Annotated in this window: 436 protein-coding genes and 7 tRNA genes (2 of these 443 only partly in view); 187 read left to right on the top strand and 256 right to left on the bottom strand. The window is 68.9% G+C overall.

Annotation, left to right across the window (positions count from 1 at the left end):
• The 8 genes from WA670_RS05605 to WA670_RS05570 all read right to left on the bottom strand — a co-directional run.
• Positions 1-582: the 5' portion of a hypothetical protein gene (locus WA670_RS05605; RefSeq protein ID WP_336157061.1), read on the bottom strand. It extends 48 nt beyond the left edge of the window; the window shows 582 of its 630 coding nt (coding positions 1-582); the start codon lies at positions 580-582; its stop codon lies beyond the left edge, outside the window.
• Between the two features lie 1,029 nt (positions 583-1,611).
• Positions 1,612-1,685 (bottom strand) — tRNA-Arg (locus WA670_RS05600).
• 42 nt (positions 1,686-1,727) lie between these two features.
• Positions 1,728-1,817 (bottom strand) — tRNA-Ser (locus WA670_RS05595).
• Between the two features lie 66 nt (positions 1,818-1,883).
• The gene (locus WA670_RS05590) at positions 1,884-3,593 is read right to left on the bottom strand and encodes a phosphatidylglycerol lysyltransferase domain-containing protein (protein ID WP_037807237.1); all 1,710 of its coding nucleotides are present in this window, start codon (positions 3,591-3,593) and stop codon (positions 1,884-1,886) included.
• A gap of 46 nt (positions 3,594-3,639) precedes the next feature.
• Entirely contained in the window at positions 3,640-5,619 is a 1,980-nt protein-coding gene (locus WA670_RS05585) for an acetoacetate--CoA ligase (protein ID WP_336157059.1), read from the bottom strand.
• A complete protein-coding gene (locus WA670_RS05580) occupies positions 5,616-6,224 on the bottom strand; it encodes a TetR/AcrR family transcriptional regulator (RefSeq protein WP_275291192.1) in 609 nt (202 codons plus the stop codon). Before WA670_RS05580 ends, WA670_RS05585 begins: the two co-directional genes overlap by 4 nt.
• 11 nt (positions 6,225-6,235) lie before the next feature.
• Positions 6,236-7,126 (bottom strand): quinone oxidoreductase family protein, encoded by an 891-nt coding sequence (locus WA670_RS05575; protein ID WP_238603579.1) that lies wholly within the window; start codon positions 7,124-7,126, stop codon positions 6,236-6,238.
• Between the two features lie 85 nt (positions 7,127-7,211).
• Complete coding sequence (locus WA670_RS05570) at positions 7,212-7,844, bottom strand: dienelactone hydrolase family protein (RefSeq protein ID WP_037807230.1); 633 nt, start codon at positions 7,842-7,844, stop codon at positions 7,212-7,214.
• 104 nt (positions 7,845-7,948) lie between these two features.
• Here WA670_RS05570 and hisC point away from each other — a divergent pair, with 104 nt between their 5' ends.
• Positions 7,949-9,007, top strand: a complete 1,059-nt coding sequence (gene hisC, locus WA670_RS05565) for a histidinol-phosphate transaminase (protein WP_037807227.1) — start codon at positions 7,949-7,951, stop codon at positions 9,005-9,007.
• On the opposite strand, the gene WA670_RS05560 is transcribed toward hisC, so the two are convergent.
• Positions 9,000-9,761, bottom strand: a complete 762-nt coding sequence (locus tag WA670_RS05560; protein WP_134663931.1) for a sulfite exporter TauE/SafE family protein — start codon at positions 9,759-9,761, stop codon at positions 9,000-9,002. The genes hisC and WA670_RS05560 overlap by 8 nt on opposite strands.
• Positions 9,762-10,457: 696 nt before the next feature.
• Positions 10,458-10,802: a VOC family protein gene (locus WA670_RS05555; RefSeq protein ID WP_238603580.1), complete on the bottom strand. Its 345-nt coding sequence runs from the start codon at positions 10,800-10,802 to the stop codon at positions 10,458-10,460.
• A 77-nt stretch (positions 10,803-10,879) separates the two neighbouring features.
• On the opposite strand from WA670_RS05555, the gene WA670_RS05550 reads away from it, so the two are divergent.
• Entirely contained in the window at positions 10,880-11,578 is a 699-nt protein-coding gene (locus tag WA670_RS05550) for a FadR/GntR family transcriptional regulator (RefSeq protein ID WP_037807218.1), read from the top strand.
• An 82-nt stretch (positions 11,579-11,660) separates the two neighbouring features.
• A complete protein-coding gene (locus WA670_RS05545; protein ID WP_238603581.1) occupies positions 11,661-12,473 on the top strand; it encodes a class I SAM-dependent methyltransferase in 813 nt (270 codons plus the stop codon).
• A gap of 29 nt (positions 12,474-12,502) precedes the next feature.
• On the opposite strand, the gene WA670_RS05540 is transcribed toward WA670_RS05545, so the two are convergent.
• Positions 12,503-12,991: an FBP domain-containing protein gene (locus WA670_RS05540; RefSeq protein WP_037807213.1), complete on the bottom strand. Its 489-nt coding sequence runs from the start codon at positions 12,989-12,991 to the stop codon at positions 12,503-12,505.
• An 89-nt stretch (positions 12,992-13,080) separates the two neighbouring features.
• Here WA670_RS05540 and WA670_RS05535 point away from each other — a divergent pair, with 89 nt between their 5' ends.
• Positions 13,081-14,553: an adenylate/guanylate cyclase domain-containing protein gene (locus WA670_RS05535; RefSeq protein WP_037807674.1), complete on the top strand. Its 1,473-nt coding sequence runs from the start codon at positions 13,081-13,083 to the stop codon at positions 14,551-14,553.
• Here the strand turns inward: WA670_RS05535 and WA670_RS05530 are convergent.
• Positions 14,550-15,005, bottom strand: coding sequence for a MarR family winged helix-turn-helix transcriptional regulator (locus WA670_RS05530; RefSeq protein WP_051728591.1), 456 nt, complete (start codon positions 15,003-15,005; stop codon positions 14,550-14,552). The two genes, WA670_RS05535 and WA670_RS05530, sit on opposite strands and share 4 nt — an antisense overlap.
• 74 nt (positions 15,006-15,079) lie before the next feature.
• Here WA670_RS05530 and WA670_RS05525 point away from each other — a divergent pair, with 74 nt between their 5' ends.
• Positions 15,080-16,270 carry an FAD-dependent monooxygenase gene (locus WA670_RS05525; RefSeq protein WP_336157055.1) on the top strand — a complete coding sequence of 397 codons (1,191 nt, stop codon included), beginning with the start codon at positions 15,080-15,082 and terminating at the stop codon, positions 16,268-16,270.
• Position 16,271: 1 nt separating this feature from the next.
• Here the strand turns inward: WA670_RS05525 and WA670_RS05520 are convergent, their stop codons facing one another.
• Complete coding sequence (locus tag WA670_RS05520) at positions 16,272-17,270, bottom strand: beta-ketoacyl-ACP synthase III (RefSeq protein WP_336157054.1); 999 nt, start codon at positions 17,268-17,270, stop codon at positions 16,272-16,274.
• A gap of 203 nt (positions 17,271-17,473) precedes the next feature.
• Here WA670_RS05520 and WA670_RS05515 point away from each other — a divergent pair, with 203 nt between their 5' ends.
• Together WA670_RS05515 and WA670_RS05510 are read left to right on the top strand one after the other, a co-directional pair.
• Complete coding sequence (locus tag WA670_RS05515; RefSeq protein ID WP_009085935.1) at positions 17,474-17,944, top strand: Lrp/AsnC family transcriptional regulator; 471 nt, start codon at positions 17,474-17,476, stop codon at positions 17,942-17,944.
• 165 nt (positions 17,945-18,109) lie between these two features.
• A complete protein-coding gene (locus tag WA670_RS05510) occupies positions 18,110-18,517 on the top strand; it encodes an SsgA family sporulation/cell division regulator (protein ID WP_043837742.1) in 408 nt (135 codons plus the stop codon).
• An 87-nt stretch (positions 18,518-18,604) separates the two neighbouring features.
• Here WA670_RS05510 and WA670_RS05505 read toward each other — a convergent pair whose 3' ends face one another.
• The gene (locus WA670_RS05505) at positions 18,605-19,702 is read right to left on the bottom strand and encodes a S1 family peptidase (protein WP_134727925.1); all 1,098 of its coding nucleotides are present in this window, start codon (positions 19,700-19,702) and stop codon (positions 18,605-18,607) included.
• A gap of 358 nt (positions 19,703-20,060) precedes the next feature.
• Here WA670_RS05505 and WA670_RS05500 point away from each other — a divergent pair, with 358 nt between their 5' ends.
• Genes WA670_RS05500 through WA670_RS05490 form a run of 3 tightly spaced genes read left to right on the top strand, consistent with a single transcriptional unit; the run spans position 20,061 to position 23,933 of the window.
• Positions 20,061-22,868, top strand: a complete 2,808-nt coding sequence (locus WA670_RS05500) for an ATP-binding protein (RefSeq protein WP_336157051.1) — start codon at positions 20,061-20,063, stop codon at positions 22,866-22,868.
• A 26-nt stretch (positions 22,869-22,894) separates the two neighbouring features.
• A complete protein-coding gene (locus WA670_RS05495; protein ID WP_106961501.1) occupies positions 22,895-23,569 on the top strand; it encodes a DUF1345 domain-containing protein in 675 nt (224 codons plus the stop codon).
• A gap of 43 nt (positions 23,570-23,612) precedes the next feature.
• Complete coding sequence (locus tag WA670_RS05490; RefSeq protein ID WP_336157049.1) at positions 23,613-23,933, top strand: antibiotic biosynthesis monooxygenase family protein; 321 nt, start codon at positions 23,613-23,615, stop codon at positions 23,931-23,933.
• 43 nt (positions 23,934-23,976) lie between these two features.
• Here WA670_RS05490 and WA670_RS05485 read toward each other — a convergent pair whose 3' ends face one another.
• From WA670_RS05485 to WA670_RS05470, 4 genes are all read right to left on the bottom strand, one after another.
• Positions 23,977-24,690, bottom strand: coding sequence for a G1 family glutamic endopeptidase (locus tag WA670_RS05485; protein ID WP_043837749.1), 714 nt, complete (start codon positions 24,688-24,690; stop codon positions 23,977-23,979).
• Between the two features lie 199 nt (positions 24,691-24,889).
• A complete protein-coding gene (locus tag WA670_RS05480) occupies positions 24,890-25,945 on the bottom strand; it encodes an ABC transporter substrate-binding protein (RefSeq protein WP_037807201.1) in 1,056 nt (351 codons plus the stop codon).
• 1 nt (position 25,946) lies between these two features.
• Positions 25,947-26,822 (bottom strand): ABC transporter permease, encoded by an 876-nt coding sequence (locus WA670_RS05475; RefSeq protein WP_336157046.1) that lies wholly within the window; start codon positions 26,820-26,822, stop codon positions 25,947-25,949.
• Entirely contained in the window at positions 26,812-27,615 is an 804-nt protein-coding gene (locus tag WA670_RS05470; RefSeq protein ID WP_037807196.1) for an ABC transporter ATP-binding protein, read from the bottom strand. The genes WA670_RS05475 and WA670_RS05470 overlap by 11 nt, the downstream gene beginning before the upstream one ends.
• 184 nt (positions 27,616-27,799) lie before the next feature.
• Here WA670_RS05470 and WA670_RS05465 point away from each other — a divergent pair, with 184 nt between their 5' ends.
• On the top strand, positions 27,800-29,392 hold the full coding sequence (locus WA670_RS05465) for a sensor histidine kinase (RefSeq protein WP_336157184.1): 1,593 nt from the start codon (positions 27,800-27,802) through the stop codon (positions 29,390-29,392).
• Positions 29,389-30,045, top strand: coding sequence for a response regulator (locus tag WA670_RS05460; RefSeq protein ID WP_037807194.1), 657 nt, complete (start codon positions 29,389-29,391; stop codon positions 30,043-30,045). Before WA670_RS05465 ends, WA670_RS05460 begins: the two co-directional genes overlap by 4 nt.
• A 499-nt stretch (positions 30,046-30,544) precedes the next feature.
• Here the strand turns inward: WA670_RS05460 and WA670_RS05455 are convergent, their stop codons facing one another.
• Together WA670_RS05455 and WA670_RS05450 are read right to left on the bottom strand one after the other, a co-directional pair.
• A complete protein-coding gene (locus WA670_RS05455; protein WP_336157045.1) occupies positions 30,545-31,201 on the bottom strand; it encodes a hypothetical protein in 657 nt (218 codons plus the stop codon).
• A gap of 121 nt (positions 31,202-31,322) precedes the next feature.
• Positions 31,323-32,159, bottom strand: coding sequence for an SDR family NAD(P)-dependent oxidoreductase (locus WA670_RS05450; protein WP_134727931.1), 837 nt, complete (start codon positions 32,157-32,159; stop codon positions 31,323-31,325).
• Positions 32,160-32,225: 66 nt separating this feature from the next.
• On the opposite strand from WA670_RS05450, the gene WA670_RS05445 reads away from it, so the two are divergent.
• Positions 32,226-32,975 carry a trypsin-like serine peptidase gene (locus WA670_RS05445; RefSeq protein ID WP_134664081.1) on the top strand — a complete coding sequence of 250 codons (750 nt, stop codon included), beginning with the start codon at positions 32,226-32,228 and terminating at the stop codon, positions 32,973-32,975.
• 13 nt (positions 32,976-32,988) lie between these two features.
• On the top strand, positions 32,989-33,210 hold the full coding sequence (locus WA670_RS05440) for an RNA-binding S4 domain-containing protein (protein ID WP_037807659.1): 222 nt from the start codon (positions 32,989-32,991) through the stop codon (positions 33,208-33,210).
• A gap of 197 nt (positions 33,211-33,407) precedes the next feature.
• On the opposite strand, the gene WA670_RS05435 is transcribed toward WA670_RS05440, so the two are convergent.
• On the bottom strand, positions 33,408-34,349 hold the full coding sequence (locus tag WA670_RS05435; RefSeq protein WP_037807185.1) for an Ldh family oxidoreductase: 942 nt from the start codon (positions 34,347-34,349) through the stop codon (positions 33,408-33,410).
• Positions 34,350-34,441: 92 nt separating this feature from the next.
• Here WA670_RS05435 and WA670_RS05430 point away from each other — a divergent pair, with 92 nt between their 5' ends.
• A complete protein-coding gene (locus tag WA670_RS05430) occupies positions 34,442-34,723 on the top strand; it encodes a DUF2277 domain-containing protein (protein ID WP_037807183.1) in 282 nt (93 codons plus the stop codon).
• Positions 34,724-34,731: 8 nt separating this feature from the next.
• Here WA670_RS05430 and WA670_RS05425 read toward each other — a convergent pair whose 3' ends face one another.
• From WA670_RS05425 to WA670_RS05415, 3 genes are all read right to left on the bottom strand, one after another.
• Positions 34,732-34,929 (bottom strand): KTSC domain-containing protein, encoded by a 198-nt coding sequence (locus WA670_RS05425; protein WP_200864486.1) that lies wholly within the window; start codon positions 34,927-34,929, stop codon positions 34,732-34,734.
• A gap of 122 nt (positions 34,930-35,051) precedes the next feature.
• Positions 35,052-35,136, bottom strand: a tRNA-Ser gene (locus tag WA670_RS05420).
• 2 nt (positions 35,137-35,138) lie between these two features.
• Positions 35,139-35,630 (bottom strand): MarR family winged helix-turn-helix transcriptional regulator, encoded by a 492-nt coding sequence (locus tag WA670_RS05415; RefSeq protein ID WP_107050862.1) that lies wholly within the window; start codon positions 35,628-35,630, stop codon positions 35,139-35,141.
• A gap of 514 nt (positions 35,631-36,144) precedes the next feature.
• Between WA670_RS05415 and ypfJ the strand changes: the two genes are divergently transcribed.
• On the top strand, positions 36,145-37,077 hold the full coding sequence (gene ypfJ / locus WA670_RS05410; protein ID WP_043837760.1) for a KPN_02809 family neutral zinc metallopeptidase: 933 nt from the start codon (positions 36,145-36,147) through the stop codon (positions 37,075-37,077).
• 20 nt (positions 37,078-37,097) lie between these two features.
• Positions 37,098-38,075: an NAD(P)H-quinone oxidoreductase gene (locus WA670_RS05405; RefSeq protein WP_037807175.1), complete on the top strand. Its 978-nt coding sequence runs from the start codon at positions 37,098-37,100 to the stop codon at positions 38,073-38,075.
• Between the two features lie 9 nt (positions 38,076-38,084).
• Here the strand turns inward: WA670_RS05405 and WA670_RS05400 are convergent, their stop codons facing one another.
• Positions 38,085-39,284, bottom strand: coding sequence for a cysteine desulfurase-like protein (locus tag WA670_RS05400; RefSeq protein ID WP_037807172.1), 1,200 nt, complete (start codon positions 39,282-39,284; stop codon positions 38,085-38,087).
• A gap of 100 nt (positions 39,285-39,384) precedes the next feature.
• On the opposite strand from WA670_RS05400, the gene WA670_RS05395 reads away from it, so the two are divergent.
• A complete protein-coding gene (locus WA670_RS05395) occupies positions 39,385-39,963 on the top strand; it encodes a bacterial proteasome activator family protein (protein ID WP_336157042.1) in 579 nt (192 codons plus the stop codon).
• On the opposite strand, the gene WA670_RS05390 is transcribed toward WA670_RS05395, so the two are convergent.
• Complete coding sequence (locus tag WA670_RS05390; protein WP_336157041.1) at positions 39,960-41,123, bottom strand: epoxide hydrolase family protein; 1,164 nt, start codon at positions 41,121-41,123, stop codon at positions 39,960-39,962. The two genes, WA670_RS05395 and WA670_RS05390, sit on opposite strands and share 4 nt — an antisense overlap.
• A gap of 65 nt (positions 41,124-41,188) precedes the next feature.
• Complete coding sequence (locus tag WA670_RS05385) at positions 41,189-42,448, bottom strand: polysaccharide pyruvyl transferase family protein (RefSeq protein ID WP_336157039.1); 1,260 nt, start codon at positions 42,446-42,448, stop codon at positions 41,189-41,191.
• A gap of 114 nt (positions 42,449-42,562) precedes the next feature.
• Here WA670_RS05385 and wzm point away from each other — a divergent pair, with 114 nt between their 5' ends.
• The 3 genes from wzm to glfT1 are packed head-to-tail and all read left to right on the top strand — an operon-like array spanning position 42,563 to position 45,243.
• A complete protein-coding gene (gene wzm / locus WA670_RS05380) occupies positions 42,563-43,516 on the top strand; it encodes a galactan export ABC transporter permease subunit Wzm/RfbD (protein WP_134664093.1) in 954 nt (317 codons plus the stop codon).
• A gap of 3 nt (positions 43,517-43,519) precedes the next feature.
• Positions 43,520-44,335 (top strand): galactan export ABC transporter ATP-binding subunit Wzt/RfbE, encoded by an 816-nt coding sequence (gene wzt / locus WA670_RS05375; RefSeq protein WP_037369048.1) that lies wholly within the window; start codon positions 43,520-43,522, stop codon positions 44,333-44,335.
• Positions 44,335-45,243: a galactofuranosyltransferase GlfT1 gene (gene glfT1 / locus WA670_RS05370; RefSeq protein WP_037807159.1), complete on the top strand. Its 909-nt coding sequence runs from the start codon at positions 44,335-44,337 to the stop codon at positions 45,241-45,243. The genes wzt and glfT1 overlap by 1 nt, the downstream gene beginning before the upstream one ends.
• A gap of 54 nt (positions 45,244-45,297) precedes the next feature.
• Here the strand turns inward: glfT1 and WA670_RS05365 are convergent, their stop codons facing one another.
• From WA670_RS05365 to WA670_RS05355, 3 genes are read right to left on the bottom strand one after another with little or no spacing between them, the layout of a single operon-like run.
• Complete coding sequence (locus WA670_RS05365) at positions 45,298-46,482, bottom strand: hypothetical protein (RefSeq protein ID WP_336157037.1); 1,185 nt, start codon at positions 46,480-46,482, stop codon at positions 45,298-45,300.
• The gene (locus tag WA670_RS05360; RefSeq protein WP_043837773.1) at positions 46,479-46,898 is read right to left on the bottom strand and encodes a hypothetical protein; all 420 of its coding nucleotides are present in this window, start codon (positions 46,896-46,898) and stop codon (positions 46,479-46,481) included. The genes WA670_RS05365 and WA670_RS05360 overlap by 4 nt, the downstream gene beginning before the upstream one ends.
• Before the next feature lie 32 nt (positions 46,899-46,930).
• Positions 46,931-47,698 carry an ESX secretion-associated protein EspG gene (locus tag WA670_RS05355; RefSeq protein WP_336157036.1) on the bottom strand — a complete coding sequence of 256 codons (768 nt, stop codon included), beginning with the start codon at positions 47,696-47,698 and terminating at the stop codon, positions 46,931-46,933.
• A gap of 165 nt (positions 47,699-47,863) precedes the next feature.
• On the opposite strand from WA670_RS05355, the gene WA670_RS05350 reads away from it, so the two are divergent.
• On the top strand, positions 47,864-48,106 hold the full coding sequence (locus WA670_RS05350) for a hypothetical protein (protein WP_037807649.1): 243 nt from the start codon (positions 47,864-47,866) through the stop codon (positions 48,104-48,106).
• Here the strand turns inward: WA670_RS05350 and WA670_RS05345 are convergent.
• The 3 genes from WA670_RS05345 to WA670_RS05335 form a co-directional block, all read right to left on the bottom strand.
• Complete coding sequence (locus WA670_RS05345) at positions 48,103-49,101, bottom strand: acyl-CoA dehydrogenase family protein (protein ID WP_336157035.1); 999 nt, start codon at positions 49,099-49,101, stop codon at positions 48,103-48,105. The genes WA670_RS05350 and WA670_RS05345 overlap by 4 nt on opposite strands.
• Before the next feature lie 76 nt (positions 49,102-49,177).
• Positions 49,178-51,088 carry a glycosyltransferase gene (locus tag WA670_RS05340; protein WP_336157034.1) on the bottom strand — a complete coding sequence of 637 codons (1,911 nt, stop codon included), beginning with the start codon at positions 51,086-51,088 and terminating at the stop codon, positions 49,178-49,180.
• Positions 51,089-51,093: 5 nt separating this feature from the next.
• A complete protein-coding gene (locus WA670_RS05335; protein ID WP_037807142.1) occupies positions 51,094-51,561 on the bottom strand; it encodes a GtrA family protein in 468 nt (155 codons plus the stop codon).
• A 145-nt stretch (positions 51,562-51,706) separates the two neighbouring features.
• On the opposite strand from WA670_RS05335, the gene WA670_RS05330 reads away from it, so the two are divergent.
• The 3 genes from WA670_RS05330 to WA670_RS05320 all read left to right on the top strand — a co-directional run bounded on the left by WA670_RS05330 (position 51,707) and on the right by WA670_RS05320 (position 54,569).
• Positions 51,707-53,080, top strand: a complete 1,374-nt coding sequence (locus WA670_RS05330; protein WP_336157032.1) for an FAD-binding oxidoreductase — start codon at positions 51,707-51,709, stop codon at positions 53,078-53,080.
• The gene (locus WA670_RS05325) at positions 53,077-53,832 is read left to right on the top strand and encodes a decaprenylphospho-beta-D-erythro-pentofuranosid-2-ulose 2-reductase (RefSeq protein WP_037807140.1); all 756 of its coding nucleotides are present in this window, start codon (positions 53,077-53,079) and stop codon (positions 53,830-53,832) included. Before WA670_RS05330 ends, WA670_RS05325 begins: the two co-directional genes overlap by 4 nt.
• Before the next feature lie 92 nt (positions 53,833-53,924).
• Positions 53,925-54,569 carry a VC0807 family protein gene (locus tag WA670_RS05320; protein WP_336157031.1) on the top strand — a complete coding sequence of 215 codons (645 nt, stop codon included), beginning with the start codon at positions 53,925-53,927 and terminating at the stop codon, positions 54,567-54,569.
• On the opposite strand, the gene WA670_RS05315 is transcribed toward WA670_RS05320, so the two are convergent.
• The gene (locus WA670_RS05315) at positions 54,566-54,814 is read right to left on the bottom strand and encodes a helix-turn-helix domain-containing protein (RefSeq protein ID WP_134727947.1); all 249 of its coding nucleotides are present in this window, start codon (positions 54,812-54,814) and stop codon (positions 54,566-54,568) included. The two genes, WA670_RS05320 and WA670_RS05315, sit on opposite strands and share 4 nt — an antisense overlap.
• A 182-nt stretch (positions 54,815-54,996) precedes the next feature.
• On the opposite strand from WA670_RS05315, the gene WA670_RS05310 reads away from it, so the two are divergent.
• From WA670_RS05310 to WA670_RS05295, 4 genes are read left to right on the top strand one after another with little or no spacing between them, the layout of a single operon-like run.
• The gene (locus tag WA670_RS05310) at positions 54,997-55,395 is read left to right on the top strand and encodes a hypothetical protein (protein ID WP_336157030.1); all 399 of its coding nucleotides are present in this window, start codon (positions 54,997-54,999) and stop codon (positions 55,393-55,395) included.
• Entirely contained in the window at positions 55,392-56,006 is a 615-nt protein-coding gene (locus WA670_RS05305; protein ID WP_336157029.1) for a DUF3558 domain-containing protein, read from the top strand. Before WA670_RS05310 ends, WA670_RS05305 begins: the two co-directional genes overlap by 4 nt.
• 1 nt (position 56,007) lies before the next feature.
• Positions 56,008-57,258, top strand: a complete 1,251-nt coding sequence (locus WA670_RS05300; protein WP_336157028.1) for a hypothetical protein — start codon at positions 56,008-56,010, stop codon at positions 57,256-57,258.
• Entirely contained in the window at positions 57,255-57,965 is a 711-nt protein-coding gene (locus WA670_RS05295; RefSeq protein ID WP_336157027.1) for an ESX secretion-associated protein EspG, read from the top strand. The genes WA670_RS05300 and WA670_RS05295 overlap by 4 nt, the downstream gene beginning before the upstream one ends.
• Here WA670_RS05295 and WA670_RS05290 read toward each other — a convergent pair.
• Positions 57,962-58,330, bottom strand: coding sequence for a MerR family transcriptional regulator (locus tag WA670_RS05290; protein WP_336157026.1), 369 nt, complete (start codon positions 58,328-58,330; stop codon positions 57,962-57,964). The two genes, WA670_RS05295 and WA670_RS05290, sit on opposite strands and share 4 nt — an antisense overlap.
• A gap of 104 nt (positions 58,331-58,434) precedes the next feature.
• Here WA670_RS05290 and WA670_RS05285 point away from each other — a divergent pair, with 104 nt between their 5' ends.
• On the top strand, positions 58,435-59,127 hold the full coding sequence (locus WA670_RS05285) for an SDR family oxidoreductase (protein ID WP_336157025.1): 693 nt from the start codon (positions 58,435-58,437) through the stop codon (positions 59,125-59,127).
• A gap of 40 nt (positions 59,128-59,167) precedes the next feature.
• Here WA670_RS05285 and WA670_RS05280 read toward each other — a convergent pair whose 3' ends face one another.
• The 4 genes from WA670_RS05280 to glf all read right to left on the bottom strand — a co-directional run bounded on the left by WA670_RS05280 (position 59,168) and on the right by glf (position 62,744).
• Positions 59,168-59,839 carry a hypothetical protein gene (locus WA670_RS05280; RefSeq protein WP_238603599.1) on the bottom strand — a complete coding sequence of 224 codons (672 nt, stop codon included), beginning with the start codon at positions 59,837-59,839 and terminating at the stop codon, positions 59,168-59,170.
• A gap of 115 nt (positions 59,840-59,954) precedes the next feature.
• Positions 59,955-61,013: a decaprenyl-phosphate phosphoribosyltransferase gene (locus tag WA670_RS05275; protein WP_043837798.1), complete on the bottom strand. Its 1,059-nt coding sequence runs from the start codon at positions 61,011-61,013 to the stop codon at positions 59,955-59,957.
• Positions 61,010-61,528 carry a phosphatase PAP2 family protein gene (locus WA670_RS05270; RefSeq protein WP_037807124.1) on the bottom strand — a complete coding sequence of 173 codons (519 nt, stop codon included), beginning with the start codon at positions 61,526-61,528 and terminating at the stop codon, positions 61,010-61,012. The genes WA670_RS05275 and WA670_RS05270 overlap by 4 nt, the downstream gene beginning before the upstream one ends.
• Entirely contained in the window at positions 61,521-62,744 is a 1,224-nt protein-coding gene (gene glf, locus WA670_RS05265) for a UDP-galactopyranose mutase (RefSeq protein ID WP_037807122.1), read from the bottom strand. Before glf ends, WA670_RS05270 begins: the two co-directional genes overlap by 8 nt.
• An 89-nt stretch (positions 62,745-62,833) precedes the next feature.
• Between glf and WA670_RS05260 the strand changes: the two genes are divergently transcribed.
• Positions 62,834-64,846 carry a DUF6541 family protein gene (locus WA670_RS05260; protein ID WP_238603600.1) on the top strand — a complete coding sequence of 671 codons (2,013 nt, stop codon included), beginning with the start codon at positions 62,834-62,836 and terminating at the stop codon, positions 64,844-64,846.
• Between the two features lie 40 nt (positions 64,847-64,886).
• Here WA670_RS05260 and WA670_RS05255 read toward each other — a convergent pair whose 3' ends face one another.
• Positions 64,887-65,774 carry an LLM class flavin-dependent oxidoreductase gene (locus tag WA670_RS05255; protein ID WP_134727954.1) on the bottom strand — a complete coding sequence of 296 codons (888 nt, stop codon included), beginning with the start codon at positions 65,772-65,774 and terminating at the stop codon, positions 64,887-64,889.
• A gap of 57 nt (positions 65,775-65,831) precedes the next feature.
• Here WA670_RS05255 and WA670_RS05250 point away from each other — a divergent pair, with 57 nt between their 5' ends.
• Positions 65,832-66,656, top strand: a complete 825-nt coding sequence (locus WA670_RS05250; protein ID WP_106961491.1) for an HAD family hydrolase — start codon at positions 65,832-65,834, stop codon at positions 66,654-66,656.
• A gap of 324 nt (positions 66,657-66,980) precedes the next feature.
• On the opposite strand, the gene WA670_RS05245 is transcribed toward WA670_RS05250, so the two are convergent.
• A complete protein-coding gene (locus WA670_RS05245; protein ID WP_037807118.1) occupies positions 66,981-67,712 on the bottom strand; it encodes a lysophospholipid acyltransferase family protein in 732 nt (243 codons plus the stop codon).
• A gap of 65 nt (positions 67,713-67,777) precedes the next feature.
• Positions 67,778-69,295: a hypothetical protein gene (locus tag WA670_RS05240; protein WP_238603601.1), complete on the bottom strand. Its 1,518-nt coding sequence runs from the start codon at positions 69,293-69,295 to the stop codon at positions 67,778-67,780.
• A gap of 194 nt (positions 69,296-69,489) precedes the next feature.
• Between WA670_RS05240 and WA670_RS05235 the strand changes: the two genes are divergently transcribed.
• A complete protein-coding gene (locus tag WA670_RS05235) occupies positions 69,490-71,412 on the top strand; it encodes a DUF6541 family protein (RefSeq protein ID WP_336157023.1) in 1,923 nt (640 codons plus the stop codon).
• A 7-nt stretch (positions 71,413-71,419) separates the two neighbouring features.
• Here WA670_RS05235 and WA670_RS05230 read toward each other — a convergent pair whose 3' ends face one another.
• Together WA670_RS05230 and WA670_RS05225 are read right to left on the bottom strand one after the other, a co-directional pair.
• Entirely contained in the window at positions 71,420-71,806 is a 387-nt protein-coding gene (locus tag WA670_RS05230) for a hypothetical protein (protein WP_238603603.1), read from the bottom strand.
• Positions 71,799-72,275 (bottom strand): hypothetical protein, encoded by a 477-nt coding sequence (locus WA670_RS05225; protein ID WP_336157022.1) that lies wholly within the window; start codon positions 72,273-72,275, stop codon positions 71,799-71,801. The genes WA670_RS05230 and WA670_RS05225 overlap by 8 nt, the downstream gene beginning before the upstream one ends.
• 307 nt (positions 72,276-72,582) lie before the next feature.
• Here WA670_RS05225 and WA670_RS05220 point away from each other — a divergent pair, with 307 nt between their 5' ends.
• Complete coding sequence (locus tag WA670_RS05220) at positions 72,583-74,100, top strand: tachylectin-related carbohydrate-binding protein (protein ID WP_238603605.1); 1,518 nt, start codon at positions 72,583-72,585, stop codon at positions 74,098-74,100.
• A gap of 66 nt (positions 74,101-74,166) precedes the next feature.
• Here the strand turns inward: WA670_RS05220 and WA670_RS05215 are convergent, their stop codons facing one another.
• The 7 genes from WA670_RS05215 to WA670_RS05185 are packed head-to-tail and all read right to left on the bottom strand — an operon-like array spanning position 74,167 to position 80,712.
• Entirely contained in the window at positions 74,167-75,198 is a 1,032-nt protein-coding gene (locus WA670_RS05215; protein WP_205673059.1) for a lysylphosphatidylglycerol synthase transmembrane domain-containing protein, read from the bottom strand.
• Positions 75,199-75,212: 14 nt separating this feature from the next.
• Complete coding sequence (locus WA670_RS05210; RefSeq protein ID WP_336157021.1) at positions 75,213-76,457, bottom strand: acyl-CoA reductase; 1,245 nt, start codon at positions 76,455-76,457, stop codon at positions 75,213-75,215.
• Positions 76,454-77,506: a LuxE/PaaK family acyltransferase gene (locus WA670_RS05205; RefSeq protein WP_336157020.1), complete on the bottom strand. Its 1,053-nt coding sequence runs from the start codon at positions 77,504-77,506 to the stop codon at positions 76,454-76,456. The genes WA670_RS05210 and WA670_RS05205 overlap by 4 nt, the downstream gene beginning before the upstream one ends.
• Positions 77,503-78,912, bottom strand: a complete 1,410-nt coding sequence (locus WA670_RS05200) for an AMP-binding protein (RefSeq protein WP_336157019.1) — start codon at positions 78,910-78,912, stop codon at positions 77,503-77,505. Before WA670_RS05200 ends, WA670_RS05205 begins: the two co-directional genes overlap by 4 nt.
• A 58-nt stretch (positions 78,913-78,970) precedes the next feature.
• Entirely contained in the window at positions 78,971-79,702 is a 732-nt protein-coding gene (locus WA670_RS05195; protein WP_037807093.1) for an SDR family NAD(P)-dependent oxidoreductase, read from the bottom strand.
• Positions 79,695-79,967: an acyl carrier protein gene (locus WA670_RS05190; protein WP_336157018.1), complete on the bottom strand. Its 273-nt coding sequence runs from the start codon at positions 79,965-79,967 to the stop codon at positions 79,695-79,697. The genes WA670_RS05195 and WA670_RS05190 overlap by 8 nt, the downstream gene beginning before the upstream one ends.
• Before the next feature lie 13 nt (positions 79,968-79,980).
• The gene (locus WA670_RS05185; RefSeq protein WP_037807091.1) at positions 79,981-80,712 is read right to left on the bottom strand and encodes a UDP-N-acetylglucosamine acyltransferase; all 732 of its coding nucleotides are present in this window, start codon (positions 80,710-80,712) and stop codon (positions 79,981-79,983) included.
• 191 nt (positions 80,713-80,903) lie between these two features.
• Here WA670_RS05185 and WA670_RS05180 point away from each other — a divergent pair, with 191 nt between their 5' ends.
• Both WA670_RS05180 and WA670_RS05175 read left to right on the top strand, forming a co-directional pair.
• Complete coding sequence (locus tag WA670_RS05180; RefSeq protein ID WP_037807088.1) at positions 80,904-82,010, top strand: DegT/DnrJ/EryC1/StrS family aminotransferase; 1,107 nt, start codon at positions 80,904-80,906, stop codon at positions 82,008-82,010.
• Positions 82,007-82,960: a Gfo/Idh/MocA family protein gene (locus tag WA670_RS05175; protein ID WP_037807086.1), complete on the top strand. Its 954-nt coding sequence runs from the start codon at positions 82,007-82,009 to the stop codon at positions 82,958-82,960. Before WA670_RS05180 ends, WA670_RS05175 begins: the two co-directional genes overlap by 4 nt.
• Here the strand turns inward: WA670_RS05175 and WA670_RS05170 are convergent, their stop codons facing one another.
• From WA670_RS05170 to WA670_RS05135, 8 genes are all read right to left on the bottom strand, one after another.
• On the bottom strand, positions 82,961-83,698 hold the full coding sequence (locus WA670_RS05170; protein WP_336157017.1) for a hypothetical protein: 738 nt from the start codon (positions 83,696-83,698) through the stop codon (positions 82,961-82,963).
• A complete protein-coding gene (locus tag WA670_RS05165) occupies positions 83,695-84,195 on the bottom strand; it encodes a SigE family RNA polymerase sigma factor (RefSeq protein WP_037807080.1) in 501 nt (166 codons plus the stop codon). The genes WA670_RS05170 and WA670_RS05165 overlap by 4 nt, the downstream gene beginning before the upstream one ends.
• Positions 84,196-84,304: 109 nt before the next feature.
• Positions 84,305-84,520 (bottom strand): hypothetical protein, encoded by a 216-nt coding sequence (locus WA670_RS05160; RefSeq protein WP_336157016.1) that lies wholly within the window; start codon positions 84,518-84,520, stop codon positions 84,305-84,307.
• 192 nt (positions 84,521-84,712) lie between these two features.
• On the bottom strand, positions 84,713-85,285 hold the full coding sequence (locus WA670_RS05155) for a Uma2 family endonuclease (protein ID WP_336157015.1): 573 nt from the start codon (positions 85,283-85,285) through the stop codon (positions 84,713-84,715).
• 84 nt (positions 85,286-85,369) lie between these two features.
• Positions 85,370-85,987: an acyltransferase gene (locus WA670_RS05150; RefSeq protein ID WP_043837830.1), complete on the bottom strand. Its 618-nt coding sequence runs from the start codon at positions 85,985-85,987 to the stop codon at positions 85,370-85,372.
• On the bottom strand, positions 85,987-87,204 hold the full coding sequence (locus WA670_RS05145) for a glycosyltransferase family 4 protein (RefSeq protein ID WP_374204169.1): 1,218 nt from the start codon (positions 87,202-87,204) through the stop codon (positions 85,987-85,989). Before WA670_RS05145 ends, WA670_RS05150 begins: the two co-directional genes overlap by 1 nt.
• A gap of 37 nt (positions 87,205-87,241) precedes the next feature.
• Positions 87,242-88,171: an NAD-dependent epimerase/dehydratase family protein gene (locus WA670_RS05140; protein WP_134664465.1), complete on the bottom strand. Its 930-nt coding sequence runs from the start codon at positions 88,169-88,171 to the stop codon at positions 87,242-87,244.
• A gap of 26 nt (positions 88,172-88,197) precedes the next feature.
• Positions 88,198-89,346, bottom strand: a complete 1,149-nt coding sequence (locus WA670_RS05135; RefSeq protein ID WP_134727962.1) for a DegT/DnrJ/EryC1/StrS family aminotransferase — start codon at positions 89,344-89,346, stop codon at positions 88,198-88,200.
• A 114-nt stretch (positions 89,347-89,460) separates the two neighbouring features.
• On the opposite strand from WA670_RS05135, the gene WA670_RS05130 reads away from it, so the two are divergent.
• Together WA670_RS05130 and lhgO are read left to right on the top strand one after the other, a co-directional pair.
• Positions 89,461-92,538: a BTAD domain-containing putative transcriptional regulator gene (locus WA670_RS05130; RefSeq protein WP_238603614.1), complete on the top strand. Its 3,078-nt coding sequence runs from the start codon at positions 89,461-89,463 to the stop codon at positions 92,536-92,538.
• A 61-nt stretch (positions 92,539-92,599) separates the two neighbouring features.
• The gene (gene lhgO, locus WA670_RS05125; protein WP_037807063.1) at positions 92,600-93,784 is read left to right on the top strand and encodes an L-2-hydroxyglutarate oxidase; all 1,185 of its coding nucleotides are present in this window, start codon (positions 92,600-92,602) and stop codon (positions 93,782-93,784) included.
• Between the two features lie 19 nt (positions 93,785-93,803).
• On the opposite strand, the gene WA670_RS05120 is transcribed toward lhgO, so the two are convergent.
• The 3 genes from WA670_RS05120 to serS form a co-directional block, all read right to left on the bottom strand.
• Entirely contained in the window at positions 93,804-94,805 is a 1,002-nt protein-coding gene (locus tag WA670_RS05120) for a DUF3558 family protein (RefSeq protein WP_134664470.1), read from the bottom strand.
• Positions 94,806-94,881: 76 nt separating this feature from the next.
• Entirely contained in the window at positions 94,882-95,289 is a 408-nt protein-coding gene (locus WA670_RS05115) for a hypothetical protein (protein WP_238603615.1), read from the bottom strand.
• Between the two features lie 90 nt (positions 95,290-95,379).
• Positions 95,380-96,648 carry a serine--tRNA ligase gene (serS, locus tag WA670_RS05110; RefSeq protein WP_078870231.1) on the bottom strand — a complete coding sequence of 423 codons (1,269 nt, stop codon included), beginning with the start codon at positions 96,646-96,648 and terminating at the stop codon, positions 95,380-95,382.
• A 152-nt stretch (positions 96,649-96,800) separates the two neighbouring features.
• On the opposite strand from serS, the gene WA670_RS05105 reads away from it, so the two are divergent.
• Positions 96,801-98,081, top strand: coding sequence for an aspartate aminotransferase family protein (locus tag WA670_RS05105; RefSeq protein ID WP_043837839.1), 1,281 nt, complete (start codon positions 96,801-96,803; stop codon positions 98,079-98,081).
• Positions 98,082-98,131: 50 nt separating this feature from the next.
• Positions 98,132-98,668 (top strand): DUF4240 domain-containing protein, encoded by a 537-nt coding sequence (locus tag WA670_RS05100; RefSeq protein WP_336157014.1) that lies wholly within the window; start codon positions 98,132-98,134, stop codon positions 98,666-98,668.
• Positions 98,669-98,693: 25 nt separating this feature from the next.
• Here WA670_RS05100 and WA670_RS05095 read toward each other — a convergent pair whose 3' ends face one another.
• Genes WA670_RS05095 through WA670_RS05080 form a run of 4 tightly spaced genes read right to left on the bottom strand, consistent with a single transcriptional unit; the run spans position 98,694 to position 101,934 of the window.
• A complete protein-coding gene (locus tag WA670_RS05095) occupies positions 98,694-99,608 on the bottom strand; it encodes a haloalkane dehalogenase (protein ID WP_037807049.1) in 915 nt (304 codons plus the stop codon).
• A 37-nt stretch (positions 99,609-99,645) separates the two neighbouring features.
• Positions 99,646-100,098 carry a DUF350 domain-containing protein gene (locus WA670_RS05090; protein ID WP_037807046.1) on the bottom strand — a complete coding sequence of 151 codons (453 nt, stop codon included), beginning with the start codon at positions 100,096-100,098 and terminating at the stop codon, positions 99,646-99,648.
• 54 nt (positions 100,099-100,152) lie between these two features.
• Positions 100,153-101,319: a glutathionylspermidine synthase family protein gene (locus tag WA670_RS05085; RefSeq protein ID WP_037807043.1), complete on the bottom strand. Its 1,167-nt coding sequence runs from the start codon at positions 101,317-101,319 to the stop codon at positions 100,153-100,155.
• Positions 101,320-101,934, bottom strand: coding sequence for a hypothetical protein (locus WA670_RS05080; protein WP_336157013.1), 615 nt, complete (start codon positions 101,932-101,934; stop codon positions 101,320-101,322). It abuts the gene before it with no gap.
• Between the two features lie 97 nt (positions 101,935-102,031).
• Between WA670_RS05080 and WA670_RS05075 the strand changes: the two genes are divergently transcribed.
• The 4 genes from WA670_RS05075 (at position 102,032) to WA670_RS05060 (ending at position 105,285) form a co-directional block, all read left to right on the top strand.
• The gene (locus WA670_RS05075; RefSeq protein WP_336157012.1) at positions 102,032-103,021 is read left to right on the top strand and encodes a septum formation family protein; all 990 of its coding nucleotides are present in this window, start codon (positions 102,032-102,034) and stop codon (positions 103,019-103,021) included.
• Positions 103,022-103,024: 3 nt separating this feature from the next.
• The gene (locus WA670_RS05070) at positions 103,025-103,375 is read left to right on the top strand and encodes a metallopeptidase family protein (RefSeq protein WP_037807040.1); all 351 of its coding nucleotides are present in this window, start codon (positions 103,025-103,027) and stop codon (positions 103,373-103,375) included.
• Between the two features lie 153 nt (positions 103,376-103,528).
• On the top strand, positions 103,529-104,770 hold the full coding sequence (locus WA670_RS05065; RefSeq protein ID WP_336157011.1) for an MFS transporter: 1,242 nt from the start codon (positions 103,529-103,531) through the stop codon (positions 104,768-104,770).
• A 56-nt stretch (positions 104,771-104,826) separates the two neighbouring features.
• Complete coding sequence (locus WA670_RS05060) at positions 104,827-105,285, top strand: hypothetical protein (protein ID WP_238603620.1); 459 nt, start codon at positions 104,827-104,829, stop codon at positions 105,283-105,285.
• 21 nt (positions 105,286-105,306) lie between these two features.
• Here WA670_RS05060 and WA670_RS05055 read toward each other — a convergent pair whose 3' ends face one another.
• The 3 genes from WA670_RS05055 to pheA form a co-directional block, all read right to left on the bottom strand.
• Positions 105,307-105,975: a DUF4232 domain-containing protein gene (locus WA670_RS05055; protein ID WP_037807032.1), complete on the bottom strand. Its 669-nt coding sequence runs from the start codon at positions 105,973-105,975 to the stop codon at positions 105,307-105,309.
• A gap of 151 nt (positions 105,976-106,126) precedes the next feature.
• Positions 106,127-106,744, bottom strand: coding sequence for a histidine phosphatase family protein (locus WA670_RS05050; RefSeq protein WP_037807031.1), 618 nt, complete (start codon positions 106,742-106,744; stop codon positions 106,127-106,129).
• Positions 106,741-107,646 carry a prephenate dehydratase gene (gene pheA / locus WA670_RS05045; protein ID WP_037807627.1) on the bottom strand — a complete coding sequence of 302 codons (906 nt, stop codon included), beginning with the start codon at positions 107,644-107,646 and terminating at the stop codon, positions 106,741-106,743. The genes WA670_RS05050 and pheA overlap by 4 nt, the downstream gene beginning before the upstream one ends.
• Before the next feature lie 98 nt (positions 107,647-107,744).
• Here pheA and WA670_RS05040 point away from each other — a divergent pair, with 98 nt between their 5' ends.
• From WA670_RS05040 to WA670_RS05025, 4 genes are all read left to right on the top strand, one after another.
• A complete protein-coding gene (locus WA670_RS05040) occupies positions 107,745-108,368 on the top strand; it encodes a macro domain-containing protein (RefSeq protein WP_043837850.1) in 624 nt (207 codons plus the stop codon).
• 134 nt (positions 108,369-108,502) lie between these two features.
• Positions 108,503-109,438 carry a type I pantothenate kinase gene (coaA, locus tag WA670_RS05035; protein WP_043837852.1) on the top strand — a complete coding sequence of 312 codons (936 nt, stop codon included), beginning with the start codon at positions 108,503-108,505 and terminating at the stop codon, positions 109,436-109,438.
• A gap of 164 nt (positions 109,439-109,602) precedes the next feature.
• Positions 109,603-109,752, top strand: coding sequence for a hypothetical protein (locus WA670_RS05030; protein ID WP_009085794.1), 150 nt, complete (start codon positions 109,603-109,605; stop codon positions 109,750-109,752).
• Between the two features lie 34 nt (positions 109,753-109,786).
• Positions 109,787-111,340 carry a hypothetical protein gene (locus WA670_RS05025; protein WP_336157010.1) on the top strand — a complete coding sequence of 518 codons (1,554 nt, stop codon included), beginning with the start codon at positions 109,787-109,789 and terminating at the stop codon, positions 111,338-111,340.
• Here the strand turns inward: WA670_RS05025 and WA670_RS05020 are convergent.
• A complete protein-coding gene (locus WA670_RS05020) occupies positions 111,337-112,200 on the bottom strand; it encodes a hypothetical protein (protein WP_336157009.1) in 864 nt (287 codons plus the stop codon). The two genes, WA670_RS05025 and WA670_RS05020, sit on opposite strands and share 4 nt — an antisense overlap.
• Before the next feature lie 108 nt (positions 112,201-112,308).
• On the opposite strand from WA670_RS05020, the gene WA670_RS05015 reads away from it, so the two are divergent.
• The 6 genes from WA670_RS05015 (at position 112,309) to WA670_RS04990 (ending at position 117,912) form a co-directional block, all read left to right on the top strand.
• Positions 112,309-112,629: a nucleotide pyrophosphohydrolase gene (locus WA670_RS05015; RefSeq protein ID WP_336157008.1), complete on the top strand. Its 321-nt coding sequence runs from the start codon at positions 112,309-112,311 to the stop codon at positions 112,627-112,629.
• 62 nt (positions 112,630-112,691) lie between these two features.
• The gene (locus WA670_RS05010; RefSeq protein WP_158714396.1) at positions 112,692-113,360 is read left to right on the top strand and encodes a Crp/Fnr family transcriptional regulator; all 669 of its coding nucleotides are present in this window, start codon (positions 112,692-112,694) and stop codon (positions 113,358-113,360) included.
• A 109-nt stretch (positions 113,361-113,469) separates the two neighbouring features.
• Positions 113,470-114,222, top strand: coding sequence for an adenylate/guanylate cyclase domain-containing protein (locus tag WA670_RS05005; RefSeq protein WP_037807018.1), 753 nt, complete (start codon positions 113,470-113,472; stop codon positions 114,220-114,222).
• Entirely contained in the window at positions 114,219-116,231 is a 2,013-nt protein-coding gene (locus WA670_RS05000; protein ID WP_336157007.1) for a hypothetical protein, read from the top strand. Before WA670_RS05005 ends, WA670_RS05000 begins: the two co-directional genes overlap by 4 nt.
• A 1-nt stretch (position 116,232) precedes the next feature.
• Positions 116,233-117,213: a hypothetical protein gene (locus WA670_RS04995; RefSeq protein WP_037807013.1), complete on the top strand. Its 981-nt coding sequence runs from the start codon at positions 116,233-116,235 to the stop codon at positions 117,211-117,213.
• Between the two features lie 72 nt (positions 117,214-117,285).
• The gene (locus WA670_RS04990) at positions 117,286-117,912 is read left to right on the top strand and encodes a response regulator (protein WP_009085782.1); all 627 of its coding nucleotides are present in this window, start codon (positions 117,286-117,288) and stop codon (positions 117,910-117,912) included.
• A 1-nt stretch (position 117,913) separates the two neighbouring features.
• On the opposite strand, the gene WA670_RS04985 is transcribed toward WA670_RS04990, so the two are convergent.
• Entirely contained in the window at positions 117,914-118,870 is a 957-nt protein-coding gene (locus tag WA670_RS04985; protein WP_336157006.1) for a helix-turn-helix transcriptional regulator, read from the bottom strand.
• A 59-nt stretch (positions 118,871-118,929) separates the two neighbouring features.
• Here WA670_RS04985 and WA670_RS04980 point away from each other — a divergent pair, with 59 nt between their 5' ends.
• The gene (locus WA670_RS04980) at positions 118,930-120,069 is read left to right on the top strand and encodes an epoxide hydrolase family protein (protein ID WP_336157005.1); all 1,140 of its coding nucleotides are present in this window, start codon (positions 118,930-118,932) and stop codon (positions 120,067-120,069) included.
• Positions 120,070-121,106: 1,037 nt separating this feature from the next.
• Here the strand turns inward: WA670_RS04980 and WA670_RS04975 are convergent.
• The 5 genes from WA670_RS04975 to cutA form a co-directional block, all read right to left on the bottom strand.
• Positions 121,107-122,288, bottom strand: a complete 1,182-nt coding sequence (locus WA670_RS04975; protein ID WP_134664496.1) for a GAF domain-containing sensor histidine kinase — start codon at positions 122,286-122,288, stop codon at positions 121,107-121,109.
• Positions 122,289-122,358: 70 nt separating this feature from the next.
• On the bottom strand, positions 122,359-125,784 hold the full coding sequence (cydD, locus tag WA670_RS04970; protein ID WP_336157004.1) for a thiol reductant ABC exporter subunit CydD: 3,426 nt from the start codon (positions 125,782-125,784) through the stop codon (positions 122,359-122,361).
• Between the two features lie 44 nt (positions 125,785-125,828).
• A complete protein-coding gene (gene cydB, locus WA670_RS04965) occupies positions 125,829-126,836 on the bottom strand; it encodes a cytochrome d ubiquinol oxidase subunit II (RefSeq protein ID WP_037807007.1) in 1,008 nt (335 codons plus the stop codon).
• A gap of 291 nt (positions 126,837-127,127) precedes the next feature.
• Positions 127,128-128,627 (bottom strand): cytochrome ubiquinol oxidase subunit I, encoded by a 1,500-nt coding sequence (locus WA670_RS04960; RefSeq protein ID WP_037807005.1) that lies wholly within the window; start codon positions 128,625-128,627, stop codon positions 127,128-127,130.
• A gap of 132 nt (positions 128,628-128,759) precedes the next feature.
• On the bottom strand, positions 128,760-129,080 hold the full coding sequence (cutA, locus tag WA670_RS04955) for a divalent-cation tolerance protein CutA (RefSeq protein WP_037718964.1): 321 nt from the start codon (positions 129,078-129,080) through the stop codon (positions 128,760-128,762).
• A gap of 173 nt (positions 129,081-129,253) precedes the next feature.
• On the opposite strand from cutA, the gene WA670_RS04950 reads away from it, so the two are divergent.
• Together WA670_RS04950 and WA670_RS04945 are read left to right on the top strand one after the other, a co-directional pair.
• On the top strand, positions 129,254-129,853 hold the full coding sequence (locus tag WA670_RS04950; RefSeq protein ID WP_037807003.1) for a TMEM165/GDT1 family protein: 600 nt from the start codon (positions 129,254-129,256) through the stop codon (positions 129,851-129,853).
• Positions 129,854-129,960: 107 nt separating this feature from the next.
• Complete coding sequence (locus WA670_RS04945) at positions 129,961-130,629, top strand: DUF998 domain-containing protein (RefSeq protein WP_134727981.1); 669 nt, start codon at positions 129,961-129,963, stop codon at positions 130,627-130,629.
• Here the strand turns inward: WA670_RS04945 and WA670_RS04940 are convergent.
• The gene (locus tag WA670_RS04940) at positions 130,626-131,261 is read right to left on the bottom strand and encodes an IclR family transcriptional regulator (RefSeq protein ID WP_043837868.1); all 636 of its coding nucleotides are present in this window, start codon (positions 131,259-131,261) and stop codon (positions 130,626-130,628) included. The genes WA670_RS04945 and WA670_RS04940 overlap by 4 nt on opposite strands.
• Positions 131,258-132,112, bottom strand: a complete 855-nt coding sequence (locus tag WA670_RS04935; RefSeq protein WP_336157183.1) for a hypothetical protein — start codon at positions 132,110-132,112, stop codon at positions 131,258-131,260. Before WA670_RS04935 ends, WA670_RS04940 begins: the two co-directional genes overlap by 4 nt.
• 241 nt (positions 132,113-132,353) lie before the next feature.
• Between WA670_RS04935 and WA670_RS04930 the strand changes: the two genes are divergently transcribed.
• The gene (locus WA670_RS04930) at positions 132,354-133,154 is read left to right on the top strand and encodes a DUF2470 domain-containing protein (RefSeq protein WP_134727982.1); all 801 of its coding nucleotides are present in this window, start codon (positions 132,354-132,356) and stop codon (positions 133,152-133,154) included.
• A 3-nt stretch (positions 133,155-133,157) separates the two neighbouring features.
• Here WA670_RS04930 and WA670_RS04925 read toward each other — a convergent pair whose 3' ends face one another.
• Positions 133,158-133,625: a PPOX class F420-dependent oxidoreductase gene (locus WA670_RS04925; RefSeq protein WP_037806990.1), complete on the bottom strand. Its 468-nt coding sequence runs from the start codon at positions 133,623-133,625 to the stop codon at positions 133,158-133,160.
• A 22-nt stretch (positions 133,626-133,647) separates the two neighbouring features.
• Between WA670_RS04925 and WA670_RS04920 the strand changes: the two genes are divergently transcribed.
• The 3 genes from WA670_RS04920 to WA670_RS04910 all read left to right on the top strand — a co-directional run bounded on the left by WA670_RS04920 (position 133,648) and on the right by WA670_RS04910 (position 136,432).
• A complete protein-coding gene (locus tag WA670_RS04920; RefSeq protein WP_051728584.1) occupies positions 133,648-134,481 on the top strand; it encodes a CPBP family intramembrane glutamic endopeptidase in 834 nt (277 codons plus the stop codon).
• Positions 134,482-134,542: 61 nt separating this feature from the next.
• Positions 134,543-135,739, top strand: a complete 1,197-nt coding sequence (locus WA670_RS04915) for an arginine deiminase (RefSeq protein ID WP_037806987.1) — start codon at positions 134,543-134,545, stop codon at positions 135,737-135,739.
• Positions 135,740-135,880: 141 nt separating this feature from the next.
• Positions 135,881-136,432: a ferritin gene (locus tag WA670_RS04910; RefSeq protein ID WP_037807613.1), complete on the top strand. Its 552-nt coding sequence runs from the start codon at positions 135,881-135,883 to the stop codon at positions 136,430-136,432.
• 69 nt (positions 136,433-136,501) lie between these two features.
• On the opposite strand, the gene WA670_RS04905 is transcribed toward WA670_RS04910, so the two are convergent.
• From WA670_RS04905 to WA670_RS04885, 5 genes are all read right to left on the bottom strand, one after another.
• Positions 136,502-137,086, bottom strand: coding sequence for a dihydrofolate reductase family protein (locus tag WA670_RS04905; protein ID WP_134727985.1), 585 nt, complete (start codon positions 137,084-137,086; stop codon positions 136,502-136,504).
• A gap of 95 nt (positions 137,087-137,181) precedes the next feature.
• Positions 137,182-138,009 (bottom strand): hypothetical protein, encoded by an 828-nt coding sequence (locus WA670_RS04900; protein WP_134727986.1) that lies wholly within the window; start codon positions 138,007-138,009, stop codon positions 137,182-137,184.
• Complete coding sequence (locus tag WA670_RS04895) at positions 138,006-138,569, bottom strand: SigE family RNA polymerase sigma factor (RefSeq protein WP_235147062.1); 564 nt, start codon at positions 138,567-138,569, stop codon at positions 138,006-138,008. The genes WA670_RS04900 and WA670_RS04895 overlap by 4 nt, the downstream gene beginning before the upstream one ends.
• Positions 138,570-138,693: 124 nt before the next feature.
• A complete protein-coding gene (locus tag WA670_RS04890) occupies positions 138,694-139,047 on the bottom strand; it encodes a DUF952 domain-containing protein (protein WP_134727987.1) in 354 nt (117 codons plus the stop codon).
• Between the two features lie 55 nt (positions 139,048-139,102).
• Positions 139,103-139,978 (bottom strand): DUF5926 family protein, encoded by an 876-nt coding sequence (locus WA670_RS04885; protein ID WP_275291126.1) that lies wholly within the window; start codon positions 139,976-139,978, stop codon positions 139,103-139,105.
• A gap of 76 nt (positions 139,979-140,054) precedes the next feature.
• Between WA670_RS04885 and WA670_RS04880 the strand changes: the two genes are divergently transcribed.
• Positions 140,055-141,209: a cytochrome P450 gene (locus WA670_RS04880; protein WP_336157003.1), complete on the top strand. Its 1,155-nt coding sequence runs from the start codon at positions 140,055-140,057 to the stop codon at positions 141,207-141,209.
• 51 nt (positions 141,210-141,260) lie between these two features.
• On the opposite strand, the gene mca is transcribed toward WA670_RS04880, so the two are convergent.
• Both mca and WA670_RS04870 read right to left on the bottom strand, forming a co-directional pair.
• A complete protein-coding gene (gene mca / locus WA670_RS04875; protein ID WP_336157002.1) occupies positions 141,261-142,076 on the bottom strand; it encodes a mycothiol conjugate amidase Mca in 816 nt (271 codons plus the stop codon).
• Entirely contained in the window at positions 142,073-143,422 is a 1,350-nt protein-coding gene (locus WA670_RS04870) for a DHA2 family efflux MFS transporter permease subunit (protein ID WP_051728583.1), read from the bottom strand. The genes mca and WA670_RS04870 overlap by 4 nt, the downstream gene beginning before the upstream one ends.
• Before the next feature lie 96 nt (positions 143,423-143,518).
• On the opposite strand from WA670_RS04870, the gene WA670_RS04865 reads away from it, so the two are divergent.
• Complete coding sequence (locus WA670_RS04865; RefSeq protein WP_051728582.1) at positions 143,519-144,121, top strand: TetR/AcrR family transcriptional regulator; 603 nt, start codon at positions 143,519-143,521, stop codon at positions 144,119-144,121.
• Here the strand turns inward: WA670_RS04865 and WA670_RS04860 are convergent.
• From WA670_RS04860 to WA670_RS04815, 10 genes are all read right to left on the bottom strand, one after another.
• Positions 144,118-145,056: a DUF4328 domain-containing protein gene (locus WA670_RS04860; RefSeq protein ID WP_336157182.1), complete on the bottom strand. Its 939-nt coding sequence runs from the start codon at positions 145,054-145,056 to the stop codon at positions 144,118-144,120. The genes WA670_RS04865 and WA670_RS04860 overlap by 4 nt on opposite strands.
• Positions 145,057-145,863: 807 nt before the next feature.
• Complete coding sequence (locus tag WA670_RS04855; protein ID WP_336157001.1) at positions 145,864-146,220, bottom strand: rhodanese-like domain-containing protein; 357 nt, start codon at positions 146,218-146,220, stop codon at positions 145,864-145,866.
• A gap of 44 nt (positions 146,221-146,264) precedes the next feature.
• Positions 146,265-148,055: a sodium/solute symporter gene (locus WA670_RS04850; protein ID WP_037806961.1), complete on the bottom strand. Its 1,791-nt coding sequence runs from the start codon at positions 148,053-148,055 to the stop codon at positions 146,265-146,267.
• A 70-nt stretch (positions 148,056-148,125) separates the two neighbouring features.
• A complete protein-coding gene (locus tag WA670_RS04845) occupies positions 148,126-148,635 on the bottom strand; it encodes a hypothetical protein (RefSeq protein ID WP_037806959.1) in 510 nt (169 codons plus the stop codon).
• Positions 148,636-148,641: 6 nt separating this feature from the next.
• Positions 148,642-149,475: a LytR/AlgR family response regulator transcription factor gene (locus WA670_RS04840; RefSeq protein WP_167754006.1), complete on the bottom strand. Its 834-nt coding sequence runs from the start codon at positions 149,473-149,475 to the stop codon at positions 148,642-148,644.
• Positions 149,476-149,560: 85 nt separating this feature from the next.
• The gene (locus tag WA670_RS04835) at positions 149,561-150,406 is read right to left on the bottom strand and encodes a S49 family peptidase (RefSeq protein WP_134664525.1); all 846 of its coding nucleotides are present in this window, start codon (positions 150,404-150,406) and stop codon (positions 149,561-149,563) included.
• Positions 150,407-150,424: 18 nt separating this feature from the next.
• Positions 150,425-151,729 carry a sensor histidine kinase gene (locus WA670_RS04830; RefSeq protein ID WP_037806955.1) on the bottom strand — a complete coding sequence of 435 codons (1,305 nt, stop codon included), beginning with the start codon at positions 151,727-151,729 and terminating at the stop codon, positions 150,425-150,427.
• Between the two features lie 1,078 nt (positions 151,730-152,807).
• A complete protein-coding gene (locus tag WA670_RS04825; RefSeq protein ID WP_037806953.1) occupies positions 152,808-153,668 on the bottom strand; it encodes a DNA-formamidopyrimidine glycosylase family protein in 861 nt (286 codons plus the stop codon).
• 38 nt (positions 153,669-153,706) lie between these two features.
• Positions 153,707-154,147, bottom strand: a complete 441-nt coding sequence (locus tag WA670_RS04820; protein WP_009085725.1) for a DUF983 domain-containing protein — start codon at positions 154,145-154,147, stop codon at positions 153,707-153,709.
• 69 nt (positions 154,148-154,216) lie between these two features.
• Positions 154,217-155,881: a zf-HC2 domain-containing protein gene (locus WA670_RS04815; protein WP_134664526.1), complete on the bottom strand. Its 1,665-nt coding sequence runs from the start codon at positions 155,879-155,881 to the stop codon at positions 154,217-154,219.
• 210 nt (positions 155,882-156,091) lie between these two features.
• On the opposite strand from WA670_RS04815, the gene WA670_RS04810 reads away from it, so the two are divergent.
• A tRNA-Gly gene (locus tag WA670_RS04810) sits at positions 156,092-156,164 on the top strand.
• 178 nt (positions 156,165-156,342) lie between these two features.
• Here WA670_RS04810 and WA670_RS04805 read toward each other — a convergent pair.
• The 4 genes from WA670_RS04805 to WA670_RS04790 form a co-directional block, all read right to left on the bottom strand.
• Positions 156,343-156,744 (bottom strand): Imm7 family immunity protein, encoded by a 402-nt coding sequence (locus tag WA670_RS04805; protein WP_336157000.1) that lies wholly within the window; start codon positions 156,742-156,744, stop codon positions 156,343-156,345.
• A 26-nt stretch (positions 156,745-156,770) separates the two neighbouring features.
• On the bottom strand, positions 156,771-157,280 hold the full coding sequence (locus tag WA670_RS04800) for a DUF2716 domain-containing protein (protein WP_336156999.1): 510 nt from the start codon (positions 157,278-157,280) through the stop codon (positions 156,771-156,773).
• Between the two features lie 223 nt (positions 157,281-157,503).
• Positions 157,504-158,124 (bottom strand): hypothetical protein, encoded by a 621-nt coding sequence (locus WA670_RS04795; protein ID WP_037806945.1) that lies wholly within the window; start codon positions 158,122-158,124, stop codon positions 157,504-157,506.
• Positions 158,125-158,200: 76 nt separating this feature from the next.
• Positions 158,201-158,692, bottom strand: a complete 492-nt coding sequence (locus WA670_RS04790; protein WP_037806942.1) for a hypothetical protein — start codon at positions 158,690-158,692, stop codon at positions 158,201-158,203.
• Positions 158,693-158,835: 143 nt separating this feature from the next.
• On the opposite strand from WA670_RS04790, the gene WA670_RS04785 reads away from it, so the two are divergent.
• From WA670_RS04785 to WA670_RS04775, 3 genes are all read left to right on the top strand, one after another.
• Positions 158,836-160,494, top strand: coding sequence for a hypothetical protein (locus WA670_RS04785; RefSeq protein WP_336156998.1), 1,659 nt, complete (start codon positions 158,836-158,838; stop codon positions 160,492-160,494).
• 134 nt (positions 160,495-160,628) lie between these two features.
• Complete coding sequence (locus WA670_RS04780) at positions 160,629-161,807, top strand: hypothetical protein (protein ID WP_134727998.1); 1,179 nt, start codon at positions 160,629-160,631, stop codon at positions 161,805-161,807.
• Complete coding sequence (locus WA670_RS04775; RefSeq protein WP_336156997.1) at positions 161,800-165,474, top strand: FkbM family methyltransferase; 3,675 nt, start codon at positions 161,800-161,802, stop codon at positions 165,472-165,474. Before WA670_RS04780 ends, WA670_RS04775 begins: the two co-directional genes overlap by 8 nt.
• 21 nt (positions 165,475-165,495) lie before the next feature.
• Here the strand turns inward: WA670_RS04775 and WA670_RS04770 are convergent, their stop codons facing one another.
• Positions 165,496-166,647 carry a glycosyltransferase family 39 protein gene (locus WA670_RS04770; protein ID WP_238603647.1) on the bottom strand — a complete coding sequence of 384 codons (1,152 nt, stop codon included), beginning with the start codon at positions 166,645-166,647 and terminating at the stop codon, positions 165,496-165,498.
• 194 nt (positions 166,648-166,841) lie between these two features.
• Here WA670_RS04770 and WA670_RS04765 point away from each other — a divergent pair, with 194 nt between their 5' ends.
• Entirely contained in the window at positions 166,842-168,404 is a 1,563-nt protein-coding gene (locus tag WA670_RS04765; protein WP_336156996.1) for an acyltransferase family protein, read from the top strand.
• A gap of 80 nt (positions 168,405-168,484) precedes the next feature.
• Here WA670_RS04765 and WA670_RS04760 read toward each other — a convergent pair whose 3' ends face one another.
• The gene (locus WA670_RS04760) at positions 168,485-169,162 is read right to left on the bottom strand and encodes a response regulator (RefSeq protein WP_037806926.1); all 678 of its coding nucleotides are present in this window, start codon (positions 169,160-169,162) and stop codon (positions 168,485-168,487) included.
• Positions 169,159-170,280: a sensor histidine kinase gene (locus WA670_RS04755; RefSeq protein ID WP_336156995.1), complete on the bottom strand. Its 1,122-nt coding sequence runs from the start codon at positions 170,278-170,280 to the stop codon at positions 169,159-169,161. Before WA670_RS04755 ends, WA670_RS04760 begins: the two co-directional genes overlap by 4 nt.
• Before the next feature lie 134 nt (positions 170,281-170,414).
• Here WA670_RS04755 and WA670_RS04750 point away from each other — a divergent pair, with 134 nt between their 5' ends.
• Entirely contained in the window at positions 170,415-171,023 is a 609-nt protein-coding gene (locus tag WA670_RS04750) for a dihydrofolate reductase family protein (RefSeq protein ID WP_336156994.1), read from the top strand.
• Here the strand turns inward: WA670_RS04750 and WA670_RS04745 are convergent.
• On the bottom strand, positions 170,984-171,829 hold the full coding sequence (locus tag WA670_RS04745; protein WP_037806921.1) for a helix-turn-helix transcriptional regulator: 846 nt from the start codon (positions 171,827-171,829) through the stop codon (positions 170,984-170,986). The genes WA670_RS04750 and WA670_RS04745 overlap by 40 nt on opposite strands.
• A gap of 103 nt (positions 171,830-171,932) precedes the next feature.
• Between WA670_RS04745 and WA670_RS04740 the strand changes: the two genes are divergently transcribed.
• Genes WA670_RS04740 through WA670_RS04725 form a run of 4 tightly spaced genes read left to right on the top strand, consistent with a single transcriptional unit; the run spans position 171,933 to position 175,267 of the window.
• Positions 171,933-173,375, top strand: a complete 1,443-nt coding sequence (locus tag WA670_RS04740; RefSeq protein ID WP_275291110.1) for an MFS transporter — start codon at positions 171,933-171,935, stop codon at positions 173,373-173,375.
• A gap of 45 nt (positions 173,376-173,420) precedes the next feature.
• Positions 173,421-173,945: an RNA polymerase sigma factor gene (locus WA670_RS04735; RefSeq protein ID WP_037806918.1), complete on the top strand. Its 525-nt coding sequence runs from the start codon at positions 173,421-173,423 to the stop codon at positions 173,943-173,945.
• Positions 173,938-174,831 (top strand): VOC family protein, encoded by an 894-nt coding sequence (locus WA670_RS04730; RefSeq protein WP_275291109.1) that lies wholly within the window; start codon positions 173,938-173,940, stop codon positions 174,829-174,831. The genes WA670_RS04735 and WA670_RS04730 overlap by 8 nt, the downstream gene beginning before the upstream one ends.
• A gap of 52 nt (positions 174,832-174,883) precedes the next feature.
• Positions 174,884-175,267, top strand: coding sequence for a hypothetical protein (locus tag WA670_RS04725; protein WP_037806914.1), 384 nt, complete (start codon positions 174,884-174,886; stop codon positions 175,265-175,267).
• 27 nt (positions 175,268-175,294) lie between these two features.
• Here WA670_RS04725 and WA670_RS04720 read toward each other — a convergent pair whose 3' ends face one another.
• On the bottom strand, positions 175,295-175,675 hold the full coding sequence (locus tag WA670_RS04720) for a VOC family protein (protein WP_037806911.1): 381 nt from the start codon (positions 175,673-175,675) through the stop codon (positions 175,295-175,297).
• Between the two features lie 136 nt (positions 175,676-175,811).
• Complete coding sequence (locus WA670_RS04715; protein WP_078870228.1) at positions 175,812-177,119, bottom strand: UDP-glucose dehydrogenase family protein; 1,308 nt, start codon at positions 177,117-177,119, stop codon at positions 175,812-175,814.
• 171 nt (positions 177,120-177,290) lie between these two features.
• Here WA670_RS04715 and WA670_RS04710 point away from each other — a divergent pair, with 171 nt between their 5' ends.
• Positions 177,291-178,049: an SDR family NAD(P)-dependent oxidoreductase gene (locus WA670_RS04710; RefSeq protein ID WP_134664552.1), complete on the top strand. Its 759-nt coding sequence runs from the start codon at positions 177,291-177,293 to the stop codon at positions 178,047-178,049.
• Positions 178,050-178,103: 54 nt separating this feature from the next.
• Here WA670_RS04710 and WA670_RS04705 read toward each other — a convergent pair whose 3' ends face one another.
• Both WA670_RS04705 and WA670_RS04700 read right to left on the bottom strand, forming a co-directional pair.
• Positions 178,104-178,784, bottom strand: coding sequence for a class I SAM-dependent methyltransferase (locus WA670_RS04705; protein WP_037806905.1), 681 nt, complete (start codon positions 178,782-178,784; stop codon positions 178,104-178,106).
• Positions 178,785-178,939: 155 nt separating this feature from the next.
• Positions 178,940-179,575: a PadR family transcriptional regulator gene (locus tag WA670_RS04700; protein WP_336156993.1), complete on the bottom strand. Its 636-nt coding sequence runs from the start codon at positions 179,573-179,575 to the stop codon at positions 178,940-178,942.
• Positions 179,576-180,276: 701 nt separating this feature from the next.
• Between WA670_RS04700 and WA670_RS04695 the strand changes: the two genes are divergently transcribed.
• Entirely contained in the window at positions 180,277-180,615 is a 339-nt protein-coding gene (locus WA670_RS04695; RefSeq protein ID WP_037806903.1) for a MerR family transcriptional regulator, read from the top strand.
• A gap of 185 nt (positions 180,616-180,800) precedes the next feature.
• On the opposite strand, the gene WA670_RS04690 is transcribed toward WA670_RS04695, so the two are convergent.
• Positions 180,801-182,447, bottom strand: a complete 1,647-nt coding sequence (locus WA670_RS04690) for a TM0106 family RecB-like putative nuclease (protein ID WP_037806901.1) — start codon at positions 182,445-182,447, stop codon at positions 180,801-180,803.
• A 106-nt stretch (positions 182,448-182,553) separates the two neighbouring features.
• Between WA670_RS04690 and WA670_RS04685 the strand changes: the two genes are divergently transcribed.
• Complete coding sequence (locus WA670_RS04685) at positions 182,554-183,033, top strand: DUF6474 family protein (RefSeq protein ID WP_037806899.1); 480 nt, start codon at positions 182,554-182,556, stop codon at positions 183,031-183,033.
• 58 nt (positions 183,034-183,091) lie between these two features.
• Here the strand turns inward: WA670_RS04685 and WA670_RS04680 are convergent, their stop codons facing one another.
• From WA670_RS04680 to WA670_RS04665, 4 genes are read right to left on the bottom strand one after another with little or no spacing between them, the layout of a single operon-like run.
• A complete protein-coding gene (locus tag WA670_RS04680; protein ID WP_051728581.1) occupies positions 183,092-184,063 on the bottom strand; it encodes a glycine betaine ABC transporter substrate-binding protein in 972 nt (323 codons plus the stop codon).
• Entirely contained in the window at positions 184,063-184,842 is a 780-nt protein-coding gene (locus WA670_RS04675; RefSeq protein WP_037806898.1) for an ABC transporter permease, read from the bottom strand. The genes WA670_RS04680 and WA670_RS04675 overlap by 1 nt, the downstream gene beginning before the upstream one ends.
• Positions 184,839-186,035, bottom strand: coding sequence for an ABC transporter ATP-binding protein (locus WA670_RS04670; RefSeq protein ID WP_051728580.1), 1,197 nt, complete (start codon positions 186,033-186,035; stop codon positions 184,839-184,841). The genes WA670_RS04675 and WA670_RS04670 overlap by 4 nt, the downstream gene beginning before the upstream one ends.
• Positions 186,022-186,669, bottom strand: a complete 648-nt coding sequence (locus WA670_RS04665) for an ABC transporter permease (RefSeq protein WP_037806896.1) — start codon at positions 186,667-186,669, stop codon at positions 186,022-186,024. The genes WA670_RS04670 and WA670_RS04665 overlap by 14 nt, the downstream gene beginning before the upstream one ends.
• Before the next feature lie 280 nt (positions 186,670-186,949).
• Here WA670_RS04665 and WA670_RS04660 point away from each other — a divergent pair, with 280 nt between their 5' ends.
• The 4 genes from WA670_RS04660 (at position 186,950) to WA670_RS04645 (ending at position 189,905) form a co-directional block, all read left to right on the top strand.
• Positions 186,950-187,495 carry a hypothetical protein gene (locus WA670_RS04660; protein WP_336156992.1) on the top strand — a complete coding sequence of 182 codons (546 nt, stop codon included), beginning with the start codon at positions 186,950-186,952 and terminating at the stop codon, positions 187,493-187,495.
• Positions 187,496-187,567: 72 nt separating this feature from the next.
• On the top strand, positions 187,568-188,317 hold the full coding sequence (locus WA670_RS04655) for a YcnI family copper-binding membrane protein (RefSeq protein ID WP_037806894.1): 750 nt from the start codon (positions 187,568-187,570) through the stop codon (positions 188,315-188,317).
• Complete coding sequence (locus WA670_RS04650; protein WP_037806893.1) at positions 188,317-188,880, top strand: copper resistance CopC family protein; 564 nt, start codon at positions 188,317-188,319, stop codon at positions 188,878-188,880. Before WA670_RS04655 ends, WA670_RS04650 begins: the two co-directional genes overlap by 1 nt.
• Positions 188,877-189,905 (top strand): copper resistance D family protein, encoded by a 1,029-nt coding sequence (locus WA670_RS04645; RefSeq protein ID WP_037806890.1) that lies wholly within the window; start codon positions 188,877-188,879, stop codon positions 189,903-189,905. The genes WA670_RS04650 and WA670_RS04645 overlap by 4 nt, the downstream gene beginning before the upstream one ends.
• 170 nt (positions 189,906-190,075) lie before the next feature.
• Here WA670_RS04645 and WA670_RS04640 read toward each other — a convergent pair whose 3' ends face one another.
• Together WA670_RS04640 and WA670_RS04635 are read right to left on the bottom strand one after the other, a co-directional pair.
• The gene (locus WA670_RS04640; RefSeq protein WP_336156991.1) at positions 190,076-190,966 is read right to left on the bottom strand and encodes a phosphotransferase enzyme family protein; all 891 of its coding nucleotides are present in this window, start codon (positions 190,964-190,966) and stop codon (positions 190,076-190,078) included.
• A 16-nt stretch (positions 190,967-190,982) separates the two neighbouring features.
• Positions 190,983-192,290, bottom strand: a complete 1,308-nt coding sequence (locus WA670_RS04635; protein WP_037807595.1) for a tetratricopeptide repeat protein — start codon at positions 192,288-192,290, stop codon at positions 190,983-190,985.
• 421 nt (positions 192,291-192,711) lie between these two features.
• On the opposite strand from WA670_RS04635, the gene WA670_RS04630 reads away from it, so the two are divergent.
• The 3 genes from WA670_RS04630 (at position 192,712) to WA670_RS04620 (ending at position 199,205) form a co-directional block, all read left to right on the top strand.
• Positions 192,712-193,068, top strand: coding sequence for a hypothetical protein (locus tag WA670_RS04630; RefSeq protein WP_037806886.1), 357 nt, complete (start codon positions 192,712-192,714; stop codon positions 193,066-193,068).
• A 14-nt stretch (positions 193,069-193,082) separates the two neighbouring features.
• Positions 193,083-193,505 carry a hypothetical protein gene (locus tag WA670_RS04625; protein WP_037806884.1) on the top strand — a complete coding sequence of 141 codons (423 nt, stop codon included), beginning with the start codon at positions 193,083-193,085 and terminating at the stop codon, positions 193,503-193,505.
• A 537-nt stretch (positions 193,506-194,042) separates the two neighbouring features.
• On the top strand, positions 194,043-199,205 hold the full coding sequence (locus WA670_RS04620) for an RHS repeat-associated core domain-containing protein (protein WP_336156990.1): 5,163 nt from the start codon (positions 194,043-194,045) through the stop codon (positions 199,203-199,205).
• 43 nt (positions 199,206-199,248) lie between these two features.
• Here WA670_RS04620 and WA670_RS04615 read toward each other — a convergent pair whose 3' ends face one another.
• Genes WA670_RS04615 through WA670_RS04600 form a run of 4 tightly spaced genes read right to left on the bottom strand, consistent with a single transcriptional unit; the run spans position 199,249 to position 202,742 of the window.
• Positions 199,249-199,665 carry a carboxymuconolactone decarboxylase family protein gene (locus tag WA670_RS04615; protein ID WP_037806880.1) on the bottom strand — a complete coding sequence of 139 codons (417 nt, stop codon included), beginning with the start codon at positions 199,663-199,665 and terminating at the stop codon, positions 199,249-199,251.
• Positions 199,662-200,126 carry a MerR family transcriptional regulator gene (locus tag WA670_RS04610; RefSeq protein ID WP_336156989.1) on the bottom strand — a complete coding sequence of 155 codons (465 nt, stop codon included), beginning with the start codon at positions 200,124-200,126 and terminating at the stop codon, positions 199,662-199,664. Before WA670_RS04610 ends, WA670_RS04615 begins: the two co-directional genes overlap by 4 nt.
• Before the next feature lie 41 nt (positions 200,127-200,167).
• On the bottom strand, positions 200,168-201,427 hold the full coding sequence (locus tag WA670_RS04605; RefSeq protein WP_037806877.1) for an MFS transporter: 1,260 nt from the start codon (positions 201,425-201,427) through the stop codon (positions 200,168-200,170).
• Complete coding sequence (locus WA670_RS04600; protein WP_238603660.1) at positions 201,420-202,742, bottom strand: GH1 family beta-glucosidase; 1,323 nt, start codon at positions 202,740-202,742, stop codon at positions 201,420-201,422. The genes WA670_RS04605 and WA670_RS04600 overlap by 8 nt, the downstream gene beginning before the upstream one ends.
• Positions 202,743-202,856: 114 nt before the next feature.
• Here WA670_RS04600 and WA670_RS04595 point away from each other — a divergent pair, with 114 nt between their 5' ends.
• Positions 202,857-203,516, top strand: coding sequence for a TetR/AcrR family transcriptional regulator (locus tag WA670_RS04595; RefSeq protein WP_037806876.1), 660 nt, complete (start codon positions 202,857-202,859; stop codon positions 203,514-203,516).
• 4 nt (positions 203,517-203,520) lie between these two features.
• On the opposite strand, the gene WA670_RS04590 is transcribed toward WA670_RS04595, so the two are convergent.
• Positions 203,521-204,708 carry an amino acid deaminase/aldolase gene (locus WA670_RS04590; RefSeq protein WP_336156988.1) on the bottom strand — a complete coding sequence of 396 codons (1,188 nt, stop codon included), beginning with the start codon at positions 204,706-204,708 and terminating at the stop codon, positions 203,521-203,523.
• Positions 204,709-204,808: 100 nt separating this feature from the next.
• Between WA670_RS04590 and WA670_RS04585 the strand changes: the two genes are divergently transcribed.
• Complete coding sequence (locus tag WA670_RS04585; protein WP_336156987.1) at positions 204,809-206,110, top strand: D-arabinono-1,4-lactone oxidase; 1,302 nt, start codon at positions 204,809-204,811, stop codon at positions 206,108-206,110.
• Between the two features lie 12 nt (positions 206,111-206,122).
• Here WA670_RS04585 and WA670_RS04580 read toward each other — a convergent pair whose 3' ends face one another.
• The 3 genes from WA670_RS04580 to WA670_RS04570 are packed head-to-tail and all read right to left on the bottom strand — an operon-like array spanning position 206,123 to position 208,421.
• Positions 206,123-207,067, bottom strand: coding sequence for a ribose-phosphate diphosphokinase (locus WA670_RS04580; protein WP_037809261.1), 945 nt, complete (start codon positions 207,065-207,067; stop codon positions 206,123-206,125).
• Entirely contained in the window at positions 207,067-207,717 is a 651-nt protein-coding gene (locus WA670_RS04575) for an SDR family oxidoreductase (RefSeq protein WP_037809259.1), read from the bottom strand. Before WA670_RS04575 ends, WA670_RS04580 begins: the two co-directional genes overlap by 1 nt.
• Positions 207,718-207,758: 41 nt before the next feature.
• Positions 207,759-208,421 (bottom strand): hypothetical protein, encoded by a 663-nt coding sequence (locus WA670_RS04570; protein ID WP_037809258.1) that lies wholly within the window; start codon positions 208,419-208,421, stop codon positions 207,759-207,761.
• Between the two features lie 419 nt (positions 208,422-208,840).
• On the opposite strand from WA670_RS04570, the gene WA670_RS04565 reads away from it, so the two are divergent.
• The 3 genes from WA670_RS04565 (at position 208,841) to WA670_RS04555 (ending at position 211,487) form a co-directional block, all read left to right on the top strand.
• Entirely contained in the window at positions 208,841-209,911 is a 1,071-nt protein-coding gene (locus WA670_RS04565; protein WP_037809257.1) for an HpcH/HpaI aldolase/citrate lyase family protein, read from the top strand.
• Positions 209,908-210,771, top strand: a complete 864-nt coding sequence (locus tag WA670_RS04560; protein WP_336156986.1) for an HpcH/HpaI aldolase/citrate lyase family protein — start codon at positions 209,908-209,910, stop codon at positions 210,769-210,771. The genes WA670_RS04565 and WA670_RS04560 overlap by 4 nt, the downstream gene beginning before the upstream one ends.
• Before the next feature lie 92 nt (positions 210,772-210,863).
• Complete coding sequence (locus WA670_RS04555; protein ID WP_336156985.1) at positions 210,864-211,487, top strand: hypothetical protein; 624 nt, start codon at positions 210,864-210,866, stop codon at positions 211,485-211,487.
• Between the two features lie 84 nt (positions 211,488-211,571).
• Here the strand turns inward: WA670_RS04555 and WA670_RS04550 are convergent, their stop codons facing one another.
• Together WA670_RS04550 and WA670_RS04545 are read right to left on the bottom strand one after the other, a co-directional pair.
• Complete coding sequence (locus WA670_RS04550; RefSeq protein WP_336156984.1) at positions 211,572-212,060, bottom strand: hypothetical protein; 489 nt, start codon at positions 212,058-212,060, stop codon at positions 211,572-211,574.
• A complete protein-coding gene (locus tag WA670_RS04545; RefSeq protein ID WP_336156983.1) occupies positions 212,060-212,506 on the bottom strand; it encodes a hypothetical protein in 447 nt (148 codons plus the stop codon). The genes WA670_RS04550 and WA670_RS04545 overlap by 1 nt, the downstream gene beginning before the upstream one ends.
• Positions 212,507-212,574: 68 nt before the next feature.
• Here WA670_RS04545 and WA670_RS04540 point away from each other — a divergent pair, with 68 nt between their 5' ends.
• Positions 212,575-214,296: a toll/interleukin-1 receptor domain-containing protein gene (locus tag WA670_RS04540; RefSeq protein ID WP_336156982.1), complete on the top strand. Its 1,722-nt coding sequence runs from the start codon at positions 212,575-212,577 to the stop codon at positions 214,294-214,296.
• Here the strand turns inward: WA670_RS04540 and WA670_RS04535 are convergent.
• From WA670_RS04535 to WA670_RS04500, 8 genes are read right to left on the bottom strand one after another with little or no spacing between them, the layout of a single operon-like run.
• On the bottom strand, positions 214,289-215,674 hold the full coding sequence (locus tag WA670_RS04535; protein WP_336156981.1) for an amidase: 1,386 nt from the start codon (positions 215,672-215,674) through the stop codon (positions 214,289-214,291). The genes WA670_RS04540 and WA670_RS04535 overlap by 8 nt on opposite strands.
• A gap of 15 nt (positions 215,675-215,689) precedes the next feature.
• Entirely contained in the window at positions 215,690-216,448 is a 759-nt protein-coding gene (locus tag WA670_RS04530) for an SDR family NAD(P)-dependent oxidoreductase (protein ID WP_037809250.1), read from the bottom strand.
• On the bottom strand, positions 216,445-217,869 hold the full coding sequence (locus WA670_RS04525; RefSeq protein WP_336156980.1) for an aldehyde dehydrogenase family protein: 1,425 nt from the start codon (positions 217,867-217,869) through the stop codon (positions 216,445-216,447). Before WA670_RS04525 ends, WA670_RS04530 begins: the two co-directional genes overlap by 4 nt.
• A complete protein-coding gene (locus WA670_RS04520; RefSeq protein WP_043831298.1) occupies positions 217,862-218,629 on the bottom strand; it encodes an ATP-binding cassette domain-containing protein in 768 nt (255 codons plus the stop codon). The genes WA670_RS04525 and WA670_RS04520 overlap by 8 nt, the downstream gene beginning before the upstream one ends.
• Positions 218,626-219,360, bottom strand: a complete 735-nt coding sequence (locus tag WA670_RS04515; RefSeq protein ID WP_336156979.1) for an ABC transporter ATP-binding protein — start codon at positions 219,358-219,360, stop codon at positions 218,626-218,628. Before WA670_RS04515 ends, WA670_RS04520 begins: the two co-directional genes overlap by 4 nt.
• Entirely contained in the window at positions 219,357-220,172 is an 816-nt protein-coding gene (locus tag WA670_RS04510) for an ABC transporter permease (RefSeq protein WP_336156978.1), read from the bottom strand. Before WA670_RS04510 ends, WA670_RS04515 begins: the two co-directional genes overlap by 4 nt.
• Entirely contained in the window at positions 220,172-221,116 is a 945-nt protein-coding gene (locus tag WA670_RS04505) for an ABC transporter permease (RefSeq protein WP_037809230.1), read from the bottom strand. The genes WA670_RS04510 and WA670_RS04505 overlap by 1 nt, the downstream gene beginning before the upstream one ends.
• On the bottom strand, positions 221,113-222,603 hold the full coding sequence (locus tag WA670_RS04500) for an ABC transporter substrate-binding protein (protein ID WP_336156977.1): 1,491 nt from the start codon (positions 222,601-222,603) through the stop codon (positions 221,113-221,115). Before WA670_RS04500 ends, WA670_RS04505 begins: the two co-directional genes overlap by 4 nt.
• Before the next feature lie 77 nt (positions 222,604-222,680).
• On the opposite strand from WA670_RS04500, the gene WA670_RS04495 reads away from it, so the two are divergent.
• Entirely contained in the window at positions 222,681-223,418 is a 738-nt protein-coding gene (locus WA670_RS04495; RefSeq protein WP_037809227.1) for a FadR/GntR family transcriptional regulator, read from the top strand.
• Position 223,419: 1 nt separating this feature from the next.
• Here WA670_RS04495 and WA670_RS04490 read toward each other — a convergent pair whose 3' ends face one another.
• From WA670_RS04490 to WA670_RS04475, 4 genes are all read right to left on the bottom strand, one after another.
• Complete coding sequence (locus WA670_RS04490) at positions 223,420-224,019, bottom strand: class F sortase (RefSeq protein WP_037809225.1); 600 nt, start codon at positions 224,017-224,019, stop codon at positions 223,420-223,422.
• Positions 224,019-224,738, bottom strand: coding sequence for a hypothetical protein (locus tag WA670_RS04485; RefSeq protein ID WP_336156976.1), 720 nt, complete (start codon positions 224,736-224,738; stop codon positions 224,019-224,021). The genes WA670_RS04490 and WA670_RS04485 overlap by 1 nt, the downstream gene beginning before the upstream one ends.
• Before the next feature lie 237 nt (positions 224,739-224,975).
• Positions 224,976-226,007 (bottom strand): trans-sulfuration enzyme family protein, encoded by a 1,032-nt coding sequence (locus WA670_RS04480; protein ID WP_134728020.1) that lies wholly within the window; start codon positions 226,005-226,007, stop codon positions 224,976-224,978.
• Positions 226,008-226,153: 146 nt separating this feature from the next.
• Complete coding sequence (locus WA670_RS04475; protein WP_336156975.1) at positions 226,154-229,369, bottom strand: penicillin acylase family protein; 3,216 nt, start codon at positions 229,367-229,369, stop codon at positions 226,154-226,156.
• Between the two features lie 163 nt (positions 229,370-229,532).
• On the opposite strand from WA670_RS04475, the gene WA670_RS04470 reads away from it, so the two are divergent.
• The 5 genes from WA670_RS04470 (at position 229,533) to WA670_RS04450 (ending at position 233,687) form a co-directional block, all read left to right on the top strand.
• On the top strand, positions 229,533-229,907 hold the full coding sequence (locus WA670_RS04470) for an FKBP-type peptidyl-prolyl cis-trans isomerase (RefSeq protein WP_037809223.1): 375 nt from the start codon (positions 229,533-229,535) through the stop codon (positions 229,905-229,907).
• A 122-nt stretch (positions 229,908-230,029) separates the two neighbouring features.
• Positions 230,030-230,788 (top strand): S1 family peptidase, encoded by a 759-nt coding sequence (locus WA670_RS04465; protein WP_037809222.1) that lies wholly within the window; start codon positions 230,030-230,032, stop codon positions 230,786-230,788.
• 124 nt (positions 230,789-230,912) lie between these two features.
• Positions 230,913-231,647 (top strand): S1 family peptidase, encoded by a 735-nt coding sequence (locus WA670_RS04460; RefSeq protein ID WP_336156974.1) that lies wholly within the window; start codon positions 230,913-230,915, stop codon positions 231,645-231,647.
• 36 nt (positions 231,648-231,683) lie between these two features.
• Positions 231,684-232,019: a hypothetical protein gene (locus tag WA670_RS04455; protein ID WP_238603675.1), complete on the top strand. Its 336-nt coding sequence runs from the start codon at positions 231,684-231,686 to the stop codon at positions 232,017-232,019.
• A gap of 48 nt (positions 232,020-232,067) precedes the next feature.
• Positions 232,068-233,687 carry a hypothetical protein gene (locus WA670_RS04450; RefSeq protein WP_336156973.1) on the top strand — a complete coding sequence of 540 codons (1,620 nt, stop codon included), beginning with the start codon at positions 232,068-232,070 and terminating at the stop codon, positions 233,685-233,687.
• Here the strand turns inward: WA670_RS04450 and WA670_RS04445 are convergent, their stop codons facing one another.
• A complete protein-coding gene (locus tag WA670_RS04445) occupies positions 233,688-235,697 on the bottom strand; it encodes an NB-ARC domain-containing protein (protein WP_134728024.1) in 2,010 nt (669 codons plus the stop codon).
• Positions 235,698-235,912: 215 nt separating this feature from the next.
• Here WA670_RS04445 and WA670_RS04440 point away from each other — a divergent pair, with 215 nt between their 5' ends.
• On the top strand, positions 235,913-237,445 hold the full coding sequence (locus WA670_RS04440) for a hypothetical protein (protein ID WP_336156972.1): 1,533 nt from the start codon (positions 235,913-235,915) through the stop codon (positions 237,443-237,445).
• Here WA670_RS04440 and WA670_RS04435 read toward each other — a convergent pair.
• Positions 237,407-239,461, bottom strand: coding sequence for a hypothetical protein (locus tag WA670_RS04435; RefSeq protein WP_336156971.1), 2,055 nt, complete (start codon positions 239,459-239,461; stop codon positions 237,407-237,409). The genes WA670_RS04440 and WA670_RS04435 overlap by 39 nt on opposite strands.
• A 314-nt stretch (positions 239,462-239,775) precedes the next feature.
• Here WA670_RS04435 and WA670_RS04430 point away from each other — a divergent pair, with 314 nt between their 5' ends.
• From WA670_RS04430 to WA670_RS04415, 4 genes are read left to right on the top strand one after another with little or no spacing between them, the layout of a single operon-like run.
• The gene (locus WA670_RS04430; RefSeq protein WP_442893064.1) at positions 239,776-240,156 is read left to right on the top strand and encodes a type VII secretion target; all 381 of its coding nucleotides are present in this window, start codon (positions 239,776-239,778) and stop codon (positions 240,154-240,156) included.
• Entirely contained in the window at positions 240,153-241,067 is a 915-nt protein-coding gene (locus WA670_RS04425) for a hypothetical protein (RefSeq protein ID WP_043831317.1), read from the top strand. Before WA670_RS04430 ends, WA670_RS04425 begins: the two co-directional genes overlap by 4 nt.
• 15 nt (positions 241,068-241,082) lie before the next feature.
• Positions 241,083-241,571: a hypothetical protein gene (locus tag WA670_RS04420; RefSeq protein WP_336156970.1), complete on the top strand. Its 489-nt coding sequence runs from the start codon at positions 241,083-241,085 to the stop codon at positions 241,569-241,571.
• The gene (locus tag WA670_RS04415) at positions 241,568-242,413 is read left to right on the top strand and encodes a hypothetical protein (RefSeq protein ID WP_336156969.1); all 846 of its coding nucleotides are present in this window, start codon (positions 241,568-241,570) and stop codon (positions 242,411-242,413) included. Before WA670_RS04420 ends, WA670_RS04415 begins: the two co-directional genes overlap by 4 nt.
• A 196-nt stretch (positions 242,414-242,609) precedes the next feature.
• Here the strand turns inward: WA670_RS04415 and WA670_RS04410 are convergent.
• Positions 242,610-242,695, bottom strand: a tRNA-Leu gene (locus WA670_RS04410).
• A gap of 130 nt (positions 242,696-242,825) precedes the next feature.
• Here WA670_RS04410 and WA670_RS04405 point away from each other — a divergent pair.
• The 7 genes from WA670_RS04405 to pknB all read left to right on the top strand — a co-directional run bounded on the left by WA670_RS04405 (position 242,826) and on the right by pknB (position 252,175).
• The gene (locus WA670_RS04405) at positions 242,826-244,055 is read left to right on the top strand and encodes a DUF3662 and FHA domain-containing protein (protein WP_037809472.1); all 1,230 of its coding nucleotides are present in this window, start codon (positions 242,826-242,828) and stop codon (positions 244,053-244,055) included.
• Positions 244,056-244,157: 102 nt separating this feature from the next.
• Positions 244,158-244,619, top strand: a complete 462-nt coding sequence (locus WA670_RS04400; protein ID WP_037718919.1) for an FHA domain-containing protein FhaB/FipA — start codon at positions 244,158-244,160, stop codon at positions 244,617-244,619.
• Positions 244,616-245,992, top strand: a complete 1,377-nt coding sequence (locus tag WA670_RS04395) for a PP2C family protein-serine/threonine phosphatase (protein WP_037809208.1) — start codon at positions 244,616-244,618, stop codon at positions 245,990-245,992. The genes WA670_RS04400 and WA670_RS04395 overlap by 4 nt, the downstream gene beginning before the upstream one ends.
• A complete protein-coding gene (locus tag WA670_RS04390) occupies positions 245,992-247,479 on the top strand; it encodes an FtsW/RodA/SpoVE family cell cycle protein (protein ID WP_037809207.1) in 1,488 nt (495 codons plus the stop codon). The genes WA670_RS04395 and WA670_RS04390 overlap by 1 nt, the downstream gene beginning before the upstream one ends.
• On the top strand, positions 247,476-248,939 hold the full coding sequence (locus WA670_RS04385) for a peptidoglycan D,D-transpeptidase FtsI family protein (protein WP_037809202.1): 1,464 nt from the start codon (positions 247,476-247,478) through the stop codon (positions 248,937-248,939). The genes WA670_RS04390 and WA670_RS04385 overlap by 4 nt, the downstream gene beginning before the upstream one ends.
• Positions 248,940-248,942: 3 nt before the next feature.
• Entirely contained in the window at positions 248,943-250,187 is a 1,245-nt protein-coding gene (locus tag WA670_RS04380; RefSeq protein ID WP_037809201.1) for a serine/threonine-protein kinase, read from the top strand.
• Positions 250,184-252,175, top strand: a complete 1,992-nt coding sequence (gene pknB / locus WA670_RS04375) for a Stk1 family PASTA domain-containing Ser/Thr kinase (RefSeq protein WP_037809471.1) — start codon at positions 250,184-250,186, stop codon at positions 252,173-252,175. Before WA670_RS04380 ends, pknB begins: the two co-directional genes overlap by 4 nt.
• A 69-nt stretch (positions 252,176-252,244) precedes the next feature.
• Here pknB and WA670_RS04370 read toward each other — a convergent pair whose 3' ends face one another.
• The 4 genes from WA670_RS04370 to WA670_RS04355 form a co-directional block, all read right to left on the bottom strand.
• Positions 252,245-252,574 carry an effector-associated constant component EACC1 gene (locus WA670_RS04370; RefSeq protein ID WP_037809200.1) on the bottom strand — a complete coding sequence of 110 codons (330 nt, stop codon included), beginning with the start codon at positions 252,572-252,574 and terminating at the stop codon, positions 252,245-252,247.
• Between the two features lie 104 nt (positions 252,575-252,678).
• Positions 252,679-253,323: a hypothetical protein gene (locus WA670_RS04365; protein ID WP_134728029.1), complete on the bottom strand. Its 645-nt coding sequence runs from the start codon at positions 253,321-253,323 to the stop codon at positions 252,679-252,681.
• Entirely contained in the window at positions 253,311-254,114 is an 804-nt protein-coding gene (locus tag WA670_RS04360) for an ATP-binding cassette domain-containing protein (protein WP_240014434.1), read from the bottom strand. Before WA670_RS04360 ends, WA670_RS04365 begins: the two co-directional genes overlap by 13 nt.
• 14 nt (positions 254,115-254,128) lie before the next feature.
• Positions 254,129-254,773: an aminodeoxychorismate/anthranilate synthase component II gene (locus WA670_RS04355; RefSeq protein ID WP_238603683.1), complete on the bottom strand. Its 645-nt coding sequence runs from the start codon at positions 254,771-254,773 to the stop codon at positions 254,129-254,131.
• A gap of 111 nt (positions 254,774-254,884) precedes the next feature.
• Here WA670_RS04355 and WA670_RS04350 point away from each other — a divergent pair, with 111 nt between their 5' ends.
• A complete protein-coding gene (locus WA670_RS04350) occupies positions 254,885-256,201 on the top strand; it encodes an FAD-dependent oxidoreductase (RefSeq protein WP_037809190.1) in 1,317 nt (438 codons plus the stop codon).
• A gap of 2 nt (positions 256,202-256,203) precedes the next feature.
• Here the strand turns inward: WA670_RS04350 and WA670_RS04345 are convergent, their stop codons facing one another.
• The gene (locus WA670_RS04345) at positions 256,204-257,106 is read right to left on the bottom strand and encodes an NADP-dependent oxidoreductase (RefSeq protein ID WP_336156968.1); all 903 of its coding nucleotides are present in this window, start codon (positions 257,104-257,106) and stop codon (positions 256,204-256,206) included.
• A 62-nt stretch (positions 257,107-257,168) separates the two neighbouring features.
• On the opposite strand from WA670_RS04345, the gene WA670_RS04340 reads away from it, so the two are divergent.
• Together WA670_RS04340 and WA670_RS04335 are read left to right on the top strand one after the other, a co-directional pair.
• Positions 257,169-257,768 carry a TetR/AcrR family transcriptional regulator gene (locus WA670_RS04340; RefSeq protein ID WP_336156967.1) on the top strand — a complete coding sequence of 200 codons (600 nt, stop codon included), beginning with the start codon at positions 257,169-257,171 and terminating at the stop codon, positions 257,766-257,768.
• 130 nt (positions 257,769-257,898) lie between these two features.
• Entirely contained in the window at positions 257,899-258,285 is a 387-nt protein-coding gene (locus tag WA670_RS04335; protein WP_037809185.1) for an SCO5389 family protein, read from the top strand.
• Positions 258,286-258,403: 118 nt separating this feature from the next.
• Here WA670_RS04335 and WA670_RS04330 read toward each other — a convergent pair whose 3' ends face one another.
• Genes WA670_RS04330 through WA670_RS04320 form a run of 3 tightly spaced genes read right to left on the bottom strand, consistent with a single transcriptional unit; the run spans position 258,404 to position 260,483 of the window.
• Positions 258,404-259,402 carry an LLM class flavin-dependent oxidoreductase gene (locus tag WA670_RS04330; protein ID WP_238603686.1) on the bottom strand — a complete coding sequence of 333 codons (999 nt, stop codon included), beginning with the start codon at positions 259,400-259,402 and terminating at the stop codon, positions 258,404-258,406.
• Positions 259,372-259,530 (bottom strand): hypothetical protein, encoded by a 159-nt coding sequence (locus tag WA670_RS04325; protein WP_162836037.1) that lies wholly within the window; start codon positions 259,528-259,530, stop codon positions 259,372-259,374. The genes WA670_RS04330 and WA670_RS04325 overlap by 31 nt, the downstream gene beginning before the upstream one ends.
• A complete protein-coding gene (locus tag WA670_RS04320; protein WP_205673063.1) occupies positions 259,530-260,483 on the bottom strand; it encodes a class E sortase in 954 nt (317 codons plus the stop codon). Before WA670_RS04320 ends, WA670_RS04325 begins: the two co-directional genes overlap by 1 nt.
• A gap of 601 nt (positions 260,484-261,084) precedes the next feature.
• Between WA670_RS04320 and crgA the strand changes: the two genes are divergently transcribed.
• Together crgA and WA670_RS04310 are read left to right on the top strand one after the other, a co-directional pair.
• A complete protein-coding gene (gene crgA, locus WA670_RS04315) occupies positions 261,085-261,351 on the top strand; it encodes a cell division protein CrgA (protein ID WP_037809181.1) in 267 nt (88 codons plus the stop codon).
• Between the two features lie 85 nt (positions 261,352-261,436).
• Entirely contained in the window at positions 261,437-261,865 is a 429-nt protein-coding gene (locus WA670_RS04310; RefSeq protein WP_336156966.1) for a PH domain-containing protein, read from the top strand.
• On the opposite strand, the gene WA670_RS04305 is transcribed toward WA670_RS04310, so the two are convergent.
• Together WA670_RS04305 and WA670_RS04300 are read right to left on the bottom strand one after the other, a co-directional pair.
• Positions 261,851-262,813 (bottom strand): rhomboid family intramembrane serine protease, encoded by a 963-nt coding sequence (locus WA670_RS04305; RefSeq protein WP_336156965.1) that lies wholly within the window; start codon positions 262,811-262,813, stop codon positions 261,851-261,853. The two genes, WA670_RS04310 and WA670_RS04305, sit on opposite strands and share 15 nt — an antisense overlap.
• Before the next feature lie 43 nt (positions 262,814-262,856).
• Positions 262,857-263,381, bottom strand: coding sequence for a peptidylprolyl isomerase (locus WA670_RS04300; RefSeq protein ID WP_009085526.1), 525 nt, complete (start codon positions 263,379-263,381; stop codon positions 262,857-262,859).
• A gap of 206 nt (positions 263,382-263,587) precedes the next feature.
• Here WA670_RS04300 and WA670_RS04295 point away from each other — a divergent pair, with 206 nt between their 5' ends.
• A complete protein-coding gene (locus WA670_RS04295; protein WP_205673064.1) occupies positions 263,588-264,229 on the top strand; it encodes a hypothetical protein in 642 nt (213 codons plus the stop codon).
• A 64-nt stretch (positions 264,230-264,293) separates the two neighbouring features.
• On the opposite strand, the gene WA670_RS04290 is transcribed toward WA670_RS04295, so the two are convergent.
• Positions 264,294-264,746, bottom strand: coding sequence for a DUF6918 family protein (locus WA670_RS04290; protein ID WP_134728034.1), 453 nt, complete (start codon positions 264,744-264,746; stop codon positions 264,294-264,296).
• Positions 264,747-264,887: 141 nt separating this feature from the next.
• Positions 264,888-265,415, bottom strand: coding sequence for a DUF2020 domain-containing protein (locus WA670_RS04285; protein WP_199817341.1), 528 nt, complete (start codon positions 265,413-265,415; stop codon positions 264,888-264,890).
• A 95-nt stretch (positions 265,416-265,510) separates the two neighbouring features.
• Between WA670_RS04285 and WA670_RS04280 the strand changes: the two genes are divergently transcribed.
• Positions 265,511-266,182: a hypothetical protein gene (locus WA670_RS04280; protein WP_037809458.1), complete on the top strand. Its 672-nt coding sequence runs from the start codon at positions 265,511-265,513 to the stop codon at positions 266,180-266,182.
• Between the two features lies 1 nt (position 266,183).
• Complete coding sequence (locus WA670_RS04275; protein WP_037809175.1) at positions 266,184-266,822, top strand: pyridoxine/pyridoxamine 5'-phosphate oxidase; 639 nt, start codon at positions 266,184-266,186, stop codon at positions 266,820-266,822.
• Here WA670_RS04275 and WA670_RS04270 read toward each other — a convergent pair.
• Positions 266,819-267,703 (bottom strand): hypothetical protein, encoded by an 885-nt coding sequence (locus WA670_RS04270; protein WP_167754017.1) that lies wholly within the window; start codon positions 267,701-267,703, stop codon positions 266,819-266,821. The genes WA670_RS04275 and WA670_RS04270 overlap by 4 nt on opposite strands.
• 107 nt (positions 267,704-267,810) lie before the next feature.
• Here WA670_RS04270 and WA670_RS04265 point away from each other — a divergent pair, with 107 nt between their 5' ends.
• The 3 genes from WA670_RS04265 to WA670_RS04255 are packed head-to-tail and all read left to right on the top strand — an operon-like array spanning position 267,811 to position 271,096.
• Complete coding sequence (locus WA670_RS04265; RefSeq protein ID WP_009085513.1) at positions 267,811-268,254, top strand: helix-turn-helix transcriptional regulator; 444 nt, start codon at positions 267,811-267,813, stop codon at positions 268,252-268,254.
• Between the two features lie 10 nt (positions 268,255-268,264).
• Positions 268,265-268,675, top strand: a complete 411-nt coding sequence (locus WA670_RS04260; protein ID WP_037809456.1) for a VOC family protein — start codon at positions 268,265-268,267, stop codon at positions 268,673-268,675.
• A 42-nt stretch (positions 268,676-268,717) separates the two neighbouring features.
• A complete protein-coding gene (locus tag WA670_RS04255; protein WP_238603691.1) occupies positions 268,718-271,096 on the top strand; it encodes an ATP-binding cassette domain-containing protein in 2,379 nt (792 codons plus the stop codon).
• On the opposite strand, the gene WA670_RS04250 is transcribed toward WA670_RS04255, so the two are convergent.
• The gene (locus WA670_RS04250) at positions 271,093-272,502 is read right to left on the bottom strand and encodes an amidase (protein ID WP_336156964.1); all 1,410 of its coding nucleotides are present in this window, start codon (positions 272,500-272,502) and stop codon (positions 271,093-271,095) included. The two genes, WA670_RS04255 and WA670_RS04250, sit on opposite strands and share 4 nt — an antisense overlap.
• 97 nt (positions 272,503-272,599) lie before the next feature.
• Here WA670_RS04250 and WA670_RS04245 point away from each other — a divergent pair, with 97 nt between their 5' ends.
• On the top strand, positions 272,600-273,418 hold the full coding sequence (locus WA670_RS04245; RefSeq protein ID WP_336156963.1) for an AraC family transcriptional regulator: 819 nt from the start codon (positions 272,600-272,602) through the stop codon (positions 273,416-273,418).
• 21 nt (positions 273,419-273,439) lie between these two features.
• Complete coding sequence (locus WA670_RS04240; protein ID WP_336156962.1) at positions 273,440-274,639, top strand: glycosyltransferase 87 family protein; 1,200 nt, start codon at positions 273,440-273,442, stop codon at positions 274,637-274,639.
• On the opposite strand, the gene WA670_RS04235 is transcribed toward WA670_RS04240, so the two are convergent.
• Positions 274,621-276,684, bottom strand: a complete 2,064-nt coding sequence (locus WA670_RS04235) for a HelD family protein (protein ID WP_336156961.1) — start codon at positions 276,682-276,684, stop codon at positions 274,621-274,623. The genes WA670_RS04240 and WA670_RS04235 overlap by 19 nt on opposite strands.
• Positions 276,685-276,748: 64 nt before the next feature.
• Between WA670_RS04235 and WA670_RS04230 the strand changes: the two genes are divergently transcribed.
• Positions 276,749-277,372, top strand: coding sequence for a TetR/AcrR family transcriptional regulator (locus tag WA670_RS04230; protein ID WP_037809166.1), 624 nt, complete (start codon positions 276,749-276,751; stop codon positions 277,370-277,372).
• 70 nt (positions 277,373-277,442) lie between these two features.
• On the opposite strand, the gene WA670_RS04225 is transcribed toward WA670_RS04230, so the two are convergent.
• The 3 genes from WA670_RS04225 to WA670_RS04215 form a co-directional block, all read right to left on the bottom strand.
• Positions 277,443-278,090 carry a hypothetical protein gene (locus tag WA670_RS04225; RefSeq protein ID WP_336156960.1) on the bottom strand — a complete coding sequence of 216 codons (648 nt, stop codon included), beginning with the start codon at positions 278,088-278,090 and terminating at the stop codon, positions 277,443-277,445.
• 105 nt (positions 278,091-278,195) lie between these two features.
• The gene (locus WA670_RS04220; protein WP_336156959.1) at positions 278,196-279,290 is read right to left on the bottom strand and encodes an alpha/beta hydrolase family protein; all 1,095 of its coding nucleotides are present in this window, start codon (positions 279,288-279,290) and stop codon (positions 278,196-278,198) included.
• A 78-nt stretch (positions 279,291-279,368) separates the two neighbouring features.
• Positions 279,369-280,199 carry an LLM class flavin-dependent oxidoreductase gene (locus WA670_RS04215; RefSeq protein WP_336156958.1) on the bottom strand — a complete coding sequence of 277 codons (831 nt, stop codon included), beginning with the start codon at positions 280,197-280,199 and terminating at the stop codon, positions 279,369-279,371.
• Positions 280,200-280,254: 55 nt separating this feature from the next.
• Here WA670_RS04215 and WA670_RS04210 point away from each other — a divergent pair, with 55 nt between their 5' ends.
• Both WA670_RS04210 and WA670_RS04205 read left to right on the top strand, forming a co-directional pair.
• Positions 280,255-280,728: a MarR family winged helix-turn-helix transcriptional regulator gene (locus WA670_RS04210; RefSeq protein ID WP_336156957.1), complete on the top strand. Its 474-nt coding sequence runs from the start codon at positions 280,255-280,257 to the stop codon at positions 280,726-280,728.
• 39 nt (positions 280,729-280,767) lie between these two features.
• The gene (locus tag WA670_RS04205) at positions 280,768-281,826 is read left to right on the top strand and encodes an ankyrin repeat domain-containing protein (RefSeq protein ID WP_336156956.1); all 1,059 of its coding nucleotides are present in this window, start codon (positions 280,768-280,770) and stop codon (positions 281,824-281,826) included.
• Here the strand turns inward: WA670_RS04205 and WA670_RS04200 are convergent.
• Entirely contained in the window at positions 281,823-282,455 is a 633-nt protein-coding gene (locus tag WA670_RS04200) for a TetR/AcrR family transcriptional regulator (protein WP_336156955.1), read from the bottom strand. The two genes, WA670_RS04205 and WA670_RS04200, sit on opposite strands and share 4 nt — an antisense overlap.
• Positions 282,456-282,527: 72 nt before the next feature.
• Here WA670_RS04200 and WA670_RS04195 point away from each other — a divergent pair, with 72 nt between their 5' ends.
• Positions 282,528-282,959, top strand: coding sequence for an ester cyclase (locus tag WA670_RS04195; protein WP_336156954.1), 432 nt, complete (start codon positions 282,528-282,530; stop codon positions 282,957-282,959).
• A 1-nt stretch (position 282,960) separates the two neighbouring features.
• On the opposite strand, the gene WA670_RS04190 is transcribed toward WA670_RS04195, so the two are convergent.
• Positions 282,961-283,608 (bottom strand): hypothetical protein, encoded by a 648-nt coding sequence (locus tag WA670_RS04190; RefSeq protein WP_336156953.1) that lies wholly within the window; start codon positions 283,606-283,608, stop codon positions 282,961-282,963.
• Between the two features lie 516 nt (positions 283,609-284,124).
• Here WA670_RS04190 and WA670_RS04185 point away from each other — a divergent pair.
• Positions 284,125-284,247 carry a hypothetical protein gene (locus WA670_RS04185; RefSeq protein WP_336156952.1) on the top strand — a complete coding sequence of 41 codons (123 nt, stop codon included), beginning with the start codon at positions 284,125-284,127 and terminating at the stop codon, positions 284,245-284,247.
• A 43-nt stretch (positions 284,248-284,290) separates the two neighbouring features.
• Here the strand turns inward: WA670_RS04185 and WA670_RS04180 are convergent.
• The 13 genes from WA670_RS04180 to dnaA all read right to left on the bottom strand — a co-directional run bounded on the left by WA670_RS04180 (position 284,291) and on the right by dnaA (position 299,180).
• Positions 284,291-284,363: transfer RNA gene (locus tag WA670_RS04180), tRNA-Ala, on the bottom strand.
• Between the two features lie 30 nt (positions 284,364-284,393).
• Positions 284,394-284,564, bottom strand: a complete 171-nt coding sequence (locus tag WA670_RS04175; RefSeq protein WP_020663676.1) for a DLW-39 family protein — start codon at positions 284,562-284,564, stop codon at positions 284,394-284,396.
• Between the two features lie 160 nt (positions 284,565-284,724).
• On the bottom strand, positions 284,725-285,495 hold the full coding sequence (locus WA670_RS04170) for a phosphotransferase (RefSeq protein WP_134728047.1): 771 nt from the start codon (positions 285,493-285,495) through the stop codon (positions 284,725-284,727).
• Complete coding sequence (locus WA670_RS04165; protein ID WP_134728048.1) at positions 285,492-286,871, bottom strand: hypothetical protein; 1,380 nt, start codon at positions 286,869-286,871, stop codon at positions 285,492-285,494. The genes WA670_RS04170 and WA670_RS04165 overlap by 4 nt, the downstream gene beginning before the upstream one ends.
• 89 nt (positions 286,872-286,960) lie before the next feature.
• Positions 286,961-287,034 (bottom strand) — tRNA-Ile (locus WA670_RS04160).
• A gap of 50 nt (positions 287,035-287,084) precedes the next feature.
• On the bottom strand, positions 287,085-287,735 hold the full coding sequence (locus WA670_RS04155) for a DUF3566 domain-containing protein (RefSeq protein WP_037809154.1): 651 nt from the start codon (positions 287,733-287,735) through the stop codon (positions 287,085-287,087).
• A 35-nt stretch (positions 287,736-287,770) separates the two neighbouring features.
• Entirely contained in the window at positions 287,771-290,383 is a 2,613-nt protein-coding gene (gyrA, locus tag WA670_RS04150; protein ID WP_037809152.1) for a DNA gyrase subunit A, read from the bottom strand.
• A gap of 48 nt (positions 290,384-290,431) precedes the next feature.
• Positions 290,432-292,399, bottom strand: coding sequence for a DNA topoisomerase (ATP-hydrolyzing) subunit B (gyrB, locus tag WA670_RS04145; protein WP_037809150.1), 1,968 nt, complete (start codon positions 292,397-292,399; stop codon positions 290,432-290,434).
• 197 nt (positions 292,400-292,596) lie between these two features.
• A complete protein-coding gene (locus WA670_RS04140) occupies positions 292,597-293,232 on the bottom strand; it encodes a DciA family protein (RefSeq protein WP_037809148.1) in 636 nt (211 codons plus the stop codon).
• A gap of 109 nt (positions 293,233-293,341) precedes the next feature.
• Positions 293,342-294,496 carry a DNA replication/repair protein RecF gene (gene recF / locus WA670_RS04135; RefSeq protein ID WP_037809147.1) on the bottom strand — a complete coding sequence of 385 codons (1,155 nt, stop codon included), beginning with the start codon at positions 294,494-294,496 and terminating at the stop codon, positions 293,342-293,344.
• A gap of 18 nt (positions 294,497-294,514) precedes the next feature.
• On the bottom strand, positions 294,515-295,405 hold the full coding sequence (gnd, locus tag WA670_RS04130; protein ID WP_134664677.1) for a phosphogluconate dehydrogenase (NAD(+)-dependent, decarboxylating): 891 nt from the start codon (positions 295,403-295,405) through the stop codon (positions 294,515-294,517).
• 49 nt (positions 295,406-295,454) lie between these two features.
• On the bottom strand, positions 295,455-296,588 hold the full coding sequence (dnaN, locus tag WA670_RS04125; protein ID WP_037809143.1) for a DNA polymerase III subunit beta: 1,134 nt from the start codon (positions 296,586-296,588) through the stop codon (positions 295,455-295,457).
• Positions 296,589-297,497: 909 nt separating this feature from the next.
• Positions 297,498-299,180, bottom strand: coding sequence for a chromosomal replication initiator protein DnaA (dnaA, locus tag WA670_RS04120; protein ID WP_336156951.1), 1,683 nt, complete (start codon positions 299,178-299,180; stop codon positions 297,498-297,500).
• A gap of 600 nt (positions 299,181-299,780) precedes the next feature.
• Between dnaA and rpmH the strand changes: the two genes are divergently transcribed.
• The 8 genes from rpmH (at position 299,781) to WA670_RS04080 (ending at position 305,678) form a co-directional block, all read left to right on the top strand.
• The gene (rpmH, locus tag WA670_RS04115) at positions 299,781-299,924 is read left to right on the top strand and encodes a 50S ribosomal protein L34 (protein ID WP_037363527.1); all 144 of its coding nucleotides are present in this window, start codon (positions 299,781-299,783) and stop codon (positions 299,922-299,924) included.
• Between the two features lie 22 nt (positions 299,925-299,946).
• Positions 299,947-300,378: a ribonuclease P protein component gene (rnpA, locus tag WA670_RS04110; RefSeq protein WP_037809139.1), complete on the top strand. Its 432-nt coding sequence runs from the start codon at positions 299,947-299,949 to the stop codon at positions 300,376-300,378.
• 6 nt (positions 300,379-300,384) lie between these two features.
• Entirely contained in the window at positions 300,385-300,711 is a 327-nt protein-coding gene (yidD, locus tag WA670_RS04105; RefSeq protein WP_037809137.1) for a membrane protein insertion efficiency factor YidD, read from the top strand.
• Positions 300,712-300,715: 4 nt separating this feature from the next.
• Positions 300,716-301,873 (top strand): membrane protein insertase YidC, encoded by a 1,158-nt coding sequence (yidC, locus tag WA670_RS04100; protein ID WP_134728049.1) that lies wholly within the window; start codon positions 300,716-300,718, stop codon positions 301,871-301,873.
• Between the two features lie 28 nt (positions 301,874-301,901).
• Positions 301,902-302,441, top strand: coding sequence for a Jag family protein (locus WA670_RS04095; RefSeq protein WP_037809133.1), 540 nt, complete (start codon positions 301,902-301,904; stop codon positions 302,439-302,441).
• Between the two features lie 539 nt (positions 302,442-302,980).
• Positions 302,981-303,661, top strand: a complete 681-nt coding sequence (gene rsmG / locus WA670_RS04090; protein WP_037809131.1) for a 16S rRNA (guanine(527)-N(7))-methyltransferase RsmG — start codon at positions 302,981-302,983, stop codon at positions 303,659-303,661.
• 86 nt (positions 303,662-303,747) lie between these two features.
• Entirely contained in the window at positions 303,748-304,671 is a 924-nt protein-coding gene (locus WA670_RS04085) for a ParA family protein (RefSeq protein ID WP_037809129.1), read from the top strand.
• The gene (locus WA670_RS04080) at positions 304,668-305,678 is read left to right on the top strand and encodes a ParB/RepB/Spo0J family partition protein (RefSeq protein ID WP_037809127.1); all 1,011 of its coding nucleotides are present in this window, start codon (positions 304,668-304,670) and stop codon (positions 305,676-305,678) included. The genes WA670_RS04085 and WA670_RS04080 overlap by 4 nt, the downstream gene beginning before the upstream one ends.
• Before the next feature lie 131 nt (positions 305,679-305,809).
• Here the strand turns inward: WA670_RS04080 and WA670_RS04075 are convergent, their stop codons facing one another.
• Positions 305,810-306,760 carry a D-alanine--D-alanine ligase family protein gene (locus WA670_RS04075; protein ID WP_009085339.1) on the bottom strand — a complete coding sequence of 317 codons (951 nt, stop codon included), beginning with the start codon at positions 306,758-306,760 and terminating at the stop codon, positions 305,810-305,812.
• Positions 306,761-306,790: 30 nt separating this feature from the next.
• Positions 306,791-308,110 carry an aminotransferase-like domain-containing protein gene (locus tag WA670_RS04070; RefSeq protein WP_043831398.1) on the bottom strand — a complete coding sequence of 440 codons (1,320 nt, stop codon included), beginning with the start codon at positions 308,108-308,110 and terminating at the stop codon, positions 306,791-306,793.
• Between the two features lie 182 nt (positions 308,111-308,292).
• On the opposite strand from WA670_RS04070, the gene WA670_RS04065 reads away from it, so the two are divergent.
• On the top strand, positions 308,293-308,937 hold the full coding sequence (locus WA670_RS04065) for a GNAT family N-acetyltransferase (protein WP_106961273.1): 645 nt from the start codon (positions 308,293-308,295) through the stop codon (positions 308,935-308,937).
• Between the two features lie 795 nt (positions 308,938-309,732).
• Here WA670_RS04065 and WA670_RS04060 read toward each other — a convergent pair.
• The 9 genes from WA670_RS04060 to WA670_RS04020 form a co-directional block, all read right to left on the bottom strand.
• Positions 309,733-310,881, bottom strand: coding sequence for an N-acetylmuramoyl-L-alanine amidase (locus WA670_RS04060; RefSeq protein ID WP_037809125.1), 1,149 nt, complete (start codon positions 310,879-310,881; stop codon positions 309,733-309,735).
• Positions 310,882-311,149: 268 nt separating this feature from the next.
• Complete coding sequence (gene trxA, locus WA670_RS04055) at positions 311,150-311,473, bottom strand: thioredoxin (protein ID WP_009085330.1); 324 nt, start codon at positions 311,471-311,473, stop codon at positions 311,150-311,152.
• Positions 311,474-311,501: 28 nt separating this feature from the next.
• Positions 311,502-312,494, bottom strand: a complete 993-nt coding sequence (gene trxB, locus WA670_RS04050) for a thioredoxin-disulfide reductase (RefSeq protein ID WP_336156950.1) — start codon at positions 312,492-312,494, stop codon at positions 311,502-311,504.
• 95 nt (positions 312,495-312,589) lie between these two features.
• Positions 312,590-313,387: a hypothetical protein gene (locus tag WA670_RS04045; protein ID WP_134728051.1), complete on the bottom strand. Its 798-nt coding sequence runs from the start codon at positions 313,385-313,387 to the stop codon at positions 312,590-312,592.
• Complete coding sequence (gene sigM / locus WA670_RS04040; RefSeq protein WP_043831404.1) at positions 313,384-314,049, bottom strand: RNA polymerase sigma factor SigM; 666 nt, start codon at positions 314,047-314,049, stop codon at positions 313,384-313,386. The genes WA670_RS04045 and sigM overlap by 4 nt, the downstream gene beginning before the upstream one ends.
• Positions 314,050-314,080: 31 nt before the next feature.
• Positions 314,081-315,679, bottom strand: coding sequence for a protein kinase family protein (locus WA670_RS04035; RefSeq protein ID WP_336156949.1), 1,599 nt, complete (start codon positions 315,677-315,679; stop codon positions 314,081-314,083).
• Positions 315,680-315,758: 79 nt separating this feature from the next.
• Positions 315,759-317,537, bottom strand: a complete 1,779-nt coding sequence (gene murJ, locus WA670_RS04030; protein ID WP_235146700.1) for a murein biosynthesis integral membrane protein MurJ — start codon at positions 317,535-317,537, stop codon at positions 315,759-315,761.
• A gap of 693 nt (positions 317,538-318,230) precedes the next feature.
• Positions 318,231-320,393, bottom strand: coding sequence for a DUF6049 family protein (locus WA670_RS04025; RefSeq protein WP_043831406.1), 2,163 nt, complete (start codon positions 320,391-320,393; stop codon positions 318,231-318,233).
• 14 nt (positions 320,394-320,407) lie between these two features.
• Positions 320,408-320,914, bottom strand: a complete 507-nt coding sequence (locus tag WA670_RS04020) for an NUDIX hydrolase (protein ID WP_037809118.1) — start codon at positions 320,912-320,914, stop codon at positions 320,408-320,410.
• 101 nt (positions 320,915-321,015) lie between these two features.
• Here WA670_RS04020 and WA670_RS04015 point away from each other — a divergent pair, with 101 nt between their 5' ends.
• From WA670_RS04015 to WA670_RS04005, 3 genes are all read left to right on the top strand, one after another.
• Positions 321,016-322,461: a CCA tRNA nucleotidyltransferase gene (locus WA670_RS04015; RefSeq protein ID WP_037809117.1), complete on the top strand. Its 1,446-nt coding sequence runs from the start codon at positions 321,016-321,018 to the stop codon at positions 322,459-322,461.
• 111 nt (positions 322,462-322,572) lie between these two features.
• Entirely contained in the window at positions 322,573-323,898 is a 1,326-nt protein-coding gene (locus WA670_RS04010; RefSeq protein ID WP_037809116.1) for an ATP-binding protein, read from the top strand.
• On the top strand, positions 323,883-324,716 hold the full coding sequence (locus WA670_RS04005) for a class I SAM-dependent methyltransferase (RefSeq protein ID WP_134734016.1): 834 nt from the start codon (positions 323,883-323,885) through the stop codon (positions 324,714-324,716). Before WA670_RS04010 ends, WA670_RS04005 begins: the two co-directional genes overlap by 16 nt.
• Here WA670_RS04005 and WA670_RS04000 read toward each other — a convergent pair.
• The 5 genes from WA670_RS04000 to WA670_RS03980 all read right to left on the bottom strand — a co-directional run bounded on the left by WA670_RS04000 (position 324,702) and on the right by WA670_RS03980 (position 332,020).
• Positions 324,702-326,594, bottom strand: a complete 1,893-nt coding sequence (locus tag WA670_RS04000; RefSeq protein WP_134734015.1) for a TNT domain-containing protein — start codon at positions 326,592-326,594, stop codon at positions 324,702-324,704. The genes WA670_RS04005 and WA670_RS04000 overlap by 15 nt on opposite strands.
• 124 nt (positions 326,595-326,718) lie before the next feature.
• A complete protein-coding gene (locus WA670_RS03995; RefSeq protein ID WP_134734014.1) occupies positions 326,719-328,947 on the bottom strand; it encodes an ADP-ribosylglycohydrolase family protein in 2,229 nt (742 codons plus the stop codon).
• The gene (locus WA670_RS03990; RefSeq protein ID WP_167754417.1) at positions 328,948-330,318 is read right to left on the bottom strand and encodes a TNT domain-containing protein; all 1,371 of its coding nucleotides are present in this window, start codon (positions 330,316-330,318) and stop codon (positions 328,948-328,950) included.
• Between the two features lie 20 nt (positions 330,319-330,338).
• Complete coding sequence (locus WA670_RS03985; RefSeq protein ID WP_037809111.1) at positions 330,339-330,641, bottom strand: hypothetical protein; 303 nt, start codon at positions 330,639-330,641, stop codon at positions 330,339-330,341.
• An 80-nt stretch (positions 330,642-330,721) separates the two neighbouring features.
• Positions 330,722-332,020 carry an MFS transporter gene (locus WA670_RS03980; RefSeq protein WP_336156948.1) on the bottom strand — a complete coding sequence of 433 codons (1,299 nt, stop codon included), beginning with the start codon at positions 332,018-332,020 and terminating at the stop codon, positions 330,722-330,724.
• 1,396 nt (positions 332,021-333,416) lie between these two features.
• Between WA670_RS03980 and WA670_RS03975 the strand changes: the two genes are divergently transcribed.
• Complete coding sequence (locus tag WA670_RS03975) at positions 333,417-333,998, top strand: YqgE/AlgH family protein (RefSeq protein WP_037809108.1); 582 nt, start codon at positions 333,417-333,419, stop codon at positions 333,996-333,998.
• On the opposite strand, the gene WA670_RS03970 is transcribed toward WA670_RS03975, so the two are convergent.
• On the bottom strand, positions 333,995-334,414 hold the full coding sequence (locus WA670_RS03970; RefSeq protein WP_134734012.1) for an SdpI family protein: 420 nt from the start codon (positions 334,412-334,414) through the stop codon (positions 333,995-333,997). The genes WA670_RS03975 and WA670_RS03970 overlap by 4 nt on opposite strands.
• A 65-nt stretch (positions 334,415-334,479) precedes the next feature.
• On the opposite strand from WA670_RS03970, the gene WA670_RS03965 reads away from it, so the two are divergent.
• Together WA670_RS03965 and leuS are read left to right on the top strand one after the other, a co-directional pair.
• Positions 334,480-335,649, top strand: coding sequence for an esterase-like activity of phytase family protein (locus tag WA670_RS03965; protein WP_336156947.1), 1,170 nt, complete (start codon positions 334,480-334,482; stop codon positions 335,647-335,649).
• A 159-nt stretch (positions 335,650-335,808) separates the two neighbouring features.
• On the top strand, positions 335,809-338,697 hold the full coding sequence (gene leuS / locus WA670_RS03960) for a leucine--tRNA ligase (RefSeq protein WP_336156946.1): 2,889 nt from the start codon (positions 335,809-335,811) through the stop codon (positions 338,695-338,697).
• Positions 338,698-338,738: 41 nt separating this feature from the next.
• Here the strand turns inward: leuS and WA670_RS03955 are convergent, their stop codons facing one another.
• The 5 genes from WA670_RS03955 to WA670_RS03935 all read right to left on the bottom strand — a co-directional run bounded on the left by WA670_RS03955 (position 338,739) and on the right by WA670_RS03935 (position 343,665).
• On the bottom strand, positions 338,739-339,968 hold the full coding sequence (locus WA670_RS03955) for an NAD(P)/FAD-dependent oxidoreductase (protein ID WP_336156945.1): 1,230 nt from the start codon (positions 339,966-339,968) through the stop codon (positions 338,739-338,741).
• Positions 339,962-340,285: a 2Fe-2S iron-sulfur cluster-binding protein gene (locus WA670_RS03950; RefSeq protein ID WP_336156944.1), complete on the bottom strand. Its 324-nt coding sequence runs from the start codon at positions 340,283-340,285 to the stop codon at positions 339,962-339,964. Before WA670_RS03950 ends, WA670_RS03955 begins: the two co-directional genes overlap by 7 nt.
• A 12-nt stretch (positions 340,286-340,297) precedes the next feature.
• Positions 340,298-341,491, bottom strand: a complete 1,194-nt coding sequence (locus tag WA670_RS03945; protein WP_336156943.1) for a cytochrome P450 — start codon at positions 341,489-341,491, stop codon at positions 340,298-340,300.
• Positions 341,492-341,606: 115 nt separating this feature from the next.
• Entirely contained in the window at positions 341,607-342,233 is a 627-nt protein-coding gene (locus tag WA670_RS03940; RefSeq protein ID WP_336156942.1) for a TetR/AcrR family transcriptional regulator, read from the bottom strand.
• A 73-nt stretch (positions 342,234-342,306) separates the two neighbouring features.
• On the bottom strand, positions 342,307-343,665 hold the full coding sequence (locus tag WA670_RS03935; RefSeq protein WP_336156941.1) for an MFS transporter: 1,359 nt from the start codon (positions 343,663-343,665) through the stop codon (positions 342,307-342,309).
• A 215-nt stretch (positions 343,666-343,880) separates the two neighbouring features.
• Here WA670_RS03935 and WA670_RS03930 point away from each other — a divergent pair, with 215 nt between their 5' ends.
• Positions 343,881-344,618 (top strand): SDR family oxidoreductase, encoded by a 738-nt coding sequence (locus tag WA670_RS03930; protein ID WP_336156940.1) that lies wholly within the window; start codon positions 343,881-343,883, stop codon positions 344,616-344,618.
• Here the strand turns inward: WA670_RS03930 and WA670_RS03925 are convergent.
• Positions 344,615-345,352 carry a TetR/AcrR family transcriptional regulator gene (locus WA670_RS03925; RefSeq protein ID WP_037809097.1) on the bottom strand — a complete coding sequence of 246 codons (738 nt, stop codon included), beginning with the start codon at positions 345,350-345,352 and terminating at the stop codon, positions 344,615-344,617. The genes WA670_RS03930 and WA670_RS03925 overlap by 4 nt on opposite strands.
• A 342-nt stretch (positions 345,353-345,694) precedes the next feature.
• Between WA670_RS03925 and WA670_RS03920 the strand changes: the two genes are divergently transcribed.
• From WA670_RS03920 to ptsP, 3 genes are read left to right on the top strand one after another with little or no spacing between them, the layout of a single operon-like run.
• Positions 345,695-346,567: a ribokinase gene (locus tag WA670_RS03920; protein ID WP_134664175.1), complete on the top strand. Its 873-nt coding sequence runs from the start codon at positions 345,695-345,697 to the stop codon at positions 346,565-346,567.
• Between the two features lie 28 nt (positions 346,568-346,595).
• A complete protein-coding gene (locus WA670_RS03915; RefSeq protein WP_037809094.1) occupies positions 346,596-347,327 on the top strand; it encodes a hypothetical protein in 732 nt (243 codons plus the stop codon).
• Positions 347,320-348,993 (top strand): phosphoenolpyruvate--protein phosphotransferase, encoded by a 1,674-nt coding sequence (gene ptsP, locus WA670_RS03910; protein ID WP_336156939.1) that lies wholly within the window; start codon positions 347,320-347,322, stop codon positions 348,991-348,993. The genes WA670_RS03915 and ptsP overlap by 8 nt, the downstream gene beginning before the upstream one ends.
• Before the next feature lie 59 nt (positions 348,994-349,052).
• On the opposite strand, the gene WA670_RS03905 is transcribed toward ptsP, so the two are convergent.
• Positions 349,053-349,715, bottom strand: coding sequence for a DUF1707 SHOCT-like domain-containing protein (locus WA670_RS03905; protein WP_037809093.1), 663 nt, complete (start codon positions 349,713-349,715; stop codon positions 349,053-349,055).
• A 72-nt stretch (positions 349,716-349,787) separates the two neighbouring features.
• On the opposite strand from WA670_RS03905, the gene WA670_RS03900 reads away from it, so the two are divergent.
• Entirely contained in the window at positions 349,788-350,837 is a 1,050-nt protein-coding gene (locus tag WA670_RS03900) for a hypothetical protein (protein WP_336156938.1), read from the top strand.
• A 2-nt stretch (positions 350,838-350,839) separates the two neighbouring features.
• Here the strand turns inward: WA670_RS03900 and WA670_RS03895 are convergent, their stop codons facing one another.
• From WA670_RS03895 to WA670_RS03885, 3 genes are read right to left on the bottom strand one after another with little or no spacing between them, the layout of a single operon-like run.
• Positions 350,840-351,496: a response regulator gene (locus WA670_RS03895; RefSeq protein ID WP_037809091.1), complete on the bottom strand. Its 657-nt coding sequence runs from the start codon at positions 351,494-351,496 to the stop codon at positions 350,840-350,842.
• Positions 351,493-352,629 carry a MacS family sensor histidine kinase gene (gene macS, locus WA670_RS03890; protein WP_043831430.1) on the bottom strand — a complete coding sequence of 379 codons (1,137 nt, stop codon included), beginning with the start codon at positions 352,627-352,629 and terminating at the stop codon, positions 351,493-351,495. The genes WA670_RS03895 and macS overlap by 4 nt, the downstream gene beginning before the upstream one ends.
• Positions 352,626-353,855, bottom strand: coding sequence for an AI-2E family transporter (locus WA670_RS03885; protein WP_336156937.1), 1,230 nt, complete (start codon positions 353,853-353,855; stop codon positions 352,626-352,628). Before WA670_RS03885 ends, macS begins: the two co-directional genes overlap by 4 nt.
• Positions 353,856-354,151: 296 nt before the next feature.
• Between WA670_RS03885 and WA670_RS03880 the strand changes: the two genes are divergently transcribed.
• Both WA670_RS03880 and WA670_RS03875 read left to right on the top strand, forming a co-directional pair.
• Positions 354,152-355,183, top strand: a complete 1,032-nt coding sequence (locus tag WA670_RS03880; RefSeq protein ID WP_336156936.1) for a hypothetical protein — start codon at positions 354,152-354,154, stop codon at positions 355,181-355,183.
• A gap of 194 nt (positions 355,184-355,377) precedes the next feature.
• Positions 355,378-358,503 (top strand): beta strand repeat-containing protein, encoded by a 3,126-nt coding sequence (locus tag WA670_RS03875; protein ID WP_336156935.1) that lies wholly within the window; start codon positions 355,378-355,380, stop codon positions 358,501-358,503.
• 81 nt (positions 358,504-358,584) lie between these two features.
• Here WA670_RS03875 and WA670_RS03870 read toward each other — a convergent pair whose 3' ends face one another.
• On the bottom strand, positions 358,585-359,364 hold the full coding sequence (locus WA670_RS03870; protein ID WP_336156934.1) for a dioxygenase family protein: 780 nt from the start codon (positions 359,362-359,364) through the stop codon (positions 358,585-358,587).
• Between the two features lie 103 nt (positions 359,365-359,467).
• On the opposite strand from WA670_RS03870, the gene WA670_RS03865 reads away from it, so the two are divergent.
• Entirely contained in the window at positions 359,468-360,007 is a 540-nt protein-coding gene (locus tag WA670_RS03865; RefSeq protein ID WP_336156933.1) for a YciI family protein, read from the top strand.
• A 23-nt stretch (positions 360,008-360,030) separates the two neighbouring features.
• Here WA670_RS03865 and dnaB read toward each other — a convergent pair whose 3' ends face one another.
• The 12 genes from dnaB to WA670_RS03805 all read right to left on the bottom strand — a co-directional run bounded on the left by dnaB (position 360,031) and on the right by WA670_RS03805 (position 370,301).
• Positions 360,031-361,434: a replicative DNA helicase gene (gene dnaB / locus WA670_RS03860; protein WP_037809085.1), complete on the bottom strand. Its 1,404-nt coding sequence runs from the start codon at positions 361,432-361,434 to the stop codon at positions 360,031-360,033.
• Positions 361,435-362,148: 714 nt separating this feature from the next.
• A complete protein-coding gene (locus WA670_RS03855; RefSeq protein ID WP_240691536.1) occupies positions 362,149-362,946 on the bottom strand; it encodes an ESX secretion-associated protein EspG in 798 nt (265 codons plus the stop codon).
• 11 nt (positions 362,947-362,957) lie between these two features.
• On the bottom strand, positions 362,958-364,319 hold the full coding sequence (locus WA670_RS03850) for a hypothetical protein (protein WP_336156932.1): 1,362 nt from the start codon (positions 364,317-364,319) through the stop codon (positions 362,958-362,960).
• 42 nt (positions 364,320-364,361) lie between these two features.
• The gene (locus tag WA670_RS03845) at positions 364,362-364,976 is read right to left on the bottom strand and encodes a DUF3558 domain-containing protein (RefSeq protein ID WP_336156931.1); all 615 of its coding nucleotides are present in this window, start codon (positions 364,974-364,976) and stop codon (positions 364,362-364,364) included.
• Between the two features lie 7 nt (positions 364,977-364,983).
• Positions 364,984-365,346 carry a hypothetical protein gene (locus tag WA670_RS03840; RefSeq protein WP_240691535.1) on the bottom strand — a complete coding sequence of 121 codons (363 nt, stop codon included), beginning with the start codon at positions 365,344-365,346 and terminating at the stop codon, positions 364,984-364,986.
• A 267-nt stretch (positions 365,347-365,613) separates the two neighbouring features.
• On the bottom strand, positions 365,614-366,078 hold the full coding sequence (gene rplI, locus WA670_RS03835; RefSeq protein WP_009085244.1) for a 50S ribosomal protein L9: 465 nt from the start codon (positions 366,076-366,078) through the stop codon (positions 365,614-365,616).
• Between the two features lie 14 nt (positions 366,079-366,092).
• Positions 366,093-366,341 carry a 30S ribosomal protein S18 gene (rpsR, locus tag WA670_RS03830; RefSeq protein WP_009085242.1) on the bottom strand — a complete coding sequence of 83 codons (249 nt, stop codon included), beginning with the start codon at positions 366,339-366,341 and terminating at the stop codon, positions 366,093-366,095.
• 34 nt (positions 366,342-366,375) lie between these two features.
• A complete protein-coding gene (locus WA670_RS03825) occupies positions 366,376-366,903 on the bottom strand; it encodes a single-stranded DNA-binding protein (RefSeq protein WP_336156930.1) in 528 nt (175 codons plus the stop codon).
• 29 nt (positions 366,904-366,932) lie between these two features.
• Positions 366,933-367,256, bottom strand: coding sequence for a 30S ribosomal protein S6 (gene rpsF / locus WA670_RS03820; protein ID WP_093572314.1), 324 nt, complete (start codon positions 367,254-367,256; stop codon positions 366,933-366,935).
• A 101-nt stretch (positions 367,257-367,357) separates the two neighbouring features.
• Positions 367,358-368,278 (bottom strand): hypothetical protein, encoded by a 921-nt coding sequence (locus WA670_RS03815; protein ID WP_336156929.1) that lies wholly within the window; start codon positions 368,276-368,278, stop codon positions 367,358-367,360.
• 129 nt (positions 368,279-368,407) lie between these two features.
• The gene (locus WA670_RS03810) at positions 368,408-369,319 is read right to left on the bottom strand and encodes a hypothetical protein (protein ID WP_336156928.1); all 912 of its coding nucleotides are present in this window, start codon (positions 369,317-369,319) and stop codon (positions 368,408-368,410) included.
• A gap of 166 nt (positions 369,320-369,485) precedes the next feature.
• Entirely contained in the window at positions 369,486-370,301 is an 816-nt protein-coding gene (locus WA670_RS03805; RefSeq protein WP_336156927.1) for a hypothetical protein, read from the bottom strand.
• 103 nt (positions 370,302-370,404) lie between these two features.
• On the opposite strand from WA670_RS03805, the gene WA670_RS03800 reads away from it, so the two are divergent.
• Positions 370,405-371,178: a deoxyribonuclease IV gene (locus tag WA670_RS03800; protein WP_037809070.1), complete on the top strand. Its 774-nt coding sequence runs from the start codon at positions 370,405-370,407 to the stop codon at positions 371,176-371,178.
• 58 nt (positions 371,179-371,236) lie between these two features.
• Here the strand turns inward: WA670_RS03800 and WA670_RS03795 are convergent, their stop codons facing one another.
• Entirely contained in the window at positions 371,237-372,802 is a 1,566-nt protein-coding gene (locus WA670_RS03795) for a glycosyltransferase family 87 protein (protein ID WP_037809069.1), read from the bottom strand.
• 35 nt (positions 372,803-372,837) lie between these two features.
• Positions 372,838-373,905, bottom strand: coding sequence for an ROK family transcriptional regulator (locus WA670_RS03790; protein WP_336156926.1), 1,068 nt, complete (start codon positions 373,903-373,905; stop codon positions 372,838-372,840).
• Positions 373,906-373,962: 57 nt separating this feature from the next.
• Here WA670_RS03790 and WA670_RS03785 point away from each other — a divergent pair, with 57 nt between their 5' ends.
• Complete coding sequence (locus tag WA670_RS03785; RefSeq protein ID WP_336156925.1) at positions 373,963-375,021, top strand: Gfo/Idh/MocA family oxidoreductase; 1,059 nt, start codon at positions 373,963-373,965, stop codon at positions 375,019-375,021.
• Positions 375,022-375,086: 65 nt separating this feature from the next.
• Here the strand turns inward: WA670_RS03785 and WA670_RS03780 are convergent, their stop codons facing one another.
• From WA670_RS03780 to WA670_RS03770, 3 genes are all read right to left on the bottom strand, one after another.
• Positions 375,087-377,417 (bottom strand): transglycosylase domain-containing protein, encoded by a 2,331-nt coding sequence (locus WA670_RS03780; protein WP_442893074.1) that lies wholly within the window; start codon positions 377,415-377,417, stop codon positions 375,087-375,089.
• A gap of 536 nt (positions 377,418-377,953) precedes the next feature.
• Complete coding sequence (locus tag WA670_RS03775; protein WP_336156923.1) at positions 377,954-380,872, bottom strand: transglycosylase domain-containing protein; 2,919 nt, start codon at positions 380,870-380,872, stop codon at positions 377,954-377,956.
• A gap of 70 nt (positions 380,873-380,942) precedes the next feature.
• Complete coding sequence (locus WA670_RS03770) at positions 380,943-381,344, bottom strand: DUF5318 domain-containing protein (protein WP_336156922.1); 402 nt, start codon at positions 381,342-381,344, stop codon at positions 380,943-380,945.
• Between the two features lie 244 nt (positions 381,345-381,588).
• On the opposite strand from WA670_RS03770, the gene WA670_RS03765 reads away from it, so the two are divergent.
• Together WA670_RS03765 and WA670_RS03760 are read left to right on the top strand one after the other, a co-directional pair.
• Complete coding sequence (locus WA670_RS03765) at positions 381,589-382,146, top strand: PadR family transcriptional regulator (protein WP_037716279.1); 558 nt, start codon at positions 381,589-381,591, stop codon at positions 382,144-382,146.
• A 66-nt stretch (positions 382,147-382,212) separates the two neighbouring features.
• Positions 382,213-383,301: an inositol-3-phosphate synthase gene (locus WA670_RS03760; RefSeq protein WP_037809059.1), complete on the top strand. Its 1,089-nt coding sequence runs from the start codon at positions 382,213-382,215 to the stop codon at positions 383,299-383,301.
• A 64-nt stretch (positions 383,302-383,365) separates the two neighbouring features.
• Here WA670_RS03760 and WA670_RS03755 read toward each other — a convergent pair whose 3' ends face one another.
• Together WA670_RS03755 and WA670_RS03750 are read right to left on the bottom strand one after the other, a co-directional pair.
• Positions 383,366-384,223, bottom strand: a complete 858-nt coding sequence (locus WA670_RS03755) for an SAM-dependent methyltransferase (protein ID WP_336156921.1) — start codon at positions 384,221-384,223, stop codon at positions 383,366-383,368.
• A gap of 107 nt (positions 384,224-384,330) precedes the next feature.
• Positions 384,331-384,969, bottom strand: a complete 639-nt coding sequence (locus tag WA670_RS03750) for an HAD family hydrolase (protein WP_275293348.1) — start codon at positions 384,967-384,969, stop codon at positions 384,331-384,333.
• Positions 384,970-385,054: 85 nt separating this feature from the next.
• On the opposite strand from WA670_RS03750, the gene WA670_RS03745 reads away from it, so the two are divergent.
• The 6 genes from WA670_RS03745 to WA670_RS03720 all read left to right on the top strand — a co-directional run bounded on the left by WA670_RS03745 (position 385,055) and on the right by WA670_RS03720 (position 392,943).
• Positions 385,055-385,540, top strand: a complete 486-nt coding sequence (locus WA670_RS03745; RefSeq protein ID WP_238603737.1) for a MarR family winged helix-turn-helix transcriptional regulator — start codon at positions 385,055-385,057, stop codon at positions 385,538-385,540.
• On the top strand, positions 385,537-386,757 hold the full coding sequence (locus WA670_RS03740; protein ID WP_037809052.1) for an MFS transporter: 1,221 nt from the start codon (positions 385,537-385,539) through the stop codon (positions 386,755-386,757). Before WA670_RS03745 ends, WA670_RS03740 begins: the two co-directional genes overlap by 4 nt.
• A gap of 160 nt (positions 386,758-386,917) precedes the next feature.
• Positions 386,918-388,999 (top strand): PhoX family protein, encoded by a 2,082-nt coding sequence (locus WA670_RS03735; RefSeq protein ID WP_037809050.1) that lies wholly within the window; start codon positions 386,918-386,920, stop codon positions 388,997-388,999.
• A 54-nt stretch (positions 389,000-389,053) separates the two neighbouring features.
• On the top strand, positions 389,054-390,451 hold the full coding sequence (locus tag WA670_RS03730) for a DUF7850 domain-containing protein (protein WP_051728650.1): 1,398 nt from the start codon (positions 389,054-389,056) through the stop codon (positions 390,449-390,451).
• Positions 390,452-390,530: 79 nt separating this feature from the next.
• Complete coding sequence (locus WA670_RS03725) at positions 390,531-392,213, top strand: hypothetical protein (protein ID WP_336156920.1); 1,683 nt, start codon at positions 390,531-390,533, stop codon at positions 392,211-392,213.
• Between the two features lie 52 nt (positions 392,214-392,265).
• Complete coding sequence (locus WA670_RS03720) at positions 392,266-392,943, top strand: SDR family oxidoreductase (RefSeq protein WP_336156919.1); 678 nt, start codon at positions 392,266-392,268, stop codon at positions 392,941-392,943.
• 2 nt (positions 392,944-392,945) lie between these two features.
• On the opposite strand, the gene WA670_RS03715 is transcribed toward WA670_RS03720, so the two are convergent.
• Genes WA670_RS03715 through WA670_RS03705 form a run of 3 tightly spaced genes read right to left on the bottom strand, consistent with a single transcriptional unit; the run spans position 392,946 to position 396,736 of the window.
• Positions 392,946-394,253 (bottom strand): amidohydrolase family protein, encoded by a 1,308-nt coding sequence (locus WA670_RS03715; protein ID WP_336156918.1) that lies wholly within the window; start codon positions 394,251-394,253, stop codon positions 392,946-392,948.
• Between the two features lie 30 nt (positions 394,254-394,283).
• Positions 394,284-394,937: a response regulator gene (locus tag WA670_RS03710; RefSeq protein ID WP_043831721.1), complete on the bottom strand. Its 654-nt coding sequence runs from the start codon at positions 394,935-394,937 to the stop codon at positions 394,284-394,286.
• Positions 394,934-396,736, bottom strand: a complete 1,803-nt coding sequence (locus tag WA670_RS03705; RefSeq protein WP_336156917.1) for a sensor histidine kinase — start codon at positions 396,734-396,736, stop codon at positions 394,934-394,936. The genes WA670_RS03710 and WA670_RS03705 overlap by 4 nt, the downstream gene beginning before the upstream one ends.
• Positions 396,737-396,923: 187 nt before the next feature.
• Between WA670_RS03705 and WA670_RS03700 the strand changes: the two genes are divergently transcribed.
• Together WA670_RS03700 and WA670_RS03695 are read left to right on the top strand one after the other, a co-directional pair.
• Positions 396,924-397,619, top strand: a complete 696-nt coding sequence (locus WA670_RS03700) for an ABC transporter ATP-binding protein (RefSeq protein WP_336156916.1) — start codon at positions 396,924-396,926, stop codon at positions 397,617-397,619.
• A complete protein-coding gene (locus tag WA670_RS03695) occupies positions 397,616-399,886 on the top strand; it encodes an FtsX-like permease family protein (protein WP_336156915.1) in 2,271 nt (756 codons plus the stop codon). The genes WA670_RS03700 and WA670_RS03695 overlap by 4 nt, the downstream gene beginning before the upstream one ends.
• A 797-nt stretch (positions 399,887-400,683) precedes the next feature.
• On the opposite strand, the gene trmB is transcribed toward WA670_RS03695, so the two are convergent.
• The 8 genes from trmB to WA670_RS03655 form a co-directional block, all read right to left on the bottom strand.
• Complete coding sequence (trmB, locus tag WA670_RS03690) at positions 400,684-401,391, bottom strand: tRNA (guanosine(46)-N7)-methyltransferase TrmB (protein ID WP_078870286.1); 708 nt, start codon at positions 401,389-401,391, stop codon at positions 400,684-400,686.
• Between the two features lie 20 nt (positions 401,392-401,411).
• Positions 401,412-401,906 (bottom strand): hypothetical protein, encoded by a 495-nt coding sequence (locus WA670_RS03685; RefSeq protein WP_220507610.1) that lies wholly within the window; start codon positions 401,904-401,906, stop codon positions 401,412-401,414.
• 218 nt (positions 401,907-402,124) lie between these two features.
• On the bottom strand, positions 402,125-402,868 hold the full coding sequence (locus WA670_RS03680; protein WP_043831715.1) for an ABC transporter permease: 744 nt from the start codon (positions 402,866-402,868) through the stop codon (positions 402,125-402,127).
• Positions 402,865-403,773: an ABC transporter ATP-binding protein gene (locus WA670_RS03675; protein WP_037809036.1), complete on the bottom strand. Its 909-nt coding sequence runs from the start codon at positions 403,771-403,773 to the stop codon at positions 402,865-402,867. Before WA670_RS03675 ends, WA670_RS03680 begins: the two co-directional genes overlap by 4 nt.
• A gap of 155 nt (positions 403,774-403,928) precedes the next feature.
• Positions 403,929-404,675 (bottom strand): ABC transporter permease, encoded by a 747-nt coding sequence (locus WA670_RS03670; RefSeq protein WP_037809034.1) that lies wholly within the window; start codon positions 404,673-404,675, stop codon positions 403,929-403,931.
• Between the two features lie 28 nt (positions 404,676-404,703).
• Positions 404,704-405,639: an ABC transporter ATP-binding protein gene (locus WA670_RS03665; protein WP_336156914.1), complete on the bottom strand. Its 936-nt coding sequence runs from the start codon at positions 405,637-405,639 to the stop codon at positions 404,704-404,706.
• Positions 405,640-405,874: 235 nt separating this feature from the next.
• Positions 405,875-406,531, bottom strand: coding sequence for a response regulator (locus WA670_RS03660; RefSeq protein ID WP_009085178.1), 657 nt, complete (start codon positions 406,529-406,531; stop codon positions 405,875-405,877).
• Complete coding sequence (locus tag WA670_RS03655) at positions 406,528-407,736, bottom strand: sensor histidine kinase (protein ID WP_134664411.1); 1,209 nt, start codon at positions 407,734-407,736, stop codon at positions 406,528-406,530. The genes WA670_RS03660 and WA670_RS03655 overlap by 4 nt, the downstream gene beginning before the upstream one ends.
• A gap of 166 nt (positions 407,737-407,902) precedes the next feature.
• Here WA670_RS03655 and WA670_RS03650 point away from each other — a divergent pair, with 166 nt between their 5' ends.
• From WA670_RS03650 to WA670_RS03590, 13 genes are all read left to right on the top strand, one after another.
• Entirely contained in the window at positions 407,903-409,447 is a 1,545-nt protein-coding gene (locus WA670_RS03650) for a dynamin family protein (protein ID WP_037809030.1), read from the top strand.
• Between the two features lie 32 nt (positions 409,448-409,479).
• Positions 409,480-410,073, top strand: coding sequence for a hypothetical protein (locus WA670_RS03645; protein ID WP_037809029.1), 594 nt, complete (start codon positions 409,480-409,482; stop codon positions 410,071-410,073).
• Positions 410,074-410,152: 79 nt separating this feature from the next.
• The gene (locus WA670_RS03640; protein WP_037809028.1) at positions 410,153-410,632 is read left to right on the top strand and encodes a YqeB family protein; all 480 of its coding nucleotides are present in this window, start codon (positions 410,153-410,155) and stop codon (positions 410,630-410,632) included.
• Between the two features lie 7 nt (positions 410,633-410,639).
• Positions 410,640-411,242, top strand: a complete 603-nt coding sequence (locus WA670_RS03635; RefSeq protein WP_078870285.1) for a TetR/AcrR family transcriptional regulator — start codon at positions 410,640-410,642, stop codon at positions 411,240-411,242.
• A gap of 69 nt (positions 411,243-411,311) precedes the next feature.
• Positions 411,312-411,776 (top strand): nucleotide exchange factor GrpE, encoded by a 465-nt coding sequence (gene grpE / locus WA670_RS03630; protein WP_199817334.1) that lies wholly within the window; start codon positions 411,312-411,314, stop codon positions 411,774-411,776.
• Complete coding sequence (locus WA670_RS03625) at positions 411,773-413,599, top strand: dynamin family protein (RefSeq protein WP_238603746.1); 1,827 nt, start codon at positions 411,773-411,775, stop codon at positions 413,597-413,599. The genes grpE and WA670_RS03625 overlap by 4 nt, the downstream gene beginning before the upstream one ends.
• Positions 413,600-413,606: 7 nt before the next feature.
• Positions 413,607-414,158: a hypothetical protein gene (locus WA670_RS03620; protein WP_107050912.1), complete on the top strand. Its 552-nt coding sequence runs from the start codon at positions 413,607-413,609 to the stop codon at positions 414,156-414,158.
• A gap of 96 nt (positions 414,159-414,254) precedes the next feature.
• The gene (locus WA670_RS03615) at positions 414,255-414,953 is read left to right on the top strand and encodes a hypothetical protein (RefSeq protein ID WP_037809024.1); all 699 of its coding nucleotides are present in this window, start codon (positions 414,255-414,257) and stop codon (positions 414,951-414,953) included.
• Positions 414,954-415,390: 437 nt separating this feature from the next.
• Positions 415,391-417,211 (top strand): phosphoenolpyruvate carboxykinase (GTP), encoded by a 1,821-nt coding sequence (locus tag WA670_RS03610; protein ID WP_037809023.1) that lies wholly within the window; start codon positions 415,391-415,393, stop codon positions 417,209-417,211.
• A gap of 87 nt (positions 417,212-417,298) precedes the next feature.
• Entirely contained in the window at positions 417,299-418,192 is an 894-nt protein-coding gene (locus WA670_RS03605) for a TIGR03621 family F420-dependent LLM class oxidoreductase (protein WP_051728649.1), read from the top strand.
• Positions 418,189-418,794 carry an ABC transporter ATP-binding protein gene (locus WA670_RS03600; protein ID WP_037809432.1) on the top strand — a complete coding sequence of 202 codons (606 nt, stop codon included), beginning with the start codon at positions 418,189-418,191 and terminating at the stop codon, positions 418,792-418,794. Before WA670_RS03605 ends, WA670_RS03600 begins: the two co-directional genes overlap by 4 nt.
• Positions 418,788-420,056 carry a DUF6297 family protein gene (locus tag WA670_RS03595; RefSeq protein ID WP_107050911.1) on the top strand — a complete coding sequence of 423 codons (1,269 nt, stop codon included), beginning with the start codon at positions 418,788-418,790 and terminating at the stop codon, positions 420,054-420,056. The genes WA670_RS03600 and WA670_RS03595 overlap by 7 nt, the downstream gene beginning before the upstream one ends.
• A 46-nt stretch (positions 420,057-420,102) precedes the next feature.
• On the top strand, positions 420,103-420,678 hold the full coding sequence (locus WA670_RS03590; protein ID WP_037809021.1) for an EndoU domain-containing protein: 576 nt from the start codon (positions 420,103-420,105) through the stop codon (positions 420,676-420,678).
• A gap of 4 nt (positions 420,679-420,682) precedes the next feature.
• Here the strand turns inward: WA670_RS03590 and WA670_RS03585 are convergent, their stop codons facing one another.
• The gene (locus tag WA670_RS03585; protein WP_336156913.1) at positions 420,683-421,396 is read right to left on the bottom strand and encodes an SDR family oxidoreductase; all 714 of its coding nucleotides are present in this window, start codon (positions 421,394-421,396) and stop codon (positions 420,683-420,685) included.
• A 76-nt stretch (positions 421,397-421,472) separates the two neighbouring features.
• Between WA670_RS03585 and WA670_RS03580 the strand changes: the two genes are divergently transcribed.
• Positions 421,473-422,318 (top strand): LysR family transcriptional regulator, encoded by an 846-nt coding sequence (locus WA670_RS03580; protein WP_336156912.1) that lies wholly within the window; start codon positions 421,473-421,475, stop codon positions 422,316-422,318.
• An 88-nt stretch (positions 422,319-422,406) separates the two neighbouring features.
• On the opposite strand, the gene WA670_RS03575 is transcribed toward WA670_RS03580, so the two are convergent.
• Positions 422,407-422,676, bottom strand: a complete 270-nt coding sequence (locus WA670_RS03575) for a helix-turn-helix domain-containing protein (protein WP_037809018.1) — start codon at positions 422,674-422,676, stop codon at positions 422,407-422,409.
• A 304-nt stretch (positions 422,677-422,980) separates the two neighbouring features.
• On the opposite strand from WA670_RS03575, the gene WA670_RS03570 reads away from it, so the two are divergent.
• Both WA670_RS03570 and mctP read left to right on the top strand, forming a co-directional pair.
• Entirely contained in the window at positions 422,981-423,259 is a 279-nt protein-coding gene (locus tag WA670_RS03570; RefSeq protein WP_043831686.1) for a DUF3311 domain-containing protein, read from the top strand.
• Positions 423,256-424,920: a monocarboxylate uptake permease MctP gene (gene mctP / locus WA670_RS03565; protein ID WP_037809015.1), complete on the top strand. Its 1,665-nt coding sequence runs from the start codon at positions 423,256-423,258 to the stop codon at positions 424,918-424,920. Before WA670_RS03570 ends, mctP begins: the two co-directional genes overlap by 4 nt.
• A 7-nt stretch (positions 424,921-424,927) precedes the next feature.
• Here the strand turns inward: mctP and WA670_RS03560 are convergent, their stop codons facing one another.
• On the bottom strand, positions 424,928-425,578 hold the full coding sequence (locus tag WA670_RS03560; RefSeq protein WP_336156911.1) for a hypothetical protein: 651 nt from the start codon (positions 425,576-425,578) through the stop codon (positions 424,928-424,930).
• Between the two features lie 82 nt (positions 425,579-425,660).
• Here WA670_RS03560 and WA670_RS03555 point away from each other — a divergent pair, with 82 nt between their 5' ends.
• Complete coding sequence (locus tag WA670_RS03555) at positions 425,661-426,236, top strand: peroxidase-related enzyme (protein ID WP_037809430.1); 576 nt, start codon at positions 425,661-425,663, stop codon at positions 426,234-426,236.
• Here the strand turns inward: WA670_RS03555 and WA670_RS03550 are convergent.
• The 5 genes from WA670_RS03550 to WA670_RS03530 all read right to left on the bottom strand — a co-directional run bounded on the left by WA670_RS03550 (position 426,224) and on the right by WA670_RS03530 (position 430,188).
• Positions 426,224-426,511, bottom strand: coding sequence for a hypothetical protein (locus tag WA670_RS03550; RefSeq protein ID WP_336156910.1), 288 nt, complete (start codon positions 426,509-426,511; stop codon positions 426,224-426,226). The genes WA670_RS03555 and WA670_RS03550 overlap by 13 nt on opposite strands.
• The gene (locus WA670_RS03545; RefSeq protein ID WP_051728648.1) at positions 426,512-427,480 is read right to left on the bottom strand and encodes a helix-turn-helix domain-containing GNAT family N-acetyltransferase; all 969 of its coding nucleotides are present in this window, start codon (positions 427,478-427,480) and stop codon (positions 426,512-426,514) included.
• Between the two features lie 222 nt (positions 427,481-427,702).
• The gene (locus WA670_RS03540; RefSeq protein WP_162836041.1) at positions 427,703-427,852 is read right to left on the bottom strand and encodes a hypothetical protein; all 150 of its coding nucleotides are present in this window, start codon (positions 427,850-427,852) and stop codon (positions 427,703-427,705) included.
• Between the two features lie 256 nt (positions 427,853-428,108).
• Positions 428,109-429,299: an ATP-binding protein gene (locus WA670_RS03535; protein ID WP_037809009.1), complete on the bottom strand. Its 1,191-nt coding sequence runs from the start codon at positions 429,297-429,299 to the stop codon at positions 428,109-428,111.
• Between the two features lie 130 nt (positions 429,300-429,429).
• Positions 429,430-430,188: a MerR family transcriptional regulator gene (locus WA670_RS03530; protein ID WP_238603747.1), complete on the bottom strand. Its 759-nt coding sequence runs from the start codon at positions 430,186-430,188 to the stop codon at positions 429,430-429,432.
• Positions 430,189-430,373: 185 nt separating this feature from the next.
• On the opposite strand from WA670_RS03530, the gene WA670_RS03525 reads away from it, so the two are divergent.
• On the top strand, positions 430,374-430,880 hold the full coding sequence (locus WA670_RS03525; RefSeq protein ID WP_009085133.1) for a DoxX family protein: 507 nt from the start codon (positions 430,374-430,376) through the stop codon (positions 430,878-430,880).
• A 54-nt stretch (positions 430,881-430,934) separates the two neighbouring features.
• Here the strand turns inward: WA670_RS03525 and WA670_RS03520 are convergent, their stop codons facing one another.
• A complete protein-coding gene (locus WA670_RS03520; protein ID WP_336156909.1) occupies positions 430,935-432,224 on the bottom strand; it encodes an acetyl-CoA C-acetyltransferase in 1,290 nt (429 codons plus the stop codon).
• A 95-nt stretch (positions 432,225-432,319) separates the two neighbouring features.
• On the opposite strand from WA670_RS03520, the gene WA670_RS03515 reads away from it, so the two are divergent.
• Positions 432,320-433,654, top strand: a complete 1,335-nt coding sequence (locus tag WA670_RS03515; protein ID WP_037809002.1) for a 3-oxoacyl-ACP reductase — start codon at positions 432,320-432,322, stop codon at positions 433,652-433,654.
• Between the two features lie 3 nt (positions 433,655-433,657).
• Entirely contained in the window at positions 433,658-434,497 is an 840-nt protein-coding gene (locus WA670_RS03510) for a MaoC/PaaZ C-terminal domain-containing protein (protein ID WP_336156908.1), read from the top strand.
• Here WA670_RS03510 and WA670_RS03505 read toward each other — a convergent pair.
• Positions 434,486-434,860: a hypothetical protein gene (locus WA670_RS03505; RefSeq protein ID WP_336156907.1), complete on the bottom strand. Its 375-nt coding sequence runs from the start codon at positions 434,858-434,860 to the stop codon at positions 434,486-434,488. The two genes, WA670_RS03510 and WA670_RS03505, sit on opposite strands and share 12 nt — an antisense overlap.
• A 136-nt stretch (positions 434,861-434,996) precedes the next feature.
• Positions 434,997-435,653 (bottom strand): TetR/AcrR family transcriptional regulator, encoded by a 657-nt coding sequence (locus WA670_RS03500; RefSeq protein ID WP_134664251.1) that lies wholly within the window; start codon positions 435,651-435,653, stop codon positions 434,997-434,999.
• Between the two features lie 121 nt (positions 435,654-435,774).
• On the opposite strand from WA670_RS03500, the gene WA670_RS03495 reads away from it, so the two are divergent.
• Positions 435,775-436,419: an SCP2 sterol-binding domain-containing protein gene (locus tag WA670_RS03495; protein WP_037808997.1), complete on the top strand. Its 645-nt coding sequence runs from the start codon at positions 435,775-435,777 to the stop codon at positions 436,417-436,419.
• Positions 436,420-436,448: 29 nt separating this feature from the next.
• A complete protein-coding gene (locus WA670_RS03490) occupies positions 436,449-437,027 on the top strand; it encodes an SCP2 sterol-binding domain-containing protein (RefSeq protein WP_205673037.1) in 579 nt (192 codons plus the stop codon).
• Between the two features lie 514 nt (positions 437,028-437,541).
• On the opposite strand, the gene WA670_RS03485 is transcribed toward WA670_RS03490, so the two are convergent.
• Entirely contained in the window at positions 437,542-438,135 is a 594-nt protein-coding gene (locus WA670_RS03485; RefSeq protein WP_336156906.1) for a hypothetical protein, read from the bottom strand.
• 723 nt (positions 438,136-438,858) lie between these two features.
• On the opposite strand from WA670_RS03485, the gene WA670_RS03480 reads away from it, so the two are divergent.
• The 4 genes from WA670_RS03480 (at position 438,859) to WA670_RS03465 (ending at position 443,814) form a co-directional block, all read left to right on the top strand.
• Positions 438,859-439,503 carry a hypothetical protein gene (locus WA670_RS03480; RefSeq protein WP_336156905.1) on the top strand — a complete coding sequence of 215 codons (645 nt, stop codon included), beginning with the start codon at positions 438,859-438,861 and terminating at the stop codon, positions 439,501-439,503.
• A gap of 67 nt (positions 439,504-439,570) precedes the next feature.
• A complete protein-coding gene (locus tag WA670_RS03475) occupies positions 439,571-440,968 on the top strand; it encodes a transcriptional regulator (RefSeq protein WP_336156904.1) in 1,398 nt (465 codons plus the stop codon).
• Positions 440,969-442,795: a DEAD/DEAH box helicase gene (locus WA670_RS03470; protein ID WP_336156903.1), complete on the top strand. Its 1,827-nt coding sequence runs from the start codon at positions 440,969-440,971 to the stop codon at positions 442,793-442,795.
• Between the two features lie 59 nt (positions 442,796-442,854).
• Positions 442,855-443,814 (top strand): NaeI family type II restriction endonuclease, encoded by a 960-nt coding sequence (locus tag WA670_RS03465; protein ID WP_336156902.1) that lies wholly within the window; start codon positions 442,855-442,857, stop codon positions 443,812-443,814.
• A 21-nt stretch (positions 443,815-443,835) separates the two neighbouring features.
• Here WA670_RS03465 and WA670_RS03460 read toward each other — a convergent pair whose 3' ends face one another.
• Positions 443,836-445,110: a DNA cytosine methyltransferase gene (locus WA670_RS03460; protein WP_336156901.1), complete on the bottom strand. Its 1,275-nt coding sequence runs from the start codon at positions 445,108-445,110 to the stop codon at positions 443,836-443,838.
• Positions 445,111-445,196: 86 nt separating this feature from the next.
• Here WA670_RS03460 and WA670_RS03455 point away from each other — a divergent pair, with 86 nt between their 5' ends.
• Positions 445,197-445,649, top strand: coding sequence for a very short patch repair endonuclease (locus tag WA670_RS03455; RefSeq protein WP_336156900.1), 453 nt, complete (start codon positions 445,197-445,199; stop codon positions 445,647-445,649).
• Between the two features lie 118 nt (positions 445,650-445,767).
• On the opposite strand, the gene WA670_RS03450 is transcribed toward WA670_RS03455, so the two are convergent.
• From WA670_RS03450 to pdhA, 12 genes are all read right to left on the bottom strand, one after another.
• Entirely contained in the window at positions 445,768-446,883 is a 1,116-nt protein-coding gene (locus WA670_RS03450) for a DNA cytosine methyltransferase (protein WP_336156899.1), read from the bottom strand.
• A gap of 10 nt (positions 446,884-446,893) precedes the next feature.
• Entirely contained in the window at positions 446,894-447,322 is a 429-nt protein-coding gene (locus WA670_RS03445) for a very short patch repair endonuclease (RefSeq protein WP_107050910.1), read from the bottom strand.
• Between the two features lie 13 nt (positions 447,323-447,335).
• On the bottom strand, positions 447,336-447,803 hold the full coding sequence (locus tag WA670_RS03440; protein WP_037808993.1) for an FxsA family protein: 468 nt from the start codon (positions 447,801-447,803) through the stop codon (positions 447,336-447,338).
• A 54-nt stretch (positions 447,804-447,857) separates the two neighbouring features.
• The gene (locus WA670_RS03435; protein ID WP_037808991.1) at positions 447,858-448,769 is read right to left on the bottom strand and encodes an SEC-C metal-binding domain-containing protein; all 912 of its coding nucleotides are present in this window, start codon (positions 448,767-448,769) and stop codon (positions 447,858-447,860) included.
• 33 nt (positions 448,770-448,802) lie between these two features.
• Positions 448,803-449,303 carry a DNA topology modulation protein FlaR gene (locus WA670_RS03430; protein WP_037808990.1) on the bottom strand — a complete coding sequence of 167 codons (501 nt, stop codon included), beginning with the start codon at positions 449,301-449,303 and terminating at the stop codon, positions 448,803-448,805.
• Positions 449,304-449,314: 11 nt separating this feature from the next.
• Positions 449,315-450,505, bottom strand: a complete 1,191-nt coding sequence (locus tag WA670_RS03425) for a hypothetical protein (RefSeq protein WP_336156898.1) — start codon at positions 450,503-450,505, stop codon at positions 449,315-449,317.
• Entirely contained in the window at positions 450,502-451,086 is a 585-nt protein-coding gene (locus tag WA670_RS03420) for an ABC transporter ATP-binding protein (protein ID WP_336156897.1), read from the bottom strand. Before WA670_RS03420 ends, WA670_RS03425 begins: the two co-directional genes overlap by 4 nt.
• A 31-nt stretch (positions 451,087-451,117) precedes the next feature.
• On the bottom strand, positions 451,118-453,052 hold the full coding sequence (locus WA670_RS03415) for an ABC transporter ATP-binding protein (protein WP_308196580.1): 1,935 nt from the start codon (positions 453,050-453,052) through the stop codon (positions 451,118-451,120).
• A 20-nt stretch (positions 453,053-453,072) separates the two neighbouring features.
• The gene (locus WA670_RS03410) at positions 453,073-453,645 is read right to left on the bottom strand and encodes a TetR/AcrR family transcriptional regulator (RefSeq protein ID WP_238608212.1); all 573 of its coding nucleotides are present in this window, start codon (positions 453,643-453,645) and stop codon (positions 453,073-453,075) included.
• Between the two features lie 106 nt (positions 453,646-453,751).
• Positions 453,752-455,074, bottom strand: a complete 1,323-nt coding sequence (locus WA670_RS03405; RefSeq protein ID WP_037808985.1) for a dihydrolipoamide acetyltransferase family protein — start codon at positions 455,072-455,074, stop codon at positions 453,752-453,754.
• A 16-nt stretch (positions 455,075-455,090) separates the two neighbouring features.
• Positions 455,091-456,083 (bottom strand): alpha-ketoacid dehydrogenase subunit beta, encoded by a 993-nt coding sequence (locus tag WA670_RS03400; RefSeq protein WP_037808984.1) that lies wholly within the window; start codon positions 456,081-456,083, stop codon positions 455,091-455,093.
• Positions 456,083-456,415, bottom strand: the final stretch of a protein-coding gene (gene pdhA, locus WA670_RS03395; protein WP_037808983.1) for a pyruvate dehydrogenase (acetyl-transferring) E1 component subunit alpha. Its footprint extends 873 nt past the window's final position; 333 of the gene's 1,206 nt are visible here — the last part of the coding sequence; the start codon falls outside the window, past its right edge — the gene reads right to left on this strand; its stop codon occupies positions 456,083-456,085. Before pdhA ends, WA670_RS03400 begins: the two co-directional genes overlap by 1 nt.

Genomic DNA, 456,415 nt, shown 5'->3' with positions numbered 1-456,415 from the left:
GTAGTGGTCGAGCGCTACGCGATTGGTGTTCTTGCGGAGCTTGAACGCCTTGCCTCGACGTACGTCCCACACGACGGGAGTGGCACCCGGCAGCGCCTGGTCGAGCACTGATTCCATTAAGTAGAGCAGGACGTCTGCGCCGTCCTGGTCCAGGGGTTCGCACTTGACGTAAGGTGCGACGTACAGAACGGTGCCGTTCTTCTGCCGCAGGCCGATCATCCGCCGCATGACGACGGTTAAGTCGCCGTCGGTCCACCGGGCAGTCTTCACGGGCACCCCGGTTGCCCCTTTCGACATGAGCTTCAGGAACCCATCGGATGCCTCCCGAAACGCGAGACCGCGCGCATCATTCGCCTCGGCGGCCTTGCGAACCACCTTGTCGAGCGTCCCGCTCGGGTCCACAGAGTTCACCGCCGCTTTCAGGCCGGTGTACAGGTCTCCGTAGTAGATCCATCCGGGCTGGTCCGCCGAGGTATACAGCTCCTTCTGGGCTGCGACGACCTGGCGCAGCTTCCGCGGGCCGGCGACCACGGAGTCGAGGAACTGAAACCCGCCGACCTCGGCGGAGTGTTCGTTATTCATACTTCTTGCTCCAACTACGTAGGAGCACGCACCGACGGGTTCGGTCCCGTGTGGCCAGTCACAATCGGGTGAGACCCGGTTGACCTACCTATTCAGGTAGGCGTAGCTTGTCATTGTCTAAGTGAAAAGCTACTGGCTGGTGCGTACTCAGAGGTATGAGTACCTCCGTTGACCAGTGTACCATCTATGCCCAACGGACGCAAGTCTCCGTCTGGGCATTTTTGGCACCCGGATTATGGATATCAGTCCGGTCGATGCCGACTGGCCCCTGCTGCGCATATCCCAGTGAACACTCAATGACACTACATGTAGCAGTGGAGCGCGTCCAGGACGCCACATGTAGTGGTTCTCGTCTACGTGGCCGCCGCGATGAAGGCTCCGAAATGTCAATCCGGCCCGCAGCGATCAGCGGACGGAAGAGGCAGGCGACAACCGGCTATGCCTCAGCACCCGGGAACGCTGCCGTGGATCTTGCTCGCCGGGTTGCGGCGAGGCCAACCCGTGCCTGACTCGGACTGCCGATGCGCGAAAACGATGTCGACTGCCGGTGACCGCAGCAGAAGCTTGCGCTTCGCGGACCACTTCACCGATCGAGCGTGCACGGACCGAGCCGAGGAGGCCGCATAGGATTTGTACCTGACCGGCTGACATTCAGTCATCACATACCCGGAGAGATCGCGGTCGTGCGACGTAGGTCATTCTGAGCACGGCTTTTCTTCCACGCCGCTTGCTCGGACCGTTGATGCCTGGCCGCTCGATGATCACCAAGACGGTCAGCGCGATCCGTTCGCCAGTCGCAGAGTCCCTCTCGGCGGAAATCCGAGCCTGGAACTTGTCACAAGTGCTGGCGAATGCTTCCGGTTTCCGCGCCCCGGCCCGAAGGTCATCATAAGAATCACGGAGGAACGTTGGTGGTCCAGACCGTGGGCCGAGAACAACTTAACGAGCCCCAGCTACGTACGCAGAAGCGGGACGAAATACAGGAAACCCCCTACTATGAGGGGGTTTCCTACTGTCTCGACCAGACAGTGCGCCCGAAGGGATTCGAACCCCTGACCTTCTGATCCGTAGTCAGATGCTCTATCCAGCTGAGCTACGGGCGCGTGTTCAGTTGTTAACCTAGCACCTGCCGAAACAGGCACCAGCGGAGGCTCCGGGATTTGAACCCGGGAGGGGGGGTTACCCCCAACCGCATTAGCAGTGCGGCGCCATAGACCAGACTAGGCGAAGCCTCCTGGGTCCTAACGACCACTGCTCAGATAGGTTACACACCCCTCCAGCCCCTCCGGAAGGCACCCCCCTCAACGCTGCAGCACCCGCCGCAACCAGGGAGAACGGCCGCCGAGGCCCTCGGCTTCGAAGGTGGCGATGCCGACGCGCGGGAGGGATCCGACGCCGGGGTAGACGAGATACCGCGGGACCCACCGGGGCTGGAACTTGGCGTTGAACCGGTAGAGGCTTTCGATCTGGATCCAGCGCGAGAAGAAGTGCAGGACTTTCGCCGAAAGGCGCGCGACCGGGCCGGCACCGATGCGTTGGCCCTGTTCCATCAGGGCGCGGAAGGCGGCGAAGTTCAGCGACACGTGGTCGATGTCGTGCTCGCGGGAGTACAGCAGCAGCTCCGAGATCATCAGCTCGTTCACGCCGTTGTCGACGGTGCGGTCGCGGCGCATCACGTCCAGCGACAGGCCTCGCTCTCCCCACGGCACGAACTGCAGCACGCCTCGGACGCGGCCGCCCTGCTCCGCGGTGACGATCACCGAACCTGGGTCGCCCATGCGGCCCAGCGCCATCGAGAACCCGCGTTCGGTTTCGGTGCCGCGCCAGGTGGCGGCGAGGTGCACCAGTTCGGGCAGTTCGCCCGGACGCAGGTCTTCGGCCCGGCGCACCAGGACCTTGTAACCGGCCCGCTTCGTCCGCGACGCCGCCTGCCGTACGCCGCGCATCACGCGGCCTTCCAGTGTGAACGTCTGGGTGTCGACGACCGCCTCGTCGCCGATTTCCAGTACCTCCAGGCCGAACCGGGCCCACACCGTCGCGCCCAGTTCGGACGCGCCCATCGCGGCGGGCACCCAGGCGTTGCGCTGGCAGATGTCCAGGTACTCCTCGATCGCGCCGGGCCAGGCCTCGTGGTCGCCGAGCGGATCGGCCGAGGTCAGCGCGACGCCGGCGATCACGCGGAAGGTGACGGCCGCCTTGCCGGTCTTGGAGAAGACCGCGAACTTGTCGCGGCGCAGCGCGAAGTAGCCGAGCGAATCCCGTTCCCCGTGCTGCTTCAGCAACTCGTGCAGCCGCGCGAGTTCGTCGTCGGACAGCTCCGGCGCGGGTTCGGCCGAGCGCAGCAGGAAGTACGCCGACACCAGCACGCCGGTGATGCTGAAGATCAGCCCGATCGACGCGGACAGGTCCTCGAACCACATCTCGTGGAACACCGCCGGCCCGCTGACGCCGGTGAGCGCGAGCGCGGACTGGGACAGCCGGTCGGCGAAGCTCAGCGGGTCGAGCATCCGGGCGGGCGCGACCGACAGCAGCGCGAAGTTGAGCACGAACCCGGCCAGCACCAGTTGCAGCAGCACCCGCAGCGCGCGCCAGCGGCCGACGGTCGGGTCCGGGCGGGCGATGAAGTACCGCCGCGTGCCGAGAAGCCCGGCGAGCAGCACCATCGACACCACGCCGGCGCCGAAAACGTGCCGCAGCCCGAGGTGGGACAGCGCCAGCAGCGCGGCGAAGCCGACCGCCAGCTGCCAAGCGCGGCGTTTGCGGCGCCGGAGCCCAGCCGCGAGCATGATCAGCAACACACCGGTGACCAGTGCCACAGCGGCCGCCGCGGTGGTCGCTTCGCTCGGCAGTTCCAGCCATTTGGCGACGTGCCCGCGCACGTCGCGGCCAACCGGGACGACCGTGGACACGATCGCCAGCAGCCCGGCCAGCCTGGTCACCCACGTGATCGCGACGACCGACGTGACGCCTGCCGCCTGCCAAGTGTGCTGCGCGCGTGTCCCCGTCACCACGCGTGCAACACGCACGGCCCTGCCATGCTTCCCCCCGTTGGCGCGTTCACTCCGCGGCGAGCTCCACAAAGGGGGCCAGCGCGGCCGGGTTGGCCAGCGCGTCCGTGCTCACCGCCCTCTCCGGCGCGACTCCGGAGAGAATCCGCTTCACTGGTACTTCGCACTTCTTACCGTTCAACGTACGGGGAATCTCGGAAACGACCAGGAACCGATCGGGTACGTGTCGTGGCGACAGCGCACCGCGAATCTCTTTCCGCAGGTCAGGCTCTACCTCTTCGAGCTTCGCGCCCGGCGCGAGTACGAGAAAACACAGCAGCTGCCCGTCGTCGTTGCCCGCCGCCGACGTGTCGATGACGAGCGAGTCGGCGACCGTGGCGAACCCTTCCGCGACCCGGTAGAACTCGGCGGTGCCCATCCGGACGCCGCCGCGGTTGAGCGTCGAATCGCTGCGGCCGTAGACCACCGCCGAACCGCGGCGCGTGATCTTGACCCAATCGCCATGCCTCCAGATACCCGGGTATGTGTCGAAGTACGCCTCGCGCAGCCGGGAACCGTCCGGGTCGTTCCAGAACGAGACCGGCATGGACGGCATCGGTTCGGTGATCACCAGCTCGCCGACCTCCTCGACCACCGGCTCGCCGTGGTCGTCGAACGCCGCCGCGGCCACGCCGAGCGCGCGGCAGGACAGTTCGCCGAGCCACACCGGAACGTCCGGCGCGGCCGCGACGATCGCCGCGCACAGGTCGGTGCCGCCGGAGACCGAGCAGATCTGCACGTCCCGGCCGATCGCGTCGGCGATCCAGCGGAAACCCTCGGAGGACAACGGCGAACCGGTCGAGCCGACCACGCGCAGCGCGCTGAGGTCGTAGCGTTCGGCCGGGGCGAGGCCCGCCTTGAGGCAGCTCTGGATGAACGGCGCGGACGTGCCGAAGTAGGTGACGCGGTGCTGTTCGGCCAGATGCCACAGCGCGTTCAGGTCCGGATGGCCGGGACTGCCGTCGTACAGCACGATCGTGGCGCCGACGAGAAGCCCGGAGGCGATGAAGTTCCACATCATCCAGCCGGTGGTGGTGAACCAGAAGAACCGGTCCCCCGGCTCGAGCCCGCTCTGCAGGCCCAGCGCCTTGAAGTGTTCGACGACGATGCCGCCGTGGCCCTGCACGATCCCCTTCGGGAGCCCGGTCGTGCCCGAGGAATACAGGATCCACAACGGATGCGCGAAGTCCACCGGCTCGTACGCCAGCTCGCCGCCCGCGTGTTCGGCGAGCATCGCGTTCCAGTCGATGACGCCGTCCAGCGTCCCGTCGCCCAGGTATTTCACCAAAACGGTGGCTTCGATCGACGGAATCTGGTCGCGCAGCTGCTGAACGGTGTCCCGGATGTCGAATTTCCGTCCGTTGTAAGCATATCCGTTCACCGCGATGAGCACCTTCGGCTCGATCTGGGTGAACCGGTCGGCGATCGCGCGGATCCCGAAGTCCGGGGAACACGACGACCAGATCGCGCCGAGGCTGGCGGTGGCGAGGAAAGCGATGAGCGTCTGCGGGCAGTTCGGCGCGAGCGCGACGACGCGATCTCCTTTGCCGACACCGAAAGCACGCAACGCGGCGCGCGCGGCGGCGACGTGCGCGCGGAGGTCGCCGTAGGTGAATTGCTCGGCGAGCCCGTCCTCGCGGTGGAAAATCACCGCGAGTTCGTCGTCGGCCTTCGTGGCCCCGCCGGTGCCCGGGCTCAGCGAATGTTCGGCGTAGTTGAGCGTGCCGCCGTCGAACCATTTCGCGTCCGGCATCGCGCCGGACAGGATTTCCCGCGGCCGCTCATGCCAGCGCACGCCGAAGAACTCCGCCACCGCGGTCCAGAACTCCGGAACTTGCTCGACCGAGTAGTGCCACAGGTCGGCGTAATCGGCAAGGTCGACGCCGCGCTGCTCGCGCAGCCATCGGCGGAAGGCCTCGATCTTCGAGTCAGCGACCCGGTTCGGGTCGGGTCGCCAAAGCACCTCGGGAACAGCGGCGTTCTCGGTCACTCGCCGATGCTAACCCCGGCATGCGCGCAAAGTCCTTTTTCGACCGTGCCGACCCCGGACAGCAGCGCGCGGACGACGTCGAGGACGAACTCGCGGGTCAGGTCCTGGTGCCCGAACAGCGCGCGGAACACGACGGGGGCGGCGAACAGGTCCAGCAGCAGGTCGACGTCCTGGCCGGGCCGGAGGTCCCCGCGCTCCTCGGCCTTGCGCAGGGAAACGACGCAGGCCTCCCGGCGCGGGGCCCAGAACGAGGTCAGGAAGTCCTCCCGCAGCTCCGGGTCGTCCGCCAGATCGACGGCCAGCGCCGGGAGGACGCGGCCGAAGACCGGGTCCTCCAGGCCGATCCGGAGTGCGTCGAGGTGGCCGACGAGATCGCAGCAGGTGCACCCGGTGTCGATCTCCGCGACTCCGGTGCGCGCCTCGGCCAGCGCGGCGACCACCACGTGCTTCTGGCTCTTCCACCGGCGCCGGATGGCAGGTTTGGTAGTGCCCGCGCGCTGGGCGATGGCCTCCATGGTCAGCGCCGAATAGCCGGATTCCCGGACCAGTTCGCACACCGCGACCAGCACGGCGTGGTCGATCCGCTCGTCGCGTTGGCGCGCCATGAATTCTCCCGCTATCCGTTGAGCAGCACGACCTTACCGAACGATTTCCCCTGCTCCACGTGCTGGAGGGCAGCCGCGGCGCCGGCGAGCGGGAACGTTTGGTCGCGCACGGCGGCGAGCTGACCGTCTTCCACGAGCTCGAGGACGCGGTCCCACGACTTCCGGCGTTCTTCCGGCGGCACCGAGGTCAGGCTGAACGCGAACAACGTCGGCGACTTGTGGAAATCGCGCATCAGCGGCTCGAACGCTTCCGGTTCCGGAACACCCGCCGTTCCTCCACAAAGGACATAGCGACCGTTGGGGCGCAACAGTTCCAGATGCTCCCGGACCTGCGGGCCAGCCGCGGTGTCGATGATGACATCGTAAGTCTCCTCGGGACGCTCGCGGGTGCGGTCGACGATTTTCGCGGCACCGAGAGTCCGGAGCCGTTCGCCGTACTCCGCCGAGGACGTCACTGCGGTGACCTCGGCACCGCGAGCGTGGGCGATCTGGGTCGCGAGCACGCCGATCCCGCCGCTCGCGCCGCGGACGAGCACCCGTTCGCCAGGTGCCACCCCAGCCCGATGCACCGCGCTCTCGGCGACCATCGCGTTCACTCCGAGGGCGACCGCGTCGGCCGGATCGAGGTTTTCGGGCACGGGATACAGCTGGTCCGCGTCGGCGACAACCTGCTCGGCGTAGCCGCCGGAAAGGACCAGCGCCAGCACTCTCCGCCCGTCCCGCATCCGGCCGACGACCTCGACGCCCGGCACTGAGGTGGCGCCATTCCGCAGATTCATGATGTCGAAGTAGCCGACGCCGATGGCCTCGACCTCGACGGCGGCTTGCCCTGGGCCAGGAGCCGGGTCAGGGGTATCGGCCAGGACGAGTCGCTGCTGGGGTTCGACAAGCACCGCTTTCACAGGTGGTTCCTCTCGCGTTAACGTTTCGATCCGGATCGGAACGTTATGCGAGTGCACAGCGACCCGTCAAGGGTGCTGCCGAAGATCAGCGGAGGTGCGCGTTGAACCAGTCGAGGGTGCGCTGCCAAGCCTCTTCCGCCGCGCTGGGATCGGCGTCGAAGCGGTGGTTGGCACCCGGATAGTGCACGACGTTCGTCGCGACTTTGGCCGACGCCGCGGCCTCGCGCAGTTGCTCCACCTCGGCTTCGCCCGCCTCGTCCCCGGCGTCGCCGTACATGCCGAGCCACGGGCTGGTCACGCGTCCGGCGATTTCCAGCAGCTTCGGCAGTTCCGCCACCGCCTGGCCGCCGACGCTCACCGCCGCGCCGAACTTGCGGTGCGAGGCGACTACCAGCGCCGCCGTGCCGCCGAGATCGAAGCCGACGACGCCGCGCAGGTCGGCCTCGACGCCGCGGTCGGTGAGCCATTCGAGCGTGCGGTCGGTGGCGTCGAGCAGGTCGCGCTGGGTGAGCTTTTCGCCGGATTCGATGTGCGGGGTGACGGTGAGCCAGCCTTCGCCGGCAAGGCTTTTGACCAGCAGCAGGACGCCGTCGGTGACCCCGTCGCCCTCGTGCAGGACCACCAGGCCGCCGCGAAGAGCGCCGTCGGGTTCGGCGAAGGTGAGGCGGAGGGTGCTGCCGTCGGTACGCTGGTGATCCACGGTGGTCGTCGACGTCATCGCCTCATGCAATCACCTCCGGGTGAACATTGGGAACCTTTCCGGATCCGCCGGGGCGAGATACGGTGACCCCGTCGTCCCGTGAAAACCGAGGAGTTCCGACGATGCCGTCCCTCGCCCCCCGCCCTGACCTCGATTCGTTGCCGAAGTACGTCCCTGGCCGGACGATCGAAGGGGCCGTCAAGCTCGCGAGCAATGAGGTGCCCGGCGGTCCGCTGCCGAGCGTCCAGGCGGCGATCACGGCTGCGGTCACCGGAGTGAACCGCTACCCGGACAACGGTTCCCAGGCTTTGCGCGAGCGGCTTTCGCGGCGGCTGGACGTGCCTGCCGAACGCCTCGCGATCGGCTGCGGTTCGGTGTCGCTGTGCCAGCAGATGATCCAGGCGCTGTGCGGTCCCGGCGACGAGGTGCTGTTCGGCTGGCGGTCGTTCGAGGCCTACCCGATCGTGGTGCAGGTGGCGCTCGCGACGGGCGTGAAGGTTCCGCTGACGCCGGAGCACGGGCTGGACCTCGACGCGATGCTGGCGCGGATCACCGACCGCACGAAGCTGGTGTTCGTCTGCAACCCCAACAACCCGACCGGCACCGTGCTGCACCGGGACGAGATCGAGCGGTTCCTCGAAGCGGTGCCGCCGCACGTGCTCGTGGTGCTGGACGAGGCGTACAAGGAATTCGTCACCGACCCCGAGGTGCCGGACGGCGTCGAGTTCACGCGGACGCACAGCAATGTGGCGGTGCTGCGCACGTTCTCGAAGGCGTACGGGCTCGCCGGGCTGCGGGTCGGTTACGCGGTGGCTCCGGAGCCGATCGCGCAGGCGCTGCAGCAGGTGTACGTGGCGTTTTCGGTGAACAGCATCGCGCAGGTGGCCGCGATCGCGTCGCTCGACGCGGAGGACGAACTGCTCGCCCGGTGCCAGGAAATCATCTCCGAACGCACCCGCGTGCGGGACGCGCTGCTGGAAATGGGCTACGAGATCCCGCCGACCCAGGCGAACTTCGTGTGGTTCCCGCTCGGCGACGCCACCGCGGCCTTCGCGGAGCACATGCTGGACCGGAAGCTGATCGTGCGCCCGTTCCCCGGCGAGGGCGCGCGCGTGACGATCGGAACGCCGGAGGAGAACGACCTGTTCCTGGCCGCGGCCAAGGAATTCCGCGCTATTTGAGCACCAGCTGCACGACCGCGGCGAGCCCGATCACGACGATCACGCCGCGCAACACGGTGGGCGGCAGTTTGCGGCCGATCCTGGCCCCGAGCTGCCCGCCGATCGTGGACCCGAGCGCGAGCAGCCCGATCACCGGCCAGCTCACCGGGGCGACGAACGCGTAAATCGTGCCGGCGACGATGTTCACGACCGCGGACAGCACGTTCTTGACGCCGTTGAGCCGCTGCAGCGGTTCGGACAGCAACATGCCCATGACGGCCATCATCATCACGCCCTGCGCGGCGGTGAAGTAGCCGCCGTAGATGCCGATGACGAACAGCAGCCCGAACAGCAACGGCCCGGCGTGATGCTCGCGCCCGTTGGCCTCGCGGCGCTTCTGCACCCACTTCGACACCTTCGGCTGAACGATCACGAGCACGACGGCGAGCCCGACGAGCACCGGAACGATCTTCTCGAAGGCGTCCTTGGGCAGCGTCAGCAGGAGAATGGTGCCGCCGATGGCCCCGAAGAACGAGGCGACCGCGAACCGCACCACCTGCGGCCAGTAGCCGACCAGCTCATGCCGGTAGCCATAGGCCCCGCTGATCGTCCCCGGCGCGAGCCCGACGGCGTTCGACGTCGTAGCCGTCACCGGCGGATACCCCAGCGCGACGAGCACCGGAAAGGTCACGAGCGTCCCGGAACCGACGACGGTGTTGATCGTCCCGGCCCACATCCCGGCAATGAAGATGACGACGGCATGCCACCAGGTCATAAAGCACTCACCCGCTGACCCTAAGCAGCACCCCCGACACCCGGCGACGCGATGTGTCCGGTCAGACACTTGACGGCACCTTCGCGGGGCACGGGGAGGCTCGGTGATGGGCCTGGGTTCAGCTCACCGGCTGCCTGCCGTGCACACACCCGACGGCATCGCCCGCGAGCCACCGCGCCCGCGCCATGCACGTGCGCCAGCTGCACGCCATGCACACGCAACGACTGCCCGCCGCGAACGCACGCCCAACGGCATCACCCACGAGCCAACACGGCCGCGTGTATGCGCACCCGCCCGCCCGTCATGCCCGCACAGTCGACCGCGTCGCCCGCGAGCCGACGCCTCGCCGCGCAGACGCGCCAGCTGCACGCCATGCACACGCATCGGCTGCCCGCCGCGCATGCTCACCCGCAACCCGCCGCGCACACGCACCCGTGGTCTGCCGCGCATGCTCACCGGTTGGCCGCCGCGCACGCAGACCCGACGGCACCGCCCGCAAGCCGACACCTCCGTCGCGCCCGCCCGCCCGACGGCATCACCCAGCGAGCCGACACCTCCGCCAGCGCACGTCCCACTTCGCCTACCGAGCCCGCGCTTCACCCGCGCCGCCCGTCCGCACCAGCTTCTCCCTCCGCACCCCTCCTTCCATCCACATTCCCGCCTCCACCGCCGACCAGCGCCTCACCGACCAGCACCTCACCGCTCAAAAACGCAAAACTCATTCCCCTCCGGATCCGCCATCACCCACCACTCCCGGTCCTCGCCCCGCTCCGCCACCATCCGTGCTCCGGCGGCACGCAGCTCCGCCGGATCTCCCCACACGTCCAGGTGCATCCGGTTCTTCACCGTCTTGCGCTCCGGCACCGGGTTCAGCCAGAGCAACGGCCCCTCCCCTGCCGGGTCGACGATGGCGACCGGCCAGTCCGGCGGCCTCTCTCCGGGCGGGCTTCGGCGGACGTAGCCGAGCGTCGAACACCACCAGTCGGCTTGTGCCTGGTGGTCGAGTGCGTCCAGTGCCAGATCCTTGAATTTCGCGGTCATGGTCCCTCCCTTTCCCACCAAAGATCGTGACACCCGCCACCGACAATTTCGCGCGGCTCGGGTCGCCAGCTGCCAGGATGGGCGGCGTGGCTCACGAATCCGAGCAGGTCTGGAGCGCCACGGTCGACCATCTGCGCACGATGATCGACTCGGGCGAGCTCCCGCCGGGCTCGCGCCTGCCCGCGGAACGCGCGTTGTGCGAGCAGCTCGGCATCAGCCGCGGGTCGTTGCGGCAGGCGTTGCGGGTCCTGGATTCGATCGGTTACGTCCAGATCCGCGCCGGGTCAGGCACCTACGTCCGCGAGCAGGGCACTGCGGAAAGCCCGCTGAGCAGCTGGTTTTCCGAGCACGAGCAGCTGGTGGAGAAGTTGTTCGACCTCCGCGCGACCGTCGAACCCACCCTCGCCGAGCGGCTCGCGACGCAGCACACGCCGCGCGTCGTGCAGCGGCTCGCGGACAACGTCGCGGAGATGGAGGAGGCCGCGGCGGCCGGGGACATGCTGCGCGTCATCGCGACGGACGCCGAGTTCCATCGGGTGATCGCGGGCAACGCGGGCAACGACGACGTCGCGGACCTGCTCCGTTCGGTGCTCGCGCTGGTCGGCGAGGAACGCCGGGCCGCTCTGCGGCTTCCTGGGCAGATCCGCAAGGCCGTGGCCGAGCATCGCGCGATCCTCGACGCCATCAGCCGGTCGGACGCGGCCGCGGCGCGCGAGATCACGCTCAAGCACCTGCTGGACGCGAAAACCTACGCCCACGACTACGCGTCTTCCTGAATCAGCACCCGCGCAGCACGACGCGATCAGCGCTACAGTATTCACAAGTTTATAAAAAGACTGATACCAAGGGGGCCCGGCCGTGGAGAAAGTGCACTTCACCGAGGAGAAGGCGACCAACCTGGGCACGCTGTACGGCCGCGCCCTCGACGCTCGCCGCAAAGACCCGATTCTCGGTGACACCGCGGCGGACGAAGCGGTCAAGAAGATCGACTACGACTTCAGCAAGCTCGGTGTCAACGAAAACTCCTCGGTCTCCGTCGCGATCCGGGCGCGCGCGATCGACGCGATGGCCGCCGAGTGGCTCGTCGAGCACCCGGACGCGATCGTCGTGCACCTCGGCTGCGGGATGGACACCCGCGTGTACCGGCTCGACCCGCCGCCCTCGGTCGCCTGGTTCGATGTGGACTATCCCGAGGTCGTGGACGTCCGCGGCCGGATCTACCCGGAACGGCCGGGGTACGCCATGATCGGTTCGTCGGTCACCGATTTCGGCTGGCTCGACCAGGTTCCCGGCGACCGCGAGGCGCTCATCGTGGCCGAGGGGCTCACCATGTACCTCACCGCGGAGTCCGGGACCGAACTGGTCCGCAGGCTCGTCGGCAGGTTCCCGTCCGGCCGGATCGTGGCCGATTTCTTCAGCTCGCTCGGCGTCAAGGCGCAGATGATCAACCCGGTGGTCCGCCGCTCGGGCGCGACTTTGCATTGGGGCATCGACGATCCGCACGAACTCGAGCGCTACGGCCTGCGCCTGGTGTCCTGTTTGGACGCGACCGAGTGGGCGAGCGACGAAGTCCTCGCGAAGATCCCGGCCGGGTCCCGGCTGGCCTTGCGCGCGTCGGCGCTGTTCCCGGTGATCCGGAAAATGGGCCGGATCGCCGAATGGGATTTCTGAATCCCTGACCGGAACCGCGGCAACGGCGGTTACCGGGTTTCCAGCACCCGCGCCACGAACCGGCTGATCTTCTCGTTCATCCGCTCGACGGCTTCTTCCTGCGTGAGCGTCTCCTTCGGCTGCGGCACCGCGGGCTTGAGTTCGCCGCGCAGGTACGCGCTGCACTCCAGGTCGGCGCACAAATACGTGCCGACCGTATTGCCGTCGCGGCCGGCTTTCCCGGCGAGCCGCGCGCTGAACAGCGTGATGTCGGCGAGCGGATGCGTCGTGGTGCAGAACGCGCAGATGTTGCTGCGCACCCGTGATTTCGCCGGCGGCGCGGCGCGCAGCGACAGGCCGATCAGCTCGTCGCCGTGCGGTACGACGAGGTACGCCCGGCCGGGAGCCTTCACGTCGCGCCAGCCGAGGAAGTCGCGCTTCTCCCACGGGACGTCCGCGGGCAGCGTGACGGACTTGGCTTCCCCGCGAGAACAGTTGACGAACGAGGCGCGGATCTCCGCGGGGTCGAGCGGTTGCATACGGCCACGCTAACCATCGCGCCACCGCGGCGGCGACAGCTTTTTTCGCTCCCGGCCCCGCCACCCCATACGATCTGCGGGTGCGCACGATGATCGCGGGGAGGTTCCGGCTGGTTCTGCGCACCAGTCTGGGCTTCGCCGCGCTCGGCGTCGGATCGAGTGTCGCCGGTGCCGGAGTCGTCGCGTTGCTGCTGCTCCTGCAGGGGTTGCCCGAGGACGTCGACGACCGCGGCTGGGTGCTCGGCGTCACCGCGGCCGGGGTGGTCGCGCTCGCCCTGATCGTCGGCACGCTCTGGACCGCCTACCTGCAGCGCCGCACCGTGGTGTGGTTCACGATCGGCCGCCCGCCGACCGCGGACGAGGCGAAACGCGCGCTGCGGCTGCCGTTCGACATGGCTGTGGTGAGCGGCACGCTCTGGCTGATCGGGGCACTCGCGCTGGGCATTCTGGCCGGCGTTCTCGGTTCGCTCGGCGACGCGGCGGGCATCGCACTCACCATCGGCCTCGGCGGGCTGACCACAGTCGGGCTCACCTACCTGGCCGCGGAATGGGTCGCGCGTCCGGTGATGACGATGGCACTCGACGTGCTGCCGCCGCGCGGTTCGCTGCCGGTCACGGTGCTGACCCGGCTGGTCGTCACCTGGGTGCTGGCGAGCGGCGTGCCGCTGATCGGCGTGCTGCTCGTGACCACGCCGCCCGATCTCGGCCGCAACGGGAACCCGACGGCGAGCCTGATCGTGCTGTCGGTGACCGGCCTGACGACCGGCGCGATCGGCACCGCGCTCCTGTCCCGCGCCGTCGCCGCGCCGCTGCACCGGCTGCGGATCGCGCTGGACGGCATCGCGCGCGGACGCAAGGACGTGCACGTCGACGTGGACGACTCCAGCGAGATCGGGATGCTGCAGACGTCGGTCAACGACCTCGCCGCCGGCCTGCGCGAACAGGACCGGATGCGCGATCTCTTCGGCCGCCACGTCGGCACCGACGTCGCCCGGCACGCGCTCGAATACGGCGCTTCGCTCTCCGGCGACGTCCGCGAGGTCACCGCGTTGTTCGTCGACGTCGTGGACTCGACTGCGCTCGCGTCGCGCACTCCGCCGCAGGAACTGGTCGAGAAGCTGAACCGGTTTTTCGCGAGCGTGGTGTCCGCGGTGGACGCTCGGGGCGGGCTGGTCAACAAGTTCCAGGGCGACGCCGCGCTGTGCGTTTTCGGCGCGCCGACCCGGCTGTCCGACGGCCCGACGATGGCGCTCGCCGCGGCCCGCGCGATCCGCGACGCGGTGCTGGCGGAAGGCGAGCTCGACCTGGGGATCGGCGTCGCGACCGGACAGGTGTTCGCCGGGCAGCTCGGTGCGTCGAGCCGCCTGGAGTACACCGTGATCGGCGACGCGGTGAACGAGGCCGCGCGGCTCACCGAACACGCGAAAGCGGTTCCGTCGCGGGTGCTCGCCAGCGAAACGACGGTGAAAGCCGCGCTGGGCGGCGAACGGGAACATTGGCGGCTGCACGGCGAACTCCACCTCCGCGGCCGCCACCGCGAGACCCGGACCTGGACGACCTAGAGTTCCCGGCCTTCGTTCATCGCCTCCGTGATCCGGGCCAGAAAGTCCCGCACCACAGCGCTTTCCGCCGCGTTGAGCGTGCGCGACACCGCGTCCAGCTTCTCGATCGGCGGCCGCCACACCGCCGCCGCGATCTCCCGCGCGGCATCGGTGACCGTGACCGCCACTCGCCGCCGGTCGGTGTCGCTGCGGACGCGCGCCAGGTAACCGGCCTCTTCCATCCGGTCCACGAGCGTGGTCGCCGACGGTCCGCTGATCCCGAGGCGGCGGCCCAGTTCCACCGGCCCCATCGGCCCGTGGTGGTTGAGGATCGCGATCGCGGTGAGGTCGTTCGCGTTCATCTCGACGCTCTTCGCCATCCGCGCCATCAGGTCACGGCTGGCCTCGATGACGTCGCGCACCGCGAAGGTCGTCTCGTTCATGTTCGCGAGCGCTGCCTGGTTCTCGTCCACGCGACCCTCCTTGTCAGTAGAGAAACTAATAGATAGGTTATCTATGTACCTCAGCAACGGCAAGGAGGAGCACCATGACCCGTCGCAGTCTTCTCGTCTCCGGAGCCAGCATCGCCGGTCCCGCGCTCGCTTCCCGGCTCGCACGCTCCGGCTGGGACGTCACCATCGTCGAACGGTTCGATCATCTGCGCGAGGAGGGCCAGAACGTCGACATCCGCGGCGTCGGCCGCCAAGTGCTGCGCAAAATGGGGCTCGAAGAGGCGGTCCGCGCCGCGCACACCGGCGAGGTCGGCACGCAGTTCGTGGACGGACACGGCCGCGTGGTCGCCGAATTCCGCGCCGGCGAGGGCGATTCCGGAGGCGGGACGGCCGAGATCGAAATCCTGCGCGGCCAGCTGTCGAGACTGCTGTACGAGCAGTCAGCCGGCGAGACGACCTATCGATTCGGCGACCAGATCCAGGCGTTGCACGACGACGGCACCGGCGTGGACGTCGACTTCCAAAGCGGCCAAACCCAGCGCTTCGACGCCGTCGTCATCGCCGAAGGCCTGCGCTCCCGCACCCGCGCGATGCTGATGCCAAAGGCGCGTCCGCACGAACTCGGCCTCTACACCGCACACCTCGCGATTCCGCGCATCGCCACCGACAACGCTTGGTGGCGCACGATGTTCTGCGGTCGCGGGCGGATGTTGTTCCTGCGTCCGGACAACGTCGGCACGATGCGCGCCGGACTGTTCTTCCTGTCCGACGTGCGCGGACTGGACCGGCTCACCCCCGAAGACACCGTGTCCGTGCTGCGCAAGACGTACGCCGACGTCGGCTGGGAAGGACCGCGCGTACTGGCTGAAATGGACAACGGCTCGCTGTACCTGGAGGGCGTCGGCCAGACGAAACTGCCGACGTGGCACCAAGGCCGGGTCGTCTTGCTCGGCGACGCCGCGTACTGCGCTTCACCGATCAGCGGCATGGGCACGACGCTCGCCCTGACCGGCGCGTACATCCTGGCCGGAGAACTCATGGCCCACGAAGACCCGCAGGCGGCGTTCAGTCAGTACGAACGCCGGATGCGGCCGCTGGTCGCCGAGGCGCAGCGGCTTTTCCCCGGTGCACCGCAGGTGACGATGCCGAGGTCGCGGGCGCATCGGACCGCGCTCCACGCCGCGCTGCGGATGGCGAGCACGCCGTTGGCGCAGCGGCTGGGCAAGGTCGCTGGACGGTTCGAGAAGCCGCGTTCGGAAGCGATCGCGCTGCCGGAGTACGCGTAGCTCAGGGCAGCTCGGGCCAGGTCAGCACCGTGGAGCCCCAGGTCAGCCCGGCTCCGAACGCGGTAAGCAGCACCCGGTGGCCCGGCGTCAGCGTCCCGTCGGCGACCGCGTCCGCGAGCGCCAGCGGGATCGACGCCGCGCTGGTGTTGCCGACCCGCTCGATGTTCGACACCACCGCGTCCGCGGGCATGCCGAGCTGTTTCGCGGTCGCCTGGAGGATGCGGATGTTCGCCTGGTGACCGACGAACCGGTCGACGTCGCCGACCATCCAGCCGGCCTCTTCCAGCACCGCGCGCGAGGATTCCGCCATCCGCGCGCACGCCTGCCGGAACACGGCCGTCCCCTGCATGACCATGAACCGGTCCTTCGGGTTCTCCGGCACCCGCTGCGCCGCTCCGCCCGCCTCGACCCACAGCAGCTTGGCCAGTTCGCCCTCGCTGTGCAGGTCGAACGGGCCGAGCGCGCCGCGTTCGCCGGGCTCGCCCGCGCGCAGCAGCACCGCGCCGCCGCCGTCGCCGAAGATCGGCACCGTGGTGCGGTCGTCCGGGTCGACCAGCGAGGTGAAGACGTCCGCGCCGATCACCAGCACCCGCTCGGCGATCCCGCCCGCGATGAAGCCGGCGGCCGTAGCGAGCGCGTAGATGAAGCCGCTACACACCGCGTTGACGTCGAGGGCCAGCACCGTGCCGAGGCCGAGCCGGGCCGCCACCTGCGGCGCGGTGGCCGGGCACAGCTGGTCGGCGGTGGAGGTGGCGAGCACGACGGCGTCCGCGTACCCGTCCGGGCCGAGCGCCGCCCGTCCCGCCTCCTCGGCGAGATCCACTGTGGACTGGCCGGGGGCGACGCGGCGGCGCTCGCGGATCCCGGTGCGGGTGCGGATCCACTCGTCGCTGGTGTCCAGGCGGGCCGCGATCTCGTCGTTCGTCACCACGTGCTCGGGCAGCGCGCCGCCGATCCCGGCGACGACTGCGGCACGGTGGCGCGACCGGACAGCGCTCATGGCGGAACCTCCCAGACCGGCTTGTTGGCGGACGTCGCCGGTTGCCTCCCTTGTATGGCCTACCCCTGGGTAGACCGGTCAGTTGTGTTCCACGTCACTAAGAGACCTCTTCCACATTCGCTCGATAGGAGGTATTGCGACCAGCGTCTCGGCGGCGTGATAAACCCGAGGCTTTTTGTCGGTCCGCCCGGTTAGCCTGAAGTGTGCGCACTCCCGACCTGGACCAGCTTGACCTCGCCATCCTCTCCTGCCTGCAGACCGACGCCCGCACGATCGCCGAGGTCATCGGGTCCAAAGTCGGCCTGTCCGCCGCGGCCGTGCAGCGGCGGATCAAGCGGCTGCGCGAAGCCGGAGTGATCGAGAAGGAGGTCGCGGTGCTGTCCCCGGCCGCGCTCGGACTGGACATGACGTTCGTCGTCATGGTCGAGATGGAGCGCGAGAGCCTGGCGGTGCTCGACGGCTTCCGCGCCCAGGTCCTGGCCGACGACTGCGTGCAGCAGTGCTACTACGTCACCGGCACCGCGGACTTCGTCCTCGTGGTCACCTGCCCGGACATGGCGGCGTTCGAGAATTTCGCGCGGCGGATGTTCTTCGACAACCCCAACGTCCGGCATTTCACCACGAGCGTGGCCATGGACCGGGTCAAAGTGGGCCTCACGCTGCCGCTTTCCTGATCTGCGCGGAAACGCAAGGGTTCTGTGTCCGGCGTTACGTGTTCGCGGCCTGATGCAACCGATCGCGTGAACGTCGGCGGAACGACGTCATGTGCTCCCGAGTCGATCATCTCCCTGCCGACCAGTTCGCGAGGCGCGAACGACCGGAGGACTCCAGGAGCAGCCGTGCACACCACCGACGCCGTACACCAGACCCAGTTCGTACTGCTGAACGAGAGCACTACGCCGGTGCTGTCCCGCCTCTCCTTCCACGTGGCGGAGCCCTACGCGGTCACCGTGGCGTTCCGGACCGAGCGGGGCCGGTGGATCGAGTGGACGTTCGCCCGCGACCTGCTCGTGACCGGGCTGGACGAGCCGACCGGGATCGGCGACGTGCGGATCCGGCCGGACCTGTCCGAGGACGAGGCCTTGCTGACGCTGGAAATCGAGTCGCCCGACGGCTACGCGTCGTTCGAGCTGGAGCGCGCCGACCTCGAGGCGTTCCTCGAATCCTCCTACGAACTGGTGCCGCTCGGAGCCGAGAGCGAGCACTTCGACATCGACGGGCTGATCGAGGAGATCAGCAACGTCTGACCGAAGACCTGCCGATCCCGCGGCAATGCGGACAAGGGCGGTTCGAGTGCGCTGGAGGCACTCGAGCCGCCTTTGTCGTGTTTGGACTCAGCCGCGGACGAGCGTCGTGCCGGTCGCCGACAGCGCTACGTTCACCGGGTAGTAGTAGCTGTTGACGGTGTCGCCGCCGGAAACCATGCCCTGTGCCTGGTTTCCGCTGATGAACGATCCGCCGGAGTCGCCGTGGTCGGACCGGGCGTTGGTGAGCACCATGCCGGTCACGGTGCCTTCCTGGTAGCGCACGGTCTGGTTCTTGGCGCGGATCGTGCCGCAGGTCCAGCCGGTGGTGGAACCGGACTTGCACACCGAAGCGCCGACGGCGGCCTCAGTGGAACCGGCGACGCGGGTGCCGTTGTTGATCTGGCCGACCGGGGTCCAGTTGCTGTTGACCCGCGCGGCCGCGTAGTCCGCGCCGGGGAAGCGGTAGGTGGTGAACTGGCCCATCGCGACCCGGTTGTAGCCGGACAGCGCGCCGCCGCCGGTGAGTGCGGCGCAGTGGCCCGCGGTCAGGAAGCCGCCGTTCACCGAGAATCCGACGGAGCAGCGGGACGAGCTGCCGATGTAATACGCATCCCCGCCGAGGACGTTGTAGTGCGCCTTGGGCACTGCCGAGGTCTCCGTCACGGTCACCGCTGAACTGTCCACACCGGACTGACGGACGAACTGCTCCGCCGCGCCGCGCTGTCCCTTGAGGACAGTCAGGCTGATCCGGTTGCTCGCGGTGTCGATGCCCCAGCCGGTCACCGACTTCGGTGCCGCCTTCTCGTGGGCGTTGAGCGTCTGCACGGTCGAGTCGAGCTGCCGGGCGCTGAACCGGACCACCTGTGCCTCGGCGCCGGCCGCGCGCACCTGGTCGACCAGCGCCGCGTCGGTCACCGAGACCACGGCTTTGCCGGTCGACGCGTTGAAGCTCGTGCCGCTGAAGCGTTCGCCGAGAGACTTCTCCAGTGCCGCCCCGACCTTGTTCGCGGCCTCCTCGTTCGCGAGCCGGGCGAGTGCCTGGCCGTGGGTGAGGCCGAGGTCGCGCTGCATCGCCGGGACCATGTCGGGGTTGAGCGGGGCGGCGCTGGCGGCCGGGACGCCGGCGAAGATCGCCGTCACCGCCGCGGCAGCGGTTGCGGCGCCGAGGAATCTGATGGCTTTCATGCTTCTCCCTCGCGTTCGGTTCCCCCCGGCCTCGAAGGGTGCGGCGGTGGTCCAATCCACTGCAATAAGGGGGCGCGAGAATAGGTAGCGGAGCAATCCTTAAGTAGGGACTTGCGCGACTACCGAGCGTTGGCCGCGGCAGCGGGCGTCCGTGGGTTGTTCCGCTGAACCGGCGAACTCCACGAGGTTTCGCACTCTTTGTGACCGCGCGCCGGGTTTTCTACTGCCATTTGGTTACCGTGCGGAGGCAGACGTGTGAGGAGCGTGCGCATACTCCCGTCGAGAGTCGGTTTACCCCGCCCCGCGCACTGCTTAAGCTCCGGGCGAAACGGACAAGATGCTCGCTGGGGAGGTCGTGATGTGGCCGGCCGTTCCGACGGTGGTGTCCGTGCGTCCGCGTCCGGCAGCCTTCGCCGGGCGGGACCGCGAACTCGCCGCCGTCGCCGAAGTTCTCGGACACCGGCCCGCCGCGGTGCTGGTGGAGGGCGCGCCGGGAATGGGCAAAACCCGACTGCTCGCCGAACTCGCCGCGCGCCCGGAGTTTTCCCGCGTCCGCGTGCTGCGCGGCGCGTGCCCGCGACTGGCCGAGCCGTTTCCCTACGGTCCGGTGCTGGAAGCGTTGCGCTGCGCCGGAGATCGGCTCGGACCGCTGAGCCCGGTTGCCGGTGCGCTGCAACCACTTCTGCCGGAACTCGCCGACGTCCTGCCACCCGCGCCTGAACCGCTGCCGGACGCCAGCGCCGGGCGGCATCGCGTGTTCCGCGCGTTCCGGGAACTGCTGATCGCCTGCGGTCCGACCATCCTGCTCATCGACGATCTGCATCGCGCCGACCCGGGGACCGGCGACCTGCTGCGCTTCCTCGCCGTCGACTGGCCGCCGGAACTGGGCGTGGTCGCCACTTGCCGCGCTGGGAACTCTCGCGTTCGCACCGCGCCAGAAGTACACAGCGCGCAGGTGACGCTCGGTCCGTTGGACGCCGCGGCGGTCACCGCGATGGCTTGCGACCTCCTGGGGTTGCCCCGGATCAACGCCGAGTTCGCCGCGAAGCTGCACGAGTACACGGCCGGGATTCCTTTTGTCGCTGAAGAAACTCTCCGCGCGTTGCGGGGCGTTGAACTGACTGAGTCGGCGTTGGATCGGCTGGAAGTTCCTGCCGCGCTTCAGGAATCGGTGTCCAGGAAGCTGTCCGCGCTGACTGAGGCCGCGGTCCAGCGCACCAAAGCCGCCGCCGTGCTCAACATGCCCGCGGAGTTGTCGGTGCTGAACGAACTGGCCGGGTTGGCCGAGGACGAGAGCGCGTTGTCGGACGGACTGTTGGACGAGGTCGACGACAATCGCTACGGCTTCAGACATCCGTTCGCGCGCAAAGCCGTGTACGATGGTCTCAGCGCGTCCGAGCGGAAATTGTTGCACACCAAGGCAATGCACCTTCCTGGTCAACCGTTGTCGCTGCTCGCCGCCCATGCGCAGGCCGCCGGACGCGTCGAGGAATGGCAGTACTACGCGGAAGAAGCGGCTGACGAAGCGATCGCGCACGGCGATACCGCACGCGCCATCGATCTGCTGCAGGCGATCGTCGCGAAGGCCGACGAGGACGCGGTCGGCCGGTTGGCGAAAAAACTCAGCGATGTGTCGCTGCGTGTCTTCCGCCCCGATGTCCATCTGACGCTGGAAAAGGTGCTCGAAGACCGGCCGCTGCCGCCAGCCGTGCATGGGACGATCCGGCTCGCGCTCGGCATGCTGCTGGTCCGCGTCGCCGGACGGCTGGAGCAGGGGCGCGCGGCGGTGGAACGCGCCGTCGCCGAACTGGCGGACCGGCCGGAACTGGCCGCGCGCGGAATCAACCTGCTCGCGCTGCCGTTCGACGGGCTCACCCCGCTGTCCTGGCACGAGCAGTGGATGCGCCGCGCCCGGGAAGTCCACTCCGGACTGACCGATCCCGAGCTGCGGCTCGCGCTCACCGGCGACCGGATCGCGACCGCCGCGCACATCGGCGACGGTTCGGCGTGGGCGGAATTCCAGGCGATGCCGGACACCGCGCCGAGCGTCGCCGAGCGCGTCCAACTGGCGCGATTGTGGTGCAATCTCGCCGACGCGCAGTCGTGGTCCGGCCACCTCGAACGGACCGAAAAGCTGGTCGCCGAGGGCCTGCGCCGGGCTTCCGAAGCCGGCGCGCTGTACCCGAAAGGCCTGATCGAAGGCACCGAAGTACGGCTCGCCTGGTTCCGCGGCAAATGGGACGGCCTAGCCGAGGCGACCGAAGACGTCCGTACCCGGCACCCGGCGCTGGGCGCGATCGTCATGGAGACGTCGCTGGTGCTGGGCGGGCTGGCCGCGGTGCGCGGCGAGTTCGCGGCAGCCCGAAGACACTTGGCCGACGCCTCGGCACACCGTCCGGGCGAAGGCCCTATCCCCGTTGTGTTGTGCGCGGCTTCGGTGTTGATCGGCGTGCACCTGTCGACTGACGACGTCGCCGCAGCCTGCGAAGCCGCCGATGTAGCTGTCGACGCCGCACGTCGCAAAGGCGTGTGGGTCTGGGCAGCGTCGCTCGTCCCAGCCGCCGCGGAGGCGTACACGCGCGCAGACCGTTGGCACGACGCCGACGCTTTCGTCGAAGAGTTCGCGCGCGGCATCGAAGACCGCGACGCACCCCTCGCCACTGCCGCCCTGCACGCTGGCCGCGCCGTCCTGACAAACGCCCGCGCGAAACACCTAGCGGCCGCGACGCTCTTCGACACCGCAGCCGACGCGTACGCAGAGCTGCCGATGCCGTACCTCGCCACCGGCATGCGTGAACGCGCGGCGCGCTGTCGTCTCGAAGCAGGACAGAGCGGTGCGACAGCTGCGCTCAGTCAGGCCGCAGCTGCGTACGTACAGCTAGGTGCCACGCGCGACGCTGGCCGCTGTCATCACGTGCTTCGCGAACACGGTGCTTGGGCACCGTCACAGCGCGGCCGTCGCGGTTACGGTCGTGAGCTGTCGCCGCGAGAGCGCGAAGTCGCCGAGATGCTCGCGGAAGGCCGGACAAACCGTCAGATCGCCGACGGTCTGTTCCTGTCTCCGCGCACGGTGGAGCAGCACGTAGCGAAGGTGCTTCGCAAGCTAGGCGCGCGAAGCCGCACGGACGTCGCGAGGAAACTGCCGTCACCGGAAACCGCGCGGTAACGAGCACACCGTCCTACCGTGTGCACGTGGCTGATAAACCAGTGCCTGCCTGGCGGCGGGCGACCAAAGGCGAAACTCGGTGGCCCGCGGCGGCCGTCGTCATCGGGACTCTGGCCCTGCAGCTCGCCTTGCCTGACGAGATGGTGCTGCACCCGTGGTGGCTGCTGCCCTCGCTGACCGCGGTGCTGATCATCGCGCTGCTGTTGCTGAACCCGGGCCGGCTCACCGAGTTCAACATCGTCGAGCGCATGGTCGCGTTGACCGCGCTCGCCGTCGTCAGCGTGCTCAACGGCGCGTCCGCGGTGCAGCTGGTGATCGGGATCGCACAGGGCGCGCAACGCGGGCACGCGGTGCAGGTGCTGATCAGCGGCGTAGTCATCTACTGGACCAACATCGTCGTCTTCTCGCTCTGGTACTGGGAGTTCGACCGCGGCGGCCCGGCCCGGCGCGCGGCGGGCCGGGCGGACTTCCCCGACCTGCAGTTTCCGCAGATGAGCGACCCGTCGATGGCCAAGGCCGAATGGGAACCGCGGTACCTGGACTACCTCTACACGTCGTTCACCAACGCCACCGCGTTCAGCCCGACCGACGTCATGCCGCTGCGGATCTGGGCGAAAATGACCATGATGGTCCAGGCCGGGATCTCGCTGCTGCTCGCGCTGATGGTATTCGCCTGGGCGGTCAACGGCCTCCAAGGCTGAAACCCGCTGGCCTCGCCCGCGTCCGACCGGTATATCTCCGGCCATGGAGCTTCCCGAACCGCCGTACTACGCGGTGATCTTCACGTCCCGGCGCACCGACGGCGACCGCGGTTACGCCGAGCGCGCCGCCTACATGGCCGAACTCGCCGCGAAACAGCCCGGCTACCTCGGTATCAACTCCGTCCGCGACGAGTCCGGGCTCGGCATCACCGTGTCGTACTGGCAGGACGAGGAATCCATCGCCGGATGGCGCAGCAACCTGGAGCACACCGAAACCCGCAACCAGGGCCGGGCTGAGTGGTATCGCGAGTTCGACGTCCAAGTCTCGCGGGTCGAACGCGCCTACCGCTTCGAACGTCCGTGAAAAGGCCCCTGAGGGAATCGGATTCCCTCAGGGGCCTTGCTTTTTACTGACGGGTCATGGTGAAGCTCTGGCCGTCCGAGCCGATCGCGCCGGGGGTCCAGGTCGCGCTGCCGCCGTCGTCCGCGTTGAGGCCCTGCGGGCTGGTGTCGGCGAGGTTCTTGCCGTCGAACTTGACTCCGTCGAACTTCACGCCGCCGTTGATCGCCGGGTACGAATCGGACGGCGATTCGATGATCGCCTCCGCCGACGAGTGCTTCGCGTTCAACGACTGCGTGGTCGTCTTCGTCCAGCCCTGGGTGTCGTTCTTCAGGTCGAGTTTGTAGCTGTTGTTGCTGCGCGTGACCGTCGCGGTGATGTGATCGCCCGCCTTCACCGGAGCCTCGCTAGCCGAGTAGTAAACCGGTGCGGCCGGGTACATTTCGTACCACGCCTGGTATTGCGGGCTGCCGCTGGAGCAGTCGGTCGCGACGCCGGTCTGCTCCACAGAGGACGATCCGTCGCCGTCGATGCCGACCCATGGCGCGAACAGGTCGTTGCTGGAATTGCAGGTCGCCGCCGGTTCGGTCCAGCCCGCGGTCGCGGTGGTGAAACTGCCGAAACTGACGTAGCCGCCCCAGTTTCCGCCGGAGTAGTGGTTTCCGTGGAAGTGCTTGCCGAACGTCACGGGCCCGGCTCCCGCGCCTGCCACGAGGGTCGCGGCCGCGAACGCGCCGACCGCCAGCAATCCGAGGGGACGACGGAAAGATCGTGAACTCATGGGCATCCAATCTGGTCACGGGAGTGCCTGCGCGTACCAGTGTTGAATTTCGCTCGCCCGGGTTGGTAGCTACTTTCGAAGGGTATTCACATCTCGGGAAATCTTCACCAAATGTCCCGATTCTCCTTTGTGTACACGGAAGTCCGTGCCCGCCCGCCTGGGGAGGCAGCGGGCCGGCACGGACTCCTTCCGAAGTGGACTACCGCGCCGTACGGGCGTGCGCGGCGTCCACGAACTGGGTGGTGTACGTCTTGGACAAATCGATCTTGTCCTTTTTGGGCTTCACGTTGCTGGAAGACGCACCCAGCACCTTCAGCACGTTCTGCGCGCCGGACGGGTCCATCCGGCCGTCCTTGGTGAACATCGGCAGACTGTCCTTGAGCGACTTGATGTACAACGCCTTGTCTCCGCCCGCGAACGACGGCGGCATCAGATCCGCCACCTGTTCCGCGGTGTGCGTGGAAAGCCACTTCAGCGAATTCACATAAGCGTTGGCGAGTTTCTGGACAACGTCCGGATAGCGTTTCACGATTTCGCAGCTCATGTACAGCGAACTCGCCGGGTAAAGCCCGCCCAGCGCCGCGCGCGTGCCTTCCGGCGTGCGCATGTCGTAGAGCACCTTGGCCTGTCCGGTGTTGGTCAGCTGCGCGATGGTCGGGTCGGTGGTCATGCCCGCGTCGATCGAACCTTGTTGCATGGCAGAAATAAACGTCTGCCCGGCCCCGACCTTCACCGGCGTGTAGTCCTTGCTGCCGACGCCGCCGCGGCTGGCGAGCGCCTTGGTGAGGAAGTCGGTCGACGACCCCAGCGACGTCACGCCGAGATTCTTTCCGCGGAAGTCCGCGCCGGACTTGATGTGCCCGGCTTTCGGGGTCGCGACCATTTCCGCTTCCCCCGGCACATTCGCGAACTGCACCACGCTGGTGATGCATTGGTCCTTGGCCTGCAGGTCGATCGTGTGGTCGTAGAACCCGACCACGCCCTGCACTTCCCCGGCCAGCAGCGAGGTTTCCGCGTTGGCCCCGGACGGCTGGTCGAACAGTTCGACGTCAAGGCCCTGCTTCTGGTACTCGCCAAGCTGCTTCGCGAGCTGCCCCGGCAGATAGATCACTTTGGACAGTCCGCCGACCATGATCTTGATGTGCGGGCGTCCGCCGTTGCCGAGGTCGATCTCCCGGGAATCCCGGCAGGCGCTCACCCCGGCCACGGTCACCAGCGCGGCCGCCGCGACCGCGAGTGTCCTTTTCAGCCGCATGTCAGATCCCCTGGCTCGCCTGGGCCGAAGCCTGCGGACGCCAGCGCAGCAGTTTGCGCTCGGCCGAACTGATCAGCCATTCCGCGAACAGCGCGACGACCATGATCACGATCATCCCGGCGTAAACCCCGGCGGTGTCGAACGTGCCCTGCGCGTTCGCGATCAGGAAGCCCATGCCCGCCTTGGCGCCGGTGTACTCACCGACGACCGCACCGATCAGCGCGAAACCGAACGCGACGTGCAGCGACGAAAGAATCCACGACGTCGCACTGGGCAGCACAATCGACTGCAGCACCTGCCACCGCGTCGCACCGAGAATGCGGGCGTTGTCGATCAGGTTCCGGTCCACCTCGCGGGCACCGGTGAAGGCGTTGAAGAACACCGCGAAGAACACGAGCACGAACACCGTCGCGACCTTCGAGGACAGCCCGAGGCCGAACCAGATCACGAACAGCGCGGCGAGCACGATGCGCGGCATCGCGTTGGCTGCCTTGATGAACGGGGCCAGCACCTCGGCGAGATACGCGCTGCGACCGAGAATGACGCCGCAGATCACGCCAGCGACCGCGCCGAGCACGAACCCGATCACGGCTTCCTCGACGGTCACCAGGATCTGGTACCAAATGGTCCCGAAGTCGGTCCCGGCCGTGAACCATTCGGTGAGCCGTTCCCAGATCTTCGACGGCATCGAATAGAAGAACGGGTCGATCCAGAACCGGCCCGCGATCTCCCACAGTCCCAGCCAGGCAACGAGAATCGCCAGCCGCAGCAGCCAGACGTTGCGCTTGTGCCGACCGGCGGAGCGCTTCGCCCGGGAGAGAATGTCTTGTTCGGTTTCGAAGACCGGCGCCGGCGCGGTCTGAGTCTCAAGCGACACCGGTCGCTCCCTTCTGGCGGGCCTTGTCGACCTCGCCGCGCAGCGATTCCCAGATGTCGGAGTAGAGCTTGCGGAATTCCTCGGTCAGCCGCAGGTCTTCCACCTTGCGCGGCCGCTCCAGCGGAATCTCGAAGACGTCCTTGACCGTCGCCGGGCTCGTGGTCAGCACGACCACCTTGTCCGCCAACGCGATCGCCTCGTCGAGGTCGTGCGTCACGAAGATCACCGCGGCTCCGGTACCGGACCACAGCCGGAGCAACTCGTCCTGCATCAACGCGCGAGTCTGGACGTCGAGCGCGGAGAACGGCTCGTCCATCAGCAGGATTTTCGGCTCGGTGACCAGCGTCTGCGCCAACGCGACACGCTTGCGCATCCCGCCGGAAAGCTGGTGCGGGTAGTACTTCTCGAACCCGGCCAGCCCGACGCGGCCGATCCAGTCGGCGGCCTTCTTCCGAGCGTCCTCTTTGGACGCACCGCGGAACCGCGGTCCGGACGCGACGTTGTCCAGCACCGAACGCCACGGCATCACCGCGTCGGTCTGGAACATGTAGCCGACGCCGTCCGGAATGGACTTCACGTCGGAACCGTGCACGACGACCCGGCCCGCCGACGGCGGCTGCAACCCGGAGACCAGGGACAACGTGGTGGATTTACCGCACCCGGTCGGCCCGACCACGGCGACGAACTCCCCCGGTTCGACGGTCATGGTCAGCTCGCGGACAGCGGTGTGGACAGAACCTGATCCGCTCGGGAACCTTTTGGTGGCGCCGATCAGTTCGATGAGTGGGGCCATCGAGGTGACTCCTTCGTCACGGTGGGGACTCGCTCGAGGCAGGTTAAGTTCGGGTTTCGCGGCGGAGAAGCTTGTCGACGTTCTGCGTGCGCTCTGCGCGTTCTCCACGTTTTGCTCGTTTAGCGCACAGCGCTGAGCTGGGGGTATGTTCCCTGGCATGCCGAAGTGGGCGCTCTTTCCGCGGATGCGGTTCACCCGTCAGGTGCTGCTGTTGCAGATCGGCGTGGTGGTCCTCGTCGTGGGCCTCGGCGTCGCCTTGATCAGCTGGCTCCTGCGCACGACGCTGACCGAACAGTACGGCCAACGCGCCTTGGCGATCGCGAAATCAGTGGCCACGGAACCCGTGGTGATCGCCGGTGCGGCCTCCCGGAAACCCAATCCGGACCTGCAGCAGCGAGTCGAGGCGGAGACCCAGACCGACGATGCGCTGCTGTTCGTGGTCATCACGGACGATCACGGCATCCGGCTTGCCCACCCCACGTTGTCCGAGGTCGGCAAGCAGGTGAGCACGCCGTGGGAGGAAGTGATCGCGGGCAATGACGTGGTGAGCGAGTTCAACGCGGGCACCTTGGGACCGTCCGTGCGCAGCAAGACCCCGATCAAACAAGGCTCGCGGGTCGTCGGCGAGGTGAGCGTCGGCTACCGCGTCGGCGAGCTGACCGGCGACTTCAACCGGCTCTTCATCCTGACCATGGTCTTCGGTGGCGGTGCGCTCTTGATCGGCGCGGGTGCATCGGCCCTGCTCAACCGCCGTCTGCGCCGCGTCACCCACGGCCTCGAACCCCACGAACTGACCGAACTGCTCTACGAACACGAAGCCGTCCTGCATGGCATCGGCGAAGGCGTGCTGGCCGTCGACGCGGAACACCGGGTGACCGTCCGCAACGATGAAGCCGAACGGCTCCTCGGCACCCCGCTCCCGGTCGGCGCACCGTTGGAGGACCTGGACCTGTCCCCGCGAGTGCACAAAGCCGTCGCCGAAGGACGGCCCGTGGACAACCTCCTGGCGGTAGCCGGAAATCGGGTCCTGGTGATCAATTCCCGTGCCGTGCAACGGGATGAACGCGCGCTGGGCACCGTCCTGACCTTCCGCGACCGCACCGACCTCGACACCCTCACCCGCGAACTCGACGGCATCCGCTCGCTGTCCGACGGCCTCCGCGCGCAACGGCACGAGTTCGCGAACCGCCTGCACACACTGTCCGGCCTGCTGCAACTAGGCCACCACGCCGAAGCCGAGGAATACCTGCAAACCCTCACCGAGACCACCGCCTCGCGCGCGGAACCGCTCGACGACCGGGTGACCGATCCGTACCTGCAAGCCCTGCTGGTCGCGAAAACCGAGCAGGCGCAGGAAAAAGGCATGGAACTGCGGCTGGCCGACGACGCCTGGGTCCCTGCCTCGGTGACCGACCCGATCGCCGCGGGCACCGTGATCGGCAACCTGGTCGACAACGCCCTGCACGCCGCCCGCATGGGCCCGCGCCGCCCCGCGTGGGTCGAGGTCGGCCTGCTCGCCGATGGCTCCACTTTGCACGTGTCCGTTGTGGACAGCGGACCAGGAATCGACAATGCGTTAATGGACAAGCTTTTCGACGAGGGAGTGTCCACAAAGCTCAGTCCCGGACACGGCCTCGGACTGGCCTTGGCCCGCCAAGCCGCCCGGGCCCGCGAAGGCGACGTATGGCTCGCCGACCCCGGCGGCGCGACGACCGGCGCGTTGTTCGTCGCCAAACTTCCCGGCCTGCTAGACCGACCCGAGGAGACCGACGCATGATCCGCACCCTGATCGTGGACGACGATTTCCGCGTCGCCGGCGTGCACGCGGGATTCGTGTCGGAGGTACCGGGCTTCACCGTCGCCGGGGTCGCGCACACCGCCGCCGAAGCCCGCGCCCGCGTGCGCGAACTGGCCCCGGACCTGGTGCTGCTGGACGTCTACCTGCCGGACGAGCCCGGCCTTTCCGTCTTGCCCGACCTGAAAACGGACACCATCGTGCTGTCCGCAGCCACCGACGCCGCGTCCATCTCCGCCGCCATCCGCGCAGGGGCCCTGAACTACCTGATCAAACCGTTCACGACGCGCCAGCTGTCGGAACGCCTCACCTCGTACGCCCGATACCGCGGCCTGGTCACGACCGAACGCCCGATGTCCCAAGACGACGTCGACCGCGCCTTCCGAGCCCTCCACGACCAGGACCGCGCGGCGACGCCAAAGGGCCAGTCAAGCGCGACGGCCCGCCTGGTGTCAGAGCGACTGCGCGGTTCGCCGACCCCGCTCTCGGCCGCCGAAGTAGCCCGCGAACTCGGCATGGCCCGTGCCACGGCGCAACGCTATTTGACGGCGCTGGCGGAGTCGGGAGCAGTGGAAATGCGCCTTCGCTACGGCGCGACCGGACGCCCAGAACACGAATACGACTGGATCGGCTGACCCCCGACGCCCCGCGGCTGCCCTCGCAACCACCGCACGCCTGCCGACCGTCGAAGGTGCCGCAGCTGACCCCGGCGCGGCCGCAAGCCAGCGGCGAATCAGCTGACCGGACAACCGCAGCCAGCCCGTTTGCTGATCTCAGCCCGGCCGACAACCACAGCCAGCCCGCTCGCCGACCTCAGCTCACCCGGCAACCTCAACCAGCCCGCCCGCTGACCTCGGCCCGCCCAGCAACCACAACCAGCGCGCCTGCCGACCTCAGCCACCCGACAACCGCAGCCAGCCCGCTTGCTGATCTCGGCCCGCCCGGCAACCGCAACCAGCCCGCTCGCCGACCTCGGCCCGCCCGGCAACCGCAACCAGCCCGCTCGCCGACCTCGGCCCGCCCGGCAACCGCAACCAGCCCGCTCGCCGACCTCGGCCCGCCCAGCAACCGCAGTCAACAGCCCCATGCTCTTGCAGCAGCCGTCAACCCCAGCCAGCGTCCACTAGCTGATTCTCAGCGACCGCCAGCCATCCGCTGCGCCGCGTCGAGCCACGGTTTCCAGTCGAGGAACTGGTCGATGCCTGTCCGCGCCGGGGTCTTGCTGGGCGCGGGCGTCGCGAGGTCCGCGCGCGGATCGGCCTGCTCCGAAGAATCCGGAGCCGACGTCGCGCGCGGCGTGGTCGAGCGGACCGGGTTGTGCCGCCGCACCGGGGTGTCGTGTGAGGGCACCGGGACGTACACCGTGACCGGCGGCGCGGTCTGCGTCACCGGCGGCGTGATCGTCGACGGCACGGGAATCTGCTGCTCCGCGATCGGAACGCGCTGTTCAGCCTGCACGACGGCGTCATCCGCGGGCTGCCCGGGCAGCGCGCCGGTGAAGAATCCTCCGGCCAGCCAGCCGAGTCCGACCAGGATCACGGCCAGCCCGGCGCCGACCCACACCCGGGCGCGGCGCCGCGACGCGACTGCGCGCGGGCGTTCCTCGGCGGGCGCGCACCCGGCGATCACCGGGATCTGCTGGGTCGATTCGCAGCTCGTCTCCGGCGCGGCCTCGTCCGGCAGCCGGGGCCCGCGCGGCAGGCTCGCGGCGATGATGCCGGTGCGGTCGACCAGTTCCCCGGCGGCGCGGTCGGCGGGCGCGGCCAATCGGCGCTCGGCAAGGCGCAGCATCGAGGGCTACCTCCGGGGTGCGGACACACGAGTGGACTGGCAGCATTCTGCGACATTCCCGAGGGTTTCGGTGAAAATGCAACTCCATCGGGTGATCAAGAATGCGGACAGTCGCGACGAGTTATCCGTTCCGCTCGATGCGTTTGAGTCCCTGGCGCGCCAAAACCGCGAGCGGACGCTGGTATGCCGAACCGAGGACGCGCGGGATCGCGTCGATCACGTAGGCGTCCGGTCCGATGAGGATCCGCGCGGACCGCCTGCGCACGCCGCGCAGGATGGTCTCAGCCGCTTTCTTCGGTGTGGTAAGGGCGATTTTGTCGAATCCGGCCGCCGCTTTGGCTTGGTCGCCGGCCGCTCCGCCACGCGCGTTGCGGGCGATGTTGGTCTTGATCCCGCCCGGGTGCACGCAGCTGACGCCGACCGGATGCCGCGCCGCGAGCATTTCTTCGCGCAGCGACTCGGTGAATCCGCGAACGGCGAACTTCGCCGCGTTGTAGGCACTCTGCGTAGGCACTCCGACGAATCCGAACACGCTGGAGATATTGACGACGTACCCGTCACCGGAGTCGATGAGGTGCGGCAGGAATGCCTTCGTGCCGTTGACGACGCCGCCGAGGTTGACGCCGAGCAGCCAGTCGAAATCCTCGAACGTCATGTCCTCGACCGTCGCGCCGAGCGCCACGCCCGCGTTGTTGACGACGAGGTTGACCCGACCGTGCTCCCGCGCGACGTCCTCGGCATGGGCGAGAACCGCGGCCCGGTCAGCCACGTCGAGGGAATGCCCGCGCACCTCGGCCCCGCGTTCACGGGCTTCGCGCACGGTGCCGTCGAGCCCTTCGGCGTCGACATCGGACAGTTCGAGAAGCGCGCCGTGCAACGCGAGTTCGAGCGCCAGCGCCCGCCCGATGCCCGAGCCCGCTCCGGTGATCACTGCGACTTTGTTCGAGAAGTCCTTCATCGTCTCCCCACCCTGGTCTCACCGCGTTCTCTGATACTAGTGACGAGGACCAGTACTGGAGGTGGCATGCGGCGCACGGTGATCGGGCTGTTCGCACTAATGAGTGCGAGCGGGACCATCGTGGCTTGTGCTGAGCACGCAGCGGAACCAGCGGTCGCCCCGTCGACCCCGGCGAAACCGATCCAGGCGTCCATCGGCGCACTGTTCGTCGACGGCTCGCATTACTGCACAGCGAGCGTCGTGCACAGCCCCCGAGGCGACGAACTGCTCACCGCCGCACACTGCCTCCACGACGGCGAAGGCGGCGGTTACCTGGCCAATGTCACCTTCGCCCCAGGTTTCCACGACGGCGTCGCGCCCTACGGATACTGGCAGGTCGGGAACGAACTGGTCGCACAGAGCTGGATCGACTCGTCCGATCCCAACCTCGATGTCGGTTTCGCAACGGCCCGCCAAGACGGTTCCCCCGAACCCTTGGAAGCGGTAACGGGAGCCAACCAACTAGGCACGAACGGCCCCTTCGCGCGCCCCGTGACGGTCGCCGGCTACCCGGACGGCGTCGACGAGGTCGCCACCTGCGAAACACACACCCAGCAGCAAGACGAACACCAGATCAGAGTCGACTGCCCAGGCTTCGCCACCGGCACGAGCGGCAGCCCCTTGGTAGCCGACCCGTCCCCCGACACGAAAACGGGCACCGTAGTAGGCGTCATCGGCGGCTACGAAGCAGGCGGCTACACCGACGACATCTCGTACTCGAGCTACTTCGACGACCAGATCGCCGATCTGTACAACCGAGCGACGACGATGCCGTGACATGATGCGTCCCATGAGCACGCGCGACGTCCCGATCACCGGAGAGCCGATCCGGCTGGGCCAATTCCTGAAACTGGCCGACCTCGCGGACAACGGCTCGCACGCAAAAGACCTGATCGACGCAGAAGAAGTAACGGTCAACGGCGAAGTAGAAACCCGCCGAGGCCGCCAACTAGCAGACGGCGACGTAGTAACAGTCGGAACCGAAAACGCAAGAGTCTCGCTGGAACACTAAGCAAACCGCAGCCAGCACACCAAACGAGCGAGGCACCCACACCTCCCCCGCACCCCGATACGAAGCTCTCCTGCGGTCTGGGGGTGCTTGTCAAGGCATCTTTCCCGCCTTGACAAGCACCCCCAGACCGTCAGCACAATCAAGCTTCGGGGTGCCCCACGCGACCACAAGCGAGGTCGCCGCCAGGCGACGAGCAGTCACCCGACCGTAGACAACGGCGCCCTCCCCAACTTCAACGCCAACGAATCCAGCTGCCTCCGCACCGCCCCAGGCAACGGCACCCCCAACGCCCGGCACTGCTCCAAATACTGAGCCTCCCGCCACCCCGGATACCGCACCGGCGCACCCCCTTCCCACCCGAGCATGCTTCCGAACACCGCACTGGCCGCCCGATAAAACCCGTCCGCACTACGCAACGTCGTAGGCGCGATCGCCAACACCAGCAACCCGGTGTCATGCTCATGATCAGCTACCCCGGACAACACCCCGGCCAGCACATCCACCATCAGAGCGAACCCAGCGAACTGCGGGTTCCGAGCAGCATCAGCAAGATCGATATCGAACACAAACTCCGGATAAGCCCCGGCAGGAGCAGCCATCCCCAACGGATGCACCGGCTGATCCGCATACCCCCCGGCAGCCATCACAATCCCGATCATCCCGTGCGGCAACGCTCGAGCAGCATGATGCCCGACCCGCCCGAACGGCCCCACCCCACGCACCGACAGCAGTCCGACCCCGAACCGCCCGGCCCGCTGCACGGCGCGATCCATCGCGTCGCCCACCGCCCAAAGCCCGGACGCCCGCCGGTAATCAATGAGCGCCGCGGCCCCACGATCGGCGATCAGCAACGGCTGAGCACCAGGACTGACCAATCCGTTTTCGATCGCGGGCAGATGCACCCGCGTCAACTCCCCGACGCCCGTTTCCGGCGCGCCGGTGAGATCGCCGTGGCACAGCGCTTCCGCGGCCGGACGCGCACGCTCTTCGGGAAAGCCTTGTGCCATCAGGACAACGGAAACGAGCGTGACCAGTTCGTCGGCGGGAACGCGGTGCCAGGCCTGCTCGGGAATCGGGGTGTCGGCGGGAACTTCCGGGACGGGGCGGCTGAGCCGGGGAGCACGCGGTCTGAGGGGCACTTCATCAAGGTTGCCGGGCGATCTCGGACCCCGTCAACGAGGTTGGCCCTAGAGTGTGATGCGGTCAGCCGCAGAGACGTACCCTGAAGCGCATGTGCCGAAACATCACGACGCTCCGCGGCCTGCAGCCCGCCGCCACCACGGACGAGATCGAAGCCGCGGCACGCCAGTACGTGCGCAAAGTGACCGGGGTGCAGTCCCTTTCGGACGCGACGCGCGAACCGTTCGAGGCGGCGGTCGCCGAAATCGCCCAGATCACCGCGCGGCTGCTGGAGGAACTCCCGCAGCGCCGCCAGCCGCCCGCGACCGTGCCGCCGCTGCGCCGCCCGGAGGTCCAGGCGCGGATCGCCCAGCGCGAGGCCAAGAAAGCCTGACGCCGCAATCACTCCGCCTCTTGCCCGGGAAACCTCGGCTTGATCTCCTGGTTGAGGTAGCGCCCCGGGCTCTCGGCGGCCATCAGCTCGCGATGCACCCGCGCGGGCACGAGGTGGTAGCGGTAGACGCTGCCGTTGCGGAACCCGATTTCCAGCACCGACTTCGCGGCGTCGTAGCCGACGTCGCGAATGACGGAAGACTCCACGGGAACCCGGCGCACAGCACGGTCAGGGTACCCGCGCGGACGCGGGACCGGCAGCCGGAGAAAAACGGCCCCGTCTCCCGCGGGATGCGCGGAATCCGGGGCCGGACACTCGAGGCGTCAAGCGGAAGCGGAGGGATTTGAACCCCCGGTAGGTTTCCCTACGGACGCTTTCAAGGCGTCTGCATTCGGCCGCTCTGCCACGCTTCCTTCTAGGTCAGGGTATCGCGCCGTCCTTCGACGTCGTCCAGGTGTTCGAGGACCCGGGTGAACGCCGTGGCCATCGCCGTCTGCTCGTCGGGCGTCAGCAGGTCGACGAGGTGCTCGCGGGCGCCGCGCACGTGCGTCGGCGCGGCTTTGTCCAGTACGCGCTGGCCGGCGTCGGTCAGCTCGGTCAGCACCCCGCGTTTGTCTTCCGGGTCCGGGCGGCGGGTGACCAGCCCGGCGACCTCCAGTTTGCCGATCTGGTGCGACAGCCTGCTCTTCGTCGAGCCCAGCTGCGCCGCCAGTTCGGTCATCCGGGTGCACCGGTCCGGGGCCAGGTTCAGGCACACCAGGACCTCGTAGTCGGCGAGCGAGATGCCGTGGCTTTCGGACAGTTCGCGGTGCAGCCGCTGGCGCAGCCGCAGCGACGCGACGATGTAGGCCCGCCAGGCGCGCTGTTCTGCCGGGTCGAGCCAGCGCACGTCCTGGTCATCGCTCATATCCGGAAGCCTAGAAGGCCGGTTTCGCCGCCGCTGTTTCGGCCCGCCGTGAAATTTCCGGCCGAACTTCCCCCAATGGAGGGTTACGAAAAGGTTGAGACTCGGCGCGAAGAAGCGCATCCTCGGGAGACAGCGGAGGGACGACGAGGATCCCGGAGCGCGCCGAAGGGCACGCCGGCCCCGGTCTCCCCCCGGGAAAGGCCAGGTGGTGGCATGGCAGGTAGTTCCCGCGGTTGACCGCCCGCTGTGTCCCCGCGATCGGCACGGCCCCGTTCCGGTTCGGTCGCGATTGCGAACAGCACGAGCACCCCGTGCGCTCCGGCATCGGCCACGCGCACCGGCGTCGTTATGCCGCTGCTTCTCTTCGCGGCCTCGGCACCGCGAAGGCAGCGCCGGACGCCAGCCCGGCCGGTGGCCAACCGCTGTCAACGAAACCTCGGTAGTACCTGGGTGCGGCCCCCAGCGCAGGGGCCGCACCCAGCCTTGTTTCCAGGTTTGCGGCTACCCTTTCCGCGTGCGATTCGACGACAACGCGGATCTGGACGCCTCTGAGATCCAGGACATGCGCGGCAGCGGCGGGGGCGGCGGCATCGGCGGCCGCGTGGCCATCGGCGGCGGCGGGCTCGGCCTCGTCGGCCTGGTCATCTACTTCCTGTTTTCCCAGTTCGGCGGCATTCCCAGCACCGGGACCTCGCCCGCGGCGGGCGGGATCGGGCTCAGCGACGTCCAGTCCGGGCAGCAATTGGACGCCGGCACGCTCGCGAAGAAGTGCAAGACCGGAGCCGACGCGAACCGCGACCACGACTGCGCGATCGTGGCGATCGTCAACTCCATCCAGGACTACTGGACGCAGGAGTTCTCCCGTTCCGGCCAGACCTACCGCAAGGCGACGACCCGCTTCTTCACCGGCGGCGTGCGCACCGGCTGCGGCGGCGCGACGTCGGACACCGGCCCGTTCTACTGCCCTGCCGACTCGTACGTGTACATCGACCTGTCGTTCTTCAACGAGCTGAAGACCCGCTTCGGCGCGAAGGGCGGGCTGTTCACCGAGGCGTACGTGCTGGCCCACGAATACGGCCACCACGTGCAGAACCTCACCGGCACGTCCAAGCGCGGCACCGGCACCGGGCCGACGTCCGGCTCGGTCCGGCTGGAACTGCAGGCCGACTGCTACGCGGGCGTCTGGGCCAACCACGCCAGCACGACCCCGACCAGCTCCGGGAAACCGCTGGTCCAGGACGTCACCCAGGACGACATCTCGCGCGCGCTCGACACCGCGTCCCGGATCGGCGACGACTACATCCAGAAGAACCTCGGCAACGGCCACGTCGACAAGTCGAGCTTCTCGCACGGAACCTCGGCGCAGCGCGAGAAGTGGTTCACCACCGGCTACCGCACCGGCCAGCCCGCGAGCTGCAACACCTTCAGCACCAACGATCTCGGCTGACCCGGGATACAGTCGGGCGCATGCACGCGATCACGATCCGCGAACCCGGTGCCCCTGACGTGCTCGAATGGACCGAGGTCCCCGATCCGGAACCCGGGCCCGGCGAGGTGCTGCTGGACGTCACGGCCAGTGCGGTCAACCGCGCCGACCTGCTGCAGCGGCAAGGCAACTACCCGCCGCCGCCTGGGGCGAGCGACATCCTCGGCCTGGAATGCTCCGGCACGATCGCCGAACTCGGCGAGGGCGTCGAGGGCTGGCAGGTCGGCGACGAGGTGTGCGCGCTGCTCGCCGGCGGCGGGTACGCCGAACGCGTCGCGGTCCCGGCCGGGCAGTTGCTGCCGGTGCCCGCCGAAATCGAGACGGTCGCCGCGGCCGGGATGCCCGAGGTGGCCTGCACGGTGTGGGCGAACGTCGTGATGCACGCCGGTCTCGGCGAGGGCCAGGTCCTGCTGGTGCACGGCGGCGCGGGCGGCATCGGCACGCACGCGATCCAGGTGGGCAAGGCGCTCGGCGCGACCGTCGCGGTCACCGCGGGTTCGCCCGAACGGCTCGAACGCTGCCGCCAACTCGGCGCGGACCTCACGATCAACTACAAGGAAGAGGACTTCGTCGAGGTGCTGCGCGCCGAGACGAAGGGCGCCGACGTCATCCTCGACAACATGGGCGCGAAGTACCTTGGCCGCAACGTCGACGCGCTCGCCACCGACGGCCGCCTGGTCATCATCGGCATGCAGGGCGGGATCAAGGGCGAGCTGAACATCGGCAAGCTGCTGGGCAAACGCGCGAGCGTGTTCGCGGCTGGGCTGCGTGCCCGCCCGCTGGACCAGAAAGCGGCGATCGTCGCGGATGTCCGGAATCGCTTGTGGCCCTTGGTGGAACAGGGTTCGGTGCAGCCGATCGTCGGCGACGTGGTGCCGATGGCCGAGGCCGCGTCCGCGCACCGGATGCTCGAGGAGGGCAGCATCTTCGGGAAGGTCCTGCTGGCCGCGAAGTCGTGACGCGGCGCCTCAGCGCAGTTCTTCGAGCACCCGCACCAGCTGGTTGATCTCGAACACGTTGGAGTAGTGCGCGAGCCCGATCCGCACCGCTCCGCCGACCTCGCCGACGCCCAGCGACGCGAACACGCCGCTGGTGCCGTCGTCGGCGAACGCGCAGAGTCCTTGCGACGCCAGGTATTCGGCGACCTGGGACGCTTTGGCGCCGGCCACGGCGAACGCGAGGGCGGGGATCCGGCGCATCGCGTCGCCGATCACCATCACGTGCCGCAGCGAGCGCAGTTCCGTGGACAGCTGCGCGAGCAGGCCCGCGTGGTACGACTTGGCCGAGCCGAGCGACGTCACGAGCCGTTCGCGGCGGGAACCGGTCGCGGCGTCGTCGAGGCCGGCGAGGTAGTCGATGGACGCGACGACCCCGGCCAGCAGCGGGTACGCGTGCGGGCCGAGTTCGAGCCGCGCGGGACCGGTCGCGGCCGGGTCGAGCGATACCGACGAGATGCGCTCCAGCAGCTCCGGATCGCGGAACACGAGCGCGCCGACCGCCGGTCCGCCCCACGACGGAGCGGAGACGACCATGACGTCGGCACCGAGTTCTTGCAGGTCAAGCGGCACGAACGGGGCGGCGTAGGTCGCGTCGACCACGACGAGCGCCCCGACGCGCTTGGCGAATTCGATCACCGTCGGCACGTCCGGCCGGGTCCCGACGGACCCGGACGCCAGCGTCACCGACACCGCTTTCGTCCGCGCGGACACGAGGTTCTCGTACTGCCACGCGGGCAGTTCGCACGTCTCGATGTCGATCTCGCTCCAGCGCACGACCGCGCCGACGCGTTTCGCGGCACGCCGCCACGGCGCGATGTTGGCCTCTTCGTCGAGCCGCGAGACGACGATCTCGTCGCCGATCGTCCAGCGTTCGGCGAGCGCGTCGACGAGACGGCGCAACAGGACCGGCGCGCTCGGGCCGAGCACGACGGCGGCCGGGTCCGCCCCGACCAGATCGGCCACGGCCCGGCGGGCCGCGGTGACGATGCTTTCCGCCCGCTGAGAGGCCGGAAACGCTCCGCCCGGGCCGGACACCGGAGCCCGCATAGCTGTCGAAACGGCCGAAGCGACCTGTTCGGGCACGAGCATTCCGGCGGCGCCGTCGAAGTGAATCCAGCCGTCGCCAAGCGCGGGGAAGAGCCCACGGATACGAGCGACGTCGAACGCCATGGGGACACCGTACGGACGTGCGGTTTCGCGGTTGCCGCGGGGTTGGGCAGAACTGCCCGAACGGCCGCTAGGCTCGGGTCAGGACCGCCAACCGACGGGGATGGAGCATATGAGCGAGCCGAACTTCGGGGGAACGGGCGCAGCCGGGGACGCGGACGCGCCGCGCGTGGTCGTCGTCGGACCGGACGGCGTCCCGGTCGGCACCGCGCAGGCGGCACCCGAGGGCGAGGAAAACGAGTCCGTCGGCGACCTGGTCGAGGAACCGGCCAAGGTGATGCGCATCGGGACCATGATCAAGCAGCTGCTGGAGGAGGTCCGCGCCGCGCCGCTGGACGACGCCAGCCGCAACCGGGTCCGCGAGATCCACCAGACGTCGGTGCGCGAACTGGAGGAGGCCCTCGCCCCCGAGCTGCGCGAGGAACTGGAGCGCCTGGTGCACCCGTTCACCGACAACGAAACCCCCTCGGACGCCGAACTGCGGATCGCGCAGGCCCAGCTGGTCGGCTGGCTGGAGGGGCTGTTCCACGGCATCCAGACCGCGCTGTTCGCCCAGCAGATGGCCGCGCGGGTGCAACTGGAGCAGATGCGCCGCGGCCTGCCCGCGGGGTCGTCCGGTTCCGGCGGCCACCCGGGCGAGGGGCACGGGCACGGCATCACCGGAACCGGGCAGTACCTCTAGCTTTCCGGGCTCTCCGGGCTTTCCGCGGCGAAGAACGCTCGAAGATCCCCGATCAGCAGATCGGGTTCTTCGAGCGCCGGGAAGTGCCCGCCGCGCGGAAGTTCGGTCCACCGCACGATCCGGTCGGTGCGCTCGGCCAGGTGCCGCAGCGGAAGCCCGATGTCGTCCGGGAACACCGCGACGGCGGTCGGCACGGTCGACTTCGGCAGCGGTGCGCCCCACTGGACGTCTTGGTAGGCGTAGATCCGCGAGGACGACGCGGCGGTGCGGGTGAACCAGTAGAGCGAGACGTTGGCGAGCAGATCGTCGCGGTCGATCAGGTCGTGGTCGGTGTTCGAGAAAGCCCGGAACTTCTCCGCGATCCAGGCCAGCTGCCCGGCCGGGGAGTCGGTGAGACCGTAGGCAAGCGTTTGCGGCTTGGTGGACTGGATCATCGCGTAGCCGACGCCGGTTTGCTGGAAGGCCCGCGCTTTCTCCAGTGACCGCTGCCCTTTCGCCAGCTCTGCCCCGCTGAGCCCTTCCAGATCGGCCTCGCTGCGCGCTACCGCGGACGGCAGCATCGTCACGTGCGCCCCGATGATCCGCTCCGGGAATTGGACGGCGAGTTCGCGGGAGATCAACGCACCCCAGTCGCCGCCGTGGGTGCCGAAGCTTTGATACCCGAGGCGGGACATCAACTCCGCCCACGCACGCGCCGTCCGAGCCGGTCCCCAGCCGCGGTCAGGCGTCGGCCCGGAAAAGGCGAACCCGGGCACAGAGGGAACGACGACGTGGAACGCCGCGGCCGGATCGCCGCCGTACGCCCGGGGGTCGGCGAGGGGGCCGATGAGGTCGAGGAATTCGACGATCGAACCGGGCCAGCCGTGGGTGAGGATGAGCGGGATGGCGTTCGGTTCGGGGGATTTGAGGTGCAGGAAGTGGATGGTGGCGCCGTCGACGGTGGTGGTGAACTGGGGGAAGCCGTTGATGCGTTCTTCCTGGGCGCGCCAGTCGAAGCCCAGGCGCCAGTAGTCGGCGAGGTCCTGGACTTCGGGCACCGGAACGCCCAGCTCCCACGCCGGGTCGTCGAAGGCGTCCGGCCAGCGCGCGTCGGCGAGACGACGGTGGAGGTCGTCCAGGTCGGACTGCGGGATGTGGATCCGGAACGGGGTCTCGGTCATGGCGACGACGTTAGGGAGGATTGCGGACTGTTCCGGTCCTCAATCGACGAGGGCTTCCCGTCCGTTCAGTTGCGGATCCGCCGCGCCCACCGTCGCCGCTGAGCGGGCGGCTCCTCCTGCGCGAGCGGCTCCGGCTCCGGTTCGGGCTCCTCGGGGACCGGGCGGACCACCGGCGCGTAAACCTGCTCGGCGACCTTCCGCTTGCTGTTCTTGAAGTCAGCCAGCGTCTCTTCCGCGTAGCCGCCCGCGGTCGGGCGGTCTGGGACCTGGGAGAGGTCTTCGAGCAGCGTCCAGTTCGAACCGAGCTCGGCGAGGGAACGGTGCTTCGTGGCGTAATAGTCCGGGTGGATGCTCACCGCGACGCCGGAGGCCCCGGCCGCGGCAGCCAGCATGTGAATGTGGAATCGGGTGGAAATCCAGGTTTGTTCCGGCCCGACGGGAAGGCCATGCGTCCAAATGTGCGAAAACGGATAAAACCGCGCACCCGGCAATTCGCGTTCGAGCAACGAAAAGACTTCACGGTCGACTCGGGGCACGCCTTCGACGATGCCGATCTTCGCCGGGTCCGTCTTCCACGCGCGCAGCATGGAAAGCACCGCGCCGGCCACCGCACCGATGCCGACCTCGACCAGGTCGGATTGCAGGCACAGCATCACTTCGGGCAGGTCTTCGGCGTGGTCGTACCGCTCCGGCCCGATGGCGAGGAAGGCGTCGTCCAGGCCGACCGGGCGGCCCAGCAGATCCGCTGACGCACCGTCGCGGACCTCGACCACCTCGAACCGGTCGGCGAGCGCCTTCAGCAGCGGGACCGAGCCTTCACAGGCCGGCTGCAAGCCCTGTCCGGTCATGGCCGCCCGGCCGCCGGACCGTTCGACCGCGGCGACCGCGCCTGCCAGCAGGCCGATCTGCTTGGGCCACAGTTTGTTGATGTATCCCCCGCCGACGACGTGCACGACGTCGGCCTTCGCCAGCAGTTCGATGCTGTGGTGCAGCCGCGGCATCATGCCCGGGTTGTGCACCGCGTCGCGCACCCAGGCGGCGGCGCGCCAAGGATCGTCGTCCGGAGCTTCCCAGCACAGCCGCCACAAAGTGTCGGTGAACTTCGCCCGCGGGTGAATGCCGTCGAGCAGGACGCTCGCCGGCCCCGGCGAGTGAGTGTCCACCCACACGTCGGCGTCCGGAGCGGTCTCCGCGAGATAAGCCAGCCAGCCCGCGGTGATGAGCTCGTCGCCGTAGTTGGGGTGGCCCACAGGTGCGACCAGGTGATACTGCGCACGCGAAGAAACAGACTCCGGGTGCGAAGTGCTGATTTCGGGGACCGGCATTGGCTTATCGTAACGTCGCGCACACTCTGTCAGACAGCACGGGTGAGAAGGGACGAAGCGGCCGCGCGACGGGTCGAGCCTAGCCCGGCGCGCCCCATCGGTACCCTCGTCCACGTGCATGCCACCAGCACGGTTCACGCAGCCGAACCCGATGTCTCGACTCCGGTTCCACCGTCGTCGGACAGCAAGACGTTCGGGCGTGCGATCGACGACATCAAGACCGGTTTGGCCTCCCGCGAGCTGTGGACCCATCTCGGCTGGCAGGACATCAAGCAGCGGTACCGGCGGTCCATCATCGGGCCGTTCTGGATCACCATCAGCCAGGGTGTCATCGCGCTCGGTCTCGGCCTGCTGTACTCGCAGCTGTTCCGGACGCCGATCGAGGTGTTCCTGCCCTACCTCTCCACCGGCTTCATCATCTGGGGCTTCATCCAGGGCTGCCTCACCGAAGGCATGGAGACGTTCATCGCGAACGAGGGCCTGATCAAACAGGTCCCCGCGCCGCTCAGCGTGTACGTGCTGCGCACGATCTGGCGGCAGACGCTGCTGCTGGCGCACAACATGATCGTCTACGTCGTGCTGCTGATCATTTTCTTCTCGGCGCTCGATTCCCCGTATTCGCTGGGGTCGAAGGACGGCGTCTGCACTCCGGACAAGTACTGCCACCCGGGCCTGAGCTGGAACATTTTCCTCGCCATTCCCGGGTTCGTGCTGCTCGCCCTCACCGCGGGCTGGGCGGCGCTGCTGCTCGGCATCATCTCGACCCGGTTCCGCGACATTCCGCAGCTGATCAACTCGCTGATCCAGCTGATGTTCTACGGCACCCCGATCGTCTGGCCGGTCGACCAGCTGCTGTCCGGCGGCGCGCGGGACGGCGCGTCGTGGGCGTTGCCGATCATCAAGCTGAACCCGCTTTACCACTACATGCAGGTGGTGCGGTCGCCGCTCATCGGGCAGGCGGTGAGCTGGACCAGCTGGGTCGTGGTCGGCGGCATCACCGTCGTCGGATGGGCGCTCGCGCTCGTCGCTATGCGCAATTACCGGTCTCGCGTCTCGTATTGGGTGTGACAGATGGTCAGCATTGACGTCCACAACGCGTACGTGGACTTCCCGATTTTCGACGCGAAGACGCGTTCGATGAAAAAGCGCGTGCTCGGCAAGGTCGGGGGCAAGATCGGCACCGAGCAGAAGGTGCCGATCATCGAGGCGCTGCACGACGTGTCGGTCAGCCTCCGCGAGGGCGACCGGGTCGGTCTCGTCGGGCACAACGGCGCGGGCAAGTCCACGCTGCTGCGGCTGCTCGCCGGGATCTACGAGCCGACCCGCGGTTCCTCGCGGATCGTCGGCAAGATCGCGCCGGTGTTCGACCTCGGCATCGGCATGGACCCGGAGATCTCCGGCGAGGAGAACATCATCATCCGCGGCCTGTTCCTCGGCATGAGCGCCAAGGAAATGGAGAAGCGGGTCGACGACATCGCGGAGTTCACCGAACTCGGCGATTACCTGCAGATGCCGCTGCGGACGTACTCCACCGGCATGCGGGTGCGGCTCGCGCTCGGCGTGGTGACCTCGATCGACCCGGAGATCCTGATCCTGGACGAGGGCATCGGCGCGGTCGACGCGGCGTTCCTCAACAAGGCCCGCGACCGGCTCAAGGACCTGGTCAAGCGGTCCGGCATCCTGGTGTTCGCGAGCCACTCCGACGAGTTCCTCTTCGAGCTGTGCGATTCGGCGATCTGGATGGACGAGGGACATCTGAAGAAGCAGGGTTCGCTGCGCGAGGTGCTCACCGAGTACAAGGGCCGCGACCCGTTCGAGAACATGAGCCAGGAAGGTCTCGAGCGCCTCGGCATCGAGCCCGCGACCACGACGAACGGCGGGGAATGATGGCCGGCGAGACGCGAGAGCTGCCCGAGGGCGCCGTCGTCGGCGTGGTGGTCACGCGGCACCGGCGCGAGCTGCTCGCGGACTCGCTGAAGATCATCGCCGCCCAGACCCGGCCGGTCGATCACCTCGTGGTGGTCGACAACGGCCCGGACAAGTCCGCGCGGGACGTCGTGGAGGCCTTCCCGCTGCCGTACACGTACCTCCCGTCGCACCGGAACCTCGGCGGTGCGGGCGGTTTCGCGCTCGGCATGCTGCACGCACTGTCGCTCGGCGCGGACTGGGTATGGCTCGCCGACGACGACGGCCGCCCGGCGGACGAGCACGTGCTCGAAATCCTGCTGGAGGAAGCTGAAAAGCGCGGTCTCGCCGAGATTTCCCCGGTGGTGGCCAACATCGACGCCCCGGCGAAACTCGCGTTCCCGCTGCGCCGCGGCCTCACCTGGAAGCGCTCGTCGGCCGAACTGGGCACCGATTTCCTGCCGGGCATCGCGTCGTTGATGAATGGCGCGTTGTTCCGCGCGTCCACTTTGGACGTCACCGGGGTACCCGACCTGCGCCTGTTCTTCCGCGGCGACGAGGTGGAACTGCACCGCCGCCTGGTGCGGTCCGGCCTGCCGTTCGGCACGTCGCTGCGCACGACCTACCTGCACCCCGACGGCTCGGACGAATTCAAGCCGATGCTGGGCGGGAAATTCCACGCACAGGACCCGGAGAACGAGGTCAAGCGGTATTACACCTACCGCAACCGCGGGTATTTGCTGTCGCAGCCGGGAATGCGGAAAATCGGGGCGCTGGAAGTGCTGCGCTTCGGGTTGTACTTCGTGGGCGTGAAGCGGGACCCGAAGGCGTTCGTGCAGTGGCTGAAGCTGGTGCGGCAGGGACGCGCGGAGAAGTTTTACCGGTACTGACCCCGGTCAGTCCGTTGTGGACGATGACTCCACCGTCCACAACGGACTCTCAGGCTATTCCCCGATCACCGGCGGCGCGGACCGATGTCCGCTGCCGAATACCTCGTCGTCCTCGATTTCCATGACGAACGCGGGCTGGTCGTTTCCGTCGTCGTACGGGCGGGCTCCGAAGCCCATGCCCGGGCGGGCTGGGGCGCCGCCCATTCCTCCGGCGGCTACGTCCGCTGCGCCCGCTCCGTCGCCGGGGCCGAACGAGCCGGCGCCGCCGCCGCGGCCGACCTTGGTTTCGTGTTCTTCGTCGGCGCCGAAACCTCCGCCGCCACCGCCCATCATGCCGCCCATCGGCATCGCGCCCATGCCCATTCCGGCCGCTCCGGCGTTGCCGCCGCCGGGGGACGCCTGGGCCGCGGGCGGTGCGTAACCGGCCGCGGTGGTCGCGCTGTCCGGCATCGGCTGGTGGACCGCGCCGGTGAACTGGCTCGGGCCGCTCACGGTCGGTGCGCTCGTGTGCCCAGCCACTGCGGCACCGCCGCCGGCAGCGGCAGCGGCACCCGAGGAGGCCGAGCCAGCCGGAGCCGGAGCCGGAGCGGGCGCAGGGGCAGGAGCGGGAGCGGGAGCGGCGTCGTGGTGCTCCGGACCAGTCGGCATCACCACCGCGGCACCGCCACCAGCGGCGACCCCGAACTTCGGCGGATGCGCGAAAGTCGGCTGCTTCGAACCCGACGAGTACAGCGACGAGTCGTACTTCGACATCGTCTCCGCGGCCTGCTCGTGCGCGGAACGGCTGTCCTGCTGCTTCTTCAGCGTCGCGTCGATCTCATTGCTCATTTCGAGCGGGCTCGCGTGCGACCATTTGTCGAATTCCTCGGACCAGTCGAACGGGACCGCGTCCGGCATCGAGTGCTTCGCCGCCTGCGCGGCGGACGCCTGTTCCTCCACGATCTGCGCGGCCAGCTTCGCGTTCTGGCCATTCGCCTCGGCCCATTCCGCAAGGCTCACGAAATACGCCTGCGCACCGGCCGCCGCCTCGCCGCTCCACGCGTGCGCGGCCTTCTTCACGGCCTCGCCCAGCTGCGTCGCGAACTCCTCGAACGCCTTCTGCACCTCGGTGTACGCGTGCGACACCGAGGAAACCTGCTCCACGTCGAGATTCGACTCGACGTACGACTTCAGCTGCTGGTGCGGGTGCCCGAGGTAGTCGGCGTCCGACGGCGCGAGCCCCGGCTGCGGCGTGCTCATTCGGTGCCCTTCACGGTGCGGTGGGAGTCGATGGCCTGGTTCTCGTTCTCGGTGTAGACCCCGCCGGCGCGCGCGAGCGCCTCGTCGGCTTCCTTCAGGATCCGGCCGAACTGGTCCAGGACGTCCAGCGCCGACCCGGGCGCGTCGGCTCCGCTCTTGCGGTCGTGTTCGGCCACGGTGTGCCCGTACGGGTGGCTGCCGAGCTTCGGCGCGGTCGTCAGCGCCTGGGTCTGCGGCTTGAGCCGTTCCAGGCGCGTGACCATGTCGGTGAGCGCTTTGCGCAGGTCACCGAGTGCGTCGCCGTCGATGCTGAACCCGCCGGCTTTCGCGGTGCCGGCCAGCTTGTGCGTTTCGGCCGCGGCTTCGGCGATGCCCTTGGCGTTCAGCCCGCCTGCCGCCAGCGGATCAGTGCTCATGCGCCGGAGTTTACCGACGCGAGCCGCTCCGGTCAGGCGTTTGCCGAATAGCCTTCAAGCTGGGTGAACAGTTGTTGGGCCAGACGGGCATTGTCGGCGGGCGCGTAGGTGAGCCAGCGGTTGCCGTCGCTGGAATCGCGCGTGCTGAGCAGGTAGCGGCCGAGTTCGGTGTCGAACCACACGAGCGACGGCAGCGCCTTTTCGTGGCCGTTGCCGTCGCCCACGTACGGCGTGAACTCGCCGACCGCCAGCCGCGGCTTCTCGAAGATCCGCTGGACGGACCGCAGTTGCGGATTGTGCGTGCGCGGTCCGCTGACCCCGGCGAACGGGTCGTACGCGTCTCCCCGGACCGGCTGCTTCGCCGGCCGCGCGACGGTCACCGACTGCCCCGGCGCGGCGGGCGTGAGCGGCAGCAGGTCGACGATCGCCGGGACGATGCCGGTCGGGCGGACCTCCTCGAAGGTGAACATCCCGTCCCGCTGGCAGACCAGCACCGCGAACGTGCCGTTCGACGCCACGCGCGCGAACAGCTGATCGTCGCCGAGCTTGGCCGCCGCGGACACCGCGAGGCCGGGCCGGGCGAACGTGGCGAGCGCGATCTGGACGTCGTCGTCGACGGTCCCGCGCCGCAGCAGGCCGCGGCCGTCGAGGTCGCGGAAGACGGCGTCGCGCACCGCGGCGCGTTCCTCGCCGGTGATGCCGATGTGCGGCACCTCGAACGGCAGCGGCGCGCGGCCGAGCCCGAGTTCGGCCAGCAGGAGATCCACCGCTGCCGGTGACAGCGTCAACGTGTACGGCACGACCCACCCCTAAATCCGGTCTCTCCCCGGCGAAACCGTAGTCCACTCCGCACCGTCGCGGCCATCGGCTCCGCAGCCGGGGCGAGATCCGCTTCCGCTGTGAGCGGATCCGCTGTCGGCGAACCGCTCTTGCCGCCGATGATCACCCGCTGCTGCCATGGATTCATGGCAGATCCCAAACCAGCACTCGTCCTGCACCTCTCCGCCGGCGGAGAACCGTTGATCTTCCCGCTCACCGCCGACAGTTCCTCGACCGTTCAGGAAAAGCTCCCGGACCTCCTGAAACACGGCGGCGTCCACTCAGTGGAAACCCGGGACGGCAACACTGTTTCGGTAAATTTCGTCCACGTGGCCGCCGCATATGTGGACGATCTGAGCCGAAAGGGCAAATTCGGCCTGTCCGTTTAGCGACGGGCGAGGGCGAGCAGTCCGGCGCGGATCTCCGGTCTGCTCGCGGCCACGAGCAGGAACGTCGCCTCGCGCACCAACCGGCCGGCGTGCGCTCCGGCCAGCACCGCGCGGCTGCCCGTCGCCGCGGCGAGCGCGCCTGCCGACCGGTACGCCAGTTCGGCACCGGCCGCGCGGGCTTCCGGGAGCGTGGCCGGATCGGCGAGACCAGCGTTGAGCCGACGGCGGATTTCGTCCTGTTCGGACCGCAGTGCCGTCGCCGTTGCCTCCTCGCCCGCCGCCTCGATCAAGCAGGCGCAGCGTTCGGCGAGACCAAGCGGCGCACATCCGTTGAGCCGCGCGGCAAACGTATTGCCAGCCACGAATTTGTCGTAGCTGACCTGGGCGAAAACCGATTCGTCGGGAATGAAGTGGTTGTCGAGTTTCAGCCGCACGGTCGCGGTTCCCTGCGCGGCCATGAGCGTCAACGGCTCGGCGACCAGGCTGTGCCCGACTATCGGCGACACCAGCGCGTTGACCACCGTGTCGCCGTCGCGCCCCGACAACTGCAGCAGGTCGATCGCGTCCCAGCCGCTCACGAAGGGCGCTTCGCCGTCGAACCGGTAGCCGCCGTCGACGCGCTGGACCCGCACTTTCGGCGGCGTCGGAATCACGCCCGCGTACGCGACGCCCGCGCGCAGCCGTCCGCTGATCAGGTTCGGCAGATAGCGTTCGCGCAGGTCCGCCCGGTCCGTCGCGGCCAGCCCGGCGACGAGGCCGTGGTGCTGCAGCCAGGTGAACGCGGTGCTCAGGCAGCCGCCGGCCAGCGCTTCGAGCACCCCGACCAGCTGCTCGAGGTCGACCCCGGAATCCGGCGCGGCGAGACCGTAGAACCCCTCCTCGGCGAGCGCGTCGAAATGCGACCGCGGCACCACGCCTAGCCGGTCCACCTCAGCTGCCGCCGGAAACAACAGATCGTCGGCAAGAGCCCGCGCGCGGGAAACCAGGTCGGCCATGAAACCAAGCTACCCAAAAAGACAAAAAGGGCGTCCCGCCGAACGCGAGACGCCCTTTTCGGACCAGCTCAGGCAATCACAGCTCGTACAGCCGCTTCCAGTTCTCCCGCGAGGTGAGTTCCGGCATCGCGCGCTTGTACTGCTCCTGCACGCCGGCGCCTTCCTTGCGCAGCCGGTTGATCACCTTCGCGCCGCGCTTGGCGAGGTCGAACATCTTGACCTTGTCGTAGCTGCGCACGCGCACGCCTTCCTGCGACGCGTCGGTGACCACGGCGGTGTCGAACAGCGCGATGTGCCACCAGTGCGCCTCGTCGATCGGCACCGCGCCGAGCCCGAAGCGGCTGCGGCCGAGCACCTTGTCGAGGATGCGCTTGATCAGCACGAGCCGCTGCATGCTCGGCCGCGGCGCGCTGTTGATGATGCCGATGTCGTTGGACGCGATGCCCGGCACGTCAGTGGCCTTGTGCCGCTTGGTCTCCGGGTACGCGTCGCGGATCCGGCGGATCTCCTTCATCGCCTCGACGCCGCCGTCGCGCAGGATTTCCGGGCCCTCCAGGAAGTCCTCGACCGCCTTGATCAGCGTCGCGGACAGGCCGTACTGCATGCCGAGCAGGTAGCGCACCAGCTGCGCCATCAGCACGCGGGAGAGCAGGTTCAGGTTGAACGGCGAGTGCAGCGCGGCGGTGATGATCGAGTTGCGCAGGTTGAAGTACCGGTGCCACTCGTCCCAGTCCTTCCAGTGGAAGTCCGCGTGCCACACGCCGGCGCCCGGCAGGGTCACCGTGGGGAAGCCGTATTCGCGGGCCCGGTAGGAGTACTCCGCGTCGTCCCACTGGAAGAAGAACGGCAGCGGGTAGCCGATGGCCTTGACGACCTCGTACGGGATCAGGCACGACCACCAGCCGTTGTACCCGGCGTCGAGGCGGCGTTCCTGGCGGTTCGGGGCCCCGGTCTCCTCGTCGACGCCGAGCAGGTCGGCGGTGGACAGCGAGTGCTGCACCGGCTGCCCCGGCTCCAGCGTGTTCAGCCGGGCGTACTCGGCTCCGACGTGCAGCTGGTTCGGGTGCAGCAGGTTGAGCATCTGGCCGCCGACGATGATCGGGTTGGCCGAGCGGTTGGAGAAGGCCGTGACGCGCACGACGAGGTCCGGCTCGAGCAGCACGTCGTCGTCCATGAACAGCACGTTCGCGTGCTCGGTCGCGGTGTGCCCGGCGACCTCGTACAGGCCGCGGGTGAAGCCGCCGGCACCGCCGAGGTTCGGCTGCTTGATGTAGTGCAGCTTCTCGCCGAGGTCCTTCGCGACCTGCTCGAAGCCTTCGCGCGATTCGACCAGGTCGGTGCCCTGGTCGGCGACGTAGATGGCGTCGAGGGTGTCGAGCGAGGACACGTCCGCGGCGAGCGCCTGGAGGTTCTTCAGGCAGTCGTCGGCACGGTTCATGGTGCAGATGGTGACCGCGGTGGGGCGGATCGACTCCGGCGCGTCGACGGTCCAGCGGACCTGCTCGACCCGCAGCGTCTGGCCGCCCTCGGTCTCGAGGTCGAGCCACAGCGCGCCGCCGTCGTAGAACTTGTCCAGCTTGCCGGTGAGCTCGACCTTGGCGCCCTTCACGCCGGCCACCTGCTTGGCGTCGACCACGCGCGGGTCGCCGAGCATGTCGGACGCGCCGAGCGACAGCAGCCCGTCGCCGGTCACGACGGCTTCCAGCTTGACCTCGGTCGCGGTGGTCCAGCGCTGCCAGTAGCTGGCCGGGAAGCGGCCGAAGTAGGTGTTTCCGGTGACCTTCGCGGACGGCTCGAGCGTCACGCTGCCGCGCTCGCGCTGGGCGTTGCCCTGCACGACCTCGGCGTACATGTCCTTGCTGACGATCGGAGCCGGCCCGGCGTACAGCCCGCGCTGGGCCGTGAGCCTGCCTTCGGGGGCGTGTTCGGCGAACCGCGTCTGGCCTGCGGGGGCCGCCTCCGCGACCGGGGCTGCTTTACCGGGCATCGAACTCAGTTCTCCTTTACCGGCCGTACACGGAACACGACCCACTTGAGCATCACGAAATTGATCACGGTGGCCGTCCCCTGGGACACGACCCAGGCGAGGGTGGCCTTCCACGCCATCTCCGGCAGGACGTTCAGCATGAGCCGATTCACGCCGATCGTCACGAAGAAGGTCACCGCGTACAGCAGAACGAACCCGCCGATCTGGGCGTTCCCGTCGCGCTTGCCCTCGGCGAAGGTGAACCGCCGGTTCAGGAAGAACGCGGTCGTCGTGCCCACGACGAAGCTGATCGCGCGAGCGACGTCCGCCCACGGGGCCCCGTCCATGCCGACCGCTCGCAGCAGCGAGTACGTGCCCAGGTCGAGCAGGGCGCAGAAGCCGCCGATCACGCCGAACCGGATCAGCTGGCCCAGCAGACCGGGGCCCGCGGGCACCGGCTGCGCTTGGTCACTCTGCGGTTCTGTAGCCACCACTTGGAATACCTTCTCGGCCTATTGCGTCAGTGTCCGTATTACCCACTTCGACGCTCGGACGCTTGTGCCTTGATGCGCAAAGTGTAGAAGCGAGCACTTCAGGGTCACGTTCCGGGCGGTGTTCGGCGTGGCTACCCTGGTCCGCGTGACCCAAGCACCCGAGACACAGCGCCGCACGCTCACCGGCTGGGGCCGCACCGCTGGCACCGTCGCCGACGTGCTGAGCACCCGCGACGTCGACGCGATCGCCCGCGCCGTCGCCTCCGCAGGCCCGCGCGGGGTCATCGCTCGCGGGCTCGGCCGCTCCTACGGCGACCCGGCGCAGAACGCGGGCGGCCTGGTCGTCGACATGACCGTGCTCGACCGCATCCACTCGATCGACCCGGACTCCGGCCTCGTCGACCTCGACGCGGGCGTCAGCCTCGACAAACTGATGCGCGAGGCCCTGCCGTACGGCCTGTGGGTCCCGGTCCTGCCGGGCACCCGCCAGGTGACCATCGGCGGCGCGATCGCCAACGACATCCACGGCAAGAACCACCACTCGGCGGGCAGCTTCGGCAACCACGTCGTGTCGATGGACCTGCTCACCGCCGACGGATCTGTGCGCACCCTCACCCCGGAAGGCCCGGATTCGGAGCTGTTCTGGGCGACCGTGGCGGGAATCGGGCTCACCGGGATCATCGTCCGCGCCACGGTGCGGATGAAGAAGACGGAAACGGCGTACTTCTACGTGGACGCCGACCGCACCTCGAACCTCGACGAGACCCTCGGGCTCTTCACCGATGGTTCAGACCTCAATTACGACTACTCGATGTCGGTGCCGGACTTGATCTCGTCCGACAGCCGCCTCGGCCGCGCCACGTTCTCGCGCGGTTCGCTCGCGAAGCTCGACCAGCTGCCGCCGAAGCTGCGCAACGACCCGCTGCGCTTCGACGCGCCGCAGCTGCTGACGCTGCCCGACGTGTTCCCCAGCGGTCTGGTCAACAAGCTGACCTCGACCATGATGGGCAACCTGTGGCAGCAGACCGTGCCCAAGAAGGGCGCCCGCGGCAAGATCCAGAACCTCACGCAGTTCTATCACCCCCTCGACATGCTGAGCGAGTGGAACCGCGGCTACGGCAGCAAGGGTTTCCTGCAGTACCAGTTCTCCGTGCCGTTCGGCGCGGAAGACCAGCTCAAGGGCATCTGCCGGGCCATCTCGCGGTCCGGGCACTACTCGTTCCTGAACGTGTTCAAGCGCATGGGCGACTCGAACCCGGCTCCGATGTCCTGGCCCGCGCCGGGCTGGATGCTGAGCGTCGACTTCCCGATCAAGAACGGGCTCAGCCGGTTCTGCGAGGAAATGGACGAGATGGTCCTGGACGCGAACGGCCGCCTGTACACCGCGAAGGACTCGCGCACCTCGCCCGAGACGTTCGCGAAGATGTACCCGCGGCTGGAGGAGTGGCGCAAGGTGCGCGCTTCCGTTGACCCCGAAGGCGTTTTCGCCTCTGACATGAGCCGGAGGCTCGCACTGTGATCGACGCGGTCGGTAACCCCCAGTCCCTGCTGCTGCTCGGCGGCACGTCCGACATCGCGCTGGCGATCGCGGAGAAGTACCTCGCGGAGAAGCCGCTGCGGGTCGTGCTGGCCGGCCGTCCTTCGCCGCGGCTGGAGGAAGCCGCGCAGCGTCTGAAGGATCGCGGCGCCGAGGTGTCCACTGTGGCCTTTGACGCCAAGGACCTCGCGTCCCACCCGAAGGTGCTGGACGAGGCGTTCGCTGGCGGCGACATCGACGTCACGGTGGTCGCGTTCGGCCTGCTCGGCGAGGCCGAGGAGCTGTGGCAGGACCACGGCAAGGCGGTCGAGCTGGCGACGGTCAACTACACCGCCGCGGTGTCGGTCGGCGTGGCGCTGTCGGAGAAGCTCAAGACGCAGGGCCACGGCAAGGTCATCGCGCTGTCGTCGGTGGCGGGCGAGCGGGTCCGCCGGTCGAACTTCGTGTACGGCTCGAGCAAGGCCGGTTTCGACGGCTTCTACCTCGGTCTCGGCGAGGCGCTCGCGCCGCACGGCGTGCAGGTGACCGTCGTCCGGTCGGGCCAGGTCAAGACCAAGATGACCGCCGGGATGAAGGACGCTCCGCTGACCCGGACCGCCGAGCAGGTCGCCGACGTCGCGGTCGAGGCCGCGCGCAAGGGCAAGGACCTCGTGTGGTCGCCGTCGGAGTTCCGGCTGGTGATGTCGATCCTGCGGCACGTGCCGCGGCCGATCTTCCGCAAGCTTCCGGTCTGACGTTCTCCCGGCCCGGCCTCCACCGAACGGTGGATGCCGGGCTGACCGGCTCGACGATGTCCTGAGGCGCCCGCCGCGCCGAAACTCGGGACATGGGGAACGAATTCCGCTCGTCGCTAGCCGCGCTGCTGATCGACCTCGGCGCGCCAGTCGGCGGCTACTACCTGCTCCGGGCCTTCGCCGTCCCGCCCGTGTGGGCGCTGCTGCTGAGCGGTCTGCCGCCCGCGCTGCGCGTGCTGTACACGCTGGTCACCCGGCGTCGCGTGGACGGGATCGGCCTGCTCGTCCTGATGTTCCTGGCCGTCGGCCTGGCCACCACCCTGATGACCGGCGACGCCCGGCTGATGCTGGTGCGCGGAGCCTGGTTCAGCACGCTGGCGGGCGTCTGGCTGCTCGCGAGCCTGGTCGTCGGCCAGTACCCGACGACCTACCAGGCGGCCCGCGCACTGCTGCCCGGCCGAGGCTCCCGGCTGGACGCGGCGTGGGAGGCCCGCCCGTCGTTCCGCCGGGTGTGGCGGACGCTGACCGTGGTGTGGGGCGTCGGCAGTCTGGTCCACAGTGGACTGAGCATCGGGATGGCGTACACCCTGCCGGTCGACGACGTCCCCGCACTCGACGCCGGGCTGTCAGTCGCGTTTTTCGTTGGACTGCAGGTGATCACGCAGATTCTGCTGCTCCGGGAAGGCACATTTCGCCAGGTGATGCGTCCATCCACAGTGGACTCTGCCCAGGGCTAATCCGGGTCTGGCGGCGGACGCAACCCGTCGACGAGCTTCGCCGGGTTCACCCCGAGCCCGTCGGCGAACTTGAGCAGGTTGTGCAGGTTGATGTTGCGCAAGCCGCGCTCGACCTGGCTGACGAACGTCCAGTGCACCCCAGCCGCCTCGGCCAGCTGCTCCTGATTGAGGCCAGCCTTGTGCCGGAACTCGCGCACGCGCTCGCCGATAATGCGCGCGGCAGCGGAGATCGGAGGCTTGGCCATGGTCGACTAATCACACACGTCTAGCGCCAGCAAAACCAGAGCACAAATGACTAGAGCAGTTATGTCTATAGCGTTTATGTCTAGTCGTCGAGCACCTTTCAGAATCGAGTCCACCGCGGGTGATTGATCGGCTACCGTGCTACCTGTAACCAATTGCCGACACCAGCGTCGAGGGGGCACAGGTGTGGGAGGACACGGCGTTCATCGTCGCGAGCGAGCAGGCCAAGACGACCGCGCCGGACGGCTTCGTCCTGGAACCCGATGAGGCGAAACAGCTGCTCAGCAAGCTGAAGGGCATCAAAGAGACGCTGACGGAGATGCACCGGAAGGCGGTCAACCTGTGCGGGATGAAGACTCCGTCGCAGGATCCGTCGACGCTCGCCGCGCATGTGGCAATGGTTGGCGACGGCGCCGCAAAAATGGGGGCCTACTCTTACGGCGGGGGCCACATCGACCTTCAGATCGCCTACGTCGATGAATTCATCCAGCGCATCGCGGAAGCGCTCGGCATGACAAAATCAAGCGATCAGCAGCAAGCTGGCCGACTCAACAGTTTCAACAACCGGGGAACTACGGAATGAAATTCCGCATGCCGATCGTCCTGCTCAGCTCGGCGGCCCTGCTCGCCGCTTGTTCGGGCACCACCGGCGGGCACCCGACTCCGGTGGCGAGCAGCAGCTCGCTGCCGGGCGGAGAGGTACCGCCCTACGGTGGTGCTCCGAAGGTCGAGAACCCGCTTCCCGACTCCGTTCTCTCCGGAAGCGCGTGCGATGCACTCGACGCGCAGCAGATCCGCGTCAACTTCGGCGCAGACCTCGTCGGCAAACCCGAGGACGGACCGCTCGGCCCCAAATGCACCTGGTCTGACCACCAGGGCGGCTCAATGCTGACGATCTTCTACACGACCAAGCAACGCGAAGGCTTGAGCATCATCTACAAGCAGGTCAAGCCGCAGATGAAGCGTTTCGAGGTGCTTCCGCCCATCCAGGGCTACCCCGCCGTCGCGTACGACCCGAAGCCGGGCCCGCGTACAGATGGGTGCCAAGTAGCGGTCGGGCTCTCCGACACTCTCGAATTCGAGGTCGGACTCGACCTCGGCGACTCCAACAGCGGCAAAGCTGACGCCTGCGGCCTCGCGGCCGAGGTCACCGGGGACGTGGTGACCACGCTCAAGAAGAAAGCGGGGCGGTGACATGGGCTGGGTGGAGTCCACCAAGGCGCTGCTCGACAAATACCAGGAAATGACGGTGCCGATCGAGGAGATCGTCCCGCAGATCCAAGCGGCGCAGCCCGGGGTGTGGCATGAAGGAAGCGACATCGCCAAGGGACTCGCGCGGGATCAGGAAGCGGTCAGCCAGGACGTCTCGGAGATTCTCGGCGGTCTCGAATCCGTCTGGAGCGGCGCTTCGGCGGACAAGGTTTCGCAGCGGCTGCGAACGGTGCGTTCCTCGATGACCGGTGCGCAGCAAACGTTCCACGACAACAGCGGCACGCACGCTTCCGCGGCGGCGATGCTCGACAATCTGCGCAACCAGATGGCTCCCATGTCGGCGGAACCGCTCACGAACGCGCTGAAGAGCGGGAAGAACCTGTTCGACTCCGACGTGCTGTCCGAGATGCGCAGCCACAACGAAGCTTCGGCCAAGAATCTCCAGCTCTACCAGGAATTCACCCACCAGACCCAGTCCAATTCGGGGCAGTTGAAGTACGACTACGGCAAGCTCGGCGCGTACGACGGCGGCGTCACGGTCGACCAGCAGCCGAACGTCCCTGGCCCGGGCCATCCGCCAGCGGGCCCACCAGGCCCCGGCGGTTGGCGGCCGGGAGGTCCCGACCCACGTGAGACTGGACCAGGCGACCAACCTCCCGGAGCGAGCGGGGCGGGCAGCCAGGTCGGCCCCGGCGTCAGCGGAGGCTACAACCGCGACAGCGGGCCGTACAGCGGCAGCCCGGGCAGCTACCCGCATTCGTCGAATCCGGCCGACGCGACCAGCACCTCCGGCTACGTCGAGCCGACCGGTTCCGGTCAGTCCCGGTTCACCCCTCCGGGGATCGGCGGGTACCAGCCCGGCGGATCCGGCCCGAGTTCCGGCGGGTCTGGTCTCGGCTATACCCCGGGCATCGGCTTCGGCTCGACCGGCGGAGAGAGCGGAGGCACCGCGATCACGCCCCGCGGTCCGGGCGGCGGTTCCCGGGTCGGAGCCGGAGAGTTCGGCCCGCGAGGCAGTGTCGGCGCGGGTACGGGTGCGCTGCGCGGAGGTGCGGCCGGCGAGCGCGGTATGCCCGGGGCCGGGATGAGTGGCGGCCGCGGCGGCAAGAAAGAAGACGACGCCGAGCACAACCGCAAGTACGTCCTCGACACCGACGACATTTTCTCCGACGAGGAAGCCACCATCGATCCCGTCACCGGCCTCCGGTCGACGCCGCCCACTCTCGGCGCATGACCGGACTGGATTCCACGGTGCGGCTGCCGACCGCGGTGTTGTCCCTGGTGTGGGACATGCTCGACCTCGGCGAAATGCACCCGCTGCTCAGCGGCAAGCGGCTTTGGGTGAAGGACGGCGCGGACCGTCGGCTGCACGCCGAGACCATCGAGTACCTCACGCAACTCGGGCTCGCACGCGACGAGGCGCCGACACCGCACCTGCGGGCGACCTTGCAGGTGATCGCCTACGCCGAGGGCGAATACTTCGCGCACTCGCAATTCAGCACCGGGACCGATCGCAGCGCATTGGTCGCCCAGCGCGGGGCGGACGCGGTACGGGTGTCCGTGCAGGACGACGTGGTCGAGATCCGGCAGATCGCCCCGAACCGGCTGGCCACCGCGCTTTTCGACGCGCTTCCGCAGATCCCCGGCGCGCCGGTGCGCTCGGTGTCGGTCGCGTCCGACGAGGCGCCGGACCCGTTCGACGAAAGCACCAGCGCCGAGTACCTCAATTCAGTCCTGGACCAGCCCCGCCAAGCGGTGCATCAGCTGTACGTCGGCCGCCGGGCCGGTGGCAGGCACCTCACCGGCGGTCCGATTTTCGCCCTGGACCTGGAAGCCGGCCGAGTCCTGACGTACCGGACCACCGACGACCGGACCGAGCTGATCCCCGGCGACCCGCGTGCGATCGTCAAGATCCTGAACGACACCTCCGCCGCCCTTTAGTCCAGCACGACCGGGCAATGCGGATTCGGCGTCTCCGCCAACGCGATCATCTTTTCCAGCCGCTCGCGAGTGCGTTCGAGACCGGAGATGTATTCGTCGAGCCGGGCCTTTTCCTCGCGCAGCCGAACGCGCGATTCCGGCGTGCTGACGCCCGCGTGCAGGCACGGCATCAGCTCGCGGATAGTCGCGCTGGACAGCCCCGCCGCGTAGAGCTGCTGGATCAGCCCGACCCACGACACCGCGTCCTCGCCGTAGCGGCGCTGCCCGCCCGAGGTGCGCATCGACTCGATCAGCCCCTGCTGCTCGTAGTAGCGCAGTGAACGCACGCTGACCCCGGCGCGCTCCGCCACCTCGCCGATCCGCATCCGAGCCTCCGTGATCCGCACCACAAACACAAGAACCTGACATTGACGTCAGGATCCAGGATAGCCGTTGTCCCCTTCCAACGGCTTTTCCCCAGGAGAACCTCATGCAGATCGCAGGCTCGACCGCGCTGGTCACCGGTGCCGGACGCGGACTCGGCACCCACTTCGTCCGCGCCCTGCTGGACCGCGGCGCGGCCAAGGTCTACGCCACCGCTCGCCGTCCCGTCGACCTCGACGGCGCCGTGTCGCTGCCGCTGGACGTCACCGATCCCGATTCGATCGCGGCCGCCGCTGCCGCCGCCCCGGACGTCACGTTGCTGATCAACAACGCCGGAATCGCCTCCTTCACCGACCTGGTGACCGGCGACCTGGACTCGATCCGGCGGGAAATGGAGACCAATTTCTTCGGCCCGCTGCGGGTAATCCGGGCATTCGCGCCAGGGTTGAAGAATGGCGCGATTCTGAATGTTCTGTCCGCCCTGTCCTGGGCGACCTATCCGGGCTCCGCGGGATACGCCGCGTCCAAATCGGCGGCGTGGAGCATGACCAACTCGGTGCGGCTGGAACTGCTGGCGCAGCACACGCTGGTGAGCGGCCTGGTCATGGCCAGTACCGACACCGACATGATGGCGAGCTTCGACATCCCGAAAAACGACCCCGCCGACGTCGTCCGCGCCGCGTTGGACGGGTTGGAAGCGGGAGAAATCGAAATCATCGCGGACGCGGACAGCGCGACGGCGAAAGCCGGGCTGTCCGCGCATCCGACGGTGCTGTACCCGGCGCTGCTGGGCGACTGAGGTCAAGCGGGCAGGGATTCTGCGCGAATACGCCGTTCGCTCAGTTGCCTGTTCCGGAGCCGGTGCCGCCGCCGTTGCCGAACCCGGGGCCGTTGTTGCCGTTGTTGCCGCTGCCGCCGTTCTGGCCGTCCGGGATGCGGTGGCGCTGGCCGGGACCGCCGTCGTTGAAGCGGTGGCCGCCCTGGTGCTGGCTCATGCCGGGCCGGCCGGGATGGTGCGTCGCGGCCATGACGCCGCCGACGATCCCGCCGCCGACCACCAGTCCCAGCACGCCCACCGCGACCAGTTGCGTGGCCCGGTGGGCGACAAACCGGCGGAATCCGCTCTGCTTCGGCGGCGGCAGCGGCATACCCCACGGGCCGGGTTGAGCGAACTGACCGGGCTGATTCAGCTGCTGAGCGGCCGGACCGGCGTGCTGGCCCGCTTCCGCGGAAGACGCGCCTTGGCCCGCCTGCTCAGCAGACGGCCCGGGTTGACCCCCTTGGCGTGCCTGCTCGGCAGACGATCCGGGCTGGCCCAGCTGGCTGGTCTGCTCGGCAGACGGCACCGGCTGGCTCGGCTGAGTAGCGTCCCCCGACGATCCCGCCTGGCCACCCGCGGCAGCCGGGCCCGCATCGGTCGCAGCCCCGCCCAGGTCCCCGGTCCGGCCGAACTGCTCAGTCGGTTCCTGCCCGGCAGGCTCGCCAGGCGAGGGGTTCTTTTCGTCGTTCATCGTCGGTCCTCCGGGCTGCGCGGGCGGGAGGCGGGGTGTCCCGGCTCCCACCCCCGAGGGTGACCGTCGATGCTGTGGAGAAGCTGAATCCCAGCTGTTTAAATCTGCGCGCCGTTCACAGGTAGAACGACAGGAACAGGGTCACGACCCAGGTCGCGCCGAGCACCTGCAGCACGCGGTCCTTCAAGGCGATCTCGTCCGGCGCACCGGCGTTGCCGCCGTCCACGTCGACCGCGTAGCGGAGCACCGCGATCACGAACGGGACCATCGACACGACCGCCCACACCGAGTTGTGCTCGGCCTGGCGGATCTCGAACGCCCACAGGCAGTAGGACATGATCAGGATCGCCGCGGACGTCGCCCACACGAAGCGCAGGTAGCTCGCCGAGTACTTCTTCAGCGAGGACCGGATCTTCGCGCCGGTGCGCTCGAACAGCATGATCTCCGCGTACCGCTTGCCGGCCACCATGAACAGCGAGCCGAACGCCGTGACCAGCAGGAACCACTGCGACATCGCGATGCCGCCCGCGACGCCGCCGGCCACCGAGCGCATCAGGAAGCCCGAGCCGACGATCGCCAGGTCCACCACCGGCTGGTGCTTCAGGCCGAAGCAGTAGCCGAGCTGCACGGCCTCGTAGACCGCCAGCACGATCGCCAGCCGCCAGTCCGCCGCGAACGACACGGCGAGGCCGGCGAGGAAGAACACCACGGCCGCCGCGTAGGCCACCGGGACCGGGACGATGCCCGCCGCGATCGGGCGGTTGCGCTTCGTCGGGTGGGCCCGGTCGGCCTCGACGTCGACGGCGTCGTTGATCAGGTAGACCGACGAGGCGGTGAGCGAGAACGCCACGAACGCGATCAGCGCGTCGATGACCAGCTCGGTCCGGTTCGTCGCCTTGGAGAACGCGAAGAACGGCGCCGCGAAGACGAGGACGTTCTTCACCCACTGCTTCGGCCGCGCGGTCTTGATCACCCCGAGCACGAGGCCCACGGGGCTCGTGCCGGAGGTCGGGGTCGGGGCGGCCGGGGTTTCAGGCTTCTCGACCTTCTCGGTCTTCTCGACCTTCTCGGTCGCCTCGGCCGCGTCGGTCTTCTCGGCGGCCGCCTCTGTCGCTTCTGCGGATTCGGCCGTACCGGACGCGTTTTCGGTTCGCTCGTCGGTCGTTTCGCTCATCGCTTCTTGGTCAGCTTCCGTCGGATCAGACCGCCGACGACGCCTCCCAGGGCGGCTCCGGCCAGAACGTCTGTCGGATAGTGAACGCCGAGCAGCAGCCTCGAGGCGAGCATCGGCGGTACCAGGGCGGGGACCAGGTTACGCCCGGTCAATCCGGAGTAGAGCACCGCCGCCGCTGTCGTCGACGTCGCGTGCGACGACGGGAAGCTCAGCTTGCTCGGCGTGCCGACCAGAACCTCCACGCTGGGATGGTCCGGACGGCGCCGCCGCACGACGCGTTTCACGGCGATCGACGCGGCGTGCGCGCCCACCACTCCGGCCGACGCGACCAGCCAGTCTTTGCGCCGGTCGCGGTCCACCGCCGCTCCGAGCAAGCCCAGCGCGAACCATCCCGCGCTGTGCTCCCCGAACAGCGACATTCCCCGCGCGACCTGCACGGCGCCCGGCTTCTTCAGCACCTTCTGGGTGCTGGAGAGCACGGCCACCTCACCGCGCGGGGTGTCCTTCTCAAGCATCGATCGACCCGTCCAACGGCGCACCGTCGGTCAGATGCGGGGCGATCTTGTTGTCGAACATCGACAGCGCCGACCCGATGGCCATGTGCATGTCGAGGTACTTGTACGTGCCGAGCCGCCCGCCGAACAGCACGTTCTTCTCGCGTGCCTCGGTCTTCGCCAGCTCGCGGTAGCTTTCCAGCTTCTCGCGGTTCTCGGCGGTGTTGATCGGGTAGTACGGCTCGTCGTCTTCCTTCGCGAACCGGGAGTACTCGCGGAAGATGACCGTCTTGTCCTTCGGGTAGTCCCGCTCCGGGTGGAAGTGGCGGAACTCGATGATGCGGGTGTAGGGGACCTCTTCGTCGTTGTAGTTGACGACGGAGGTGCCCTGGAAGTCGCCCGTCTGGGCGACCTCGGACTCGAAGTCGACGGTGCGCCAGGTGAACCGGCCCGCCGAATAGTCGAAGTAGCGGTCCAGCGGCCCGGTGTAGACGGTCGGGGTGCCCGCCGGGATGTGCTCGCGGACGTCGAAGTAGTCGACGTTCAGCCGGATCTCGATGTTCTCGTGCTCGGCCATCTTCTCGAGCCACGCGGTGTAGCCGTTGACCGGCAGACCCTCGTAGGTGTCGTTGAAGTACCGGTTGTCGAAGGTGTAGCGGACCGGCAGCCGGTTGATGATGTTCGTGCCGAGGTTCTTCGGGTCGTTCTCCCACTGCTTCGCGGTGTACCCGCGGATGAACGCCTCGTAGAGGGGACGGCCGATCAGGGAGATCGCCTTCTCCTCGAGGTTCTGCGCGTCCTCGGTGCGGAACTCGGCGGCCTGCTTCGCGATGAGCTCGCGCGCCTCGTCCGGCGTGTGCGACTTGCCGAAGAACTGGTTGATCAGGCCGAGGTTCATCGGGAACGAGTAGACCTGGTCCTTCACCCGCGCGAAGACCCGGTGCTGATAGCCGGTGAACTCGGTGAAGCGGTTGACGTACTCCCACACCCGCTTGTTGGACGTGTGGAAGAGGTGCGCGCCGTAGCGGTGCACCTCGATGCCCGTTTCGGGCTCGACCTCGGAGTAGGCGTTGCCCCCGAGGTGGTGACGGCGCTCGAGGACCAGGACCTTCTTGCCCAGCTCGGCCGCGGCCCGTTCGGCGATGGTCAGGCCGAAGAAACCGGACCCGACGACGACGAGGTCGTAACCGCGAAAGTCGTCTTCAGTAATCTTGGCGGAGTTCGTGTGCTCGCTCACGGGCGCTCAGGGTACGCAGTCGCGCGACCGCGTCCCGAACCGACCTCGGCATCCCGCCAGGTTTTACCGGCACTACACACGTGAGAAGCATGCCTGCACCAGACACCTTCTGGACCTATCTAGGCGCGGTCGCCAGCTACGTGGCCGTGCTGGCAGTCCCTGGCGGCCTCATCGGCCGGGCCGCGGGAGTGCGCGGGTGGGCCCTCGCCGGGCTCGCGCCGCTGCTCAGCTATGCCGTCACCGGCCTGGCTGGGCCCTGGTTGTCGACTGTCGGTCTCCCGTACAACGTCTTCACCGCCGCAGCCTGCACGCTGCTGCTGGCGGGGGTCGCGTGGGGAATCCGGCGGCTCTGCCTCGTCCGCGGCTGGATCACCCCGGGCGCGGAGGAGCCTCCGGTCGTCTGGAGCACGCGCGCGCAGTGGTCGGTCGCCGCGTGCGTCGCGGTGGCGACGGCGCTGTCGATCGCCGTGGTGCTTTCCGCGCGCGGCGGGACGACGGCGGTCTTCCAGCGCTGGGACACCGTCTTCCACGCGAACGGCATCCGCTACATCGCCGACACCGGCGACGGCTCGCTCATCGGCATGGGCAAGATCAACTGGTACCCGGACGGATCGTTCTATCCGAACGGCTATCACCTGGTCGGCGCGCTGGTTTACCAGATCTCCGGGACGAGCATCCCGGTCACGCTGAACGCCATCACCATGCCGGTCGCGGGCATCTTCGCGCTGTCGATGGTCGCTCTGGTCCGCCAGATGGGCGGCCGGGCGGTCTTCGCGGGCTGCACCGCCCTGATCGCCGCTGCCGCGACGACGGGCGCGTACGAGTCGGTGTCGAGCGGCCTGCTGCCGTACGCGCTGGGGATAGTCCTCACGCCGCTCACGGTGGTCGCGCTGCAACGCTTCCTCGTACGCCCGGGCGTCGACACCGGCCTGGTCTTCGCGCTGTCCGCGGACGGTCTGCTCACCGCGCACTCGAGCGCACTGTTCGGCGGCGTCCTCTTCGCGGCGCCGCTAGTGCTGCAGCGTTGGTACCGCTCGCTTCGCAGGCTTCGGGTGGACGGTGTGCCTGAAGGGCGCAACGGGCTGCGCGTGATCGGCGGCGACATCGTGCGCACAGTGCCGGTCATGGCGGCCGCAGTCGTCTTCGCCGCGCCGCAGATCCTGGGCGCGATCAAGTTCACCTCCGGCTCGTACCCGTACCAGCCGTGGAATTCGGACCTGCCGGTCCTGTCGGCGCTGAACATGCTCGGCACGTTCCAGCAGGTGCTGCACACGCCGCAGCTCTGGCTCACCGTGCTGCTCGTGGTCGGCGTGCTGGCCTTCCGCACCCTCGACCGGATGCGCTGGCTGGTCCTGTCCGCGATCGGGCTCTCCGGGCTGTTCGTGCTGGTCACGTCCTACGGCGCCTCGCCGCTGGTCATCTCGCTGTCGCGGCCGTGGTGGAACGACCGGTTCCGGCTGATGGCGCTGGCCGCGATCCCGCTGTGCCTGCTCGCCGGGCACGGCATGGCGGAGCTGCAGCGCTGGACGGCGCAGCGGATCCGCTCGATCAGCTGGGCGAAGGCGCGGCCGCGGGTGGTCTCCCGGCTCGGGATCGCGGCGGCGGCGGTCGTCGTGGCCGTGACCGCGGTGCTGACCGGCGGGTTCTACCGCACCGCGAACGCCACCGCGGTGTCGTTCCTGTACTACAACGGGCCGGAGGGCGAGGTCACGCCGCCGGTCAGCCCGGACGAGATCGCGGCCATGGAGTTCCTCGGCCGGATGCACATCCCGCCGGACGAGAAGGTGCTGAACGACCGGCTCGACGGCACCGCGTGGATGTACGCGCTGACCGGCGTGCACCCGGTGGCGGGCCACTACGACGGCGGCGGCCCGGTCTCGCCGGACGCGACCTACCTGGCGCTGCACTTCCGCGATTACGACCTCGACGTGCGCGTGCGCGAGGCGGTCCAGCGGCTGAAGGTGCGCCACGTGCTGGTGGGCAGTGGTCCGATCGCCAAGGGCGCGCCGATCTCCCCCGGCCTGCGCGACCTCATGGGCAGCGATTTCCTGCAGCTCGTCTACCGCAATCCGGGCGCGCAGATCTACACGATCATCAGGTGACTCTCGTGACCGCGGCCTCCCCTGGCCGCGGTCACGAGGGCTACTCGGCCTTGAGGCCCGGCAGCACTTCTTCGACGACCTTTTCCAGCACCGATTCGTGCCCCTCGTACGGCCCGCTCGAGCGCGGCCAGTGCGCGATGACGTCGGTGAAGCCCAGCTCACGGGCCCGTTCGGTGGCCTCGCGGAACGCCGCGACGCTGCTGAGCGAGAACACCGGCGCCGCGTCGAGGCTCAGGTACCGCTGGATGCCCGCCAGTTCCCGGCCGGCCGCTTCGGCCCGCTGTTCGAACGTGGCGACCAGCTCGGCGATGCCGGTCCACCATTCGTCGAGGGTGTCCCCGCCGCGCCCGGTGGTGACCCAGCCCGCGCCGAACCGCGCGGCCAGCGTCATGGTGCGCGGGCCGTTGGCCGCGACCAGGAACGGCAGCCGGGGGCGCTGCACCGTGCCCGGCAGGTTCCGCGCGCCGCGCGCGGAGTAGTACTCGCCGGAGAAGTCGAAGTTGTCGGTCATCAGCAGCCCGTCGAGCGCCTCGACGAACTCGGTGAAGCGGTCGACCCGCTGCCGCGCGGTCAGCTCCGGAGCGGCCAGCACCTGCGCGTCGTAGCGCGAACTGTCCACGCCCGCTCCGACGCCCAGCACGAACCGGCCGTCGGACACGTCGTCGAGGGTGATCAGCTCGCGCGCGAACGGCACGGGGTGCCGCGCGACCGGAGAGGCGACGAAGGTGCCCAGCCGGATCGTGGAGGTGACCATGGCGGCCGCGGTGAGGGTGGGCACAGCGGAGAACCACGGCCCGTCGACCAGCGACCGCCAGCCGAGATGGTCGTAGGTCCACGCGTGGTCGAAGCCGTACTCCTCGGCCGCGCGCCACTTCGGCTCGGCCGCCCACCAGCGGTCTTCAGGAAGAATTACGATGCCTGCTCGCACGAGGCCGACCGTAACGTCCGGCACTGACATTCGCTCGAACGGGCGGCGACCGGGAGAATGGGAGACGTGGAGAAACCCCGGTTGATCGCGTCCGACGTCGACGGCACCCTGCTCGGCCCCAGCGAACAAGTGACGCCGCGCACGGTGTCGGTCGTGCAGCGGGTACTGGCCGACGACGTGCCGTTCGTGCTGTGCACCGGCCGCCCGCCGCGCTGGATCGCGCCGATCGCCGGACCGCTCGGGCTGACCGGCTACGCGGTGTGCGCCAACGGAGCCGTGCTGCTCGACATCGGCACCGACTCGGTGGTCGCGGTGCACGGCGAACTCGAGCCGAAACTGCTGCACGACCTGGCCTCGGCACTCGACAAGGCCCTGCCCGGCTGCCGGCTGGCTGCGGAACGGATCAGCACCGGATCGGTGGACCACGAACTGCGCAATTTCGTGATCGAGCCGGAGTACCACAACCCGTGGGGCGACGAGGAGAGCCGCATCGCGCCGCGCGCCGAGGTGCTGGGGAAAACGGCGATCAAGCTGCTGGTCAGCCGCCGCGGGATGACGTCGGAGGAGATGGCCGAAGCGACGAGCGCGGTGCTCGACGGAGCGGTGGACGTCACGTATTCGTCCTCTGGCGGGCTGATCGAGCTGTCCGCCCACGGAGTGACGAAGGCGACCGGGCTCGCGGACATCGCCGAGCGCTTCGACGTGCCCCAGTCGTCGGTGATCGCCTTCGGGGACATGCCCAACGACGTCGAGATGCTGCAGTGGGCGGGCCACGGCGTCGCGATGGCCAACGGCCACCCGACCGTGCTGGCGGTGGCGGACGAGGTAACCGGACCGGCTGCGGAGGACGGGGTGGCGGAGGTTCTGGAGCGCTGGTTCTAGGCACCCCAATGAGGTTGTTTCAGTAGCGCGGTTCGCGGCAGCGGTGGTTGCCAGGACGCTGCGGGCCCCGGCCGACTAGGCGCACCGGCGGCTCCTCCCCCCGAGGCCCGTGAAGGGCTCCTTCAGGGAATCTGATTCCCTCAAGGAGCCCTTCACGGACGTCAACTGGAGCGGAGAAGCGACGCCGCCCGGTCGACGCCGCGCATCGCCGTCACGACGCCGCACGCCGCACTACTGAGAAACCCCAATGTGGCATTGGGTGCGTCAGATGCACCCAACGCCACATTCGGTGCGCTCAACGCACCCAATGCGGCATTGGGGCGCTCAAGAGCGGCGGTCGAGCGCAGCAGCCTCCTCGGGCGTCGGCGCGCTGCCGCCGAGGTGGGCGGGCAGCCACCAGCGCTCGGCGTCGCTCTCCGGGGCCTCCGGGTACTCCGCTTGGGCCTTCTCCAGCAGCTCCGACATCCGGGCGCGCAGGTCCGTCGTCAGCGCTTCGCACGAGTCCTCCGGGCCGGGGCGCATCGGCTCGCCGATCACCACCGAAATCGGCACGTGCCTGCGGGTGAGGTCGCGCGGACGGCCCTTCGTCCACAGCCGCTGCGTGCCCCACAGGGCCATCGGGATCACCGGCACGCCCGCCTCGGCGGCCATCCGGACCGCGCCGGTCTTGATGTCCTTCACGGTGAACGACTGGCTGATCGTGGCCTCCGGGAACACGCCGACGACCTCGCCCGCGCGCAGCCGCGCCACAGCCTCGTCGTAGGACGCCTGCCCGGCGGCGCGGTCCACCGGGATGTGGTGCATGCCGCGCATCAGCGGGCCGGCGACCGGGTTGCTGAAGATCTCCTGCTTGGCCATGAACCGCACCAGCCGCTTCGCCGGGCGGGCGCCGAGGCCGCAGTAGATGAAGTCCAGGTAGCTGACGTGCGTGCAGGCGAGCACCGCGCCGCCGCGGGCGGGCACGTGTTCGGCGCCGGTCACCCGGAGGCGGTTGTCGAGCAGCCGGAACATCAGCCGCGCGGCGACCAGGACGGGCGGGTACACGAATTCAGCCATGCGCCCAAGGCTACGGGACCGTAGGTTTCCCGCCGGTAGGTCGCGCGGGTCGGCTCCGCCACACTTCAGGGGCAGGACACGTAGTGGAAGTCCGGCGCTCGGTCGAGTTCGCCGACGAGCCGGCTGGCGTCGTCGGCGCGCGGGTAGACCGCGATCCAGAACGGCGTCCCGGTGCGCCGGAAGGTCGCGACGCGGTACCAGGCGGGCAGGTCGTCGGCACAATCCTGGCGATCGGCGTATCCCGACCGGCCGGGCACGGCGAGCGTCGACCGTTCCGCGTCCATCCCGACCACCAGCACGTGCGAACCGGCGCGGCTCGCGAGCAGCCCCGGCGACCCGGCGCTCACAGTTGATCCGGGCGGCAGGTAGCGGGCGAGCCAGTCCCCGACCTCGGCCAGTTGCGCGCCCTGCGTGCTCCAGGCCCGCACGCGCTCCAGCACTTCCGGACTGAACACGGAGACCGCCACCGCGACCCCGGTGAGCGCCGCGGTGACCGCCGGAACCGCCCGGGAAATCGCCCGCGGCCTCGGTACCGGAGCGAGGACGCCGCACCCGGCCACCGCGGCGACCGCCAGCAAGGGCGGCACCGGCACGAGCAGCCGCCACGACAGTCCCGGATCATCCTCGAAAAGCACCACGATCCCGGTGTGGCCGACGGCGAGCGCCAGCACCAACCACAACGCCGACCGGGCTTCCACCGCGCGCCCCCGCGATGCCACCAACCCCGCCACCACCGCGGCCGGGACGAGAAAACCCAAGTGCGCCAAGGCGAAGCCGCCCAGATACGGCCAATCCGGTGCGGGCGGCAGGCTCACGTCCGACGCGAACCGGTCGTAGTAGGTAACGCGCCAAGCCGTCCACGGAGCCAGGAACACCAGCGCGCCCAGCACAAAACCGACCGGTGCCCACCAGGTGTGCCGCCCGCGCACGGCAGCGAAAACGAGCCATCCCGCGCCGACAACGGCGAGCGCAATCCCTTCCGGCCGCGTCATCACCGCGCTGGCGACGAGCACGCCGGCGACCAACGGCCGACCGGCCACCAACGCGTACGCGACACAGAGCATGAGCAACGCGAACATCGGCAGCTCAGTGCCCGAAAGCCCGTACACCGCAAGCCCGTTCGCCCCCGCGGTCAGCAACGCCGCCGCGACCCCGATCGCGCGCCGCGGCTCGGCCCCGTCCGGCAACCCGAGCGCGGCGATGCGGTTGGCGAGGAAATACGCCATCAACACGCATCCCAACGCGGCCACGCCACTCAATACGACAGCTGCCGACGGCACTTCCGCACCGAATGCCCCGCGTGGCAAGGCGATCGTTACGAGCCAGAGGAAATTCGAGTACGTCTCGCTGCGGTCGCCAGGGTTGAAGACCGGGCCGTTGCCGTCGGCGATGTTCTGCGCGTACCGGAAGCTGACGTACGCGTCCTCGGTCGCGGTGGCGAACAACAGCTGATGCAGCAGAGAAAACCCGAGAACGAGCAGAAGAACCGCGACCCGCCAGCTCCGGTCCTGCCCCATCCGCCGCCAGGCGGCGACGACCAGCGCGGCCAGCGCCAGCCATCCCCCCACGACCGCGTAAACCACGCGCCCCCAGCCTCCCGCGCCCCTCACCCGTCCAGCCGACCCCCGGGCGGACCGTTCCTCACCGGCTCCAGTCAAGCGCGCGGCCGCGCTTCCCGGACATCAGCCGTTCGGGTGTATATGGGGTGCGGCTAGCCTAAGGCCCGATTCCCATCCGCCACGGGGAGCAGGCGGACGCCGATAACTCGAGGAAGACTGTGCCGAGCGACCCCACAACGTTGTCCGTGGTAGCCAGCATCGCCTGCTGCCTGCTCGTGCTCGGGATTCCCGGGCTGATCACCGGCGCCGCCGCCGGATTGCGCGGCTGGCTGCTGGCCGGCCTGACCCCGCTGCTGAGCTACGCCGTCGGCGGCCTCGCGGGCCCGTGGACAGCGGCGATGGGGCTGCCCTTCAACGCCTGGACCTATGCGCTGGCCACCGTCATCTTCGCGGCTGTCGCGTTTGGACTCCGGTGGCTCACGGTGCGCCGGTGGCGGCCCGAGCGAGAGGTGCGGGCCTGGGAACCGCGGGCGAACTGGGCAGTCGCTGCCTGTGTCGTCCTCGCCACCGTCATCGGGTTCTACACGGCCGCGCACGGCATGGGTCACCTCGGCGCGATCGCGCAGGGCGGCGACGCGCCGTACGCGGCCAACGGCGTGCGCTACATCGCCGAAACCGGCGACGGCAGCCTTTTCGGCATGGGCACGGTGAACTGGTACGGGGACGGGAAACCGCCTTTCTACCCGAACGCGTACCACCTGCTCGCCTCCGTGCAGTACACGCTCAGCGGCGGTTCGATCCCGCTCACCCTGGACGTGAACACGGCGTTGCTGCCGGGCTTGCTGGCGCTTTCGCTCGCGGTGCTGGTGCGGGCGTTCCGCGGCCGCGCGGTGCTGGCCGGAGCCGTCGCGCTCGCCTCGGTCGCGCCGGTGATGGGCCTGTACGAGTCAATGGACCGCGGGCCGCTGTACCCGTTCCTGCTGGGCATGGCGCTCACCCCGTTGGCCGCCGTGGTGCTGCGCCGGTACCTCGACCGGGTCGCACCGGACACCGGTTTCGTGCTGATGATCGGGGCGGTCGGACTGCTCTGTATCCACTCGTCCACGTTGTTCGGCGCGATCCTGTTCGCCGGGCCGCTGCTGGTGCAGCGCTGGATCGAGCGGTGGCGCTCGATCGGCAAGGACCTGCTGGCACTCCTGCCGATCGCGGTGCTGGCGATGCTCGTGGCGTGGCTGCAACTGTTCGGCGCGCTGGGGCTGGCGAACAGCTCGACGGTGCAATATCTCGGCTGGCCCAGCGAATGGCGCGCGACGACCGCGCTCGGCGCGTTGCTCGGGTTCCAGCATTTCGAACCACAGCCGCAGATTGTGCTGTCGGTGGCGCTGCTGGCCGGTTTCATTTTCTTCCGCAGGCTTGGCTCGCTGCGCTGGATCGGCTTGACCGCGCTGGTCACCGGCCTGTTCTATATGGCGGTCTCGTCCTCGGACGCACCGCTGGTCATGGCACTGGCCCGGCCGTGGTGGGACGACCCGTACCGGTTCATCACGATGGCGATCGTGCCGCTGTCGTTCATCGCGGGCCACGGAATCGCGGGACTGCACGAGTGGCTGAAGGAACGGCTGCCCGCGCGGGTGCCGCCGGCAGCGCTCGCCGGGGTGGTCCTGGTCGCCTTCGCGGGAGCCTCGAAAGGCCTGTACACCGAGACCAACAGCGAGGTGGTCGCGCGCGGGTATCACCGCCCCGATCCGCACACCCTGGAAATCACGCCCGGCGAGGAACGCGCGATGGCGGAACTGGGCAAGCTCGCGAAGCCGGGTCAATGGGCGATGAACGACCGCTGGGACGGCACGCCGTGGACCTACGCACTCAGCGGCGTCCGCACCGTCGCCGCCCACGACGACGGCACGAGCCCGCCGTCGGATGCCGTGCTGCTGGCCGCGAAATTCCGCGACTACGACACGGACCCGGCCGTCCGCGCCGCCGTACAGCGCCTGAACATCCACTGGGTGATCCTGGGCCGCCCGGCGGCTCCGCCGAAGCGCGCGTACGCGGATCCGGGGGTGAACGGGTTGGCGGGGCTGCCGTTCCTGAAAGAGGTGTACCGCAACGAGGACGCGGTGATTTACCAGCTGAATCGCTGAGGGCTGGTCATTCCAGGATCAAGTACGGCCTCTTCAGCACCCGGAAAATATACTGATCGGGCCCGACTTTATCGACCAGAGTGCGAAAGTTCGCCGCACTGAGCACCGAGTACATCGTCTCCTCGAGGATGTCCTTCGCGGCATCGTCCGAATCGGCGACCACGGTTTTCCACTTGACGGTGACGCCGTACGGCGGGCCCGCGTGGACCTCGACCACCGCCCCCGGACTCGCCTCGGCCCACGCGTGCACGACAGCCGGGATCCCCATCCGCACCAGCTCGTCGCGGGCGAGATTCGCCAGTTCAGTCCACGACTCGACCGCGTCCGCCGAAGCCTGGACAGCCTCGCCGCCCTCGGTGGACCACGTTTCCATCAACCGAAGCGGATCAGACACTCTTGGCCCCCCTCAACCGGGCCGGCGCGGCCAAAACCCGGAACTCGTAGTACCTGTGCGCGGAATTGTCGATGAACACTCGGAAACCAGCCTTGTCGAGCAAGCGGTGCACCGCGCGCTCTATCATCCCGGTCACTTCGAACACCCGGACCACCAGCGGGTCGTCCATTTTCTGCGCGATCAGCTTCTCCCGAAAACTCTCCGTATCGATGATGGGCGCATGCCAGCTGAACAGCACTCCGTACGGATACCGGTCGGCAATATGAATGCACACCCCAGGAGGAGTGTCCAGAGAAACGGGGTCGCGGGAAGTGCTGATCGACGCGGGCAGCCCTAGCCGTTGCAGTTCAGCACGAGCCAGGTTCGCCAATTCGACCCAGGTCGCGACCGCCTCGTCCGGAGCGCGTTCCTCGAGCGCCTGCTGCTGGTCAAGCAGGGATTTCTTGGAGAATTGGAACGGGTCTGTCACAGCGGTTCCCCATCATTGTCAACCCCTCCGGACGGAGGGTCTTATTCTCGACAAAATACCGGAACTGGCCTCGCTGTGACACTCATCACAGCACGTAATGCCCACCCGTCACCGGCGATAGCAAAGCGGACGATCTGCAGCGATCAATCGAATGGATTGACATACATATGAAAGAACTGGGGATAGGCAGCAATTACGTCATTCGGTCTATGGACCGCGAAAGCCGTCACTGGTATTCGGCCTGCCGCGCCCGGTCCTAGCCGCCGATTACGCCAGCACTCCATCGGACCGAGAAGGAAGAACGCCTGTGCCTCGAAGAACCCGCAGCATCCTGGCTCTCTCCGCCACCCTGGTCACCGGCGGCGTACTGACCGCCGTCCCGGCGCACGCGATTTCCGGGGGAACTGTCGTGCCCTCCGGAACGTCGGGCTACCTCGCGCGCATCGCGACCCCGACGAAGGCATGCTCGGCCGCGCTGATCGACCCGTCCTGGGTCATCACCTCGGCAACCTGCCTGACCGCGAGCGCAACCGGTGCGCCTACTGAAAACGCAACGGTCAGCGTCGGCGCAGTCGACGTCAGTACCGGAGCAGGAACGAACGCCAAGGTCGTCAAAGTAATCGGCCGGACCGATCGCGATGTCGCGCTGGCGAAGCTCGACAAGCCCGCTACCGGGATCGCGCCGGTCGCGTTGGCCACGACTGCCCCGGTGAGCGGGGAATCACTCCAACTGGCTGGCTTTGGCCGTACCGCGACCGAATGGGTGCCCGCTCGGCCGTCCATTGCCACGTTCTCGGTCTCGTCGGTGAACGCCACCGAGGCGTCAGTGACTTCGGCGAACGGGTCGGACACCTGCCTCGGCGACGCTGGCGGCCCCGCCCTGCGCACGGTGGGCGACAAGGTAGAGGTCGTGGCCGTCAACAGCCGCTCCTGGCAGCACGGCTGCCTCGCGGTGGCCGAAACCCGCGAAGGCGGCACCGAAGCCCGGGTCGACGACCTCGCCGACTGGATCCGGCAGAACACCGTTCCCGCCCCGGTGACCTGTCCGAACGGCGCGACCGTGTGGGACGCCCGTTCCGACGGCTCGATGTGGCGCTACGTGCACCGCGATCCGGCGAACGGCGCCATTTCCTGGGACGTGCCGACCAAGGCGATCGGAACCGGATGGACCGGACGGCAGATCGCCGGCAAGGGCGGGGTTCTCTGGGACGTCCACCGCAACCTCGGCGCGGGCGACAGCGTCCCGAGCGGCGTGCTCCGGCGCTGGACGTGGAGCGCGGCCAACGGCTGGGGCGGCGGCAACGGGGTCGGCGGCGGCTGGGAAAAGTTCCTCACCCCGGAGTACCAGAACCGCGTCACCGTCGACCAGGCCGGCCGTATCTTCGCGGTCGACCAGCTGGGCCAGCTGAAGGCATACGTCTGGAACGACGCCACCAACACGTGGGTCGACGGAAACGGCCAGCTGATCGACACCGGCTGGGGAAAGTTCGACTCCATCACCGCGGCGGGCGACGGAGTCCTCTACGCCCGGACCCCGGCAGGCAACCTGTACCGCTTCGTCTACGACTTCGGCTCCGGAAAGTGGACCCAGCGCGACAAGTCCGCCGGCGTGGGCTGGAACATGTTCACCGAGATCTTCTCGCCGGGAGCCGACATCCTGTACGGCCGCGGCGCGAGCCTGTCGGGCAACCCGACGCTGCTCTGGTACCGCTACTCGCCCAACACCGACACCTGGTCCGCGAACGGCGCGGGCACTCCCGTCGGATACGGATGGAACACCGACATCCACGTGACCGCGGCACCGGACTCGTGCCGGTTCGCCTAGCGAATCTGCTCCGCTGACCAAGAAGGCCCGCCCGAACCCGGGCGGGCCTTTCTCGTACGCAAAAACTCAGGCAGCGTCGACCGGGACAGCCCGCCGAGCGGCCATCTTCGCGGCGAGCGCGGCGAAACCGGCCGTGAGCAGGTCCGCCACCGTGAACATCACCCGCGAGGCGACCGCGAACGCCGTCGCCTGGCCGACCGTCAGGCCGCTCGCCGTGAGGACCGCGACCTGGGCGACCTCGCGGACGCCGACGCCGCTGGGCAGGATGAACGCGAAGGTGCCGACCGTCATCGCGACGGCCATCGCGCCCACGCACAAGACCAGGCCGTTGACACCAGGAGCGCCGACGGAGTTCGCCAGCAGCCACAGGTGCACCCCCTGCAGCACCCACGCGCCCATCGACGCGCCGAAGGTCTTGAGCACCACGCCCCAGCCGAGCGGCTCGGACAGCGGCGGACGGCGCAGGATCTTCAGGACGAGCGAGGTGCCCCAGGTCAGGATCCGCGGGTGCAGCAGCGCGAGACCGACCGGGATCAGCACGAACAGCCACATCGCCCGCGGGCTGTTGCTGAAGACCGCGGGCGCGGCCAGCAGCGACACGACCAGCGCGGAAACGACGCCGACACCGAGCTGGATCAGCGAGCCGGTGAAGATCCGGGCCCGCGCCAGCCCCGCCTTGCGGCCGAGCTCCATCTGCAGCAGGTACGCCCACACCGAACCCGGCACGTACTTGCCGAGCGAGCCGACCAGGCAGATCTGCGCGCCGCGGGCGTAGCCGATCGGCTTGCCGAGGTGGTCGACCAGGATCTGCCAGCCCCAGGTGGACACCATGATCGACAGGATCAGCGCCACCAGGCTCAGCGCCGAGGACTGCCAGGCGACATCCGACAGCGTGTGCCAGAACTCGTCCCAGTTGGACGCCAGGCTCTTCGCCGCGAAGCCGATCACCAAGAGGATGGCGACCCAGCGCACGACGTCGAGCACCCGCGCCTTGGTGGACTTGCGGGCTTTTCCGGTGGTCGGGGCGTCCTCAGTGGACGGAGTGTCCTCAGTGGACGGGGTGTCGTCCCCCGGGCTCTGCGTACGAACGGTCGTCACTGCCTCTCAGCTCCTCAGGCCTGTACCGTGACCAGCCGGCTGAACTCGGACAGCAGATCGTAGCCGTCCCAGACCCCGGCGAACGTGAGGGCCGAGCCGAAGGGCACGACCCGGTCCACCCCGCGTCCGGCGAGCGCCGTCACGAATCCGGTCAGTTCCTCGCGGGTGAACCCGAACTGGCTCACTGTCTGGTCCTTGCGCTGCACGATCGGCACCAGCTCGTCCAGCGACGCCACCGAGGCGTTCGCGAACGTGCCCGCGCCCAGCCATTCGCGCGGCATCACCGTGGCGTCGGCCAGCTCGAGCGTCGCCAGCGCGTTGCCGTCGAAGCGGATCGACGACACCAGGCCGTCGACCGCCGCGCCGTACGCCGACACTCGCTTCTGCACGGCCATCGCCGGCTCGGTGACGTGCTGTTTCGCTGCCAGCACCTCGGCGAGCAGCCCGCGGAACTCCCGTCCGGCGGCCTGCGCGCCCGCCGCGTCGCCGACCCAGAACACCGCGCGCGGCGACGAGCAGGCGGCCTGGTCGAACCAGTACGAGTCGTTGTAGAAGCCCTCGGCGGCCGCCTTGCGCTGCTCCGGCGCGGCTTCCTGCCAGCCGCGCACCGACGCGATCGCGAACGACGAGCGGTCCGGGAAGGTGAGGTCCCGCGCGTGCGGGGCCAGCGGGTATTTCCGCAGCGCGGCCACGGAAGCGTCGCCGCCCCAGATCACTCGCAGGTCCGCGGCCAGCGACAACGCGCCGCTGACCTCGTCGCTGCGGTCGTAGGTGACCATGCGCTGGGTGGCGCGGATGGTGGCCGCGGTTTCCGGCGAGACGTCTTCCATCGCCGCGTTCAGCGCTTCCAGCACGGCTTCCGCCGCACCGGCCGAACGCGAGGACACGCGCACGACGTTGCTGTTGCCCGCCAGCGCCGACAGCGCCCACGAGTACACGAAAATGGTGTCCACGTTGGCGGGCGGCACGTGGAAAACGAGCCCGCGCGGGAATCGCAGCGAATCGCCGTTGGTTTCCAAAGTGGACAGTGACTTCGCGAGTTCTCCCTTGCGCAGGAAGAAACCCAGCGAAGCCAGCTCCGGGAAACGCCGCGCCAGCGCGGGCGCGAGCAGCTTGCGCGCGAACTTGGTGACGAATTCGACCACCCGCGGGTCGCCGACCGTCAGCCTGCCGCCGGGCGGTTCCTCGCGCAGCTCGTCCAGCAGGGCGCCGACCGAAACCGAGTCGCCCAGCGGAAAACGCTGGTCCAAAGCACTCATGCGGCAGCTCCCTGGAACGTGTCCGAGCACCCGCGGGCCTCGGCCTTCGGCAGCCTGCCCAGCACGGAGAAGTGCTTGCCGGGCCAGTCGCCGTCGTCGATTCCGTTGTACACGCCCAGGTCCTCGGTGAGCAGCACGTGCCCCGGGTACGAGCGCGGCAGCGTGCTCACCACCTCGATGACTCCCGGCTTGCCGACCGGCTGCTCTTCCCAGGTCTCCGGGTCGCGGATCACGACGTCGGCGAAATCGGGGCAGTACAAGGAGTTCCCGGACGGGCCCTCGAGGAACACGGTGCCGATCTGCTCGATCATCCCGTAGTAGTTGTGGATCCGGGTGAGGCCGGTGTCCTCTTTGAACCGCCTGCGGAACTCGCTGTTGTCGACCGCGCGGTCGATCAGCTTCTTCCAGCCGCCGGAGTGGATGAGGATGCCGTTCGACAGGTCGAGCTTGTGCTCGCGGGCGACCTCGTAGAGGTACTGCCACACCATGAAGGTGAAGCCGAAGATCAGGAAGGGCTTGTCGCCGTACTCGGCGAGGAACTTCCGCACGGCCTCGACGTCCGGCTGGTCGTTCTCGTCCAGCACGTAGGTGTGCTTGCGGCCGAAGTTCGCCATGCCGAGCACGCCCGCGCCGCGCGCGGAGAACGAACGGCGGTTCTTGATGATGCCGATCGTGTCGACCATCAGCATCGGCAGCCGCTCGCCGCCCAGCACCTCCTGCAAGGTGGCGCCGAGCTGCTTCGTCTGCGCGCCCGCCGCTTCCTTGTCCAGGTAGATCCGCGACGCGCCGGCCCCGGTGGTGCCCGAGGACGTAAGGGTCTTGAAGACCTCGGAGTCCGGAATGGACTTCAGGTCGTGCGTTTTGAACATCCGCACCGGCAGCCACGGCAGGTCCGCGATCGTGGCGAACGACGCGTCCGGCGCGAAACCGAGCGAGGAGAGGATGCGCTCGTACCCGGCGGAGTTCGCCCGGTGGTGCGCGGTCAGCTCCGCGAGCTCAGGGAGCAGCGCCGCCTCTCGCTCCGCCTGCGAGCGCGTGAACACACTCATACCCGTCCTTCCAGCGACCGGTAGTCGATCTTCCCGCTGGCCAGCAGCGGCACTGTGTCGATCGGACGCACGTCGAACCCGCTGGCGTGCAGGTGCAGCCGCTCCGCCAGCGCCCGCGCCGCGTCCTTGCAGATCGCCTTCGCGCCGTCGCCCTCGGGCAGTTCGGCGAACAGCACGACCTTGTCGCCCGCGGGCACCGCGGCCACGACGTCGATGCCCACCGCGGCCGTGCGCACGGCCTGCTCCAGGTCGTCCAGGCTGACCCGGTTGCCGAACACCTTGCCGATCCGCTTGAGCCTGCCGGTGATGTACAGATACCCCTCGTCGTCGAGGTACCCGAGATCCCCGGTGGCCAGCATTCCGCCGTATTCGTCTCCCGCGCTCAGCCCTGCTTCGTCCTCCGCGTAACCCATCATCACGTTAGGTCCACGGTAAAGGACCTCACCGACAATTTTGGGATGCGTGGTTTCCTCGCCGTCGTCGCGGCGGATGGAGAACGAACCGCCCGGCAGCGCCGGACCGGCCGAGCCGATCTTGTCCGCGAGCCGCTCGGCGGGCACCGTGGTCATCCGCGGGGACGCCTCGGTCTGGCCGTACATGACGTACATCCGGCCGCCGACGGCGAGCATCTTGTCGTTGAACTCGGCGACCAGGTCGTCCCGCAGCTTGCCCCCCGCCTGGGTGAGGGTCCGCAGGGTCGGGTACTTCGCCGGGTCGAATTTCAGCCGGCGCAGCATTTCGTAGTGATAGGGCACGCCGGACAGCGAAGTCACGCCGTGTTCCTTCACCGAATCCCAGAATCCGCGGCCAAGTACGCCAGAGGATTCGATAACCACAGTCGCACCGCGCAAAAGGTGCGAATTGAGCACCGAAAGGCCGTAGCTGTAGTGCAGCGGCAGACAGGTCGGAGCGACCTCCTCCGCGTCGATCGCCAGCACCTGCGCGATGGCGTCGGCGTTGGCCAGCAGGCCCTGCCGGGACAGCCGGACAAGCTTCGGATTGCCGGTGGAACCGCTGGTCGGGAGCAGAACGGCGAGGTCAGGGTGCGGGACCGCGCCCTCGGCCGACTCGCGCACCCAGTGCCCGTTCTCGGCCCGGTAGCCATCGGGCGCGTCCGCTTCGGGCGCGGCCAGCACGGCAGCCGGCCGGAACCGGGTGATCAGGCCTTCGAGCACCTCCGCGTCGAGCGCGGGGTCGATCAGCGCGATCGCCCGTCCCGCCTCGAACGCGCCGAGGTACCGCAGCACGCTGTCCAGGTCCAGCGACATCCGCGCGAACAGCACGCCGGGCGGGAGCTCCGCCAGCGCGGTCGCGGACCGTTCGACCTCCGCCGTCAGCTCGTCGCCCGCCAGCGTGCGGCCGCCGGCCACGTCGACCAGCCGGGACCCTTCGCCAACCAGATTCACCGAACCTCCTCGTCGTGCCCGTGAGCGTGCATGCCGGCGAGAACCGGCATATCCGGACTCACAACACCAAGCCGCCGTCGATGCCCAGGATCTGGCCCGTCACGAAGGCCGCCTCGTCGCTCGCCAGGAAGCGGATCGCCTTCGCGACCTCCTCGGGCTTGCCGAGCCTGCCCAGCGCCGTGTCCTCGATGCGCTCGGCGATGACCTTCTCGCCGAGGTGGGACGTCATGTCGGTCTCGATCACCCCGGGCGCGACCGCGTTGACCCGGATGTTGTGCCTGCCCAGCTCCTTCGCCGCGGACCGGGCGATGTTGCCGACCGCGGCCTTGGAAGCGGCGTACGCGGTCTGCCCCGCGCTGCCGTTCTCGCCGACGATCGAGGCCAGCAGGACGATCGCACCGGACTTGCGCCTGCTCATCACGCGCGAAGCGGCCTGCACGGTGTTGATCGTGCCGCCGACGTTCGTCTTGAACATGCGGTCGACCAGGTCTTCGCTGATCATGCCGAGCAGCGCGTCCTCGAGAACGCCGGCGTTGGCGACGACGATGTCGAGCGCCCCGTGTTCCTTCGCGACGCCGCGCACCAGCGACGAGACCGCCTTCGCGTCGGTGACGTCCAGCGCGAGACCGGCCGTGGCGCCCGCCTCGGCGGCGACTGCCTTCGCCCGGTCTTCGTCCCGCCCGGTCAGCACGACGGTGGCGCCCGCTTCGACGAGCGCGCGCACGGTGGCCAGCCCGATTCCGCGCGTCCCGCCCGTGACGAGCGCGACGCGTCCGGTCAGATCAGTCATTCTTGGACACGAGGTCGGTGACCATGTCGACCGCGACCTTGAAGCTCGACATGTCGATCACCTGGTCGGTGTCGAACTCGATGTCGAACTCGTCCTCGATCGCGGCGACCAGCGCCATGTGCCCGACCGAGTCCCACGCCTCGAGGTCGCGGTACTTGAGGTTCTCGACGTCCACGTCCCCGTCGAGGTCCAGCGCCTCGACGAAGACCTCGCGCAGCTTGGGGGCGACATCCGGCCTCGCGGCCTGAGCGTCAGACACAGTCATCGTTCCTTTGCACTTAGTGTTCTTCGCGCGGGCGTGCGTCCCACGCCCTCACCAAGGTAGAGAGGTCTTCGGGGAGCCCGTCGTCCGGGAGGTCGCCTTTGCCCTTGACCCACGGGCCGAGCGCCTCGACGGCCGCCTCGTCGAGGCCACGACGCGACAAGCCCACTGTATTGACGCCCGTGACCCGGGCCGGGTTGCCGACCGTGATGGTGAACGCACCCACCTCGCGGCGGACCGCCGAACCCATCCCGACCATCGCGCCCGGGCCGATGCTTCCGCCCTGGTGCACGACCGTGCCCATGCCGAGGTTCGCGAACGGCCAGACATGGGTATGCCCGCCGAGCATGACGTTGCAGGCGAGCGTGACCTGGTCGTCGACCAGCACGTCGTGCCCGATGTGGCTGCCGCGCAGCACGTAGCAGTCGTCGCCGAGCGTCGTGGCGCGCCAGGTGCCCTGCTGGATGCTGGTGTACTCGCGGATCCGGTTGCGGCTGCCGACGACGACGCCGTGCCCGTCCTGAGCCGGGTCGCCGGTCGGCGCGCCCTCCCAGGCGGCCGGGTGCGGACCGCCTCGGTCCTCGCCCGGCGTGCCGATGGTCACGTGGGGTCCGATCCAGTTGCCGTCGCCGATGCGGGCCGGGCCGACGATGACCGCGTACGGGCCGATGACATTGCCTTCGCCCAGCTCCACGCCCTCGCCGACGACTGCCGTGGGGTGAATCCGGTTGGGTGCCGCAGGTGACACAGTCGGTGATCCGTTTCGTCGCTTCCGGCCTGGACGGCCTGGGGTCAAGGGCTGCCTGCGGCGCCCGGTAACGTGTGGCCCGCGTGCATGCAGGGTGGCCGGGCGCAGAACCGGCGGCTTTCCGGCCTCGCGGCCGGAGCGCCTAGCACTGTACCGGACGCACAGAAATCCCCAGCCGAGAGAGACTGCCGATGATCCCCATTACCGTGGTCGACGTCCGAGACGCGGAGGACCTGGTCGTCGAGGTGCTGCGATCCGGCGCCATCGCTCAGGGGCCGATGGTCAAGCGCTTCGAGGACGCTTTCGCGCAAGTCGCGGGCACGAAGCACGCCATCGCCGTGAACAACGGGACGACGGCGCTCGTCGCGTCGCTGCAGGCGCTGGACCTTCAGCCCGGGGACGAGGTGGTGACCTCGCCGTTCACCTTCGTCGCGACGCTGAACGCGATCCTGGAGGCGGGCGCGACCGTCCGGTTCGCCGACATCCGGCGCGACGACTTCGCGATCGACCCGGACGCGGTCGCCGCGGCGGTCGGCCCGCGCACCAAGGTGCTGATGCCGGTCCACCTGTACGGCCAGACCGCGGACATGGGCAAGCTCGCGCCGCTCGCCGCCGAGCACGGGCTGCGGATCATCGAGGACTCCGCGCAGGCCGTCGGCGCGTCGTTCGAGGGCAAGCAGGCCGGGTCGTACGGCATCGGCTGCTTCTCGCTGTACGCGACGAAGAACGTGACCACCGCCGAGGGCGGCGTGATCACCACGGACGACGACGCGCTGGCCGACAAGCTGCGCGTGATGCGCAACCAGGGCATGAAGGCCCGCTACCAGTACGAGATGGCCGGGCACAACTACCGGATGACCGACCTGCACGCCGCGGTCGGCATCCCGCAGCTGGAGAAGCTCGACCAGCTCACCGCTGCCCGCCAGGCCAACGCGAAGCGGCTGTCCGAGGGTCTCGCCGGCACGCCGGGCCTCGAGGTCCCGCAGGTGCTGCCGGGCCGCGAGCACGTGTGGCACCAGTACACCGTGCTGGTCGGCCCGCACGCGATGCTCTCGCGCGAGGAATTCGCTTCCGCGCTGACCGAAAAGGGCATCGGCAACGGGATCTACTACCCGAAGATCGTCTTCGACTACGACTGCTACCGCGGGCACCCGCTGATCCCGGACGCGCGCGTCGAGGACTTCCCGGCGGCGTCCGCCGTTGCCGCGCAAGCGCTTTCGCTGCCGGTGCATCCGCACCTGACCGAATCCCAGCTGGACCGGATCATCGAGGCCGTTCGCGAGGTACTGGGCGCATGACACACCGCATCGCACTCGTCGGCACCGGCAACATGGGCTCGCTGCACGCGCGTGTCCTGTCGCAGAACGACCGGGTGGACCTGGCCCGCGTGATCGACCCGCGCGAGGAAGCGGGCCGCGCGGTCGCCGACCGCTACGAAACCCAGTGGACGCCGGAAATCGGCTCGCTGTCCGATGTGGACGCGGTGGTGCTCGCCTCGGCCACCGAGGTGCATTACGAGCTGGCGCAGGAGATTCTCGGCCAGGGCAAGCCGATGCTGGTCGAGAAGCCGGTGTGCAACAGCCTCGAGTTCTCGCAGGAAATCGTTGCCCTGTCGGCGAAGAAGGACGTCCCGCTGATGTGCGGGCTCCTCGAGCGCTACAACCCGGCCGTGATGACCGCGCGGGCGCTGGTGAACGAACCGGTGCACCTGATGGCGCGCCGGCACGGCCCGTACGCGCCGCGGATCAAGACCGGCGTCGCGTGGGACCTGCTGGTGCACGACGTCGACCTGGCGATCCAGTTCTTCGGCGGGTCGACCCCGAGCCGGGTCACCTCCAGCGCCGGCTACTTCCACCCGCAGTCGGTCACCGGGGCCGAGGACACCATCGAGACGGTGCTGTCGTTCCCCGCCGGACTGGCCACGGTGTCGGCCTCGCGGCTGGCGCAACGCAAGGTCCGGTCGCTGACGGTGTCCGAACTGGACCGGATGATCGAGATCGACCTGCTGCGCCGCGACGTGACGATCTACCGGCACGTCTCGCACGATTCGGTCACCCCGGACGGCCTCGGCTACCGGCAGCAGACTGTCATCGAGATCCCGGAGCTGGTCACCGCGCGCGAGCCGCTGGCGACCCAGCTGGACCGGTTCGTCGACCTGCTGGAGGGCAAGGTCGACGCGGATGTCGAGCGGGCGCTGATCCTGCCGTCGCACGAGGTCGTGGCGCAGGTTCTGGCCGAAGCCGCCTGATTATTTGGTGAGGCGTTTGCCGTCCGCGGAGTAGGCGACCAGCGGGGTCGCGCTCTCCGCGGACGGTACGTCGTCCTGGTCGAACCAGAACACGACCACGTCCGGATCCTCGCTCCAGCGCGCCGTATGCGCCGGGACCGTGCGACCGTCCACTGTGGTCTCAATGCGCGCGGCCGGTCCGCTGAAGTAGCCGTAGACCGGCACCCAGGTGTCGGACACGGTGGTGCCGCCCGAGGTGGCGTGGAAGCCGAAAGAGCGGTCCCTGCCTTCGGATTCGTTGGCGAGGTAGAGCGGGCGCAGGTTGCCGTCCGGTTCGGACAGGCTGGCCATCACTCCGAATTGGACAGCCGGCAGGTTGTCCGGGTCGTCGATTTCCGTTGCGTAGAAGACAAGTTCCGCGCCGTCGGAGTAAGTGCCGGTGGAAATCACGTCGCCGAGCGGCCGCGGCTCAGCCGACGTCGAAGCCGGTGCCGGCGCGGCGGTGCTCGTTGTCATTACCGACGGCGGAGGCGCTGCCGCCGCGTGCACCTGCTCCGGCGCACCGCCCGGCGAGCCCAGCCAAGCCGCTCCGAACACGACGGCGACCACGGCCACTGCCGCTCCCGAGGACGTCAGAAACCGCCGCCGACGCCGGATCCGCCCGCCGTCTTTGAAGATTCGCTCCAGATCGGGCTCCGCGAAGGGTTCCGCGGGCGCTTCCTGAAGCGCGGCGCGCAACCGGTCGAGTTCGTCCGTCACGCGCTCACCTCCCCGACCAGCGCGTCACCGTCCACGCGCAGTTTCGCCAGCGCGCGGGAATTGGTGCTCTTCACCGTGCCGACGGACACGCCCAATTCCTCGGCGACTTGGTGTTCCGGCAAATCGAAGAAATGCCGGAGCACGACCACGGCGCGTTCCCGGGCGGTGAGCCGGGCCAATGCGTCGGAAAGCCATTCTCGATCGGTGACGGCATGCGAAATGTCCGGCACCTTCGACGGTTCCGGCATCTCCTCGGTGGCGTATTCGCGGATCGGGCGACGCCACATGTCGATGACGTGATTGGCGAGGACGCGCCGGGCGTAGGCGTAGGGGTTCTTGCGCCGCACCTTGGGCCAGGCGGCGTAGGTGCGGGTGAAGGCGGTCTGCGCGGCGTCCTCAGCCTGGTGGCGGTCGCCGGTGAGCAGGTAGGCGGCGTGGGTGAGGCGGGCAGAACAGGACCGCACGAAGTCGGCGAACTCGTCGTCCCCGCGCACGATCCCCCCTCTGTTTCCCGGTGGCCTTGGTGTCCAGGTTACGGGGGCGGGGGACGTGCGTCGACGTAATGGCTGGTCAGTCTTGTCTCAACGGCGACGCATGGTGTTCGGGTCAGCGCTGCGCGCGAGGGTCGACAAGTGCGCTCAGGTCGAGCTTCACCGGCGCGCCCGCGACCTCGAGTTCGACGGTGCCGGAATACTCGCCGAAATTCTCGTAATCGCCGTCGATGAGCCGGTAAGCAATCATGCTGACCGGCGGATCCAGATCCACGATCCAGTAATGCTCGATCACCAGCTCGGAACGCGGATCGTCAGCGGACTCTCGCACAGGAGCAGCTCCGCCTCGGCACCAGCGCTCATTTCCGGGCAGAGCTGCTCGTCGAGCAAGAAAGCCAACCGCGTCACGGACCGCAGGTGGAACCACATCGGACGCGGCGACGGCACGAGAACTCCGTCGACGACCTCAGCCCGGTCTTCCGGGCGGCCTGTCCAATCAGCGAAAACCGGCAAGATTCGAGAGTCAGCGCTGCGCACGAGGGTCGATCAACGAGTTCAGATCGAACTTCACCGGCACACCCGCGACCTCCAGCTCCACCGCACCGGAATACTCGCCGAAATTCTCGTAATCGCCGTCGATGAGCCGGTAAGCAATCATGCTCACCGGCGGATCCAGATCCACGATCCAGTAATGCTCGATCCCCGCATCGGCGTACTCGAAAAGCTTCGCACCCAGGTCGACGTCCTTGGTGGCAGGCGAAAGCACCTCGACCACCAGGGAAACGTCGCTCGCCCCGACTCGCGGGACGTTGGCTTCGATCAGGTCCGACGGGGCGACCAGCACATCCGGCACCCGCACGGTGGGTGGGAGCTCGGCCAGCACCGTCTCGAATTCGCCTACCGCCACCAGTTCCGGCGGCAGCTGCATCGTCAGCAGATACGGCAATCTGCTGATGATCAGCTGGTGGAGCGACATCGGACGCGGCGACGCTGACAGGACCCCTTCGACGACCTCGACTCGGACCTCCGGGTGCGCCGGAAGGTCCGCCCAGTCGTCAAGAGTCAGGAGCCGGTGAGGCCATTCAAGGACACTCATGAGGTCTCCTTCACCGACAGTGACTGAGAGCAGTGTCCCATGTTACCCGGAGCATCCGCCAGCGCGTGACGCACCGTGTCCGAATCACTTCCCCGTGAAGTCGCCTGACGGAGAGCCCCACCCGGACGAGTCGTCCGACAGCGATCGGCGGCGGGCGTTTTCCTCGCGGACCCGCTTGACCTCCGCCTCGATGTACTCCTCGTCGTAGCGCTGGAACACGCGCGCCGGGTTGCCCGCCACCAAGGAACGTGCCGGGACGTCCTTCGCGACTACCGAGTTCGGCTGCACCGTCGCGAAGTCGCCGATCGTGACGCCCGGCATGATCACCACGAGGCCGCCGATGAAGCAGCCCTTGCCGATTTTCACCGGCTTGCGTTCGATCAGGTCGCTGCCGGAATGGTTCTCCAGAGCCATGTTCGCGAGCCAGCTCGAATGCGTGAACACCAGCGTGTTCAGCCCGATGCTGGTGTGCTCTCCGATTTCCAGCCCGCCGCTGGCGTCGAGGGTCGCGCCCTCGCCGACCCAGCAGTGCTCGCCCATCGTGAGGTTGTCCGGGCTGACGATCTTGACTCGCTCGCGCACGCGGCACGACTCCGGCAGGCCGTAGAACGCGGCCCGCTCGGCGTCGTTCATGTACTGCGCGACGAGGTCGTTCAGGATCATCGGGCGCAGCCGGTTGCTGCGCTCGTCGTCGAAGAACATCAGTTGTCCGCCACCAGTTTCGTGAGCACCCGCAGGTGTTCCTCGGCCACTACGTCCAGTCCGAAGTTGTCCCGGACCATCGAGGCTTCCCGCTCGGCGATCCGCGCGCGTTCCTTCGGATCGTCCAAAAGGGACAGCACGGTGGACTTGACCGCCTCGGAATCGTTCGGCCGCACCAGCAGGATGTTCTCGCCGTTGTGCAGTTCGATGCCCGGGTAGTTGTCCTCGGTGACCGACGCGATGGTCGCCGTGCCGGACAGCATTGCCTCCAGGGACGCGGTGCCGCAGCCGCCGTTCAGGTCGTGCGTCACGATGTCCGCCGCCGCGAAGTACGCGGGTACGTCCGCCTTCGGCACCGCGCCGGTGACGATCAGTGCGTCGGCTACGCCCAGTTCCTTGGCTCGCTGCTGGAACGCGTCGTGGTACACCCGGCCGACGATCACCACGCGCAGGCCGGGGTGCCGCTCCAGAATGGCGGGCAGCGCCTCGATCAGCGGCAGGCGGTTGCGCAGCGGGATCACGTGTCCGAGCGACACGATCAGCGGCGCGTCCCCGATCTCCAGTTCCGCGCGCACGTCCTTGGTCACCGGCTTGGCGAAGTGCCCGGTGTCCACCGCGATCGGAAAGTACTCGGAGTTCTCGTCGCTCGTGCCGTAGCGCTCGACGCAGTAGTCCACGCCGAGCTTGTCGAGGATGACGAAGCGCGGGCGCAGGTACTTCAGCACCGGGTTCACCAGCATCGCGTCGAGCGCCCGGAACACGCGGCCGTACATCTTGTTCTCGCTGATCAGCAGCGTGTGGATGGTCAGCAGAACGGGCAGCTTGTGCCGGCGCGCGTAGATGCCGACCATCCAGGACAGGTCGAAGAACTGTCCGTGCAGGTGCACCGCGTCCGGTTTGAACTCGTTCAGCAGCTTCCACAGCCGCCGCCAGTTGCCCGGCCGCATCGACGCGAACGTCATGTCGAAGTCGATCGACAAGCCGAGCTGCGGCATTTTCACCGCGGGGAGGCGCACGACGCGGTAGCCGTCGCGCTCCTCTTCCGCCGGCGCGTCACCGTAGGCAGCGGTGATCGCCAGCACTTCGTGTCCGGCAGCCGCGTACTCGGCGGCCAGTGAGGCCGACATGTGCGCGCTCCCGCCCACGCGCGGCGGGAAGAAGTTGTTCACCACCACGATCCGCATGGGCTTTCCTTCGGCCGGGCCCGCAGTGCTCATTACGCATTCCCCTCGGAAGACGCGCCGACGGCGAGGCTCACTCGGAGTCCCGCACCAACGCGCGCATGCCCTCTTCGACGGTGATCTCCGGCTCCCAGCCGAGCACCTCGCGGGCCCGGGTGATGTCCGCGGCGCGGCGGGACACGAGGACGTCGCGCTTGTTGAACACCGGCTCGACGTCGACGCCGACCGCCTCGATGAGGATCTTCGCCAGGGTGGCGATCGAGGTGTCGATGCCGGTGCCGATGTTGATCGGCAGGTTCGACTGCTCCGACTCCAGCGCGGCGACGACGCCCTTGGCGAGGTCGGTCACGTGCACGAAGTCCATCGACTGGTCGCCCGCGCCGTCGATGATCGGCGGCTGGCCGGCGCGCAGGCGCTGGATGAAGTGGTTGATGACCGAGGTGTAGTACGCCTCGATCTTCTGGCCGGGGCCGTACACGTTGAAGAACCGCAGCGCGTTCCAGGAAAGGCCCTTGGTGCGCTCGTAGAAGCCGAGCAGGTCCTCGCCCGCGCGCTTCGAGATGCAGTACGGGGTGAGCGGGTTCAGCTTGTCGTCCTCGTGCATCGGCAGCTTCTCCGGCTCGCCGTACACCGAGGCGCTGGAAGCGAACACCAGGCGCTCGACGCCCTCGTCGGCCGCGGCCGCGAAGACGTTGTTGTTGCCGACCATGTTGATGTCGATCGACTCGCCCGGGTCCGCGATCGACTTGTTGATCGACACGGTGGCGAAGTGGATCGCGTGCGTGCAGCCGCGCATGGCCTCGCGGACGCCGACGCCGTAGCGCACGTCCTTCTCGACCAGTTCGACCTTGCCGGTGGCGACGAACTCGTTGACGCGGTCGCGGTCGCCGCGGGTCATGTTGTCGAAGATCCGGACCGTGTAGTCCTTCTCCAGCAGGATCGGGATCACGTGCGAGGCGATGAAACCGCCGGCGCCGGTGAAGAAAACTTTCTTGTCGGACATGGGTTCTCCTCAGGGAGGTCGGCGGGTCAGGAAAGAGCGGACACGGCTTCGCGCACGGTGGTGACCACGCGCTCGACTTCGCTGTCGGTGAGTTCCGCGTGCATCGGGATCGCCAGCTGGCGGCGGAAGGCGTCGGCGGAGACGGGCAGCGGCTGCTGCTCGCCGTACACCGGCTGCAGGTGGGAGGCGTAGGTGCCGAAGTTGCACTGCACGCCCTGCTCGCGGATCCGCAGGGCCAGCGCGTCGCGGCTGATCTCCGGGGCGACCGTCATCAGGTAGGCCTGCCACGGGTGTTCGCGGTCGGGAGCCTCGACCGGCACGGTCAGCGCGTCGACGTCCTCGAACGCCTCGTGGTAGCGCTTGGCCACCGAGCGGCGGGCGGCGAGCAGGTCGGGCAGGCGGTCGAGCTGGACGCCCATGATCGCGGCCTGGATGTCCGAGAGCCGGAAGTTCCAGCCCAGCTCGTGGAAGGACGGGATCGGCAGCGTGTCCGAGCCTTCGCGGCTGATCGCGGGCTCGATGCCGTAGGTGTGGATCTTGCGCGCGTGCGCGATCAGGTCCTCGCGGTCCGAGACCAGCGCGCCGCCCTCGCCCGCGGTGATGCCCTTGCGGCCGTGGAAGGAGAACGCGGCGAGGTCGGCGAGGCTGCCGGCCGGGCGGTTGCGGTAGGTCGCGCCCGCGGAGCAGGCGGCGTCCTCGAACAGCCACAGGCCGTGCTTGTCGGCGATGGCGCGGTACTCGTCGAAGTCGCCGGGCTGGCCCGCGACGTCGACGGCGAGGATGCCGACCGTGCGCGGCGTGATGAGCGCTTCGATCGCGGCCGGGTCGGCGCTGAAGATGTCCGGGCGGATGTCGGCGAAGACCGGCTTCGCGCCGGCCTGCAGCACGGCGTGGCCGGTCGCCGGGAAGGTGTAGTCGCCGACGATCACCTCGTCGCCGGGCTGGACGCCGAGCACCTTCAGGCCCAGGAACAGGGCGGAGCCGCAGTTGCTGGTGGTCAGAGCGTGCGCGGTGCCGGTCAGCTGCGCGAACCGCTCCTCGAAGCGACGGCACGCCGGACCCGCGCCGGCCAGCCAGCCGGAACGGAACACTTCGGCGACGGCTGCGAGCTCTTCGTCGCCGACGGTCGGCTTCCCGAGCAGGACGGGTTCGCCCACTGTAGATCTCCTGTGCATCGGGGTGTCCCGCATTGCGCGGGGTCGCGCCAAAGTGTATAGAAGTCGCGTTTGCCTCCTGTTTCGGGGACAGAACCCACGGGTAAGCACCCGTTCCGGGCATAGGCTCACGGGATGCGGATCGGGGTGCTGGGGGCCGTCGTCGCTTGGGACGGCGCGGGCGGGACGGTCGCCGTGGGCGGCCCGCGAGGCCGGGCGCTGCTCGCGTTGCTCGCGGCGGACGCCGGGCGGTTCGTGTCCGCCGAGCGGCTCATCGACGGGCTTTACGGCGAGGAACCGCCGGACGGCGCGGCCAACGCGCTCCAATCGCAGGTTTCGCGGCTGCGCAGCGCGCTGAAACTGCCGATCGAACTCACCTCGGCGGGGTACCGCCTCCGGATCGAACCGGACGAAGTGGACGCGCACCGGTTCGAGCGGCTGGCCGGCGAGGGCCGGCGCGAACTCGCCGAGGGCGACCCGACGCGGGCCAGCGACCTGCTCGGCGAGGCGCTCGCGCTGTGGCGCGGACCGGCGTTCGCCGACGTCCCCGCCGCAGAGGTCCAGGCCACCCGGCTCACTGAACTCCGCGCCGAGGCGGCTGCCGACCGGGTCGACGCGGAGATCTCGCTCGGCCGCGCCGCCGACGTCCTCGATGAACTGCGCACCGCGATCGCCGAGAACCCGCTGCGCGAGCGGTCGCGGGCTCAGCTGGTGCGGGCCTTGCACGCCGCCGGGCGGACCGCCGAAGCGCTCGCTGCGTTCGAGGACGCCCGTCGCACCCTCGCCGACGAACTGGGCGCGGACCCTGGTCCAGACCTCACCGAGGCGCACCTGGCCGCCTTGCGCGGCGAGTCGGCGAACGCCGCGACCCCGTTGCCCGCGCAGCTCACCAGCTTCGTCGGCCGGGACGGCGAACTGCGGCAGGTCGCGGATCTCCTGCGCCAGGCCCGGCTCGTCACGCTGCTCGGTCCCGGCGGGACCGGGAAGACCCGGCTGGCCGTCGAAGCCGCGGCGGACGCGGGACCGTGCGTCTTCGTGGAGCTGGCCCCGCACGTCGCCGACGACGTTCCGCAAGCCGTCCTCACCGCGCTCGGCCTGCGCGAGGGCGCCCGCGGTCGACAGGACCCGGTCGACCGTCTCGTCTCGGCCTTGCGCGACCAGGCGACGTTGCTGGTGCTGGACAACTGCGAACACGTCATCGCCGCAGCCGCGAGGTTGGTCGCGCAGCTGCTGCCCGCGTGCCCCGGACTGCGGGTGCTGGCGACGAGCCGGGAACCGCTCGGCATCACCGGCGAACAACTCGCCCCGGTCCCCCGCCTCGCCGTCCCACCGCCCGACGCACCCGACGCGGAGACCTACCCCGCCGTCCGGCTGTTCCTCGACCGTGCCCGGGCGAGCGACCCTGCTTTCCAGCTGACCGGCGAAACGGCGGCCGACGTCGTGCGGATCTGCACCGCGCTCGACGGCCTCCCGCTCGCGCTGGAACTGGCCGCCGCCCGCGTGCGCACGCTGCCGGTCGCCGACATCGCCGCGCGGCTCGACGACCGCTTCCAGCTGCTGGCCCGCGGCAGCCGCACCGCCGACGAACGGCACCGGTCGCTCCGCGGCGTCGTGGAATGGAGCTGGGATCTGCTTGATGACGACGAACGCCGCCTCGCCCGTCGGCTGACCGTCTTCACCGGCGGCGCGACGCTCGCGTACGCCGAGCAGGTGTGCGACGTCCCCGTCGACCTGCTCCCCGAACTCGCCGACAAGTCGCTCGTCGAACCGTCGAGCGGGCGCTACCGGATGCTGGAGACGATTCGCGCGTTCTGCGCGGAAAAGCTCGACGCCGCAGGCGAGACCGAACGCTTCCGGCAAGCCCACGCGCAGGTTTTCCTGCGGCTCGTCGAGGAAGCCGACCCGAAGCTGCGTACCGCGGACCAGCTGGACTGGCTGCGGAAAATCGACGCTGAGTACGACAACATCGTGGCCGCGCTCCGGTGGTCGGCCGCGGCAGATCCGTCGACCGCGTTGCGGATCGCCGCCGCGCTGTCGATGTATTGGTGGCTGCGCGGACGACGTTACGAAGGCGCGGCGCTGTCGATGGAAATCGTGCGCCACTGCCAAGCGGAGCCGCCGGAAGGACACCGCGAGCAATTCCTCATGTGCCTGCTGACCGCGATGGCCGGCGCCCCGGAAGCCGCCGAGACTGCGAACTATCGGTCCTATGTGGAGCGGTACTTAGCAGAAAGCTCCTGGACCCCGGAGCATCCGATGATGCTCATGCTGTCCGGCGTCGTGCTCGGGCCGCCCGACGACGAGGACGCGCGGCTCCGGCTGTCCGGGCTCGAAAAGCATCCCGACCCGTGGCTCACCGCGCTCGTGCCGATGGGCGACGGTCTGCGCGCGATGCTCGCCGGGGAACTCGACGAAGCCGAACGCGGTCTGCGAGAAGGCGAAGCGTGCTACCGGGCGCTCGGCGAACGCTGGGGGCTGTCGATGGCGCTCGACCACCTGTCGCAGTTGCTGGTTTTGCGCGGCCGCCACGAGGAAGCGCTCGCCGCGATGACCGAGTCCCTGTCGCTCATGCAGACACTCGGCGCGACCGACGACTACGCGGACCTGCTGTGCCGTCGCGGCGACAGCCGAGCGTTGCGCGGCGACCTCGCCGGCGCGAAGGCCGACTACGAGCGGACCGTCGAACTCGCCCATCGCACCGGGATGCCCGAGACGCGAGCCAGCGGTCACGTCGGTCTGTCCGGCATCGCCCGCCGCTCCGGAGATCTGGCCGGTGCGCGGGCGCTGGCCGAGCAGGCGCTCGCCGAATGCGCGGCGGACTCGTTCTCGGCCGCCATCGTGCGGGCGGCCGCGTCGATCGCGCTCGGCTGGATCGACGTGGCCGAGCACCGCCCGGAGGATGCCCGCCGACGGATGCAGCTCGGCGTCGAAACCGCGCACCGCTGGCATGACCACGGGTCACTGGCCACCGCGTTCGAGGGCGTCGCCGGGGTCTTCGCCGAGGAGGGCCGGTTCGCCGACGCCGCCGCTTTGCTCGGCGCGGCGGCCGCGGTGCGCGGGGCCGCCGTGCCCGGCCAGCACGATGTCGCGCAGGTCACCGAGGCCGCGGAGAAGGCGCTCGGACCGGACGGGTTCACCGCCGCGTACACCGCCGGTAAGCAGCTAGAACCGCATCACCGCCTCGCGTTGGCCGGATTGTCCCCGGTTCAGTGAACGGGTACCACGCCGTCGGGGGGTACGCAGCGCCGCACCGGAGCGCGTAGCCTTCCCTGCCGTGCGGAACGTAGTTGTGATCGGTGGGGGAATCGTCGGGCTGTCGGTCGCGTGGGAGCTGTCCCAGCGCGGCCAGGACGTGACGGTGCTCGAAAAGGAAGCTCGCTGGGCGGCGCACCAGACCGGGCACAACTCCAACGTCGTGCACGCCGGGCTCTACTACAAGCCCGGTTCGTTCAAGGCGCGGATGTCCGTCGGCGGCAACCGGTCCATTGTGGATTTCGCCAGGCAGTACGGGGTGCCGGTGCAGGTGTGCGGCAAGCTCGTCGTGGCGACCCGCGAGGAGGAGATCCCCGCGCTGGACACGCTCGCCGAACGGGCCGAGGCCAACGGCGTGCCCGCCAAGCGGATCACCCCCGCGGAGGCCCGCGAGTACGAGCCGGAGGTGTCCTGCGTCGCCGCGCTGCGCGTCGAGTCGACCGGCATCATCGACTTCCCCGCGGTGTGCGCGGCGCTCGTGCGGCTGCTCGACGAGGCGGACGCGGACCTGCGGCTGAACACCCCCGCGCTGGGCATCCGCCCGGCTCGCGGCGGCGGGGTCGAGGTGGCCACCGGCTCCGAGGTGCTGCACGCCGACGCGCTGGTCAACTGCGCCGGTCTGCACGCGGACCGGGTCGCCGAAATGGCCGGCATCACTCCGAGCGCGCGCATCGTGCCGTTCCGCGGCGAGTACTACGAGCTGAAGCCGGAGCGCCGCCACCTCGTGCGCGGGCTGATCTACCCGGTGCCGGACCCGACGCTGCCGTTCCTCGGCGTGCACCTCACCCGCATGCTGGACGGCAGTGTCCACGCGGGCCCGAACGCCGTGCTCGCGCTGCGCCGCGAGGGCTACCGCTGGGCGGACGTGTCGGTGAAGGATCTCGCCGACGTCGCCCGCTTCCCCGGCGCCTGGAAGCTCGCCCGCAAGTACGCGTACCCGACCGGCCTCGAAGAGGTGCTGCGGTCGTTCTCGAAGAAGCGCTTCGCCGCCAGCCTCGCGCAGCTCGTGCCCGCGGTGACCGAGGACGACATCGTGCGTCACGGTTCCGGCGTCCGGGCACAGGCGCTGCGCCCGGACGGTTCGCTGGTGGACGACTTCCTCATCGAGTCCACAAAGGACCAGGTGCACGTGCTCAACGCGCCGAGCCCGGCGGCGACGAGCGCGCTGGAGATCGCCAAGTACATCGCCGACCGGGTGACCGACTGAACCGTCCGATGTAGACGGTTCAGGAAGGCAGGTTCCCCGACACCATCGGGATTCCGGCCTTGATCGCGTCGCACGCCTTGGTCTTGTCGGCCAGCTGCCCGCTGACGATCTGGATCGAGGCGGTGTCCGAAACCGGGAGCCCGGCCGCGCAGATCACGCCGCCGGAATCGTTGAAGTTCGGGAACAGCGACCACTTCCGGCCGTTCACGTCGATCTGCTCGGTCGGCGCGACCTCCATGCCGGGCCAGCGTTTCAGCGGAACGTCCGGCCCGACCCAGACCTCGAACGGCTTCTGCCCGCCGTCGCCGTCGGTGTCCTTCCACAGGCAGTAGGTCACGTTCGGCGAGATGACCTTGGAGCTGTCGAGTTCGCCGTTCGGCACCATTTTCAGCTGCTGCGCCTGCTCCGGCTTCAGCAGCTGGCACGGATTGACCGACGCGAGCGGCCCGGTCGGCGCGGTGCCCTCCGGCGGCGTGCTCGGCGCGATCGACGGCGCGGGCTGCCCGCCCGGCAGATGCGCGGCGACCTGCGGGATGACCTTCTTCGCGCGTTCGCACGCCTGCGCGTCGTCCGGATAGGACACGCTCACGAAGGCGAACGACTTCGGGCCGAGCGTCGTGTACAGGTCGCAGCTGCCGTTGATGAACCCGGCGTAGCGCGTCCACGGGAAGCCGCCGAGCTGTACCGGGTCGGCCTTTTTGAGGGCGCCCTGGAGGTAGTCGTCGAGGCTCAGGTCCACCGACCAGCCGACGGACATGACCACCGTGTGGTCGGTGTCCGTCCCGGTCCACAAGCACATCGCGGGCGCGCGCTGTTCCTTGCGCGCCTTCACCGACCGGCCCGGCGGCTTGTAGCCGAGCCCGGCGAGCTGCTTCGCGTCGAGAAGCTGGCACGGCTCGACGACCGGCGTGACCGGCCCCTGCCCCGGTACCGGCGAAGCCACGCCGCTCACCTGCTGCGTGCACCCGGCGAGCAGCATCGCGACCGCCGCCAGGGCGACCGCCGCTTGTTTGCACCTCATCAGCTGCCTCCTCCGCTCCGCACCCTACTGAGCAGCGGGGTTCCGCACCCGCGGAACGGGAAGGAAGGACCGGAGATCACGGTTTGGGCACCGCGCGCCGCAGGACGAGCGCGGAAACCCCGGCGGCCGCCACGACCACCGCGGCGGCGGCGATCGCGATGGCCATCGTGGTTCCGTTCACCTGCGGCCGGAACGGATGCGAGTTCGGCACCAGCAGAATGACGCCGGAGCCGATCGCCGCGAGCAGCAGGCCGAACAGCCAGATCCGCAGGGCGCCTTGCCGGAGCGTCGCGAGAAACTGCGCGTCCGCGGACCGGAACATCGGCCGCCGATCCCGCCCCCGGACCAGCATGACCCCGTTGACGACGAGGCAGAACGCCGCGCCGCCGATCGCGATCAGCCCGACGGAACGACGCGTGCGTCCCCTTTTCCGCGGCGAAGAGCAGCCAGCCCGCGACCGCGAGCACGGCGAACGCCAGCGCATAGTCCACTGTGGCCAGCGCACCGGCCTTGCGCAGAGCGGGGATCAGGGCTCTGTCGGATTCCATCTGAGGTTGTCTCGCCTTCGCGAAGTTCAGCGCTTGACCGGCTCCAGCACCTCAAGCCCGCCGAGGAACGGACGCAGCGCCACCGGCACCCGGACCGAACCGTCGGGCTGCTGGTGGTTCTCCACGATCGCGACGATCCAGCGCGTGGTCGCCAGCGTGCCGTTCAGGGTGGCGGCCGTCTGCGGTTTGCCGTTGTCGTCGCGGTAGCGGACGGACAGCCGGCGGGCCTGGAACGTGGTGCAGTTGGACGTCGAGGTCAGCTCGCGGTAGGTCTCCTGCGTCGGGACCCACGCCTCGCAGTCGTACTTGCGGTAGGCGGACGTGCCGAGGTCGCCGGTCGCGGTGTCGATGACCCGATACGGGACCTCGATCGCGGCGAGCATGTCCTCTTCCCAGCCCAGCAGCCGCTCGTGCTCGGCCTCCGCGTCCTCCGGCTTGGCGAACACGAACATCTCGACCTTGTCGAACTGGTGCACCCGGATGATGCCGCGGGTGTCCTTGCCGTACGACCCGGCCTCGCGGCGGTAGCACGACGACCAGCCCGCGTAGCGGCGCGGACCGGCGGCGAGGTCGAGGATCTCGTCCGAGTGGTAGCCCGCGAGCGGGACCTCCGACGTGCCGACGAGGTACAGGTCGTCGTCGCGCAGCCGGTACACCTCCGACGAGTGCGCGCCGAGGAAGCCGGTGCCCGCCATGATTTCCGGGCGGACCAGTGACGGCGTGATCATCGGCGTGAAGCCGTTCGCCGTCGCGCGCGCCACGGCCATGTTCAGCAGCGCGAGCTGCAGCTGCGCACCGACGCCGGACAGGAAGTAGAACCGCGAGCCCGACACCTTCGCGCCGCGCTCCATGTCGAGCGCGCCGAGGCCTTCCATCAGGTCGAGGTGGTCGCGCGGGGCGAAGTCGAACGACGGCACCTCGCCGACGGTCTTCAGCACCGCGAAGTCGTCCTCGCCGCCGATCGGCGCGTCCGGGTGCACCAGGTTCGGCAGGATCCGGAACAGCTTGTCGAACTCCTCCGACGCCTCGTTCTGCTCGACCTCGGCGGCCTTGACCTGCGCCGACAGGTCCTTGGCGCGGGCGAGCAGGGCGGGCTTGTCCTCGGCGGAGGCCTTCGGCACCTGCTTGGACACGGACTTCTGCTCGGCCCGCAGCTTGTCGGCGGTCGCGATCGCAGAGCGGCGGCGCTGATCGAGGTCGAGCAGCTTGTCGACCACTCCCTCGTCCTCGCCACGGGCACGCTGCGACGCGCGCACGGCTTCCGGGTCTTCGCGCAGAGTCCTGGGGTCAATCACGGACAGAAGGGTAGTCGTTGGCGTATGACCTCCATACGCCAACTCCGCGCACAGTGTGTACAGCCGCCTGAAGACAACCCGACAGTCTGATCGTTGTCGCCCGTTTCCCGCGCTCCCCATACTCGCTAGAACCCGGAGCGGAGGGAACTCACATGACCGACGACCTGCTCGCGCGCCACCGCGCGGTGCTCCCGTCCTGGATGTCCCTGCTGTACGACGAGCCGATCGAAATCGTGCACGCGCAGGATCGCCGTCTGACCGATTCCACCGGCCGCACCTACCTCGACTTCTTCGCCGGCGTGCTCACCAACGCCATGGGCTACGACGTCCCCGCGATCAGCGACGCGGTCCGCAAGCAGCTGGACACCGGCGTCCTGCACACCTCGACGCTCTACCTGATCCGCTCGCAGGTCGAACTGGCCGAACGGATCGCGCGGCGCTCCGGCATCCCGGACGCCAAGGTGTTCTTCACCAACTCCGGCAGCGAGGCCAACGACACCGCGCTGATGCTCGCCACCCAGTACCGCCGCAGCAACCAGGTGCTGGCGATGCGGAACTCGTATCACGGCCGGTCGTTCGGCACGGTCGCGATCACCGGCAACCGCGGCTGGTCGGCGTCGTCGCTGAGCCCGATCAAGGTCAACTACGTCCACGGCGGCTACCGCTACCGCAGCCCCTTCCGCGACCTGCCGGACACCGCCTACATCGACGCCTGCGTCGCCGACCTGGTGGAACTCCTGGAAACCGCCACCGCGGGCGACGTGGCCTGCCTGATCGCCGAGCCGATCCAGGGCGTGGGCGGCTTCAGCTCCCCGCCGGACGGCCTGTTCAAGGCGATGAAGGAAGTCCTGGACGAGCACGGCATCCTGTTCATTTCCGACGAGGTCCAGACCGGCTGGGGCCGCACCGGCGACCATTACTGGGGCATCGAGGCCCACGACGTGGTGCCGGACATGATGACCTTCGCCAAGGGCCTCGGGAACGGCCTGGCAGTGGGCGGCGTGGTCGCCCGGGGCGACGTCATGGACTGCTTCCAGGCAGAGTCGTTCTCCACTTTCGGCGGCAACCCGGTGTCCATGCAGGGCGCCCTGGCCGTCCTTGACTACATCGACGAGCACGACCTGCAAGCCAACTGCAAAGCCCGCGGCGACCAGTTGATGCGCGGCCTGCGCGCGGCGAACAGCCCCTGCGTCGGCGAGGTGCGCGGCAAGGGGCTGATGATCGGCGTCGAACTGATCGAACCAGGCACCACGACGCCGAATACCGCTGCCGCCAAGCAAATGCTGGAAGAAACGAAAAAGCGCGGGCTGCTCATCGGAAAGGGCGGGCTGCACAAGAACGTCCTGCGGATCGGGCCGCCGATGACGCTGACCGAAGCCGAGGCGGCCGAAGGACTGCAGATCCTGCTCGATTCGCTGGCCGCCCTGTCCTGACCGCTCGCTCCGCCCGGTTTTGTCGTACCCCGGTGCGAAGATCCGTGCTCGTGAACACCGAACAGTTCTGGGCCCTGATCGACGAGGCACGCGGCCAGGCCTGCGCACCGGAAGACAGCTACGAGGTAGCCGAACAAGCCTGCGCCTTGCTCGCCGCGCGTCCGAGGGAGGAGATCGTGGCCGCCCAGCAGATCGTCTGGGACCTGCTGGCCGACTCCTACCGCGGCCCGCTGTGGGCAGCCGCCTACCTCGCCAACGGCGGCTGCTCCGACGACGGCTTCGAGTACTTCCGCGGCTGGCTGGTCCTGCAGGGCCGGGAGGTCTTCGAGTGGATCGTGGCGGCCCCGGACGAACTGGCCGAGTTGCCCGCGGTGCGCGCGGCCGCCGCGGACGGCGAAGAACTGGAGTGCGAAGCCACCCTGGGCATCGCCTCGAGCGCGCACATCGACGCGACCGGAGAGGAGCTTCCGGCTGACTCGTTCACCATCCGGTACCCGCCGCTGGATCCCGAGTGGGAGTTCGACTACGAGGACGCCGAAGAGATGCGGCGCAGGCTGCCCCGGCTCGCCGCGGCGTACCTGAACTGATCCCTGCCGTGCGAGTGCTGTCCAGTCAGCGCCGCACGAATCGCGCCACGTGCTCCGCGAGCGTCTCCCCCGCGTCCTCCTGCAGGAAGTGCCCAGCCCCGGCCACCGTCGGGTGGTCCAGACCAGCTGCCCCGCGCATCGAACGCTGCAGAATCGGCCCCATCGCGCCGGTGATCGGGTCGCCGTCCGAGAACGCGCACAAGAACGGCACGTCCAGATCCGTCAACGTCGCCCACGCCGCCCGATTGGCGTCCGACGCCGGATCGTCCGGTCGCGTCGGCACCAGCCCCGGCATCGCCCGCGGCCCGGCCTTGTACATCTCGTTCGGGAACGGCGCGTCGTAAGCCGCCCGGATGTCCTCCGGCAGCGGCGTCTTGCACCCGGACTGCACACACCGCCCGACGTCCAGAATCTGCGCGCCCTCCACGGCTTCCCGGAACTTGTGCCACACCGGCGGCATGTCCACGTCCCCGGTCGGCAGCCCGGTGTTGGCCGCGACCACCCCGGCGAACCGCCCCGGGTGCTCAGCCACCAGCCGCAGCCCGATCAACCCGCCCCAGTCCTGCCCGACGACCGTGACCCCTTCGAGCCCGAGCACGTCGAACGCGAACCGCCGCATCCATTCGACGTGCCGCGCGTACGTGTGGTCGACGATCTCCGCCGGCTTGTCCGACCGGCCGAACCCGACCAGGTCCGGGGCGATCGCCCGCAGCCCGGCATCGGCCAGCACCGGAAGCATCTTCCGGTAGAGGAACGACCAGCTCGGCTCGCCGTGGAGCAGCAGAACGGGCGGCCCGTCCGCGGGCCCGGCCTCGACGTAGCCGACTCTGATCAGCCCGCCGTCCGGGTCGGACAGGTCGGTGTACTGAGGTTCGAAGGCGAAATCGGGCAGGTCCGCGAACCGGTCTTCCGGCGTCCTGAGGAGTCGCACGGTTCCCACGTTAGTGGGAACGGGACCGCGCGGCAGTGCGCGAACGCTACGAAATCGCTACCGCGACGACCAGCCCGAGCCCGAGGTGCGCCGCCGCGACGACGACGCTCGCCGGCGCGAACTTCTCGCTCTGGATGGTGGACCCGACGTCGATCCGGGTCGCCCACTCCAGCAGCCGCACCGCCAGCACCTGCACGATGACCCCGATCAGGCCGTAGACCAGCGACGTGATCAACCCGGCGGTCAGGTCGCTCGCGGAGCTGTAGATCGCCACGACCACGATGAACGCCATCGACAGCAGCCCGGACGCGGTCACGATCACCGCGTTCGGCAGCCCGCGGGTGACCAGCTTCGACAGCTTGCCCGGCGTGGTGAAGTCGATCGCGTAGAAGCCGGCGAACATCAGCAGCAGGCCGACGATGCCGTACAGCAGGATCGCGCCGATCCCGCGCACGAGATCGGAACCGAAGGTCGCGGGCAGCGCGAGGGTCGTGGTCACGGGGTCTCCCTGGATGGCCAATTCAGCCAGTTGAATCGGACATCCAGGGTTGTATCACGACTCCGGGATCCGGTGCGGCACAAACGCCGCGCCGTCGTCGGTGACGAGTCCGCTGGTCTCGCGGATGCCGAGCCCCGCCGACTGGTCGCCGACGATCCACGCGCCGAGCGCGGGCCGGTACCCGTCGAACTCGGGCAGCGGGTCGAACGCCTGGTAGACGTAGCCTTCCGCGCCGTAGACGCCGTCGGTCTGCGTCTCGTACCCGGTGGCCACGATCTGCACGTTCGCGCCCTCGCGGCCGAGCTTCGGCTTGCGCACGTACTCGGTGAGCAGGCCGGGATCGTCAGCGAACGCGGGCAGCAGGTTCGGGTGCCCGGGATAGTTCTCCCACAGCACGGCGAGCAGCGTCTTGTTCGACAGCAGCATCTTCCACAGCGGTTCGACCCACAGCGTGCGCGGCATGGTCTCCACCGCGAACTTGCCGAACTCCTCGTCGACGACCCACTCCCACGGGTACAGCTTCACCACCGTGGACATCTGTCCCTCGGCGAGGTCGACGAACCGCTTGAGCACCGGGTCCCAGCCGATCTCCTCGATCGCGAGCCCGACCGTGTCGAGCCCGGCCTCGGCCGCGGTCTCCTGCAGATACGCCGTGGTGACGTGGTCCTCGCCGCTCGGGTCGGCGGAGGACCAGGTGAAGTGCAGTTCGTTCGACGGCAGCTTCCCGCCGATCTCCTCCCAGCGCTCGACCAGCTTCTCGTGGATGGAGTTCCACTGGTCGTCTTCCGGGAAGACGTCGGTCTTCCAGTGCCACTGCAGCAGCGACGCCTCCAGCAGCGTGGTCGGCGTGTCCGCGTTGTACTCCAGCAGCTTGGCCGGCGACTTGCCGTCGTAGCGCAGGTCGAAGCGCCCGTAGACGTGCGGGTCCTGCCGCTTCCACGATTCCGCGATGTGCGGCCACACCCACTCCGGGATGCCGAAGCGCTGGTACTGCTCGGTGGTCACGACGTTGTCGACGGCCTCCAGGCACATCGAGTGCAGCAGTTCGACGTCCGCCTCGAGCGAGAGCACCTCGTCCATGTCGAAGACGTAGTGCACCGATTCGTCCCAGTACGGACGCGGTTTGCCGGTGCCGTCGCGTGCCGGGGTGCCGTAGACCAGGCCCTGCTCTTCGACGATCCGCTGCCAGTCGCGGCGCGGTTCCCGCCGGTCCCGATACACCTATGAGCCTCCGCTCTTCCCGGTCCCGCCGAAGCTGCCGCCGCTCTTGCCGCTGATGCCGAACCCGCCGCGCTGGACGCTGGTGCCCGACTTGGTCGAAACGTTGGTGTTGCCCGACGGCGCGGTGTAGCTGCCGCCGGACACGTGCTGCCCGACGCTGCCGCTGCCGCCGTAGTTGTAGCGGTACTGCGAGTAGCCGCCGCCCGGGAGCGGGATGATCCAGAACCCGCCGCTGTAGTGCCCGCCGTGGCTGGTCGCGTAGCTCTCGTCGCAGTACTTGTCGTCCTGGATTACTCCGTCGGACGTGACACAGGACGCGGTCATCTCGGCGGGCTTCGCGATCGTGTAGAACGTCGCGACCAGCCCGACGAGACCGACAGTGACCCCGCTGCCGATCAGGATCTTGCGTTTGGTGGCCGCCTTCGCGTCCGCCGCCTCCCGGGCCGCGACGGCTGCCTGCCGTTCGCGTTCCTGGTCGGCGATGGCCTGCTTGCGGGCCCGTTGTTCGGCCACCGAGGGCTGCCGGGGTTGCGTGTTCGCGTCCTGGAACCGCATCGAACCCGGCTTCTTCGGCTCCTCGGGCGGCTGCACGCCGCTGTTGTCGTCTTGCGTCATGTGCGCTCCGTAATCCCCCAGCACTGCAAACCCCGCGTTCTACCCTAATCGACCCGGCACACGCGCGGTTCATGCGGCGCGGGCATCATGGGTATCGATGTCTCAACGCTCGGAGCGGTTCCCTTCGCGTATGCAGACCCTGACCACCCGCGTGGTGATGGCCGGGGTGTTCCTCGGCGCGGTCATCGCGCTGGCCTTGAGCGTCGCCTTCTCTTGGACCGACACGCTCGCCGGCGGCACGGGCGGCGGCGAGGGCAAGCTCAGCGAGGCCGCCCAGCAGGCGTTCCACTCGCCGCCGGGCACCTGCCTGGCCTGGAACGCCAAGGACGCCTCCGACGCGCACCAGGTGCCGTGCACGCAGCCGCACCTGTTCGAGGTCACCACCGTGGTCGACATCGGCGCGAAGTTCCCGCAGCAGGCTCCGTTCCCGAGCCTCGACCAGTGGCAGGACATCGCGCAGCAGCAATGCAACGCCGACGTGCGGCCGTACCTCGGCCATCCGCTCGACCCGTACGGCAAGCTCACCACCAACCTGCTGCGGCCCACGTCGGCGCAGTGGGCCCAGGGCGACCGCCAGCTGCGCTGCGGCCTGCAGTTCGCCGGTCCGGGCGGGACGCTGCAGCTGACCACCGGCGCGGCGAAGACCCAGGACCAGTCGATGGTGTGGGCCCCGGGCACCTGCCTCGCGCTGGCGGGCAAGGGCGTCGGCGACCCGGTCGACTGCAGCAAGCCGCACTCGTACGAGATCATCGCGACGCTCGACCTCGCCTCGCACTTCAAGGACGGCTACCCCAAGCTGGACGACCAGAAGTCCTGGCTGGACACCGAGTGCAACAAGGCCGCGAAGGAGTACACCGGCAGCGCCGACCTCTCCTCGAAGAAGCTCACCCTGGGCTGGGACTCGCGCGAGCAGGAGAGCTGGGACGCCGGGTCCACGAAGGTCAACTGCAAGGTCGCGGCCACGCTGCAGGACGGCAGCGGGTTCCAGGCCGTCACCGGCAGCGTGAAGAGCGGGGCGGCGAACTCGTCCGGCCAGCAGCAGAGCCCCCCGCCCAGTTCCAGCTCCGGCGCCGGCGGAGGCAACTGAGCCGTGCCCGTCGAGATGAGCCAGGCGCGGTTCGAGGAACTCGTCTCCGACGCGCTCGACCAGGTGCCCCCGGAATTCGCCTCGGCGATGGACAACGTCGTGGTGTTGGTCGAGGACTTCAACGAGGAAGCGCCGGACATCCTCGGGCTCTATCACGGCATCGCGCTCACCGAGCGCACCAGCCACTACAGCGGGGCGCTGCCGGACCGGATCTCGATCTACCGCGAGCCGATCCTCGACATCTGCGACACCGAGGACGACGTCGTCGAGGAAGTGCTGATCACCGTGATGCACGAACTCGGCCACCACTTCGGCATCGACGACGAGCGGCTGCACGAGCTCGGCTGGGGCTGATTCCGGCGGAACCCCGTCCGCCCGTTGCTCTTCCCTGCCCGGCACCACGCCGCGACCACGGAAAACACCGAAGGTCACCAAAGCGTCACAGAACGCCGCCGATCTCCCTAGACTGGCCTCACCAGGGCGTTTCCTTTCCTCGTGAGGTGGTTCGTGTCGCATCGTCAGACGGACAGCCGGCTTCGCTGGCTGCTCGCCTCGAGCGGCACGTCGAACCTCGCCGACGGCATCGCCAAGGTCGCTTTCCCGCTGCTGGCCACCACCCTGACCCGGGATCCGGTCGAGATCGCCGCGCTGTCGGCGGTGCAGTTCCTGCCGTGGCTGCTGTTCGCCATCCCGGCGGGCACGCTCGTCGACCGGATCGACCGCAAGAAGGCGATGGTCGCGGCGAACGCGATGCGCGCGCTCGTGGTCGCGGCGGTCACCGCGCTGCTGGCCTTCGGCACGGTGGAGATCTGGACGATCTACGTCGCGTCGCTGCTCGTCGGCATCGCCGAGACGGTCGCGGAGAGCGCGGCGAACGTGCTGCCGCCCGCGCTCGTCGAGGCGGACCGGCTGGAGAGTGCCAACAGCAAGCTGCAGGCGTGCGAGATCGTCGGGCAGACGTTCCTCGGCGGCCCGGTCGGCAGTGCCACCTTCGCGCTGTTCGCGGTCTTCCCGTTCCTGCTCTCGTCGGTCGGGTTCGCGGTCGGCGCCGCGGTGCTGCTTGGCATGGCGGGCAGCTACCGGCCGCGGCAGGAAACGAAGTCGCACATCCGCGCGGATTTCGCGGACGGCTTCCGCTGGCTGCGGCGGCATTCGCTGCTGCTGCGGCTGCTCGCGATCGCCGGTTTGCTCAGCCTGATCAGTGAACTGGCCCAGGCGCAGCTGGTGCTGTACGCGCTGGAAGACCTGCATTTGTCCGACGCCACGTTCGGCGCTTTCGCGTTCGTCGGCGGGGCTGGCGGCCTACTCGGAGCCGGGTTGACGCCGCGGCTGGTCCGGCGCATCGGACGGCGGACGGTCCTGGTCGGCGGGGTGTTGTTCTGCGCGCTCGGCTTCGGCGGCATGGGCCTGGTGCGGCAGCCGGTGGTGTCCGCGGTGCTGTTCGGCGTGTTCGCGGCGGCAGTGGTGGCGGTGAACGTCGTGCTCGCGACCGCACGCCACACGCTGGTTCCGGGCGAGCTGCTCGGGCGCGTCCTCGGGGTCTGGCGCACCGTCGTCTGGGGCGCGATCCCGCTCGGCGCGCTGCTCGGCGGATTGCTCACGAAACTGCTCGGTTCGGCGGGCGACACCTTCGCCGCGTCCGGCCTTCTGCTGCTGTTCGTGACCGGCTATGCACTGTTCGCGCTGCGCGGGCACCCGCTCGATGACAAAACCGCCTCGACCGGCGACGGAGTCCGTTCGCAGCAGTGATCCGGGGCGGGTTTGGTGCTGAAATAACACCTCACCCCGGCCGCCGGAGGTCTGCGATGACTGCACTCGACACCCCGCCGCTGCCGGACGACGACCGCGACACCGAACTCGAATCGCCGCCGCCCGCCTCCCGCCGGCCGCTCGTCATCGCCGCGGTGGCCGGATTCGTGCTCGGCGGATGCGTGCTCGGGCTGCTGTGGGGGCTGTCCGGCCAGCGTGCCGGAGCGAATGTCGACGCCGCGGCCGCCTGCGCCGCGTTCGCCCGCGTCGGGCACATCCCGGACACCACCGGCGGCGTCGACGCGGCGCAATTCACCCGGATGTCCGACGACTCGGTGCACCGCGTCACCGGCGCGGCGGAGCTGGCCAAAGCGGCGGCGACCTTCGACGGCAACTACCAGCCGCTGGCCAAAGCCCTCGACGCGGTGAACAAGATGGTGCTCAGCAGCCGCTTCGACAACCGCGACGGGCAGGCCGCCGTCGTCCAGGCGGAACAACTCTGCGCGCGGGGCTGACCCCACGCGCAGAGCGACCGGTCAGGCCTTGTGCACGGTCTTCACGCCGAGCTGCTTGCCCGGGATGTTCGTGCCCGCGCAGCCGAGGCCGTCGAGCGGCACGAACTTCGACGCGGTCTCCTGCGGCAGGTACACGCGCAGGCCCTTGACCGGCGTCGGCTTGCAGACGCCCGGGTCGAAGTTGCGCACCTGCGCGAACTGCAGGTCGGCCGCGGCGGTCTGACCGGGAGCCAGCTTCACCGGCGCGCCCTTGGTGCCGTCGCGCTCGGCGGCCTGGCCGATCTGGGTGCCGTTTTCGCCGCCGACGTAGGACACGCCCGGGAAGCCCTGGATCGTGCACGGCGTGCTGCTGGTGTTCTTGATCAGCAGCGGCCGGTACTCCGAGCCGGCGCCGGCGTCGCCGCCGCCCAGCGACAGGGACACGTCGCCGGCCTTGCACAGGCCGTTGTCAGCGGGTGGTTTCTCGGCCGGCGCCGTGCCGCCGCTCGGGGCGGACGACGACGCGGAAGACGGAGCGGACGACGCGGCGGACGAAGCCGACGACATCGGGCTGCTCGACGGGGTGTCCGAACTCGCCGGGCCGCTCGCGGCGGGTGCGCCCTGGCCGCACGCGGAAAGCAGCAGCGCCCCCGACGCGCCCACTGCGGACAGGAAGACCAGGGAAATCCACGGTTTCTTCGTGTTTGCCATCTCACTCGCCTCGCTGTGCTGGTGAACGCCTAACTGAGTGAAACCTTCATCCGGAGGACGTGCCAGGTCCGGACGGGGTTGCTCCGCATCCGGTGAGTTCCCCACCGGGCCCGGCTTCACTCGGCGTTTCCCCGCACGAGTGACCGACCGCTCACGAAAGGCGGGTATCGACCCAGCGGAGGCACTCCCATCCGTGGTCGCGGGCTTCCAGCTCGACGAACTTCGTGTTCGGGATCAGGGCCTCGTTCGCCAGCTCCGCGGGCACGTTCGAGGCCAGCCATTCCCCGGCGAGCCGGATCGCGCCGCCGTGGCTGACCAGCACGACCACCCCGTCCGGCGACGTTTCCTCGTGCTTGGCCCGCAGTTCGTTCGCCGCGCCGAGCATCCGGTCGCGCACCTGCGTACCGGTCTCGCCACCGGGGATCGGGACCTCGAGGTCGCCTTGGGTCCAGGCCTTCACCACCCGCAGGTAGACGCCGATCGAATCCAGGTCCGTGTTGCCCTCGAGGTCTCCGGCGTCGACCTCCTTGACGCCCTCGATCACCTGCACGTCGAACCCGAACGCCTCGGCCAGCGGGGCCGCGGTCTGCTGCGCACGCACCGCTTCCGACGCGTAGACCGCCACGATCGGCTCGTCTTTCAGCTGTTCGGCGAGCGCCGCGGCCTGCTCACGGCCGAGTTCGGTGAGCGGCGGACCAGGCAACGCGGTGTCCAGCGCCCGGCGAACATTGCCCTCGGTCTGTCCGTGCCGGACCAGCAGCAACCTCATGCGCCTTCTCCCTTCAAAACCGCGTCGACCCACGCCTGCGCGTCGAGGAAATCCTGGTTCCCCGCGCCCTCTTCGATGGTGGCCGCGACCTCGTCGGCGCGCGGGTGCGAACCGAGGAAGCGCAGGTGGCAGCGGCGGCGCAGGGCGGTCATCGCGTCGATGATCCGGGGTTCGGCGACGTGGCCCTCGAAGTCGATGAAGAACCGGTACTCGCCGAAGTTGTTGCGCGTCGGCCGGGCGTCGATCCGGGTCAGGTTGATCCCGCGGCCGGCCAGTTCGACCAGCAGATCGGACAGCGTCCCGGTGCGGTTGACCGCCGCCGCGACGATCGACGTCCGGTCGGCGCCGGTGGGCGCGGGCAGCTCGCCCGGGCGGCGCACCATCAGAAACCGGGTCTGCGCGTCGCGGACGTCGGCGACGCCGGTCGCCAGCTCCTCCAGCGGGTAGTGCTCGATCGCGACCGGCGCGGACACCGCGGCGTCGAAATCGCCCTCGACCACGCCGACCGCCGCCGCCGCGGTGGACGACGAGGCGACCGGGGTGGCGTCCGGCAGATTCGTTTCCAGCCATGCGCGCACCTGCGCGAGCGCGTGCGGATGGCTCGCGACGGTGCGGATTTCGCCGCTGCCCGGCCGTTTGAGCACGCTGAAGTGAATCGGCAGGATCGTCTCGGCCGTGGCGACGAGCGGGTCCCCGTCGCTGAGCCCGTCGAGCGTCGCGGGGACCACGCCCTCGACGGAATTCTCGATCGGCACGCACGCGGCGTCCGCGGCTCCGTCACGGACGGCCTGCAGCGCCAGCCGGACGGTCTCGTAGGGGGTCAGGTCCTCGCCCGGCGCGAGCGCGCGGGCGGCCTGCTCGGTGAACGTGCCCTGAGGGCCGAAATACGCGATCCGCAACACGACGGTCAGGCTAGCGACCGCGGGCGTGGCGCTTTTCACTCGGACAGCCGGTGGCTAAACCGGTTACGCCGGGTGGCGTTTTTTGCCATGCTGGAACGGTGACCGCCGACTCAGGCACACACGCCGGGCACGGGGAAGCCGGTTTGCCGGGTTCTCCCCGAACGCCGGAATTGGTGCTGTGCGCCGTCGATGAACCGCTGGCCGCGGCGTGGACCTCCGCCGTGGCGGATTTCGGCGGCTCCGTCCGGGTGCACCGCGGTTCGGTGCTCGACATCTCCGCACAGGCGGTGGTCAGCCCGGCCAATTCCTACGGCTGGATGCGCGGCGGGATCGACGCCGTCTACTCGCGGGCGTTCCCCGGCATCGAGCAAAGCGTGCGCAGCGCGGTACTGGCTTCTTACGGCGGTGAGCTGCCGATCGGCGAGTCGGTGATCGTCCCGACCGGCGAATCCGAACCGGCGTGGCTGATCAGCGCGCCGACGATGCGAGAACCCGGCGAACGGCTGCCCGCCGACACCGTCCACCCGTATCTCGCGGCACGCGCGGTGTTCCTGCAATGGCAGCGCGGACAGCTGGATTCCGGCCCGGTCTCCTCGGCCGTGCGGACGATCGCGATGCCCGGGCTCGGCACCGGCGTCGGCGGCGTGGCCCCGGCCGCATGCGCCCGGCAGGTCGCCGCCGCGTGGCAGGAAGTTTTCGGGGCAAACGGTCACCTTCGGTGATCGAATTCCCGCCCCGGTCAGGGGTGCGTGCATCACATCACAGCGCGTTCACGCGCGGTAAGCCCTACCGTTGATACGGCGTTACGGAAGTAGCGCAGACGGAGCCAGCGCAGGCGACGGCCGAGGAGTGTGCGATGCCCACACGGGTCCGTGAACTCAGCCCTTATGTAGAGCTGCATCGGGAACAGTGGCGGGAGCTGCGCAGCTCCACTCCGCTGCCGCTGACCGCGGACGAGCTGGTCCGGCTCCGCGGGCTCGGGGAACAAATCGATCTCGCCGAGGTCGCCGACGTGTACCTGCCGCTTTCGCGGCTGATCAACCTCCAGGTGAAGGCCCGGCAACAGCTGTACGAGGCCACCACGACGTTCCTCGGCGAGGACTGTCGCAACACCAAGGCTCCGTTCGTGATCGGCATCGCGGGCAGCGTCGCGGTCGGCAAATCGACCACCGCCCGGATCCTGCGCACCCTGCTCGCCCGCTGGCCCGACCACCCGCGCGTCGACCTCGTGACGACCGACGGGTTCCTCTACTCCCGCTCCGAGCTGACCCGGCGCGGGATCATGCACCGCAAGGGTTTCCCGGAAAGCTACGACCGGCGCGCGCTGCTGCGGTTCGTCACCGAGGTGAAGTCCGGGGCCGAGCGGGTGTCCGCGCCGGTGTACTCGCACCTGGCCTACGACATCCTCCCGGACCAGGAACAGGTCGTGGAGCGGCCGGACATCCTCATCATCGAGGGACTGAACGTCCTGCAGCCCGGTCCGAGCCTGACGGTCTCGGATCTGTTCGACTTCTCGATTTACGTCGACGCGCACATCGACGACATCGAGCACTGGTACGTCGAGCGATTCCTGAAGCTGCGGCACACCGCGTTCGCCGATCCCGCCTCGCACTTCCACCACTTCGCCGGACTGCCCGACGACGAGGCCCGCGAAGAAGCGCGGCACCTGTGGCGCACCATCAACGAGCCGAACCTGATGGAGAACATCAAGCCGACGCGTCCACGCGCGACTCTCGTACTCCGCAAGGACGCCGACCACGCCATCAACCGTGTTCGACTGCGGAAGCTCTGAGGGTCACCCACACGCGTCTCTCCGGTCTCGTGTTGCACAGCGGCCGGAGTAATTGACCGATCGGCCAGCGTCTTCGTAACCACTTGGCCGATACCAGCGCACCCGTCCGCAAGCGACCCTGAGAGCAGCAGGACGAGAGCAGTTGACCTGCGGAGGAGGCCACGATGTTGACTATCGTCCTGACCTGGGTCGGCGCGGTATTGGGATTGACGCTGCTGGTCGCGATGGCCGCCGGGGCGTTCGTCGTCGACTTCGACGACGCGCTGCGCGAACGGCGAGTGAAGGCACGCGGCACGGCGGAGCCGACCAGCTGAGGCCTGAGCTTCGGGTCCAGGCAAGATGTGCGGCATGAGTCCGGTGAGCCGCGCGCGCAAGAAGAGTTCCCTACCCACCGCCCCCAGCGTCAACGGTCTGTTCAAGGACGTGCTGCGGGACTTCTCCGCGGTCGCGGCCGAGCCCGGTCCGTTCGACATCGAACTGCTGGGTTCCGAGGTCGTCGGGCAGTGGCGGGACGTCGTCGTGGAGGACGAACCGGAATCGCAGCTGGGACTTGAGCTGATCGCCTTCGCCCAGCGGAAGATCACGCCCGGCGCGGCGGCGCTGCTGGCCGCGCTGAAGGTGCTGGCCGAGTCCGAAGAGGAGCGTTCGGCGGCGGCCGAGGCGCTCGGCGTCGTGCTCGGCCGGGGCATCCCGGAGCCGGAGTGGGCCGCCGAGGTCGGACAGGTCAGCGTCGGCGAATGCTGGCGCACCGGGGACGTCTACGGCGACGAATCGTCGCTGCTGTGCGTCTTTTCCCGCGGCGACCACTCGCTCGGTTTGCTGGCGCTGCTGGACTTCACCGAGGGCGGCCGGGTGCGCGACCTGGTGGTCATCGAGGAGCCGCACGAGGTGCTCGCCGAAATGCGCTCGCAGGTCGAGGAAGACGGCGAACTGGTCGTACTGGAGAAAATCGAGCCCGCCGACGCGCACCGACTGCTGGTGTCCGGGATCGCGGCCACCGACGCGCTGGACGAGCCGGACGTCGGCGAGGACTACACGCGATTCCACGCCATCGCGCTGACCTGGGCGCGTTCGCTGCCGGAGCCGACCGAGGTTCCGCCGGTCGCCGAATGGACTGCCGCGCAGCGCGACGAAGCGGTCTCCCAGTTCCTCGCCGACACGAACCTGCCGGACGCCGACGCCGCCCGCGAAATCGCCAATCTGCTGGTCGACCACGGCTGCCGCACCGAACCGGCGAACCCGCTGCGCGTCGGTCCGGAGAAGCTGGCGAGGTTCCTCGAATCCTTGCTGGACGGCGAATACGAACTGGAAGACGAGGACGCCGTCGCACCGGTCGTGCTGTCCTGGGCGGGCTGGGCCGCGGCGCGCGCCGGACTGTCCGAAGTCGCCACGGCCGCGCTGCTGGAAGAGGTCACCGAGTATCTCGGCGAGTACCTCTCGGACGACGACGAGGACGAGGACTTCAGCGACTACCTCGACGGCACCGAATCCGCCGACGAGGCACTGGAAGTGGTGGCCCGCCGCCGGTTCGCGGTACCCGAACTGTCCACAGTGATCGGTGACGAGGAACTGACCGACCTCGACCCCGGCGACCCGGAACAGCGCAGGCTGCTGGTGATCGGCGCGCACCCGGAGTACCACGAATCGCTGGCCGCGGAAGAATTCGACGGCGCGGACGGCCTCCGCCTCGCGCTTGAGACGTCCATTGTGGACCAGCTGTGGGACGACGAGCCCGCCGAGGTGTGGACCGCCGCGCAGAACCTGCTGCAGCAGGACCTTTCCCGCGCCGACGTCCTCGACCGCTTGGTGACTGTCCTCGAAGGACAGTTGACCGAAACCGAGGAAGAAGACCAGCTGGACTACGACCTCGACGCCTACCGCGCCGCCTTGGCCGAAATCTAGCCCTTCGGCAGCGCGATCCGGGCCGACCGGATCTCCGCGAGCAACCGGGTCTTGCGGCGGTGGACGTTCACCAGCTCGGCGACGTAGCCGGTGAACTCCTCCGCCGTCCCCGCTTGCTTGTGGAGAGTGCGCAGTTTTTTGAGGCACTGCGCCGCTTCCCGGTACGCGCCGGCTTCTTTCTGCGCGATCAGCTGCTCGATCCGTTCGCGGTATTCCGGAATGGACTCTTCTTCTTTTCGCGGCACCTCTTTTTGCCGCGGTGCCTCTTTTTGCCGCGGTGTTTCCTTCCGCTGCGGAGTCAACACGCGCGCCGCGTAAGCGATCGCCTCGCTGTGCCGCCCAGCCGCCCGCAACACGCGGACGATCTTGAGACTGACGTCCACCCGCGGCGGTTTGGCCGCGAGAATGGCGACCAGCCCGTCCACGTCCCCGCTCGCCTCGGCGATTTCCTCCTGCAGCCGCTCGGCGATCTCGCGCTTTTCGGCCTGTTTCCCGCGCAGCACTTCGTCCACAATGGACTTCATCCGGGCGAGCCCGGCGTCCCCGAGCGCCGCCGCGAAATCCGCCACCGCGACCGCCCGCCCACTGAACGCCGCCTCCAGCACCCAGTCCGCGAGCAGCTCCGGATCCGGCGGCCGAGCCGCACAAGCCCGCGCGTACAGGGCGACCGCCTGGTCAAGCCGCACCTCGAGGTCCGCCGCGAGCGCACCGTGCTGCTCGAGCATGCCCACGATGTCGTCCACCGCCCGCCGCGCGAGCGGCGCGAGATCAGCGCGGCTGCCCGAGTCGAGCAGCCGCCGCACAGTATCGAGAACCGCACCGATTTTGGCGGTGTACTCGACCGGGTCGGGGACGCTCACGCGAACAGTCTGCCGTATGGCCCGTAACCGGCGTGTGGGCCAACGGCGTACTCTTTTCGGCCCAACCCGGACACCCCAGGTGAGCACCGCGCGTGATAATCAGGTCCGGTGACTCTAGAAGACCTCACCCAGCGCCTCCGCGACTTCGCCGCCGCCCGGGACTGGGAACCGTTCCACACCCCGAAAAACCTGACGATGGCCCTGTCCGGCGAAGTAGGCGAGCTGATCGCCCTGTTCCAGTGGCTGGCCCCGGAGGAAGCCGCGAACTGGCGCGCGGACCCGGCCCAGGAGTTCAACGTCCAGGACGAAATCGCCGACGTAATGCTGTACCTGGTCCGGCTGGCGGACGTACTGGGGATCGACCTGCTGGAAGCGGCGAACGCGAAGGTGGACCGGAACGAGAAGAGGTTCCCTCCGCTAGCCCGGTGAAACCGGATCAATCGCCGACTCGGCCGCTTCCCTGGCCGTATCGGTTGAGAGACACTGAGCCGGTGGATAGTGCGCCGCCGGCGTTCTCGACCTGGATGGAGCAGGCCGCGCTCGACGAGCTGAGAAGCCAGGGAGTACGCCGTCCTTTCCGGACCGGCACCCGGCTCTTCCGGCAAGACGATCCGCACGGAAGCGTGTTCCTCATCGAATCCGGCCTGGTCACGGTCTCTGTGGCGGACGCCGACGGGACCGAGCTGATTGTCGGCATCTACGGCCGCGGCGAACTCATGTGCGAGGTGAGCGCGGTGGAGAAGAGTCCGCGATCGGCTTCTGGCGTCGGCAGGCGGCCAGGGTTCGTCACCGAGATCCCCGGATCCGCGTTCCGTGCTTTCACTGTCCGCCACCCGCAGGCGATGCGGTACTTGCTGACCGCGGTCCGGCTGCGGTTGCAGCGAGCCGAACAGGCTCGGCTGACCCAGCTCTCGGTCGACGTGCTGGGCAGGGTCGCGCAAACCCTGCTCTCGTGGGCGGAATCGTTCGGTCGCACCGGCCCGAGCCACATCACCATCACCGGGTTCTCCCGGCGCGAGCTGGCCCAGACTGTCGGCGCGTCGCCCAAGTCGGTCGACGCCGCGCTCGCCCGGTTGACCTCCGACGGCGTCGTCCGCACCGGACGGTTGCTGTTCGTCCTGCGTGATCTGCCTCGCTTACGGGCGCTTGTCGAGCGGTGACGATTAGCACGATTCCGCTCCCCTGTCTACCCACGAGGTGGTAGTCGACGGGCCAGGTCGTATCGAAGACTCTCCGCACCGGATCACGGGAAGGGGAGAAAAAATGCCAATGCCCAGCTCAAAAGCGCTGTTCGGCTACGACATCGTCGACTCGTCCAAGGTCGACGACGATCAGCTCGACGACCTCCGACGCGACGCGAAAAAATTCGTCGAAGCGGCATTGACGGAGTCCGGTGCAGACCTGACCGCACGCGCCAACTACTCCTATACCGGCGACGGCTCCCTGTCGGCTTTTCCAGAGCAGAACCTGCCCGCGCTGGTCGACGCCGCGTACTTGCTCCAGCCGAAGCTGTACCAGCACAACCGCCGGCACCGTCCGGCCATTCGGCTGCGGCTGGCAGTGCATACCGCACCGGTCGTCGTGACGGAGGACGAGCGCTATCAACGGCCGACGATCAACCTCTCCCGGCTTCTGGCCGCGAAAGCGTTCGACGAACTGGTGAAGGACCTCGAAGCCCGTCGCGAGGTGCCGGTAGCCCTAGTGGTCTCGGACCAGACCTATCGGGCCGCGGTGAAAGGCAGGCACACCGCCCACCTGCGCCCGGACCAGTTCGCTCCCTTGCGCCTCGGCCACAAGGAGTTCGGAGAACAGGGCTGGGTCTGGGCGCCCGGGCTCGATCCGGAAGCATTGCCCGACCCCGCGAAACCCAGCCGGTCCTCGACGCCAAGCGTCGCGCGGAACCCGAGCAGCAATGGGTCGGCACCGCAGTTCAACACTGAAACCGTGTACGGGGTGAACCTGCAAGGCTCGAATTACGGGCCGATCGAGTCGACCATCCAGGTTCCTGGCGGGCCGCGGTGACTGCGGCAACCGAAGCACCCGCCTCCGAATCTCCGTCCGTCGAGTCCCCGGCACCCGACAGTCCAGCCGCCGCGGGCCCGGTGGATGCCCCAGAACGAACCGAATCTCCCACCGTCACCGGGACAAACGTCGAAGGCGACCACAACGGGGACATCTACCAGATCTTCAAGCCGGATGAACCGGAAACCGCCAAGTCCAGCCTGGTGGAAGGACCGGTGCCGGAGGACCGGATCACCCAAGCCGCCGAGGCGTTCTGCTTCCCCGAGCGGTTCGCCGATGCGGCTGCCATCCTCCGGAAGCGGCATCTCGTCGTGCTGGCCGGACATTCAAGTGGGCGGACCCACTCCGGAATCCGCCTGCTGATCGACCTCAACCTCGAATCGCTGCACCACCTCAACCCGACCCGTCCGCCGAAAGATCTCTTGACCCGCCAGGCGACTACGACCGGTTACCTGTGGGCAAATCACGATGCCACCGGTTGGTCGCCGGAGGACTGCGAGCGCACGCTGGACCAACTGTCGGAGCGGCTTCGATCGCAGCACTCGTATCTGGTGCTGACTTTCCTGGGCAAGCCGGAACTAGGCAACGTCACTAAATACGTCGCCGAATTGGCCGCACCACCGACAGCAGCCGTCGTACAGGCGCATCTGACCGCGCGCGGAATCTCCGACGGCCGCCGGGCCGAACTGCTCAGCGAGATCGACCTCGAAACCGTCTCGCCGGTGCATCGTGGACCACGCCATGCCGCGGAAGTGGCTCGACTGCTGGCCGCGGTCGAAGCGGGAGAACATTCGTTGGCCGATGTGAAAGCCACGTTGACGAGCCGTGCTGACGAGGACATCCAGGCCTGGTTCGAAGAGCACCCCGACGTGAGCAGCAGGGCTCTCGCCATCACTGTTTCCTTGCTCGAAGAATGCCCGTATTACGATATCGCCTCCGCTGCCAATAAACTCGAAAAAGTACTGGCCAATCCAGAGAACGAGGAAATCTGGCCTTACCAGCCGCCTGATCTCCTCGAGCGGAGCAGGAGCGACCGGCTGAACTCGGTCCACGCACACGTCGTGCGCAACGCCTCTGGTTCGAACATCGCGCTAGGGCCGGTCAAGTTCAGCCGTCCGGGTTGGGGGCCACGGCTGCTGAGCTTCGTGTGGACCGAGTTCGAACGGGTCCGGCCCGTCATTCAGGAATGGCTGTGCACGCTCACCAAGGAACTGCTGAGCGAGTCGCCAGCACAACGAAGGGCACTGACCCGATTCGGCACCACACTGGCCTCCGCCGCGGAACCCAACCCGATGCAATGGGTTCTTCCTTGGCTAGGCCCGGACAAGCCAGTCCACAGCCAGACCATGGCCGCGACGGTACTGGGCGCGCTGTGCGCCAACCCCGGGTACATCCAGCAGATCAAGGACGTCTTGCGGCATTGGAGCAAGCCGAACGCACCAGCCTGCTACCGCCATGCGGTCGCGATCGCCTGCGGAGTCGAATTCGGAAAATCTCATCCAGAATTCGCTATGACCCAACTGGGAAGGCTCACCAAGAACTGCGACGAGAGCCTCCGGTACTTGATCCCGAGGGCCGTGCAGGCGCTGCTGGCCGAGCCCAACAATCGAAGCCTGGTCCTGAGCACCGCGGCGGTGTGGCTGCTCACTGGAGGGGCACAAGCCCAGGCCATGGCTTATCAGTGCGCGATCAAGGCTCTTTTCGTCGCCGGAGCGGAGAAACCGCTCACCGAACGCGACAAGCCCGCGGTGCGGCTGGTCGGCTCAGCACTGCTCACAAGCCGGAAGTACCGACCGCTGATGATGCGATGGCTGGCCAACCAGGGTGCCTTGGCGACTATCTCCGCCAGCGAGGCCGCGAAGAGCAGATACCTGCTGCACACCCTCCTCACCGGCGACTCCGATTTTGTCCGGCGTTTTGGATACGACCTCCGAAAATATCTGGACGCCCACCGTGACAACTCTCGAGGACTCGCCCGTCAACTCGATCTGATCGTGAAGGAAATCTGAGATGGAGAACGAATCGCCCTACCAGTCTTGGCACGGGGTGCGCCGGCTTCCCCGTCCCTTCGCTGCCATCCTGCGCCATCAATCGCGCAAGCGGCACGACCGGGTCCTGGTCGCTCGCTGCGACGACGGAATGTGGGCCAGCACGAATCTGCACCTGGGCTCTACGACCGGCGTGCACAAGCTCGGGCTGAGCATGGCGAAGCACGTGAAGGACCTCTACGAGGTCGACATCTCGCCGACCAGCATGACCTTTACGAGCGTGTTCGAAACAGCGAACGAAGGCGGCATCGTAGAGGCGACTATCTCGGTGATCTGGCAGGTCACCGATCCGGTCGCCCTGATCTACCGGCCGAAGTTCGATCACCTCGACGCCATCCGCAGCAGTGTTGAGGACCGGCTGCGCCCGGTCGTGCACCGAACCGCGTTGGACGAGGTAGAAGACCTCGCGGACGTCGCCGACCGGCTGCTCGCTCCGATGATCCCGGTGAGCGAGGGCCCCATCTCGTGGGGCAAGGCCGACACGCTCTTCCGCCTCAACGGTGCCGGTTCCCTGCACCGGCACGCACTCGAGACGATCCGGCGGGCTCGCATCGTCGACCGTGAGCAACGCGAAATGGACCGTGAGCGCATCAGCTTTTTCAGCGAAGTGATCGATTCCGGCAAAGTGAGCCTGCTCGCCATGATGCTGAGCCAGGACAAGGTGGAGGTGAAGACGGTCCTCGACTACATCCACACCTACGACATCCCGATCGGCCGAAACCTGCTCGACAGCGACGACCCGTTCCGCAACGCGGTGGGACGACTGATGAGCGAGGCCGACGACTTCGACCGCCAGGAAATGCGGCTCGCGCTCCTCGACTCGGCGAACTCACGGGGCCGCGACAGCGAACTGGCCAAGCTGCGCGCAACACTGGACGAGACGCTTGCGGGCGAACGCCGGAACGGCTCCCGCCCGCGTTCCAACGGCTCGAGTCCGGGATGAGGTCTCATTGCCCGCTGGTGTCGTGCGGCACCACCGGCAGACGAACCGCCCCATGCCCCGTAACCTGGAGATATGCCGATCCAGGTGCTGCTCGTAGACGACCACGAACTCGTCCGGCGGGGCCTGCGCGACCTGCTCAGCGACGAGGCCGACCTGGAAGTGGTCGCGGAGGCCGGGAGCGTCGAGGAGGCGCTCGCGGTGGCCATGCACGTCGAGCCGGATGTCGCGGTCGTCGATGTTCGGCTCGGGGACGGCGACGGCATCACGCTCTGCCGCGAACTGCGGTCCAAGCCGAATCCGCCGGCCTGCCTCATGCTCACCGCGTTCGACGACGAGGAAGCCATGGTCGGCGCGATCATGGCGGGTGCTTCGGGCTATCTGCTCAAGCAGGTTCGCGGCCAGGACGTGGTGAACGCGGTCCGCGAGGTCGCCGCCGGACGGTCGCTGCTCGACCCGGTCAGCACCGCTCGCGTGCTCGACAAGCTGCGCCATCCGCCGACCGACGAGCTGGCCGCCCTCACCGACCGCGAGCGCGACGTCCTGGAGCTGATCGGACAGGGGCTGTCGAACCGCGAAATCGCCGAACGGCTTTTCCTCGCCGAGAAAACGGTGAAGAACTACGTGACGTCCGTGCTGGCGAAGCTCGGCATGCAGCGCCGCACCCAGGCCGCGGCGTGGATTGCCCGGCGCGGCAAGTGAATCAGCTGCCCGCGACGGCGCGACCGTAGCGTTCGGACAACAACTGCAGCCGCGGGATCAGCTCCGGCGGCGATTCGACCGTGAAGTCCATCATCAGCATTCCAATGTAGACAGCCACGGTGTCCAAACTGTCCGCGCCGGTGACGAGTACGCATTGGTGCTCGTCAAGGGGTTCGACGACGCCGACCGTCGGATTGATCCGCGCCAGCACCTCGTCCGCCGGGGCGTCGATGCGCAGCCGCGCGTGCACGATCCACCCGCTCGCCGCGATCGTGCGCATCGCGAAGGCGGTGTAATCCCCGCCCGGCAAGGGATTCGGCTCGAACCGGCGGCGGGTCGGCATCCGCGGCTGCATCAGGTCGACGCGGTAGGTCGCCCAGCTGCCGTCCTGCGGGTCGCGCGCGACCAGGTACCACCTTCGTTGCCAGCTGAGCAACCGGTACGGCTCGACCAGCCGCAGCTCGTCCGCGTAGTCGAACTGGAGCCATTCGACATGGCGGATCGCCCGCGCGACCTCCTGCAGCACGGTGCCGTCGACCTCCGGATCGGGCGCGTCGGTGCCGGTGTTCTCCGGACCGCGGTCGATTGTCGAGCGCAGGGCGTCGACCGTCGGACGCAGCCTCGACGGCAGAACCTGCTCAAGCTTCGCGAGCGCCCGCGTGCCGGCCTCCTCGATCCCGGAGATACCCGCCGCCGCCCGCAGCCCGACCGTGACCGCTACCGCCTCTTCGTCGTCCAGCAGGAGCGGCGGCAGCTTCCCGCCCGAGCCCAGCCGGTAGCCGCCGACGTTCCCGCGCGTCGCCTCGACGGGATAACCCAGGTCACGCAGCCGTTCGACGTCGTGCCGGATCGTGCGGGCCGAGACGCCCAAGCGCTCCGACAGTTCCCGGCCGCTCCGCCCAGCGGCCGTCTGCAGGAGAGCGAGAAGCGCCAGCAACCGCGCCGTCGGATCGGCCATCGAAACTCCTTATTCTATTAGGAACTAATCCTACCTAATAGCCTCCTAGTGTTCTTCTCATGACGAACGCAACCGCCTCCCTCGCCCTCCGCCCCTTCACCGTCGAGGTCACCGACGCCGAACTCGCGGACCTGCACGACCGCCTCGCCCGCACCCGCCTGCCGCAGCCGTCGCCGACCGACGACTGGGACGCTGGCACCCCGAACGCCTACCTGCGGACGGCGCTCGAGGCGTGGCGGAGCTTCGACTGGCGCGCCGCCGAAGCGCGGATCAACTCCTTCCCGCACTTCACCACCGAGATCGACGGCCAGACGTTCCACTTCATCCACGTCCGCTCCGACCATCCCGGCGCGACGCCGCTGCTGCTCGCGCACACCTACCCCGGCTCGTCGGTCGACTACCTCGACCTGATCGACCACCTCGTCGACCCGGTCGCGCACGGCGGCCGCGCAGAGGACGCCTTCGACGTCGTCATCCCCGACGCGCCCGGCTACGGCTTCTCCCAGCCCGTCGCCGAAGCGGGCTGGACGGTCGCCCGCGTCGCCGTCGCGTACGACCGCTTGATGCGCGGCCTCGGGTACGAGAGCTACGGAATCCACGGCTCGGACAACGGCGCGATGGTCGCCAGGGAGCTCGGTGTGCTGAACCCGGACGGTTTCCTCGGCCTGCACGTCCTGCAGCTGTTCTCGTTCCCGTCCGGCGACCCGGCGGAATTCGAACGCCTCGAACCGGCCGATCACGCCGGCCTCGCGCACATGCAATGGTTTCAATCAGTCGGTGACTACAACACGATGAACGCGTCGCGCCCCCAGACGGTTTCCGTTGGCCTCAGTGACTCCCCGATCGGATTACTCGCCTACAGCGAGCTGTTCAACTCCTTCGGCAACGGGACGTCGCTGGTGCCGCTGGAAACGATCCTGCTGGAGGTGAGCGTGAACTGGTTCGCCAACGCCGCTTCCGGGATGAGCCGCAGCTACCTGGAGAACGCCCGCGCACAGGCCGAGCCGCGGGTGAGCGACGCGCGCACCGGGGTCGCGGTGTTCAAGGACGACTTCCAGACCATCAAGACCTTCGCCGAACGCGACAACACCAACATCGTGCACTGGAGCCGCTTCGAGGAAGGCGGCCACTTCGCGGCGATGGAACGCCCCGCCCTCCTCGCCGGCGACATTCGCGCTTTCTTCGCTAACCGCGACTGACTCCTGCTGATTCCGCGCCCAAACCCCGCCCGCGTTGCTGCGGACGGGGTTCTCGGCGTCCAAGACAGAGCTGTGGGTAGCCGACTTCCAGGGAGTGGTTCACCCAATTGAGTGCCGAATGGATGTTCGATTCTTCGCTACCATGGGGAACGGCTCGGTGGCAGAGCGAATTCGAGGAAGGAGTGTGTTCGATGACTCGTGAAGGCTGAATCTCTTGGTGCGCGGTGTGTTCACAGCGGTGGGTTCACAACGGCGCGAGGTCGATGCGGCGTGTTTGCCGCGACGATTCAGGACAAACGCGATTCAGACAACGCAGACACAGCGCGTTTCCTGCGATCCGAGGCGGCGGATTCTAGGTGGCTGGCTTGAAACAGTGCTAGGTCGAGGTGACGTTTCGGTACTGCGCTAGGTCACCGCGACGCGGGGTCGACGACACAGTGCAGAGCTACGCCGTGCTGTGCGGCTGCCCCTGCCGAGTCCGATGCGATGTCAACTCGGTGCGATGTAGTTACCGCGACGTGCGCGCGCGGCGCGGTAACTGCCGCTTCGGAGTCCGCTCAGGACTCGACGCTGGGCGGGTTATTGCCTTATTGGCTTATTGGCTTATTGCCTTGGCAGCCAAGGCAATCCGGTCACGGCGTTCGGTGCAACGCGAACTGTCGCCGGTGCGGCGGAGTCGCCGTGCGGTGGAGTCGCAGCGTGATGGCTCCGTGGTGGCTACGCGGTGGGCGTCCCGTCACAGCTGCAAGAAGCGCGGTCGCGCGTGCGGTGTCGACGTTGCGGCATGGCTGCTTCACAGTCGATCGCTGCACCGCGGTTGTTCGTCGCTGCGCCGCAGTAGTCGTCGCCGCACTGCGGTTCTCGCCGCCGCGGTGCGGTTGTCATCGCTCCGCTACGGTTGCCGTCACCGCGCCGCGATTTGCCGTCGCTGCACTGCGATTCTCGTCGCCAGCCGCAGCTCCCCATCGCCACACTGCGGCTGTCATCCCTCCCCTGCGCTTACTGAACCCTGCGCAGCAACGCAACCACCGAACCACTCACTCAAGCGGCAGGTCAAACGCGACCAGTGTCCCCAGACTCGGCGAAGAATTGAGGAAAAACCGGCCACCAGCAGCATCAGCACGCTCGGCGAGATGCCGCAGCCCCCGAGTCGCGACCCCTTGCGGCACCCCGGATCCGTTGTCCCGCACGCGAAGCTTCACACCCTCCGCGTCGCGGGTCAGGGTCACGCGGGTTTCGCTCGCACCGGAGTGTCGGACCACATTGGACAGCGCCTCGCGCAGTGCGGCACGGATGTGGTCGGCCCGCTCGGCGGGGATGTCGGCGAACTCGCCGGACAGCTCCAGCGTCGGCGGATACCCGAGCAACTCGCCGGCGATGCGCACTTCGCCGCGCGCGGATTCGGCGAGGTCGGTCGGGGTGCCGGGGTCGTGTCGTGGCTCCGGCGAGCGCAGGGCGCGCACGGTGCCGCGGATTTCCTCGATGGTCTGGTCCAGCTGGTCGATCGCGTCGGACAGCCGGGCCCCGTCGGCCTGCGCGAAGCGTTTGCGCATGTTGCGGCGGACCCGGTCCAGTTGCATGCCGGTGCCGTAGAGCCGTTGCACGATCACGTCGTGCAGCTCGCGGGCAATGCGTTCGCGCTCTTGGTAGAGGGTGACGCGATGCCGCGCGTTCGCGCCCTCCGCCAGCGCGAGCACCACCCCGGCCTGCGCCGCGAACGCCGCGAGCATCTCGACCGTGCCCGCGGAAAACGGCTCGCGACCTTGTCGTCGGTACACCGTGAGAGCACCAAGCACCCGCCCGCCGGAACCGAACGGCGCGGCCGCGAACGGTCCGTACCCGCGCAGTTCGTCCGGCACATACGGGGCCGTGCGCGGGTCGACGATGAAGTCCTCCGCCGCGATCGGCTCACTGCCGCGCGCGACCTGGCCCGCCGCGGAATCCGTCCCGAGGGTCAGCCCGCGCAGTTCCCCGACCGGCCCGCCGTCACCGTCGCCCGTCTGCACCTCGGCGAGAAAGCCGTCGACCCCATACGCCGCCTCGACCACGACGCGCCCGTCATCGGCGCTGACCATCGCCAGCCCGAGGTCCGCGTCCGCCAGCTCGACGGCTCTGGCCACGACTGTTTCCAGCACCCCCTCCGGGTCGTCCCCGGACAGCGCGGTGCTGGTGATCTCCGTAGCCGCGGAAAGGGCGCGTGCGGCGAGTGTCGGGTCCATAAGCAACTCCGACCTTAGCGCGGAGCCCTGCCCCAGACCCGAAATCGTGACCGTCACCAACAACCCTCCGTCACGCCGCCACCCGCGGCAACGCCCGCCGCACGACGCGCCCGTCCCGGACCTCGAAAACGATGTCCGCTTGCAGCTCTTCATCCGCATTGTGCGTTACGTGCACGACCGTCCGTCCAGCAAGCTCTGTACGCAACGTCGCCCGCAACGCCCGCGCCGTGGGCTCATCGAGATGCGACGTCGGCTCGTCAAGCAACACCAACTCCGCCGACGGAGCCGCCAGCAACGCCCGCGCCAACGCCACCCGCTGCGCCTGCCCACCAGACAACCCGGCCCCGGCGCTGTCGAGCACCGTCGCCAAATCCAGCTCCGGCAACTGCGCCTGATCAAGCACCCGCCGCAAATCGGACGTCTCCGCCAGCGGATCAGCGAGCCGCAAATTCTCCGCCACAGTGGTCGAGACAAGCATCGGCTCCTGCGGCGCCCAAGCCACCTTCGCCGGCACCACGACCTCGCCGCGACGAGGCTCGAGGAACCCCAGCAAGGCCGCCACCAACGTCGACTTCCCAGCCCCGCTCGGCCCGACGACCGCGACATAAGCCCCGGCCGGCACGCTCAACTCGACGTCCTTCAGCACCGCCTCGCCGCCAGGCCACCCCAGCTCGGCACCCCGCAACCGAACCGCAGCTGCACGCTCCAAGTCCGGCTCGTCGACGGACTGAGCGACAAGGGAACCCGCCGGTTCAGCGCGACGGGCTTCTTCGTCAACGCCCTCGGAGGAATCAGCCGCACCACGCGAACGCCCTGCTCCCGCGCGACCTGCTACTTCGTGGATGCCCCCAGTGGAACCAGCCGCCGCGCGCGCTCGGCCATCCGCTCCGCACGCACCCCCGGCAAAACCAGCCGCGCCCTGCGAACGTCCAACCTCCGACTCGCCGACCACCGCGCCGAGCCGAATCCGAGCCGCTCGCAGGGTGTCCCAATGCACCGCCGCCTGCGGCAACAGCGCCAATACCTCGGCCAGCGCCAACGGCACCAACGCCAGCAGCGGCGCCATCACCCCCGCCAGCTCCCCACGCCCGACCGCTCCCGCCGCCAGCATCGTGCTGACCACTGCGGCCGCCCCGGTCGCCAGCGTGATCAGTGCATCCGCCGCGCCTGCGCCGAAGGCCTGCCGTCGGGTGTCGGCGGCCAGTCGGGTGTCCGTCGAGGCCAAGTCGCGGCGACGCGAAGCCGCCCCGCCGTAAGCGAGCAGTTCCGCCGCCGACGAGAACAGCACCAGCACCCGCGCAGCGACGTCCCGGCGTCCAGCAGCCAGGGCCGAAGTCGCCCGTCGCTCCAACCGCAACGCGACCGCCGGTGCCGCCAAGCCGACCAGCACAGTCAAGGCCAGTACCAAACCGGCCGACGGCAGCACCAACGTCTGCACCGCGACAGCCCCGGCCGCGACCAGCCCGACCACGATCGGCGGCGACACGACTCGCGGCAGCAGATCGCGCACCGTGTCGACGTCCGTCACCAACCGCCGCTGGCTCTCCCCGGCTTCGAGACTGCGCGCAGGACCCAAGCGCACCAACGCATTCCATAGCCGAACACGCAACCGTCCGGCGATCCGGAAGGCGGCGTCGTGCGTCACGAGCCGTTCGACATACCGGAGTCCGGCCCGGCCGAGTCCGAACGCGCGCACCCCGACGACCGCGACCGTCAAGGTCAGAATCGGCGGCTGCAACGAAGCTTTGGCGATCAACCAGCCAGAGGTCGCGGTGAGGGCGATCCCGGCCAAGAGTGCCAAGGCACCTAACAGGGCTCCCGAGAACAGCCGTCGGTCGAGCAGCATCCGCCAAGGAAGCGGTCGGGCATCAGAACTGTCCGAAGTGGACTCACTGACCGCCGCGGGAGCCGAGTCCTGAACAGCGACTGCGGCTGAACGTTCGTGCGCAGCGATGACCGCCGCCGCACCGTTTTCGACGGCTCGCTCGACGGCGTCCATGACCCGGCGCGCGTTGACGTCGTCCAGGTGTGCGGTCGGCTCGTCCAGCAGGAGCAACCACGCGCCTGACTGAACTCGCAACAATGCCCGAGCCACGGCGACGCGCTGGCGTTGTCCTTGGGAAAGCCGGTCGACCGGACGGTCGGCGAGGCCGTGCAGGCCGAGTTCGCCGAGCATCGCGTCGACGTCCGGTCCAGCGACCGCGAGTTCTTCCCGCACGGTGCCGCCGCTGAAAACCGGCGACTGCGGGACCCAGGCGATCCCCGCGCGCCACCGTTCGAGGTCGGCCTGAGCCAGCGGTACGTCTCCGGCCAGCACCGACCCGTCGTAGGACGGCACGAAGCCCAGCAAGGTCGCTAGCGTGGTCGATTTACCGCCACCGCTCGGCGCGCGCAGCCACACGATCTGGCCGCGCCGGACGGAGAAACTCTCGCCGTCGGGAGCGAATCCACCGCGTCGAGCGACTTTTAGGTCGGACACAACCAACGATCCACAGGGCGCGGTCCGCGTTCCTTCGGCCGGGACCGGTTCCGCGAGCACCGCGGTCACCCGGCGGACCGCTTCCACGCCGTCCTCGCTCGCGTGGAATGCCGCGCCGACCGCGCGAATCGGCTGGTAGCACTCGGGAGCGAGGATCAGCACGCCGAGTCCGATCGCCAGCGGGAGCGATCCCGACACCAGCCGAACGCCGATGACGACCGCCACCAAGGCGACCGAAAGCGTCGCCGCGAGTTCGAGCACGAATGCCGAGGAGAACGCGACGCGCAACGTCTTGAGCGTGGCGCGACGATGCCGGTCCGACAGTTTCCGGACGGTTTCGGCTTGAGCGTCGGCTCGCCGGAACGCGGTGAGCACTGGCAGCGCCCGCACCAGTTCGAGCAGCAGGCCGGACATCCGGTGCACCGCGTCCGTCGCGCCGGAAACGCAGTCGGCGGTGAATTTTCCGACCAGGACGGCGAACATCGGCAGCAACGGGACCGTCGCGGCGATGATCACCGCCGACGGCCAATCTGTCCACAGGATCGCCGCGCCTGCCGCGACGGGAACGACCGCGGCGGTGACGAGCGCGGGCAGGTACTCGCGGAAGTAGGAATCGAGTGCGTCGAGGCCGCGGGTCACGAGGGTCGTGAGTTCGCCGTGGCCGCGGCGGGCGAGCCATTCCGGGCCGAGGCGCAACGCGTGGTCGACGACGCGGGCGCGCAGGTCGCGTTGCGCGGTCGCGGCGGCGCGGGCGGAAACCACCCGCACCGCCCAGCTGGTGCCCGCGCGGCCCACGACGAGCGCGAACAGGACAGCCAACTGGACGGTGCGGCCCCCTTCCCCCAGCCCCCGGGAGACCACGTCCGCGAGGATGTCCGCCAGCAGAAAAGCTTGTCCGACAAGGAAAACCGCGTTCCCGAACGACAGCACCGCGACCAGGATCAGCGCTCGGCGCGCGGCCGGCCCCAGGGCCGAGAGCGCGCCGAGCGGACCCTTGCCCGGCCGCACAGGGTCCATGGGGGACCCGGTGGCGGAAAGGGGTGCGCGGCCGGGAAGCTCGGTCATGGTGCGTGCACCGCCGGGATGTGCTGGACGCCGATGCGCTTGCGGAACACCCAGTAGGTCCAGCCTTGATAGATCAGCACAGCTGGCGCCCCGAACGCGCCGACCCAGGTCATCACCGTCAGCGTGTAGTGGCTGACCGCGCTGTTCATGATGGTCAGCGAGTGCGCCGGGTCGAGCGTGGACGGCAGGACGTTCGGGTAGAGCGCCCCGAAGAAGGTCACCGCGGCGGCCGTGATGACGACCGCGAGCGCGGCGAACGCCTGCCCGTCGCGGTCGACGTAGAGCCGCAGCCACGCGACCGCGGCCGCGAGGACGACGATCACCAGCGAGAAGAGCGTCCACAGTTTGCCTTCGCGGACCTGGACGACCACGAGGAACGCGACCAACGGCAGCAGCCCGACCGGGAGGATGCGCAGCGCGATGGTGCGCGCGCGTTCCCGCAGGTCACCGGTCGTTTTCAGGGCAAGGAACGCCGCGCCGTGCACGAGCGAGAACCCGACGATCGCCACCGCGCCCAGCAGCGTGTCCCACCGGACCGACTCGAACGGCGACCCGACGCGGTTGCCTTGCGCGTCGAGCGGCAGGCCGAGCACGGTGGTCGCGAGCAGCAGCCCGACGCCCAGCGGAGGGATCCAGGAACCGATGATGATCACGCGGTCCCAGACGCGCCGCCAGCGTTCGGAGTCGACCTTGCCGCGGTACTCGAACGCGACGCCGCGCCCGATGAGCGCGATGAGGACGAGCAGCAACGGGAGGTAGGCGCCGGAGAAAAGCGACGCGTACCAGCCGGGGAACGCCGCGAAGGTCGCCCCGGCCGCGACGATCAGCCAGACCTCGTTGCCGTCCCAGACCGGCCCGATCGTGTTGACGAGGACGCGCCGCTCGGTGTTCGTCTTCCCGAGCACCGGCAGCAGCATCCCGACGCCGAAGTCGAATCCTTCGAGGAAGAGATACCCCAGCCAGAACAACGCGACGATCGCGAACCACAGCGTTTCGAGCGTCATGCCCACTCACCTCGTCCGGCGTGCGCCGGCGTCATCCGGTCGGCCACCGGGTTGCCCCCACGATGGCCCTGAGTTATCCACAACCCGCCGAGTTGTCCACAGATTCGCTGTGGGTAACCCGCGAGAGCCACGAACCGATTACGCTGGGTACGGGGCGTCCCCCCGGTGAGGGCGGGGGCTGCGTTCTCGGCGGGAGGCTGGTCTCGCCAGCCGGTCCAGGCCAGTGGAGCGGGCCGCGCCCAGACCCGGCCCTCCGGGTCTTCTGGCGGCACCCCGGCCCGCTCCACCGGGTCAGTAGGCGAACGAAAGCGCCTGGTCATCGGAATCATCCGAACCTTCATCAGAAGAGGAAGCAGCGGCAGGCGGCATCACCGCGTCCACCCCGCCCCGTACGTACTTGCGCATCAGGTACAGCTCCACCACGCCCAGCACCGCGTACAGCAGCGTCAACGCGATCAGCGACGTCAGGATCTCGCCCACCGTCAGCCTCGACACCGCCTGCGCTGTGAACATCCACATGCCCTCGACGCCGGTCGGGTTGGGCGCGACCACGAACGGCTGCCGCCCCATCTCCGTGAAGATCCAGCCCGCGCTGTTGCCGATGAACGGCGTCGCGATGCCGCCGAGCACCAGCAGCGGGAACCAGCGTCCGCCGGGGATTCGACCGCGTCGGGTGAGCCACAGCGCCAGCAGGCCGATGCCCGCGGAGATCGCGCCGAAGCCGATCATGATCCGGAAGCCCCAGTACGTCACCGGCAGGCTGGGCACGTAGTCGATCGGCTTGCCCGCGAGCGAACCGAGCGCCGGGTCGTCCGGGTAGTTCGTGCCGTATTTCGCCTGGTATTCCGAAACCAGGTTCTCCACGCCCTTGACCTCGGTGGAGAAGTCGTTGTGCGCCAGGAAAGACAGCAGCGCGGGCACGTTGAACGTTTTGACGTCCTCGCAGTTCGCGTTAGCGACGTCGCCGATCGCGATGATCGAGAAGCTCGCTGGCTTTTCCGTGTGGCACAACGCTTCCGCCGACGCCATCTTCATCGGCTGCTGCTCGAACATCAGCTTGCCCTGCATGTCGCCGGTGATCGCCAGTACCGCGAACGCCACCACGCCGACCCAGCCGCCGAGGCGCAGCGACGAGCGCCAGACCTCGCGGTGTTCGTCCGACGTCGAACGGCGCCGCCACAGGTGCCAGCCGGCCACGCCGACCAGGAACGCCGCCGCTACCGAGAACGCGCCGGCCAGCGTGTGCGGGATCGCGGCGAGCGCCGTGTTGTTCGTGAGCACCGCGCCGATCGAGTTCATCGTCGGCTTGCCGTTCACGAACTCGACGCCGACCGGATGCTGCATCCAGGAGTTCGCGGCGAGAATGAAGTACGCCGAGGCCATCGTGGCCAGCGAGAACGCCCACGCGCAGGCCAGGTGCACGCGACGAGGCAGCCGGTCCCAGCCGAAGATCCACAGGCCGAGGAAAACCGACTCGACGAAGAACGCGAGGAGGCCTTCCATCGCGAGCGGCGCGCCGAACACGTCGCCGACGAACCGGGAGTAGGCGCTCCAGCTCATCCCGAACTGGAACTCCTGCACGATCCCGGTCACCACGCCCATGGCGAAGTTGACGAGCAGCAGCTTGCCCCAGAACTTCGTCATCTTGAGGTGCCGCAGCTTGCCGGTGCGCACCCACGCCGTCTGCATGGCCGCGACCAGCACCGAAAGTCCGATGGTCAGCGGGACCATCAGGAAGTGGTAGACGGTGGTGATGCCGAACTGCCACCGCGCGAGCTCAAGGACATCCACGTGTCCGATCCTCCGCGCGCGCAGTCGCGCCAGCCAGTTCAACACGTCCTGAACCAGCCGGGACCAACGTCCCGCCGACCTGCTGGAATCCGGGTCCGGACCCAGGCCGAGCTACCCCCGATCAGGTGGTGCTCAGCGGGTCTCCTCCACGAGCCACGACAGGTACCGCGGGCTGCCGCCGACGATCGGCGTGACGATGACCTCGGGCAGGTCGTACGGATGCCGCACGTTCAGGAACTCCTCCAGCGCACCGGACCGGTCCGCGGCCGTCTTGCACTCGACCCGCCATTCGGCCGCCGTCTGCACCTCGTCCTCCCACCGGAAAACGCTGGTGATCGGCCCCACGATCTGGGCGCACGCGGCGAGCCGGGCCTCGATGGCGCTCGCGGCGATGGTGCGCGCGGCGGCCTCGGAGTCGACGGTGGTGGTGACGACGACGTGGTCAGCAGACATGACCCGCACCGTACCGCAGCCGGAAAACAGAATTCGGCGCACCGAAAAAAATATTCCGGCCCACCAGCGGCGAGCATTCTGCCGACCTTATCAGGCAATTCGCGAAACCCATCAGCTTGCGGTTTTCTGAACCTCCCCTTTATCGTTGCAGTGAAAGGGGTGAGCACGAACCCATGTCTCCCGCATTGATCGCTCTGTTTAGCGCGTTCGGCCTGGTACTAGCCGTCGAGCTGCCGGACAAGACGCTCGTCGCGACCCTCGTGCTCACCACCCGTTTCCGCGCCTGGCCGGTATTCGCCGGAGTATGCGTGGCGTTCGCCGTGCAATGCGTGATCGCGGTCGCTTTCGGAAGCCTGCTCACCCTCTTGCCGGAAACTCTTGTTTCGGTGCTGGTCGCCGCGATGTTCGGCGTCGGCGCGTTCCTGCTGCTGCGCGAGGGCTTCAGCGAAGGCAGCGAAGCGGGCGAGGACGCGTCGCGGTCCGGACCCGGGCCGGTGTCGTTCCTGCGTTCCGCGCTGACGTCGTTCGGCGTGCTCTTCGCCGCGGAGTGGGGCGACGCCTCGCAGCTGGCGACCGCGGGTCTCGTCGCCCGTCTCGGCAACCCGTTCGCGGTCGGGGTCGGCGCGTTCGTCGCGCTGGTGTCGGTCGCCGGGCTGGCGGTGTTCATCGGCGCGAAGATCCGCGACCGGATCCGGCCGAAGCTGATCCAGCGGGTCGCCGGGTTCGTGTTCGCCGGTTTCGCCGCGTTCGCGCTGGCCCAGCTGCTCTGGTAACGGCCGTTTCACAGGAACGCCGGGTAACCTCTTCGGAACCCCGGAACGAGGACCAGGTGAACCCCCGGTGACGCCATGGCCTCCGCCATGACCGCCGAGGAGCGCCCGTGCCGACCACCTCCCGCGCCGCCGTGTCGCCGGTGTCGCCGGTGCACGGCAGGCTCGCGCTGGCGGGCATCGGGGCGGCGGTGCTCATCGCCACGGACCTGCACCTGCGGCTCTCCGCGCAAATCAGCCCGATCTGGCAGACGCTGTCGGAGTACGTCTACGGCAGGCTCGGCGACCATTCGGCCGCGCGGCTGTTCGCCGTCATGTGCCTCGCGCTCGCGCTGGGTTCGCTGGCGTTGCTGGCCGGGCTCGTCAAAGCCCGCCGCTCGCCCGCGGTCGTCATCCTGCTCGGCGTGTGGTGCGCCGGCCTCACGATCTGCGCGACAGTCCCCGTCGACCCCAACGGCGAAGCCCGTTCCTTCGACGGCCAGTTGCACAACGCCGCCGCCCTCACCGCTTTTCTCGCGCTCCCCACCGCCGCCTGGCTGCTGACCCGCCGCGGCGGTCGATCGTGTCCGTGGGAGCCGCGCCGCACGACGATCCGCCGCCTGGCCGTCGCGAGTTTCGCCAGCGTGGCGGTGGTGCTGGGCGGTTTCGTGTTCACCCTGCTCACCGGGCCCGCGCAGCAGGAAGTGACGCTCGGGCTGTTCGAGCGGCTGCTGTTCACGGTCGACCTGGCGCTGCTGCTGACCATGGTCCGCCCGCTGGTCGCCGCGTCCCGCCGCTAGGTCCGCAGCACCTCGGCAAGCTTCAACGCCGCTTCCACCGCCAACGGCCCCACCTCGTCCGAAGCCAACGGCTCCAACGAGATCACCCCGACGCTCGCCCGCAGACCGGGAACCCCCCGCACCGGCGCGGCGACGCCAGAAGCACCGGCCTCGATCTCGCCGGTCGAAACGGCCCACTTGTCAGTGCCGCCGGGCCGCAACGCCATCGCCCGTCCCGCCGCACCCGCGGCGAGCGCGTGCCTGCTGCCGACCCGGTACGCCACGTGGTAGCTCGTCCACGACGGCTCCACCACCGCGACCGCCTGCGCGTGATCGCCCTGCGCCACCGTCAGATGCGCGGTAGCGCCGACCTTCTCGGCCAGCTCGCGCAACACCGGCCGCGCGGCCTCGCGCAGCTGTGGCAGCACCTGACCGGCCAGCCGCAGCACTCCGACGCCGAGCCGCACCTTCGTGCCGTCCCGCCAGATCAGGCCGCGTTCGGCCAACGGCACCAGCAGCCGGTACACCGCCGCGCGGCTCGCGCCGATGGTCACCGCGAGTTCGGAGATGGTCGCCGCCTGCTCGCCCGAATCGGCCACCGCCTGCAGCAGCGCCAGACCGCGGTCGAGGGTCAGCGACCCCTCCGTGCTCACAACAGCTCGAGTTCACCCAGGTCGGCCACCGGCTCGGCGAAGGACGCCGCCGCGTACGACCCGAACAGCTGCCGGACCGCCTTCGCGGCCGGCTCCGGCAGCGCACGCGCTTCGTCCGCGAGCGCCTTGCCGTCGGTCGATTCCAGCGCCGCGCGGACGTCGCCGCCGGAGAGGCAGCGCGCCGACGCGACGAGCAGGTTCAGGAAGCCGTGATGCGTGAAGCCGGTGTCCGGGTCGACGTGCCGGACCGCGCGGTGCAGGCTGTTCGTCGCCTTGAACGACGCTCCCGGCGAGCCGCTGACCACGGACAGGAAGTCGGCGACCTCGTCCACGCTGGGGAAGTTCTCCCCCGCCTTGCCACCGCAGCGGATCTTCGGCCAGCTGCCGTGCTCGATCACGTTGCGGACGCCGTCCAGCCAGCCGACGCCGCGGCGCGGTTCGACCACCCGGATGACGTCCTCGGGCACGAACTCCGAGACGCGTTCGAGCCACACCTCGTCGACGTCGGACGGGGCGGGCATCTCCACCATCCGCAGCGACAGCAGCTCGCTGCGCGATTCGACGATCGAGATCGCCTTCGGAACGCCGCCCAGCCCGGTGTCGATGATCAGCGACAGCGGCAGCGGCTCCTTGGGCTTGATCTTGATCAGCTCGGTGATCAGCTCCGGCAGCCGCGAGGCCTGGCACAGGAAAACCCCGAGCACCCCGGCGTGTTCCCCGCCGCGCGATTCGAAGTGCGCACGCAGCGCCTCCGGCATCGCGACGTCCGCCGGCGGGAAGAGCGCCGAGTCGTCGACGAGCCGCGCGAACAGGGGAGGAATTCCACGGGGGCCGGGGGGCGTGAGTTCCACAGCGCTTGACACGACTGACACGCTAGTAGCGTACGGCATGGGGACAAAATCGTTCGCTCTGCGGACGCATTTCAAGGCCTTCCCGACACGGGACCAACCGGCCGAATGAGCCGCTTCCACGCGGTCCCACCCTTAAGCCGATCCGCTGACCAGCGTTTTCCCGCCCCGTGGGTGATCTTCGCGCGCACTCTTCCCTTCGCGCGGCAATTCAGGTTAGGCTCACCTAAGTAGGAGGTGAGCCGTGACCGAGGCACCCGTATCCGTGCGCCGCCCGCCCGCGCCGAATCCCGCCGAACGCGCCAAGACGATCGCGACCCGCGGCGGCCCGGCGACGATCATGCCGACCGTCGAGAGCGCCGGCTGCGAGGCCGAACGCGTCGAACCCGTCCTGCATCACGTGCACCACAGCGGAAGCGTCAGCATTCTTCTGCCGGACGAGCACCCGATGGTGCGCGCGTCCCGGCAGGCTCAGCGCGGCGAGCTCGCCGTCATGGTCGAGCTCGCCGACCACGCCCCAGTGGCGCTGCGGGAACCGGTCCGCGGCCTGCTGTGGATCACCGGATGGCTCCGGCCGCTGACGGAGGTGTCGGCCCGCGCCCGCGCGGTGTCGATCGCCGAACAGCGGCCGGACCACCGGCTTCTCGACGTCGGCCACGGCCTCACGCTGCTCCGGCTGACCCCGGCGTCGCTGGTCCTCGCCGACGCCGAGGGCACGCATTCGCTCCGGCCGCACATGTTCAGCGCGGCCCCGCCGGACCCGTTCCACGATTACGAGGCCGAATGGCTGCGGCACCTGGAAAGCGACCATCCGGACGTGGTGGAACAGCTGGGCCGGCACCTGCCCGCGGACCTGCGCGGCGGCCGGATCCGCCCGCTCGGCCTCGACCGGTACGGCCTGCGCCTGCGCGTCGAATCACCGGCGGGCGACCACGACGTCCGGCTGGCGTTCTCCCGCACCGTCGACAGCCCGCCGCAGCTGGCCGCAGAACTGCGGCGCTTGCTCGGCTGCCCGTTCCTGCGCCACCAGCACGGCGAGGACTGACCGTCAGTCCTCGGCCAGCTCCGGGGGAAAGCCGCCGGTCGCGATCGGCCCCCACCGGTCGATCGTGATCCGGATCAGGCTCTTGCCCTGTTTGCGCATCGCCTCGCGGTACTCGTCCCAGTCCGGGTGCTCGCCGGAGATGCTGCGGAAGTAGTCGACCAGCGGCTCGACCGAATCCGGCAGGTCGAGCACCTCCGCGGTCCCGTCGACCTGCACCCACGGGCCGTTCCACTCGTCCGACAGCACGCACACCGACACCTTCGGCTCGCGCCGCAGGTTGACCGCCTTCGCGCGCTTCGGGTAGGTCGAGATGACGATGCGGCCCTCGTCGTCGACGCCGCAGGTGTTCGGGGACAGCTGGGGCCGCCCGTCGGCGCGGGTGGTCACCAGGATCGCGCGGTGGCGCGGCTTCAGGAACGCGACCAGTTCGGCGCGCTCGACCTTCGTGTTGGTGGCGATAGTCCTCGGCATACCCCGACGGTAGCGTGCGTTCATGCGCACCACAGAGCGTTCCGGACGGCCGTCGGGCCTGCGATCCTGGCTCAACCCGGCACTTCCGGCGTTCCCGGCTCAGCTCACCGATCCGCGCGAGCGGCGGGCGGTCAAGATCGAGCTGGTCCTCGTTTTCGGCATCACCCTCGGGCTGTCCGGCGCGCGCAGCCTGCTGTCCCTTGTGGACTCGCTGCTGCGGCCGACCCCGTTGGCGCAGCAGCAAGTGCAGCTCAACGTCCCGCGCGCGGCGGCGAGCCTGCTGGACCTGCTCCAGCAGCTGCTGAGCGCCGCGCAGCTGATCGGCTGGGGCGGGCTCGGGCTGTACCTGCTGTGGCGGGCCGGGATGAAACTGCGCGAAATCGGGCTGAGCAGGCGCATCCGTTCCGACGCGCTCATCACCGTCGGGATCGCCGCGCTGATCGGCATTCCCGGGCTCGCGCTGTACTTCGTCTCCTATCACCTCGGCTTCAGCCTCGCGGTGCAACCGTCCACTTTGGGCGATACCTGGTGGCGGCCGATCGCGCTGACGCTTTCCGCGTTCGGCAACGCTTTCGCCGAGGAAGTGCTCGTGATCGGCTATCTGCTCACGCGGCTGCGGCAGCTTGGCGTGCGCGAGAACGCGTCGCTGTTCGGCGCCGCGGTGCTGCGCGGTTCCTACCACCTGTACCAAGGCTTCGGCGGGTTCGTCGGCAACCTCGTGATGGGGCTCGTGTTCGGCCGCGTGTGGCAGCGGACCAACCGGCTGTGGCCGCTCATCGCCGCGCATACTTTGTTCGATGTGGTGTCCTTCGTCGGCTATTCGTTGCTGAAAGGCCGTCTTTCCTGGCTCCCGTGATGCCCGCTCATTAGGCTCGCACTTCGTGAGCGAGACGAGCGAAAGCACCGCACCTCCCAGGGTGGACAGCGAAGTCGGGCCGCTTCGGGCAGTACTGCTGCACCGGCCGGGAAACGAGCTGAAACGGCTCACGCCCCGCAACAACGACAAGCTGCTTTTCGACTCCATCCCGTGGGTGAGCCGGGCTCAGCAGGAGCACGACGCGTTCGCCGACGTCCTGCGCGGACGCGGCGTCGAAGTGCTGCTGCTGGCCGACGTTCTCCGCACCGCGCTGGAAGATCCGCGCGCGCACGCCGCCGGGGTCCACGCGGCGGTGGACGACCGGCGGCTCGGCAGCGACCTCGCGGACTCGCTGAGGTCGCATCTCACGAGCGTCGACGCGCCCACGCTCGCCGAGGTCCTGATGGCGGGCATGACGTTCGAGGAACTGCCGTCCGCCGAGGGCGCGTCCCTGGTGCGGATGATGCACCATCCGCGCGACTTCGCCGTCGATCCGCTGCCCAATCTGCTGTTCACCCGCGATTCGTCCGCGTGGATCGGCGACCGCGTCGCGATCTCGTCGCTGACCATGCCCGCGCGGCGGCGGGAAACGGCGCTGCTCGACCTCATTTACGCCTACCATCCGCGATTCCGCCACGCCGCCCGCGCTTACGGCGCGCATTCCGCGCCGATCGAAGGCGGCGACGTGATGCTGCTGGCCCCCGGCGTCGTCGCGATCGGCGTCGGCGAACGGACGACTCCGGCCGGAGCCGAATCGCTCGCCCGTTCCGTATTCGCCGACGGACTCGCGCATACCGTCCTCGCGGTACCGATCGAACAATCGCGCGCGACAATGCATCTCGACACCGTATGCACGATGGTCGATGTCGATGCCGTCGTGATGTATCCGCTCGCCCGCGATTCCCTGACCGCGTTCACCATCAAGCCGACCGGCGACGGCGGAGTGAAAGTGGCGGGCCCGACGCCGTTTCTCGAAGCCGCCGCGGAAGCGATGGAGATCGACCGGCTGCGGGTGATCGACACCGGCCTCGACCCGGTCACCGCGGAGCGCGAGCAGTGGGACGACGGCAACAACACGCTGGCACTGGCCCCGGGTGTGGTCGTGGGATACGAACGCAACGCGGAGACCAACGAACGACTCACCGCGGCGGGCATCGAGGTGCTGCCGATCACCGGGTCCGAACTGGGGTCCGGCCGCGGCGGCCCGCGCTGCATGTCGTGCCCGGTGCGCCGCGATCCCCCGGCAAAGAAAAGTTAGCCTCTCCTTAATAAGGGCGCACATATTAAGGGAAGGCTAACCAAAATAAGCATTTCCTTCTTGAGGAATGGTAACCCTAATAGGGTGGAGATCACCAGCCAAAAGTGGAAAACAATCGGACATTGACGTACGGTGATGGACATGGCCGCTACGAAGAAAGAACCGCGCTCGAAGTTTTACGAACTGCTGCAGGCGCAGATCCACAACGAGTTCAACGCCTCCCAGCAGTACATCGCGCTCGCGGTCTGGTTCGACAACGAGGACCTGCCGCAGCTCGCGAAGCACTTCTACAAGCAGTCCGTCGAGGAGCGCAATCACGCGATGGCGCTCGTCCAGTACATGCTCGACCGCGACCACCACGTCGAGGTCCCCGGCACCGGCGAGGTGCGCAACGAGTTCTCCGCTCCGCTCGAGCTGCTCGAGCTCGCGCTGGAGCAGGAGAAGGAGGTCGCTGCCGACATCTCCGCGCTCGCGAAGGCCGCGCGAGCCGAGGAGGACTACATCAGCGAGCAGTTCACCCAGTGGTTCCTCAAGGAGCAGGTCGAGGAGATCTCCCAGATGTCGACGCTCGTCACGGTCGCGCGCCGCGCGGGTGACAACGTCTACGAGATCGAGAAGTTCCTGCACCGCGAGGCCGTCGGCGACGCCGGCGCGGACGCCGGGATGCCCCCGGTCGCGGGTGGCGCGCTGTAAGCGCTCGACACGTGCCGGAAGCCCGGTTGTCCCCAGTGTGGACAACCGGGCTTCCCCATGTGGATAACTTCAGCGCCGCACGTAGTGCGCGATGAGCACGCCGGTGGTGGTCGCGACGCTGCCGTCGAGCGAAAACTCGGTCAGCGGAGCCGGTCCTTCGAACAGCCGCGCGCCGCGGCCGAGGGTCAGCGGATGGATCAGCAAGGTGTAGCGGTCGACCAGCCCGGCGGCGTGCAGCGCGCGCACGAGCGAAACGCTGCCGATGATCGAAAGATCCTTGCCCGGCAAGGCTTTCAGCTCCGCCACGGTCTCTACCGCGGAGCCCCGCAGCAGCACCGAATTCTGCCAGGCGTCCGCGTTGTCGAGGGTGGTCGAGACGACGTACTTCGTCGCCGCGTTCATGTGCGCGGTGAACGGATTCCCGTCCGTCCGCGGCCCCCAAGCCGTGGCGAAGTCCTCCCAGGTGCGCCGGCCGAACAGCATGTCCCCAGGCCGGCTCATGCCCTTGCCCATCTCGCGGGCCATGACGTCGTCGCTGTAGCCATTGCCCCAGCCGCCTAGGTCGAACCCACCGCGCGTGTCCTCGTCGCTGCGGCCGAGGCCTTGGACGACGCCGTCGAGGGTGATGCTCAGGGTGACGCTGATCGAACGCATCGGGGATGTCCTTCCGCTTCCGCGGGCCGCCAATCGGCCCGTCACCCGCTACACGAGCGGCGCGGAGCCAGATCGACATCGGCTCACGGAATTTTTCAGCCGGCGCAGTCCTGCGTCTTCGCCCGGACCTCGATGGCCTGGACCGCCCCGTCCGAATCCAGCGTGAAGTGGTACGCGCCCTGGTCACCGGTCGGCGACACGAGTGCGCTCCCCGACTCCGACGTACCCGGATAGGTCGCGGTGACCTGGTCCTTCGGCGACCCTTCGCCCACGCCTTCCGGGGTGTGCGCGGCACCGTCGGGCTTCACCGCGACCACGCCGTTCTCCGCCGACACGACAGCCGTCGAGGGAGGCACCCCGCCACCGCTGACGTCGTAGTAAGTGCAGCCGGCCGACTCTTTCACCGTCGTGAGCTTCATGCCCTGGTCGGTGAGCTGCTGCTCGGTCATGCCGAGCTTCACCGCGCCAAGGCCGTCCGCGGTCACCAGCGCTCCGGACACGGCTTTCGGCGGCGTCGTCTTCGGCGGCGCCGGCTTCGTGTGGTGCGGACGCGCGGGCGGCACCGGCGGGTCGGCCACGGTGGGCTCCATCGGCACGGGCGGCGCTTGCACCTGCGTTGATTCGGCGCTCGACGGGGGCTCGGGTACCGAAGAAGGCAGCGTGGGCTGCGCCGAAGCGACCTGCTGGGCGGCGACGCCGGTCGCGGCGGGCTGGGTGCGCAACTGAATCGCCACCAGCCCGGCCGACCCCACCGCGAGCACGCACACCGCCCCGGCCGCGGATGTCAGGACCCGCTGCCTGCGCCGCCGCCTGCGCGCGCCGGCCACGATGGCCGACGCGGCGTCCTCGGCTGGTTCGACGGCTAGCCGGTCGTCGGCGAGGAGGGCGCGGAGCCGCTGTTCCAGATCGTCGGGCTGACTCACCCGGCGTCGCCTCCTTCCTGGTTCCTCAGTTTCGCCCGCAGGGACGCGATCGCCTTGCTCGCTTGGCTTTTCACCGTCCCCTGGCTGATGTCCAGCGCCTTGGCGATCTCCGCTTCGGACAGTCCTTCGTAGTACCGCAGCACCATCACCGTGCGCTGCCGCGGCGGGAGGTCGCGCAGCGCCTGCCACAGCGGCTCATGCTCGAACGGGTCCTTCGGCGCGCACGGGCTGGTGTCCGGCAGATCCGCGACGAGGTTCTCCCGCCGCGTCCGACGCCAGCGGCTGACGTGCGCGTTCGCCATCGAACGCCGCACGTACGCGAGCGGGTCGCCGGTCTTTTGCTGCACGTACGACCAGCGTGCGCCGATCTTTTCGAGCACGGTCTGCACGAGGTCCGCGGCGTCGTGCGGGTTCCCGGTGAGGACGTGGCCGTAGCGGAGCAGCCCGGGCAGGGCCTCGCGCACGAAGTCGCCGAAGTCCGTGATGGCGTTGACCGTCTCCGCCTGCTGACCGGCCCAGGGCGGATCCCCGCTGGTCAGAGGCAATGCGGCTGCCGTCACCGTATCGCCCCCTCCCCGGATGACCGCGTCGAGCGACGGTTCCTCGTCATCCCCACCACGCATGAGCGCCCCCGAGGGTTGTCCCGTCTCCGTCGCTACTTTCCGTAGCTGTGGACAACTGAGGTCAGCGCACGGAAAGCGACTCGGGCAGCTTCAAGACACCGTCCGCGTCAGTGGGGAAATCGTGTACCGCGACCACAGCGTTTCGCGGGATCGGCCCGTAAATGTGCGGGAACTGGATTCCGCGCGGGTCCGGCGGGTCGCCGTCCTCCCAGCGGACGGGCGCGTCGACCAGCTTGGGATCGATTTCCAGCAGGACCAGGCCGGATTGGCCGCGGAAGACGGCGTTGGCAGGAAGGGCGACGGTGCCCGGGTCCGAGCAGTGGATGAATCCGGCGTCGTCGAGCGAGGACGCGCGGTATTCGCCGTCGGCGGGCACCGCGGCCCACTCGGCGCGGGTGCAGATGTGGAGGATCACGCGGCGATCATCCACCTGTGGACAACTCGGGTCGAGTTGTCCACAGGTGGACAAGTCAGCGGATGGTGAGCTGGCGTCCGATCAGCCCGTCGCGGGCACGCCGCTCGGTGGCGTTGAGCGGCTCGGCGTCGAGCGACTTGAGCGCCTCGTCCAGCCGGGCGCCGAGCTGGTCCTTGGGCTCGGCCCACTCCCGGGCGTGCGCCTCGGGGTCGAGGTCCCACACCGGAACGAGCAGGCCGTGCGCACGGAACGACCCGGCGTACCGGGTGCCCTCGCCGAGCCCGAGCGTGCCGGCCGCGGACAGCCGCGCAAGCGCTTGCAGCAGCAGGTTCTCCGGTTCCGGGCGGACCCAGCGCAGGTGCGCCTTCTCGCCGGCGAGCACCCAGTACGCGCCGGAGCCGAGCCGGTCGGTGGGCATGATCGCGGCGTTCGCGCGCTCGAGGGAGACCGCGACGTCGCCGGTCGCGTCCGCGTCCTCGGGCAGCCACCACGCGAAGTCGGTGTGGAGGGCGACCTCCAGCTCCGCGCTCGGCACGAGCAGGTCCTGGAGCCGGTTGTGCTCGTCCGGGTCGGTGGGCGACGTCGTGTCCGGCACCGACAGCACGTCGCCCGGTTCGGCGTCGAGCAGCCAGCGCAGCGCGCGGCCGAGGTCGCGGCTGATGTCGGAGGACCGCGTCTGCACCTGAAGCCCGAGGAACCGCTCGCCGTCCGAGCGGACGAACGCCGCGGCGGCCATGGGCAGCACCGTGCCGAGCGTGACGTCGCCGCCGTCGGCGAGCGTCAGCTTCGCCGTGGCCGACGGGACGAACTCGCGCAACGCGATCAGCTCCGGCTCCGCGGCCAGACCCTCGAACGGCTGCCCGACGAAGACGTCGCGCACCTTCGGCTTGCGGTCCGGCTTGGGACCCTTCTTACGCGCGCCCTTACCCATTTCAGCCTCCTCGGAACTCGATGTCAGACGCTATCGAAGGGACCGGCCGTCCAGGCTCGCGGGTTAGAGTCAGCTCGTGTTCGACCCTCGCGATCCCGCCTTCCTCGCCGACCCGTACCCCGCGTTCGCCGCGCTGCGCGCCGAAGGCGAGGTGCACCAGCACGACGGCCTCGACATCGCAATCACCGTTTCGCACGCCGCGTCCGCCGCCGTGCTCCGGCACCGCGGGCTTGGCCGCATCTGGACCGACGCGCAGCCGCTCGAACGGTTCGCGTCGTTCAACCTGCTGCACCGCAACTCGTTGCTGGAGAACGAACCGCCGGCGCACACCCGCCTGCGCCGCGTCATCGCGGGCGAATTCGGCCGGGGCCACGTGCAGCGGCTGCGTCCGATGGTCGCGGAACTCGCGGAGTCCATGGTGGACACGCTGGCCGCGAAAATCGCCGCCGACGGCAGCGCGGACCTGCTCGAACACCTCGCGCAACCACTGCCGGTCGCGGTCATCGCCGAACTGCTCGGCGTCCCGACGTCGGACGGCGCGCAGCTGGTGACGTGGAGCAACGCCATCGTGAAGATGTACGAATACGGCCTCTCCGAGGACGGCCGCGACGCCGCCGAACAGGCCGCGGCCGATTTCGTGGCGTACCTGCGCGAGGTCGTCGCCGGCTCCCCTCGCGGCATCGTCCGGGACCTGACCGCGAGCGAACTGACCCCCGACGAGGTCGTCGCCACCGCGGTACTGCTGTTGATGGCGGGCCATGAGGCGACGGTGAACGTGATCGGCAACGGGGTGACCGCACTGCTCACCCACTACCCGGAATGGGAGCGGCTTAGGTCCGACCCAACGTTGCTGGACTCGGCTGTGGAAGAACTGATCCGCTTCGATTCTCCGTTGCAGTTGTTCGAGCGCACGGCGACCGAGGACGTGGAAATCGCTGGTCACCGGGTCGCGAAGGGCTCGAAGATCGGCGCGCTGCTGGGTGCCGCGGCACGCGACCCGAAGGTGTTCGACGCCCCGGACACTCTCGATGTGGGCCGGTCGCCGAACGCGCACCTCGGCTTCGGGATGGGGATCCACTACTGCGTCGGGGCACCGCTGGCCCGGGTGGAGATCGCGGCCGCGTTGACGGCGTTGACGAAGCGGCTTCCGGAGTTGCGGCTCGCCGCGGAGCCGGAGCGGAGGCCGGAGTTCGTGATCCGCGGATTGCGGACTTTGCCGGTGACCGCCTGAGGCAGGGCTCGTGAGCGGCATCTAACCGGCAACGTCGCTCACGACAACACCTCAGCGCAAGCCCGCGAACAAGTCGTCCTCCAACCCGGCGGCTGGCGCGACGGAACCGTTCGTGCGGGCAAGGTGGTAATCCTCCCAGGGCCAAGTCTTTCGCTCGATCTCGCGCGAGTGGGCGAAAAACGGATGCCCCGGATCCATCTGCGTGGCGTGCGCGCGCAACGCCGCGTCCCGGGTCGCGAAGTGTTCTTCGCAGCGGACGCGGGCGGTCACGGTGAGCACGTCGGTCGGCGGCAGTTCGTCCAGAACCGGGCCCATCAACGACTCCTCACCAGCCGCGATCGTCGCCTCGTGCATGGCTGCGAACCAGGATCGGCTGAGGGTGGCGAGGTAGTAGAGCTTGCGCGGACTGCCGTCGTCGGATTCGGCGAACGCCGCGGTGGTGACCTCATGCGTGCGAATGTGGTCGGGGTGTGGATAACCGCCGGTCTCGTCATAGGTGACCACCACCTGTGGACGGAATTCCCCCATCAGCTCCAACAACGGTTTTGTCGCCTCAGCCAAGGGAATCTCCGCGAAGCTGCCAGCCGGGGAAGGCGTGGCCAACCCCGAGTCGACATGTCCGAGGAACGTCTGGCGGATGCCGAGAAGCCTTGCCGCGTCAGCCATTTCCCGGCGACGGATGGCAGGCAGATCCCGCCGGACGTCCTCTCGGTCCAAAGTTGGGTTGAGCACATCGCCGCGTTCGCCGCCGGTGCAGGTGGCTACCAGGACGTCGACGCCCTCGGCTGCGTAGCGGGCCAGAGTCGCGGCGCCTTTGCTTGATTCGTCATCGGGATGGGCGTGCACGGCCAAGAGGCGGAGCGTCATGCGCGGGTTCCTTTCGGGAAGAAGAGAGCGGGGACAAAGCTCAGCAGGGAAAGGCCAAGTGCCCAGGTGAACGTGGTGCCGAACGCGGCGGCACCGGGCGGTTGCGCGTGCAGAACAGCCACCAGAAGCGCCGTGCCCAGCGAGCCGCCGATGCGGTTGACGACGTTGATCGCGCTCGCCGCACGCGGGATTTGGCTGCGTTCCAGCGAGGTGTAGAGCATCGTCATCCCGGGCGTCGTGGTCGCGCCTAGGCCGAACCCACGGATCAGCAGCGAAATTGTCAACAGGGTCGGGCTGGGGGAATCGCCGAGCTGAGTAAAGGCAATGGTGCCCATGAGTGACAACGCGATGCCGGTGAGCATGACGGTTCGCGAGCCAAAGCGGTCCAGCAGTTTTCCGCCTGCGATAAGGACGACGGCTGATCCCAATGCCTGTGGCGCGAGCAGGAGGCCAGCGGCGAGAGCGGACGTGTGCTGGATTTGTTGGTAGTAAAGCGGAAGCAGCAACATCGAGCTGTACAGCGACGCGCCCAGCAAGAAGGTGCTCGCGCTCGCGACAGTGAAAGCCTTGTGCGCGAACAACTTCAGATCAAGCAGCGGCGATTGCGCGCGCCGAGCGTGCCAGGCGTACGCGATCAGCAGCACGGCACCGGCGATGGCGAATGTGTTGGACCCTTCGCCTAGGCCGTAGCCAAGCGCACCGAGTCCCGGCGGGAGCAGCAGGAGACCGCGGACGTCGAGTGGATCGCGCGTGCCAGCGGGTTCCTCGCGCGGCAGCACCCGGACGGCGAGCAGCAAGGTGGCGACGCCGAACGGCACGAGCCCGAAGAACAGCCAGCGCCAGCCGAGGTCCTGGACGAGCGCACCGCCGAGCATCGGGCCGAGCACCGGCGCGACGGTCGCGGGCAGCGTGACGACGCCGATCATCCGGCCCAGCCGCGGACCGGCCGCCTGCGCGAAAATCGCCTGGCCGACCGGTTGCATGAGACCGCCGCCGAGACCGTGCAGCACGCGGAACGCGATCAGCGCCGGAGCCGACCAGGCGAACCCGCAGAGCACCGTCCCCAGCGTGAACAGCGCGACGGCCGCGATCCACACCTGACGGCCGCCGAACCGGTCGGAAAGCCAGCCGGACAGCGGAATGGTCAGCGAGGCGGCCAGCAGGTACGCGCTGGCCACCCACTGCACGGTCGGCAGCGAACTGTCCAGGTCACGCGCCATCACGCCGATCCCGACCGACACGATCGTCGCGTCGAGGATCGACAGCACCGCGCCCAGGATCAGCACCCCGCCGAGCCGGCGAAGCCCGGCATCGGAGACCGGAGCCGCCGGAAGCTGCGTGGTCATTGCCTCACCCCCTTCATTAGGTCGGACCTGAGATTAGGTCGAACCTAGTTAATGGGTCAAGCACAATTTTAGGTCGGACCTAGTACACTGGGCGGGGTGAGCCTCAGGGAGCAGAAGAAGCTGGAGACGCGGCAGACGATCTCGGCGGTGGCGACGCGGCTGTTCATCCAGCGCGGGTTCGACCAGGTGACGATCGCCGAGGTCGCGGAGGCGGCGCGGGTCGCCAAGATGACCGTCACGAATCACTTCAGCCGGAAGGAAGACCTGGTCTTCGACATCCGGAACGACTTCGTGGACTGGCCGGCGAACCTGGTCCGGGCCGACCCGGAGACGCCGGCGCTGATCGCCGTACGGGACGGGTGCTTCGCGGAGCTGGACAAGGCGAGCGCGTTGCTCGGGTTCGCGGACGTGTCCTTCGTGCGGATGGTGCGGCAAAGCGAACGCCTCACGTCCGCGCTCCGGGACATGCACGTCGACCGGGAATTCGAGCTCTCCGCCGCGCTGCTCGACCGGCATCCGGACCGGGAGATGCTGTCGCGGACGGCCGGGGCGCACCTCACGTCAGTGCTGCGGCTTCTTCTCGACGACGTCTGGCGGCTGACCTGGCAGGACGTCAAGCCGGACGATCTGGTGGAGCAGATCCGGGATTCCGCGGCGGTCGCGTTCGGCCAGCTGGAACCGGCGCTCGGCGACCTTTAACGCGCGGCCCCGACCGGACGCGCGGTCCGCAGCTCGGGCTCCGGCGCGCCCTCGATCTTGAGCACGCGGAAGTCGCGCAGACGTTCCGGCGCGATCGGCATCAGCAGATCCGAGAACCGCCGGATCACCAGCGCGGTGCCGACCGCGAGCACGGCCGCGGCGAGATCGGTGAACGCGACCAGCAGGACGCTGTCCGCCATCGCCTGCACGCCCGGCCGGATCCGCCAGATGATCGTGACGATCAGCAGGACCCAGTTCGCCACCCACGCACCCCACCAGCCGAGCACGAGCCGCGACGGCTTCGGCCGCTTGTCGCGGGACCGGCGGAGCACGGCGTGTTCCAGCTCGCTGACCACGGACAACGCCAGCGGCAGGTTCACGATCGGCACCAGCACGCCCACAAGCACCTGCCAGACCGGCCGCGGCGGCGCTTCATCGGCCTCGTCAGCGGCCGCTTGTCGGGCGACCAGCAGCCACCAGACCGAGAGCCCGGCGGGAAGCAGCGAGAAGATCGTGGTGAGCAGGCCGGCGAGCATGACGAAAGCGTCGGAGAACCCGACGACGCTGCTGTTCAGCGCGGAATCGCGGCTCTCCACGAGGAGCGCGTACCGCCAGATCTCCGCCCCCGCCGCGATCACGGCGAGAACGGCGAACGTCCAGAGGATCGTGGTGAGGCTCCGCGCGAGCACCGGGATCCGGTCGATCGGCCGGATTTCGCCGGACGCGGTGCCGGGCACGTTCGTCGGCCGGCGCCAGGTCAGGTTCGGGAAGCCCCAGCGCGGCGGCACCGGATAGGACGGCGGACCGGAGTAGGGCGTCGCGGGCACAGCACGCCGACGACGAACGACACTCGGCGGCGGGGACGCGACCCAACGCAACTTAGCCGCCCGCTTCGGCGGACTCGCCTGCGATTGCTGCGGCGCGGGCCGGTGGATCGCGCCTTGCGGAGCAGCGGTGAACGGACGCGCGTACGAGGGGTGCGGCGGGTAGACCTGCGCCGGGTACTGCTGCTGGTACGGCTGGGCGAACTGCTGGCCAGGATGCACCGCCCCGGCTTGCTGCGGTGCCCAATGGCCGGGTTGCGGTGGCGGGCCCGACTGCCCATGCGGCGCGGGACCACCCTGGTGGCCGGATTGCGGTGGCGGGCCTGGCTGCCCGGGCGATACGGCAGCGCCCGGCTGTCCGGGCTGCGGCGCTGTGCCGGGCTGCCCAAGCTGCGCGGCACCACCCTGCTCGCCGAGCTGCGATGCCTGGCCTGGCTGCCCGGGCTGCGGTGCCAGGCCCGGTTGCCCATGCGATGCGGCACCGGGCTGCGGTGCCAGGCCCGGTTGCCCATGCGATGCGGCACCGGGTTGCGGCACCATGCCGGGCTGCCCGGGCTGCGCGGCACCACCTTGCTGACCGGGATACGGCTGCGCACCCTGTTGCCCGCCGCTGGGCTGGCCAGAATGCGATTGCGCGCCGAACTGCGGCACCGAGCCAGCCCAACCGGGGACAGGTCCGCCAGCCGGAGCGCCCGGCCCGACGTGCCCAACCCCAGCCCCGGTGCCGGTGCCGGTGCCGGTGCCGGTGCCGGTGCCGGTGCCAGTGCCAGTGCCAGTGCCAGGAGAACCGTGCCCAACCCCGCCGTGACCTGCGTCACCCGGCGGGCCACCGTCCCCCCCGTCCCGGCCGAAGCCAGGCACGAACGACGCCGGATCCGAGGATTCCGGCGGCTCGGGAACAGACTGGGCAGGCATCCGTCAGAGAACCTCGGGTTCAGTGTCGGGGTTTTCGCTCACCATGCGGCGGCCTTCGCGCGCCCAGGCTCCCATTCCGCCCGCGACGTTGACCGCGTCCCAGCCGCTCGCGTTCAGCCACGCCGCGGCGCGTGCCGAGCGGCCGCCGGAGCGGCAGATGACGTAGACCGGGTTGTCCTCGGGGAATTCGGCGAGTTCGCCGACTCGCGCGGGCAGTTCGCCGAGCGGGATGTGCACCGCGGCGGGGGCGTGCCCGGCGGCCCACTCGTCGTCCTCGCGGACGTCGAGCAGTGCAATGTCCGCGGGAAGGTCGCGGACTTCAGCGGTCGGAATTTCAGCAGGGCTCACCACAGGTTCCATGCTCCCATGTCAGGACGTTGTACGCGTGTGAGGAACGCTAACCGCTAAGCCTTGCGGTGGCGTCCCCGGCCGGCCCGCAGTTTCTCGTCGGCCTGGCCGAACCGGGCGACCGCGCGGTCGCGCATCAGGCCCAGCGGGTCGGGGGCGTGCAGGCGCAGCATGATGTCGTTCACCAGTTCCGGGCGGCCGGACCTGGTCAGCCTGCTCACCACGTAGGTCGCCAGGAACGCCGAGGGCACCGAGATCAGCGCGGGCTGAATGGTGAACCACGGCATCTTGTCCCCGGTGTACTCGCACACGATGTTGTACGCCAGCGCGCCGAGCACCATCCCGCCGCCGACGACCATTCCCGCCAGCGCGCCCGGCCAGCTGAGCTTGCGCCACCAGATGCCGAGCAGCAGCAGCGGGCTGAACGTCGACGCGGCGAGCGCGAACGTCATTCCGATCGACAGGGAGATGTCCTCGGTGCGGAAGATCAGCGTGAGCGCCATCGGGCAGATCGCGACCAGCAACGCCGCGACCCGGAAGTCCTTGACCCGTCCCGGCAGCAGATCCGTCGACACCACGCCGGCCACGCTCACCAGCAGGCCCGAGCAGCTCGAGAGGAACGCCGCGAATGCGCCCGCGGCCGTTACCGCGGCGAGGATCTGCCCTGGCCAGCCCGGCAGCACCGCGGTTGGCAGCAACAGTACGGCCGCGTCGGTGTTGCCGGTGAGCAGCAGCTGCGGCACGTACATCCGGGAGAGCGCGCCCAGCATCGTCGGGAACAGGTAGAACAGCCCGAGCAGCAGGAGGACGTGCACGGTGGTGCGGCGCGCGGCCTTGCCGTCGGGGTTGGTGTAGAAGCGGACCAGCACGTGCGGCAGGCCCATGGTGCCGAGGAACAGCGCGAAGATCAGCGAGTACGTCTGCAGCAGGTCGGTGATGCCGTTCGACGCCGGATGCAGCCACGCGTCGTTCGACGTGGGCGCGTCGCTCACGACCGGCACCGGCGTTCCCGCGGCGAATTCCAGCGTCGTCCCCGCGGACACCTTGTGCGGCACGAGCGGCGACCAGCGCGCCATGCCGCCCGCGGGACCGTCGTCGATGTGGCCGTGTGCGTAGAAGAACGTCTCGGTGGTGACCTTCACGGTGACATCGGTCTGCACCGTCACCTTGGTGTCCGACGGGAACACCGGCGGCGCGGGCGCACCGAGCGCACGCACGCCGCCCGGGCCGCCGCCGGCGAAGAAAACCATGCACAGCACGAAAGTCGGCACGGCGATCGCGAACAGCTTCAGCCAGTACTGGAACGCCTGGACCACGGTGATCGCGCGCATCCCGCCGGAGATCACGTTGACCGCGACCAGGACGATGACGAGCAGCGCGCCCGCCCACGCCGGCACCGGAACGATCTGCGCGAGCGTCAAACCGGCGGCCTGCAACTGCGGGACCATGTACAGAATCCCGATGAACACCGCGCCCGCGGTCGCGAAGCGGCGCAGGCCTCGCGAACCGAGCCGGGCCTCCACGAAGTCCGGCAGCGTGTACGCACCGGATCGGCGCAGCGGCGCGGCGACGAACAGCATCAATGCGAGATACCCGGCGGTGAAACCGATCGGGTACCAGGTCGCGTCGGCGCCCTGTTTGAGCACCATGCCCGCGACACCGAGGAACGACGCCGCGGACAGGTATTCGCCGGAGATCGCCGCCGCGTTGCGGCTGGAGCGCACGGTTCGGCGGGCGACGAGGAAGTCGTGCGTGCTGGTGGCCCCGCGCGACGAACGGAAGCCAAGGTAGTAAGTCGCGAAGGCGACCAGCGCGAGGCCGGTCAACGTCCACGGGGTCAGCTGCACGGCGTGAATCCTCGCACGACCACACGCTTCCGGGACGCGCCGCCACCAGCGAACGCATCCCCCGCGCGGGTCAGTTCTCGATCATGTCGACGAAGTCGCGTTCGTGCCGCTCGGCGAGCCGGTTGTACCAGAGGCCGACGGCGAAAAGGAACGGGAACGGAAGCAGGCCGAGCACGAGCCACGGGATCGGGATGCCGATCACGGTGAACCGCGCGACCGCGGGGAGGAAATAGAACAGCGCGGGCAGCATCCCGAGCACGACCAGCACCAGCACCGCCAGCCACACCGACGTGCGCAACTGGACCTTCACCAGGTCGCGGACCAGCAGTTTTCCCCAGCTGGTCTGTTCTTCCAGCTCGACCCGCCCGCGCATCCGCGCCGACGACTGCCGCGAATCGGCGAGCACCACGCGTTCCCGTTTCGGCCGCACGTGCGCGGGTTCGCTGGAGCGCGGGACCGGTTCGGGAGCGGGCGGCACCGGTTCGACCACCGCGCGGTCCTCCGGCCGCACGCCCAGCGTCGGGTCCGGTTTGCGGACTCCGTTCTCGAGCCGGTGGTAGGGGTCTTCGGGCGAGGACATCGACGGCTAGCCGCCCCGGCCGGAACCGACGATGCGGTCCTTCAGCGCCCGGGTGTGCCTGCGGCTGACCGGCAGCACTTTCTCCTCGTTGCCGATCACGACCTGGTAGCCGCCCTGGCCCATCCGCATTTCGGTGATCAGCGGCAGCGCGACCAGGAACGACCGGTGGATCCGCACGAATCCGGCCTTCTCCCAGCGTTCTTCCAGCTGGGCGAGCGGGATCCGGACGAGGTGGCTGCCCTCGGTGGTGAACAGCCGCGCGTAGTCGCCCTGCGCTTCCACCCAGCGGACCGACGAGCGCGGGATCAGCTTCGTGGTGCCCGCCAGTTCGACCGGGATGACCTCGTCGTCGGTCTTCACCGGCTCGGCCCCGCCCTGGCCGGCGGGCGGGCCCGTGACCGTGGCCAGCTTCTCGCGCACCCGCGCGACCGACCGGTCGAGCCGGTCCTGCTGGAACGGCTTGAGGACGTAGTCGACCGCGCCGAGGTCGAACGCGTTCACCGCTTCCTCGGCGTGCCCGGTGACGAACACCAGTACCGGCGACGGGTTCATCGCCGCGATCACGCGCGACATCTCCATGCCGGACAGGCCGGGCATGTCGATGTCGGCGAACACGGCGTCGACCGTCGGCAGGCCGCTTGCCCGCCGGGCAGCCAGTTCCGGGTCGTCGTGCGAGAACAGCCGCAGCGCGTCGGAGGCGTCCGAGGCCTGGAAAACGCGGTGGATGTGCGGGTTGTTCTGGAGTCCGTGGCTGAGTTCGTCCAGCCCGGCCAGCTCGTCGTCCACGGCAAGGACGATGAGTTTCCGGGTGTCGTCGTGAGCACTCACAGTGAGACGCATCCTGCCGATTGCGAGGTGCATTGTCCAGACCCCAGCCGAGAGTACCGCTTGTGAGTGGCGTACCGGAGTCGCCGCTCACCTCGGGTCAGAGCCCGAAACGCGACCAGGCCGCCTTCGTGGTCACCGCGTCCAGCAGCGCGCTCGCCGCCGCGGGCGCCCCGATCCCGAGCCGGGCGAGCAGCGGTTTCTTCGGCTCCGCCACGGAAATCTCGGCGTCCGGGTACCGCTTGCGGACGATCTCGCGCAGCGAACCGAGCCCGTCGACGAGCCCGAGGTCGACGGCTTTCTGTCCGAGCCAGACGTCCCCGGTGAACAGATCGGTGGAATCGGTGAGCCGGTCGCCGCGTCGTTCCTTGACCCATTCGACGAACAGTTCGTGCAGCTGGCTGTGCATGTTTTTCAGCCACTCGACGTCCTCGGGCTTCTCCGGGCTGAACGGGTCGAGCCGCGATTTGTTCGCGCCCGCGGTGTGCAGCCTGCGCTCGATGCCGAAGCGTTCGAGCAGTCCGGTGAATCCGAAGCCGCCGCTGATGACGCCGATCGAGCCGACCATGGACGTCCGGTGCGCGTAGATCTCGTCGGCCGCGCAGGCCAGCCAGTACCCGCCGGAGGCGGCGATGTCCTCGGCGAAGGCGAGGACGGGCACGCCTTTCTCGTCGGCCAGCTGCCGGATCCGCTCCGCGACCAGCCCGGACTGCGTCGGCGCGCCGCCGGGCGAGTTGATCTGCAACGCGACGGCCTTGAGCCGGTCGTGCGCGAACGCCCTGGTGAGCGCGGATTCGACGGCGCCGAGGTTGATCGCACCGCGAGCCAGCGGCGACGGCGACGGCGTGATCACCCCGTGCAGCTTCACGACGGCGACCACGTCCTTGCGGTCGCCCCGGTCGCCGAGCACGGGAAGGCGGGAAGTCAGCTTGTCGGTCACGCTCATCTGCCCAGGCTAACCAGTTCAGTGCGCGGGCAGCATTCCCGAACGCGAGCCGTGCACTCCGTCGGGTTCCGGTTCCGGCTCGACCGGAGCCATCGGCTGCTGCGGCACGTCAGCGGAGTAGTCCGGCATGTTCGGCCGCACGCCGAGCTTGAACTTCGGCACCCGCAACGCGACCTTCATCCCCGCCCCCGGCGCGGTTTCGACGGTGAGCGCGTAATCCTCGCCGAACACCTGCCGCATGCGCTGGTTGATGTTGCCGAGCCCGACGTGCGCGCCGGTGCGATGCGCGTTGCGCAGATCGGTGAGCTGCCGCGGGTCCATGCCGATGCCGTCGTCCTCGACCGTGATCAGCGCTTCGTGCCCGTCGTCCCGCGCGATCACCGTGACGCACCCGCCGCTCGGCTTGCTGGCCAGACCGTGTTTGACGGCGTTCTCGACGAGCGGCTGAATGATCAGGAACGGCACGACGACGCTGAGCACCTCGGGCGCGATCTTCATCCGCACCTCGAGCCGGCCGCCGAACCTCGCGTTCTCGATGGTCAGGTAGCGGTCGATGTTGCGCAGTTCCTCGGCGAGCGTGGTGTACATGCCGGACGTGCGGAACGAGTAGCGCGTGAAGTCCGCGAAGTCCTGGAGCAGCTCGCGCGCTTCCTCCGGATCGGTGCGGATGAGCGCGGAGATGGTGTTGAGCGCGTTGTAGACGAAGTGCGGAGAGATCTGCGCGCGCAGTGCTTTGATTTCCGCCTGCTGCAGCTGATTGCGCGATTCTTCGAGCCGCGCGAGCTCGAACTGCGTGCAGACGAACTGGCCCACCGCCTCAGCCATCTGCACCAGCTTGCCGCGCGTGCGCCCGACGACGATCAGCGTCGCCTCCGCCTCGCCCTCAACGAGAATGGGAACGATCGCGGCGGTCTTCATCTTGCAGGTGCCCCGGTGATTGCAAGGCATCTTGTTGTGATCAGCGACGGCCCGCCGGTGCTTGCGCAACGCGGTCCCGATGTCCTCGACGACGTCCAGGTAATGATCGGTGGCCTCGCCCGCCCAGGACAGCAGCGTGCCTTCACTGTCGGTGATGCCGACGGCGAGACAGTCGAGCACCTCGAGCAGCTCCGCCGTCATCCGGTTGGCGGCCTCCTCGTCGAGCCCCGCCCGCAAGTTGGGCGTGGCCTTGGACATCCGGTGAACGGCCTGGAGAACGGCGTCCTGGATGACCCCCTTGGGCCGGCGCGCCCGGAAGGCGAGGACCAGCACCACGATCACCAGGATGCCGACCAGAACCCACGGGACGACCAGCGCATAGGGGAAGTCGGACACGACGTCCATGCTCTGCGCTCGACCGACCGGGTGCAAGGTCTGCTCCCCACTTTCTGTCCAGTAGCGACGCCGAGAGTGGGCAAACCCTACCGTCACTCCCGGTGAGCGTGAGGATCTTGCGCCATTCGAGTGGTGGCGGTGGCTGTGGGGCGCCGATGGGTGGAGTGGAGGGACCCTTCATGACTACGGAACGTTAGGGGTGAAGGGACCCTTCATTGCTTGCTAGTGCGGATGAGGGTTCTTAGTGGTTTCGGGATGGATTCGCGGGGCGGCCCTTCCGGTAATTTGGGCTCGGCGCTGCCCACCTGGCAATGGCTCGGCGCTGCCCTCCTGGCAATTCGGGCCTGGGGGCCGGTTGTCCTGGCAACTGGGGGCGGCCTTCGCGGCAATTCGGGCCCCGGGGCGGCTGTCCTGGCAACCGCGGGCGGACCTCCTGGCAATTCGGACCCCCGGGCTGCTCGCCTGGCGTCCCCCGGCGATTCGAACCCCGGGGCCGCTCTCCCGGCAACCGCGGGCGGCCCTCTCGGCAATTCGGGCCCGGGCGGCCCTCCCGGCAATGCCGAGTGCTGGCTGCCTCGTCAGCGGCTTCTCGCACGCGGAGCGTGCGGCCAAGTGTCGTGAGGGGAACCCTCACGGAATCTGATTCCCTGAAGGGGCCCCTCACGACACCCGCGCTGCGCCCCTCGCAACCCGTGCAACTCCCTCACAACCACCTTGTTCCCTCACGACACCGCGTTCCCTCACGACACCGCGATGATCTTGGCGCGAATCACGCCGAGAATCCCTCCGGAGTAGCCCTTCACTCGCGAGACCAGGTGCCCCACCACCCGCCGCGAAGTCTCTCCGTGCCACGACCCGCCATGCGGACGTCGAAGCATTCAGAGAACCAACCGCAGCCGATGCACCCAACGATCGGTGCACCCACACCACCCCCGCACCCCGATACGAAGCCCAAATGCGGTCTGGGGGTGCTTGTCAAGGCATCTTTCCAGCCTTGACAAGCACCCTCAGACCGTCATCACAATCAAGCTTCGGGGTGCCCCACCGCACTCCCCACAAGCAATGTCGCCGCCAGGCGACGAGCCGACTACTTCAACAACCGAGACATCCGCCGATCAGCCAACGGCTTCCCGCCAGTCTGACAAGTCGCGCAATACTGAAACGACTTATCCGCAAACGAAATCTCCCGCACAGTATCCCCGCAAACCGGGCAGGGAAGCCCAGTCCGAGCATGCACCCGCAGCCCAGACCGCTTCTCTCCCTTCAACCGCGCGGCCTTCTGCCCCACCGACCGCGAGACAGCGTCCGTCTCCACCTCGCGGATCGCCTCGGCCAGGACCTCCAACGCGCCCTCGTCCAGCTTCCCCACGGTCGCATAAGGCGACAACTTCGCCCGATGCATGATCTCGTCCGAATAAGCGTTCCCGATCCCCGCGATCAACGACTGATCAGTCAACGCCCACTTCAGCCGAGTCCCCTTCCCCTGGAACAACTCCCGCAACTGCGAAGCGTCAATCGCCAGCGCGTCCGGCCCCAGCCGCGCCACGCTCGCCACCTCGGACGGGTCCGCGACGATCCACACCGCCAGGCCCTTCTTCGTCCCCGCCTCGGTGAGATCAAAGCCAGGACCGGAAGCCGACTCCAGATGCACCCGCAGCGAGATCGGCCCCTTGCCCGGCTTCAACGGAGCCGGGGACAGCCCGTCCGACCAGCGCAGCCAGCCAGCGCGCGCCAGGTGCACCACCAGGTGCAAATCGCCCAGCACGACATCCAGATGCTTGCCGTGCCGAGTCGCGTCGGTGATTTCGCGGCCGTGCAGCTCGGTGTACGGCGGCACCGCGGTCTTCAGCACGCTCAGCGACGCGACGTCGAGCCGGAAAACGGTGCTTCCCACGGCGTGTTCGCGCAGGTGGTGGGCCAGTGCTTCGACCTCGGGCAACTCGGGCATGGCACCAGTCTCGCGCGCCGGCCCGGTTCCGGCCAGGTCTATTCGACCGGGTGCAGCGGACCGTCGAAGTCCGGCAGCGAATGCCTCTGGATCGTCTTCGAGATCCGCTTCACCTCGCCGGACACGGTGAACATGCCGCGGATCGTGCCGACCCAGCGCTCCGACGGCCGGTCGCCCGCGACGTCGCCCTCGGTCTCGGCGACCACCGTCCACGGGCGGCGCAGGATCCACCGCAGCGGGAAGAACAACACCACCAGCAGCAACGCCAGCAGCACCCACGCGGGCACCTTCACGACATCCGGGGTCCAGACCACCAGCGCGATCACCAGGAACCCCATGACCACGATCATCGCGATGCCAGGTCCGTAACTGCCCGCGACGTCGTGTTCGAAATCGTCAGCGGTGGCAGGAGCCCGCCACTCCATCTGGGCACGGACCACCCAATGGCGACCGTCTTCGCCGCGCACCAGCCGGTTCATCCTGTTGCCTCCCGGGCGACGTCGAACTCGCTCAACGTTACCGTGACCGTGCCGTCCAGCGCGAGGCGCTCACTGAGAGTTACTGGCGGTTTGCCGGGTTTTGGCTGTTCGGGAGCTTGCGTCCGCTGAGGAATCGGCCGAACCGGTGACATCGTTCCCGGACGTGGAGTCCGTCTTGGCCGACTTCGAGGACTCGGCGGACTTCGAAGACTTGGTCGACTCGACCGGCTTGGAAGACTTCGGGCAGTCGGACGACTCAGCCGAGCTGGAAGACCGCGGAGCAGCAGATGCGTCGTGCCGCGACCCGGTCGGCGTGGTCGTGACCGACGGCGGCACGTACGAATCCGGCGAAGGCACGTACGAGGAGGGCGGCGGAGCGTACGACGAAGGACTCGTGTCGTCCGTCGTCGTGCTCAGGACGCCCGGGCTCGACGAGTTCGTGGACGTGTCCAGATCCGACCGCGACTCCGTGCTCGAAGACCGGCTCGTCATCGGCGACTCCGTACGACTGCCGTCCTGGCTCGGAAGATCATCCCGCGGCGTCGAACCAGTCGACCCAGCCGAATCCGACGCCGACGAGGACTGCTCCCCGGACGCCGCCTGATGCACCGGCGGCAAATGCGGCACCTCGGCCACGCCCAAATGCTGCGAAACCCCCGGATGAACCCCCACGTGCGCGGGCCGCGCGCTGCCGTTCAGCTGCCCGGAAATGACCCGCGGACCCTGCTGCGCCGGCGGCGGAGGCGGCTGCGGCGGCTGCAACGCCAGCTCCGGCGCGCCCCCGCCCAACCCGACGTCCTGCACCGGATGCGACCCGAACACCAGCGGACCGGCGGTCAAACTCACCGCACCCGCCGCCGCGGTCGACGCCAGCGCCAGCCCGACCTTCACCTTCGAGCCGAACACCACGCTCTTCACCGTCGCGACCGCGCCAGCGGCCTTGCCGACCCCGGCCAGCGCCGGAACCGCGAGCACCAGCACCCCGGCATGCGCTCGCAACGACGAACACACATCCCGCAGCTCGTCCTGCGTCGCCCGGCACGACGGACACCCCAGCAAATGCGCCTTGATCCGCTCCGCCTCCGCGCCGGTGACACTGCCCGCGGTGAACCCGCCCAGCTTCTCCACCACCGCGCGGCACGTCTCCGGACCCCGGTTCACCGACAAATGCGCCTGCAGATACGCCGCCCGCAACCCCTGCCGCGCCCGCCGCGCCAACGCCGCCGTCGCGTTCGCCGACAAGCCGAAATGCGGAGCCACCATCGCCGGCTGCTCGCCCTCGACCTCGGTCTGCCACAGCACCGTCCGCCACCGCTCCGGCAAACTCGTGAACGCCGTCGTGATCAACGTGTGCTCAGCCGTCCGCGCGGGCGTGTCCACCCCGGCGCCCGCCCGGAACGTCAACTCGTCGTCAGTCACCGGGACATCGCGCCGAGCGCCATGCCACTCCCACGACACCCGGCGCGCGACCGTCAGCAGATAAGCCCGGATGTAATCCCGCGGACCCGCGCCGCGGCGCAACGCCTGCAGCACGCGGAAAAAAGTCTCCGCGGTGATGTCTTCAGCTTCGGAACGATCCGCCGCCAGACTCTGCGCCAATCTGCGCACGGCCGCGGCATGCAGCTCGAACAACTCCCCGAACGCGGCATCCTCGCCGTCGCGCAGCCGCTTCAAAAGTGCCTGCTCGTCGGATTCCGAGGCCGCTGGTGGCGGCGCCGTGCCCAGCTCGGTCATCCGGCAAGGCACCTCCTCCCCCGAAGGACTCACCACTGAAGTCGATTGGGGACACCATACGGAGCAGAGCGCCCGTCGTCACCCCTTGTGCGCTCGACGTGACGCGCAAGCACCACATCTCAGCAGGTCCACGCCAATAACGGGGCCCCCGAAAGTGTCACCGGGGCGACGGTATAGAGTGTCTTCAACACCGAGCACCAAGCGGTTAACGCGGATGTAGCGCAGCTGGTAGCGCATCACCTTGCCAAGGTGAGGGTCGCGGGTTCGAATCCCGTCATCCGCTCAGTCCCGAAGGCCCTGTATCCACAAAAAGCGTGGATACAGGGCCTTCGCCATTTCACCCGGGGGCCCGAGCCCCCGGACCCCCGCGGTGCCTTCGGCTGCGGTTGTGTGCGTGGGCGGCTTTGTAGCTTGCGGAGCAAGCGGAGAAGGTGCGTCGCGACCTTCCGGGGCCTGTCCTCTTACAACTCGTAGGTGTCTAGGACTGTGGGGGCGATGGGGGACAGGTGTTCGTCTTTTTGTTCCGTTAGTTGGCCTCTTGCCATTCGGTAGACCTGGAAGGCGTTGTCGTGTTCTGGGTGTTGGTCGTCCCAGATGTGCAGGAGGCCGTAGGAGCCTGGGGCCAGTTCTCCTACTCGGGCGAAGGTTTCCAGCAGTTGCGGGGTGATGGCTCCGCCGTGTTTGTCTAGACCACCCAGATGGAGCATGGGCAGGCCTTCGCTCCAGCGGAGGTCTACCAGGTCCAGCATGGTTGTGTTGTTCAGCGAGCGGTGGACCCGTTCCACCAGGCGCTCCAGCAGAGCTGCGTCGTCGTCGCCCGTCGCGGTGGCGGCGATGGTCACCCAGCCGTGGTATTCGAACACGTGCGAGACGGTAGCAGCGGCGGTGATCAGCGGGTCAGCGCAGAGGGCTGGCCGTCCCGGCGGAGCTGGTTCGTGAGGATGCCGTCGGCGTGCTTTTCGACCGCGGGGAGCAAGTTTTCGCCGAAGACGCACAGGGTGCGCTCCCACGGGTGGCCGAGCGTGCCGTAGCTGAAATCGGCGGCGAGGAACAGGTGGTAGTCGCCGCGCGGGAAGACCGAGACCGGCCACGGCGCGTTCTGCTGCATGCGATGCGGCCAGAACTTGAACGACTGGTGCTGCCAATGCAGGACCCACAGCCAGTCGTCCTCGGCGGTGACCTCCTGGAGCGCGGCCAGCACGGCGCGGGCCACGTCGTGCTCTTCCACCGCGTACGGGCCGAGGCGGAACTCGGCCGAGGCGCGGTCGTACTCGCCGGTGGAGAGATCCCAGGCAGCCGACGGGCACGGCTCATGGAAGCCGGGCCAATCGTGCGCGAAGGTGCTCGGCCAGAACCTGAGCTTGTCGTGCACCCAATACCAAGCGGGTTCGTCAGCCACTCGCGAGAGCGGCTCCCAGGCTGCAGCAGCGTTCACTTGTCGACCTCGAAGTCATCGGCCGGGCTCGAAACTGCCGAAAGCTTCGTGTCCGGGACCGGGATTGTCCAGTCCACCGGAGCCGAGCGCCAAGCTGTCACTCGACCGGGTGGCCCGCGGACCGGGAAAACAGCGCCCGGTCCGCAGGTTCCTTACCCGAGACCCGTGCCGGTCATGCACGGAGCAGTTATGCGGCGCGCCACAGCGTGACGAACGCCGACGCCTCGCTGAACGCCCACGGCCGCAGCCGCTCCCGGTCCCGCGCCGACAACGTGAACTCCTTCGCCCGGCGGACGTCCACGACCAGCGCCTCCCCGCCCGGCAGCAGATCCGGCATGCCCTCGGTGAGCAGCCACAACGCGAGCTGCGCGGCGTCCCGGGTGAGCGGCTCCTCCTTGAAGTACAGCCAGGTGGCGAACCGGCGGCCGTTCGACTTCCGCAGCCCCAGCTGCGGGCTGATGCCGATCTCCAGCTCGCCGAGCGCGAACCGCGCCCGCCCGACCTCGATCAGCTTCGGATCGCGCCTGCCGAGGTAACGCAGCCAGCCCTCGGCGATGGCGGCGTAATGCGGACGCGTGCGCTCGTCGGCGTTGTTGACCAGCGCGCGCATCGCCACCTCGTCCTGCCGCGCCGCCCGGCCGGCCCGCACCGCGTTCGCCGCGCGCCGGTAGTAGTTGAACGCCGCCCGGGCCGGGTCCTCGTACAGCCGGCGCTGCCTGCGGACGAACGACGAACGCGACGGGCCCTTGCTGGCGCTGTACCCGACGAACGTGGGCAGCGTGACGTATGCCGACTGAGAACTGGTCATGGGCGGCCGCCTTCCGATGGATGGTTTCCCCAGTACACGGCTAATTTTAGAACATATGTACGACAGTTTTTGCCGCTTAACGGGTGACCGGCGGCCACGGACCCGCCAGTACCGCGCGCGCCTGCTGCAGAACCTGGTCCTCGCAGTAGCTGACCGGCGTGACATCGGTGGGAATCCAGGTCGCGAGCATCGCCAGCCACTGCCGCAGCTCGGCGAGCGCGACCGGATGGCCGAGCCGTCCGTCGAGGGCTTTGACGCTCTTCGCCGCCACAGCGAGCCGGACGTCGCCGCGCACCATCTCGCCGAGGTGTTCGCCGAGCAGCTGCCATTGGGCCGCGGTGGCGTCGGCCGGGAGTTCGATGCCCAGCTCCTCGACCACGTGCGAGAAGGCGGCGGAAACCGCTTGGTGGTTTCGGTGGTCGAGGGCGGCCAGTTCGGGAAGGGAGGGCGCGTCGAGGCCCTCGCCGACGGCCCGCGCCCCGGCCTCGACGAGTTCGGCAGCGGTGATGTCGAGACCGGCGAGCCGATCCACGGCAAGGGCGGCGAGCGCACCGCGCGCGGAGGACATGCTCCCGATCGTACGGACCCGCCGGTTTTCCTGGCGGTCTCGCGAAGCGGGCGCGTGATCTGGGCTGATCTTGTGCACCTGAGCCCCACGGAGCCAGAGCGCGTGGAACACTGTCGCCCGAACCGGTGACAGGGGGTTGCGTGATGAGCTGGCAGGAAGAGCTCCGGCGCTTGGACGCGGAGTTGGCCGCCGGCCGCCTCGGACACGCCGAACACCGCCGCCAGCGCGACGAACTGCTCGCCGAGGCGTCGGGCGGCGGGGCGGCTTCGCCAGTGGCGTCGCCGTTGCGGCAGGACGCGCCGTCGGCGAGCGAGTCACCCACCTGGAGCACACCGGCCGTCCAGGCCACGGCTACGCCTGCCGGATCGGACAGCCAGGCAGCGGCGGAGCCGAGCACTGGCAGCGCGAGCGCCCCGGCCCAGGGTGCTTCCGTCGACAACAGCGCGAGCACTACGCAGGTCGTGGCGACGATGCCGGAGCACGACCCGACGAGCACGCTCCGGCTGGGCACCCCGCCTGGAGGCACCGCGGCACCCGAGCAGCCCGCCGCGAACTCAGCTGCGACGACGAGCTCAGCAGCCACCGTCAGCCCGGTGGCTGCGCCGAACTCAGCAGCCACGACCGACGCGGCAGCGCCCTTCTTCTCGCAGCCGCAGAGCCCGGCCACTCCGCCGCCGAGCCCGGCAGCCCAGCCGCAGACCCCGGCCACCCCGCCGCCGAGCCCGGCAGCCCAGCCGCAGACCACGGTCACGCCGCCGAGCACGCCGAGCCAAGCCGGACCTCCTCCGCCGCACCAGCCGCAGCCGCAGCTGCCCGCCCAGCCGGGAACCTGGCCGGGCGTCGCTCCCGTGCAGTGGCACACCCCCGGCCAGCAGCAACAGCCGAGCCAGCAGCAACCGGGTCAGCAGCAACAGCCGGTCGTCGGCTGGGCCAGCACCAACCCGGCGATGCCCGCGCCGGAACCGCCCGCGGTCGAATCGTTCCTGAATTCCGGGGCCGCGGTCCCGTCGGCCGAAAAGCCGCAGCCCGCCTTCTCGCACACCCCGTTCTCCACCGACCGGCCGACCACCGCGCCGAGCCCCGCCGACGACCGGCCCACCGCGGTCTTCGGCGCGATCCCGGCGAACGGCCAGCCGGAGCCGCGCCGGCTCTGGGAGGACGACGCCAAGCCTCGCCGCGGCAAGCCGACCTGGCTGTTCCTGTCGCTGGCCGTGCTCGTGGTGCTGGCGCTGGTCGTCGGCGGCATCTGGTTCCTCGGCAACAAGAACGACTCGAACGACACGGCCGCGCAGCCGCCCGCCGCGTCGTCCGCGCCGAACACCCAGCCGGCGTCGCTCGAGGACAAGCTGCCCACGCTGCCGGGCACGCCGAACCCGGAGAACTCGACCATGGCGCTGGACAAGGCGGTCCAGGCCAAAGCCGTTTCCGACGCCGACGCGAACCTCATGCGCGCGGCGGGCGCGGACCAGCTCGTCTACCACGCCTACGCAGGCACCGACGGCGGCACGACGCTCATCGCGGTCCCGGCGCCGTCCAAGGCGCAGGCCGGTCAGCTGGTCCAGGGGCTGCGGCAGAACCTGGTCACCGGCGGGTTCGACAGCAGCCCGCTCGGCCCGGCGGCCACCGATCTGCTCTACACCGGGAGCAGCCCGGCCGGACGCGTGATGGCCTTCTGGTACACCTCGGGCGGCGTGTCGGTCGGCATCGGCGTGTCGGGGCCGGTCGGCCAGGATCCGGCGGTGCTGCGGTCGCGGATGGAAGAGATCCGCGCGAAGGTCGCGGCCGCGCTGCCCGCCGGCTGAACACACCCCGGCGCACAAGGCCACCCGCCAGGTCACGCGGGGTCGGACCCGTGCACAATGTCCACGTCGTCACACACAATCGGGTAGCGACGACGCATTGACCGTCGCCATGCCGACAGATAAGGGGGGCCCTGGTGTCCTGGCAGGAGGAGCTGCGCCGGCTGGACGAGGAGCTCGCGTCAGGGCGACTGTCCGCGGACGACTATCGCATCCGGCGTGATCAGGTGCTGTCCTCGGCCGTCGGCCAGCAGGACCAGCCCGCCCCGCCGCAGAACCAGAGCGCGGACTCGACCCAGGTGATCGCGCCGGTCAGCCCGCCTGGAGGCGTCCCGCAGCAGCAGCCGCAGGCTCCGCAGCAGCCGCCCGCCGACGGCGGTGCCGAGCGCACTCAGGTCGTCCAGTCGTGGCAGACCCAGCAGCCGCCCGCGGACGCCGGTCCCGAGCGCACCCAGGTGGTGCAGCCGCAGCAGCACCAGCCGCAGGCGCACTACTCCCCGCCCGGCGGGTTCCCGCAGGGCACGCCGTCCTCGCCGCCCGGGGGCTTCCCGCAGCAGCAGCCGTGGAACGCCGCCGAGAGCGACCAGACCCCGCCGTGGGGCGGCGGCGATCTCCCGCCGCTCGGCCCGTCCGGTGGCGACTCCGAATGGGTCCGCCAGGGTCCGGAGTACTTCAGCGACAAGCCGAAGAAGAGCAACGGCAAGAAGATCGGCGCGATCGTCGGCGCCGTCATCGTGCTGGCCGGCATCGCGTTCGGCGCGTACTGGCTGTGGGGCCGCGACAGCGGAGGCGGCGGCACCGAGCAGACCACCGCGCAGCACCAGCCCGGTCCGTCCTCGGCCCCGAAGCCGCCGGACCCGCTCGGCGTCGCGACCATGCCGGGCAAGGCCGAGACGCACGACGACATCACGTCGTTCTCGCAGGTCGACACGCTGAAGTACCTCAACCCGCAGGAACTGAGCGCCTACCAGGCGGCGGGCGTGTCCAAGGTCAAGTTCGTCGTGTACCACCTCGAAGACGGCAACCTGATCACGCTGTTCCTCGCCCAGGCCAGCAGCCCGACCGCGGCGAAGACCGCGGCCGAGAAGCTGATGGAGGTCCAGGTCACGAACGGGGCCAAGCGCGACACCACCGCTCCGAACGGCGTGTACGCGACCTCGATCGACGCGAAGGAAGGCCAGTCGGCCCAGTCGCGCGGGCACTACGCGCACGGGAACGTGGTCGTCCGCGTCGAGGTGTCCGGCAAGAGCCAGACCTCCACCGACTTCACCACCGCGCTGAACCAGCAGCTCACGGTGCTGACCGCCGATGCCTGAGCCCGGGACCACCGCCTGCACGATCGTCGCCCGCAACTACGTGCCCGCGGCGCGCGTGCTGGCCCGCTCCTACCTCGAGCACCATCCGGGCGGCCGCTTCGTCATCGCGGTCATCGACGCCCCGCGCGATCAGTCGGACCGGGCCGGCGACGGACTCACCGTCGTCGGCCCGGCCGCGTTCGGCATCGACGAGGACGACTACCTGCGGATGGCGACCGCCTACTCGGTCACCGAACTCGCCACGTCGGTCAAGCCGTACCTGCTGCGCGAGCTGCTCAAAGAGTCCGAGGCGGCGATCTACCTCGACCCGGACATCGAGCTGTTCGCGCCGATCCCCGAGGTCGCCGAGCTCGCCAAAACGCACGACATCGTGCTCGCGCCGCACTTCCTGACCCCGTTGCCGCAGGACGGCATGGAGCCGGACGACGCGGTGATCATGGGCACCGGCATGTTCAACCTCGGCTTCATCGGCGTCGGCCGCGGCGCCGGGCCGTTCCTCGACTTCTGGGCGGGCAGGCTGCGCCACGACGCGATCGTCGCGCCCGAGCAGCAGCTGTTCACCGACCAGCGCTGGGTCGACCAGGTGCCGTCGCTGTTCCGGCACCACGTCGTCACCGACCCCGGATTCGACGTCGCGTACTGGAACCTCCACGAGCGGCCGATCGGCCGCGACAAGGACGGCGCCCTGACCGCGGGCGGCGCGAAGCTGCGGTTCTTCCACTTCAGCGGCTACCGGCCGGAGAAGCCGTGGCTGCTCAGCTTCCACTGCGCGCGCAAGCCGCGGGTTCTGCTGTCGCACAACGACGACCTTCGCGCCATCTGCGATTCGTACGGCACGAAGCTGCGCGAAGCGGGGTACGCCGAGTCGCTCGACTCGATTCCGTACGGCTTCAAGGACTTCCAGGACGGCACGCCGGTGCCGAAGCTCGCGCGGCGCGTTTTCCGCGAGGGCTGGATCAAGGCCGAGCGCAAGAAGAAGCCCGCGCCGCCGCACGCGTACGCCGAGGACGGCGGGCTCGCGCTGCGCGAATGGCTCGCCACGCCGGAGGACCAGGGCCAGGCCGCGGCCGGGCTGAACCGGCTGACGCACGCGATCTGGGCGTCGCGGATCGACCTGCAGATGGCGTTCCCGCACCCCTACGGCGACGACGCGGACGGCTTCCGGCACTGGTGCGCCGGGTCCGGCGTCTCCGAGGCCGGGCTGCCGGAGTGGGCGCTGCCGTCCGAACCGGTCTCGACCCGTCCGCCGCACGACGAGTTCGGCGTGAACCTGCTCGGCTACCTGACCGCGGAGCTCGGGCTCGGCGAGATGGGCCGGATCGTGCTCGAGGCGATCGAAACCGGCGGTGTGCCGGTGGCCACCGTGCTGGAGGAGAAGGCGGTCTCGAACCGCACCGGCATCGAGCGGCCCGCGACCGTCGGCGATCCGCGGTTCCCGGTCAGCGTGTTCGCGGTGAACGCGGACCAGACGCGCACGATCCTGACCAACCACCCCGAGGTCGGCGCCGGGCGCTACCGGATCGGGCTGTGGGCGTGGGAACTCGAAGACTTCCCGCAGTGGCAGCACGAAGCGTTCGGGATGCTCGACGAGGTCTGGACGGTCAGCGACTTCTGCCGCCGCGCGTTCGCCGCGCATTCGACGATCCCGGTCAAGACGATCCCGGTGCCAGTGCGCGATCCGGGCGAGCCTTCGCCGCCCGCGCGCGACAAGGGCGAGCCGGTGCGGTTCCTGTTCGCGTTCGACTTCAACAGCGTCGCGGAGCGCAAAAACCCTTGGGGCGCAGTAGAAGCGTTCCAGCGGGCGTTCCCGGGGCGCGAGGACGTCCGGCTCACCGTCAAGGCGATCAACGCGAAGCTGCACCCGCAGGCCGCCGAACGGCTGCGCGCGGTCGTTCGCGGCGACGACCGGATCGAACTGGTCGAGCGCTACCTCAGCGTCGCCGAACTGCACGAGCTGTACGAGACCAGCACCGCGTACGTTTCGCTGCACCGCAGCGAGGGTTTCGGGCTCACCGTCGCCGAGGCGATGGCCCGTGCGATGCCGGTGATTTCGACGGATTACTCCAGCACCACGGAATTCCTCGACGAGTCCACCGGCTGGCCGATCCCGTACCGGCTGGTGCCGGTCGGCGAGGGCAACTACCCGTACCACGCCGACGCGGTCTGGGCGGAGCCCGATCTGAACGCCGCCGCGGCCGCGATGGTGCAGATCGCCGACGATCCGGACGAGGCGACTGCTCGCGGCCGGCGCGCGCGGGAGGTCGTCCTGCGCGAACGGTCGATGGCGACCGCGGCCGAGTGGATGCGGCGTGAGCTGGAGCAGGCGCACGAGACGTGGCAGGAGCGGCAGCGCGCCGCGACCCCGCCACCGGAGCACCCGCTCAGCCCGCTGCAGCAGGCGACCGAGGCGTTGCGCTGGCGTCCGGAAGCGAGCGCGCCGTCGCGGCTGCCGCTCGCACCCGCGCTGCGCAAGGCGGTGCTGCGCGCGATCGACCACTACGACGTGCACCAGCGCCAGGTGATGGGTGCGCTGCTCGCGGCGACCGAGGACAGCAACCGGCGGTTGCTGGACCGGATCGAAGGCCTGGAACGCAACATCGACGAATCGCGCCGGGCCGCGCTGTCCACGCGCACGCTCGGCGAACGGCTCGAAGCGTTGCGCGGCACGGTCAACGAGCTGCGCCGGCAGGCTCCGGAAACGGACCTGGCGCTGCGCAATCTCGAAGCGGACGTGGCGAAGCTGGCCGAGGGCTACGACGGCGTCGGCGCGGAGGTCGAAGCCGCCGCGGGAACCGTGCACAAGATGTTCGCGCGGCGCGACGAACGGCTCGACGCCGACGAGAAGGCCATCCAGCGGGTGACCCTCGACGTCAGCGCGATGCGGGACGCGGCGCGGCTCCGGCACGCTCCGGTGCCGCGCGGGGCGGACGTCGTCCAGTGCGACGTCGGCGCGCTGCTGATGCCGGTCGACGAGGTCATGCTGCCGTGGATCCTGTTCCACCGGTCCTGGGAGGACAGCGAGGCCGAGCTGATGGCTTCGCTGGCGGACGGCGCGTTCCTCGACATCGGCGCGCACGTCGGCTACCACACGCTGCGGCTGCTGCGGGCCACGCCGGAAGTGACCAGGGTGATCGCGGTGGAGGCCGACCCGGTCAACGCCGCGTACCTGCGCCGCAACGTCGAGGTCAACCTGCCCGCGGCGGCGGGCGAGCTGGTCACCGTGGTCGAGTCGGCCGCGTGGGACGAGCCCGGCACCGTGCACCTGGCGCAGGCGACCCCCGGCAACAGCGGCGACAACCGGGTCACCGTGGACGGTTCCGGCGTCGAGGTCCCCGCGGTGCGGCTGGATTCCGTGCCCGAGGTGACCGAACAGCGGATCAGCCTGGTAAAGGTCGATCTGCAGGGCCGCGACCACCGTGCGCTGGCGGGGCTGGCCGAGGTGCTGCGCCGCGACCGGCCGCACGTGGTGTGCGAGTTCGACCCGGGCGCGATCGCCGAACTGGGCGACGACCCGGCCGCCGTGCTCGCCGGGTACCGCTCGTTCGGCTACACGCTGAAGGTGGTCACCGACGACGGTCCGTCCGACCAGGTGCTCGAAGATTCGGCGATCATCGCCACCGCTCAAGCGGACGAGAAGGAATTCGTCACGCTGTGGCTGGCGCCCTGACCTGATCGCGCACGTGGCGCCTCACGGTGCCACGTGCGCGATGGTCAGCAGAAACGCGCCGTACCAGGCACTTCCGACGGTGATCACCGGCAGCAGCACCGCCAGCACCCGGTTCGGCAGCTTCGCCAGCATGAGCGCGACCGGCACGGTCAGCACGAACGCCGGCAGCAGGAAACGCGCGCGGGACTGGAAGAAGTTCGAGGAGCACAGCGCGATCACCACGGTGAGCGTGCCGTAGATCTGCCACGGCAACGGCAGCTTCGTCGCCCAGGTCCAGAACTGCAGCACCACCGCGGTGAGCACGACGAGCGCGGTGACGGTGATCCAGCTCGCGTTGTCCGAGGTGAGGCCTTCGCGGACCTGCGTCCAGGTGAAGACGCCGAAATCGAAGTGCATCTGCCAGGCGTTCTGCAGCCAGAACCAGCCGTCCGGGCGGCCGGTCTGGATCCAGACGTAGCCGAGGTAGCCCAGCAGGCCGAGCGGTGCGATCAGCCCGCCTGCCCACGGCCGCCAGCCGTCGCGCCGCTGGAAGACCGCGATGAGCGCGGCGATGCCGACCGCGGCGATCAACGCCCCGGAACTCGCCCGCGTCAGCCCGGCCAGCACCGCGAACCCGCCCGCGACCAGCCATTCGCGGCGCGCGAGCATCACGAACGTCCAGGACACGAGCGCCATCAGCAGCGATTCCGAATACGCCAGATGCAGTGCCGTCGAACCCGGCCCGATCGACCACAGCACCGCGACCAGCAGGCCCACCCGCGGTCCGGCCAGGTCGCGGCCCAGCACGAACAGGCCCCACGCCGCCGCGCACCCGGCCAGCAGCGAGATCGTCATCCCGGCCGCCAGCGGCGGGATCCCGACCAGGGTCAGCAGCGCCACCGTCGCCGGGTACAGCGGGAAGAACACGAGGCTGTTCTCGACCGGCAGCCCGTCGGCACCGTGCACGACCGGCTGGTCGTAGCCGTGCTGGGCGACCGAGAGAAACCAGTTGGCGTCGAAGTTGTCGATGAACCGGCCCGGCGACACGTCGGCCTTCCAGCTCATCATCCACAGCACGCCGAACGCGACGAGCTGGAACAGCAGGTAGAGGCTGATCGCGGGGGCGGCTTGGCGGAAAGCGGCGCGCAGGGTCGGCGAAGGCTCGACGGGACCGCCGAGACTGGACTGCTGCACGCTCCCCGAACTCCTGAACTACCTAGCGTGAAACCGGACGAATTCCTGCCTGATCGTACCTGGCGACCGCATAATCCGAGGCCAGAACGGGTGTTGTGACTAATCCCCTGCTTACCGCCAATTGCGGGGAGTACGTCCGGGGCGGGTGTGCGAGGCGGTAACCTTCACGAGGTTGTCGGTAGCGGAAGACGGGGGTGAGCACGCTGGCCGAGCCGAATTCCGCTGCCCTGGCCGACCCTGCGTCCGCGCCCGCGAAGAAAACCCGGATCGTCTTCATCGACATCGGCCGCGGCCTCGGCGCGCTACTGGTCTTCTACAGCCACATCGCCCATCCGTGGGTGATCGCGAAGAACGACAAAGCCCCGTACGTCGACTTCATCGAGGCGCTCACGAGCGATCCGATGCACATGTCGAAGCAGGGCATCGGGCAGATCGCGGTGCCGTTCTTCTTCCTGGTCAGCGGTTTCGTCGTGACGCCGATCGCGCTGCGCCAGGGCACCGGCCGGTTCGCGCTCAACCGGTTCATCCGGGTCTACGCGCCGATGCTGTTCGTGGTGCTGCTGACCGCGTTCCTGCTGCTGGTGAATCTGCACCCGCCGTCAACCGGCCAAGCACAGACGCTGAACCCGCTCACCGTCTTCACCAACACCACGCTGGTCAACTACCTGATCTACCCGCAGATCGTGCTGGTGCCGGTGGCCTGGACGATGATCGTCGAGGTCATCTTCTACCTGCTGCTCATGGCGGTGCTGCCGCTGCTGCGCCGATGGGTGTGGCTCGCGATCGCGGTCGAACTGACCTTCATCTTCGTGGTGATGATGAGCCGGTCCCAGCTCGGACCGTCGTGGTCGCTGTTCGCGGTGAACGTCTCGTACCTGCCCGCGATGGTCATCGGCCAGGTCGTCTGGGCGACGACCAAGAAGCAGATCCCGCTCTGGACGGGCGCGCTGTACGGCGGCTGCGCCTGGTCGCTGTACGTGCTGGCGGACGTCATCAACGTCGGCCGGGTGGACAGCTCGTACAACCTCGCGCTGGCGTTCGCCGTCGCCTGCTTCCTGATGGGCATGTTCGCCGAGGACCGGCTGAAGCAGCGCAAGATCTGGACCATGCTGTCCGAGCGCAGCTATTCGATCTACCTGCTGCACATGCTGGTCACGTTCGTGCTGCTGCAACTGCTGCGCCCGGCGGTGCCGCTGCCGATCGCGCTGCTGATCGTGATCCCGGCGGTGTTCGGGGTGGTCGAGTTGAGCTACCGGTTCGTGGAACGGCCGAGCCACTCGCTGGCGCGACGGTTGTCGCACAAGCCGAAGCCGCCTCCGCCCGCGCCGGAAACGCCTGAGCCCCCGGTGGAACCGCCGGTCGAAACTCCGGGCGAAACGACTCAGCTCGTCGAGGACGCCGAAGTGACCGCTGAGATCCCGAAGATTCCCGCCGAACCGCTGCCGCCGCGTCGTCCGGCGCCCCGGCCGCGTCCGGTGCAGAACGGGCGGATGCCGAGGAACGGAGCTCCGCCGCCGAACGACGCGCCGCGCGCGATGCCGCCGCGTGCGAACGGGGGCGCGCACCGGGCGCGTCCTGTCGAATCAGCCGTCGACCGCACCGCCGAGCCGCCGGTGCGCCGGGCGATGCCGCCGCGCCGGCGTCCGTCAGCTCCGCCGGAGCTGCGCTACCAGCCGGACCAGGAAAACCAGGGCCAGCGCGGCGACCACGACGATCTCCCACGCCACGGGAACTCCTTCCGCCACACCCCTCGCTGAGCAGTGATGCTCTTCCGGTAAGGCGTGCGACGGTGGGACGACGTTCACCGACACGGCGTAACTCACACTCCCGGCTTAGCTCATTCGTGCGAGCCGCGGCGCGGGGTGACGAGGCCGGATTCGTACGCGAGCACCACCAGCTGCGCCCGGTCGCGCGCGCCGATCTTGGTCATGATGCGGCTGACGTGCGTGCGCGCGGTCGCCGTGGAGATCACCAGGTGGGCGGCGATTTCGTCGTTCGACAGCCCGCCCGCGACCAGCGCCAGCACCTCGCGTTCGCGTTCGGTCACCTCCTGCACGGCTGAGGTGTCGATCCGCCGGTGCTCCGGCCGTCCGACGATCTCGGCGATCAACCGGCGCGTGACGGTCGGCGCGAGCAGCGCCTCCCCCGCCGCGACGACGCGCAGCGCGTGCAGGAGTTCGACCGGTTCGGTGTCCTTCAGCAGGAACCCGCTGGCCCCGGCGCGGAGTGCCTCGTAGACGTATTCGTCGACGTCGAACGTGGTCAGGACCAGCACTTTCACCCCGCCGAGGTCGGGGTGCGAGGTGATCCGGCGGGTCGCTTCGAGACCGTCGGTGCCGGGCATCCGGATGTCCATCACCACGATGTCGGGCCGGTGCTCGACCGCCTGTGCGACGGCCTGCTCGCCGTCGCTCGCCTCGCCGGCCACCTCGAAGCCGTCCTCGGTGTCCAGCAGCAGCCGGAATCCGGCGCGGACCAGGGCCTGGTCGTCGGCCAGTACGACGCGGATGGTCATTTCTCCCCCTCCACGGGCAGTTCCGCCCGCACCTGGAAACCCTGCCCGGTGACGCTCGCCTCGACGCTGCCGCCGAGCGCGGTCGCGCGTTCCCGCATGCCGCGCAGACCGTGTCCGGGCGTCGGCTGGACGGTGCCGCGGCCGTCGTCGCGCACGATCAAGACCAGCGTGCCCGGCTTCCGCTCGAACCGGACCTCGACGCGCTGTGCCCCGTCGGCATGCCGGACGACGTTGGTGAGCGACTCCTGAAGGATCCGGTACGCCGCGCCGTCCACCGGCGCGGGCAGCTCGCCGGCTTCGCCGTGCAGTTCGACTGCCAATCCGGCGGCGCGCGCGTGGTCGAGCAGCTCGTCGACCTGCGCGAGGCTCGGCGCGGGCGCGCGGTTCTCGCCGGAACGGAGCACAGCGAGCGTCGCGCGGAGGTCGTTGAGCGCGGACGCGCTGGCTGCCTTGATGTTGAGCAGCGCCTCTTTCGCCTCCTCCGGCCGCCGGTCCGCGACGTGCGCGGCGACGCCCGCTTGGACGTTGATCATCGCGAGGCTGTGTGCGACGACGTCGTGCACCTCGCGGGCGATCCGGAGCCGTTCCTGCTCGGCCATCCGGTGCCGGTGCTCGTCGGCCTGCTCGCGCCGGGCGGCGACGGCGGCGAACTGGAACCGGACCGCGGTCGCGATGCCGATCACGGCGGCCATCCAGACCACGGCGAACAGCGCCCAGGCGCTGACTGCAAACGTTTGCGCGGTGATGATGTGGACCACGTACGCCCCCACGAGCACCGCCGCACCCGTGCTTCCGGCAACCACCGGGCCCTTCCGCCGCGTAAGCACGAACAGCGCGATGGTGGGGACGATGATCACCGGGCCGCCGGGCTCCGGCGACAGGTAGTACGCGTACGCCGAGGCCGCGGTGAGCACGAAGAGCGGCAGCGGGTACCGGTGGACGAGCAGCAAGGTGAGCACGGTCGCGGCCAGCCAGGCGGCGCCGAGCGGGCTCAGCGGATGCGTGGCGTGCTGCCAGCGGCCGGACGCGCTGGAGCCGCCGAGCACGAAGGCGAGCACCACGAAGGTCCGGAACACCCGCCCGAACCACGGGTTCTGCGCCCGCCACCAGTAGTGCATGGTGCGAAAGCTACCGGGGAAGCCGGGCGGGCGCGTCCGTCGTGAAGCGCGGGATCGGACTACGCGCGGCGCGGTATGTCGAGAACTCTGATCCGGCTCCGTTCATCAGGCAAACGGCGAAAAAGGAGACAGTGATGGGCGAGGTAGTGGCCGGGGCGAGCATGTCGTTGGACGGGTTCGTGGCCGGGCCGGGCGAATCCGGGTTCGATCTGCTCTTCGGCTGGCTGGGCAGCGGCACCGAGGAGGTGCCGACCGCGCAGCCGGGACGTTCGCTGCGCATGTCCCCGGCGAGCGCGAAGGTCATGCGTGCGCAACTGGAGTCGACCGGGGCGCTGCTCGTCGGCCGGCGGCTGTTCGACCTGACCTCGGGCTGGGGCGGGACGCATCCGTTCGGCGGGCCGGTGGTCGTGGTGACGCACGAGGTGCCTGCCGGCTGGGAGGGCTCGCCGTTCACTTTCGTCACCGAGGGCATCGAGGTCGCGGTGGCACGGGCGAAAGAACTGGCCGACGGCCGCGACGTCGGCGTGAACGCGGGCGAGATGGCGCGGCAGTGCTTGGCGGCAGGGCTGCTCGACGCGGTGCGGATCGACCTCGTGCCGGTCCTGCTCGGCGGCGGGGTGCCGTTCTTCGGCGAATTCGGCTTCGGCCCGGTGCGACTCGGCACGCCCGAGGTCACGCCTGGCGAGGGCGTGACCCACCTGCACTACCGCGTCTTGGGCACGAACTCCAGCAGCTTCGCGTGAGTCTCGTCGTTCGCCGGGGTGTAGACCGACATCCGGATCTCCGAGCGGCGACCGGCGTAGAGGTAGGTGAAGTCGAAAGTGAGCAGGCCCGCGTCCGGGTGCAGGTAGCGCTTGCTCTTGGCCAGCTCGGTGTTCACGTCGTGCTGGCTCCACAGCTCCTCGAAGCACGGCGACTCCGCCCGAAGCCGTTTGACCAGCGACTTCCAGCCGGGCTCGCCCACGTGCTCGGCCATCGCCGCGCGGAAGGACGAGACCATCCGCGGCACATTCTGCTCCCAGTCGACCATCCGCTCTTTCCACTGCGGATTGAGCAGGCATTGGACGAGCGTGTTGCGTTCCTCGTACGGGATCGCGTCGACGCCGCCCATCAGCCAGTCGTAGCCGGCGTTGTGGCCGAGCACGTCGAAGCGCGCGTTGCGGACCGCGACCGGGAACGGTTCCAGCTGGACCATCATGTCCTGCATCGACGGGGTGATCGCGGAGCAGTGCTTCTTCTCGGTCACCGGCTCTGGCGCGCCGGCGAGGGTGAACAGGTGCACGTGCTCGTGCGGGTCGAGCCGGAGTGTGCGGGAGATCGCGCTGAGCACCTGCTCGGACGCGTTGATGTCGCGGCCCTGTTCGAGCCACGTGTACCAGGTGACCCCCACCCCGGCGAGCTGCGCGACCTCCTCGCGGCGCAGCCCCGGCGTGCGCCTGCGGCCGCCGAGCGGCAGGCCGACCTGCTCGGGCGTGATGCGTCCGCGCCGGTTGCGGAGGAACTCCCCCAGCTCGGTCCGGCGCAGGCGGTCTTCGATGCCACTGGTCACGAGTACCAAGTAAGCACAGCGCCGAGCCTGTTACCAGGTAGTCCCAGTACCAGGATAGAAGCACACCTGGTACCAGGGTTTGCGGCGGCGGAACGTAGTACTCATGACGACTACCACCACTGCCCCGGCGACGGCCACCGCCGCTGTCGGGACGTCGGAGAGGACGGGCCTCTCGTCCGCCGGCTTGATCACCGTGCTGCTGGGGGCGGCACTGCCGATCATCGACTTCTTCATCGTCAACGTCGCCCTGCCCACCATCGATACCGACCTCCACGCGTCCACCGCGACGCTCGAACTGGTCGTCGCGGGCTACGGCATCGCGTACGCGGTGCTGCTGGTGCTCGGCGGACGGCTCGGCGACACCTTCGGCCGTCGCAGGCTCTTCCTGCTCGGCCTCACGCTGTTCACGCTCACCTCGCTGGCCTGCGGCGTCGCCCCGGACGCCGCCACGCTGGTCATCGCCCGCGTCGCACAGGGCGCGGCTTCGGCGCTGTTGCTGCCGCAGGTGCTGTCGATCATCCAGGCCGGGACCTCCGGCGAACGCCGCTCGCGCGCGATCGGCATGTACGGCGCGACCGGCGGCATCGCCACCGTGGTCGGCCAGCTGCTCGGCGGCGCGCTGGTCGCCGCCAACGTGTGGGACCTGAGCTGGCGGCCGATCTTCCTGGTCAACGTGCCGATCGGGATCGTCGGGCTGCTGCTCGCGCGCCGCACGGTGCCGGACAGCCGGGCGAGCAACCCGCTCGGCGTCGACCGCTGGGGCACCGTGCTGCTGGCCGTTTCGCTGCTGTCGCTGCTGATCCCGATCATGGAGGGCCGCGCGCTCGGCTGGCCGTGGTGGAGCATCGCGCTGCTGGTGATCTTCCCGTTCGCGGCGTTCGGCTTCGCCCGCACGGAACGAAACCTCGAGGCCGCGGGCGGCACCCCGCTGCTGCCGCCTGCCCTGCTGCGCACCGCGAGCGTGCGGCACGGCCTGACCGTCGCGGTGCCGTTCTTCTGCACCTTCGGCTCGTTCATGTTCGTCTACGCGGTGACCCTGCAAAACGGCCTGCACCTCGGCCCGCTCGGCGCCGGGCTGGCGTTGACCCCGATGGCCGTCGCGTATTTCACGACCTCGCTGGTCAGCAGCCGCCTCGTCGCCCGCTTCGGCCGCAAGATCGTGCCGATCGGCGGGGTGATCCTCGCCGTCGGGCTGCTCGCGCTCGCCGGAACCGCGCTGCTCGACTGGCCCGACCTGTCGATCTGGCAGCTGGCCCCGGCGATGGTGCTGATCGGCGTCGGCAACGGGCTCGCGATGAGCACGCTGTTCCGGGTCGTGCTGTCCCGGGTGCCCGCCGACCTGGCGGGGGTCGGCGGCGGCGTGCTGACCACGACCCAGCAGACGTCGCTGGCACTGGGAGTCGCGGTGCTGGGGAGCCTGTTCGCCAGCCTGAGCGTGCCGGGCGCGATGGGCTACCAGGGTGCGTTCGTGCTGGTCATCGGGATTCTGGCGGTGCTGGCGCTGCTCGTGAGCGGGCTGGCTCGCAAACTTCCCGATCCTCGCTGAGAATTCGACCGACGGAAAACCCCGCTCCCGGACGACGATGGAGATGTGACGGAACCTCGGGTGCAGCCAGACCCGGCCTTCGCGCTGCTCGGCCTCTACGAGAAGGCCCTGCCGGAGGTCTATGGCTACCTGCTCGCGAGGTGCGGCGACCGCGTGCTGGCGGAGGAACTGACGTCGGAGACGTTCCTCGGCGCGGTCGCCGCCTGCCGCAAGGAGCACGCGCCGCCGGTGAGCACGCCCTGGCTGATCGGGGTGGCCCGGCACAAGCTGGCCGACCACTGGCGGCGCGCCGAACGGGAACAGCGCGGGCTGCGGCTCGTGCACGACGCCGGATGCGACGTCGAGGATCCCTGGGACGAGCAGCTCGACGCCCTGCGTGCGCGGCAGGTGCTCGAAACGCTGACTGTCTCGCATCGGGCAGTGCTCACCTTGCGGTACGTCGACGGCCTTCCGGTGCGCGACGTCGCGGCGCATCTCGGCCGGACCATCCACGCGACGGAGGCGTTGCTGACGCGGGCCAAAACCGCGTTCCGCCGCGGCTACCAGGAGAAGGAGGGACGCGATGCCTGAACCGTTCGACGCGCTCGCACTGCCTTCGACTCCGGCCGACCCCGATCCGGCCTTCGCCGAGCAGCTGCGGGACGACCTCCGCCGACTGATCCTGAACGGAGCGGAGATGACCACCACCGAAACCACGCCGCAGCAGGCCCGAGCGGGTGCGCTGACGCCGTACCTGGTCGTGACCGACGCGCGCGCCGCGCTCGACTTCTACGTCGAGGTCTTCGGCGCACGACGCCGAGCCGAGCCGATCGTGATGGACGACGGCCGGGTCGGGCACGCCGAACTGGACATCGGCGACAGCGTGCTGATGCTGGCCGAGGAGTTCCCCGAGCTGGGCAATGTCGTCGCGCCGGAGGGCGGCGCGCTGGTGCGCGTCGAGGTGCCCGATCCGCAGGACGCGGCGCGGCGGGCCGTGGAACTGGGCGCGGAACTGCTGCGTCCGGTCGAGGACCGCGGCTACGGGCTGAACGGGGTGATCCGCGACCCCTACGGCCAGCGCTGGCTGGTCGGAAAGGCCGCGCCACAAGCGAAAACGCCCGGGGAGCGCACGTACCGGCACGGCGAGGCCGGGTACTTCACCTTCCAGGTGCCTGACGACAGCCGGGCCAAGGCGTTCTACGGTGCGGTGCTCGGCTGGCAGTTCAACCAGGGCAGCCTGCCGACCGCGTGGCGCATCGAGGGCGACGGCCTGCCCGGCGGGCTGTGGGGCGGACCGGAACTGCAGTCCGGCTGGAAGCTGATGTTCGCCGTCGACGACCTCGAGGCCGCGCTCGGCCGGGTGCGCGAGGGGGGCGGCCGGGCGGGAGAGGTGGAGAACCAGCCGTACGGCCGAACGGCGGATTGTGCCGACGACCAGGGGATCGAGTTCTGGTTGTGGGAACAGCCACGCACGTGACCTCGGCCAAAACCCCGGCGGCAAACCGGCCGGCGGGGCGCACACTCAAGGGATGGCCGCGCACTGGACGCCCCGCGACGAAGCCGAGCTGACCGCCGGCTGGCAGCTGTGGCTCGCGCTGGGCTCGTGCGCCTGGCCGGGACCGGACTGGGACGGCACACCCGCCGAAGCTGTCCGCGGCCTGGAACGGTGTTTCACCACCTGCGACGAAATCCTCGCCGCGTACGACCGGCCGGATTCCGCGGTCGCCGGGCTGGTGCGCTCGATGATCCTGGCCGCCAACTGGACGCTCGAACTGTGGCGCGACGACGCGGACCCGCTCGATTCCGAGCGGGCCGCGCTGTTGCACGCCGATCTGGCCGCGTTCTCCGACCACGCGGAGAGCGTCCGGACTTTGCTTGCCACGGGCGGCGGGTGGGCCTCGCTTCCGCTGTGACCCGCCCGCCGTCCGTCTACAAAGGACTTACCAGCTCGCGGGCCGTTTCCGCTCCGGCTCGTACGGCTGCGTGATGACCTCGATCCCGTTTCCGCCCGGGTCGAGGAAATACACGCCGCGTCCGCCGTGGTTGTGGTTGATCTCGCCGGGGCCCTGCCCGCCCGGCCCGGCGTGGTAGTCGACCCCGGTTTCCTTCAACCGCAGGAAAAACGCGTCGAAGTCGTCCTCCGGAATGAGGAAACAGTAGTGCTGCAGCTTGCGATCGGCGTCCGGCACCGTCGCGAAGTCGAGCCGCACGCCGTTGCTGGTTTCGACCGGGATGAACGGGCCCCATTCCTCGCCGATCTCGAACCCGAGCAGGTGCGCGAAGAATTCGGCGGATTCCCGGTTGTTCCGGGACGGGACCATCAGGTGATTCAGTTCAAGAGAAAGTGACACGAAGCAATGCCTCCACAAGGCATCCCAGCACCTCCATGCCTCACCCAGCCGGTGACCGACACGCGATGCCGCCGAGGAGCATAGCGCAACCGAAGCGAATCTCCCATCAGAAAACCGGAACTCGCCGCCGGGCCGCGCGCGGGCGCCCGACTCCCTGCCAGGACAACCCGGCGTCGAGAATCATCCGCGGGTCGAGCAGATTGCGGGTGTCGACGACGTCGTCGCCTTCCATCGCGTCGGCGATCGCAACCCAGTCGAGGTTGCGGAACTCGGCCCATTCGGTAAGCACCACAACGACATCCGCGTCCTTGGCGACCTGATACGGGTCGTCCACGACGGTCATCCCGGCAATGCCGCCGGAGACCGCCGGGTCGTACGCGGTGATCTCCGCGCCGAGCGCGCCCAGCACCGAAGACACTGCCAGCGCGGGAGAATCGCGCAGATCGTTCGTGCCCGCCTTGAACGCCAGGCCCAGCACGCCGATCCGCGCGCCGGCCAGCGTTCCGCCGCAGGCTCCTGCGATCTTCGCCACGATCCGGTCGCGCTGGGCGATGTTCTCGTCGATCGCCGAGGTCAGCATCCGGAAGTCGTAGTCGACCGATTCGGCGACCTTGACCAGCGCGCTGGTGTCCTTGGGCAGGCACGAACCGCCCCAGCCCGGGCCGGGTTTGAGGAAGGTGCGGCCGATCCGCCGGTCGTAGCCCATGCCTTCGGTGACCAGGTCGATGTCCGCGCCGAGCCGTTCGCACAGTTCGGCGATCGAGTTCACATAGGACAGTTTGAGCGCGAGAAAGCAATTCGCCGCGTACTTGACCAGTTCCGCGCTCGCCGCGTCCGCGACCACGACGGGTGCGGCGAGGTCGCCGTACAACTGCCCGACCCACGCGGCGGCCGCGTGCGAATCCGATCCGACCACGATCCGGTCCGGGTGCAGGAAGTCTTGCACCGCAGTGCCTTCGCGCAGGAACTCCGGGTTGGAGACCACCGGCACGTCGGCGCGGCCGACCATCGCCTGGATCCGTTTCGCGGTGCCGACCGGCACCGTCGACTTGGTGATCAGCGCACAGCCGGCCGGCAGCACGTCGCCGATCTCGGCGGTCACCGATTCCACCGCGCGCAAATCCGCGGACCCGCCCGCGCCCATCGGCGTCGGCACGCAGAGGAACACGCCCTCCGCGCCGCGAACGGCTTCCCGCGCGCCGACGACGAACGACAGCCGTCCGTTCGCCAGTCCGCGGGAGACCAGATCGGCCAGTCCTGGCTCGAGGATGTCCACGCGCCCGGCCGACAGCCGGTTCACTTTCGCCACGTCCACGTCAACGCAGGTGACGCGGTGCCCGAGGCTCGCGAGACAAGCCCCCGTGGTCAATCCGACGTATCCCGTCCCTACCACCACGATCCGAGCTGAGCTCATGACGCTGAAGGTGACAGCCGGAGTTGACCTCAGTGCTAACGGAAGCGGTCGCGGCCGAATACTCCTCGCGACGACAGCGGGTGAGGCGACACACTCCGACAGGCATGCGAACGAGCGTTAACCTGGGCGCGGAGGTGCACCGCGGCACCGAGAGCAGGAGGAAGGCTGAAGATGCAGATCACCGACACCGCAGCGCTCGTCACGGGTGGCGCGTCCGGACTCGGCGGCGCGACCGCCAAGGCGCTGGCCGCGAAAGGCGCGCGGGTGTTCGCCCTCGACCTCGCGCCTTCGATCGAGAAGGCCGAGCAGATCGACGGCATCACCTACGTCGAGGCCGACGTGACCGACCCGGACCAGGTGCAGGCCGCCGTCGACACCGCGGCGGGCTCCGGCGTACCGCTGCGCACGGTGGTCAACTGCGCGGGCATCGGACCGTCCGCGCGCATCCTGTCCCGCAAGGGCAGGCACGACCTCGCGCTGTACGCGAAGGTCATCCAGATCAACCTGATCGGCACGTTCAACGTGGTCACCATCGCCTCCGAGGCGATCGCGAAGACCGAACCGCTGGCCGACGACGCCCGCGGCGTCATCATCAACACCGCGTCCGTCGCCGCGTACGACGGCCAGATCGGGCAGGTGGCGTACGCGTCGTCCAAGGGCGGCGTGGTCGGGATGACCCTGCCCGCCGCGCGCGACCTCGCCTCGCACGGCATCCGCGTGCTGACGATCGCCCCCGGCATCGTCGACACCCCGATGCTCGCCACCGTCAGCGACGAATTCCGCGCCGGACTCGCCGCCGGGGTGCCGTTCCCGAAGCGGCTGGCGCGGCCGGACGAGTACGCGCAGCTCGCCCTGTCGCTGATCGACCACGACTACCTGAACGGCGAGGTCGTCCGCATGGACGGCTCGCTGCGGATGGCCCCGCGCTGACGTTGCCTCGCGAGTGGCTGTGCCGCCCCCTCAGCGGCACAGCCACTCGCCCGGTCATTCCTTGCGCATCCGCACCTCGAGGCCGATCCCGTCCGGGGTCACCTCGCAGGTGCGGAACTTGCTCTCCGCGACCGTCGCGCGGAACTGCTCCGGCGTGTACGCCCGCCGCCGCAGCCCGCGCAGGGTGCGAACGGTGGTGAACGTGGCCACTGGACCGAGATTCATCCGCGCGACCTCAGCGTCCAGCTCCGCATCGGTCGTGCTCTTGCTCAAGTCCTGCACCAGCGCGACCCCGCCCGGCCGCAGCACCCGGTGCATCTCGTCGAGCGCGTCCACCGGGTCGGCGAAGTTCTTGAACGCCGCCTGGCAGATCAGGAAGTCGAACGACCCGTCCACGAACGGCATCGCCGCCACGTCACCGCGACGGAAATCGACCGAGACGCCCTGCTCATGCGCGTACTCCCTGGCCAGCTGAACAAACGTCCGGCTGACATCCAGCCCCGTCACCGTGCACCGGCCGGTGCGGGCCAGCTCCACCGCGAAGAAGCCCGGCCCAGGCGCGACCTCGAGCACGTCCGCGCCCTCGGCCAGCTCCGAAGCCAGCATCTCGGCCGTTTCGCGATACTGAATTCGCTGCGGTTCGGTACCGCGTCCCCGCGCGTACGCCCGGGCGACCGGCCCCTCCATCTCCGGCAGCAGTTTCGTACGGTGGCGTTTGACCTGGGTGTTCCCCATCGTGTTTTCTCCCTGTTCGGTTGAGTCCGAACCGGTTCGCCGCGGGGCCGTATCCTTGTCAGCGCAGCCTGAAAACAGGTTCCCGCACCTCGCGGTTTCCAGTTCGACGGTTCCCGGTCCCGGGGCGGTGTGCCAGCACCTCCTCCGGGACCTCTTTATTCGCCCTCGTTCTCGACGAAGGCGGCCATGTCAGGCAGCTCCCCGGTCTCCCGGTAACGCCGCCACTCCTCGACCCCCGGCATCGCGCCGGTGGTCAGCTCCTCGTGCAGCCCGCGAACCCATTCCGCCTCCGCGCGCCACATCGCCAGTTGGTACTCCGCCTCGACGAGAACCAGCCGAGGCAGCTCAGCCCGCATCTTCGCCAACGCCTCGACGCGGTCGCCGATCAGCCGGTCCAGCTCGCCGACCCGATGCCGCAACTGCTGATCGACCACGTCCGGCCCGAGCGCGAGCATCACCGAGAGCCCCGTGTGAAACCGCGTGGCCTCCAAATCCGGCACCGCGAGCAACTCGGCGACCCAATCCTCCAGCTCAGCCTGACCAGCGTCGGTAATCCGATAAACGGTCCGCTCCGGCCGCGCCCCGTCCCGCACGTTCTCGACGGCCTCGAGGAACCCGTGCTTTTCGAGGTTGCCGACGACTGTGTAGAGGGAGCCCCACTTGATCTTCAGGTCGCCCTCTTTGCCGCGTTCCCGCAGGAGAGAGGCCACTTCGTACGGATGCATCGGCCGCTCGAACACGGTGGCCAGCACGGCGAGGCCCAGCAAGTTGGACACCTTTCGCCGCTTCACGCTTACGACCTCCTCGTGGGCGAGTACTCGTCGACGAGTATAGCGGAAACGCGACCGCGTGCCCAGCTTGGAGAAAATCTATGGCGACTGGGGTAGACATTCGGTTTCGATCATGGGTAGCATCCTTCTTGTACAAGAGAGACAACGTCAATCAGGCACGGGAGATGACGAACTGCCCGTGAAGTGAGACAAGACGGTCAGGCAGGGCGAAGCCGCTGAACGAACGGGTTTCGGCCGGGACCGTGCAGTGAACGCAGGTGCAATAACCGCACTGGCAGGCCAGGCAGTGCGGGAGCGGTCAGGTGGCCGGAGCCGATTTCCGACGGGGCTCCAGCCAGTGACCAGCGGCGTTACGCGTGCTGGGGCCGATCAGCGGAAGGGTTCCAGCCGGTGACGTTCGAAGCAGTAAACGCAGTACCGGAAGTGCGACACCGCAAGAGGAAAACACCGGAAAGAAGGGAACGGGCACATCATTGGATCGCCCGCGGCGGCGGAGCAGCAATGCCGCGCGGGTACCGCAGTCCCATCAGATTGGCAGGTGGTTCTCGGTTACGAATCAGCGATCTCCGCGCGGCATGTCCGGTGAACGGACCCCGCGGATACCAGAAGCCGGCTTCACGGCCGGTTGACAATGATGAAACCCAACCCTGGGACCCCGGGTGCCGCGTGGCACCCGGGGTCCCTTGTGATGTGGAGGTGGAATGATCCCTGACCCACGCGATACCCCGTCCGCCGGTTCCGGCGGAGCGGACAAGTTCGACGACGACGAGTACCCCGCTTACACGATGGGCCGGGCCGCCGAGATGCTCGGCACCAGCCAGAACTTCCTGCGCAGCCTGGACGAGACCGGGTTGATCGAGCCCCAGCGCTCGTCCGGCGGGCATCGCCGTTACTCCCGCCAGCAGTTGCGCCTCGCCGCACGCGTGCGCGAACTGGTCGACCAGGGCACGGCTGTCGACGCCGCCTGCCGCATCGTCTCTCTCGAGGACCAGCTCCACGAGGCCCAGCGGGAGAACAAGAAACTGCGCGCGGGCGAATAACCTTCTGCGGGGTCAAGTGTGCTGTCCGAACACCGCAGCACACCCCCCGGTGCCTTTCGCACCTCTCCTCGCGGCGGTCGGACTCCTGCCCCTGCCGCGAGGATCCGCGCGACCCCCTTCGGATCCGCCAGGACTCGTGCCGTTTCCGCGCCGAAATTCCGGGGCCGCCGCGGCTTCCGGAGGACTCAGAGGTCCAGCATGTACGGAACCTCAACCTGAGCCCGCCCGCTCATCCACTCCCGCAGCGCCTTAGTCGCGAGCACGTCATCCTCGTTGTACCGCAACAACCGTTCTCGCTGCTCGTCATCAGGGACCGCGCCGTCCATCCCCACCGCATCCCGGTACCACCGCATCGAGGCTTCGCCCCCAGCCTCCGGATCCCGCCACGCGAACCCGGCCACTGGGGCGATCACCTTCAAGCCCTTGCCCCGCGAGCACAGGAACTGATCCGTCACGCTGCGGAAAAGATCGACCCACTCATCGGAGTCCACAAAGGACTGAACAGTCCGCTTCTCCGGGATCCCGGAATACTCCCCGAACCGTTCGACCGACCCGAACAGCCACCGGTTCTCCGCGAGCGCGTTGTAGCAATACGCCCGGAAAGTCAGCCCCGCGGCCAGGGTCCGCTCACGAACATCCGTGAACCACGCCCAAAACTCAGCGAACGACCGCGCCTCGTCCACGGTCGGCAGCGGCTCCCAGGTCGCGAATGCCCGGTACCCCTGCGGCACCCCGATGTCCACTCCGGACAACAGCGTCCCCCACAGGTAAGCCCCGGAATCGCCGAAGCTTTCCATGTCCACGTCGACCTCGACGTCCGCGCGCGGCACCTCGATCTTCGGCGTGCGACGCACCACCGTCAGATCCGCCAGCCACGCCCGGGCCAGCATGATCGCGTCCGAGAACGTGCCGCCCGTCCAGTTCATCGGCGGCATCTCGGCGGCCGGGTCCAGCGCGGCCAGCTTGTCTACAGTGGACACTCCGACGCGGCGCAGCTCGCCCGCGTCCTCGCCGCGCACGACCAGGCTCACGTCACGCGTTTCGGTGAGCACGACCTCGCACGTGGCCCAAAACGGGCACCGCCGGCACTCCAGCACCCGCGAAGGCGCGGCCAGCGCTTCGGCACCGGTGGCGGCAGCGGTCGCGACGGCGAGCCGGTCCGCGAAGCGTGCGTCGTATTCGTCCAGTGCGCTGCGTCCGCCCGGCCAGGTGCCCGCGGTGAGGTCGTGCCAGACGACGACGTCCGCGTCCAGACCGATCACGCCGCCGAGCGCGCGCCCGCCGGCCGCCAAGCCGCGCGTCTCCAGCATTCGCCGCAGGTGGGCGAGCCGCAGCTGGTCTCGCGGCTGCGAGCGCACCTTGCGCAGCTCGTCCGGCGAACGGCGCGCCGGATCCAGCTCCGTCATCGCGGTGGTGGGTGCGCCCTGGCCGCGGTCGGTGATCCGGTGCCGGACCACCAGCACCGGCACATACCCGTCGTCGACGCGCACGAGCAGGTCGATGCCGCCGCGCCGGTGCCCGACCGGGTCGGCTGGCAGCAGCGCGCCCCAGATGTACTGCGTGCCGTCCGCGAACGCCTGCTCGGTGAGCCGCACCCGCTCGCCAGCGGACGCGGTGCGCGGCACCCTGGCCCAGGTTGCCTCCGGCCCCGACGCCGCGACCAGCTGTTCGAGGATTTCCTCGCGGTGCGCGGTCGCGTCGTCGATGCGCTGTTGTGCGGTCGGATCCGGCGGCGGCAGCGGCACGTCGCGCATCGCCGGGTCGTGTTCCAGGTGCACCCGGCGGCGGCAACGACTCACTGCTCCCGCGTCGAGCAACACCTCGTCTCCCATAGCGATCACAATAGATCGTGGGTACGACATTCCCCGCGCGAGCCGACATGCCCGTCAGGTCGGGGACCAGTAAGTTCATCCGGAGAAGGCGTGGGAGGTAACGGCCATGGCGCGCAAGGCCAAGCAAGACAAGGCCAAAAAGGACGAGGGTGAAGCCCGGATCACCCCGAAGAAGGCGAAGAACGCGGTCGCGGTGGCCAAGGTGCTCGGACCGGCGGTGCTGCCGGTGCTCGCGCCGTACGCAGTCCGCGCGGCGGGTGCGGCGCGGGAGGCGTACGACCGCTACCAGGCCCGCAAGCTGGGTGTCGCCGTCGACCAGCTCGGCGAGTACACCGGCCGCGGCGCGGCGCTGCACGCCCGGATCGCGGGTCTCGTGCAGGGGCTCGGCGAGCTGAAGAAGTCGGCGAAGGCGACCGAGCAGGACCAGAAGTTCGCCGCCGAAACGCAGTCGACGCTGGAGCAGCTGTCGGCCACGGTGCGCGCCGCCGAGCGCATGCCCGCGGGCCGGCGCAAGGCCGCGCACCGTGCGGTCACCGGCGAGCTCGAACGGCTGGAAGAGCAGCTGCTGCACCGCTTGGGCATCTGAACCCGGCGAAAGGGCCCCTTGAGCGAACTCAAGGGGCCCTTTGCGCTGCCGGGAAGCGCTACTTGATGAAGCCCTTTTGCAGCATCCAGTCGTGCGCGACGGTGCCCGCGTCCTTGCCGTCGACGTCGACCTTCTTGCACAGCTCGACCATCTGCTTGTTGTCGAGCGCCGCCGCCACCGTCTCCAGCGGGCCGCGGATTTCCGGGTGCTGGTTCAGGAACTCCGTGCGCAGCGTCGCCGCCGCGTTGTACTGCGGGAACGCCTTCTTGTCGTCCTCGAGCACGCGCAGGTTCAGCCCGGAGATCCGGCCGTCGGTGGTGAAGACCTCGCCGACCGGGCAGGTGCCGTTGGCCACCGCCGAATAGATGGTGCCGATCCCGAAGTTCTCGATCTTCGGGTTCTTGAACCCGTACGCCTTGACCGCCGCCGGGAACCCGTCCTGGCGGCTGGTGAACTCCGTCTCCAGGCAGAACCGGTTCTGGTCCGGATGCGTGGTGAGGAACTTCGCCAGGTCCGACGTGGTCTTGAGGTTGTTCTTCGCCGCGTACGCCTCAGTGGTGGCGAAGGCGTACTGGTCGTTGAGCGGCGAGTAGTTCAGCCAGGTGACGCCGTACTTCTCCGCGTCGGCCTTCTTCGTGGCCTCGTACTGCGCCTTCTCCCCGCCCGGGACCGGCAGTTCGTTGCCCTGGTAGTTGATCCAGCCGGTGCCGGTGTACTCCCAGGTCACGTCGGTCTGCCCGTTGAGCAGCGCCTGCCGCGACGAGTTCGACCCCTTGATGTCGGTGAGGTCGATGACGTCCGCGCCCGCCGCGCTCAGCGCCATTTCGGCCATGTAGCCGAGGATGATGTTCTCGGTGAAGTCCTTCGATCCGACGACCACGCGCTGGCCTTCGAGCGACGGGATCGGCCGGATGGACCCGGGTTCGATCTTGAACGGGATCGAGGTGTTGACGTCGAGCCCGCACGCCGAGAGCGTCCCGGCGAGCAGGGCGGCGCCGACCAGCGCGCCCGCCTTTTTCAGGACGTTCATCAGCGCAGTCCCTTCGGTCCGAAGTACTGCTCGGCGACCGCGCCCAGCCAGTCCACCAGCAGTGCCAGCGCGACGGCCAGCACCGAACCGGTGATCAGCACCTTGGTCAGGTTGAGCTTGTAGCCGGTGTCGATCAGGAGCCCGAACCCGCCCGCGTTGACGAACATGCCGAACGTCGCGGTGCCGACCGCCAGCACGAGCGACGTGCGCAGGCCGGCCAGGATCAGCGGAACCGCGAGCGGGAATTCCACCCGCCACAGCACCTTCTGCGCGGACATCCCGATGCCGCGGCCGGCGTCGATGAGCGACGGGTCGACCTGCTGGATGCCGACCATCGTGTTGCGCAGCACCGGGAGCAGCGAATAGAACGCCAGCGGCAGCGCGGCGACCCACAGCCCGCCGACCGCGCCGGTGAAGATGAACCACAGCACCAGCACGCCCAGCGCGGGCGCGGCCTGTCCGATGTTCGCGATGGCCAGGAAGATCGGCGCGAGCCATTTCGCCCACGGCCGAGTGACGATGATGCCGAGCGGCACCGCCACCAGCACCACGATCGCGGTGACCACGACGGTCATCGCAACGTGGTCGCGCAGCGCGGTGAGCAGCGACTCCGCGTTCAGCGTTTCCTTCTCGGTCGCGGTGAGCCCGCTGGCGAACACCCAGATCAGCGTCACCGCGACGATCAGGACGACCACGGCTGGCTGGGCGAACAGACGGACTCGTTCCGCGCGACGGGAGCCTGACTCGGTGCTGAATCCGGTATCGACGGCAGCGGTCATGCCGTGGCCCCGTCCTCGTCGACGTGGTCGTCGGCGTGCTCGTCGCGCAGCTGCTGGATGGTCGCGATGACGGTGTCCAGCTTGATCGTGCCCGCGTACTCGCCGCGCGCGCCGGTGACCGGCACCGAACCGCCTTCGGCGAGCATCGCCTCGAGCGCGTCCTGCAGCGTCGACTGGAGGCTGACGATGTCGCGCAGCGGCTTGCCGACCGAACCCAGCGACGTGGCGTTGGTCAGCTCGCGCACGTGCACCCAGCGGATCGGCCGTCGCCGCTGGTCGAGCACCAGCGCGAACGGCTTGCGCGATTTGCTCAGCTTCTCGCGCAGGTCAGCGGGCGCTTCGTCGATCGTGGTGGTGAGCGCGTCCTGCTGGAGTTCGACGTCGCGCACGCGCAGCAGGGTCAACTGCTTGAGCGAAGCGCCGGCGCCCACGAATCCGGCGACGGTGTCGTCGGCCGGGTTCGCCAGGATCGACTCCGGGGTGTCGTACTGCAGGATCTTCGACTGGTTGCCGAGCACCGCGATCCGGTCGCCCAGCTTGACCGCCTCGTCGAAGTCGTGCGTGACGAAGACGATCGTCTTCTTCAGGTCGGTCTGCAGCCGCAGCAGTTCGTCCTGCAGGTTGCCGCGGGTGATCGGGTCGACCGCGCCGAACGGTTCGTCCATCAGCAGCACCGGCGGGTCGGCGGCGAGCGCGCGGGCCACGCCGACGCGCTGCTGCTGGCCGCCGGACAGCTGACGCGGGTAGCGGTCGCGGAAATCGGCCGGGTCGAGCCCGACCAGGTCCATCATCTCCTCGACCCGCGCGGTCACCTTTTTCTTGTCCCAGCCGAGCAGGCCGGGCACAACGGCGATGTTCTGCGAGACGGTGAAGTGCGGGAACAGCCCGGCCTGCTGGATCGCGTAGCCGATCTGGCGGCGCAGGGTGTCCACGTCGAGCTTCAGCGCGTCCTGCCCGCCGATGGTGATCCGGCCGGACGTCGGCTCGATCAAGCGGTTGATCATCCGCATCGTGGTGGTCTTGCCGCAGCCCGACGGGCCGACGAACACCACGATCTTGCCCGCGGGCACGACCATCGAGAAGTCGTCGACGGCCGGGGCGCGGGTGCCGGAGTAGCGCTTGGTGACGTGGTCGAGTTCGATCTCGACGCCGGAGACGTTTTCTTCGGTCGCAGTGTGCTCAGCCACGGACACCCCTAGAAATGGTGAATCGCTTGATCAGGACGTAGATGCCGTCGAGCACCAGCGCGAGGATGACCACGCCGACGGTGCCGGTGAGGGCCTGGTTGAGGGAGTTCGTGCTCCCGGCATTGGTGAGGCCGGAGAAGACCTCCGCGCCGAGGCCGGGGCCCTTGGCGTAGGCCGCGATCACCGCGATGCCCATGAGCATCTGCGTGGCGACCCGCATCCCGGTGAGGATCGCGGGCCAGGCCAGCCGCAGTTCGACCCGGGTGAGCACGGAGAGCCTGCTCATCCCGATGCCGCGGGCGGCGTCGGTGATCGCCGGGTCGACCGCGTCGAGGCCGACGATCGTGTTGCGGACGATGGGCAGCAGGCCGTACAGCACGAGCGCGATCACCGCGGTCGTCGAGCCGAGGCCCGAAAGCGGGATCAGCAGACCCAGCAGGGCGAACGACGGGACGGTGAGGATCGTGCTGGCCAGCGCCGTGGCGACGGCGGAGCCGATGGGGCTGCGATAGACGGCGATGCCGATCAGCACGCCAAGGATCGCGGCGAGGATCGTGCACTGCACGACCATGCTGGTGTGCAGCCACGCCTGGAGCAGCAGCCTTCCCCACCGGTCCGAGATGTACTCGAAGAGGTTCATCCGTATTCGTTCTCCCGCCAGCTTGCGAGCCCCGGACGTCACCCGTTCGGAGTAGCCCATCAATCGGCAGGGTGACTACCCGGAACGGATACGGTCGAAACCCCCACTTCTCGGTTGTGATTACCCACCGTTTCGCATCAGCGAGGGGTCGGCAACCGAAGCACAGCGCTCCACCGAGCGGTTTTTACCGGATCGAGACCCGCCTACCTGTGCGTTTTCCGCAGGTGCTCACCATTCGAGACGCTTCAGTCACCCACCGGAGTGCCGTTAAGCTGCCCGAATGAGCACTCCAGCCCGGCATCGCGGCGCACTCGCCGCTGTCCGCGGCGGACTGCTCGCACTGAGTTCGGCGTCACTCGCCGTCACCGCGCACGCGGCCGCCGACGGCGGGCTGCCGGATCCCGCGCTCACTCTCCTGCTCACCGGACTGCTCGGCTGGACCGCCACCGCGCTCGCCGGGCGCGCCCGAGGACCGCTCGGCACGATCGCCGTGCTCGGCGGCGGACAGCTCGTGATGCACCTGGTGCTGACGACGCTCGGCGGGCACGACCCGTCCGGTGCGCCCGCCGCGCCGGACGGCTGGGCGATGACCGTCGCGCACGCTGTCGCGACGCTGCTCACCGCGCTGGTGCTGGCGCGGGCGGACGCGATGCTGCTCGCGGTGCTGCACGTCCTGCGGGTCGTTCTTCCGCTGCTGGTCCGGCCGTTGCCGGTTCCGGTGGCGGCTGCCGGGATCGCGCGGTCGCGTGCGGCTGGGGCGATGCCGTTGCTGACCGTGGAACTTCGCCGCGTCCGGGGCCGACGCGGACCTCCTTGGCTCTCCTGAACCCGCACCTTCTTTCCCCTTTTCCGGCGCAGGCCTCGTCCTCCGCCGGCCCTTCCCTGTTCAGGAGAACTTGTGTCCCACCATGTCTTCCGTCGTGCCGGCGTGCTCGCCGCGACCGTCGCCGCCACCGGTCTGCTCGGCGCCGGCATCGCGTCCGCGCACGTGACCGCCAACGTCTACGGCGACCAGCCGGCCAAGGGCGGCTACGGCACGATCTTCTTCCGCGTCCCGAACGAGGACGCGAAGCTCGGCACGATCAAGGTCGAGATCGACGTCAAACCGGACTACGGCATCGGCAACATCCGCACCAAGCCGATCCCCGGCTGGACCGCCGAGGTCACCAAGTCGAAGCTGCCGCAGCCGGTGACCACCGCCTCCGGCACGAAGATCACCGAGGCGGTCACGAAGGTCGTCTGGACCGCGCAGCCGGGCACCAAGATCGGCTCGACCGAATTCCAGGAGTTCGAGATCAGCGGCGGCCCGCTGCCGTCCAACGTCGACCAGCTGGAGTTCCCGGCGATCCAGACGTACGAGGGTGGCAAAGTGGTGGACTGGAACCAGCCCACCCCGCCCAGCGGCGAGGAGCCGGAACACCCGGCCCCGACCATCAAGCTCGCCGCCGCCGAATCCTCGGAGCACGGCGGCCACACGCAGACCACAGCTGCCGGAGAGAACGCTGAAGCCGCGTCGTCGTCGGACAACACGGCTCGCTGGCTCGGCGGGGCCGGCCTCGTGGTCGGCGCGCTCGGGCTCGGCGTCGGTGCGGGCGCGGTGCTGCGTTCCCGCCGTCCCGCCGCAGGAAAGACCGAAGGAACCAAGTAATGCGTAAAGCGCTCCTCGCGCTGGCGATTTCCGGGGTGGCCCTGCTCGGCACGGCCACCCCGGCGCTGGCGCACAACGTGCTGATCAACTCCGACCCGGCGAACGGCGCGTCGCTCGCCAAGGGCCCGGCGAAGGTCACGCTCACGTTCGACCAGTACGTGCAGAACGCCGACGTCAACCAGATCGCGGTGACCGGCCCGGACGGCAGCCAGTGGGCCGAGGGTCCGGTGACGGTGGAGAACAACGTGCTCAGCGCGCCGCTGCGGCCGCTCGGCCCGGCGGGCAAGTACACCGTCGGCTACCGGGTCCTCTCCGCCGACGGGCACCCGGTGTCCGGCGAGATCCCGTTCACCCTCACCACCGCGGGCAACGGCACCCCTGCGAAGGGCGACGCGGCCAAGGCGGCCGGTGCTCCGGCCCAGTCGGCCCCGGCGGCGTCCTCGTCGTCGAGCGGCGTGCCGATCTGGGTGTGGATCGCCGGTGCGGTGGTGCTGCTCGCGATCGGCCTCACCGTCGCGCTGCGCACCGGCCGCGACCCCGGATCGGACAAGGCGGACCAGTGACGCGAGCCGAGACCACCTCCGCGGTCCGCTGGGCCACGCTCGCCTGCGTGGTCGTCGCGGGACTGCTGGGCGCGCTGATCGGCATCGCGCTCACCGCGTCCTCGCCCATTCCGGGTGTCGTGGAACCCAGCGAGGTGGTCTCGGCGGCCATCCCGATCGTGCGCGTGCTGCTGGACCTGGCGGCGGTCGCGACGATCGGGCTGGCCCTGCTGTCCGTGCTGGTCGGGTACGACCGGCCGAAACTCACCGAACCGGTCATGCGCCGGGCCCGTCCCGCCGCCGTCGCCGCCGCGCTGGTCTGGGCGGCGACCGCGGTGGTCGCGCTGATCCTGCAGACCGCGGAGTACAAGCCGGGCAAGCGGATGCTGACCGGCGGCGACATCGGCAACTACATCGCCGAGGTCGGCGCGGGCAAGGCGCTGGTGATCGTGGCCGTGCTCGCGCTGCTGCACGCCGTGCTCGGGTTTGTCGCGCTGCGCAAGGGCGAGAAGGTGCCCGCCGAGGTGCGGGTGGGTCTCGGCATGTTCGCGCTGCTGCCGTTGCCGGTCACCGGCCACGCGTCGAACTGGGCCTATCACGACTACACGATGATCTCGATGGAGCTGCACGTCATGAGCGCGGTCGCCTGGTGCGGCGGCCTCGGCGCGATGATCGTGCTGCTGGCGGCCAACCGGACGCTGCTCGCGCACGCGCTGCCGCGGTTCTCGAAACTGGCGACGCTGTGCCTGGCGCTCTCCGCGGTGACCGGCCTGTTCAACGGCATCGTGGAAATCCTGGCCAACCCGACGATCGGCTTCTGGGCAGGCGTGTTCACCACGCCGTACGGCCAGCTGATGGTGCTGAAGGTGCTGTGCACCGGCGCGATCGCGCTGCTGGCCGCCAACTTGCGGTGGCGGCTGATGCCGCGCATCGTGCGACACCAGCGGACGGCGCTCGCCTCGTGGGCCACGCTGGAGTTGACCGTCATGGGGCTCGCCTTCGGGTTCGCCGTGGTGCTCACCCGGGCCCCGGTCGCGGTGTCCTGACCGGCCGAGGTGACGGCGGGTAGCCGCAACTTGCACAATGGGACTAGCAGTACGCTATCCGGGGCGATCTGCCGGACCGAATTATCGCTGCGCAGCGATACCTCGTCAGCCATCGACGGAAAGCGGCGAACGGTCATCTGCAGTCGGCGAATGCACGTGCAGAATGCCGTTCAGCGGTATCTCGTCCACGCGGTGGCCGTCCGGCCGGCGCGAAGGTCCGCCAGCCGACGGCGGAGTTCAGCCCGCACCGGCGGATGACTGCGCAGGATCGGCAGCACGCTCGTCGTCAGCTTCAGCTCCCGCACCGCCCTGAGCACCGAAAACCCCGGCCAAACCGTCACGTCGAACCCGTAGGCGGCGGCGAACTCGGCGTACCGGGCCGGAGGGTCGCCGAACCGTTCGCGGCCGACGGCGAGCGGCGTCAGATCCCATTCCGGCGGGCCGACGCAGGAGGAATCGAAATCGCACAGCACCGGGCCGTCCGGGCCGGGCAGGACATTTCCCGGATGCGCGTCGCCGTGCACGAATCCCCTGGCCAGCGGGAAATCCAGGGTGTCGAGGCGGTCCTGTACCTCGGCGCAGCGCTCCAGGAGGAACCGCCGGTCGGCCGGGGCGAGTTCCTCCGCGTCGGCGACCCTGGCCTCGATCGAACGCAGCGGCTCCCATGCGGGAAGGCCGTCCGGCGGGGGCAGCGCGTGCACCCGCCGCAGCAGTCCGGCCAGGTCGGCCGGCGTCGGCGACGGTCCGGCGAACGGCACCAGATCCCACACGGTGACCAGATGTCCGTGCACGTCAAGCGGTTGCTCGACCCCGGACAGCAGCCGGACCGCGGGCACGTCGTGCCGGGCGAAATGCTCGGCGACGCGCACGACCGTGCCGACCCGGTGGCGCAGCTTGGTGGAGCCGACGATCCGCACGACGACCGGTGCCCCGTGCAGCGCGAACACCGCGTTGTTGGTGAACCGCAGCAGCCGCGCGCCCGCCGGGTCGAAGCCGAGCCGAGCGCAGACATCCGCCAGCACCTGGCGCAGTTTCGCAGGGGTGAACCTGCCTTCGGGCAAGGCGAATCCGGTCGGCTCAGGCCGCGTAGAAGATCTTGAGCCGGTCGGCGAGGTCGCGGGCGTCGGGGTTGTTGCGCCGCCGTTCGGCTTCGGCCAGCAGCGGCCGCATCCGGTCCTTGACCCGCGCGGATTTGATGCTCTCCGCGCATTCGATGGCCTTGCCGCCGATCTTCACGCCGTGGTCGATGTCGCCCTCGAGCAGGTGGTTCGTGGCGAGCGCGCTGAGCATGAACGCCTTGCTGCGCGCCATGTCGTCGGTGTAGGTGTCGACCGCCCGGCTCAGCGCCGGGATCGCGTACTTCGTGTGCTCGGGGTTCTTCATCGCCAGCACGGTGTGCACGGTGCCGGTCATCGCGTAGACGTCGGTCTCGTTGAAGAACTTGACCCACGATTCGGCCGTGGCCAGGTCGGCGCGCGCGAATTCGTCCTTGCACCGGCCGAGCAGCTTCACCGACTGCTCCTCGTTGCCCATCATCGCGTAGGCCCACGCCTCGTTGGCGCAGAGCACGGCGACGGCCAGCTCGGAACCGGATTCCTGCGCGGCGATCTGGCCGAGCTGGAACAGTTTGAGCGCGTCGTTCGCGGCGTCCTGGTGCAGGTAGACGCGGCCCATCCGGTACAGCACGTTCGCCACCAGGTGGTGGTCGCCGCCCTGTTTGGCCAGGTCGAGCGCCTGCGCGAAATGGCCGCGCGCGGAGTCCATCAGGCCGGTGTCGAACGACGTCCATCCGGCGAGGCTGTGCAGGTCGGCGATCGCGGTGTACAGCCGGTTCTTCACCTGCTCGGCCGCGCTGGAGTCGAGCATCTGCTGGCCCCAGGACAGCTGCGCGACGACGGCGTCGCGGCAGAACCCGCCGCCGTACTGGTAATCGAGCGCGCGCAACGCTCTGGTCGCCGCCTCGACCTGGCGCACGTCGGTCGTCCCGATGCGCCCGGGGGCGGGAGTGCGCGCGGGCGCCTCCGACCACGTGCCGGATTCCGGACCGAACACCGCCGCACCCATCGTGACCTGGGCGGCGTGCGCGAGGAACCTCCGTCGCTTCACGGACTCGTCCTCCTCAGCCTGCCGGCCGTCGGACGCGCCGACGACCCGTATCGCCGTGGTCTCGTCATAGGCGAGACCCATGTATCCACGAGGGACACCCAGGCCGTCGGCGATTCTCGTGAGCACGTCGTAGGCCATGACCTGGCGACCCTTGAGGATCTCCGACACCTCGGACTGCGACTGGCCGGTCATCGCGGCGATCTGGCGCTGCGATACCCCGTGTTTGCGCAACAGCCGGTACACGGCGCTGACCTCGCGGGCGGCGAGCGCCTCCCGCATCTCGGGCTGTTCCCAGGCGTCGGCCGGAACCGGATTGCCTGACCGGGCGTCGGTGTTAGCGACTCCGGAACCACTGCCAGCACTGGCATCCATTGCCATTGCGCCCCCTCACCGTCTCCTGGGCGTCTGATCAGCACCCTAAGCACACGCGAGAACCTTGTGAAACGCGCGGACGCACGCGTTGATCGGCAGGGCCGAACTCCGCTGACCGCTTACCGTGGAACGCGGTCCGGTCACCGCTATGACGCGGTTTCGACCTTCTCTCGCACCCGGTTTCACTTCACTGTAGTTGCCAGATCTCCGTCAGCGCCCGGTCACCCGCGGCGATCACGGAGAGCGATGGACCCGACGACACAGATCTGCCGGCGCTGATGCATCCCGCAAGGTGCAGCGGCCCGGGACGAGAAAGCGTGGAGGGACAGTGGAGTTCGTGGATTCGCTCGGTGGAGGACAAGCCGGGACCGCGGTGCGGTCCGTTCGGCCCGCACCGGGAATCGCCACGGCACGTCCGGTGCCGCCTACTGTCGCTTCCGCCGTCGCCGCCTCGGTGTCCGCTGACCCGCGTACCGCGGGCGTGCGGCATTTCGAGGGCGGCCAGGTCGTGTGGCGCGTGCAGTGCGGAGATCTCATCAGCCGCGAGCGCGCTGTCACGGTGTTCGTCGAGGACGACGAGGTCGTAGTGGTTTCTCCGCCTGGGGAGACCGCCCGCCTCACGTCCGGCCAGCTCGGCCAGCTCCGGGCCGCGCTCAACGAAGCCGCCACTATGGCGGAAAGGTGACGGTGAGTTTCCCCATGGATCAGGTTCTCGGTCAGGTTCTCCGCAACGCCGTGTGGGAGCGCCTCGACATGCTGTCCGACCTGGCGGAACGCGCCGACGCCCCGTCGCTGGTCTCGGTCGCCCGCTCCGAACTTCCCCGGCTCGCCGAGGGCTGGCGCGCGATGCTGCAGGCGCACGAGCCCGACGAGCGCGGCGACTGCCCCACCTGCTCGACGCGCTGGCACCGCTGCAAGGCCCCGTGCTCGGTGTGGCAGGTAGCGCACGAGCACCTGGTCGCGGGCGGGCTGGCCCCGCAGGCGCTGTCGGCTGCCGGACACCGTCCGGCCCGCCGCCGCGCCGCGGTCCCGGCGGTTCCCGGACAGAACCGGCGAGCCGAATCGCCGGCGGAGACCACCGGCAGGCACGCACTGGTGAAGCCGCGCCCGGTCAGCGCCTGACCTCTCGGGTGGGGTGCTTCCGGGCGGATCACCCCACCTGGGTTCGACTGGCGAGCGCGCGATCGTCCGGCTTCCCCGACCGGTCAGGTCGCCCGGCATCCTCGCCCGGCCGAGGGTGGTCCGTCCGTCCCCCCGAGCGCGACGGACCGCCCTCGGCCACCCCCAGTCTTAACGCGATTAATCGAAAAATGTCCGGCAGAACACCTAGCGGACGCAGTAATCGGACGCTAGGTTGAAGATCATCGCACCGGCCGCCCCGCGCCGGTCGCGACCCAGAACTCCGCGGGCCGGTGCCGTTGCACTCCCCTCCCCCGACCGGCACCGGCCCGCGGTTCCACTCCCCAGACCCGCCGTCGTCTCCTCGGAGCCCGCGGCGGGTTTGTCGCATTCGCGGCGGCGCGCACGGGTACCGGCGCGGTAATTCCGCGCAACACCACGGCAAACGTTCTCCGGCCGTCGGTAATCTGCTTCGGGGGCGCGTCCGTTCGCATTCGGCCGCGCGCCCGAGATCGTGGTGCGCAGGGAGAAAGGCCGGGCATGTCGAATCCTTTGGTTGCCGAAAAGAAGGACTCGACCTCGGCGATCTCCGGCATCTCGATCCTCGAGGCCGGAAAGGGCCTGAAGGACGGCATCGAGTCCGGCGACTGGGCGGCGACCGTGATGGGCGCGGTCGGGGTCGGCATGGAAGCGCTCGCCGCGGTGATGGACCCGTTCGGCGCGATCCTCGCCGCGGGCGTCGGCTGGCTGATCGAGCACGTCGGTCCGCTCAAGGAAGCACTGGACAAGCTGGCCGGGGACCCGGACCAGGTCCACGCGTACTCCGAGACCTGGAAGAACGTCTCCAAAGAGGTCAGTTCCGTCGCGCAGGATCTGGCCGCACAGGTCAAAAAGGACATCGAGTCCTGGGAGGGCGGCAGCGCCGACGCCTATCGCAAACAGGCCGAGGAGGTCGCCAAAACGCTCGAAGGCGCCGCGCAGGCGTGCGAGGGCGCGGGCAGCGGGGTGAAGACCGCGGGCGACGTCGTCGGCGCGGTGCGGATGCTGGTGCGCGACATCATCGCCCAGGTCGTGGCGCACCTGATCTCGTGGGCGCTGCAGGTGCTGTTCACCCTCGGCATCGGGATGGCCTGGGTGGTGCCGCAGGTGGTCAACCTGGTGGCCAAGACCGCCAAGCAGATCGCCGAACTGGTCAAGAACCTCACCAAGGCGCTCAAGGAACTCGGCAAGCTGCTCACCAAGGCGCGCGGCCTGTTCGACGATGTCGCCAAGTCGATGAAGAGCATCAAGTCCGGGGGCAAGGACGCCACGCACACGCCGAAGGACATCAAGACCTCCGGTGCGAAGGACACGCCGAACGAGAAACCGCCGCCTGCCAAGGACGAATCCACCCACACTTCCGGCGCGCACGACGGTCCGGGCGAACACAAGGGCGGCGCGAACCACGAGCCGCCTCCGCGCGAACCGGGGAAAGACGAGGGCGGATCCGGTGGCGGAGCGGGTACGAACGACCGCGGCGGGAACGAGCGTTCCGATCCGGCGAAGGACAAAGACAAGACCGAAGCGTCCAACGCGAAAAACGAGGGCGACGGCGATCCGCCCTGCCTGACCGACCCGGTCGTCATCTCCAGCGGCGAGGTGCTCGTCGAGGACTTCGACCTCGAACTGGCGCACCTGCTGGTGCGGCGGACGCATCGCTCGTCCTACCGCTCCGGGCGCTGGTTCGGCCCGACGTGGGCGTCCACTGTGGACCAGCGGCTGGAGTACGGCGAGGAATACCTCCGGTACTACGGACCGGAAGGCGTCATCCTCTACTACCCGATGCCCGCCGGGGACGAACCGGTGCTGCCGCTCGAGGGCGCGCGCTGGCCGTTGACCAAACATGCTGACGGCAGTTGCACCATCGAGCAGGTGCGGCCGGACCGGACGATGCGGTTTTCCGGCGAGGGCAAGGCGTTGCCGCTGCGTTCGATCGAGGACGCCGACGGCTCGCGGACCGAGTTGTCCTATTCGGACACTGGCGCGCCCGTGCTGCTCACGCATTCGAGCGGGATCCAGGTCGGCTTCCGCACCAACGGGCACCGGATCACCGAACTGCGGATGATCGGCGCCGGCCCGGCTCCGGACGTCGTCGTGCGCGGCTACCGCTACAACTACCAGGGCCATCTCTCCGAGGTCGTCAACTCCTCGGGAACCGCGAAGCGCTACACCTACGACCCCGACGGCCGGGTCACGAGCTGGGAAGACCGCAACGGCGTCGGCTACCGCTACGTCTACGACGCCGAAGGCCGCTGCGTGCGCACCGAAGGCGCGCAAGGCTTCTACAACGGCGCGTTCGAGTACAACACCGCCGCCCGCATCACCCGGTTCACTGACTCGCTCGGCCACGTTTCGGAGTACGAGTACAACCTCGAAGGCCGTCCGGTCCGGGAGACCGATCCGCTGGGCAACGTGACGCTGTCGGAATGGGACCGCTACGGCAATCTCCTCCGCCGGGTCGACCCGCTCGGCCGGGTCACCGAGTACACCTACGCCGACGACGGCACGCCGCTCACCATCGCCCGTCCCGACGGCAGCCTCGCCGAACTGGAGCACGACGGCACCGAACTGGCCGCGATCACGGTGTACGGCAACGGAAGAAGCTGGCAGCGCCGGTACGACCAGCCCGGGTCCGCGCTCGAGTTGCCGGAGTTCTTCGCGACCGAGCCCGAGGCGGACGACCCTGCTGCGGAACTGGACCAATTCGGCAGGCCGCGTTCGGCACCCGAGGTCGGCGGCGGGCGGACGCAGCTGGGCTGGACGGTCGACGGCAAACCCGCGTCGCGGATCGGGGTGCACCGCGAGCGCGCGCTGTGGCGGTATGACCGCGAGGGCAATGAGATCGAGCACGTCGACGAGCTCGGCCGCGTGACCCGGCGCGAGTACGGCCCGTTCGACGTGGTCACCGCGGTCGTGGACCCCTCCGGCGCGCGCACCAGCTACACCTACGACACCGAACTCCGGCTGACGTCGGTCACCGATCCGCTGAACCGCACCTGGACCTACACCTACGACCCGCTCGGCAGGCTGGTCGCGCAGACCGATTTCGACGGCCGGACCCGCACCTACGCCTACGACGCGGCGGGGCAGCCGATCCGGGTGACCGAGCCGGACGGTTCGGTCACCGAGAACGAGTACGACCTGCTCGGCAACCGGGTCGAGGTCCGCGGCCCGCACCGCACCGTGCGCTATGCCTACGACCCGGTCGGCAACGTCGTGCGGGTCGAGTCCGCGGATTCGGTGGTGGAGTTCGACCGCGATCTGTACGGCCGGGTCGTGCGCGAGGCGATCGACGGCGTCGAGGTGCGTTTCGCCTACGACGAGCAGGGTCAGACGATCCGCCGCCGCACGCCGTCCGGCGCGGAGAGCGTGTGGACCTTCGACGAGGAAGACCGGCCGGTTTCGCTGACCACGGCGGGACACACCGTGCGCTACCGGCTGGACGACGAGGGCCGCGTACTCGCCCGTGACACCGACGGGATCAGCACCCTGCAGCAGGCGTTCGGCCCGCGCGGGCTGGTCACCGCGCAGCAGGTTTCCCGTGGAACAACGCCGGTGCAGCGGCGCGGTCTCGAGTACTACGCGGACGGCAGCCTCGCCGCGGTGCAGGACAGTCTCGCCGGGAAGACGGCCTTCACCCGGGATCCGGCCGGCCGCGTGGTCACGGTGTCCTCCCCGACAGGCCGGGAGGAACTGCGCTACAACCCGGCCGGGGAACTGACCGCCTGGTCGGGCAGCCCCGGCCTGTCCGCCGACTACGACTCCCTCGGCCGCCGGATCCGGCACCGCGAGGTGCACCCGGGCGGCGTGCGGGTGTGGGAGTACGTCTGGACCGGCGATCTGCTCACCGGCCTGCGCACGCCGGACGGCGCGCAGTGGCGCTACCGGTACGACCCGCTCGGCCGCCGGATCGCCAAGGAACGGCTGCTGGCCGACGGTTCGGTCGCCGAATCGACCCGGTTCGTGTGGGACGGCTTCGTGCTCATCGAGCAGGTGCACACCGATCCGGCCGGCGTGCGCCGGACGACCACCTGGGAACGCAGGCCAGGCAGCGACGAACCGGTCACCCAGCTCGAACGCGGCCCCGGCGGCGACCGGTTCGCGTCCGTCGTCACCGACGCCATCGGCACGCCGACCGAACTGATCGACGAGCACGGCGGCCTCGCCTGGACCGCGCGCCGTTCGCTGTGGGGCCGGGTCCAGCCCGGCGGCATCCCGCTGCAGTTCCCCGGCCAGTACGCCGACGCGGAATCCGGCCTGCACTACAACGTGTTCCGCTATTACGACCCGGCCGCCGCGCGCTACCTCAGCCAGGACCCGCTCGGGCTGGAGGGCGGGCCGAACCCGGTCGCCTACGTCCCCGACCCGTTCGCCGCCTACGACCCGCTCGGCCTCGAAGGCTGCGGCAAAGGCAAGGGCAAAGGCAAGGCGACGGACCCGCCGCCCGCGGACTCCACGGCCAAGCACAACGCCGGCAACGGCGGCGGCAGCACCAGTTCCGCGTCGACCGGCAAGGGCAAAGGCAAGCGCAAGCGCGACGCCGACGACGACGGCTCCAGCGGCTCCGGCAGCAAGCCGGACGCGAAGAAAAAGAAGGACGACGTCTGGGACCGGATGGCGTGGAACTCAGACGCCAAGAACGCGCGCAAGAACCAGACCGGCGACAAGAACGACCCGTTCCACAAGGCCGGCAGCGACGTGGCGCAACGGCACATCATCTCGTTCCAGAAAATGCGGGACGGGCTGAAGAACTGGGTGCACGAACAGCCGGTCGACAAGCAGAGCGCGCTGACGAAGAAATACGGCGAGGAAGAACTGCCGAAGCTGCACAACCAGCCGAAGAACCTGCCGCTCGGCCCGCAGCACACCAACGCCGGGATCGGCGGCGTCTCCACCCGGATCGGCAACATCGAGGACGGGATCGCGGGCAAGCTCAAGGTCGGCAAGAACGACGAAATCAAGAGCGAGAACCCGAAGTGGCCGAGCGATTCGCTGGACAAGAGCGGCGGCTACAAGCACAAGGACCACCCGGATCTCGACAAGAACTGGCGTCCGATCGGGCAACAGGCGGACCGCATCACCGATCCGAAGGAAATGAACCGGGCCACCCGCGACATCGGCGACAGCGCGGACTTCGACTGGCCCGGCGGCAAGAAGGAAGAATTCGAGAAGTGGCACAAGTCCTTCCTCGACTTCACCGATCTCAAGGAAAACCCGAAGAACTACACCGAAAAAGACGTGGACGACATGATCAAGCGGTTCCACGATCTGCCCTCGCCGTCCGGGCGGCATCCGACGATCGACGAGTACAACAAGGCCCCGGACGGCAACCCGTACCGGTTCGACGACAAGGGCAACCCGGTCAAGGACATCGACAAGGACTCGGATCCGGACTGGAAGCGCCCGGACAAGCCGCTCGACGGCAACCAGTCGCGCACCGAATGGGGCAACCGGAACGAGCAGGGCATCGGGCCGACCAAGAAGGACTGGAACGACCTCGAAAACGGGAAGTACGACCCGGAGGGGTGGAACGACCCGGACAAGAAGAAGTACCTGGACGAGGTCGGCGAGCCCAGCAAACAGGACGTCAAGGACGCCGCCGCGGAGGCGAAAGCCAAGTCCGACAAGCTGGCGGAGGACGCGCGGAAGAACCGCGGCTGGTGACCTCCGGAGCCCGGCTCGAGGACCGGGCCGGGCTCCGCGGACGTCAGGCGGTTTCCTCCGCGTCGCGGGCGGCGAACACCTCGCGCGCGGCGAAGGTGGCGTTCAGCGCTCGCGGGAATCCCGCGTAGACCGCCGAGTGCGTGAGCGCCTCGGTGATCTCCTCGCGGCTGAGCCCGACGTTCAGCGCCGCGCCGATGTGCACCTTCAGCTGGGCTTCGCAGCCGCCGAGCGCGGTCAGCACGCCGAGGGTGACCAGCTGGCGGCTGCGCGGGTCGAGGCCCGGCCGGTCGTAGATGTCGCCGAAGGCGAACGCGGCCACGTGGTGCCCGAGCGCGGGGTTGATGTCGGCGAGGGAATCGATGACGGCTTCGCCCTGGTGACCGTCTATGCGGGACAGCACCTCGATGCCGTGCTTGCGGCGGGCGAGGTTTTCCGGGCTGTCGATGTCGTACTGGGTCACGGCAGGGGGCCTTCCTGGTAAGTGGCGATCTTGTATTCGGTGGCGGCGAGGGAGAGCTGCAGCTGAGCGATCTGCGCGCGCAAGGTGTCGCGGTGCTCCAGGAGCATTTCGCGCCGTTCGGGCACGGTGTCCGAGCCGGACTCGATCAGCTCGACGTAGCGGCGCAGGTCGCTGATCGACATGCCGGACACGCGCATCCGCGTCAGGAACACCAGCCGGCGCACCGACGCGGCGTCGTAAACGCGGTGCCCGGCGCTGTCCCGGGCGACCTGGACGAGCCCGATCCGCTCGTAGTACCGCAGCGTGTGCGGGTTGAGCCCGAGATGCTCCGCCGTGGTCGCGATGTCCCACTCGTTCGCGTCGTCGTCCCGGACCAGTTCCCGCAGCGCTTCGACCGACACCGTGCCCGGCGGGTCGATCGCCAGCCGCAGCGCCTCGGTCAGCGCGTCTTCCTTCTCCATGCCGAAGACGCTAAGCCTGTGAGCGCGCTCAAACGCAAGCGCTAACCCACCGACCGCACGCGAGTCACCAAAACCCCGGCCAGCAAGGTCGCCGCCGCGGACGCCGCGAAGAGTCCCGGATACCCGCCCAGCCACTGCAGGATCAACGTCGTGAGCAGCGGCGCGACCACCTGCGGCAGCGAGTTCGCGATGTTGACCACGCCGAGGTCCTTCGCCCGGTTCTGCGCCGCGGGCAGCACCTGCGTGAGCATCGCCAGCGCCACCGCCATGTACGTGCCGAAGCCGACTCCCAGCAGCGGCGACGCCACCAGCGCCACCGGCCAGCTCTGCCAGATCACCAGCAGCAAGGCGGCCAGCGCCATGATCGCCGCCGAGCCGAGGACGTACGGCTTGCGTTTGCCGGACTTGTCCGAGAAATGCCCGGCCAGCACCGCGCCGATCACCAAAGCCACGCCGTACAGGCCCATCATGATCAGCAGGCCGCTGTCCGGATCCGGGTAGTGCACCGCGTCCTTGAGGAAGAACAGCAGGTAGAGCGTGCCGAACGCGTTGCCGAGGTTGATCATGAAGTGGCAGGCCCACGCCCACGCGAAGTCCGGATGCCGCCGCGGCGAGACCCACAGGTCGGCGAGGATTTCGCGGATCCGCCCGCTCGGCCGGAACTCCACCGGCAGCCGTGCGTCCGGCGTGCGCAGCACGAACGCCGCCGCGCCGGCGAGCACGATCGCGGCGCAGGCCGCGTAGCCGAGCGGCAGTCCGGCGAGGTCGAGCATCACCACGACCACCACCGCGCCGAGCACGGTGCCGAGCATCTGCGCGATGCCGACCAGTCCGCCGACCTGCGCGCGCTGCCCGACCGGGACCCGGTCGGCGATGCCGGACATCAGCGTCGCGAGCATGCCGTTGAGCCCGGCCTGCACGAGACACCAGCCGATCGTCATCACGACGACGTTCGGGGCCTCGGCCAGCACCAGCAGCCCGGCCGCGCCGAGCGCGCCGCCCGCGATCGTCCACGGATGCCGCCTGCCGAACCGCGAGCAGGTGCGGTCCGAGAGCAGGCCGATCGCCGGGTTCGCGACGAGCGCGACGGCCGCGCCGATGCCGGTCACGATGCCGAAGACGGCTTCCTTGTGCGCGGCGTCGAGCAGTTCGGCCTGCTGCGGCAGCAAGACCTGGATCGGCGCGTAAACGCCAAGCCACAGCGCGATGTTCGCGAGGAACAGCAGCGTCATCCACCCGGCGCGGACGCGTTTGACCGGCTCGGCGAAGACCTCCGGGACAGCGGCGGCGGTGTCACTCATGGCGGACCAGCTTCCGGTACCAGGCGAAGGAATCCTTGGGCGTGCGGCGTTGCGTCTCGTAGTCCACGTGCACGAGCCCGAAGCGGGGCGCGTAGCCCTTGGACCATTCGAAGTTGTCGAGCAGCGACCAGACGAAGTATCCGCGCACGTCGACGCCGGCATCCATCGCTTCGCGCAGGGCTTGCAGGTGGCTGGCGAGGAATTCGATGCGCTCGGGGTCGGGGACGCTGCCGTCGGCCGCGGGTTCGTCGGCGAAACTGCAGCCGTTCTCGGTGATCTGGACCGGCGGCAGGTGCTCGCGGTAGCGCTCGTGGAAGGACACCAGCAGTTCGCGCAGCGCCTGCGGGACGATCGGCGAGTCGTTGGTGGTCATCGGATAACCCTCGATCGGGCGCAGTTCGAACGGCAGCGGGTTGCCCTCGCCGGGAGCCGTCACGCCTTGGGGTTCGTAGTAGTTGACGCCGTAGAAGTCGAGCGGCTGCGCGATCGTGGCGAGGTCGTCGGCGAAGTTGTCCGGCAGGTGCGGGTGGACCTGTTCGGGGTAGCTGCCGAGCAGCATCGGGTCGGCGAAGGTGCGGTTGATCAGCGCGTCGAGCCAGTCCGCGGCTTCGCGGTCGGCGGGGGTGTCGTGCTCGGGCCAGATCGGCGAGTGGTTGTTCGCGGAGCCGATGCCGGTCGCGCCGGCCGCGCGCAGTGCCTGCACGGCCAGTCCGTGGGCGAGGTTTTGGTGATGCGCGGTGGGGAGCGCGTCGAGCAGCAGGAACTCGCCGGGCGCGTACTCGCCGATGCCGTAGCCGTAGATCGACATGACCATCGGCTCGTTGAGCGGGATCCAGAGTTTCGCCCGATCGGCGAAATGCTCCCCCACGATCGTGGCGTATTCGGCGAAGCGGAAGGCGGTGTCGCGGGAGCGCCAGCCGCCTTTGTCCTCGATCGCCTGCGGCGTGTCCCAGTGGTACAGCGTGATCGCCGGGGCGATTCCAGCGGCGCAGACCTCGTCGATCAGCTTGTCGTAGAAGGCAAGTCCCTCCGCGTTGGGCTTGCCGGAGCCGTCGGGCTGGATTCGCGGCCAGGCGATCGACATCCGGTAGGCACCGACGCCGAGTTCCGCCATCAGGGCGATGTCCTCGGAGTAGCGGTGGTAGTGGTCGGCCGCTACCTTGGCGTCCTCGCCCCGGGCGATCTTGCCTTCGGCGGCGGTGAACGTGTCCCAGATGGACGGTCCGCGACCGCCCTCGGCCGTCGCCCCCTCGATCTGGAACGCCGAGGTCGAGACACCCCACAGGAAGTCGGGCGGGAAGGTCGGATGGTCCACGCTGAGCACCCCTTGCCTTCGGACACCCTCGCGGGTGAACGTGAAAAGTTCTCATATGTTAGGTCGTCACTCGTCTCGGGGGAAGCCCCGCGGGGCGCTAAAGTCCCAGATCAGATGAGTGAATCGCGAGAGACTCCGAGGAACGACGTGGCCGAGACCCAGGCTGAACCCACACCGCTGCGGCGAAAGCCGGTTCAGCAACGCAGCGCCCGGCGGGTGGAACAGATGCTGGACGCGAGCGCCGTGCTCATCGACGAGCTGGGCTACGACGCGCTCACCACCACGCTGATCGCCAAACGCGCGGGCGTCGCGGTCGGGTCGCTGTACCAGTTCTTCCCGGACAAACGCGCGGTCGTGCAGGCGCTGACGCAACGGAACCTGGAACGGTTCGTGGCCGCGGTGAACGAGCGGCTGCAGCAGCTGAGCCCGGAGCACTGGTGGAACATCGTCGACTCGGTGCTCGACATCTACCTGCAGATGCACCGCGAGGTGCCGGGATTCTCGAAGGTCCACTTCGGAGACGTCATCGACGTCCGGCTGCTGGCTGACGACCGCGACAACAACTCGGTCATCGCGGATTCGCTGGTCGAAATCCTGCGCGGACACGTCGACCGCCCCGCCGACGAACTCCGGTTCGCCATCGCGATCGCCAACGAAACGGCGGACGCGCTGCTGAAACTCGCCTTCCGCCGCGACCCGAACGGGGACGAGCGGATCGTCGCCGAGGCCAAGCACGTGGTGAAGGGTTACCTGGCAAGCAAATTCGGCGACTGAACGCTTAACCGAAGTTCTGCCCCTCGCCGCGGTAAGTCGGGACGGTTCGCTCCACCTGGCTGCCGCGGACGAGGTGATACGCCAGGAATCGTTCGGCCAGTTCCCCGGCTTTCGCGTGGCGCAGCCAGACCCGGTCGCCGAGGCGCAGCGTGCGCGCGGCCTCGCCGGTCACCGGGGTCTGCACCTCGCCGGCACCCTCGAAACCCAGCAGGCGCAACCCTTCTGGCAGGTACGGCGACGGTTCGCGCGACGGGCCGGTCGGTCCCGAGGCGATGTATCCGCCGGAGTACAGCGTCGCGACGTTCTTCGCCGGGCGGCGCACCACCGGCAGCGCGAACAACGCGGCCGGGCGCGGCTGGAAGTGCGAATAGCCGTCGAACAGCGTCGGGGCGAGGAAGCCGGAACCGGCGGCGATCTCGGTGACCACGTCCTCCGCGCCGGTGGTTTCGATGCTTCCGGTGCCGCCGCCGTTGACGAACTCCAGGTCAGCGACCTCGCGCACGGCCCGCACCGCCGCCCCTCGGCGACGGGCGAGTTCAGCCGCGGAACGACGTTGCATCCAGCCGATCACCCGGTTTTGCAGGCCTTTTCCGGCGGCGTCGCCGAGTCCGGCGATCTGGCCTTCGTACGCCATCATCCCGACCAGCCGGAACCCCGGCCGCGCGACGATCTTCCGCGCCACCGCGACGGCTTGCGCCGGTTTGAACACCGGCGAACGCCGGGTGCCGACGTGCACGCCGGGCAGCGGACGCCAGGACGCGTCGAGTTCGAGGCACACGCGGATGTCGGGGTGGCCGTGGCCGAGCGCGGCGTCGACGAGGTCGAGGTGGTCGGTCGAATCGACCATGATCGTGATCGCCGCGCGGGCGCGTTCGCTCGCGGCCAGCCGGCGAAGCGCTTCGTGGTCGGCAGTCGGGTACGCGACCACGATGTCGTCGGAAGTGCCCAGCTCAGCGTGCCAAACGGCCTCGGCGAGCGAGTAGCACATCAGGCCTTCGAAGCCGTCTCGCGCGAGTGCTCGTTCCAGCAGCGCACGGCAGCGCACGGACTTGCTGACCACCCGGATCGGCTTGCCCGCGGCCCGGCGCAGCAGGTCGTCGGCGTTGGCGTCGAAGGCGTCCAGGTCGACGATCGCGAGCGGCGGATCCAGGTCCTTCGTCGCGAGGTCGTACCCGTGCGCTGAGGTGGTCACACCACTTACGGTACGACAACAACGCTTGAAACGCGAATACTATTCACTTACGGTTCCGGCATCTATCGTGGGAACCTTCCAGCGAAGAACAGGTGCCGCAATGACGTGGAGCAACTGGGCCGGAACGGCCAAGGCCACCCCGCAGCGGGTGCACCGGCCGCGCAGCACGGCGGAGATCGCCGAGGTCGTGGCCGGGGTCGCCGACGCCGGGCGCCGCGTGCGGGCGTGGGGCAGCGGGCATTCGTTCACCGCGATCGCCGCCGCCGATTCCGATGCGCTCGACCTGACCGCGTGGACGGGCATCGAGCGCGCTGACCTGGAAACGCAGCAGGTCACGGTCCGTTCCGGCACTACTTTGCGCACCCTGAACGCCGCTCTCGACGCGCTCGGGCTGGCCATGACGAACCTCGGCGACATCGACGCGCAGACCATCGCGGGCGCGATTTCCACCGGCACGCACGGCACCGGTGCGCGGTTCGGCGGGATCTCGACGCAGATCGTCGCGCTGGAACTGGTGCTCGCGGACGGTTCGGTGGTCCGCTGCTCGGCCGGCGAGCGTCCGGAGTTGTTCCACGCCGCCCGTGTCGGTCTTGGCGCACTGGGCGTGATCAGCACGGTGACGCTGCAGTGCGAACCGTCCTTTGTGCTCTCCGCGCAGGAACGCCCGGAGCCGCTGGAGCAGGTCCTCGACGGCTTCGACGACAACGCGGCGAACAACGACCACTTCGAGTTCTACTGGTTTCCCTACGGCAGCAAGGCGTTGGTGAAGCGCAACAACCGCCTGCCGCTGGACGCCGAGCGGAAACCGTTGTCCCGCTTGAAGCAGTTCGTGGACTACGAGCTCACCGAGAACATCGCGTTCGGCGGGCTGTGTCGGCTCGGCCGCGCGGTGCCGAAGCTGGTGCGGCCGCTCGGCGCGTTCGCCTCGCAGGTGTCCTCGCCGCGCGAGTACAGCGACCTGTCGCACCGGGTTTTCGTCACCCATCGCGGGGTGCGGTTCGTGGAGTCGGAGTACGCGGTCCCGCGCGAATCCGTGCTCGACGTGCTGGCCGAGCTGCGCGGGGTGGTGCCGCGGCTGAAAGACCCGGTGGCGTTCCCGGTCGAGGTGCGGGTGGCCGCGGCGGACGACATCTGGCTGTCCACCGCGAACGGCCGCGATTCCGCCTACATCGCGATCCACCAGTTCCTCGGCATGCCCTACCGCGAGTACTTCACCGCGTTCGAGAACGTCGTGGGCCAGGTCGGCGGACGGCCGCACTGGGGCAAAATGCACGACCTCGACGCCTCCGTGCTGCGCACCCGCTACCCGCACTTCGACGATTTCCTGCGGATCCGCAAGGAGTGCGACCCGGCCGGGACGTTCACCAACACCTATCTCGACCGGGTACTCGGCAGCGTCTGATCAGCCCGGGTGTCAGTTCGGCTCGAACAGCGAACTGACCGACTCTCCATTGTGGATTCGCCGCATCGCCTCGGCCAGCGCCGGGGCAATGGACAGGATCCGCAATTTCTCCGTGCGTTCCTCGGCGGGCACCGGCACGGTGTTCGTGCAGACGATCTCCAGGACGTCCTCCTGGCCACCGATCCGCTTGAGCGCGCCGTCGGCGAACAGCCCGTGCGTACAGGCCACCCGGATCGACCGCGCGCCCATCTCGCGCAGCCGGTCCAGCAGTTCCAGCACCGTGCTGCCGCGGGCGATCTCGTCGTCCAGCACGATGATGTCGCGTCCGGCGATCTCGCCGATCACCGACGTGATCTCGACGCGGTCGTCGGCGAACCGCTGTTTCGCGCCCGCCGCGACCTTGGCGCCGAGCAGCCGGGCGAAATGCGCGGCCTCCTTGGCGTTGCCCAAATCCGGCGACACGACCGTGGTTTCCGAGAGGTCGTACTGCCGGAAGTACTGGGCCAGCTCGTGCAGCGCGTGCAGATGGTCGACCGGCACGCTGAAGAACCCGTGCACCTGCGGCGAGTGCAGCGTCATGGTGAGCACGCGGTTCGCGCCCGCGGTGACCATCAGATCGGCGACCAGCCTGCCGCCGATGGAGATCCGCGGCGCGTCTTTCTTGTCCGAGCGCGCGTACGAATAGTGCGGCATCACCACGGTGGTGCGCGCGGCCGAGGCGCCACGGGCCGCGTCGAGCATCAACAGCAGCTCGACCAGGTTCTCCTGCACCGGTTTGACCAGCGGCTGGATCAGGAAGACGTCCCGCTCGCGGCAGTTGGCCTGGAGCTGGACCTGGAGACAGTCGTTGGCGAACCGGTCGATCTCCACCGGAAGCAGCGGAACGCCCAGGTTGACGCAGATTTCCGCGGCGAGTTCAGGATGTGCGCTGCCGCTGAAAACCGCGATGTCGCGCATCAGATCCGGGACAGCGCGTCGGCGATGGAAGCGTCGCCGGAGACCAGCTCCAGCGTGCGCCGGGCCGTCGCCGGAGTGTCGAGCAGCGCCAGCAGCACCGCGGCGACGTCCTCGCGCGGGATCTCCCCGCCGCCGACCTTCTCCGCGATCTTCACCTGACCGGTGCCGGAATCGTTGGTCAGCCGGCCGGGGCGCAGGATCGTCCAGTCGAGGTCGCGGGCCTTGAGGTCCTCCTCGGCCGCGCGCTTGGCCCGCAGGTAGGCGGCGAAAACCGGTTCGAAGCCGGGGTCGTCCGCCTTGTCCGCGTTGATCGAGCCGACCTGGATGAACCGGCGGACGCCCGCCCGCTGCGCGGCGTCGGCGAACAGCACTGCCGCGCCGCGGTCGACGGTGTCCTTGCGGCCTTCGCCGCTGCCCGGGCCTGCCCCGGCGGAGAACACCGCGGCGTCCGCGCCCTCGAGCACCTTGGCCACAGCGTCCACATCGGACTTTTCGAGGTCGAGCACGACAGTCTCGGCGCCGACGGCGGTGAGGTCGGCTTCGTGCTCGGGGTTGCGCACGATGCCGACCGGCGCGTCGTGCCGCTGCGCGAGCAGCTTTTCCAGGTGCAGGGCGATCTGGCCGTGTCCGCCAGCAATGACGACTCGCATGAGCCCGACTCTATCGCCGCGCGCGGCCCGAGGCCGGTGCTTCAGTCCGCCTCGGCGGGGACCGGGGCGTCGGAGTCCTCGCGCAGCAGCAGGTCGTAGGCCATCTCGTTGACCCAGCGCGAAACCGGGTCCTCCTGCAGCAGCACCCGGTCGTGGTGGGTGTCGAGGTCGAGGTCGGCGGTGGCGTACGGGTCGGCGGTGACGACCGCGAGCCCGTACGCGCGGGCGCGCGGCAGGCAGTTCGTCACGTAGTCATCGGTCAGCACGGCAGGCGATGGGAGCACCATCGCGGCCTCGCCGTAGCGCGAAAAGGGCACCGCGGAGGCCATCGCGGTCCGCCAGTGCCGGGCGACCGCGAGGACGCCGATGATCTCGGCGGCCGGCGCGGGTGCGGTCGCGGCCAGCTCTGGCCAGGTCCAGGTGTCGACGAGGGCGCGATCGGCGACGGGACCGACACCCATCGCGATCCGCTCCGCGTGCACGTCGGTCTTGAGCTTCGCGACGATGCTGACCTTGCGGCCGAGCAGGGTCGTCGCGGGCAGCACCACGCCGTTCCAGCCCAGAAGGGCCGCGGCCTTGCGCGCCAGCTCGTCGACGCTCGCGGGGAGCTCGATCGGCGGCAGCACCCGGCTCGCCGTCGTCCGGCTGCGCTTCGCACCGCCGGCGACCGTCGAGCGCTCGGTGTTCTGTGGGGTAGCCGCCACGAGTCCGCCTCCTTCAAGCACCTGTTCCCGTGTACCGGCGAAAACCGGTACATGAACTGAGTACCAGGGCAAAGACGCGAGGTCTCCGGGTTGCCCCGCCGCGTGCGATCGGCGGCGCTCAGCGGTCGGTGACCGGTCGGTGGGCGGTCGTTCGACTTCAGCCCGACCGTGCGGCCAACCGAGTGAGACGGGGGTGAGTGGTGGGCACGGAGCGCTTCCGCCGGGTGTCGCGCCACCCCTCGCGGGGCAGGGCAAGCGGCGCAGTTCCTTACTCCGATCGGCCTAATCAACGCGGTTCCACAGTGGACTTCCGCTGGTCACGGGCGTCACCCGGTTGGCGGGTGAGCTTCGCCGCAGCGGGGGTTCGCGTCTCCGGTTTAGGGTTACCCGTCGGTCAAGTACCCGCCGGGAGGACCAGGATGCGCTCGCCGAAGGACTTCTTCGCCCCGCTCGCCGTCGGAGCGCCGCAACCGCCGCGGCAGATCCCGGTGCGCCCGTCGCGCATGATCCACTTTTTCGATCCGGGCAACGAAAAGATGGCCGCGAAGGTCCCCGACCTCGCGAAGAAGACCGACGTGCTGCTCGGCAACCTCGAGGACGCGGTCCGCGCGGACCGCAAGGAAGCCGCCCGCGCCGGGCTGGTGTCGATCGCGAAGGCGACGGACTTCGGCCGCACGCAGCTGTGGACGCGGGTGAACAGCCTCGACTCGCCGTGGGTGCTCGACGACCTGATCACGCTGGTCACCGAGATCGGCGACAAGCTCGACGTGATCATGATCCCGAAGGTCGAAGGCGCGCAGGACATTCATTACGTCGACCGGTTGCTGGCGCAGTTGGAGGCGCGGGCCGGGCTGACCGAACCGCTGCTGGTGCACGCGATCCTGGAAACGGCGAGCGGCGTGGCGAACGTCGAGGAGATCGCCGGCGCCTCGCCGCGCATGCAGGGCATCTCGCTGGGCCCGGCCGACCTGGCCGCGAGCCGCCGGATGAAGACGACCCGCGTCGGCGGCGGCCACCCGGGTTATCTGGTGCGCACCGACCCGGTCGGCGAGGACCTGAACGAGGGCCGCTCGACGTATCAGCAGGACCTGTGGCACTACACGGTCGCGCGGATGGTCGACGCGTGCGCGATGAACGGAATCCTTCCGTACTACGGGCCGTTCGGGGACATCCGCGACGTGGTGGCCTGCGAGGACCAGTTCCGCAACGCGTTCCTGCTCGGCTGCGTCGGCGCGTGGAGCCTGCACCCGGTGCAGATCGACATCGCGAAGAAGGTTTTCTCGCCGTCCCCCGCCGACGTGGCCTGGGCCCGGCGCGTGATCGCCGAGATGGGCGACGGCACCGGCGCGGTGATGATCGACGGGAAAATGCAGGACGACGCCTCGGTCAAGCAGTGCCGGGTGGTCGTGGAACTGGCTGACGAACTGGCCGCCACCGACCCCGAACTGGCCGCCGCGTACGACGCCGCGACGAAGGAGATCCAGTCATGACCGAACTCCGCCCGCGGCGGTCCGTGCTGTACATGCCCGGCGCGAACGAACGCGCGCTGGAGAAGGCCAAGTCTCTGCCTGCGGATGCGTTGATCCTGGACTTGGAAGACGCCGTCGCCCCCGATGCGAAGGAAGCCGCGCGGGAGCGGGTCTGCGCCGCTGTTGGCACTTACGGCTCGCGGGAAGTGACGATCCGGGTCAACGGCCTGGACACCGAATGGCACGACGCCGACCTGCGCGCCGCCGCTGCCGCCGGCCCCGCCGCGGTGGTGGCGCCGAAGGTGAACTCGGCGGCTGAGGTGCACAACATCGAGCGCGCGCTGGAGCTTGGCGGAGCGCCGGAGCACACGAAGATCTGGGCGATGGTGGAGACTCCGGTCGCGATGCTGCACGCGGAGGAGATCGCGGGAGCGTCGGAAAGGTTGACCGTGCTGGTGATGGGCACGAACGACCTGGCGAAGGAACTGCACGCGGAGTTCGTACCGGGCCGGGGCCCGTTGCTGGGCGGGCTTTCGCTGTGCCTGCTCGCCGCGCGGGCGACCGGGAAGGTGATCCTCGACGGGGTCTACAACGACGTCAAGGACGCTGAGGGCTTCGAGGCGGAGTGCTTGCAGGGGCGGCAGTACGGATTCGACGGGAAGACGTTGATCCATCCTTCGCAGGTGGAGCCGTGCAACCGGGTCTTCGCGCCGTCGGAGGAAGAGATCGACCGGTCACGGCGGATCATCGCGGCGTTCGAGGAGGCTTCGGCTGCGGGACGCGGCGTGGTGACGGTGGATGGGCGGATGATCGAGAACTTGCATGTGGAGAACGCGCGGCGAGTGCTGGCGTTGGCGGAGGCGATCGGGCGGAGTAACTAATCGCCACCTTGAAGAGATCGGAACGTTAGCTACTTTCAATAAGCAATAGGTATCTTCTCCGTGACCGGCTCATCAAGCACGGGGAGGTACTTGTGTCCGGCTGGACCATCGCGCTCATTTTCTATTCAGCAATAGCCATCGCATCTTTCACCCCGACCGCAGTTTCGCTCTTTCGAAAAACAAGCCTGCCACCCGGAGAACCTTTATTCAGTGAATCAACACATTTTTCCGAGCTAGCAAAAATCCGCTTGATTCAACATGAGGATCGAATTCGTGGAGCGTTGACATACTGGAAGTCCAGGGCCGAAAAAGCCCAGACCTTCCGTCACTACTGCCTCGTCTGGGTGACACTTTCGACCGCACTTGTACCGTTCCTCACTCAGGCTGTCACCAATGACCCGACCTCCAAGTGGACAGTCACCATCGTCGGTGCACATGGGTTTATCATGCTGTCTCTCGCGCGAGCATTTCGAGTCGACGAAAACCACAAAGCCTTCCGCAGCGGAGAGTCCGCGTACCTGGACCTTCGCCGCCAAGTTCTGGACACTCCCAAATCGTTCGGGCAAAACGAAGAAGCACAACTTCAAAATTTCTTCGAGTCCGCTGCCGAAATCCGCCGATGGGTCCGCAACGCGGAAACGCACAACTACCCGTCAGTGGAAAACCTTCGCGCAGAGCGTGGCCCTGGCGACGTACCGTCGGACACGATCCGGTAACGTCAAATGCGGCGCTGGCACAGCGCGGCTACGCAGTTTCGATCCGGCGTTAACGGAGCAGCTCCAGAGACCTCCGCCAGCTGTTCAGCAACCGGCAGGAGCGCGACGCGCACTGATTCGATTTCCGCGCGCAGTTCCTCGATGCGTTCCCATTCGTTCTCGTGGTCGATCGGCGCGACGCCGTCCGCGCGGGTGGCGTCCCACGAGCCGAGGCGAGGGTGTCAACGCGCCACCAGCGGGCGCACCGCCCACGTTCAGCATTGTCAGCACGAGCTTTCCGAAGGTGATCGCGTCCGCGCGGCCCCTCGGGGACACTTCCGGGCCGTACTTGCGCAGGATGTCCCGTGTGGTGCCGAACAGCGTGTAGAGACTGCTCAGCGCTTCCCGCGCGAGGCCTTCGTCGCGGCGGAGTTTGACGACTGAGATCCGGGTCGCCAGTTCGACGTACAGCTCCCGCGCTGCTTTCGCTTCCGCCTGATGCGGCGTCCAGGATCCGCTGATCTCGCCGACGAACGGCAGCTTCAGTTTCACCCCGACCTCGCGCGGCCGGAACTGCCTGCTTCGCCTTCCCATCACCGCACCGCCATCAGGAGCGAGCCCGCGCCGGCGAGTTCGGCGAGCCGTTCGGTCGCGTCGCGCAGCAGCACCTGCAGGTCGGCCAGCTCGGCACGCAGCTGCCCAGCCTGGTCCCACGCCCGCTCGTGCTCGAACTGGGACACCCGCGGCGGACGACGCTCGAGGTGGGCGTCGAGGAGCGGATGCCATTTAGCCAGGAACGGGCGCAGTCCGTCATTGAGCAACAGGAATACCACCTGGTGCAAGGAATCCGACGTCAGCGACCGCTCCGGCGGATGCTCGGCCAGTGCCCGGCGCGCTTCGGTGAACACCTGGTAGAGGCTGCTGAGCGCCTCCGACAGCATTCCCTCGTCCGGTCCGAGGCGGACCGCGGAGATCCGGCTGGCCAGTTCGACGTGCAGATTCCAGGCCAGAGACTGGTCAGGTCGCCCGGATACGTCCATGTTCGGCATTCTAGAGAGGTAGGGGCACGATCAGCTGTCCAAAGAGAGCAGGAGGGAGTGCCGGGAGCGTGGACGTCTTCATCAGCTACGACCGTGCGGACGCCGCCGCGGTGCAGCGCATCGTATCGGCCCTGGAAACTGCTGGCCTGCGGGTGTTTCTCGATGTTGAACAGATCCGGCAGTTCGAGTCGATTACAGATCGCTTGCGGCGCGCACTCAGCGAGTCCCGGGTCCTGCTCGCGTACTACAGTCGCAGCTACGGATCTCGACGCGCGTGCCAGGAAGAGTTCACGACAGCGTATCTGGCAGGTCCGGAACACGTGCTGGTCGTGAATCCCGAACCAGGCACCGAACACCTAGCGCCCCGAGAAATTCTCGACGTCCTACTTCCCGGGCATCCCGCACTGAAGCCGGCGTTGGCCGCGTTGGTCGAGGCAGTGCGCGAGCGCGTCGCATCGGTGTCCGGGGCCATCGGGTCGAAGCCATCGCCAGAACGCCTTGGCGAGTTCGCCGCACCGACTAAGTTCACCGGCCGATGGACCGAACTATGGCAACTTCACTCGATCCTCCGTCACGGCGGGACTGCCGTAGTACACGGGCTGGTCGATAGCGGCAAAACCACCCTTGCCCGCGCGTACGTGCAGGAATTCGGCCGCACGTACAACCGGGTCCTCGTGAACGACTGGTCCACCGCACAAGCCGGAGATCTAGTGGTAGCCGAGGATGTCACCGCACCGTTCGACGACTTCAAGGCTCCTGCGGCGTGTCTCGCGCTGACGCGGGATCCACGCCTCGCCAAGCTCGGCACCAGCATTGAATTGGGAGATCTCCGCGAGGACGAATTGGACCTTGATCCGGCGTTACGCATCGCAGCCGAAGGCAGCACTGGGCTGGCCAGGCGTCTTGCTGAGCAATTCTCGAGCAGCACAGACGTCGCACTGGATCGTCTGTACCGGTTCAGGACACCGCTGCTTGACCCAGTGATAGATCGGCTCGCACCGATCGTCGCCGGTCTGGGAGAGGAGGCTTGGGATGTGGTCCGAGTGCTCGTTGCGACTACCCCGGTCCCCCTTCCCCTCGGTGTGATCGCGGGCATTCTCACCGGTGAACACAGACAGGTCGGCGACAGTGGCCTCGACACCGTGGAGAGCTCTGTTACTGGCCTTCTGGCCAGCGGAGTACTCGTCGACAGCGGTCTGGGAGAATTCCGATTGCCAAGGGCGTTTCAGCTCGCGCTACGGCAAGCAGACCATCGGCCCAGCCGTGCGGAGCAGTTGCGGGAGAGAGCCGTGCAGTTCCTTGCGGACCGAGCACGTCCGCGGCCCACAGTTGTCGCCGCGAGGCATCGTTCGACGTTGGACGACGAGGTGCGACGCACTGCGCACCGGATTCTCAACGAGGTGAACAGCCGAGTCGCGCTCCGCGAACTTCCAGACGGAGAGGGCATGCTGCGGGACGCCCTGTCTTCACTGCACACGTTGTTCGACCGGATTCGTCAGATCTGCGGAGACGTCGATCCAGATGCACTACGCCCGTCAACGCTAATCCGGCCTGGCCTAGCAACGCTGACCAGCCGGCTGCAAGAGGACCTTCTGCGGCCATTTCTCGTATACTGGCACCCCAGGCTCGACAACCACCACGACGTACGGCCATCGGGCATCGGCAGCCGCGACCACGAACTAGCTTGGTCACTTCACGCACAACTTCGTTCTGAACTCGGCAAATTGCGGCTGTCCATCTTGGAGGTAGCCGACGAGCTGGCTGTGTTGAGCGGAAACCCGCTTAGCTGACCGGCCAAGGACGCTGATCCCCGCGCAGTTTCTCGAACTCCGCCGCGACCCGCAGGACCTCCAGGTCCGCGAACCGGCGTCCCGCGATCTGCAGCCCGATCGGCAAGCCCTCCGTCGTATAGCCGCAGTTCACTGACACCGCGGGCTGGCCGGACATGTTGTACGGCACGGTGAAAGCGATGTGCTCGAACGGCCGCGTCGGGTCGTTTGTCGGGGATGGCCAGTCGGCGGGCGGGGGCAGGACGGGGCAGGTCGGCGACAGCACGACGTCGTACGGTTCCGTCGCTCGCAGGGCTGCCACGCTGATCGCGTCGATGGCGGCGAAACCTCGGTAAGTGTCCACACCGGACGCATTCGCTCCCCCGGCTGCCCACTCCGCGATGTACGGCAGGACTTGCGCACGCTGTTCCTCCGACAGCGCGGCCAGGTCCGACCAGGCGCGGACTCGCCAGAAGGTGTCCAGGCCGTTCAGGTGTTCGCGGGTCAGGAACGGGGCGACCGGTTCCACGATCGCACCGGCGGAGGCGAACACATCGGCGGCTGCGGTGACCGCGTCGGCGACAGCTGGAGTCACCGGGAGGCCGACGCCGGGGTCGAGGTGCAGGCCGACGCGGAGACCGTTTAGCGAACCCGTCAGGGAAAGCCAGTCGATGGGCTCGGGCGGCAGGCTGAGGTGGTCTCGCGAGTCGGGTTGGGCCAGGACGCTCATCAGCAGGGCGGTGTCGGCGACGGTCCTGGTCAGGGGTCCGGCGACGCGGCCGAGGAAGGGCGGGTCCACCGGGACGCGGCCGAAGCTGGGTTTCAGGCCGACCAAGCCGCACCAACCGGCGGGGAGGCGGATCGAGCCTCCGATGTCGGTGCCTACGTGCAAGGGGCCGTAGCCCGCGGCGGCTGCGGAGGCGGCACCGGCGCTGGAGCCGCCGGGGGTGCGTGTGACGTCCCACGGGTTGCGCGAAGCGGCGTGGAAGCTCGAGAGACCTGAGGTGAGCATGCCGTAGTCGGGCATGGTCGTCTTTGCCAGCAGTACTGCGCCTGACTCGCGTACGCGGGCTGCGGCGGGGGCGTCTGCAGCGGCGGGCTTCAAGGCCGTGGCAGCAGTGCCTAGGGGCGTGGGGACGCCGACGGAGGCGATGTTTTCCTTCAGCGTCAGAGGGACGCCGTCGATGGGACCGGAAGGCTCACCGGCGTGCCAGCGGGCTTCGGACGCCTTCGCTGCTTCGCGCGCTGAAGCGGCGTCGTACGCGTACAGGGCACGCAGTTCGGGTTCGCGGGCGTCGATGCGCGAGAGGACGGCTTCGGTGACTTCGACGGGCGAGAACGTCTGCGCGCGGTACCCGGCTACCAGCTCGTTAGCGGTCAGGTCAGCCAATTCGGTCATCGCGGAACCTCCGATTCACGAAGCGGGTGGGTCAAAGCGGCCGTCGACTGCGGTCCAGCCGCCGTCGACGGCCAGGACGGAGCCGGTGACGAAGGTCGAAGCGTCCGAAGCGAGGTACACGACGGCGCCGGCCAGTTCGTCCGCGCGCGCCCAGCGGCCGAGGGCGCCTTTCTGGGCGTAGGCGTCGTACCAGTCGGGGCGCGCTTTGATCTGTGCGGTCAAGGGCGTCTCGACAACGCCAGGGGCGATGGCGTTGACGCGTACGCCGGACGGTCCGAACTCAGCGGCGGCTGTGCGGAACAGCTGCACTAAGCCGCCCTTCGTCGCTGCGTACGGGCCTTGGCCGGGTTCGACAGTGGTGCCGCGGATCGAGGAAAACCCGATGATGCTTCCCCGGCCCTGCTCGACCATCGGGGCGCCGAACGCGCGCAGCACCTCGAAGGCGACGCCCAGGTTCAGCTCCACCACGCGGTCGAACTCTTCGCGGGTGTAGTCGAGAAGGCGTTTCCGGACGTTGGTAGCTGCGGTCAGCACGACAGCGTCCAGCGGACCCAGTTCAGCAGCAGCGGCTTCGACGGCACCGGGGGCGAGCAGGTCGATCTCGTACGCTTCGCCGACGCCGGTCTCCCGCGCGGCGGCGACGTCCCGGTCCGCGCAGATCACCGACGCGCCGTGCGCAGCCAAAGCTCGGGCGGCTTCGCGGCCGATACCGCTGCCCGCGCCGAGCACGACGGCCCGGCGGCCGTCCATGCGGAACAGTTCGGCGTAGTTCACGGGCGCAGCACCGCCATCCTGGTCACGGTCAGCTCTTCGACGGCGAAGCGCGGCCCCTCGCGGCCGATCCCGGAGTCCTTGACCCCGCCGTACGGCATCGTGTCGGACCGGAAACCCGGCACCTCGTTCACCACTACCCCGCCGACCTCCAGCTCGTCCAGCGCGCGGAACGCGGTCTTCAGCGAGCGGCTGTACACGCTCGCGTGCAAGCCGTACCGCGACGCGTTGACCGCGGCGAAGGCTTCGTCCACATCGGACACTGTGCGCAGGCAGACGACCGGTCCGAAGATCTCCTCGTCCCAGCATTCGACGCCGTCCGGGACATCCGCGAGCACCGTCGGCTCCAGCACGCCGTCGCGCACCGACCCGCCCGCCAGCAACCGGGCACCCGTCGCGGTCGCTTTGTCGACCCACTCGGCGACCCGGGCTGTCGAGCGTTCGTCGATCAGCGCGGACACTCTCGTGTCCGGGGATCGCGGGTCACCAACGGTCACTTCGCCCAGCCGCGCAAGCACTCTGGAGGTGAATTCTTCAGCCACGGAAGACATCACCAGCACGCGCTGTACGGAAATGCAGGCCTGTCCGGACGCGTAGAACCCGCCGCGCAGCACCGCATCCGCAGCCGCGTCGAGGTCGGCGTCCTCGGCGACCACCAGTGCGGCGTTCGAGCCCAGCTCCAGCAGAGTCTTCGTCGGCGCGGCGTCGCGGGCGATCTGGTGGCCGACGGCGGCCGAGCCGGTGAAGGACACCGCGCCGATCCGTCGGTCCGTGACCAGCGCCGATCCGACCGAAGCGTCTCCGGTGACCAGCTGGACCATCGCGGGAAGATCGGTTAGCGAGCGGACCAGGTGCACCAGCCACAGCGTCGCCAACGGGGTTTGCGGCGCCGGTTTCACGACCACCGGACAGCCGGCGGCAATGGCCGGGGCGATCTTGTGCGACGCCAGCAGCAACGGGTAGTTGAACCCGGCGATGCCGACGACCACCCCGATCGGCTTGCGCTTCCAGAACCCGACCAGTCCGTCGCCGGACGGCAGCAGGTCGAGCGGCACAGTTTCGCCGTGCAGCCGCGACACTTCCTCAGCCGCGGCCTCCCAGGTGACGATCGTCCGCGCGACCTCAACCTGGCAGTCGACCAACGGTTTTCCGGTCTCCAACACGAGCAGCTGCTCGAACTCTGCTTGACGTTCGCGAATCGCCGAAGCCACGTCGTTGAGCAAGGTGCGGCGAGTCCGCGAAGGCAGCGAAGCGACTTCGCGAGCCACTGCCACCGCTTCGTCGACAGCACGCGAAGCCAGCGCGGCAGTGCCGACCGGCGCGGTGCCGATCACGCTGCCGTCGTAGGGAAACACGACGTCCGCAGTATCCACTGTGGACACCCAGCCGGGACCGACCGGCAGGCCGTCCGGGTAGTCAGGCATCCGTTTCTCCCTTCAACCGGGCCAGCTCGGTCCGCAGATTCGGCGCGGCGGCCAGCAGTTCCCGGGTGTACTCGTGCTCCGGCGCGGCGTAAACCTGCTCGACCGCACCGATTTCCACGATCTCGCCGCTCCGCATCACCGCGACGCGATCGCACACGTGCCGCACCACGCCGAGGTCGTGCGAGACGAAAATCAACGTCAGCGAGAACTCTTCGACCAGCCGGGCCAGCAGGTCCAGGATCTGCGCGCGCACCGAAACGTCCAGCGCGCTCACCGGTTCGTCCGCGATCAGCACGCTCGGGTTCGGCGCGAGCGCGCGGGCGATCGAAATCCGTTGTCGTTGCCCGCCGGAGAACTGGTGCGGGTACCGCATCGCCGCGTCCTCGGGCAGCCCGACCGCGGTCAGCAACTCCGCGACACGCTCCGGTGACCGGCGGCCGAGCGGTTCGGACACGATGTCCCGCACACGCATCCGCGGATCGAGCGAGCCCATCGGATCCTGGAACACGATCTGCATTTCGCTGCGCAGGAACCGCAGTTTCCGTTCGGGCAGCGAGTCGATCCGCTTCCCCTGGAACGACACCGAGCCCGCGGTCGGCCGGTCCAACGCGGCCAGCAACCGCACCAGCGTGGACTTCCCGGACCCCGATTCGCCGACAATCCCGAACCGCTCACCAGCGGAAACGTCGAAACTCACGCCGCGCAACGCATGCACGTCCCGCCGCGCATACCGTCGTTCCAAATCCCGGACGGAGATCATCGCGCCCCCTCCAGATCGGAAGCCGCGAGCAACCGCTGCGTATAAGAATGCTGAGGCGCGGTCAAAACCTCCCGCGTCGAGCCATGCTCCACAATGGACCCGTCGAGCATCACCAGCACCCGGTCGCACATCTGCGCCACCACCGCCAGATCGTGCGTGATGAACAGCAGCGAGCTCTCCGCCGACAGTCGCTCACGAATCAGGCCGAGGATCTGCGCCTGCACCGTGACGTCCAGCGCGGTGGTCGGCTCGTCGCAGATCAGCAGTGCCGGGTCGTTGGCCAGCGCGATCGCCAGCACCACCCGCTGCCGCTGCCCGCCGGACAGCTGATGCGGATACGCCCGCGCGACGTCCGGCAACCCGACCGCGGCCAGCAGTTCCTCCGCCGGACGCCCGCGACGGCCGTGCACCCGGAACGGCTCGGTGACCTGCCGTCCGATCCGCATCGCCGGGTTCAGCGCCGTCATCGGCTCCTGGAACACCATCGCCATCCCGTTGCCGCGCAACCGGGACAGCTCCTTTTCCGACGCTCCGAGCAGCTCGCGATCGTCCAGCCGCACCGAACCGGTGGCCGACAATCCTTCCGGCAGCAGGCCCAGCACGGACAGCGCGGTGAGCGATTTCCCGGACCCGGATTCGCCGATCAGGCCAACCCGCTCGCCCGCGCCCAGCTCGAACGAAACCCCGCGCACCAGGTCCGTGACCTGCAGGTTCTCCACGGTCAGCGTCATACCCGCGCCGCCAATCGGGGGTCGAGACGGTCGCGCAGACCGTCGCCGAGAAGGTTGAAACCGAGCACTGCCACCGCGATCGCGACGCCGGGCACGAGCGCCAGCCGCGGATGCGCGGTGAGCAGCTCCTGCGATTCCTGCAGCATCCGGCCCCACGACGGCGTCGGCGGCCGCGTGCCGAAGCCGAGGAACGACAACGCCGCTTCGGCCAGCACCGCGATCGCGAACGACACCGACGCCTGCACGATCAGCAGCCCGCCGATATTCGGCATTACGTGCGACCAGGCGATCCGCGTCCGCGACCGCCCGCCCGCCCGCGCCGCGAGCACGTATTCGCTGCTCATCACCTGCAGCGAGCCCGACCGCGCGATCCGGGCGAACGACGGGATGGTCGCGATGCCGATGGCGACCATCGCGGTGAGCGTGTCCGCGCCGAACACCGCGCCGAACATGATCGCCAGCAGCAGTGCGGGAAACGCGAGCACCAGGTCGTTCACCCGCATCACGAACTCGCCGAGCCACCGCGGGGCCATCGCCGCCAGCACGCCCAGCGGCGTGCCGATCACCGCTGCGATGCCGACCGCGACGACGCCGACGTACAACGTCGTTCGCGCGCCGACGAGGAGCTGACTGAAGACGTCGCGCCCGAATTTGTCCGTGCCGAACAGGTGCTCGGCCGAGAAGCCCAGCAGCCGGTCCGCCGCGTTGACCTGCACCGGGTCGTACGGCGTCCAGACGAACGACACCAGCGCGGCCACCACGACGAGCGCGACCAGTATCCCGCCGAGCAGGAGATTTCCGTTGCGGCGCATCAGGACCCCCGCAGTCTCGGGTCGAGCACCGAATAGAGCACGTCGACCACGAAGTTCACCAGCAGCACCCCGGCCACCAGCACCAGCACGATCCCTTGCACGGTCAGCAAATCGCGCTGCGCGACCGCGTCCAGCAGCATGCTGCCGAGCCCGGGCAACACGAACACCCGCTCCACCACGACCGCGCCGATCAGCAGCGTCGTCAACTGCAGGCCCAGCACGGTGACCACCGGGACGGACGCGTTGCGCAACCCGTGCCGGAACAGCGCCTGACCAGGCAAGAGTCCCTTGGACCGGGCGGTGCGGAGGTAGTCCTGGCCGAGCGTGTCGAGCACCGCCGAGCGGACGTAGCGCGTGAGCACCGCGCCCTGCACGAGACCGAGCGACAACGCCGGAAGGATCAGTCCGCGCAGGAATTCGCCCGCGTTCTGGTCTGGTGGCGTCCATCCGCCGCTCGGCAGCCAGCGCAGCTGCACGGCGAAAATCTGCACCAGGATGATCCCCGCGAGGAACGCCGGGATCGCCACGCCGACCTGCGACAGCCCGGAAACCGCGACACCGCTGGCTTTCCGGTGCCGCACCGCGGCGAACGCGCCAGCCGGGAGAGCGATCACCAGCGCGACGATCATTCCCGCGCCCACCAGCCACAACGTGACGCCGAGCCGGTCGAGCAACTGCGGGCTGATCGCCTCGCGCGTGACGTACGACCGGCCGAAGTCGCCGTGCAGCACCCCGCCCATCCAGCTCAGGTACTGCTCGACCAGCGGCCGGTCGATGCCGAATTCGGCGCGGGTCTTCGCGAGCAGTTCGGGCGTCGCGTTCACGCCGAGCGCGACCTGCGCCGGATCGCCCGGCAGCACCGCCATGAACAGGAACACCACAATGGACGCCACGAACAGGCTCACCGCGAACACGGCCACCCGCCGCAGCACGCGCGCGGTCATGCCGGCCTCACCCCGGTCAGATCGAAGGACTCGCTGACCTGGTTGCGCGCGAGCCCGGTCACCTTCTTCTTGGCGACCACGACGTTCGGGAACAGGAACAGCCAGTCCGCGGCCGCGTCGGCGTTCAGCTGCCGCGCGACCTCCTTCATGTCGCTCACCTGCTCCTGCGGGGTGCCGCTGTCCGCCGCGGCGAGCAGCTGCTGCACGCGTTTGTTGTCGTAACCCCAGTAGTACTTGGGTTTTCCGAACGTCGAGATGTCGCGGGCTTCGACGTGCTGGATGATCGACAGGTCGTAGTCGTGGTCGGTGAAGACCTGCTTGAGCCACACCGCCGGGAAGTCGAGCGGTTCGATCGTCGCGGTGACCCCGACGTCCGCCAGCTGCGACTGCACCACCTGCGCCGCCGACACCGCGTACGGCAGGTTCGGAATCCGCAGCCGCAGCTTCAGATCGTGTACACCCGCCTCGGCGAGCAGCTGTTTCGCCTTCGCCGGGTCGTAGGAATAGGCCTTCGACAGGTCCTCGTACCACGGGTCAGTGGGCGGGACCATGCTGCCGATGAGCGTGCCGCGACCGCTGAACACCAGGTCCAGCACGGCTTTCCGGTCGATGGCGTAGGTGAGCGCGCGGCGGACGCGCACGTCGTTCAGCGGCGCGCGCCGGCCGTTGAACGCCAGCGTGACCTCGCTGTTCGTGGTGCCCTGCTGCACGGTGAACCGGTCGTCGCCCTGGAACTGCGGGATCGAATCGGCCGACGTGAGATTGGAGATCACGTCGATCCCGTTGGACAGCAACGCGTTGTTGAGCGCGGTCGGATCGGCGAAGTACTTGAGCACGACCGTGCGATACGCCGGTTTCCGTCCCCAGTACCGCGGATTCTCCCGCAGGACAATGGAATCGCCGCGACGACGCGAGGCCACCTCGTACGGTCCGGTCCCGACCGGATGGTTCGCCAGATCCGCGACGCCGGTCGGGCTGAACATCGCGCCGAGCCTGCTGGTGAGGCTGAACAGCCAGCCGTTGCTCGGTTTCGCCAGCACGACGCGTGCGTGATCCGGCGCGACGACCTCGACGTGGTCCACGACGTCCATCGCCGACTTGATCGAGATCGTCCAGTCGGTCTTCACCCGCATCAGCGAAAACTGGACGTCGGAGGCGGTGAACGGCGCTCCGTTGCTGAACTTGACGCCCTGCTGGAGCTGGAAGTCGTAGGTCTTGCGGTCCGGGCTGATCGTCCAGGACTTCGCGAGCAGCGGCACGATCCGGCCCTGCGGATCGAGCTTCACCAGGCCCTCGTAGACGTTGTAGAGCAGCGCCTGCGGGATGGCCACGCCGTCGGAATGAGTGAAGTCGAAGTTGGCCGGTTCCGCCGTGTACCCGACGGAAAGCGTGTCCGGACCTGGGGAAACACTCGCGCTGGAGCCTGCCGAGCAGCCGGACGTCACGAGCAGCAGTGCCAGTGCCGCCGCAGTGCTCCGGGCTTTCATTCCGCCTCCTGCTCAGTACACTGGTCTGACCAGTAACTCGGACAGCAGACTCGCATCCGGAAGACACCGAGGTCAAGATGAAGTTCGAACCGGTGGCTCCGGTCCGCGCCTACGAGCGGATCGTCGAGCAGATCGAGGAGGCCGTGGTCAGCGGCCGCCTCAAGCCCGGCGAACGGCTGCCCGGCGAACGGGAGCTGATGACGCAGTTCGGCGTCGGCCGCTCGACCGTGCGCGAGGCGCTGCGGGTTTTGCAGGCCGCCGAGCTGATCCGGTCGCGACCGGGCGATCCGCGCGGACCCGAGGTGCTGGCCGCGTCCCCGGGCGCGCTGCACCGGTCGATGCACCGGCTGGCGCGCGCGGAACACGTCGGACTGGCGGAACTGCTGCAATTCCGGATGGTGCTCGACGGTTCGTCGCACCTGCTGGCCGCGGAACTGCGCACCGCCGAGGATTTGACCGCGCTCGACGGCGCGTTGGAAGGAATGGCGGAGGCGGACGGATACGCCGAATTCAGCCGCGCCGACGTCGCATTCCATGACGTCATTGCCCGGGTGTCCCGAAATCCGCTGCTGGTGGTGAGCGGCGAAGTGGTCCGCGGCGTGGTGCTGGAATTGATCGAGGACAAACTCAGCCACGCCAACGACCGCGGCACGCTGATGCGTTCCTGGCTGCGCCACCACGAAGAGGTGCTGAACGCGATCCGCGCCGCCGACGGGGAGTCGGCGGCGCGGCTGGCGCGGCAAGCGCTGTATGACAACTACTCGGAGTACGTGCCGAAGGAGCAGCGAACGCTGCTCACCCCGTTGCTGACCTGAGTCAGGAGACCAGGTTCGCGTACACCACGATGTTGTCCTTGTAGCTGTGCTCGGCGTGGTCGAACACGCCGCCGCAGGTGATGAGGCGCAGCTGCGGCTTGTCCGTGTTGCCGAAGACGGCCTGGGTCGGGAACGTGTCCTTGGGGACCTGGTCCTTGTGGTCCACGACGAACTTCAGCTTCTTGCCGTCGCTGCGTTCGATGTCGATCTCGTCGCCCGGGTTGACGTCCTTGAGCTTGTAGAAGATGCCCGGCTTGTGGTTGCCGTCGACGTGCCCGAGCACGATCGCCGGGCCCACGTCGCCCGGCACCGGCGAGAGCCGGTACCACGCGGCCTGCATCGGGTTCTTCACCGACGGCACCGAAATCTGCCCGTCCTTGTTCGGCAGGACGGTGATCAGCGACGATTTCGCGCCGATCTTCGGGATCTCGACCGAGGTCGGCCGCAGTCCGGTGAACGGCTTGGTCACCGGGACCGCCGCACTGGCCGGAGCCTGCGCGGCGGGCGCCGCCGGGGCGTCCGAACCGCCGCACGCGCTCAGCGAGAGGGAGAGGAGCAGAGCGCCCGCGAGAGCGACGCCCTGCCCGTACTTCCTGGTCATCAGGCGGCCATGCCCCCGAAGCCGGTCTCGATGCCGTGCTTCGGCGCGTACTTCACCTGCGAGCCGCCCTGGCCGCCGGTGGTGCCGGCCGAACCAGCGCCCGCGCCGCCCGCCGGGGGAAGCGTGCCGCCGTCGGTCGGCTTGCCGCCGCAGGTCCACTCCGCGCGCACGGTGCCGCTGTCGAAGGAGACGCCGTCATGGCGCTTGACGAGCCACTCCCAGTAGCGACCGTCGGTCTCGTCCTGGTGCGGGCCCTCGAGGAGGTCGAAGTCGTTGGAGCGCAGGCCGGTCGGCTCGCCCGCCGCGCACGCGATCACGACGACGCCGAGGTTCTCGTCGAGGTCGACGCCGTAGCCGGTGTCGTCGACGTACGGCGGCTCTTCCGGAGTGGAGGTCTCCGAGGAGGTCGGCGTGGTCGGCTTGCTGGTGTCAGTCGGCTTGCCGGTCTCGGTCGGCTTGCCCGTCTCAGTCGGCTTGCCGGTTTCGGTCGGCTTGCCGGTCTCCGTCGGCGCGCCGGTCTCGGTCGGCTTGCTCGCCTCGGTCGGCTTGCCGGTCTCGCTGGCCGGGGCCTCCGAGGTGGGAGCCGTCTCGCCCGAGGTGGCCGGAGCCGAGGCCGAGGTTTCCGGCGCGGTCTCCGCGTTCGCGGCGGGCACGACGGTGAGGCTGATCAGGGCGCCCGCGAGCACTGCGCCCGCGAGTCTGCCCAGGGTCTTCTTCAAGATGATTACCCCTCTGAGGAAAAGCGCGATGACCCCCACCGCGCGTGCTGATCCTGCCGAACATTCAGCACATAGGGGTAACCCTTTAGCTGGTGATTAATGACACGAGGGAAAGCGGTAACGAACGCCTTCTCGGTAGCGATGATTCCGCCCGATCGCCGGGAATCCGGCCCGTCGTGCCCATACCGTAACAGTTGCGAGGCAACCCGCACAGCCCTCGTTAAAGAATGGCGGAAATCAGCCGAGCGCGGTCAGCAAATCCCGCCACAGGTCTTCCGGGTCTTCCAAACCGATCGAAAACCGGATGAGCCCCGGCGGCACGCGTTCCTCGCCGGGCAGCCACGCACGCCGTTCCACCAGGCTTTCCACCCCGCCGAGACTGGTCGCGGGCCGGATCAACCGGACGCTCGCGCACACCTTGTCCGCGGCGTCGGCATCGGCGACCTCGAACGCCGCCATCATCCCGAAACCGGGGTAGCGGACCTTGGTTACCGCCGGGTGTTCCGCCAACCGGGACACCAGCAATTGCGCGGTACGAGTTTGCTCGGCAAGACGAACCGGAAGCGTCCGCAAACCGCGCAACGCGAGCCACGCTTCAAGCGCACCCGGCGTCGCGCCGACCCGAGTCCGCGCCGCGCGAAGTTCGTCCACAATGTCCTGATCGGCCGCAACCGCGACGCCGAGCAGAAGGTCGCTGTGTCCGCCGATGAGCTTCGTCGCGCTGTGCACAACAATGTCCGCGCCGAGCGACAGCGGTTGCTGATGCAGCGAAGTCGCGAAGGTGTTGTCGACGACTACGCGTCCCCTCGTGCCGCGCGCGATGGTCTCGATCTCCATCACGTCGAGCGTCGGGTTAGTCGGCGATTCGAGCCACAACAGATCGGCGTCGCAGTCGAGCCACGCTTGCGTGTCCGTCGGCTCCAATTCGGTGACCGTGAGCCGACCGAGCTGCTGCGCGTGCTTCAACGCTCCGCGCGTGACGGCGTAACTGAACGACGGAACCGCGACCGTCGACCCGACCGGCAACGAATCCAGCACGGCGGACAACGTCGCGACGCCAGACGCGAAGGAGACCGCGGTGCCGCCTTCAAGGGATCCGACGACCTCTTCGAAAGCGTCCCAGGTAGCCGTGCCGTCGGAGCGGGAATACACCGCGTCGCCGCCGGCCTCGAAGGTGCTCGTGGCCACGATCGGCGTGTTCAGCGGCTCGCCAGGGCCGTGCGGCCGGCCCGCCGCGATCGCGCGGGTCCGCGGAGTCCAGTCGTCCATGCGGACACGGTAACTTCGCGACCGCCGAAACGGCAGGCGACGAATGTCACCAGGTGGTCAGCCGTTCCACAAAGTGGGCAATACCCAGAGCACAAGAACCGCCCCGGCCGATCCTGCTGGCCGGGGCGGTTCCGCAACGACTGCGGTCAGTGCGCGTAAACCTCGAACTCATACAGCGAATACCCGTACTTGGTCCCGCGCGTGACTCCCTGCATCCGAACGAACCGCGCGTCCGAAGGCGCGAACGAGACGTTGTCCGCCCCGCCGTTCCCGTCTGTCACCACAGCCGCGTCGTGCCAGTCGGTGCCGTCGGTAGACAGCTGGATCTTGTATCCCTTCGCGTATGCCTTCTCCCACGACAGCACCGCTCGCGAAACCTTCTGCACCGAGCCGAGGTCCACGGTGATCGACTGGTTGTCGCTCCAGTCGCTCGCCCAGCGGGTGCCGGGGTTGCCGTCGACGGCGTTCGAGGCCGGGGAGTTGTAGAAGCCGGTTTCCGCGCTGGAAGCGTTCACCGGCTTGCCCGCCGCGAGGTTCGAGACGTTGTCGCCGCGATGCGCCGGGTACTCGACGACCTGCTGGAACGTCGGCCGGTTCTGCGTGCTGATCTTGCCGTGCGCGATGCCGCCCAGCGGACGCTGGATGATCGTGTCCGCGCACCACTGGTCGCCCGCCGAGCAGTCGGCATCGCCCGGGTACACCGTGTTCGCGGGCTGGCCGGCGGCCGCGGTCAACGAATCGACCAGGGTCTGGCGGCAGGCGGTCAGGTCGCCGCCGCCGCAGAACTTCGCGCCGAGCGGACCCGCGACCGGCTGCCCGAGCGCGGTGCGGATGTCCTTGCTGACGTAACCCCACCAGCCGTGCTGGTACGCCGAACCCTGGTGCGGCTGCCCGACGTGCTTGCCCGGCGTCTCGTTCTGGAAGCCGGACGGGCTCTCGTTGATCTGCAGCACGTTCGTCATCGCGCCGAACGCGTCGTCGCCCATCGCCGGCTTGAACTCGCCGGTGACCAGCAGCGGCCACCACGCGTCCATGATCCGGATCGCGTCCGCGTCGTTGTAGGTCTTGCTGCCCGGACTGGACTCGACGCGCTGGTGTCCGTGCTGCATCCACGTCTTCAGCTTCGCCTCGGCGTCTGCCGCGGCACCGGTGAGCGGAGCCTTGTCCAGCACCTGCAACAACAGCGGCAGCACCTTCTCCGCCCGCAGGTCAGCCAGCGCCGCGTCCTCCATCGCCTGGGTCAGGTTCACCCGGGTCACCTTGGTGCCGCTGGAAAGCAGCGCCTTGACCCGCGCGTCGAGCAGATCGCCGCGGTGCACGGCGGACTTGTCCGCACCGCCGGACGCGTAGCCGTTGGACTGCGCGTTGTTCCAGCTGATGTAGTAGTCCTGATTCACCGACTGCGGATGCTCCGACGCGGGCGTGTAGTCCGCCTTGTTGCCCGCCGGGTTCCAGCCCTTCCAGTCGAACCCGCGATCGCCCCACGCGGGCATCATCGGGTCCACAGTGGAATTGCGCACCGGGTTCGCGCCGGAGTTGAAGTACGCGATGTCCTTCGAATCCGCGTAGAACCAGTTGAAGGTGAAGTTGACGTCGTTCGCGGCGCGCTGGAAGTCCGCGGCCGATTTGACGAAGCCCGGGTCGTTGAACTCCTGGAACCCGATCAGCGAATCCACCTCGTGGAAGTACGAGGACCGCAGCGACGAGTACGCCACCGGCTTCCCGTCCACCGTCGCCCGCGAGGTCACCGGGCCGTACTTCGTGCGGTAGCTGCGCAGGGTGTAGGACCCGGCGGCGGTGCCGTCCGCGACCGTCGGCGACCAGGCGTTCTTGCGCTCCACGGTGTCCATCGGGAGGCATTTGCCCTGGTAGAGGTAGTAGTTCGAGTCCTTTGTGGCCGGTTTGCCGCTCGGGTCGCACAACGGCAGCGCGTAGGTGTCGATGATGTCCTGCGCGGCGGTCGTCGCGCTCCACGAGTAGTCCTGGCCGCGCCCGAGCAGCACGTACATGCTGAGCCCGGCGAACGACGCGCCCCGCGCGCTGATGCCCGGACCCTGGATTTCCTGCAGCAGCAACAGCTGCGGCGCGAAGTACCCGGTCTGCGGACCGAACACGGCGACCGGATGCCCGCTGGCGGTCTTCGCACCGGACACCAGCAGCGCGTTGGACATGCCGTGCTTTTCCTTGAGCATGTTGCCCGGCAGCACGCCGTTGTCGAACATGCCGCGCGCGGACTCCTGGTCCTTCGGCGCGGCGACCTTGACCTTCGGCTGCGCGGCGGCGGCCGAACCGGTCGGGTCGAACACGAGCTGCTGGTTCGTCACCGAGCCCTTGTCCGGCAACGCCGCGCCCTGCGGGTTCGCCGGAGTGTTGCCGTACGGGAAGTTCTGCCCGTCGTGCAAGGTCTTCACGGCCTCGGGATCGTCCGCGGCGCGCAGACTCTGCCACACCTTTTCGCCCTGCTCGACGCCGTACTTCTCCTGCAGCGCCAGCTTCGCGACCGCGTTCTGCACCTCGCCGCCACCGCCGGCGCCGAACTGCGCGCCGACCACCGAGGCGAGCACGACGAGGTCGGTGAGCTTGAACGGTTCGATGGTGCCCGCGTTCGTGATCGCGTCGACGTGTCCGGTCAGCACGTACTCGCCCGGGAAGTACCGGCCGTTGTGCGAATCGGTGATGTATTTGTTGATGCCTTCGATGTACGCCTGCGCGTCGGCGAGACCCTGCTTGCCGCGCGGACCGCTCGCCGCCACCGCGTCGATCTGCTGCTGCAGCTCGTCCTCGGTGTAGGGCGCGGAGGCGAAGAAAGACTGCTCCAGCTCGCGGTTCGCTTCCGCGCCGCCCGCGTACGACGTCAGCTGGCCGCGGCCGACGCGACGCATGATGTCCATGAGCCACAAGCGATCCTGCGCCGCGGCGTATCCCGCGCCGTATTCGGTGCCGGACCGCGTCGTGCCCTGGATGTGCGGGACGCCGGTGGCCTTGTCGCGCGTGATCGTCACGTCGTCGCGCGGTTTGATCGTGCTCGCGACCTGGTCGGCGGGCACCCCGAAGGAGGAGTCGTTGAAGAATTTGCCGATGGTGTCGGTCGTCAGGGTCTTGTACCCGCCCGCCAGATCGGCGTATTTGCCGAGCTGGTCGTCGGCGTGCCCGGGCTGGGTGCCGAACGCCTTGTTGGCGAGGATTTCGGCGAGCGTCGCGCTGCCGTTCTCGCCCGGCGGGAGGATGTCGTTGCACTGGCCAGCGCAATAGTCGTTGCCGGGCAACGCGGCGGAAGCCGGTGCCGCGGTCCCGATCTGCACTAGCCCGGCCGTGAGCACGGCTACCGCGCCCGCGGCCAGGATGGGAATGCGTCGTCGCATGCCACAGCTCCGTCCACGAAGGATGCCCCAGGGTGACCCAGCGCACGCTACCGACGGGTAGTGCACATGTGAAGAGTTTTCGCGTTTATCCCCTCGTTGGGAGTAGTCCGTCTGGCGGTACTCCATCCGGCGCAGCGTTTGCCCGATAGGTACGGTGAGCCCCATGAGCGTGGAAAAGCCCCAAGTCGAGCGCCCGGACGGACCGCCGCCCGCCGAGCTGCAGATCAAAGACATCACGGTCGGCGACGGCCCCGAAGCCAAGTCCGGCAATGCGGTCAGCGTGCATTACGTCGGCGTCTCGCACTCCACCGGCGCGCAATTCGACGCCTCTTACGACCGCGGCGCGCCGCTCGATTTCCAGCTCGGCGCCGGCCAGGTCATCCCGGGCTGGGACCAGGGCGTGACCGGCATGAAGGTCGGCGGCCGCCGCCAGCTGGTCATCCCGCCGCACCTGGCTTACGGCGAACGCGGCGCGGGCGGCGTGATCGCCCCGAACGAAACGCTGATTTTCGTCGTCGATCTCGTCGGCGTGAGCTGATCTGCACGAAAACGCGGGCAGCCGGGAAAGCCCGAACGGGCAGCCCCGGCTGATCCCCCTTTCGGGGGAACCGGAAGGCGCCTAACGTTCGCATTGAGTAGTCGTCTTCCGGAGGATATTTCATGCGTTTGCGTGCTGCCCTTTCCGCTGCCTTCCTCGCCGCCGGCGCCGCGCTCGCCGTCGCGGCTCCCGCGTCCGCGGTCGCGAACGGCAACGATGTGGCGCCCGGCGAGTATCCGTTCGCTGCCAAGCTGTCCATGCCCGTCATCCCGCGCGCGGACGGCACCACTTATTCGAGCGGATGCTCGGGTTCCCTGATCGCGCCGCAGTGGATCATCACCGCCGGGCACTGTTTCCACGACGTCAACCGCAAGCCGGTTTCCGGCCCGGTGCCCTACGGGACTTCGGTGCTTCTCGGCGCGACCACCGACGAGCCGGGCAAGGGCGAGCGTCGGCAGGTCACCGAGGTGCAGCAGGCGGGCGTCAACGACGTCGCGCTCGCGAAGCTCGACCAGCCGGTCACCGACATCAAGCCGCTGACTGTTTCGCCCGCCGCGCCGACCAACGGCCAGAAGGTGCTGCTCGCCGGATGGGGCAGCCTGACCGAGGTTTCGCCGAAGCCGTCGGACAAGCTGCAGCAGGGCGAGATGCAGGTGGTCGGCTCGGACGCCACCACCGCGAGCATCATCGGCGTCTCGCCGAAGAAGGACACCAGCGCGTGCAGCTACGACTCGGGCGCGCCGTACTTCGTCGACGACGGCGACAACACCGGCCGGCTCGTCTCGGTCGAGTCGACCGGCCCGGACTGCCCCCACTCCACGCCGGAGACGACCGCGCGCGTCGACATCCTCAAGGATTGGATCGCCTCGCACACCCAGTGAGGACAAGTCGCGAGATCGGTCGGTTTTCGTCGCCCATCAAGGGAATTCCGCATCGTGGACGGTGTCGTTAGCGTGGAAGGCCGAGTTCATCGGCGTCCGCCGGTGACCCGGACGAAGGGACAGAATGCGCGTCCGCGCCGCGATCTCCGCAGCAGTACTCCTGCCCATCCTCACCGCGAGCCCGGCCTTGGCCGTCGCCAACGGTTCTGACGTCCCGCCAGGCCAATTCGGCTTCGCCGCGAAGCTGAGCATGGCCGGAATCCCGCTGCCGAACGGAAGCACGTACTCGAGCTTCTGTTCGGCAGCGCTCGTCGCACCGCAGTGGATCGTCACCACCGGCCACTGTTTCCACGACGCCAACAAGAACCGGGTGTCCGGCCCGGTGCCGTACCCGACGACGGTGTCGCTGGGTCTGGTCGACGAGACCAAGGAGAAAGGCGTCCAGCGCAAGGTCACCCAGGTCCTGCAAGCCGGCCCGAACGACGTCGCGCTGGCCCAGCTCGACAGCCCGGTCTCCGAGGTCAAGCCGCTCACGGTGAACCACCTGGTGCCCGGCGTCGGACAGCAGGTGACGCTGGCGGGCTGGGGCAGCCGGACGGCGCAGAATCCGGTTCCGTCCAAGCAGCTGCAGCAGGGCACGATGAAGATCTCGTCGGTCGGCGGCACGACAGTCGGCATCCACGGCGTCGCGCCGCAAGCGTCCACCAGCGCGTGCACCTACGACACGGGCGCGCCGTACTTCACCGACGGCAAGCTGATCTCGATCGAGAACAACGGCCCGGACTGCCCGCACACCGGCGCGGAGACGACGTCGCGCATCGATGTGATCGCCGACTGGATCGACGAGCACGCGAAGTGAGTACGGTGGAGGGGCCGCCGACCTGAGGAGAGTCGCATGCCCGAGCCGATCCTGACCGCTGTCGCCACCGCGCTGGCCACAAAGGCCGCGACCGGGCTGTATGACCTGGTCAAGCGCAAGTTCTCCGGCAACAGCAAGGCAACCGCGGAACTGGAGGCGGCCACCCCCGACAACCCGGCCACCGTCACCGCACTGGCCGAACGCCTCGACGAGGCCAGCCGCCAGGACCCGGACTTCGGCACGGCGCTGCGCACCGAGTTCGAGGTGCACCAGGAGGCCCGCAGCGGCGGGGTGACGAACCACGTGGGCACCGTGGCCGAAGGGGCCAAGGTCGTCCAGCTGCGTGACGTACAAGGCAATATCAGCCTCTGAGCCTTTTCCGACGACCGGCACGGAGCGCGATCGGTAGGATCGCTCTCCGTGCCGTCGTCGTCTTACCCCGTGCCGCGCCGATGGCGCACCGTGCCCACGGAACGGACGCTGCTGGCGGTAGTGCACAACGTCACCGCCGCGACTCGCTTGCTGGACGTGCTGCCGCTGTTCGCCGGGGATCCCCGGGTGCAGGTGGTGTTCACGTGCCCGGATTCGAGCGCGTTCACCCGGGGAACGCAGGAGTACCTCGCCGCGCGCGGGATCCCACTGGAGCCGTGGGAAGACGTCGTGACGGAGGACTTCGACTGGGCGCTGGCGGCCAGTTACGGCGGGGATTTGCATAAATTGCGCGCTCCGTTGACGGTTTTGCCGCACGGAATGGGGTATAATAAATTCTTGGAAACCGGAAACCGGAAACCGGAAACCGGAAACCGGAAACCGGAAACCGGAAACCGGAAACCGGTTTTCGGGTTGTCCGAGCAATGGCTGATGCACAACGGCGAGGTGATCGCCGAACATCACGTCCTGTCCCACCCGGAACAACTCACCCGGCTGCGGCAGTACTGTCCGGAAGCCGCTGACCACGCGGTCATCGCCGGAGACTCCTGCCTGGACCGCCTGCGCGACGCCCGGGAACTCCGCGAGTCCTACCGCCAAGCCCTCGGCGTAACCGGCGAACAAACCCTGGTACTGATTTCCTCGACGTGGGGCCAACTCTCGTCGTACGGCTCCGGCCCCGACCTCCCCCAACGAATCGCCCAGCAACTACCGCTGGACGAATTCGCCGTCGTCCTGGCCCTGCACCCGAACATCGGCCAGGGCCATTACCCGTGGCAACTGAAACAGTGGCTACGAGAATGCGAGCGCGCAGGCGTAATCGTCCTGCCGGAAGAAGATCTGTGGCAACCAGCCGCGGTAGCCGCCGACGTCACCATCGGCGACCACGGCTCCGTCACCTACTACTCCGCCTGCCTGGGCACCCCAGTCCTGCTGGCCGCCGCACCACACGACGCCGTCGATCCGGATTCCCCGGTAGCCGCCCTGCTGCGCGCCGCCCCCGCGCTCACCGACGAAAACCTGGCCACCCAACTGCGCACCGCGACCCAGCCACCAGCCCTGATCGCCGCGACCGAACTCGCCACCAGCGTCCCCGGCCAATCCGCTGCGTTGCTGACCGAACTCGGCTACCGCACGCTCAACCTCCCGCTCCCGGCCCAACCCGCCGGATTCACCGCGTTCCCACTGCCGCGCGTCCAACGCCCAGAACCCGGCGAACAGTGGATCCGGGTCCGCGGCGACGAAATCACCAGATTCGCCGCTACAACACCTGAGGCTCACCTAGTAGTCCACGTTGACGGCCCCGACCCGCGCCTGCTGCGCCGCGCCGACATCGTGCTGGGCGACCGATTCCCCGATCCCGGCCGCTGGATCGCCCTCACCCTCGCCGAATTCCCCGGCTGCGAATGGGCCGCGTGCCCAGCCGGACCAGGCTGGCTAGCCGGCAGCCGAGACGGCCTGGTCGTCTCCTTCACCGGCACCGACCTGCCACAAGCTGTGCCGTCGCTGCTGTACAAGCGCGACCTGCTGGGCCTAGATTTCCCCGAACAACTCCCCTTCACCGCTGGCGGCCGCAAGCACGAGGTGCGCCTGACTATCCACTATGGATAGTCAGAGCTGTTCGAGCCAGATCAGCAGATCGGTCGCTTCGGCCGTGAATCCGTGCAGCTGTGCGATGCCCAACGCGTCCTCCGCGTGCGCCTTCGCCTGGTCACGGTAGCCACGAGCAAGCGCGGCCTCCGCCCGAGACCGCAACGCGGCGATACGTTCTCGCTGCAGCTTGGCCTTCTCCGCCGCGGCATCGAGTTCGGCCAGCAGAGCCGCGCCTTCCTCGTACGAACCAGCCTCGATCAGCTTCCGCCCCTGCCACAGCCGGATCTTCACCAGATTGCCGGGCTCGTTCTTCAGCCCCTGCTCCGCTTGCGCCAGCAAGACGGCCGCTTCCTCCGGCGGCACGACCTTGGCCAGATGCATCCGGATCAACGCGAGCCTACGAGGATCACCGATCTGCTCGGCAAGCTCGAGACTTTCCCGAAAGCAGGCCTCCGCCTGGCTGTACAGCGAAACCGCTTCCTCGTCCCGTCCCTGCTGCCGCGCGATCAACCCCGGCTCGAAGAACGCGAGCCCTCGTGCTTCCAGCGCGGACGCGTGTTCGTCCGGCGTCGTGGCCAGCTCGGCCGCCGCGGCGTACTGCTCCAACGCCGCCGCCCAATCCCGCCGCTGCAGCTGAGCGAACCCGAGCTGGGTCCGGACCAACCCCTCGGCAAGCGGCATCGCGGCAGCCTGCGCGGCCTGGACCGCGTCCTGGCTCACCGCCAACAGTTCGACGGGGTAAGCGCCGTCTTTGTAGACCGGCCACAACGCCCTCGCCAGCCGGATGACGTTTTCGTGCGCCCCCTCCTGCAACGCGACCTCCGCCGCGGCAGCCAGGTTCCCCTGCTCGTCGAACAACCACTCCCATGCATCCACGTCGGCCGGCACCGGAGTGAAGCCCGGCCAGATCTTCTTCGGCCAGCCAGTCGACAGCGCGCGTTCCGCGATCCGGAGCCCGTGCTCGGCGTAGTAACCGACCACGGCGTCGGAAAGCTCACCGGCCAGCGTCGCTGCGTGCATGCGCGCCAGCTCGGACATCCGGTAGCGACCCCCGATGACCTCGATCAACTTGGCAGAGACCAGCTTCTGCAGGGTGTCCTCGGTGTCGTACTCGTCGAGGGCGAGAAGCGCCGCCACAGTTTCCAGCCGAACGGTGCCGTCGCCCGGATGCGCGCCGAAGACCCGGTACGCCGCTTGCTCACGCTCGCCCATCTGCTCGTAGGCAACGTCGTACACCGCGCTGGCCAGTGCACCTTTCGCTCGGATCCGCCCGACCAGCCGCCGCACCGTCGCACCCGGCCGCGCCAGGAGCACGCCCGCGACGTTGAGTTCCGCGGCAGATCCCGCGCAGATCCGCAGCAGTTCTTTCAGCTGTTCTGGCTCCGCGGCGAGCTTTTCGTCACCCACCAGTGCCGCCAGCACGCCCAGCGCCGCCTCGTCGCTCAACGGTTCCAACTCGACTTCGCGAGCGGAATACCGGGCGCGCAGCGCCTCCAGCCCAGACCCGACTACGAGCACGTACGAGCCGGGATGCGTCGGCAGCAGCGCCTTGACTTCCGCCGCGCTCAACGCGTCGTCGACCAGCAACGCGACCTTGAATTTGGCGGTCTGCGACTGCCACATCGCCGCGCGCCCCTCGAGACTCGCCTGCATCTCGTCCGGCCCGTAACCCAGCTTGGACAGCAACTCGGCCAGCACATCAGCGCCGGCCCGGTGGCCCACGCGCACGTCGTAAAACCGGTCGAACCGGTCCTGATGCTGGTGCAGCCAGGTTTCGCACAGCGTCGTCCGCCCGCTGCCCGGCGCACCTCGCACGATCGCGATCGCTACCCGGTCCGGCACCTCGTCATGAATGCGAGTGAGCGCGGCCAACTGACGCTCGTTGTTCCGGTAATGCTCCGGAGGTGCCTGGACCTGCAACGCCGGCGCCGCGGGCTGCCGCGGCCCGTGGAAGTGCACGTCGCCGTACACGTCGCGCGCCTGGAAGACCTTGTCCGCCTCGCCGTCGAAGTAGTTGCCGTCGCTCACCGTTTCCCCCGCCCAGCTGGTCCCGGCTCAGGCTACCGGAAACGTCACGGTCCGTGTCCAGCCTTTCACCACGATCGGGTCCGGGTAAGGTTCTGACCAGGAATTCCAGGACGGATTTGGTAGAATTGAATTGAGCAGCAAAGCAGCAAAGCAGCAAAGCAGCAAAGCAGCAAAGCAGGTGGCGGACCTTCGACCCGGTCGTCGTGCTCGGGGTCGTGCGCACCTGGACTTCAGCGATCAAGCTGCTCGAGGTCTGCCGTCTGTTTCAGGATGACCAGCGGATTCGCTTCACGTTCACGGTCGACCGCGGGTCTCGGTTCAGCGCGGGCGTCGAGGAGTTGCTGGCCCGCGCGGAAGCGCATTGCACGCCGTGGGAAAACGTTCCGAAGCTCAATTACGCACTCGCGATCACGGCTAGCGAAAACATCGATTTCGACCACGTCTCCGGACCGGTTCTCGTTCTTCCGCACGGCGTCGGATTCCACAAGTACGTTCCCGACTCCGGTTCGGCAGGCACCCGGCTTTCCGGGCTGATCCCGTCGGCCGCGCTGCGGTCCGGGCGGGTGTTGATGGCGGTGTCGCATCCGAGCCAGCAGAAACAGTTGCGCGACGCCGACCCGCTGACCGACGGCAGGACCGTGCTCGTCGGCGATCCGCAGTTCGAGCAGCTTCTCCGGAGCGAACCGCACCGCGAGCACTACCGTGCCGCGCTCGGCGTGGCTGATCGCACATTCGTGCTGGTCAGCTCTACCTGGGGGAAGACCTCGTTGATCGGCCGCCGTCCTCGGCTCCCGGCCGAACTGCTGGCGTCACTGGACTATGACTCCGCGGCCGTCGGTCTCGTGCTCCATCCCAACGTCTGGTCGCGCTACCGGCCGTTCCAGATCCGGTCCTGGTTCGCCGCGGCCCAGGACGCCGGGCTGCTCCTCCTCCCACCGGAACGCGGGTGGCAGGCCGCCATCGTCGCCGCGGATGTCGTTGTCGGGGACCACGGATCGGTCTCTTTGCTGGCCGCCGCGACGGGACGGCCGTTGCTGCTTGGCACGTTCGGCAGCGAGGTCGTGCCCGGCACCAGCGCCGAACTGCTCGGTCGGCACGCGTCCCGGCTCACCTGGGACCGGCCGTTGCGTGACCAAATCGACGAGGCAGAAACCCAGCCGTGGCAGCAGGATCTCGCTGAGCGCACCTTTGCGAACCCGCACGGAGCAACCGCGGAACTGCACGCTCTCGTACTCCGTCTGACGGAGCTCGAACCCCGTCCGCTCGAACTCCTTCGCGCACCGGACCCGGAACCGAATCCCATCACTCCGCTCGCCTTCACCGCGTACCCGGAGTTCACCGGCCCGGATTCCCTTACCTTGCATCGGTTTCCCCGCTCGGTAGAAGAATGGCGACCCGACGTCGAGCGGGCCTCAACCAGACTGAGACACGTAGTCGCCGACGAAAGCGACGACAACCTCGGCCGGATCGGCAACGCCACCGTGCTCACCAGAACCGCACTGCGTCCTGCACCAGAAGACTGGTGTGCCAACGCATTGCGGCTCCATCCTGCCTGCACGCTGGCCGCGGCCGCCGTCCCGGACGGATGTGTCGCGCGCACAAGGGCCGGCGATATGTTCACCGTCACCGGCTCAGCTGACGTCGCCGCGCTGGCTTCGACGCTGCACGCGTGTCTGACGACCGGTCGAGAGGGTGGGCGTCCGTTGTCCCTACGACTCGGCTCCGTCGAGACCACCGTCGTTTTCTGACGCCAACTTCTCCGCCCGCGGACTGCCCAGTTCTCGATACAGTTGAATCGCCCGATCCAGGTGGCTGCGCGCCTCCGCCGGATTCTCCCCGACCAGCGCACCGTGCAGCGCCTCCCGAGCCTGGGCCTCGTAGAAAGTCGCCCCGCTCGTTTGGAAAGCCTCTGCCGCCGCGGTCAACGCGTCAACGCCGCCCGGCAGCCCGGTGCGTACGCGCACCTGACCGGTGATCAGCAAGGCGCGCGCAGCCGAGCGACTGTCGCCAAGCTCGCCGAACGCGCGATGCGCTGTTTCCAACTCACGCAGGCCCTCCGCATCGCCGAGCGACTGGCCGAGGAACATCCGGCTCAGCGCCTCTCCCCGGGTCTCCCCAGCCGCCTCGTTCAACTCGATCGACTCGCGGTACCTCTGCTGCGCCAGCTCCGGTTGATCGGTCAAATCGTGGTATCGACCGGCGAACTCTCGCACCGAGGCCCGCAGCACGAGGTGCCCGTCCTGATCCGCCAGCTCGATCGAACGTCGTACGAAGTCCCCGGCTTGCTCGAACTGCTCGAGATCCGTCAGCGGACGCGACGCCAGACTCCGCAACCGCGCCTCCGCAGCGCGATTCCCGGCCTCTTCCGCGGCCTTGATGCCGTGCCGGAGACTGCTGAGCGAATCGGCCTGCCGCTTGCGATCGAAGTAGTAGGCCGCGAGAGACTCGGCGATCTGCCAAATCTCGTCGACCAGGCCGATCTTCTCGGCCACCGGCAGCAATTCGTGCAGCGCGCGCCGGTTCTCCTCGAACCAGGCCAGTCCGTTGGCCCGGCGATCGCCGCTGAAGGGGTCCGCGATCTCCGGCGCGTCCGCGACCCGGTACCGCTCCACCCCGATCATCGCCGCGTCCGCGTAGTAGGCGGCGTTGCGGAACCCGCGCACCACCCGGGCGAGCGCCTCGTGCGTTTCCTCGTCGTCCAGTCCCGAAAGGGATGCCGCGTGGTCATGGACGAGCGGATGCATGGAGTACCGGCCGTGCTCTTCCTGGAGCACCTTCAGCAGAACCAGCTCGGCGAGAATGTCCCTCGACGTGGCCTCGTCCAGCCCGATCAGCAGATCGAAGACCGGCGGGGTGAAGTCGATCGCCGGGTACGCGCCGAGCAGCCGGTATGCGCGCTGAGCAGGTTCGGTCGCTTCCTGGTACGTCGCTTCGAACACCGGGTTCCCCTTATTCGGCCCACGGTCGGATCGCATCAACTCGGCGCGTGAACGCCGAAGCCGGGCAGCCAGCTCCGGCAACGAAGGACACCGCCCGACCACCACGAGCGTCGCGGCGTTCCGGAGGGCCAACGGCAATCCGCCGCAGTAGCCGAGGATCTCAGCTACCACCGGATCGTCTGGGTCCGCGTCCAGTCCGCTCAGCTCGCGAAACAACTCAGCAGCCTGCTCGTCGTCGAGCGGCTCGACGGGGATCGTCTCGCCGCCGACCTCGCGGACCTCAAGCCGCGACTCCACGCGGCCCGCGACGAGCACCAGCCAATCCCGTCCGCCAGGCATCAACTGCAGAAACTGCTCGGATTCCGTGACATTCTCCAGCAACAGCACGGCAGCCGCCCCGGACGACCGCCTTCGCCACAGACTCGCCAACCCAGGTTCGGCGGGCATCACTTCGTCGCGAACCCCGTCGCGACGCAATAACGAACGCAGCGCCGCGGAAATCACCGACTCGCCGTCGACCGTGTGCGTCGCGTAATCCGTGTAATAGGCCCCGCCGGGATAGCGGTCTTTTACTTGCTCAGCGACATACCGGGCCAACGCGCGCCGACCGACCCCAGTCAATCCGTCGAACACGACGAGCGGTACACGCTGATCGGCAAGACAGGCCTCGATTTGTTCGTTTCGCCCGACCAATCGCCGCAGCGCTCGTGGCGTTTCGTGCGGCACCACCCGTTCGGGTCCCGGCAGCTGCTGGTTGACCGTGCCGATGTACTGCGCCTGCACGAGAGAACTGCCGCCGTCGACCGATCTGACTTCGTTGTGCACTAGTCCGCCCCTCACCCCGAGTCACCGCAAGCTTACCGATTCACCGGGGAGCAAGCATCAACATCGCACTGTCTGAACGCTGCCCACGAACCTCGGTCTGCGTCATTTCCAGGACACACCGTGACAGCTTGGTTACCATCAGATCAGCTCAGTGAAGGTACGGGCAGGGCCAGGCGCAAGGGGAGGACGCAGATGGCCGAAAGAGCACGTCCCCGGAATCCTCGCTCCAGCCTGCCGCTCTCTTCAGCGACCGCTTTCGCAGGAGGAAGAGAGAACCCGCAACGGCAACCATGACGGGCGATGAGGATTGAGGGGTGGGAAACATGGTTCATCAAGGCAAAGAGTTTGGCGTTGACCTGTATGAACTGGAGAAAGTGGCAAAGGTCGACTTCCCGGCCGTCTCGGCCGGCTACGGGGACGCGATCGGCAGCTGCGATCGGGTCCTCGGCGGCGTGGATCGCGCGATGCTCCGCCCAGAGCAGTTCGGCGGCGGCGCGCTAGGGCCGGTCTACCAGGCATATCTTGATCTGCACGAGACTGTCGCCGGATTCCTCAAGGAAACGAAGACCAATCTGGACGACACGGCTGCCGCGCTCGGCACAGCGGCACAGCATTACGCGGGTACCGATCAATCAGCGAGCGACGAACTGCACCGCCGCGCCCGCACCGACCCGGACCTGGACGGCAAGCTGTGACCTTCGACCAGCTTATGCAGCACGCCAAAGACATCAAGGACAAGGCCGTCGAGCTGGCGATCAAGGAACATGATCAAAAGTACGCGACGCAATCCGGAGTGGTCCGCGACCCTGGACCGTTCAACCAGCACTACTCGTTCATCGAATCGATGTTCGAGCCGTTTTCCAGGATGCCCGATCCCTCCGCGTACGACCCGCTGATCGCCGACCTCAACGCGGCGATGGCCAAGGTGAACCCCGGGTCGGTGCACACGACCGAACTCAGCAGCGAGGTGAGTCTGGGCAACCCGGTTTTGGACAAGATGACGACCGCGGGCAGCTACCTCCAAGGCTGGACCGGCGAGGCGGCGATGGCGTTCAAGGCCGGTTTCATCGACACCTTCAAAACTGTCGCGGGGAACCAGTTCACCGTGTTGTCCACCCTCAAGGGTGTCCTGCAGGCGCACCAGGCAATGTGGGCCAAGGCCCGCGACGACGTCGACAAGATCGCGGAAAACACCAAGAACGCGCTGGACAACGCTGGGGGTTGCGGCAAGAACCAGTGGACTTTCGATTTCTCGGTGCTCTCCGCGGTCGGCGCGGTCGGCGGTGTTTTCGTCGCTATCGCGACGGGAGGCGTGGTGCCGCTGGCCGCGATCGGGGCGGTCGCTTCCGCGGGCAGCGCGGGCGTGGCCGGACTCACCGCATCGGGGGACTCCGTCGAGACGATCATCAACTCGATGAAGCAGGCGATCGACGAGCTCCACCGGCACATCGAAGAGGTCGAGACGCGGGAGATCGCGGACAAGGTGCGGGCGCTCGCCGGTGCCGTGCGCGCGAACAAAGACAAGCTCGTCTCCGCCCGGCCGAAGCTGGCCGGAATGAACGAACATGACCTGGCCAGCGACAGCGGCATGGGCGGATCGGACTGACGACAGGAGGGGACTGTGCCGGATCTTGCCGAGAGGCTCGACGGAATTCAGGTACGCGTGCGCGCACCTGGTGCGGAAATCGAAGCCGAGTTGCGCCGACGCACCGACATCACTGTGTCGTTCGGAGAAAGCGTCTACGACTTCATCGACGAATCAGCTCTGGAGACCGCGCTGGCCAGCCTGGCGCGGCTGCTGTGGGCCGGGTGGCAGAGGCAGTACCGGGCGGCGATCGACGAGACCGGTCTGAACATCGATGTTGACGATCTGCGTGATTCACATTTCTTCACCGACCGGGCCAACGTCGAAGCAGTCGGCGCGTCAGCAGGCGAACGGGTCGCTATCTCCGCGGTAGGCATGGAGAATTTCTCGGTCGCGATCAAGCCCGGAACCGTCCGCGAGATACCCGAAGACCAGTTCAGCGTCGATGTTTCCGTTGCGGCGGCGAAGTTGATCCAGGACTTCCAAGCCCAGGTGGACGAGCTGAAGAAGCGGTACTACGAATGAAAAAACGCAACCTGGTCGTGGCCGGAATCGTCACGACGCTAGTCGTAGCCGCCGGGGTCGTCACGGTGGTGCTGTCCACCCGCGGCGACTCGGCGGCGAAGCCGTGCGATATTCCGAATTCAGTCCGAGAACAGCCGGTGTCGGCGAAGAGCGCACCGGGCGGCGGTGCGGTCGAAGTCGCGGAAAAGGGTGCTTCGTCGTCCGGGCTGGCGAGCATGGGTGCGGTGCTGCGCAACACCAGCGACCGCATCGCCTACCGGACCAAAGTCACGTTCAAGGTGATCGTTTCCGTCAACGGCCTGCCGCCCGGCCCGATTCAAGGCGCGCCGATGACCATGGAGGTCCCGGTGCTGCTGCCTGGTCAACGAGCCGGCATCGGCAGGCCGCTCATCAACGTCGGCGGGACAGACAAGGTGATCTCGGCCGACGTCGACGTCCAAACGACGACCTGGCTGCCGAACGGCGCGCTCGGCGGATTCGCCCCGGCGACCGACATTTACGAGTCGACCAGCCGCGCGAAGGCGTCGCTGCCCGCCGACGCGGTCCGATACACCGAGAAATCGACGAACTGCCGGGCACTGGCGAGCCGCCGTACCGCCGTCGTGTTCCGCGACGCGAACGGCGCGATCGTGGGCGGCGACCTGGTGCCTCCGGACGGCAAGGGCAACCCGGCCGGCACCCCGCAAGAACCGCCGTCGAGCCCGTCCTGCTCGCCAGGAGAACGCAGCACCTGGATCGTCCCGCTGCAGAAAATCCCGAAGAACGCAGACGACAACCACACCGAGCTGTACTCGTACTGCGATCTCAACGCCCCCCGCCCAGACGTGAACGACGCCTTCTAACCACCACCCACCAAAAAAATGTGCCCTGGCCCACACCCACCGCAACAAGCCAGCCCAACCGCCCCCGCCCAAAACCGGCCATGCCCGCCAACCGCACCAAAGGCACCGCGGGGGTCCGGGGGCTCGGCCCCCGGGAAGAGGAACGACCGACAACGGAAAAGAGCCCCAGTCGCGCAAGCGGCTGGGGCTCTGACCATGGTGGGCGAGGAGGGAGTTGAACCCTCACGTCCTTTCGGACACACGGACCTGAACCGTGCGCGTCTGCCATTCCGCCACTCGCCCGAGTTGCTTCCTTGAGGCAGCCAGCAAAGCTTAGCAGGGCCTTCTGACGGGTTTCACCGGGGGCATGCCCAACCCTTCCTCCCCCGGATAGGATCGATGCGGAAGCACACGTGTGAGGAGGTTGTCCCCGGTGGGTCGCGTTGAGCGCTTTGACAGGCGACTCGAGAACCTGGTGGGGAATACTTTCGCGCGCATGTTCGGCGGCAACGTCGTCACGCAGGAAGTGGCGGTTGCGCTCGAGAGGGAAGGCGAGGAGAACGTTCGTGAGCTGGCAGGCGGTCGGCAGCTCGCCCCGAATCACTACATCGTGTCGTTGGGGGCGGCTGACCACGATCGCATGGCCGGCGATGAGCAGCGGGTCACCGGGGTTCTCGCGAGGGCGGTGGCGGAACACCTCGCCGCGCAGGGCTGGGACACCTATGGTGACGTCGTCGTATCACTCGAGCGCAACGAGGCGCTGCATACTGGACAGTTCAAGACCCGTTCGTCCGTCGATCCCGACGCCCGCGACACTGCGGGAGAAGGGCCGTCACGGTCGGCACGACCCAGCAACGCAGGAGACCCACCAATGAGCCAGCCCCCCGGCTACGGCCAATACGACCAGGGTGACCCGTACGGCCAGCAGGGCCAGTACGGCTACGGACAGCAGGGTGGCCAGCAGCCCGGGTACGACCAGGGTTACGGCGGCCAGCCTCCCGCGCAGGGCTACGACCAGGGCTACGGCGGCCAGCCCCCCGCGCAGGGCTACGACCAGTACGGCGGACAGGCTCCGCAGCCCGGGTACGACCAGGGCTACGGCGGGCAGCCGCCCGCGCAGGGCTACGACCAGGGTTACGGCCAGCAGGGCGGCTACGACCAGGGTTACGGCGGCCAGGCTCCGCAGGGCGGGTACGACCAGGGTTACGGGCAGCCGCAGCAGGGCTATGACCAGGGTTACGGCCAGGCCCCGCAGGCCGGCTACGACCAGGGTTACGGCCAGCAGGGCGGGTACGACCAGTACGGCGGCCAGCCGCAGGCGGCTTACGGGCAGGACCCGTACGCGCAGCAGGGCGCCCCGGCCGCGGGCAGGCAGCTTCAGGCGAGCCTCCAGCTGGACGACGGCTCCAACCGCACCTACTCGCTGAAGCAGGGCGGCAACGTCGTCGGCCGCGGGCAGGACGCGGACTTCCGGCTTCCGGACACCGGCGTTTCGCGGCGGCACCTGGAGATCACCTGGGACGGGCAGAGCGCGACGCTCGCCGACATCGGGTCGACCAACGGGACCACGGTCAACGGCACTCCGGTGCAGACGTGGCAGCTGGCGGACGGCGACGTGATCCGGGTGGGTCATTCGTCTCTGGTGTTCCGAACCCAGGGCTGATCGCAGACCGTCCACGGGGTTCCCGCAGAATTGTCATGCGGGGGGAACCGCGGTGCGCGTGGCGCCGCGGCTTGCAGGCACAGGCGGGAGCGGACACAACAAGTGCCAGAGCTGGTCGTTCAACTCACCAGAGTGGGCTTTCTCGTGCTGCTCTGGCTCTTTGTGTTCGCCGCGCTCCGAGTCGTGCGCTCGGACCTCTACGCCGCGTCGGGCCTTCGGGTCCAGGTGCCGTCCTTCCGCCGCAACAAAGAGAAGAAGCCGCGGGGCAGCAAGGCCCCGCAGCAGTTGCTCGTGACGCACGGGGCCCTCGCGGGCACCCGCATCGCGCTCGACGGGCGGCCGATCCTGATCGGCCGGGCCGACGACTCGACGCTGGTGCTCGACGACGACTACGCATCGACCCGGCACGCCCGGATCGCGCTGCGCGGGGAGGACTGGTACGTGGAAGATCTGGGCTCGACGAACGGGACCTACCTCGACCGGGCTAAGGTCACTGCACCCCTCCGGGTCCCGCTCGGAGTCCCCATCCGGATCGGCAAGACGGTGATCGAGCTTCGCCCATGACTCTCGTCCTCCGCTACGCGGCCCGCAGCGACCGGGGCCTGGTGCGTTCCAACAACCAGGACTCCGTGTACGCCGGCCCGCGTCTCCTCGCGCTCGCCGACGGCATGGGCGGGCACGCCGCAGGTGAGGTGGCCAGCAAGGTCGTCATCGCCTCGCTCGCCCCGCTCGACGACGACGAGCCGGGCGACGACCTGCTCGCCCAGCTTCGCGAAGCCGTCCAGAACGGCAACGCGGCGATCGCCGAACTGGTCTCCCAGGACCCCGACCTGGACGGCATGGGCACCACGCTCACCGCCGTCCTGTTCGCGGGAAGCAGACTTGGTCTGGTCCACGTCGGCGACTCGCGCGCGTATCTGATGCGCGGCGGCCAGTTCGCCCAGATCACCCGCGACGACAGTTTCGTCAACGAACTGCTCGAACAGGGCCGCATCACGCCGGAAGAGGCCGCGGTGCACCCGCAGCGGTCGCTGCTGCTCAAGGCGCTCACCGGACACGAGGTCGAGCCGAGCCTGACCGTGCGCGAGGCGCGTCCCGGTGACCGGTACCTGATTTGCTCCGACGGTTTGTCCGGAATGGTCAGCGACGAAACGCTCGCCGAGGCCGTGCAGATCCCGGACCCGCAGGACTGCGCCGACCGGATGATCGAGCTGGCGCTCAAGGGCGGCGGCACCGACAACGTGACCGTCATCATCGCCGACGTGGTCGACGTCGATTTCGGCGACGACGCCCCGATCGTGGGCGGCGCGGCGGGCGACGGCAGCGACGAGATGCATCAGGGGGATTCCCCGGCGGCGAGGGCGCGCGCGCTGACCCAGCCGCCGCCGCAGCCGCGACCGGAGCAGCAGCCCCCGCCGGAAGACCCGAAAGCGAAACGGCGGAAACGGTTCCGCTGGCTCGTGGGGGCGGTCGTGGTGCTGATCGTGCTGGGCGCCGCCGCGATCGCGACTCGATACTTCGTGCTCAGCCAGTACTACGTCGGAGAAGGCCCCGATCAGGAGGTCGTGATCTACCGCGGCGTCCCGGGCAGCATCCTCGGCATCGACCTGCACTCGCTCGAGCAGGGCTCGTGCCCGCCGGGCCAGCTGTGCACCGACAAGCTCCGCGTCTCCGCGTTGCAGGAGGACGCGCGCATCGCCGTGCAGAACGGCGTGAAGCGCGAAAGCCTCGACGACGCGCGCAAGTACATCGACGATTTCCTGCGTCTCAAGAAGAAGTTGTCGGACTGCAAGCCGGCCAATCCTCCGGGCACCCCGCAGTCGGGCGCGCCCTCGTCCAGCGTGGCGCCTCCCGGGGGCACGCCTTCGTCGGCGAACCAGCCTGCGGGGAGGGACTGCTCGACGGCGGGTACGCCGCCGACGGGGGGCGGTAACTGATGGGCCAGCCGCTGGCCGACCCGACGTCCGCCCAGTTCGCCACGAATCCGCCGCGAGACCTCCCCAAGCGCAGGGGCACGGAGCTCGCGTTGCTGGCGTTCGCGGCGGGCATCGTCACGCTCGCGCTGGTCATCGTCGAGGCCAACCAGGAGCAGGAGCTGACGCTCTCGATCCTGTGGGTGGGACTCGCTTACCTCGGCGTGCTCGCCACGACGCACCTCGCCGTGCGCCGGTGGGCCCCGTACGCGGACCCGGTGCTGCTGCCGTGCGTCGCGCTGCTCAACGGGATCGGGCTGGTGATGATTCACCGGCTCGATCTGGCGAAGGCCGAATCGTTCATGCAGCGCGGCAAGGAGTACTCGCCGGAGATCACCAAGCAGCTGCTGTTCACCGCGGTTTCGCTGGTGCTGTTCGTGATCGTGCTCGTGGTGGTCAACGACCACCGCACGCTGACCCGCTACAGCTACATCGCCGGGCTGGTCGGGCTCGGCGCGCTCGCGCTGCCCGCGGTGCTGCCCGCCAGCCTGTCCGAGGCGGGCGGCGCGAAGGTGTGGCTGAAGCTGCCGTTCTTCTCGATCCAGCCGGGCGAGTTCGCGAAGATTCTGCTGATGATCTTCTTCGCGTCGTTCCTGGTGTCCAAACGCGATTTGTTCATGGTGGCGGGCAAGAAGTTCCTCGGCGTGGAACTGCCGCGCGCCCGTGACCTCGGCCCGATCCTGATCGCCGCCGCCGTCGCGATCGGCGTGCTGGTGTTCGAGAAGGACCTCGGCACGTCGCTGCTGTATTTCAGCATCATCCTGGTGATGCTCTACGTCGCGACCGAACGCGCGATCTGGGTCGTCGTCGGGCTGACGTTCTTCATCGGCGGCTGCATCATCGCCTACAACCTGTTCGGCCACGTGCAGCAGCGGGTCGAGAACTGGACCGACCCGCTCGGCCCTCGCTACGACGTGCTCGGCGGCAGTTACCAGCTCGCGCAGGCGTTGTTCGGGCTCGGCACCGGCGGCGTCGGCGGCACCGGGCTCGGCGCCGGCCGTCCGGACATCCCGCCCGCCGCGAGCACCGACTTCATCACCGCCGCGATCGGCGAGGAGCTCGGCTTCATCGGCCTGGCCGCGGTGCTGATGCTGTACATGCTGCTGGCGATGCGCGGCATGCGCAGCGCGCTGGCGGTGCGCGACACGTTCGGCAAACTGCTCGGCGGCGGGCTCGCCTTCACCATCGTGATCCAGATCTTCGTGGTCGTCGGCGGCGTCACCGCGCTCATCCCGGAAACCGGCGTCACCGCGCCGTTCCTGTCCTACGGCGGCTCTTCGCTGCTGGCGAACTACATCCTGGTCGCCCTGATGCTGCGCATTTCGGACGCGGCGCGCAGGCCGGCCTCCCGGCCGAAGCCGCAGCAGCCGCAGGCTCCGATCGCCGAGGCGCACACCGTCATGGTGCGGCGTCCGCCCGCCGAAGGCGACCCGAACGGGAGGACCGCGTGAACGCCCCCCTGCGCAAGGTCGGCATGGCGATGCTCGCGATGATCGTGCTGCTGCTGGCCAACATCACCTACGTCCAGGTCATCAAGGCCGACACGTACCGCACCGATCCGCGCAACCAGCGCGTGCTCTACGACGAGTACTCCCGGCAGCGCGGGCAGATCGTCACGCCGGACGGCACCGTGCTCGCCGGCGTGAAGCCCTCGACCGACAAGTTCAAGTTCTTCCGCACCTACGCCGACGGCCCGATGTACGCCCCGGTCACCGGGTACTACTCGATCAACTACGGCGCGGGCGGGCTCGAGCGCGCCGAGGACGACGTGCTGAACGGATCGGACCCGCGGCTGTTCGTGCGCAGGCTGTCGGACATGGTCACCGGCCGCGATCCGCGCGGCGGCAACGTGAAGCTCACCATCGACCCGAAGGTGCAGAAGGCCGCCTACGACCTGATGACGCAGCGCGGCTACACCGGCGCGGTGGTCGCGATGGAGCCGAAGACCGGCCGCATCCTGGCAATGGTCTCGACCCCGTCGTACGACCCCAACCAGCTCGCGACGCACGGCACCGACCAGAACAAGGCCTGGGACGCCTACTCCAAGGACAAGAACAACCCGATGCTGAACCGGGCGATCTCGGAGAACTACCCGCCGGGGTCGACGTTCAAGATCGTCACCGCGACCGCGGCGCTGGAGAGCGGGATCGGCCCGGACACCCAGATCAGCACCGCGCCGAACGTGCAGCTGCCGGGCACGAACACGACGCTGGAGAACTACGGCGGCGAAACCTGCCCCGGCAACACGTTCAAGGACGCCCTGGCGCACTCGTGCAACGTCCCGTTCGCGACGTTCGCCGGCCAGCTCGGCGCGGACAAGATGAAGGCGGCCGCGACCAACTTCGGCATCGGGCAGAACGACCTGACCGTGCCGATGCGGGTCGTCGGCTCGACCGTCGGCGCGCTCGACTCGCCGGGCGCGCTCTACCAGAGCGGCATCGGCCAGCGCGACGTCCGGCTCACTCCGCTGCAGGACTGCCTGCTTTCGGCGACCGTCGCGAACAACGGCTACGCGATGAAGCCGCAGCTGATCGAGTCGATCCTGGCCCCGGACCTGTCGACGGTCGAGAACGTCGACCCGGAGCAGCTCACCGGCAAGCCCGCGCTGTCGCCGGAGAACGACAAGATCCTCACCGACATGATGATCGCGTCGGAGTCCTTCACCAAGGGCGGCGGCAAGAACGACGCGCTGAAGATCGCGTCGAAGACCGGCACCGCCGAGCACGGCGCCGACTCGAAGAACACCCCGCCGCACGCGTGGTACACCGCGTTCGCGCCGTCGGACAACCCGCAGATCGCCGTGTCGGTCATCGTCGAGAACGGCGGCAACCGCGGTCTCGCCGCGACCGGCGGCTCGGTGGCCGCCGAGATCGGCCGTGCCGCCATCGCCGCCCGGCTCGGGGGTGGATAGCCGATGCTGTCCTCGGGTCAGCTGCTGGCCGAGCGCTACAAGCTGACGAACCGGATCGCCGTCGGCGGGATGGGCGAGGTCTGGCAGGCGAGCGACACCCGGCTCGACCGGATCGTCGCGGTGAAGGTGCTGAAGGCCGAACTGTCCGGCGACGCCGAATTCCTGCACCGTTTCCGGACCGAGGCGCGGATGACCGCCTCGCTCAACCACGCCGGGATCGCCGCGGTGCACGACTACGGCGAGACGGTCAACGAGGACCTGTCCATCGCGTACCTGGTGATGGAGTACGTGGAGGGCGATCCGCTGGCGGGCATCCTCGCCAAGCACGGCAGGCTCACCGCGGACTACACGCTCGACCTGCTCGAGCAGGCGGGCACCGCGCTGCAGGCCGCGCACGAACAGGGCCTGGTGCACCGCGACGTGAAGCCGGGCAACATCCTGGTCACCCCCGCGGGCAAGGTGAAGATCACCGACTTCGGCGTGGCCAAGGCCGCCGACGCGGCCCCGGTCACCCGGTCCGGCATGGTCATGGGCACCGCGCACTACATCGCGCCGGAGCAGGCGCTCGGCCAGGACGCGGAACCGGCCAGCGACGTCTATTCGCTCGCGGTGTGCGGGTACGAATGCCTCGCCGGGCACCGGCCGTTCCTGTCCGAGAACGCGGTGACGGTCGCGATGATGCACATCCGCGACGTCCCGCCGCCGCTGCCGCCGGACGTCCCGCCGGGCGCGCGGGCGGTGATCGAGGCGACGCTCGTGAAGGACCCCCGGCAGCGCTACGCCAGCGGCGGCGAGTTCGCGGGCGCGATCGCCGCGGTCCGCGCCGGCCGTCCGCTGCCCACCCCGCTCGGCCTGGTCAACGCCGCCTACGCGGCAGGTCAGGCACCGCCCGTGCCACCGGTTCCGCCCGCAGTGCCGCAGGCGGCCGGTGCCCCGGTCGGACCCAGTTCCAACCCGGCGTTCCGGCCGCTGTCGGCTCCGCCGGGCCCGCCCGGTCCGCCGGTCCCGCCGCCGAAACGGAACCAGTGGGGCTGGTGGGTGCTGCTCGCGGTGGTCATCGTCGTGGTCCTGGTGGCCGTGGCGTTCTTGATCGCGAGAGTGGTGTCCTCCGGCAACGGAGGACCGCCGCGAAGCGTGGACAGCGGGAGCGGACCGACCTCAGCCACCCCGGCCGGTACGAGCGAGGCCCAGGGCCTGCAAGGCATGATGACCACACCTTGGACGGAATGGAACGGCACGAAGCGATGACGACACCCAGACTGCTCTCCAATCGGTACGAGCTGGGCGACACGCTCGGGTACGGCGGTATGTCCGAGGTCCACCACGGGCACGACGTGCGGCTGGGCCGGGAAGTCGCGATCAAGGTCCTGCGCGCGGACCTCGCCCGCGATCCGCAGTTCCAGGAGCGGTTCCGGCGCGAGGCGCAGAACGCGGCCGCGCTGAACCATCCCGCGATCGTCGCCGTGTACGACACCGGCGAGGCGAACACCGACGTCGGTCCGCTGCCGTACATCGTGATGGAGTACGTCGAAGGCCGGACGCTGCGGGACATCGTCAAGACCGAGGGCCCGCTGTCGCAGAAGCGCGCGATGGAGGTCATGGCCGACGTCTGCGCCGCGCTCGACTTCTCGCACCGGCACGGCATCGTGCACCGCGACGTGAAGCCGGCGAACGTGATGATCACGAAGAACGGCGCCGTCAAGGTGATGGACTTCGGCATCGCGCGCGCCATGCACGACGGCCAGTCGGCGATGACGCAGACCGCGGCCGTCATCGGCACCGCCCAGTACCTCTCGCCGGAGCAGGCGCGCGGCGAGTCGGTGGACGCCCGGTCGGACGTCTACGCGGCGGGCTGCGTGCTGTACGAACTGATCACCGGCGAGCCGCCGTTCACCGGCGATTCCCCGGTCGCGGTGGCGTACCAGCACGTGCGGGAGGACCCGAACCCGCCGTCGTCGGTGAACCCGGCGGTGTCGCCGGAGCTCGACGCGGTCGTGCTGAAGGCACTGGCCAAGGGCCCGGCGAACCGGTACCAGTCGGCCGCCGAAATGCGGTCGGACCTGGTCCGGACGCTGTCCGGGCAGCGTCCGTCGGCCCCGATGGTGATGTCGGACGACGAGCGCACCCAGGTGATGAACGCCGACCGCCGCCAGCCGGTGGCCTACGACGACTACGCCGACGAGCCGGACGAGGACCCGCGCGCCAAGCGCCGCCGCCGGATCATCTTCGGGGTGATCGCCGCGCTGCTCGTGGCGGGTGTGGTGCTGTTGATCTTCTGGCTGAGCGGATCGTTCCGCGACAAGAACGAGACCGCGCAGATCCCGCCGGTGGTCAACCAGCAGGTCACCCAGGCGAAGGCGGCGCTGCAGCAGGCGGGCTTCTCGTCGTTCGCGCCGAACAAGAACGTGGTGTGCGGTCCGGAGGCGAGCAACCCCGGCGGGCAGACCTGCACCGAGGACCAGATCGGCAAGGTCATCGCGATCGACCCGGAGGTCGGCAAGACGGTGCCGACCACGTCCACGATCACGCTGACCGTCGGGCAGAAGCCGGGCAACACCACCGTGCCGGACCTGCACGGCAAGTCGGCGGAAGACGCGAAGACGGCGCTCGAACAGGCCAAGCTGAAGCTCGGCAACACGACCTCGCAGCCCGTCGACACCCCGGACGACGTCGGCAAGGTCGTGTCGCAGAACCCGACCGCGAACTCCTCGGCCACCGAAGGCACGCCGGTGGATATCGTCGTCGGGTCCGGCGTCAACCAGAAGGAAGTGCCGAACACGGTCGGCAAGGACTACGCGACGGCGAAGCAGATCCTGCAGAACGCCGGTTTCAAGGCCCAGCGGGTCGACCAGGCCTCGGACCAGCCGAAGGACCAGGTCATCGACCAGCAGCCGAACGGCGGCAACCTGCCCCCGAACAGCACGGTGAAGCTGACCGTGTCGTCCGGTCCGCAGCAGATCCAGATGCCGGACCTGACCGGGATGACCTCGGACCAGGCGACGCAGAAGCTGCAGAGCCTTGGCTGGTCGGGCAGCATCCAAACGCAGTCGACCTCGTCCGGCAGCGGCAAGGCCAACACCGTGGTGAAGCAGAACCCGCAGGCAGGCAGCCAGATCAGCCCGACCCAGCCGATCATGCTGACGATCAAGGAGGACGACGGCAGCGGCGGCTCGCCGACGTCGAGCTCCGGCGGGATCTTCCCGCCGGGCGGGATCCGCAACAACAACGGCGGCTGACTCGCTCGCAGCGCATAAGGAGGGCCCGCACGGTGCGCACCGTGCGGGCCCTTTTTTCGCGCCGGCCGATCAGTCTTGGTCGAGGAAATTCCGCACGCTGGCGAGCACCTCGTCGACGTCGTGCCCGCCGCCGCAGTCGACGTCCAGCTCTTCGACGGCCCCGGAGCGCTTCACGGTGAGCGACACGCGCCGTCCGTCGCGCTGCCGGTGCAGCCAGCCGAAAAGCGACCGGCAGAAGGTGCCCGCCGACCGGCTGCTCACCATCACGACCACGCCGCTGCCCGGCCCGGCGAGCCGCACCCGCCCGGCCAGTTCGTCCTCGGCGCCGAGCCAGGAAACGAGGTGCCGCACCTCGTCCGCTGAGCCGTCCACGGTGATCGCGGCGATCCCTGCCGTCACGGATGCTCCCCTCCCGGGCCCAACAGACGGCGCGAGGGTAACCGACTCGCAGCCCGACCCGGAACCCCCAAATCGGCATTTGCCGAATGCAATTTGCAGAAAGGTCAGGATCGGCGGGTAGAGACCGTGCCCACCACCGTCATGCTCGCCGCCAGCAGCACCACCGACGTGCCTATCGCCAAACCGAGCGGGCCGCCGTACGGGGAGCCGTTCATCAGCGCTTGCAGCAGCGGATGCACCAGCGGAACCCACTTTCCCAGCAGCACCACGCCCAGCACGAGAACCGCGGCGAGCACAGTCCAGCCGATGCGCGACACAAGCAGCCGCGAGCACGGCAGGCCGATCGCGATGCCGACCAGAGCGCACGCGAGATGGGTCGCCAGCCCGGCACCGATGATCTGTGCCTGCAACTGATTCCGATGCGTCGCCGCCCAGCCGACGGTCACCAGCGTGCACACCAAGGTGCAGCCGAACACCGTCAGCACCGCGCCGCCGATGGTTTTGCGATTGCCGCCGGCGTGGTTGAGCGTGATCAGTCGCTGCACCGGATCCTCGATGTCCAGCAACGCGATCGTGAGCCAACAGCCGAGTACGAGAATCCCCGCGCCGCTCACGCCAAACAGCGGAAGCACTGGCGAACTCGGGTCTGCGTAAAGGATTGAGCACAACGCGAGGTACGCGAGCCCGGCTGGCAAATAGCGTTGCGAATGGCCGAGCAGCGCCAGGTAATAGCGGCTCACTGCGAGCACGGCGCCACCTCCCGCACCGACCAGCCGCCGGACAACGCGCGCAGCAGCACGGCGTCGGCGTGTTCGGCGTCGACCGTCAGGACCACGCCGCCTGCTTGGTCGGCGACCGCGTGCACGCCTGGTTCGGCGGACCAGTTGTCGACGCTCGACGACACCGGCAGCAGCGTGATCCGCTTCCGCTCCGGATGCGTTTCCAGCGGCGCGACCCGGCCGGACGCGAGCCGGTACACCTCGTCCGCGTGTTCGCGCACGACGTCCGGCCGGTGGTCGGTGAACACGACGCTCGCGCCGCGTGCGCGGGTTTCCGCGACCAGTTCGCCGAGCACCGCGTGCGTGCCGACGTCGAGGCCGGACCAGGGTTCGTCGAGGATCAGCAGGTCCGGCCGCACCAGCACGGCTTGGGCGAGGCCGACCTTCTGCGCATTGCCTTTCGACAGCGTGCGCAGCTGCGCGTCCGGACTGCCGACCAGCGCGAGCCGTTTCAGCAGCGGATCGATCCCGGACAGGTCAGTCAGCCCGCGGATCCGCGCCAGATGCCGCAGGTACGCCCGCGCGCTCAGCCGCTGGCCGCCGGGGAACCGGTCGGGCAGGTAGCCGACCGCCGGGCTCCCGGTGATGTCGCCGTACGACGCCCGCGACACCCCGGCGAGGATCCGCAGCAGCGTCGATTTGCCCGATCCGTTAGTGCCGAGGACGCCGACCACCCGTCCGGCGGGCACCTCGAAATCGATGTGCGTCAGGACGGGTTCGCCGCTGCCGTACCGTTTTCCGACTCCGCTGAGCCGGATCAGCGGGGTCGGCGCGGTCACGCAGTCGCGGCCTTCTGCAGGGTGCGGGTGGCCCGCTCCAGGTCGTCGACGACGGTCGGCGCGACCGGGTGGCCCGCCGAGGCCATCCAGTTCGCCAGCATCCGGTGGCCGCATTCGGTGAGCACGGATTCGGGGTGGAACTGCACGCCCTCCAGCGGCAGTTCGCGGTGCCGCATGCCCATCACGATGCCGGTTTCGGTGGTGCCGGTGACCTCGAAAAGGTCCGGATCGATGGTGTCCGGGAGCACGGTGAGCGAGTGGTACCGAGTGGCGGTGAACTCCTCCGGCAGCCCGGCGAGGATGCCGGAGCCGGTGTGCCGCACCTGGCTGGTCTTGCCGTGCAGCAGCTCGTCCGCGCGGTCGACGGTGGCTCCGAAGTGCACACCCAACGCCTGGTGGCCGAGGCAGACGCCCAGCATCGGCGTGCGCGTCTCGGCGCATTTCGCGATCACTTCAATGCTCTGACCTGCGCGTTCCGGCGTTCCGGGACCCGGGGAGACGAGCACCGCGTCGAAGTCCGGCACGCGATCGAGGTCGACGACGTCGTTGCGCCACACCGTGCAGTCGGCGCCGAGCTGCGCCAGGTACTGGACGAGGTTGTAGACGAAGCTGTCGTAGTTGTCGACGACGAGAACGCGCATGCCGCCAGCTTAGCGGCTCCCACCTGCTGGACCGTACGCCAGATCACAGTGATTGTTAGGATCACCTAACTTACCGTGGAGCGGGTGAGCCGAATCCTTCGTGTCGCCGTGGTGGGCGCCGGCCCCGCCGGCATCTACGCCGCCGACCTGCTGGACAAGTCCGACGCGGACGTCGAGATCGACCTGTTCGAGCGCATGCCCGCGCCGTTCGGGCTGATCCGCTACGGCGTCGCGCCCGACCACCCGCGCATCAAGGGCATCGTCAACGCCCTGCACAAGGTGCTGGACCGGCCGAACATCCGGCTGCTCGGCAACGTCGACTACGGCACCGACCTGAAGCTGGACGACCTGCGCGAGTTCTACGACGCGGTCATCTTCGCGACCGGCGCGATGGCCGACCGCGCGCTCGACCTCCCCGGCATCGACCTCGACGGCAGCCACGGCGCCGCCGACTTCGTGTCCTGGTACGACGGCCACCCGGACGTGCCGCGCACCTGGCCGCTCACCGCGTCGTCGGTGGCGGTGCTCGGCGTCGGCAACGTCGCGCTGGACGTAGCGCGCGTGCTCGCCAAGACCGCCGACGAACTGCTGCCGACCGACATCCCGGCGAATGTCTACGAGGGCCTCAAGGCCAGCCCGGTCACCGACGTGCACGTGTTCGGCCGCCGCGGTCCGGCGCAGGCGAAGTTCTCGCCGCTGGAGCTGCGCGAACTGGACCATTCGCCGAACGTCGAGGTGATCGTGCACCCCGAGGACATGGAGTTCGACGAGGCCAGCGTCGCCGAACTGCGGTCCTCGAAGCAGACCGACATGGTCGTGAAGACGCTGCAGGAATGGGCGATTCGCGACGAGGGCACCCGCCCGCGCCGGCTGCATCTGCACTTCTTCCACGCGCCGGTCGAGGTGCTCGGCGAGGACGGCAAGGTCGTCGGCCTGCGCACCGAACGCACCGAGTACCGCGACGGCAAGGTCGTCGGCACCGGCGAGTTCCACGACTGGGACGTGCAGGCGGTGTACCGCGCGGTCGGGTACCTGTCGTCGCACCTGCCGGAAATCCCGTTCGACCACACCGCGGGCGTGATCCCGAACCAGGGCGGCCGGGTGCTGGACCTGGACGAGAACCAGGTCCCCGGCGTGTACGTGACCGGCTGGATCAAACGCGGCCCGGTCGGCCTGATCGGCCACACGAAGGGCGACGCGGCCGAGACCGTCGCGAACCTCTTGGCGGACGCGGACACCCTCGCCGCGCCGCGGCATTCGTCCCCGGACGCGATCCTGGAATTCCTTGCCGCGCGCGGGATTTCGTTCACCACCTGGGAAGGCTGGGGCAAACTCGACGCGCACGAGAAGTCGCTCGGCGAGGCCGAGGGACGCGAGCGGGTGAAGGTCGTGGAACGCGACGAGATGGTGCGGGTTTCGCGCGCCTGAGGTCAGTTCAGGTAGACGATCTTCCCGCGGGCGTGCCTGCTTTCGCTCAACTCGTGCGCGGCCGCGGCTTCGCTCAGCGGGAAGGTCGCTGCGACTGGAATCCTCAATTGGCCTCCCTCAGCGATCTCTACTGCTGGGGCAAGTCCGTGTACTGCCAACGGATCCGCGCCAGGGAGCGCGGCGCCGTGCGAGAAGTGCACGCCATGCTGTGGCGCGGTGGTGTCGGTGATCGTCACGACCCGCGCGGGGTCTCCGGCGATCTCGATCAGGTCCGGCAATGCTCCCCCGGCACAGTCGAAGACCGCGTCGACGCTGCCAACTCGGTCGACCAGCCCCGGACCGTACGTCGTCGCCTCGGCCCCGAGGGAACGCAGGAAATCGTGGTTGCGCGGACTCGCCGTGCCGATAACGGTGGCCCCGCGCGCGATCGCCAACTGAACCGCGACCGTGCCGACGCCGCCTGCCGCGCCGTTCACCAGGATCTTTCCGCCAGGAAGCTGATCCAACACCCGGGTCGCCGTTTCGATCGCGCCCGCGGCACCGCCCGCCTCAGCCCAGCTCCAGGCGTCCGGTTTGGCAGCCCAATGCACCAAGACGGCGTACTCCGCGTTGGCTCCCCGGCGATTCGCGTCGGTCATGCCGAAGACGTGCTCGCCGGGCGCTATTCCGGTGACCCCGTCGCCCACCTCGTCGACCACGCCAGCAGCGTCGTAGCCCGTCCGGAACGGGAACGTCACCGGCATCGTGTCTTCGCGCGCTCCGGATCGGATGATGGTTTCGCCCGCGGAAAACCCGGACGCGCGCACCGAAATGCGGATCTCCCCCGGTCCAGCGTGCGGTTCGGCGACATCGGCGACGTGCACGACGCTGGGCGGGCCATACTGGGAAAACTGGACGGCTTTCATGTGCCCGAAGGTATTCCAGCAGGTCAGCGATCCAGCCGGAAGTGAGAGGGGTGGCGGCCGAAGTGAGACGGACCGACGCCGCCCACAACCGAGTCCGCATCCTCGCGGCGGCGCGGGTGGCTTTCACGGTCCGCGGATACGGCGTACCGATGCGGGAGATCGCCCGGCAGGCCGAGGTGAGCGTCGCGACGGTTTACCGGCATTTTCCGACCAAAGACGCGCTGATCGCCGAAGCGTTCGCCGAGGAACTGGCACTGTGCTCGTCAATCGTCGAAGAGGGCCTGGCGGCGGCCGATCCGTGGCAGGGTTTCGTCCTGGTGTTGGAGAAGCTGACCGAGACGCATGCCCGTGAGCAGGGCTTCCGCGCGTTCGTCGCCCAACTGCCCCGGCGACTCGACTTCGCCGCCGACCGAGCCCACACCCTGCGGCTGCTGCTCGAACTCATCCACCGAGCGAAGGACACTGGCGAACTGCGTGCGGATTTCGTACTGGAAGACCTCGTGCTGGCATTGGTCGCCAACGAGGGGATCCGGGTGGAACCAGCTTCTGCGCGGCTCGCAGCGGTGCGTCGGTTCACGGCGTTGCTGATCCAGTCGTTCCGGGCGCACCCGGATGCCGGACCGCTGCCGCCAGCTGTGCGGGTGCCGCTCGGCCGCGCTTAGCAAGGATGCTCACCGTGCGGCTGTTCCGGTGGGAGTGATCCACCAAAGTGGTGATGAAACTCGTTTTCTCTTGTGGCCGGGTCGGGCGGGCCGGTAGCTCTGAGGGGTACCGCTGACCATGGAGGTTGTCTTGTCCTTGGACGTATCGCCCGCGCTGCTGGAAAAGGCCGAACGCGGGGAGGTCTCCGACGCCGAGTTCGTGGCCTGCGTGCGGGAATCGCTGCCGTACGCGTGGGAGGTCATCACCGGAGTGATCGCGGAAGCAGACACCGCCGCGGACGGATTCGCGGACAACGAAACCCCGCCGCCGGACGAGACCGCCCGCGGTCAGCTGCTGCGGGCACTGGCCTCAGACGCGATCCGGGGCGGGCTGGAACGGCATTTCGGCGTGAAGCTGGCGTTCCAGAACTGCCACCGGGTAGCCGTGTTCCGCGAGACGGACGGGGATCGGTACCGGGCGTTCGTTTCGCCTCGGGGGCAGTTGCTGAACCAGAGCCCGGAGCTGCGGGACTGCTAACCGAGCACGGCTCGGGGGTTTGCCCGGTGCTTCGGCAAACCCCCCGAGCTGGGCCCGCGTTTTGACGACCGCGTCCCAGGCGTGACGGGCCGAACCTGCGATCTAGAGATTAGAAGGCTCAAGCCCCCCGCAGTGCGGGCAACACCTCGGCACCGATCCGCGCGATGTTTGTCATCGTGCCTTCCTCCGTGCCCGACGCTTCCACGAACATGATCACGTGCGACACCCCAGTACGCGCAAAACTCGTCCGCAAAGTCTCGACGCAATGCTCAACCGACCCCACCGGATGGATCGCGCACAGTTTTTCCGTGTACTCCCAAGGATCCCGCCCCGGACCAGGCCGATCGTCCACTGGCACATGGGCAGCCAAGCCATCCGCCAGCCATCCCGGCAAAGCGCGGCGCACAACGGCGGAAGCATCGTCGCCGACCTGGCACAGCACCGTCGACACGTGGGCCGCGGGAGCACCGTAAGCGGCGACAGTGGCCGCCTTCTCCGTGTCATCCGCGTGCAAGCCCAGCAACAACGGCAGCTCACGTTTCGCAGCCAGCCGGACTGCGGAGGAAGTCGGGCCGCCGCAGGCCACCACGACTTGTGGGGCGCGCTGCGGAATAGGGCGCAGCGGTACCTCGCGGAAGGAGAAATGCGCGCCCCGGGCCGAGACTCGGCCGCCAGTGGCGGTCAGCAACAGGTCCAGCGACTCGGCGAAACCCGTTTCGTAGCGCGGCAATCCGGTCCCGAATACCTCCAGGTCCTGCCACGGCCCACCTCGGCCGACGCCTAATCGCAGGCGGCCGTCAGAAACCGCGTCCAGCATGGACCACTGTTCGGCCAACGCCACCGGATGCGTCGTGGACAGCACGCTTACCGCCGTGCCCACACTGATTCGCGACGTCTGGCCGAGCACGTGCGCGGCCAGCGTGATGGCTGACGGGCACACGCCATACGGCATGAAGTGGTGCTCGGCCAGCCACACGTCATCGAAACCGGCGACCTCGGCCGCGCGAGCCGCGTGGACGGTGCGGCGCAGTACGGCGGCGTCGTCCTGGCCCGGGAAGCAGCCCGAGACCAGGAAGACCCCGAACCTCAGTTGCTCACCGACACGTTGTTGAACCACAGCAGCGGGTCCAGCCACGGGAACACCACGAACATCAGCAGCGCCACGATTCCGAGCACCAGCACGAGCGCGATCACGAACTTCACCGCGAACGGTCCGGGCAGATGCCGCCAGAGCCAGCCGTACATCAGGACGCGACTCCGATCTTCTTCAGCAACGTCGTGTAATCCGGCACCTGCGTCTTCGGCACCTGGCGGGTCAGCACCGAGGTGATGATCAGCCGTTCCTTCGCCGAGAACTGCGGGTGACACGTGGTGAGCGTGAGCAGCGAAGCCTGCTGCGCCTTCGGCAGCGCCCCGGCCGGCTTGTACGGCACCGGGTTCACCGCGTCGCCCTGGCTCGGCTGGACGACCTTGCGGCCGAACGTCTCGTCGTACGGTCCGCCGCCGGGGATGCTCGAGTTGCGCAGCGTCGACACGCCCTTGCACTCCGGCTGCGCGCCCTTGCCGCTGCTCCAGCCCTTGACCTCGTCGTCGTACGGCAGCACCTGGTAGATGAAGAAATCGGTGTGCGTTTCGATCACGATCTGGTCGCAGGAACTCAGGTTGTCCAGGTCGTTGAACGGCGCGCCCTTGCCGACGCGGTGCCCGGCGACGCCGAAGTTGCCCGGTTCGCCCGGCAGCGCGGTGCCCTTGTAGTGGCCGGGGCCGATCGCCAGCGAGTCCTCGCCGGTGCCTTCCTGGATGGTGAAGTTCCAGTCCGCGCCGAACGACGGGATGTGGATGCGCGCGAACGCCTTGCCGTCGATCAGCTCCGGGTGCAGCGTGCGGTCCTTCGCCCAGTCGCCGTCGAGCTGATCGCTCGCGGTGTGCTGTTTCTCGGCGGAGAACAGGTCGGTGACCCACACCTCGTACACCATGAACAGCAGCACGACCACGCCGAGCGTGATGAAGATTTCGCCCGCGGTGCGGATCGCGAGCCCGCCCTTGCCCAGCGGCGGCGGGGTCTTTTTCGCCTTCTTGTCGTCCTTGTCCTCCACCGCGACCGCAGAGAACACCTCGGTCGGCTGCTCGGCGAACTCCGGGCCGGTCATCCGCCGCCGGGACGGGTCCGGGGCCGCGGTGCCGACTCGGCGCGGCATCTGACGGCCTTCTTCCGGCTGGCGGCGAGGACGTCCGCCGGGGTCGCCGGGACGTCGTTGCGGACCGCCTTCGGCGCGGAACTCCGCGGTACGGCGGGGTCCGGGATCGCGCGGACCGCCGAAATCACCGCCGCGGGGGTCACCCTCGCGGGGCCTGCCTTCGCCCGGCCGGCCCTGCACGGGCCGGTTTTCGCCGCCGTCCCGGCGCGGTCCGCCCCGGTCGATCGGCGTGCGCTGTTCGGGTGATCTGCCGCTGGGGTTCCCGGCCACTCTTCGCCGCGGCGGGGTCTCCCCTGGCTGCCTTCTCGGCGGCGGCGGCTGACGGCGGACCGGGCGGTCAGGTCCGGTGCCGGGGCGGCGGTCGTCCTCGCCCGGCCAATCTTGCGGCGTCACGCAAGCTCCTCCCGCGCCCGGCCGGAGGCCTCCTCGGCACTCCAGGTGGCGCTATTGTCACAGTCTGAGAAACCCGACCGCTCCCGCCCGGTGCTGCGGAGCCGTCCTTTACGTTAACGTGTGCACGTGGCGCTGGTTGCGCACCCCGACAGCGGGACCTCGTCCAGGATGCCGCCACCAGGAATGCCCGAGAGCACGCGAGGAAACGATGCCGAAGTCGAAGGTCCGCAAGAAGACCGCGTACACCCCGCCTGTCGACCGCCGCACCCCGGTGAAGGTCCAGGCCGCGGGACCGTCGAACCTGTTCTACAAGATCGTCATGTTCGGCCTCATGCTCCTCGGGCTGGTGTGGCTGGTCGTGAACTACATCGCCGGCGACAAAGTTTCGTTCCTCAGCGAGCTCGGAAACTGGAATTTCGCCATCGGATTCGCCGCGATGATCGCCGGCCTCCTGATGACGATGCGGTGGCGCTGACCATCCGCCGGATCAGCTTTGCTCCGGTCGGCCGATTGACACCGAATCACACCGGTGTGACTCATCCCCAGTGTGGATAACCCCTGTGGATAACCACCCGACCTCCTGGGCCCCGCGCCGAAACCTCGTGGTAGTGGCGTGGGGCCTGACCGCATTGCTGCTGGTCGGAACCGTCGCGGACGCGTTCTTCGGCGACGGCAAGGGCGCGGTGCTCACCGGCCTCGCGACCCTGGCCGTCGGCGCGTTCGCGGGCCACTGGACGCTCGTGCGGCCGCGCCTGGCCGCCGACGAGCACGGTCTTCAGACCCGCACGCTCTCCGGCACGCACCGGCTCCCGTGGACCGGCACGACGGTCCGGCTGCGCAGCACCCGCCGCCTCGGCCACGACGGGGTGACGCTCGAACTGGAGCGCGACGAGCAGTTGTTCATCTTCGGGCAGACGGACCTCGGCGAGGATCCTCGCGACGTGCTGGACGTGCTTACCGAACTGCGGGCCCGCTCAACTGGAGCGTGACGGCTGGCAGCCGTAATCGGTCCTGCCCTGGAACTGGTGGAAATCGCACGACACCGTGGGGATCTGCGTGGCTCGCCAGCTGATCAGCCCGACAAGCGCGACCACGACGATGACTGTGCCGATCGCCTGCCACCGGGCCAGGTTCTTGGCCGGTGCGTACAGCATCGCGGCCGTCACCAGTGCCCCGGTGACGAGCCCGCCCGCGTGCGCGTAAATCGATATGCCGGGGATGGCGAAGGTGACGTAGGCGTTGATCACCAGGTTGATCAGCAGCGCGGAAGGGTTCAGCCGGAGCTTCAGCACAATGACCGCGTAGCTGCCGAGCAGTCCGAAGATCGCCCCGGACGCGCCCGCGGTGGCGCCGTCGATGTCCTGGAAGAGCAGGACCGCGGTCGATGCGCCGAGCATCGACACGAAGTAGAGCGCGAGGTACCGGATCTTGCCGAAGACCTGCTCCAGCGCCCGGCCCATCATCCACAGCGAGAACGCGTTCGCCGCGATGTGAATCGGCCCGTAGTGCAGGAAGCCCGAGGTGAAGATCCGCCACAGCTCACCGCCGCCGAGCGTGGCCGAGGGCCAGAGGACGCCAGCCTGCTCGACGGACGCGACTTGGTTGTTGAACAGGCTCTTCGCCTGGACAACGGTGATCAGGAAGACCACCACGTTCACCGCGATCAGAGTCGCCGTGACGGTGTAAGAGTTCGACAGCCGGGCCCCGGCGATCGTGCGGGAGCCCATTCCGGCGTCGCGGTACTGCCGGTGCTGCTGTTTCTGCTGTTGCGCGCCGGACTGGACGCAGTCCGTGCACTGGAACCCCACCGGGGCTTCGCGCAGGCAGTCCGGGCAGGCCGGACGTCCGCAGCGGGCACAGCTGAGGCCGGTCGGGCGGTTCGGATGCCACCAGCAACCGGGAAGAGAGGGCGCGGACGGGTTCGGCGGTTGGCTCACGATGACTCCAACCTACCGAAACCCCATCCCTGCCTGCGGCGCGTCAGTCTTCGACGGTGATCTTCTCGATGACCACATCGGACAGCGGGCGGTCCGCCGGTCCGGTCGCGGTCGTCGCGATGGCGTCGACGACGTTGCGGGATTCCTGGTCCGCGACCTCGCCGAAGATCGTGTGCCGGAAGTTCAGGTGCGAGGTCGGTGCGACGGTGATGAAGAACTGCGAGCCGTTGGTGCCCGGCCCGGCGTTCGCCATGGCCAGCAGGTACGGCTTGGAGAACTGCAGCTCGGGGTGGAACTCGTCGCCGAACTTGTAGCCGGGGCCGCCGCGGCCGGTGCCCGTCGGGTCACCGCCCTGGATCATGAAGCCGTCGATGACGCGGTGGAAGATCGAGCCGTCGTAGAACGGACCGGAGTTGCCGCCCTTCGCGTTCGGCTGGGTGTACTCCTTGGAGCCGGTGGCCAGCCCCACGAAGTTCGCCACGGTCTTCGGCGCGTGGTCGGGCAGCAGGTTCACGTGGATGTCACCCTGGTTGGTGTGCAGGGTGGCCTTGCGGGCGCTTTCAGTCACGCCGCCATCGTGCCACCCCTTCGCACAAATGGGGGGTTCAGGGGGCGTCCCCGGCCCGTCGCGCTGGACACCGGCCCAGGAAGAAGGCACTTTCCCGAGGTTTCCGCGAGGCCCGCAGCGGGAAGCCGCAGCGGTGTCGGCGGAAAAAGGGCAGGATAGATGTCAAGCAACAGATCTGTTTCACAACGATTGATGAGGTGAAGACCATGACCCGGGCCGTGGAATCGGTCGGTGAGTCGGCCAAGTCCGGCTCGGCGGACCTGCGGAAGCTGGTCGTCGAGGCGGGCAAGGCGGGCGCGAAGGCCGCCGAGGCCGGCGCGGAGGAGCTGGGGAAGCGGAGCCGCCGCGCCCGGCGCAAGCTGGCGAAGAAGACGGAGCTGACCCGCAAGGAGCTGAAGAAGAGCTCCGCCGCGGCGCGCAAGGAAGCGCTCGCCCGCATCGCCGAGATGAAGAAGCCGGGCCGCAAGGCCAAGAAGGCCGCGATCAAGGCCGCCGCGTCGGCGGGCGAGTCGAAGCGCCGCGGCAAGAAGGACTTCAAGGCGGCGAAGAAGGAGTTCCGCGCCGCTCTGGAGGAGGCGAAGAGCGCGGCCAAGGGCACCCGCAAGCGTCGCCGCTGGCCGTGGATCCTCGGTCTCGGCGCGGTCGCGGTCGGCACCGCCGTCGCGCTGAAGTCGCAGCAGCAGGAGCCGCCGGTCGCCCCGGCGCCGCCGAAGGCCACCCCGCCTGCTCCCCCGGCTCCGCCCGCGAAGCCGGCCGCCGAGGCCAAGGACGCGAAAGACGCCAAGCCGGGCGAGCCGAAGACGAACGGCAAGGCGCCGAGCCCGTCGGCTGCCGAGAAGAAGAACTGAACGCGCGAAAAGGGCCCCGGGAAGTGCGTCCCGGGGCCCTTTTTCGTGTTGTCGCTCAGTCGGTTCAGACCGCGGCGGCGTGCTTGTCGATCAGCTGGCCGAGACGCGGCAGCGCCTCCTCGACGTTCTTCTTGCCGTTCGGGCGCAGCTTCGAGTAGACCTTCTTGATGCTGTCGCGGCTGCTGCGCTCGGCGCGGGCGTCGGTGACCCCGAGCAGCGCGTCCGACGCCTCGTCCGAACGGCTGGTCAGGTAGGCGCCGAAGTCGTTGCCGCCCTGGGCGCGGAAGTCGCTGTAGAACGGCTCGAGGGCGGCGGAGAAGTCGTCCAGGAGGCTGTCGATCGCGGACGGGATGATGCCCGGCTTGATCTTCTTCACGGCGGCGAAGCCGGTCTTCACGACCGCGCCGGAGACCCCGCCCTTGTCGGCGACCTCGGCGTCCACGAGCTCCGCGAAGTCGGCGACCACGGTGGGGCGACGGCTCGAGTCAAGCAGGATTTCCTTGAGGGTGTCAGCCACGAATCTGTCCTTGTCGTCGAAAAGGGGTAACCAAAGTATTCGGTGCCGGACGGGCACCCGCCGCGCGAGTGTTGGGGGAACCGCGCGTGCTGCTTAGAGTAATACAAGATCAACTTCACTCACCCGTGCGGAGCCCGTTACTCAGAGCTTCAGGGCAGCGATAGCCTTTTTCGCCACTGTGCGTGCTTTGATGCTCTGCTTCTGGTTGCTCGTCACGATGACGGCGGCCTCGCCCTTGGCGACGGCGTAGACCACTCCGTCCCCGGCCGGCTGGTAGCCGCCCTTCCACCCCGCGGGCTCCGAAGCCGGGTTCGACGTGTCGACCGGCGCGGCCTTGTTGACCAGCGCGGTCGCGACGTCGCTCTTGCCCACGTACACCCGCACGGTCAGCTGGAGGCTGCCGTCCGGACGGTAGAAAAAGCACGTCGGATGCGGCTCGTCGTCGGACACGCTCACCTTGGTGACGTGCTGACCGTTCGCGTCCTGCACTGTCTCGTTGGACAGGTACGGACACTCCGCGGTGCGCGCGGGCTGCGGATCCGGCGGCAGCGCCGCGGAGGCCGAAGCGGAACTCGCCGGCGCCGAAGACGGAGTCTCCTTCGCCGGGCTCGACGGGTTGCAGCCGGCGAGCAGGACCAGGGCTGGGGCGAGAACGAGAAGTCGGCGCATGGCGGGCACAGTCAACCATGCCCGGTGAAGTCCGCGCGAAGGCGGCGCGTGCGACGATGACGTCGGATTCCGCTCAGCCCGGGGAGGTCGCGGACGTGCTCACGCCCGAGCAGTACCTGCAGGTGGTCGCCGAACGCGTGGTGCGCAGCGGCGGCAGGCTCAACACCGTCCAGATCGGACCGGTGACGTGCGCGGTCGGCCTGTTCGCCGAGTCGATCATGCTGTCCACGATGAACTATTGCGTGGTCGCCGGGGCCTATCCGGAGATCGACGCGGCGACGCTGCAGCAGTTCACCGGCATGGCGACGCAGCACGCCCGCGCCAACGTGCAGGGCACGATCGGCTGGACCGCCGCGTCGGTGGTGATCTGCGGGCTCGTCGGCCGCGTGCACCCGGACGCCGCGCAGCTGGCGAGCGCGAAGACGAGCAACCAGTTCGGCGGCGAAACCCGGATGGTCGCGGTGGATCCGCAGGCGGGCGCGACCTACGCGTTCACCGGCGGGAAGCTCTGGGGCGCGGCGATGCACGGCGCGATCAGGGCCAAGCTGACGTTCTGTTTCCCGCAGCCGGGCGAGGCTCTCCAGCAGGTGCAATGGCAGCAGCAACAGGCCGCCTACGGTCAGCCCCCGCAACCGGGTCCCGGCGGATTCCCGGGGCAGATCCCGTCCGGGCCGATGCCGCAGACCGGTCCCCCGCCCGCCGCCGGACCGGCCGGGCCGCAGCCGCCGCACTACCCGCCGCCGGGGCAACCGCCGTACGGTCGGTGACATGGTTTCGTTGCGCGGCTGGCAGTCGTTTCCCGAACAGCTCCCGGAATTCGACCCGGACCACACCCCGGAAACGCCCGAGGAGCTGTTCCTCGCCTGGCTGACCGAGGCGGGCGAGCACGTGCTGGCCCCGCACGCCGTCACTCTGTCCACAGTGGACGCCGACGGGGCTCCGGACGCTCGCGTAGTGATCCTGAAGAACGTCGACGCGGACGGCTGGGCGGTCGCGACGAGTTCGGAAAGCCCGAAGGGCCAGCAGCTGGCGGCGAATCCGCGCGCGGCGCTGACGTTCTTCTGGCCTGGCCGCGGACGCCAGGTCCGGGTGCGCGGCTTGGTGGTGCCGGCCGCGCCCGAGGTGTCCGCCGACGACTTCCTCGCTCGGCCGCCCGCGTCGCGGGCCGAGGCGTACGTCGGGCATCAGTCGGAGGTGCTTTCCGATCCGGCGAAGCTCGTCGAAGCGGCCGCGGCGGCTGCGGATTGGGTAGCGGAGAACCCGGATGTGGCACCGGAAACGTGGACGCGCTACCTGATCCAGCCGGAATCGGTGGAGTTCTGGCAGGCCTCGCACGACCGGCAGCACCTCCGGGTCCGCTACCGCCGCGAACCCGCGGGCTGGGTCCGCGAACGCCTCTGGCCCTAGAGCCGCGAGTTGGCGCGCAGCTTGGCGATCGCGCCGACGGTGGCGTAACCGCGCCATTCCAGCGCGGCCGCCGGGGAGAAGCTGGCGAAGTCGACCGTCCAGCCGCCGTCGGGCTGCTGGCCCTGTTCCAACCGGGTCAGATCCGCTTCGACCGCCTCCGCGGTGAACAGCCGCCGGGACGGGCCGGGCACCGGGCTGAAGTCCAGCGGACGCAGCACCTCGCCTTCGGAACCGCCCTGCACCGGGACGATTCCGCTCTCCGGCAAGAACTTCCCCAGCTTCGTCAGGAGTTCATCGGCTTCCGGATACCTGCCGTGCACGGCGTCGAGCAGGTGGATCGCGAAGCTCAACTCGATGACGTGCGGCATCTCCTCGAGCTCCCGGATCGCCCGCAGGCACGTCTCGGTCGCCCGCGCGAGCCACGGATGCGCCGCGACCGACGGGTCGTGTTCGGCGACCCGCCACGCCGCGGACGTGACGAACGCGGTGCTCTGCAAGGAGAACACCGTCGGATCGGCTCCGGTCCAAAAGGGAGCGCACGCGGCCGGGTCCGCGACCGGGAACGCGAACGGCAGCCCGCCGTCGGTGAACGACACCGATTCCAGCCAGTCGCACAACTGCACCGCGTGCGGCGTAGTCGCCGGGGCGATGTCGGCGAACACCTCGAACGCGTGCAGCGCGCCGCCCGGCTGGCTTTCCGGCGCGCGCAGGTCCGGTTCCAGGCCCCAGCCGTACCCGCCGTCCGGATTCCGGTAGGCGGCGACCGCCGCGAGCACCTCCTCGGCCCGTCCGTTTCCGTTCAGCAGCTCGAACCGCCGCTGGTCCAGCACCCTGCCGTGCCCGGCGAGGAACGGGGCGACGGCCTCCAAGTTCACAGTCACCCGGAAACCGTCGCACGAGTCCGGCGCGAGGGTCTTGAACGAATCGGCCACCAGCCCGAAAGAGCGGATTGCTGGGGCTCGGGCGATCGCCGTGGCACGATTCGGAAGTGACCAGCAAACCGGACGACGCGCAGCGATTGGCCGATCTCGCACGGTTGCGCCGGGTGCGCGACCGGATCGACCGCGAGTACGCGCGTCCCCTGGACGTCGAGGCGCTCGCGCGGAGCGTCAACGTGTCCGCCGGGCACCTGAGCCGGCAGTTCCGCGCCGCTTACGGAGAGTCGCCGTATTCGTATCTGATGACCCGCCGCATCGAGCGCGCGATGGCGTTGCTCCGGCGCGGCGACCTGAGCGTCACCGAGGTGTGTTTCGAGGTCGGGTTCTCGTCGCTGGGGACGTTCAGCACGCGCTTCACCGAGCTGGTCGGAAAGCCGCCGAGCGTGTACCGCCAGGAGGAGACCGGGGCGACCGAGGGCATGGCGCCGTGCGTCGCCAAACAGGTCACGCGACCGATCAGGAATCGAGAAGCACCCCGTTCGGCGCGAACCTAGTGTGATCGGCATGGACATGACGATTCACGCGAGCTTCCTCCCGCACACCGATCCGGAAGCGACGCTGACCTTCTACCGCGACGTCCTCGGCTTCGAGGTGCGCAACAACGTCAAATACGGCGACATGGCCTGGATTACCGTCGGCCCGCCCGGACAGCCGGACACCTCGCTCGTGCTGCAGCCGGTCGCCGCGTTCCCCGGCCTCACCGACGACGAACGCCGGATGATCACCGAAATGATGGCCAAGGGCACCTACGCCGCGCTGAACCTGGCCACGAAGGACGTCGACGCGACCTTCAACCGGTTGCAGGCCAGCGACGCCGAGGTCGTGCAGGAGCCCACCGACCAGCCCTACGGCGTCCGGGACTGCTCGTTCCGCGACCCGGCCGGGAACCTCATCCGCATCCAGCAAGCGAGCTGAAGCAGTCCGAGCCGGACCGCCGGGAAAGAAACTGGGAGAGAGATGACCAAGGCCAAGGGGAAGACCACGCCGGGGCACGCCGCGGACAGCCATGACCTGATCCGCGTGCAGGGCGCCCGCGTGAACAACCTCAAGGACGTCAGCGTCGAACTCCCGAAGCGCCGGCTGACGGTGTTCACCGGGGTGTCCGGCTCGGGCAAGAGCTCGCTGGTGTTCAGCACGATCGCGGCCGAATCGCAGCGGCTGATCAACGAGACCTACAGCAGTTTCGTGCAGGGTTTCATGCCGACGCTGGCCCGTCCCGAGGTCGACGTGCTCGACGGGCTGACCACCGCGATCATCGTCGACCAGCAGCGGATGGGGGCCGATCCGCGCTCGACGGTCGGCACCGCCACCGACGCCAACGCGATGCTGCGGATCCTGTTCAGCAGGCTCGGCACCCCGCACATCGGGTCGTCGCAGGCGTTCTCGTTCAACGTCGCCTCGATCAGCGGCGCGGGCGCGGTCACCGTGCGGCGCGCCGGTAAGGAGATCAAGGAGCGGCGCAGCTTCAGCGTCACCGGCGGCATGTGCCCGCGCTGCGAGGGCCGCGGTTCGATCAACGACATCGACCTCTCCCAGCTGTACGACGACTCGAAGTCGCTCGCCGAGGGCGCGCTGACCATCCCCGGCTACACCCCGGGCGGCTGGAACTACCGGCTCTACACCGGGTCCGGCCTGGTCGACCCGGACAAGCCGATCCGCAAGTACACGAAGCGCGAACTGCAGGACTTCCTGTACAAGGAACCGACGCGGATGAAGATCGAAGGCATCAACATGACCTACGAGGGTCTGGTGCTGCGGATCCAGAAGTCGTATCTGTCCAAGGACGTCGAGGCGATGCAGCCGCACATCCGCGCGTTCGTGGACCGCGCGGTCACCTTCGCGACGTGCCCGGAATGCGACGGGACGCGGCTGAGCGAGCTGGCGCGGTCGTCCAAGATCGACGGGATGAGCATCGCCGACGTATGCGCGATGCAGATCAGCGACCTCGCCGACTGGGTCGGGAAGCTGTCCGACCCGTCGGTCGCGCCGCTGCTGAAATCGCTGCACGAGACGCTCGAATCGTTCGTGGAGATCGGTCTCGGCTACCTGTCGCTGGACCGGCCGGCGGGCACGTTGTCCGGCGGCGAGGCACAGCGGGTGAAGATGGTCCGGCACCTCGGCTCGTCGCTCACCGACGTCACGTATGTCTTCGACGAGCCCACCATCGGCCTGCACCCGCACGACATCCAGCGGATGAACGACCTGCTGCTCCGCTTGCGGGACAAGGGAAACACCGTCCTCGTGGTGGAGCACAAGCCGGAGGCGATCGCGATCGCCGACCACGTGGTCGACCTCGGCCCGGGCGCGGGCACGAACGGCGGCACGGTGTGTTTCGAGGGCACTGTGGACGGTCTGCGCGCGAGCAAGACGTTGACCGGCAAGCATTTGGACGACCGTGCCTCGCTCAAGCCGTCGGTGCGGGAGCGCACGGGCGTGCTGGAAATCCGCGGCGCGAACACGCATAACCTGCAGGACGTGGACGTCGACATCCCGCTCGGCGTCCTGTGTGTGATCACCGGCGTGGCCGGATCGGGTAAGAGCTCGCTGATCCACGGGTCCATTCGAGAATCCGACGACGTCGTGTCGGTGGACCAGGCCCCGATCCGCGGTTCGCGGCGGAGCAACCCGGCGACCTACACCGGGCTGCTCGAACCGATCCGCAAGGCCTTCGCCAAGGCCAACAACGTGAAGCCCGCGCTGTTCAGCGCCAACTCCGAAGGCGCGTGCCCGAACTGCAACGGCAACGGCGTCATCTACACCGACCTCGGGATGATGGCCGGGGTGGCCACCACCTGCGAGGTCTGCGAGGGCAAGCGGTTCGACGCCTCAGTGCTGGAGTACCGCTTCGGCGGACGGGACATCAGCGAGGTGCTCGCGATGTCGGTCGCCCAGGCCACCGCGTTCTTCGCCGACGGCGACGCGAAAACCCCCGCCGCGCACCGGATTCTCGAGCGGATGGAACAGGTCGGACTCGGCTACCTGACCCTCGGCCAGCCGCTGACCACGCTGTCCGGCGGCGAGCGGCAGCGGCTGAAGCTGGCCACGCACATGGGATCGAACGGCGGCGTGTACATCCTCGACGAGCCGACCACCGGCCTGCACCTCGCCGACGTGGAACAGCTGCTCGGGCTGCTGGACCACCTGGTCGAATCGGGCAAGTCGGTGATCGTCATCGAGCACCACCAGGCCGTGATGGCGCACGCCGACTGGATCATCGACCTCGGCCCCGGCGCCGGGCACGACGGCGGCCAGGTGGTCTTCGAGGGGACGCCCGCCGAGCTGGTGAAGAAGAAGCGGACGCTGACCGGGAAGCACCTGGCCGCCTACGTGGGCTAGTCGAGCGGCGGCCGCCGGTCAGCCCAGGGCAGCGCCTGTTCCAGGGTGCGGGAGACCTGCAGCAGCAGGTCTTCCCGCCAGGGCGCGGCGACCAGCTGGACGCCGACCGGCAGGCCGCTGGCCTCGTCGTGGTGCAGCGGGAGGGAGATCGCGGGCTGGCCGGTCACGTTGAACAGCGACGTGAACACGCCCATCGGGTACGCGGCCACCACCGGATTTCCGCTCGCTCGCCACGCGCCGACCTTCGGCGGGAGGCACGCCATGGTCGGCGTGACCAGCAGATCGAAGCTGCCGACGAAGGCTTCGACAATGCGGCGGGAGAACACCTGGGTCTGGTGCACGCTCTCCGCGTAAGTCCAGGAATCGACCGACTTCGCGGCTTCGCGCTGTGCCCGGTTGTGCGGCTCGATGCGGTCCGGGTCGATTACCGGGACGCCTGCGCTGGCGACGTTCCAGACCTTCAGGAATGTCGCCAGCAGTTCCTCGGACGTCGGCAGCGGAAGTGGCTTGTCGACAACCTGGTGTCCGGCTTCCTCCAGCGCGCGAAGGGTTTTGTCGACCGCGGTCAGGCAGGCCGGGTCGACCTCGATGCCGTCGATCAGCGAGGTGGTGAGGACACCGATCCGCAGGCGAGTCGGGGGTTCGGTGTTCAGCGCGTCGGCGAGCGACTGGGTGGGCGTCGGCTGCGACCACCACGCGCCCGGGTCGTGCCTCGTGAGGACGTCCAACACGGCCGCGGTGTCGGCAAGCGTCCGGCTGACGACGCCGCTGGTCGCGAAGCCCTCGACCTCCACCACGGCGTTCGTGACCAGGCCGCGGGTCGGCTTCAACCCGACGAGACCGGTGCACGACGCCGGGATGCGGATCGACCCGCCGCCGTCCTCCGCGTGCGCGACCGGGGCCATTCCGGCGATGACCGCGACCCCCGCGCCGCTCGACGAACCGCCGGGCGTGCGGTCCGGGTCCCACGGGTTGCGCGAGATGCCCTGCGCCTCGCTCTCGGTGAAGGGCACCGCGCCGAATTCCGACGTCGTGGTCTTGCCGAGCGGGAGGAAACCCGCGTCGGTGAACCGCTGCACGATCGGATCCGACTTGGGCTGCGTGGCACGGTCGGTGGCCAGCGAACCGTAAGTGGTCGGCCAGCCTTGGACGTTGACGAGGTCCTTGATCGGCAGCGGAACCCCGTGGAACGGCGGCAGTTCTTCCGGCGCGCACCGCACTACCGCGTCGGCGGCGGCTTTCGCGGCGGCGCGGACCTCGTCGTCGGCGCGGAAGCAGAAGGCGTTGAACTTCGGATCCAGCTCGGCGATGCGGTCGAGGTAGCACTCGGCGACCTCGACCGGGCTCACCTCCTTCGCGCGGATGGCGGCGGCGACTTCGACGGCGGAGCTGAACGGATTGATCATCACGGATCCCCTTTCCGGTACCCGTTCAGCCTGGTCGGGGCGATGGTGGCCGGTCTTGGAGAAATGTCGCGCGGGCGAATTTACGTACGATGGCGGCATGCGACCAGCCGAGTGGGCTCGCGACGGACCAGCGGTGTGGGGCATCGCCGTGCCGTCCCGGCCGCTCCGGCTGCCCGGGGTGCGGATGGCCGGATTCGTCGGCGACACCGTCGACCAGGTGGACCTGACAGTGGTCCCGTACCCGGCCGTCACGCTGTTTCTCAACCTGCGCGAAAAGCTGCTCGTCAACGACGTGGCACGCGGCAGCGTCGTCGCCGGACTCGTGCCGCACGGGATGCGCGTGCGCGGCCAGGGCATCGAATGCGTGCAGATCCGGCTGTCGCCCGAGGTCGCACACGCGGTGCTCGGGACGGAGTTGAGCGGCGAGGTCGTGTCGCTCGAGGACGTCTGGCCCACCGAACTGCCCGGCCGGCTGCGCGCGCTCGACTCCTGGAACGACCGGTTTGCCCTGGTAGAAGCAGCTTTGGGCAGGCGATACGAGGCCGGTCGCACGGTCGATCCGGAAGTCGCCTTCGCCTGGCGGCGGATGGACGCGCACCACGGTCAGGTGCGGATCGAGCAGCTGGCCGACGAGACTGGATGGAGCCGGAAACGCCTGTGGTCGCGGTTCCGGAGCCAGCTCGGGCTCAGCCCGAAACGCGCCGCGCAGCTGGTCAGGTTCGACCACGCGGTGCACCGGCTCGCCGCTGGCGAAAGTCCCGCTTTGGTGGCGGCGGAGAGCGGCTACGTCGACCAGTCGCACCTGCACCACGAGGTCAAAGCCTTCGCCGGGATCACCCCCTCCGCCGCCGCGAACGCGCCGTGGCTCGCGGTCGACGAGGTCGCCTGGTCTCGCCCCCACTGCGCGAACGGGTGATCGCACCGGCATGATCGCGGAGTGACTTCCATCCGGCCCCCCGCTGTCGCGCTGCGCCGGTGGCTAGACGACGCCGGCACCCGTCGTCCGGCGGTGTTCCTGCTGGTCCTCGCCTCGGTGGCGGTGGCAGTGACGATTCTGTGGCTCGTCTGCACGATGTGGCCGCTCGACCTGGAGATCTACCGCTCCGGCGCGCGGGCGCTCGCCCAGGGCGAGGACGTCTACGGTCCGCTCCCGCCGACCCGCGCCGGGCTGATCCTGCCGTTCATCTACCCGCCGTTCGCGGCCGTCGTGTTCCTGGTGTTCGCCGCGATGCCGTTGCCGCTGGGCGCGATGCTGATGCTCGCCGTCTCGCTGGCGTGCTTGTGCGGGACGGTCTACGTCGTGGTCCGGCCGCATGCCGAGCGGCGGACCGCCATGCTGGCGGCGCTCGTGATCGGCGCTGGTTCGCTGGCGTTCGAACCGGTCCGCGAGACGTTGTGGTTCGGGCAGATCAACCTCCTGCTGATGGCCCTCGTGGTGATCGACTGCCTCGGCCCCCGGACCCGGCTGCCCCGCGGCGTCCTGCTGGGCCTCGCCGCCGCCATGAAGATCACCCCGGCCGGATTCCTGCTGTTCTTCCTGCTGAAAAGGGACTTCCGGGCGGCACTGACCACAGTGATCACCTTCGTGCTCGCCGGCGTGGCCGGGTTCGTGATCGCGCCGGAAGCGTCGATGAAGTACTGGTTCGGCGGCGGATTGACCGGCGCGTCCGGGATGAGCGGATCGATTTTCGCGACAAACCAGACCATCCAGGGCGCGGTGCACCGGTTCGGGCTCGCCGAAACGCCGACGCTGATCCTGGTCGCGGTGCTGACCCTGGCCGCGCTCGCGCTGACCGTTCCCGCGATGCTGCGCGCCGACCCGTCGATGGCGTTCCTGCTCAACGCGGCGGCGATTCTGGTGTGTTCGCCGATTTCGTGGTCGCACCACTGGGTGTGGATCGTGCCCGCGATCGTGCTGTTCGCCGCTCGCGCGCACACCCGGACCGCGGTCGCCGGTTTGGCTGCCGTGGCGGCGATTTTCGTGATCGCCCCGCATGCGTGGCTGCCGAAGAACGGGTACCTGGAGCTGTCCTGGGGACCGGTCGAGCACGTGATCGGCAACAGCTACTTGCTGCTGGCGCTGGGTTTCCTGAGCTGGCAGTGCTACTCGACGCGCCGTCAGACCGCCGCGGTCTGAGCCAGCAACGGCTCCGGCAACGGGTCCGCGTGGAGTACGTGCAAGGTGCTGACCGCGCGGGTGAGCGCGACGTACAACCGTTGCAGCCCACGCTCTTCCGCCGCCACGATGCGCGCCGGTTCGACCACCAGGACCGTGTCGTACTCCAGCCCCTTCGCCAAACTCACCGGTGCCAGCGTAATCCGGGCTGTCCCCTCGGTACCCAGCACCGTGTGGTCCAGCCCGCGCTCGGTGAGGACGCGGTGCAATTCCGGGATGTCCACGTCCGCGGCCAGCAGCCCGATCGACCCTTCCTGCTGCAGGGCCGTCTCGCAAGCATCGGCCGCAGCGGCGATCGTCTCGTCGGTTTCGGTCAGGTGCAAGGCATCCGCGGAATGCCGGAACGACGTGGGACTCCGCAGCTCCGGTGCGATGTGCGGGAGCAGCCGGGCAGCGAAGTCGAGGACATCCGCCGGAACGCGGTAGCCGTGCGTGAGTTCTTCGATCCGCCCTCCCGGCCGGTCAAGATGGGTCAGCACGGTCGTCCAATCGCGGACCGCGGACGGACTGGTCGCCTGCGCGACGTCGCCGAGAACCGTGCACGCACCGGCCAGCCTGCGCGCGATCGCCCGCAGATGCATCGGGCTGAGGTCCTGCGCCTCGTCGACCACGACGTGCCCGAGCTTCGCCGGCCGCTCGATCAGCGCCGCGACCTCGTCCAGCAACGCGAGATCGAGCGTCGACCAGGTCATCGCCTTGCGACTGCGCGGACGCGGACGGATGAGCGCTTCCTGTTCCTCAGCACTAAGGATTCCGTCGGCCGCTTCGGCGAGAAGTGCGTTATCGGTAAGCAAGTCATAGACCAGCCGCGCGGGCTCGACGGCAGGCCACATGTCGCGGACCGCCTTGTTGATCGCGGCATTGCGGCGAAGCTGATGGAGGGTCGCGCTCGTACCGCCGGACCGCTCCATCTCGCGCAGGACCCGATGGGCGAGCCGCTGGGCCAGCAATTCGCGCCCCGCGCTGTAATCCGCGCCGCGGCTGAGGATTTCCGTGAGCTCCTCGGCGATGTCCTCCGGATACAACCGCCAGGTCCGGTGCTGGTACTTCACCTCGAGCGTCCGGTCGACCGGCCGGATCCGCGCCCACACGTGCCGCCGGACGACCTCCGCCATCCGGACGTCGCCCTTGATGCGCGCCGTCCGCGGATCGTCGACGTAGTCCGCGGGCTGGCCCGCCCCGGTCAGTTCGTCAATCGTGGCTTGGGAAACCGCCACCTCGCCGAGCGCCGGAAGCACACCCGCGATGTAAGCGAGAAACGACCGGTTCGGCCCGATCACCGCGACCCCGCCGGCCTTCTGCAGCCGCACTCGCTCGGTGTAGAGCAGGTACGCCAGCCGATGCAGCCCCACCGCGGTTTTGCCGGTCCCCGGTGCGCCCTGGATGCAGATCGTCCGGTCGACCGGCGCGCGAACGAGCCGCATCTGGTCCGGCTGGATCGTCGCGACGATGTCGCGCATCGGCCCCTGCCGAGGCCGCTCGATCTCCGCGGTGAGCAGCCGATTCTCCGCCGACCCCGGCCGATCGAGCGGCTCGTCCTCGTACGCGCTGAGCACTCCGGCCTGGTCGAACCCGTAGCGCCGCCGGACCCGCACGCCCATCGGATGATCGTGATCGGCTTCGTAAAACGCCCTCGCGAGCGGCGCCCGCCAATCGATCACCAGAGGTTCGCCGTCGTCGTCACGAATCCCTCTGCGGCCCAGGTAAACGAGGTCATGCTCGGGCGACCGGGTATGCGACCCGCGGGCCGCCTCGTAGACCTCGCCCGGCGGATAGTCGAGGCGGCCGAAGAAGAGCGGCGCGTCGTCGATATCCGCTAGCTCCTCGGCGATCTCGATGCGAAACTGCCTGAGGACGTGGTTGAAGTACTTGTCGTCGACCGCGTCGCCCTCGCCCATTCCCGTCGCGATCGCGGTCTTGATCTCCGCCCGCATGCGGTCCAACTCGGCGTGACAGGCCTGGAGAAACTCGCGCTCTACCCGGATCTCTGGTTCCAGTATCTTCACTGGGTTAAATATACAACCGAGTCAAGTTTTTATCCTGGTTCGAGTTCCGGTTAGGCTGGCGGCCGTGTCAGGACTGCGCGAGCTCAAACGCCGCCGCACGAGGGAAGCCATCGCCTCGGCGGCCCTGCGCCTGTTCCGCGAATCCGGCTTCGACGGGGTGTCGGTGGCCGACATCGCCGCCGAAGCCGAGATCTCGAAGCCGACGCTGTTCGCGTACTTCCCGACGAAGGAAGACCTGGTCATCCACCAGTTCGTCGACGAAAACGGCCCCGCGGAGATCGTCCGCGCGCGGCCGCCTGAGGTGTCGGCGCTGTCCGCGCTGGAACGTTCTTTCCTGGACCGCCTGGCCGCCCGCGACCCGCTGACCGGCCTGAACGACTCGCCGGACGCGATCACGTGCCACACGCTGCTGTACTCAACGCCTGCGCTGCTGGCGCGGCTTGCCACGTACCTGTTGGAGAAGGAACAGGAACTGGTGGAGGAACTGCGCGCGTCGTGTGGGGTTCCGGACGAGTTCACCGCACGGTTGGTGGCTGCGCAGATCTTCGGGGCGCAGCGGATCTTGGGGTTCCACAACGCCCGGGAAATCCGCGGTGGGCGAAGCGCTGATGAGACCTATCCGGATGCTGTTGCCCGAGCGGAGGCGGCGTATCGGATGTTGCGGGAGGGGCTGGCTTCGGTGCTGTGACTCAGTCCGGGGGCCGCGCGAAAGGGCCAGACCTCGCAAGGCCTGGCCCACTCCCGCAGCTCGCGCTCGCTCAGTTCTGATCCGGGCTGTCGACCGGCACGCCCTGGTACCCAGTCCCCTGGTCCTGCGCGTTCGGCGGGTCCACCGGAACCCTGTGGTACCCAGTCCCCTGGTCCTGGTCGGCGGGCGGGTCGATCGGCACCCCGTTGTACCCGGTGCCCTGTTCCTGCGGGTCCGGAGTGTTCTCATCCTTCGGCGGCGTGGTGTGCAGCTTGAAACCGTCCTTCGCGCAGCGGATCTCGTGCGTGCCCTCCGCACCGGTGTCGGTCAGGCACTGCCAGCCTCGGACAGTCAGCATGTAGTTGGACCCGACGGCTTTGTCGATATTGTCGAAGTATTCGGTGATGACATTGAACGCTTCGACGCAACCAACGGTACCTGCCTTGGTTTCGTCCGCGATCAAATCAACCTTGCGCGGTCCGACCGGCCCCCCGAGGGTGCTGCAATTAACGTCCTCCGCACTGGCCCCGCCACCACCGCTGCCGCCCTTTTTCACCGGCGTTTCCGGCTGCTGCACCTGGCTTTTCGCCGCGACGTTGACCTGGGCGGATTGGTTGCTCGCCGGGGCTGCCGAATTCTGGCCAGAGCATGCGGAAAGCAGTGCGACCGCACCGAGAGCCGCTCCGACGGTGGCCAATTTGACAGTCTTCCTGAGCATTTCCATTCTCCCCTGACCAGCTCTTGGCTTTCCCTTTGCCTATAGAGACGCACACCGCTGGAGGGGGTTGCGAAGAAATTCCGCGGACTTCCCCGGGAAAGCCCCTCAGCCCCAAAACCGCACTTCGGGGTACCGCGGCGACGGCCCGTCCAGCAGCCGCTGGGGCGTCCCGCGCAGGTGCTCGTCCAGGAACGCGGTCAGGTACGCCTCGCTGACCCGGATCGCCCGCAGCGGATCGATCTTCAGTCCCGGCACCGGCACCCCGGCCTGCTGGCAGAGCAGCAGCTGATCAGTGAACATGCTGTGTTCCCCGTCGTTAACGGTGATCCACCGTTTCCATCCGGTCATCTCGCGCCACGCCGAATCCCACGACGGATCAACCGTCCCGCCCGGCTCGTGCACCGGCGCTCCGAACTGCAGAAACGGCCGATCCAGCCCGGTCACCGGGAGGTAGTACATGCCGTCCAGCATCGCGCCGGCGCGGATCCGCCGGTCGGCCAGCATCGCCGGCGCCGTGCTGGCTCCCCCGATCGAATGCCCGACCATCGCGATCCGCCGCGCGTCGATCAGCCGCCCGCCGCCCCACACCGGATTCCGGCCCACGAGCCGATCGAGTACGAACGACACATCCGCCGCCCGGGCTTGGACAAGTTTCACCCAGTCCTTCGCAACGCATGCCACGCATTCCGTCGTATGCCCGTCCGGGAAGGTGATCGCCGTCGACTCGTAGTTGTGCCCGATCCCCGCCACGACGTACCCGCGGCTGGCCAACTCCTCCGCCAACGACGACAACGTCGCGCGCGGCAACGTGAACCCAGGCGACAGCACCACCAACGGCATCCGCCGGAACTGCGGCAGAGCGTCCACAGTGGAGTGTGTCCGCACCTTCGTCAGCGCGTCCTCCGGAACTGACTTATCGCCCAGCTCCTTCACCATCAGCTCCGACTCTCGCTGAGTGAGGTACTGCGTGGGCCGCCATCCGGGATATTGCGCCGGATACCACAGCGTCACCATCATTTCCCGCCGCTGCGAAGGAACCCACGGATCCGCGCGGGAAGTGTCGGTGAAGTGAAAGGCAGTAGTCCCGACCGGGCTGACCCCGCCAGGCCGCGGCAACGCCAATCTCGGTGCCGCCTGCGCTGTCCCCGCCCCGACCACGGCGAGCATCGCCGCGACGATCGCAATTACGCGTAGTCTCATGACTCCAGCTTGGAGCCGCGCGACCCCCGGCAGCATCGGTGATGCCCCCGATAGCGAAGTCATCTTCCAGGACGATGCTCAGCTGACGACGTCCGCCAGCCGGGCGATTTCGTCGACGTCGTCAGTCGTCGGCACGAAGACCAACTCATCCGCGCCCAGCTCGGCGAAATCCGCGATGCATTTCTGGACCATCTCCGGAGACACACAGGGCACGACACTGTCCGCGACTTCCTTCGGAGCCAACCGATAGAAGTCCCGGACGTTCGCCAACCCGGCGTCGACGTCTCCCAAAACGAAGTACGCCAACGAAACCAGCCGCGGCTCCCCGGTCCGGCCGCCCTCGCGCCAAGCACGTTTCGCCGCTTCGAACCGAGGAGCGGTCGCCGCCACCGAGCCCGAACCGGCGATGTATCCGGTGCCCCACCGCACCATCCGCCGCAACGCCTGCTCGGTGTAGCCGCCGAACAACATCGGCACCTGCCGCGTCCCGCTCGGCACTGCCGCGTTCTTGCCGCCCCAGACTTCCCGGTAAGTCTCCAGGTCCGCATCAAATCGCGCGCCCCGGCCACGTGCGCCGAGGCCAGGCACCGTGAACTCCTCTTCCCGAAGCCCCACCCCGACCCCGAACGTCAGCCGATGCCCGGAAACCCCGTCGATGCTCGCGATTTCCTTGGCCAGCAACGCTCCGGGCCACGTCGGCGCGAGCAGCACGCCGCTCAGCAGACCGATCCGCGTCGTCGCCCCGGCTGCGGCGGCCAGCGAAACCGTATCGCTCACCCCCGGATACGCGTATCTGCCGATCGTCGCCAGCGAGGAAAACCCCGCCTCCTCCGCCCGCGCCGCCCACCGCGGCACGACCGCGGGGTCGACGTCGCGCACTTGATTCGGAAGCCCGATGCCGATTCGCACCCGATGATCCTCTCGAACTGTTGCCTGACCCGGCTCTCAATGACAGCATGCTGTCATGTCCGACAAGCTAGCGATACGACAGCATGCTGTCAAGAAGGCCTGCGACTCCTACAACGACCTGATGGACGAGGTCATCCGGCTCTCCGACGTCCTGGAAGCAGTCGGCAACGGCATCGCCCGCCCGACGGGGTTGAGCGTCGCGCGGTACCAGGTGCTGGCCGCGGTCGAGGCGGAAGCCGCCCCGGTCGTAACCATCGCCTCGCAGCTGGGCCACACAAGGCAAAGCGTCCAACGAGTCGCCGATCTGCTCGTCGACGACGGCCTCGCCTGCTACCGCCCGAACCCCGCGCACCAACGCGCCAAACTGCTCGAAGCGACTCCGTCCGGACACACGGCTTTGCACCGAATGCAAGCGGCGTACGAGGATCTGGCCCTCCGCACGACCGACGGCTTGGACCTGGAACGCCTCGAACTGGCCCGGCAGACACTCATCGAGCTGCGCCATCGTCTGCGATCCGAACTGACCTAAGCTGGTTTCGCCGGATGCCACGCCAAGGAGAAACCCTCGATGCGCAAGCGAAAAACGCTGCCGAAGAACTTCAGCGAACTGCTGTCCTCCGCATCGCTCGCAGAACTCCAGGCAGTGTTCCGGCGCACCGAGTTGGCCGCGCGCGGCGGCTACGGCAAGGAGACTGCGATTGGCTTTCTCGAGTGTCCCGACGAACTCATCGTCTGGCTAGTCGAGCAAGGCCTCGACATGGATACCGCCAACCAGTACGGCGAGACTCCACTGTGGACACGAGCCGCGAGAGGCGCGGCTGCGCAAATCCCGCTGCTGCTTTCGCTCGGCGCGGACATCGAACGGCCACGCGCGCACAGCGGTACTCCATTGCACGGTGCGGCCGGCAGGCAAAGACCGGAGACCGCACGAGTCCTGATCGAGCACGGCGCGAATGTGCACGCCACGATCGACGGCAAACCAGGCCGCACCCCGCTCCTGCACGGCTTGCGGCTCACCGAGAACATCGGGATCGCCGGGATGGCCGAAACTGCCGCGCTGCTCCTCGAAGCCGGCGCTCCCATACCGGACGAGGCGCGAGAGTTGGTCCGCCGGATCGGAGCCAAATTCGAGTTCCACCGCCCGAACTTCAGCCACGATCTCCTCGACGCGACCGACGCCGGACTGCACGAGCTGTACCGGTTGTTCGAGGTGAAACCGGTCCCGCCGCGGCTGATCCACGACGGAACCGCCCCGATCGAGGTGCCCGACGGGCCCTGGCAGAAGCAGCATGACCACCTGTGGGAGCTGCTCGTACCGCCCTCCGGCGCGGCGAAAACCGTGCAGGGAGAAGCGATCCGCCTCTCCGGCAAGGTTGCGCACGAGATCCTCGACAACGGCAGCATCAACTGGGACCGCTCGTTCCGCGCGATGGCCGACGCGCTCCCCGCTTGCTTCGCGTCGGGCACCCCGCTGCCCGAACTCCAGGAAGCGCAGAGCCTCGCCAAGCGCATCCGCTCCGGCAACGGAGCCGACGACGAACTGGCCCGGCTGTCCGAACTCGCCGTCGCGTGGGTTCGGCTCAACCCAACCCCGTTGCCGATGACCGCGCCGGACTACCACCGTTAATCGGACAGCACCGCGCCCAACTGGTTGGCCAGCCATCGTTCGAAGGCCGCCGATGTCCATCCGCAGCGCCGGACGAGCCGGTCGTACACCTCGGGCGCGGTGAGCGTCCAGACCGCGTCGACCGCCTCGTCGAATCTCTGCGGTGGCAGGAGCCCGCGTTCCGCGAGACCGCGCAGGCTATTCGTGTTGCCCTTTCTGCGTTCGGAGTCGATGGTCGCCACGAAGGCCTCGAGCACCTTGTCGCCGCCGGGACCGTGTTCGACCAGCACCCCGAGCAGCGGCCCGACCCGGTCGGAGATAGCGCGCACCCAAGCGGCGTACGCGGCCGCGTAGGACGGCACATCGGTCGCGTCGGCCACCCGGCGGAATTCGGGACGTTCGCTCATCGGCGTCTGATCCTCGTCGCCGGCGAGCATCACGTCATAGACCGCCTTGATGACCTCGGCCTTGCCGCCGACGGAGTTGTACACCGTCTGGGGGCTGACGCCCGCCGCCTCGGCGAGGCCGGTGATCGTCATGCCCGCGTAGCCACCACCGCCGAGGAGCAGCCCACGCGCCGTCCGCACGATGTGCGCGCGGGTGGCCTGGGCCTTCTCCTCACGCTGCGGGGCGCTGTATTGCCTTGCCACAGCCCTCTCAATCCGCTAGATTCTGATTCCACTGGATTTAGGTTCCAGTCAAGTTCGAAGAGGAGCTTAGCCGTGACCAACCCCGCACGCACCGCCGCCCTTGCCGTGTTCGACGCGATCAACACCGGAGAGCTTTCCGTCCTCGACGACCTGGTCACCCCGGACTTCGTCGACCACGGGTCCCCGTTCCCGCTGCCGCCCGGACCCGCGGGCTACCGGCAGATCCTCACCTTCGTGCACCACGTGCTGAACATCAGATACGCGATCGACGACATCTTCGACACTGACGACCGCGTCGTCGTCCGCGCGACCGCCACCGGAACCGGAGTGGACGCGGTGCACGGCGCGGGCGCCGCGGGCAAGCCGTACCAGATGCCCACGGTGCACATTTACCGCACCGAAGGCACTTTGCTCGCCGAACACTGGGGCGTCCGGGACGAACTCGGCGCCCGCATCCAGCTCGGCACGCTGCCCGCGCCCGACTTCGCTCCGCAAGACGCCTGAATCAGGCTGGCTCTTTCGCGGACAGTCCCAGCGAAAGACTGCGCACCATCCGATACCGCCGGAACCCGCCGCCGCGCACGCCCGGGAATTCCTGCACCTTCTGCCATTCGTCGGACACCCCGACCGTCCCCCGGCCGGACCGCGCCAACGCGTCGCGATGCGACTGTTCGTCGGTCCACTCCGCGTAGTTGAGCACTCGCGTCCCGTCGGTGCTGACATGGAAGTGCCCGGACAGCCCGCCCGGCGCGGGTTTCTCCTCACTGGCCAACGCGCCGAACACGGTGTCCACCCAACGCCGCTGGCGCTGCGCGTCCGCACCGTCGAACTCAACGCTCACCACGACAATGCACCCCGGAATGGTCGCGTTGTCCCGATTTCCGCTGCGATACAACCGATATTCGACTGGATCACTTCCGGAAACCCGTTGCACCAGACCGGGATCAGCTGCTCCCTCGGCCCACTGGGTATAGACCAGCGTGCCCTCGCCCTCGGTACTGGCCAAGGTATTGAACGAAACCAGCCCGGCCGGCCACGGCTCTTTCTCCAGCCGGGCAAGCACCTCCGCCGCCTCGACGGTCGTTTCGGCAACCAGCACAGCGTCGACGTCCGTGCGCACAAAGTCAGGGCGCGCAACGCGATTGACAGTCATGAGTGTCCTTCCAAGATCGATGACGACTCTTGAAGGATCGAACTTCAAGGGAAGTTGAAGTCAAGCCATCAACCACGACTCTCGTTACTCTGACGGCTACGAGGGCAGGGGCTCTTGATAGTTTCCAAGCACGCCATGATGGTGGGCTGTCTCGGGGTATCGGCACTGTTGGCAGCCGGATGCAGCACCGTAGTCGCGGGCTAAGCCCGCGGCGACCTGCAGATCTACGAGATCTACAAAGCCGAGGACTGGGGACTTTCGTTCACCAACGACACGGTTTCCGGCCGGGTCGAGGAACAATCCTCCGTACAGCCGTCCCAGCTGAGCGCCGATCCCGGCGAGCACGGCAAGGGACCTTGGCAGTGGAGCGGTTGCTTCCGCACGAACCACGGCAACTGCCACCCGCGTCGCCGGTCCGGGCGGTCAGCCCAAGGAAGCCACCTCGAACAGGAAGGTGGGCGACGGCGAGATCAGCTGAATTCCGATGCCCCGGGTCACGAGGATCTGTCGTTCAAAGTGGGCCGCCGCGTGGTCACGAACTCGACTTTCCGCAGCGAGGACTACCAGGAGCCGACGCTCAACCAGGTGTTCGGCGAGGCTATTTTCAAGATCATCGACCGGTTGAAGCAGAGCCCCTGACGCACAAATCCCCGTCCAGCTTCGGCCGAACGGGGAGTGCGGGTGGACCTGAGGGGAATCGAACCCCTGACCCCCGCCTTGCAAAGGCGGTGCTCTACCAATTGAGCTACAGGCCCGGTGCGGACCGGGGTCCGCTAAGTACTACGTCAGTTGCGCGACGCGTCCGCGGCCTTGGCCGGCGCGCTGCCGTTCGCCGACGGGGCGGCAGGCGTGGTGGCTTCCCGCCACAGGTCAGCCTCGGCCTTGGCCGCCTTGTTGCGCTTGACGACGAACAGGACGCCGCCCGCGACGACCGCGAGTGCCAACAGCTTCTTCACCTGAAGCCCCCTTCTGAGTGCTTGCGCTACCCCACGATGCTACCGGACCCGCCGCGCGTCCCGTCCAGCGGTTCCGTCTCGCTCGTTCCACGTGGAACACCGGGGAATATCCGGAGTGAGCGGTCCGTTGAAACAGGCGGTCCCAGCGGCCACGCACAACTCAGCCCTGCCGGTCCTTCTCTTCCCGGCAGGGCTGACTCGTCTCCGCGAGCCGCGCGCGGGTGCCGGCGAGGCCCGATTCGACCAGGTCAGGCCGGTCGTTCTCCAGCCCGTACGTCACCTCGTACCACGGCCCCAGCCGGTTCCACGCCCCAGCGCGCCGGCGCAGTACCGGCGTGACCTCGTACTCCGCGGAGAACCCCGCGACGCACTCCGCCGAGGTCCCGTGCAGCAGCCACGCCAGGTCCCGCGCGGGGTCGCCGACAGACACGTCGGTCCAGTCGATCACCCCGCTCACCCGGCCGTCCCGCTTCAGCACATGCTCCGGTCCCAGGTCGGCATGGATGACCGTGGCTGCTGGATAACCCCGGACTTCCGCCAGCAGCGCCCACCCGCGATCAGCGAGCGGACCGAGCAACGGCGGGACCGCGTCCAGTGCCAGTACTTCCGTCGCGGCACCGAGTTCACGCGCCTTGGCGACGTCCGCACTGTGCAACGCGCGGAGGAACCGGCCGAGTACGCGACCGTCGTCGGCGGTCAGTTCGCCCGGCTCGCCCGGCACCAGTTCATGCCGGATCACCAACGGATTTTCCCGCCACACCAACGGAATCGGCACCGCTAACGGCAACTGCGGAGCCAGCCAGGGCAGCACCCGCGTCTCGCGCAGCAGCCACGCGCGCACCTCGTCCCGTTTGGGCCGTCGCTCGACCCACCGTCCGTCGACGAGCGTCGCGACGCTGTCCCAGCCCTCGCCCAGTTCCTCGCCGCTCACCGCGGAAGCCCAGCCGCGAACGTGATCCCCGAAACCTGATCAAGGCCAAGGGAAAGCGTGCCGAGCAGGTCCGCGATCCGTTGCTGCTGCGCGACAGTCGGCCGAACATACATCGGCAGCTCCAGCCGATCCCGGAACGCTCCGGACTCCAGGTCGACGATCACCGCCTCCCAACCGCCGAGACTGCGGTGCAGCCACCATCCCCGACGCTGAATCACGACATCCGCGGAATCCTTCAGCACACCCAAATCCGCCAACGACCACAATTGCGGACTGCCGCTCAGCACGTCTCCCGCCAACCGGGCCACCCGGGAGTCCTCCCCGGTCATTTCCCGCAGCAGCCAAGGCACGTCCGCTGCGTCAACTTTGCCGCGCAGCAACGACAACCCGGTTTTCTTCAACGCCAAATCCGCGCTCTGCGCGAGTTCGACAACCTCCGCCCGGTCAAACTCAGCCCCGGTTTCCGCGAGCCCGGCGTACGCACGAGCCCGCACCGTCGGCTTGGCAGCAGAACGCGCGACCGCGGCATAAACCTCGCCCGCATCCCGGCCCATTTCCTGCCAGCGCAACCGCGCCCACAACCGCACCAGCACCGACCGGTCGAGCAGAAGTTGTTCCACCGCAACGGGATCGAGCTGCGCCGCGGTCAGCTTCACCAACCCCAGCACCCGGCTTTCCGCGGACCGTCCGCGAAGCAACGTCTCGGCGATGACCTCCGGCGTCGCCGTCTCGGCAATCACCTGGATCAACTTCCGACGAACGCCCTGGTCCCGTTCCCGAGGAAGCAACCGGACCGCGTCCACCGAGCCGAGCAATCCCGTCTCGAAACTGTGCCGGAACGCGCTCCGCCGCACATCGACGTCCCCGGAACCTCGCAAGCACGCCCACACCGACGCCTCGCCATGCGCGTCGACCAGCGCACGCAGATAGCGCGCCTGCACCTGCGAACCCCGACCGCGCTGCGAAATCCGCTGCACCACCGGCACGATCCGCTCCGCTTGCGCCAACGTCGTACGCCGCAGCACCTCTTCCTCGGCCAACTCGCGGACCACCTCGACGTGATCGGCAACCCGGATCGCCAACGCCCGATCGCTCAACGCACCAGCCAACCCGCACAACACGCGAACGGCCTGTTCGCGAAGACGGCCGTCGGGATGCATCGAAGCCAGCGCCGCGACAACCGGTGAGGCGTTCTTCAGCTGCCAACTGCGCGCCCGTCCCAGCAGCGGCACCGGATAACGAGCTTGGCGGGCGTAGTGGTCGATCCGCAGCAGCTCGCGCGCGGTCGCCGACGCGAGCCATGCCTCGGTTTCGGCCAGACCAGACTGATCACGGCCGAGGCTCAGCTGCGCACGGATCTGCGCGGGAGTCTGCATGCCGCTGATTCTGGCGAGAACCCCGCCGCGCAGTCATCCGAAATACCAGAAAGGCCGGTCCGCGACTGCGAACCGGCCTTCCGGAAATGTGGGCCCAGGAGGACTTGAACCTCCGACCTCTTCGTTATCAGCGAAGCGCTCTAACCGCCTGAGCTATGGGCCCGTCGAACGAGGAGAACTCTACCGGACTCCCCATCCGCCCTTGCAACCGGGTTACTCTCGCTCCGAGAGCGTGACCTCCAGGCCGCCCGCCAGGTCCGCCGACACGTTGTAAATGAAGGCGCTCACCGTGGCCAGCGCGGACACCAGCACGATGTTGATCGCCCCGAGGATAGCCGCGATGCCGAACACGCGACCGGCGCTGATCAGCGGTTCCGCGGACGCGTTCGCGCCCTCGCCGCCGACCAGGGACGAGTACGTGCCGTTCAGCTTGTCCCACACGCCCATGCCGTCGAGCACCGTGTAGAGCACGCCGACCGCGACCAGCCAGACGAAGAACATCGCGACGCCGAGCACCAGTGCCAGCTTCAGCACCGACCACGGGTCGAACCGCTTGATCTGCAGGCTCGCCCGCCGCGGGCCCCGGCCGGGGCGGCGCAGCGCGCTCGGCGTCGGCCGGGTGCGGCCCGCGGCCGGCACGTCGGCCGCCGGCGGTGGTGCCTCGCCTCCGAAGAGCCGGGGCGCCGCCGAGCCGGTCACCGGGTAGTCGTTCTCGGGCGCGGCCGGTTCGGGAGCCGCGGTGGGCACGTCCTCGGTCGCGATCCGCGCCGTGGCCATGGCCTCGGAGTCGCCGCCGCCGTCCTTGGCGGTGCGCTGCCAGGGCGGGTTGGCCGACGCGTCGTCGGCCTTGTCGGATGGTGCCACGTTGAGTCAGTCCTTACCCGTGCGTGGGGCGCCGATCACTGCTCCGGCGCCGTGCCGTCTTCTGCTGTGGGCTCCTCTGGCGTAGCCTCCGCCGCGTCCTCCGAAACCGTCTCGGAGGCCGAGTCTTCCGGAGTCCCCGAAATCTCGGGGGCTTCCTCGGCGGAGTCCTCGCCACCATTGGCGACGTCCGAACCCTCGTCCGCGTTGCGTGCGACCGCGAGAAGAGTGGTTCCGTCACCCAGGTTCATCAGCCGAACGCCCTTGGTCTGCCTGCCCGCCTTGCGCACGTCCCGCGCCGGTGTGCGGATGACCCCGCCGCTGGACGTGATGGCGAACAGCTCGTCGTCCTCGTCGACGATGAGTGCCCCCACCAGCCTGCCACGTTTGCTGTCGTGCTGAATGGTGAGCACGCCCTTGCCGCCGCGGCCCTGTACCGGATAGTCCTCGATCGGCGTCCGCTTCGCATACGCGCCGTCCGTGGCGACCAGCAGGAACTTGTCCGGTTTGACCACGCTGATGCCGAGCAGTTCGTCACCCTCGTTGAACCGCATGCCCAGCACGCCCGAGGTCGGCCGTCCCATCGGGCGCAGCGCCTCGTCGGTGGCGTGGAAGCGGATCGACTGGCCGCCCGCCGACACCAGCAGCAGGTCGTCCTCGGCCGCCGCGAGCACCGCACCCATCAGCTCGTCGCCCTCGCGCAGGTTGATCGCGATGAGCCCGCCCGCGCGGTTGGAGTCGAAGTCGGTGAGCTTCGTCTTCTTCACCAGGCCGCGCTGCGTGGCGAGCACCAGGTACGGCGCGACCTCGTAGTTCGGGATCTCGATGACCTGGGCGATCTGCTCGTCCGGCTGGAACGCGAGCAGGTTCGCCACGTGCTGGCCGCGCGCGTTGCGGTTGGCCTCGGGCAGGTCGTAGGCCTTCGCCCGGTACACCCGGCCCTTGTTCGTGAAGAACAGGATCCAGTCGTGCGTGGAGCACACGAAGAAGTGCTGGACGATGTCGTCCTGCTTCAGCGTCGCGCCCTGCACGCCCTTGCCGCCGCGCTTCTGCGACCGGTACAGATCGGTTTTCGTCCGCTTGGCGTAGCCCGTGCGGGTGATGGTGACGACGACGTCTTCCTGCGCGATCAGGTCCTCGACCGACACGTCGCCGTCGAACGGGATGATCTGCGTGCGCCGGTCGTCGCCGTACTTGTCGACGATCTCCATCAGCTCGTCGCGGATGATCGACCGCTGCCGCTCCGGCTTCGCGAGGATGTCCTTGAGGTCGGCGATCTCCAGCTCGATCTCGGCCAGGGTGTCGATGATCCGCTGCCGCTCCAGCGCGGCCAGCCTGCGCAGCTGCATGTCCAGGATCGCGGTCGCCTGGATCTCGTCGATCTCGAGCAGCGACATCAGGCCCGGCCGGGCCTCGTCGGCCGAGGGCGACCGCCGGATCAGGGCGATCACCTCGTCCAGCATGTCGAGCGCCTTGACCAGACCGCGCAGGATGTGGGCCCGTTCCTCGGCCTTGCGCAGCCGGTACCGGGTCCGCCGCACGATCACGTCGACCTGGTGCTTCACGTAGTGCCGGATGATCTGGTCGAGCCGCAGCGTGCGCGGCACGTCGTCGACCAGCGCCAGCATGTTCACGCCGAAGTTCTGCTGCAGCTGGGTGTGCTTGAACAGGTTGTTCAGCACGACCTTCGCCACCGCGTCGCGCTTGATCGTGATGACGATCCGCATGCCGGAACGGCTGTTGGACTCGTCCGCGATGTCCGCGATGCCGGTGATCTTGCCGTCGCGCACCAGGTGGGCGATGTTCTCCACCAGGTTGTCCGGGTTCACCTGGTAGGGCAGCTCGGACACGACCAGGATGGTGCGGCCCTTCGCGTCCTCCTCGACCTCGACGACCGCGCGCATCCGGATCGAACCGCGACCGGTGCGGTAGGCGTCCTCGATCCCGGAGGTGCCGAGGATCATCGCCTTGGTCGGGAAGTCCGGGCCCTTGATCCGCACGAGCAGCGCGGCCAGCAGTTCGTCGTCGGTCGCTTCCGGGTTCTCCAGCGCCCACACGACGCCTTCGGACACCTCGCGCAGGTTGTGCGGCGGGATGTTCGTCGCCATCCCGACCGCGATCCCGGAACCGCCGTTGACCAGCAGGTTCGGGAACCGCGACGGCAAAACGTCGGGCTCCTGGGTGCGCCCGTCGTAGTTGTCGCGGAAATCGACGGTGTCCTCTTCGATGTCCGCGAGCATCTGCATCGCGAGCGGCGCGAGCCGGGACTCGGTGTACCGCATCGCGGCCGCGGGGTCGTTGCCCGACGAGCCGAAGTTGCCCTGGCCGTCGATCAAGGGGTAGCGCAGCGACCACGGCTGGGCGAGCCGCACGAGCGCGTCGTAGATCGCCGAGTCGCCGTGCGGGTGGTAGTTGCCCATGACGTCGCCGACGACGCGGGAGCACTTGTTGTACCCGCGGTCCGGGCGGAACCCGGAGTCGAACATCGAGTACAGGATCCGGCGCGCCACCGGCTTGAGGCCGTCGCGCACGTCCGGCAGCGCCCGCGACACGATGACGCTCATCGCGTAGTCGATGTAGGAGCGCTGCATCTCCTGCTGGATGTCGACCGGCTCGATCCGGTCGTGTTCCGGCGGCAAGGTTTCCGTCATGGGGTCCTTCTTGTGAGCAGTCCTGGGAAGCGGGTGAGAAGGGGACGCCTACACGTCCAGGAAGCGCACGTCCTTGGCGTTGCGCGTGATGAACGAACGGCGGGCTTCCACGTCCTCGCCCATCAGCACGGAGAACAGTTCGTCGGCCTGTGCGGCGTCGTCGAGGGTGACCTGCCCGAGCAGCCGGTTCGCCGGGTCCATCGTGGTCTCCCACAGCTCCTCGGCGTTCATCTCGCCGAGACCCTTGTACCGCTGGATCGCGTCGTCCTTCGGAAGACGGCGGCCCGCCTCGACGCCGGCCTGGATGACCGCGTCGCGTTCCTTGTCCGAGTACGCGTACTCCGGCTCCGACCGCGGCCACTTGATCTTGTACAGCGGCGGCCGCGACAGGAACACGTGGCCGTGCTCGATCAGCGGCGTCATGAACCGGAACAGCAGGGTGAGCAGCAGCGTGGTGATGTGCTGGCCGTCGACGTCGGCGTCGGCCATCAGCACGATCTTGTGGTACCGCAGCTTCGAGATGTCGAAATCGTCGTGGATGCCGGTGCCGAGCGCGGTGATCAGCGACTGGACCTCGGTGTTCTTGAGGACGCGGTCGATGCGGGCCTTCTCGACGTTGATGATCTTGCCCCGGATCGGCAGGATCGCCTGGTACATCGAGTCGCGGCCTTCCTTGGCCGAACCGCCGGCCGAGTCGCCCTCCACGATGTACAGCTCGCACTCGCCGGGGTCGTTCGAACGGCAGTCCTTGAGCTTGCCGGGAAGACCGCCGATCTCCAGCGCGCCCTTGCGCCGCACCAGGTCGCGCGCCTTGCGGGCGGCGAGCCGGGCCTGCGCCGACGAGATCGACTTGTTGATGATCGTCTTGGCTTCGCTCGGGTTGCGCTCGAACCAGTCGCCGAGCCATTCGTTCGACTGCTGCTGCACGAACGTCTTGGCTTCGCTGTTGCCCAGCTTGGTCTTGGTCTGGCCCTCGAACTGCGGTTCGGACAGCTTGATCGACACGATCGCGGCGAGCCCCTCGCGCACGTCGTCGCCGGTCAGGTTCGCGTCCTTCTCCTTGAGCAGCTTCTTGTCGCGCGCGTACGCGTTGACCACGCGGGTGAGCGCGGCGCGGAAGCCCTCTTCGTGCGTGCCGCCCTCGTGCGTGTTGATCGTGTTGGCGAAGGTGTACACCGACGGCGTGAACCCGGTGTTCCACTGCATCGCGACCTCGACCTCGAGGCCGGCGCCCTTGGCGTCGAAGGAGATGACGCTCTCGTGGATCGGGTCCTTGCTGCCGTTGATGTGCTTGACGAAGTCCTCGAGCCCGCCCGGGTAGCAGTAGACGACTTCCTTGACCCTGGCCTGCTTGCCCGCGGCGTCCTCTTCGGTCTCCTCGTCGGCGACGCGCTCGTCGCGCAGCGACAGGGTGAGGCCCTTGTTGAGGAACGCCATCTCCTGCAGGCGGCGCGAGATGGTCTCGAAGTTGTAGGTGGTGGTCTCGAAGATGCTGCCGTCGGCCCAGAAGGTGATGGTGGTGCCGGTGTCGCTGGCCGGGCCGAGGTCCTCGAGCGGACCGGGGACCTGGTTGGTGTACTCCTGGCGCCAGCTGCGGCCGTTCACCTTGATCTCGGCGAGCAGCTTCGTCGACAGCGCGTTCACCACGGAGACGCCGACGCCGTGCAGACCGCCGGACACCGCGTAGGAGTCGCTGTCGAACTTGCCGCCCGCGTGCAGGATGGTCAGCACGACCTCGAGGGTCGGCTTCTTCTCCTTGGGGTGCATGTCGACCGGGATGCCGCGGCCGTCGTCGACGACGCGCACCCCGCCGTCCGCGAGCAGGGTAACCTCGACCTTGGTGGCGTACCCCGCCATCGCCTCGTCCACGGAGTTGTCCACCACCTCCTGGACCAGGTGGTGGAGGCCGCGCTCACCGGTGGAACCGATGTACATGCCGGGGCGCTTGCGAACTGCTTCGAGGCCTTCGAGCACGGTGATGGACGACGCGTTGTACTCGCTCTTGTTCTCGGTCACCGGCGTTGTTTCTCCTCGTCTCGCCCGAGCGGACGCCCGCTACTACAACAGTGTACTTGCCCGCACGCGCTCACATGCGGCTAGGACACCCCTCAGCCGGTCGCAGAGGGACGAAATCACCCTCAGTTGAGTCATCTCGTATCCGAAGCTGCGCGGCCCGGTCCTCGGGGAACTCATCCGCCGGAGCGCAACCCCCGTCAGCCGTACGTGTCACGCGGCCCGCGACCAGGCACGTGCCGGGGCCCTTTCCGCCAGCTCGGAGCGGTCGGACCCTGGATCCGCATCCGCTTGACCACGCCGTTCCCGACGCCCGCGGCGATCTTCGCCAGCAATTTGCCCTGCAGCAACCGCAACTGCGTCGCCCACGCGGTGGAACTCGCGCGAACGGTCAGCTCGCCGTCTTTCAGCGCGACCGGCTGGGCGTGTTCGGCGACGTCCTCGCCCACGAGCCGGGCCCACTGCCCGAACACGCGCGCGTTCGTCATCGTGTCCTGCCAGCCGCTGTCGGAGATCAGCCGCGAGACGAGCCTGCCGAGCGGCTGCGGGTCGCGCGGATCCGCGCCGGGACCGGACCAGCGCCGCCGCGCCCGGTTCTGCCCGCCGCCCCCGTTGATCCGGCCGCGCCGGAGGTTCGGCGGGGCTCCGCGTTCGCGGGCTTTCGCCTTCGCCGCTTCGAGCGCGGCGTGCGCGAGGTCGCGGCCGCTCGGTTTGTCCCCAGCGGCCGTCTCGTTCGGCCCAGTGGAACTGTCACGCTCAGTCGCGCCACGCGCGGGATTTCCGGAAGTGTCGCCCGCTGCCGGGGTGTCAAGACCGCCATCCGGCCGGTTCGTCACTCGCGGCGATAACGCGGCTCCGGGTTTATCCACACTGTCCACAGGTTTGTCCCCAGATCGGTGGGCAACCCGCGTGACCCCGGTCACCCCGCGTGGTCGTCGTGGCTGTTCAGGCACGGTTCACCTCCCCGTCGGCCACCGTGAACCTCGCACCGGCGAGCTCCTCGGGCACGTCCTCGGCCACCGCCGCGGTGATGAGCACCTGCTCGGCGCTCGCGGAGACCTCGGCCAGCCGCGCCCGGCGCTTGCGGTCGAGTTCGGCAAACACATCGTCCAGCAACAAGACCGGTTCGCCCGCTTCGGCGCGCAGAAGTTCGTAACTTCCGAGCCGCAACGCGAGCGCGAACGACCACGACTCGCCGTGGCTCGCGTACCCCTTCGCCGGCGCTTCGCCGAGAATCAGCTCCAGTTCGTCCCGATGCGGGCCGACCAGGCTGATCCCTCGCTCCAGCTCCTGCCGACGCGTGTCCGCCAGCGCCTTCAGCAACAACTCGCGCAGTACCTCTGCCTCGGCACGCTCTCCGCCAGGCACTCCGTACGACGGCGGAAGCGCTTCGCCGAGCGAAGACTTGTACGCGATCTTCGCCGGGCGAGAGTCGGGCGCGACCCCCATATAGGCGTCGGCCGTGTACGGCGCGAGGTCCGCGATGAGGTTCAGCCGTGCCGCCAGCAGCTGCGCGCCAGCCACTGAAAGATGGTCGTCCCAGACGTCGAGCGTCGACAGCGCGTACGGGTCTTCGCGACCAGTACGGCGTTTGCCCGCGGTCTTGAGAAGCGCGTTGCGCTGCTTAAGCACCTTCTCGTAGTCCGCGCGCACGCCTGCGTACCGAGGCGCGCGAAGCACGAGCAGTTCGTCCATGAACCGACGGCGTTCGCTCGGATCGCCGCGCACCAGCGAGAGGTCCTCCGGAGAGAACAGCACCGTACGTAGAATGCCGAGCACGTCGCGCGGCTTGCCGACCGCGCCACGGTTCACCCGCGCGCGGTTGGCGCGGCCGGGCGTGATCTCGAGTTCGACCGTCAGCTCGCGGTCTTCGTTGACGACCGCGACCCGGACGAGCGCGCGCTCACAGCCGTGCCGGACGAGCGGGGCGTCCGTGGCGACCCGGTGCGAACCGAGGGTCGCCACGTAGCCGATCGCTTCGAGCAGGTTCGTCTTCCCCCGGCCGTTCTGGCCGACGAGCACGACCGGCCCCGGTTCGAGGGCGAGGTCGGCCAGCGGCCAGGACCGGAAGTCGGTGACCTGGAGATGTCGCAGATACACGGGCGGGGACCGCGGGAGCTAGCTCCCGGCCTTCTTCACAGCGTGGCCGCCGAACTGGTTGCGCAGCGCGGCGACGGCACGCATCGCGGCGGAGTCCTTCTGCCGGGAGGAGAACCGGGCGAACAGCGCGGCCGACAGCACCGGGGCGGGCACCGCGTTGTTGACCGCTTCCTCCAGCGTCCAGCGGCCTTCGCCGGAGTCCTCGACGTAGCCTTCGAGGTCGTCCAGCTCCGGGTCCTCGTCCAGCGCGCGCACCAGCAGGTCGAGCAGCCAGGAGCGGACCACGGTGCCGCGCTGCCAGCCCTTGATCACGGCGGGCACGTCGTCGACCGTCTTCGCGGCTTCGAGCAGCTCGAAGCCCTCGGCGTAGGCCTGCATGATGCCGTACTCGATGCCGTTGTGGATCATCTTCGCGTAGTGCCCGGCGCCGACCGAGCCGGCGTGCGAGAAGCCTTCCTCGCGCGGGCCCTCCGGACGGAGCGCGTCGAAGATCGGCATCGCGCGCTGGACGTCCGACGCCGCGCCGCCGACCATCAGGCCGTAGCCGTTGTCCTTGCCCCACACGCCGCCGGAGACGCCGCAGTCGAGGTAGCCGACGCCGTGCGCGGCGAGCAGATCAGCGTTCAGCTTGTCGTCGGTGAACTTCGAGTTCCCGCCGTCGATCACCAGGTCGCCCTCGGACAGCAGCTGCCCGAGTTCGGTCACGGTCTGCCGGGTCGGCTCGCCCGCCGGGACCATGATCCACACGATCCGCGGACCGGACAGCTTGGACACCAGGTCTTCGAGCGACGTCGAGTCGCTGACGTCCTGGTTGCGGTCGTAGCCGACCACCTCGTGCCCGGCGGCGCGCAGCCGCTCGCGCATGTTGAAGCCCATCTTGCCCAGGCCGACGAGACCCAGCTGAACCATGAGATCCCCTTTGGATTGGATCGGTTTTCCTCGGTTGGACGCGCGCCGCTCAGCCCGGCAGCCGGACCGGCATGAGCAGGTAGAGATACCCGGGGACGACGTTGCCCTCGGCGTCGGCTGGCTTGATCAGCGCCGGGCGGTTGGGCGTGGTGAACGTCAGCTCGGCCCGGTCGCTGTGCAGCGCGCCGAGGCCGTCGACGAGGTAGCCGGGGTTGAACGCGATGGTGACCGGCTCGCCCTCGTAGTCGACCTGGAGTTCTTCCTCGGCGCTGCCCTCGTCGTCGCCGCCCGCGGACAGCCGCAGGGAGCCGTCGCCGAATTCGAGCCGCACCTGGGTGCCGCGCTCGGCGACCAGCGACACGCGCTTGATCGACTCGGTGAGCGCGCTGACCTCGATGACCGCGCGCGAGGTGTGGTTCGCGGGCAGCAGCTGGCGGTACGGCGGGAACTCGGCGTCGAGCAGCCGGGTGGTCGTGTAGCGGCCGGCCCCGGACAGGCCGAGCAGGCCGTCGCCGGAAGCGAGCGCGAGCTGCACGGTGGTGCCCGCGCCGCCGAGCGTCTTGGCCGCCTCGGCGAGCGTGCGCGCCGGGACGAGCACCGCGGCGTCGGACAGGCCCTCGGCGGGCTTCCAGGTGAACTCGCGCATGGCGAGCCGGAACCGGTCGGTGGCGACGAGGGTGAGCGTCTCGCCGGAGATCTCCAGCCGCATGCCGGTGAGCATGGGGAGGGTGTCGTCCTTGCCCGCCGCGGTGGCGACCTGGGTGACCGCCTGGCCGAAGACGTCGCCGGTGAGCTCGCCCGCGTGCGCGGGCTGGGACGGCAGCTGCGGGTAGTCCTCGACCGGCATGGTCGGGAGGCTGAACCGGGCGCTGCCGCACGTGATGGTGGCACGGGCGCCGTCGACGGAGATCTCCACCGGCTGCGCGGGGAGCGCCTTGGTGATGTCGGCGAGGAGGCGGCCGGAGACGAGCAGCCGTCCGCCGTCGGCGATGGTCGCGGGAACGCCGACCGTGGCCGAGACCTCGTAGTCGAAGCCGGAGACCGTGAGCGCGTCGGACTCCCCGTCCGCGCCCGCGTCGAGGAGAACACCGCCCAGCACCGGCACCGGAGGCCGGGAGGGGAGGCTTCTGGCCACCCACGCGACGGCGTCGGCGAGCCCGTCGCGCTCGACGCGGATCTTCATGCGCGCTTCCTTTCGACAGCCGAGCCCCTCGGCTCGTGAAGGGGTCGCCGGGCGCCAGTCGTGAGCACCGCGCGCGACCGGGTCCCCGCCGGTCCGGTCCGCCCCGCGCGGGAACGGACCAGCTGCAGACATCCACGTTAGGCCGTCGCCGGGGGTGCCGTCACCTCGGCCTCCCCTTCACTTTGTCGACAAGACGACACGAATCTCGGCTTGTCCCCAGTTTCGTCCTCCGCCTGTTTTTGTTCTGTTCTTTCCTAGAAGAGATGAAAAACCAGTAGCAGTAATAGGGGCTGTGGATTGTGTGGACAGCGCTCGTTCGCGCTGGTCGTGGCGTGCGTCGGCCTGTGGGCAGCCCTGGTGGCGGATCGGTGGATGGTTCGGGCGATCCGTGGATGGTTTCGAGCCGTCCCGGATTCATCCACAGTTGTCCCCAGTTATCCCCACAGTTGTCCCCAGGTTGGGACCGAGTTGTACCCAGGCTTTGGGGGCAGCCGAAGCGGCCGGGATCGCCCTGGTGAGTGACGACCCACAGTTGTGGATGACCTGTGGGCAACCTGGGGAATCCGCGTGGACAACCCTGGGGACAACCTGTGGATCCGGTGTGAACGGGATGTGGATCAAATCCGGATCGCCGCAGGTCTGGGATTCGTTGGCACTGTGGGCAAACTGCGCACACCCTGGGGAAAACCCCTTGTGTATCAATGAGTTTGGGAAATTCTCTGTACACAGGCTGTGGACGTCTGTGGATGCGTACGCGTGCTTCGCTCCGCTGCTGATCCGTACGCACGCTTCGGCTGCGTACGTGCGAGAAGCCAGTCATGGCAGCAAAAAGGGCACCACGGGGGTCCGTGGTGCCCTTGGCGTCGAAACCAGACTGTCTACAAGCGAGTGTCCAAACGCGGCAGTCGGCTACTGCCGAGCGCGCTGCTTGATGCGCGAGGTGAGCTCCTGCACCTGGTCGTAAATCCGCCGGCGCTCGGCCATCTCCTTGCGGATCTTCTTGTCCGCGTGCATGACGGTCGTGTGGTCGCGGCCGCCGAACGTCTGGCCGATCTTCGGCAGCGACATCTCGGTCAGCTCGCGGCAGAGGTACATCGCGATCTGCCGCGCCGTGGCGAGCGCCTTCGTCTTGCCGGGCCCGCACAGCTCGTCGAGCGTCACGTCGAAGAACTCGGCGGTGACGCCCATGATGGTCGGCGCGGTGATCTCCGGCGTGTGCGAATCCGGGATCAGATCGCGCAGCACGATCTCGGCGAGCCCGACTTCCACCGGCTGCTGGTTCAGCGACGCGAACGCGGTGACGCGGATCAGCGCGCCCTCCAGTTCGCGGATGTTCGCCTCGACCCGCGACGCGATGAACTCCAGCACCTCGCCGGGCACCGCGAGCCGGTCCTGCGCCGCCTTCTTGCGCAGGATCGCGATCCGGGTCTCCAGCTCAGGCGGCTGGATGTCGGTGATCAGGCCCCATTCGAACCGCGTCCGCAGCCGGTCCTCCAGGGTCTCCAGCCGCTTGGGCGGCCGGTCGGAGCTGACGACGATCTGCTTGTTCTGGTTGTGCAGCGTGTTGAAGGTGTGGAAGAACTCCTCCTGGGTGCCTTCCTTGCCCTCCAGGAACTGGATGTCGTCCACCAGCAGGATGTCGACGTCGCGGTAGCGGCGCTGAAACGCGACCTTGCGGTCGTCGCGCAGCGAGTTGATGAAGTCGTTCGTGAACTCTTCGGTCGAGACGTAGCGCACGCGCATGCCGGGGAACAGCCGCTGCGCGTAGTGCCCGACCGCGTGCAGCAGGTGCGTCTTGCCGAGCCCGGACTCGCCCCAGATGAACAGCGGGTTGTACGCGCGGGCGGGCGCCTCGGCGACGGCGACCGCGGCGGCGTGCGCGAAGCGGTTGGACGCGCCGATGACGAAGGTGTCGAAGTTGTACTTCTCGTTCAGCTTCGTCTTCGACGTCTGCGGCTGCGCGGGAGCGGTGTAGGGCTGGCCCGCGATCGGCTGCCCGGCGAACCGGGGCCAGATCTCGTTCGCGGTCGCCAGCGCTTCGCCCTCTTCGTCGACTTCTTCGTCCGGGTCCTCGAGGTCGTCGAGGACGGGGTGCAGCGGCTGCTGAGGAGGCGGTGGCGGCGGCGGGTCGACCCGCGCCGGCGGAAGACCGGCCGCTTCGACCTGAGGCCGGCGCGGCGGCGGTTTCGGCTTCGGGCGCTCCGGGCGCACGTGGTCGGCCTGGCCGTTCTCCAGGTGCGGGCTCGCCTGCGGCACCGGGTCCGGCCGCGGGACATCGTTTTCCACCCGGGCGGGTGACGCCGCATAGCGGGGGGCGGGCGCGACCGGTTCGGTGCTGTCGACCTTCACCGCGAGCGACACCGGACGGCCGAGCCGCCGGGACAGCGCTTCGGTGATGGAGGTGCGCAGCGCGCGTTCGATGGCTTCCTTCGCGAAATCGCTCGGCGCGGCGAGCAGCGCGGTGCCGTCGAGGAGACCGATCGGGCGGGTCACCCGCATCCAGGCTCGTTGCTGCGGGGAGAGGGTGCCGTCGGACAGCTCCCGCACCACCTGCTCCCAGATGACGCCCAGATTGTGCTGGTGCTCCGACACCGGTCTGACTCCCCTCCCCTCGTCGGCGCGCACGCCTGCGACCCGCCCCGAGCACGTCCTGGAAGCTCGCCTCGAGCACGCGGTCCGGACTCACCCGCGCGACGGCACAGCGATATCCACAAAGTTGTCCACAGCTGTGCACTAATGTACGGCCGTCCGCAGCCACGCGACCTGCGGGCTCGGCGTACTCCCCGGGCGCCTCCACACCCCCCGGCGTCGGCGAGGCCGAATCAGTCCTGCCCGGAGGCCGAGAGAGGCACGCTAACAAGCCCTGCTCGATGCCACAAGACGTGGTGCTGCGCAAGCATTTCACGGTGTACGGCGTGTTGCCATTCGGTGCCGCGCCGTGCCGGAAGGCAGTCTCGCCGGTCGGTCGCCGAGGGCGCCGGAGGGGCGCCTGCAGCGTTCACGACCGGGGTGCGTACCCTCGTAAGGTCTCCCGTATGCGACGGGTGCGTTTCGCGTGCCTACGTATGTCGTCGCTCGTCGTGACGAGGCCACCCGGTGGTAGGAGACAGCACGAACTTCCGTGCGACCCGCACGACACGCCGGGCGCCGGGGAATCCGCCGTCGCCCGACGGCCGAGACACAGGAGAAGCAGTGAGCAAGGGCAAGCGCACCTTCCAGCCGAACAACCGTCGTCGCGCGAAGACCCACGGTTTCCGCCTGCGCATGCGGACCCGTGCGGGCCGCGCGATCCTCGCGGCGCGCCGTCGCAAGGGCCGCGCCGAGCTGTCCGCCTGATCCGGCTCAGCCGGACCGCGTCGTGCTGCCCGCTGGCGCACGTCTGCGGCGGAGCGAGGACTTCCGGGTCGTCCTCCGCCGGGGGTCCCGAGCCGGCAGGCGCCGCCTCGTCGTCCACGCGTTGACCACGGACCCGTCCGTGGCCGCTTCGTTCGCGGCCAGGGCGGGTTTTGTGGTGAGCAAGGCCGTCGGGAACTCGGTGGTGCGCCACCGGGTGACCCGGCGGTTGCGGCACCTGGTTTCCGCGCGTCTCGGAACACTGCCCGCGGGCAGCTCGTTGGTGGTACGGGCATTGCCTCCGGCCGCGTCCGCGTCGAGCGCTGAGCTCGCCGCGGATCTCGACGCCGCACTGCGCCGGCTCGGCCTCGCGCCGTCCGGCCGCCCGGCCGGGGCCGATGCTCCCCGGCAGCCGCGCCAGCAGGGCACGGCACCCGACCACGGATCAGCGGTGTAAACGGCTATGGACGCCACCTCCGAACACAGCACCACCGAAGTACCCGAGGACGAGTCGCCGCCCCGGCCTGGACCGGTCGCGTGGGTGCTGCTCCTCCCCGTGCGGTTCTACCGCAAGGCGATTTCGCCCTTTCTTCCTCCGGCCTGCCGGTTCTACCCGAGCTGCAGCGCGTACGCAGTCGAAGCACTGACCCGCCACGGCGCGGCCAAGGGCTCCTACCTCGCGCTGCGCCGGCTGCTTCGCTGCGGCCCGTGGACCCCGCCCGGCCGCGACCCGGTGCCCGAGAAGTTCTCGTGGCGGCACCGCACGCCTGAAACACCGATCGAGGAGTAGCTCAGTGCTCGATTTCATCTACTACCCCGTGTCCTTCATCTTGTGGTGTTGGCACAAGGTCTTCGGGTTCGTCTTCGGGGAAGCGACCGCGATCTCGTGGATCCTCGGCATCATCTTCCTGACGTTCACCGTCCGCGGCATCATGTTCAAGCCGTTCGTGAACCAGGTCCGGTCGATGAAGAAGATGCAAGACTTCGCGCCGGAAATGAAGAAGATCCAGAAGAAGTACGCGAACGACCGGCAGCGCCAGGCGCAGGAGATGCAGAAGCTCCAGCGCGAGCACGGCGTCAACCCGCTCGGCAGCTGCCTTCCGATGATCCTTCAGATCCCGGTCTTCATCGGCCTGAACCACGTGCTGCGCGCGTTCACCATGAAGCCCGCCGACGGCAGCCCGAAGACCGAGAACTACTTCTTCAACGCCCATGACGTGAACTCCTACGTCAGCGCGAAGCTCTTCGGCGTCAACCTGGGCGAGGCGGTCAACAACGGCGTCGGCGCCGTCGCCGGGCACGTCGCGAACGGCGGGTGGCACTGGGAGGTCCTCCCGGTCGCGCTGCCGCTGATGATCATCGCCTCGATCGCCACGCACCTCACCGCGCGCCACTCGGTCTCCCGGCAGAACGCGTCGGCCGCGGGCACCGCGCAGACCGCGATCATGAACAAGCTCACCATGTACGTCTTCCCGCTCGGTGTGCTCGTCTTCGGTGCGTTCTTCCCGCTCGGCCTGCTCTTCTACTGGCTGGCGAACAACGGCTGGACGCTCATGCAGCAGCGCCTCGTCTACACGAAGATCGACAAGGAAGAGGAAGCCCGCAAGGCCGAGGCGGCCGAGAAGCGCGCGTCGCTCGGCCCGAAGCCGGGCCAGAAGCCGACCGCGCCGAAGGTCGGGCAGAAGCCGGTGCAGCAGAAGAAGAACCAGCAGCAGGGTCAGCAGGGCAAGGTGACCAAGGCGGGTTCGGCGCACGGCTTCGCGCAGACCTCGTCCTCCAGCGGCAAGTCCGGCGGTGTCGCTTCCTCGCAGAAGAAGGCAGCCGAGACGGCCGAGGCGGCGGAGAGCGCGCCGGAGCAGACGTCGACCCAGAACGGATCGAAGGAGAACGGCACCGGAGTGCCCGGGCTCCTCAAGGACTCGAACAGGAAGTCGGGCCGGAAGCGTCGCTGACGCTTCGGGTTCGGAGAGGAGACTGAAGATGTCGGAGACGGTCGACACGATCGACGCCGATCAGGAAGAGACGAGTGCGGCGGCCGAGCCGAAGGCGGGCGGTGACGACGCTCTCGTGCAAGAGGGCGACATCGCCGGCGACTATCTCGAGCGTCTGCTGGACCTGCTCGACTACGACGGCGACATCGACCTGGACGTCGAAGCGGGCCGCGCGATCGTGAGCATCGACGGCGGCGACGACCTCGAAAAGCTGGTCGGCCCCCGCGGCACGGTGCTCGAAGCGCTGCAGGAGCTGACCCGTCTCGCGGTCCAGCAGGAGACCGGCTCGCGCAGCCGGTTGATGCTGGACATCGCCGGCTGGCGCGCGGACCGCCGCGAGGAGCTCCGCGAGCTCGGCCGGTCCACCGCGGAGTCGGTGCTGTCGAGCGGCGAGCGGGTTCGCCTGCAGCCGATGAGCCCGTTCGAACGCAAGGTCGTCCACGACGCGGTCGCGACGGTCAAGGGCGTCACGAGCGAGAGCGAGGGCGAGGACCCGAAGCGGCGCGTGGTGATCTTCCCCGAGGACTGAGCCCTCGGAAGCACTGAGCGGAAGCGGCCCACCGGATTCACTCCGGTGGGCCGCTTCTTTTATGCCTGCCTTCTGACGCGGTCCCTCGGCACCGCGAGTACGACCGGCACCGTGCCTGTCGGACCCGCCGAGCAGACCCTGGCCTCTGGGCGATGCCGCGTCGCGCGTCGTCCGTTGGCGACGCTCCTGTCCCCTGTCATGTTCTAGGCAGCGGTTAGGCAAGGACGACTGCCGTCATGTTCATCAGCCGCCGCCCGGCGCCCCGGCACGCGACGAGTGACGCCCGAGCCTGCAGTCGCCCGAGGATCGTCATCGCTCCGACTCGACGCCGCCGCGAATTACAAGCGTGGCGTTTCACGTGAAACTCGCCGCCTCCTCCCCCGGCCGATCGCGTTTCACGTGAAACGACCTGTGGATCGCTCGGCGACTCGAGTGGACTTGTCCACAGTTGCGGTCTGTCGGCTCGATTTGGCGTCGGCATCAGGGACAATCAATCGAGCGCGTTTCACGTGAAACGCGCGGAGCGAGGAGTGCGAGTAGTGAGCTTGGACGGCGCCACCGGGACGGTCCGGACCGCGGCGGTGGAGGTGTTCGGGGAGCGCGTCGAGCAAGCCGCCGGGTACGTGGAGCTGCTGGCGACTCATGGGGTCGAGCGAGGGTTGATCGGACCGCGTGAGGTCGACCGGCTGTGGGAGCGGCACGTGCTGAACTCCGCGGTGATCGGTGAGCAGATCCCGTCCGAGGCGCGCGTGGTCGACGTCGGGTCGGGCGCGGGGCTTCCGGGAGTACCGCTGGCGATCGCTCGACCGGACCTCGATATCGTGCTCTTGGAACCCATGGCTCGCCGGGTTGACTGGTTGGCCGAGGTCGCCGAGAAGCTGGAACTCCCGATCACCATCGTCCGTGGACGCGCCGAGGAGCGGTCCGTACGCGAGCAGCTGAGTGGCGCAGACGTCGTCACCGCCCGCGCGGTCGCCCCTCTTGCTCGGCTCGCGGGCTGGTGCCTTCCCCTGGTTCGTCCCGAAGGTCGACTGGTTGCCCTCAAAGGCGCCAGCGCCGCCGAAGAGATCTCCCGCGACCGCGACGCGGTGCGCAAGGCCGGTGGGGCCGAACCACAGGTCGCGGAATGCGGGAAGGCAGTACTCGAAGTCCCCAGCACGGTGGTCCTGATCCGTCGCCTGCCGCCGAAGCCGAACCGGCCACGCGGCAGGCGGAGCTAGCGAACGACAACAGCCGCGCCGTTCCACGTGAAACATCGCGGTGTGAACGCCCCCGAATCGTCTACCAGGAGGAGGTGTCGAGACCGGTGAATCCCCCGCCGTCCGACTCCGCGGAGGCCAGCCAGGAGATGGGCTGGACGCCGATCGCTGAAGAAGCCGTTCGCGCCGCGAGCGTGCTCCACCCCAAGGAAGGGGTACTCCCCCGACCCTCTCGTCGCCGCGTGCTCACCGTCGCCAACCAGAAGGGCGGGGTCGGCAAGACGACGAGCACCGTCAACCTGGCCGCGGCGCTCGCCGTGCACGGGCTGAAAACGTTGGTGATCGACCTCGACCCGCAGGGCAACGCCAGCACCGCGCTCGACATCGACCACCGCTCCGGGACGCCGTCGATCTACGAGGTGCTCATCGGCGAGGTCTCAATCGCCGAGGCCGCGCAGCAGAGCGAGCAGTCCCCCAACCTCTACTGCGTGCCCGCGACGATCGACCTCGCCGGTGCCGAGATCGAACTCGTTTCCATGGCGAACCGCGAGACGCGGCTCAAGGAGGCGCTGTCGTCCGGCGCGCTCGACGAGATCGGCGTCGACTACGTCTTTATCGACTGCCCGCCGTCGCTCGGTCTCCTCACCGTCAACGCGATGGTGGCGGCGCAGGAAGTGCTCATCCCGATCCAGTGCGAGTACTACGCACTCGAAGGTCTCGGGCAGCTCCTCAGCAACATCGAACTCGTGCAGCAGCACCTCAACCGCGAACTCAGCGTGTCGACGATTCTGCTCACCATGTACGACGGTCGCACCAAACTGGCCGACCAGGTGACCAACGAGGTCCGGAACCACTTCGGCGAAACGGTGCTGAAGACCGTCATCCCGCGCAGCGTGAAGGTGTCCGAGGCACCTGGCTACGGCCAGACCGTCCTCTCCTACGACCCCGGTTCACGTGGCGCCATGAGCTATCTCGACGCGGCGAAGGAGATCGCCGAGCGGGGTGTGAACGAGAGGAGCAGCACCGCATGACTGAGCGCAGAGGAGGGCTCGGCCGCGGACTGGCGGCCCTGATCCCGACCGGACCGGCGACGCCTCCTCCGGCCGCGACCGAGGCCAGCACGCCCGCGGAGAAAGCGGTACGCGAGGACAAGGGCTGGTTCGCGGCGAACGGTGCCGCGGGCCAGCCGAGCGGCGAGGTCGCCGGCGCGGTGTACCGCGAGATCCCGGTCAGCTCGGTCAAGCCGAACCCGAAGCAGCCGCGCCAGGTTTTCGACGAGGAAGCACTCGCCGAACTCGAGCATTCGATCCGCGAGTTCGGGCTCATGCAGCCGATCGTCGTCCGAGAACTCGGCGACGACGAGTACGAACTCGTCATGGGCGAGCGCCGGCTGCGTGCCTCGCAGCAGGCGGAGCTCGAGGCGATCCCGGCGATCGTGCGACAGACCGCCGACGAGTCGATGCTGCGGGACGCGCTGCTGGAGAACATCCACCGCGTGCAGCTGAACCCGCTCGAAGAGGCGGCGGCCTATCAGCAGCTCCTCGACGAGTTCGCGGTGACGCACGAGGAGCTGGCCGGGCGCATCGGTCGCAGCCGTCCGGTCATCACGAACACCATCCGGTTGCTCAAGCTCCCCCTCCCCGTGCAGCGGCGGGTGGCCGCGGGCGTCCTGTCCGCCGGGCACGCGCGGGCGCTGCTGTCGTTGGAGGATCCGGAAAGCCAGGAGGAACTGGCGGCGCGGATCGTCGCGGAGGGCATGTCGGTGCGGGCCACCGAGGAAGCCGTCACGCTGAAGAAGAGCGAGAAGCCGGCGAAGCCGAAGGCCGCTCCCCGAAAGCAGATCCAGGCGCCCGGATTGCAGGAACTTGCGAACCGGCTGTCCGATCGGTTCGACACCCGGGTGAAGGTCGACCTCGGCCGGCGCAAGGGGCGCATCGTTCTCGAGTTCGGGTCGGTCGACGATCTTGAGCGGATCGTCGGGATCATCGACGCGAATTCCGGGGAAAAATCGGCGAATCAGAGCGACGAAACCGATTAGGGATCACCCAGGGGCGTTTCGTCACGGTGATGATTGCGGATCGAGGCGGCCACGGTCACGCGGAGTGGCCGCCGGAATCGACCGGCGCGGGGAGGGGCGGCAGTCCGCCGCCCGCCCCTGTCCGCCAGTTTTCAGTTCGCGCGAGCGACGGCGCGCGCGACGAGGTCCGCGAAAACTGAACCGAGCGTGGTGCCGGCGGCTTCGACCGCCATCGGCACCGTCGACGTTTCGGTGAGACCCGGCGAGAGGTTCACTTCGAGGAAGTGGACTCCCCCGTCCGGCGTGATCACCGCGTCGGTGCGCGAGATGTCGCGCAGCCCGAGCCACCGGTGCGCGCCGACGGCGAGTTCGCTGACCGCCTTCGCGGCCTCGTCGGAAATCCGGGCCGGGGTGAAGAAGTCGGTGAGGCCCGCGGTGTAGCGCGCGGTGTAGTCGTAGACGCCGCTCTCCGGCACGATCTCGACCGCGGGCAGGGCCTCGGCCCCGTTCTCCCCTTCGATGACCGTGACGGCCACTTCAACGCCGTCTACGAACCGTTCCGCGAGCACGGTGTCGCCATAGGCGAAGCAGCCGACCATCGCCGCGGGCAGCTCCGCTGCCTCCCGAACCACCTGCGTGCCGAGCGCCGACCCGCCCTGATCCGGCTTGAGGATCAGCGGCAGACCGAGCCGCTCGACCATCGCGTCGAGCACCGACTGCGCGCCCAGTTCGCGGAAAGTGCTGTGCGGCAACACAATCCAGTCCGGCGTCGAGAACCCGGCCTGCTGCACGAACGCCTTCGCGGTCGGCTTGTCCCAGGCGCGGCGGCAGCCCTGCGAATGGGTGCCGACGAACGGCACGTCGAGCATCTCCAGCACGGTCTGCACCGAGCCGTTCTCGCCCTCACCGCCGTGCAGGGCGACGACAACCGCGTCCGGACGCTGCGTGCGCAGCCGTTCCAGCAGCCCGGCGTCGGTGTCCCACTCCTCCACCGTGAGGCCCTCGGCCCGCAGCGCGGCGGAAAGCCTGCGCCCGGAGCGGAGCGAAACGTCGCGTTCGTGGGAAAGCCCGCCGGCGAGCACGGCAACGGTACGGTCGACCACCGTGGGAACTCCTTAGTGTTGCTGGGCCGGTCAGACCGTGTCCGGAGACGGGGTCTCGGGCCCCGGGATGGTGCGCGCCTTCACGCTACCGAAGGTGCGGTTGAGGTCCATTTCGGACTCGAGCACGGCGGCGAGCCGGCGCACGCCCTCGCGGATGCGTTCCGGCGTCGGATAGCAGTACGACAACCGCATCTGGCGGGAGCCGAAACCGTCGGCGTAGAAACCGGTGCCGGACGCGTACGCGACCCGAGCGGTGACCGCACGCGGCAACATCGCTTTGGTGTCAACGCCTTCCGGCACGGTGACCCACACGTAGAAGCCACCGTCGGGGTTGGTCCAAGAGCAGCCGGGCGGCAAATACTGTTGCAGCGCCGACAACATCGCGTCGCGGCGTTCGCGGTAGTTCTCCCGGAACTTCTTGATCTGGCCCTTCCAATCGTGCGTCGCGAGGTAGCGCGAGACGATCATCTGGTTGAAGGTCGGCGGGCACAGCGTCGCGGATTCCGCTGCCAGCACGAGCTTTTCGCGCACCGCGTGCGGCGCGAGCACCCAGCCGACGCGCAGCCCGGAGGCGAACGTCTTCGAGAACGAGCCGAGGTACACGACGTTGTCCGGGTCGAGCGAGCGCAGCGCCGGGTAGGTCTGGCCGTCGAAACCGAGCAGGCCGTACGGGTTGTCCTCGATGATCAGCACGCCGTGCTCGCGGCAGATCTCGACGATTTCCGGCCGCCGGTCGACCGACAGCGTCACGCCGGCCGGGTTGTGGAAATTCGGGATCGTGTAAAGGAATTTGACCCGCTGCCCGGCTTTTTCAGCCTGGCGCAAGGCTTCCCGCAACCCTTCGGGCACGAGACCGTGCTCGTCCATCGCGACGTGCACGACGTTCGCCTGGTAAGCGGAAAACGAACCGAGCGCACCGACGTACGACGGGCCCTCGGCGATCACGACGTCACCCGGGTCGCAGAAAAGCCGGGTCACCATGTCGAGGCCCATCTGGGAACCGACGGTGACCACGACGTCGTCGGGGTGCGCCTTGATCCCCTCGAGAGCCATGATTTCGCAGATCTGGTCACGCAGCGCGGGAATCCCGTGCGCGGACCCGTACTGCAGGGCGACGAGCCCCTCCTCGGCGATGATCTCGCCGACCTGAGCCGAGAGGGTGTCGAGCGGCAGCGCGGCGAGGTTCGGCATGCCGCCGGCGAGCGAGACGACCTCCGGCCGGCTTGCCACTGCGAAAAGCGCGCGGATCTCGGATGCGGTCATCCCGGCGGTACGTGCTGCGTACCGGTCGAGGTGCGGGTCGAGATTGTGGCGGCCGGTCTGCGGCTTGGCGGGGCGGTTCTCGGTCATCGGACACCTGAGGGCTCGGTGGGTACCTGCTGGTAGATCCATCGAGTGTAACCGCGGCCTCTTCCGGCTCCCCGCTCTTCCGGCGCTTGTCACATCGGCCTATCCTCGGGGTGGTTCTTCCGGTGCCGCCTGCGCTCTTGCGGGCGCGATGGCCGGAGTTGCGGGGTCCAGGGAGGTTTCAGGTGTCACGTCGCGTGGTGGGCGTCACCCTGGACAATCTCGAGCACCTTCCCAAGAACTGCCGGCAGTGCGTGTACTGGGAGCTCGCGCCGCACCTGAAGGCGCAGGCCGAGGAGTACGGCTCCACCGAGGTCGAGAAGGAAGCCTGGGTGTCCAGCGTGCTGCTGGAATGGGGTTCCTGCGGCCGCATCGTCTACAGCGACACGTTGCCGGTCGGGTTCGTGCTGTACGCCCCGCCGAACGCGGTGCCCCGCTCGCTCGCCTTCCCGACGTCGCCGCCGAGCGCCGACGCCGTCCTGCTCACCGCCTTCCAGGTCCTGCCGGAATTCCGCGGCGGCGGCCTCGGCCGGATGCTGGTGCAGGCCGTGGCGAAGGACCTGACCAAACGCGGCGTCCGCGCGATCGAATCCTTCGGCGACGCCACCCCTGACGACGAGGACCCGCTGGGCCAGCACTCGTGCGTGCTCCCCGCCGCGTTCCTGCAGAGCGTGGGCTTCAAAACGGTGCGCCCGCACCCGAAGTACCCGCGCCTGCGCCTGGAACTGCGCTCGGCGATCACCTGGAAGGAAGACGTCGAAGCGGCACTCGAACGTCTGCTGGGCCAAGTGACGATCACGACCGCGGAACCGAGCCTCGGCCGCGCCTGACCGGCTTCGTGCCCCAGGCAGGTCAGCCAGAATGACCTCGCTGGCACCCACCATGAACGCCCGTCCCGGCTAGCCCGCAGTACTCCGCCACTCCCCGGCTACCCGGTCACTCTCCGTGCCGACCGTCGCGACAACTACCGCCGCTCGCCCGCTTTACTGCTCACCGCGACCCTCATTCCCGACTGGGTTGTGCGGCCGCTCGAACAGCATCGCCCGAGGTCAGCCCCGGCCTGTTCGCCGCCGCCGGGGGTGGACCTCGGATGCCCCAGGACCGAGTCCGACGAGCCCCATACCACCTCGGATCCGCGCGGAAAACACCCACTCCCGGTACCTGTGCACAACTGTGGAAGAGTCCCCGAGTTATCCACAGATTGCAGATAGAGGCCGTGGAAAAGCTGTGGATGGATAGAATGGATCTGGGGACGCCCCCCGGGAAGGGTGGGGGCTGCCCCCAGGTGTGGTGGGTGGTGTGGCAGTTCGGCGCAAGTTCTTGTGGCGCCGGTTAAGCGGTGTGGGGGCTCCGGTTGTTTGGGGGTGAGGGCGCGGTTGGTTCGGGGGTGGCGGTGCTCGGGAGGGGTCGCCGAGGGGGCGGCGGCTGGTGGTGACTGTGGGTAGTGGTTGCTCGGGGTGCGGGCGGGTCAGCACGGGTAAACACGGGCTGAGAGGGCGGTGCGGCGGCGGGGCGCGCTGAGTGGGGCCCTGGGCGGTCTTCGCGGGGAAAGGCCGGGGCAGGGCGAATCAGGGTGGGGCTAGGGGTAAGGCAGGAAGAACTGGAGGGGGCGAATAGCGAGAGGGCTATTCGGCCTTGGCCAGTTCGTGGGCCAGTACGTCGGCGAAGGTGAAGGTGCCGGTGGGCTGGTCGCCTTCGCCGAGGAGGTAGAGGCGCTTGACCGCGATGAGGATGCCTTCGGCCACGACGTCGCGGAAGGCGGGGTCGCCAAGGCGGGCGGCGTCGTCCGGGTTCGTCAGGTAGCCGATTTCCACGCGGACGGCCGGGCAGCGCGTGCGGGTGAAGATCTCCCACGTCTTGTAGTGCGTGCGGCAGTCCAGCAGGCCGGTACGGGCCGCGACCTCGCGCTGGATGAAGCCGGCCAGCAGCTCGCCGACGGTGGACGTCGTGCCGTTGCCGGTGCCGAAGTGGAAGCTCGCGACGCCCTGCGCGCGCGGCGACGGGTTGCCGTCGCTGTGCAGCGACAGGAACAGGTCCGCGCCGGCGTCGTTGGCGAAGCGGGCGCGTTCGAAATCGGTCGGGCTGTGGTTCGGGCCCCGGCTGATCAGGGCCTCCATGCCGGTGGCCTGCATCCGGCCTTCGAGCCGCCGCGCCAGATCCCAGGCGATGTCCGCCTCGCGCAGGCCGCCTGCGACGACACCGAGGTCTTCGCCGCCGTGGCCCGGGTCGATCACGATGCGCTTGCCGCGCAGCCGCGGGCCCGCCTGGCGCACCTGCTCCTGCTCGCGCAGGAAAACCGGGCGGCCGCCGCGAGCGCGCGGCGAGGACAGGCGATGCAGCTCGCGGATGGTGGCCGGGCCGCAGATGCCGTCCGACGTCAGCCGCATGTCGCGCTGGAACGTGCGCAGGGCGCGTTCGGTCTGGGGGCCGAAATAGCCGTCCGGGCGGCCCGCGTCGAAGCCCAGTTCGGTGAGCCGCTCCTGAAGAGTGAAAACGTCGTCGCCGTGCACCGGCGACGACAAAAGGTACTGGAGCGGGCGGCTCCCGAGGTGATAGCTCGCGCCCTTGAGCGCCTGGTACGTCGCCGGGCCCACCACCCCGTCGGTGATGAGCCCGCGGCGCTGCTGGAACGCGCGCACGGCCTGCTCCACCGCGACGTCGAACGTGTTGTACCGCTCGGTCCCCGCCACCGGCGGGAGCAGATCCATCCCGGCAAGGATCGACCTGATCTCGGCGACGTCGGGACCGGCGTCACCGCGGCGGAGTACCCGCATGCACTCCTCGCTCTTCCTCAGGCACCGAAACCGGCTCGATGCGAAACAGAAACCCGGGTAGGGGGTGTACCCAGGCACCTATTGTGCCCTGTGAACTCTCGGTAAGGACGCAGGCCCGGTCGGTGCGCCACCGGCGGGTGCGTCGCCGCGCGGCGGACACGCCGAGTGCACCTGCGTGCCCACCCCCGTGCGGGTGGTTCCCGAACGTGCGAGAACCCGGACCGGCGAGTCGATAGCCGCTGGCCCGGGTTCTCAGCAGGTGGACCGCTCAGAGCACGTCGGCGAGATCGGACAGCAGCGCGGCCTTCGGCTTCGCGCCCACGATCTGCTTCACCGGCTTGCCGCCCTGGAACAGGATCAGCGTCGGAATCGACATCACCTGGTAGTCACGCGCCGTGTTCGGGTTCTCGTCGATGTCGAGCTTCGCGACGGTGATCTTGTCGCCGTTTTCCTTCGCGATCTCCTCGAGCACCGGGGCGACCATCTTGCACGGCCCGCACCAGGTCGCCCAGAAGTCGACGAGAACGGGCTTCTCGCTGGTCAGGACGTCGTCCACGAACGACTTGTCGGTCACCTTCACGGGTTCGGACATCGCTTGCTCCTTCAACTCGGTGGGAAAGTCAGTGCTCGCCGGCGCCGTAGCCGCCGCCGACCAGTTCCGGTGCTTCGTTCGCCTCGGCCTCGCCGTGCTCCGCGAGCCATCGTTCCGCGTCGATCGCCGCGCTGCAGCCGGAACCGGCCGCGGTGATCGCCTGCCGGTACGTGCGGTCCACGAGGTCGCCGGCGGCGAACACCCCGGGCAGGTTCGTGTACGACGTGCGGCCCTGCGTGAGCACGTAGCCGTCCTCGTCCACGTCCACCTGACCGCGCACCAGCTCGCTGCGCGGATCGTGGCCGATCGCGACGAAGAACCCGGTCACGTCGAGCGTCTTCTCCTCGCCGGACTGCGTGTCGCGCACCTTCAGACCGGACACGGTCCCGTCGCCTTCGACGCCGGTGATCTGCGAGTTCAGCTGCCACTTGATCTTGTCGTTCGCTCGAGCGCGCTCGAGCATGATCTTCGACGCCCGGAACTCGTCGCGGCGGTGCACGATCGTGACGGACTTGGCGAACTTCGTCAGGAAGGTCGCCTCCTCCATCGCCGAGTCGCCGCCGCCGGCCACCGCGATGTCGTGGTCGCGGAAGAAGAAACCGTCACAGGTCGCACAGGCGGACACGCCGCGGCCGAGCAGCTCCTGCTCGCCCGGCACCTTCAGGTACCGCGCGGCGGCGCCCATGGCCAGCACGACGGCGCGGGCGGCGTAGCGCTGGCCGTTCGCGACGACGTACTTCACGTCGCCGGTCAGCTCAAGCGACTCGACGTCCTCCGCGCGCAGCTCCGCACCGAACCGTTCGGCCTGCTTGCGCATCTCCTCCATCAGGTCCGGGCCCTGGATCCCGTCGCGGAAGCCCGGGAAGTTCTCGACCTCGGTGGTCGTCATCAGCGCGCCGCCGAACTGCGTGCCCTCGAACACCAGCGGTTCGAGCTGTGCGCGCGCCGCGTAGACCGCTGCGGTGTAACCGGCAGGACCCGACCCGACGACGATCAGGTTCCTGATTTCCTCGGCAGCCACCCGTCAACCCTCCGCTCGTCATGACCTGTGCTCCAGGCTCAACACGATCGTAGGTGGAGGTGTTCCCGGCGGTGACGCCCGCTACGTCCTGCCCGCTACTTCTTGCCGACCACCTTGTCGAACAGCTTGTCCGCGTTCCCCGGCCCGCAGTCCGCGCCGAACGCGACCAGCCGGAACTGCGCGAGCTTGCCGGTGGTGTAAATCGCCACCACGCCCGGCTTGCCCTCGACGGTCACCGGCCGCACGCCTTCCGGCCGCACCGCCGGGTCCATGCCGGCCGCCGCGACGCACGCGTCGAAGCGTTTCGAGTCCTGCAGCGGACCGTAGTTCCGCACGCCGAGACCGCCGCCCAGCAGCGCTTCCGCACCGCTGCCGTCGCTGCCGACGGACGGGCCGCTTGCCGAAGACGGCGCGGGCGCGGCGACGCCGGACGTATTGGTCTTGGTCGCACCGGGAACGGTCAGCGTGATCGCTACCGCGGCGGCCGCGGCGGCGGTCAGGATCCCGGCGCCCCAGCCGAGCTGCCGGTTCCGCCGTTTCCGCGCCGCCGACAGGTCCACCACCGGCGCGACCGCCTGTTCAGCGGGCTCCGGTGCGGCCGCCGGAAACGTCGCCTCCTGCCGGGCCGCCGACTCCGCGGCGAGCGCGGCGTCGAGCCTCGCCGCGAACTCGGCGGGCATCGGCGGCGCCGGTTCCGCGGCGAGCGCGGACAGGTCGGCGGTGGTCGCCTCCAGGGCCTCGATGATCGCGCGCGCCTCCGGATCCGCGTTCACCCGCGGCCACAGCTGCGCTGCCTCCTGGTCGTCGAGGACCCCGGCGTGGAGGTCGGCGAGCAGGTCGACAGACCAGGGCGGCCCGATGGTTCCGCCTGCCCCCCGGCTCTCGTCCGTCATCGTCCCTCCCCGTTCCCCGGCGAGCGCTGGGCTCGCCCGGCACTCCGGGACCCCTCCGAAGTGGCGTGCTTGCGTTTGCTTTCGTTAGTTGGGACGTCGCCACCCCCGTCCGGGTTCCGCAGATGCCCGAGAACCTTCGCGAGTTTTCCCCGGCCGCGCGCGCACCGGCTCTTGACCGTGCCCTCGGCGATGCCGAGCATTTTCGCCGTCTCGGCCACCGAATAGCCCTCGACGTCGACGAGCAGGATCGGCGCGCGCTGGTCTTCGGGCAGCTCGTCGAGCGCTTTGCGGACCAGCAGGCTGGTCTCCTTCTCGGCCATCGAGTCGCCGGGCGCGGCCGGTTCGTTGTACTCGCCGGTCTCGGGCAGCGGCACGGTCGGCCGGGCCTGCTTCCGCCGGATCCGGTCGAGGCACGCGTTCACCACGATCCGGTGCAGCCAGGTCGTGACCTGCGACTCCGCGCGGAACTTGCCCGCCGCGCGGAAGGCCGAGATGAACGCCTCCTGCAGCGCGTCCGCCGCCTCTTCCGGATCGCGCAGCGTGCGCAGCGCTACCGCCCACATGCGGTCTCGATGCCGCCGGACCAGTTCACTGAACGCATGCGGATCGCCCGCGGCGTGCGCCGCGATCAGATCCGCATCCGTGGGAGCTGCAGCCGTCACCCGGCAGAGCCTACTGAGTCGTGCTCGCAGCTCACGCCGCAGGCAGGAAGCTCAGCTCTCCGATCTGGCTCAGGAAGCCGTCGCCGCCGTTGTCGCCCAGCTGGGTGATCCAGACGATGAAGTACTGGCTTTGTGTCGGCTGCTGCAGGGTGATCGTGGTGTCCGGGCCGTTCAGGTCGCCGCTCCCGACCACCTTCGTGTCGTCGAGCTGCGGATTCTTGCTGTCCGCCGACCGGATCTCGACCTTCGTGCCCGGGCTGTCCGCGCTGATCTTCACCTGCGCGAGGTTCACCGGGTTGTCGAACGAGACCGCGATGCCGACGCCGGGCTTCAGCGCGGGCAGCTGCTGCTGGTACTGGTCGGTCTTCCAGACCGTGCTCGGGTCGCCGTCGATCGTGTTCTTCGCCCGGCCCGCGTTGTCGCCGGAGCCCTGCGGGTTGTAGAGCGTCGCCGACTTCGGGGCCACCGGGTCGCCGATCTTCGGCGCCGCGGGCGGCTGGTTGCCCGGCGGTGGCGCCGGGTTGCCCGGTTTCGCCGGAGCACTGCTCGGCGGGGCCGCGACGTTGATCGTGGGACCGGTCGGCTTGCCGTCGCCCTGGAACAGGTTGATCAGCATCAGCCCGCCCCACGCGAGGATGACCACGGTCGCGACCACCAGCACGGTGACGCCGAAGGCCAGCTTCCGCCGCCGCGCGACGTCCTTCACCGGCTTCTTCGTGGTCCAGATCGTGCCGTCGGTCTCCGCCGCCGGGTCGTCCTTGCCGACCGCGTTGATCAGCTGGGTGCGTTCCTCCTGCTCGGCGACCTGGCCGAGCACGCGCAGAATGGCCGAGCTGGTGCGGATCCCGCCGCTGCCGCCGTCCTCGATCGTGCGCACGGCCAGCGAGGACAGCTCCGGCGGCACCGCAGGCACCAGCGACCGCGGCGGCACGACGTGCCCCTGCGGCGTGAGCGGCGCCGCGGGGATCGCGGGCGGCCCGCCCGGCAGCGCCCAGCGTCCGGTGAGCAGCAGATACAGCACCGCGCCGAGCGCCTTGACGTCGTCGCGGAGAGTGGCTTCGGGCAGCGGGCCGGGGAAGGCGAGCTTGAGCGCGCCGCCCGGCGTGAGCCGCAGCCGCTGCGGGTGGTCGAGGCCGAGGACGAGACCGTTCTGGTGGGCGTGGTCGACCGCCTCTGCGAGCGCCTGCACCATCCGCGCGGCCGCGGCGGGGGCCACCGGGCGCTGCGCGACCAGGTCCACCAGGTCGCTGCCCTTGGTCCACTCCGCCACCACGACGCCGAGCAGTCCCTCGCTGGAGGTGACGCCGCTGCCGAGGCTGAGCACATCCAGCACTCGCGCGACGCCGCCGTGCCCGAACTTCGACGCGTGCGCGGCCCGTTCCAGGGTGCGCCTCGCCTGCCTCGCCGCCTCCGGATCGGCCGGATCGCCGACCAGCAGCGTCAGTGCGACGTCCCGTTTGAGCTGCCCGTCCCGCGCGCGCCAGAGGTGCGCGGCGGCCCGCTCGTCTACCCCGAACTGGGCAAGCAGGCGATACCGGCCGTCCCCTACGACGCGTCCGGGCGCGAGCGATCCGCCCCGGGCGCGAATGCCCGCGGCGTCCCCCGCCTGCTCGCTTCGTCTCGTGTCCACGCTCTCTCCCGCTTCGCTCCCGGCACCGAGGGTACCCGGATCATCAGCCGTAGAAGCGTCGTGAGTCGTGAATCAATCGTTACCCGCGCTTGATCAATCGGGTGAATCTCGATGTTACGGGCTTCAGCTCCTCGACCTTCAGCGCCATGAGCACCCCGAACGAGACCACGATCCCGACGAGTCCCTGCAGGACGAGCTTGATCCAGGCGTGCAGAACCGGGCCGAGGGACGAGGGCACGATCAGCCCGACGACCCACGCCGCGCCGACCCCGAGGACGCTCGCCACGACCGTGAACAGGATCACCCCGATCACCCGCTTGCTGCGCAGGTTGCCGAGCGTCACCCACAGCCACACCTGGCCGAGCATCGCGCCGATCACGTAGGTCAGCGCGTTCACCATCATCACGCCGAGCACGACGTTCTCCGGGTTCAACAGCACCGGGCACAGGAACAGCAGCGGCACCTTGACCACGGTCATCACGATCATGATCAACGTCGGCGTGCGGGCGTCCTTCATCGCGTAGAACACCCGCATCTGGAGCATCACCAGCGCGTACGGCAGCAGCGCGAACGCGGTGATCGCCAGCGCCTGGCCCATCCGCTCGGCGCCTTCCAGCGAGCCCTTGCCCAGCGCGAACAGCGCGACACCCATCGACGAGCCGACGATCGTCATCACCGCGGAGATCGGGACGAGGGTCACCGTCGAGATCCGCGAGGCATACGACAGGTCGCTGACCAGCTTCTTCGTGTCGCCGTCGGCGGCGGCGCGGCTCATTCGCGGCATGATCGCGGTCAGCAGCGAGACGCCGAGCACGCCGTAGGGCAGCTGGAACAGCAGCCACGCGTAGTTGTAGGCGGTGACGCCGCCCGAGGTGCCCTTGGTGAGCACGCGAGTGGTGATCGTGAGGCCGACCTGGCTGACCGCGACGTAGCCGACGACCCACAGGGCCAGCCCGCCGAACTCCTTCATCCGGCTGTCCAGGCCCCAGCGCCAGCGCGGGCGGAAGCCGGACCGCAGCAGCGGCGGGATCAGCATGAGCGCCTGCGCGGCGATGCCGCCGGTGACGCCGAGGCCGAGCGTGAGCACCTTCGGATCGGTGAGCGACGGGTTGCCGGTGTCGATCGAACCGGGCATCAGCCACACCACGAGGATGGTGAAGATGACCACCAGGTTGTTGATCACCGGGGCCCACGCGGTCGGACCGAACACGTGCTTGGCGTTCAGCATCGCCGAGACCAGCGCGAACACGCCGTAGAAGAAGATCTCCGGCAGCAGCAGATAGGCGAACGCGGTGGTCAGGCCCGCGCTCGCGTTGCCGGACGAATCGATGTACAGCGACGTGAACGCCGGCGCCGCGATCACCGCGATCACGGTGCCGATGAACAGCACGGTGACGCCGGTGGTCAGCAGCCGTTGCGCGTAGGCCTGGCCGTGGTCCGGGTCGTCCTGCGAACGCACCAGCAGCGGCACCACCACGCTGGTGAGCACGCCGCCGAGCAGCAGCTCGAAGATGATGTTCGGCATCGTGTTCGCGACGTTGAACGAGTCGGTCGCGATCCCGTTGCCGATCGCCGCGACCAGCAGCACCTTCCACAGGAACCCGGTGATCCGGCTGATCAGCGACGCGATCGCCATCCGGCCGGATTCCTTCGCGACCGAAGGACCCTCGTCCTTCGGCTGCTCGGGCGCCTCGGCCGGACGCGCGAGCGGCGCGTCCTTGATCCGCGGCATGACCTGGGTGGCCAGCGCGTCGTACGGGCGCAGCACGTCCGGGTCGGCGGTCGGCCAGCGCGACGGGGCCGCCAGCGGAACGCCCGCGGTGCGCGGGATGAACCGGGTGGCGTCCGGGTCCCGCATCGCCTCTTCCTGCCACGGCCGGATCGGCGTGCCGGGACGCGGGCCGCGGCCGCGGTGCACCGGCGGCTGCGGGCCCGGCACGTTCGCGGGCGGCGGGGTCGGCTGCGGGAGCTGGCCGCGGTTCGGCGGCTGGTTCGGCGGGATCGGCTGCGGACCCGACGGCGGGAGCTGCTGCGGGCCGGACGGCGGCCCGGACTGCCTCGGCGGGGGCGGCCTGCGCACCGGCGGCATGGCGGCCCTGGTCGGGGCCGGACGCTGGCCGTTCGGCGGTGGCGGCGGGACCCGGCGCGGCGCGCGGTCCCGGGGTTCACGAGGTTCGCGGGGCTCACGGGGGTCGCCGCGGCGCGGGTCGATCCGGCGCGGCTGGGCCCGGTCGGAGGGCGCCCGGTCGGCGGGCGGACGTTCGTCGGGCAACGGCATCCGGCGGGTGCCGTTGGGCGGCGGCTGCCTGCGGTCGGCGGGCGGCGGCGGAGGAGGCGGCTGGCGACGGGCGTCCCGCACCGCGCGGCGAGGCTGGTCGCTCCGCCTCGGCGCCGCGCCGTCCCGCCGAGGACGACCCGCACGCTCGGGTGGTTGACCCGGCTCTTTGTCCAACGCGTGCCCAATCCTCGGCGGTCCCCTTGCCCCTGCCATTGTGGCAGCGCGGACTCAGGGTAATCGGGAACGGGCGCGAGCACCCGGCCCCTTGGCCTGTCAGGGCGTGCCGCCGCGGCTTTCCTTGATCCGCCGGTAGATCCGCCGGGACGCCAGCAGAAGCAGCGCGCAACCAGCGACGACGGTGACGATGATGGTGATCGGGCCGTATTCGGTCGAGGTCAGCTCGAACCGCGCGGTCGCGCCGAGATCCGTGCCCGATGGGGTGGTCAAGGACACATCGACCGACAGGCGGCCGGCCCGCAACGCCTCGATCTGCACGTACTTGGTCTGCCCGCCCTTCGCCGGGAAAAGCAGGTTCTTGCCCGCTTGTTCCGGCCGGACGCCCATGTTGTTCCGGAGCACGATCTGCGCGGTGACGCCGACCGGCAGGTCGTTGTGCACATACACCGGCAGCGGCGAGGACCCGGACGCGAGCGCAAACGTTTGCTTCGGCTGTTCGACGGTCACCTGGTCGCGGATCGCGGCGAGCTCCGCGGTGGCGTTCGCCGAGGCGGACGCCACCGCCGACGGGCCGAACGCGGTCGAGCTGCCGCGGACCAGCGCGTCGCGCACCGGACCGACGACGGCCTTCGGTTCGACCTGGTTCCGCTGGTCGACCTGCATCGCCGAGACCAGGCCGGTGGCGTCCTGGTCGAGGCCGGACAGCTGGCCGGCGACCGCCGCGCCGCCGTCCGAACGGGTGTCCGCGGCCAGCGAAGCGCTGCCTTCCGGCGCGGTGCCGAGCAGGTCGTCGAGCGTCGAACCGGCCGTCACGCCCGCGGTGGTGAGCTTGCCGAGCCCGGACAGGAAGGCGTTCAGCTCGTCGGTGGTGGCGTCCCAGCGCCGCGGCGGCGCGATGAGCAGCGGCCCGCCGGTGGTTCCTTCGGTGCGGCCGAGCCCGGCTTCGAACGCGACCGCGGCGAGACCGTTCTGCGTGGAGACCGCGCGCTGCGACGCTCCGCTGTAGGTGGTCGGCGCCTGCGGGCTCGGCGTGAATCCGGTGAGACCGGCGGTGGCCATCGAGTTGGTCGGCTGCGCGCGCAGGCCGTCGGACAGGGTCGCCGCGCCGGTGACGGTCTCGTCGTCACCGCCCGCCCGCAGCTTGCCGCTGTCGGTGAGCACGGTCTGGAAGCCGCCCGACGAAATCGCCGACAGCGCCTTGTCGTCCGGAGTCCCGCCCGGCCACAGCACGCCGCTCTTCGACTCGACGCCGAGCACCTGGCGGATCGTCGCGGTGCCGTTCAGCGCCGTGGTCATGAGGCCGGCGTCCGGGTTGCCGTCGGCGCCGCGGATCTTGCCCAGCGTGGTGAGGTCGGCGTCGGCGAACGGCAGCGGGATCACGCACCGGCCGGTGACCAGCGCACGCAGCGCCGCCAGCCAGTTCGACGCGGCGTCCGCGCCCTTGCCCGTCGCCCCGCCGCTGACCCGGTAGCCGTTCTTCATCGCGTCCACGGTGCGCAGCAGGTCCGGATCGAGCGCGAAGCACAGCGAGCCGCCGATCTTCGGATTCGTCTCCTGCGCCGCTCGCGCCGCCGAGACCAGCGAATACAGCCGTCCGCCGGGGCTCAGCTGGTCGGCGAGGGAATCGTCGGTGAGCGTCATCGGCACGCCGAACGGGGCGGACTGGACGTGCGGGGTGCTGTCGGTGATCGGCCACAGCACGGCCAGTTTCGAATGCCGCTGCGTCGCCTGGTTGTTCGCGTGACCCGGCGTCGACAGCACCGGCATGAGCAAGCTCACCGCGGCGAGCCGGGCCGGGCCGCCGTACTCCGGGGTGCCGTTCACGTTCACCAGCAGCGGGTACACGCCCGGCCGGAGGCCAGCGCCGCGCGGCCCGGTGAGCGGCACGGTGATGTTCAGCCGGGCGCTCTGACCAGGCTCCAGGTCCTCGGCGAGCGTGGTGAACTCGGTCAGCGGGGTGTCCTGCACCGGGGTCCCGGCGAGCACCGAGTCCATCGCGCGCGGGCTGGCGAGGCGTTCGCCGATCTGCAGCCGGGCCATCGGCTTGACGATCCGGCGCGATCCGGTGTTGGTGACCGTCCCGGCCACCGTGATCGCCTGGTCCGCGCTGGAGATCACGCGCGGGGTCAGCTGGCCGAGGTCGAGCCGCAGCCGCGCCGGTTCCGGAGACGGATTCTCCTGCGCGCCCGCCGGCGCACCGAACAACGCGGTGGCGGCGACGATCAGCAAAGACAGCAAGAAGGCGGCGGGCCGCTTCACTCGGGTGCTCCCTCTCAGCCGCGCTCGTCGGGCGCGAAAAGTTCTGCTGCCCCGCGAACCAGCTTGCGCTCGTCCGCGTAGGCGAGGGTGGTCTCCAGCTCGGCCAGCGGAACCCAGGCGACCTCGGTCACCTCGACGTCCTCGTCCGACAGTTCGCCACCGGTGGCTTCGAGCAGGAAATGGTGCACGGTCTTGTGCACCCGGCGCTGCTGCGCGACGAACCAGTAATCGATGGCGCCAAGCGGGTGCAGCACGCGCGCGGAGATGCCGGTTTCCTCCTTCACCTCGCGCACCGCGGTCTGCTCCACCGTCTCCCCGTCCTCGATGTGGCCCTTCGGCAGCGACCACAGCAGTCTGCCGTGTCGGTCGAGCCGCCCGATCAGCACCGCGTGTTCGCGCTCCGGGTCGACGACCAGTCCGCCCGCCGAGGTCTCGTCGACCGTGGTCAGCCGCCTGCCGCGGTGGCGCCGTCGCCGCCGGCGCGGCGTCGGCGGCCCGGCGCGACCGGCGGATCCAGACATGCTGCGATGCTAGAGCAAACGGTCGCCCGGGTACTCTGGCTCTCCGTGTCCGTGTCCGGCGGCGTCCGCGGTGGCGGCGCCATTTTCGTGGTGGGATTCGAGTGAACAACCTGGTCGCCCAGCAGAACGCGGTGACGGAACTGATGCGAGTGTCCCCGTTGGCCGACGAGCTGGCCGAGCGCTTCGCCCGCGCCGGCCACAGCTTGTACCTGGTCGGTGGCAGCGTGCGCGACGCGCTGCTCGGCAGGCTGTCCAACGACCTCGACTTCACCACCGACGCGCGCCCGGACCGGGTGCTGCAGATCGTGAGCGAATGGGGTGACGCGGTCTGGGACGTCGGCATCGCGTTCGGCACCGTCGGCGTCACCAAGAACGGCACGACGCTGGAGATCACCACGTTCCGCGCGGACAGCTACGACCGCGTCGGCCGCAACCCCGAGGTCACCTTCGGCGACACCATCGAGGGTGACCTGCTCCGCCGCGACTTCACCGTCAACGCGATGGCGATCGACCTGGTCGGGAAGACGTTCATCGACCCGCACGACGGCATGGACGCGCTCCGGCTGAAGGTGCTCGACACCCCGGCGCTGCCGCAGGAGTCGTTCGCCGACGACCCGCTGCGGATGATGCGCGCGGCCCGGTTCTCCGCGCAGCTCGGCTTCACCGCGTCGCCGCGCGTGGTCGAGGCGATGACGTCGATGGCCGAGGAGATCGACCGGATCACCGCCGAACGGGTCCAGACCGAGCTGTCGAAGCTGATGCTGGCCCCCGACCCGCGGCCGGGCCTTGAGCTGCTGGTCGACACCGGGCTGGCCGACCGGGTGCTGCCCGAATTGCCCGGCATGCGGCTGGCGATCGACGAGCACCACCAGCACAAGGACGTCTACCAGCATTCGCTGACCGTGCTCGCGCAGGCGATCGAGCTGGAGAAATCGCACGAACCGACCAGCGAGCCGGACCTCGTGCTGCGGCTGGCCGCGCTGCTGCACGACATCGGCAAGCCGGCCACCCGCGAGTTCACCCAGGGCGGCGGCGTGAGCTTCCACCACCACGAGGTGGTCGGCGCGCGGATGGCCCGCAAACGTTTGCGGGCGCTGAAGTACTCGAAGGAGATCATCGAGCAGGTCTCCCAGCTCGTGTTCCTCCACCTGCGGTTTCACGGATACGGCGGCGGCGAGTGGACCGATTCGGCGGTCCGCCGCTACGTCACCGACGCCGGCGACCTGCTGACCCGGCTGCACAAGCTCGTCCGCGCCGATTCGACCACGCGCAACAAGCGCAAGGCGGCCGCGCTGCAGGCGACCTACGACGATCTCGAGGCCCGCATCGCGCGGATCAAGGAGCAGGAGGATCTCGACCGGGTCCGGCCGGACCTCGACGGCAACGAGATCATGCGGCTGCTCGGCCTCCAGCCGGGCCCGCAGGTCGGGCAGGCCTGGAAGTTCCTCAAGGAGCTGCGGCTGGACCGCGGTCCGCTGGAACACGACGAGGCGGTCGCCGAGCTGAAGAAGTGGGCGGCGGCCGAGGGCCTCGGTTCGGGCGAGTAGACCCAAGAAATGAATTCGGGATCGCGGGTTCGCCACGATCCCCCTTTGGCCTCTGGATCATCGCCGGGCCAGCCGAGATACTCCCTGTCTCGAACCGAACCGGGGGGATCGATGACGCGGCAGCAGGACGGGGACCGGCGCGGAGCCAGCTTTCTCGTCATGCTGCTGCGGCGCGGCACGCCCGCGCTGGCCACGGCGACGACCGGGCTGACCGACGAGATCGGCGATCCGACCCCGGTGCGCGCGTTGCAGCGGATCTCGCGGATGGCCGGTCCGGTCGACGAGCGGCAGCGCGACGGGCTGCTGCTGCGCGCGGCTCGGTACGTGGTGCTGGTTCCGCTGGTCTACCGGCTGCTGATGGTGCCCGCGACGTTCGGGTCGTACGCGGTCAAGCACGGGTCGGCCGGGCTGGCGTCGGTCGCGATCGTCGCGGTGTGCTCGGTGGCGCTGAGCGCGTTCGGCCTGTTCTGGATGATGCGCCGGGCCCCGTTCCGCAGTGATCTCGCGGGCCGGTTGCTGTTGATCGACCTCGTCGCCACGCTCGCGTTCGAGCTGTTCATCGGCGCGACGGTGTCGCCCGCGGTGTTCCACGACGCGGTCGGCGTCGCGGACAAGCACCTGCTCGGCAGCGTCGCCCTGCTCACCCTCGCCGTCGGCATCCCGTCCGGGATCGGGCTGGCGGCGCTCAGCCTGCCGGTGCGGCTGCTGTCGGACCTGCTCAACCACGGCACGTTCGATTTCGCGCAGGCCGCGTCGCTGTACCCGACGATGTTCGGCGTCCTGTTCACCGCGGTCGGCGCGCTGATCCTGCTCGGCCTCGGGATCCGGCTGGCGCTGGCGTACGGGATTCGCAACGGACGGCTCGCCGAACGCGCGCGGCAGCACCGGATGCTGCACGACACGGTGCTGCAGACGCTGGAAGCGATCGCGCTCGGCGGTCCGGGCGATTCGGATCAGCGGCTGGTCGAGGTGCAGCGGCTGGCCCGGGCGCAGGCGATCGAACTGCGGCAGACGATCGAGACCGCCGCCGCGCAGCGGGCCGAGGAGGGCGCGCGGCCGCTCGGCGAGAAGCTCGCGGCGCTGGCCGCGGAGATGGCGCGGGACGGGCTGCGCGCGCAGCTGGTGATCGCCGAACTGGACGACGACACGCTGTCCGAGGTCCGGCAGATCGCGATCCGCGACGCGGTGCGGGAAGCCATGCGCAACACGATGAAGCACGCGGAGACGGACAAGGTCGTGGTACGCGTGGAGGAACGCAACGGCGGGATCGCGGTGATCACGCGGGATCACGGCACCGGGTTCAGTCCGGCGGACCGGCCGGCCGGGTTCGGCATCAGCGAGTCGATCACCGCGCGGTTGTCCGAGGTCGGCGGGACCTCGCTGGTCGAATCGAGTCCGGGGAGCGGAACGAGGGTGACGTTGTGGGTGCCGCTGTGAGCGGGGTGGCGGGTGCGCTGGCGGCGTACCGGGACGGCGAGGTCGAGCGAGCGGGTGCGCTTGCCTCCGAGGCTGGAACGCCGTTGGGCGACGAGCTCGCGACGTATCTCGCGGCGGGTCCGAGCGGTCCGGTGTACGACCAGCCCGCCGCGTTCACGGCGTTCATCCGCGGTGGCGGGAACGTCGAGTTGTACCGGCGGTTGAGCGAAGAACTGGCGGCGCGGTACGACTCCTGGCGTCCGGCCGCGTTGCTGGATCTCGGGTGCGGCGACGGGTTGGCGATCGAACCGGCGTTGGCGCGGGCCTCGTTCCGGCCGGAGCGGATCGACCTGGTGGAGCCGTCGGAGGCACTGCTCGCGGACGTCGAAGTGCCTGGTGCGCGCCGGTTTTCGTTGACCGCGCAGGACTTTCTCGCCGCGGATGGTTCCACGTGGAACCTCACGCAGTCGACGTTCGCGCTGCAGTCGATCGAGCCCTCCATCCGCGCTGAGGTGCTGAGTGCGTTGCGGACGCGGACGGAACGGTTGGTGCTGGCCGAATTCGACGTGCCGGACACTGCTGACCTGGAGTCGCTCGTGCGTAGGTACGAACGCGGCGTCGCCGAATACGGCGAGCAGGCTTCCCTGGTGGCGCAAGGATTTTTGCTGCCGGTGCTGCTCGGCGTCGCCGCCGGGACAGCGCGGACGAACTGGGAACATCCGGCCGCGCAGTGGACCCGGCAGCTCGAGACCGCCGGGTTCGCCGACGTGACAGTGGAACCGCTCGCGGACTACTGGTGGTCGCCCGCTGTGCTGATCACGGCTTCACAACCGGGATAGCGCGCCCTGCTCGAGGTGCTGCGCGATCGGTCGCGGCAGCAAGTACGCGGTGGCCCCGCCGGGCTGTTGCGCCCACGGCGCGGTGACGCCGGTCAGCACCCGGATCGTGCGCTGCACGCGGTACTCGTGCCGGTCGCGTTCGCGGTCCGGCGTCAGCGAGGTTTCCAGGAACCGCACCGAATTCGCGTGGACCAGGTTCCCGGTCTCGGGGCCGAAGCGGACTACCGTGGTTCCGGCGGGCAGCACGACGATCCGCTTGCCGCGGAAGAACGACAGCGGCGGCTCGCCGCGCATCGGCAGGATCGGCCAGTCCGCGGGCTGATCGGATTCGTCCGGAGCCTGCGGCGGCAGCATCAGCAGCGTGCCGAGGAGGAACCGGGCCGCGTCGGCGAGGTTGGCGAACGCCACCGGCTCCACCGCGGGCGGACGCGACACCTCCCAGCCGTTTTCCGCGCGGCGCAACGTCCACACGCCTTCGGCAGGGACCTCGTTCGCGCCGATCCGGTACGCCGACGACGGCACGCCGTGTTCGACGAGCCGCTGCTGCAACAGCGCCAACGTTTCGGCACTGCGCAGGCCAAGGGTCGGCTCGCCGCGGACCGCGCGGGCGAGCGAGCTGTCGTCCGGGATGTCGGCCTCGGTACGGCCCGGGCGCGGTTTGCCGAGCACGTCGGCTTCGGCGGTCGCGCGCACCAGATCGCGTACGATCGGCGGCCGGAACCCGGCGGCGCGGATGTGCTCGACCAGTTCCGGCTCCGGCGGAACGCCGTATTTGCGCAGGTAGTGCGGTACGGCGGCGGGCCAGATCCAGGTGCCGTCGGTGTGGAAGGCCTGCGGCACGTCCGGCGGCGCGCCAGGCGCGAAGATGTCCGGCTGCGGCACCGGCCGGTGCAGCACGACGGGCGAGCGGAACAGGTAGTCGAGCACGCCGCGGACCTGGTCCGGCGGCACCGGCGGGCGGTTCACCACCGGGCGCTCGCCCTCGTTGTGCGCATCGACCGGTCGCGCCTGGCGGAACCCGACGGTCAGCGGCAGCCCGGCTTTCGCGCCGAGCCAGTCCGGCAGGTGCTTGTCCGGGCGCGGGAAACGGGTCAGCTCCACGAGGTAGGACTCGCGGGCGGGCTCGCCGCCGTCGTTGGGCGGCAGCCGCCAGTCCGGCTCCTGGTCGGCGTCGAAGTCGAAATCGAACTGCGAATCGGCGTCGAGCGTGAAGGTGCCTTGGAACCAGGTGCCGGTCTCCGGCTGGTACATCGCAGCGCGCAGCTGGGAGAACAGCGTGCTCAGCTGCGGCGTGCCGGGCAGCGCCACCGAAACCGGACCGTTCTCGTCGCCGACCGCGCGGACCTCCAGCTCGGAGTAATCGCCGACCTGCCGGAACTGCGCCGCCACCCGCGTCCACCCGCCGGGTACCTGACGCAGTGTGCGGCCGATCCCCCGCAGAATCCGGGTCTGGTCGCCGCCCTCGGTCTCGGCCTTCGGCTCGCCGTAGTCGTGCCGGGTCAGCCAGAGCCCGGTGAGCTGCTTGCCCGGGACGGTCACCGAGAAATCGGTGAGCCCGAGCTGCGCGGCGCGCACTGGATCGTGCCGCGTCCAGCGCAGGGTCAGATTCGGCTGGTCGCCTGGCGCGACCTCGAACAGTTCGTCGTCGTATTCGACGTAGGTGCGCAGATCGAACGTCGCGGGCACCTCGTTCGCGAGCACGACCCGCGCCGGCTTCCCCTCGTGCTCGCGGTCGAACCCTTCCGGCGCTTCCTCGTCGCCGACGACGGTCAGCAGCAGCGTTCCGTCGGTGGTCGAGCGTTGTGCCGCGAAAGTGCGATCGTCGAGCGTCGCGTACAGGCCGTCTGGGCGTTCTCCCGATTCCACCCGGTACCGCACGTCTGGTTCCTCCCCGAAGTCCCCCGTGTAGCCGCAACGAACCTATCTGACCGTGTCACGACCCGACCATCGGTCACCGGAGACGGGAGAATATGCGCCCACAAATACCTGCTCGGGTGACCGATCAGTGCCGTGGGTAGCGCTGCACCCAGGCGTCGCCGAGTGCGTTCCGCGCCGAATGGCGGTCGAAATGCCACAGCGCGTCGGTCGCCACCTGTTCGATCAGGTGATGCAGCTCAAGCTGCTCGACCCACTTCCGGGGCAGGCCGGGAACGCCCACCCGAGCGCCGAGCAGCGCACCGGTCAACGCGCCGGTGAGCGCGCTGCGGCCGGAGTGGTTCACCGCGCGCAGCATGGCCTGTTCCGGGTAGTTCTCGAAGCCGGACAACGCGGCGAACGAGCGGCCGAGGACGGACAGCGTGCTGTGTCCGTCGCCGATCAGCTCCGGCATCCGCAGGTCCGGCAGGCCGTGCTCGCCGAAGAACGGCACCGCCTCGGCCACCAGGTCGCGCACCGGCCCCCACTCCGGGCCGTCGTGTTCCTCGAGGACCTCGCGGGACAGATTCCACACCGGATAGCTGAACGAATCCTTCGTGAGCGCCTTCTCGAACACCCACGCCAGGTAAGTCGCGGCGGCCACGTCGTCCGGCTGGTGCGTCACTCCGGCGAGATCGCGCACGACCTGGCCGATGCCGCCGCTGAACCCGGTGCCCGGACCCGCCGCGGTCAGCACCGCGGGCAGCGCGCCGAGCAGCGCGGCCGGACCCGACATCGGCGCGGCTTGCGGATCGCCGGTGACCAGCGCGTGGTACGCGTTGAGCTCGGCGTCGTCGATCGCGCGGCGGGCGTGCAGTTCGGGCACCTTGACGAGGAAACCGTCGGCGTTCTGGATCGCCGCGCCCTGCGTGTGCAGCCAGCGGCCCAGCGCGCCGCGGACCACGCCGGGGAACAGCTTTTCGACGTCGCGCGATTCCGGCTGTTCGCGGTGCGGGCTGCGGATCACGGCCTCGGTCAGGAACAGCAGCCGTTGCGTCATCGAGCCGATCCGGCCCGGCTGGTCGAACGCGAGTGGCAGGTCGCGGACGCCGTCCGGACCGTAGGTCGAGACGATCTCGTCCAGCCGCATCCGGTCGACGGCCGAGCCGAGCGCCTCGCCGAGCGCGAAGCCGACCCACGCGCCGACGACCCGCTGCCAGCCGTAACGGAAGTTCTCCAGGCTGATCTCGGGGTATTTGCCGAAGGTGTCGAGCTTCGGGACGATCCGGCCGTCGTTGTCCCAGGACGGCACGAGGCCGTTGGCGCGCAGGTCGTTCGGCCGCGAGCGGCTCGGCTCCGGCTGTTCGAACCGGCGCAGCCACGACCGGCCGAGGACGGTCTTGCGGCATTCGTCGGCGGTCAGCTCGAACCCGTGCCGCCGCGCGCGTTCCGCGGCTGCCTTCGGGATGTCGACCGGCTTCTCCAGCCCGATCCGGGCGGCGGTTTCGACGGCGAATTTCTCCAGGTCTTCTTCGATCTCCGGGCAGCGGCCGTTCTCGTCCACCCGCGGTTCCTGGCGGGGAAACCGCTTCGCGATCGCGGTCAGCTCGGCGCCGGCGACGTCCTCGAAGGTCGCCGGACCGCCGTTGATCACCAGGTTCGGCGGGTGTTCGAACTCGGCCAATGTCGCCAAGTCGACTCGCCACCAGGCGTGTTCGCGGGCGGGCAGATGCCGGGTCGAGCTGAAGACGCGGAGCTCGTTGCGTTCCTCGGAGAAGTAGAACCGGTCGGTCGCGCCGGTTTTGAGGTCGAACGGCACGAAGACTTCGCAGCGCAGCAGGCCGATCAGCAGCTGCTCGCGCGACAGCCAGCCGACGCTCGCGAAGGCGAGGAGCGTTTCCAGCGGGTTTTCCGGCTTCGGGTAGCCGCGGCGGATCGGACCGGCCTTGTACTCGGGGTTTTCGCGTTCGTCACCGGTCTGGTGGCCGTCGTTGTCGACCTTCACCCAGCCGGCGACCGCGGGCAGCGGCACGCCGAGTTCGCCCAGCCCGGCCTTCGCGTACTCCGGGTCGACGACCTCGCGCCAGCTCTCCTGTCCCGGATAAGCGACCGGGGTGCTGAGCCCGCCCGGATGCGGATGCGCCTGGCGCAGCTCGCCGTCCGGCTCGCGCACGAGCACCGACGGGGCGGGGAACAGTTCTTTGTCCGGACGGCCGTCGTCGAGGAACGCGACAGTGTTGTAGGGGATCGACCAGCCTTCGGGGACCCGCAGCACGCGGTCGTGGTCGACCCGGAGGCCGCCCGGCCCGGAGACCTCGGGGCCGTGCACGGCGCGCAACCACTTCCCGACCTTCTCCACCGCTTCCGCCGCTTCCACCTACTCGATCCTCTCCAGGCTTCCGTCGGACTCGTGCTCCGCGATCGGCTTGGGCAAGACGTACGCCACCGCGCCGCCGGGAAGGTTCGCCCAGGGCACCGTCACCCCGGTGATCACGTGGAGTGATCTTCGGAGGCGAAAAGTGCTGGTCATGCGCTCCCGTTCGAGTGGCAGGGACGTCGTCGCGAACCGTACCGCCTGGTGGTGGACCAGGTTGCCGGGTTCTTCGCCGAATCGCAGAACGACGGTACCTTCCGCCAACCGAGTGAGTCTCTTGTTCCGCAGCAGCGTGAGGGGAGGGTCACCCGGCACGGGCTGGACCGGCCAGTCGGCGACCTCCCGCGCCGTTTCCAGCGGGGTTTCGCGGCCGCTGGTCGCGCGGGCGGGATGCAGCAGCAGCGCGCCGAGCAGGTGGTGCGCGGCGTCTTCGAGGCGGGCGAAAACCTGCTCCCGACCGTCCGGCGCGACGACCGCCCATCCGGCTTTGACCTGGTAGAGGCTCCATTTCCCGGCTTCCCGCCCGCCGAGGCAGCGGACGTCGGCCCACACGCCGAACGAGTCGAGCCGGTGTTCGAGGTGGGTCAGGAGTTCGGCGTCGGACAGGACCGGGTCCGGGTTGGTTTCCCGCTCCGCGGCGACGTCGCCCGCGGTCCGCTGGAGGTCGTCCGGCGTCGGTCGCGGACGGGGTTTCCCGGCCAGGTCGGCTTCCGCCGTGCGGCGCACCAGATGGTCGACGTATGGCGGGTGAAAGCCCCGGTCGCGGATGTGCTGGAGCAGTTCGGGCTCGGGCGCTGTGCCGTGTTCTCTCAAGCGCTCGGCCACTTCGACCGGCCAAATCCAGGTGCCGTCAGTGCGGTGTCGTTCGCCGACCTCGGCCTCGCGTTCGAGGTACCGCAGCACGAGCGGCAGCTCTTCCTCCGACAACGGTTCGCCGGTCCCGGCGGTGGCGTGCCGGAACACGACGCCGAGCGGGAGCCCGACGTGCAGCCGCCACCAGTCGGGAAGGTGCTCGTCGTCGCGGGGAAAGGTGGTGAGTTCGGCGAGGTAGGCGGACGAATCGGGCGGCGTCGTCCACGGGGGCTCGTCGTCGGTGAAGTAGTCGAAGTCGAACGCGCCGTCCGGGGTGAGCACGTAGCGCGCCTGAACCCAGGTGCCGCGGCCCGCTTGGTACATCTCGGCACGCAAGTCGGTGAGACGCTGGACCATCTCGGTGGTGGCGACGGTGTTGCGGGCCTGCACCTCGTAATGGTCGCCGAGCTGGGCGAATCCGATGCCGGCCAGCGCGTCCGGATCGGCCCGGTGCGCCTTGATCAGCCGACCGATCTCGACGAGCACCTGCTGACCGGTACCCGTTGGTTCCACGTGAATCATTGCGTCCGGAGCGGACGACATCAGGACCCGCGACGGCGGTTCTGCGGAACGGTTCCGCGCGGACGGACACGACGCGGGGTCGGCCGCGGGGCGGGCATTGAGGAGCTGTGCTGCGGTTCGGGTGCGTCGGCCAGGTGCTGCACGAGAGCCTGGACGGTGGACGCGAGCTGCGCGGGGGTCGTCCGCTCGAAGGCGTCCGGGGCGAACTCAAGCCTGCCGAGCGTGCCGGCCGGCCCGGCGGTCGCGCGGACAAGCCCGTCGGGCGAGGTCAGGACAGCCGGCGCGGCGTCGAGACGGGCACGGTCGTCGCCGATGGTGCTCACGGTGGCCCCCCGTGTCGGTTGCGCGTGCCGAGATTAACTCGACCGGGTCACAAGTCACCCTAATGCCCAACGGTGAGTTACTACCCCCGTTTGGGTTCAACGGTTTGCGGCAGCGAATCGCCGCGCCGCCGACGGGCCAGCAGGTATCCGCCGCCGCCGAGCAGATAGAGCACGGTCGCGACCACCATGAGCTCAGGCGAGTACCCGTTGTCCTTGACGAAGAGCGCCGCGAGCGAAACCGCCACCACCTGGGTGATGTTGAACAGCGTGTCGTACAGCGCGAAGACCCGCCCGCGAGCCTCGTCCGCGACATCCAGCTGCACCGACGAGTCGACGGACAGCTTCACGACCTGGCCGGTCCCCATGATCAGGAACGACGCGATCAACGCCAACGGCAGCAACATCGGCAACCCGAACGCCGCCTGCGCGACTGCCGAAACGAGCAGCGATCCGAGCACCGCCCATGTCCGCCCGAGCGACCGAATCAGCCGCGCCGTCACCAGCCCCGCGACGAGAATTCCTGCTCCCGCACAAGCGACCATCTGGCCGAGCCCGGGCAGTCCCGAGCGAAAGATCCCGTCGTCAGCGAAGTAATTGCGCATCAACAACACGCTGAGCAGCAACGAAATCCCATACGCCGCCCGATGCGCGAACAGCGCGACAAACCCAGCCGTAACCCGAGGCGCCCGCCACGCATGTCGAGCCCCATCAGCCAGCCCGCGCGCAACCGCGACCACCGGATTAGTCGGCTCGTCAACCACCGTCGGGCCAAGCACGCCCTTCGCGAACCGATGCGCGAGCACGGCGGACACCAACGCCCCGACCGCAGCAAACGCAGTGGTCTCCGCCGACCCGACATCCCCGGCCCCGAACACCGCCCGCAACCCGATCGCACACCCGCCACCGACGACCGCGATCGCCGACCCGAGCGTCGCCGCCACCGCATTAGCCGAAACCACCGCCGACGGCTCCACTACATGCGGCAACGCAGCAGACAACCCAGACCCGATAAACCGGCTGATCCCCTCGGCAAGCAACGCAAGCGAAAACAACCCGACCCCGCCGACCCCGGCCCCCACCGCAACAACGGACGCCAAGATCGCCACGGCCCGCACCAGATTGGCGAACACCAGCACCCGCCGCCGGTCCCACCGATCGAGCAACGCCCCCGCAAACGGCCCCACCAGCGAATACGGCAGCAGCAGAGCAGCGAACCCCTCCGCGATGGCCAACGGATCAGCCGCCCGCTCCGGATTGAACAGGACGGCCCCAGCCAGCCCAGCCCGAAAGACCCCATCCCCCCACTGAGCCGCGAACCGCGTAAACAACAACCGCCGAAACAACGGATCCCGAACGACCCACTCCCCCACCCGCACCACACAACCCTACTGACCACCCCCGACAACCCCAGCACCCCAAAAGGCGACAAATCGACAGCCCAAGTACGCCGGGCTGGCTAGGGGCAGATCGCGCCGCGTCGCCCCTGGCGAACGAACGAGCCCAGCCGACAGCGCCCCGAAGCAACAACGCCCAACCCAACCTCACTCGGCCCAAGCCGCTGAACGGCGAGCTAACGCCACCCCGACCGCAACAAAGCCCACCCACGCCAGCCCGAGCCAGATCGCCAGGCGGCGAGCTGGCCCAGCGAGCCCGCAGCGGCGCGAGGCAACAAAAGCCCACCCGCACCTGCCCGAATCAGATCGCCGGGCGGCAAGCTGGCCTGCCCAGCCAACAGCAGCCCCGAGCAACAAGCCACCCACGTCCGCCCGAGCCAGAGTGCCGGGCGGCAAGTTGACCCGGCAAGCCCGCAGCGGCGCGAGGCAACAAAGCCCACCCGCACCTGCCCGAATCAGACGGCCGGACGGCGAGTTGGCTTGTTCAGCCAGGCGCGGCCCCGAGCAACAAGCCACCCACGTCCGCCCGAGCCAGAGTGCCGGGCGGCAAGTTGACCCGGCAAGCCCGCAGCGGCCCGAGGCAACAGAGGCCCACCCGCACCTGCCCGAATCAGATCACCGGGCAGCGAGTTGGCCCGGCGAGCCAACAACGCCCCGAAACAACAACGACCCACATTGGCTGGGGCCAGGTCACGAGGCGGCGAGTTGGCCTGCCCAGCCACCAACGGCGCTGAAGCACGGAACCCACCCACATTGGGCCAAGTCGTTGGGCGGCGAGTTGGCCTGCCCGGCCAGCAACGACCCCGAAGCACGGAGACCCACCCACCCACGTTGGTGGGCGTCAGGTCACGAGGCGGCGAGTTGACCTGCCCAGCCTGCAGCGGCCCCGAGACAACAAAGCTCACCCACATCCATCCAAGCCGAGGCGGAGCCACGGACCGAGCCACGGACCGAGCCGCCGAGAAGGCCGCCGCCGCACCCGCGTCAGCTCGCCGACCACCGAACGGTCCTAGCCAACAACGCCCCGGAAGCAACAAACCCCACCAGCACCGGTTGCCAAAACAAAGGGGGCTCCGCCCCCGCCCACCCCGAAAACCGCAGCCAAAGGCACCGCGGGGGTCCGGGGGGCTCGGCCCCCCGGGTACACGGCGCCGGTGGAAGGGGAAGGTGCGCAGCACCGAACAGGACTTGAGAACACCGGCGCACTCGTTTCGCCTCTCGGCGGCTTGGCGCAGTGTGGCTCCGGCCGGACCGGTATTCCACAAAGGCGGTTCTTCAGTGAGCCCGGGGGACACGAGTGCGCCGGCTCATTGTTCTCAACGGGGCGGGTGGTGCTGGTGTTCCCGTGCCGGGAGGATTTCCCTCGGCGGGTGATGGGATCATGGGTGGCGTGCCAGCGGACGCCGAGGTTGAACCGGGAACGCTCCTGGTCGCCGCACCCACGATGTTCGACCCGAACTTCAAGCGGACCGTGGTGTTCGTGATCGATCATCGGGCGGAGGGCACGCTCGGGGTGGTCTTGAACCGGCCGTCCGATGTTCCGGTGAATGACGTCCTGCCGGGGTGGGGCGCGCATGTCGCGGAGCCGCAGTCGGTGTTCGTCGGCGGGCCGGTCGACAAGAAGACCGCGCTTTGTCTCGCCGCGTTGCGGACTGGGGAGACCGCTTCCAGCGTTCCGGGCGTGGTTGCCGTGCGGGGGCCGGTCGCGCTGGTCGATCTGGACAGCGATCCCGAGGTGCTCGTGCCGAAGGTGCGGGGCGTGCGCGTGTTCGCGGGCTATGCCGGGTGGGATTCAGGGCAGCTCGCGGGCGAGATCGAGCGCGAGGACTGGGTGATCGTCCCCGCGTTGCCGAGCGACATTCTCGCGCCGCCCAGCCGTGACCTGTGGGGTCAGGTGCTGCGCCGCCAGGGGGTGCCGCTCGCGTTGCTGGCCACCCATCCTGGCGATTTGCAGCGGAACTAGGCCTCGCTGGACTTCTGCAGGACTCCGCAGCCGCCGGCGCCGCACGCGCAGCCGCTGCAGCCGGACGGGACCGGCGACGGGGCGGGCACGGTCAGGGCGGCTCGCGCGCCCATCCGGGCTCCGGCGACGACCATCACCAGCAGGCCGAGCAGTCCGACGATCGCGGCGGCGACCAGGCCCGCGGTGGCGGGGATCGCGAGACCGGCGAGTCCGCAGACGACCGCGGCCGCGCCTCCGGCCAGGGTCGGGATGCCGGCCACCCGGTTGGCGAGCTTGAACGCCTCTTCGCTGCGCATCGAGGCTTCGGTCCGGACTCCGGCCCCGCTCGCCCTGCTCAGCCGTCCGCGCACGCCGAGGAAGCCACCCCAGCCGACGACGACACCAAGGACGATCGGAACGAGCGCGATAGCGAACACCCTCTGAGGATAAGCGTGACCTCGCGGCCATGTCCCGGATACCCTCGTCGGCTGTGCTACGGGCCATGTCTTCGTCCACGCGACACCGGCTGCTGGCTGCCGCCGGGATCGTCACCCTGTCCCTGCTCGTCTCCGGAACCGGGACCGCCGCTGCTGCCGCGCAGCGGCCCGTCCGGCTGCTCGGCGAGCAGCGTGTGCCGCACAACCTGCAGTTCCAGGGCACCACGGTCGGCGGATTGTCGTCCGTCGACTTCGATCCGCGCACCGGCGGTTACGCCTTCATCAGCGATGACCGGTCCGCGATCAACCCGGCCCGTTTCTACACCGCGAAGTTCGACGTCGGCGCCAACGGTGTGGGTCCGGTCACCTTCACCGGCACGCATCCGCTGCTGCGCCCGGACGGCACGCCGTATCCGCCGCTCGCGAAGAACGACCCGGCCGCTCCCCAGAACGAGCAGACGATCGACCCCGAAGAACTGCGCGTCGACCCGTGGACCGGGCACTACGTCTGGTCGCAGGAAGGCGATCGGCTCGCCGACCAGCACCTGATCCAGCCCTCGATCCGCGAGGCCACCCGTGACGGGCACTACGTCCGTGACCTGCCGTTGCCCGCCAACGAGCGGATGACGCCGGATGCCGGTCCGCGCCGCAATTACGTTCTCGAAGGGCTCGCCTACACCGGGTTCGGCACGCTGCTGGCCAGCGAGGTCGAGGCCCCGCTGCTGCAGGACGGGCCGCCGCCCACGCCGACGTCGGGTGCGTTGTCGCGGATCACCCTGCAGAGCCGCTTCGGGCCCGTGCTCGCGCAGTACGCGTACCCGCAGGAGAAGCTTTTCGCCGAGCCCAAGCCCGCCACCGGGTTCGCCGACACCGGGGTTTCCTCGATGCTCGCGGTGAACCAGGCCGACCCGACGAAGTTCCTGATGATGGAGCGGTCCTTCGTCACCGGCGTCGGCAACAAGGTGCGCATCTTCGAGATCGACACCACCGGCGCGACGAACGTCCTCCACACCCCGTCCCTGACCGCCGCGAAGCACGTCAAGCCGGTGAAGAAGAAGCTGCTCGCCGACCTCTCCGACCTGCCGCTCTCCACGGTGGACAACATCGAGGGGATGACCTGGGGCCCGGCGCTGCCGTCCGGGGAACGCACCCTCGTGCTCGTGAGCGACAACAACTTCTCCGCGTCGCAAGTCACCCAGGTCGTCGCTTTGGCGGTCCCGTCGGAACGGCTTTGACCAGCGCGTTACGATGAGTGCATGAACACGGCTCGGCTGCTCCTTGGCCTGCCGCGCTGACCTGGTCCGATGACCGGCTCGGCGCGGCGACCCCTCATGCCTTCTGGCTTGGGGGGTCGAGTTGTTTCTGGGAGTGGCTCGACACGGAGGAAGACGGCGATGACAGGGTCTGACGAGGCCACCGGGGCCGCGGCGAAGAGTGCCGCGGACGCTGAGCACGCCCCGCCGTTCCGCTACACCGCGGAGCTGGCCGGGCAGATCGAGCAGCGCTGGCAGGACCACTGGTCCGACCACGGCACCTACCACGCGCCGAACCCGGTCGGCCCGCTCGCGGAAGCGGGCGAGCCGGTGCCCTCGGACAAGCTGTTCGTGCAGGACATGTTCCCGTACCCGTCCGGTTCCGGCCTGCACGTCGGGCACCCGCTGGGCTACATCGGCACCGACGTCTACGCGCGGTATCACCGGATGATCGGCCGGAACGTGCTGCACACGCTGGGCTACGACGCGTTCGGCCTGCCCGCCGAGCAGTACGCGGTGCAGACCGGCACGCATCCGCGCACCACGACCGAGCAGAACATCGCCACGATGCGCCGCCAGCTGAAGCGGCTGGGGCTGGGCCACGACGAGCGCCGCTCGATCGAGACGATCGACCCGGACTACTACAAGTGGACCCAGTGGATCTTCCTGCAGATCTTCAACTCCTACTACGACGAGGACGCCCGCAAGGCGCGTCCGATCGAGGAGCTGGAGAAGGCGTACGCGGCGGGTGAGCGCACGACGCCGGACGGCCGTCCGTGGACCGAGCTGAGCACCGTCGAGCAGCGCAAGATCATCGACGACCACCGGCTGGTCTACATCTCCGAGGCTCCGGTGAACTGGGCCCCCGGCCTGGGCACCGTCGTCGCGAACGAGGAGGTGACCGCGGACGGCCGCAGCGACCGCGGCAACTTCCCGGTGTTCCGCAAGAGCCTGCGCCAGTGGATGATGCGGATCACCGCGTACGCCGACCGCCTGGTCGACGACCTGGAGCTGCTGGACTGGCCGGAGAAGGTCAAGTCCATGCAGCGCAACTGGGTCGGCCGGTCGCAGGGCGCGCGGGTCTCGTTCGCCGCGGGCGGCGAGAAGATCGAGGTCTTCACCACCCGTCCGGACACGCTGTTCGGCGCCACCTACATGGTGATCGCGCCGGAGCACCCGCTGGTCGAGAAGCTGACCGCGGCGCAGTGGCCGGGCGAGCACCCGGAAAGCTGGACCGGCGGCGCGAAGACGCCCGCCGAGGCCGTCGCCGCATACCGGGCCGCCGCCTCCCGCAAGTCCGATCTGGACCGGCAGGAGAACAAGGAGAAGACCGGCGTCTTCACCGGCACCTACGCGGTGAACCCGGTCAACGACAAGGAAATCCCGGTCTTCGTCGGCGACTACGTGCTGATGGGCTACGGCACCGGCGCGATCATGGCGGTGCCGGCACAGGACCAGCGCGACTACGACTTCGCGAAGAAGTTCGAGCTGGAGATCGTCCGCACGGTCGATCCCGGCGAGGGCTTCGAGGGCGAGGCGTTCACCGGCGACGGGCCGGCGATCAACTCCGCCAACGAAACCGTCGACCTGAACGGCATGGGCGTCGCCGACGCCAAGAAGACGATCATCGCCTGGCTGGAGGACCGCGGCGCGGGCGAGGGCACCGTGCAGTACAAGCTGCGCGACTGGCTGTTCGCCCGCCAGCGTTACTGGGGCGAGCCGTTCCCGATCGTCTACGACGAGAACAACCTGCCGATCGCGCTGCCCGAGGATCAGCTGCCGGTCGTGCTGCCGGAGGTCGACGACTACTCGCCGAGGACCTTCGACCCGGACGACGCCGACTCCGAGCCGTCGCCGCCGCTGTCGCGTGCGAAGGACTGGGTCGAGGTCACGCTGGATCTGGGCGACGGGCCGAAGAAGTACCGCCGCGACACGAACGTCATGCCGCAGTGGGCCGGTTCCTGCTGGTACCAGCTGCGTTACGTCGACCCGGCGAGCCAGGACGTGTTCTGCGCGCCGGAGAACGAGGCGTACTGGCTGGGCCCGCGCCCGGCCGAGCACGGCGTGGACGACCCGGGCGGCGTCGATCTGTACGTCGGCGGCGTCGAGCACGCGGTGCTGCACCTGCTGTACTCCCGCTTCTGGCACAAGGTGCTGTACGACCTGGGCCACGTGTCCTCGAAGGAGCCGTACCGCCGCCTGTTCAACCAGGGCTACATCGAGGCGTTCGCCTACACCGACAAGCGCGGTGTGTACGTGCCTGCTGAGGACGTCGTCGAGCGCGACGGCAAGTTCTTCTTCGGCGACGAAGAGGTCAAGCAGGAATACGGCAAGATGGGCAAGAGCCTGAAGAACGCCGTGACGCCGGACGAAATGTCGGACACCTACGGCGCGGACACCTTCCGGCTGTACGAGATGTCGATGGGCCCGCTGGACATGTCACGGCCGTGGGCGACCAAGGACGTCGTCGGCGCGCACCGGTTCCTGCAGCGGCTGTGGCGGCTGGTGGTCGACGAGCAGACCGGCGAGCTGCGGGTTTCCGCGGACGAAGCGACCGAGGCGGACCGGAAACTGTTGCACCGCACCATCGCCGGGGTTCGCGAGGACTACGCGGAGATGCGGTTCAACACCGCGGGCGCGAAGCTGATCGAGCTGAACAACCACCTGACCAAGGCGTACGGCTCGGCCGCGGCGACCCCGCGCGACCTGGCCGAACCGCTGGTGCTGCTGCTGGCTCCGCTGGCCCCGCACGTGGCCGAGGAGCTGTGGCACCGGATGGGCCACGCCGATTCGCTGGTGCACGGGCCGTTCCCGGTCGTGGACGAGAAGTACCTGGTCGAGGACTCGGTCGAGTACCCGATCCAGGTCAACGGCAAGGTCCGCTCGCGGATCACCGTGGCCGCGGACGCGAAGAACGACGCGGTGCAGGCGACCGCGCTGGCGGACGAGAAGATCGCCGCGCTGGTCGGCGACAAGACGCCGCGCAAGGTGATCGTGGTGCCGGGCCGGCTGGTCAACATCGTGCTGTGAACCGCTGACGCCCGGCTCGGGACCTCGTCCCGGGCCGGGCGTCAGCGGAACTTCAGGAAATCGGCGAGCGCGAATCCCGGCCCGACCGCCCGCTGCGAGAGCGAGACGTCGGTGCGCTCGAGGAGTTTGCGGGCCGCGACGTGGTCTGTCGGCCGGTTGACGGATTCGACCGCGACGAGCTGGCCGTGTCGGAAGCAGTAGGTCGAAAACGCACCTTCTCCGGGCGCGGTGACCGCCTCGTCGTAGCCGGTGAGGTCTCCGGCGATCTGCAGCTTGAGCTGGTGCTGGTCACTCCAGAACCACGGCGACGCCGTGTAGGCGGCCGGGGCTCCGCCTATCGTGCGCGCCACCGTTCGAGCTTGGTCCGTGGCGTTCTGCACCGACTCCCGGCGACGTGTGCGCGAGCCGTTCCGCTCCGCGATCCGGGCGCAGTCCCCGATGGCGAAGACGCTGGGGTCGGAGGTACGCAGGTATCGGTCGGTGACGATGCCGTCGTCCACGGCGAGCCCGGCGGACTCGGCGAGTGCTGTCTCCGGAACGGCGCCGACGCCGACCACGACGAGGTCCGCGGTGATGTCCGTGCCGTCGGCGAGCCGGACCCCGATGGCATGGCCGTCGTGACCGCCGATGATTCGCTGTACTCCGGTACCGGTGCGGACGGTGTTTCCCCAGCCGTGGTGCGCTTTCTCCAGTTGCGCCGCCGTGTGCGCGGAGACCGACCGCGACAGAATCCGCTGCGCTGCTTCGACAATCGTCACCGGAGTGCCGCCGGCCGCCGCGACCGCGGCGAATTCCAGACCGATGAAGCCGCCGCCGATGACGACCGGGCGGCGCGCGGTCTCCAGCCGTGCCCGTAAAGCGTCGGCGTCCGGCAGGGTCCGCAGCACGAGGACGCCGCCCAGATCATGGCCAGGCACCGGCAGCGGGCGGGGCCGAGCGCCGGTCGCGAGAACGAGCGTGTCGTAGCCGACCGTTTCGCCCGAACGCAGCCGGACGGTCCGGGCCGACCGGTCGATCGCCACTGCGGGCTGGCCGGTCCGCAGCGTGATCTCCCGCCGCTCGTAGTAGGCGGCCGGGCGGAACGCGACGCGGGCGCGGTCGGCCTTGCCCAGCAGATAGGCCTTGGACAGCGGGGGACGCTGATACGGCAGTCCACAGTGGACGTCAAGCAGGGTGACCGGACCGTCGACGCCGGTGTCGCGCAACGCGGTCGCGGCGGCGAATCCGGCGTGTCCGGCACCGATGACGACCGTCCCGCCGCGGGTCAGCACTGGGTCTCCGGAAGGTAGACGGTGAGTCCGTCGAGGGCTGGGTCCGCGACGAGCTGACACGCCAGCCTGCTCGTCGCGCGGCGTGGTTCCGCGGTGCCGTCGAGCATCTCGTTCTCGAGTTCGGAAACCGCGGGCATCCGGTCTAAGTCGTTGGCACAGACGAAAACGTGACACGTGGCGCAGGTGGCGTTTCCGCCGCACTCGGCGAGGATCTCGTCGATGCCGTTGTCCACGGCCGCTTCCATCACCGACACTCCCTCGCCGACCTCGACCGGGCGACGATCCCCGTCGGGACGCACGAAAATCACAGTAGGCACGGCATGCTCCGTTCAGGCTGATTCGGGGGTGAAGACGACCGGCAGATGCTCGATCTCCAGGAGTTTTCCGCCCTGGAGCGTCGAATACGCGATGTCGCCGGAGAGCCGGATGTCCGGCAGCCGCGCGAACAACCGGGTCACGACTTCTTTCAGCTCGGCCCGCGCGAGGTGGCGGCCGAGGCAGAGGTGCGCGCCGAAACCGAACGCGACATGCGGGTTCGGCTTGCGGTCGAGCCGGAAAGCTTCGGGATCCGGGAACCGCCTCGGATCGTGGTTCGCGCTGGCGTAGTTGAGAAACAGCCGCGTCCCCTTCGCGACCGGGGTGTCGCCGATGGCGGTGTCGTTCGTCGCTGTCCTGGCGAAGATGTGCAGCGGAGTGGTGAGCCGCAAGCTCTCCTCCACGAGCGCGGACAGTTTCGCGCCGCCTTCCGCCACGACCTCGCGCAGGCCGGGTTCGGTCAGCACGTGGTGCAGCAGGCCCGCCATCGCCGCGGCGGTGGAATGGTGGCCGCCGAGCAGCAAGGTCATCAGGACGCCGATGATGTCGTCGTCGCCGAGTTCGCGGTCGCCGAGCTTCCCCGACGCGAGCTGCGACAGGTAGTCGTCGCGGGGTTCCCGCCGCCGCTGGTCGAGCTGGCCGCGGATGAACGCGTCGAACGCGGATTTGCGCTGGTCGAAGGACGGGGTGCCGATGGACTGGAACGCCGCGATGGCCACCTCGCGCAGCACCCCGCAGTCGGCGGGGGAAAGACCGGCGACCCGGCCGACGACGTGGGCCGGGATCGGCTCGGCGAGCGCGGAGAACAGCTCGGCGGTTCCGGTGCCGGCGAAGGCATCGATGTGCCGGTCGACGACCTCGGCCAGGTCCGGGGCGAGGGCACGGACGGCGGCCGGGGTGAGCGGGGCCTGCATCGCGGCGCGCCAGGCCAGGTGCTCGTCGCCGTCGTAGTCGATCGGGGCGAGCCGGGGCAGCCCGCTCGGCGGGATGAACGCGCCGTCGGCGGAGCTGAAATCCGCGGCGCGGTTCGCGGTGGCACGGACTTCTTCGTAGCGAAGGACGTGCAGGTGGCCGCCGTGCCGCGAGTTGTGCGCCACGGGGCACCGCTCGCGCATTTCGGTGTAGGCGTCCCACACCTGGTCTCGGGTGAGCGACCGGTCGAGGTGGTCGTAGTCGGCCGAGTGGCGGGAGTTCGACGGTTCGGTCATGTGACGCTCCATCGGGAGTTCGGGCTTCGTTGCCGCGGTCCGTCCTTTTATTTACTGAACGGACTGGTAAATAGTTTTGCCCCGGACGACGCCCGATGTCAAGACACTCGTGGGTTCAGCTGCTGGAGCGCGCGCCGTCGAGGACGGCCTTGACCACCGAACGGTCCCAGTCCTCGCCCATCTCGACGCCGGCGAGATAGTCGGCGTAGAACGCCCCGATGATCAGCGAGACGGTGCGTTCGACGTCGGTGCCGGGCCGGAATTCCCCGGTCTCGATCGCGTGCCGCACGATCCCGGCGAAAGCGGCCCGGCGCGGGTGCAGGGTGCTGGCGCGGACGATGTCGAGGAACTCGCCCGACTGGGCCTCCGCGGTCAGGCAGGTCCCGATGATGCTCATCCCGCCGACCTCGGCGTACTGCCTGCGCATCGCGGCGAGGAGGGCGACCAGGTCGTTCTCCGGGTCGCCGGTCGGGGCGGGCAGGTCGCCGATCTGCAGACGGGCGAGTGCGGCGCCGATGAGTTCGGATTTGCTGCGGAACCGCGTGTAGACCGTCACCTTGGAAGTGCCCGCGTCCGAAGCGACCTTTTCCACCGAAGTGCCCTCGACCCCGGCCGAAGCGAGCAGCCGGATCGTCGCGTCGAGGATCGCGGCTTCGATCGCCGGGTCCCTCGGGCGGCCGCGCGAACCGGCGCCGCCTCCCGCGCGGCGTTCTTCGGCCCGCTTCGCCACCTCTGCCGCCATTCGCTCGACGTCTTCTTCGGTGACGGTACCAAGCGGGGCCGGGCCGGGCGTGCCGCCAGACCCGGCCCACCGGCTATTCCGGTGCGGCGGCGGGATTGCCCGCGGGCACTCGGGAATCCGGTTCGACGGCCTGGTTCGCCGCTCGCGCCAGCCGGTTTCCCGCTGTCTCCTTGATCGCCAGCGCGGCGGCGAGACTCAGCGCGCCGCCCAGCATCGCGTAATAAGCCGGTGCGGCCGGATCGCCCGTGGTGACGATCAAACTGGTGGCGACGAGCGGCGCCGCTCCGCCGAAGAGCACCGCGCAGATGTTCCAGCCGAGACCCATGCTCGTGTACCGCGTGCCCACCGCGAACAGTTCCGGCAGGATCGGGAGACAGGGCGCGAACGTCGCTGCGGTCAGCAGCCCCAGTACGGCCAGTGTCCACCCGAGAGTGGCGGTCCGCCCACTGCCCAGGAGCAGAAAACCCGGGTACGACAAGGCGGTCAGCGCACCCGAGCCCGCGATCAGCACCGGCCGCCTGCCGAACCGGTCGCTGAGCGCCGCGAACAGCGGCATGCCGACGCAGAACGCCGCGATGCCGACGACGTTCGCGAGCAGAGCGGCGGATCGTCCGTAGTGCAGCACCGAAACCAGATAGGTCGGCAGGTAGATCAGGTAGAGGTAGGTGAAGACCGTCAGGCCGGCGAGAATCGCGACAGTGAGGGCGATGGCGCGGAAATCGCGTCGCACACTCGCGCGCAGCGGAGCGTTTTCGACGCCGCCTTCCCGAGCCGCGGCCACGAACTCCGGGGTGTCGGCAAGCCGGAGCCGGAGGTACACGCCGACCAGGCCGAGGGGCAGGGCCAGCAGGAACGGCACCCGCCAGCCCCAGCTCGCGAGAGCGTCCGGCGAAACGGAACGGCTGACCGCGGCCGAGACCAGCGCGCCGGCCAGCAGCCCGAGCCCGATCGCCACCCCCAGCCACGAGAGCAGGAAGCCGCGGCGCCGCGCCGGCGCGAATTCGGCTACGTAGGAGATCGCGCCGCCGAACTCGCCGCCGACCGAGATCCCCTGTACCAGCCGGATCACCGTCAGCAGGATCGGCGCGGCCACCCCGATCTGGCCGTATGCGGGCAAAAACCCGATCAGCGTGGTGGCGGCCGACATCAACAGGATCACGCCGGAAAGCACCGAACGACGTCCGTAGCGGTCGCCGAGTGGGCCGAAGATCATCGCGCCCAGCGGGCGTACCAGGTAGCTGGTCGCGAAGGCGGCGAAGGTCAGCAGCAACGACGCGGGCGCGGACTTCGCCGGGAAGAACAGCGGACCGAAAACCGAAGCGAAGTAGGCGTAGACGACGAAGTCGTAGTACTCGACGAAGGTGCCGATCGAGGCGGCGGTCGCCGCCGTCCGGATTCTGACTGGGGTGGCCTTGGCTGGTCGACTGGTCATCAGTGCCTCTCTCGTCATTGAGATGGGGGCCTCGGGAAGCGAAACGGTAAGCCGCTCGCGACACTCACGTCAAGTTATCGACACTGGTGAAACGACGTGGTCGCCGGAAGTGCCGATCTTGGCGCGGGCCCGAACCGTCACGACCGAAAGACGCCAGCTTCGCCTGTCGGCTCGCGCTTCGATGGTTGAAAGCGAAACAAACGGAAGGGGCGGACATGAACCTCGACGGCAAAGTGGCGCTGGTGACTGGCGGGAGCCGCGGAATCGGTGCGGCGACGGCACTGCGGCTCGCCGAGGCCGGGGCGGACGTGGTGCTCACCTACGCGGTGAACGCCGAGCAGGCCGCGGGCGTAGTCGACCGGATCAAGGCGCTCGGCAGGCGTGCGCTCGCGGTCGCTGCGGACAACGCGGACGCGGCGGCGGTCGAAGCCGCGGTGGAAGCGGCGGTCGCCGAGTTCGGGCGGCTGGACGTGCTGGTCAACAACGCGGGCGTCGGTTTCGTCGGTCCGCTGGAGCAGACCGGGATGGACGACGTCGACCGCGTGCTGGCGGTGAACGTGCGCGGCGTGCTGGCCGCGACCAAGGCGGCGGCCAAGCACCTGCGCGAAGGCGGCCGGGTGATCACGATCGGCAGCTGCGTGACCGATCGCGTGCCGGGGCCGGGGATGGTGCTGTACGCGGTCAGCAAGTCCGCGATGGTCGGGCTGACCAAGGCGCTGGCCCGCGAACTTGCGGCGAACGGCGTGACGGTGAACCTGGTGCACCCGGGGCCGACCGACACCGAAATGAACCCGGCCGACGGTCCGTACGCGGCGGACCAGGCGTCGATGACCGCGGCCGGTCGGTACGGCAATCCGGCGGAAGTCGCGGACGCGGTGGCTTTCCTGGCTTCGCCGGACAGCGCCTACATCACCGCCGCGACCCTGTCGGTCGACGGCGGGCACGCGGCCTAGTCGCGGTAGAGGCCGACGTCGCGGGCGAGGTCGGTGAGCATGGCCTCGAACAGGACGTCCGGTTTGGACACCGGGATCGGGTAGTTGCCGAAGACCTCGAGGGTCACGTGGCCGTAGAGCCGCGCCCAGAAGGTGATCATCAGGTAGGTGAGCCCGAGGTCCAGCTTCTCCGGCGGGATTTCCCGCCCGGACTCCTTGAGCACCGTCAGCAGATCCTGCTGGAACGCGGTGAGGTCGTCGCGGAGTTCGGGCGGGACCACGTCGTTCGGCGGCATGACCAGGTCGTGCTGGGCGAGCACGTGGCCCGCCGCGGCGAGGAAGATCTTGCCGAACGGCTCGTCGAGCCTGCGCAGCGCGCTGCCGGTCGCGGTGCCGGTGGCCCCGGTCGGCGACGCGAACACCAGGGTGAATTCCTTGGTGTGGGTCAGCGCCCAGCGGCGGAACCCCTTGCAGATCTGGAACAGCTGCAGCAGGCCCTCGTCCTGCAGTTCCGCGATGTCCTCGGCGATTTCGGCGGCGAGGTCGGTGCAGACGTCGAGGCGGAGGCTTTCCAGCAGGTCGTCGCGGGATTCGTAGTAGCGGTAGAGAGCCGGTGCGGTGATCCCCAGCTCCCGGGCGATGGCCCGCAGCGTGACGGCTTCCGGGCCCTGGCCTACCAGCAGGTTCCGCGCGGTCCGGCGGATGTCGGATTCGGTAGCCGCTCGCGCGCGACCCCTGCGTGTGGGGCTGCTCATCTGGGCAGTCTAGGTGGTCTGGACACCGATTTCGGCACTTGGCGGGAGAACCGGGGCGCCGCCGACGCCGATCACTCGGGGGGCTACGTGATCGGCGCCGGCGACCCGATGCCCTCTCCGGTGCGCTTCCGGTCGGGGCAACGTCATCGGCTCAAGTCCGGTGACGCTCGAAGAAGAGCGAAGCCCGTCGCAGAAGTGACGCCTGGGGGATACGGATCCCCCGATCGAGTGACGGACAGCCGCTGTTCCGCCTGATTGTCGCACTGAGCGCCAAGAAAGTTACAAACGCTTTCACTTTCGGGCACCGACGGCGGAAAGGAAGGGCCATGGCAGAGTGGCGGCATGAGTGCTGCGGTGCTGGTAGTCGGGTCCGCGAATGCCGATTTGGTGGTCCCGGTCGACCGTCGTCCCGGCGGCGGCGAGACGGTGCTGGGCGGCGACACCGCGTTGTCCCCCGGCGGCAAAGGCGCGAATACCGCGGTCGCGGCGGGAAAACTCGGCGCGGACGTCGCGTTGCTCGGTGCGGTCGGCGACGACCCCTACGGTCGATTGCTGCGGGATTCGTTGTCGAATGCGGGTGTCGATACGCAATTCGTTCGGACTGTCGATCGGCCTACCGGAATCGCTTACATCACCGTGACTCCGGACGGGGAAAACTCAATCCTCGTCTCCCCCGGCGCGAACTCCGCGCTGGAGCCCGGCGACATCACCGACGAAGCACTGGACGGCGTACGGGTGCTCGTCGCCTCGTTGGAAGTGCCGCTGCCGACGATCGAACGCGCCGTGGTGCGGGCGCGGGAAAACGGCGTGCGGGTGCTGCTGAACCTCTCGCCGGCGGCCGAGGTGTCGCCGGAAACGCTGGCCGCGCTGGACGTCCTGCTGGTCAACGAGCACGAGGCCGCCTACCTGCTCGGTTCGGACGACGCTGACCCGCGCAAGCTGCTCGAGCTCGGCCCGCGCGCGGCCGTGGTCACGCTCGGGGCCAAGGGTGCGGCGGTGCTCGAAGGCGACAAGTCGACAACCGTCGAGTCGCCCAAGGTGGAAGCGGTCGACACGACGGGCGCGGGCGACGCGTTCGCGGGTGCCCTGGCGGCGGCTCTCGCCGATGGCGCTGACCTGGTCGAAGCCGCCCATCGGGCAGTGAAAGTCGCTGCGGTGACCGTGACCCGGCATGGCGCCCAGCCGTCGTATCCGACGGCGGCCGAGCTGGAATGAGCCACGTCTGGGCCGTGTTGCAGGTCACGTGGGCGATTCGTTCGGTTCGGCGTGGTGGCAGGGGTACGCGACCCGGTTGCGGAGGATCGCGGCAGCGCGTGATCCGCTGGCGTTGATGCCGCTCGACGAGACGCTCGCCGCGCTGGGCCGCACCGCGGAAACCTACGAGGGCCTGCGCAAAGTCCCGGTCGACGGCGTAGTGGGCTCCCTCGCGCGCGCCGAGGATTTCGACCGGCTGTTCCGGCCCCGCAACCGTGCGCTGCGGGACCGTTGGCGCGCGATCGCCGACGCGGTCGGGGAGCTTCCGCCGGTGCGGCTCGTGCGGCTGGGCGACATGTACTTCGTGGAGGACGGGCACCACCGGATCGCGCTGGCCAGGGCGCGCGGGGCGGAGGCGGTGCTCGCCGAGGTGCGGTCGGTCTGCACGGTCGCGTTCGCGATGCGCTGCCTGACACTGGCGGACCTGCCGTCGAAGCGGGCCGAGCGGATGTTCCTGGAGCGGGTCCCGCTCGCCGACGCCGACCGGACCGACCTGTGGCTGGACGACCCGGCGGACTGGTTCCGGCTCGCGGACTCGGCGGAGGCCTGGGGTTTCCGGCAGACTTTGCGGGGCCGGGTGCTGCGCGATCGCGCGGAACTGGCCCGCGCGTGGTGGCACGAGGAGGTGCGTCCGGTGGTCGAACGGGTGCGAAATCGGGAATCAGTCGCGGCGCCGCGAGAGATCGCGGTCTACGTGAGCTATGGTCTAGACCATGTCTGAGAGTGCTGCCGCTCCGGCCGAGTCCGCTGCCGGTTCCTCGCTGACCGGGGTCGCGGTGAGCCCCGGACGCGCGAGCGGACCCGTCGTACGGGTCGCCGAGCCGCTCGGGGAACCCGCCAGCACGCCCGCGCCGGACGATCCGGCGGCGGAGGCGGCCCGGATCGAACCCGCCGCGCAGGCGGTCGCCGCGCGGCTGGAAGCGCAGGCCGAGGCCGCGACCGGCGAGGCCGCGACGATCCTCGTCACGACCGCCGCGATGGCTGCCGACCCGGCGCTCGCGTCTCAGGCTCAACAGCTGGTGACGGCGCGGAACCTACCCGCGGCCCGCGCCGTCTACCAGGCCGCCGAAGGATTCGCCGACGCGTTGGCGGCCGCGGGCGGGTACATGGCCGAGCGGGTCCGTGACGTCCGGGACGTGCGCGACCGGCTCGTCGCCGAACTGCTCGGCATCGCCCCGCCCGGGGTGCCCGAACTGACGTCGCCGAGCGTTCTCGTCGCCCGCGACCTCGCCCCCGCCGACACCGCGGGGCTCGACCCGGCGAAGGTGCTCGCGCTGGTCACCGAGGAGGGCGGTCCGACGAGCCACACCGCGATTCTCGCGCGGGCGCTGGGGATTCCGGCGGTCGTCGCGGTGCGCGGGCTGCTGGCTTCCGACGCCAAGGCGCTGTCGGTCGACGGCGACACCGGCGTGATCGAGGCAGTCGACCCGTCCGCGCCGATCGTCACCGCCGCCGCGTCCGGGCCGGCTGAGTGGAACGGCGTCGGCGAGTTGTCCGACGGGCACCGGGTGAAGGTGTACGGCAACGTCGGCTCTCCGGCCGACGCGCAGGCCGCCGCGGACGCGGGTGCCGAGGGCGTCGGGCTGTTCCGCACCGAATTCTGCTACCTCGACGCACCGGCCGAGCCGTCCGTCGAAGAGCAGCGAAAAGCTTATGCCGCAGTGCTTTCGCCGTTCCGCGGCAAGCCGGTCATCGTGCGCACGCTGGACGCGGGCGCGGACAAACCGCTCGCGTTCCTGTCCCCGGACGACGAACCCAACCCGGCGCTCGGCGTGCGCGGCGTGCGGATCGCGTTCGACCGGCCGGAGGTGCTCGACCGGCAGCTCGAAGCCATCGCGGGCGCGGCGGAGGATTCCGGCGCGGACGTTTCGGTGATGGCCCCGATGGTCGGCACCGTCGAGGAAGCCGCGTGGTTCGCCGAACGCGTGCGCGCCGCCGGGATCGCGCGCGCTGGCGTGATGATCGAGATCCCCGCCGCCGCGCTGCTCGCGCGGGAGATCCTCGGCGTGGTCGATTTCGTGTCCGTCGGCACGAACGACCTGGCCCAGTACACCTTCGCCGCCGACCGCCAGCTCGGCGCGGTGGCGAAGCTGAACGACCCGTGGCAGCCCGGTTTGCTGCGCCTGCTGAAACTGATCGGCGACGCGGCGGAAGCGACCGGCAAACCGGCGGGCGTGTGCGGCGAGGCGGCGGCCGACCCGCGGCTCGCGCTGGTGCTGGCCGGGCTCGGCCTGACGAGCCTGTCGATGAACGCACCGGCGGTCCGCGCGGTCGGCGCGAGCCTGGCGACGGTGTCGAGGGAGAAGGCCCGCGAGATCGCCGCGGCCGCGCTCGCCACCGCCGATCCGGCCGCGGCGCGCAAGGCCGTCGCGGACGCTCTTTCCTAGTCAGGGGACGCCGGATCCGGGTGAGAGATGGGGTAACCGGATCCGGCGCCGGGCGCTGGTCAGCCGAAGATGCCCCGCCGAGGGTGGCGGATGACCAGCGAGCCTCCGTGGATGCGCCCGGTCAGCACGTAGCGCGGGGTGCCCGCGCGGCCGTTGCTGCCGGTCTTGTCGTCGAGCGAGCCGAACTTGATCTCGGTGATCGAGTTGTAGTCCACCGCCGCGTGCTGCGGGATGATCAGCTCGACCGAACCCCACTTCGAGTCGAGTTCGATCTGCACCACCGGGGTGGCGACGCGGGCCTCGGTGAAGTCGAGTTTGGTGCTGCCGTACTTGTTGCGCACCACCATCGCGGCCGGGACCTGCCACGGGCCGCTGCGCTGCAGTGACGAGTACTTGGCGTTGAGCTCGAGCCGCTGGCCCAGCCCGTAGTTCGGCCCGTAGCCGGGCGGTTCGGGCGTCGGCGCGTACTGCGGAGCCGCGCCGGGGTGCACCAGCCCGGGCAGGTCGGCGAGGACCGCGTTGAGGTCGCCCCGGGTGCGGGCCGCGAGCGCCTGGTCGGTGCGTTCGGTGAACTCGTCGAGGGTGAGCATCCCCTGTCCGATGGCTTTCTGCAGCACGCCCACGACGTGCTCGCGTTCGTCGTCGGACACCCGGATGTCGCGCGCGGTCAACGGCTTGGTCTCGGTCGCGGGCTGCGCGGCGGTCGTCTCTTCCTCGGCCATGGCATCGATGGTAGAACTCGATTTCCGCTGGCAGATCGGGGAAAAACCCTGAACGGACCCGTACTTCGCGCGATGGTCGCCCTTGCCGCGGCCTGCTGTCTGCTGACCTCCTGCACGAGCGAGGCTCCCGCGCCCGCTCCGGTGAGTTCGGCGCGGCCCGCTCCGACCACCCCTCCGCCGACCGGCCTCGACGGGCTGGTCGCCACCGGCGGCATCGGCGTGGAGTTGCTGCTGGCCACGTCGCCGCCGACGGTGTTCGACGCCGATTCGGGCGTGCGCGCAACCCTGCCCGGCGTTCCCGGCGGGCAGCGGACGGTGTCCGTGCTGCGCGTCGGCCACACCCCGGTCGTGCTGACCGCGCCGACCTGCCAGCAGTCCTCCTGCGACCCGGCCGAGGTGTACGTCTACCTGGGACTTTCGGCACCGCGGTCGCTCGGCAAAGCGGTGAGCGCGGCTCCGGGCGCGGACGGCACCAGCGTGTGGCTGATCCGCGAGGACGGCCCGGACCTCTGCCGGTTGGAGCACGTCGCGCTCACCGGAACCTCGTTCGGCCGGGGCACCGTGGCGTCGTGCCACACGCTCGTCCGGGTCGAGACCTCGCACGGGTTGCTGATCACCGTCGGCAGCGGCACCGCCGAAACCGTCGATGTCCTGATCGACCCGGCCACCGGGCGGACCGTGCAGCAGTCGCCGCGCATTCTCGCCGCCGCCGGTGATCGGCTCGTCCTCGGCGGGCTGACCGACCTGACCGTGCTCGATTTGCGCAGCGGAGCGCGGAAACCGGTGGCCCTGCCGGTGCCCGCGCCCAACCCGTACGTCCTGCCGAGCCGGGACGGCGATGTCGCCGCGGTCGATTTCGGCACCCCGTCGTTCCCCGGAACCGGTACGCAGACCCGGGATCTGTGGCTGCTGAACCTGCGCGACGGCAGCTGGCAGCAGGCTCCGTCGATGCCGTATTCGACGGAGAACCTGAAGCATTCCGGTCTGGATTGGACGGAAGCCGGCGACCTGGTCATCGACGACGGGGCGGTCGCGGCGTGGCATCCAGGCGAACCGGCCTGGCGACTGGGGAAGGCGAAACTCGCTCCGGCACAGCAGGCCGCCGGGGTCGCGACCTCCTGAGGTCAGTCCTCGTCGAGGCCGTGCTCGATCGCGTAGCGCGCCAGCTCGACCCGGTTGTGCAGCTGGAGCTTCCGCAACGTCGACTGCACGTGGTTTTCCACCGTCCGGTGCGACAGCACCAGCCGCTCCGCGATCTGCCGCGCGGTCAGTCCTTTCGCGACCAGCCGGAGCACGTCGGTCTCCCGGTCGGTGAGCCGCGGCGGCTCCGGCGCGCCGTCCGGGACGTCGGCCATCCGCCGGTACTCGCCGAGCACCAGTCCGGCCAGTCCGGCGGTGAACACCGGGTCGCCGTCGGCCGTGCGGCGCACCGCGTCCACCAGTTCCGCCGCGGACGCCGATTTCACCAGGTAACCCGACGCGCCCGCCTTCACCGCTTCCAGCACGTCGTTGTGTTCGCCGCTGGCCGAGAGCACCAGGACCCGCGTGTCCGGCGCGGCCGCGGTGATCTCGCGGGTCGCTTCGACGCCGGACGTGCCGCCGAGGTTCAGGTCCATCAGCACCACGTCCGGACGCACCGCGCGCGCGATCCGGATCGCCGCCGGGGCGTCCGGCGCGGTCGCGGCCACCTCGAACCCGTTCTCGCTGAGATCGCGGGCCACGCCGTCGCGCCACATCGGGTGGTCGTCGACCACCATCACGGAGATCGTCCGTTCCGTCATCGCCCGTCCCTCATCGTGGTTGGCACCCGCACTTCCCACTCCGTGCCGCGGCCGGGAGCGCTGTCCAGCACCGCGGTCCCGCCGAGGTCGTCCACCCGGCCGCGAATCGACTTCACCACCCCGAGCCTGCCCTCGGCCGCCGCCTGTTCCAGCCTGCCGCCCGCGATCCCCGGGCCGTCGTCGCGGACGCTCACCACGACCTCGTCGCCGAGGTCTTCGAGCAGGACCCAGGCGTGCGCGTCCGGACCAGCGTGTTTCTCCACGTTGGCCAGTGCTTCGCGGGTGATCGCGACGAGTTCCTCGGTGACGTGCGCGGGCAGATCCACGGTTCCGGCTGGCGTCGAGACCTGCACCGACGTGGTCGACAGCAGTTGCAACGCCGAACGGAGGTCCACGGTGTCGCCGGACCGCGTCGGCTCGGTGCTCACCAACGCGCGCAACGCGACCTCTTGCTCGCCCGCGAGCCTTGCCAACTCCGCTGCTTCACCGCCTGCTTCGAGACCGCGACGCCGTACGCGCGCGAGTACCTGGAGCACGCTGTCGTGAATTGAGCGTGCGAGCCGTTCGCGCTCGGCTGTCGCTGCTTCGGTGCGAAGTGCGCGCGCGAGCGCTTCGGCGGAGCTACGCGCGAGCGTCGCCGCCATGCCGACAAGGAGACCGCTCGCGCACAACAGCACCCCGTCACGGATGACGTCGATGTCGACGTTCGCGCGCGCGACACCAGTGCTTACTGCCACGACGAGGCCCGCCGATACGCCACAGCGCGCGCCGAAACGCGTTGCCACCGCGATCGGTGCTACTGCCGCCCAGACCGTGGTGATCAGCGGCGTGGTCGCGTTGTCGAACTGCGCCTCCGAGAGGATCCACGGCGACGTGAGCAGGAGCGCTGTGGTGAGGACGAGGTCGAAGATCACCAGCCAGCGGCGCCGTCCGTTCTCGCGCACGTACGCCAGACTCGACACGACCGACCACACGGCCATCACTCCGATGACGACCCATCCCAGCCACGGCCGCTGGAAGCCGTTGTGGTGCGCGATCGCCACTGCCAGCGCGAACAACCACGTGACGACGCGCAGCACCACGACACCGCGCCACAGCGGTGCCGCCGGATCTCGGGAAGGTCGAACAGTCACTTCTTGTCTTCTGTGCTTTCTGTGTCTTTGCCGGAGCTGGACTCCTTGTCGTCCGAGCCCTCTTCCGGATCGTCGTTCGGGTTGGCGGCTTGGCTGTGCAGCGCGTCGACAGTCGCCGGATCCGGATCGTGTTCGTGCAGCAGGGACCGGATCCCGGCGTTGAGCACGGCCAGCAGCGGCACCGCGAGCAGCGCGCCCGCGATCCCCGCGGCGACCAGGCCGGTGGCGATCGCCAGCACCACCGCGAGCGGGTGCAGCCGCACCGCGCGGCCGAGCAGCAACGGCTGCAGCACATGGCTTTCCAGCTGCATCACGCCGACCACGATGGCCAGCACGACCACCGCGCCGATGACGCCCTTCGACACGAGCGCGATCAGCACCGCGACGCCGCCGGTGATCAGCGCGCCGATGATCGGGATGAACGCGCCGAGGAACACCAGCGTCGCCAGCGGGATCACCAGCGGCACGCCGACGATCCACAGCCCGATGCCGATGCCGACCGCGTCGACCACGGCCACCGCGGCGGTCGCGCGGATGTAGCTGACCAGCGACGCGAAGCCGCGCCGTCCCGCCACGTCCACGCGATTGCGCACCCGCGTCGGCACGCCGCGCACCAGGAACGACCAGATGCCGTCGCCGCCGGCGAGGAAGAAGATCGTGACGAAGAGCGTCAGCACGAAGCCGGTGAGGATCTCGCCGACGGTGCCCGCGGTGGTCAGCGCGGTGGTGGTGATCGAGGCCTGGTTGTTCTGCAGGAAGCCGATGGCCTGGTTGATGAAGTCCTGGATCTGCTCCTGGCGCAGGTGCAGCGGACCGTTGATGAGCCAGTCCTTGATCTGGTTGAGGCTCGTGGTCAGTTGCTGCTGCAGTTCCGGGAGGCCGCTGGAGAACTGGGTGATCACGAAGGTCAGCAGCCCGCCGAGCACCGCGAGCCCGGCCACGAGCACGATCGCCGTGGCCAGTCCGCGCGGGAAGCGGATCTGCACGAGCCGCGACACCGCGGGGGCGAGCAGCGCCGAAAGCAGCAGGGCGATCGACACCGGCACCACGACCGAGGCGAGGTAGCCCAGCAGCCACACCACGGCGTACAGGGCGGCGATGACCACGATGAACCGCCACGACAGGGCGGCGGAGACGCGCAGTCCGCGCGGGATGAAGCCGGTGACGTCGGCGACTGGTTCGGAAAGGGACGGTTGTTCGCGTTGTCCGCGCCCTGGCTGGCTCACGGGGTCAACCGTATCGGCCCCGTCGACCGAAACCGGGCGGATCGCCCGGTGCGGGGCGCGAATCACCGTTTCGCCGGGCCGCGCGAACCGACTCCGGAGTAACCGGCCGTCTTCTCCGGGGATGACCCATCGTGAGACCCGGCCACACTCTGTGTTGTTCACACGATGGTGGCATCAAGCCGTGTCAAGGATGCGCGGCGACCCCCAAATTTGGTTGTCTCGGTTTTGCACCACCGCGGAACTGTGCCGTTCCCGGCAAAAACCGAAATCATTTTTTACCCGAGGAGAAATCACCTGTGACGAACGACGCTGTGCACGAGAGGCGGGGCGCGACGCGCTTCGGCCGTCTCGCGTCGCGTGCGTTGTTCGTCGTCGGCGGCGCGCTCGCGGCCACCGCGGCCGCGTGGACCGTCTCCTCTTCCGCCGCTTCGGCGGACCCGGTCGACGCGAGCGTCACGCCGGTCACCGACGCGACGGCCGCCGGAATCGGCGACGTCACCGACGGCGCGGCCCGGTTCGCGGGCGACGTCACCGGTGCGGTGCAAGGGCTTTCGTCGTGCGGCCAGGGAGCCACCACGTGGTCTGAACCAGGCACGGCGCGGCCCACCTGCTCGCTCGGCCAGCTCGGCGGCGCGCACCGCGACGATCTCGCCGGAGGCCAGCAGGCCGCCGGAAAGGTCAGCGACGCGGTGAGCGACCTCGGCCAGCACGCGGTCGTCAAGCCGGTGGAGCGCACGCTCGGCTCGCTCGAGCACATCGCGCGCAAGCCGGAGGACGCCCGCCAGGTGATCGCCGACGCGACCACCCCGCCGCCCGCCGCACAGGATTTCGGCCGGAAACTGTGGGATCTGCTCGACCCGAGCGCTCCCTCGAACCTGGTCGACCTGCCGAAACTGCCGACCGCGCCCGCTCCGGAATCCGAGCAGACGCCCGCGCCCGGCATTCCCGAGCAGCCCGCCGAGGCGGAGCAAAACCTCGGCGCGGCCGCGATGACCACGTCCGATGCGTTGCAGTCGGTCTTCCCGGCGATGGACGTCCAGTCCGTCGATCCGGTGCAGGGCGCCGAACTGCCGCAGCGCCACCACGGCGACCGCGACCTGCCCGGCGCCCCGTTCTCTCCGGCGCAGCTTCCCGCCGCGCCGCTTTCCATCCCGAACTCCCCGGCCGGTGGCAGCACCGCGCCCGGTGGACACCTCGACGGTTTGAACTTCGGCGTTCCCTCCTGGGTCGCCGCCGCCGTCGACAACGCCGTGGCGGGTTCGACCCGCACCGGCCTCGCGCACACGCCGCGCACCCCGGGCGAGCAGCCCGGCGTCACTCCTGACTGATCCACTTCACCCGCGGGGTCGTTGACGCACCCACGCGCACATCTTCGTGTGCCGTCACCGTCATCGACACATCTCCCGCGGGTTTTTCGCGCGCTGCGCAATTTCCGCGCACGCATTCCCGGTGCATTCCCTCACGAAACAGGGCGCACCTCCACAAACCCGCAAGGGACCCCGATATGAAGGAGAAAAATCCCATGCAGACCTGGGCAAAGCGCGGACTCCAGACCGCGTTGGTCACGGGTGGGTTGCTGATGCTGGGCACCGGCATCGCCTCGGCCGACGAGAACGTCAACCCGGACACCCCGGCCTCCCCGCTTGATCTCAACGTCACCGTCCCGATCGACGAAGCCAACAACGCGATCGGCACCCCGCTCGGGCAGGTCGACCTCCCGGCGCACCACAACGAGATCAGCACCAAGCCCGTCACCTCCGCCGTCAAGGGAGCGCTCGCCTCGGCGAAGACGCCCGGCGGCTCCGCGGGCAGCCTGACCGACAGCCTCCCGAAGGCGGACGCGCCCCGTCAGCTCACGCCGACCCACGACGCGTTCAAGGGCAACAAGGTCAACGGCGACGTCGTCGTCCCGATCCAGATCGTCGACAACGCGGTCGGTGTCATCGGCGACGCCCACGTGCAGGGCGGCGACCACGACCAGACCTACAGCCACAACCAGGACGTCGCGACCGACGGCAAGCACTCCGGCATCGCGGGCAACGTCGTGGCGCTCGACTACGCGCTCCCGGTGCAGATCGCGGGCAACGGCGTCGGCCTTGCCGGCGGCAGCGGCGCGGTCCACGGCGGTTCGGCGCACCAGAGCACCAGCGAGACCGGCAACATCGACACCACCGGCGAGGGCTCCGGCCTGTCCGGCAACGTCGTCGGCGGCCAGTTCGCGACCCCGGTCCAGGTGACCGGCAACGCCGCGTCCTGGATCCTCGGCAACGCCTACAGCGGCGGCTACAACGCCGACACCACCGCCACCTCCGGCGGTTCGATGAAGTCCAACGGCAAGGGCGCCGCGGGCAGCGGCAACGTGGTCGGCGCTCCGATCGCGCTGCCGGTCAAGTTCAACGGCAACGCCGGCGGCGTGTGGGGCTCGGACGCGGACTCCACCTCGAGCTCCTCGGCTGACGCGAAGGCGGGCGACACCCGTCCGGGCAGCCTGAAGGGCATCCCGACCTACATCGAGACCGACGGCGACCAGTCGTTCCTGTCCGGCAACGCCGCCGCCGCGCAGGCCAGCCCGGTCGCGAACGTCGCGTCCGTCGCCGGCTCGTGGATCGGCAACGCCACCACCGGCGTGGCCGGCCGCCAGGCGTCCTCCTCCACCCACGAGACCACCGCCACCTCCGGCGGCTTCGTGAAGACGAACGGCAACGACGCCGCCGGCTCGGCCAACGTGGTCGACCCGGCAGTGGCGCTTCCGGTCGAGGCGTGCGGCGTGGGCGGCACCTACATCGGCCGCGCGGTCGCGAACTGCGACAACACCACCACCGCGACCTCCGGCGACGGCAGCTACACGACCGGCAACGGCTCGACGCTGACCGGCAACATCGTCAACACCCAGGTCGCGGGCGCCCCCGAGGTGCACGGCATCGGCGGCAGCCACATCGGCAACGCCTCGGGCACCTCGACCGAGACCAAGACCGTCACCGCGGGCAACTACGACGGCACCCAGGGCAACGACTCGTCCGGCTCGGGCAACATCGTGCAGGTCCCGGTGGCCGCGCCGGCCGAGGTGTTCGGCGTGGGCGGCTCGTTCATCGGGCAGGGTTCGGGCGACGGCTCCGAGACCAAGGTCGTGAAGGCGGGCGGCGGCGGCAACACCGCTGACGACAACGGCTTCCTCAGCTCGAACCTCGGCACCGTCCCGGTGTCGACCCCGGTGCAGCTGTTCGGCATCGGCGGTTCGTTCGTCGGCCAGGGCCACGGCAAGGCCAGCAACGACACCACCTCCACCGCGGGCCAGGACGTGCACGCGACCGGTGCGGGCGGCGCGGGCGCGGGCAACCTCGTCGAGGCCCCGGTTTCGCTGCCGGTGCAGGGCCACGGCGTCGGCGGTTCGGTGGCCGGCATCGGCACCGGCATGTCGGACAACCTGACCGACTCGACCGCGGGCGGCGACGCCACGGCCGACGGCAAGGACGGCGCGCTCGCCGGCAACATCGTCAAGGCTCCGGTCGCCGGTGCGGGCACGATCTTCGGCGACGGGCTCGCCGGGGGCGCGATCGGCCACGGCACCGCCACCAACGACATCACCTCGACCGCGGGCGGCGACGCCACCACCAACGGTGACGGCGGCGCGGTCGCCGGCGACATCGTCGGCGTGGACCCGGCACCGGTCGCGCAGGTCTTCGGCGACGCGGTTTCGGTCGCGGGCGTGTCCTCGGGCGACGCCATGAACAACACCGTCGTCACCGACGCCGGCAAGGACACCACGTCGGGCATGGAAGGCTCGATCTCGGGCGACATCCTCGACTTCCCGGTGCCGGTCGTCGCGCAGGTCTTCGGCGACGCGGTCGCGGTGGGCGGCGTGGCGCACGCGGTCGGCGACAACGTCACCACCGTGACCGACGGCGACGACGCCACCAGCACCGACGGCACGGGCTCGGCGCTGTCCGGCTTCGACTACTACCACCCGCTGGGTGCGCTGGTGCAGATCTTCGGCGTGCCGCTGGAGGTCATCGGCGTGGCCACCGCCGAGGCTCCCAACTCGACGACGGTCGACCCCGAGCCGGCCATCGACGTGCCGTTCGGTGGCGAGATGGGCGCTGACCAGCTCCCCGCGCTGCCGGCCGTCCCGGGCCTGCCGGGCGGTTCCTCGGCCGCGCCGTCGCTGCCGTCGGCTCCGGCGCTGCCGGGCCTGTCGGGGCTGCCCACCGCCACCACGCTCCCCGCCCCGGCGCTGCCGGGTGCCGAGCGCGCTGACGTGCCGCAGGTCAGCGGCCTGTCCGCCTTGGGTCAGCTGAACCAGCTGAAGGGTGCTTCGGCGCTGCCGCAGGTCTCCGGGCTGCAGAACGGCATCCACCTGCCGTCGGCTCCGGCCGTTCCGGCTCTGCCCGGCGTTCCGGCCCTGCCGGGTGCCGCCGCGCAGCGTGCGGACGTTCCGGCCCTGCCCGCTCAGCTGCCGGTGAAGACGTCGCTGCCGACGCTGAACCAGCTGCCGGCCGTCGCCGCGCTGCCCGCCGTGCCGGGTGCGCCGACGACCCTGCCGACCACGATGCCGACCGCTCCGGCCGTGCCGGCGATCGGTGACGCGACCGGTCCGCTGGGTGCGTTCCAGAAGCTGGCCGCGAAGGTGACCAGCATCTTCAAGAAGTGAATCGCTTCGCCTGAAGCGAGCCGGGGATAACCCGGGCGGGCCCGGAAGCCACGTGCTTCCGGGCCCGTTTTTTGTGCTGGGTCAGGAGAATTCGAGCGACCGCTTCGCCAGTCCGTGCCAGAAACCGTCGATCACCGTGCGGCCCTCGCCTTCGGCCGAGCTGGCGCCGAGCGAGACGAACAGCGGCGCGAAGTGCTCGATCCGCGGGTGCGCCATCGTGGCGGCGGGGGCCTTGTGCTGGAAGTCGAGCAACGCGTCGAGGTCGCGGGCGCGCAGCATTTCGTCGCCCCAGTGGTCGAATTCCGCGGACCATCCCGGCGGGGTTCCGTTAGTGCCGTCGACCTCCCGCATCGCGCGGAGGTTGTGGGTGAAGAATCCGCTGCCGATGATCAGCACGCCCTCGTCGCGCAGCGGCGCGAGCTTGCGGCCGAGGTCGTAGAGCGCCTGAGGGTCGAGCGAGGGCATGGAGATCTGCAGCACCGGGACGTCGGCATCGGGGAACATCTCCACGAGCGGGACGTACGCGCCGTGGTCGAGGCCGCGGTCCGGGGCGTCGTGCACCGGGGTCGCAGTCGAATGCAGCAGCTTGCGCACCCGCGCGGCCAGCTCCGGCGCACCCGGCGCGGCGTATTTGACCTGGTAGTAGTGCTCGGGGAAGCCCCAGAAGTCGTAGACGAGCGGGACCGTCGTGGTGGCCCCGAGCGTCAGCGGCGCCTCTTCCCAGTGCGCCGAAACGACCAGGATCGCGCGAGGTTTCGCCAGGTCAGCGGACCATGCCGCGAGCTGGCGGGTCCACGTCGCGTCGTCAGCGAGCGGCGGCGCACCGTGGCTCAGGTACAGGACCGGGGTGCGGGTCGCCATGACTGCCTCCAAGTGTTTGAAACTTCAACTACTACGGTACGCCTGGTTCGCGGACTTGGCGAATTCGTCCTCGGCGGCCGCCTCCGTGCGCCAGACTCGACCGGTGAAGTTCTTCTGCTACCACCGGGACCGCCCAGGCTCCGCCGCGTTGCGAGCCGAGCTGGTCGAAGCGCATTGGTCCTATATGGACGGTTTCGCCGCCGAACTGATCGCCCGCGGCCCGACCCTGGACGGCGAAGTGCCGACCGGAAGCGTGCACATCGTCGAGCTCCCGGACGCCGCCGCGGTCCGCGAATTCGCTTTCGCGGAACCGAATTACCAGGCCGGCGCCTATCGGGACGTCCTGATCCGCCGCTGGGACAACGCTCTTGGCCGCACGATGTGGGAATTCCCCGGCGATCCGGAGGCGGCGAACCTGTATTTGGTGCTCGGCTTGGGTTCCGGCCCCGCCGTCGACCTCGAACCGTCCACCACGGAGTCCCTGATCGCCTACGGCCCCCTGTGGTCCGACGACGGCACCGCCTGGCTCGGCACGGCAGCCCTGGTACAAGCCACCGATGCCGCCACGGCCCGCGCACTCCTCACCGCGGAGCACTACGCCGCGATCGAGGTACACGACTGGGCTCCCGGCGGCCGCTCCTGATCGACCGGCAGGCCCGGTTCGGGTCAGTCGTGGGCCAGGTCGGCGAAGCGGCTGTAGTGCAGCTGGTGCGCGACCACGATCGTGCTCGTCGGACCGGCACGGTGCTTCGCCAGGATCAGGTCGGCCTCGCCGGCGCGCGGGTCGTCGCGTTCCCAAGCGTCCGGGCGGTTGATCAGGATGACGATGTCCGCGTCCTGCTCCAGTGAGCCGGATTCACGCAGGTCCGACAGCATCGGCTTCTTGTCGGTGCGCTGTTCCGGACCACGGTTCAGCTGGGAGATCGCGATCACCGGCACCTCGATCTCCTTCGCCAGCAGCTTGAGCTGACGGGAGAATTCCGAGACTTCCTGCTGCCGCGATTCGACGCGCTTGCCGGAGGTCATCAGCTGCAGATAGTCGACGACCACGAGCTTGAGGTCGTGCCGCTGCTTGAGCCGGCGGGCCTTCGCGCGGATCTCCATCATCGTCATGTTCGGCGAGTCGTCGACGAACAGCGGGGCTTCGGACACCTCGCTCATCCGCCGGGCCAGCCGCGTCCAGTCGTCGTCGGACATCTTGCCGCCGCGCATGTCGGCGAGGCGGATTTTCGCCTCGGCCGACAGCATGCGCATCACGATCTCGGTCCGGCTCATTTCCAGCGAGAAGATGACGCTGGTCAGGCCGTGTTTGATGGAGGCGGAACGGACGAAGTCCAGGCCGAGAGTCGACTTGCCGACACCGGGACGGGCCGCGACGATGATCATCTGGCCGGGGTGCAGGCCGTTGGTCAGCTCGTCGAAGTCGGCGAACCCGGTCGGGATGCCCTGGGACTGGCCGCCGCGCGAGGCGATCGCGTCGATCTCGTCCATGGTCGGCTGGAGCAGGTCCTCCAGCGCGACGTAGTCCTCGCTCGTGCGGCGCTCGGTGACGTCGTAGATCGCGGCCTGCGCGCGGTCGACGACCTCGTCGATGTTCGCGCCGTCCGCCGCGGCCGCGCCGTAGCCGTATTGCACGATGCGCGTGCCCGCTTCCACGAGACGGCGCAGCACCGCCTTCTCGGACACGATCTCGGCGTAGTAGCCCGCGTTGGCCGCGGTGGGCACGGTCGCGATGAGGGTGTGCAGGTACGGCGCGCCGCCGACGCGGCCGAGTTCGCCGCGCCGCTCGAGTTCGGCCGCCACGGTGATCGGGTCGGCCGGTTCGCCGCGTCCGTAGAGGTCGAGGATGCAGTCGTAGACGGCCTGGTGCGCGGGCCGGTAGAAATCGCCGGGTCCGAGCGCCTCGATGACGTCGGCGACCGCGTCCTTCGACAGCAGCATGCCGCCGAGCACCGACTGCTCCGCCGCGATGTCCTGCGGCGGCTGGCGGTCGAACCCGCCGGGGCCGGGGTCGCTCGGACCCGGATCGGACTCCGCGTACGCCGGACCGCGGTCATCGGTCACCGCCACTGCCCGGACACCTCCCCTCGCCCAGCCGTCGTACCGGCCGTCCCCGTCGTCTCGCGTGCGCCTGTCCTGTGCCGAACCGCATCCGCCCGCCGCCGCCCGTGACGGTCAGCCCAGGCGAACACCTGTTCGAGTATGCCGGAATCGGCCCGGCTTTCCCACCCGCCCGTCTGGCCCCCTTCGATGATGGACCGGACGGTTCCCCGCACCGGTGACCGCCACGCGGAGCCACCGGGAGTACCGGGCGCGAACGCACGCTAGATCCCCCGGAAGGACGAGCGCAATTCCGGTTGTTGACCGTGCTGTGGACAACCTGTGGATGACTGGGGGCAACGAATCACAGGTACCCGCGAGCCTGTGGACAAAGTGGGGACAGTGCAGATCGGCTTCACTGAACCCGCAGGTCAAGGCCTGTGCAGAGACTGTGGAGAACTTCGCGAAAACTCGTCCGGCGTGTCGTGCCGAACTGGTTCTTCGGCGTGTCGCCCCCGCGTTGGTCCACCGCCCTGTGGATGGTTGCTACGCACGGTAGATCACTGCCTCGATAGGCTGAACGAAGGAGAATTCCCCACGCGGCCCAGCCGATGGCTGCGCACAGTAAGCGATCCGGCAAAAGTGCAGGTTAACCGCGTGCAAACGCGAAACCGGGTGAGGTTCACCGGCCAGACACCGCACGGTGCCGTGCCGGGAACCCCACCCGGAGTAACGCTCGGGTGCTCAGCCTAAGGCGCTTTGGGCCTGGCGGAGCCGTTCGGAGACGGTCTGCCTGGACCACGGCGTGTACACCACGATGGATTCGCGGCCCGGCCGCTCCTCCATCAGCCAGCGCCCTTCGTCGATGTCCACGAAGTTGATCGGCTTGGGGATTCGCTTGCGTGCGCCGTTTGCCGTCCGGGCAGCGACGTACAACGTGCCGTTGCCGGTCCGCGGCGCCTGCATGATCCGCTGAATCTCCTTCAGCGGCGATGCTTGGTGCTTCCGGCCCTGGTCGCCGACCATGATCGAACTCCGCGGCTCGCCGGAGTCATTGGCTCGCCCGGTCTCGAATTCCTTGCGGTCGACGAGCAGGGCTTGCCCAGGAGGCGTTCGGGCGGCCGGAACGATGTCCAGGAAGGTCTCGAGGAGCAGTTCCGGCCGTTGCCGGGTGACAGCGAGCGTCGGCTGGCGGCCGACCCGGACCAGGCCGAATCCGCCGCCGTTGCCGCTGCCCACCAGCGCGGAGAAGTTGGCCGGGCTGCCGTCTTCGAACTGACCGTCAAACCAGCCGTAGTACTCCAAATGCGGCCGCGAGATGGAGTCGATCAGCGCGAGCAGATCGCGGTCGATCCCCCGCGGTCCCATCAATCCTGCCTGCTGCAGGCCCGCATTGACCTGCTCGTCCAGCTTGCGCTGGTCCTCGGGCACGTAGAACGCGGCAGTCTCGCCGATGACCTTGTGCGGCTCCGCGCCTCGCCGCCGGATCAGGTTGCACAACGTGTAGGCGGTGAAGGTCACGGGCCGGTCGAGGGTGATCACGTCGCCAAGCCTCATTCACCGATGACCGGCGGAACGGTCATCTGGTCGGAACCGAAGATGTCGTTGCCGTCTTCTTCCAGCAGGTACTTGGTCTGGTGCTCCTCGTCCTCCTGGCCCTTGCCGCCCTTGGCTCCGCCGCCCATACCGCCCATGCCTGCCGCACCGGCCTTGCCCGCTGCGCCTGCGCCACGCATGCCGCCCATGGCACCTGCGCCGCCAGCGCCTGCACCGGCGCCGCCTGCCGCCGCACCGGAACCGCTGCCGCCGGGCCCGAAGCCCGCACCGCCGAATCCGCCGGGTCCGAAAGCGCCACCGGCACCGCTGCCGCCGCCGCTTCCACCGCCGTACCCGCTGCCGCCGCCGGTCGGGCCGAAGGTGCTCGGGTCGAACTTCGCCGGGTCAGTCGTCGGCGGCGTCCAGCCCGAGGTCGTCGTGCCGTCGCCAGGCGGGGTGAATTGGCCGGGCCCGCCGGGACCACCCGGCGGGGTGAACTTGGGCGGATCAACCTTCGGCGGCTTGTAGTTGCCGCCGCCACCGCCCGGCGGGGTGAACTTCGGCGGGTTCGTTTTCGGCGGGGTGAAGCCGCCGCCGCCGACACCGCCCGGGCCGCCGCTGAATCCGCCGCTGCCACCGGGACCGGTGCCCGGACCGCCGCCGTACTTGCCGGGGTCGGTGTTGCCGTCGGAAATGTTGTTGCCCTGCCAGACGTTGTACTGCGGCATCCCGCCGGCGTTCTGGGAACTCGAGCCGTAGTACGCGGTGTAGGCCTGGACGTTCGTCTGGCTGTTCTGGTTGTACTTGTCGATCTCGTCGTCTTTGTCGCTGAACGGCTGGTGGTCGTACCACTTCATTTCAGGCGGGTCTTTGGGCAGTTCCTGGACCTTGCCGTGCACGTCGTGGAACGCGTCGACCTGGTTGGTCATGAAGGTCTGGCTCTTGCCAAGATTGTTGGCGGAGTCGTCGTGCCAGATCTTCAGCGCATTCGCGCCCGACTGGGCCGCGCCCGCGCTGCTGCCCTGCCAAGCGCTGCTCATCTTGTTGTTCAGCGCATCGATCTGCTGAGAGCGAGCGGAGTGCCGCTGCTTGAGCGTGTCGGCTGCGCTCCTGCCCCCGTCGAGCGAGCTGGTATTGCCCTTGCTGATCTTGTCGTAGATCGTGTACGCGTCGATTGACCCGCCACCGACGTTCGCTTGGGCATGTTCGGCGTGCGGTCCGCCGCTGAAGATGCTGGTTGCCGCACCGACCAGGCCGCCAACCACGCCTCCGACGACTGCTCCCTCAGGCCCGAGCACGGCGCCGTAGGTGGCTCCGATGGCCGCACCCTTGGCAGTGTTCTTCAGCGTGTTGCCTGTGCTGTTGTCCTCATTCCCCATAATGAGAATCTTCCTTCCGGGCCTGCTACAGCCGTGTAGCGATCAAGACTCTGTCTTGAGGTGGTTGATCATCGCGGTGCCGATCTTGGTCAGCGGCTCGCACGGGTTGTCGTGGTTCTTGCCCTTGTTAATTCCATCGACGATGGCGACGGTGAGCTGATCGGTGACGCCGACGACAAGCGCGCACGCGCCAGACTTGCGCGAGTCTTGCGCAGAAGCGAAAACTGCGGGGTAACCAGCGATCTGGGTCGGCTCGAAGTACGCCTGGCTCGACTTCATCGAGTAGGTGTCGGCTAGGCCGTTCTTGTTTTGCGGGAGCGGCGAGATGACGATCCCGTTCGAGCTGAGCTCCGGATCCGAAGATTGCCAGTCGCACCCGCGCGGCGTGTTGTCGTTGGCCTTCCCGGGCGAGGCGAGGCCGAGCGCTTGGACGTCGCTGTCGCTGAGAGCCGAGCACGGATCGGCGAGCAGCTTCTCAGTCGGAAGCGGTGCCGGGACTTTCGGTACGCCGTTGTTCGACGAGTTGTCGGAACTCGTCGAGCCGGGGGTACCGGACGCGGGAGGTTCAGCAGTGCCGCCGGTCCCGCCGCTGCAGGCAGTCAGCAAGCTGAGGGCGACGACAGTGCCGGCGGCGAGCCGCGCGATGTGTTTTGGCATGTGGTGATCAGAGCCCACTCTGTGTCTGCTTCTTCATGTCTTCGGCATTGTGCAGCTCGGCAACGGTGATCTTCTTCTTCGCCGCAGTGAGCGCGTCGATGAAGTTCAGGGTGTACTTGACCATTTTCTCGTGCTCGTCCAAGAGGCTCTTCCCCGAAGGGTTGGCACCCTGGTTGACGAAGGTGTGGCTGGCCACTTCGTCAGCAGGCGGGTTCACCTCCGCGACGGTGATGGCGTAGCTGCGGTCCTTGGTCAGGTCGGTGAGCAGGTCTTGCCACTGCTTGATGACTGAGTCGACCTCGTCCTCGGTGAACTTGTAGCCGCCGGCCTTGCCGTAGCTGCCCACCATGATCGGCGGGACAGGGGGCACCTGAACCCCCGTGTTCGCGCCGGATGCGGGAGTTCCTTCAGGCATCTCGCTAGCCCCCTTATAACCCATGCCTCGCTCTTCCCCGGCGAGATCAGCATCTTGGATGTTAACGCACGCGAGTTGGTTCCCGCTCGCTGTTGGCAAGTTCGCCGGAGGGCTTCTGAGCTGGGGACCTGCGGTGGTTTCGCGGTCGCCGGGCGGCCGCCGAGGGTGAAAACGAAACCGCCCCCGGGAGGATCTCCCAGGGGCGGCTTCACAGAAAAGCCGTCAGTTCGCGGCCACAGCCTTGACCTCGAGGCGGAGGTCCACCTTGACGTTCGGGTGCAGGCGGGCGTTGACCGAGTGCTTGCCGACCGTCTTGATGTGGTCGCGCAGGTCGAGGACGCGCTTGTCGAGCAGCGGGCCGCCCTGGGCCTTGATCGCGTCGACGATCTCGCCGGCGGTGATCGAGCCGAAGAGCTTCTTCGAGCCAGCTGCGGCCTTGCCGGTCAGCTGGATCGCGCCGAGGCCCTCGAGGGTCGCCTTGATTTCCTTGGCGTGGTCGAGGTCGCGGATGCGGCGGGATTCCTGTGCGCGCTGGATCGTGCGCACGTTCTTCTCCGCGCCCTTGCTGGCCACGATCGCGTAACCGCGCGGCAGCAGGTAGTTGCGGGCGTAGCCGTCCTTGACCTCGACGATGTCGCCGGGGCCGCCGAGGTTCGCCACGTCCGTGGTGAGAATGATCTTCGCCATGACTAGTGCTCCCCTCAGCGCGCGGTGGACGTGTAGGGCAGCAGAGCCATCTCGCGCGAGTTCTTCACCGCGATGGCGATGTCGCGCTGGTGCTGGCTGCAGTTGCCGGTGACGCGACGGGCACGGATCTTGCCGCGGTCGGAAATGTACTTCCGCAGCAGGTTGGTGTCCTTGTAGTCGATCGTTTCCGGGCGGCCCTTCTTCTCGGCCTTGCAGAACACGCAGACCTTCTTCTTGGGCTTGCGAATGGGTGGCTTGGCCACTGTTGTACTCCTGGAATTCTAGAAAGAGATGAGATCAGAACGGGGGTTCGTCGGAGAAGCCTCCGCCGCCACCGCCGGCGGGCGGGGCCGAGCCCCACGGGTCGTCGGCGGGCGCGCTGTTGCCGCCGCCGCCGCGATTGCCGCCGCCTCCGTTGAAGCCGCCGCCTCCGCCGCCGAAGTCACCACCGCCGCCGCCGCGGCTGACCTTGTTGACCTTCGCCGTCGCGTAGCGCAGCGAGGGGCCGATCTCGTCGACCTCGAGCTCTACGACGGTGCGCTTCTCGCCTTCCTTGGTCTCGAAAGACCGCTGCTTCAGCCGCCCCTGCACCACCACGCGGGCGCCCCGCGTGAGCGACTCGGCGACGTTCTCCGCCGCCTGCCGCCAGATGTTGCAGCGCAGGAACAGCGCCTCGCCGTCCTTCCACTCGCCGCTCTGGCGGTCGAGGGTGCGCGGGGTGGACGCGACGGTGAAGTTCGCGACCGCCGCACCGGACGGGGTGAAGCGCAGCTCCGGGTCGGACGTCAGGTTCCCGACCACGGTGATGACGGTGTCTCCAGCCACGGATGGCGTCCCTTCGGATCGGGCTCGGATCAGGCCTTGGCGGGCGCGGGCTTGGCCGCGGCCTTGACCTCGCGGCGCATGACCTTGGTGCGCAGCACGGTTTCCTGCAGCGACAGCTGGCGGTCCAGTTCCTTGACGGCCTCGGCCGTCGAGTTCAGGTCCAGCAGCGCGTAGATGCCCTCGGCGTTCTTCTTGATCTCGTACGCCAAGCGACGGCGGCCCCACACGTCGACCTTCTCGACGCTTCCGCCCGAAGTACGGATCACGTTGAGGAAGTTGTCCAGCGTGGGCGCGACCGTACGCTCGTCGAGCGTCGGGTCCAGGATGACCATTACCTCGTAATGGCGTGACATAACCACTCACCTCCTATGGGCTCGCGGTCACGGCGGATCCGTGACAGGAGGGTTTGTCCAGGTAAGCGTACCCGGCGGGTCCGACAGTCCGGTGCGGCGGGTCAGCTGACGCGGCGCAGCACCCAGGTGCGGACGAGCCCGGCGGTGACGCCGGCCAGCACGATCACCGCGAGCAGCATCGGCAGCTGGACGTCCGAGGCGCCGCCCTGGCTCGCCAGCGCCTCGGCGTTGCCCGCGTTGCGGATGTCCGGGCCCTGCTGGCCCTGCGGGTCCTGTCCGGCCGACGGCTGCTGCGGCAGCGCGCCCGAACCGGGCAGCGAGCCGTACCGCGCGCCGGGCGCGATCGCGGTGCCCAGCACGCCCGGGTTGCCCGGGGTCGCGGTCGGGATGTTGCCGTAGTCGCGCGGCGGGGCGATCCCGGTCGAACCCGGCTGGTAGTCGCCGAGCGGGTTGCCGCCGCCGTTCTGCGCGGGCGCGTTGCCGTTCGACTGGGTGCCGCCGTGCGACGGCGAGCTCGAGGACGACGGCGCCTGGTAGTTGTTCGCCACCGTCGTGAGCCCGCACGCGGACGCGACGCCGCTGCGGATCCCGTTCAGCACCTTGGTCTTGGTGTCCGGCAGCAGGCCGAGACCCCACTCGTTCTTCAGCGCGCCTGAGACGACCTGGCCGATCGCGTCGCCGCTGATCGTGCCGCCCGCGGCGTTCGGGATCGCGCCGACCTGCAGGTTGCCCTTGTTCGCGATGTCGTTCGCCAGCGCGTCCGGCCAGACGGTGGCCAAGCGCCAGAAGTTGACCTGGTCCTTGGCCGACTGGCGGACGATCTCCTTGACCGCCGAACCGGGCACGACGACCGCATCGCCCATGCCGCCGGTGACCGAGCCCTTGCACTGGTTCGCGAGCGTGGTCGCCGCGGACGCGGTGCCGGTGCCCAGGAACGCGCCGCCGGTGAAGAGGGCGGCGAGGGCGGTGACGGTGAGTGCTCGACGGGTTCGCTTCCAGGTGGGGATTTTCCGCACGAGCACTATCCTCCGGGGTCCGCGGGCATGGTTCGTCGCATCAGGAACAACGAATGGACTCCGGTAAAGATACTGGCGCTGTGACAACAGTGCGGCGAAGCCGCTCGACTGAGGGTGGTGGTGGGGCGGGGCGGGCTAACCTGCAGCGGCCATTCGGCGGAGCACCCAGGTGCGGACCAGGCCCGCGCTGACTCCGGAGAGTGCCAAAACTGCCACCAGAACTGGCCAGTCCAACCCGTTCGTGTGGTTGCCGCCGGTGCCGGGCAATGCCTGCGCGTTACCCGCGTTCTGGATGGTGCGGTCGCCGCCGTTCGAGCCGTCCGGGTTGGAAATGCCGTATTGCGGCGCGTAACCCGGGATTTGGCTGCCGTAGCGCAGCGACGGCGACGGGCTGAACAATCCGGCCATCGCCATCGGGATGCCGCTGTAATCGCGCATCGGCGCGTATCCGGTGTTGTAGCCGTACGACAAATCGCTGAAGTTCGGCAGGAAGGCCGAGAACGGCGCGGCCCCGCCGCCCGCTCCGCCGTAATCGCCGAGCACCGGGCTGGTCGAGCCCGGCATCTGGGACTGCTGGCCCGGCGACCCGCCCTGCTGCGGGCTGCCGCTGTTCCCGCCGGACGACGGCGGTTGCTGCGGGTTCGGGCCCGGGTTCTGCTTGCCCGGCTGGCCGCCCGTGAAGCCCTGGCCGACGGCGGCGACGCCCTGCTGCACCGCGGCGGTGCCGCCCGCGACCGCGCCGTTGACGGCGCTCGCGGCGGGCGCGCCGATCACCGGGACCGGCGAGACGACGGTGTTGACCACGTTCACCGTGACCTTGCAGACCGTGCCGAGGACTGTGTTGACGGTGCCGGTGAGCACGCCCGAGACCTGGCCGACGATGCCGAGGTCGATCGGGATGCCGAGCAGCGGAGTGGTCGCCTGGACGTGGTCGCCCGGCTTCGCGGTGATGGTGGAACCGCATGGTGCGGTCAAAGTGTCCGCCGACGCGGTTCCTGGTGCGGCGAGCGCGGCCGAGCCGGCCAGGACGAAAGCGGCGGCGCCCACCGCGGTGGCCCTCCGTGCCCGGTGCTGCTGCATGGCCGTCGACCCTTTCGCCGCGTCCGTTGTACCTGCCTTGCTGTGGACAACGACGGTAACGAAGACGAGTAACGCCCGCCTCCCCTCCGAGGTCAGGCATTCGGGTGGAAGCGGGCGCTACTCAGGGTAAGAGTCAGGCGGGCTTGCGCCGCAGCCACGCGCGCACCAGCGCGGCGGCGACCAGCGCGAGCGCGAGCACCGCGATCAGCAGCGGCAACCGGGCGGGCGGGTTGGCCGCGGGCAGCGCCTCGGCGGTGCCGGACTTCTTCGCGTCGACGGTCGGCACCTGGTCCTGCGGCAGCTGGCCGGGCACGACCTGGGTGACGATCGGGGCCTGCACGAAACTCGCCGGGAGCATCGCGGCCCCGGTGAAGATGCCGGACACCGAGTCGAGGCCGGACAGGTCGCCGCTGACCGACGTCACCGGGCCGAGCGTGTCGCCGCCGGGGGCGGGCTGGCCAGGGCCGCCGGGGCCGGGAGCCGGGGACGGCGGGTTCGGCGTGGGGTTCGGCGGCTTGGGGCTCGGCGGCGGGCTGGGAAGCGGGGTTCCCGGAAGTCCGCCGACCAGTCCCTGGGTCGCGTTGCCGACGCCGTTCCCCGCGGCCTGCACGAACGGGCAGGTGTCCTTCGCGGCCGTCTCGCCAACGACGGGGGCCTCGCCGACACCCAGCGCGCGAACGGTGTCGCCGACCGGGAGGTTGAGCAACGTGTTGTTGCCGTCGGTCTGCTTCGCCTTCGAATCGAGGCCGACGGTCAGCCGGTTCGGCGCGTTGAGCGGGGCGCCCGCGTCGAGCGCGAGGCCGGTGCCGTCCTTGCCGTTCTGCAGGGTGGATTCGCAGTCGCCGGTCACCGTCGGGCTCGGGTCCGCGGATGCGGTGGCGGGAAAGGCCAGGACCGCCGACGCGAGCGCGACTCCCAGCGAAATCGTCCGTCCAGCGCGTTTCCGCATGTCTTTCCTCCCCCGACTGGATCACGGAACGCGCTCACGGTACTCCACGAGCGTCACCAACTCGGGCCGAAGGGGGAGATTCGCCCGGTAGTAGCGTCAGGGCATGCAGATTGGCGCCCATGTCCGCGACGACGATCCGCTGGCCGCCGTCGCCGAGCGAGAAGCCGACGTCGTCCAGTTCTTCCTCTCCGACCCGCAGGGGTGGAAGGCACCGAAACCGCATCCGCACGGCGAGGAGATCAAGGCCTCCCCGGTCGAGGTGTTCATCCACGCGCCGTACCTGATCAACGTCGCGTCCAAGAACAACCGGATCCGCATCCCGTCCCGCAAGAACGTCACCCAGCACGCCGACGGGGCCGCCGCGATCGGCGCGAAGGGCCTGATCGTGCACGGCGGGCACGTCGGCGCGGGCGACGACGTCGAGGAGGGCTTGGTCAACTGGCGCAAGCTTTTCGAGCGCGAGGCGGAAAAGGGCGGCTTCGCGGTGCCGATCCTGATCGAGAACACCGCGGGCGGCGACAACGCGATGACCCGCGAACTCGACGTGATCGCCCGGCTGTGGGACAAGGTCGGCGAGTTCGGCGCGGGCTTCTGCCTCGACACCTGCCACGCCTACGCGGCCGGCTGGGATCTCGCGACCGCGGTGGAGAAGGTCAAGGCCATCACCGGCCGGATCGACCTGGTGCACTGCAACAACTCGCGGGACGAGCACGGTTCCAACCGCGACCGGCACGCGTCGGTGGTCGACGGCGACGGCACGATCGAACCGGAGCTGCTCGCCGAGGTCGTGCGCCAGGCGGGTGCGCCGGTGGTCGTCGAAACGCCGGGCGAAGGCCAGGCCGCCGACATCGCGTACCTGCGCAAACAACTCGCCTGAGCGGCCGTGAAGGACTCCTTGAGGGAATCAGGTTCCCGGGAGGAGTCCTTCACGGACTTCAGGAGACGGGTTGCTCGGCGCGGGAGCGGCGGAACGACGCGAAGGTGACCTTGTCGCGGGCTCGCTCCAGCACGCCGCCCGCCGGGTCGTCGTCGCCGGAGAGCCGGACCAGGTCGGTGCGCGGCCGGTAGATCTCGCGGAGCACCAGCACGCACAGCCCGACGACGGCGAGGTCGCGGATGACCACGCCGCCGAGGAACCAGCCCGCGGGCAGTCCTTTGTGGTCGACGCCGAGGTAATAGAACATCCGGGGCGCCCACACCGCCGCGTCGATGACCATCCACGCCAGCAGCGGCCGCCAGCGCGGGATCGCCAGCACCGCCAGCGGGACGAGCCACAGCGAGTACTGCGGGCTCCACACCTTGTTCGTCAGCAGGAACGCAGCCACGACAAGGAAAGCCAGCTGCCCGAACCGAGGCCGGCGCGGCGCGGTGAGCGCGACGTACGCGATTCCCGCGCAGCAAGCCAGGAACAGCACCGCGACCACGATGTTCAGCACGGTCGGCGACTGTCCTTTTTGGAGCACGCCGTCGAAGCCCGCCCAGCCGGTGGCGTAGGAGACCACGTTGTAGAGCGAATCCGGGTCCATCGGGCGCAACGTGTTGAGCCGGAAGAACTCCCACCAGCCGCGCGGCGCGGCCACGATGAACGGGACGTTCACCACCAGCCAGGCCAGCACGGTGAACGCCGCGGTCCGGCTCCACGCGCGCAGTTTCCCGGCGCGCAGGCACAACAGGAACAGCACGCCGAGCAGCAGCAGCGGATACAGCTTGGTGGCGACGCCGAGTCCGAACAGGACTCCGGCGACCTCCGGGCGTTTTCGCGACCACGCCAGGATCCCGGCGGCGGTGGCCGCGGTGGCGAGCGCGTCGAAGTTCGTGAAGGTATGGACCAGTACCAGCGGCGAGATCGCGACGAGCACCGCGTCCCACGGCCTGCGTTTCGTCGTCCGCCCGGTGGCCCACACGGTGACCAGCCAGGCGAGCGCGAGCCAGAACGCGGAGATGTTGAAGTAGATCGCCACCGGCAGCGCGCCGGGCAGCCAGCCCGCGTTCGCGACCGAGGTCCAGCCCGCCGCGAGTTTCGCGTTGATCCACTGGAACAGGCCGGTGACCACCGGGTATTCCATGTACCGGGTCTGGTTCTCCGCGGTCTGCGAATCCTCCTGCCACGACGTGACGTAGGGGAAGGTGCGCGCGTCGTCGAGCTTTTCCGAGCTGTAGAGCGGGACGATGTCGGAGTAGCACATCGCGACGAACGGACGGCCGGAGCGCCAGTCGAGCTGGTGCACGCCGTTGGAGTCGCTGTACTGCTGAATGCACGAGGCTTTGCCGAACCAGCACACCACGAGCGCGAGCACGGCCATCGCGAGCCCGACGCGCTGCGGCGACCAGAACCACTGCCTGCCGACCGCCGCGTGCTCGCCGAGCGGACCGCCGACGGGTCTCGTCGCCGCGGCCACCAGCGGGTCGTGCCGGCTGGGGGCGATCCGCTCCGCCGGGGTCAGCGTGCGGGGAGCCGAATCCGGCTCTTCGGCGGCGGCGGGCTGGGAGACGCGGGACACGTCGGGATGCTATCGGTCCGCGGGTGGGGTGCCGGTCATTTCGGATCCTCGTAAAACCCGGCAAGCACCTCGAAAGCGGCACCGAGGGCTACTGCCTCCTCGTCGAGGTCGCTCAATTCGACGTCGATGCGCTGCCAGTGCGGCACCGGCAGCAGATCGCGCAGCTGTTGCGAGACCGTTTCGCGGTAGACCTCGGGCGCGCCGCGGACCGTCCGTCCGAACAGGACGATCCGTTCCAAATCGAGCACCTGCACCAGGTCGGCGAGCCCGATGCCGAGCAGTCGGGCGGCGTCGTGCGGAGTTCCGGCGGCACGGTGCATGACCTCGACGCAGCCGCGACGTCCGCAGGCGCAGCGCGGTCCGGCGTAGGCGATGGTGGTGTGGCCGAACTCACCAGCGTTGGTGCGCGGGCCCCGGTAGACGCGTCCGTCGATTAGCAGGCCCACCCCGATTCCGGTGCCGACCAGGACCACTGCGGTCGCCGCCGAGGTCTCCTCCGGCCAAGCGTGCGCGAAGGCGGCGGAGTTGGTGTTTTTGTCCAGCGTGACCTGCAGACCGGTGCGTTCGGCGAGCAGATCGCGCAGCGGAACGTCGTGCCAGCCGGGCATGTTCGTGGCGTCGCGGACGCGGCCCGCGTGGTGGTCGAGCGGTCCCACCGCGCCGACGCCGAGCCCGAGCACGCGCGCCGGATCGATGTCGGTGACCAGTTTGCGGACGCCGTCCGCGATCGCGGTCACCGCGGCTTCGGGGCCAAAGCCGATTGGCAGCGGGCCCTCCACGATCTCCTCGACCTCGCCGGTCAGGCCGGTGCGCAGCACGAGAAAGCCGTCGCGGTCGAGTTGTGCGCCGAGCGCGCAGCGGGCTTCCGCGCGCAGCCGCAGCATCGTGCGCGGTTTGCCGACCCCGGCCGCGGGTGCGCGTTCGACGTCCAGCAGTCCTTCCGGAAGCAGGTCGGACACGATTTTCGACACGGCCTGCTGGGTCAGCCCGGACCGCTGCGCCAGTTCGACCCGGCTCAGCCCGCCCGCGCGCAGGATGTGCCCGAGCAGCAGCGCGCGGTTGTGGCGTCGCAGCCCGCGCAGGTTGACGCCGGTTTCCGCCATCGGCCGATCATCGCGGACGGGTGGCCTATTACGCAACAGTGTTGTTTAATAGGGGCCATGGCTGATGACGCACGGGTCGGCATCCTCGGATACGGGATCGGCGGCCGGGTTTTCCACGCGCCGCTGGTCGCGGCGACCCCCGGCCTGGTCCCGGCCGTGCTGGTGACCGGGAACCCGGACCGGGCCGCCCAGGCGCGCGCCGACTACCCGGGCGCCGAGGTGGTCCCGGATGCGGACGAACTTTTCGCCCGCGCGGGTGATCTCGACCTGGTCGTGGTGACCACGCCGAACCGCACGCACGTGCCGCTCGCCCTCGGCGCGATCGAGGCCGGGCTTCCGGTGGTCGTGGACAAGCCGTTCGCGCCGACCGCGGCGGAAGCACAGCAGGTCGTCGACGCGGCGAAAGCCAAGAACGTCGGCCTCACGGTCTTCCAGAACCGTCGCTGGGACTCGGATTTCCGGACCGTCGGCAAGGTGCTCGAATCCGGTCGCCTCGGCACCGTCTTCCGCTTCGAATCCCGCTACGACCGCTGGGTGCCGAAGATCAAGGACAACTGGCGCGAGTTCGGCGACCCGGCCGAGGCGGGCGGTCTGCTTTACGACCTCGGCGCGCACATCGTCGACCAGGCGCTGCAGTTGTTCGGCCCGGTCGCCCAGGTGTACGCGGAGGTGGATCGCCGCCGCCCCGGCGTCCAGGTGGACGACGACGTGTTCGTGGCTTTGCATCACACGAACGGCGTGCGGTCGCACCTGTGGTCGTCCGCGCTCGCGGGCACTCGCAACCCGCGTTTCCGCGTGCTCGGCGATCAGGCGACGTTCACGAAATACGGCCTCGATGTCCAGGAACCGCAGATCAAAGCCGGTCTCCGCCCCGGCGACGACGGCTGGGGCGTGGAGCCGGAAAGCGACGCCGGCCTGCTCGGAGTGAACGACGACACCGAAGCGGTGCCGACCGAAACCGGTTGCTACGAAGCGTTTTACGCCCAGGTCCGGGACGCGCTGCGCGGCGAGGCGGACTTCCCGGTGGACCCGGCGAGCGCGGTCGAGACTTTGCGCGTGATCGAAGCCGCGCACCGCTCGGGTGCCGAAGGACGCGTGATCACACTCGGCGGCTGAGGCCGCCCTCCGAACGGCCGTGGCCGCGACGGCCTCCCCCCACCGTCGCGGCCACGGCCTTTTCCTTACTCCTGCGGCGGATCCTCGCCCGTCGACGGACCGCCGGTCGGCGGGTTGTGGGACGACGTCGGCTTGCCGGACGGCCAGTGCGGGAGCCCGCTCGGCCAATGCGGCTGGCTGGGCCCGCCGGAGATCGGCCCGCCGTGGTCGTTGCCGTCGCCGCCCGGGTCCGGCTGGTTGCTGTTGGTCTGCTGCGGCGGATGCTCGTCGCCCGCGTTCTCGTCCCCCTGCGGCGGCGGGGCCTGCGCGCCGATCAGCTGCACCTGGTCGAACTTCTCCGCCGGCTTGCCCTTCAGGTATCCGTCGAGGAACTTCTGCCACATCGGACCCGCGATCGTCGAACCGTAAATCGGCGACGTGCCCGAACCGTGCAGCGCCTGGTCGCCGTCCGCACCGACCCACGCCGCGACCGAGACCGACGGCGTGTAGCCGACCATCCAGGTCTGCGCGTTCGCGTTCGCCGCCCACGCCGGTTCGCCCGCTCGCTTCGTGTGCTGCTGGGTACCGGTCTTGCCGGCGCATTCGTGGCCGGACGGGCACTTCAGGTGCGAGAAGTCGATCACCGGACCCAGCGCCATGGTCACGTTGCCCGCGATCTGCTTGGCCTTGTCCGCGCTGCTGTCGAACGCCGGCTTGCCCGCACTCGGCTGCGCCTCATAGGCGACCTCCTTCTGAGAGTTGGTCACCTTCAGCACGAAGTGCCGGTCGCGCTGGATGCCGTTGGCCGCGAACGTCGCGTACGCGCTGGCCATGTCCGCGGGCGTGATCTGGGTGTTCCCGCCGCCGAGCGCGATGTTGGCGTCCGCGGTGGAGATCAGCGACTGGCCGCCGTTGTCCTTGGTCTTGACGCCCGCTTCCTGTGCGGCCTGCCCGACCGGGCCCGGATGTGTCTCGTTCAGCACCATGTCGTAGAACACCGTGTTCGCCGACCGTTTCATCGCCTCGGCGACCGTGCACTGCCCGGAGCAACTGGAGCTGGGACCCGCGTTGCGCACGACGCGGCCGTCGAAGACCCGGTTGTTGCTGCCGTCGAACGTCGAGTTGATGCCCTTGCCCATCTTCAGGAACGCGGTGAGGTCGAACGCCTTCATCGACGAACCGGGGTTCTGCGGCGTGTTCGCCCAGTCGCGAGCACCCTGCTTCTTCCCGTTCACCTCGATGGTCGCCGGCCCGCCGTAGTACGCGAGCACCCCGCCGGTCTTCGGATCGACCGCCACCAGCGAATCGAGCAGCCGGTCGTCGGACTGGTCCTTCAGCGCGTCGGTCGCCGTCTGGGTCGCGACCTCCTGGGCGTGCTTGTCGATGGTGGTCTGGACCGTGTAGCCGCCCGAGTAGTACTTGTCGTCGTCGATGCCGTGCTGCGCCAGTTCGGCCTTCACCTGGGTGACGACGAATTTGTAGGGCGCGTTCGCGTCGTCCTTCGATTCCTCCAGCGGGATCACGTCCGGGAACTTCGCCGACTGCCGCTGCTGCGCGGTGATGTACTTGTTCTCGAGCATCCGGTCGAGCGCGGTGTTCCAGCGGCCTTGGGCCACCTTCGGGTTCTCCGAACGGCCCGGCTGCTGGATCAGCCCGGCGAGCAGCGCCGCCTCGGAATAGTCCAGCTTGGAAACATCCTTGTGGAAGAAGGCCTGCGACGCCGCGCCGATGCCGTACGCCCCGCGCCCGAAGTAAATGATGTTCAGGTACGCGGTGATGATGTCCTGTTTCTCGTACGTCTGGTTCATCTTGAAGGACTTCGCCAGCTCGGTCCATTTACGGGTGAGCGTCGGGGCGTCGTTGTCGGTGGCCTTCTTGATGTACTGCTGCGAGATCGTGGACCCGCCGCCCGCCTTGCCGGTGAGCTGGTTGAACGCCGCGCGGAGCAGACCGGTGACGTCGAAGCCGGAGTTGGTCTCGAACGTCGAGTCCTCGGTCGCGATCACCGCGTGCTTCACCACGTCCGGGATCTGCGCCGGGGTCAGGATCTGCCGGTTGCCGCCGGGAGGCACGTCCTTGCCCATCGGGCTGCCGTCGGCGTAGAGGTAGGTCACGGCCTGGTTCTGGCCCTGCGCGATGCTCTGCGGCGAGGGCACGTCGACCATGAAGTAGGTGATCACGAAGGCGATCGCCGGGATCACGATGAAAATGCCGACGAACGCGTACGCACAGCGCCGGATGATCTTCCAGCGTCTCTTTTTGCGCTGCGCGGGCGTGCGGCCCTTCTTGTCCAGGTCTTCCGCCGGATATCCGTCGTCCGGGTCGAGCGGACCCTCGTCGCGGTACTCCGCGTCCCGGTAGCCGTCGTTGCGATAGCCCGGATCGCGGTAATCGTCCTCGATCATCCGGTGGGTCATCAGCTCCGGCTCGCGCTGCGGCGGCGGAACCGGGCGGCGGCCGGGAGGCGGCGGACGGCGGCCGGGCGGCGGCGGAGAACCCGCCGGGCCGGTCGGGCCGGCGGCGGGCCGCTGCGGGCCGCGCGCCCACGGCGGCGGTCCGGGCTGGGACGGAGGTGGTTGACGCCGCGGGTCGGGATCCCGGTCGGGCCAGGAGCGGCTGCGGTCGTCGTTCACTGCGGATCCTCTTCTCGGACACGGGCAGCCTGCGGACGCAGAAGGCCCTCTGATGACCAGACGCGGCAACCCCGGTCGAGGTTCACTCTCCTGGCCGATCCCCTTCGCGGGGGAGGAGACCGTCGGTGAACCTACCGCACCCCCAGCCGGGCGGTACCGGCAAAAAGAGGCTCCTCTCCGCGGTGGAGAGGAGCCTCTTTTACTAATCCGACCAAAAGTAGGCCGACCCCGCAGCGGCACGTAACCGTTGCAGCGAAGTCATTCGGCCGTGGCTGTGGTCGGATTAGTAACGATCGGCACAGTCGGGGTTCGGGCGCGGGTCAGCCGGTGCGCCGCGGCGGTTCGCCGTTCACCACGGGACCGCCGCCGCTGCCGGGGTTGCCGCCTTCGGTGCCGCCGCCGAAGATGCCGCCCGGTTTGGTCGGGCTGGTCGTCGTTGAGGACGGCGGATGCGACGAGCTGGTCGGCGGTGCCGACGACGAGGACGTCGTGGACGGCGGCGGAGCCTGCTCGCTGGACGTCTCGCGCGGCGGCGGGGGCGCCTTGCTCGAGGTGACGACCTCGTCCGCGTCCTTGCCGATCGGCTGGACCTTGTCGAACTTCTCGCCCGGCTTGTCCTTCAGGTAGTTCGTGAGGAAGTCCTGCCAGGCCGGCCCCGCGACCGTCTTGCCGTAGATCGGCTTGCCGTTCTTGTCGTGCAGCGGCTTGTTGCCGTCGCCGCCGACCCAGACCGCGGCCGACACCGACGGCGTGTACCCGACCATCCAGGTCTGGGCGTTGCGGTCCCTGTACGAACTCGGGTCGCTGTCCTTCGGGTCGTACTGCTGGGTACCGGTCTTGCCCGCGCACTCGTGGCCGCTCGGGCACTTGAGGTGCGATTCGGCGATGACCGGGATGAGCGCGTCGGTCACATTGCCCGCGATCTGCTTGCTCTTGTCCGCGCTGTCGTCGAACGCGGGCTTTCCCTGCCCGTTGGTGTCGTCGAAGATGACCTCGTCCTGGGAGTTGGTGAGCTTCGCGACGAAGTGCTGGTCACGGCGCAGGCCGCCGGAGGCGAACGACGAATAGCCGGCGGCCATGTCCTCCGGGGTGACCGAGGTGGCACCACCGCCGAGGGCGATGTTGGCGTCGCTCGTACCGAGCTTGGCCTTGCCCTTCGGGGCGGGAATCACGCCCGCCTCCTTCGCGGCTTCCGCGACCCTGGCCGGTTTCGTCCAGTTCAGCACCATGTCGTAGAACACGGTGTTCGCCGAGACCTCCATAGCCTTCTTGACCGTGCACTGCGGACCGCAGCTGGCGCTCTCGCCCGCGTTGCGGACCACGCGCCCGCCGAGTTCGCGGTTGTTGGTGCCGTCGAAGGTTTCGCCGAGCCCCTTGCCCATTTTGAGCCAGGCGGTGAGGTCGTAGGCCTTCATCGACGAGCCGGGGTTCTGCGGGGTGTTCGCCCAGTCGGTGGCGAGCACGTCCTTGCCCGCGTCGTTCTTCACCGTGGTCGGCCCGCCGTAATAGGCGAGCACGCCCCCGGTTCTCGGGTCGACGGCGACCAGCGCTCCCCGGAGGTTCTCGTCGGTCTGGCCCTCCATGTTGTCCTGGACTGCCTGCACCGCGGTCTTCTGTGCGTTCGGGTCGATCGTGGTGTAGATCTTCGCGCCCGTGGAGTACAGCTTGTCCTCGTCGTAGCCCTTGTCTTTCAGCTCGTCGAGGATGCGCTGCTGGATAAAGTAGTCCAGGGTGCCCGCGTTTTCCTTTTTCTGCGAATCGCGCGGGATCATCGTGGGAAGCTGCGCGGCCTTGCGGTCGGCGGGCGAGAGCCAGTGGTTGGCCACCATCTGGTCCATCACGTAGCTCCACCGCTTCTGGACGTACGCGGTGTCGCGGTCGCGGCTCGGGCCCTGGATCATCCCGGCGAGCAGCGCCGCCTCGGAAGCGTTGAGCTGGCTGACGTCCTTGCCGAAGTACGCCTTCGACGCGGCGGCGATGCCGTTCGAGCCGCGGCCGAAGAAGACGATGTTCAGATAGCCGGTGATGATGTCCGATTTGGACGTCTCGTTGTTGAGCTTGAACGACTTCGCCAGCTCGGTCCACTTACGCGTCAGCGTCGGGGCGTCGTTCTTGGTCGCCTGCTTGATGTACTGCTGCGAAATGGTCGAACCGCCGCCGGTGCCGCCGGTCGCCTGGTTGAAGACCGACCGCAGGATCGCCATCACGTTGAAGCCCGAGTTGGTCTCGAAGGTCGCGTCCTCCGCCGCGTACACGGCGTGCTTGACGACCTCGGGCACCTGGTTGGGCTGCAGCAGCTCGCGGTCGCCGCCCTCCGGGACTACCCGGCCCATCACCGATTTGTCGCCGTAATAGAAGGTGATCGGCTGGCTCTGCTTCGCGAGCACTTCCTGCGGCGAGGGCACGTCGACGGTGAAATAGGTGATCACGAACGCGATCGCGGGCACCACGACGAACAGGCCGAACATCGCGTACAGCACGCGCCGGACGATCTTCCACCGGCGTTTGCGGCGCTGCATCGGCGAGAGCGGGATCTTGGACTTCTTGCCGTCCTCCTCGCCTTCCGGGTCGTCCTCGAAGTCCGCGTCGTCCGAGTACTGCGCGAGGCGGGTTTCCTCGTCGTACGGGTCGTAGTGGTCGTCGTCGTACCGGTCGTCGTAGGGGGCGTAGCCGTTGTGCGCGGCGTGCGTGATCAGGTCCGGTTCGCGCTCCGCTTCCGGATAGGACGGCGGAGGCGGCGGCGGGACCCGGCGGCCCTGCGGCGGCCGTCCGCCGGGCGGCGGCTGCCGGAAGCCCTGGGTGGCGTTCCCGTTGGGACCGCCGTTCGGGCCGCCGTTGGGACCGGGGCGTCCGGCAGGCGGCTGGCGACGCGGCGGCGGCGCGCCCTGTCCGTCGAGGATCTGCGACGCACGGGTGCCCGAACCGCGGTCCTGCGGGCCGGGGCCCTGGGGCGGACGGCCTTGCGGCGCGCGGTTCTGCGGCGGGCGCTGCGGACGGCGCGGTTCGTCGGCGGGCCACTGCGGACCGCCTTCGTCGCCGCTCGGCCATTCGGGACCGGCTTCGGCTCGCGGGGCGCGCGGCGGGCGCGGGCCGCCCGCGGGAGGACGGCGGGGCGGTGCGGGGCGCCGGGGCGCGTCGTCGGCTGGCCAGGCGGGACCGGGGTCCTCCTGCGGTCGCCGGGCACGGCGAGGTGCATCTGGCTCCTGGCTCGGCCAGGAGCGGTTGCGGTCGTCGTTCACGAATGGGCCTCCGAAGGCAGCACTGTCTGCACTGGCGCCGCCCCGCGTTCTGCAGCGGTTGTGGTACTCGTCACTGCCCGGCAGTCCTTCGCGGCCGGGTCGGCTGGGGCTCTCCCGTGCCGAGGACATAGGACAGGACCAGATGGTTCCAATGGCACGTCTGGCACACCTCTACGTCATAGACGGTGAACTCCCCGAAAATCCCCGACATCCGGGTGAGTTCGGCGGGGGTGCGTGCCGATCCCGAGACGTGCTTCAGCTCGTCGCCGTACACCCAGGAGACGAGGTGCAGCGGAGCCCGGCGGCACATCGGACAGGCCCGGTCCTCGGGTCTGCCGTGGAATTTCGCCGCGCGGAGCAGGTACGGGCTCGCGTCGCAGACCTCGTGGTCTCCGACGCGCCCGGAGCGGACGCCGGCCAGCAGCGCACGGCGCTGCAAGGCGTAATCCACAACCTGCCGCTGGTTTCGCACGAGGACAGAGTACGGGCTCTTGCTGTGTCCGCGGTGCCCCCTGCTTTCCCGCACCCTGGGCGACCGTTCGGACACGCCGAAAGTTATATAACGCTCTGATCACGGATCGGCGGGCGGATGCTGGTCGCGGGTTACTTCCGCCACTTCGATGTATCGGCGCGATATAATCGGCGAGTAGGTTGGCTGAGCCGGTCCCGGTGATCAACGAGGCTGGCCGCGGCGTATTCCCGGAATGGGGTGTGGTGTGCTCGAACTCGCGATCCTCGGATTGCTGCACGAGGCGCCCATGCACGGGTACGTGCTGCGCAAACGTTTGCACGAGACGCTCGGGATGTTCCGGACGTTCTCGTACGGCTCGCTGTATCCGACCTTGCGCCGGCTGCTGCGGGCCGGTTACCTCGTCGAGGAGTTCGACGAGGCGGACGACCGGGCGTGGTCCCGGCGCGGCCGCCGCGTCTACAAGCTCACCGCCGAGGGCAAGGAACGCTTCGCCGAACTGCTCGGCGACGCGGGACCGCAGACGTGGGACGACGAGGGATTCGGCGTCCACCTGGCGTTCTTCTCGCGGACACCGGCCGACGTCAGGATGCGAATCCTGGAAGGCCGCCGCCGCCGCGTCGAGGAGCGGCGCGAAGGCTTGCGGGACGCGCTGGCCAGGGCCGAGGAGAAGATCGACCGCTACACCCGCGAGCTGCACCGGCTGGGGCTGGAGTCGAGCGAGCGGGAGGTGCGCTGGCTCAACGAGCTGATCGCGCACGAACAAGCCGAGCAGCGCGGCCCGGAGCAGCCGGGACCGAGTTGAGCGGCGGGCCGCAACGGGGCGGCAGACCTGCAGATGCAAGTGAATGAGATTGAAGGAGAAACCGGCATGGGCGAGAACCGCCGCGTTCGGGTGGCCATCGTGGGCGTCGGCAACTGCGCCTCGTCGCTGGTCCAGGGTGTGCAGTACTACCGCGACGCGGATCCCGGTGCGCGCGTCCCCGGTTTGATGCACGTCCAGTTCGGCGACTACCACGTGCGCGACATCGAGTTCGTCGCCGCGTTCGACGTCGACGCGAAGAAGGTCGGCCGGGACCTCTCGGAGGCGATCTCCGCCAGCGAGAACAACACGATCAAGATCGCCGACGTGCCGCCGCTCGGCGTCACCGTCCAGCGCGGGCACACCTTCGACGGCCTCGGCCGCTTCTACCGCGAGACCATCGAGGAGTCCGACGAGGCTCCGGTCGACATGGTCGCCGCGCTGCGCGACGCGCGGGTCGATGTGCTCGTCTCCTATCTTCCCGTCGGATCCGAAGAGGCCGACAAGTTCTACGCGCAGGCCGCGATCGACGCGAACGTCGCGTTCGTCAACGCGCTGCCGGTGTTCATCGCCTCCGACCCGGAGTGGGCGAAGAAGTTCGAGGACGCGGGCGTCCCGATCGTCGGCGACGACATCAAGTCCCAGGTCGGCGCCACCATCACGCACCGCGTGCTGGCGAAGCTGTTCGAGGACCGCGGCGTGCAGCTCGACCGCACGATGCAGCTCAACGTGGGCGGGAACATGGACTTCCTGAACATGAAGGAGCTCGAGCGGCTCGAGTCGAAGAAGATCTCGAAGACCCAGTCGGTCACGTCGCAGGTGGACCGCGAGCTCGGCAAGGGCAATGTCCACATCGGACCGTCGGACTACGTGCAGTGGCTCGACGACCGCAAGTGGGCCTACGTCCGCCTCGAGGGCCGCGCGTTCGGCGACGTGCCGCTGAACCTGGAGTACAAGCTCGAGGTGTGGGACTCCCCCAACTCGGCGGGCATCATCATCGACGCGGTGCGCGCGGCGAAGATCGCCAAGGACCGCGGCATCGGCGGCCCGATCCTGTCCGCCTCGTCCTACTTCATGAAGTCGCCGCCGGAGCAGTACGACGACTCGACCGCCCGCGACGCGGTCGACGCCTTCATCCGCGGCGACGTGGAGCGCTGATCCCAGCCTGACCGTCCGTGAAGGACTCCTTGCGGGAATGCCTGCAGGGAGTCCTTCTCGGCGTTTAGGGCAGGTCGGCGGTGACCAGTTCGGTTTTGGTCATGGCGTCGCCGAGCGGGTCGGGCAGGTGTTTGCCGTAACTGGCGGCGAGATCGCCCGCGCGGTCGACGGTCGTCTGCCAGCCTTGCCGGGCGAGCCATTCGACCGGGTTGCGGCGCGGTTCGGTCGAGAGCACGTCGTTCACGTCGAGGCCGAGCCGCGCTCCGGCGTCCGACGACCGGATGGTGTCGAGGATGTCGGTGCTGCCGAGGTCAGGGATGTGCTCGATGCCGATCCGGCTGCCCGGCGCGCTGCGGGCGTGCACGAGGTCGAACAGCAGCTCCTCCGCCCGCGGGGGCAGGTACGGCAGCAATCCCTCGGCGATCCACACTGCCGGGCGGCCGCGGTCGAATCCGGCGTTTTCCAAGGCGGCGGGCCAGTCCTCGCGCAGGTCGGCTCCGATCGCGTGGCGGCGGCAGCGCGGGGCCGCGCCGAGTCCGTCCAGGACGTCCTGTTTGAACGCGAGCACTCGCGGCTGGTCCACTTCGAAGACGTCGCGGCCGGACAGGTCCAGCCGGTAGGCGCGGGCGTCGAGCCCGGCCGCGAGGATCACGACCTGCGGCGCGTCCGTGCCGGTGACCACCTCGTCGAAGAACCGGGACCGCACCGCGAGGTACGCGGCCATCGCCATCCAGAGCGCGTCGTCGACCGGTTCGACCGGCATCGGCCGCGGCGGGTTCGCGGCGCGGACGAACTCCGCCGCATACGGGTCTTCGATCAGCGGATCCGGGGACACCGTCGCGATCGCCCGGCCCGCCGCGACCCCGAGCGCGGTCAGTCCGACGCTGCTGACGATGTCCCAATCCTGGTCCGGTGCAGCCATGTCCACCCCTTGCGCCGATCTTGTTGGCAGGCGTTCAGGATGGCACTGCGCGACCGGGCGGATACCGGCTGCGACCGATTTGGGGTTATTTGCCGCTGTGGGCTGCGTCACTCGCGGAGTGCGGCGGGCAGCGCGGCCAGGTTCGGCAGCACCGTGGCGTCCCGCAGCGCCTCCGGGTCTGGCGGGAAATGCGGGTTCGGCACCGCGAACACCTTCATGTCCGCCGCGAACGCCGCGCGCAGGCCGTTGGTCGAGTCCTCGACCGCGGCACACCGGGACGCTTCGACGTTCAGCAGCATCGCCGCGCGCAGGTAGACGTCCGGCGCCGGCTTGCCCGCGGCCACTTCCTCGCTCGACACCGCGACCGGGACCAGCGACGTCAGGTCGCACGCGGTCAGGAACGAGTGGATCAGCACCGGCGGCGACGAGCTGGCGATCGCGACCGGCCAGTGCCGGGAGATTTCGCGGACGACCTGGTCCGCGCCGTCGATCACCGGCGGCCGGTCGGCGTAGCGGGCGGCCATCTCGTCGATCACGGTGCGCGCGATCTCGTCCGGGGTGAGCTGCGCGCCCAGCGTTTCCACCAGGTAGTTCGCCCATTCCGGCGTGCTCATCCCCTGCTGGGCGCGGGTCGCCTCGGGCCGCCAGGTCCCGCCGTGCTCGGCGACTACCGCGCGGCGCACCTCGTCCCACGTCGTCTCGGAGTCCACCAGTACGCCGTCGAGGTCGAAGATCACCGCATCCACTGGTCCAGCCTAGGGGTCCTGGACTGGACCACCTTGTGAGCCGAATTACTTCGCCACCCTAACTAATTTTTGTTAGCCTAGCTAAGTGACTTCCTCGATGGGCGATCTGGCGCAACGGCTGCGGCCGGTGGTGTTCCGGCTGTACTACCTGGTGCGCCGCGAATCCGCGCAGCTGCTGACCCTGACCCAGGGGTCGGTGCTGTCGGAGCTGGTCGGCCGGGGACCGAGCCGGATGAGCAGGCTCTCGAGCCTCGAGCGCGTGCGGATGCCGTCGATGACCGACGTCGTGCGCAGGCTCGAACGGCTCGGCATGGTGACCCGCCGTCCCGATCCCGACGACGGGCGCGCCGTGCTCGTGGAAGCCACCCCGGAAGGCGAGCGGTTCTACGCCGAGATGATCGCGGGCCGGGAGGCGGAGCTGCGGGCGCGGCTCGACCGGCTCGACCCGGACGAGCGCGCCGCCATCGACGCCGCGCTCCCCGCGCTCACCAAGCTGATCGCCGACTTCCACCGTGACGACCCCGCCGCGGAACTCGCTGTTATGTCTGAAGGAGGAACTGATCCGCGATGAGCGCTGAGCACCACTCGAGCCTGCTGGACGCGGTCAAGGGCCAGCCCAAACAGGTGTGGATCACCGCGTTCGCCGCGGTCATCGCGTTCATGGGCATCGGCCTCGTCGACCCGATCCTGCTGTCCATCGCCAAGGGGCTGAACGCTTCGCCGTCCCAGGTCACGCTGCTGTTCACGTCGTATCTCGGCGTGCAGGTGATCGCGATGCTCTTCACCGGCGCGATGTCCGCCCGGTTCGGGGCCAAGCGGACCGTGCTGGTCGGGCTGACCCTGATCGTCGCCGCGACCGCGCTGTGCGCCGCGGCGGGTTCGATCGAACAGCTCGTCGGCCTGCGTGCGGTGTGGGGGCTGGGCAACGCCTTCTTCATCGCCACCGCGCTGTCGGTGATCGTCGGCGCGGCGACCGGCGGCCAATCCGGCGCGATCCTGCTTTACGAGGCCGCGCTCGGCGTCGGGCTCGCGGTCGGCCCGCTGCTCGGCGCGCTGCTGGGCACGATCTCGTGGCGCGGTCCGTTCCTCGGCACCGCCGTGCTGATGATCGCCGCGCTGGTGCTGTGCTCGATCTTCCTGAAGAGCGACTCGCACGAGAAACGCGAACCGATCAAGCTGCTCGACCCGATCCGCGCGCTCAAGCACCCCGGTCTGCTGCGGACGTCGATCGCCTCGGCGCTCTACACCGCCGCGTTCTTCGCGGTGCTCGCCTGGTCCCCGTTCGTGCTCGGCTGGAACGCCATCGCGGTCGGCCTGATCTTCTGCGGCTGGGGCCTGTGCGTGGCGATCGCCGGCGTGGTGCTCGCGCCGAAGATGGCCGCCCGCTTCGGCGAACGGCACGCGGCCGCGCTGGCGGTGACCGGGTACACGGTGCTGATGCTGGTGCTCGCCATCCCGAGCAAGCCGGTGGTGGTCGTCGGGATCATCGTGTCCGGGCTGGTTTCCGGGCTGCTGAACACGCTCTTCACCGGGACCGCGATGTCGATCAGCGACGCGCCGCGGCCGGTCGCGAGCGCCGGGTACAACTTCTGCCGCTGGTTCGGCGGCGCGATCGCGGCGACGCTCGTCGGGCACGTCGCCGAGTGGATGGGCTGGGAGCAGGGTCCGTTCCTGGTCGCCGCCGTGCTCTGCGTGATCGCCGCCGTGCTGCTTTCGCAGCGCGAGAAGAAGGCCGACCCGCACACCGTGCCGAAGGAGGCCGCGCTCGTCGGCGACGAGGAGTTCTGAGCCGTTTCGCGACACTCGGCGATCGCCCCCGGACTGTCTGTTCGGGGGCGATCGCCGTCTTTGCGCGAATACATCCGCCGTTAACCTTTTGGTCTGATTTAGGGGGCTTTCGCCGCATACGGTCGCCGGGTTCCCACCGAGAAGCGACCCTGGAGGCCCCGTGTCCCTGGAGCCCGTACGACTGCTGCCCTTGTTCACCGCGCATTCCGGCGGCCGGTCGCCGATCACCTGCGAGTACCGCTGCGGCAACGCGTGCGCGCACGAGGCCCCGAACCCGACCGGCAACGAATACTTCGGCGACATCGCCAAGGGCGTCTCGCGGCGCGGCGTGTTCAAGGCCGGCGCGGTGATGGCCGCGGCTGCGGGCGGGTTCGCCGCGCTGTCCGGCACCGCCGCAGCGGCCACACCGGCCCAGGCTCCGGCGCCGCTGGCGAAGGGTCGCACCGTGCCCGGCACCGACTTCACGCCGGTGCCGCCGAACAAGCTCGACGCCGTCAGCATCCCCGACGGGTACGCCCAGCACGTGGTGATCCGCTGGGGCGACCCGGTGGTCCCCGGCGCGCCGAAGTTCGATTTCCGCAAGCAGACCGCGGCCGCGCAGGCCAAGCAGTTCGGCTACAACAACGACTTCGTCGGCCTGATCCCGCAGGACCCGCTCGGCCTGCGCAATCTGCTGGTGGTCAACCACGAGTACACCACCGAGGTGCACCTCTTCCCGGCCGATCAGTACGACCCGGCCAACCCCACCGAGGAGCAGGTGAAGATCGCCTGGGCGGCGCACGGACTGTCGGTGCTCCAGACTCTGCGCGACCCGATCGGCGGCGCGCTGCGCACCGTTCCGAGCCCGCTGAACCGGCGGATCACGCTCGACACGATTTTCGAGGTGCGCGGTCCGGCGGCGGGTTCGAAGTACCTCAAGACGTCGGCCGACCCGTCCGGCAAGCGCGTGCGCGGCACGCAGAACAACTGCTCCGGCGGCGTCACGCCGTGGGGCACCGTGCTGTCCGGCGAGGAGAACTTCCACCAGTACTTCGCGCACGCGGACAAGGTGTCCGACCCGGCGCAGGCCGCGCGGCTCAAGCGGTACGCGATCGGCACCGGCGAGAGCACGCGCAAGTGGGAGCGCTTCGACCAGCGCTGGGACGTTTCGCGCGAGCCCAACGAGCCCAACCGGTTCGGCTGGGTCGTGGAAATCGACCCGAACGACCCGCATTCCACGCCGGTCAAGCACACCGCGCTCGGCCGGTTCAAGCACGAGGCGGCGAACGTCAAGATCACCGCGGACGGCCGGGTCGCGGTGTACTCCGGCGACGACGAGCGGTTCGAGTACATCTACAAATTCGTGTCGAAGGGCAAGTACAAGAAGGGGCATTCCGCGCTCGCCCGGCGGCACAACTCGGCGCTGCTGGACGACGGAACCCTGTACGTCGCGAAGTTCTCCGGCAACAGCCCGGGCGAGATCGACGGTTCCGGCAAGCTGCCCGCCGACGGCGAGTTCGACGGGACCGGCGAGTGGATTCCCCTTGCCAGCGGCGACAAGTCCTTTGTGGACGGATTCACCGCGGAGGAGGTCTACGTGTTCACCCGCCAGGCCGCCGACCGCGCCGGGGCGACCAAAATGGACCGTCCGGAGGACATCGAGCCGAACCCGGTCAACGGCCGGATCTATGCCGCGCTCACCAACAACTCCGACCGCGGCGCGGCGGGCAAGGCGGGTCCGGACGAGGCGAACCCGCGCACCCGCAACAAAAACGGGCACGTCCTGGAATGGGACGAGGACCGCGGCGACTCGGCCGCGACCCGGTTCTCCTGGCGGCTGCTGCTGGTCTGCGGCGACCCGGCCACGGCCGACACCTACTTCGGCGGTTTCCCGAAGGACCAGGTCAGCCCGATCTCGTGCCCGGACAACGTGGCCTTCGACCCGCACGGCAACCTGTGGATCTCGACCGACGGCAACACCCTCGGCGCGAACGACGGCCTCTTCTCGGTCCCGGTGGCCGGGCCGGAGCGCGGGCACGTGAAGCAGTTCCTGTCCGTGCCGGTCGGCGCCGAGACGTGCGGTCCGGTCGTCACCGAGAACCTCGTGCTCGTCGCGGTGCAGCACCCCGGCGAGGACGCGCCGAGTTCGGCGAACCCGACCTCGCACTGGCCGGACGGCGGAAGCTCCCAGCCGCGGCCGGCGATCGTGTCGGTCTGGAAGAAGGGTGCCTTCGGATTGCCGGGTCGGATCGGGCGCCGGTAACACTTTGGGGTGTTTCTTACCGCCGATCGGGCTTGCTGGGTCTAGCTTCACCGCGTGAGGCGGGCAAGGAAAGTCGCGATCGGACGCACGGCGGGCGCGGCGGCGGGCACTGCGATGCTGGTCGGCGCGCTCGCCGTCGTCACTCCCGGGTCGGCTCCCGCCGAGGGGGCTCCGGAGTGCGGCGGCATCGCGGCCAACCCGAGCGTGGAGGACGCCGGTTCGCCCGGCGGAGCGCCGAGCGGGTACCTGTTCAGCCCCGCCGCGCCGGTTCCGCGCAGCACCCCGCCGGACCGGGTGCCGAAGCTCGTCACCAGCACCGCGCACGCGGTCGACGGGCACGTCAACGCCCAGATCCAGACGCCGGACGGCCGGGTCAGCTCGGCCGCCCAGCAGGTGAAAGCGGTGCCTGGCGGGCAATACTCGCTGTCGGTGTGGGCAGGGACGGCGCAATCCGGCCTCGGTTCGCGCGCGAGCGCGACCACCGGGCTGCGCTTCGCGGACCGCACTGGGCGCGTACTGGCGGAGAAACCGCTCGCGGTGACGCACGACGTCGCGTCCGACGGCAGGCTCGCGCAACAGCAACTGCCGCCGTTCACCGCGCCGGACGACACCGCGGCGGTCTCGTTTTTCGCCAGCACCAACCACAACTGGGTGCTGTGGGACTGCGTACACGTGGCCCTCGCCGCGTTCGCGGTGAAGATGGAGGTGCGGAATCCGGCGGACGGAACGTGGGGCCCGTCGGCTGCCATCCCGGCCGGCGACGCCGCGCACTTCCGCATTTCCGTCTCCAACACGGGATCCCAGCCGCTCACCGGATTGCTCGTGAAGGACCCGTGGTGCTCCGGTCTTCCCGGCGCGTTCGACCTCGCCGCCAACGCGTCGCGGGAACTCACCTGTGACCACCCGAACCTCACCGAGGATGACAACGGGCACGTGAACACCGCGAAGGTCACCGGCACCGGTCCGGGCGGCCCGCTCGCCGAGCAGAAGGCCACCGCGACGGTCACCGTCACGCCGCAGCCCGCGGTCGGCAAGATCGGCGACCGCGCCTGGAAAGACCTGAACCGCAACGGCACGCAGGACGACGACGAACCCGGCTTCCCGGAGCTGCCGGTCACGCTCAAGGACGGCGCGGGCGGCACCGTCGCCACCGCGCGCACGAACGCCGACGGCAGCTACCTGTTCGACCAGCGCAAGGACGGCACCTACCAGGTGTGCTTCGACATATCGAAGCTGCCGGACGGGCTCACCGTCACCCAGCGCGGCGCGGGCGCACCGGGTCTGGACTCGGCCGTCGACCCGGCGACCGGCTGCACGTCGCCGTTCACCCTCGGCGGCAAGGAGCGCGAGCGGATGGACCTGGACATCGGCCTCGCCCCGCCGGCGCCGACCGTCCCGCCCGCGCCGAGCGGACCGCCGATGCCGACCGCCTCCGCCTCGGCCGACCGCTGACGGCGACCGCGCGGCGTCGCTTCCCGGCGGATGCGAGACTGTGGCTGCACGTCACGTCTCGGGGAGGTCTGGACCAATCATGACCGCGGCCGCCGGCCTGCCCGCCGACCCGCTCCCGTGGTACCGCCGCCCGATGACCTGGACGTGGGCCGCCGCCGGGGCGGTTCTCGTGCTGTACACGGTGCTCGCCTGGCAGCGCCGGTGGATGAGCGACGACGGGCTGCTCGTGCTCCGCACCGTCCGGCAGATCCTCGCCGGGAACGGTCCGGTGTTCAACGTCGGCGAGCGCGTCGAGGCGAGCACGAGTCCGTTGTGGACCTGGCTGCTCGCGGGAATCGGCACGATTCCCGGACCGCCGCTCGAATGGATCGCGGTGATCACCGGCCTGCTGTGCGCCGTCGGCGGCCTGTTCTTCGGCCTCGACGGTGCCCGTCGGCTCTACGCCGGACCCGTGACTCCCGCCGGTGCTCTGATCGTGTGCGCGCTGCCGCCGTTCCGCGATTTCGCGACTTCCGGGCTGGAAACGGGACTGGTGTTGCTGTGGCTCGGACTGAGCTGGTGGCTGCTGGTGCGCGGCAAAACGCCGGTCGCCACGGCGATCGTGCTCGGACTCGGCCCGCTCGTCCGGCCGGACCTGGCGTTGTTCAGCATGGTCGGCTTCGTCGCCCTGGTGCTTTTGCTCCGCCCGCGATGGCTTGCCGCATTGGGCTGGCTCGGCGCGGGAATCGCGATTCCGGTGGCGTACCAGGTGTTTCGGATGGGCTACTACGGGCTGCTCACGCCGAACACCGCGCTCGCGAAGGAAGCGGCCAATAGCGACTGGCCACGCGGTTTCGCGTATCTGGCTGACCTGATCAGCCCGTACGTGCTGTGGATTCCGTTGCTGTTGCTGGTGATTGCCGCGATACTGGTGCGCCGGTCGCGGATCCTGTTGCTGACTCCGTTGATTGCCGCGCTGTTGCTCGCGCTGTACGTCGTGCGTGTCGGCGGAGATTTCATGCACGGCCGGATGTTGCTGCCCGCGTTGTTCGTGGTGCTGCTTCCGGTCATGGCGATCCCGCTGACCCGGAAGACCATCGCGTTCGTCGCCGGGGTCGCCGCGTGGTCGGTAGTCGCGGGCGGCTGGCTGCGCGTGCCGTACGAAGGCACCCACCAAGCGGTGAGCGTCACCGACGAACGCGGCTACTGGGCCTGGGCGACCGGACACGAACATCCGGTGCTGGCGACGGATTACCTCGGCCAGGACATCATCCGCCACGCCGTCGACGCGGTGCAGGCGACGAAGCAGCCAGCTGTGCTCGTTTACAGCTACGGCGACGTGAAGCAGTGGTTCCGCTTCCCGACCACCCGGCCGTACGTGACCATGGCGGCCGACAGCATGGGTGCGATCAGCAACATCGTGTCGCTCGACGTGCGCATCCACGACGGCTACGGCCTGGCCAGCGACCTGGCCGCGCACTCGTCGTCGATCCCCAATGGCCGTCCCGGACACTCGAAGTGGCTGGTCGCGGCCTGGGAAATCGCCGAAGCCGGGTACGGCGACTACGCCACCGACGGCGAGATCCGGATGTTCCAGCCCGCCGAGATCGACGCCGCCCGTGTCGCGCTGCGCTGTCCCGACGTGCAGAACATCCTGGCTTCCACCCGCGAACCGCTCACCTGGAGTCGGTTTATCGACAATTTCACCGGCTCGTGGGACCGAACGGAGATCCGCTACCCGCGCGATCCGTGGGCCGCGGTCCGCTGCGCCCCGGCGAAGTGATCGCCGACTCCCCGGGCTGGCGATTCAGCGGCGGACGCCTACCGTGGCCGGTATGACCGACCTTCCGCTCGCCCTGATCACCGGTGCCTCGCGGGGCATCGGCGCGGCTATCGCGCATCAGCTCTCCCCGACGCACCGTCTTCTCCTCGGCGGCCGCGACACCGACGCACTCGCGAAGGTGGCCGAGGAACTGCCCGGCGCCGAGCCATGGCCGGTCGACCTCACCGACGCCGCTTCCCTGGAAGCCGCCGCCAGCAACATCGACCGCCTCGACGTGCTGGTCCATTCCGCGGGCGTCGGTAAGATCGGCACGGTCGCCGACGCGCCGTCCTCGGTGTGGCGCACGAACCTTGAGGTCAACGTCATCGCGGTCGCCGAGCTGACCCGCCTGCTGCTGCCCGCCCTCCGCAACGCCAACGGCCACGTCGTGGTGATCAACTCCGGCGCCGGTTACACCGCCCGTCCCGGCTGGGGGCCTTACGCGGCAAGCAAATTCGCCGTCCGGGCCTTCACTGACTCACTCCGCGCGGAAGAACCGGGCCTGCGCGTGACGTCGGTGTTCCCCGGCCGCACCGACACCGATATGCAGCGCGAAGCCCGCGCCCAGGAAGGCGGCGAGTACGAAGCCGAAAAGTACCTGCGCCCGGACTCCGTGGCGACGGCCGTGCTCACCGCGGTGACCGCCACCCCGGAAGCCCACTTCACCGAGATCCAGGTCCGTCCTCGCTGAGGTCAGGCCCGCAGCCGGGCGGCGGTGTCGGCCACCGCCGCCTGGACCTCGCGGCGGTCGACCCGCGTCGGTTCGGCGTCGGCGACGACCTGCTCGCCCGCGACCCACACGTCGCGCACCCGGCGCGACCCGGCCGCCCACACGAGGTTCGCCAGCAACTGCTCGTCCGGCACGTCGAGACCGGCGGCGAAGGCCGGGTCGTCCAGGTCGACGTGCACGAGGTCGGCCCAGCGCCCCGGCTCCAGCGCGCCGAGGTCGGGGCGGCCGAGTGCTTCGGCACCGCCGCGGGTGGCCATCAGGAACACATCCTTCGCGGTCACCACGGTCGAATCGTCGTTGGCCAGCCGGGCCAGCATCGCGGTCAGCTGAAGCTCTTCCCACAGGTCGATGTCGTCGTTCGACGCCGGACCGTCGGTGCCGAGGCCGATCGCGACCCCGGCCGCCCGTAGATCCTTGATCCGCGCGATCCCCGAAGCCAGCTTCGCGTTCGACCCGGGGCAGTGCGCCATCCCGACCCCGCGGGCGGCGAAGATCGCGATGTCCTCGTCCGACAAATGCACCGAATGCGCCGCCAGCGTCCGCCCGTCGAACATCCCCAGCGAATCCAGCAGCTTCGGCACCGACCCGTGCTCCTTGCGCTGCTCCAGGTCCTCCGCGGCCGCCTCGGCCACGTGGATCTGCACCAACGCCCCCCGGGCCGCCGCGGATTCCGCGGTAGCGCGCAGTCCGTCCGGGTTCAGCATGTACGCCGAATGCGGCCCGTAGCCCAGCTCGATCCGCTCGCCGGGACCGAACCGCAGCCCGTCGGCGTCGATCCACCGGTCGATCGCCGCGAGCGTCGCGCGCCAGTCCAGCCCGGGCAGTTCGATCACCGGCGGTGCGACGAGCACCCGGCCGCCGGTGGTGAGCACCGCGTCGACGAGCTGCTCGCCCTCGAAATACATTTCCGCGCTGGTCGTCACGCCGTGCCGGAGCATTTCGACCGAGCCCAGCAGCATGCCGGTGCGCACGTCCGCGGGCTTCAGCTTCGCCTCGGTCGGCCAGATGATCTCGCGCAGCCAGCGCAGCAGCGGCAGGTCGCCGCCCATGCCGCGCAGCAGCGTCATCGGGCTGTGCGCGTGCGAGTTCACCAAGCCGGGCAACAGGATTCCGGTCAGCCGGGTCACCTCGCCGGCGAACTCCGGCGCGGTCGAAGCCGGTCCGACGAACGAAATCCGGCCCTCGTCGTCGACATCGACGACGGCGTCGCGGAGCAGCGAGCAGGACGGGTCGGCGGGCAGAACAACCGGGGCGTGGAATCGACGCGACATAACGAGATAGTACGGGCGTCCCAGTAGCGGTTAATCGACTACGCCGCTACGCCAGGCCCAAGCCGCGATTTCCACTCGGTTGCGCGCGCCGACTTTGCCCTGCACCGAAGCCAAATGCGTCTTGACCGTCGACAGCGACAGGAACAGCTCCGCGCCGATCTCGGTGTTGGTGAGCCCGCGGGCGGCCGCCTTCACCACGTCCAGTTCGCGCGCGGTCAGCGGCTCCGACGGCGCCGGGGCCTCGCGCTTGGCGGTGGTCCCGCCGTCGAAATGCTTCAGCAGCCGCACGGTGATCTGCGGAGACACCAGCGCGTCGCCGCGGTCGGCCGCGCGCACCGCCTCGATCAGCAGGGCCGGTCCGGCATCCTTGAGCAGGAAGCCGCTCGCGCCGTTGCGCAGCGCGGTGTGCACGTATTCGTCGAGGTCGAAGGTGGTGACCACGACGACCTTCAGCGGGTCGGCGACGTCCGGGCCGGCCAGCTGGCGGGTGACCTCCAGCCCGTCCAGGCCCGGCATGCGGATGTCCAGCAGGCAGACGTCCGGGCGCAGTTCGCGCGCCTTGGCGACCGCGGAGACCCCGTCCGGCACGTCCGCGACCACCTCGATGTCGTCCTGGGCGTCCAGGATCATGCGGAAGCCCATCCGCACCATTTCCTGGTCGTCCGCGATCAGTACCCGGATCACCTGTCTGTCTCCCCGTTCGCCTCGAGCGGCAGCCACGCCTCGACCCGCCAGCCGCCGTTCGGCTCGCGGCCTGCCGAAAGCCTGCCGTGCAGCAACGCGACGCGTTCGCGCATGCCGACCAGACCGTATCCGCCCGACCCGCCCGCCGGACGGTGAGTCTGCCCGGTGCCGTTGTCGGTCACCCGCAAGTGCAGTTCGCCGTCGACGACCTCGGCCAGCACGAGCGCCTCGGTGGCGTCCGAGGCGTGCTTGCCGACGTTGGTGAGCGACTCCTGGATCAGCCGCAGCGCGGACCGGCCGACCTCGTGCGGCAGGTCGGCCGGAAGGTCGAGCCGCAGCTGCGTCGGGATGCCGTGGTTGCCCGCGTCGACGAGTTTGTGCAGGTCAGCGGCCAGGTCCGTGGTCGCCTGCTCGTTGAACTCGCCGGAACCGGCCTGTGCGTCGCCGCGCATGCTGCGGACCAGGCGGCGCATCGCGGCGAGCGCCTCGACGCCCGCGTTCTCGATCCGGCCCATCGCCTCCAGCGCGAGCTCCGGGTTCTTCTCCCCCATCATCCGCGCGGCCTGCGCCTGCACGACGATGCCGGTCACGTGATGCGCGACGACGTCGTGCAGTTCCCTGGCCAGCGCCATCCGCTCGGACGTCTGCGCGTCGGTGACCGCCGATTTCACCACCTGCGCGCGCTCGGAATCGCGCGAACGCAGGTAGAGGCCGATCGCGATGGCGATGCCGAGCAGCAGGACCGCGACGGTGGCGAGCATCCCGAGCGTGATCGGGTCAGTGAGCAGCCGTCCGGTGCGGTATTGGCTGAAGTTCAGCACCGCGCCGACCGCGACCACGCCGGACAGCAGCACGATCCTCGGCCAGGCCCGCGCGAGCGGCACCGCCCGCACCACGTTCACCACGACGCCGAACGCGGCCACGATCTGCGTCGGCGGGATGCCGCCGAGCAGCTGGTAGCTGTGGCTGGGGTGCAGGAACGGCGTCGCGAGCGCGGAAAGCAGCAGAAGCCCGGCCACCACCAGGATCGAATCGCGTGGCCGCCGCGGCGACAGCGTGGTCACCGCGGCGGCACCGATCGAGCAGGCCAGCAGCGGGAACCCGCGGCTGCCGCTTTCGTAGGTGTAGCCGAATTCGATCAGCACGCCGATGCTGAGCATGCCGATCAACGGCCACTGGCCGCGCACCAGTTCGGTGAACCGGTGCATGCTGCGCAGGCGTTCCGCCGTCGCCGGATCCCGTTCGCGGCGCGGGCGGCCGACCACCCCGGTGAGCACCGCCGCGACGAGGAACAGGAAACCGAAAAGCAGCGCCTGCACGATGGCGCTGCCGTAGAGCCTGCCGTCGTATTCGCGGCCGAACACCGCGGTGAGCGCGCCCATGACCAGCGCGCAGATCACCGCGAAGGCGACTCCGGGCCGGGCCCGGCGAGCGAGGAAATAGACCATTTCGACGCCGGCCACGACCTCGGTGATGGTGAGGTTCGCCAGCACGCTGGAGTAGGTCGGGATGTGCAGATAGCGGATGGCGAAGGTGCAGAACATCAGCGTCAGCGCACCGAATACGCCCGCGACCGCCGCGCGTTTGCGGGCCCAGAACGCGCACGCCGCCATCGCGAAAATGCCCGGGAAAAGACCGAGATCGACGAATCGCGGTCCTACGTTGTCGAGTGCCGCGTCGGTCACGAACACGAGGTCGAACGCCAGCGCGCCGAACAACACGAGCACGGACATGTCGAGGCGGCGGGCGAGTTCGGTCGCCCGCGCGGCGAACGTTTTCGACGGCGGGGTGTGCGGCACACCGTGACGGTAGATGATCCGCGGCCTGGCGCACCTTGGCCACGTGGTTCGTCGCCATCGGCCGATCGGCCGATGGCGGGCCCGCGGGTACCGGCCGTCTGCCTGAAGTGGACACCCGCCCGGATCCGCGAAGCTGCTTTCCGTCGCAGCCGAAGACGCATGACGGAGACAGGGAGAGAGCTGGCGGATGACGAATCCACAGTGGAGCGCCGGACCGGTGTTGTCGGGGCGCGGGCTGGTGAAGCGCTACGGGCAGCAGCACGCGCTGGCCGGAATCGACATCGACGTCCAGCCGGGCGAGGCGATCGCCATCGTCGGCCCGTCCGGCTCCGGCAAAACGTCGCTGCTGCACGTGCTGGCGGGCATCCTGCGCGCCGACAGCGGCGAAATCTGGTTGCAGGGACAGCGGATCGACCAGTTCGGCGAAAAGCGGCGCAGCGAACTGCGGCGCACCGAATTCGGTTTCGTGTTCCAGTCCGGAATGCTCGTGTCCGAGCTGACCGCCGAAGAGAATGTCGCACTTCCGTCGCTGCTGGCCGGCGGAACTCGTGGCGAAGCCGTTGCCGCGGCACGGGAATGGCTCGGCAAACTCGGCTTGGCCGGCAAGGAAGCGCGCCGGCCGGGAGAGCTTTCCGGCGGCGAGGCGCAGCGCGTGGCGATCGCCCGCGCGCTCACCCACCGGCCAAAGGTGATCTTCGCCGACGAGCCGACCGGCGCGCTCGACACCCGCACCGGCCGCGAGACGATGGACGCGCTGCTGGCCGCCGCGCAGGCGTCCGGGGCCGCGGTGCTCGTGGTGACGCACGACCGGGAACTCGCCGAATCGATGCCGCGCACCGTGGCGATCCGCGACGGCCTGATCGCGACGAGGCTCGCGGCATGAACCCGTTCCAGCTCGCCCTGCGGGTGCTGCGCGGCGACCGGCGGACCCGCACCTCGGCGATCCTCACCGCGGTCGGCGTCGCCGTCGCGACCGGGCTCGTCCTGCTGCTGGCGACCCTGCCGTACGCCACCCAGGCGCGCGAGCAGCGGGCGCTGTGGCAGAGCAGCGGCCGCTACGACTCCGGCCAGCAGAACGCCCTGCTGGTCAACTCGTCCAAGGACTACTTCGAGGGCAAGCAGGTCGCCCGCGTCGACATCGCGGTCACCGGCCCGGCCGGCTCGCTGCGCCTGCCCCCGGGCATCCCGCAGCTGCCCGGCCCCGGCGAGACGATCGTGTCGCCCGCGCTCGGGAAACTGCTCAACACCACCCCGGCCGACCAGCTCGGGAACCGCTTCGGCAAACCGGTCGCCGCGTTCGGCGACGAGGCGCTGCGGTACCCGGAACAGCTCGTCGCGCTCGTCGGGCACAGCCCGCAGGAGATGCGCCCGTACGGGCACAAGGACCAGCCTGGCCAGGACGCTTTCCCGGCCACGGCCTTCCCGACCGGGCAGGGGCATCCGGACGGCCTGCTGACGGTGTTGTCCTGGGTCGGCATCATCGTGCTGCTCGTGCCGAGCCTGGTGCTCGTCGCGTCGTCCGCCCGGCTCACCGCCGCCCGCCGCGAACAACGGCTCGCCGCGATCCGCCTAGCCGGTGCGACCCCTGGTCAGGTGACCGCGATGGTCGCCGCCGAGACCGGACTGTCCGCGGGCGTCGGCGCCTTGCTCGGCCTGCTGCTGAGCCCGGCACTGCGCGGTTTGGCCACGTTCGTGCCGTGGGACGGCGGAACCTGGCTGGCCTCGGACTTCGCCCTGCCGGTGGGACTGACCGTGCTCGCCGTGCTGCTGGTCCCGCTGCTCGTGGTGCTCGCCGGGGTGCTCGGCCTGCGCCGGGTGGTGCGCACGCCGCTGTTCGCGACCGGCGGGCACACGGTGAAGCCGTTGCGCTGGTGGCGGCTGCTCGCGCTGCCCGCGGCCGGATTGTTCTTCTTCTACACCGTTTTCGGCGCACGCAGCGGGGGCAGCGGCAACCTGGTGCTGTTCGGCCTGCTGCTGGTGGTCGCCTCGGCGATGGTGGTCGGACCGTGGGTGACCTCGGCGGTCGGCGGCACGTTCGTCCGGATCTGGCGACGGCCGTCGTCGCTGCTGGCCGGACGTCGGCTGCGCAACGACCCGAAGGGTTCCTACCGCGCGTCGGCGGGGATCGTGCTCGCGGTGTTCACCGGGTCGATGGCGCTCACCCTGCTGCCGTCGATCGAATCCCTCGCCGGCGGAGGACGCCAGTACGTGGACTCGGCGCTGTACGTCGACGTCACCGCGGACCGGGCCCCTGAGGCGATCGAGCGAACCAACGCCACGCTCTCGAAGGCGGGACTGTCCGAACGCGTCATCCCGGTGGCCAGCGTCTACGTGATGCAGGGCGAGGGAAACTACCAGTCGATGCAGCGCGCGTACGTCATGACCTGCGCTGACGCCGCCAAGCTGACCCGGCTGGGGATCACCGAGCAGGACTGCAAACCGGGCGTCGGCCTGTACGCCCCGTACCAACTGGACACGAACAACCTGCGAGTCGCGCGGTACGGCGGCGAGGACAGCACGGGCACCCCGCTCGGCGCGGTCAACCTGGGCACGTATCACCCGGAACGGCACAACAACTTCGGCGAATACGTGATCGACCCGTCCGCGGTGCCGGCCGGGGTCAAGCCGAGCCAGGTCACCCTGGTCGTGCCGACCGCCGAGACCAACCGAGAGAGCGTGCGAACCGCACTGGTGCCCAACGCGGTCGGGGCGGAGATCGGCAGTCGCGAGCAGCACCTCTACGGACAGCAAGTGCAGCTCAGCGACCTGCGGCGGGTCACCGTGATCGGCCTCATCGCAGCAGGCATCCTCGCCGGCTGCAGCGCCGCAGTCGCGACGGCGGGATCGGTCATGGACCGCCGACGAACGTTCGGCGCCCTGATGGCGGCTGGTACGCCGGTGCGAGTGCTGTCCCGAGCGCTGCGAATGGAAGCCGCCTTGCCCGCACTCGTGGCGACCATCGGCGCCGGTGTGGTGGGCGTCGCGGTCGGACTGGGCTTGTTCATGGCAACCATGGAACGGGGTTCGGTCGTGTTCAGTCCGTGGATCGCCGCGCCGGTGGTGCTTGGGATCGGGGTCGCTCTGCTCGGCGCGTCGGTGTGCACACCCGCGCTGAAGCGAGTGCAAGCGGAGCCACTGGCCGACGAATAGCTGGCCGCCGCCCCTCGTCGGGGGAGGGGCGGCACCGGGGGTGAAGGAAACGAAGGGCCGTCACCGGGGATGGGAACCCGGGGGCGGCCCTTCGTCGCTTCCTGCTGCTTCGCTCGGTGGGCTGGTTACGGCTTGCTTCGTCTGCCGCGATGACTTCGCCTGCTTCGCTGCTTCGCGGTTCTCGGGCGCTTCACCGCCGCGGGCCGTTTCGCCGCTTCGCCAGCCTCGCGTGCTTCGCGATGCAGCGGGCGTTTGCCAGCATCGCTTGCTCCGCTGCTTCGCCCGCGCGGCCTGCTTCGCTGCTTCGCCGATCTCGGGCGCTTCACCGCACAGCCGATGCTCGCCAGCGTCGCGTGCATCGCTGCTTCGCCGCCGCGGGCCGTTTCGCCGCTTCACCAACTCCGCGCGTTCCGCCGCTTCGCGGTCTAGCGGAGCTTCACAACATCGCCGCCGTTCGCCAGCTCCGCCCGCGCGGCCAACTTCGCCTCGCCGTCCGCCCCAATGCCGCATTGGGTGCGCTCAACGCAACGAACGCCACATTGGGTGCATGCGACGCACCCAATGTGGCATTGGGGCGCTTCGGACCCGGCCATCCCCGCCAGCCTCAGCCCCGCCAAGACTCGCCAGCCCTGGCCCAGCCCCGTCCGCGCCCATCAGAAAGACCGACCCGAGCCCATCCCGGCACCCAGCTGAAAGACCAGCTCGAGCCCCGCCCGCGCCCAGGTGAAAGACCAGCCCGAGCCCAGCCCGGCACCCAGGCGAAAGACCAACCCGCCGCCAGCCCTCCCCAGGACGAATCAGCGCTTCTCAAAGATCAAATCGTGCGAAACCCGCCCCTCCCGGTCCGCTCGTTGTTCGAACTTCGTCACCGGCCGCCATTCCGGCCGAGGGGCCCACCCGCCAGGCTCGTCGGCGTACCGGTTCCGCAGCGCAGGCTCCGCCGAGCAAACCTCCAGCATCTGCTCCGCGTAGTGCTCCCAGTCCGTCGCCATGTGGAACGTCCCGCCCGGAGCCAGCCGGGACGCGATCAGCGCTACGAATTCCGGCTGCACGATCCGCCGCTTGTGGTGGCGTTTCTTCGGCCACGGGTCCGGGAAGAACAGCCGCACGCCGGACAGCGTGTCGGGCGAGACATGCGACGTCAGCAGGACCACCGCGTCACCGTGCATGAGCCGCAGGTTCGTCACTCCGAGCTTCTCCGCGCGCAGCATCAGCTGCCCTAGCCCGGGGTCGTACACCTCGGCGGCCACGTAGTTCAGCTCCGGCGCGGCGGCGGCCAGTTGCGACGTCGTCTCGCCCATGCCGGAACCGATCTCCAGCATGACCGGCGCTTCGCGGCCGAACCATGCCGTGAAGTCGACTGGTCCGGGCGGCAGTTCCGACACCGTCCGGCCGAGTCGTGGCCAGTGTTCTTCCCAGGCTCGCTGCTGGCCGACGGTCATCCGCCCGCCGCGTTTGACGTAGCTGACCACGCTGCGCAGCCGTGGCTGGTCCTCGTTTTCCACCCGGACAACATACGGGCGCGTCAGCGGACCGCTTCGAACTCCCCGAGCCGGGAGCGCAGTCCGGCTAGTCCGGCGACCGCGACCGGCTCCGGTGCGCGGGCAGAGTGCGCAGGCAAAACGTCGATCCAGCCGTCGTGCCGGTCCGTGTTCAGCACGGTCGTCGGGATGGAATGGCCGGACTTGCCGCGTTCGGACGGCATGAACTCCCAGTACCCGGATTCGCCGTCGGCCGCCCACGGGACGAACTCCCAGCCCATCCGCTTGCCGAGCAGCTGCGCCACCCGGTCTTCGATGCGGAAGCCGAGTTCGCGCGACTCGAGCCGTCCGCTCGCGACCGCGCGCAGCCACCACGGTGCGGGCAGTGCGTCGTCGGCTCCACTCGCCCGCCGGTACAGCCCGAGCACCGCGTCCTCGGGTGCGCGGTGCACCCACGCCTGGCGCAGTTCGGCGGGCCGGGTCGCGGGCAGCGCGAACCGGGGCAGTTCGATCGCCTGGGACCATTCGAGGTCCAGCATCGGCTCGAGCCGAGGGGTTGGTACCGCAGCGTCGCGGGAAACGAGATTCTGATCAACGTCCACCGTCACGGTTCACCTCCGGAGAGCTGAGACGGGGCTCTGCTGTGAATATCCGTGGCTTTCCGACAGTATGTCCGCTCCCTGTGAGAGAAGCCACACCGGTTTACGTGAATTTAATCCGATTGCCTGCCGCGCAATCGGGAATGTGCACGTGCAGGTCAGGCGTCGCGTCGATTCGCGGTGGCCACGCCCGCGGCGAACAACACCACGCTGATCGCCGCGAAATACGCGAGATAACCCCACGGTCCGAAAGGCGGCGACAGTTTCAGCGTGGTCCTGGTGAAATCGCCACCGGCGAACTGCGAGGCCGCGTAGAACGGCATCCACTGGTAAAGATCGCTGCCGATCTTGGGGATCAGCAGCACCAGGCCCTCGACCAGCTGGGTCCACACCAGCACGATCGCCAGGGCCAGCGCGGAACTGCGCAGCAGCAGTCCGACGCCGACGCCGAGCAGTCCGGTGAGCGCGAAGGTCAGGATCTGGCCGAACACGATGCGCCAGTCCGCTCCGGAGTGCAGGCTGAGGTCGGCGTCCGGGCGCACGAGATGCGCCATGCCCCACGAGCCGACGCCGGCGAGCAGGCCCAGTGCCGCGCACGTCGCGAACGCCACGGCGCCCTTGGCGAGCAGCGCGGGCGTCCGCGTCGGCACCGCCTGGAAGGTGAGCCGCAGCGTGCCCCAGTTGAAGTCGGCCGTCGCGGCGAGCACCGCGAGCACTAGCGCGACCGTGCGGCCGGTGCTCGTGGCGAGCTGGGTATTGCTCACGTCCGCGGTGATTTCGGCCCCGGAAAGCCCGAGGAACAACGCGGTGAACGCGATCGGCGCGGCCACCGCGATGAGCGCGCACCACCACGGCGCGCGGGTGCTGAAAAGCTTGATCCGTTCCGCCCGCAGCACATTCACCGCGCACCTCCACTGGTGAATTCGGCCGCCTGGCCGGTCAATTCGAGGTAGGCGTGCTCGAGCGAACCGGCCAGCGGGCTCAGCTCGTGCAGCGTGGCGCGCGCGGCGAAAGCGAGTTCGCCGATCGCGTCACTGTCCATTTCGGACACCAGGAACGCACCGGAATCCTCGGTGAAAACCGCGCGCGCTTCGGTGAGCGCGGTGCGCAGCGCGTCGGCGTGCGGCGTGCGCACCCGGACCCCGCGCGATCCGGCGCGCTCCACGAAATCGGCCATCGTGCCCTGATAGATCAGCTGGCCGCGGCCGATCACCACGAGATCCTGCGCGGTCTGCTCCATTTCCGGCAGCAGATGGCTCGACACGAACACCGTGCGGCCTTCCGCGGCGAGCCCGTGCAGCAGCTGGCGGACCCAGTGCACGCCTTCCGGGTCGAGGCCGTTGACCGGTTCGTCGAACAGCAGCACCCGCGGGTCGCCGAGCAGTGCGCTCGCGATGCCGAGCCGCTGCAGCATGCCGAGCGAGAAGGTGCCCGCGCGTTTGCGTGCCACCGCGGACAGCCCGACGAGCTCCAGCACCTCGTCGGCACGCCGGTCCGGCAGCCCGTTCGTCGCGGCCAGGAACCGCAGGTGCTGGCGGGCGGAGCGGCCCGGATGCCGCCACGTCGCGTCGAGCAGCGCGCCGACCGTCCGCAGCGGATCGGACAGCTGCCGGTACGGCTTGCCTTCGATGTGCGCGGTGCCCGCGGTGGGCGCGTCGAGCCCGAGCAACAGCCGCATCGTGGTGGATTTGCCTGCCCCGTTCGGACCGAGGAATCCGGTGACGCGACCGGCCTCCGCGGTGAATGTCAGGTCCCGCACCGCGACGGTGTCGCCGTAGGACTTGGTGAGTCCAGTCGCTTCGAGCACGCCGTCCCCCTTCTCGTGGCACCGAACTCTACCGAAACGGAAAGATCCGGGCCGCCCCCCGAATGGCGACCCGGATCTTGTTCCCCTTTTCCCTTTTTCCCCTTGTTCGGCTCCGCCGGCCCCCGCCTGACTCGCCCGAACGCCCCTGTGGGTCTTTACGCGTCGCGCTTCTTCGCGACGCCGATCGCGATGGCCAGCAGCACCACGGCCACCCCGGCGAAGTAGGCCAGCGAGCCCCACTGCGACAGGACCGCGTCCGGCATGCCCGGTCCGCGCGAGGAAGCCGAACCGCCGAGGAAGCGTTCCGCGACGTTGAACGGCATCCACTGGTGGATCTTCGGGCCGATGGTCGGGATCAGCTGCACGAGGCTTTCCACCGCCAGCACGTAGATCAGCAGCAGCGAGAGCGCGCCGGCGCTGTGCCGGATCAGCGTTCCGACGGCGACCGCGATGACCGCGGCGAAGGCGAACACCACGCCGACTCCCGCGACGTTGATCCAGTCCGCGGAGGTGTGCAGCGCCACCGAGTCCGACGGACGGATCGCGTAGCCGAGCGCCCACGCGCCGAAGGCGGCGATCTCGCCGATCACGAGCGACAGCAGCGCGACGACGGTGGCCTTGGCGACGAGCACCGAACCCCGGTGCGGCACCGCCTGGAACGTGGTGCGGATCGTGCCGAAGCGGTACTCGGTGGTGACCGACAGCGCCGCCAGCACCATGATCACCGCGATGCCGAACTGGTGTCCGGCCTGGGTGTTGGCGACCGAGATCGTTTCCCCGCTCGGCAACGCGGTGGCCATGAGGCCGGCGAAGCCGACGGTGAGCGCGACGGCGATGAGGGCGCACCACCACGGCGACCGGGTGGTGAAGAGCTTGATGCGTTCGACCGCGAGCAAAGTCATGAGTTTTCTCTTCCCAACGAGAGTGTGGTCAGCGGATGGCCGCGGCCTGCTGCGCCTCAGCTTCGAGCCCGGTGTGGTACTCGACGGAGTCGCCGGTGATCTGCATGAAGGCTTGTTCGAGCGAGCCGGTCTGCGGGCTCAGCTCGTGCAGCACAAGGTTCGCCGAAGCGGCGATCTCGCCGATCTTCGCACTGTCCATTCCGGACACAATGAGCGCTTCGCCGGAATCGGTGACCTGTGCGCTGGCGGAGATCAGCTGCTGGCGCAGCGCCGGAAGCTGCGGCGAGCGCACCTTCACGGTGTTTTCCGCGGCCCGCGCCACGAATTCCTCAGTGGTGGACTGCGCAATCAGCTGGCCCTTGCCGATGACCACGAGGTCGGTCGCGGTGAGCGCCATCTCCGAAAGCAGGTGGCTCGACACGAACACGGTCCGGCCCTCGGCGGCGAGGCGCTGCATGAACTTGCGGATCCAGAGGATGCCCTCCGGGTCGAGGCCGTTCACCGGCTCGTCGAACAGCAGCACCTCCGGGTCGCCGAGGAGCGCGGCGGCGATGCCGAGCCGCTGCGACATGCCGAGCGAGAACCCGCCCGCCCGCTTGCCCGCGACGCTGGTGAGGCCGACCGTGTCGAGCACCTCCTCCACCCGCGCGGCCGGGATCCGGTTGGACCGGGCCATCCACTGCAGGTGGGCCCGCGCGGAGCGGTTGGGGTGCACCCATTTCGCGTCGAGCAGCGCGCCGACCGTGCGCAGCGGGTCCTTCAGCTCGCGGTAGAGCTTCCCGCCGATCCGGACCTGGCCCGCGGTCGGGTTGTCCAGTCCGAGGATCATGCGCATGGTCGTGGACTTGCCGGCGCCGTTCGGGCCGAGGAATCCGGTGACTTTCCCCGCTGCCACGCTGAACGACAGGTTGTTCACCGCGAGCGTGCTCCCGTAACGCTTGGTGAGACCTGTTGCCTCGATCATCCCCTGCTCCCTCTACGGCGGTGCTAACGGAATTCATCCTGTCTCAGCGCGGCCGTTTTCGCGTCATCCTGTGGATCGAAACGGCTACCCGACCTGAGTAGTACTCAATCGTGTCCCAGGGTGGAGCGCGATGGGGGATGCCCCTGAGCCGACCCTGAACTTTCCCCCGTACGCGCGGACCCCGCTGCGAAATCCGCGGCGGGGTCCGGTGTGGACAGTGTCCGAACGGGACGGTTCAGCCGATCCCCGGCCGGGCGAGCCCGGTCTCGTACGCGAGGACGACCGCCTGCACGCGGTCGCGCAGGTCGAGCTTCGACAGGATCCGCCCGACGTGGGTTTTCACCGTAGCCTCGGAAAGGAACAGGGTTTCGGCGATTTCGACGTTCGACATGCCTTTCGCGATCAGCACGAGCACTTCGCGTTCGCGGTCGGTCAGCACGTCGAGTTCGGCCGGATCGCGCATTTCCGAACCGCCCGAGCCGACGAACCGGTCGAGCAGCCTGCGCGTGACCGAGGGCGACATCACCGCGTCGCCGTCGGCGACCGAACGCAGCGCGGAGACCAGGTAGTCCGGCTGGGTGTCCTTGAGCAGGAAGCCGGACGCGCCGCCCTGCAGCGCGGCGTAGACGTACTCGTCGAGGTCGAAGGTGGTCATCACGAGCACCCGCGCGGTGCCGGCCGCGACGATCTGTTTCGTCGCCTCGACGCCGTCGAGCACCGGCATCCGCACGTCCATCAGCACGACGTCGGGCCGCAGTTCGGCGGCCATCCGCACGGCTTGCGCGCCGTCGCCGGCCTCGCCGACCACATCGATGTCGGCCTGCGCGCCCAGCACCATCCGGAACCCGACGCGCATCAGTTCCTGGTCGTCGACGACCACCACTCGGATCACGAGTTCAACCTAACCGGCAGCACCGCTCGCACCTGCCAGCCACCGCCGGCGGCGGGGCCCACCTCCAGTGTCCCGCCGTACACGTGCGCCCGCTCCCGCATCCCGATCAGCCCGTTCCCGCCCGCGACCGACAGCCGCGGCGCCGGCTGCCGAACCGTCGCCGCCGTCGCCGACCCGGTCGCTCCATTCGCGCCCACCTGTTCCAGCCGCCGCGCCCGGCCCGCGCCGTCGTCGCGCACGAGCACCTCGACCTGGTCGCCGGTCCGGTGCACCCGGACCGCGGCGCTCGCCCCGGCCCCCGCGTGCTTGAGCGTGTTGGTGAGCGATTCCTGGACGATCCGGTAGATCCCGAGCGACACCCCGGCGGGCAGTTCGTCCAGTCCGTCGCCGAGGGCGAGGTCGACCGGGACGCCCGCGGCGCGCATCCGCTCGGCGAGGTCGCCCAGCGCGGTCGCGTCCGGCTGCGGCACCCGGGGTTCGTCGTCGCCGCGGTCGTTGCGCAGCACGTCGAGCAGCCGGCGCAGTTCGCCGAGCGCGCCGCGGCCGGTTTCGGAGATCGTCCCCAGCGCGCGTCCGGCCAGCTCCGGATTGGACTTCAGGGCGAGCGCCGCGCCGTCGGCCTGCACGACCATCACGCTCACCGAATGCGCCACCACGTCGTGCAGTTCCCGGGCGATCCGCCCGCGCTCCTCGGCCACCGCGATGCGCGCGGCCTGGTCGCGTTCGGTCTCCAGCAGATGCAACCGGGCCTCCAGTTCGCGCTGGTAGGCGCGGCGGGCGTACATGAATTCGCCGAGCAGCCAGCAGAAGGCGATGGTGAAGGCGCTGAACACCAGCTGCGCCAGCATCGACGGCTCGGGCTTGACGATCGCGGTGACGATCATGGCCACCACGAACGCGCCGCCGTAGAGCAGGCCCTGTTTGCGTCCGACGTAGACCTGGACCGAGTAGAGGCTGATCGCGAGCGCGGCCAGGCCGGACACTCCGAGGTCCAGCGCGCCGTGCGCGTACGAAATGACGTACACGATGTACGCGGCGAGGACCGGCCGTTTGCGGCGGAAGACCAGCGGCGCGACCACGGCGAGGTCGATCGGGATCGCGAGGTACCACTTCGGGCCGGGCAGTTCGGGGTCGAGGCTGTTGGTGGCGAACACCAGGATGTCGAACGCCGCGAGGAACAGCGCGAGCAGCGAGTCCCCGACCATCGGGTGAGCACGCATCCAGAGGCTGAGCCGTCGCACGACTCAACAGTAGGTCGCGTCCCGGGCGGCCGCGTCGGTCCCGGGTAGCACCTTCGGTGCGACCGAAGGATGACCGGCATGCGACGATTCCTGCTCGGGTGAGCGAACGAGCCGGAAGGGGGCCGGGGCGGTGACGGCAGCGGCGGAACGGGGACGACTCGCCGGCCCACTGTCCGCGTCGGTGGCGGAGCTGTGCCACCGGCTGCGGTCCCAGGTGTCCCCGCGCACCGCCGCCGGGTTCGCCGAGGTGCTGCGGCGGCTCGGCGCGCCGTTGCAGGTCGCGGTCGCCGGGCGGATCAAATCGGGCAAGTCGACGCTGGTCAACGCGTTGATCGGGCGGCTGGTCGCGCCCACCGACGTGGGCGAGTGCACGCGGCTGGTCACGCGGTTCCAGTACGGCACCGTCGACCGGGTCGAGGTGGTGTTCCTCGACGGCCGCAAGCAGGTGCTGCCCTTCGCCGCGGACGGTTCGATCCCGGCCGAGCTCGGCGTCGACATCGCCGAGGTCTCGCACCTCGAGGCGTACCTCACCAACGCGGTGCTGCAGGACATGACGGTGATCGACACCCCCGGCCTCGGCTCGCTGGACGCCGCGTCGGTGTCGCGGACCGAGCAGCTGCTGGGCGCGGCTGAGCAGGACGAGGGTTCCGACGACCTCGACGACACCTCGCGCAACGCCGTCGCGGGCGCGGAGGCCGTGCTTTACGTGGTGACCCAGGGCGTGCGCGCGGACGATCAGCAGGCGCTGGCCGCGTTCACCGCCGCGACCGCGAGCCGGGACGCGGGGCCGGTCAACGCGATCGCCGTGTTGAACAAGGCGGACACGGTCGTCGCGGAAACTGTCGAAGGCTCCGGCGGAGACGTCTGGAAGGCCGCGCAGCTGCTCGCCGAGAAGCAGGCCGCGACGCTGAAGCCGCGCGTCGCGGACGTGCTGCCGGTGATCGGCCTGATCGCCGAATCGGCCGAGTCCGGCGGGTTCACCTCCGCCGACGCCGAAGCGCTCGGCCAGCTCGCCGCGCTCGACGACGACGTCCTCGAAACGATGCTCATCGCGGCCGACATCTTCACCAGCTGGGAGTGCGACATCCCGACCGGAATCCGGTTGCGGCTGCTGGAGAAACTCGATCTCTTCGGAATCCGCTGCGCGGTCGACGCGATCCGCGCGGAACCGGAGATCACCGCGGGAGCGTTGCGCCGCAAGCTTCTCGACATCTCCGGTCTCGACGCGGTGCGCCGCCGGCTGTCGATCGTCTTCGCCGCGCGCGCGGACGGGATCAAGGCCGCGGCCGCGCTGGCGTCGGTGACCGCCCTGGCGCACGCGTCCGGCGACCCGGGCGAACGGCAGCGCGTGCACGACGCGATCGAGGTGCTGCTGGCCCGTCCGGAAGCGCATCAGCTGCGGCTGCTGGAAGCGTTGACGCTCGTCGCCTCGGGCGCGGTCGAGATGCCGGAAGACCTGGCGGAAGAGGTGCTTCGGGTCGGCAGCAACGCCGACCTCGGCGCGCAGCTCGGCCTTCCCGGTGCTTCGCGGCCGGAGCTGGCGGCACACGCGCTGGAACGCGCCGGCTGGTGGCGGTCTTTCGCGTCGTTCGGCGCGACTCCGGCGCAAAGCCGCGTGGCCCACGTCGTGCACCGCGCCTATTTCCTGATCTGGCAACAGATTCGCGAACAGTAAACAACCCGTCCGCGACGCGTAGGCTGAATGTCGTGCGGCTGGAGGACACCACCTCGTGGCGGGTGAACTGGGGGAGCGACCACGACGTCGACGTGGCGTTGTTCCTCCGGGACGTGCTCGCGCTCTCGATCGCCGACGGCCAGCTGCTGCCGCCGGTCGAACCCGCCGTCCCGGTCCACGTCCCGCCCGCCCTCGACCGCGCGGCGGTGCAGGCGCAGTGGGAACCGTGGTGGAACGGCCTGCTGACCTTCCTCCGCGAGCGCGGTTCCGCCCGCACCCGCCGGAAAAGCCCTGCTCCCGGCGACGGTTCGGCGATCGACCTCGCGGCCCAGCACTTCGCCCCGGCCGCCGCCGAACACTTCGCCGCGGCCCGCCGCCCGGTCTCGTCCGGCTTCCACCGTCGCCAGATCCTCGCGAGCGAACGGATCGGCCGGCTCGTCCGCGAAACCGAGGTCGAGCTGGGCCGCCGCGCGCGGCCGTTCCGGCTGTCAGTGCTGGAGATCCCGGTCGCGGGCCGGGTGTGGCTGCGGACAGCTGAGCACCAGCTGCTGGTCTCGTCCCAGCTGGCGGCGGACGTCCCGGCGCTCGACCAGGCGATGCGCTCGCTGATCCACGAACTCGCCTGACCCTCGCGCAAACGCTTGCCCCAGGGGTTTCGCGCACCCTGTTTTGATAAACCGAGCACTCGGTCTAATAATGGTCCCCATGGAGACAGTGGTCGACGAACCGGCGTGGGTGCGCCGCGGGTCCTGGCTGGTCTGTCCGGTCGCCGGGGCGCTGCTGGGCTGGGGCGTGCAGGCGCTCGCCGACTGGATCACCTCCCTGCCGTGGTTTCCGGTGCAGGGCCCGTTCCGGCTGCTGCATTCGGTGCCGCAGCCGTGGCGGCTGATCGGTGCGGTCGTCGTCGGCCTGCTGCTCGGGGTCGCGTTCGCCTGGTTCTGGGCGTGGGACCGGCTGATCGTCACGGTGTCCGCCACGCGCGTCACGCTCGAACGGCGCGAGCGGCGCCGGCGCATCGACACTCCCCTCACCTCCGTGTTCGTCGACGACGGCAAGCTCGTGCTGCTCGGCGAAAACGACCGGGAAATCGCCAGGGAGAAGACAGACCTGTCGCGCCGGCAGTTGGCCGAAGCGTTCACCGCGCACGGCCGCCCGTGGCTCGACGAACCGCCGCCTGAGCGATGATGTTCCTGTGGTGAGGACCGTCGATCCGGAAAAGCACGCGGCGAAACGACGCGCGATTCTCGACGCGGCAGCGGGATGCTTCGCCCGCGACGGGTTCGAAAAGACCTCCACCGCGGACATTTGCCGCGCCGCCGGGATCAGCTCCGGCAGCCTGTTCCACTACTTCCCCAGCAAGCGTGCGGTCTTCGTCGGCATTTTCGAGGCGGACACCGCCGACAACGAGGAACTGCTCGCCACCGCGGTGGACATGGCCGACCCGTGGGAAGGCGTGCTCGCGGTCGTCGAGCGGATGACGGTGGCGATCGTGCTGCCCGGCGTCGTGCGGCTGATCCTCGAAGCGGCCGCGCAGGCCGCGCGCGATCCGGAGTTCAACGAGCTGATCCGCAGCAACGACGACCGCATGCGCGTCGGTCTCGCGGACTTGATCGAGCGCGGGGCCCGGACCGGCCGGTTCTCCCCCATGCTGTCCCCCGTCGACGCGGGAAACTGGGTCGTCGCGCTGGTCGACGCCCTGCTTTCCCGTGCGAGCCTCGATCCCGACCTGGACGTCGAGCACGAGCAGGCGGTGCTGCGGCAGTTGCTGACCCGGATTCTCGGCCCGTCTGAGTGATCCGCCCCCGCCGCGCACCGCATTGCCGCAAACTGGTGAAATCACCCGGACGACCAGGGGAGGGTCTCAATGGCGTGGTTCGGCCACGAGGAACCTGCCGACGCGGCCGAAGCGCCGACCGGCGAGATCAGCGCGGACGCTCTCGCGCGGATCATCGCCGAGGCGGACGGAACCGCCGCCGCGGCGGATGCGTCGGATCCCGATGTGGACCTCGTAGCTGCCCCGGGTGACCTCGAACGCGCGCTTTCCGACCGGCAGGCGCTCATCCAGCTGTGTCTGTACGCGCTGGACCGCGCCCGCAGCAGCGGCGTCGTGGAACGGCTCGAACACGGGCTCGCCGACATCGGCGTCACCGCGTTGCGCGCCGAGGGAGAACGCTTCGACCCGTCTCGCCACGAGGCAGGCGGCGCGGTGCCCACCGACGATCCGGAGCTGGAAGGCGTGGTCGCGGAGACCGAGGTCGTCGGGTTCGCCGACCAGGACCGGCTGTTGCGCGCGCCGATCGTCACCGTCTACGCGAAGCGGGCGCAGTGACCGCACCGACGCTTCCCGCTCAGGTCCAGGCCGCTCGCGAACAGCTGCTCGGCGTCGTCCGCGAGGCCGATCCGCAGGCCGCCAAATGGGTCGAGGACCAGCGCAAGGCCCGTTCGGAGAAACCGTCCGTGGTGGTCGTCGGCGAGACGAACCGCGGGAAGAGTTCGCTGGTCAACGCCCTGCTCGCGACCCCGGGACTGTCCCCTGTGGACGCTGACGTGGCCACCGCGACCTACCTCGTTTTCGAGCACGCGCAGCAGTGGGGCGCGCAGGCCTGCTACCCCGGTCAGCTGGCGTCGGTGCCGTTCGACCTGACGCAGCTGGTCGACTGGGTGTCCGCCGCGCACGAGCTGCCGCCGGGACAGCTGCCGCCGCGCTACGTCGAGGTGTCCGGCCCGGTCCCGCTGCTGGAACGGCTGACCCTGGTCGACACCCCGGGCGTCGGCGGGCTCGATTCGCTGCACGGCGAGCTGGCCAAGGAAGCCGCCGCGGGCGCGACCGCGCTGGTGTTCGTGGTCGATGCGTCGGCCCCCTTCACCTCCACTGAGCTGCAGTTCCTGCGCGAGGTCGCGGACCGCGTCGAGACGGTGGTCTTCGTACTGGCCAAAACCGACGCCTTCCGCGGCTGGCGCGAGATCCTGGAAGCCGACCGGCAACTGCTCGCCGAACACGCGCCGCGCTTCGCCGACGCGGTCTTCCACCCGGTGTCGGCGCGCGTGTTCGAGACCGCCGCGAAGGCGCCGAACGCACAGGTCGCCGCGATGCTCCGGGAGAAGTCCGGCATCGCCGCGGTGCAGGTCGCGCTGCAGGAACTGCTGGTCGGCCGGTCGATGATGCTTAAGGAAGCCAACACGCTCCGCTCGTTGTCGAGCGCGCTGGCCGGGATCAAGGCGAAGCTGCAAGCCGAAAGCCGGGCCCTGTCCGCGGGCGAAGCGGAAGCCGAACAACTCCGCGCCCGCCGCGACGATCTGCAGTCCCAGCGCCGCACCTCCACCCGCGGTTGGCAACTGCGCCTGCGCGGCGAAATCCAGCGCACGCGGGTCGAGGTCGGCCACGAGAGCAGCCGCGAAATGCGCGAGGCGCAGGCGCATTTCCGCCAGCGCATCGACGCGGCCAAACGCGACGAACTGGCCGCGCTGCCGCAAGAAGTCGACATCGCGCTGCAGACCGCGTCGCAGCGGGTGTCGATGCAGTTGTCGAGGCGGCTGAACCAGGTGACGAACACGGCGCTGTCGGAGCTGTTCTCCGCCGAGGAGCTCGACGTGATCCGCGCCCAGTTCGCCCGCGCCGGCGGCCCGCCGGTGGTGCTGCGCCCGCCGGACAAGAAACCGCCGACCGCCGAAGACAAACTGCTGGTGTTCATGGGCATTTCCGGCGGCGTCGGCGCCGGGAAGATCGCCGCGTTGCCGCTGGCGGGCGTCGCGATCCTCAACCCGGTCGTGCTCCCGGCGACGATCGTGATCGGCCTCGGCGCGGGCTGGTGGATGGCCCGCACCCGCAAACACGCCTCGGACAAACAACATCTGAAGCAATGGCTGGTCGAAGCGATCGCCGACGCCCGTTCGACGCTCGACCAGCTGATCGCCGAACAGCTCATCGAAGCCGAGCAGCAACTGTCGCTCGCTCTCGACGAGGCACTCGGCCGCCGCATCGAGGCGATCGAGGCGGAGCTGAAAGAGGTGGACCAGACGATCAAGATGAGCGCGCAGGAGCGGGCGAAGAAGATCGCGATCGTCTCGAAACGCCTCAAGGACGTGACCGAGGGCCATACCCGGGCCGAAACTCTGCTTTCCCGCATTCGCACGGTCCGCGATCGGGCATGATCAGCGGGTGACGTACGGACCTGGATCGCCGCAGCCACCGCAGTGGGGAGCACCGCCGCCCGCTCCGCAATGGGGCGGCCCGCCGCCGCAACAGTGGCAGCCACCGCAGCCGCCGAAGAAGCGCCGCCGGATCGGGCTGATCATCGGGATCTGCCTGGGTGCCGTAGTGCTGCTTGCTGGTGGCGGCGTCGCCGTCTTCATCGTCGCGACCGACGACAGTGTCGAGGTGCACCGCCCGGCAGGCGGGCCCGAGGTCGTGGTCAAGGCGTACGTCGACGCGGTCAACAGGCGCGACCCGATCGGCCTGCAGAACGTCGACTGCCACGCCTCCACCGAGTATCCGGCGACCCGGTCGGTCCAGCGCTTCGACGAGGACAACGTCCGGATCCGCCTCGGCAAGCCGACCACCGGTCCCGGCGACGGCGCGTTCTTCGAGGTCGAGGTCACCCGGAACGCCCATCCGGCGACGACCACGCGGCTGGATCTGAACCGCGAGGAAGCCGGGACCTGGTGCGTTTTCGTCACCGGCGACGGGCTTCCGGCCAACCTGCCGCCGTGAGCACGTGATCGGCTTGTGGACGGGAACCGAACCGGCCTAACGTGAGTCATACCGAGCGAGAAACGGCAGACCCGGCGTACTAAGGGGGACCAACCCATGTGGGTCGACGAGAGCGGCGGCACCGACGCGACCGGCCCGGAGGCCTTGACCGTCCACGTCGACGGCCAGGAGTACCAGGCCGAGGTCAACTACGACACCGACCACGACGGGGTCTCCGACACCGCGGTCGTCGAGCACGACGACGGCTCCGCGCAGGCGTTCGCCGACACCGACCACGACGGCGTCGCCGACCACTACGCGGTGCTCGATTCGACCGGGCACGTCGTGGACCAGGCGGTTTACGACGAGCAGAGCGGCAGCTGGGTCGAATCCGGCCACGGCCAGTCCGGCTCCGACGGCACCGACACGCACTCGCAGGACACCTCGACCACCGGGCACATCCACGCCGACCTGCCGGACGGCAACGTCGACGCCGGGGTCGCCACCATCGACACCGACCACGACGGGCACAACGACACCGCCGTGGTCGAGACGAAGTCCGGCGGCACGATCGCGTTCACCGACACCAACGGCGACGGCCAGGCCGACGTCGCGGTGCAGGTCGGCGCGGACGGCTCCACTCACACGTTCGAGCACACCGGCCAGGGCCAGTGGACCGAGGCCGACGGCGGCTCGAACCACGCGGCCGCGGCCGACCCGGGCAGCGACTCGGCCTGGGGCGGCGAGGGCGCCCAGCTGCTCAGCGGCGTCGCGAAGATCGACAGCGGAACCGGGCAGTGGATCAGCCCCAACTGAGCACTCGGTAACTGACGTCACACGAACGGGTCCGGCCGCGCGCCGGGCCCGTTTCGCTGTCTCCAGGGGCCGCCAAATCCCGACGCGATCCGCCCGGCTCCAGCGAACCGGCGCCCGGCAGCGTCCGCGCAAGATCAGGACTGCTCAACCCTCTCCCGGCATCCGGCACGAATGCGACGCGGGCCACGCGGAAAGATTTTCGGCGCTGGCCCGTTCCGGTGAAACTGAATCGATTCCCTTATCGTTCTTGTGAGAGAACCGACAGGTCAGCTCTCGGTTACCTGCCGTCCATCCGGCTACAGTCGGGGAATCCCAAAACCCGCACACCGGTCTTCCGCCGGTGTGCGAAGCCATTCGGTCGCCGGCAACGAAGCCCGCACCAAGAACACTGTCGTTCGCGGTGTGGGCTCTTTTGTCGTCGGAAGTCAGGAGTAGAGATGACCGCAGTCGCCATCCCCGGACTGGACAACGCGCCGACGACGCACAGTGGCGTGCTGTCCTGGGTCCGGGAGGTCGCCGAGCTGACCACCCCGGACCGCGTGGTGTGGGTCGACGGGTCTGACGAGGAAGCCGCCCGGATCAACCAGGAGCTGGTCGACGCCGGCACCTTCGTGAAGCTGGACGCCAAGCCGAACTCCTACTGGGCCACCTCGGACCCCGACGACGTCGCGCGGGTCGAGAACCGCACCTTCATCTGTTCGAAGGAAGAGAAGGACGCGGGCCCGACGAACAACTGGGTCGACCCGGCCGAGATGAAGGCCACCATGACGGAGCTGTACCGCGGCTGCATGGCCGGGCGCACGATGTACGTCATCCCGTTCTGCATGGGCCCGCTCGGCGACGAAAACCCCAAGCTGGGCATCGAAATCACCGACTTCGCCTACGTCGTCGCGTCGATGCGCGTGATGACCCGGGCAGGCAAGGCCGCGCTGGACAAGTTCATCGCGCCGGACGGTTCGGAGCGCGAGTTCGTGCCCGCGCTGCACTCGGTCGGCAAGCCGCTGGCCCCGGGCGAGAAGGACGTCGCCTGGCCGTGCAACGAGACCAAGTACATCTCGCACTTCCCGGAGGAGCGGCTGATCTGGAGCTACGGCTCTGGCTACGGCGGCAACTCGTTGCTGGGCAAGAAGTGCTACTCGCTGCGCATCGGCTCGGTCATCGCCCGTGACGAGGGCTGGCTCGCCGAGCACATGCTGATCCTCAAGCTGATCTCGCCCGAGGACAAGGTCCACTACGTCGCGGCGGCGTTCCCGAGCGCCTGCGGCAAGACCAACCTCGCCATGCTGCAGCCGACCATCCCCGGCTGGCGCGCGGAGACCCTCGGCGACGACATCGCGTGGATGCGCTTCGGCGAGGACGGCCGCCTGTACGCGGTCAACCCGGAGTACGGCTTCTTCGGCGTCGCGCCGGGCACCGACAACCACACGAACCCGAACGCCATGCGCACGATCGAGAAGGGCAACACGGTCTTCACGAACGTGGCGCTCACCGACGACGGCGACGTGTGGTGGGAGGGCATGGAGAACAAGCCCGCGCACGCCACCTCGTGGAAGCACCAGGACTGGACGCCCGACTCGGAGGAGAAGGCCGCCCACCCGAACTCGCGTTACTGCGTGCCGATGTCGCAGTGCCCGATCCTCGCGCCGGAGTGGGACGACCCGAAGGGCGTGCCGATCTCGGCGATCCTGTTCGGCGGTCGGCGCAAGACGACGGTGCCGCTGGTGAACCAGGCCCGCGACTGGCAGCACGGCGTGTTCATGGGCGCGACCATGTCGTCGGAGACCACCGCCGCTGCGGTCGGCGCGGTCGGCAACGTGCGCCGCGACCCGATGGCGATGCTGCCGTTCCTCGGCTACCACGCCGGCGACTACTTCAACCACTGGCTGGACCTGGGCAAGAACGCCGACGCGAACAAGCTGCCGAAGATCTTCTACGTCAACTGGTTCCGCCGCGGCGACGACGGCCGCTTCCTGTGGCCGGGCTTCAGCGAGAACTCGCGCGTGCTCAAGTGGGTGCTCGAGCGCGTCGAGGGCAAGGGCAACGCGGTCGAGACCCCGATCGGGTTCGTGCCGAACGCCGAGGACCTCGACCTCGAGGGCCTTTCCGAGCCGGTCGAGGACATCCAGGCCGCGCTGGAGGTGCGCAACGAGGAGTGGCGCGAGGAACTGCCGCTCATCGAGGAGTGGTTCGCGAAGATCGGCGAGGTGCCGTCCTCGCTGCGCGACGAGCTGGACGCGCTGGCCCAGCGGCTGGGCTGACGCCGTCGCACTGCCGTAGGAAGGGGACGTTCGCACCGGGCGCGGACGTCCCCTTCTTCGTTGCCGGAAAACGGTAGCGTGGGCCGCATGGCCTCTGTTGGGGAGAAGACTTTCCGGTTCGGCGTGAACCTGGTGCAGCCGGGCCCGCGTGACGAGTGGGTCGCGAAATGCCGCCGGGTCGAGGAACTCGGCTACGACGTGCTGAGCGTGGCCGACCATCTCGGCATCGCGCCGCCGTTTCCCGCGCTCGTGCTGGCCGGTGCGGTGACCGAACGGGTGCGGCTCAACACTTTCGTGCTCAACGCGCCGTTCTACAACCCGGTGCTGCTTGCGCGCGACGTCGCGGGCACGGACCAATTCGTGTCCGGGCGGCTCGAACTCGGGCTCGGCGCCGGTTATGTCAAAGCGGAGTTCGAAGCGGCCGGAATGCCGTTTCCCAGTGCGGGCGCCCGGGTCGATCACCTCGAACTCGCGATCAAGGAACTCGCGCGGCTGTACGCGGATCCGGAATACGCGCCGAAACCCGTGCAGTCCGGCGGTCCCCCGTTGATGATCGGCGGCCGCGGCGACCGGTTGCTTTCGCTCGCCGCCGAACACGCGGCGACGATTGCCTTCAGCGGCATGGCAAAGGTGCGCGACGGTGCGCCGCTGATGCTGGCGACGGCGGACGCAGTGGAAGAACGCACGCGGTTTGTCACTGAGCGGCTCGCCGGCCGCGAAGCGGAATTCAACCTGCTCGTGCAATTCGTCCAGATCACTGATGATCGCGAAAGCGCGCTGCGCGAAATCCATGCGCGCCTCAGCGACACGCTCACGCTGGACGAACTGGCTGAAGTGCCCACTGTCCTGGTCGGCACCGTCGAGGAAATCGCCGAGCAGCTGGTCGCGCATCGCGCTCGGTTCGGTTTCAGCTATTTCACTGTCCTTGAGCCGAATCTCGAAGTGCTGGCCCCGGTGGTGGAGCTGCTGTGTCGCCGATAGTGGACGCGCGCGGGCTCGGCGTGAAGGCCGGTGACCTGTGGCTGCTGGAGGATCTCGATTTCTCCGTCGACCGCGGCGAATGCGCGGTGCTCGTCGGGCCTAACGGCGTCGGGAAATCCACCTTGATGCGGTGTCTGTACGGGATGCAGGAACCGCAGCGGGGCCGAGTGCTGATCGACGGAGCCAAACCGGACGAACGCAGTGTTTCCTTCCGCCGCAAGGTTTCCGTGCTCTTCGACGATTCGGACTTCTTCGCCGAACTGACTCCGATGCAGCACCTGGAACTTCTCTCCGGCTCGTTCGGCGAAGACCTCGGCGATTACGACGAACTGCTCGCGGACGCGGGGCTCGCCGAACGCGCCCGCGTCACCGCCGGGCATTTCTCGGCCGGACAACGTCGCCGGTTGCTGCTGCTGGGCGTCACCGCGCGGCCGCATCGGGTGCTGTTGCTGGACGAGCCGGAACGCGCGCTCGACACCGCGGGCAAGGAATGGCTGGTCAAACTGATCGGCCGCTCCACCGCCGCGGGGGCGGCAGTTGTCGTTGCCACGCACCATCAACCGTTGCTGGACACGGCGGACAGCGTGCTCGAACTGTGGTGACCCGGATGCGTGTGCCCGGCCGTAAACGGTTCGGTGGCATTTTCAGCGGTGACAGTCCTACGTTCGTGCTGATCTTCGGGGTCGGCTTCCTGTTCACCGCCTTTTTCCGCACCGACGCCTGGCATCGAGTCCTCTTTGGACCGTCCGCAGTGGACTACTCGGCGGTGCTCGGCCTGGTCGCGTTGTGTGCCGCCGTGGGCTGGCGAAGCCTGCTGCGCCGCGGGTTCGTCTGGGCCGAACCGGCCGAGCTGACCTGGATGGATTTCGCGCAGGTGGACCGTCGCCGCGTCGTGGCGACCCGGCTGGCCGGCGTGCTCACCGGATTCGTGGTGGTGATCGGATATCTCGCCGCGCTGATGCTGGCGGTCGGCGGCAGTTCGGTCGACTGGTGGCGTGCCGCCGCAGCCCTCGTCGCGGGCGGCACGATCCTCGCGTTCACCACCGCGCGGCGCACCGCGTTCCTTTTCGAAGCTGCCGGACCGCTGCTGCTCGCGGTGGCTGGTGTCGTCATCGCTGCGGCGAGGCTCGACGCGATGGCGGTGCAGTACGTCGGCGCGGCGCTCGCGTTATGCGGGCTGTTGCTGGCTTTTGGCGGCAAAGCGGTCAGCGGCGCCGGTCGCGCGGTGCTGCTGGACGGCTGGAACGCGCGGGTCCTGCGCGCGATGGCGGTGACGTTCCTCGACCCGATGATGATGCTGCCGGAGTCCGCGCCCGCCGGTTCGTGGTCGCTGCGCCCGCCCACCGCGTTCCGGCTCGCGTGGGTCGGGATCGTGGGCCGTTCCCGGTACGCGGGCGCGGTTTTGTTAGTGGCTTTCGCGGTAGCCGTCGGACATGTTGCTGTTCCCACTCTGCCGGGACCGGTGCTCATCGGCATCGGCGCGTACGTCGCGCTTACTCCTTTCGGGGCTGGTCTCGGCGTGCTGTGGCGGAATCCGGGTCGGCGACGGTGGCTGGGTTCGTCGTCGCAGGAGCTGGTGATCGCCCACGGTGTCGCGCTGACGGTGGTCGCGCTGGTCTGGTGCGCTCTGCTCTCAGTGGCGCTTTTGGCTTTGGGCACCGCGTTTTCGCCGCTCTCGTGGGTGACCGTCGCCCTGGCGGTGCTGTCGGTGTTGCGCACCGTCACGCGGCAACCGGTCGACTACAGCAGCGCGGGTTTCGTCGACACCCCTGCTGGCCCGATGCCGGCAAACCTTATGCGGCAACTGTTCCGCGGTCCGGACCTGCTGGCGGTCGGAATCCTGGTGCTGGCACAACTCGGCTGAACGGCGTAGTCCGGGTTAGGCTCCGTGCCGACGAGAGGAGCCGAACGTGGGCGGTGGACACGCTTCCGGCATCGGACGCAGGGCGACGTGCGAATTCCCGCCCGGCTGGAGCGACGAGCAGATCATCGCGGTGGTCAAGGACGTCGCCAACGATCCGGGCGAACCCCGGCGGCAGCAGTACAACGGCCGCTGGCGCTGCGTCGGCGAACGCTACGGCGTGCGCGTCGTCGTCCTGGTCAACGGCGACGGGAACGTGCACACCAGCTACCCGCTGCCGGGCCCCGGCGTCGTCCGGAACGCGGACGCCGCGCGAGACCCGGCGAACCCGACCGTCGACGACCGCGCGGGCAACCGGATCAGCTACTTCGTCGACAGCGTCCTGCGCCTGCTCGCCGACCGGATGCCTGCCGAAGACCTCGAGCACTACCGCGATCTGCAGTGGTCCGGCGAATGGGAGGAGCTGGCCGACACCCTGGCCGCGCACTTCGAGGTGACCGGCATCCAGCTCAACCCGGACGAGTACGCGGACTTCGAGAAGCTGCTGAACTCGTTCGAACTGCCGGTCCGCGACTGCCGCTACCTCAACGACCGCGAACGGGTCCTCGCAGACCTGCGCGGCTGAGGCGTCACCAGGGGACCTCCCCGGCGTCGTCGAAGAACCCGCCGCGCGGCCCGTCGTCCGGCAGGGTCGCGAGTTTGACTGCGATCGCCGCGCCCTCCTCGGGTGTCCTGGTTCCGGCGTAGCCGTTGAAATCCGTTGCCACGTAACCGGGACACGCGGCGTTGATGATGACGTTCGTGTCGGCGAGCGCGCGGGCGTACTGCACGGTGATGCTGTTGAGCATCGTCTTCGAGGGCGCGTAAGCGGCGAGGATCGGTCCGGTCCGCAGCTTCAGCGAACCCATGTTGCTGGACAGGTTGACGATGCGCGGCGACTCGGCGCGGCGTAGCAGCGGCAGCATCGCGTTCGTGACCCGGACGACGCCGAAGACGTTCGTGTCGAGGACCGTGCGGAGGACGTCGAGGTCGAGTGTCGTCGGATCCTGGGCGCCGCCGTCGAACGGGCCGCTGATGCCGGCGTTGTTGACCAGGACGTCGAGCCGTTCGATGGACTTGGCCGCGGCGGCGACGCTGTCGTCGGAGGTGACGTCGAGCGCGACCCCGAACGCGTCGATGCCCGCGCCGCGCAGTTCTTTGACGGCCTGCTCGCGGTTGTTTTCGTCCCGCGCACCCACGGCGACGGTGAAGCCGATCGAGCCGAGGCCGTGCGCGATGGCGAGGCCGATTCCCTTGTTCGCGCCGGTGATCAGCGCGGTCTTCGTGTCGTTCACTCCGTCCATGGTCGGCGCGGGTTCCTGCCGCGTCCAAGATCAAGTGAGTCCGCTGTGATACCCGCGGGGTATTACGCTGGCGCTGGTGGATGACCTCGAGACCCGCGAACTCCGCTACTTCGCCGCGGTCGCCGAAGAACTGCACTTCGGCCGCGCCGCCGAACGGCTCGGGATCGCGCAGCCGCCGCTCTCGCGCGCGATCGCCCAGCTGGAGCGACGGCTCGGCGTGCAACTCCTCGATCGCAACCGCCGCGGCGTCGCGTTGACCGAGGCAGGCCGGGTCCTGCTGCGCGAATCCCGGCTGGCCCTCGCCGCGGTCGCGGCCGCTGCCCGCCGCACGCGTCGAGCCGGGAATCATCCGCTGGTGCTGGCGACCAAAGCCGGAGCGTCGCACGATCTTCTGCAGCGGCTCTTGGCCGCGGGTCCGCCGGTCGAGATCCTGTTGTGCGAGGTCGGCGAGCAAGCCGGACTGCTGCGCGACGGTTCGGCGGACGTGGCGATCATGCACCGCCCGTACGACGACCTCGCCGGCTTCGACACCGAGGATCTCCAGGTCGAGGGCCAGGTCGCGATCCTCCCGGCCGCCCATCCGCTCGCCGCGCGGGAAACGCTGACCCTGGCCGAGGTCAGCGACGTGCCGGACCTGCCGATCGCCCGCTGGCCTCGCCTCGACGGCAGCTACCCGGACGGTCCTGGGCCGGAGGTGCGCACCCAGTCGACGCTCGCCCAGCTCGTCGCGCTCGGCCGGACACTGCTGGTAATCCCCGCGTCGAGCCGGGCCTGGCAGTGGCCGGAACACGTCGCGGTCCCGGTCGTCGACGCCCCGTACGTCACCACGGTGATCGGCTGGCCGCCGAACAGCCGCTCCCCCGAGGTAGCGGCGCTCGTCCGCGCCGCGGTGGCGCTACGCGAAGAGTCGCCGGTCAGCTGAGCTACCGGACTTGTCCACAGGGGAATCCCTCAGCCCACGGGTGCCCGCTCAACCGTCCCGCAGTACTGCCCAATCAGCCCGGAAAACCTCAGCTGGCCTGCGAAAACGCCGCCGCGTCGCCCTCGCACGCGACGCGCACCCGGTCCAGTGGCATGCCCACCGCGTCAGCGATCGCGGCGACGGTGAAGAACGCGGGCGTCGGGATCCGTCCGGTCTCGATCTTGCGCAGGGTTTCGACCGAAATGCCCGCTTCCGCGGCCACGTCGACCATGCTGCGTCCGGCCCGGGCGGCGCGCAGCACCAGGCCGAGCCGCTCGCCGCGGGAGCGTTCTTCGTCGGTGAGGGGCACGCGGACCATGCCGTTCAGTTTAGCCACAGAGTTGTCCACTGCCTGTGGATAACTCTGTGCACAAGCTGCCCAACCCCGTGGACAACCGCCGTCCGGCACAAGCTCTTGGGGCATTCGGGGCGGCCCGGTCCCGCTGATAGGGGTAGCGAACGGTTCGCCGGGGTGGCGCGGGAGCGAGTTGTCCCCGAGGTTGTCCACACCCTGGAACGTGTTCGTAGTGCTGATCGAATCGATATCGAACTCGTATGACGGCGGGATGACCGGGGTCTAGGGTCAGGCGGTCGCGTGTCACGTGAGTGTTAGGTGAGGTTCGATGTCCACTGCCAAACCGGGCGGTCGGGTGCGCGGGTTCCAGTTCAGTGCCTGGAACCTGCTGTTGCTGATCCCGTTGCTGATCCTGGTCACGCCGCTGTTCAACTTCGACGGGCCGCGGCTGTTCGGCCTTCCGTTCTTCTACTGGTTCCAGCTGGCGTTCGTGGTGCTGGGCGTGCTGTGCACCGGCATCGTCTACCTGGCCACCAAGAACAAGCCGCGGGGCGGCGGCCGGGACGAGCTGAGCGTTGACGACCTGGACGAGGGGGACGCCCGATGAGCAACATCCAGTGGGTCGAACTCATCGTCTTCGCGTTCCTGTTCGTCGTCGTCACCGTGCTCGGCTTCGTCGCCTCGCGGTGGAAGGCCGGCGGCGGCCTCGACCACCTCGACGAATGGGGCCTCGGCGGCCGCAAGTTCGGTTCGTGGATCACCTGGTTCCTGCTGGGCGGCGACCTCTACACCGCGTACACCTTCGTCGCCGTGCCCGCGCTCGTGTTCAGCGCCGGCGCGCTCGGCCTGTACGCGCTGCCTTACACGATCGTCGTCTACCCGATCGTCCTGCTGCCCGCGCTGCGCATGTGGTCGGTCAGCCGTTCGCGCGGCTACGTGACCCCCGCCGACTTCGTCCGCGGCCGCTTCGGTTCGCCGACGCTGGCGCTGCTGGTCGCGATCACCGGCATCGTCGCGACCATGCCGTACATCGCGTTGCAGCTGGTCGGCCTGGAAGCCGTGCTGCGCACGATGGGCATCAACGGTTCCGGCATCGTCGGGCACCTGCCGCTGCTGATCGCGTTCGTGATCCTGGCGCTCTACACGTATCAGTCCGGCCTGCGGGCCCCCGCGCTGATCGCGTTCGTCAAGGACATCCTGATCTACATCGTGATCATCGTGGCGGTCATCTACCTGCCCTCGAAGCTCGGCGGCTGGGACCACATTTTCAACACCGCCAAGGAAACGCTCGCCAAGCCGAATCCGAAGACGGGCAAGCCGTCCGGTTCGATCCTGCTGACCTCGAGCAACCAGTTGCAGTACGCGACGCTGGCGCTGGGTTCGGCACTCGCGCTGTTCCTGTACCCGCACTCGCTCACGAGCGTGCTCGCCTCGCGCGGCCGCAACGTGATCAAGCGGAACATGGTGGCGCTGCCTGCCTACTCGTTCGTGCTGGGCCTGCTCGCGCTGCTGGGCTACGTCGCGATCTCGGCGGGCGTCAAGCCGCTGACGAACGCCGCCACCGGAAAGCCGGACGGCAACACGATCGTCCCGCTGCTGTTCGACTCGCAGTTCGCGAACTGGTTCGCGGGCATCGCCTTCGCCGCGATCGGCATCGGCGCACTGGTCCCCGCCGCGATCATGTCGATCGCCGCGGCGAACCTGTGGACGCGCAACATCTACAAGGAGTACATCCGCAAGGACGCGACGCCGAAGCAGGAGGCGAAGCAGGCCAAACTGGCGTCGCTGGTGGTCAAGCTGGGTGCGGTGCTGGTGATCATCCTGATCGACCCGCAGTTCTCGATCGACCTGCAGCTGATCGGCGGCGTGCTGATCCTGCAGACCCTGCCCGCGGTGGCGATCGCCCTGTACACGCGCTGGTTCCACAAGGCGGGCCTCATCGCCGGCTGGATCGTCGGCATGGGCTGGGGCCTGATCATGCTGTACGGAATCCCCAACCCCACCAACGGAAAACTCCACTTCGGCGGTTCCGCGCTGGCCATGGGCAACCTGTCGATCTTCGGCTGGCACCCGTTCAGCGGCACCGCACTCGCCGTGGTCCAGATCTACCCCGGTTTCGTGGCCCTGATCGCGAACATCGTGGTGGCCGCGGTGGTCTCGGTCATCGCACGGGCCCTGAAGTGGAGCCCGGGCAACGACGAAACCGCGCCCGAGGACTACCACGCCGACGAACACGACAAGGACCTGCGCCCGATCGGCGCGCACTGAGTCCTTTTTAGACAGAGGCCTCCGCGTCGGTTTCCGGCGCGGGGGCCTCTTCTGTTTTGCCGATCATCGCCTTCGCGACGACGTACAGCAAGACCGCGTTGAGCAAATGCCAGAGGAAATGCGTGCCCGCCGGGAAGTCTCCGCAGATCACCCCGTCGACAGTCCGGAAGGACAACGACAACGCGAACACCGCGGCGGCCATGGTGAAGTGCAGCCAGTACGGATCGCGCTTTACCGCCAACGCGATCGCGAACCCGGCGAGCCCCGCGAGTGCGGGCAGATACAGCCCGCCGCCGAGTGCCGCCGACGCACCGGTGACGGCCAGGAACGCCGGTGCCCCCAGCCAGGACCACTTGGCTTTCGCCTGCAGGAACACCCGGGGAAAGGCCGCGGCGTAGAACAAGGTGAAGACCAGGATAGCCGCGGAGTCGGCGACCGCTCCCCACCGCGTGGCGACCAGGTGAAACACGCTGCTGGCAACGAAGATCAACCCGATCAGCGCAGCGAGCACCCGCCCGATGCGCTGCCCGCCGGCCCGCCACCAGACCATCCCGGCGGCCACGAGAAAGGCCAGGTTGGCCAGGTCGTTGAGCGGCTCTCCCCAGAGTCCGGGCGCGGTGCGCTCGCAGTAACCGTTCACGTACGCGGTCCAGTTCACGGGGTAAGCAAACCCCTTCCGGGTGAACGGGGCGCATCCGACCCCCTCCCGTACGCGAACCGCGCGGGTTAGCGTGGGCGGCATGACCAACCCCGTGAGCCGGTTCCCCGTGACGGAACTCGAAGACCTTCCCGACGATCTCCGCGAGCGCATCGGCGCCATCGCGGAGAAATCCGGCTTCACGCCGAACATCTTCCGCGCCCTAGGCCACCGTCCGGCCGAGCTGCGGGCCTTCCTCGACTACCACGACGCGCTCATGGAACGCGAAGGCGGACTCACCAAGGCCGAACGCGAGCTCGTCGTCGTAGCCACCTCCGGCGCGAACCACTGCACCTACTGCATCGTCGCGCACGGAGCCATCCTGCGGATCCGCGCCAAGGACCCCGAACTCTCCGATCAGGTCGCCGCGAATCCGTGGCAGGTCGAACTCGACGAGCGCGGCCGGGCGATCCTCGATCTCGCGCTCGCGTTGTCCCACGAGTCCGCGTTGTTCGGCGAGGGCGACCTGGAGGCGGCCCGCGAGGCGGGGCTGACCGAGGACGAGATCTGGGACGTCGGCGCGATCACCGCGTTGTTCGCGATGTCCAACCGGCTCGCGCATCTGACCGCGCTCAAGCCGAATCCGGAGTTTTACTTGATGGGGCGTCAGAAGCGATAGAACGGGCCCGGCAGGTCGCGGCTCATCTGGAACCTCGTGCGCAGCCAGCCGCGCAGGCGGTGCACCGGTTTCGTCCACACTCGCGGCGCGGGCCCGAAATACCTCGGGTCCGCGTGCGGGGTGAACGCGTCGCCGGTCAGGATGACCGCGTCGTGTCCCAGCGGGCAGTGGCCGGACACCGAGATCACGCCGCGCGTCAGGTTCTCGACCCAGTCGACCTCGTCGACGCCCAGCAGCGTCCGGCGATCGCGCACGGCGCAGTACAAGACGAACATCTATAACTCCCGCCGCCAGGTCTCGCCGGTCACCAACGGCCCGAACGCGTCCGTCTCTTCCTCGCCGACAAGTTCGAACCCGGCACTGCGGTAGATCCCGCGCGCGGCGGCGAGCAGCGACAGCGTCCACAGCTCCATCGACCGATACCCCTGCGCGCTGGCGAATTCGACGCATTCCCGCACCAGTCGTTTGCCGACACCGTGTCCGCGCGCGGCCGGTTCCAGCAGGAGCAACCGGAGCTTCGCGGTGCCTTCCTCGTCGCCGGGGGTGCAGAAAATACTGCCGACTCGTTCGCCGTCGAGTTCGGCGATCCAGCCGGCTTGGCGCGGGTCGCCGCGGTGGTCGGCGAAGTCGGCGATCACGCGCGCGACGAGGGCTTCGAAGCGTTCGTCGAGGCCGTACTCCTCGGCGTACAACGCACCGTGCCGGTGCACCACCCAGCCGAGGTCGCCCGGGCGTGGGGCGCGCAGGGAGATCGTCGGTTCCGGCGCCGATTCGCCGACGAGTGCGGTGATGGTCCCCATCGCGCGGAGCAGACGGCGCTGGTCGGCGTCCGCGAACTGGTCGAGAAGGCTGCCGATCTGGCTGGCCGAACGGTGGTCGAGATCGGCGAAAGCGGCGCGGCCCTCCTCGGTGAGCGTGACGAGCTGGCGGCGCGCGTCGTCAGCGCAGCGTTCCCGGGTGACGAGACCGCGGGTTTCCAGCCTGCCGAGCAGCCTGCTCGCGTAGCCGCCGTCGAGGGACAGCCGTTTGCGCAGATCACTGACCTGCAGCCGGTCCTGTTGGGCGAGTTCGAACAGCACCCGCGCTTCGCTCAGCGAGTATTCGGCGTCGGCGGGTCCCTCGTCGAGGACACCGATCACGCCGGTGTAGAGCCGGTTGAATGCGCGAACCGTGGCAACGCGTTCGGTGAGGACGGAATCCGGCACGGGGACCACCTTGACTCGATCGTTGACTGAGTCAAGCATCGCCCCGCCGTCCGCTCGGGGCAAGGGAATTCCCCCGGTGGTGGGCGAGCGTCCGAAATGGTCCAGACATATGGAAACCCCGTGATGCTGCCAGGTCGGGGGTCCGCCAGCATCACGGGGTCGTAGTGGGTATCGACGCGGCTCTCCGCGGCGTTACACCCAGGATTCACTGTGGTCTAGATCACTCACGTGAGTGACCCACCAACAGGTTATCCGTGCAGGTCAGCGCATGAACGGCTGACGCGCCTGGGCGAGGGCGATGAGCTCCTGGCGGACCGTCGAGGTGGCCGCGGTGTCGATCGCCCGGTTCAGCGCCCGGCGAGTGCGAGCCTCGGCGCGACGGGCACGGAGCTTGGCGGCGATGTTGCTCATTGTCTTCTGCATCCCCTTCAGAGGTCTTCGGTGGCTGTGTCTCTAGTATGCACCTTTTTTCACAAGGAAGCCAACGAATCTACGGTGACATGGGGCACTTGCCGAATAATCATCGGCAGTCACCAGGATATCGCCGGACAGATCTCGTGTTGGCGGTCACAAATCGCTAACGCGCTAACTTCTTCTACGGATATCTAGCAAAATCGCTAGAAACAGCTAGGCAGTCGCATAGACCGGTAGCGAAGGGAAGATCTGCTCAGTCGCGGCCGAGCAGGTAGTGCCCGAAGTGCGGCACGGTGAAGGCGATCTGCCCGCGTTCGGCGGAGTAGACCAGGCCTTTCTTCATGAGGCTGTCGCGCGCCGGCGACAGCGACGACGGCTTGCGCCCCAGATAGACGGCCACATCGGCGGTGCCGGCGGCCTCGTCGCGGCCTTGGGTCAGCTCGGCCATCGCGAGCAGGTACTCGCGTTCGGCGGGCGTCGCGCGTTCGTAGCGCGACCCGAAGAACCCGACCGCCAGCTCCGACTCCGCCTCGGGCGCGGCGACCTGCACGTCCTTGACCGTGATCGGGTCGGCGGGCGCGGCGTCCCAGGCGGCCTTGCCGTAGGCCTGGATGAAATACGGATAACCGCCGGACGCGTCGAACAGCGCGTCGAGCGCCTCCGGTTCGATCCCGGCGTCCTCGCGTTCGATCGGAGCCATCACCGCGTAGTCGGCGTCCTCGCGGCTGAGCCGGTCGATGCGCGAGTAACGGAAGAGCCGCTCGGAGTACGACTTCGACGCCGACAGCACCGCGGGCACGTGCGGCAGCCCTGCCCCGACCACGACCAGCGGCGCGCCGGACTGCGACAGCTCATGGCAAGCCGCGCACAGCGCCGAGACGTCGTCCGGCTGCAGATCTTGAATCTCGTCGATCAGCAGCGCGACGCCGGTGCCGACGTCCGCGGCCAGCTCGGCGACGTCGGTGAACAGCTCGACCAGGTCGATTTCGATGTCGCCGGAATCCGCCCGGCCCTGCGCGGCGGGCACGTCGATGCCGGGCTGCCAGCGGTCGCGCAGTTTCGCGTCCGGCTTGTTCGCCTTGAGCGCGAACGCCTTCAGCACCCCGAGCACCTCCTCGACCCGGTCCGGCGCGCGATGCCGCACGGCGAGGTCGCGGATCGCCCGGTGCAACGCCGCCGACAAGGGACGCCGCAGTTCCGCGTCCGGCCGCGCTTCGATCTTGCCCGCGCCCCACCGGTGCCGGACGGCCATCGACCGCAGCTCCCCCAGCAGCACCGTCTTGCCGACCCCGCGCAGGCCGGTCAGCACGAGACTGCGCTCCGGCCGTCCGCGAGCGACGCGTTCGAGGACGACCTCGAACGCCTTCAGCTCCCTTTCCCGGCCAGCCAGCTCGGGCGGCCGCTGCCCGGCGCCGGGCGCGAAGGGGTTGCGGATGGGGTCCACTCTGTCACCGTATCGAGGTATCTAGCGTGGGCCCGATATTCCGCCATATACAGCTAGTGCGTGTCGCCGAAGGATGGCCGGGTCTGCAGCCCCGTCCATCCTTACCCCCAGCGCCCACTCTGACGGAGCGTTAGTCCGTCAGGTTCCGCTCCGCGTAGATCTTCATCGCGTCGCGGATGTACTCGGCCGTGCCGGGGCCGTGCTTCTCGTCGTACGAGCCGTACCGCGGGTCGTCGACATACATCTGCCCGAGACCGGCGAAGTAGCACTTCGAGATCTCCATCCCGGTAGCCTTCAGCCACTCGTGCAGCCGCGCGGTGACCGCCTGCGTTTCGGCCGAACCGGCGTCGTGACCAGCGTCGCGAGCGGCTCCGAACGCGAAGCCGATGTCGACCTGCTCCTGCTGGTGGGCCTTCTTCTCGGCCTCGGACAGCGACCGCCACCACTGGTCGCCCTTGCGGTAGGCGTCGGCGCCCCAGCGCTGGGTGACCTCTTCCTTGTACTGGGTGTGGTCGAACCCGTCGAACATTTCCTCTGCCATGAGTTGTTCACCTCCCTTCAGTTTCCGGAGCGTGGTCCGCACGGACTCGATCTGCCGCCCGATCCGCTGCCGCTCCTTCTCCAGCAGCGCCAGGTGCGTTTCGAGGGCCGCGGCGCCGTCGCGTTGGCCGTCGAGCACCTCGGCGATCGCGGGCAGACCCAGTCCCAGTTCGCGCAGCAGCAGGATCCGCTGCAACCGGACGAGCGAGTCCTCGTCGTAGTAGCGGTAGCCGTTGCTGCCGATCCGCGTCGGCGGCAGGAGCCCGACGGCGTCGTAATGCCGCAGGGTCCGGCTCGTCGTGCCCGCGGACCGGGCGATGTCCTGGATCGACCATTCCGTCCTGACCACGGCTTCGACGGTAGAGGTTGACGTAGCGGCAAGGTCAAGCACGAAGTCCGCTAGAACTGTCTAGGAGAATCTAGAATAAAAGCAATATTCGCCTAGGTATCGCTAGCTCGGTTCGGCGGGGAGCGTGGCGGGCAATCCCGGTTGTAGGTTCATCTCCAGGGATTCCAGATCAGAGAGGCGAGACCGTGATACTGCGCCGGGTGGCACGTCCACTGCTCGCGTCGATCTTCGTGTTGGGCGGCATCGGTGCCCTGCGTGACACCCAAGGCCACGCGAAGGCGGCCGAACCGTTCCTCACCGAGACCTTCGACAAGGTCGAGGGCCTGGTTCCGGACCAGGTCCCGCGCGATCCCGCCACGCTGGTGCGGATCGACGCGGCGGTCAAGATCGGGGCCGGGCTCGCGCTGGCGAGCGGCAAGGCCCCGCGGCTGGCGGCGGTGGCGCTGCTCGGCTCGCTGGTGCCGACGACGCTGGCCGCGCACCGGTTCTGGCAGCTGTCCGATCCGGGCGAGAAGCAGGCCCAGCAGATCCAGTTCTTCAAGAACGCGTCGCTGGCCGGCGGGCTGCTGCTGGCCGCGAGCGACACCGCGGGCAAGCCGTCGCTGGGCTGGCGGGCCCGGCGCGCGGCGAAGAAGGCGGGCAAGCGCGCCGACAAGCTGGCCAAGCGCGCGGAGAAGTCGCTCACCGACTGAGTGCACGAACAAGGCCGCCACCCGGGTTTCCGGGCGGCGGCCTTGTCGGCGTGCTTACTTCTCGAGAATCGCGGTGACGCCCTGGCCGCCCGCCGCGCAAATGGAGATCAGGCCGCGCCCGGAACCCTTCTCGTTCAGCAGTTTCGCGAGCGTCGCGACGATCCGGCCGCCGGTCGCGGCGAACGGGTGCCCGGCCGCGAGCGAGGAGCCGTTCACGTTCAGCTTGGTGCGGTCGATCGAGCCGAGCGGCGCGTCGAGGCCGAGCTTCTCCTTGGCGAACGCCGGGTCCTCCCACGCCTTGAGCGTGGCGAGCACCTGCGACGCGAACGCCTCGTGGATCTCGTAGAAGTCGAAGTCCTGCAACGTCAATCCGGCGCGCTCGAGCATCCGCGGCACCGCGTACGCCGGGGCCATGAGCAGACCCTCGTCGCCGTGCACGTAGTCGACAGCCGCGGTCTGGCTGAACGTCAGGTACGCCAGCACCGGCAGTTTGTGCGCCTTCGCCCACTGCTCGGTCGCGAGCAGGACGGTCGACGCGCCGTCGGTGAGCGGGGTCGAGTTGCCCGCGGTCATGGTCCCGTCCGGGCCGCCGTAGACCGGCTTGAGCTTGGCGAGCTTTTCGACCGAGGTGTCCGGGCGGAGGTTCTGGTCGCGGGCGAGCTTGAGGTACGGCGTGACCAGGTCGTCGAAGAAGCCGCGGTCATAGGCGGCGGCGAGGTTGCGGTGGCTGGTCGCGGCCAGTTCGTCCTGCGCCTCGCGGGTGATGTCCCAGACCTGCGCGGTGAGGGCGGCGTGCTCCCCCATCGACAGTCCGGTGCGCGGTTCTGCGTTGCGCGGGATTTCCGGCACGATGTGGCCAGGGCGGATCTTCGCGACCAGCTTGAGCCGGTCGGCCAGCGTCTTCGCCGCGTTGAGCTGCACGAGAATCTGGCGCAGGTTGGCGTTCACCGCCAGCGGGGCGTCACTCGTGGTGTCGACGCCACCCGCGATCGCCGAATCGATTTCCCCGAGCGCGATCTTGTGGGCGACGTTGATGACTGCCTGCAATCCGGTGCCGCACGCCATCTGGACGTCCGATGCCGCGGTCGCGGGCGAGAGCTTGCTGCCAAGGACGCTTTCGCGGGCGAGGTTGAAGTCCTTGGAGTGCTTGAGCACCGCACCGGCGGCGACCTCGCCGATCACCTCGCCCTGCAGCGAAAACCGGCTGACCAGACCGTCCAGCGCGGCGGTGAACATGTCCTGGTTCGAGGCCCGGGTGTACGGGCCGTTCGACCGCGCGAAGGGGATCCGGTTCCCGCCGACGATCGCGACCTTGCGCACCGCCGGGGTTTTCCTGGTCGCCATGCCGTCCACCTCTCTGGAGTCGTGCCTTTCACACTGTAACCTACTAGCGAGTAGGTTAGACTGCCACGTGACGCAGACTGCACGGGAGGCACGTGATGGCGGACAGGTACCAGCAGTTCACGAAGACCCCGCTGGGGAAGTTCGTGGTGCCGAAGCTCGGCCTGCCCAACCCCGCGACGTTGCGCCGGTACCGTCCCGGCCAACCCGCTCTTGAGGGTCCCGCACTTCTCGGGGCCGCGCCGGGCGGACGGCTGGAGAAGACCGTCCGGGCGCAGCTCACCGAGGCGGGCATCGAGGTGATCAGCGCGCCTGCCGACCGGAACGCGGCGCTGGTGTTCGACGCCACCGGCGTGAAGGACCCGGGCCAGCTGCGTGAGGTCTATCGGTTCTTCCACCCGGTGATCCGGAAGGTCGGTTCATCCGGCCGGGTGGTCGTGCTCGGCACGCCGCCGGAGCTGGCCGAGGGCCGCGAGCGGATCGCACAGCGCGCGCTGGAGGGTTTCGTCCGCTCGGTCGGCAAGGAGCTCAAGCGCGGCGCGACGGCGCAACTGGTGTACGTCGCCGAAGGGGCGGAGGACGCGGCCGAGTCGACGCTGCGGTTCCTGCTGTCGGCGAAGTCGGCGTTCGTGGACGGCCAGGTCATCCGCGTCGGCACGCACGCCAAGACCGCGCCGACGCCGGAGAACTGGGAAAAGCCGCTGGACGGCAAGGTCGCGCTGGTGACCGGTGCGTCGCGGGGCATCGGCGAGGCGATCGCCGAAACGCTCGCCCGCGACGGTGCGCATGTGGTCGCGCTGGACATCCCCGCGCAGGGCGGCGATCTGTCCACTGTGGCCAATCGGATCGGCGGTTCGGCGCTGCAGTTGGACATCACCGCCGCGGACGCGCCAGCCAAGCTCGCCGAGTACCTGACTTCGCGCCACGGCGGGGTGGATGTCGTGGTGCACAACGCCGGCATCACCCGCGACAAGACTCTCGGCAACATGACCGAGGGCGGCTGGGATTCGGTCATCGCGGTGAACCTCGCCGCGCAGCTCGCGGTGAACGACAAGCTGCTCGGCGACAAGATCCTGCGCGAAAACGGCCGCGTCATCGGGGTTTCGTCCATCGCGGGCATCGCGGGCAACGTCGGCCAGACGAACTACGCGACGTCGAAGGCGGGCGTGATCGGGATGGTGAACGTCGGCGCGCCGCAGCTCGCGGAGTACGGCGGCACGATCAACGCGGTCGCGCCCGGGTTCATCGAGACCAAGATGACGGCCGCGGTCCCGCTGTTCATCCGCGAGGCCGGACGGCGGCTGTCGAGCCTCGGCCAGGGCGGGCTGCCGGTGGACGTCGCGGAAACCATTGCCTGGTATGCCAACCCGGCGTCGGCCGCGGTCAACGGGAACCTGGTCCGCGTGTGCGGCCAGGCGCTGCTGGGGGCGTGAGGGATGGCTGTTCGTGAAGTGACGAGCGCGCCCAGTCTGGCGACGCTGTACCCGAAAGCCCTGCTGCGCCGCGGCGGCGGCTCGACCCTGCCCAGTACGGAGTTGGTGCGCCCCGAGGTCGTCGTAGACCCGGCACACGTCGCGGCCTACAACGAAGTCTGCGGATTCCGCTTCTCGGACGAGCTGCCCGCGACGTATCCGCACATGCTGGTCTTCGGACTGCAGATGGCGTTGATGACCGAGCCGGGGTTCCCGTTCCCGCTGCTGGGTTTGGTGCACGTCGAGAACCGGATCACCCAGCACCGTCCGTTGCTGCTGGGCGAGACGTTCCGGGTGAGTGTGCGCGCGGAAAACCTGCGCCCGCACGAAAAAGGCAGCCAGTTCGACATGGTGAGCGAGGTCCACTCGGGCGCGGACACCGTGTGGAGCGAGGTGTCGACTTATCTCCGCCGCACCGGCTCGGGCTCGGGTTCGTCGGGTCCGCGCACCCAGCTGACGCCCCCGAAACCGTCCGCGCTGTGGCACGTCCCGGGCGACATCGGCCGCCGCTACGCCGAGGTTTCCGGCGACCGCAACCCGATCCACCTGCACCCGCTGACCGCACGCCTGTTCGGCTTCCCGAAGGCGATCGCGCACGGGATGTGGACGAAGGCGCACGCGCTGGCGTCCTTCGAGGGCAGGCTGCCGGACGCATACAGCGTCGCGGTGCGGTTCAAGCAGCCGGTGCTGCTGCCCGGCCGCGCGGCATTCACGACCTGGCAGACGGAAGACGGGTGGGCCTTCGAGCTGTGGCACGCCCGGAAGCCGAAACCGCATCTGGACGGGGTGATCTCAGCCCTCTGAGGGCTTCTCGTTTCGGTACTCGAGGTACTGCTCGGGATGGATGGCCGCCGATGCGTGAAGCACGAAAGTGACTACGTGGTGCCACCTTACCCGCCGTCCGAGTTGAGCCTCAACGCGAATCTCGCGATCTCGGTTCTGGAAGCCCGGCGGGACGGAGTCGAACTCAGCGAATATCTGGGTGACGCTCCGACCGGGAACGGCGAACGTTGCCGGGAGGTCCGCGTCGTTTTCGCCGCGTAGCCGGGGCCGCGTTCTCTCCCATCTCAGCGTGCTCATCGCCGGTTCTCCCAGCACCACGACGCGGAGATCTCGAACAACAATCGGCAGCGCACCAGTGTGGTGGAGAACCAGCGGGATGAGCACCGACTGCCGCCGTCTGGGCCGGAGGCGAAGGTGTGCGGCCGGGAAGGTCTTCAGCCGACCCGGTCGCGCGTTGAGCACCAGAACGAGAAGACCGTGAACACCAACGCACAGATCGAGACGGGCAGAGCAGCGCCGCTCACTCTGAGGGCTTCCAGACCTGCCCTTCGACCAGGTCGTTGAACCCGAGCCACACCAGGTTCATCAGCCAGGACGCGAGCACGCCGTCGGAGATCTCCGGGTGGTCCAGTGCCCAGTCGGCCAGCGATTCCGCCGCGCCGACCAGCGCCGCGGCCAAGCCAGGGCCGGAGAACTCCGTCTGCTCGCCGAGGCCCTTGCGGGTGCCCGCGGCCACCACGAGCGCCGCGACCAGTTCGATCGCGCGCGTGCGCATCGCGGTGATCTCCGCCGCGAAGCCGCCGCCGACCGTCAATGCCTGGCGGTGCAGCACCGTCCAGGACTCGCGGTATTCGGCGACGAAGCGGTAGAACGAGCGCAGGCCGTGCCACAGCTGCATGTCCGGCGGCAGATCGGGCTGCACGCCGGCTTGGATGGCTTCGAGCAGGCGGGTCGCCTCGCGCTGGATGCTCTTGCCGAAGAGGTCTTCCTTCGAGCCGAGGTAGGTGTAGATCATCGGCTTGGAGACGCCCGCGACCTCGGAGATCTCGTCCATCGACGCCGAGTGGTAGCCGTGCTGGGAGAACACCTGCACCGCGGCGTCCAGGATCTGGCGTTCACGGACCGCCCTCGGGAGCCGCCTCGCTCGCTCGGGTGGGCGCTGATCTTCGTCGGACACGGTGACTGTTTCCTCCCTCTCGCTGGCACGGACGGTACCCGTCCCCAGGTCGGCGGCGTTGCTTGCCGCGCTACCTACTCACCGGTAGCCTTACGTCGGAAAGTTCCGGAAGGGGTGGAAGATGGCCGACAACCCGGAGGCGACCAGCTCTGACCTGGCCGGCCTGCGCGGGGTCGCGCTGCTGGACGCGCTGGACCGCACCGAAGCCGTCGACGCGAGCGCGCTCGACGTCAACGCGGTCGCGGACGCCATCGACCCCCGCGAACTGGGCCGCTCCGACATGAACCGGCTGCTGGCGGCGCTGATGCGGCTGTCGGAACAGGTGCCGGCGTTCTCGCTGGACAAGGTCGACCCGACGAAGTTCGCCACGCTGGTCGCGCGGGCGTCGCGGGCGCAGCTGGAAGCCGTGGTCGCCGAACGTCCGCTGCGTGAGCGGGTGCTGGACGAGATCTTCGCGCGCATGGGAGCGCACATCCGTGCGAAGTCGCTGCGCGCGGTGGTGCACTGGCGGCTGTCCGGCGGCACCGGTGAGGGCGGCTACGACCGCTACGAGACGGTGCTTTCCGACGGAACCTGCACGGTGTCCCGCGAAATGCGCGAGAAAGCCCGCGTGACGATTACGCTTTCGCCCGTGGACTTCTTCCGCATCATCACCCACCAGGCAACGCCCGCGGTGCTGTTCGTGACCGGAAAACTGAAGGTCAAGGGCGACCTGGCCTTCGCAGCCGGGCTGGTCGGCCACTTCGACCTGCCCCGACCGGCCTGAGCCGCTCCGTGTCCCGCTGGCGTTCGCGCATGCGTGCCGCGCACTCACCCGGTGAGCACGCGGTGAACGGTTTCGCCCGCTCTCTCGAGGTGGGCAAACTGACCCCGGAGCAGTTCGTGCAGGTCCTGGAGACGTTGCACATGCTCGGCACCGCCGGAGCCGGCATCGAAATCGCTTCGCTGACCACACAGTCGTTGGTCGACGTCGTCGCGGCGGCTTCGCGGGAGCAGCTCAAAGGCATCGCCGACCACGACGAACTGCGCGCGGTCTTCCTGGACGAGATCTTCCGCCGGATGTCCGAACACTTCCGCCCAGACCGAGCCCGGCACGTGGACGTCGTGGTCTCCTGGCGCTTCCCCGCCGGGGACGATTTCGACCGCTACCAAACAGTCATCGAGGACGGCCTGTGCGTGTCGAGCACCGACCTGGCCCGCACCCCGGACACGACGATCACTGTCGCCGTTGAGGACTTCATCCGCATGGCGACCGGGAACGCGGCGGTGGCGGCGATGTTCGTGACGGGGAAGGTAAAGGTGAAGGGCGAGTACGCGCCGGCGGTGCGGTTGTCGGGGTATTTCGACATCCCCAAGCCGACTGGGGCGGACTAGCCGCGCGCCGGCGTGAGGAGAACTCACGCCCGCGCGCGGCAGGTGGTAATCCGTGAGTCACCAGTGCCAGTGGGGCATGCTGATGATCAGCGGCAGCAACCTGAGGAACAAGATCGCGAGCTTGAGCCAGGGCCTGCCGGCTGCCTGCTGGACAGGCTTCCCGCGTCGGCGGATGCTTACGCTGGTACGGGTGATCTTCCGCTTCCAGCGACTGCCGGACGGAGTGATGATTCCCCTGCTGAGCCGCTTACGGCGCGGGTCACGCTTACCATTGACCACGGACATGGCCTTTCGTAGGTGTTTGGTCGTGTTCGAAGGGATGGGGCTGACCGTTCGCTTGCCGGCAACTCGGTCAGTCCTGTCTCGCTGTCTTGTGAACGCCGCGAGGTGGACTTTCTCGCGTGCTGACCATCGGCGTGCGCGAGAGGCGACGCCGCTGGTGGAGGGTTGATCACGGTAAGTACTCAATCGGCTCCCAATGCTGATCATTGCCCAGCAGGCTGGACAGTGACGTTTACATCTCGGCTACTCTCCGTAGTAGAAATTCGGCCTGCTCGAGCAATGCGCGCGCGGCCGCGCAGTCGCTGTCGGACAGGGATGCGATGGCGGCCGAGACCATCTCGGCGGCGGACGTGGGTGTGGCTACTGCCGACGGGGTCTCCTCGCTGCAGGTCTTGAGATGCGCGTTGCTGGCGGTGGCGTCCGCGCCTTCCTTCGCGTCGCCGTTCGGTTCGGGCGGCGCGACGCGTTTCCCGTTGCGCCGGTCGAGCCAATGGGACTTGCCGTTGCGCCGGTCCTTTTTTCCTGCCGTTTTGTGGTCGCTTGGTGTGTGCACCACACCTTTCTCCGCGGTCAGGCCGTGTATGCGTGCGCGAAGGAAGCTCTCCTTGGCTGCGTGGCGCAGCTCGATAAGTTCGTCCAAGCGACACGGCAGTTCACTCTCGGCGGTTCTGGCCGCGGCTTCGAGATGGATCGCCTTGAGGAAGGTTGCGGGCGGGAGCCGGGTCAGGCTGAGGTACTGAGAAAGTGCTGGTTGTGATACGTGCAAGCGGGCAGCGTTGCACATCATGCTCTGTTTCGGGAGGAGGCCGTACAGCTTCTTGAGCACGGCAGTGAACGCGACTGCTTCGGGAGTCGGCGGACACCCGAGCCGTCTCCCGACTTTTCCCAAGGCTGGCATGTTCCATGAGCTCCTTTGTGGTTGCACTGTGGCTTTGTTGCTGCGCCGTGGCTTTGTTGCTGCACTGCGGAGGATGAATATTGCGGCGAATGAATTGAGGCAGGGGTGGCCGAGGTGAGTTCCCGCCGACACGTCTGCCAGTCTTCAGCGGCGCGCAGCATCAGAAGAACCTGTTGCCTGGCAACAAAGTTTCAATTTAGGCGTGCTGCTGTCCGGCGGTTGGCTCGGTTGCTGTGACCCCCTTGTCCTGCTTTCTCAATTTTCCAGATAGCGATTCTCAGCGAGCGTAGCAGTCTTCGCGAGTGAGGTGGCAGCGGTTCTTGTGTACGGAGTGTCGGCCGCGTACGCGCTCTTCGCTGTGTACGCAGCCAGCTCACGGGCACCGTTTTTGAGTCGACAAGTCGACTTTTACTCCTCGGTCTCGGCTGGATTTCACCAAGTGGAACTGATTGTCCGCCTGGCGGATGTTGTTCTTATTGCAATTGATTTTCGATTGCAATAACTGAAATTCTGCAATAATTGCACTTTGTCGGCGACTGCAGACAGGCGCGGTGGTTCCTGGTATATATCGGCTGAGAAGAGTTTGAAGCTGGGGCGATATGCGACGGAGGCAAGATGCCGCTTTCTTGGCGAGACGGAAGCCTGGGCACCATGAAGAGGGTTGCCTTGTGGCTTGTTTCCGAGGTTGGCGAAGGGAACAAGTTCACCAAGGCAGAACTGCGTGACACGTTTCCCGGTGTCTCGCAAATTGACCGGCGGATGCGGGATCTCCGGAGTTTCGGGTGGCGCATCGACACGAACCGGGAGGACGTCACCCTCGCCGCCCCGGAACAGCGCTTCGTCGAGCAGGGGCAGCCGGTGTGGGAGAAAGGGGTGACGTCCAGGCCGGCTCATGCGCCGGCGATTGGCGCGACGCGTCGCCGGGAGATCATCGCGCATGACGACAACATGTGCCGCTCCTGCGGGATCACCCCCGGTGACTTGCATGAAGACACGGGCGAAGGCGCGCAGCTCGACATCGCGCGCCGCAAGGTCCGGGTTCCTGACGGTGGAGTGGCGGTACAGCTTGTAGCCGAATGCCGCAGGTGCCGGCTGGGAGGGAACAAGCTCGTCGCCGATGCTGTTGGGGTGGAAACCCGGGCGAAGAGCTTGAGCGATGCGGACCAGCGGCTGCTGGCAAGCTGGATCGAGGCCGGCGAACGGGACTTTCGCGAGGTCGAGCGCGTGTGGGCCAACTATCGCGCGCTGCCGGCCGAGGCGCGCGGCAGCGTCCGGAGCGCGCTTGGCTTGGACTGAGGCGTGCCCGGGCTGGGGCCGGGATATCGTTTCTGGTGGGAAGCCCGTGGCCGGCGCAGGAGTGGTGATGATCAAAGACTATGGGCAGCCGCCTCGAGCCGACGAGGTCCGGAACCTCATCGAGCGACGGCTCAAGGAGGTTTCCGAAGCAGCTGGCCCGCGGGAAACCCAGACCGTCGACTGGCGTGGCAAGCCTGCTCACCTGGACGTCGTCGAGGTCAAGGTAGGCGACCTCTGCTATAACCCGGCGACCCACCGGGTCCGGGCACAGCGAAGCCACGACCCGCGGCTTGACGCGCTGGTCGATGAAGACCCCTGGTCCGTCGAAAGCCAGCAGTATCTGGACAAGCTGCTCAAGGTCCTTCCTGCCGACCCGACGCAGATCGACGTGGCTTTCACGGACCTGAAGGAAAGCCTGGCGGAGTACGGACAGTCTGAACCCGGCCTGACGACCGTTGACGGAGTGCTTGTCAACGGGAACACTCGCCGCGCGGCGTTGATCGAGCTCTACGGGCCTGAAGCGCCGATGCGGGTTGCCGTACTTCCGGCGTCGTGCGACTGGTCCGACGTACGAGACGTAGAGCTGTCCCTCCAGCTGAGGAAGGAACACCGCCGCGACTACTCGTACATCAACCGGTTGCTGGCTATTGACGAACTGGTCAGCCAGGGAATTCCGATGGCCGCGATCGCACAGACGTTCCGCAGCACGGCGCCGGCCTGCGAGCAGGACTGGTGGGTCTTCTCCGCGATCAAGTCGATGATCGAACGCAGCGAGGTCGACGGGAAGCGCATCCCGCTCATCGCGTTCGAGAATGACCAGGAGAAGCTGCGTGAGCTGGCGCGGAAGTATCAGAAGGCCAAGTCCGTCGGACCCGACGACGCCGAGGTAGTAAAGGAAGCGCGCCTCGCGGCGATCGCCCTCGGCTTCTCCAAGACCGACGTCCGGTTCATCGAGCCGGACTTCCTGGACCGGTACCTTTCCCCGAAGCTGCCGGACGGCTTCATCCCGAAAAGCGAGTCGGCTGAAGTCGCGATTCCCGGTTTGGGCAGGTCGGTGAAGTCTGGTTCTGGCCAAGCAGCTACGGCCAGGGCATTCACCGACAAGGTGCTTCGCGCCGCGGCCGAGAAGTCAGCAACTCCCGATGGACAGTCTGCTGCCTGGACCGAAGCTCGCAGCGTAATGGAGAACGCGATCAAGCTCGCCGGCAGCGATCAGACGCTCACGAAGAAGAAACGGAAGGTCTCCGACCGAGTCGTCGCCGCCACCGACCAGCTGCAGCAGTGCGTGACGGATCTGGTGATGTCGCGTGCTGACCGGTCGCTCGATGAAGAGGCGTTCGACGATGCGCTGCTGAAGTTGAAGAAGGTCCTTCGACGGCTGGCGGTTGAAGGGACCCGCACGGTCAAAGAACCTGGTGACGGCGTTGAATGGCTGCGTCACGTGATGCTGGAGTCTGGTTCCTGAGTGGCCGGGGCATCGCCGAGCTTGGTGCTGGCCTTTGACCAGACGAGGACGCGTGCGGAGCTTCGCGCGCAAGCGCCCTACCGGGAGTCGCTTGCCAGCTTGATGGCGCGGTTTCCTGGCGGCCGGATGGTGGACCGGCTGGCCGCCCAGGTGCCGATCGACGAATTTCTGTCCGGTCTTGAAGAGCTGGCGACCTGGCCAGAACCGGCCACCGTCGTCTGGGAAGAAGATTTTCGGACCCGGGCCTTGGGATTGCTCCAGGATGCGGAACGGTCGGAGCAGATTCTGGCCGGGGACCTGGAGGGCAAACAGGTCTCCCCAGAGGACGTTCCCGCGATCCTCGGGGCTGGGTGGACGGCGGACCTTACTGAGTTCCAGCGTCGTGACATCGCCAAGCTTCTCTCGTTAGGACACGGAGCGAACTTCAGCGTTCCCGGTGCCGGCAAGACCCGGGTCGCTCTCGGGGTGTTTTCGGCACTGCGGGAACAAAGGCAGGTCGATCGGGTACTGGTCGTCAGCCCGAAGTCCGCTTATGAGGCCTGGGTCGGCGAGAGCCAGGAATGCTTCGGCGACGGATTTACCGTGCAGTTCCTGGGAAGAGCTGGTTTTCGCGCCGCTGACCTGCTGATAGTCAACTACGAGCGGCTTGGCCGTTCGCTCGAAACCCTGGCGGACTGGCTGGACGCGGGTCCCGCGCTGATGATCCTTGACGAGGCGCATCGGATGAAGCTGGGCACGGCCGGCGTCTACGGCATGGCATGCATGTCGCTTGCTCCGTTGAGCAAAGCCCGGCTGATCCTGACCGGTACGCCGGCCCCGAACGGTGCCCGCGACCTGGAGAGCTTGCTCGCTTTCGTCTGGCCGGGTCGTGGCCGGCGCGTGGTGAGCCAGGCGGTGGAAGGCGGCAACCTGGACTACGCCAGCCGCGTGCTGAAACCGATGTATACCCGTACGACGAAACAAGAGCTGGGGTTGCCGCCGGTCAGTCTCCGGGTTCGTACAGTTGACATGCCTCCTCTGCATCGGGAGATCTACGACGCGCTCCTGGGACAGTTCGTGTCCGCGCGCGCGGAACGGAGCCGGTCGGACTTCGACTCGCTGGGGAGGACTGTCCTTCGCCTGATCATGGCCGCGACGAGCCCTGCCCTGCTCGCCCAAGGGGCCTCGCGCTATGAGCCGATATCTCTGCAGGTCCCTCCGCTGGAGGTGTCGCCGGACAACCCGTTGTTCGAGTTGCTCGGTTCGTTAGGTGAGTACGAGATACCGCCGAAGTACCAGGAAGCGCTCGCGATCGTGGCCGGCAACGCGGCACAAGGAAGGAAAACCCTTGTCTGGGCCAGTTTCGTGCGCAGTATTACCACCCTGGAGAGCTTGCTCGCCGACTTCTCCCCTGCGGTGGTGCACGGTGGCACACCGGATCGTCAGGAGCAGATCGATCGTTTCCGGACTGACCCGTCGTGTCAGGTGCTGATCTCCAACCCAGCGACGCTTGGCGAGGGGATCAGCTTGCACCAGGTCTGCCATGACGCGGTCTACGTCGACCGGGACTTCCAAGCGGGACGCTTCCTGCAGAGCTTGGACCGGATCCATCGCCTCGGTCTCGCGCCGGACGCGAAAACCAACGTCACCATTCTCACCGCGCGCGAAACGATCGACGAGGTCGTTGCGTTGCGGCTTAACGAGAAACTGGACTTCATGGGCCGGATCCTCGACGACTCCGCTGTTCAGCAACTCGGGGACCCGGACGATGAGCCCGCGGCGGTAGCCGGCATGGATTCAGCGGACGTCGAGGCGCTGATGCTGCACATCGCGGCGCGCGAGGCGTAAGCGCGGAAATTCGGCGAAATCGATGCGCGCGGCCCGCGGAGCGAACTAATGTCGTTCGCATGGTGGACGACGGGCAGGGTGGCCAAGCAGGGTTGTGGAGCGAACCCGCGAACCAGGATCTGGACCCCCAGCTCGACGAGGTTGCCGCGATTCTCCGCAAAGCCGACCCGGACGGAAAGCGGTTCGCGGGTGCGATCCGCCGGAGCATCGACATGTTGCTCGACGGCCAGAACACCGGCCGCTACCGCTGGGACCAGCTGCACAAGACGGAGAAGACGCACGCCGGCACACTGATTGAGATCAACATCCAGCGAGAGTTCGACTTCCCCGGCGGCGAGTCGATGGACTACGCGATTGGCGGCGTCGACGTCGACTGCAAATTCTCGCAGCGGAACGGTGCCTGGATGATTCCCCCGGAAGCCCGAGACCACCTGCTTCTGGTGGTGTGGGCCAGTGACCAGGAGTCCAGGTGGTGCGTAGGGCTGGTCCGGGCCAAACGGGAATATTTGCGGATCGCCCAGAACCGGGATGGCAAGAGCACCCTCAACACATTTGGTAAGGGGCAGATTCGCTGGCTCTTCCGCGATGCCCCGTTGAAAGAGAACTTGTTGCTGCGGCTCAACGATGCGGAAATCAAGGAAGTCTTTGCATCGCGATCCGGGCAGCAACGGGTCAATGCGTTGTTTCGCGTAGCCACGGGACGACGAGTGTCACGTAACGTCGTCGCCACAGTCGCCATGCAGGCTGACTATATGAAGCGCGTCCGGGGGAATGGTGGGGCGCGCACCATCCTGAAGCGTGAAGGTATCGTCATTCTCGGCGACTACGTCAACCACGTTAACGTCGCGAAGGCTTTGAACATCGCTGAGCCGGGCGAAGGAGAGTTCGTCAGCGTGCGGCTGCGACCGAAGACTGCGGGCGACCTCGGTCCTTCCGCGGAACTCGACGGCGAGGAATGGGTTGTCGCTTCTCCGGATGAGCAGATCACGAAGCCCGCACCTGAGCTGCCGCGAGTCTGACGGCAGCTCAGGCCTCACGGGTTAGCTGATCTTGGTCCGGTTCTTCTGGAACGCCTCGTGCCGGACGTGATCGTCCTGCCCGACGAACGCCTTGAAACCGGCTAGCTTGTACTCGACGGTGCTCTTGTGCTCCCGCTGCAGCACATTGAAGTCTTGGCTGAGCATGCTGATCCGCTTCTCCAGTTCCGGGATTCCCAGCTGGAGCTCGGCTTCCTTGACCAGCTTGTCCGCGGTAATGAAGTCCTTGGCGTCGCGCAGGACGCGATAGACCGGATCATGCTCCTGGTTGACTTGCCGGTCGCTGGCTTCTCCCTGCTTCTGCAGGGCATTCTTAATGGCTTCGCCTACGGCGAATGCCATGGGCGGCGGGAACGCGTTGCCGATCTGCCGGTAGTTCGAGGTCTTCCGGCCGGTGAATTCCCAGTCTCCGAACCGGCCTGCCCAGCCTTGGATGCGGGCGACCATCTCGTTCGTCAGCTTGGGCCCGGGCTTGCCCTCGAACGTGTCGCCTGGTTTCGGTGCGTCGTTGGCCAGGCCCATCGCATCCACCCCGAGCTCGGCCCATGCGCGCTTCGCGCGGGTCGGGCCAAGGTCTGCTCCGCCGTGTTTCTTGGAGCCGCCGACGATGGTGGGCGCGATCTTGCTGGCCTTCTTCTTCCAGTCCTCGAGCCCCTCCCAGCCATGCTTGCCCATCAGGTCTCCGATGGCTTCGGCAACAGTGATTTCGTGCTCTGACTCTTCTGGCCAGGAGAAGTAGTCCGCGTACTCCTTCTGCAGTGCCACCAGCACGAAACGCGGGCGCAGCTGCGGCACACCGAAGCCGGACGCGTGAAGGAGCCGCCACTCGGCGACATAGTCGAAGCTGGCAAGCTGGTCCAGCACGTGCTGCCGGTAGCCCGCGAAGCGGGGCATGCTCAAGCCCCGGACGTTCTCGAGCATCACCGCGCGGGGCCGGATGACGTTGACCTGCTCTACCGCCCACGCGAACAGGTCGCGCTCATCGTTCGCGCCCAATTGCTTGCCGGCGATAGTGAACGGCGGGCAAGGGACCCCGCCGGCCAGCAGCGCGAGTTCTGGGCGACCAGACTTCGGGCCGTGCTCGGCTGGCTTCCAGACATCAGGATCGGCGACGTCGCCCTGAGCGACAACCTCGGACGGCAAATTGGCTTTCAGGGTGGTGCACGCGTTCTCGTCAAGCTCGATCGCGAGCCGGTGAGTGAAGCCGGCTTTGTGCAGGCCTAACGCCTGGCCGCCGGCGCCAGCGCAGATCTCGATGACCTCGAAGGCCTCACTCACAGTAACCTCCTCAAGGCTCGCGCGAGATGCTTGGGCGCGAAACGGTATCTTTCCTCATGGCTTGAAGCCTGCGAGAAGGGGTGCCGATGGCAGGCAGCGATGCTCGGGACAAAGCGCACGCCAAGGGGCTCTACCCCGCTCCTGCCAGCGAGGGTCGCTCGAGGAACATGCGCGCGAACCGGCGTACCGACACCAAACCCGAAGTGACGCTCCGCAAGGAACTGCATCGACTTGGTTACCGGTACCGGAAGGATCTTCCCCTGGTGCTCGACGGGGGCGTGCGGGTGCGGCCGGACATCGTCTTCACAGCGCGCAAGATCGCGGTCTTCGTCGACGGCTGCTTCTGGCATGTGTGTCCCGAACATGGCAGGCAGCCGACGAGCAACGAGTGGTACTGGACGCCGAAGTTGCGGCGCAATATGGACAGGGACGAGCTGGTGACCGGGGCTTTGCGCGAAGCCGGGTGGCACGTGGTCCGCATCTGGGAACACGTGCCGCTGCCGGAGGCAGTAGCCGCGGTCACGGACGCGATGGACTAGATGGAACACGTGTTCGACACTAGTGCGCTGGGCCGACAAAACGCGCTAACCAGGAGCTTGGCGAGTCGGATTTACCGACCGGACCACCCGAACGTGGCGCAGTGCCGGTAGTTGGTCGCTAGCCAGCCGCGTCCAAGCTCATTTCCCCACGCGCCAACGGCATCAAGTAATTCTCCGACAACCACCGCACCACCGGTACGCACACCGCGTCCCCGAAGCCGAACAGGGCCTGGTTGTTCCGCAGCCCCTCCAGCGCGTACTTCCCCGCCCCCATCAGCCGCGCGTACTCGCGCGGCGTCATCCACCGCACCCGCACGGAGCCGCGGCCAGCTTGTACGACGGCCTGTTTGGACGATCCGCCGCGGGCGGTGCGCAGGCAGCCCGAGATGTCGTCCGGCCGGACTTCCCACACTGGTTTTCCGTTGCGGGTGCGCCGGTAGGCCGTCCGGTACACCAGCTTCCTCCCTGCCTTGAGCTGCGACAATCGCTCCAACTGGAGCGGCGACAGCGACCCGATGAACGCGTCAGCGCGCGGTGCGGTCCACCAGCGCTCGTCATCGGCGGGGAGGCGTTCGACGGCGGCGGACAGCCCGGTGACCAGCAGCGGGGGCGGTGCGGGCAAGGCGGCGCGATGTGTCCGCAACGCCGGGTCTAGCGCGAGCCAAGGCGGGCGGAGCGGCGACGGCGCGGGCGAGTCCGAGGGCGGGTTTTGCGCGCCGACGATGAACAACCTGGGCCGGGACTGCGGGACGAACCGCCGGGCGTCCAGGGTGAGGACATCGGCGGAGTAGCCGAGGCGGTTGAGTTCTCCGATCGCCGCGCGGAGGTCGTCGCCGCCGTGGCTGGTTGCCAGGCCGACTACGTTTTCCAGCGCGACTACCGGCGGACGGTCTTGGCCCAGTTCGTCGAGGATGCGGGTGAATTGCCAGAACGTCGACGAGTGCGAGCCCGCCAGGCCGCGGCGCCAGCCGGCCAGCGAGAGGTCTGTGCAGGGGAACGACGCCCAGGCCAGGCTGAGGCCGGCGGGCAGATCGGCGCCGCGGAGGGCGGCGACATCGCCTAGTACGTACTCGTGTGCGCCCTGGTCGTTGAAGTGTGCCTCGTACATGGCCTGCTTCGCCGGTTCGATGTCGTTGGACCACGCGACGTCGAAGCCGGCCGGTTCGAGGCCTAGGCGCACGAGACCGATGCCGGCGAAGAACTCCGCGGCGGTGGGCTGACCCGGTTGAGGCATGGCACCAACATTAATGGGGACGGCGTTCTTTCACGGTCTCGATCACCCGCGACGCGGCGACATCGGTCGCCTCGTGTTCCCAGATTCGCACCGACAGCCAGCCCGCTTCGTGCAGCAGTGCGTCGGTATTCGCGTCCCGGCGGCGGTTGGTTTCGATCTTGGTCCGCCAATAATCGGCATTGTTCTTCGGCCACGTGCCGTGTTCCGGGCAGCCGTGCCAGAAGCAGCCGTCCACGAAAACCGCTACCCGCGCGGGGCCGAACACCAGGTCAGCCTCGCGGCGGACACCTTTCACCGGACGGCGGTGCACTCGGTAGCGGTACCCGGCGGCGTGCAGGATCTTGCGCAACGCCATTTCGATCCCGGTGTTGCGCGACTTCTGTTTGCTCATGCGGGCGCTCACCGCGGAAGTCGTTTCCAGCCGCTCCACGGGAGCCATTGTGGCGCGCGGTTCAGCCCTCGACGATCCGGCCTTCGATCACCGGGTGGTTCTTCGCCTGCCGCGGTTCCTCCGCGACGACCTCGCTGTCCACCACCATCACCGGACCGCGGCGCTGGTTGGCGTACCGGATGGCGCGCTTCTCCGCGCGGCGCAGCCAGAACCGCCGGGCGATCGAGCGGGTGGGCGGCAGCAGGAACAGCAGGCCCAGCACGTCGCTGACGAAGCCGGGGACCATGATCAGCACGCCGCCGAGCGCGACGAGCATGCCGTCGGTCAGCTCTTTCTCCGGATTGCGGCCGGACTGCGCGGTCGCCATGAAGGCGCGCATCGCCTTGCCGCCCTCGCGACGCGCCAGCCACGAACCCACGAACGCGCCCGCGATCAGCAGACCGATCGTGCCGAGCACACCGACGACCGAGCCGACCGCCCAGATGGCGGCGACTTCAGCGATGACGTAGAGCAAGAACACGACAGCCATATCCAGTGAACGAACGAGTGCCGCGATTTGCTCCCGAGGAGGGATAACCGCAGGTCAGATGCTTACGGGGCGGCCGCAGCATTTCTTGTACTTCCCGCCCGAGCCGCACCAGCAGCGCTCGTTGCGCGCCGGTGGCCAGTCGATCGCGCCGCCTTCCTCGAAGATCTCGTTCATGCAGGCCAGCCGGGTGTCTTCGGCGGCCGGGTCGCTACCGGTGCGGGTCGCGAACTCCTGGAGCTTCGCGGTGGTCAACGGGACCAGCACGATCCGCGCGATGCCCGACTCGGACAGTTCCCGGTTGGCGGCCTCGCGGTCGGCGATGGCGGCGTCCGCATCGGCGTGCTGGACCAGGTTCGGCCAGGCCTCGTGCGCGCGGGGGATCTCGGCGCGGGGCCAGAACAGCACCCGCACTTCCCCTGGCGGCGCGGGCTGGGCGGGAGCAGGGGCATCATCCGAAGGGCTCTGGACTGACTCGTCCTGCTCGTCCGGAGGCAATCCCAGTGCGCGGCGCACCCGTCGGCGAGCAGTCAAGATGTGGTTCGCGTGGGTGAAGAACCCGAACTCCGCGTTCCCGCCGGTCGGCTCCGGCGCGGACAGCCGGGCTGCGGCCAGGTCGAACCAGGTCAGTGCCTGCTGGAGCTCGCCGCGGTGTTCCAGCAGCTCAGCGGCCAGATAATACGGCACCGGTGAGGACAGCGGCTCGTTCCGCAACTCGTCAAGGCAGGTCTGGGCCTCCTCGGCCCGGTCGAGGTCGAACAGGACCTCGGCGAGTTCTACCCGGGCGTTGCCCCCTTCCTCGCCGCCCAGCGCGACAGCCTGGGTCAGCAATGCGATGGCGCGGTCGTCGTCACCGGCCTGACGCCACGCCTGTGCCGCCTCGAGCAGGATCTCTCCCCGCTCCTCGGGATACTTCTCCAGCTCGGCTTCCAGTTGTGCGGCGGTCTCCGCGGCCGTTCCCGTCTTCATGCGCGGCACTGTATTCCCGGTCCCGCAAGGCGATCACCGCAGGCGCTGCAGGAACGCCGACACCTCGCGCGGCGACCGCAGCAGCACCTGCCGCGCGGTCGGGGCTCCCTCGGCGATCCGCTGCAGCATCAGCGGACGCCGGGTCGGCCACTTCCAGATCCACTGGACCAGCTCGGCGTCGATCTTCGACACGCATCCGGCGGCCTGCGTCTCTTGGCCCCATTCGCGCAGCTGCCGCCGCACGGCGCGGAACAGGCAGGTGTAGCGCGACGCGTCCAGCAGCACGACGGTGTCGGCGAACGGCAGGCGCAGGTCGAAGGTCTTGCTGTAGTTGCCGTCGATCACCCAGCTGTCCGTGCTGGCGGCTTCGGCGACCGCGGCGCGGAACTCCGCCGGCGGGGCCGGGACCCAGCCGGGTCGCCAGTACAGCCGGTCCAGATGGGTGACCGGGATGTCCAACGCAGCGCCGATCTGCCTGGCCAGCGTGGATTTTCCGGCCCCGGAGCATCCGGTGACCATGATGCGTCTCCCCATGAGCGGGGAGCCTAGGGCCAGACCGGGAGGAAGCTCGCGGCAATTAATCCCAGCACGAGGAGCTCCGGCCCCCGGACCAGCTGGCGCACCAAGCCCGCGGGGATCAGGACTCCCTCGTACAGCACCATTCCCATCGAGCTGAAGTCCAGCGGGCCGCGGGTCACCGAGCGCACGGCGGACAGCGCCGCGATCAGGGCAGCCGAGAGCGCGCCGATCGACGCTGGGATGCCGAGCAGCAGGACGACGCCGGTCCAGAGCAGGGCGAGGACGCAGAGAAAAGCGCAGGTCACGGCATGCAGGTGCAGATCGGACGCGGCCAGCCAGCGACGCAGCCCGGGTACCCGGTGCAACTGCGCGATCGGGGCGGTGAACGGCAATAAACCCAGGTAGCCGCCGATGCCGATCAGCCAGACCGATGTGACGGCCGGGAAGGTCGCGTGGGTCGCGACGACGGCGAGTGCCAAGAAGACCGGCAGGCCGAGTGCGGAGCGCCGGGCGAGGAGTCCGGTGAGGACGTATCGGGTGACGACGAACCGGCTCGCGAGCGCATTCCGCCACGGAACCGGGCGGCCCGCCGGGAGAAGCGCCCAGACGTCCAGGAAGGCGGCGGATGTCCGGCGCACCATGCGCTCGGTGTAGTGCCGGATCAAGGTGTCTCGAGAAGCCGTGTGCGGCAAGGGAGAAGACCGGAGCAAGGCGATCGCGGCGAGACCGGCGGCGACCACGTAGGTCCACAGTGGAATGACCAGCGGCAGCGCGAGGGTGAGCGGGAGAAGGGATTCGCCGGGAAACGAACGTCGGCGGCCCAGCGCCAAGGCCAGTGCGGCGATGACCACGAAAAGCGCGATCGGGCCGACCAGCGAGCTCGGAAAGCCGATGAGCATCCCGGACACCGCGAAGAAATAAGCCGCCACGGCGAACCGGGCGGCCCAGTCCAGTACGAGCCGTCGGGTGAGTACGGCGGGGCGTTGACCGTCGAAATCGTCCCAGGTCAGCGTGGCCGGATGGGCCCAGACGTACCCGCGTCGCAGCGTCGCCCGCCAGGCCAGGGCGAGGCCGGTGCACAGTACGAGCATGCTGCCGAGCGCGCCCACCGGAGCACCGCCGATCAGCTGGCTGCGCACCAGTTCGGTGTTGTAGAACGGCGATCCCAGCAGGCCGACCGCGATGACCAGCGCCAGGACCAGGTCTGGGCGTTTCACAGGTCCACCACGTAATCCGCGACCTCGTCCGCGAGCGGCGGGTGATGGCTCGCCACCACGACCGCCGCGCCGCGTTGCGTACTGGTGGTGACCAGGGTGGACAGCCAGGCCCGGCCCTCGGCGTCCAGGGCGCGTTCCGGTTCGTCCAGCAGCAGGACCTCGTGCGGACGCGCGACCGCGGCGTGCAGCAGGAGCCGACGGCGTTGCCCGGCGGAGAGTTCCGACGCGGGCACATCGGGAGCCGGGACCGGGCCTTCGGCCAGTTCGCCGCCGAAGGAATTGCGCAGCAGATCGAGATGCTGGCGCGGGGTGAGTTCGTCGAAGAGCGCCGAATCGTCGAAAAGCACGGAAACCCGGCGACGGAAAGCGGCGGACCGCTCGTCCGGCGGCCCGCCGCAGACGGACACGGAACCGGACGTCGGCGCCTGATTCCCGTAAAGACACCGCAGCAACGTCGATTTGCCCGCTCCGTTGGCACCGCGGACGACCAGGCATTCGCCGGCGTCGACGGCCAGGTCGAGACCGCTGAACAGCACTGTCTCGCCCGCGGTGACCCCCAGGTCTTGAGTGGTGATGAGCACGAAACCCCCTCGGCTGATCACCCCAAGATAGTCACTTCAAGTACGCCTCCGCTTGCAGCGTGAACAATTCCGCGTACCCGGCATCGGCCGCCATCAGCGCTTCGTGCGTGCCGTATTCCGCGACCTTCCCGTGGTCCAGCAGCAGAATGCGCTCGGCTTGGCGGACCGTCGAGAACCGGTGCGAGATGTACAGCGTCGTCCGTCCGCGAGACAACGTGTGCAGCCGGTCGAACAGGTCGTGCTCGGCCTGCGCGTCCAGTGCCGACGTCGGCTCGTCCAGGATCAGGATCGGGGCCTCGCGCTGGAAAGCCCTGGCCAGCGCGATTTTCTGCCATTCCCCGCCGGACAGCGACACGCCCTGGTCGAACCACCGGCCCAGCGGGCTGTCGTACCCGGTCGGCAGCCGGGCGATGCGCTCGTCGGCTCCGGCGCGGCGGGCGGAGTCCTCGATGTGCTCGCGATCGGTGAGCCGGTTCAGGTCGCCGAGGCCGATGTTCTCCGCCGCGGTTCCCTGGTACGTCACGTAATCCTGGAACATCGCGCTGATCTTGGTGCGCAGTTCCGCCGGGTTATACTCGCGGATGTCCACGCCGTCCAGCAGGATCCGGCCCGCGGTCGGGTCGTAGAGCCGGCACAGCAGTTTGAACAGCGTCGATTTGCCCGCGCCGTTGCGGCCCACCACCGCGACGGTTTCGCCGGGACGGATCTCGAAACTCACCCCGTGCAGCGCCGGTTCGTCCGCGCCCGGATAACTGAAGCTCACCGACTCGAACTGGATGTGTCCATCCACAGTGGACGGAAGCGGGCGCGGTTTCGCCGGCGCGGTGATTTCCGGTTTGGTGTCGAGGAATTTGTACAGTGTGTCGAGGTAGAGGTTGTTCTCGTACATCCCGGAAAACGCGGTGAACAACCCGGTCACCGAACTTTGCACGGACGTCGCGGCGGCCGTGTACAACGCCAGATCGCCCAGCGTGAGCCGTCCGCCGACCGCTTCCAGCGCGATGTACAACGCGATCGCCGAGCCGACCAGCGTGCTCAGCAAACCCCACGACGTCGAGCTGACATTCCGTTTCACCGTCAGCTTCCGCTGCCGTTCGTAAGCCACCACACCGAGCTTCCGGAACCGGTCCACGAAGTACGGGCCGAGGCCGAACAGCTTGGTCTCCTTGGCATACGTGTCCGTCGTGACCAAAGAGGACAGATAGTCCATCCGCCGTTTGATCGGCGACATCATGAACGTGAGCCAGAACGCTCGCGAACCGTACTTCGACTGCGAGATGAACGCCGGGATCGGGGCCAGCAAAGCGACCAGCGCGAGCAGCGGGCTGATCGACACCAGCAACGCGATCATGCTGGCGAAGGTGATCAGCGTCCGGATCAGGCCGAGCGCCGAGGTCATCATCGACAACGGCCGCGTCGGCGCTTCCTGCGCGGCCTGGCGCAGCATGTCGTACGACGCCGAACCCTCGAAGTACGCCAGGTGCAGGTCGCTCGCGTGCCGCATGACCTGGTGCCGGATGGTGAGCGTCATCCGTTCCTGCAGCAGGGATTGCGCGATCGTGGTGAGCGAGCTGCTGATCGCGGTCGCCGCCAGCACGCCGAACTGGAACAGCGTGATGCGCACGATGTCCGCGGTCGACCCGCGGTGCTGGATCGCCGCGACCACCGAATCGAGCAGGATTTTCGCGATATACGCGGTGACCGTCGGCAACAGGCCGGAGGCCAGCGTGATCACCGCGAGCACGATCGTCAGCGTCGGGCTGGCCTGCCAGGTCAGCTTCGCGACCTTCGGCAGGCCGCGGACGGTGCCCGCCACCGAGGTACGCATCCGCGAAAGGCGCGCCCGCACGCCTTTCGGTTGTTCCGGCTGCTCCGGTTCCGGGATGTCGACCGGCCCGGTGAGTCCGCTGTCCGGCACGGATTGCGCCATCCTGCGGCGACCGCGGCGGCCGAGGGCCATCTCGATCCCGCCCCCACCGCCGGGGATCACGCCAGCACCGAACCGTGCAGGAAGACGTCGATGACCTCGTCAGTTGTCGGGGAACCGGGCATCGGGCGGGATTGCGTGAACAGCAGCGCCAGGAACAGCGAAGCGGCCTTGTCGACCGGCAGCCGCAGCCGGGCGGCGTCCGGGACGAACAGTTCCCGCACCGCGCGCTGCATCGCTTCGAGCGACTCGCGGCGGCTGTCCCCGGTCACCGACTTGCGGTTGCGCGCCTCCTCCGCCGCCGCGCGCGGCCGTCCCTTCATTGTCGCGGCCATCACCGCGCCCATGCGCTGGAGGTGCGCGTTCATCGCCTCGGCGGCCTCCGCCAGCCGCTTCTCCAGCGGCAGCTCAGCCGGGATCTCCCCGATCATCTCCAGTGCCTCCGCCGGATCGAGCGCGGCTTCCACGCACGCGTCGAACAGTTCGTCCTTGTCCTGGAAAACCCGGAAGATGGTGCCCTCGCCGATCCCGGCGGCGCGGGCGATCTGCGCGGTCGTGACCCCGCGGCCGTGCTCGACGACCAGCGGAAGCACCGCGCGGACGATCATCCGCCGCCGGTCGTCCGGCGCCATCCCGGGCGCTCTTTTTCTTGTCTCCATGCGCTCCACGGTACGGAGTGAGTGCTCACTCCGTCAACGGGATAAAACGAAGGGGCCGTGCACACACGGCCCCTTCGGCTCAGTACGTGATCGCGACCGCCGGATCGGCGAGCAGCGCACCGACGTCGGCGAGGAACTCCGACCCCTGCTGCCCGTCGACCACCCGGTGGTCGAAGCTCAGCGACAACTGCATCACCTTGCGCACCTTGATCTCGCCGTCGACCACCCACGGGGTGTCGCGGATGGCCCCGACCGCCAGGATCGCCGACTCGCCCGGGTTGATGATGGGCGTGCCGGTGTCGACGCCGAACACGCCGACGTTGGTGATCGTGAACGTGCCGCCCAGCATCGCCGCCGGCGTCGTCTTGCCCTCGCGCGCGACATCGGTCAGCTCGGTGAGCGCGACCGCGAGTTCCTTGAGCGACAAGGAATCCGCGTCCCGGATCTTCGGCACCACGAGACCGCGCGGGGTCGCCGCCGCGATGCCGAGGTGCACGTAGTCCTTGTAGACGATCTCCTGCGCCGCGTCGTCCCACACCGCGTTGACGTCCGGCGTGCGCTTCGCCGCGAGGCACACCGCCTTCGCCGCGAACGCCAGCGGAGTGAGCTTGACGCCGCTGAATTCGCGCGACTTCTTGAGCTTCTCGCGCAGTTCCATCATCGGCGTGACGTCGATGGTGAGGAACTCCGTGACGTGCGGAGCGGTGTACGCGCTCTGCACCATCGCGGCCGCGGTCGCCTTGCGGACACCCTTGATCGGCACGCGCCGCTCGCGGGTCGCCGGGTCGTAGCCGGAATCCACAGTGGACACCGCGGGAGCGGCGGAACCGTTGGCGGCCCGGTGGACGTCGTCGCGGGTGATCACGCCGCCGTCCGCGCTGCCGGTGAGCGAGTGCAGGTCGACGCCGAGGTCCTTGGCCAGCTTGCGGACCGGCGGTTTGGCCAGCGGGACGTAACCGCCACGCGGGGTTTCGGCCACCGGTGCGGGAGCCGCCGCGACGGCAGCGGGAGCGGGAGCCGGGGTGGCTCCCTTGCGCGCCCGCCGGGTAGTCCCGGCCGCCTTGGAGCCGTAGCCGACCAGCGGCTTCATCTCCTCCTCGGCCGGAGCGGCGGGCTCGGCGGAAGCGGCGGCGGGAGCCGGAGCGGCTTTCCCGTCCGGATCCACGTCCATGGTCAGGATCGGCGTCCCGACCTCCACCGTCTGCCCCGGCTCCACGTGCAGCTCGGTGACCACGCCGGCCCACGGGATCGGCAACTCGACGGCGGCCTTCGCGGTCTCGACCTCGACCACGATCTGGTTGACCGTGACCGTGTCGCCCGGCTTGACGCGCCAGGCGAGGATGTCGGCCTCGGTGAGCCCCTCCGCCGTGTCCGACAAGGGGAACTGTTTGTACTCGGGCATTTCTGCGGGAACCCCCTTACCAGGCGAGCGAACGGTCGACAGCGTGCAGGACCCGGTCGAGGTCGGGGAGGTAATGCTCCTCGAGCTTCGCAGGCGGGTACGGCGTGTCGAATCCGGTCACGCGCAGGACGGGGGACTCAAGGGAGTAGAAGCATTCCTGCTGGACCCGGGCCGCGATCTCCGAGGTCAGCGAGGATTCCGACGGCGCTTCGCTGACCGCGATGAGCCGTCCGGTCTTGCGGACCGATTCGAACACCGGTCCGAGGTCGAGCGGCGAGAGCGTGCGCAGGTCGATGACCTCCAGCGACTTGCCCTCGGACTCAGCGGCCGTAGCGGCTTCGAGCGCCACCTTCACCGACGGGCCGTACGCGACCACCGTGGCGTCCGTGCCCGCGCGCACCACCTGCGACGCGAACACCTTCGACGGCGCCGTCGAGGTGTCGACCTCCATCTTCAACGCGCCCGAGTGGTACAGCTTCTTGGGCTCGAAGAAGAGAATCGGGTCGTCCGAACGGATCGCCTCCTGGATGCCCCAGTAAGCGTCCACCGCGTTCGAAATCGACACCACCTTGAGGCCGGCGATGTGCGAGAACAGCGATTCCGGCGATTCCGAGTGGTGCTCCACCGCGCCGATCCCGCCGCCGAAGGGCACCCGGATCACGACGGGCATCTTGACCTTGCCCTGCGTGCGGTAGTGCAGTTTCGCCAGCTGCGAGGAGATCTGGTCGAAGCCGGGGAAGATGAAGCCTTCGAACTGGATTTCGCACACCGGCCGGAAACCGCGCACGGCGAGGCCGACCGCGGTGCCGATGATGCCCGATTCGGCCAGCGGCGTGTCCAGCACGCGCTGCTCGCCGAAGTCCTTCTGCAGCCCGTCGGTGATCCGGAAGACGCCGCCGAGCTTGCCGACGTCCTCCCCCATGATCAGGACCTTCGGGTCCTCCTCCATCGCGCGCCGGAGACCGAGGTTGAGCGCCTTGCCGATCGTGAGCTTCTGCAAGTCAGTCATCAGTGCTCACCTGCCGCGGCGAAACCGTCGAGATAGGACAGATACTCTTCGCGCTGCGCTTCCAGCACCGGCGAGGGTTCTGCGTACACCTGGGAAAACACCCGGTCCGGCGGCGGTTCCGGCATGTTGAACGTGTAGTCGCGCAGGTCCGCGGCGAACTGGTCCGCCTCGGCCTGGACGCTGTCGAAGAAGGCCTGGTCGGCGTGGCCGTTCCGAGCCAGGAACGCGCGCACGCGCTCGATCGGGTCCTTGAGCTTCCACTCCTCCAGCTCGTCCGAGAGCCGGTAGCGGGTGGGGTCGTCGGTCGTGGTGTGCGCGTCCATCCGGTAGGT

It is taken from the genome of Amycolatopsis sp. VC5-11, from assembly GCF_037034185.1.
Lineage (GTDB): Bacteria > Actinomycetota > Actinomycetes > Mycobacteriales > Pseudonocardiaceae > Amycolatopsis > Amycolatopsis nivea.
Note: the sequence above shows the minus strand (reverse complement) of the source record. Positions and strands in the feature narration are given on the sequence as shown.

Excerpts from the sequence above, each read along its gene's own strand:
- WA670_RS05580 (WP_275291192.1), bottom strand. The coding sequence starts at position 6,224 with ATGGCGCGCCAACGCGACGAGCGGATCGACCACGCCGTGCTGGTCGCG.
- WA670_RS05570 (WP_037807230.1), bottom strand. The coding sequence starts at position 7,844 with ATGACGTCGACGACCACCGTGGATCACCAGCGTACCGACGGCAGCACC.
- hisC (WP_037807227.1), top strand. The coding sequence starts at position 7,949 with ATGCCGTCCCTCGCCCCCCGCCCTGACCTCGATTCGTTGCCGAAGTAC.
- WA670_RS05560 (WP_134663931.1), bottom strand. The coding sequence starts at position 9,761 with ATGACCTGGTGGCATGCCGTCGTCATCTTCATTGCCGGGATGTGGGCC.
- WA670_RS05555 (WP_238603580.1), bottom strand. The coding sequence starts at position 10,802 with ATGACCGCGAAATTCAAGGATCTGGCACTGGACGCACTCGACCACCAG.
- WA670_RS05550 (WP_037807218.1), top strand. The coding sequence starts at position 10,880 with ATGGGCGGCGTGGCTCACGAATCCGAGCAGGTCTGGAGCGCCACGGTC.
- WA670_RS05540 (WP_037807213.1), bottom strand. The coding sequence starts at position 12,991 with ATGCAACCGCTCGACCCCGCGGAGATCCGCGCCTCGTTCGTCAACTGT.
- WA670_RS05535 (WP_037807674.1), top strand. The coding sequence starts at position 13,081 with ATGATCGCGGGGAGGTTCCGGCTGGTTCTGCGCACCAGTCTGGGCTTC.
- WA670_RS05525 (WP_336157055.1), top strand. The coding sequence starts at position 15,080 with ATGACCCGTCGCAGTCTTCTCGTCTCCGGAGCCAGCATCGCCGGTCCC.
- WA670_RS05520 (WP_336157054.1), bottom strand. The coding sequence starts at position 17,270 with ATGAGCGCTGTCCGGTCGCGCCACCGTGCCGCAGTCGTCGCCGGGATC.
- WA670_RS05505 (WP_134727925.1), bottom strand. The coding sequence starts at position 19,702 with ATGAAAGCCATCAGATTCCTCGGCGCCGCAACCGCTGCCGCGGCGGTG.
- WA670_RS05500 (WP_336157051.1), top strand. The coding sequence starts at position 20,061 with ATGTGGCCGGCCGTTCCGACGGTGGTGTCCGTGCGTCCGCGTCCGGCA.
- WA670_RS05490 (WP_336157049.1), top strand. The coding sequence starts at position 23,613 with ATGGAGCTTCCCGAACCGCCGTACTACGCGGTGATCTTCACGTCCCGG.
- WA670_RS05485 (WP_043837749.1), bottom strand. The coding sequence starts at position 24,690 with ATGAGTTCACGATCTTTCCGTCGTCCCCTCGGATTGCTGGCGGTCGGC.
- WA670_RS05480 (WP_037807201.1), bottom strand. The coding sequence starts at position 25,945 with ATGCGGCTGAAAAGGACACTCGCGGTCGCGGCGGCCGCGCTGGTGACC.
- WA670_RS05470 (WP_037807196.1), bottom strand. The coding sequence starts at position 27,615 with ATGGCCCCACTCATCGAACTGATCGGCGCCACCAAAAGGTTCCCGAGC.
- WA670_RS05465 (WP_336157184.1), top strand. The coding sequence starts at position 27,800 with ATGCGGTTCACCCGTCAGGTGCTGCTGTTGCAGATCGGCGTGGTGGTC.
- WA670_RS05460 (WP_037807194.1), top strand. The coding sequence starts at position 29,389 with ATGATCCGCACCCTGATCGTGGACGACGATTTCCGCGTCGCCGGCGTG.
- WA670_RS05455 (WP_336157045.1), bottom strand. The coding sequence starts at position 31,201 with ATGCTGCGCCTTGCCGAGCGCCGATTGGCCGCGCCCGCCGACCGCGCC.
- WA670_RS05450 (WP_134727931.1), bottom strand. The coding sequence starts at position 32,159 with ATGAAGGACTTCTCGAACAAAGTCGCAGTGATCACCGGAGCGGGCTCG.
- WA670_RS05445 (WP_134664081.1), top strand. The coding sequence starts at position 32,226 with ATGCGGCGCACGGTGATCGGGCTGTTCGCACTAATGAGTGCGAGCGGG.
- WA670_RS05440 (WP_037807659.1), top strand. The coding sequence starts at position 32,989 with ATGAGCACGCGCGACGTCCCGATCACCGGAGAGCCGATCCGGCTGGGC.
- WA670_RS05430 (WP_037807183.1), top strand. The coding sequence starts at position 34,442 with ATGTGCCGAAACATCACGACGCTCCGCGGCCTGCAGCCCGCCGCCACC.
- WA670_RS05415 (WP_107050862.1), bottom strand. The coding sequence starts at position 35,630 with ATGAGCGATGACCAGGACGTGCGCTGGCTCGACCCGGCAGAACAGCGC.
- WA670_RS05405 (WP_037807175.1), top strand. The coding sequence starts at position 37,098 with ATGCACGCGATCACGATCCGCGAACCCGGTGCCCCTGACGTGCTCGAA.
- WA670_RS05400 (WP_037807172.1), bottom strand. The coding sequence starts at position 39,284 with ATGGCGTTCGACGTCGCTCGTATCCGTGGGCTCTTCCCCGCGCTTGGC.
- WA670_RS05395 (WP_336157042.1), top strand. The coding sequence starts at position 39,385 with ATGGAGCATATGAGCGAGCCGAACTTCGGGGGAACGGGCGCAGCCGGG.
- WA670_RS05390 (WP_336157041.1), bottom strand. The coding sequence starts at position 41,123 with ATGACCGAGACCCCGTTCCGGATCCACATCCCGCAGTCCGACCTGGAC.
- WA670_RS05385 (WP_336157039.1), bottom strand. The coding sequence starts at position 42,448 with ATGCCGGTCCCCGAAATCAGCACTTCGCACCCGGAGTCTGTTTCTTCG.
- wzt (WP_037369048.1), top strand. The coding sequence starts at position 43,520 with ATGGTCAGCATTGACGTCCACAACGCGTACGTGGACTTCCCGATTTTC.
- glfT1 (WP_037807159.1), top strand. The coding sequence starts at position 44,335 with ATGGCCGGCGAGACGCGAGAGCTGCCCGAGGGCGCCGTCGTCGGCGTG.
- WA670_RS05365 (WP_336157037.1), bottom strand. The coding sequence starts at position 46,482 with ATGAGCACGCCGCAGCCGGGGCTCGCGCCGTCGGACGCCGACTACCTC.
- WA670_RS05360 (WP_043837773.1), bottom strand. The coding sequence starts at position 46,898 with ATGAGCACTGATCCGCTGGCGGCAGGCGGGCTGAACGCCAAGGGCATC.
- WA670_RS05350 (WP_037807649.1), top strand. The coding sequence starts at position 47,864 with ATGGCAGATCCCAAACCAGCACTCGTCCTGCACCTCTCCGCCGGCGGA.
- WA670_RS05345 (WP_336157035.1), bottom strand. The coding sequence starts at position 49,101 with ATGGCCGACCTGGTTTCCCGCGCGCGGGCTCTTGCCGACGATCTGTTG.
- WA670_RS05340 (WP_336157034.1), bottom strand. The coding sequence starts at position 51,088 with ATGCCCGGTAAAGCAGCCCCGGTCGCGGAGGCGGCCCCCGCAGGCCAG.
- WA670_RS05320 (WP_336157031.1), top strand. The coding sequence starts at position 53,925 with ATGGGGAACGAATTCCGCTCGTCGCTAGCCGCGCTGCTGATCGACCTC.
- WA670_RS05315 (WP_134727947.1), bottom strand. The coding sequence starts at position 54,814 with ATGGCCAAGCCTCCGATCTCCGCTGCCGCGCGCATTATCGGCGAGCGC.
- WA670_RS05305 (WP_336157029.1), top strand. The coding sequence starts at position 55,392 with ATGAAATTCCGCATGCCGATCGTCCTGCTCAGCTCGGCGGCCCTGCTC.
- WA670_RS05300 (WP_336157028.1), top strand. The coding sequence starts at position 56,008 with ATGGGCTGGGTGGAGTCCACCAAGGCGCTGCTCGACAAATACCAGGAA.
- WA670_RS05295 (WP_336157027.1), top strand. The coding sequence starts at position 57,255 with ATGACCGGACTGGATTCCACGGTGCGGCTGCCGACCGCGGTGTTGTCC.
- WA670_RS05290 (WP_336157026.1), bottom strand. The coding sequence starts at position 58,330 with ATGCGGATCGGCGAGGTGGCGGAGCGCGCCGGGGTCAGCGTGCGTTCA.
- WA670_RS05285 (WP_336157025.1), top strand. The coding sequence starts at position 58,435 with ATGCAGATCGCAGGCTCGACCGCGCTGGTCACCGGTGCCGGACGCGGA.
- WA670_RS05280 (WP_238603599.1), bottom strand. The coding sequence starts at position 59,839 with ATGAACGACGAAAAGAACCCCTCGCCTGGCGAGCCTGCCGGGCAGGAA.
- WA670_RS05275 (WP_043837798.1), bottom strand. The coding sequence starts at position 61,013 with ATGAGCGAAACGACCGACGAGCGAACCGAAAACGCGTCCGGTACGGCC.
- WA670_RS05270 (WP_037807124.1), bottom strand. The coding sequence starts at position 61,528 with ATGCTTGAGAAGGACACCCCGCGCGGTGAGGTGGCCGTGCTCTCCAGC.
- WA670_RS05260 (WP_238603600.1), top strand. The coding sequence starts at position 62,834 with ATGCCTGCACCAGACACCTTCTGGACCTATCTAGGCGCGGTCGCCAGC.
- WA670_RS05250 (WP_106961491.1), top strand. The coding sequence starts at position 65,832 with ATGGGAGACGTGGAGAAACCCCGGTTGATCGCGTCCGACGTCGACGGC.
- WA670_RS05245 (WP_037807118.1), bottom strand. The coding sequence starts at position 67,712 with ATGGCTGAATTCGTGTACCCGCCCGTCCTGGTCGCCGCGCGGCTGATG.
- WA670_RS05210 (WP_336157021.1), bottom strand. The coding sequence starts at position 76,457 with ATGAGTGCTTTGGACCAGCGTTTTCCGCTGGGCGACTCGGTTTCGGTC.
- WA670_RS05205 (WP_336157020.1), bottom strand. The coding sequence starts at position 77,506 with ATGAGTGTGTTCACGCGCTCGCAGGCGGAGCGAGAGGCGGCGCTGCTC.
- WA670_RS05195 (WP_037807093.1), bottom strand. The coding sequence starts at position 79,702 with ATGACTGATCTGACCGGACGCGTCGCGCTCGTCACGGGCGGGACGCGC.
- WA670_RS05190 (WP_336157018.1), bottom strand. The coding sequence starts at position 79,967 with ATGACTGTGTCTGACGCTCAGGCCGCGAGGCCGGATGTCGCCCCCAAG.
- WA670_RS05180 (WP_037807088.1), top strand. The coding sequence starts at position 80,904 with ATGATCCCCATTACCGTGGTCGACGTCCGAGACGCGGAGGACCTGGTC.
- WA670_RS05175 (WP_037807086.1), top strand. The coding sequence starts at position 82,007 with ATGACACACCGCATCGCACTCGTCGGCACCGGCAACATGGGCTCGCTG.
- WA670_RS05155 (WP_336157015.1), bottom strand. The coding sequence starts at position 85,285 with ATGAGTGTCCTTGAATGGCCTCACCGGCTCCTGACTCTTGACGACTGG.
- WA670_RS05150 (WP_043837830.1), bottom strand. The coding sequence starts at position 85,987 with ATGTTCTTCGACGACGAGCGCAGCAACCGGCTGCGCCCGATGATCCTG.
- WA670_RS05145 (WP_374204169.1), bottom strand. The coding sequence starts at position 87,204 with ATGAGCACTGCGGGCCCGGCCGAAGGAAAGCCCATGCGGATCGTGGTG.
- WA670_RS05140 (WP_134664465.1), bottom strand. The coding sequence starts at position 88,171 with ATGTCCGACAAGAAAGTTTTCTTCACCGGCGCCGGCGGTTTCATCGCC.
- WA670_RS05135 (WP_134727962.1), bottom strand. The coding sequence starts at position 89,346 with ATGCACAGGAGATCTACAGTGGGCGAACCCGTCCTGCTCGGGAAGCCG.
- WA670_RS05130 (WP_238603614.1), top strand. The coding sequence starts at position 89,461 with ATGCGGATCGGGGTGCTGGGGGCCGTCGTCGCTTGGGACGGCGCGGGC.
- WA670_RS05120 (WP_134664470.1), bottom strand. The coding sequence starts at position 94,805 with ATGAGGTGCAAACAAGCGGCGGTCGCCCTGGCGGCGGTCGCGATGCTG.
- WA670_RS05115 (WP_238603615.1), bottom strand. The coding sequence starts at position 95,289 with ATGCGCTGGCGTTCGCCGTGCTCGCGGTCGCGGGCTGGCTGCTCTTCG.
- WA670_RS05105 (WP_043837839.1), top strand. The coding sequence starts at position 96,801 with ATGACCGACGACCTGCTCGCGCGCCACCGCGCGGTGCTCCCGTCCTGG.
- WA670_RS05080 (WP_336157013.1), bottom strand. The coding sequence starts at position 101,934 with ATGACGCAAGACGACAACAGCGGCGTGCAGCCGCCCGAGGAGCCGAAG.
- WA670_RS05075 (WP_336157012.1), top strand. The coding sequence starts at position 102,032 with ATGTCTCAACGCTCGGAGCGGTTCCCTTCGCGTATGCAGACCCTGACC.
- WA670_RS05060 (WP_238603620.1), top strand. The coding sequence starts at position 104,827 with ATGACTGCACTCGACACCCCGCCGCTGCCGGACGACGACCGCGACACC.
- WA670_RS05055 (WP_037807032.1), bottom strand. The coding sequence starts at position 105,975 with ATGGCAAACACGAAGAAACCGTGGATTTCCCTGGTCTTCCTGTCCGCA.
- WA670_RS05050 (WP_037807031.1), bottom strand. The coding sequence starts at position 106,744 with ATGAGGTTGCTGCTGGTCCGGCACGGACAGACCGAGGGCAATGTTCGC.
- coaA (WP_043837852.1), top strand. The coding sequence starts at position 108,503 with ATGCCCACACGGGTCCGTGAACTCAGCCCTTATGTAGAGCTGCATCGG.
- WA670_RS05030 (WP_009085794.1), top strand. The coding sequence starts at position 109,603 with ATGTTGACTATCGTCCTGACCTGGGTCGGCGCGGTATTGGGATTGACG.
- WA670_RS05025 (WP_336157010.1), top strand. The coding sequence starts at position 109,787 with ATGAGTCCGGTGAGCCGCGCGCGCAAGAAGAGTTCCCTACCCACCGCC.
- WA670_RS05005 (WP_037807018.1), top strand. The coding sequence starts at position 113,470 with ATGCCCAGCTCAAAAGCGCTGTTCGGCTACGACATCGTCGACTCGTCC.
- WA670_RS04995 (WP_037807013.1), top strand. The coding sequence starts at position 116,233 with ATGGAGAACGAATCGCCCTACCAGTCTTGGCACGGGGTGCGCCGGCTT.
- WA670_RS04990 (WP_009085782.1), top strand. The coding sequence starts at position 117,286 with ATGCCGATCCAGGTGCTGCTCGTAGACGACCACGAACTCGTCCGGCGG.
- WA670_RS04985 (WP_336157006.1), bottom strand. The coding sequence starts at position 118,870 with ATGGCCGATCCGACGGCGCGGTTGCTGGCGCTTCTCGCTCTCCTGCAG.
- WA670_RS04980 (WP_336157005.1), top strand. The coding sequence starts at position 118,930 with ATGACGAACGCAACCGCCTCCCTCGCCCTCCGCCCCTTCACCGTCGAG.
- WA670_RS04975 (WP_134664496.1), bottom strand. The coding sequence starts at position 122,288 with ATGGACCCGACACTCGCCGCACGCGCCCTTTCCGCGGCTACGGAGATC.
- cydD (WP_336157004.1), bottom strand. The coding sequence starts at position 125,784 with ATGGACCCTGTGCGGCCGGGCAAGGGTCCGCTCGGCGCGCTCTCGGCC.
- cydB (WP_037807007.1), bottom strand. The coding sequence starts at position 126,836 with ATGACGCTCGAAACGCTGTGGTTCGCGATCGTCGCGTTGTTCTGGCTG.
- cutA (WP_037718964.1), bottom strand. The coding sequence starts at position 129,080 with ATGTCTGCTGACCACGTCGTCGTCACCACCACCGTCGACTCCGAGGCC.
- WA670_RS04950 (WP_037807003.1), top strand. The coding sequence starts at position 129,254 with ATGTCTCCCGCATTGATCGCTCTGTTTAGCGCGTTCGGCCTGGTACTA.
- WA670_RS04925 (WP_037806990.1), bottom strand. The coding sequence starts at position 133,625 with ATGCCGAGGACTATCGCCACCAACACGAAGGTCGAGCGCGCCGAACTG.
- WA670_RS04920 (WP_051728584.1), top strand. The coding sequence starts at position 133,648 with ATGCGCACCACAGAGCGTTCCGGACGGCCGTCGGGCCTGCGATCCTGG.
- WA670_RS04910 (WP_037807613.1), top strand. The coding sequence starts at position 135,881 with ATGGCCGCTACGAAGAAAGAACCGCGCTCGAAGTTTTACGAACTGCTG.
- WA670_RS04905 (WP_134727985.1), bottom strand. The coding sequence starts at position 137,086 with ATGCGTTCGATCAGCGTCACCCTGAGCATCACCCTCGACGGCGTCGTC.
- WA670_RS04885 (WP_275291126.1), bottom strand. The coding sequence starts at position 139,978 with ATGGGTAAGGGCGCGCGTAAGAAGGGTCCCAAGCCGGACCGCAAGCCG.
- mca (WP_336157002.1), bottom strand. The coding sequence starts at position 142,076 with ATGACGCTCCGCCTCTTGGCCGTGCACGCCCATCCCGATGACGAATCA.
- WA670_RS04870 (WP_051728583.1), bottom strand. The coding sequence starts at position 143,422 with ATGACCACGCAGCTTCCGGCGGCTCCGGTCTCCGATGCCGGGCTTCGC.
- WA670_RS04855 (WP_336157001.1), bottom strand. The coding sequence starts at position 146,220 with ATGGAACCTGTGGTGAGCCCTGCTGAAATTCCGACCGCTGAAGTCCGC.
- WA670_RS04845 (WP_037806959.1), bottom strand. The coding sequence starts at position 148,635 with ATGTCCTCGCCCGAAGACCCCTACCACCGGCTCGAGAACGGAGTCCGC.
- WA670_RS04840 (WP_167754006.1), bottom strand. The coding sequence starts at position 149,475 with ATGCGTCTCACTGTGAGTGCTCACGACGACACCCGGAAACTCATCGTC.
- WA670_RS04835 (WP_134664525.1), bottom strand. The coding sequence starts at position 150,406 with ATGAGCGTGACCGACAAGCTGACTTCCCGCCTTCCCGTGCTCGGCGAC.
- WA670_RS04830 (WP_037806955.1), bottom strand. The coding sequence starts at position 151,729 with ATGGACGTCGTGTCCGACTTCCCCTATGCGCTGGTCGTCCCGTGGGTT.
- WA670_RS04825 (WP_037806953.1), bottom strand. The coding sequence starts at position 153,668 with ATGCCCGAGTTGCCCGAGGTCGAAGCACTGGCCCACCACCTGCGCGAA.
- WA670_RS04820 (WP_009085725.1), bottom strand. The coding sequence starts at position 154,147 with ATGAACCGGCTGGTGCGCGGCGAAGACGGTCGCCATTGGGTGGTCCGT.
- WA670_RS04815 (WP_134664526.1), bottom strand. The coding sequence starts at position 155,881 with ATGACCGAGCTGGGCACGGCGCCGCCACCAGCGGCCTCGGAATCCGAC.
- WA670_RS04795 (WP_037806945.1), bottom strand. The coding sequence starts at position 158,124 with ATGACCAGTTCTCAGTCGGCATACGTCACGCTGCCCACGTTCGTCGGG.
- WA670_RS04790 (WP_037806942.1), bottom strand. The coding sequence starts at position 158,692 with ATGTCCTCCGCGCGCGGTGCGCTCGCCGCCCTTGCCGTGGATCGGCTC.
- WA670_RS04785 (WP_336156998.1), top strand. The coding sequence starts at position 158,836 with ATGAGCTGGCAGGAAGAGCTCCGGCGCTTGGACGCGGAGTTGGCCGCC.
- WA670_RS04775 (WP_336156997.1), top strand. The coding sequence starts at position 161,800 with ATGCCTGAGCCCGGGACCACCGCCTGCACGATCGTCGCCCGCAACTAC.
- WA670_RS04760 (WP_037806926.1), bottom strand. The coding sequence starts at position 169,162 with ATGACCATCCGCGTCGTACTGGCCGACGACCAGGCCCTGGTCCGCGCC.
- WA670_RS04755 (WP_336156995.1), bottom strand. The coding sequence starts at position 170,280 with ATGCACTACTGGTGGCGGGCGCAGAACCCGTGGTTCGGGCGGGTGTTC.
- WA670_RS04750 (WP_336156994.1), top strand. The coding sequence starts at position 170,415 with ATGGGCGAGGTAGTGGCCGGGGCGAGCATGTCGTTGGACGGGTTCGTG.
- WA670_RS04740 (WP_275291110.1), top strand. The coding sequence starts at position 171,933 with ATGACGACTACCACCACTGCCCCGGCGACGGCCACCGCCGCTGTCGGG.
- WA670_RS04730 (WP_275291109.1), top strand. The coding sequence starts at position 173,938 with ATGCCTGAACCGTTCGACGCGCTCGCACTGCCTTCGACTCCGGCCGAC.
- WA670_RS04725 (WP_037806914.1), top strand. The coding sequence starts at position 174,884 with ATGGCCGCGCACTGGACGCCCCGCGACGAAGCCGAGCTGACCGCCGGC.
- WA670_RS04720 (WP_037806911.1), bottom strand. The coding sequence starts at position 175,675 with ATGGTCCCGTCCCGGAACAACCGGGAATCCGCCGAATTCTTCGCGCAC.
- WA670_RS04715 (WP_078870228.1), bottom strand. The coding sequence starts at position 177,119 with ATGAGCTCAGCTCGGATCGTGGTGGTAGGGACGGGATACGTCGGATTG.
- WA670_RS04710 (WP_134664552.1), top strand. The coding sequence starts at position 177,291 with ATGCAGATCACCGACACCGCAGCGCTCGTCACGGGTGGCGCGTCCGGA.
- WA670_RS04705 (WP_037806905.1), bottom strand. The coding sequence starts at position 178,784 with ATGGGGAACACCCAGGTCAAACGCCACCGTACGAAACTGCTGCCGGAG.
- WA670_RS04695 (WP_037806903.1), top strand. The coding sequence starts at position 180,277 with ATGATCCCTGACCCACGCGATACCCCGTCCGCCGGTTCCGGCGGAGCG.
- WA670_RS04690 (WP_037806901.1), bottom strand. The coding sequence starts at position 182,447 with ATGGGAGACGAGGTGTTGCTCGACGCGGGAGCAGTGAGTCGTTGCCGC.
- WA670_RS04685 (WP_037806899.1), top strand. The coding sequence starts at position 182,554 with ATGGCGCGCAAGGCCAAGCAAGACAAGGCCAAAAAGGACGAGGGTGAA.
- WA670_RS04680 (WP_051728581.1), bottom strand. The coding sequence starts at position 184,063 with ATGAACGTCCTGAAAAAGGCGGGCGCGCTGGTCGGCGCCGCCCTGCTC.
- WA670_RS04675 (WP_037806898.1), bottom strand. The coding sequence starts at position 184,842 with ATGACCGCTGCCGTCGATACCGGATTCAGCACCGAGTCAGGCTCCCGT.
- WA670_RS04665 (WP_037806896.1), bottom strand. The coding sequence starts at position 186,669 with ATGAACCTCTTCGAGTACATCTCGGACCGGTGGGGAAGGCTGCTGCTC.
- WA670_RS04660 (WP_336156992.1), top strand. The coding sequence starts at position 186,950 with ATGAGCACTCCAGCCCGGCATCGCGGCGCACTCGCCGCTGTCCGCGGC.
- WA670_RS04650 (WP_037806893.1), top strand. The coding sequence starts at position 188,317 with ATGCGTAAAGCGCTCCTCGCGCTGGCGATTTCCGGGGTGGCCCTGCTC.
- WA670_RS04635 (WP_037807595.1), bottom strand. The coding sequence starts at position 192,290 with ATGCGGGAGGCGCTCGCCGCCCGCGAGGTCAGCGCCGTGTACCGGCTG.
- WA670_RS04625 (WP_037806884.1), top strand. The coding sequence starts at position 193,083 with ATGGATCAGGTTCTCGGTCAGGTTCTCCGCAACGCCGTGTGGGAGCGC.
- WA670_RS04620 (WP_336156990.1), top strand. The coding sequence starts at position 194,043 with ATGTCGAATCCTTTGGTTGCCGAAAAGAAGGACTCGACCTCGGCGATC.
- WA670_RS04610 (WP_336156989.1), bottom strand. The coding sequence starts at position 200,126 with ATGGAGAAGGAAGACGCGCTGACCGAGGCGCTGCGGCTGGCGATCGAC.
- WA670_RS04605 (WP_037806877.1), bottom strand. The coding sequence starts at position 201,427 with ATGAGTGACACCGCCGCCGCTGTCCCGGAGGTCTTCGCCGAGCCGGTC.
- WA670_RS04595 (WP_037806876.1), top strand. The coding sequence starts at position 202,857 with ATGAGTGAATCGCGAGAGACTCCGAGGAACGACGTGGCCGAGACCCAG.
- WA670_RS04585 (WP_336156987.1), top strand. The coding sequence starts at position 204,809 with ATGACGTGGAGCAACTGGGCCGGAACGGCCAAGGCCACCCCGCAGCGG.
- WA670_RS04580 (WP_037809261.1), bottom strand. The coding sequence starts at position 207,067 with ATGCGCGACATCGCGGTTTTCAGCGGCAGCGCACATCCTGAACTCGCC.
- WA670_RS04575 (WP_037809259.1), bottom strand. The coding sequence starts at position 207,717 with ATGCGAGTCGTCATTGCTGGCGGACACGGCCAGATCGCCCTGCACCTG.
- WA670_RS04565 (WP_037809257.1), top strand. The coding sequence starts at position 208,841 with ATGCGCTCGCCGAAGGACTTCTTCGCCCCGCTCGCCGTCGGAGCGCCG.
- WA670_RS04560 (WP_336156986.1), top strand. The coding sequence starts at position 209,908 with ATGACCGAACTCCGCCCGCGGCGGTCCGTGCTGTACATGCCCGGCGCG.
- WA670_RS04550 (WP_336156984.1), bottom strand. The coding sequence starts at position 212,060 with ATGGGAAGGCGAAGCAGGCAGTTCCGGCCGCGCGAGGTCGGGGTGAAA.
- WA670_RS04545 (WP_336156983.1), bottom strand. The coding sequence starts at position 212,506 with ATGGACGTATCCGGGCGACCTGACCAGTCTCTGGCCTGGAATCTGCAC.
- WA670_RS04535 (WP_336156981.1), bottom strand. The coding sequence starts at position 215,674 with ATGACCGAATTGGCTGACCTGACCGCTAACGAGCTGGTAGCCGGGTAC.
- WA670_RS04525 (WP_336156980.1), bottom strand. The coding sequence starts at position 217,869 with ATGCCTGACTACCCGGACGGCCTGCCGGTCGGTCCCGGCTGGGTGTCC.
- WA670_RS04520 (WP_043831298.1), bottom strand. The coding sequence starts at position 218,629 with ATGATCTCCGTCCGGGATTTGGAACGACGGTATGCGCGGCGGGACGTG.
- WA670_RS04515 (WP_336156979.1), bottom strand. The coding sequence starts at position 219,360 with ATGACGCTGACCGTGGAGAACCTGCAGGTCACGGACCTGGTGCGCGGG.
- WA670_RS04510 (WP_336156978.1), bottom strand. The coding sequence starts at position 220,172 with ATGCGCCGCAACGGAAATCTCCTGCTCGGCGGGATACTGGTCGCGCTC.
- WA670_RS04505 (WP_037809230.1), bottom strand. The coding sequence starts at position 221,116 with ATGACCGCGCGCGTGCTGCGGCGGGTGGCCGTGTTCGCGGTGAGCCTG.
- WA670_RS04500 (WP_336156977.1), bottom strand. The coding sequence starts at position 222,603 with ATGAAAGCCCGGAGCACTGCGGCGGCACTGGCACTGCTGCTCGTGACG.
- WA670_RS04495 (WP_037809227.1), top strand. The coding sequence starts at position 222,681 with ATGAAGTTCGAACCGGTGGCTCCGGTCCGCGCCTACGAGCGGATCGTC.
- WA670_RS04490 (WP_037809225.1), bottom strand. The coding sequence starts at position 224,019 with ATGACCAGGAAGTACGGGCAGGGCGTCGCTCTCGCGGGCGCTCTGCTC.
- WA670_RS04480 (WP_134728020.1), bottom strand. The coding sequence starts at position 226,007 with ATGGACGACTGGACTCCGCGGACCCGCGCGATCGCGGCGGGCCGGCCG.
- WA670_RS04475 (WP_336156975.1), bottom strand. The coding sequence starts at position 229,369 with ATGCGACGACGCATTCCCATCCTGGCCGCGGGCGCGGTAGCCGTGCTC.
- WA670_RS04470 (WP_037809223.1), top strand. The coding sequence starts at position 229,533 with ATGAGCGTGGAAAAGCCCCAAGTCGAGCGCCCGGACGGACCGCCGCCC.
- WA670_RS04465 (WP_037809222.1), top strand. The coding sequence starts at position 230,030 with ATGCGTTTGCGTGCTGCCCTTTCCGCTGCCTTCCTCGCCGCCGGCGCC.
- WA670_RS04460 (WP_336156974.1), top strand. The coding sequence starts at position 230,913 with ATGCGCGTCCGCGCCGCGATCTCCGCAGCAGTACTCCTGCCCATCCTC.
- WA670_RS04455 (WP_238603675.1), top strand. The coding sequence starts at position 231,684 with ATGCCCGAGCCGATCCTGACCGCTGTCGCCACCGCGCTGGCCACAAAG.
- WA670_RS04415 (WP_336156969.1), top strand. The coding sequence starts at position 241,568 with ATGAAAAAACGCAACCTGGTCGTGGCCGGAATCGTCACGACGCTAGTC.
- WA670_RS04395 (WP_037809208.1), top strand. The coding sequence starts at position 244,616 with ATGACTCTCGTCCTCCGCTACGCGGCCCGCAGCGACCGGGGCCTGGTG.
- WA670_RS04390 (WP_037809207.1), top strand. The coding sequence starts at position 245,992 with ATGGGCCAGCCGCTGGCCGACCCGACGTCCGCCCAGTTCGCCACGAAT.
- WA670_RS04380 (WP_037809201.1), top strand. The coding sequence starts at position 248,943 with ATGCTGTCCTCGGGTCAGCTGCTGGCCGAGCGCTACAAGCTGACGAAC.
- pknB (WP_037809471.1), top strand. The coding sequence starts at position 250,184 with ATGACGACACCCAGACTGCTCTCCAATCGGTACGAGCTGGGCGACACG.
- WA670_RS04355 (WP_238603683.1), bottom strand. The coding sequence starts at position 254,773 with ATGCGCGTTCTCGTCGTCGACAACTACGACAGCTTCGTCTACAACCTC.
- WA670_RS04345 (WP_336156968.1), bottom strand. The coding sequence starts at position 257,106 with ATGAAAGCCGTCCAGTTTTCCCAGTATGGCCCGCCCAGCGTCGTGCAC.
- WA670_RS04325 (WP_162836037.1), bottom strand. The coding sequence starts at position 259,530 with ATGTACGGCTGGCTCTGGCGGCATCTGCCCGGACCGTTCGCGGTGAAG.
- WA670_RS04320 (WP_205673063.1), bottom strand. The coding sequence starts at position 260,483 with ATGCCGCGCCGAGTCGGCACCGCGGCCCCGGACCCGTCCCGGCGGCGG.
- crgA (WP_037809181.1), top strand. The coding sequence starts at position 261,085 with ATGCCGAAGTCGAAGGTCCGCAAGAAGACCGCGTACACCCCGCCTGTC.
- WA670_RS04295 (WP_205673064.1), top strand. The coding sequence starts at position 263,588 with ATGACCCGGGCCGTGGAATCGGTCGGTGAGTCGGCCAAGTCCGGCTCG.
- WA670_RS04285 (WP_199817341.1), bottom strand. The coding sequence starts at position 265,415 with ATGCGCCGACTTCTCGTTCTCGCCCCAGCCCTGGTCCTGCTCGCCGGC.
- WA670_RS04275 (WP_037809175.1), top strand. The coding sequence starts at position 266,184 with ATGGTTTCGTTGCGCGGCTGGCAGTCGTTTCCCGAACAGCTCCCGGAA.
- WA670_RS04260 (WP_037809456.1), top strand. The coding sequence starts at position 268,265 with ATGGACATGACGATTCACGCGAGCTTCCTCCCGCACACCGATCCGGAA.
- WA670_RS04255 (WP_238603691.1), top strand. The coding sequence starts at position 268,718 with ATGACCAAGGCCAAGGGGAAGACCACGCCGGGGCACGCCGCGGACAGC.
- WA670_RS04250 (WP_336156964.1), bottom strand. The coding sequence starts at position 272,502 with ATGATCAATCCGTTCAGCTCCGCCGTCGAAGTCGCCGCCGCCATCCGC.
- WA670_RS04245 (WP_336156963.1), top strand. The coding sequence starts at position 272,600 with ATGCGACCAGCCGAGTGGGCTCGCGACGGACCAGCGGTGTGGGGCATC.
- WA670_RS04225 (WP_336156960.1), bottom strand. The coding sequence starts at position 278,090 with ATGCTCAGGAAGACTGTCAAATTGGCCACCGTCGGAGCGGCTCTCGGT.
- WA670_RS04220 (WP_336156959.1), bottom strand. The coding sequence starts at position 279,290 with ATGAGACTACGCGTAATTGCGATCGTCGCGGCGATGCTCGCCGTGGTC.
- WA670_RS04210 (WP_336156957.1), top strand. The coding sequence starts at position 280,255 with ATGTCCGACAAGCTAGCGATACGACAGCATGCTGTCAAGAAGGCCTGC.
- WA670_RS04205 (WP_336156956.1), top strand. The coding sequence starts at position 280,768 with ATGCGCAAGCGAAAAACGCTGCCGAAGAACTTCAGCGAACTGCTGTCC.
- WA670_RS04190 (WP_336156953.1), bottom strand. The coding sequence starts at position 283,608 with ATGACTGTCAATCGCGTTGCGCGCCCTGACTTTGTGCGCACGGACGTC.
- WA670_RS04165 (WP_134728048.1), bottom strand. The coding sequence starts at position 286,871 with ATGCAGACTCCCGCGCAGATCCGTGCGCAGCTGAGCCTCGGCCGTGAT.
- gyrA (WP_037809152.1), bottom strand. The coding sequence starts at position 290,383 with ATGACGGAAACCTTGCCGCCGGAACACGACCGGATCGAGCCGGTCGAC.
- gnd (WP_134664677.1), bottom strand. The coding sequence starts at position 295,405 with ATGGTTCAGCTGGGTCTCGTCGGCCTGGGCAAGATGGGCTTCAACATG.
- dnaN (WP_037809143.1), bottom strand. The coding sequence starts at position 296,588 with ATGAAGATCCGCGTCGAGCGCGACGGGCTCGCCGACGCCGTCGCGTGG.
- yidD (WP_037809137.1), top strand. The coding sequence starts at position 300,385 with ATGGACGCCACCTCCGAACACAGCACCACCGAAGTACCCGAGGACGAG.
- WA670_RS04095 (WP_037809133.1), top strand. The coding sequence starts at position 301,902 with ATGTCGGAGACGGTCGACACGATCGACGCCGATCAGGAAGAGACGAGT.
- WA670_RS04080 (WP_037809127.1), top strand. The coding sequence starts at position 304,668 with ATGACTGAGCGCAGAGGAGGGCTCGGCCGCGGACTGGCGGCCCTGATC.
- WA670_RS04070 (WP_043831398.1), bottom strand. The coding sequence starts at position 308,110 with ATGACCGAGAACCGCCCCGCCAAGCCGCAGACCGGCCGCCACAATCTC.
- WA670_RS04060 (WP_037809125.1), bottom strand. The coding sequence starts at position 310,881 with ATGCGGGTACTCCGCCGCGGTGACGCCGGTCCCGACGTCGCCGAGATC.
- trxA (WP_009085330.1), bottom strand. The coding sequence starts at position 311,473 with ATGTCCGAACCCGTGAAGGTGACCGACAAGTCGTTCGTGGACGACGTC.
- WA670_RS04045 (WP_134728051.1), bottom strand. The coding sequence starts at position 313,387 with ATGACGGACGAGAGCCGGGGGGCAGGCGGAACCATCGGGCCGCCCTGG.
- murJ (WP_235146700.1), bottom strand. The coding sequence starts at position 317,537 with ATGCGGGACCCGGACGCCACCCGGTTCATCCCGCGCACCGCGGGCGTT.
- WA670_RS04020 (WP_037809118.1), bottom strand. The coding sequence starts at position 320,914 with ATGTCTGGATCCGCCGGTCGCGCCGGGCCGCCGACGCCGCGCCGGCGG.
- WA670_RS04010 (WP_037809116.1), top strand. The coding sequence starts at position 322,573 with ATGACGCGGCAGCAGGACGGGGACCGGCGCGGAGCCAGCTTTCTCGTC.
- WA670_RS03990 (WP_167754417.1), bottom strand. The coding sequence starts at position 330,318 with ATGATTCACGTGGAACCAACGGGTACCGGTCAGCAGGTGCTCGTCGAG.
- WA670_RS03975 (WP_037809108.1), top strand. The coding sequence starts at position 333,417 with ATGGGTGGCGTGCCAGCGGACGCCGAGGTTGAACCGGGAACGCTCCTG.
- WA670_RS03965 (WP_336156947.1), top strand. The coding sequence starts at position 334,480 with ATGTCTTCGTCCACGCGACACCGGCTGCTGGCTGCCGCCGGGATCGTC.
- leuS (WP_336156946.1), top strand. The coding sequence starts at position 335,809 with ATGACAGGGTCTGACGAGGCCACCGGGGCCGCGGCGAAGAGTGCCGCG.
- WA670_RS03945 (WP_336156943.1), bottom strand. The coding sequence starts at position 341,491 with ATGACCGAACCGTCGAACTCCCGCCACTCGGCCGACTACGACCACCTC.
- WA670_RS03940 (WP_336156942.1), bottom strand. The coding sequence starts at position 342,233 with ATGGCGGCAGAGGTGGCGAAGCGGGCCGAAGAACGCCGCGCGGGAGGC.
- WA670_RS03935 (WP_336156941.1), bottom strand. The coding sequence starts at position 343,665 with ATGACCAGTCGACCAGCCAAGGCCACCCCAGTCAGAATCCGGACGGCG.
- WA670_RS03930 (WP_336156940.1), top strand. The coding sequence starts at position 343,881 with ATGAACCTCGACGGCAAAGTGGCGCTGGTGACTGGCGGGAGCCGCGGA.
- WA670_RS03925 (WP_037809097.1), bottom strand. The coding sequence starts at position 345,352 with ATGAGCAGCCCCACACGCAGGGGTCGCGCGCGAGCGGCTACCGAATCC.
- WA670_RS03920 (WP_134664175.1), top strand. The coding sequence starts at position 345,695 with ATGAGTGCTGCGGTGCTGGTAGTCGGGTCCGCGAATGCCGATTTGGTG.
- ptsP (WP_336156939.1), top strand. The coding sequence starts at position 347,320 with ATGTCTGAGAGTGCTGCCGCTCCGGCCGAGTCCGCTGCCGGTTCCTCG.
- WA670_RS03905 (WP_037809093.1), bottom strand. The coding sequence starts at position 349,715 with ATGGCCGAGGAAGAGACGACCGCCGCGCAGCCCGCGACCGAGACCAAG.
- WA670_RS03900 (WP_336156938.1), top strand. The coding sequence starts at position 349,788 with ATGGTCGCCCTTGCCGCGGCCTGCTGTCTGCTGACCTCCTGCACGAGC.
- WA670_RS03895 (WP_037809091.1), bottom strand. The coding sequence starts at position 351,496 with ATGACGGAACGGACGATCTCCGTGATGGTGGTCGACGACCACCCGATG.
- WA670_RS03875 (WP_336156935.1), top strand. The coding sequence starts at position 355,378 with ATGCAGACCTGGGCAAAGCGCGGACTCCAGACCGCGTTGGTCACGGGT.
- WA670_RS03870 (WP_336156934.1), bottom strand. The coding sequence starts at position 359,364 with ATGGCGACCCGCACCCCGGTCCTGTACCTGAGCCACGGTGCGCCGCCG.
- WA670_RS03850 (WP_336156932.1), bottom strand. The coding sequence starts at position 364,319 with ATGGGGAATGAGGACAACAGCACAGGCAACACGCTGAAGAACACTGCC.
- WA670_RS03845 (WP_336156931.1), bottom strand. The coding sequence starts at position 364,976 with ATGCCAAAACACATCGCGCGGCTCGCCGCCGGCACTGTCGTCGCCCTC.
- rplI (WP_009085244.1), bottom strand. The coding sequence starts at position 366,078 with ATGGCGAAGATCATTCTCACCACGGACGTGGCGAACCTCGGCGGCCCC.
- rpsF (WP_093572314.1), bottom strand. The coding sequence starts at position 367,256 with ATGTCACGCCATTACGAGGTAATGGTCATCCTGGACCCGACGCTCGAC.
- WA670_RS03805 (WP_336156927.1), bottom strand. The coding sequence starts at position 370,301 with ATGCGGAAACGCGCTGGACGGACGATTTCGCTGGGAGTCGCGCTCGCG.
- WA670_RS03800 (WP_037809070.1), top strand. The coding sequence starts at position 370,405 with ATGCAGATTGGCGCCCATGTCCGCGACGACGATCCGCTGGCCGCCGTC.
- WA670_RS03790 (WP_336156926.1), bottom strand. The coding sequence starts at position 373,905 with ATGGCGGAAACCGGCGTCAACCTGCGCGGGCTGCGACGCCACAACCGC.
- WA670_RS03785 (WP_336156925.1), top strand. The coding sequence starts at position 373,963 with ATGGCTGATGACGCACGGGTCGGCATCCTCGGATACGGGATCGGCGGC.
- WA670_RS03780 (WP_442893074.1), bottom strand. The coding sequence starts at position 377,417 with ATGACCCACCGGATGATCGAGGACGATTACCGCGATCCGGGCTATCGC.
- WA670_RS03760 (WP_037809059.1), top strand. The coding sequence starts at position 382,213 with ATGGGCGAGAACCGCCGCGTTCGGGTGGCCATCGTGGGCGTCGGCAAC.
- WA670_RS03755 (WP_336156921.1), bottom strand. The coding sequence starts at position 384,223 with ATGGCTGCACCGGACCAGGATTGGGACATCGTCAGCAGCGTCGGACTG.
- WA670_RS03740 (WP_037809052.1), top strand. The coding sequence starts at position 385,537 with ATGAGCGCTGAGCACCACTCGAGCCTGCTGGACGCGGTCAAGGGCCAG.
- WA670_RS03725 (WP_336156920.1), top strand. The coding sequence starts at position 390,531 with ATGACCGCGGCCGCCGGCCTGCCCGCCGACCCGCTCCCGTGGTACCGC.
- WA670_RS03720 (WP_336156919.1), top strand. The coding sequence starts at position 392,266 with ATGACCGACCTTCCGCTCGCCCTGATCACCGGTGCCTCGCGGGGCATC.
- WA670_RS03715 (WP_336156918.1), bottom strand. The coding sequence starts at position 394,253 with ATGTCGCGTCGATTCCACGCCCCGGTTGTTCTGCCCGCCGACCCGTCC.
- WA670_RS03700 (WP_336156916.1), top strand. The coding sequence starts at position 396,924 with ATGACGAATCCACAGTGGAGCGCCGGACCGGTGTTGTCGGGGCGCGGG.
- WA670_RS03695 (WP_336156915.1), top strand. The coding sequence starts at position 397,616 with ATGAACCCGTTCCAGCTCGCCCTGCGGGTGCTGCGCGGCGACCGGCGG.
- WA670_RS03685 (WP_220507610.1), bottom strand. The coding sequence starts at position 401,906 with ATGCTGGACCTCGAATGGTCCCAGGCGATCGAACTGCCCCGGTTCGCG.
- WA670_RS03670 (WP_037809034.1), bottom strand. The coding sequence starts at position 404,675 with ATGACTTTGCTCGCGGTCGAACGCATCAAGCTCTTCACCACCCGGTCG.
- WA670_RS03665 (WP_336156914.1), bottom strand. The coding sequence starts at position 405,639 with ATGATCGAGGCAACAGGTCTCACCAAGCGTTACGGGAGCACGCTCGCG.
- WA670_RS03655 (WP_134664411.1), bottom strand. The coding sequence starts at position 407,736 with ATGGTCGGGGACTCGCTGCTCGCGCTGTTCCTCGCGGCGTTCGACATC.
- WA670_RS03640 (WP_037809028.1), top strand. The coding sequence starts at position 410,153 with ATGGAGACAGTGGTCGACGAACCGGCGTGGGTGCGCCGCGGGTCCTGG.
- grpE (WP_199817334.1), top strand. The coding sequence starts at position 411,312 with ATGGCGTGGTTCGGCCACGAGGAACCTGCCGACGCGGCCGAAGCGCCG.
- WA670_RS03615 (WP_037809024.1), top strand. The coding sequence starts at position 414,255 with ATGTGGGTCGACGAGAGCGGCGGCACCGACGCGACCGGCCCGGAGGCC.
- WA670_RS03610 (WP_037809023.1), top strand. The coding sequence starts at position 415,391 with ATGACCGCAGTCGCCATCCCCGGACTGGACAACGCGCCGACGACGCAC.
- WA670_RS03605 (WP_051728649.1), top strand. The coding sequence starts at position 417,299 with ATGGCCTCTGTTGGGGAGAAGACTTTCCGGTTCGGCGTGAACCTGGTG.
- WA670_RS03585 (WP_336156913.1), bottom strand. The coding sequence starts at position 421,396 with ATGGACGGAGTGAACGACACGAAGACCGCGCTGATCACCGGCGCGAAC.
- WA670_RS03575 (WP_037809018.1), bottom strand. The coding sequence starts at position 422,676 with ATGGTCCGCGTGCCCCTCACCGACGAAGAACGCTCCCGCGGCGAGCGG.
- WA670_RS03570 (WP_043831686.1), top strand. The coding sequence starts at position 422,981 with ATGTCCACTGCCAAACCGGGCGGTCGGGTGCGCGGGTTCCAGTTCAGT.
- mctP (WP_037809015.1), top strand. The coding sequence starts at position 423,256 with ATGAGCAACATCCAGTGGGTCGAACTCATCGTCTTCGCGTTCCTGTTC.
- WA670_RS03555 (WP_037809430.1), top strand. The coding sequence starts at position 425,661 with ATGACCAACCCCGTGAGCCGGTTCCCCGTGACGGAACTCGAAGACCTT.
- WA670_RS03550 (WP_336156910.1), bottom strand. The coding sequence starts at position 426,511 with ATGTTCGTCTTGTACTGCGCCGTGCGCGATCGCCGGACGCTGCTGGGC.
- WA670_RS03545 (WP_051728648.1), bottom strand. The coding sequence starts at position 427,480 with ATGCTTGACTCAGTCAACGATCGAGTCAAGGTGGTCCCCGTGCCGGAT.
- WA670_RS03540 (WP_162836041.1), bottom strand. The coding sequence starts at position 427,852 with ATGAGCAACATCGCCGCCAAGCTCCGTGCCCGTCGCGCCGAGGCTCGC.
- WA670_RS03520 (WP_336156909.1), bottom strand. The coding sequence starts at position 432,224 with ATGGCGACCAGGAAAACCCCGGCGGTGCGCAAGGTCGCGATCGTCGGC.
- WA670_RS03515 (WP_037809002.1), top strand. The coding sequence starts at position 432,320 with ATGGCGGACAGGTACCAGCAGTTCACGAAGACCCCGCTGGGGAAGTTC.
- WA670_RS03510 (WP_336156908.1), top strand. The coding sequence starts at position 433,658 with ATGGCTGTTCGTGAAGTGACGAGCGCGCCCAGTCTGGCGACGCTGTAC.
- WA670_RS03495 (WP_037808997.1), top strand. The coding sequence starts at position 435,775 with ATGGCCGACAACCCGGAGGCGACCAGCTCTGACCTGGCCGGCCTGCGC.
- WA670_RS03490 (WP_205673037.1), top strand. The coding sequence starts at position 436,449 with ATGCGTGCCGCGCACTCACCCGGTGAGCACGCGGTGAACGGTTTCGCC.
- WA670_RS03480 (WP_336156905.1), top strand. The coding sequence starts at position 438,859 with ATGAAGAGGGTTGCCTTGTGGCTTGTTTCCGAGGTTGGCGAAGGGAAC.
- WA670_RS03475 (WP_336156904.1), top strand. The coding sequence starts at position 439,571 with ATGATCAAAGACTATGGGCAGCCGCCTCGAGCCGACGAGGTCCGGAAC.
- WA670_RS03465 (WP_336156902.1), top strand. The coding sequence starts at position 442,855 with ATGGTGGACGACGGGCAGGGTGGCCAAGCAGGGTTGTGGAGCGAACCC.
- WA670_RS03455 (WP_336156900.1), top strand. The coding sequence starts at position 445,197 with ATGGCAGGCAGCGATGCTCGGGACAAAGCGCACGCCAAGGGGCTCTAC.
- WA670_RS03450 (WP_336156899.1), bottom strand. The coding sequence starts at position 446,883 with ATGCCTCAACCGGGTCAGCCCACCGCCGCGGAGTTCTTCGCCGGCATC.
- WA670_RS03445 (WP_107050910.1), bottom strand. The coding sequence starts at position 447,322 with ATGGCTCCCGTGGAGCGGCTGGAAACGACTTCCGCGGTGAGCGCCCGC.
- WA670_RS03440 (WP_037808993.1), bottom strand. The coding sequence starts at position 447,803 with ATGGCTGTCGTGTTCTTGCTCTACGTCATCGCTGAAGTCGCCGCCATC.
- WA670_RS03435 (WP_037808991.1), bottom strand. The coding sequence starts at position 448,769 with ATGAAGACGGGAACGGCCGCGGAGACCGCCGCACAACTGGAAGCCGAG.
- WA670_RS03430 (WP_037808990.1), bottom strand. The coding sequence starts at position 449,303 with ATGGGGAGACGCATCATGGTCACCGGATGCTCCGGGGCCGGAAAATCC.
- WA670_RS03410 (WP_238608212.1), bottom strand. The coding sequence starts at position 453,645 with ATGGCGCCGGACGACCGGCGGCGGATGATCGTCCGCGCGGTGCTTCCG.
- WA670_RS03405 (WP_037808985.1), bottom strand. The coding sequence starts at position 455,074 with ATGCCCGAGTACAAACAGTTCCCCTTGTCGGACACGGCGGAGGGGCTC.
- WA670_RS03400 (WP_037808984.1), bottom strand. The coding sequence starts at position 456,083 with ATGACTGACTTGCAGAAGCTCACGATCGGCAAGGCGCTCAACCTCGGT.